Raw genomic sequence first — 417,933 nt, forward strand, 5'->3', positions numbered from 1 at the left:
GGCGACCCCGACATCGTCGAGGGCGTCTCCACGCACGTCTCGCCGCAGGAGCGTCAGGCCTTCTTCGCGTTCAGCGACGCGGGAGTAACCGACGTCGTGCGCCCGCTGATCCCCGAGGGCTTCACCTACTGGGACTACCAGCGACTGAAGTTCCCCCGCAACGAGGGCGTCCGCATCGACTTCATCCTCGGCTCGAAGACACTCGCGGATGCGGTCACCGGCGCATCGATCCACCGGGACGAGCGCAAGGGCGAGCAGCCCAGCGATCACGTTCCCGTGGTCGCCGAGTTCGATCTGGGCAGCGCCGACGAAGACGACGACGACCTGCCGATGATCTTCTCCTGAGCACCGACACCCGAAGGGGTCCCATGGCCGTCCGCCTGATCGCGACCGATCTCGACGGGACCCTTCTCGACTCCTCGTCGTCCGTCACGCGGCGGACCCGTGCGGCGCTCGACGCGGCGCGGGCCCGCGGCATCCACGCCGTCCCGGTGACGGCCCGTCAGCCGATCGGCCTGCGCGCGCTCGCGGGGGATGCGGGATTCGACGGGTGGGCGCTGTGCAGCAACGGCGCCTATGCGACGCACCTCGACGACGGGCGGATGCTGTTCGCCGAAGAGCTTCCGGCAGAGACGATCCGCGCCCTGGCCGATGCGCTGCGTGCCAGCATCCCCGGGCTGCTGTTCGCGAGCGTGCGCGAGGGCGGCGAGACGTTCGTCGCCCAGCACGGCTATGCCGAGATCGCCGACCTCGCCGACCACAAGCGCGATCCGCGCACGATGGGCGGCGTCGCCCTCGACCACGTGCTCGCCGCCCCCAGTCTCAAGCTGGTGATCCGGCACCCCGAGCTCGCCCCGACAGCGCTGTTCGACGCCCTGTGCGGGCTCGGGCTCACCGGCTTCGAGGCGACGCTCTCGGGTGCGCCGTTCGTCGAGGTCATGGCCGAAGGCGTGACCAAGGCCACCGGACTGGCGCGCCTCTGCGAGCACCTCGACATCGAACGCCGCGACGTCATCGCCTTCGGCGACGCCCTCAATGACGTCGAGATGCTGCGCTGGGCCGGCCACGGCGTCGCGATGGCCGGCGCGGCGGACGTCGTGCAGGATGCCGCCGACGAGACGACCACCTCGAACGACGACGAAGGGGTGGCGAGGGTTATCGAGCGGATGCTCGGCTGACCTGAGGACCGGGCAGCAGGTCAGTCGCGGGGCATGTCGCAGGGGCTGTCGCTGATCTCGCCCGAGTGATAGACGAACTTACCGTCCTCTAGGGTCTTCAGGTCGATGTTCTTGAAGGCCATCTCCGCTCGAACATCCGGCCCCGTCAACACCAGGAAAACGGTGATCGTGCCCGCCAAGGATGAGAGGGGGATGTCGTTGGCTTCCAAGACAGGAAGACCCGCGAAGGTGGTCTGCAGGTCCACCGGCATCTGCGGCGCGAACTCCACCGTGTCCTCGTCGTCGCCCTCCGCAGTGAGGACCGGCCATTCCCGTTCTTGTCCGGTCTCCTCCTGTATACGCGCAGACACATACGTCACTCGCATGCTCTCGTCGAGACATTGCACCCAGGAAATGCGATCGCCCACGGCCGTGACGCTGATCGGCTGGAGCGCGAGCGGACGAGACGGAAGGATGGGAATACACCCGACGAGCACTACGGACGCCACCAATGTCGTTGCAACTACGCCGAGGGCTTTGCACCGAAACGGAGTCAGCAAGACGAGTACCTCCCTTCTTGCAGACCCGCGTCGAACTCGAACCAGTTCGCGCAGCCATAGCTTCCCGTGAGCACAGTCGACTTGAGTACCTCCACCCCGTAGAGAACGGGATACAGAATGTTCCCGTGTGCGGCCCATTGCGCGGCGTGGCGCGTCTCATGAGAAAGCAGAGCCTCTGAATTAGCACTTCCGTTTAGCGCTTCAGCCTTGGAGACCTCGTTGGTCAAGAAAACATCGCCCACAGTCGTTCCTCCCTGCTGCGCCAGCGGACTGCCTTCGCAGACGAAGAGTCCATGCCCGGAGCTGTAACCGCACTTTCCACCTGCCAACAAGACCGAAGCAGCCGCGACGGACGTGGCGGGAAGGTTCGCCAGACTGCGGAAGAAGCGGTTACTCACCATGAAATCAGCCTTCGGCACCAAGCCCTTGATCTGCACGACTGGATTGACCCACGCATCCTTCTTCTCACATTTCCTCGAGTTGAAAGCGCGGCAGGGGTTGACCTCACCGGACGAGACCCCGTCGTTCGCTCTAGGGCTGGATGCGCCTCGACATCCGACGGAACCCCACTTGCACGACTGCTTCCCAGAGGTTGTTGCTACCCCAGGAGAACCGCTCTTGGGCTTCACAACGTTCTTGATCGCACTCGAGCACCGCACGCCGCAGTCGATCTCGAAACGCAGCCCGCTCGGGTCCATGTACGTGGTCGGGTTGTTGCCCGAGTACGTGTAGCCCGTGTTCTGCTGCGGCAGGTTCGTGTCGATCACCGGATCCACCGACAAGAACTTCCCCAACACAGGGTCATACGTACGGGCACCGACCGTCGTCAGCCCCGTCGACGCGGTGACCGGCTTGTTCATATACCCGGTACCACTCGACCACACACCGTTCGACCCACCAATCGGCGCACCATACGGATCACGCAACGTTCGGGTCGTCGTCCCCACGGCATTCGCGACCGTCTGCACGTCCACCGTCCCCTCCAAGTTCGAGAACAACCACGTCAACGTCGTCCCCGTGGTCCCGGTCTTCGCCGACTTCTCCGCAATCGGCTTACCCTCCGCACCAGAATACGTGCGCACACCCGACACCACCGAAGAACCCGGCGCCTGAGACAGCACCGTGTCACCGACGAACAACGACGAACCCTCCTTCGTGCTCTTGCGCAGAAGAAGACTGCCATCGACGTTGTAGACGTTGTCCTGCGTCACCGACCCGGTGACGACCTTCGACACCTTGCCGACGTCGTTGAACGTGATCGTCTGCCCCGGACGACCCGTCATATTGCCCGCCGCGTCATAGGTGTAGGAACCCGGCCCCGTGCCCGCAGGACCCGTCACCGTGTTCACCGAGTGCGGGCGGTCCCCGCCCGCAGCAGGATACGTGTACGCCGCCGTCGACACCGCGCCCATCGTCGACCGCTTCACCAGACTCGTGCGGTTGCCGGTCTTCGTGTCATACGTGTAGTCGTGCCAGTGCGGCTCGAGCCCGCCCATCGCACCCGCCGATGGCGCCGCCGTGCACGCCGTGGCTGCATTCGGCGTCCAGGCTCGCGTCAACTGCCGCAGACCGTCGTAGGTGTAACAGGTCTTCTGCGTGCCGTTCGTCGGCAGCACCGAGTTCATCGTGGCCGACGTCACGTTGCCCACAGCATCTCGTGTAAAGATGCGGTCGGCGACGTAGTGCCCGACGCCGCCGAACACGGCGTTGTCTTTGATCGACAGCACGGCGCCTGTCGCCGGATCGTAGCCATAGGTCGAGTACGCGCTGCTCGTCGATCCGTTGAGCCTGTTGAACTGCGAGAGCTGACCGATCGGCGAATACACCGTGTTCGCGAGGATGATCGACGTGCCCCGCACGCCACTCAGCTTGCCCCACGAGTCGTAGCTGTACCGGATCAATTCCGACGGGAGCCCGCCCATCGCAGGCGTCTGCTTGGCCTGCAACGACGAATCCGGGTTGTAGTACAGCGTCGTCTTGTAGCTCGTTCCCGCGAACGCCGGGGCGCCGGCCGGGATCGACAGCGTCGTGTCGAGCGGGTTGCCTGCCGCATCGTAAGCGCCCACTGTCGTCGCGTACGCGAGGCCGGGAGTTCCGGGTGCCGACCCGGTGTACGACGTGGACGTCGTGACCAGACCCTTCTTCACGGAGTCATACGTCCACGACGACAGCATCGACCCCGAAGCCGTGCCGGCGTAGGTCGCCTTCTTGCGATTGAGCTCGTCGTACGTGGTGGTCACCGTCTTGCCACGTGCATCGGTCGTCGACGTCATGTTGCCGACGAGGTCGTAAGTCGCCGTCGAGACGCCCGAGTCCGCATCGTCCTGGCCCACGCGGTTGCCGAGGAGATCGAACGTCCACGTCCAGGCGTTGCCCGCAGGGTCGGTCATCTTGGTCATCCGGTTGCCGCCGTCATACGCGAATGTCGTCGACTGCCCCGTGCCGCTGATGGCACCGGTGAGGTACTGCACGAGCTTCGTCTTCTGACCCAGGGTGTTCGTGAACGTGCTCGTCGCCGTGCCGCCAGTCGGCGGAGTGGTGTCGACCCGGTCCGCGCCGGCGTAGGCGTTCACGGTTTTCGAATGCACGGTGCCCGTGGTGTTGAGCGTCGAGGTCAGGGGCCGCCCGACCGCGTCGTAGGCCGTGATCACCTGCGACGGCACGTTGTTCTCAGTCACCGGGGTGAAGAACGCCGTTCCGGGCGAGATCGATGCCGTCCAGTAGTCGTTGTCGACGAAGTAGACGCGCCCCTGGTCGTCGTAGTTCGTCGTCTTCACGACCGTGCCGCCGCCGACCGCGAGAGTCTGCGTCTGCGTGGCACGCCCGAGCCCATCGAAGAGCTCGAACTTGTCAACGACCCCTCCACCCGTCACCGTGCTGGTCTTGATCGCATTCGGCGCGGTCTGCGACAGAGTGTAGGAGAACGCCATCGAGGGCGAACTCGGGTTCGTCGCCTGCGGACGCAACGGCAGCCAGACGTTCGTCGTGCGCCCCAGACCGTCGATGGTGATCGTCGTGGTCGAGCCGTTCGGATCCACGACCTTCGACGTGGCGCCGGTGGTCGGCTCGAACGACGTGACGGTCTGCCAGGAGAAGGGAGCGGGTTTCGTCTCGGTCGTCGACAGCAGCGGCTGAGCTGCGGCTGGCGTGTATGCCGTAGAGGTCTTCCGCCCCAGCGCATCCGTCTTCGTGAGCGGTCGCCCGAGCGCGTCGTACGTGCTGGAGCCGGCGTTCACCCAGTGCGGCTGACCGTTCTCGTACTTGTCGACAACCTGCGACGACGTCGCAAGGCCTTTGCTCGGCGCCGCACCCCACGCCAGACCGTCATACGTCGTCTTGACGTCGCTGACGAGATCGCGGGGGAACTGCGCCGCCGCGAGATCCGCGCAGGTCGTGTTGACCGCGCGCTCCTGGCTGGGCAGGCCGATGATCCAGGCCGAGGTGTTCGGTGCCGCATAGGTGGTCGTCACACACTTGCCCGCCGCGTCGGACGGGATCGTGGACACCGTGAGCGGATAGCCATAGGTCGAGTCGAAGGTCGTGCGGGTCTCGAGCGTGCGGTTGCCGCCGGTGGAGAGCGGCTCAGTCACGATCGTCTTCTGAACACCCGTCTTGCGCGCCTGCCGGGTGCCGTCGTTGGCACTGATGCCCGATGCCCACGGCGTGCTGATCTGGTCGGTGACCAGCGCGCCACCGACGCCGTTGAACGTCTGCTGACGATATGTCTGCCCGGCGAACCATCGGTCGTCGGGGATGCTGGTGCCGGTGACGTTCACGGCCTTCGTGCCGCCGGTCGCCGTAGCGCGGTCGCCGTTCATGCCTTGGTAATAGGTGTATTTCGACACCTTCTGCGCGGCAGGCGTGGCGGGGTTGCCTTCGCGGACCTCGACGGTGTCGACACCGGCTAAGACGTTCCACGTTCGCGCGTTCGCGACCGTGAGCGGCGAATCGTTGTAACGCCACTTCGGGGTGCCGTAGAAGTACTGCGTCTGCTGCACCTGACTGAGTGGACCGCCTGTCGCCCCGTTCACGAGGATCGACGACACCGGGTACTTGTGGAACAGGTCCTGTCGACCACCGAGCGGGATCGTCGACTGCGGCACCCACCATTCGGGGAAGCACCATCGGGTGTTGTTCGCGAGGTCAGCGAGGATGGCTGGCGCCTGCGCTGCGGTGCACTGCTGCGGACGGTAGTTGACGCTGATGGTGGCGCCGAGACTCGTCTTGATCGAGGTGAGTCGCCACTTGTCGAGAGGAGCGAGACCATCGACGACCCACACACGGTTCTGCATGGTGGCGCCACTGAAGAGGGTGGGGGGCTCCGCGATAGCTGTCTGACCCGCGGCCGTTCCGGTGCGCTGCACCTTCGTGAGCCAGAGAGCGGCAGAGGTGTTGTCACCTGGGTCGGGGAAGGAGTGCGACAGGGCCCACGAGTCGACTGTCGAATAGGCACCCGAGACCTTCGCCTGCGACGTGACCTTCGCCAGGCTCGCGTTCGTGAAGAAGGTCGGCACGATCTGGGATGCCGAACACGACGTACCCGTGCAGAGCTGATCCCAGGGTACGTCGGGGTACTTCGCCGGGTTGGCCGGCGCGACCGCGCCGTCTAGGGTGCCCGTGGTGCACGTGGCACCGGACGCGTCGTTGCATCGCCCCTTCGCGTCGTAGGTGAAGAGCACGCGGTAGCCTGCGGCATTCGCCGCGAAGATCTCGGTCGAGCGGAATCCGTACTCGATGCGACTGAGAGCACCGCCGCGGTGGTATGCCGTGGCGCCGGAACCGCCCTTGGCGTACTTGTTCGTCTCCGCCGTGTAGTACATCGTCTGGGCGTTGCCGTGCACGTCGACCACGTAGTCGAGGTTCCACCGCCACGCCTGGTTGCACGAGGACGTGGCGAAAGTGGCGGCATGACACGGTTCGCCCGCATCGTTGCCGAAGACCGGAACGGTCCAGGTCGAGTTCGTGGTCGGCTTGCCGCTCGACCACCCCGGCAACTGGTTGAGTCCGAAGAAGTACCGAGTTCCGTCGCTCGTCGTCATGCGCCAGCACTCGTTGTTCACGGTTCCGTTGGGCGCACAGCCCTGGGCGGTGCCGACGAGACGCTCGAACCGTGTGCCGTCGTCGTTCTGCAGACGCCACACGCCTGACGCGGCATCCTTGATCAGCGCTCCCGACCGACCTGCCATCGAGACCGTCGCATTGTCGGTGCGCCAGCAGAGGTCGCCGGACGTCGCGACAGCGCCGCTCGCTCCGTCGTCTTTCGCGCAGGGGATGTAGCTGCGCTCGATGAACCCCGCTCCGGTGAGCTCCCATCCTTCACCGACTGCGGACGGCTGATTGTTCGTGGACGCCGTCAGCCCGTCGACGGACTGGGAGTTGTACGAGAGCCCGACTGACGGCACCGGTCCTGCTCCGGCGGAGGGCACCCCCATCTCGTAGTTCCATGTGAACGCGCCCGTCTGCTCGGCGACATCCCACGTGGACGACGACTTCAACGGCGTGGCGGCGTAGGACCCGGTTCCACTGCTCGAGCTGGCTCCCGCGAGCGCCGCGAGCAGCATGGGCTCGGCCGAGACCGCAGGCGTGAGCACGAGGCCTTCGTCGGTCGACGCGGTCGCGACGCTCACGGACTCCTTGCGAAGATCCGAGGCCTTCGTGTCGGCCGGCACCTGCACCCATTCGAGCCTGCTGTCGAAGTCCGCCCCGTACGCTCCGACGAGGAGGGCGTCGGGAACGCGGACCGCGACCGGCGCGGCATCCGCCTTCGCATCCGCATCCGCATCGGTCAGGGACACGACGATGCCGTCGAGCCCCTTTGCCTTCGCAGCCTTGTCGCTGAGAATCTCCACCAGGACCCGTGGTTGCGTCGCATCCTCATCGCCCGGTGCCCCGTCATCTTCGGGCTTCTCGTCCTTGGGCTTCTCGTCTTTGGGCTTCTCGTCCTCCGGCTTCGGCGTCTCGTCCGGCTTCAACGTCTCGTCGGGCCTCGGCGTCGCGTCCGGCTTCGGTGTCTCCACCGGCTTCGGTGTCTCTACCGGCTTCGACGTCTCTACCGGCTTCGGCGTCTCCACCGGCTTCTTTGGTTCCGGGGTCGCTCCGGCATCGGTTGATGCGGGGGCCACGGCGATGCCTGAGTCAGCCACCGGCCGCCATTCACCCGCAACGGTGGCCGACACGGCACCCTCCGGCGCATCCGTGGTCACACCGCGCACGGAGGTCGGCTCGAGCACGATGTCCGTCTCAGGAATCGGAGACACGACGGCGGCATCCGGCGTGTCCGCGCTGACCGACGATTCCGATACCGGGCCCTCACCGGCCGCACCGAGCACGGAGCCCGGGACAGGATCGCCGAAGACCGGAGTCTCGACGGTCGGAGTCGGGGTCTCTGCGAATGCGGCACCGGGCGTGGCGACGAGCAGACCGCATGCCAGCGCGAGTGAGGTTGCGATTGTCAGCGCCTTGCGCGCCGTCGAGCGGGTCACGATCATCGTCAGCGTCCGGTCAGTTGGTGAAGGGGATCTCGAAGGCGCCAAGGCGCGCGAGCTGGGCGTGGTCGATGACCGCGGGGACGATCACGGGGTTGGCGATGAGGCCGATGAATCGGAGGCTGTCGGGTCCCGGGCCGAAGATGACGGGGCCGCTCGCCGTGCGGTCGCCGGATCCGTTGATGTGGCCGGTGACGGCGACCGGAGTGATCGAGTTGCCGACGTGGAGGCGGAGCTGCTGATTCGTCGCGTCCCAGATGCCCGTGACCATCTGCCAGGAGCCGGGGGTGACTGTGCCCCCGACGACGCAATTGTTGTCGCGGGCTGTATTGCTCAGGTTGACATTCGCCTCGCCGAGACAGAACGCGTACTTCCCGGTTGTTGTGATCTGCAGCTGCACGGTCCCTATTCCCGGTCCGCGCTGGATGGCAACGACCTGGGTCGCGGTGGACGATAGCTTCGCGGGCTTGACCCACACGCTCGATGTGAAGCTCTTGGACGCGTCGACGGGCGCCGCCGAAGAATGGACCTCGTCGGCAGCTGAGGCGACCGCAGTCGACAGCACGGGCGTGGCGACCGGCGGGTCGGGGAGGTCAGTGCTCGTCGTCGACGCGTTGGGCGGGATGATCAGGTTGATGCCGGCGGCTCCGATCCAGGGGTTCGAGTCAGGGATCGTGTTGGGAAGGGGCGAGCTCATCGCAGTGAGCTGCCAGGCGTGGCCAGCGTCGAGGTTCGCCGATGCGGCAGGGGTGCCGATGTTGCCGCCGGGATACAGAGGGAAACCGATGGCGGCTGATTGGTTGCCGGCCTTGTCGTAGGCCGAAACCCAGAGCGTCGAGAGGGAATCGATGGGGGCGACGGTGAGCGTCGTCGCTCCCGATGCCGCCTTGCAGGCCCACCGGACGCTGTTGGTGACTGTGCCGGAGCAATTGGGGAGCGCTGCGGCGACCGAGATCGTGCCGTCGGTGGGCACCGGCGGCGCGGGTGCCACGAGCTGAGTCGGAGTCGCCCAGTAGACATAACCCGCGACGTCCGCCGCGCCCGTCACCGACAGCTTCACGCCCTGCCCCACCGTGTACGTGGACCCGGCTGGCGCGGTCACCGCAGGCGCAGCGGGCTTCGTCGTGTCCACCGTGAAGTAGCACCACGCCGTGAACCCGACTCCGTCGACTATGTGGTCGCTTCCCCACGCGCGCCAGGCGTACACCTCACCGTTGGTCAAGCCTGTGAATGTGACCGACTTCAACCCCTGATCGCCGAGCCCCCCTGCTTTGTCCTGGATCTTCACGCCCAGGTTCGAGGCTTTCGCGAGGTGGAAGTTGGTGTCGACGTTCCCGGGGTCGGGGTCGGTCTGGTGCACCTGGACGACGACGTTCGCCTGGCCCAGGACCGCAGGGGACGCGGCCGTGCCGCACTGCCGGCTGGGCGAGGTGAACACAGGATTGGTCGGGACATTGGGTGCAGAGTTGTAGGTCACATAGAGCGTCGCTGCCCTGCTGAAGTGGCGGCGAGACAGCGCGTTCTCGTCCTGCGGCGCGAGCCCCAGCTGAATGGCGTGCGCTCCGAGACGAGAGCGGACACCAGCAGTCACATCCCATCCCACGGACTCAGGACCGCTGTTGCACGAGCCCGGATTCTTGGTGTCCAGAACGGGGCCCCACAGTGCGTGGTTCTGCTGGTTCCACGTGAAGCCTGCGGCCTGGAGACCGAAGGTGCGCACCTGCACAGGGCTGTTCGGGCACGCAGCCCACGTGAGCTGCGTCGCACCGAGCCGTGCGGCGATGATCTGCTTGCCGTTCAGAGCGCTGAGGGGAAACTCGAAGAAGGCGTTTCCGCGGTTCGTGCTCCACCGCCCCATGCGCAGGACGTCTGAGGCGCTGGCGTTGAGGTACGACTGATTCGGGAACGCCGCATCCGTGTACCAGGACTGGACGCTTCCGGCCGCCCAGTCCGGATCGACGAAGATCGGATAGGTGACGTCGTCTCCGTCGCGTCGCTCCTCGGCTGCCACCGATGCGCCGACGTCGAGGGCCACATGGTCATCGCCCACGTCGTGCGCAACCGGCAGAATGGGCTCGATTCCGCCTGGCTCCCGGTATGTGCCGCCGTCGGACGAGTCCCACCACAATGGCTGGCCGGCCACGACCTGCGATCCGTCTGCCAGCTCTGCCTCGACGGTGCCGTTCGGAGTCGTGGTGAGGTCGGCGTCCTCGATGATCACGTGGAGGTCGTCGAGCTTCGCAGACCGCGCGGCCTTCTCTGTCTTGACGACGTAGATGGATGCCTGGCCGGTCTTCGTGGCGACCATCTTGAGGTCGACATCGGGCAGCACATCGGGGTATGTGGCGGTGTCACCGTCGATGATGGGGGCGGGAAGCGTGCCGTACGGCCACCGTTCGGTGATCCACTCACCCGTCTCTGTCTGCACCTGGGCTAGTTCGTCGGTGCCGCCGGGCGAGAACCGCACGGGCGCAGCAGAAGCAACGGGCTCGACCCAGTCTCCGACGCGCACGAGAGTGGTGTCGACGGCGACCCACTCGCCGTTCTGCTCGACACGCACGGGCACGGTGGATGCTTCGTACTGCAATGTGCCGTCGGGCATGGCGAGAGTCTGCTCGGTCGGCGTGGTCAGCCCGTCGACGGCGACACCTTGCCCTGTGGCCGCGGCCGCGGATGCCGCCGCGCTGATGGCAGCGCGTTGGACATCACGGAAGGAGGTCGCAGGCGTCATCCTGCTGGGTCCCGCAGCAGCAGAGATCGGTGCGGCGGATGCCGAGATCGGCGCACCGCCGAACACGATCGCAGCCGCGCAGACAGCCGCGATGAGACGAACAGATCCAGAGGTGGTGTACCTAGTGCGAAAGCGAGTCACATCTGAAAGCTATGGTTGCGCTGAGAGTCGCAGCAATATTTAGCGCCCATTGAAGGTATTTGTAAGGTATTCGCCGCAGCCGCCATACGTCCGCTGTCAGCAGCGTTCAGGCCGCACCGATCATCGGCTGCCGGCCGGGCAGCTCTGACCTCGAGCCGACGTCGCGTCCGAGCTCTCCGATGAGCTTGGCGCGAGCTCGGCTGAGGGTCGTGAATACCGAAGCCTGCGAGCAGCGATCGAGTTCTGCGATCTCGCCCGCGGCGAGCCGACCCCAGTAGAAGAAGATGACGAACCGTCTCTCTCGGGGCGTGAGAACCGAGTCGATCGCGTGGCGCACGGCGAGAGAATCGAGCAGGTCATGTGCTCGGGCCCCCTCGGCCATACGGCGGACGGCCTCCATGGCCCCTGCCCGAGCACGGAGCGTTCGATCGCGGTCCTTGAGCTTGTTGTCCGCGGTCCTGAGCAGCCAGATCAACCCCAGAGGCCTCAGTACGTCGAGCTTCACCCAAGCGAGCGAGAACACCTCGGAGATGAGGTCCGAGACCTCGTCGTCGTCATCCAGCACGCACTCCACATGGTGCCGGACTGCCCCCCAGTGCGCGACGAAGATCTCATTGAACACGCCCACGCGCTCGGCGTGAGCGACTTCCCCCCGGGTACGCACATGGAGGATCGTACTGCGACCGCGCCGGCTCGGACAGTAGCCAAAAGTCGCTATCTCCGATCATCCCGGGGAATGGTCTCGCCCGGATCGCGCGAGCCTCAGCCTTCGAACGTCCCGACCTCCGGCACCCGATCCGTTCGTCCGTACCGCAGCAGCATCACACCTGTGTCGTCGACGACCGGCGGCTCGAGCAGTCGCAGCAATGACGGCATCGCGCCGTCATCGAACACCTTCTTGCCCCTACCGAGCAGGATCGGATAGACCCACAGGTTGAGCTCGTCGAACAGCCCCTCGGCGAGCAGCGAGTGCACGAAGTCGATGCTGCCGATCACGTGCACCTCGTCGTGCTGCGCCCGCATTTCGGTGATCTCGGCGGCGAGATCTTCGCCGATACGGTGACTGTTCTGCCACGCGAGCGCGATGTGCGCGTTCCGCGACGCGACATACTTCGGCACCCGGTCGAAGAGCCTGCCGATCTCTCCGGACGGGCCATCGGTGTGATGCGGCCAGTACGACGCGAAGATGTCGTACGTGCGACGTCCGAGCAGCAGCGCGTCGAGCCTCTGCATCCCCTTCGAGACGGTCTCTCCCATGCCCGACGAGGTGTACCCCGCCTGCCAGCCGCTGAATTCGAACCCTCCGGACGGATCCTCGTCGGTGCCGCCCGGGCCCTGCGCGACGCCGTCGAGGGTCATGAAGAGGTCGATCACGATGCGTCCGGTCATCAGAGTGCTCCTTTGCGCGAGAAGGCGGCGATGCTCACTGGGCGATGTTCACAGTATGCGCTCGTGCGACGGCGACGCGGAGTCCGATCCTTCCCCGCCCCAGCGCCCGAGCGCGTCGACCGCCTCGCGCAGTGCGAGGCCGCGATCGGTGAGCGCGTAGGCACGCGTGTTGTGTCGCAGGGGCAGCCGGCTCAGCACCCCGGCTGCTTCGAGCTCGCGCAGGCGAGTCGCGAGCATGTTCGTGGGCACCCCGAGCTCGCGCTGCAGATCGCCGTATCTCTGCGGCCCATCGAGGAGTCGCTCGACAATGAGCAGCGCCCACCGCGCTCCGACCACGTCGAGGGCTGCGGCGAGGTCGCTCACGTGTTCTGATCGGAGTCCGACTTCATCCAGAACGGCGAATAGTGGTACCCGTCGGGGTCGTCGAATTGACGCTGGTACATGAACGGGTAATCGTCCGTGTCGCCGATCCTCCCGCCCGCGGCAGCAGCGCGCTCGACGAGCTCATCCACGGCCTCACGGCTGCCGAGGTCGAACGAGACCGTGACCTTCGATGGCGTATCGGGTCCGCCGATCAGCTCCTCGCTGCCGCCGACGCTCGCATACATCTCGCGGCTGCCGAACATGACGTACTGCTCGGGCGCGATCGCGAAGCACGACACGTTGTGATCGGACATCTCGGCGTTGAGGGTCCAGCCGAGAGCGGTGTAGAAGGCGGTGGCCCGGTCGACGCTCTCGACGGGGCAGGTGATGAAGATGCTCATGCGCCCACACTTGCAAAATGCAAGCGCGGCGTCAAGAGCCTCCGTCGACGACATCCGATCGCTCCGGGACGGCCGTCTCTGCGCGACGCCGCAGCCCCACGAGCGCAAGCACTCCGGCGCCGGCCGTGAGCGCGGCGACCACCCCGAGGCCCACGCCGGGAACGGATGCCGTCGCCACCGCTCCTGCGACGAGCGGCCCACCCGCATCACCCAGCTCTCGCCCGAGTTCTGCGCTGCCCATCGTGCGGCCCATGCGCTCGGGCGGCGTCGATGCGGCGAGGTGCGAGAACGCGATCGGTGTCGCGACACCGACTCCGACGCCCACCAGCAGGGCCGTCGCGATGAGCGCCACAGGAGACTGCGTGACCGCGGCGAGCGCGATTCCCGCCGCGATGAGCAGCAGGCCGCCGACCGCTCCGGTGCGCACCGAGATGCGTCCTCTGTCGTGCGCCGCGCCCACGAACGGCTGTGCGACGCTCGATGCGATCGCGAGCACCGTGACGATGGCCATGCTCCCCAGCGTGTCGAGCCCGACCTGACGCCCGAGCAGCGGAAGGAACCCGACAGCGACCGCAAGCGCACCCGTCGTCGCAGCCAGCACGAGGGTCGGGACCAGGAATCCGGGGGCGATCAGCTCTCGACCGAGATCGACGAGCGTGACCCTCTTGCGCGGCAGCACGGCGACCGGCGGCACCGCGACAGCGACCCAGGCCGCGGCGCCGAGACCGAGCACCGCGAGCGCCCAGAACAGAGCGGGCATTCCGCCCCAGACCACGAGCACCGCGCCGATGAGCGGTCCGAGCGCATAGCCGAGGCTCTTCCATGAGCCGTAGCGGCCGAAGTACTTGCCCCGGGTGGCGTCGTCGGTCAGCCGAGCGACCGCAGCCGACGACGACGGAGAGAACGCCGATGCTGCGGCACCCTGACCGAACCTGCCGATGGCGAGTCCGAGCATGCCGGGCACGACCGCTCCCACGACAGAGAATGCTGAGAACGCCAGCAGGCCGCCGATGATGACCGGGCGCACGCCGATTCGATCGCTCAGCGCGCCGAACAACGGCTTGAGCAGCACCTCGGCGAGGTCGTAGAGCGCGAGGGTGAGCCCGAAGGCGAGCAGCGTCCAGCCGATGTCCTCGGTCTCCGCACCGAGGGCCGCCGCGATGCCGTGCGCTCCGAACGCGGTGGTGAATCCTGCGAGGTACAGCGGGGCGAGGCGGGGCTTCGCAGCGGGCGGGGTCGAGGTCACGCTCGATTCTCGCAGGATCCCCAGGTCGACAGGATTGCCAGGTCGACAGGATCGCCAGGTGGGCAGCACGATCCCCCGTGCGGGGGATGCCGCCGCATCCGCCCCGGCTCTACGGTGGGGGGATGCCTGCAGTGCCGTTCACCCGCATCCCCAGCGTCCGCGAACAGCGTGGCGATCTCGTGCTCGCTGCGGTGATGTTCGTCGGCGCCGTGCTGAGCGCCGCACTCTCGACGGTGGCTGAGATCTACGGCGACACCAGGGCAGAGCCGTGGACGGCGCTGGTCTATGCGGTCGCCGTCACCGCGCCGCTCGCTGTGCGACGCCGCTGGCCGGCTCCGGTCGCGATCGCCATATCAGTGGCGTACTTCCTCGCGATCTCGTTCCAGGTGCCCGAGATCTACGTCGGCAACATCGCCATGTTCGTGTCGCTGTACACGGTGGGCGCCTGGATGAACAACCGCCGAGCCGCCGTGATCGTGCGCGTCGCGATCATCGTCGGCATGTTCGTCTGGCTGATCATCACGATGTACCGCGAAGCCATCGAAGAGGCCGCGAAGGCCGAGGTCGCCGCGGGGCTGCTCTCTCCTTATCTCGCCTTCATGCTCATCCAGCTGCTGCTGAACGTGCTGTATTTCGGGGGCGCCTACTACTTCGGCGAGCGCTCGTGGCACGCGGCTCAGGAGCGCGAGGTGCTCGAGCAGCGCACAGCCGAGCTCGAACGGGAGCGCGAGGTCACTGCAGCGCAGGCCGTCGCGCTCGATCGCGTGCGCATCGCCCGAGAGCTGCACGACGTCGTCGCGCACCATGTGTCGGTGATGGGCGTGCAGGCGGGCGCCGCCCGACTCGTGATCGATCAGGACCCTGAGAAGTCCAAGCGCATCCTGAGTGGCATCGAAGACTCGGCGCGCGACGCGATCCACGAGCTGCGGCAACTGCTCGAGACGCTCCGCGCCCCCGGCGGTGAGACGACGGATGCCGCGTCGACGGTGACGCTCGACGACATCCGCTCGCTCGTCGACGCGTCGTCCGAGGCGGGACTGCCCACCGACTACGCGGTGATCGGCACCCCGAAGCCCGTGCCCTCGATCGTTGCCGTGAATCTGTATCGCATCGCCCAGGAGTCGCTGACGAACGCCCGCCGTCACGCCGGCGTCGGCGCCACCGCCGATGTGCGCGTGCGCTACGACGACGACGGCGTCGAGGTCGAGATCGTCAACACCGGCCGCGCGGTGGCGGTGCTTCGCCCCGGGCTCGGCCAGCTCGGCATGCGCGAGCGCGCAGCAGCATCCGGGGGCACGCTCGATGTGGCTCCGCGCGCGGCGGGAGGGCTGCGCGTGCGGGCTCGGGTTCCGCTGTCCGGCACCGGCAGCGCGCAGACCGAGCCGACCGCGCCCATCGAGCCGGCCGAGCCGCTGATCGAGACGAGCACCACCCCATGAGCCAGACCGACGCGCCGATCCGGGTCCTGCTGGTCGACGATCACGCGATGCTGCGGGCCGGATTCCGGACGATCCTCGACACGCAACCCGACATCACGGTGGTCGGCGAGGCGGCGACCGGCACCGAAGCGGTGGCGCAGGCATCGACTCTTCGCCCCGACGTGATCACGATGGACGTGCAGATGCCCGACATGGACGGCATCGAGGCCACCAGACGGATCGTCGCCGACCCCGGGGTCGGCGCGGCCATCGCGATCGTGACGACGTTCGATCGCGACGACTACCTCTACCAGGCACTGGATGCCGGAGCGAGCGGGTTCCTGCTCAAGAACGCCGGTGCGGAGGATCTCATCGCCGCAGTCCGGGCTCTCGCCGCGGGCGACGGGATGCTGGCGCCCGAGGTCACGCGCCGGGTGCTGGCTCGATTCACGACGGCATCCGCGACGGCATCCGCGACAGCATCCGCCACAGCATCCGCACTGGAATCGACGCACACCGTCGCGCCCGCGCAGGTCGCCCCGACCGTGCTGCTCGACCCGCTCACCGACCGCGAGGCCGAGGTGCTGGCGCTGCTGGCGGACGCCCGCAGCAACGCCGAGATCGCGGCAGCGCTGTTCATCGGCGAGGCCACCGTGAAGACGCACGTCTCGCGGATTCTGCAGAAGCTCGGCGCGCGCGACCGCGTGCAGGCCGTCGTGCTCGCCCACCGGATGGGACTCGCGTAACGCCGATCCCGATACTCTCGGATCCATGACGACCGCCGCACCTCTGTCTCGACCGATCCTGGCGGGGGTGGTCACCGCACTGGTCGGATTCACGAGTTCGTTCGCCGTCGTGCTCACGGGTCTCGGCGCCGTCGGGGCCACGCCTGCGCAGGCGGCCAGCGGGCTGCTCGCCGTCAGCCTCACGATGGGGCTCGCCTGCATCGTGCTCGCCTGGCGGTATCGGATGCCGATCACCGTAGCCTGGTCGACCCCCGGCGCCGCGCTGCTCGCCGCGACCGGAGTGGTCGACGGCGGATGGTCGGCCGCGGTCGGGGCTTTCCTCGTGGTGGCCGCGCTGATCCTGCTCACGGCCCTCTGGCCCGCACTCGGTGCGCTGATCGCACGCATCCCGCCATCGATCGCGCAGGCGATGCTCGCCGGAGTGCTGCTGCCCCTGTGTCTCGCACCGATCACCGGACTCGTGGCGAATCCGTGGGGCGTGGTTCCCGTCGTGCTGACATGGCTGGTCTTCGCGCGCCTCGCGCCACGGTGGGCCGTGCCGCTCGCCTTCGTCGCCGCCGCGGTCGTGGTGGCCGTCTCGCTGATCCAGGAGCGCTCAGCAGTCGACGCGGGACTTCTCGTGCCCAGGATCGAGCTCACCGCCCCGACCTTCACCCTCGGCGCTCTCATCGGTCTGGCGCTGCCGCTGTTCATCGTCACGATGGCCTCGCAGAACGTGCCGGGCATCGCCATCATGCGCAGCTTCGGATACGAGGTCCCCTGGCGCCCGGCCATGCTCGTGACGGGTGTCGGAACGGCGCTCGGTGCGACCGCCGGCGGCCATGCCATCAACCTCGCGGCGATCAGCGCCGCCCTCGCCGCCTCGCCGGACGCCGACCCCGATCCGAAGCGCCGCTGGGTCGCCGGGGTCTCGACCGGAGTCTCGTACCTGGTGCTCGGCGGCTTCTCGGCAGCCTTCGCCACGCTGGTGCTGCTGGCCCCCGAGGCGGTGATCCCCGCGGTGGCAGGGCTCGCGCTGTTCGCCGCGTTCGGGTCTTCCGTGCAGCAGGCGATCGACGACCCCGGCGAGCGCATCCCCGCGGTCGTGACCTTCCTGGTCGCAGCATCCGGCATCGCGGTGCTGGGAGTCAGCGCCGCCTTCTGGGCTCTCGTCGCCGGCCTCGTCGTGCGCACCGTGCTGCACACCGGGCGTCGCTGACACAGGGCATGCACTGACACAGGCGGCCTGACGCCGCACCGGGGGCCCTCGGCTACCGTGGACGCGTGACAACTCCCATGCCTGCTCCTGCGCCGTCGGCCGGTGCGCCAGCCGGATACTTCGACGCGCGCGCACTGCTCGACCCGGTGAACCCCGTCGAGGTCGACGCCTTCGCCCGAGCGCAGCGCGCCGCCAACCCCACCACGGCGGGCCGGATCGTCACGTGGGTGGTCGCGGGGTTCGCTCTGCTCTGCGTGGTGCCCGTCCTCGCGATCATGATCCTGGGCGCGGGCTACGCGATCGGTCGCGGCACCGGCGTCGCGGTCGCCGCACTCATCGGACTGGTGCTGCTCGTCGGCCTCATCATCGGCATCGTGATGCTGGTGCGCCGCAGCATCCGCCTGCGCAACCTCACCCGGTTCCGCCTCGCGCGCTTCGCCGGTGCGAACGCGATGAGCTACATCGAGAGGATCGACGCCCCACCCCTGCCCGGCATGATCTTCTCGTCGGGATCGAGCCGCATGTCGACCGACGTGCTGCGTGGGGTCGAGCCGCGGTTCGTCGAGTTCGGCAACTACCAGTACACGACCAGCAACGGCAAGCAGTCGACGACCCACCGCTGGGGATACGTCGCCGTGAAGCTCGACGTGCCGCTGCCGAACATCGTGCTCGACGCGCTCGGCAACAACACCCTCGGGAGCACGCTCGCAGCCGCGTTCAGAAGCGACCAGCGGCTCTCGCTCGAGGGCGACTTCGACCGGTACTTCTCGCTGTACTGTCCGACCGGATACGAGGTCGATGCCCTGTATCTCTTCACCCCCGACGTCATGGCGCGGTTCATCGACCACGCGGCGCAGCTCGACGTCGAGATCGTCGACGACTGGCTGTTCCTCTATGCACGTCGCAACCTGTCGACGCTCGACCCCGCGACCTGGGCGTGGCTCTTCGGCGCGGTCGGGGCGCTGCTCACGAAGCTCGATCAATGGGCGCGCTGGCGCGACGACCGGCTGCGGCTCGCGGCACAGCATCCGCCCCTCCCGACCTACGGAGCCCCGTCCCCGGCACCGGCCGGAGCACCCGCATTGCCGTTCGCCGCTCCGACGGGGATGCTGACCCCGCCGCCCATCGGCGTCGCCCCGCCCGGTCAGCGGCTCAGGCGCCGCAGCCCCTGGCTGATCGTCGCAATCATCCTCGGGGTCACTTTCGTCGTGACCATGGCGCCGTTCGCGCTCGGGATCTTCTCGGTGCTGTTCTTGCGCTGAGAACCTCGCTGTCCCCGCTCTCCCCCGCACGGCTGATGACCGCCCACGCGGGGCAATCGCGGATCCCCTCACAGATCCGCCACAGGGGGGATGCCGAGGCCGAGCACCGCGCCATAGCGTGAGGGCATGACCACAGGAAAGCTCGTACTCACCGGCATCACCAAGAGCTACGGCTCTCGGCGCGTGCTCGACGACGTCTCGTTCGAGGTGTCCCCCGGGCGCCTCACCGGGTTCGTCGGCGGCAACGGCGCCGGCAAGACCACGACGATGCGCATCGTCCTCGGGCTGCTCGGCTCTGACGGCGGACGCGTCGAACTAGACGGCGTCGCCCTGACCAGCGCAGACCGCCGCCTCTTCGGGTACATGCCCGAGGAGCGCGGCCTGTACCCCAAGATGAAGGTGCTCGAGCAGATCGTGTACCTCGCCCGACTGCACGGGATGAGCAAGGCGGATGCCACGGCACGGGCGACCGCCCTGCTCACCGAACTCGGGCTCGAGGAGCGCCTCAACGACACGATCGAGTCGCTGTCGCTCGGCAACCAGCAGCGGGCGCAGATCGCGGCTGCTCTCGTGCACGACCCCGAGGTGCTGATCCTCGATGAGCCGTTCTCGGGCCTCGACCCGCTCGCCGTCGACGTCGTCGCGTCGGTGCTGCAGGCATCGGCCGCCAAGGGCGCGTCGATCCTGTTCTCGTCGCACCAGCTCGACGTCGTCGAGCGGCTCTGCGACGACCTCGTGATCCTCGCCGGCGGCACGATCCGTGCGTCCGGCTCCCGTGACGGGCTGCGCGCACAGCACGCCGGCAACCGATACGAGCTCGTCTCGGCAGGGGATGCCGGTTGGCTGCGCGCCGAACCCGGTGTCACCGTGGTCGACTTCGAGGGTGGCTACGCCCTGTTCGACGCCGAAGACGCCGACACCGCCCAGCGCGTGCTGCGCACCGCCGTCGAACGCGGCGATGTCGCGAGCTTCGCACCCAAGCATCCGTCCCTCGCCCAGATCTTCAAGGAGGTCATCCAGTGAGCACCTCGAACGCCACCGGCTCGTCGTCGCAGGCATCGCTGATCTGGCTCGTCGCCGAGCGCGAGATCGGATCGAAGCTGCGCAGCAAGGCCTTCCTGATCTCCACCGGCATCCTGCTGATCCTCGCCCTCGCCGGCATCGTGATCGGCGGCTTCGCGAGCAAGAACACCGACGCGATGCCCGTGGCTGTGACCTCTGAGACGGCATCCGTCGTGTCGGCCCTGCCCGCCGTCGAGATCACCGAGGTGGCAGACCAGGCCGCGGCCGAAGAGCTCGTGCGCTCGGAGAAGGTCGACGCCGCGGTTCTCCCCGGTGACGGCGCGACCGGGTTCACCGTCGTCGCTCTCAAGGACGCACCGTCCAGTCTCGTGTCGGCGCTCTCGCAGGCACCGGACATCGAGATCCTCGAACCCGCGACGACGAACCCGCTGCTGCGCTACTTCATCGCGATCGCCTTCGGTCTGGTGTTCATGATGGCGGCGGCGACTTTCGGCGGCACGATCGCCCAGAGCGTGGTCGAAGAGAAGCAGACCCGCGTGGTCGAGATCCTGCTGTCGACCATCTCGGCCCGCACCCTGCTGGCCGGCAAGGTCATCGGCAACACGATCCTCGCGATGGGGCAGATCCTCGCCCTCGCCGCGGTCGCCACGATCGGGCTCATAGCGACGGGTCAACGCGAGGTGCTGTCGACCCTCGGTGCCCCCATCATCTGGTTCGCGGTCTTCTTCCTGTTCGGGTTCATCCTGCTCGCGGCGCTGTTCGCCGCCGCCGCGTCGATGGTGTCGCGTCAGGAGGACATCGGCTCGACCACGACCCCGATCACGATGCTGGTGATGGCGCCGTACGTGCTCGTGATCGTCTTCAACGACAACCCCCTGGTGCTGACGATCATGTCGTACGTGCCGTTCTCGGCTCCGGTCGGAATGCCCATGCGACTGTTCGTGGGCGAGGCGCAGTGGTGGGAGCCGCTGCTCAGCCTCGTGATCCTGCTCGCCAGCTGCGTCGCCGCGATCATGATCGGCGCGAAGATCTATGAGAACTCGCTGCTGCGCATGGGCAGCCGGGTCAAGCTGGGCGAGGCGCTGCGCGGCTGATCGGCACGCTCCGCCCCGCTTCACGGGCACAACTTCGGATGCCGCGGCTGACACGCCGCGGCATCCGTCGTGTGCGGTGGCGTGTCCAGCCGCAGCTCCGAAGTTGTGTCCGCCTGGGAGGCCGGGACCGGTCCGGACCGGGTCAGACCGAGTCAGACCGGGGGCCGGGACCGGGTCAGATCAGTCCATCGGACAGGGCGGTGGGGTTGCCGAACCGGTGGTTGGTGATCGACACGGCCTGCTCGTGCAGGAACGGCAGCATCTCGACGCGACCGGCACCCGTGACCGCGTGCGACCAGACGGCGACATCGGGTGTTCCGCCGAGGGCCTCGAAGAGCGCAGACGCGCTGCCGCCGACGAGGCGCACGCGCTGCCAGCTGTGCTCGGCCTTCGCCGCAGCCTTCGCGTAGCGCTTGACCCAGGCGGCGTCGCTCTCGAGCTTCGGAGTCACGCCCTGGGCGCGCAGCGCCTTCTCGACCCGCGAGGGCAGAGCGGATGCCGACACCGTGAACGGGCTGCCACTGCGCAGGGCCGCGGCGATCACACGGATGCCGCCGGCGAGCGGTGCGTCCTCGGCGATGCGCACGTCGACGGCGACCGGGCGGTACCGGAACACGTTGCGCTCGACGCCGAGACCCGACTTGTCGCTCACGGTGCCGAACTCGTCGACCCAGGCGCGCTCGTCGGAGGCGGCGGCGCGGTGCAGCCACTCGATCTCGACGGCGCCGAGGTCGGAGCCGGCCGCGCTGAGCACCGCGTCGACAGCGGCGTTCACCGCGGCCCCTGGCGCCGCGGCGGGAAGTTCGGCCGGAGCCCACTCGCCGAGGCCGAACAGGTAGTTGGGCCCACCGGCCTTGGCGCCGGCGCCGACGGCGGAGCGCTTCCACCCGCCGAAGGGCTGGCGCTGCACGATCGCCCCGGTGATGCCGCGGTTGACGTAGAGGTTGCCGGCCTCGACACGGTCGAGCCAGGTGGCGACCTCGTCGGAATCGAGCGAGTGGATGCCGGCGGTGAGGCCGTAGTCAACGGCATTCTGCAGACGGATCGCCTCGTCGAGGTCCTTGGCGTGCATGATGCCGAGCACGGGTCCGAAGAACTCGGTCAGGTGCGTCGTCGACCCGGGGGCGACACCGATCTTGACGCCCGGCGTCCACTGCTTGCCCTCGTCGTCGAGCTTCTTCGGCTCGACGAGCCAGCGCTCGCCCTTCTCGAGGGTCGTCAGCGCGGTGAGCAGCTTGCCGTTCGCCGGCTCGATGATCGGACCCATCTGGGTGGCCGGGTCTTCGGGCAGTCCGACGCGCATCGAGGTGACCGCATCGACGAGCTGACGCTCGAACCGCTTCGAGTCGGCGACCGAGCCGACGAGGATCGCGAGCGATGCGGCCGAGCACTTCTGCCCCGCGTGGCCGAACGCACTACGGGCCACATCGGCCGCCGCCAGGTCGAGGTCGGCAGACGGCGTGACGATGATCGCGTTCTTGCCGCTGGTCTCGGCGAGCAGCGGCAGGTCGGAGCGGAACGAGCGGAACAGCTGAGCCGTCTCATACGCACCGGTGAGGATCACGCGGTCGACCTCGGGGCTGGCGACCAGGCGGGTGCCGAGGTCGCGGTTCGCGAGGTCGACCAGTGCGAGAAGGTCGCGCGGAACGCCCGCGGCCCACAGCGCCTCGACCATGACCGCGCCGCAGCGCTGCGTCAGCTTGGCCGGCTTGATGATCACGCCCGAGCCCGAGGCGAGGCCCGCGAGCACACCACCGGCGGGGATCGCGACCGGGAAGTTCCACGGCGGGGTGACGACGGTCACCTTCGACGGCACGAACTCGGCGCCGGAGATGTTCTCGAGGTCGAGGGCGCGCTCCGCGTAGTAGTGCGCGAAGTCGATCGCCTCCGAGACCTCGGGGTCGGCCTCGGCGATGGTCTTGCCCGCCTCGTGGGCCATGATCTCGATCAGCTGGCCACGACGTGTGGCGAGCTCGTCGCCGGCACGGTGCAGCACGGCGGCGCGCTCGGCGGCCGGAAGGGCTGCCCATCGAGCGGCGGCGGCGGATGCGGCGGCGAAGATGCCGTCGAGTTCGTCGGTCGTCTCGACCCTGGCGAGAGCGATCGAGTCGAGACCGAGGGTCGAATCGACCGAGCGCTGCAGGATCTCGCGACCCCAGGTGCGGTTCACGGCGATCGCCGGGTCGCTGTCGGCCTGGTTCTCGAACCCGGTGGTGACGGCCTCGCCCGCACCGGCGGCTGCCTCTGCGGCGCGGTCCTGCACGCGGTTCGACGAGGGCACCGAGCGGTCGGCGTCGAGGCCGGCGAGCGAGCGCTCGAAGCGCTCGCGCTCACGGCTGAGCAGCGCGGGGTCTGAGGCCAGCTCGAACACGGCCGACATGAAGTTCTCGGGGCTGGCGTTCTCTTCGAGACGGCGCACGAGGTAGGCGATGGCGACATCGAACTCCGCCGGGTTCACCACGGGTGTGTAGAGCAGCAGCCGGCCGACGTCCTTGCGGACGGCCTCGGCCTGGCCGGTCGCCATGCCCAGGAGCATCTCGTACTCGACGGCATGAGTCACACCGCGCGCCTGCGCGAGCAGCCACGTGTAGGCGATGTCGAAGAGGTTGTGACCGGCGACGCCGATGCGCACGGCATCCAGTCGCTCGGGGGTCATCGACCAGTCGAGCACGCGCTTGTAGTTCGTGTCGGAGTCCTGCTTGGTGCCATAGGTGGCCAGCGGCCAGCCGTGCACCTTCGAGTCGACCTCTTCCATCGCCAGGTTCGCGCCCTTGACGACGCGGACCTTGATGGGTGCACCGCCCTTGGCACGCCGGGCGGCGGCCCACTCCTGCAGCTGCTGCATCGCACCGAGCGCGTCGGGCAGATAGGCCTGCAGCACGATGCCGGCCTCGAGCTTCTCGAGACCCGGCTGGTCGAGGATGCTGGTGAACGCCGCGATCGTCAGGTCGAGGTCGCGGAACTCCTCCATGTCGAGGTTGATGAACTTCGTCTTGCCTACGGCCTCCGAGGCTGCCGCGAGCTCGTAGAGCGGGGTGAGCTTCTCGACGACGTCGGCCACGGCCTCGTCGAACGACCACATCGACAGCTGGCTGACGACGCTCGAGACCTTGATCGACACGTAGTCGACGTCCTTGCGGGCGAGGAAGTCGTAGGTGCCCTGCAGGCGACGGCCGGCCTCGCGCTCACCGAGCACGGCCTCGCCGAGGAGGTTGAGGTTGAGGCGGTTTCCGCTCTTGCGCAGCTTCGCGATCGCCGGGCCGAGCTTCGACGGGGTCGCGTCGAGCACGAGGTGTCCGACCATGGCGCGCAGCACGCGCCGCGAGATCGGCACGACGACGCCGGGGAGCTTCGGCGCCCAGAACCCGCCCGTCTTGATGGCGGCACGCAGGTATCCGGGCAGCAGCGAGGGGGTGATCTCCGAGAGGTCGGCGAGCGCACGGCCGGCGACGCTGAGGTCTTCGGGGCGCATCACGCCGTCGACGAAGCCGACGGTGAACGCGAGTCCGTTCGGGTCCTTGAGCACCTCCGACAGGCGCTGGGCGGCGGGCTCGACGGGGTGGGTCTCGCTCTCGGTGAGCCAGCGCTGCACGAGGGCGGCGACCTCTTCGGTGCGGGGCGTGGTGTCGGGGGTGGTGGTGTCGGCGGCGACAGTCATCGGGCAACCTTCCAGGGGGATCGCACACCCGGGTACGTGTGCGGCTCGATCATTGTCAGGCGCGCGAGTAGGCTACGTCTATCAACCGATTCGCGAGCATTCTGTTCATTCAGAGTGAACGATCGGGACCACTCTGAAAGGGAGCGGATGCTCGACGTCAACCGACTGCGGATGCTGGTTGAGCTGTCGCGTCGAGGAACCCTCTCAGCCGTCGCAGACGCCCTCTCATACAGCAAGGCCTCGGTGTCTCAACAGCTCAGTGCGCTCGAACGAGACGTGGGGGTTCCGCTGCTCCGCCGCGTCGGGCGAGGCGTGCAGTTCACCCCGCAGGGCAACGTGCTCGTGGCCGAGGCCATCGGCATCCTCGATCAGCTCGAGCACGCCGAGGTCGCTGTCGCCGAATCGCTGACCGAGGTGACCGGAACCGTGCACATCGCCGTCTTCCAGTCCACGGCGCACTCCCTGCTTCCGGGCGCGCTCAACGCGCTGCGCGAGCAGCATCCGGCCCTCCGCGTCGAGGTGACCGAGAGCGACCCCGAGACCGGACTCGTGGGCGTCTCGAGCCGCGACTTCGACCTGATTCTCGCCGAGCAGTACCCGGGCCGCACCCGCCCGATCCATGCCGACCTCGACCGCGTGGTGCTCGTGCACGATTCGATCGCGCTGGCCCGGCACCCGGGCACGCCGCAGACGGCGGATGCCACAGCCGCCGATGCCACAGCGGCGCTGTGGTCGACGAGAGACGAGCCCTGGGTGCTCGAGCCCGCGGGCACGGCGTCACGAGCCTGGGCGGAGCAGCTGTGCCGCACCGCCGGCTTCGAACCCGATGTGCGCTTCGAGGTCGCCGACCTCACCGCCCACGTGCGACTGATCCGCGCCGGACTCGCGGTCGGGCTGCTGCCCGAGCTCGTGTGGGCGGGCGAAGCGCCCACCGTGGCGCTCACGCCACTGCCCGACGAACCGCGTCGGGAGATCTTCTCCTCGGCCCGCCGGGTGTCGGCCGCAGCCCCGTCGATCCGCGCGGTGCGCCGCGCACTGGCATCCGCCGCATCCCGCAACCTGCTGGACTGAGGCGCCTGCCCCTCGCCGGCGTTCTGCGAGCGTCACGCGACGTCATCGGGAATATGCATTCACATACATCTGTTGAGATCCTCGTACCCGGACGAAGGAGTCCGATCGACTCCTTCTGAAAGGCACCTCTGTGAGCACTCCTGTGATCGACCGCACCGCCCCCACCGAGCACCCCGTCCTCGACGTCCTCGCCGGGCGCTGGAGCCCCCGCGCCTACGACGCGCAGAACGCGATCGACGAGGCCAAGCTGAACGCCGCCCTCGAGGCCGCGCGCTGGTCGCCGTCCGCATACAACCTGCAGCCGTGGCGGTTCATCGTCGCTCGGCGCGGCACCGCGCTGTTCGACCAGGTCGTCGACTCCCTCGTCGAGTTCAACCAGCTCTGGGCCTCGAAGGCTTCGGCGCTCATCGTCGCGATCGCCGAGACCGAGTCCGAAGAGGGCAAGGCCATCAGCCATGCCGTCTACGACCTCGGCCAGGCCGTGGCGCACTTCTCGGTGCAGGCTCACCACGAGGGTCTTCTCGTGCACCAGATGAGCGGCTTCGACCCCGAGGCCGTGCGCGAGTTCGCCGACCTGTCGCCGCGATTCTCCGCCATCACCGTGATCGCGGTGGGCGAGCTCGGCGACGCCGCAGGTCTTCCCGAGGGTCTCCAGCAGGGCGAGACGGCACCGCGCGTCCGTCGCCCGATCGGCGAGACGGTCATCCTCAGCGCCTGACGCAGCAGCCGCTCCCGAACCGACAGCGTCCCGCCACACCACGGGGTGGGACGCTGTCGTTCGAGTGGAGCAAGGACCGAGTCACGCGATTCCTTACGGCCCGAAAGCACCGAAAGCCACGACATTGATTCCGTCGGGACGTCGATAGGACGGACCGAAACCCGTGACGACCGTGAGTACGGGGGGATCTTCGGACGCGACATTCGCCGCGAAGGCACGCAAAGATGCGGCGGCTTCCTCGACGACGTGAGCACTGGCGCCGAGCTTCACCTCAAACCCCGCCCATCGGCCCGATGGGAATTGCACGATCACATCCACTTCACGTCCAACCGAGTCACGTGCATGGAAGACCTCACCCCCCAGAGGCTGAGCCAGGATGCGGAGGTCATGCACCACCTGCGACTCGAAAGCCTGACCGGCGAACGCGAGATCGCCGCGCAACGCAGTCGCGTCCGCTCCGAGCAGCGCGAGCGCGAGCGACGGGTCGGCCAGATGCCGCTTGGGTTCCTTCCTGAGCATCGCGGAAGAGCGAAGATGAGCCGACCATGCGGGTTGATCCTCGACGACGAAGATCCTGGTGAGGGCATCGATGTACTCGCGCACCGAATCCCTCGAGAGGGATGCCTCGTCTCGAGCGAGGGTCGAGATCGAGACTTCGGTTCCGACTGATCGCGCGAGCGCGCGGAGCAGCCGATCCACCCGCAGGGGGTCTCGCACCGATCGAGTGGAACCGATATCCACGGTGGAGATCGTCGCGGCGTAGTCACGGGTGCTGGCGAGAGCTTCGACATCCTTCAGCCCGATCTGCGCCGGCCACCCACCCCTCGCGATACGGGCGAGGAGTCCGTCGAAGGTGAGGCGAGACACTCCCGCCCGGGGCGGCTCGCCCTCAAGAAGCGCACTCAGTGACACGTTTCCATCCGAATCACCACTCTCTGCCAGCGAGAGAGTGCGCATTCTCAAGCGGGCGAAGCGGCCCGCACCGGAATGACGCACCGCATCCGCCCCCGGAACCGTCGACCCGGTGAGAATGAACTGTCCGCGCTCGGGCGCATCGTCCACGGCTCGTCGAACCGCGTTCCATAGTTCGGGGTGAACTTGCCACTCGTCGAGCAGTCGAGGCCTGGCGCCCTCCAGCACCATCGAAGGATCGACCAGAATCTGAGGGAGAACCGTCGGGTCTGTGTCGACCCGAACACTGCTCGCTGCGCGGCGACTCGCGGTGCTCGTCTTGCCGCTCGCCTTGGGACCCTCGATCAACACAGCTCCCGCGCGCGCGAGCGCCATCCCCAGCTCATCGTCAGCCACCCTGTTTACGTAGGCCATGTCACCTCGATCGTCGATCTGCATCCGACTACGTCGTCAATATGGAAGTACTGTACTCGTCAATTTGCAGGCTTGCTGTTCGTCAAATTGCAAGTTGTCCCCAGTGCCAGGCTCCGGCACCTGAAACGACGGATGAATCGGTACGGTCGCTCGAATGATCAAGAAGTCACAAGTACCGCCATCACAGACGCCCGGATCCATGGCCACCTGGACCCTATGGCCCGTTCTCACGGTGCTTTTCGGAAGCGTGCCGTTCGTCATGGTCCTCGTTTTCAGCACGGGATCAGACCCGCTCGTGGCGGACTACTGGGGGGGCGATCAGAGAGATCGGAGGATGGCTCGAGCCAGCCTTCAACAACGGCTTCAGCGCCTTGCAGACTGTCGGCATGTTGTTGGTAGCCGCGGCTGCGATCACGGGGCTCGCCGGAGACTGGACGACAGTTCCGCTTAGAGCCCGCAGGCTGATCCGCGTTCTCGCCGCGGTGTCGACCGTCACGATCGCCACAATGGGATCCCTCGCAGCACCGATGATCGTTCACGATCCAACAAAGGCATCGGCGACGGTTCTGCTTTGGCTGTGCGGTTGGGCGGTGATGCTGTTCGCACTTGGAATCTCGGAGATCAGCCCCCTCCGCCGTCAAATGATTCTCGCAAGAGCGCGGCGGGTGCGAGCTCTTGCACTGATCGGTGACAGCCGCGCGGCGACTCCTACCCAAGCGGGTTCATTTGCGGTCGCCTCGATCGTCGGGTTCCTCCTTCCTCCAGTTGCTTGGTACGCGACCTGTGTCGTCATCGCGATTGCGAGCGGCAAGACCTGGTTGCTACATCCAGCGCTCCTGCTGCTCTCATACGCGGGTATCGTCTCACATCTCGGGTGGCTGATTCGCGCCGATCGGACGCAGAGTTCGGGCCTGCGCAGTCTCGGAGTCGTCATCATCGTTCTCGGCGGATCCATCGGGATCATCTTCGGCGCCGCTCTGATGAACGTGCCGGAGGTGGGGATTGCATTCATCATGTTGAGCGTTGCGGGGACGACCGCGCTACTCACGCGAGGAATAGCGGTTCACATCTGGCCCTATCGAGTGATATCAGCACACGCGACCAACCGGGGATGGAAGGCTGTCGACGAACAGGCCGAACGCGCGCGGCGAGCCTGGCTCCGCGAACGTGGGCGCACCAAGAAGGCAAGGACGCGTCGAGGAGTTCGCGGCGCCATGGACCGCTGGCTCGCGGCCTAGGAGCTCCCGTCAGGGAGCACACAAGAGGGGCGGATGCCACGGCATCCGCCCCTCTTGTCGTCCCCGGATCAGTCGTCGAGCAGTTCGGCTTCGATCACCTCGTCGTCGTCACCGGACCCGAGGTCGGGCTCGGGCTCGGGCGAAGTCGACGTGAGCACGAGTCCCGCGCCGTCGACCGCGACATCGACCCTCACCAGGTCGCCGTCGTGCACGCCGCCGGAGAGCAGCGCGGTGGCGAGCTTGTTCTGCACCTCGGTCTGGATGAGACGCCGCAGCGGGCGGGCGCCGAACATCGGGTCGTAGCCGCGCTCGGCGAGCCACGACCGGGCATCGGGAGTGACCGCCAGGGTGAGCCGACGATCGCGCAGCCGATCGTGCAGCTGATCGATCGACAGTTCGACGATCTGGGCCAGGTCGTCTTGACTGAGCGCCGAGAACATCACGATGTCGTCGAGACGGTTGAGGAACTCCGGCCGGAACGCCTGATGCACGAGAGCCATCACCTGCTCGCGCTTCTCATCGGGCGACACCGTCGGGTCGATGAGGATCGGCGAACCGAGGTTCGAGGTCAGGATCAGGATCACGTTCGTGAAATCGACCGTTCGGCCCTGGCCGTCGGTCAGGCGACCGTCGTCGAGAACCTGCAGCAGCACGTCGAACACCTCGGGGTGCGCCTTCTCGACCTCGTCGAGCAGCACGACGCTGTACGGACGCCGCCGCACGGCCTCGGTCAGCTGCCCGCCCTGCTCATAACCGACGTATCCGGGAGGGGCGCCGACGAGCCGCGAGACCGAGTGCTTCTCGCCGTACTCTGACATGTCGATGCGCACCATGGCACGCTCGTCGTCGAAGAGGAAGTCGGCCAGCGCTTTCGCCAGCTCGGTCTTTCCGACACCGGTCGGCCCGAGGAACAGGAACGATCCGGTCGGGCGACCGGGGTCGCTGATGCCGGCCCGCGAACGGCGCACCGCATCGGACACCGCCTTGACGGCATCCTTCTGCCCGATGAGGCGCTTGCCGAGCTCGGATTCGAGGTGCAGCAACCGCTCGCTCTCGCCCTGCAGCAGTCGACCGACGGGGATGCCGGTCCACGCGGCGATCACGGCGGCGATGTCCTCGTCGGTGACCTGCTCGTTGACCATGCGCCCCTCGGTCGAGACTGCCGCCTCGGCCTGCTCGGCCTCGGCGATGTCGCGTTCGAGTCGCTTGATCGTCTCGTATTCGAGCTTCGAGGCACGGGTGTAGTCGGCCTCACGCATCGCGAGGTCGCGCTGTGTGATCGCGTCGTCGAGCTGCTTCTTGAGGTCGCCGACCCGATTCAGACCCTGGCGCTCGCGCGCCCAGCGGGCCTCGAGCTCGGCCAGCTGCGCTTCCATTCCCACGAGCTGCTCGCGAAGGGCCGCGAGTCGCTCTTTCGAGGCGGCATCCTTCTCGCGCTTGAGTGCGAGCTCTTCGAGCTTCATGCGGTCGACCTGGCGCTTGAGCTGGTCGATCTCGACGGGAGACGAATCGATCTCCATCTTGAGCCGCGACATCGACTCGTCGATCAGGTCGATCGCCTTGTCGGGGAGCTGCCGAGCGGGCAGGTAGCGGTTCGACAGCGCCGCGGCGGCGACCAGCGCGCTGTCGGCGATCGTCACCCCGTGGTGCGCCTCATACCGACCCTTGAGCCCGCGGAGGATCGCGATCGTGTCTTCGACCGTGGGCTCGCCGACGTAGACCTGCTGGAAGCGACGCTCGAGAGCAGCATCCTTCTCGATGAACTCGCGGTACTCGTTGAGAGTCGTCGCGCCGATCAGACGAAGCTCACCCCTGGCGAGCATGGGCTTGAGCATGTTCGATGCCGCCACCGAGCCTTCGCCACCACCGGCACCCATCAGCACGTGCAGCTCGTCGATGAAGGTGATGATCTGCCCGTCGGATTCGGTGATCTCCTTGAGCACGCTCTTCAGCCGCTCCTCGAACTGCCCGCGGTACATGGCACCCGCGACGAGGGCCGAGATGTCGAGCGACACCAGCTCCTTGTCTTTGAGCGACTCGGCGACATCGCCCGCGACGATGCGCTGGGCGAGTCCTTCGACGACCGCCGTCTTGCCGACGCCGGGCTCGCCGATCAGCACCGGGTTGTTCTTCGTGCGGCGCGTGAGCACCTGACTGACGCGGCGAATCTCGCTGTCGCGTCCGATCACGGGGTCGAGCTTGCCCTGGCGGGCGCGGTCGGTGAGGTTGATCCCGAACTGCTCGAGGGCGGACTGCTGGTCGTCGTTCTGCGTGCTCTGTGGGCTGGGCATGGGTTCCTCCTGGGGAGACTCCTTCTGATCACTGTCTTGTTGTCATGGTCCGCAAAGTTGAGTGGACTTGACTCAAGTTTAGCGCATACTGCGCACGGCATCCAGGATCGCTCGTGCGACCGCGTGCTTTGAGCCTGACGCGGATGACACGACGGCGCCACCCCCTCCTACGATCTCGACCGCGTTGTCACGCTTCTCGAAGCCGTGCTCGGCGTTCGCGAGGTTGACGGCGAGCAGGTCGACGCCCTTGCGCTCGCGCTTGCGGCGAGCGCGAGCGCGGCGTTCCGCAGGGTCCTCCGAGGTCTCGGCGGCGAAGGCGACGATCGTCTGCCCCTCCGGGGCTCGGCCCTCGGCGCGGGATGCGGCCAGGGCGGCGACCACGTCTTCGTTCTCGACCAGATCGACATGCGTCAGCACGCCCTGCTCCTTCGTGAGCTTGTGCTCCGACACCGTCGCGGGGCGATAGTCGGCGACCGCGGCGGCCATGATCACGATGTCGGCCGCCGGCGCTGCCTGCTTCATCGCGTGGGCGAGCTCAGCCGCGGTGCCGACCGGGACGACCCGGATGGACGGATGCCGTGCATCGGCGAGCACATCGGTCGAGATGTTCGCGGCGACCACCGTCACGTCCGCGCCGCGGGCTGCGGCATCCGCGGCGAGCGCGATGCCCTGCCGACCACTCGACCGGTTGCCGAGGAACCGCACGGGGTCGATGGGCTCACGCGTTCCACCCGCCGAGACGACCACCTGAAGCCCCTCGAGGTCGCGCGGCGCGAGCAGGGCGAGGGCGGCCTCGAAGATCTGCTCCGGTTCCGACATGCGCCCGGGTCCGCTGTCGCCGCCGGCGAGCTCGCCGTCGGCCGGGCCGACGAGGTGCACCCCGCGGGATCTAAGCGTCGCGATGTTCGCCTGCGTGGCGGCGTTGCGCCACATCTCGGCGTGCATCGCGGGCGCGAGCAGCACCGGCGCCTCGGTGGCGAGCAGCGTGGTGCCGAGCAGATCGTCGGCGATGCCCGCGGTGATCTTGGCGATCGAGTTGGCCGTCGCGGGGGCGACGACCACGAGGTCTGCACCCTGGCCCAGCGCGACGTGCCGCACGCGGGCGACGTCGTCGTGCACGCTGGTCGTGACCGGATGCCGGCTGAGCGCCTCCCAGGTGGGGGTGCCGACGAAACGCAGAGCATCGTCGGTGGGAACGACGGTCACATCGTGCCCCGCCTTGGTCAGCAGACGCACCAGGTGCACTGTCTTGTATGCGGCGATGCCACCTGTAACCCCGACGACGATGTTCACGGTTCGATTCTGCCCCAGCATCCATCGCCGCGGGCCCGAGACCGCTCGGCCGCTTCTAGACTGAAGCCCGTGTGCACCGTGGTGATCGATGTGGCCGGACCCGAGACCGCGCGGTTGCTCGCGGTGCGAGACGAAGACCCGCAGCGCGAGTGGGATGCCCTCGGCGAGTGGTGGCCGGAGGCGTATCCCGGAGTCTCGGGCATCCGCGACCGACGAGCGGGCGGCGCCTGGCTCGCGGTGAACCCCGCTGAACGACGACTCGCGGTTCTGCTGAACCGCGCTGACGTCGTCGACCTCGCAGCCGACGTCGCCGTGTCGCGCGGTTCGCTCGCCCTGGATTCGGTCATGGGCCGCTCCCCGGTCGCTCCGCTGCCCATGCACGGCTTCAACCTGCTCGAGGTGCGGCCGGAGGGGGCCCGTGTGCTGAGCTGGGACGGCGTGGAGCTGCGGGAGACATCGCTCGCAGACGGCATCCACATGATCGCGCACGATGACCTCGACGACCTCGGCACTCCGCGCATCGCCGCCTGGCTGCCTGAGTTCCGAGCCCTGGGCGCGACAGGCGACAGCGCCGACTGGGCAGGCGAGTGGACGTCGCTGCTCGCCTCTTCCGCTCGACTCGACCCCGAGGACGATCGCGCGATCATCCGCGACAACCGTCCGCATGGCTATCCGACGCAGTCACTGCTGTACTGCACCGCGGCGGTCGCCCCCGACGGGGTCGACGTCGACTATCGCGCACTGCCGAGCCCCGGGCACTGGGACCACTGAGCGCAGCGCGCCTCACAGCGCTCCTCGCCCGGCGACCGGGCGGTCAGGCCGAGCGGTCAGGCCGCCGACGACTCCGCATCGTCCGCGCACGAGAACCGGGCGCGATAAGCCGTCGGGGTGGTGCCGAGCACCCGCGAGAAATTCTGTCTCAGCACGGCCGCCGACCCGAAGCCGCACTCGTCGGCGATCTGCTCGAGTGACAGATCGCTGCGCTCGAGCATCCGCTGGGCGTGCAGCACGCGCTGTCGCGCGAGCCAGGCCGCAGGAGTCGCGCCGTACTCGGCCTTGAACCGGCGGGCGAAGGTGCGGGGAGACATGAGAGCGCGGGCCGCGAGCTGGTCGACGCCCAGGTCATCGCGCAGGTGCTCGACGGCCCAATCGGCGACGGCAGCGAGCGAGTCGTTCTGGGCGACCGGGATCGGGCGGTCGATGAACTGCGCCTGGCCGCCGTCGCGCTGCGGCGGCACGACCATGCGGCGGGCGATGCGATTGGTGAGCTCGGCACCGAGTTCGATGCGCAGCAGGTGCAGGCAGGCGTCGATGCCGGCCGCCGTGCCGGCGCTCGTGATGATCCGGTCGTCCTGCACGAAGAGCACATCGGGGTCGATGTCGATCTCCGGGTACATCTCGGCCATCACCTCGGAGTACATCCAGTGCGTGGTCGCACGACGCCCGTCGAGCACACCGGCGGCACCGAGGATGAACGAGGCGCTGCAGATGGTCAGCACCCAGGCACCGCGGGCCACCGCGTCTCGCGCGACATCGAGGAGCAGCGGATCGATCTTGCCCCAGTACTCACGGGGCACGGGACAGAAGATGACGAGGTCGGCCTCGTAGGCGAAAGAGAGGTCGTGCTCGACGTTGATCGAGAAGCCCAGTTTCGAGGTCACGACGCCAGGATGCGGCGCGATGACCCGGAAGTCGAAGTTCGGCACACCGTCGTTCGACCGGTCGAGGCCGAACGCCTCGCACGCGAGACCGAACTCGAACGGGGCGAACCCGTCTTGGACGATGCAGGCGACGGTCTTGATCATGGCTCTCTCCCGGTTTGGCAGTTTTCCTACGAGCAGAGTCTATTCTGCCACTCGTGGCAGATCAAGAGTGATCGTAGCGTTTCTGCCATGATCCTCATCATCGCACTCATCGCCCTCGCCATGTGGGCCATCGTCGCCACCGTCATCGAACTCCGCCGCGACGGACACCGACGCGTTCCCACCGACTGGACACGCGTCGCCGAAAGGGATGCCCTCGACCGCGCGGAGACCGGGCACGTCTATCGCTGACCCGGGGTGAGCAATCTCCCCCATCCGACGACGCACGCGGCTACGCTCGTGAGCATGAGCGAGCCTCAGCAGCCTCCCGCGCAGCCACATGGAACTCCCCCGCAGTTCGCGGGCTCGCACTATCCGGCACCGCCGTCGCAGCCGCACACCGGCCAGCCATACGGTGGGCAGGCATACGCGGGGCAGGCGTACGCGGGGCAGCCATACCCGTCGCAGCCTTACCCCGAGCAACAGCGTCCGGCCTCCTCGGGCGGCTCAGGACTGGGCCGTATCGCCTTCCTCCTCGCCGTGATCTCACTCGGGGTGGGACTTCTGGTCACACTGTCGTATCCGCTGATGTACCGGATGCTGGGCGACCCCACATCCATCGGCATATTCGGAGCGGTCGGCAACGGGCTCGTGCTGATCGTCGCCGTCGTGGGCCTCATCCTCGGACTGATGTCGATTCGTCGGCCAGGGCCGCAGGTCCTCGCGGGCATCGCGATCGGCGTCACCGCGTCGCAGCTCGTCGGGATCGTCATCTCGTGGGTGTCGAATCTCTTCTACGCGTTTTCCTTCTGATCGTCCGGAGAATCGATGAGCGAGCAGCAGCAGAATCCAGACCGCCCGCAGAACGACGGGCAGATCCCGTATCCACCGCAGCAACCAGGCCAGCCGTACGCCCAATCCGGCCAGCCGTACGCGCAGCCAGGCCAGCCGTACGCGCAGCCAGGCCAGCCGTACGCCCAACCCGGCCAGCCCTACGCACAGCCAGGCCAGCCGTATGGAGTCGCGGCGCCGCCCTATGCCCAGGGCCAGGCGACCGCACCGCGCTCAGGAGGCCTCGGTCGCACGGCTCTGGTCGTCGCCGTGAGCGCCGTGGCGATCGGTCTGCTCTGGCAGCTCATCACCCCGTTCCTGTACGCGAGCGTCGGGTTCGGCGCCGTCGAGCTGCTGTCGAACCTCGTGAACCTCGTCGTGATGGCCGGCGCAGGCGCTGCTCTGGTGCTCGGAATCATCGCCCTTCGACGCCCGGCACCTCATCTGCTCGCGGCGATCGCCATCGGCGTGGGCGGCAGCACGGTCCTCGGCACCCTCGTCGCGTGGGCGTCGAACGTCTTCTACTACTTGGGGTTCTGAGCCAGGGAGTCAGCCCTCGAGCACGCGCTCGTAGACCTCGATCATCGCTGCGGTGCGCGACGACTGCCGGAACGACTCCGAGACTTCGCGCATCGGCTGCGGCGCGAGACCGGCGGCGATGTCGGATGCCGCGCGGCGCAGCGTCTCGATAAGGCCCACCGTTCGCTGATCCTCAGTGCCGGCCGCTCCGGGGACCACCCAGAGACCGCCGCCGAGCTCGGCCGCGATGTCGGGGTCGCTGATCACCGACGGCGTGCCGAGGGTGGCCGCCTCGAACGGCGTCATGCCCTGCGTCTCGAAGCCGATCGACGTCTGCACGAGTGCGTCGGCGGCGGCGATACGGGCAAGGGTGTCGGGGTAGCTGAGCTTGCCGGCGAAGTGCACGTTCGGCACGCCCGAGACGATCTTCTCGGCGGCGGCGCGCTGGGCGCCACCCCCGATGATCTCGAGGTCGGCGTCGACTCCCGACTCGACGAAGGCCTCGAGGAACGGCAGCAGGCGCTTCTCGGGGCTCATGCGTCCGAGCCACACGAAGCGGGGGCGCCCTGGCGCGCGTTCCGTCGGTGCAGCGGCGAGCGTCGCCTCGCGCACGTCGTCGTCGATGCCGTTCCACACCACGTCGACGGGGTTGAAGACTCCGTACTCTTCGAGGCGGCGCGCGAAATGGGTCGAGGGGGCGGTCACGGCCGACGAGCCACTCGCGATGCCACGCAGAAAGGCCCAGCCGTCGTTCCCCCGCACCTGCTCCGCCGCACCTCGCAGCACGCGACGCCGCCAGAGGTTGAGCGCTCGGAGCACCGGGCCGTGCAGCGGCGTGACGGCGGCTATCCCGACATCGACGCGGTTGTGCAGGGTGTGGACCACGGGGATGCCGTGGCGAGCCGCGTACCTGTGACCGATGAAGGCGCCCCAGAAATCTGCCTGCACGTGCACCAGATCGACCGGCGGGCGGTGCGTCATCGCGCTGTCGAGCGCACGGTCGGTGGCGCGTCCGGGCCAGCTCATCGAGTACTCGCGGTCGGTGGTGATCGGCACGGACGGCAGATCGACGTTCGACGGGTCGGAGATGCGCGAGGCGCGCGACCCGTGCATCTTCGGTGCGACGACGGTCACCGTGTGGCCCGCGCGCTCGAGGAACTCCCGCTGCAGCCGCATCGAGACTTGGGCTCCGCCGAGGGAGTCCAGGTGCTGATCCCCGAAGAAGACGATGTGCATGACGCGCGTCGTCACTCGGGAAGCGGCTCGTCGCGGTACAGCGCCTCGAACGTGTCGAGCGTGCGGTTGATGTCGTGAATCGCGACGCCGTCGAGCGATGCCTGCTGCATCCGCGCGTACTCGCCTGGCGATGCAGTGAGCACGTCGGTCAGTCGCGCGGCGAGGGCATCCGCGTTACCCGGCTCGAACAGGTGGCCGTTCTCGCCGTCGTGCACGAGGTGCGGCAGGGCGACGGCATCCGCTGCGACGATCGGCAGCGCCGATGCCATGGCCTCCATGGTCGCGATCGACTGCAGCTCGGCGATCGAGGCGATGGTGAACACCGAGGCACGCGACAGCAGCGCACGCAGCTGCTCATCCGTCGTGCGGCCGTGGAAGGTCACGCGGTCGGCGAGGCCCAGCTGACCCGCGAGGTTCTCGAGCTGCTTGCGCTGGTCGCCGCCGCCGACGATGTCGAAGGTCGCATCGAGCGCCGGGTCGAGCTTCGTCATCGCCTCGAGGATCACCTCGACCTGCTTCTCTGCGGTCAAGCGTCCGACGAAGATGATGCGGTTCTTGTCGCGAGGAGCGATCACCGGGGTGTACTGCGTGCGGTCGATACCGCAGCTGACCGGAATGACGCCCGTGACCTCGACCGTGCGCTCGAGGAAGTCGGCGGCGCGACGCGTCGGTGTCGTGATCGCGCGCGTCAGGGCGAAGGTACGCTTCGCGTCGGCCCAGGCGAAGCGCAGCACCAGGTCGTCGATGAACTTCGGCATGGTGGTGTGGTCGAGGATGTTCTCGGCCATGACGTGGTTGGTGGCGATCACCGGGATGCCGCGCTCGTGCGCGATGCGAGAGAGGCCGCGGCCGATCACGATGTGCGACTGGATGTGCACGATGTCGGGCTGCACGGTGTCGAGGATCTTGCGGGCGTAGTGCTTCACGCGCCACGGCCAGACGAAGCGCAGCCAGTCGTGGGGCGCCCAGCGCACCGACGGCAGCCGGTGCAGGGTCATCGGCTCGCCCTCGATGACCTCGGTGCGCGGTGCGGCCTTGCGGTAGGCCTGGTTCGGTGCGACGACGTGCACGTCATGACCGCGCTGCACGAGCCCCGCGGCGAGACGCTCGGCGAAGCGGGCGGCGCCGTTGATGTCGGGCCAGAAGGTGTCGCATCCGATCAGGATGCGAAGCGGACGCTGCCCGGAGTCGGGGGCGACGTCGGGAGCACTCGTCGGATCGGAGGTAGAGGAGGACATTCTGCCTTACGGTACGGCGGTCAAAGAGCCCGATCGGGCGCTCGCCACTCTACCCGAGGGGCCTGATCCGGCCGCCGAGGCATACCGGCATCCCTCAGCCTCACCCCCTAGCGTGGAGGCATGCGACTGACTGCCGACGCCGACTCCAGGTTGTGGATCCCCGTCACCGATTCGCTCGGCTGGAAGGGGCGACGACACCGCAAGGCGGCCATCAGGATGCTGTTGGGGCAGGTCAACTCGGCGATCGGCGTCACCGAACGCCCGGGTTCGCGGATCGGCGCGTGGGCGATGAGCCAGGCGGCGCCGATGCTGATGCGTCGGGCGGACGGTCGCGTGCTCGTGTGGACCTGGAAGGCCGACCCGGAGCTGGTCGTCGCGATGGCGACCGTGCAGGCGTTGACTCCGCAGGTGCGGGTCGCTCGCGCATCGATGCCGATGGACTATGACGACACCCAGTCGTTCTCGAGCCGTTGGCTGGGCACGGGCGAGAAGCTCGTGGTGGCGATGCCGCCGTCGCCCGCGTCACCGCCTTTCGCCACCTACACCTGGGACACCGGCACGCATCTGGTGACGCTCACCGCGATGTGCAGCGACCGCGAACGTTTCGGCACACTCGACGGCGCTCTCGACGACCTGGCGCGCAGCATCCGCGTCGTCGACGAAGTCGCGGGCGGCGAGTCGCCTGAGGTCCTGAGGCTCGACCCGGCGTGATCCCGCCTGGGCGTGCGTCGGTCCCACTCGGGCGTGCTCAGAGGCGAAGCGGGGTGCGGGTGACCCGAGGGGGTGCAGGCAGGCTGAGTTTCGGGGTGCGCCATCGCTGTTCGGGGTCCCACCATGCCGGTCCGCGCACCTGCGGGAGCCCGTCGTTCATGCGGATCTCCCACCCGGAGGTGCCGAGGGAGCGGTGATGCCACCAGCACAACGGCACACCGTTATCCGTATGCGTCGGTCCGCCGCGTGAGTGTTCGGTCACGTGGTGGATCTCACACCAGGACGCGGGCACGTGGCATCCGGGGATCAGGCACTCTTTGTCGCGGGCGATGATCGCCCGGCGCTGGTGCACGTTGAAGATCCGGTCGGTGGTCGTGATGCCGATGATGCGGCCCTCATCCATGAGCACCCGCTGGATCGCTCCCGAGCAGGCGACCTGCGCCGCGACCGAGACGGGGACGTGGGCACCGGATCCGGGGATCGTCGCCCACCCACCATTGCCGCTCGCTCCACTCGCTCCGGCCCCAGCGGCTCCAAAGGCGGCACCGGTCGCACCGGTGGCGTGGGTGGCGAGGTCTTTCGCGTCGACGGTGACGACGACGACCGGTGATGCACCGCCGAGGGTGGGCATGTCCTTGTGCCGGGCAGCGATGCCGAGAGCTGCGGTCAGGGCGTCGTGGCGCTTCTGCGACGCGGTGCGGTCATCGAGCACACACCGCGGGTCGGAGTTGAACGGATCAGTCTCCTCCGGATCCGCCGCCATGTCAGCGTCAGCGTTTGCGTCAGCGTCAGCGTCCGCGTCAGCACCCGAAAAGTCGGCGTCGCGAGACTCCGTATCGGGAGAATCGGCCTCGGCATCGGCGCTCGGGGCGAAGAACACCCCGGGCATGGGCGGGCCGTCACCCTTCGGGTTGAGCATCGCATCCATGATCACCTGCAGCTGGGCGGCGGCTTCCGGGGTCAGGTAGCCGCGGATCGCGTGCATGCCATCTTTCAACCGGCCGATGGTGATCCCCCGACGACGCCGCGCGTCCTCGTCTTTCGGCTCCTCGCCGTCCGGGTCGAACATCGACGCGAGATCCTCCGCGAGGCTCTTCAAGTCCTGCACGGTCGGTGACGGACCGGCTCCCTCTTCGTCGACATCCGGGTCTTCATCGGGCCCCATGTCGAGTCCGTGACCGCGGGCGCACCCCGCCAATGCGACGTCCGCCGCCAACCGCTGATCGACCGTGAGCCGGTCCCACACCCGCTCGATCGGACCCGTCGCCGCCAGGAACCCCGCGATGCCGACCACCCCGTCGAGCAGCGCCAGCCGCATCTCCGCCCACCGCGCCGGCATCCTCTCCCCCGCCAGACTCAGCGGCCGCCGCACCAGATCGACGACCTTGTCGACCCGGGTCGCACCACGCACATCCACCAACAGCGTCCGCTGCAACAACTCATTCAGACCCCGGCACCCGGCCGAATGCGGAAAGTCGCCCATGTCCCCCGTTGCGACGGTCTCCACGATCACGGCCTCGACCCGTCGGAACGCCGCCCCCGCACCCTGCAGCACGGTGACCCGCTGCGCATCCGACAACCCCGCCAACGCATCATCGGACAGCACCGCATCGAGGTCGGCGATGACCCGATCCAGAAGCTCCGCGGTGCTGTTCATCCCCCTAGTCAACCGAGGGCCGCCGACATTCGAGACCCGAAACCACGCCTATTTACCCCAGCTCAACGCCATATTCCAATCTCCCGATACAGCGCAGAGAACGACGCGCGACCGGTGGCAGCGAACAGCAGGAAGCGAGAACGAGGAAGGCGAAAAGGAAAAAGAGAAGGAGACAGAGAACGAGACAGAGAAGGCGGAAAGAAGAGGGAGAAAGAAAGGAGACAGCGGGAGGGCAACTAGTGAACATAGGTAACAATGTAGTAGCATCACAATCATGGAACCGCTCTTCGTCGACCGCCTGCTGCTGATCGCAGACCTCTTTCAGAGGGACATGGCCCGCGCCTTCGACGGCACCGGCCTCACGACAGCCCGTGTGCACCTGCTCTGGGTGCTCCAGCACGCCGGGCCGTCGACGCAGCAGGCGCTGGCACAGCTCTGCGAGGTCACCCCCCGCAACATCACCGGTCTCGTCGATGCGCTCGAGAAGTCGGGGCATGTCCGCCGCACTCCGCACCCGACCGATCGACGCGCCGTTCTGGTCGAGCTCACCGACACGGCCACCGAGACGATGGCGCGGATGCAGGAGGAGCACGCGCAGCTCAACGAGACTCTGCTGTCGGCGATCGAACCCTCCGACCGCGCGGCCGTCGAGCGAGGCCTGTCGGCCGTCGCCGCACACCTCGAACACCTCGTGACCACCGCGGCAACCTCCGCCCCTGAAGACGCACGCGCGACCACCACCGCCGAGGACACACCATGACCGAGCAGCTGCAGACGACCGCTCCGAGCCCGACCCCGATCGCGCGCATCCTCAACTTCCTCCATCGTGCATGGATCGCCGAGCTTCGCGTCTATTCGAGCATCGCGCGTGCGGTCGCCCGCCGCCCCGCCGTCCCGAAGGGCGGCACGGGGATCGGCTACCACCGCCCCGTGCTCACGGTGCTGTTCATCTTCATCGGCCTCTCCGCTGTCGAGATCCCGATCCTCGACCTGATCGTGCACCAGTGGCCCGCCGTGCGGATCACGCTGCTGGTGCTCGGAATCTGGGGCGTCACCTGGATGGTCGGCCTGCTGTGCGCGATGCTCATGCGGCCGCACTCGGTGGGGCCTGACGGCGTGCGCGTGCGCAGCGGGCTCGAGCTCGACGTGCCGATCGGCTGGGCCGACATCGCATCGGTGGCGATCAACCGCCGGGTCGACGAACCCAAGCAGCCCCGGGTCATCGGCTCGGAGTACGCCGAGCGGATGCAGGACGAGACCAACATCGAGATCGAACTCGAACGCCCGGTCGCGATCCGGCTCCCGGGTCTCGCACCGAAGGGCGGAGTGCACCACGTCGACCGCATCCGACTGTGGGCCGATGAGCCTCGCGCCTTCCTCGATGCTGCCCGGCCGTTCCTGACAGCGGCCTGATCAGTCCAGGCCGCGCTCGGCGAGCCACTGCTTCGCGACGAGCACCGGAGCCCGCACGAGCCAGGCATCCGCGATGATCTCGGCCAGTCGGTCGCGGTCTACCGCGTCGAGCTGCACCAGCAGACCGGGGTACCCGTCGAAGTGCGGAACCGAGAAGAGTCCCTCGGGCTCTGCGGCGAGCAGCGCCGCCTTCTCTTCGAGGCTTGCGACTCGCACGCCCAGCACCGGGCCTTCGGGCCACACGAGTCCGAGATCTGCGAGCTGGCGCAGATCGACCTTGCTGGGTCCGCGCACCCAAGCGATCTGACCGCTCGGCAGTCGCCAGGAGGGCTCGCCGGTGTGACCGCCGACGCGCTCGGTCACACCGGGCAGCGCCAGAGCGATCTCTCGGACGTCATCGACGGTCGCCATCCGCCTATCGTCCTCCCGCGGGGCGACGGCCACAATGGTCGGCACTGCGGGCCCCGCAACCTCCCGAGGCGGTCACGGGGCCGGAACAGCCTTTACTCAGCGCACGATGCGCAGCGTGCGCACCTCGAACGGACGCAGACGCAGCTCTCCGCCCACGCGCCCGTCGTCGAGCGCATCCTCGATCAGAGTGACCTCGCGGATCTCGCGGTGCGTGAAGTCGGCGACCAGCGACCCGACCGCGCGGCGCCCGAGCGCCTCATAGAGTCGCACGATCACGTCGCCCGAACCGTCGTCGGCGAGCTTCACGCCTGAGACCACGATGCCCTCGCCCTCGACGGTCACGAGCGGTGCGACCTCACGAGCGCCGCGCACCAGCGTCGGCAGCGAGTTGAGTCGGATGCCCTCGGCGGTCGCGATCGCAGCATCGGCGCCGACCACGAAGCCGATCTCGATCTGGTGGTGGCCGTGATCGGTGTCGGGGTCGGGGAACCGGGGCGCCCGCAGCAGCGAGAGCCGCACGGTCGTCGAGACCGCGTCGTCCGACACCTCGCGCGACGTGTCGTACCCGTAGATCGAGTCGTTCACGAGCGCGACGCCGAAGTCCTGCTCGCGCACCAACACGAAGCGGTGCATCGAGGTCTCGAACTTCGCCGCCTCCCAGCTGGTGTTCGTGTGCGTCACCCGCGACTGATAGCCGAACTGCGTCTCGGCCTCGGTGTGCGTGGCCTGGATGTCGAGCGGGAACGCGAGCTTGAGCAGCTTCTCGGTCTCGTGCCAGTCGATGTCGTTGCGCAGCAGCACGGTGCGCTGACCGGGCGCGAGCGTGATGGTCTGCTCGATCTTCGACTCCGAGAACGACCGGGTGACGGCGACCGATGCGACCCCGTCGACGACGGATGCCGAGATCGAGTCGACCGCGGTGAGGTCGTCGACGCTGTTGCGGTAGTACTTGTCGATGTCCCACGCGTCCCACATGTTGGGGAAGTCCTGGTGCAGCTGGAACAGGTTCGCCGCGCGCCCCTCGGCCACCGCCTCGCGACCGGTCGTCTTGTCGACCGCCGAGACGATGAGCCCCTCGGAGGAGATCAGCACGGAGACGAGCTCGTTCTCGAGGCGCCACCCACCGTCTTCGCCGGAGAGCATGACGGATGCTGCGGCGGGCGCCTCGACGAAGCCCGCCCCGAGCGCGCGTCCACCGCCGACGACACCGCCGACGCCGGCGGAGGTCGGCACGAAGCGCAGCTCGCGATCGCCCTCGCCCGCGAGCGAGCGCCGAGCGGCAACCGAGATGTCCTCTGCGTCCGACAGCACGTTCGTGAGCACCTCGACGGCCTCGCGGTGCACCCAGGCGATCGACGTGCCGGGAAGGATGTCGTGGAACTCGTGCAGCAGCACGGTCTCCCACAGCCGGTCGAACTCGGCCTGAGGGTATGCGGCGCCGGTGCGCACGGCATCCGTCGCCGCCCACAGCTCTGCCTCGACCAGCGCGTGCTCGGCCCAGCGGTGCAGTGCCTTCGTGGCGTGCTGGCTGGTGAGGGTTCCGCGGTGCAGCTCGAGATAGAGCTCGCCGACCCACACGGCAGGGTTGGGCAGCTCGGCGCGGGCCGCATCGAAGAAGGCGTCCGGGTGCTCCCACACCACTCGCGCGCTGCCCTCGAGGTTCTCGAGGCGCTTCGCCTTGCCGGTCATCTCGCGGGTGGTGCCGCCACCGCCGTCGCCCCAGCCGACCGGGGCGATCGACCGCGAGGTCACGCGGTTCTCCTTGAACTGGCGGGAGGCCTTGGCGACCTCCATGCCGCTGAGCTGCGAGTTGTAGGTGTCCATCGAGGGGAAGTGCGTGAAGACCTGCGACCCGTCGATGCCCTCCCAGAGGAAGGAGTGGTGCGGGAAGACGTTCTGCTGGTTCCACGAGATCTTCTGCGTGAAGAACCACTCGAACCCGGCACGGCGCATGAGCTGCGGCAGGGCCGGCGAGTAGCCGAAGCTGTCGGGAAGCCAGACGCCCTTGGAGCGGATGCCGAACTCGCGCTCGAAGAACCGCTGGCCGAACGAGAACTGCCGCACGAGCGATTCACCCGACGGCATCACAGTGTCGGATTCGACCCACATTCCGCCGAGAGGCAGGAAGCGCCCGTCTGCGACCGCGGCCTTGACCCTGGCGTAGACCTCGGGCCGGTGCTCCTTGAGCCACGCGTACTGCTGCGCGCTCGACATGCCGTAGAGGAAGTCCGGCTGCTCGTCGATCAGCGTCGTCATCGACGAGGTGGTGCGGGCCACCTTGCGGATCGTCTCGCGCACCGGCCACAGCCAGGCGGAGTCGATGTGCGCGTGGCCGATCGCCGAGAGGCGGTGCGCACTGGCCTCGGCGGGCGCTGCGAGCACGTCTGCCAGCCGAGCGCGGGCGTCGGATGCCGTCTGCACGATGCGCTGCAGATCGAGCACGTCGAGGGCGTCGTCCATGGCCTGCAGGATCTGCATGCGGCGGGGCGAGGTCGCCGGCAGCTCGGCCTGCAGCTCGAACAGCACCTCGAGGTCGAGGGACAGCTCGAACACCTCCTGCTCGAAGACGGCGAGGTCGATGCGGCGGGTGCGATAGAGCGGCTCGCGTGACGACGTCTGGATGTCGCCCTCCTGCGTGGGCAGGAAGGGGTGGTAGTCGAGCAGCACGGGGTTTGCTGCCGCCTCGAGGTACAGCTCGACGGGTTCGTCACCGTGCGCGTCCTCGGTGATCGGCAGCCACTGGTTGCGCGGGTTGATGCTCTTCACCGGACTGCCGTCAGGCCGGTAGACGAGCGCCTCGCACTGGAAGCCGGGCATGTTGATGTCGAATCCGAGGTCGATGACGGCCTCGACCCGGCGGCCGGCCCATTCGGCGGGCACTCGTCCGGTGATCTTGAACCAGGTCGTCGACCAGGCAGGGCCCCACATGCTCGGCACGGATGCCGGTGCGAAGTCGAGAGCGAGCCCCTCGGCGGGGCTGATGGGCTCACCCACAAGCTCGTTCACCTCGATGGTGAGGGGCACGGACGCGGAGTGGACGGCCGGGCGGATGCGCTCGTCGAGCACCCGCTTGACGCGGCCGACGGTGAGCGAGGTGTCGTCATGCATGGTGTGATTCTCCGGGCTCGGCGGTGAGTGGGGGGCGTGACTCGCGCCCAGGAGCGGGGCGGTTGCGGACAATGCTATCGGATTTACTAAAGCGATCTAGTAAACGGTTCGAAAACCGTGTCCGGCGGCTTCCGAGCGGCTAAACCGATCAAGTAGTGTGAGGCGCATGACTTCGGCCAAACGCGTCACCATCGCGGACATCGCGCGCATGGCCGGCGTCTCGCCGGGAGCCGTCTCGTTCGCACTCAACGGGCGCCCCGGCGTGAGCGACGAGACGCGCCAGCGGATCCTCTCGATCGTCGAAGAGAACCACTGGCAGCCGAGCTCTGCGGCACGTGCCCTGGTCGGCGCCCGCGCCAACACGGTCGGCTTCGCGCTCGCGCGTCCCGCCCGCTCGCTCGGATCCGAGGCCTTCTTCACCGACCTCATCGCCGGCATCGAGTCGCGACTCTCCGAGAGCAAGGTCAGCCTGCAGCTGCGCCTGGTCACCGACATCGCCGAGGAGATGGAGGTGCACCGGCAGTGGCGGTCGTCGAACCAGGTCGACGGCATCATCCTCATCGACCCCCGCGACGACGATCCGCGCAGCGACCGCATCGCGGCGCTCGACGCTCGCGCGGTTCTGATCGGCTCGAAGCCCTCGCCCGAGGGCGCAGTGCCGAGCGTCTGGATCGCCGACGACGAGGTGGCCGAGACCCTCTTCTCCTACCTCGCAGCCCTGGGGCACACACGCATCGCCTATGTCGCGGGCCCCGCCGAGCTCGAGCACACCCGCCTGCGCGCCGAGGTGCTCGACCGCATGGCGGCCGACGGCATCTCGGGCGACGTGATCACGACGGACTTCTCCCCCGCCAGGGCTTCAGCCGTCACACGCTCCCTGCTCTCGGGCCGCCTGCGCCCCACGGCGATCGTCTACGACAACGACGTGATGGCTGTGGCAGGCCTCAGGGTTGCACAGGAGATGGGCCGCGCCGCTCCCCGTGACGTCTCGATCGCGTCGTTCGACGACTCGGTGATCGCCGGCCTGATCAATCCCTCGATCACGGCGATGACACGCGACACGTTCGAGCTCGGCGAGCAGGCCGCGACACTGCTGCTGCAGCAGATCGTCGCCGGGATCAACCTGCCCAGCGCTCAGGGTCCGACGCCGACCCTCACCGCCCGCGAGAGCACGGCTCCGCCGGCGGCAGCATCCTGACGACGGTTCTCCGGCGTCTCGCGACGTCGCCGTCAGCCGCTGACGACGGTGTTGACGGAGCCGTAGGGGTCGACACCGCTCGTCGACAGATCGGGACGGATGAGACGACGGATGCCGCGCGCGGCGAGCGCCGCGTCGTCGCTAGCCGTCTGCGAGGTCACGAACGCGGGGTCGACGCCGGCCTCGCAGGCATCCACCCAGGCCTGGAACACCGCACCCCCGGGGCTGAGAGCCGCCCGGCTCACCGGCACCTCGTGCTCGTCGACATCGATCACGATCGCCGTCTCGCGCGCGGGCGCCGCGGTGCGCTCGCGCAGTTCGGGGATCAGCTCGGCGAACCGCCGACCGATGGGCTTGGCCGCACCGCTCTGATCGATCAGACCGAGCGAGTACTCCAGTTCGGGGAAGTCGCCGAGGTCGCGGCTCACGTCGTGCGAGCACCACCAGGTCACGCCCCAGAGGTTCTCGGTGCGCACCGCCGACCGCAGGGTCGCCTCGAGGAACCCGGGCATCTCGCTCTCGTCGAGGCAGTTCGACGGCGCCCCCACCTCCTGCAGCCAGACCGGTCGCTGCTGATCGGTGGCGAAGGCGCGGGACAGCTCGATGAGGTACTCGGCGTGGCGGTCTGCGGCGACCGACCGACCGCCGTAGCGCTGAGCAGTGCCGTTGAAGATCCAGGAGTGGATCGTGGTCATCTCGCCCAGACGCGATGCGTGCGCGGGGGTGAAGCCATGCCCGTCCATGTACCAGACCGCGTCGTACTCGCTGTGGACGTGCGCGAGACCGGGTGCCGCTCCCTCGGCGGCGGCGAGCAGCGACTCGATCCAGTGCCCCGCTTCGCCTGTCGTGACCGGCCAGGGCGACGGATGCGTGTGCGCCGAGAACTGGTTCGTCTCGTTGCCGAGAGTCAGCCCGAGGAAGTTCGGGGCGTCGCGCAGCGCACCGGCGAGCGTCTGCACGAGGTCGACCTGCCCGCTGAGCGCGGTCGGGTCGGTGAACATGTTGCGGTCGTGCCAGGTGTAGAGCCAGGAGGGCACGAAGTCGAAGCTCGACAGGTGTCCTTGGATCACGTCGACGCTGGCATCGAGTCCGAACTCGGCCGCGATGTCGACCATGGCGCGGACATCGTCGATCGCCTGCGTGCGGATGAGCGTGCGGTTCGGCTGCAGCACCGTCCACAGCGGGAAGACCCTGACGTGGTCGAGCCCGAGCTCGGCGAGCGCCGCGAAGTCGCGCCGCACGTCATCGGGCGTGAAATCGAGCCAGGAGTGCATCCAGTCCTTCGACGGCGTGTAGTTCGCCCCGAATCTCAGGCGAGCATCGAGAGCGCGGCGCTGCGTCATGTGTCCGGACCTTTCCGACAGAGCCCTCCGGCGAGGACAGTTCGGAACACTATAACGCTTGAGCAGCAACGCGCTACCCGGAATACCGCTACCTGGCTGAGAGACGAGTCGCGAGACCTTGACAGACACCGCATCCGATGGTTTCATCTGCTAAAGCGTTGTAGTCCGTCGGACGGACACCGCCAATCGCCCGCCTCGAGGAAGAAGCACGATGAAAGTTCCCGCACGCATTGTCGCTCTGGCAACATTCACGATCGGCGCCATGGCGCTCGCCGGCTGCACCGGAGGCGGCGCCACATCGGGTGCCGCCGGTCCGATCGACACCTCCGGTGAGCTGAGCGGAACCATCCAGTTCCAGACCTGGTCGCTGAAGAACGAGAAGTTCACCCCCTACTTCGAAGACCTGATCGACGCGTTCGAGAAGGAGAACCCCGAGGTCACTGTGGAGTGGCTCGACCAGCCGGGTGACGGCTACCAGGAGAAGATCCTGAGCCAGGCGAACGCCGACACCCTCCCCGACGTGCTGAACCTGCCGCCGGACATCGCGTACCCCCTCGTCGCCGCCGGTAAGCTCGTCGACCTCGAGACGGCCGATCCCGATCTGAAGTCCGGGTACAACGCCGGCGCGTGGGACGCATACAGCCAGTACCCCGACGCCGAAGGCACCTACGGTCTGCCCTGGTACCTCTCGAGCGACGCCTCGTGGTGGAACCTCGCACAGCTCGCCCCCTACGGCGTGACGGAGGAGAACCTCCCCACGACGGTCGACGAGCTGCTCACCCTCGCGAAGGACGTGGCCACCGAGTCGGGCGGCAAGGTGCAGCTGCTGTCGTCGATCCCCGCGCTCGACACGTTCACCTCCGCAGGCATGGAGGTCATCAACGACGAGGGCGAGTTCGACTTCAACACCGACGAGGCCGCAGCGATCATCGAGAAGTATGCCGACGCATACGCGGCCGGAGCGATGCCCGCCGAGGCCCTGACCGGCGACTACGGCGGAAACGCCGAGGCGTACATCCAGGAGAAGGTCGCGTTCACCACAGGTGGCACCGGCTTCACGACCGACCTCGCCAAGGACGCACCCGCGCTGCTGGAGAACACCGTCGCCACGCAGCGACTGGGCATCCCGCCGCTCTACGTGCAGGGACTCAACATCTCGGCCGACTCCGACAACAAGGAGGCCGCGCTCGCGTTCGCCGAGTTCGCCACGAACGAGGAGAACCAGGTCGCCTTCTCATCGCTCGCTGTCGGCACGGCGCCCGGCACGTCATCCGGTGGTGACGCCGTCGTCGAGAACATCTCGTCGTCGATCACCGACGAGAAGCAGCTCACCGCCATCGACACCGTGTTCACCGCGATGGAGGGCGCCAAGGCCATTCCGTTCCAGTGGACCTCGGACATGGCGACCTACATGACCCAGCAGATCGCGCTCGCCGTCAACGGCGAAGCCGACGCGCAGGAGCAGCTCGACAAGATCGTCGAGTACGCCAACGCGAACCGCGTGGACCAGTAAGCCATGAGCGCGCACACCAGCATCCGGAGCCGGAAGACGACCATGCGGTCGCACAGATGGTTCACCCCGTGGCTGCTCCTCGGCCCCGCCGTCATCTGGGTGCTGGTGTTCGCGCTCTGGCCCTTCCTCAACACCGTCTTCCTGAGCTTCACCGACGCGCGCCCCCTGCGGACCCCCGAGTTCGTCGGCGCAGCGAACTACGAGCGGATGTTCGGCGACGAGATGTTCTGGAACGCCCTCACCACGTGCATCATCTACGTGGTGGTCTGCGTGCCGTTGCTCACGATCCTCCCGCTGTTGCTGGCACTGCTCGTGCAGAAGAAGCTGCCGGGTATCGCGTTCTTCCGCACCACCTTCTACTTCCCCGTCATCGCGTCGGTGGTCGTGGTCGCGCTCATCTGGACCTGGCTGTTCGACAGCCGCGGCATCATCAACCAGACGCTCGAGTTCCTCGGGCTCGTCGACAAGCCGATGGCCTTCCTCGTCGATCGCTGGCTGCTGCTCGGCTGCGCGATCCTGCTGACGGTGTGGAAGGGGCTCGGCTACTACATGGTCGTGTACCTCGCCGCCCTCGGCAACGTCGGCAAAGAGCTGCATGAGGCGGCGATGCTCGACGGCGCAGGCTCGTTCCGGCGCTTCCTCTCGGTGACGATCCCCTCGGTGCGCGGCGCCATGCTGCTCATCGCGGTGCTCATAGCCGTCTCGGCCATGAGGGTGTTCGCCGAGCTCGACGTGCTCTCGAAGAGCACGGGCGGGCCCGGCGGCTACGACATGTCGCTGGTGATGCTGATCCGTCAGGTCGGATCGGGTCTCAACGGCAACATCGGCTACGCGTCAGCGATCAGCGTCGCCCTGTTCCTCCTCACCCTCATCCCGCTCGCCGCGATCGCCATCATGAATCGCGAGAAGAAGGCGAAGGTCCCCGCATGAGCACCCTCAGCCCGCCCCGCGTCGACGACGACCGTCACCCCGACGACCAGCCCGCTGCGACCACGCGCGAACCCATCTTCCGCCGCCGCGGCTCGGGCGACTTCAGCAAGCCGACGCTCAGCGGGCTGATCGGCCGATACGCGCTGCTGCTGTTCGTGCTGGTGATCGTCATCGGCCCGTTCCTGTGGCAGCTCTCGACCTCGTTCAAGGGGCCGCAGGAGAACATCTACTCCTTCCCACCGAACCTCATCCCCCGCGAGCCGACGCTGCAGAACTACGTCACGGTCGCCGAGATCGTGCCGGTGTACCTCTACGCCTGGCACTCGCTGCTCGTCTCGGTCGGCACGGTGCTGAGCAACGTGATCCTCGCGACGTTCGCGGGCTACGCACTCGGCTGCATGCGGTTCCGCGGAAAGTGGATCGTGATGGCCGTCCTGCTCTCGACCCTGCTGTTCCCCGGCGAGGTCACCGTGACGAGCAACTTCCTCACGATCCGCGCGCTCGGCCTCGCCGACACCCTGTGGGGCGTGTTCCTGCCCGGCGCCATCAGCGCCATGAACGTGCTGCTCGTCGCCACCGCGTGCCGGATGATCCCCCAGGACGTGCTGGATGCCGCGACCGTCGACGGCGCCACGACCTGGCAGCGCATCCGTCACATCGTGTGGCCCAACATCCGCGGCATGGTCTCGGTGGTCGCCGTCTTCGCCTTCATCGGCGCGTGGGACGACTACCTCTGGCCGCTCATCGTGCTCTCCGACCCGGCGAAGTACACGTTGACCGTCGGAATGGCGTATCTGAACAGCAGCTTCTCGGTCGATCCGCGTCTGATCGCGGCGGGCACCATGATCGCTCTCGTGCCGATCGTGATCATGTTCTCTTTCACGCAGCGGTTCTTCTTCAAGGGCGTGCAGGAGGGCGCGGTCAAGGGGTGAGCACCGTGCACCTCGCGCCCGCCGACGGGCCGGCAGATCCTCCGTCGTCCCGTCCTCGGGCGGGAGTGCTCCCCGGGCAGGTCTTCGCCTTCTCCTTCGACCCCACGGCGGGCGAGCAGCGGGTGGACGTTCCTGGATTCGCAGACATCCCCGTCACTCCCGACACCGTGCTGCACTGGGCGTTCTACGCCGCCGGCGACGAGGCGACGCTGGCCCCGCACGCGGCACTCGCGGTGACGGTCGATGTGCGCGGCGCCGACGGCACGAGGCTCGGCGAGATCGCCGCCGTGCGCGACCGGTACGACTTCCCGCTCACCGCGGATGCGCAGTTCGCGGCACGCTGGAGCCTGCCGGAGCAGTGGAACGCCGACACCGTGTCGCTGGCCGCGATGCTGCCTGCTCGGATGCCGAACGCCACCGGCACCGGCACCGGCACCGGCACCGCCACCGGCACCGGCACCGTCGAGATCGTGTTCGGCACCGCATCCCTGACGGCCGAGGCGGATCTCCCCTCGCGCGTCAGCGGCTTCGTGCAGTGCGTCGTCGAGGAGATGCCGCAGGCGGCCGCGGCGGCGGCTGACGTTCCCCCGGTCGAGCGCGTCGACACCCGTCGAGGCACGCACTCGGGCCCGCGCTTCTCGCGCGGCAACACGATCCCCGCGGTGGCCGTGCCGCACGGCTTCACGTTCGTCACCCCGGCCACGGATGCGTCAGACACCCGCTGGCCCTACCGCCCCAGCATCCACGACGACCCACCGGGGCGGCGCCTCGAGGCGCTGCAGTTCTCTCATCAGCCGAGTCCGTGGATCGGCGACCGCTCGGTGCTCCAGCTCATGCCGTTCGACGGGCGCCCGACGTCTGACCGTGCGGAGCGTCGACGCTGGATCAGCCCCGGCAGCGAACGCGCGCGCCCGCACGAGTACGCCGTCGATCTCGGCGGACTGCGTGCAGAGATGACCGCGACCTCGCACGCCGCCGCCTTCCGGGTGCGGGGCGCCGAGGCCGACGCCATCGTCGGCTTCGTCATCGATCAGCCGACCGACGAGGGCCGCCTAAACTGGACGGATTCCGGCGGCTTCGAGGGATGGACGCCCGAGGGCCCCGAGGACTGGGGCAACGCTCCGCGGTGCTACTTCGTCGGAGTGGTGCTGCGCAGCGAGGGCGACGACGCCCCGGGTCCGCGTGGCGCGCTCGACGACGACGGGCGGGCGCGGGTCGCCGGCTACGTCGGCGGGCGCGGGTCGCTCGAGGTGCGGGTGGCGGTGTCGTTCGTGTCGGTGGAACAGGCCAGGCGCAGCCTCGAGCTCGAAGCACCGGCAGAGGTGACCTACGAAGAGCTGCGGGCGACATCCGCAGCATCCTGGAATCGGGTGCTGGGGCGCGTGGCCATCCCACCCCTCCCCGAGGCGGAGGCGCCGTATCGCCGACTCGCGTTCGAGGAGCATCTGAGTCGGATCGCCGCGGCCCTGCACCGGATGCATCTCTATCCGAACACCGCCGCCGAGAACGCGGGATCCGCCGATGCCCCGCACCACCGGTTCGCCGACGTCTTCGCGGCGCGAGAGGCGTTCGGAGAACGCGCCACCAGCACTCCGGTCGTCGATGGCGAGCTCGTGGTCAACAACGGATACTGGGACACCTACCGCACCGAATGGCCGGCACTCGCGCTGCTGGATCCTGCGCTGACCGGCAGGCTGCTCGACGGACAGCTCGAACAGCATCGCCGCGGAGGCTGGATGGCCCGGTGGAGCGCTCCGGGTTACGTCGACAGCATGGTGGGAACCTCGAGCGACCAGATCTTCGCCGACGCCGCCCGGTGGGGAGTGCAGTTCGACCGCGCGGAGGCATTCGAGAGCGGCTGGCGCAATGCCTGCGAACCGGGGCCCGATGCGCTGCGCGGACGCAAGGGCATCGCCCGCGGGCGTTTCACGGGATTCATCTCATCCGACGTGCCTGAGGGCATGAGCTGGACCATCGAGAACGCCGTGAGCGATGCCGCGCTGGGTCGGTTCGCCGCGCAGCTCGCGGCCGACGCGGAATCAGCGCAGGATGCCGCGCGCTACCGCTCTTTCGCCCGGTACTTCACGAATCGGGCGCTGTCGTACCGCACACTGTTCGATGCGGACTCCGGCTTCCTCCGCGGCAAGGACGCCACGGGCGCCTTCGCGCCGGACTTCGACCCGCGCGTCTGGGGCGGCGACAACGTCGAGACGAACGCCTGGGGCATGTCGGTCGGCGCCGTGCACGACGGAGCAGGGCTCGCGGCGCTGCATGGTGACCGCGGCGCCTTCGGTCAGCATCTCGACGACCTCTTCGCCGAGCCCGAGACCGCCGACGAGCGATTCGGCGGGGCGTACGGCACGGTCATCCACGAGCAGCGCGAGGCGCGGGCACTGCGCTCGGGCATGTGCGCGATCTCGAATCAGCCCGCCCACCACATCCCCTTCATGTACGCGTTCAGCGACCGACCGTGGCGCGCCGCGGCGATCGTGAATGAGCTCGCCGGCCGTCTCTTCGCGGGCGCGCACATCGGTCAGGGCTTCCCCGGCGACGAGGACAACGGCGAGATGAGCGCGTGGTGGCTGTGGGCTGCCCTCGGGCTCTACCCGCTCGAACTCGCGTCGGGAATGCTGCGGATCGGGTCTCCCCTCTTCGACGACATCCGCGTCGATCGCGCCGACGGCTCGTCGCTGCGCATCCGGTCTCACCGCAGCGGGCCGGCCGCCCATGTGCTGCAGAGCGCGCGCCTCGACGGGGTCGATCTCGCACGCGCCGAGCTGCCCGTCGAGGCGTTCGTCGGCGACGCCGAGCTGGAGCTGGTCTTCGGAACCGACCCCGCGGATGCCCTCGAGACGGGCGACCGCGCACCGGCAGATGTCGCAGCGTGGTGCCGCGATCTGACGGCCGACAGAGCAGATGTGATCGCGTCAGCATCCGTCGTCGATGCCGGGCGTCTCTTCGACGACGGTGATCCGAGCGGTTCGAGCGGAGTAGCCCTCGCCTCCGGCGAATGGGCGGGATGCCGCTTCGCCGAGCCCCGTGCCGTCAGCGACCTCACCGTGACGATGGTGGCCGCGGCCTCGTCGTCGTGCCTGCGGTGGGAGGTCATCGATGAGGACGGCGACTGGACCGCGGCACCGACCACGCACGACGCAGAGCTTGCGGCAGACCGCACCACCCCGTTCGAGCTGGTGTCACGGGTCGTGACCCCGGCGATCCGCGTGCGGGCGGAGGCCGGGGTCACGATCCGTCAGATCGAGGTCTTCGACCTCGGGTGATCAGCGCGGGTGGTCACTTCGAGAGGATGAACGACACCTCGGTGGTGTTCCCTGCGACGTCGACGACCTGCAGCGTGTTCGCACCCGCGACCGCGCCGAAGGCACCCGGCTTCACGAAGTTCAGGTCGCTCCACGCGTCGTCGGTGAGGTCTTTCAGCACGCCGTTGACGTAGAGCCTGTCGATCTTGCCCTCGTCGTACAGCTTGAAGCTGACGCGCTGATACGCCCCGTCCGTCTTGCTCTTCGTGAACTGGGCGCCTTCCTTGACCGTGACCGTCGGCGCCGTGGTGTCGCGAGGCTCGGCCCGGTACTCGGTCGCCTCGCCCTTCAGCGCCTCGGTGATGCTCGAGAGATACGCCGACTGGTCGGTCGCGGTGAGGTTGTAGGCCACGTAGACCCCGTAGCCGTCTGCCACGGTGCGGGTGGCGAAGTCTGCCGCCGTCGCCGCGCTCGTGTTCGCCAGGTCGATGGCCGCGGCACCGAGCAGACCGCGGTCCTCGAGCCCGGGAACGGTGGGCGCGTCGTAGGTCGGGTAGTAGGGGTTCCACGCATAGTCGAGCACGCTCGCGGCGTCGAAGAGCGTGAAGTCGGTCGTCGTATACGTCGGGCCGATCGCATAGAGGCTGATGATCTTGTCAGGGCCGAGGCGATCGCGCAGCGCCGTGGCCAGCCATCCGAACGATTCCGCGTTGGGCTGCGGGGTGCCGTTCGCGCCGTAGTTCGTCCACTCGTCGTCGAAGTCGATGCCGTCGAGCCCATAGGTGGTCACGGCGTCGGCGAGCTGGGCGGCGAAGGCATCAGCCTGCGCATACGAGGTGAAGTTCGCGAAGCCTGCGCCCTGGTGGTTGCCGAGCACCGAGAGCAGCACCTTGGTGCCCTTCGCCTGCACAGGGCGGATCTGCGTCTCGGCATTGTCGAGTGTCTCGGTGACGCGCTCGTTGAAGTGCAGGTATGCCTTCTCGCCGTCGTAGTTGATGTTGGCGGCAAAGATCATCGCCATGTCGATGGCGGCTTCGCCGGACTCCGCAAGCGTGTAGTCGGCGACATTGGCTAAATCGTTCGAGTTCACCTCGACGTAGACGGCGAGCTTCGGATCGACCGGCTCTGAGGTCTCGGCGGCGGCTCCCAGTGAACCGGTGAGAATGCCTGCAGCAGCGGTCGCGAGCACTCCCAGCCCGGCGATGCTCTTTCGCAATCGGTGGTTCCTGACGTTCTGACTCATGGCGGATCGTCTCCTTCGGCGTCGTTGTCGAATCCGGTCGCACCGTCGCGACCTGCCGCCGACTATAGCGCTTAAGCACGCCACACGGAAGAAGTCCGTCCCAACGATCGGAAGGGGCGGATGCCGCAGCATCCGCCCCCTTTCCCGGCTCTTCGGAGTCGACCCGGAGGCCACCGGTCAGATCGTCGCGTCTCCGACCACGTTGACCTTGATGCCCATGCCCGCGAACATCGCGGCTTTGGCGACCAGCGCCTTGTCGGCCGTCTCGGCATCCGGCGCATAGACGAGCTGCGCATGATTGGCCTTGTGACGCGCCATGAACTGGTCGCGCGAGATGCCGTGCAGCACCACGTGCGCGATCGGCCACTCGGGGTTCGTCGCGTCCTTGCGGCGCTGCGTCTCCGCTTCCGGCAGCTCGACGACGGATGCGCGGAAGATGTCGGCCTGCAGGATGCCGTCGGCGATGAACACGCGCGACAGCACGATCTCGCCGGGCTTCGATACGCCGTTGATCGTCGCGCCGCCCGCGGGGAAGAAGACGTGCCCCTGACGCCACCCTTCGGCGTTCTGCCAGCCGCCGAGGTGCGACGCGGGCACCGACCCCGAGATCTCGTAGACCCAGACGAACTGACCGTCGTGGTCTTCGCCCCAGCGCACGTCGTGCAGGGTGTTGTCGGGCACGAGGCCCATCGCACGCCACACCCGATCGGTGACCAGCGCGTCGACCGCGACGCCTTCGTCGGCCTCGTTGAAGTGCGGGAAGGCGCGGCCCTCGTGCAGCACGCGCGAGCCGTCACGCGAGGTGACGGGCGGGCGCTCAGTGGAGTTCAGGATGCCCTCGGCCAGGTCGGACGCCGGCACCAGATCCTTCAGGCCCTGCTGATACTGGATGCCGACGGCGTCGAGTCCGAAGTCGTCGGCGATGCGGAGCGCCGCGATGTACATCTTGAGCTGCCACTGCACCTGCTCGCGGGTCAGCTCGGTCTCGGCGTCCTCGCCGTACCGGAACGTCATGCCTGCGTCGATCAGCCAGTCGTAGGCGGCATCCGCCTCGTCGTCGCCGACCTCGAGCATCTCGGCGTACAGAGCCGACTGCGAGAGGCGCTCCTTGTAGATGCCGGTCTTGTTGAGCAGCTCGTCGTCGAAGATGGCGTTGTACATGCCCATGCAGCCCTCGTCGAAGACGCCGATGATGGCCTTCTCGGCGCGCAGCTCTGCGGCGAGGGCCTCGCCCAGCTGCTTCTCGGGGCTGTCCGGAAGCTCGGGCAGCGGACGCACGTGCGATGCGTCGTGCGTGATCGAGCCGGTCTTGGTCCACTCCTCGATGCCCCGCTTGAACCAGTCGTCGGTGAAGTCGACCGACCAGATCGTGGCGTAGGGCTTGTCCATCTTGGTGAGGCCCGCATTCAGGCCGAGGAGTCCGACGAGGCCGGGCCAGTCGCCCGCGAAGTTCGCGACGGTGAGGATCGGGCCCTCGTGCGTCCGCAGCCCTGCGAGCACGTGGTGCGAGTACTGCCACACCGCCTCGGCGACGATGAGCGGAGCATCGGTCGGGATGTTCTTGAAGACCTCGAGGCCCATGCGCTGGCTCGAGATGAACCCGTGACCGGTCGCGGGGTCGACGTCGTTGGCGCGGATGATCGTCCAGCCGAGCTCTTCGAACACGCCGGTGACGCCGGCCTCGAGCTCGACCTGCACGGGCCAGCCGCCGGTGTTGGCGGCCTCACGCAGGTCGCCGGACGCGATGAGGTACGCGGTCCGGGGCGCGGATGCCGGTCGGGATGCCGTCGTCGGCAGGGTATAGGTCATGACTCGCGTCCTCCTTGATCGCACGTGTTCTGCAACTGTACGCGAAATCGATTTCATGGCACAAGACGCGAAGTGTCGATCGCTCCTGCACCGGAGGGCGATGCGAGCGAGTGACGCACGAGGCGTGGGAACTCCGGCATACAGCGCGGGACCCCGAGGACATCCTGAGTCCCGCGACGAACAATGGAGGTATGGACTTGAGCGATCCGCAGGCCTGGACGATGATCGGCATCTTCACGACCGCGATGCTGGGCGGCATGACTCTGATGACCACGCAGTTCAATCGGGTGCTTCGCGCCGAGATCGGCGGGCTGCGAACGGAGATGGGCGCCGGCTTCGAGATCGTGAACGTGCGGCTCGACTCACTCGACTCGAGACTGACTCGGGTCGAGGGCAAGGTCGACGATCTCGACACCGAACTCACCAACCTCGCGACCCGCTTCTGGCGGTCGCAGTAGCGGCGCTGATCGTCGCGGGGCGACCCGTCAGACCCTGACCGCGCTGGCCGATCGGATCTCGTTGCGCAGCACCACTGTGCGCGACGGCTGATCGTCGCCACCGATGCGCTCCAGCAGCATGCGCGCCGCCGTCACTCCCATGTGTCGCGCGGGCAGCCGCACGACAGTCACGGCTGTGGGCGAGAGCGTGGTGAAGGGCAGCGAACCGATCACCGCGACACCGACCTGCGGCGGAGTCAGACCGTGTTCCGTCAGCACCTGGATCGCCCCGACGCCGATGAGGTTGTTGCCCGCCACCACCGCATCGGGCGGCTCGGGGAGTGCGAGCAGCTGCTCCATCGCCTCTCGTCCGCCGTCGACGCGGAACGTGGCGAACCGCTCGAGGTCGTCGAGGTCGAGATCCGGGTGCGCTGCGCTCAGCGCCTCCCGCCAGCCCGCCGCACGCTCGGCCGCAGTGTCGATGTGCTCGGGCCCGCCGATGTAGGCGATCCGCCGGTAACCGCCATCGATCAGGTCTTTCGCGGCCGAGGTGCCGGCCGCTCGATTCGCCATGACGACGCCGTCGATGTCGTAGGTCGTGCTGCGGTCGACCGCGACGACGGGCCGACCCGTCGCGAGGATGCTGTCGAGGTCGGAGTGCTCGTCGGCGGTCGCGATGATCACCCCCGACATGTGCTCGGCGATCGCGATCCGCAGGTACGTGGCCTCTTTCTCGACCTGAGCGTCCGAGTTGCAGAGCACCACCGAGTAGCCGGCCTCGGATGCGACGTCTTCGACCCCCCTCGCCATCTCGGTGAAGTACGGGTTCTCGATGTCGGGGATCACGAGGCCGATGACCTCGGAGCTCTGCCGTCGCAGGTTGCGGGCCGTGCGGTTGGGCGTGAAGTGCAGCTGCTCGGCTGCGCTGCGCACGGCGGCGACCTTCTCTTCCGAGACGCTGGTGCCGTTGAACACACGGGACACCGTGGCCGGCGAGACCTGCGCGAGTCGAGCGACATCGTAGATCGTGGCCATCGGCACACTGTAACCGATTTCAGTTGCGGCGGGGAGCTCGCGAGCAGGGGCACGAGGCCCCCGCGGTCAGTCGGCGAGCATCCGATCCCGCACCTGGCGGCGCAGCACCTTGCCGATGAGCGAACGAGGAAGCTCGTCGACCGCCGTGATGCGCTTGGGCACCTTGTAGGGGGTCAGCCGGGTCCGGCAGAAGTCGCGCAGCGCACCAGAGTCGAGCGTCGCGCCCTCGCGGAGCACGACCGCGGCGGCGACCTCTTCGCCTCCGCTCGATCTCGGAAGACCGACCACCGCGGCGGCGACCACGTCAGGGTGCGCCTCGAGCGCATCCTCGACCTCGCTGGGCGAGACGTTGAACCCGCCGGTGATGATGAGCTCTTTGAGGCGGTCGACGATCGTCACGAAGCCGTCGGCCGAGACCTCGGCGATGTCGCCCGTGCGCAGCCACCCGCCGGCGAGCAGGACATCGGCGGTGTCACCCGAGCGCCCCCAGTAGCCCTGGAACACCTGCGGACCGCGGATGAGCAGCTCGCCCCGTTCGCCCACCGGCATGTCGACATCGGTGTCGGCAGGATCGACGACACGGATCTCGGTGCTCGGGAAGGGCACGCCGACCGTGCCGGGGCGGCGACTGCGGCCCATCGGATTGCCGAGCGCGACGGGTGAGCTCTCGGTCATGCCGTAGCCCTCGACCAGCAGGCCTCCTGTCGCCTCCTCCCACCGCCGCACGGTCGCGACCGGCAGGCTCATCGCACCGGAGATCGCGAACCGGACCGTCGAGAGATCGATGGTTCCGCGTGACGCGGCCCGCGCGAGCTGGTCGTAGATCGGCGGCACGGCGGGGAGGAAGGTCGGCGGACTCGTGCGCGCCGCCTTCGTGACGAGGCCGAGGTCGAAGGTCGGGAACAGCACGAGCTTCGCGCCGATGCTCATCGCGAACGTCAGGCACAGCGTCATCCCGTAGGCATGGAACAGCGGCAGCACACCGTAGAACGTCTCTTTGCCGTCGACGAGCCCCGGCACCCACGCCCGACCCTGCATCGCGTTGGCGCGCAGGTTCGCGTGGGTGAGGATCGCGCCCTTCGGGTCGCCCGTCGTTCCGCTCGTGTACTGCAGCAGTGCGGTGTCGCCCAGCGTGGGGCCCTCGACGCGGCGCGCGAGAGGGCGATGGTCGATCAGCTTCTTCCAGGCCAGCGCGCGACGCGCCTTCGGGGTGGCCGTCAGCTTGGCGCGTGACGCCCGCGCCTTGGGCATGGGCAGCCGCAGCAGCAGCCGCTGCGAGGCAGGCATCGCCTCGGTGAGATCGACGCTCACGATGTGCTCGACCCGCAGGTCGGAGGGGAAGTCCGCGATCGTGTCGACCGTCTTGTCCCAGACGATCGCGACCTTCGCGCCGTGGTCCTCGAACTGGTGCCGCAGCTCCCTCGCCGTGTAGAGCGGGTTGTGCTCGACGACGATGGCGCCGAGGCGGAGTGCCGCATAGAAGGCCACGACGTGCTGCGGGCAGTTGGGCAGCACGAGCGCGACCCGGTCGCCCTTGCGCACACCCAGGCGGCGCAGCCCCTCTGCCGCACGCAGGATCTGCTCCCCCAGCTCTCGGTAGGTCGTCACCGCGCCGAAGAACTCGAGCGCCGGCCGACGGCCGAACGTCGCGACGCTCGCGGATATCATCTCGGGCAGCGTCTGGGTCGGAGCCTCGATCTCCGCAGGAACGTCGTCTGCGTAGGAGGCGAGCCATGGCCGGGATTCGTGCGGGTTGACGGACATGCCTCCATCCTGCCCCGATCGGCTATGAGAAGGGGCGACGTGGCCGAAGCCACGCCGCCCTTCTCTCCGCACTTTGACGGTCGCCCCTCCGAGGCGTCTAGCGGTGCGCCGCCACGACCCGGGCGACGGCCTCGCGCTCGGCATCAGTCGGCTCGGCGATGGCCATGCGGCAGTGCGTGTCGACGACGTCGAGCACGCGGTAGGCCTCTTTCATGCGCGCCATGTCTCCGCCGATCAGCGACACGACGTCGTCGACGGCGGCTTGCGCTGCGGCGATCGCGTCCGCGTCGCCCGAGCGCCCGGCATCCGCCAGCGCCCGGAACGGCTTGGGCGTGACCGACGAGACCCCCGAGACGACGCCCTGCGCGCCCGCCTGCACCGCGGCGATCAGGTCGCGGTCGGCCCCGGTGTAGAGGTCGAAGTCGGCGGGAACCGCTGCGCGGTAGGCGGCGATCTCGTCGAGGGACAGCTCACTGACCTTCGCACCGACGATGTTCGGCAGCGCGGCCAGTCGCGTCAGCAGCTCGACTGACACCGGATTGCCGCTGCGCGCCGGGTAGATGTAGACGTAGAGGCGACCGTCGCCGACCGCAGCCGACAGCGCTTCGAAGTACTCGAAGATCGACTGGTCGGTGGCCTTCAGGTAGTACGGGGTGAGGGCGGCGAACTCGGTCGCGCCGAGGCCCTTCGCGATCTCGACCAGCCGCAGCGCCTCGAACGTGCTGGGCTGGCCGACATGCACCACCACGCGCATCCGGTCTTTCAGCTCGGCCAGCGCCGCCTCGACGATCGAGGCGAACTCGGCGGCGTCGACCGCGGGGAACTCGCCCGTGGTTCCGAGGACGAAGGCCCCTTCGTTTCCTGATTCGGCGACGAACCGGAAGATCGCACGCGAACCCTCGAGATCGAGCGCGCCGTCGCTGTGGAAGGCGGTGGGCACGGCGGTGAGGATGTCGTAGCGGGTCACTTCTCGTTCTCCTTGGAGTTCTTGCGGGTCTTCCGCGTGCGCCGCGCAGGAGCGTCGACGTTGCGGACGGTCGACGTGAGCAGGTCGGGGTCTGCCGCGAGCTCGCCGTGCGCCTTCTCGATCTGCTCGCGGCTCTCGGCGGCGAGGATCGAATCCGAGAGCGAGGCGCGCTCGGCACGCGGGGTGCGGGCGGCGCGGATGGCCGGCATCACGATCGACAGCACGGCGAGCGCGAGCAGCACGATCGCGATCGGGCTCACCACCTCGAAGAACGGACGCGTCGGCAGGATCGCCAGGGTGCGAGCCAGATTCTCTTCGGCGAGAGGCCCGAGCAGCAGGCCGAGCACGATCGGGCCGGCGGGCACCTGCATCCGCTTGAGCAGCACTCCGATCACGCCGAAGACGAGCATGGTGACGACCGTCGAGAGGCTGTTCGAGGTCGCGTAGGTGCCGATGATGCAGAAGATCAGGATGCCGCTCCACAGGTACGGCTGCGGCACATCGAGCAGCTTCACCATGCCCTTCATGCGCACGAGGCTCAGCGCGAGTGACAGCAGCGTCGCGACGAGCATGATGCCGACGATCGAGACGACGAGGTCGGGTCGATTGGTGAACAGGGTGGGCCCCGGCGTGATGCCCCAGATGATCATCGAGCCGATCATCACGGCCATCACCGAGTCGCCGGGGATGCCGAGGGCCATCGTGGTGGTGAGCGAGCCGCCCAGCGTGGCGCTGGAGGCCGTGTCGGAGGCGGCGACGCCCTCGATCGAGCCCTTGCCGAACATCTCGGGATGCTTCGACGCCTTGCGGGCACGCTCCCATCCGATGAGTCCGGCGATGTCGCCACCGGCCGCCGGGATCAGGCCGACGCCGAGACCGACGGCTCCACCGACCGCGGTGGCGCGGCCGCTCTGCTTCAGCTCCGAGCGGTTCGGCCACCACCGGCCGAGGCTCGAGATGGGGCGCACGTTGCTCTTGCGGTACGTGAGCAGCTGGTCGAACAGCTCGGCGATGCCGAAGAGCCCGATGATCACCGCGATGAAGTTGACGCCTTCGACGAGTTCGAGCACGCCGAAGGTGAAGCGCTGGTCAGCCGTCGCCGCATACGTGCCGACGGTGCCGAGCATGAGCCCGAAGAGACCGGCGAGGATGCCCTTGAGCATCGACTTCGACGAGATGCCGATCATGATCGAGATGCCGAAGACGACCAGGGCGAACAGCTCGGGCGACTTGAAGTAGTCGCGGGCGAAGCTGGCGATCGGCACGGCGGCGACGGCGAAGAGCACGAGCGAGGCGAGGATGCCGATGGCCGACACGATCGCCGAGATCGTGAGGGCCAGACCCGCGCGACCCTGCTTCGCCATCGGATAGCCGTCGAGCGTCGTCGCGATCGAGGCGGGCGTGCCGGGGGTGTTGATGAGGATCGACGGCACCCGGTCGCCGAAGTTCGCGGCCACGTAGATGGTCAGCAGCACGGCGAGACCCTGGACGGGCTCGAGCGTGAGCGTGAATCCGGCGGCGAGCGCGACCGCCATGGTCGCGGTGATGCCGGGGAAGGCTCCGACCATGAAGCCGAGCAGGAGCCCGACGAGCATGTAGAGCAGGATCGAGATGTCGAGGAGCGAGTTCAGCCCCTCCATGAGCGCGTTCACAGGGGAATCCTCAGGAGCATGCCGAACACGACGTAGACGAACGCGGTGACGGAGGCGGAGTAGATGATCAGGCTCAGCCAGCGACGGTGGCCGTAGAGGAGCATGAGAGCGGCCATCAGCACGGCGGCGGCCACCGGGAAGACCTCGATGCGGTATCCGAACAGGATGACGGTGCCCAGCGACCACACCGCGATGAACGCTCCGGTGATCGCGAGGGTGGCGACGACCCTGACCATGCCGCCCGGCTGGATGCGGTCGAGATCCTCGCGCCCCGGCGCGGGGCGGGTGACTGCGAGTGCCAGGATCGCGAGTGAGATGACGACCGCGGTGACAGCGATGACCATGGGCCAGAAGCGTGCGTCGATCTGACCGGGCAGCGCCTCCCGCCGCAGCGGGATCTGCGTGGTCAGGAAGAGATAGCCGGCGCTGAAGGCGAGGGCGACGCCTCCGAAGATGATCTCGAGCGGTCGCGAGGGGGGTGCTCCCTGGTGAGCGTCCTGCTCGACCGTAGGGGTGGCATCGGCGTGGGACATGGTGATCCTTCCCTGATCTGACGTTCGGCGTCTGACTGCGGGGCCGGCTGTTCGGCCGACCCCGCAGTCCGGGCCGGTCAGCCCAGGAGGTCCTTGAACAGGTCGAACTGCTCGTCGACGAACGTCGTCCACTCGGCGGAGTCGCGGTAGACCACGAGGTTGCCGGCGTCCTTCTGGAACTGCTGGTAGGTGTCGGACTCGACGGCCTCCTTCACGGCTGCCTCGAGCTCGCTCTTCACGTCGTCGGGCAGGCCCTTCGGAGCGTAGATTCCGCCCCATCCGCCGAAGACCACGTCTTCACCGATCGCCTCGTCGGCCGTCGGCACGTCCTCCGCGTCGGGGTGACGCTCATCGTTCAGGACGGCGAGGATGCGCACGGCTTCGCCCTGCGCGAGAGCTTCGCCGAGGCCCGACACTGCAGCGACGGTCTCGCCGGAGGCAGCGGCCGCGACGGCCGTGGCGCCGCCGTCATAGGGCACCGGGGTGAAGGCGGCACCGGTCGCGTCACCGAGGCCGATCGTCGCGGCCTCCCAGATCGAGCCTGCTCCGGAGTTCGCGACGGTCACCGCGCCGGATTCCGCCTGGGCGACCAGGTCTTCCAGCGTCTCGATCCCGCTGTTGGCGCCGACGGTCACGACGCCGGGGGCGAGCATGATCTGACCCAGAAGGTCGAAGTCCTCTGGCAGCACGTTCGCGCTCTGCGTGGTGTTGAGCATCGCGATCTCGACCGGAGCGAAGCCGATGACGTAGCCGTCGGGGTCTTGCGCTCCGACGTACTCCATGGCGAGCGCACCTGCGGCACCAGGCATGTTCTCGGGGATGACGCTGACGCCGAGGATGCCCTCGAGCTCGGTCGCGAGGGCGCGAGACGACAGGTCGGATCCCCCACCGGGGTTGGCCTGGATGATCAGGCGGATGTCGTTCTCCGGAAAGGTCGACGTTGCTTCCTCCCCCTCTTCGACCTTGGTGCAGGCCGACAGGACGAGAGCGGTGGCGGCGACGGCCGCGAGAGCGGCGGCCGCCCGGGTGATGCGCTTGCGGGGCATCTTTGCTCCTCTACGTGGGTCGACCTTGTTGTCGACGCACTGACCGTATCAGTGTTGACTGTTAACAGTCAACACTCTCTCACACAGTCCCCCGCGCGGCTCGCTGTGCTCACCAGCCTCCAAGATGCCAGGATGAGAGCAGCTACGAGGGAGGCGGAGCATGTTCGACGAGCTCAGAAGACAGCAGGCGTTGGAAGAACTCGGGATCCTGGACACCCCACGGGATGAACGAGTCGATCGAGTGGCCCGACTGGCCCAGCAGATGTTCGGCGTGCCGATGGTGAGCGTCTCGCTCCTCGACGGCGATCGCCAGTGGCGCAAATCCGAGATCGGCCTCGGCGGTGACGAGGCACCCCGCCAGGATTCGTTCTGCGACTACACCGTCGGCCAGGACCGCACGGTCGTGATCGAGGATGCCAGCGCGACCGAGATCTTCGCCACGAACCCCTTCGTGGTCGGCGACCCGCATCTCCGGTTCTACGCCGGACACCCGCTCCATGCTCCCGGCGGAGAGCCGGTCGGCACCCTGTGCGTGCTCGACACCGAACCGCACTCGTTCTCGGAGGCGCAGCGCGGCCTGCTCCGCGACCTCGCCTTCTGGGTGCAGAGCGAACTCGCCTCCGACGCCGAGCTCGATCAGGCCACCCTGATCCAGAGCGCGCTGCGACCGCAGTCGACCCCCACGATCACCGGTTACACGATCGCGGGCGGCGGCGCCTCGCTCGGCCGCCTGGCAGGAGACTTCTACGACCTGCGAATGCATGACGGTGCCCTGCGCATCACCCTCGCCGACGCGATGGGCAAGGGCACGGGTCCTGCCATCGTCGCGGCCGGGGTGCGCGCATCGCTGCGCACGGCCCCCGACCGCACCATCGCCGAAGCGATCGCCGACGCCGACCGCCTTCTCGAGGAGGATCTCTCGGAGACGACGATGTTCGTCACGGCCGTCCACGCCGAGCTGCATCCCGAGACCGGTGACCTGGAGGTGATCGACGCCGGACACAGCCTGGCGTTCATCCTCCGCCGCGACGGCTCGTGGGAGCATCTCCGTTCGACCGGCCTTCCGCTCGGAATGGGGGCCGCACTGCCCGACCATGGTGCTCGGGAGTCGCGGCGCACTCGCCTCGAGCCCGGCGACGCGTTCGTCTGCTGCAGCGACGGACTGCTCGATGTGCTCGACGTCGATGACCCGTTCGCCCACGTCGCCAGGGTGCTCGACACACTCGGCCCGGAGGGAGCGATCGGCGAGGCGCTGCGCCTCATCTCCGACGACCGCGCGACCGACGACATCACCGTGGTCGTGGTGAGGCGCGACACATGACGGCTCGCTTCGCCGCCATCCGGGTGATCGCGGTTCTCTCCGTGCTGCTGGGAGTGAACTACGTCGCCTGGCGGTGGTTGGAATCTGTCAACTGGTCGGCATGGTGGATCGCCGTGCCCCTCGTGATCGCAGAGACCTACAGCCTGATCGACACCTTCCTCTTCTGCCTGACGATGTGGCGGGCCAAGGAGCGGCCGGCTCCCGTGTCGGCACCACAGGGCACCGTCGACGTGTTCATCACGACCTACGACGAGCCGATCGAGCTGGTGATGACGACGGCCCGCGCCGCCCGCGGGATCGCTTACCCGCACACCACCTGGATCCTCGACGACGGCGCCCGCCCCGAGCTCGAGCGGGCGGCTCGCGAGGCCGACATCGGCTACCTCACCCGCTCGGACGACTGGACGGGCAAGCCGCGCCATGCAAAGGCGGGCAACCTCAACAGCGCGCTGTTCGAGACCGACGGGGAGTTCCTCCTCATCCTCGACGCCGACCAGATCCCCGACCCGCTGATCCTGCACCGCACCCTGGGGTATTTCGCCGATGACCCCCAGGTGGCCGTGGTGCAGACGCCGCAGTGGTTCCACAATGTCGACGACGCCGACCCGCTCGGCAGTCAGGCACCGCTGTTCTACGGCCCGATCCAGCAGGGCAAGGACGGCTGGAACGCGGCGTTCTTCTGCGGATCCAACGCCGTGCTCCGGCGCGATGCCCTGATGCAACTGGGCATCATCGGCTACGTGCGCGAGGTGACCGACACCGCGGCCCGCGCGCTGCGCACCTCTGAAGCCCTCATCGAGAAGGAGATGCGCTCGGCATCCGACCCCGAGCTCCGTCGCGAGCTCTTCGCACTGCACGTGGCGATCGGCCGGAGCCGTCGCGATCTCGCAGGCGGCGCACCCGTCAGGGAGGTCGCGGATGCCGTGCTGGCCGCAGTGCACAACGCCTCGGTGATCCTCGTCGCCAAGGACCTCGCCGGGATCCGAGCCGATCTCGCCGAGCTCGGCTCGCTGCCGATCGCGCACGACGCCCAGCTCGATGCGATCGTCGTCGACGAGGCGGGTCTCATCGCACTCGCCGACTCCGATCTCTCGCCCATCACCGCCCTGGATGCCGTGAAGGCACTTCTCGACGCCCTCCGACTCGACCGGGGCGATGAGGCGCAGCCGATCCTCCCCCTCGCCACGATCTCGGTGACCGAAGACATGGCCACCGCCATGCAGCTGCACTCGCTCGGCTGGCGCAGCGTCTATCACCATGAAACCCTCGCGAAGGGGCTCGCCCCCGAGGATCTGCGCACGATGCTGACGCAACGACTGCGCTGGGCACAGGGCACCCTGCAGGTCATGCTGCGTGACAACCCGCTCGCCAAGCGCGGGCTGTCGATCGGCCAGCGACTGATGTACTTCGCCACGATGTGGAGTTACCTGTCGGGATTCGCCGCCATCGTCTACCTCACGGCGCCTGTGGTCTACCTCGTCTTCGGCGTGCTGCCGGTCACCGCCTGGTCGGTGGACTTCTTCGTGCGGTTCCTCCCCTACTTCCTCGTCAACCAGGTGCTGTTCCTCGTGGTCGCCAGAGGCCTGAAGACCTGGCGGGGGCAGCAGTATTCGCTCGCGCTGTTCCCGGTCTGGATCCGCGCCTGCTGGTCGGCGTTCGCCAACGTCGTGTTCCACCGCCCGCTCACGTTCGCCGTGACCCGCAAGGACGGCCGTGATCCGCGAGGGGTGCCCTGGCGCGAGATCTGGCCTCAGCTGACCGCGATGGTCGTGCTCAGCATCGCACTCATGATCGGTGTGGCCAGGGTCATCATGGGCACCGGCGACGGAACGGGCACCCTCGTCAACACGGTGTGGGTGCTGTACGACCTCATCGTGCTCAGCGTCATCATCCAAGCCGCCCGCTACCGCGGACCGGCCCGAACCCTCGAGGAGGAGAACCATGGATCTCAGAACTGACATCAGAGACGGCTTCGCCGTGATCGCCCTGTCCGGCCGCCTCACGGCAACGGGAGCACCGCTGCTCCGCAAGGCGGTGAACGACCTCGTGGCCGGTGGCGAATCCCGGATCGTCATCGACATGGCCGAACTGCAGTTCGTCGATTCGTCGGGGCTCGGCGCTCTCGTCGGCGGGCTGAAGAGCGCCAGAGTCGCGGGGGGCGATCTGCGAATCGCCACAGTGCCCGAGGCCGTGCGGACGGTGCTGCACCTGACGAACCTCGACCGCGTGCTCCTCGACCACCCCACGCCTGAGACGGCGTTCGATGGACGCTGACCAGCGCACCGCGCACGTCGCGGGCCTCGCCGGGCCCGCCTTCGTCGAGCACGTCCTCGATGCCCTCGACGCGCTGTGGGAGACCGCCCCGCATGTGGCACCCGAAGACCGAACGCTGTTCGCGCTGGCGGTCAGCGAGGTGTCGACGAACATCGCCGCACACGGTGAAGCGGAGGCCGAGCCGGATGCCGGCATCACCGTCGAGGTCGACATCGCGGTGAGCACGGATGAACTCGTCGCCACCTTCGTCGACACCGCCGATCCGGCCAGGATCGACTGGGATGCGGTGACGATGCCTGGCGTCGACAGCGAGAGCGGACGCGGTCTGGCCCTCACGACGGCTGTGCTCGACGATTTCGAACACAGCGGCGACGCGACCGGCAACACCTGGGTGCTGCGGCGCCGTCTCGCACCTCCCGCCTGAGCCCGGCGGGATCTGCGGCGATCACCGAGGTTCTCGGCGTACCAGCGCGGTGGAGACGAGGAAGAGAACAACGCCCACCACGACGGCGGCCATGGCGGTCATCATCACGGCTGCATCCTGCGGCAACATGGCGCAACCTGCCGAGGTGTCCTCGTAGTCGCAGGTGCGCCACGGCTGGAAGAAGTACACGGCCGAGACCACTGCGCCCGCGACGACCATCACGATGGCTGCGATCTTCAGCCCCAGTGCCGAACGATGTCCCATCGGCACAGAATACGGCAGCGGAGGGTCAGGCCGGCCGGTCGGCCAGTTCGCTGAGCATCCGATCGCGCGCGCCGTCGAGGTGCGCGGTGAGCACCGCGGCCGCCTCCTCGGGCGTGCCCGAGCGCATCACGTCCATGAGCTTCATGTGGTCGTCGGATGACTCGTGGAGGTCGTCGTCATGGTTGATGGTCACCTCGAGGAGTGACGCGAAGGTCGGCAGGTACTGACTCCACGCACCCTGCAGGCGCGGATGGTCGGCGAGCACGTAGATCTCCGAGTGGAACTCGAGGTCGGCGGCGACGAACGCCGCATGGTCGCCCGCGTCGGCGGCCCGACTCATGCGGTCGACGGCGGCCGCCATCGACGCCCACCGCGTGTCGTCGTCGACTCTCATGGCACGCGAGAGCGCGAGCTGCTCGAGAGCGCCGCGCAGACTGTAGAGCTGATCGACGTCGTCCTGAGAGAGCCCGGTGATGTAGACGCCGCGGGGGCGCTGCACCTCGACGAGCTTCTCGAAGCTGAGCTGGGTGAGTGCGTCGCGGATCGGGCCCCTGCTCACCGAGAACTCCTCGGCGAGCGCCTCTTCGGTGATGCGCGCCCCCGGCGAGAGCTCGCCTCGGACGATGCGCTGACGCAGGACCTGCGCCACCTGCGCGCCGAGGGACTCTCCGCGCTTGACGGTCTGTGTCACGGCGACCTCCTGTTAACTGTTGACAGGATACACACCGATGAGGGGGCGCCCCGCGGGACGCCCCCGTTACCTCAGCTGAGCCAGGCGGGAACCCGGCCGCGAAGCAAGGCGCCGTCGAGCGAGAAGCGCCCGGCGCCGGTGAGCGCGAGAGCCAGCGCGGCGGCACCGAGCACGGCGACGAACTCGTATCCGCCCTCACCGACCCAGAGCCCCGCGGCGAGGTGCACGAGGACCAGTGCCACGACCATGTCGATCGCGAGCAGGATTCCGGCCAGACGGGTGAAGAGACCGAGCACCAACAGGATGCCGCCGATCAGCTCGACGAAGGCGACGAAGGGCGCCGCGATCTCGGGCATGGGCACCCCCATGCCCGCGAAGCTGCCGATCGTGCCGGGGATCGTGTATTCGAAGATCTTCTGCGCTCCGTGAGCGGTGAAGACGGCGCCGACCACCACGCGCAGGACGAGGAGTCCCAGCGAGGCGGCGGCAGAGGGGGCGGTGGTGTTCGTCATGAGGAGGTGTTCCTTCGTGGCAGGACACCGCGCGCCAGGCGCGGAGCAGGGGCTATCCCTGCATCAACGCTATTCAGACGACTTTTCCGTCTCCTGTGCACAGGCCGTCGTCGCCACCCTCTCCGGCGCCTTCCGTAGACTCGCCGGATGGGAGATGCGCCGTCTGGACGACGATGCGCACAGCCGGGAAGGGGCACGAGGCGAGAGTGAGGGCACGATCGGCGTTCGGCGTGCTGCGCTTGGCCACGGCCGCAGTATGCACCGTCGCGCTCGTGCACCGGCTGTTCTGGGGCCTGAGCTCCCGATCGATCGCGGGCGAGAACTTCTTCGCGTATCTCACGGTCCAGTCCAACTGCGCGCTCGTGGTGGTGCTGCTGATCGGCGCGGTGCTCGCCTTCATCCGAGCGACGGATCCTCGCTGGTTCACGGTCGCGCTGGCGCTCGTGCTCACCTGGACCATCACGGCCGGACTCGCTTTCGCGCTGATCGTCTGGCAGGCGGGGCTCCGCGGCATCCGCGTCGACGTGCCATGGTCAGATCAGGTGCTGCACTTCTGGCTGCCGGCGTGCACCGCCCTCGCCTGGGTCCTCACACCGGGGCACCGCGGCGTGCCGTGGTGGGTGGTGCCCACGGCGCTGACCTTCCCGCTCGCGTGGGGCGGAGTCACGATGTGGCGCGGCCCGTCGGTGGGGTGGTATCCCTATTACTTCCTCGACCCCCGACAGGTGTCAGGGCCTCCCGAGTTCCTGCTCACCAGCGGGGTGGCGCTGGCGATCTTCGCGCTCGTCGCGACATTGATAGTGCTCGTCAGCCGGATGCGACGACGCGGCCAGGAGCGCCCGGAGATCTGAGCCCGGGTCAGGCCGGATGCAGGTCAGGCAGGCGCGGCGAGGAACGGCGCGAGCGAGGCGATCGCCGCCTCGAGCGCCTTCTGCTCATTCATCTCGGCGAACGTCTCGGCCGCTTCACCGCCGACGATGCCCACCACGACGTTCTCGCCGGTGGCCGGTGCGAGGTTGATCCAGGTGCGGATCAGCGCATCGCCGCCGACGACGTGCCAGAGCGTCGCCTCAGGCTCGGCGGCCGCGGCATCGTCTTCGGCCTCGTCTTCGGACTCTGGTGTCGCCACGATCAGGGGATCGTCGAAGCGCAGCCAGACGGTCTCGATGCGTCCCATCCCGAGCTCGGCGATGGCACCACGATGGCCGAAGGGCAGCGCCGGAGCGAACTCCAGGCTCTCGCCCTTCAGCACGCCGAGCGGCACCGTGATCAGCACGCGGTCGAACGACAGCGACTCGCCCGAGGCGATTCCCAGGCTGACGCCCGCCTCGTCGTAGGCCACGCGGCTGACGGGCGACGAAAGGCTCAGCTTCGCGCCCTCGAGAAGCTCGTCGATGGCCGGGGTCAGGTCGCCGAGAGGCGCGATCACCTCGTCGGCGGGAAGCCGCGGGGGGAACCATGTCGATTCGTCGGAGGCATCGGCCCCTGATGCGGCCGCGATCGAAGCGAGGAGCGCCGCGAGTCCCGGCTCTTCAGGATCAGCACCCGCCGCCGTCAGGGCATCTTCGAGAGACGAGTCGGTCGGCCCCTGCTGGGCGGTGGCGATGGCCGCCTGCACCGGTTCGATCGGCACCGGCTCGACGTCGCCTTCGGTCGATCGCCACAGCGAACCGGAGATCGTGGCCGTGCGGATGTCGAGTGTGTCGAGGGTGTCGAGCAGCACGTCGTCGGAGGAACCGAGCAGCCAGCCGCCCAGCTGCGCGGGGAAGGGCCAGGCCTTGTCGTCGACGACCGAGTGGATGCGTCCGCCGACCCGGTCGCGCGCCTCGAACACCGTGACCTGCAGACCCTCTGCGACGAGGCGCGCGGCGGCGGCGGCACCGGCGAGACCCGCGCCGACGATCGCCACGCGCTCACCGCTGTCGGCTGCTCGAAGAAGCTCGTCGGCGGCCCGTTCTCCGGATCGGAGCGCGGCGGCGATCGTGCCGGGCGCCTCGACGTCGGTCGCCTCGCCGGAGATGAAGAGGCGGTCGTCGATCGGTTCGGCCAGCGCCTCGCGGGCACTCGCCTGGGTGCCGACCGGTGTGAAGCTCACGGCGCCGAGCGCGAACGGGTCGGTCGTCCACGAGCTGCGGGCGAACGCGGCGGGGGTGATCGCACCGGCGGTCGGCTTCGGAGTGGGCGAGCGGTCGGGCGTGGGCGACGGCGCCGGCTCGGGCGTGCAGGAGGCCAGCAGGACTCCCAGGACACCGGCTCCGGCGCCCATCAGCAGTGTGCGACGCGTCATCCTCATCGTGTCGCAACGATACCGCGCGCGGATGGACGACGCGTGCGGGATGAGGTCAGCTGCGACCGCTACCCGGGTGCCAGAGCACGATTTCGGCCGAGCGGCGGATACGGCGGCCGCTCGGCACCGGGATGACGCCGGCGGATCCTGCGGCGAACACGCGCATGCCCGGACGATTGTCTCGCTCGGCGCGCAGTGCGGCGTCGAGCTCGGCGACGCGGTGGCGCAGCATCCGGTTCTCGTCTTCGAGGTCGAGCACGCGCGCGATCGCAGGAAGGCTGACGCCCTCGGACGACAGCTGGGCGACCTCGCGGAGCTGTTCGATGTTGCGGGTCGAGTAGCGACGAGAGCCGCCCGACGTGCGACCGGGCACCACGAGGCCGATCCGGTCGTACTGCCGCAGGGTCTGCGGGTGCAGACCCGACAGCTGGGCGGCGACGGCGATCGCGAACACCGGGGTGTCGGCATCCATGGGCTGGTCAGCCATGTTCCCTCACCTCTTCCTCGGTGTTCGCGTTCGTCATCGTCCTGTGTTGCGGAGTCGAGTCGTCTAGCGACGAGCCTTCGCCATGAGATCGGCTCGGGGGTTCTCTGCGGGTTCGAGCGACTGGAACTTCTCCAGCGCCTCACGAGCGGCCTCGTCGAGGTGCGACGGCACCGCGATCTGCAGCTCGGCGAGCAGGTCGCCCGTGCCCTTCGAGGTCGTCACGCCGCGACCCTTGACGCGCAGGACGCGTCCGGACGGCGTTCCCGGTGCGACACGGAGCTTGACCGTGTCGCCACTGAGCGTCGGGACCTCGATCGTCGCGCCGAGTGCCGCCTCGGTGAAGGTCACCGGCACGACCACGCGCAGGTTCAGCCCTTCGCGGGTGAACACCGGATGCGGTCGCACCGCGATCTGCACCACGACGTCGCCCTTCTCCCCGCCGTCGGGCGAGGGTCGGCCGCGTCCGCGGAGCCTGATCTTCTGCCCGTCGGCGACACCTGCCGGGATCTTGACCTTGAACGGCTTGCCGTCTTCACTCTGCAGGGTGATGGTCTCGCCCTGCACAGCCGTCACGAAGTCCAGCGTGGTGCGCGCCGTGACATCGGCGCCCTTCTGGGGGCCGCCGAAGCCGCGGTATCCGCCTGAGGTCTGCCCGAATCGACCGGAGCCGAACGTGCCTCCCTGACCCTGATTGAACATCGCGAAGATGTCCTCGAAGTCGGCGGACTGCTGCTGCCCGCGCCCCTGCTGCCCGAACCGGCTGAAGACGTCTTCGAAGCCGCCCGCGCTCGAGCCGCCCGCCGTGAAGCGTGCGCCCGAGCCCATGGCGCGGATCTCGTCGTACTCCTTGCGCTGTTCGGCATCCGAGAGCACCGAGTACGCCTCGCTGACCTCTTTGAACTTCGCCTCTGCCTTCTCATCACCCTGATTGGAGTCGGGGTGATACTTGCGAGCGAGCTTGCGGTACGTCTTCTTGAGATCGGCGTCGCTGACGTCCTTCGAGACCCCGAGGGTCTTGTAGAAGTCCTTGTCGAACCAGTCCTGGCTAGCCATCGATCACCTACTCCGCAGGTACGGCGACGACGACCTTCGCGGGGCGCAGCTCGATATCACCGAGGCGGTAACCCACCTCGACGACCTCGAGCACCGTGGTCTTGTCGACGCCCGGGGTGGGCTGCTGGAAGATCGCCTCGTGGCGCTGCGGGTCGAATTCCTCGCCCTTCTCGCCGTACGAGACGACACCGAGACGCTCGACGATCACGCGCACCTTGCCGGCGATCACGGCGAAGGGCGTGCCCTCGACCAGATCGCCGTGCTGAGCTGCACGGTCGAGATCGTCGAGCACGGGGATGAGGCCCTTGGCGGCCTCGCCCTTCGCGCGCTCGATCTCGACCTGACGCTGCTCTTCAGTGCGTCGGCGGTAGTTGGCGTATTCGGCCTGGAGCCGCTTGAGATCGTTCAGCAGCGTGTTCTCGGCGTCGGCGATCGCGGCATCCCCCGCAGCGGCCTCAGCCGTCTGGTCGGCATTCAGGATGTCGTCGATCGTGAAGTCCGCGTCAGAGCCCTCCGCAGCCCGGGCCTCGTCAGAGTCCGGGTTGTGCGGCGCGGGGCCGGATGCCTGAGCATCCGACCCCTCGCTGTGACCTTCGGCGGGCTCAGGAACCTGATTGTCGTCGAAGTTCTTGTCCGTCATGATTACTTCTTCTCGTCCTCGTCGTCGACGACCTCTGCATCGATGACGTCCTCTTCGGAGGAGGAGTCATCAGCAGGGGCCTCTCCCGCAGCGTCGGCGCTCGGGGCGCCTTCGGTCTGGGACTGCGCGTAGATCGCTTCGCCGATCTTGCCCTGCGACTGGTTCAGCTTGTCGAACGCGGTCTTCACGGCCTCGTCGTCTTCGCCGGCCAGCGCCGTCTTGAGCGCGTCGACGTCGGCCTTGACCTCGGTCTTCACGTCTTCGGGCAGCTTGTCGTCGTTCTCGGTGATCAGCTTCTCGATCGAGTATGCGAGCGTCTCGGCCTGGTTGCGGACCTCGGCGGCCTCACGGCGTGCCTTGTCTTCGGCCGCGTGCTCCTCGGCCTCGCGCACCATGCGCTCGATGTCTTCCTTCGACAGCGAAGAGCCGCCGGAGATGACGATCGACTTCTCGGTGCCCGTGCCCTTGTCCTTGGCGGACACGTGCACGATGCCGTTGGCGTCGATGTCGAAGGTGACCTCGATCTGCGGGATGCCACGGGGAGCCGGGGCGATTCCGGTGAGCTCGAACGTTCCCAGCGGCTTGTTGTCGCGGGTGAAGTCGCGCTCGCCCTGGAAGACCTGGATCGCGACGGACGGCTGGTTGTCGTCTGCCGTGGTGAAGGTCTCGCTGCGCTTGGTCGGGATGGCCGTGTTGCGCTCGATGAGCTTGGTCATCATGCCGCCCTTGGTCTCGATACCGAGGCTGAGGGGGGTGACGTCGATGAGCAGAACGTCCTTGCGCTCGCCCTTGAGGACACCGGCCTGAAGGGCGGCGCCCACGGCGACGACCTCATCGGGGTTGACGCCCTTGTTCGCTTCCTTGCCGGTCTCGCGCTTGACGAGCTCGGCGACGGCGGGCATGCGGGTCGATCCACCCACGAGCACGATGTGGTCGATGTCGGCGACCTTGATGCCGGCTTCGCGGATGACATCCTCGAACGGCTTCTTGGTGCGGTCGAGCAGGTCCTTCGTCAGGTCCTCGAACTTCGCGCGGGTGATGGTCTCGCTCAGCGACACCGGGCCCGACTCGGTCAGCGACAGGTACGGGAGGTTGATGCTGGTGCTGGTCGAGGAGGAGAGCTCCTTCTTGGCCTGCTCCGCTGCCTCCTTGAGACGCTGCAGGGCGATCTTGTCACCCGAGACGTCGACGCCGGTGGTCTCCTTGAACTGCTTGATCAGGTGGTCGACGAGGCGCTGGTCCCAGTCGTCACCGCCGAGGCGGTTGTCACCCGCGGTGGAGCGCACCTGGATGGTCGAGAAGTCGTCGTCCTTGCCCACCTCGAGCAGCGAGACGTCGAACGTTCCGCCACCGAGGTCGAAGACCAGGATGAGCTCATCTTCCTTGCCCTTGTCGAGTCCGTATGCCAGAGCTGCGGCGGTGGGTTCGTTGATGATGCGCAGGACGTTGAGTCCCGCGATCTCGCCGGCCTCCTTGGTGGCCTGACGCTCGGCGTCGTTGAAGTACGCGGGGACCGTGATGACGGCGTCCGTCACCGTGTCGCCCAGGTAGGACTCGGCGTCGCGCTTCAGCTTCTGGAGGATGCGCGCCGAGATCTCCTGCGGCGTCCACTTCTTGCCGTCGACGTCGAACGTCCAGTCGGTGCCCATGTGGCGCTTGACGGATGCGATGGTGCGGTCGACGTTCGTGACGGCCTGGCGCTTCGCGGTCTCGCCGACGAGCACCTCGCCGTCCTTCGTGAACGCGACGACCGAGGGGGTGGTGCGGAAGCCCTCGGCATTGGCGATGACCTTCGGCTCGCCACCCTCGAGGACGCTGACGACGGAGTTCGTCGTACCGAGGTCGATTCCAACAGCACGTGCCATGTGATTCTCCTTTGTTGCTGAGGTTGATGTGGGTCTGGAAATCCGGGGCGATCAGGCAAACCTGAGTCGCGATGACTCAACTGTACTCCGGCCTCCGGATGCTGTCAAATGAAGTTGATACGAGACGACTCAACTTTAGTCTTCGACCCACAGAGATGGCAGACTGGAGCCGTGCGAACAGCTGACACGGACACCTACGACGTGCTCGTGATCGGCGGTGGTCCTGCCGGGCTGTCCGCCGCGCTGAACCTGGGCCGTTCGCTCATGCGCGTGCTGGTGGTCGATGCCGACCGTCCGCGCAACGCCGCCACGCTGAACTCGCACGGGTTCCTCACCCGAGACGGTGTGGCTCCGCACGAACTGCGCCGCATGGCCCGCGACGAGCTCACCGCCTACCCGAACATCGAGGTGCGCACGCGCATCAGGGTGCTCGAACTGCGCAGGTCGGCTTCCGCGGCGGATGGGGAAACGGATGCCGGGTTCACGGCATCCGTCGGCCGCAAGGATCCGACCGACGTGGTGACTGCCCGCAGCGTGCTGCTCGCGACGGGTCTGCACGAGACACTTCCCGACGTCCCGAACCTGCGCGGCTTCTACGGCATCAGCCTCTTCAGTTGCGCGGCCTGCGACGCATGGGAACTGCGGAGTCGACGACTCGCCCTCATCGGAGAGACGCCCGACCTCGCCGACCGCGCCCGGCTCATCTCGCGCTGGACCGAGAGCCTCACCGTCTTCACCCTCGGAGCAGACACGGTCACGGCAGCAGAAGAGGCCGAGCTCGCCGCGTCGGGGGTCGCCGTGCTGCGGCATCCGATCGCCGAACTCGTCGGAGACCGCGGGCGCATCGAGGCGATCAGGCTGACCGACGGCACCGTCGTCGCGGTCGAGGGCGGATTCGTGCGGCCCGAGTGGCAGACCGATCTGTCGTTCCTGCACGGCTTCGCACCCGCGATCGACCGCGACGGGCACCTCGTGACCGATCGGTCGGGGCGCACCGACATCCCGGGACTCTATGCCGCCGGCGATGCGGCGATCCCCGGCCCCCAGCAGCTGATCGTCGCAGCCGGCGCAGGCGCGAGGGTCGCATCGGTCATGGTGCACGATGCGGTCGGCATCGCCACGGCGCACTGAATCAGCCGTCATGTCGGCGACTAGGCTGACCGGCATGACGCGCATCTCGCAGGCCCCGCAGCTCGTCCGCCTCGCCGCCCTCTCTGTGGTCGCGCTGGCTGCGCTGTCGCTCAGCGGCTGCCTGTATGCGCAGATCCCCGTGAACGTGCCGAACGGCGACGGGCCGGAGCCCTCCCCGACAGCGATCCCGTCTGAGGAGCCCTCCGGCGACCTGCCCTCGACCATGACCTTCGCAGACGGCGCCGACATCTCCCCTGACGCGTACATCCAGTGGGGCGACGGGTTCATCGTCGACGACGGCTGGAAGATCGTCAAGCCCGATGACGGCAACGGAGGCTGGACGTACGGCACGATCGACGACACCTGCACGGCCCAGTTCTGGCAGGGCCTGATTCCCGATGTGCCGACTGTGGCCGGTGACGACAGCGTCAGCTCGGATGCCATGCTCGCCGTCATCCTCGGCGAAGCCGACGCCGCCACGATCACCCCGCTCTCGACGACGGGTTCTTTCAGCTATCAGGTCGGCGGCAACGCCGACGTCGAGAACCGACAGGTCGTCGGTGAAGAGGCCGATCGTCAGTGGGCGATGGCCGCACGGGCCTTCACCGCGACGGGGGTCGGGCTCTACGTGATCGTCGACTGCACCGGCGGCGACATGCAGGCGACGATGGCCGAGGTCATCGACAAGAACGCTGTCGTCATCCAGTGACGCCGGCCGCCCGGCATCCGCTCTGCTGAGCGCGGGAGAAGGTCACTTGCCGCCCGGCGGGCCCACCAGCAGCAGGATCACGTACAGCGCGACGATGCCGACGGCCAGCAGGATCGCCAGCACCCACGGGCGGCGCAGGAACCAGCGCATGAGCCGGTCGTACCAGCGCGCATCGCGCGGGTCCTGCGTCTGCTCGAGTCGCCACTCGCCCGCCAGGCGGCCGGTGCGGTGCAGCCAGATCTCCATCGGGATCGTCGCGTAGGGGACGACGGCGCTCGCCACGGCCAGGATCGCGACGCCGAGGTGCCAGCGCTGGTTGAGCGCGACGAGCACTGCGGTCGCCGCGTATGCGAGGAACACGAATCCGTGGATGCCACCGCCGATCGTGACGACGATTCCCGGCGCACCTGCGGCACGGGCGATGATCGCCGAGATCAGGACGGTCCACGTGATCGCCTCCGCGATCGCGAGAACACGGAACAGGCGGTCGGGTGTGCGGAACACGGGACTCCTCGGGTGGGGGTCCGTCCAGCGTATCCGGAATAGCTATGCATCCCCGGGCGTTGCCGAAGGCATGGTGACAGTCGACTCCGCAGCCCTCGGGCACGTGCTCGACTCGGTCGACCTCCGCGTCGGCATCGCTCGACGCGTCGCACTCGCGACCGGCGGGCTCCTGCCGATCCCCTCGGGCTCGGCGACCCTCGTCTACATCGCCTCGGGCTCGGTGCACGGGCATCCGCCGCTGACCACCGGATGCCGCCTCGACGTCGACCGCGCAGCGCAGATCGTCGCGGTGGACGATCGCCCGCTGCGCGCGAATCTGGTCGCGGGAGACGCGTTCCTGACGCTCGGCCGCGCGGCAATCGCCCTCGAAGCCGATGGGGTGACCGACCTCGTCGTCGTCGACCTCGAGTTCTCCGACAGTGCTGCCATGATCGCCGCGCTTCTTCCCGATCCGATCACCGTCATGTCGTTCGCCGCGTTGGAACCCGCTGCAGCCGCACTCGCCGGAAGCATGGGGCCCACCGATCCCTCGACGTGCCCGTCACGCCAGGGCGACCCGGTGATCTGCCGGATGATGGCGCAGACCGTGCTGCTCTCGGTGATCCGTGCGTGGGCCGCGAACGGCTGCGCGCCGGCCGGCTGGCCCTCCGTGTCGAACGATCCGTTCCTCGACCGGGTGGTCGAGGCGATCCATGAGCAGCCAGGACGCGACTGGACGGTCGAGCGCCTCGCGGGTGTCGGTGCGATGTCACGGTCGGTGTTCGCCGAGCGATTCCGCAGCGCGATCGGCCGCTCGCCCGCCGACTACGTCACCGAGGTGCGCGTCGACGCGGCGAAGCGGATGCTGAGCGCAGGCCGCTCGGTCAGCGAGACGTCGCGCGAGCTGGGCTACGCCTCCGACGAGGGCTTCAGCCGCGCGTTCCGCCGCCGCACCGGGATGACTCCGTCAGCATGGCGGGTGTCCGAGTCGACCGCCGTCCCCGCCTAGAACCCCAGTCAGGCCCGCTTCGCCGCCGCGACGCTCATTCGGTTCGACGCCCCGAACAGCACCGCGCCCACCAGCAGCGCGATCGCCCCGAGCACGTAGACGAACTCGACGTCGAGGGTGTCGACGAGCAGTCCGCCGACCCCGGCGGCGATCGTGATCGCTCCCTGGAACCCCACGACCACGAGGCTTCCGCCCGCCTCGAGCCGGTCGGGCGTGCGGTGCCCCACCCAGGTGTTGATCACGAGCAGCCACGACGAGAAGAAGAAGCCCCATACGAGCACGACGATCCCGATGCCGAGAACCGAGCCCGAAAGGAAGATCATCGACAGCACCGACACGGCGATCACCAGCGGGGCGAACACCGCGAAGAAGCCGAAGGTGCGGTCGATGACGAACCCGAGCCCGAGGTTGCCCGCGAGGCCACCGAGTCCGAAGAGGGCGAGAAGCAGGATGATCGTCGACGGCTCGATCTCGGGGATGCGCTCGAGCGCGAGTCGCACGTACGTGTAGGCGAGGAAGTGACCGAGCACGACGAGCACGTGCCCGCCCATGCCCAACCCGATGCCCGGACGACGCAGCGTGTCGACGAGGAGCCGGATGCTGGCGCCCTGCTCGGCCGGCACCGACGGGAGCATGAACCGCAGCGCCACGGCCAGCAGCACCATGAGCACACCCGCGATCGCGAACACCGTCTGCCAGTCGACGATCTCGCTGAGCATCACACCGAGCGGCACACCGGCGACCGTCGCGAGCGAGACGCCGGCGGAGGTGAACATGACGCCGCGCCCGAGGTGCTCCGGGCCCGCCAGGCGCACGGCGACCGTGATCGACATCGCCCAGAAGGCGCTGATCGCCGCACCCAGCAGGAACCGCGCGAGCAGCACGATGATCAGGTTGGGCGCGATCGCGACGATGAGGTTCGACGCAGCTGCGGCGAGCGCCATCCAGACGAGCAGCGACCGGCGGTCGAGACGGGGGAAGATCAGCCCGACGGTCGGCGCGACGATCAGGCCGACGAGCGCGGTGACCGTGACGGTCTGCCCCGCCTGGCCGGGGGTCACTCCGAGCGCGTCGGCCATCTCGGTGAGCACGCCGTTCGGCAGGAACTCGGCCGTGACGAGCAGGAAGCCCATCAGCATCAGCACGATGAGCCCGCCGTAGCGGATGCGCTCGGTGCGGGCGGTCGTCACGGGTACGGGCGCGGTCGTCGTCATGGTTCAACACTCTCAGCCGCGGGGTTCCGTCGCCCGACGCGGCGTCCACGGCATCCGACCATTCGTCCGGACTGCGCGGTGAGACGGGGCACCCGGGTCTGGACAGCATCCGCCCTCGCCCCCTAGGCTCGACGACGCACCGGGGTTCTCCCGGAAGGCAAGAGCGAGAGGAGTGGATGACATGAACACCGTCTCTGTCGTGCCCCTCGCCGACATCCTTCCTCTCGAGGCCTCTCGCTCCTGATCCGCGCGTGGCCTCCCTCTCTCGGAGCCACATCGTGTCTGATCTCTTCGCTTCTTCCGAAGCATCCCCCTCTTCTTCCTCCTTCTTCGACGCATCCCCTTTCGAATCCGTCCCCACCTTCGCCGACGTCGAACCGGGCGAGCGCCAGCGCTGGTCGACGTGGCCGACGATCACCCCGTCGGAACGAGGGCCGCTCCCGTGGCCCGAGTGGGTCGTGACGAGCGCCGGCGCACTCGACACCGAGCTCGGCATCCTGAAGACCGGCAAGGAGGCCGACGTGTTCCTGCTCGAACGCGCCGTGCCCGATGACTCGACCCAGCGCACCCTGCTCGCGGCCAAGCGCTACCGCGACTCCGACCACAGCAGCTTCCACCGCTCGGGCGTCTACACCGAGGGCCGGAGCACGAGGAACACCCGCGACACCCGAGCCCTCGCGAAGAAGTCAGAGCACGGCCGGGCTGTCGCCGCCGCGCAGTGGTCGTTCGCCGAGTTCGACGCACTGTGCCGCATGTGGGAGCTCGGGGCACCCGTGCCCTACCCCGTGCAGGTCAACGGCACCGAGCTGCTGATGGAGTTCATCGGCGACGAGTCGGGGGTCGCGGCGCCCCGACTCGCGGCCGTGCGCAGCGATCGGGCCGAGCTCGCCGGGCTCTACGACCAGATCGTCGACATCATGCGGATCTTCGCCGCGGCAGGCTTCGCGCACGGCGACCTCTCGGCATACAACCTGCTGGTGCACGACGGGCGGGTGCGCGTGATCGACCTGCCGCAGATCGTCGACATCATCGCGAACCCGCAGGGCCTCGACCTGCTGCACCGCGACTGCGTCAACATCTGCGACTGGTTCACCCGCCGCCGCGTCGAACGCGACGCCGAGGAGCTCTTCGCAGAGCTGCTCGCGGCATCGTATGCGTGAGGGCTGCTCGCCGTCACCGCATCAGGCGCTGCCGAGTCAGTCGCGACCGATGCGGGCGGCGAGCAGCGACACGAGTTCGTACACGACGTGACTCGCCGCGATGCCGGTGATCTGCGCATGGTCATAGGCGGGCGACACCTCGACGACGTCGGCCCCGACGATGTCCTGATCGCCCAGGGCGCGCAGGATCCGCAGCAGCTCGCGGCTCGTGAGCCCACCCGCCTCGGGGGTTCCGGTGCCCGGGGCGTGCGCGGGGTCGAGCACGTCGATGTCGATCGACACGTACAGCGGCCGGTCGCCGATGCGCTGCAGGATGCGCTGGATGCCGGCCTCGACGCCGTGCTCCTCGATGTACTCGCTCGACACGATCGAGAAGCCGAGACGCTCGTCGTCTTCGAGGTCCTGCTTCGAATAGAGCGGCCCGCGCGTGCCGACGTGGCAGCTCGCGGTGAGGTCGATCAGCCCCTCCTCGCTCGCACGGCGGAACGGCGTGCCGTGGGTGATCGGTGCTCCGAAGTAGGTGTCCCAGGTGTCGAGATGGGCGTCGAAGTGCAGCACGGCGACCGGGCCGTGCTTCGCCGCCACCGCCCGCAGCAGCGGCAGCGCGACGGTGTGGTCGCCGCCGATCGTGACGATGCGCTGCACCTGCTCGCCGAGCGCGAGTGCGGCGCGTTCGACCTCGGCCACCGCCTCGGTGAGGTCGAACGGATTGACCGGGATGTCGCCCGCATCCACGACCTGCGCGACGGCGAACGGCGCGACGTCCTGCGCGGGGTTGTACGGACGCAGCAGCCGTGAGGACTCGCGCACGTGCGACGGGCCGAAGCGGGTGCCCGGGCGGTAGCTCACGCCCGAGTCGAAGGGGATGCCGACGACGGCGATGTCGGCGCGAGGCACGTCCTCGATCCGCGGCAGGCGGGCGAAGGTCGCGATCCCGGAGTACCGGGGGTTCACGGAGGCGTCGATGGGGCCCACATTCTCGGTCATGATCAGTCCTGTCTCTGCATGGGAATGTGCACGAGCTGCACTCCGCCGGCCGCGATGGCCTCGCGGATGCTCGGCACGATGTCGTCTCGGGCGTCGACCCGACGCCCGGTGGCGCCGAACGCGGTCGCGAGGGCCGCCCAATCGGGCTGCACCAGATCGACGCCGATGGGGGTCATTCCGCGGTCGACCTCGTTCTGACGGATCTCGGCATAGCCGCCGTTGTCGACGCACACGATGGTGATGTCGAGTCGCTGTTCGACAGCGGTCACGATCTCGTTCACGCAGAACATCAGGGCACCGTCGCCGATCACGGTGACGACAGGATGCTCGGTCTGCGCCACCCGCGCACCGATCGCGGCCGGCAGTCCGTACCCGAGCGTCGCGTAGGTGGGCGTGTAGAGCAGCGAGTGCGGATGCTGCGAGCGCAGCACGCTGCCGAGCGCCATGTAGACGATCTGTGACGAGTCGCCGGCGACGATCGCATCGTCGGGCAGGGCGTCGGCGATGACCTCGGCCAGCGCGACCGTCTCGGGCGCGGTGTCACGCATCTCGGCCTCGATCGTGGTGCGCTCGGCGGTCAGGTCTCGAGCTGCGCGTCCCTGGTCGGGCAGCAGCGCGAGCAGGGCACCGCCCACCGCGACAGCGTCACCTGCGATCCCCACGGTCGCATCGAGGTTCTTGTTCAGCTGCAGCGGAGAGATGTCGATGCGCACGACGGCGCCGCGCGCCTCCAACCGCGGAGCCCAGAGCTCGGCCTCGCCGAGCTTCGAGCCGATGACGAACACGACGTCGGCATCCTCGGCCACCGCACGGGCCGCCGCGAGACGCAGATTCGAGCCGAGTGACAGCGGATGCCGTTCGTCGACGACACCCTTGCCGTTGAGCGTGGTGAGCACCGGGGCACCGAGGCGTTCCGCGAGTGCTGTGACCTCGTGCGCGGCGTCGGCCGACCCGCCTCCCGCGACGATCACCGGCCGCTGCGCACCCTGCAACAGGCGCGCGGCATCGGCGAGAGCCGAGGGATCACCCGACACCCGCGGAGGCAGCGCCCGGGGACGGCGGGCCTCCGCGGGGACATCGGCCGGGGCCTCGAGCACGTCGAGGGGGATCTCGATGTGCACGGGGCGGGGGCGGCCGGTCTGGAAGAGCGTGAAGGCATCGTGCACCGCATCGACCGCCTCGGCGGCGCTGGACACTCGGCGGGACCATTCGGCGATCGCGCCGACCATCGCCGTGGCATCCTTCGTCTCGTGCAGCGTGCCGACGTCGGCGAATTCCGCACCGAGAGGCACCCCCGGGGACAGCACGATCATCGGCCGCGACTCGCAGAACGCGGTCCCGATCGCGCTCATCGCGTTCTGCAGACCGGGTCCCGATGTCGTGATGACGACACCGGGCAACCCGGTCTGCTGCGCCCAGCCGTCAGCCCCGTAGCCGGAGCCCTGCTCGTGCCTGTTCGTCACCGCACGGATGCCGAGGTCGGCGAGCGGGCGATACAGCTCGAGGTTGTGCGTGCCAGGGATGCCGAAGATCGCATCGACCCCGTAGGCGCGGATGGTCTCGAGCACCGCGCGGCCGGCGGTGTCGGCATAGGGGTCGTCGGTCATGCTCGCATCCTCGCTCATGCTGACGCCATCGCCGCGGCAGCCACGTGGCGGCGCGCACCGTCGACCCATGTCTCACGCACGGCGATCGACGAGATGTCATCGGCGCCGACTGCGAGCGGGTCGTCGGACAGTACGACGAAGTCGGCGTACTTGCCGACTTCGAGCGAGCCGAGGTCGTCTTCGCGGCCGATCGACACGGCGCCTTCGATCGTGTGAGCGCGCAGAGCCGAGAGAGCGGAGACCCGCAGGTCGACGGGTCCGAGGGTGTGGCCCCGACGCGTCACCCGGGTGACGGCCGTCTGGATCGCCTCGAGCGGGATGGGCTCTGCCACAGGCGCATCCGACGAGATCGTGAACGGCACGCCCGCTCGTTCGAACTCGCCGAGCGGGTTGAAGCGCTCGCCCGGGGTGCCGATCGCCTCTTCGACGCCCTCACCCCAGTTGAAGTAGTGCTGGGTCTGATTCACCGGACGGATGCCGGACGCGGCCATCCTCTCGATCTGCTCGGGCGTCGGCAGACCGCAGTGCTCGATGCGGTGACGCGCATCGGCGTCGGGGTGCTCGGCGAGAGCCGCCTCGATCGCCGACACGACCATCTCGATCGCGGTGGGCGACTGCGCGTGGGTGGCCGTCTGCAGACCGGCGGCGTGCGCTCGGCTGATCAGCGCCGCGTACTCGGCGGGCTCGTGGTACAGCTGGCCCGTGCGGCAGGGGTCGCCGACGTAACCGTCGGGGAAGTACGCCGTCCAGCCTCCGAGCGTGCCGTCGGCGTAGAGCTTGATGCCGGCGAAGCTGAGGTGCGCATTGCCGAACTGCCCGACGAGACCCATCTCGAGCGCCTCGTCGAGCAGGTGCGACAGCAGGTACATCGACACCCGCAGCTCGAGACGGCCGGCCTCGGCGAGACGCAGGTACATGTCGAACTCGCGTCGGGTGACCTGGCAGTCGCCGATAGAGGTGACTCCGCCAGCGAGGAACCGCTGCGTCGCGGCATCCAGCTGTCGCAGGTGCTCTTCGGGCTCGTCGGCGAGGTGGAAGTTCGGACCGTGGTGGCCGATCTTCACTCCGTGGACGCCGGTGAGGATGTTGCATGCCGCGTCCGAGAGCTCGCCCGTCAGCTCGCCGTCGGCGTCGCGGAAGAACTCGCCGCCGTCGGGGTTCGGGGTGTCGCGGTCGACGCCGTTCTTCGTGAGCGTGTACGAGTTGACGACGCCGCCGTGACCCGAGGCGTTCATCAGGTAGACCTCTCGGTCAGCCGCGACCTCGTCGAGTTCGAAGCGGGTGGGATGCCGCTTCTCGGCGAGGTTGCGCTGCTCGTAGCCATAGCCCCGCACCGGCCGCCCGGCCGGCGCGTCGACCGCCGCCGCCTTGAGCAGGGCGACGATCTCGGGGATGCTGTCGGCCTTCTCGGGTCCGCAGTCGACCCAGGTCATCAGCTGCCCGAACATCAGCGGGTGAGCGTGCGCGTCGACGAACCCCGGCACGATCACCGCGTCACCGAGGTCGACGTGCTCGGGTGCGAGGCCCGCATGGTCGGCGGCGGCCTCGCACTCGGCGGGTGTGCCGATCGCGACGATCCGGCCGCGGTCGGTGAGCATGGCGGTCGCGGTCGTGGCAGCCGCATCCACCGTCTGGATCACGCGAGCCGTGAACAGCTGCGGCATCGTCTGGGCGGAGCGATCGAAGGGAGTGAGCTTTCTCATGGCAGCCTGTTCGCGGTCGTGTCGGTGCGGGCGGTGAACGACGCCGTGACCGGCGCCTCATCCGAGTGCTGCGGGGCGAGCTTCGTGCAGATGCCGGCGATGACGGCCATGCCGATGAACATCGCGATGACCGACCAGATGCTGCCGGTCCAGGCGATGAGCTGCGTCGCGAACCAGGGCGAGAATCCGGCCCAGATCGCTGCGCCCACGCCGTAGGACAGGGCGATGGAGGTGTAGCGCGCCTGCGGACGGAACATCTGCGCCAGCAGAGCCGCGATCGGTGCGTACGTCGCGCTCATCGCGATGCGCACCAGCGAGGCGAACAGGAAGATGAGCGGTTCGACGCGGCCGGGCATGACCAGCAGGAACGGGATGAACGTGAGCACCGAGGTGATCAGACCGATGTACATGACGTTCTTGCGGCCCCACTTGTCGCCCAGCCAGGCGATCGGCAGCGTCACGACGAACTCCACGAACGAGGCGATGGTCATCGCGTCGAGGATGACCTGCTCGCTGACCGAGATCGGCTCGCCGGTGGCGTAGGCGGTGACGAACGTGGTGGCCAGGTAGTAGCCACCGGTCGAGATCGGCAGGATGCCGATGCCGAGCAGGATCGGGCGCCAGTTCGTGCGCAGGGCGAAGGCCAGCGGCATCGACTGCTTGCGGCCTTCGACCTTCGCCTCGAAGACCGGGGTCTCCTCGACGCGGTAGCGAACCCAGAACCCGACGCCGACCAGCACGATCGACAGCAGGAAGGGGATGCGCCAGCCGCCGTCCATGATGAAGTCGGGGCTGACGCGCGACATGATCGCGAAGATGCCTGAGGCGAGCAGTGCCCCGGCCGGGTTGCCGAGCTGGGTGAAGCCGCCGTAGAAGGTCTTCGACTTCTCGGGGGCGTGCTCGACGCTCATCAGCACCGCGCCGCCCCATTCGCCGCCGACAGCGAGTCCCTGGATCGCCCGCAGCAGGATCAGGAGGATCGGGGCGAGGATGCCGATGTTCTCGTATGTCGGCAGGCAGCCGACGAGAACGGTCGCTGCGCCCATGAGCAGCAGCGTGATGACGAGCGACGTGCGCCGGCCGAGCTTGTCGCCGATGTGGCCGAAGATGATGCCACCGAGGGGGCGGACGAGGAACGCGACGGCGAAGGTTGCGAAGGCCGCTGCGGTCTCGGCGAGTCGGTCGCCGCTCGGGAAGAACAGCGGACCGAAGACGAGGGCGGCGGCGGTCGCGTAGACGTAGAAGTCGTACCACTCGATGGTGGTGCCGACGAAGGCGGCGATGCCTGCGCGTCGCGCCTTGCTGTGGGTGGAAGTCATGTGTGGACCGCTCCTTTGCGGAAGATGTCGGATAGCGAAGGATGCTACGGACGTGCGGACCCGAGGACAAGGTCAGAACTCCAGCGTGACAGACGATTCACTGGACTTCTGAACCTTCAGTCGCGCACGATCGGTCTACCCGCCCGCCTGAAGGCCTTCTACACTGAAGTTATGTACCCGCGGCAGCGCGTTCGCGGGAAACTGAGGAATGTGGGCTGAACCATGGATTTCGACGCCGAACTCATCCGTGCGCTGCAGGAGGACGGTCGCGCCAGCATCCGCTCGCTGTCTCTGCGCCTGGGGCAGTCGAGGGCTGCTGTCGCCGCGCGGCTGCGGGCCATGCTCGACGATCGCACCGTGCGGGTGGTCGCGGCAGTCGATCCGGTCTTCCTCGGCCAGCACGTGCTCGCTCACGTGTCGATCCGCACCGACGGCGAGGTCGAGATCGTCGCGGAGCACCTGCGCGACATGAGCGAGACGGTGCTCGTCTCGGCGGTCGGCGGCGCCCATGATCTCGTCACCGAGGTCAGGCTCGGCACGATGGAGGACCTGCACGACCTGCTCGCCCAGATCCGTGCCATCGACGGCGTGCTCGACATCAACACCATCATCTACTCGACCGTGGTGAAGGGCTTCTTCGTCTCGGAGTACCACGGCGACGTCACCCTCGACGCGGTCGACGAGGATCTCATCGAACGACTGCAGTCCGATGGACGCATGAGCTTCCGCGCCCTCGGCGAGGCTGTGCGGCTCTCGCCCTCGGCCGTGGCGACCCGAGTGCAGCGACTGATCGACGGCGGGGTGATCAAGATCAGCGCGGTCGAGGCCAGAGGTCTCGCGCACCGGCAGCTGTCGATGGGCGTCGGACTCAATCTCAACCACGATGATGAGGCGGTGATCGAGGAGCTGCGCACCGGGCGCGGCATCGACTTCGCCGCGCGCACCCTCGGGCGCTTCGACGCCGTGGCCACGCTGGTCGAGCCGTCTGCCGGAGCGTTGTACGCAAGCCTGGAGCGGCTGCGCTCGCTCGCCGGCGTCACCCGCATCGAATCGTGGCTGCACCTGGCGGTGCTCAAAGAGGACTACGCGCGCACGTTGCGCGAGCCGATGCTCGGCCGCCGGCCGGACTGACCGAACCGCTCACGCCGTCCGCAGCGCCGCGTCGAGCAGGTCGAGGAGCGGCCGGGGCATGCGCGCGAGCGGCAGCACATCGATGATGTCGGCCGAGAATCGGGCCTTCCTGCCTGCGGCGGTGCCGGCGAACCGGTGCAACTGCTCGTCGATCGACCGCGCGCGCTGCGCGGGCTGCTCCTGGAACACCTGGAATCGTGCGAGCTCACCCCGAGCCGCGAGAGTGTCGAGCACGAGCTCCGGGCCTGCGGCGGCGATGACTTCATCCTCGAGGTCGCGTCCGCAGCCGAAGAAGCCGGCGTCGCTCGGCGCCGCACCGTCGGCGATGACGCCCACCTCGATCAGGACCTTCGTGACGTAGTCGCCCTCGGCGTCGTCATACAGGCCGAGGATGCGAGGTGAATCCGGGGCGCTGCGCAGCGCCGTCACGTGCTTGCGCAGGTTCGTGATGCCGTCGAGATCGACGAGGTCGAGGCTCTCGATGCCGATCCGACGGCGGCGCGCGAGAGCGATGAAGGCGAGGCTGTCGCTGCGGCCCTCGAACAGCACGACGGTGCGAGGCACCGCCCGCATCGTCGACATGCCTCGACCCTAGCCCGCGGCGCGCCGTCACCGTCCGTTCACCGCGCGCCGCCAGACTGCGATCATGAGCGAATCCCCGCAGAACGGCGCGGTGCCCGAGCCCGCCGCGACGGCGAACAGCGGCGCGGTCGGCGTGATCGGCCTCGACCTGCGTGGCGAGACCCCGGCACCGAAGAAGCAGGTCTACTCGTGGGCGCTGTGGGACTGGGCGACGCAGCCCTTCAACACCGTCATCCTCACCTTCATCTTCACGGCGCTGTACCTCACGACCGAGGCATTTCTTCCGGCGGAGATCGCCGGCCTCGATGCGAAGGACCCGATCCGCGAAGCGGCTGAGGCGGACCTCGCCTCGGGTCTCGGTCTCGGTTCGACGATCGCTGGCATCGCGATCCTCCTGATCGCGCCGGTTCTGGGCCAGCGGGCGGATGCTGCGGGGCGTCAGAAGCTCTGGCTCGGGATCGGCACCGGCGCGCTCGTCGCCTGCATGCTCGGCCTCTGGTTCGTCGAGCCGACGCCGACGCTGTTCTGGCTCGGTGTCGCGCTGATTTCGGCTGGATCCGTGTTCGGCGAGATCGCCGCGGTCAACTCGAACGCCATGCTGATCGGCATCGCGAACCCGAAGACCGTCGGGCGCATCTCGGGCCTCGGTTGGGGATTCGGATACATCGGCGGCATCCTCGCCCTGGTGCTCGTCGTCATCTTCTATATGTTCGACTGGTTCGGTCTGCCGGACGACGGGGGTCTGCCGTTCCGCATCATCGCGGTCGCCTGCGCGATCTGGGCGATCGTCTTCTCGATCCCGATCTTCCTCAACGTGCCGGAGCCGTCGCTCGGACGCCCCGAGCGCAAGGTCGGCTTCTTCGCCTCCTACGGCCTGCTCGTGAAGGACGTCGTCGGCCTGTACCGCAACCCCGACACCCGCCAGACCTTCTGGTTCCTGCTGTCGAGCGCGGTGTTCCGTGACGGGCTCGGCGGGGTCTTCGCCTTCGGCGCCGTCATCGCCAGCCAGGTGTTCGACTTCGGCTTCCTCGACCTGGTGATCTTCGGCATCGCCGCGAACCTGATTGCAGGCGTCTCGACCATCATCGCCGGCCGCTACGACGACCGCTTCGGTCCGAAGCGGATCATCCTCATCTCGCTCGCCGCCATGGTGATCGCCGGACTCGCAGTGTTCTTCCTGGTGGATGCCGGGACGGTCGTGTTCTGGATCGGCGGCCTGGTGCTGTGTGCGTTCGTCGGCCCCGCCCAGGCGGCGTCGCGGTCGTTCCTCGCCCGCATCACGCCGGCCGGTCGCGAGGGCGAGATCTTCGGTCTGTATGCGACGACCGGGCGGGCGGCGAGCTGGATGGCATCGGGCGCCTGGACGCTGCTGATCGTGCTCTCGGGCTCGACGTCGTACGGCATCCTCGGCATCGTGCTGGTGCTGATCGCCGGGTTCCTGCTGCTGCTGCCGGTGAAGGCGACTCAGCGCGCCTGAGCGGTCGGCTTCTGCGCTGCGGGAGTAGCCTGACCGCGTGACGGTCATCATCGCTTTTCTCGCCAACATCCTCGTCGCGATCGCCAAGACGATCGCGGCGGTGATCACGTCTTCGGCGTCGATGGTCGCCGAGGCGGCGCACTCGTGGGCGGATGCCGGCAACGAGGTGTTCCTGCTCATCGCCGACCGGCGGGGCGCGCGGGTGAAGGACACGCGGCATCCGCTCGGATACGGACGCGCGGCGTTCGTGTGGTCGTTGATCGCGGCGTTCGGCATCTTCACTGCCGGCTCGATCGTGTCGATCATGCACGGCGTGCAGGAGCTGTCGGAGACGGGTCCGGTCGAGAGCCCAGGGGTGGCATACGCCGTGCTCGGCATCGCATTCGTGCTCGAGGGAGCGTCGTTCACGCAGGCGATGGTGAAGTCGCGGCGGCTGGCTCGCGAGCGCGGATCGTCGACCTGGGACTATGTGCTCGAGACGAGCGACACGACGCTGCGGGCGGTGTTCTTCGAGGATATGGCCGCCCTGATCGGGCTGGTGATCGCGGCGGGTGCGATCGCGATGCATCAGATCACCGGCGTCGCCGCGTGGGATGCCGTGGGGTCGATCCTCGTCGGAGTGTTGCTGGGTGTGGTCGCGATCATCCTGATCGGCCGCAACATCGCGTTCCTCGTGGGCTCGAACGCGTCGCCCGCACTGCGCGATCGAGTCGGGCGCGCGCTGCTGTCGTCGCCGCAGATCCAACGACTCACCTATCTGCACATCGAGTACGTGGGCCCGAACAGGCTCTTCATCGTCGCCGAAGTCGATCTGACCGGCGACGCCCGCGAACATGATGTCGCCCGGAGCCTGCGTGCGATCGAACAGCAGATCGAAGCACACGATGTCGTCGAGACCGTGGTGCTGTCGCTCTCGGTCGATGACGAGGAGTCGCTGGAGTTCGCGGCAGCTGTCTGACGTCATCCCGCACCAGCACAGCACACGCCACCTGCGGAGGTCAGCTCTCCCAGTTGTCGGCGAGCTTGTCGAGCAGCCTCGCGAGCTGATCGCGCTCGTCATCGGTGAAGGCCGCGAGCGCCTTTCCCAGCGCCTCCCGCCGTTCACCCCGCATCCCGCGGGCGATCTTCCGCCCCTCGTCGGTCAACGCGATCCGGGTGCGTCGCGCATCGTCGGGGTCGGCTTCTCGACGCACGAATCCGTGCGCGACCCCCTGCTGCACGAGCCGCGACGCCCGGGGCTGGTCGACGCCGATCGCCGCGCCGAGATCGCTGACGCTGAGCGGAGCGGATGCCGCGGCAAGCGCCTCGAGCATCCGCATCCGCGCCGGTCCGCCGAAGCGCCCGGACGGGTCGTTCATCCAAGGCGGCATGCCGGGGTTCTCCGGCCGCCCGTGCCGGTGATCCCCATGGTCGGCATGGTCCGCGTGGTCGGAGTGCGGTCCCCCGTGCCAACCGTGCGGCCCGCCCATGCCTCGCGGGCCGCGCCCGCGCTCGCCAGGACGTCGCCCGCGCAGGCGCGACAGAGCGCGGGCGATGGCCTCGGTGGGGTCGTTCTCTGCGGCGCTCACGATTCGATTTTACATGCGACTTGACATGGATCATTACTACATGTCACAATACATACACATGCATAGTGACAAGCACATGCTCCATGACATCTAAGGACTTCCCTCATGAACACCTCTGAGACTCAGAACACAGACAGCACCTCCCGCCCCTTCGGCTACTGGCTGAAGGCCGTCGACCGCCTGATGGCGGCCGAGTTCGACTCCGCATTCGAAGGCGAGCACGCAAGCCGCCGTGACTGGCGGATCCTCAACATCATCGATGGCCCCACGCCTGCCCGTCGCCCCCTGAACGCGCACAAGCTGCACGCTCTCGTCGAGCGCGGCTGGGTCGTCGCCGACGGCGACGGCTGGACGCTGACCGACGACGGCCGTGCGGCCAAGGAGCGCCTCGGCGGCATCGTCGACGGCATCCGCGCCAAGGTCACCGACGCCGTGAGCCCCGAAGATCTCGAGACCACGCTGACCTCGCTCGAGCAGATCGCCCGCGCGTTCGGCTGGGACGAAGAGACTCCGCTCCCCCGTGGGCGCGGTCGTCGCCACGGCTTCGGACCCCGCGGCTTCGGTCGCGGATTCGCGCCCGAGCACGGGTTCGGCCCCGGCCTTCCCGGACGCGGCTTCGGTCGTCGCCACGGACACCCGTTCGGACGCGGTCGCGGATTCGCACCCGGGTACGACTCCGAACACGAGAACCGGCACGGGCGCGGAGCGGATGCCGAGCGCCGCGGACACGACTGCGGACACCGCGGCCACCCGGGGCACGACCGCTTCGCAGACGCGCACGATCGCGGGAACGGCGGTCACGCAGACCACGGCCGCGCAGACCACGGGCACGCCGACCACGGTCACGCAAGCCACGGCCACGAGCACGGCCGGCACGGAGGACCCCGCCACGGCGAGCACCGTGTCGCCCGTGCGGCGCAGCACGCCTACGAGCGCGGTTTCGACGCCGGCTTCACCCGAGGTCGCGACGCCTGACGGCATCCGACACCCGAAACGCCCCCTCCGACCACGGTCGGGCGGGGCGTTTCTGCGTCCCCGCGCGAGCCCCCTTGCGGGGTCGAAAACACACCCGAGAACGCCGCAGCGGATGCACTTTTGACCCCGCCCGCCCTCCGGGCGCGCTATCGACCGCGCAGAAGCACAGGACGGAGCAGTGCGGATGCGCCGAGGATCTCGACACCGAGCAGGTGGCCGTCCTCGTCGAAGTCGAGGAACAGCTCGCCCGAGATGCCGTCCGGCAGGTCGACCGGAACGGTTCGTGCGACCCCGCCGTCGGCGATCGGTGCGCCCAGGGTCACATAGGCGGCATCGACCGCGGGGTCGTATCTCAGATCACGCACGCCACAGCGCACCGGCGATCGCACCGGGCTCGCCGGCTCCCAGAGCGAACGGCACGCTCGTAGCGAGGTAGATCGCGCCGGCGATCGCCGCCCCGAGCAGCACGATGAGGAACACGAAGATCACCACTGAGAACACGCCGTATCCGCCGGATGTCGGCGCCTCGGGCGCGACCGACGGCTGCGCCCAGTCGTCTGCCACCGGCGCGGGCTGGTCGCCCGTGAGGATCGCCGGCTTCGGCCGCGATCGGCGCGTCGACGGGAGCATCGCCTCCGGCGGAGGCGGCGGGATCACTGCATCCGGAATCGCCGACTCAGCCGGGGGCGGCGGAATCACCGGAGCCGCCGGAATGAGGCCCTCCGGAATCGGAGTCTCGGGCGGGGGCGGCGGAATCAGACCATCCGGAATCGGCGTCTCGGCGGGAGGTGGAGGAATGACCCCATCCGGCACTCGCGCCTCAGCCCGGGGAGGCGGCGGATTGACGGCTTCCTCCGACGGGATCTGCGGATCTCTGCTGTCACCGCTCATGTCAGCCCCCGATAGCTCCGACATCGGTCGTGCCGACGTCGGTCTTGTGGAAATTCTGGAACGAGCGGGATGCCGTGGGCCCGCGCTGTCCCTGGTATCGGTTGCCGTACGGGCCGGAGCCATACGGGTTCTCAGCCGGAGAGGTCAGCCGGAAGAAGCACAGCTGCCCGATCTTCATGCCCGGCCACAGCTTGATCGGCAGCGTCGCGACATTCGCGAGCTCGAGCGTCACGTGCCCCGTGAAGCCGGGATCGATGAACCCGGCGGTCGAGTGCGTGATCAGCCCCAGGCGACCGAGCGACGACTTGCCCTCGAGGCGGGCCGCGATGTCGTCGGCCAGTGAGACCTGCTCGAAGGTCGCGCCGAGTGCGAACTCTCCGGGGTGCAGGATGAACGGCTCATCCGGGTCGACCTCGATCAGCCGAGTCAGCTCCGGCTGATCGACCGACGGGTCGATGAACGGATACTTGTGGTTGTCGAACAGGCGGAAGTAGCGGTCCAGGCGCACGTCGATGCTCGACGGCTGGATCATCTCCGGCTCGTGCGGGTCGAGACCGATGTGGCCGGAGGCGAGTTCTGCTCTGATGTCGCGGTCGCTGAGAAGCACGGCCCCAGCCTAGTCACCACACGCCGCCGACACTTTGGCCCTGACGGATCAGCCGGGTAGGCTTGCGTTCACCCGCTCCTCGGATGCGAGTACGGGGCTGTAGTTCAATGGCAGAACTTCTGCTTCCCAAGCAGATAGCGCGGGTTCGATTCCCGTCAGCCCCTCCATATATGTGACGTCCCGATCGCTGTTCCCGCGATGCACTCGGGCACCTCCTCACGGATCCATCACGGATTCGTCGGTGGGTGGTCGAGGGTGATGACGAGTTTCCGTGCCGATACGCCGCGGCGAAGGGTGTCGATGGCTTCTTGGATGGCCGAAAGCCCGTGTCCTGCTACGTGCGCCTCCGGGTAGGCGTGGTGGCTGCCCGAAGCGAGGGCGGCAGGGAGATACCCGCCCCAGACGGCCGGACCCACGGGAGAAGTGGCGATGGCGCTTCCCCAGATGAACGATGCCCTGATCCCGCGAGTGCGACTGCGCACCTGCAGGAGGGCGGTTCTCGTTCCGAGCTTCAGGAAGAGGCGGATGCGGGCGAGGGAGAGACCGCCACGGCGGGGTTGTTCGTAGAACGAGACGGAAGGGCTCGCCATCGCGATCCGTGTGGCGCCGGTGGCGCGCGCGATCCTCAGGCAGGGCTCAGCCGATCCCACCGCGACGGCGAGGATCCCCGCCACCGCGGAGCCGCCGACCGCTTCGATGATCCGATTCGCCGCTTCCGGGTCGCGATAGTCGAAGGCGGCTTCTGCTCCCAGTCGCCTCATCCGGTCGTGGTTCTTCGCAGAGGCTGTCGTGATGACGCGATAGCCGGCTGCTCGGGCGAGTTGGATCGCATTGCCTCCGACAGCTGTCGCGCCGCCCCAGATCACGACGACCTCATCGCGATGCGCCGAGTCCCCGAGACGGGAGTAGTCCAGTCCCAGCTGCTCCTTCTCGAACAGGCCGGCCGCCGCTGTGGACACCGCCAGCGGCAGAACGGCAGCGTCCTCGAAAGCGGTAGTGGCCGGCAGAGCCGCGGCAAGGCTCGCGTCGACTGCGACATAGGTCTGGAAGCCGCTCTCGGAGACGGCATCCCGCCCCTTCTCCAATCCCATCGCATACGCCACGACTCGGTCTCCGACGACGAAGTCGTCCACGCTCGCTCCGGTCTCGACGACCACGCCCGCGACGTCCTCCCCGAGGATCACCGGGTAGCGCAACCATCCGTACATCACAGTGCCGTTGGACTGGATGATCGCATCGAGCGGATTCACCGCCACCGCGTGCACCGCGAGCAACAGCTGCCCCGCCCCCGGCTTCGGCATCGGGGCATCTCGAATCGTCAGGTCCGCATAGGCGGAATCGATCCACGCCGCGGTGTTGTCGCTCATTCTTCTGTTCTCCGAATCTGATGACATCTCGTGTCATCACGCTCGAGCTTACGACAGTTCGTGTCATCATTGCTCTATGCCTCGTTGGTCACCGGATGCTGCGTTGCGGTTGGAAGCCGCAGCGATGAACCTGTTCACCGACCAGGGGTACTCGGGAACCACGGTTCCCCAGATCGCCGAGGCGGCGGGACTGACCACACGGACGTTCTTTCGCCACTTCTCCGACAAACGCGATGTGCTGTTCCTCCGAGATCGCGAGTTCCCCCGAGCGGTGAGCGACTTCATGGAGTCCATCCCGCACGAACGCGGCGGGACGGCCACGGTGCGCGCAGGCCTCGCATCCGCATGCCGAGGCCTCCAGGACTGGCGAGAGCAGATCGCACGTCGACGCAGCATCATCCGCAGCGAACCCGCGCTGCACGAACGCGATCTTCTACGCAGTCACTACCTCGCGCGCGCCATCGAACGGTCACTGAACCAGCGCAGCATCACCCCCGAGCACGCACACACCTTGGCCGCCCTCGCCGTTACCTGTTTCGACCTCGCGATGGACCGATGGCTGGAAGGCCCTTCCGATCTCTCACTCGAGGATGCCCTCGCTGCGGTGTGGACCGACATGCAGGGATGGATCAACGGGTGACATCGCCGGCTGGAGTGAGCGTTCTTCGGCGCGTCACGCATTGGTAGAGGTCAGAGGTCATCCCAGGGGAGGAACTCGACCGTCACGTCGTCTCCGTCGACCGTGTACGTGCCGATGAGATCAGTCGGGTAGTCGGTCGTGCCGGTCCCAGACGAGGTTCCCCCCTCAGGGCGGTACCAGAAGACGACGTCGACCATGAATCGGTGATCGGTCCGAAAGGTCACGTTGTGCGGCGCCTGGATGACCCCGGTCGTCGACGGATCCTGTTGCCTCAAGAGCAGAGGACAGACGGCATCCACCGAGGTCCCGGGTTCGACGCAGGCGTCGGCTTGCTCGTTCGCCGCGTCACCCGGATGCCGACGGGAGCGCGGGCGAACTCGCGAAGCACGTGCGCGTTCGTCGACCATGACGACCATGACGCCAGCCCCGTGACGTCTAGGCTGATACCCAGCATGACCCGGGGGGGAAAGATGATGGCGAATCGCGCACGACGATGGATCGCGGCCGGAGCAGCAGTGGTGGCATTGGCGACCGCGGCAGTGGTTCCGAGCGCGGCATCCGCGCAGGACTTCTCCGGCGGCGGGCCCAACTGGTACATGGACGCGATGAAGATCGCGCCGATCCACGACGCCGGCATCACCGGCGAGGGTGTGACGATCGCGGTGTTCGACGGTGGTCTTTACCTCGACGCGCCGACGCTGCAGGGCGCGGACATCGAGGTCCCCGACTTCGATGGATGCCACGACCCGCTGGATTATGCGCCGACTCAGTACGAGGAGTTGAAGCACGGCACCTCGGTGACGTCGCTCATCGTCGGCAACGGCACGTCCGAGAGTGGCGAAGGGCCGAAGGGCATCGCACCGGAGGCCCACATCTTGTACTACGGAGCGCTGCAAGGCGGGGACAGCCTGGGTCAGTCTCCATATACGTGCAAGGCCCCGTTCGAGGATGTCCTTGACGATGCCGTCGCCCGCGGGACGGACATCGTGACGATGTCTGGCGGCTCGGCGAAGCTCGCCGAGGAACTTTCCGAAGGCGCGTACGAGAGTGTGGCGATGGCCCTGAGGGCCGGGGTCGTCATCGTCGCAGGCCTGCCCAACGACGACACCGTTTGGACATTCGAGTTGGACGAAGGCAACGGGGTCATCAATGTCGCCTCGGTCGACGCCACCGCTGCTCCCGCGAAGAAGAGGTACTCAGAGGAGGACATGGCCGACCCGAACACCGACGTCACAGCCCCCGGAATCGGTGTCGCGGGCGTCGGGTTCAACGAAACGTGGGGCATGACCACCTGGCAGGGAAACTCCGCAGCGACACCCCTCGTCGCGGGGCTCATCGCTCTCGGCATGCAGAAGTGGCCCGATGCGACAGCCGCGCAGCTGACCCAGTCACTCATCCACAACACCGGATCGAACCCCCATGAGCTCGAGCGGTCCGACAGATACGGATACGGGATCGTCAACGCCACCCGGTTCATCGCCGAAGACCCGACGCAGTACCCGGACGAGCACCCACTCTTCGTGGAGGAGCGCTCTCCGTCCTTCGACGCGGTCTACAACCCGCCTTCTCCGACCCCCACCCCGGAGCCGGTCGCGGCCCCGCAATCGGAGCTGCCGATGGTGCTGGTCAGCCTGGCGCTCGTGGTCGTCCTCGCCCTCGCCGCCGTCGCTGGCGTCATCATCCTCATCGTGGTCGTCGTGAAGCGCAGCCGTCGGGCGCCTGACGCCAGCTGACACGAGGCACGCCTCACATCTGCATCCCATCCGATTCCTCCTCGGCTCCGAACAGGTGCAGATGGGCCCGTTCTCGCGCGCCCGAGAGGAGTTCCGATGATCGAGTCGTCGACCCCGCCGCTTGCCGACCTCGACGGGTATCGCAACGTCACCGACCTGCTGGTCGCGCGCGCAGCCATCGCCCCGGATCACGTCGCCTTCGAGGTCAAAGGAGCGGATGCCCGAGGCTCGTGGCGCCCGATCACGACTCGGGAATTCCTCAACCAGGTGCGCGCTCTGGCCAAGGGCTTCATCGCCCAGGGCGTGCGGGCCGGTGACCCCATCGCGATCATGGCGCCGACGCGATACGAATGGGCCGTCGCCGACCTCGCGTCCTGGTTCGCCGGCGCCGTCGTCGTGCCGATCTACGAGACGTCGTCGCCCTCGCAGGTGAATGCCATCGTCGCCGATGCCGGGGTGCGTCTGGCGATCGGCGGCACCACAGAGCACGCGGTGCTTCTGCAGGCGGCGCTCACGGAGACCGAGCGGATCACACTCGGAGCCTGGACGATGGATGCCGCGGCATCCGGCACTCTCGCAGACCTGGTCGCGCACGGCGTCGACGTCTCCGATGACGAGCTCGACGCCCGCAGAACCTCAGCCACGCAGGACGACCCTGCGACGATCGTCTACACCTCGGGCACCACGGGCGAGCCCAAGGGCGTCGTTCTCACGCACCGCAACTTCCTCGGTCAGGTGCTCAACATCGCCGCCGCGTATCGCGAGATCGTGAACGAGCAGGGCAACACCGTCATCTTCCTGCCGCTCGCCCACGTGCTGGCACGCGGGCTTCAGCTGATCTGCCTGGCCAGCGGAATGCGCATCGCGCACCTCTCCGATCCTTCGACCGTCGTCGCGACCCTCGACACGCTGCGCCCGACGTTCCTCGTGGTCGTGCCGCGCGTGCTGCAGAAGATCCAGGCGGCGGCTGCCACGAAGGCTGCCGACAAGGGCCTCGCGAAGGTGTGGGCGAGAGCCCATGCGACGGCCGTCGCATGGGGCCACCGCGCCGAGCGGATCGACGCCGGACGGCGAATCCCGAAGAACCGCGGGCTCAGCCTGCGGCACCGCTTCTTCGACGCCCTCTTCTTCCGCCGCCTCCGCACCGTGATGGGCGGCCGGGTCGGGTACATCCTCTCGGGCGGAGCAGCGCTCGATGCCGACCTCTCGCTCTTCTTCCGCGGCATCGGGGTGCCCGTCATCGAGGGCTACGGACTGACCGAGACGACGGCGCCACTCACCGGGAATCTGCCCGGTCGCATCGCCTCGGGCAGTGTCGGCTCGCCGCTCCCCGGTCTCACGGTGCGCATCAGTGACGACGGAGAGGTGCTCGCCCGCGGCATCGGCGTCTTCGCCGGGTATCGCGATCCGGCTCACGACGAGGGCGCCTTCGTCGACGGCTTCTTCCGCACCGGCGATCTCGGGCGGCTGGACGACCAAGGCCGGCTCATTCTCGAGGGTCGACTCAAAGACGTGATCGTGACCTCGAACGGCAAGACCGTCGTGCCGACCCGGTGGGAGAGCGCGGTCGAGGCGAATCCGCTCGTCTCGCACGCGGTGATGGTGGGCGAAGGCAAGCCGTATCTCTCGGCGCTTCTCGTTCTCGACCCCGAGCAGACCCTGGCATGGGCCGCCGCCGAAGGCGTCAGCATCCCCCTGGTCGCCGAGACAGACCTGCGCGCCGTGACCGACCCGACCCTGCGCGCTCACCTGCAGCGTGCCGTCGACGCCGCCAACGCCCTCGTGGCTCGCAGCGAGCAGGTGCGCCGGTTCAGCGTGGTCTTCGCCGACCTCGAGGACCGCGCGCTGGTCACGCCGACCATGAAACTCAAGCGGAGTGTCGTGCTGGATCGCGCAGCCGTCACCGTCGAAGACCTGTACCTCTGAGAAGCAGAAAGAACGCCATGTCCTCCCCCACCTCATCCACCCCCAAATCCTCGCGCTCCTCCGTCGTCGCGATCATCGTCGCGCTCGTGATCGGAGCCCTCGTCGCGCTCGCCGGCAGCCAGGGCGGTGCGATGATCGGCGGCATCCCGCTGTTCGCCCTCGCCGTCGCCGCGGCCTTCGCGATCCAGGTCATCGCGTTCATCCCCGCGATGATCCTGCGCACCGAGCGGTTCTTCGACCTCACCGGCAGCCTCACCTTCCTGGCGATCTCCGTCGCCCTCGTGCTGCTGACGCCGATGCCGGATGCGCGCAGCTGGATCCTCGCGGCGATGGTGATCCTGTGGGCCGCCCGCCTCGGGTCCTTCCTCGCCCTGCGCGTGCACAAGGCCGGATCCGACGGCCGCTTCGACGAGATCAAGGGCTCGCCCGTGCGCTTCCTGCAGGTGTGGGTGATCCAGGGTGCGTGGGTGTCACTGACCGCGGCGGCGGCATGGATCGCGATCAGCACGGATGCCGCGGCACGCGCCCCGATCGGATGGCTGACCATCGTCGGCATCGTCGTGTGGCTGCTCGGCATGACCATCGAGATCGTCGCCGACGCGCAGAAGTCGGCATTCCGCGCAGACCCGCGCAACAAGGACGAGTTCATCCGCACCGGCCTGTGGTCGAGGTCTCGCCACCCCAACTACTTCGGCGAGATCGTCATCTGGGTGGGCGTCTTCCTGACCGCCGCCCCCGTGCTCGCCGGGTGGCAGTGGGTCGCGCTGCTCTCGCCGCTGTTCGTGATCCTGCTGCTCACGCGGGTGAGCGGCATCCCGCTGCTCGAGGCACGCGCCGAGAAGAAGTGGGGCGACCGTCCCGACTACGTCGAGTACCGCGAGAACACGCCGTCGTTGATCCCGCGACTCACCCGACCGGCCGTGCGGGAGCGAGCTGCGTAGAAGAGGGCTCAGCGGCGCTCACGCGCGCGCAGCCGCCCGCAACGCTCGCAGATTGTCTTCGACCGTCTGCAGCACGGCATCCGCAGTCGTGTCGCCAGGGCGTCGACTCACCTTGAGTCCGAGGCGGTCGACCTGACCGGCGGCGGCGAGCGCGGCGGCGACATGGGCCGCGTCCAACAGCGACCCTGACGCAGGATCCGCGCCGGCGAGCGGCAGGTGCCCGTCCGTCCAGGCAGGACCGTACGGCCCGTCGACCGCGGCAGACCCCGAGAAGGTGAGCCCGGCGAGGCGACCGGTCGCCGCCGCGGCGGCGACCTGCGCGGTCACCGCGTCGGCGTCGCGGGTCTCGATCACCGAGCGTCCCCAGTTCAGCCAGAGCGCCACCGGAGACTCGACAGTGAGGATCGCATCGATCTCGTCGTCGAGCGACAGGAAGCCCTTCTCCCACGGATGTCTCGTCGTCGCCGCGTCGCAGTGCTCGACGACGAGCTGCGCACCCGCCCAGTCCCATCCGGCGATCTCGGCGAGCGATGCCGCCAGACGCATCCGGTCTCCCCCGCCCTGAGGTGCGGTGTGGAGCGCGACCACCGTCACTGACGCATCGGTGTCGCGGTCGATCCGCCGCAGGTCATGGGCGACGGCGCGCAGATCCGCGATGGCGGCACGGCGCCCGTCCTCCTCCGGGGAGGCGATGCCGTAGCTCGCATCGGCACCGCACCGCCTCATCACCCACGGCAACGGGGTCACCGCGAGCTGGGCCCCGGCGGGCACGTGGCTCAGGAACCAGGCCGGATCATGCGGATGGATGCCACCCATCCACGGCACCTCGAGCCCCACCACGCCGGGCAGTGCGCAGAGCGCAGGCAGAAGCTCGGCCTCGAGATCGGGATCCCAGGTCGCGTGCGCGGGAGAGACGGCGTAGGAGCTGATCAGCAGCGGCGCGAGCGGCTCGGTCATGACACCAGGTGGCGGTGCGCCTGAGTGTGCCGGTAGTACTCGGCGAGCGCGAGCCGGGATGCGGCCGCGTCATCGACGAGCACGGTGACGTGTCGGTGGTGTTGCAGGATCGTCGCGGGCCATCGGGCCGACACAGGGCCCTCGACGAGCTGCGCGACGGCCTCCGCCTTCGCCTCGCCGGTCGCGACGAGCACGATGCGCCGCGCGTCCATGATCGTGCCGAGCCCCTGCGTGAGGCAGTGATACGGAACCGCAGAGACGTCGCCGCCGAAGAATCGTGCGTTGTCATCGCGGGTCTGCGCGGTGAGCGTCTTCACCCGCGTCCTCGACGCCAGCGACGAACCCGGCTCGTTGAACGCGATATGCCCGTCCGTGCCGATGCCCAGGATCTGCAGGTCGACACCGCCCGCCTCGCGGATCGCATCCTCGTATTCGTCGCACGCCGCGTTCAGATCGGCGGCGTCGCCGTCCGGCCCGCGCACCGCGCCGGGGGCGAGGTCGACGCGCGAGACGAAGTCCTCGCGGATCACCGTGCTGTAGCGGCACGGATGTCCTGCCGGCAGCCCGACGTACTCGTCGAGCATGAATCCCCGAGCGCGGGCGAGGGAGAGCTGCCCGCGCGCGACCCGCTCTGCGACCGCGCGGTAGATGCGCTGGGGGCTCGAACCCGTCGCGAGGCCGAGCACGGCATCCGGTCGGGCGGCGATCAGTGCGGTGATGTCGTCGGCGACGATCTCGCCGATCTGTTCTTCGGGCGCGATGACGACGTCCATCAGCTCTCCTCGGTCAGTGCGGAGACGAACCATGACGTGATGGTCGCCGGGTGGGTGATCGCCGTGCCGACGCACACCGCGAATGCTCCGGCGGCAGCCGCGGCCGCTGCCTGAGCAGGCGAGTGGATGCGCCCCTCCGCCATGATCGGAGTGCTGCAGTGCGCGGCCAGGAGCGCGATCAGCTCGATGTCGGGGCCGTCGGTCTTCGGTCGCTCCGCCGTGTAGCCCGCGAGTGTCGTCCCGAGGATGTCTGCGCCGGCATGCTCGGCCGCGAGCGCGTCGTCGAGCGAGCCGCAGTCCGCCATGATCAGTGCGTCGGTGTGCTCACGGAGCGCGGTGATCGTCTCGGCAAGACTGCGCTCGTCGGGGCGAGTCCTGCGAGTCCCGTCGATCGCGATGATGTCGGCACCCGCGTCGGCGACCGCCTTCGCGTGCTCGAGCGTCGGGGTGATGAAGACGTCGGCGTCGCCGTCTTTCCACAGCCCGATCACGGGCACGGTCATGCCGGCGACCGCTCTGATGTCGTCGAGCCCCTGCACCCGGATGCCGGCGGCTCCGCCGACGACCGCGGCCTGTGCGACCTGCGCCATGGTGCGGGGGTCGCGCATCGCCTCGCCGGGGTAGGCCTGGCACGAGACGACGAGGCCCCCGCGCAGCTCGTCGAGCATGTCTGTGGATGTCATATCGCCCTCCAGGCGGATGCTGCCGCGCCTCGCAGAGGCGCGTCGTCGCCGAGCACGCCCGGCAGGATCGGAGTGGACTGCAGCGCGTCGATGGCGTCGTCTGCGAACGAGCGCAGCATCGGCTCCCACCAGGCGTCGCCGATCTTCGGCACCCCCCCGGTGATCACGATCCGCTCGGGGTCGAGAATCGTGGCGGCTCCGGCGAGCGCACGACCGACCGCGGCTGCGGACTCGCTGACGGCACGGATGGCGACCGGGTCGCCGTCGGCCGCGGCGGCCGCAATGCCTCGGGCATCGACGATGAGCGGGTCTCCGCCGAGCCAACGGAAATGCGCGTGCAGACCGATGCCCGAGCCGATGGCCTCGAGATGGCCCATACGACCGCAGGGGCAGCGCAGATGCTCGGCACCCGGTGTCGGCAGGTGGGCGATCTCACCTGCGACGTGATGGGCCCCGCGCACGGCGCTGCCGCCGATGATGAGCCCCGCACCGACACCGGTGCCCACGGCGACGACGAGCGCGCTCGCGGCACCGGCTGCCGCCCCGTGCCGGTGCTCGCCCTCGGCATGCGCGTCGACGTCGTTCTGCACGACGACCGGGGCGTCTGGCACGAGCAGGTCGCCCAGCGCCTCGCGCACGAGCATGGCCACGGGTGTGCCCGGCCAGTCGGCGAACGTGTCGGTCGCCGAGACGATCGTGCCGGTGACGGCGTTGACGACGCCGGCCGCTCCGATGCCGACGCCGACGAGCCGCGCCGATGATCCGTCGAGGAGCCTGCGCGCCAGGCCTGCGACGGTCGAGACGACCGCCGTCGGTCCTTCAGCCGCGCGCGTCGGCGCCGTCTCGGTGCACAGCAGCACATCGTCACGGTCGGCGAGGGCCGCCGATGTCTTGGTGCCGCCGATGTCGACCGCCAGGACGACCTCGCTCGACCCCGCTGGCACGAGACGATGCGCCATCAGGAGACGACGACCGGCAGCATCCCCTGCTCGGAGAGGATCTGACGGATGCGCGAGACGGTCTCGGCATCGAGCGGTTGCACGGTGTCGGCCATCGTCGCGTGGTCGATGATGCCGCGGGCGTGCATGGCCGCCTTGAATGCGCCGACACCGGTCGCGTCACCCGAGAGGCCCTGCGGTTCGAAGACGATGTCGAACGCGCGGTTGATGCGCTCCTGCTCGCTGCGCGCCTCGGCCCAGTCGCCGCGCTGCGCGGCGTCCCACAGCCTGACGTAGCCCGCAGCCTCGACGTTCGCGAAGCCCGGAACCACTCCATCGGCACCCGCAAGGGCCATAGCGTCGACGACGACCTCGTGGCCAGTGAGCAGCTGCAGCGGGCGCCCCGCGGCGTCGTTCGCGGCGATCAGACGGCGGAACGAGACGTCGTCACCGGAGGAGTCCTTGACCCCGCGGATGACTCCCTCGGCGCCGAGCCGCACGAGCAGATCGATGCCCAGCTTGGAGTGCACTCGCACGGGCACGTCGTACGCCCACAGCGGCACGTCGATCGCGGCGGCGATCGCGCGGAAGTGGTCGGCGACCTCTGCGGCGGAGTTCAGCGTGTAGAGCGGGGCCGTCGTGACGATCGCCTGTGCACCCGCCGCGACCAGGCGACGCGCGGTCTCGATGATACGGGGGGCGGTGAGCTCGATCGCGCCGGCGATGATCGGCACCCGCCCCGCGTTCGTCCTGACGATCGTGGTGAGCAGCTCGACGCGCTGGTCGTCGGTGAAATAGGCGGTCTCGCCCGTCGATCCGAGCGCGAAGAGGCCCGACACGCCCTCGTCGATCAGTCGCTCGACGAGCCGTTCGAGCGACACGTGGTCGATCGTGCCGTCGGGCAGCAGTGGGGTGGCGACGGGCGGGACGACACCGGTGAAGGTGACGGAGGGGGATGCAGAAGTCATGGTGTTCCGGTCGTTTCAGTTGGTCGGTTCGAGCAGCGAGGGCGCGGCGCCCAGCAGCGTTCTGGTGTAGTCGTCGGAGGGCGCCTCGAACACGCGAGCGGCATCGCCGAACTCGACGACCCTCCCGCGGTTCATCACGGCGATCTCGTCTGAGAGGTAGCGGACGGTCTGGATGTCATGAGAGATGAAGACCATGCCGAGGCCGAGCTGCTCCTTCAGGTCGGTGAGGAGGTTGAGGATCTGCGCCCTCACCGACACGTCGAGCGCCGAGGTCGGTTCGTCGGCGACGATCACCTGCGGATCGAGCACCAGCGCCCTGGCGATGGCGACGCGCTGACGCTGACCACCCGAGAGTTGACTGGGCAGAGCCTCGAGCGCCGAGGCGGGAAGCCCGACGAGTCCGATCAGGTCGCGCACCTTGCGACCACGGGTCGCAGGCGTGCCGAGCCGGTGCACCTGCATCGGGTCCAGCAGCGCGTCACGCACGGTCATCCGGGCGTTCAGAGCGGTAGCGGGGTCCTGGAAGACGACCGACAGGATGCGTCCGAGCCGTCGGCGCACCGCCGGAGTGAACGACGTCACCGTCTCGCCGCCGAACACGACCCGGCCGCTGGTCGGCTTCTCGAGGCCGACAAGCACCTTGGCCGAGGTGGACTTGCCCGATCCCGACTCACCCACGATCCCCAGGGTCTGCCCTCGTTTCACGGTGAGCGAGACACCGGCCAGCGCGTCGACGTACTTCGGCTTGAACAGCGATGACGCACGCGTCTTGTAGCGGACGTGGACGTCCTCGAGCTCGATGACGGTCTCACTCATCGTCCTGCTCCGATCGCTTCGATGGGCGCATCGTCCGGATGCGCCGAGTAGTAGTGCTCGGTTCCCTCGATCCGCCGGCGCACCGGTGTGACCCCCGCATAGCGGGCAGGGGCGGACGAACGAGGAGCGAAGCGGTCGCCGGCGGGGAAGTCGCGCGGCGACGGGACGACGCCGGAGACCTGGTGGAGCCTGTCGGAGCCCGCCTCGATCGACAGCACGGCACCGAGCAGCCCCTGCGTGTACTCGTGCACCGGCTGGGTCAGGATCTCGCGGGTCGTGCCCTGCTCGACGACCTGCCCCGCGTACATCACCGTGATGCGGTGAGTGAGCTCGGCGACGAGCGCCAGGTCGTGCGACACGAAGACGAGGGCGAAGCCGAGCTCGCGCTGCAGTCGCATCAGCAGCTCGACGACCTGCGCCTGCACCGTGACGTCGAGAGCGGTGGTCGGCTCGTCGGCGATCACCAGTCGCGGGTCGCGGGTGAGCGCCATCGCGATCAGCACGCGTTGCCGCTGACCTCCCGACAGCTCGTGCGGGTACGAGGCGAGTGTGCGAGCGGGGTCGAGACCCACCAGCTCGAGCAGGTCTTCCGCCGTGCGGGTGCCCCCTCGGGAGGTGAGCTGCTTCATCTGCGAGCGGATGAGCATCGCCGGGTTCAGCGAGCTCAGCGCATCCTGGTAGATCATCGCGATGTCGTGCCCTCGCAGCGCGTTGCGCCTCTTGGGGGTCATCTGCAGCAGATCCTGACCGTCGAACAGGATGCGCCCTCGGACGTCGGCCTTGGGGTCGAGCAGTCCCATGATCGCGAGCGAGGTGATCGACTTGCCGCAGCCCGACTCACCCACCAGCGCCATGGTCTCGCCGGGGCGCACCGTGAAGCTGACATGGTCGACCACATCGACGTCGCCGTGCCGCGGGAACGAGATGCAGAGGTCCTGCACGTCGAGCAGCGGGGTCTCGACGCCCGAATAGACGAGGCGGTCGGTGCGCGCGAGCTCGCGCTGGCGCAGGTCGGCGAGCCGCTCGGAGAGAGGCACAGCGGGCGCCACCGGCACCAGCACGTCAGGCACGCCGCTCGGCACCGAGAGGTTGACCGCCGTGTCGACCGTGACGATCACGTTCGTGTCGTCGGGGCCGGCGGCCGCCTCTTCGAGCTCGTGCGTCGACTCCTCGGTGTTCGCGGCATCCGCGGTGATCTTGCGTGCACGCGGCGACACCATCGCATCGGTCATCCCCTCGGAGAGGATGTTGAGGCAGAGCACGGTCAGCATGATGAGGATGCCGGGGAAGAACGTCGCCCACCATGCCCCGCTCATCAGCAGGTTGCGCCCGGCGGCGATCACGTTGCCCCACGACGGCTCAGGGTCGGGCACGCCGGCCTGCAGGAACGACAGCGACGCCTCGAAGACGATCGCGTCGGCGACGAGCACGGTCGCGAACACGAGCACCGGAGCCATCGCGTTGCGGGCGACGTGCTTCGCGATGATCCGCGGGGTGCCCGCGCCCATGACGCGCACCGCCGAGACGTAGTCCTCGCCATACTGGTCGAGGATGTTCGCACGGATGATGCGGGTGAGCTGCGGTACATAGAGGAAGGCGATCGTCAGGACGAGCACCGGGAGCGACTTGCCGAACACCGCCACGAACACCGCGGCGAGCGCGATGCCGGGGAAGGACATCACCACGTCCATCACCCGCATGAGGGTCTCGGAGATCCACCGGGGGGCGGTGGCGGCGATGGTGCCGAACACGCAGGCGGCGGCCAGTGCGACCAGAGTCGCGCCGAGCCCGATCACCAGGGAGTACCGCGCGCCGTAGACCAGGCGGGAGAAGATGTCGCGGCCCTGACGGTCGGTGCCGAACCAGTGCTCCGCGCTCGGTGGCTGCACCGGAGCGCCGGATGCCAGCGGATCGAACGGCGCGATCAGCGGTGCCGCGATCGCAGCCAGCGCGATCACTGCGAGCACCACGATGCAGATCAGGGAGCCGAGGGACAGGCCGCCGAGGCGGAGTCCCGGAAGCGAGAGTCGTTCAGTCAGTTTGCGTCGCATGTCACACCGCCCGGATTCGGGGATTGATGAGCACGTACAGGAGGTCGACGATGATGTTGATCACCACGAAGGCCAGTGACACTGCGAGAGTCACGCCCTGCACGAGATTGGGTTCGTTGTTGGTCACGCCGTTGAGGATCAGCGTGCCCATGCCGGGGATCGCGAAGATGATCTCGATCACGACCGCCCCGCCGATGAGGTAGCCGATGCGCAGACCGAGCACGGTCACGGGCGTGATCAGGGCGTTGCGCAGCACGTTGCGGCCGACGACGATGGTGCGCGGGATGCCGGCGCCGAGCGCCGTGCGCACGTAGTCACGATCGAGCTCCTCGACCATCGAGGTGCGCACGACACGGGACAGCTGGCCGATCACCGGAACGGCGAGAGCGATGGCCGGCAACGCCATGCGGGCGAGCCACCCGGAGGGATCCGCCCAGGGATCGGGCAATGGACCGGACGCGGGGAGCACGTTCAGCCCGAGGGTGAAGAGCTGGATGAGCAGGATCGCGAGCCAGAACGAGGGCGTCGACAGCGACGCCACACCGATGATGCGGATGAGCTGGTCGGGCCAGCGGTCGCGGTAGACGGCGGCGAGGACGCCGATCACGAAGGCGACGATGACGGCGATGACGAGACCGAGGAAGGTCAGCGCGAGCGTGACGGGGAAGGCGCGGACGACCTCGTCGATCACCGGAAGACTCCGTGCCGAGTAGGTGCCGAGGTTGCCCTGCAGCAGCCCGACCAAGAAGGCGAAGTAGCGCACGAGCAGCGGCTGCTCGAGGCCGTACTGTTCTCGGTATGCCTCGAGCGCCTCGGGGGATGCGGTCTCTCCGAGCGCGGTGCGGGCGGGGTCGACGGGCGAGAACGACATCACGAAGAAGACGAGGAACGTGATGCCGAGGATCATGAACGGCAGCTGCAGCAGCCGTCGTCCGATGAGGCGGAGCGTGTTGGACACGTGCCGCTCCTTCCAGGTTCGGGGAGGTGTGGCGGGGATGCGCTCGGGCGCGCATCCCCGCCGTGGAGACCGGGGCTACTTCGCCGCCACGCCGACGTCGAGGAACGACAGGCCGGTGGTGGGGACGGGAGCGAACCCGATCAGCTCCTGGCTGCTCCACGCGGTGGGCAGCTTGCGGTGGAACAGCGGGTAGAGCACGGCCTCATCGGAGATCAGGTCGTACGCCTTGTCCCACGTAGCCTGCTGCTCGTCGCCCTGCTGCTGCACGGCGTCGTCGAGGAGTGTGCGCAGCTCGGCGTACTCGGGTGAGTCGGCCCAGTTGGTGCGGGTCTGGGTCCAGACGTTCTCGCCGTACCACCAGTTCATGAGCAGGTCGGGGTCGACGCCGAAGACCGAGGGGTCTCCCGGAGCGATCGCGACCGTGTAGTCGCCGGAGTCGACCTTCTCGTACATCGCAGCGGACTGCCCGATGTCGAGCGTCGTGTCGATTCCGATGGCGTCCAGCGATTCCTTGATCAGGGGTGCGACCTCCTTCACCCAGCCGGTGTCGGTGGTGAGCAGCGTGATCGACAGGTCGTCGACGCCCGCCTCGGCCAGCAGCTCCTCGGCCTTCTCGGGGTCGTAGCTGTAGACCGTCGAGGCCTCGTTGTAGTTCGGGTAGGTCTCGGGCAGGAACGACGTGGCGGGAGTCGCGTTGCCGAGCATCCCCGTCTCGATGATCTTGTCCATGTCGAGCGCGTAGTGCATGGCCTGGCGCACCCGGACGTCGTCGAAAGGCGCAGCCTTCGTGTTGAACATCATGAAGAGAAGGCCGAACGACTGCACGCTCTCGACATCGGCGGCGGATGCCAGCGAGTCGACGTCGATGTAGGGCACGTCCTCCATCGCCTGGATCGTGCCCGTCGACATCGCTGTGACGCGAGCGGAAGCGTCGGACAGCAGGTTCCAGTTCATCCCCGCGGCGAGCGCCGGGTGAGGACCGTTGTAGTCGTCATAGCGCTCGAAGACGAGCTTGTCCTCGGGCACGGCCGAGACGAGCGAGTACGGACCGGAGCCGACCGGGTTCGCACCGAAGCCCTCCGGGTCTGCCTCGACGACCGCCTTGGGCACGATCTTGACGACGCCGAGGCGCTCGTTGATGAGCGAGAACGGATAGTCGGTGGTGATCTGCACCGTGTCCTCGTCGACCGCGGTCACGGTGTCGACGAAGTCGATGAAGGTCCGGAACAGCGAGTTGTTGTCGGGGTTCAGCACGCGCTCGTAGCTGAAGACGACGTCGTCTGCGGTGACCGGGTCGCCGTTCTGGAAGGTCGCGCCCTCGCGGAGGTCGATCTCGTAGGTGGTGTCGTCGACCTTGGTCGGGAGGTCGGCGGCGAGTGCCGGTGCGGCCTCCTGCGTGACGGGGTCGAGGTCGACGAGTCCCTCGAAGACGTGCCAGTTCGCAGAGACCGTGACGGCGCCGGAGGCGACCATCGGGTCGAAGCTGCCGTTGAGCGTGTACGAGATGCCCGCTTCGATGATCGCGTCGGGATCGACGGCGCCGGCGGACGCGCCGTCGTCGGGTGCGGGGGTCGCTCCGGCGGCGCAGCCGGCGAGGACGGCGGAGGCGGCGACGGTGCCGGCGACCAGTGTCGTGAATCGACCCGCACGGCGGCGGGTGACGTGTCGGTTCATGTGTGCTCCAGGGTGGGTGGGGGACATCTTGAGGACATCTGATGTCTGATGTACTCTAAACACACGTTCGGTCGAATCACAAGAGTGAGATGATCGGAGCGTTTCAGTCGGGACCAGAGGGAGACCAGATGAAGTCCACCACGAGTAGGGCATCGCGGATGCGGCGCTCGACGACGGCGGATCAGATCAAGCAGCTCATCATCGCCCGCGGGCTGACCCCCGGCGATCCACTCCCGACAGAGGCCGAGCTCTGCGAAGAACTCGATGTGTCACGCTCGTCGGTCAGGGAGGCCATCCGCACCCTGTCGACCCTCGACATCGTCGATGTGCGGCACGGCCACGGCACGTACGTCGGCCCGATGTCACTGGATCCGATGGTCGAAGCCCTCGTCTTCCGAGGCGTTCTCTCCCCCGAGGGATCTCTCCAGTCCCTGCGCGAAGTGGTCGAGGTGCGCCTCGCTCTCGACCTCTCGATGGCCGAGCGCGTCGTCGCGGCTGCTCAGGTCGACGTCGGCGGAGAACTCGATGAGCTCGTCGCCGAGATGGTCGACAAGGCGAGCAGAGGCGAGCACTTCCTCGAGGCCGACCGCCTGTTTCACACCAAGCTCTTCGACGCGATCGGCAACCGGCTCGTCGGGCAGCTCGTCGGCGCCTTCTGGGATGTGCATACAGCCGTGCTGCCACAGCTCGACATCGATCAGCCCGACGACATCCATCAGACCGCGGTTGCTCACGGCGACATGCTCGCCGCGGTGCGGGCCGGCGACGTCGACGCCTACCGCGCCGCAGTCATCGAGCACTACCGACCGCTTCAGCGCGTCCTCGCTCAGGCGGGCAGCGCGCCCGCCTGAGCCGAGCGCGCCTCGACGCGCTCGGCTCTCACGCCACATCGTGCTCGCGATTCACGCGAAGTCGAGCTCGCCCCGCACGATCGAATCTCCCGAGTGCGCCGGATCGCCGTCGACCGGCTCGAAGGAGATGTCGACCAGGCGGTACTCGTCGAGGTCGACGCCGTCCGGCACGCGGAATGTGCCGGACGCGTCGTCCAGCACGCCGAGGCTGATCAGCGCCTGCCCGTCTTCGCGGATCAGCCACACCTCGCGATACTCGCCGTCCGCGAGTTCGTCGCCTTCGAGCGTCACCGTGAGCGTGCGGCGGCCGTCGCCGTCATCGTCGATCTCGGCCTGTCCGACCGCCTCGGGGTGATCGGGGAACGCCGCGAGCTCGGCCGAGGCGATCACCGCTGACGATGGCGTGAGCGAGCGGGCGATCCACACACCGGCACCGATCGCGACGACGAGCGCCATCGACGCGGCGAGGATCCAGACGGATGCCGAGGAGCGACGACGCGACCGTACGCGAGTGCGCTGACGCGGATGCCCGGCGTCAGCAGCATCCTGTTCCGAAACCGACACGGGCACGGGCTCGGGCTCGGGCACGGGCACGGGAACCACGGATGCGGGATCGGCAGCGACCGCCGTCGTCAACCCGAGCTCACCGTGGATCCGCGACCACACGCCCGCCGGCGGCGCCTCGAGGTCGCCCTCGACGACGCTGGATCTCGCCACGAGCGCCACCCGGGACATCTCGGCGACCTCTGCGGCGCACGACTCGCAGTCCACGAGATGCTGCATGTCAGCGTCGGAGCCGGCAGGCTCCCCCATCGCGATCAGGGCGATCTTCTCGTCATCGAGATGTGACATGGTTCACCTCCAATCGGTCGCGCATTCGGGCAAGGCTTCGGCGTATATGGCTCTTCACGGTGCCGAGCGGCATCCCCATTCTGCGTGAGATCTCTTCGTGGGTCAGGTCATCGTAGAAGGCCAGTCGCATGACCGCCTGCGCATCAGGAGCGAGCTGCTGCAGCTCGCTCGACAGCAGCAGAGTCTCAGACAGATCGATCGACTCCGAGACGAGTGCGTCCGGCGGAGTGAGGCGCTCCATCTCGGCCTGCAGTTGCTGCACCTTGGCCCGCGCCTCGAACGTGTCGGCGATGCGGCGCCGCGCGATCGTGATCAGCCAGGTCGACAGGCGCGCCTTCGACGAGTCGTATCCGGCGCGAGAGTTCCACGCCGACACGAACGTGCGCTGCGTGACGTCCTCGGCATCCCCCCGATCGCCGAGCGAGCGAAGCGCAAGCGTGAAGACGACCGGCGACCAGCGCCGATACAGCTCCGCGAGGGCCTGCTCGTCGCCCGCGACGAAACGTCGATCGAGCGCCGCCTCAGCCTCGGTGGTCTCATCCACCCGGAGTCTCCTCTCCATGGTGATCACCCCGCGTCATCGCGGGACCGCCACGGCCACCACGTTATCGCGGTAGTGCCCGGTCTCGCTGTCGAAAGGGCCGCCGCACGTCACGAGAACCAGGGCGGAGGGACCGCCGCGCTCGAAGAGCTCGGCCGTCGGCAGCGCCGTCTTCTCGTAGTAGGTCAGCGACTGCACCACGAACTCCCGGCTCATGCCGTCTGCCGCGGTGATACGGACGGCCTCGCCTGCGGGCACGTCCCGCAGGCGAGCAAGCGGTCCGATCGGATAGTCGATCGCGTCGACGTGCGCTGCGATCAGAATCCGGCCGCTCGTGCTCGTGGCATCCGCCCCGTATCGGTACCACCCGGCGACGGCCGGGTCGATCGGAAGTTCCATCTGTCCGGTGTCGGCCACCCCGACGTCCGTCACCGGCATGTCGATGGCGAGCGACGGGATGGCCAGACTCACGGGAGCTACGGATGCGGTCGGGGTGGGGAGAGCACCCGGCCGCACCTCGACTTCTCTCGTGGGGGTGGGAGCGGAAGTGGGAGTGGGAGGGACAGGCGATGGAGTCCTGGGGGGCGACTCCGAGGAAGGAGGGAGTTCCGCGCCCGCCCCTCCCGGTGTGCATGCCACGAGGCACGCCGCGGTGACCAGGGCGCCCAGCGTCAGCATGACGCGGCGCAGACCGGACTCTCGCGACGTGCCTCGGAGCATCAGCGCACCGTCTGGCGACGACGGACGATCAGGCCCGCGCCCACGGCGGCCGAGATCGCGAGGGCGATGAGACCCGCCGACATCAGAGCGTTCACCGACGCGTCCTGCTGGGCGAGGTAGCCCGCGGTGCCCGAGGGCACTCCGTCGGGGTTCGAGTGGAGTCCCGAGATCGTCTGCGCGGCGATCGCGAGGTTGCCGTCTTCGGCACTGCCCCAGGCGTAGACGATCGTGTTGACGCCCTCTTCGATCGCGACGTCAGCCGGGCCGATGACCGGGTCGGTCGTGCCCGTCAGCGCCACGGCGGCCGACACAGTGCCCGCGGGCAGATCGAGCTTCGCCTCGTTCGGGTTCGTCAGGTTCTCGATCACGGGCGATCCGCCGGCGAGGATGTCGACCGCGGGCGCCGCGGCCGTGTGACGCACCGTCAGTCGGCCCTGACCGGGCGCTGTCTGCGAGATGTCGTTCGTGAAGAGGTTGAGGCCGGGTTCGCCCGCCTCGGTCAGATGCGCCACGGCGGTGTAGTTCGCGCCTGCCTCGAGAGCGATCGTCGCGGGTCCCAGGACGGGAGCGCTCGCGTCAGCTGCGTCGGGAGCCGTGAGGGCGACCTCGTACGAGCCGGCAGGCAGCTCGAGCGGACCGGCCAGGTCGCCGGGACTGAAGTCGTCGAGGGTCAGTTCGCCGTTCACGTACACGTCGACCGGGGTGTCGGGGATCGCGTGCAACACGGAGAGCTGAGCCGCCTGGGTGGTGGCGGCGCCGGCCGGCATAGCCAGGCCGAGAGCGGTGATCATTCCGACGGCGAGGCCGGCGGCGACTGTCTTGCGCATCTGTTCCTCCTGTACCCGGACCGCCCTGTGCGGCCCTTCATAGGAGTTGTTCCCCGGGAACCGGGGTTTTGGATGCACCCGGATGGAAATTTCCTCAGAGTACGTCTGCGATGACCTCGAAGGTGCGCTCCGGGTCTTCCAGCTGCATGTCGTGGTGGACACCGGGAAGTCGGCGGATCTCCCACCCCTCACGCTCGAGCGCGTCGGCCATCGCGTCCGGCAGCACAGCGGGTGACTCGTCGGAGAGCACGATCGTCGACGGCGCGGCGGGCGGTGCGATCGCGACGGGATGGAAGGCCACCTCGCGGAACACCCCGATCGCCATTTTCGAATCGAACAGCTGCTGACTCTTCTTCATCGATTCCCGGATGCTCAGGGGATACGCCGCACGCTGGGCGGCGCTGCGGCGCGACTGACGGAGCCCGACGACCCCGAGGGTGAGAGCGGGGATCGCCCAGAAGGCCCGGCCGGCGAAGCCGGTGGTGGGAAGAGCGAGTCCGAACCCCGGGTCGAGGTAGATCGCGCGCTGGGGGCGCAGACGCTCGACGGCGCGGACGAGCACCGACCCGCCCAATGAGTGCCCGACCACACTGTGCAGGCCCTGCGGAAGAGACTCCACGACGTCGGCGGCGATCTCGGAGAGCCCGTACGACGGCGCCCGGTCACTGCGCCCGTGCCCGCGGAGGTCGATCGTCGTGACCGTGTACCGCCCCGTGGCCACCATCCGATCGATCAGCGGCTGCCAGGCCGTGCCGTCAGCGCCGAGACCGTGGATGAGTCCGACGTGGCGCTCGCCCGTGCCCGCGGTCGTCGTGTGAAGGTGCATTCCGTCATTCTGCCCGAGCGGCGCGTTTGGCCTGCTGGAAGACGCGGATCGCCTCGTATCGCTCGGCCGAGCGTGCCTGTCGCTTCTCGCGCTGCTCGTCGCGATCCTTCGGAGGCGCGGTCGTCACGAGACCGTCGAGCAGCTGCCGCACAGAGCGCTCGATCTCGGCGACAGCTCGGTCGAACACTTCCTGGTTCGCCCGCGACGGCGCGTTCGCGCCCGAGATCTTGCGCACGAACTGCACGGCGGCCTCGTGGCACTCGTCATCGGTCGCCGGAGGTTCGAGGTTGTTCAGCGGAATGATGTTGCGGCACATGCCTGCCAGGCTAGATCGCTGAGCGCGGGAGTCAAGAGGCTGTGGCGGCACGACGACCTCCGCCCCATCCTTTCGACCAGCCCCGCCCCTACTCGTCCGGGTGGTCAGCCACGAGCGATGGCGGCCAGTTCGACGCGCGACACGACTCCGGACTTGCGCAGCAGGTTCGACACGTGGAACTTGACCGTGTTCTCGCTCACATTGAGCGTCTCGGCGATCTCGCGGTTGCGACGCCCCGCGGCCACCAGACGAAGAACGTCGCGCTCACGGGGACTCGCGTCGATCGCATCCGGCAGTTCGCCGGGTTCGGCGGGCGGATCGAGAGGCAGGCGGATGCCGACCTCCGACCCCCATCCGGGCGTCGATGCCACCGACAGGTCGCCTGACAGTGCCGAGACCTGCTCGGCGATCGGGCGCAGCGCATCGTCATGCGTCGTCAGGTCTCCCCGGCCGTCATCGCGGATCGCGATCAGCAGGTTCAGTCCGTCGCAATCCCATTGGATGCGCACGCGTCTCGTCTCTCCGCGGTCGACGATCGCCAGTACGGTGCTTCGGACGATCGACCGCGCCGAGTGTGCGATCACCCCGGGGAGCGCCCGTCCATTGGCCGGCGGCTCGACGAACTGCACGTCGAGCTCGCTGTAGCGCACGAGCGGGCGCAGGTCGCCGCGCAGACGCTCGAAGGCGCCCGTCACCGGCTCGAGTCCTGCTCCCTGCTCGTCGTTGAGCGTCCGGAGTCCGACCAGCGCGCCGGCCGCGACATCGACCGCGATCGTGCGAGCCGCCCGGTCGTCGAGCCTCTGCGAGCGCAGCGTCGCGAGCAGCGATTCGAGGGTGAGGGCGTAGCGGTCGCGCTGCTCGGCGAGAGCGAGCGCATGGTCTGCGGCCAGTCGACGTGAGGCCGCCTGCGCTGCATGCTCTTCAGTGCTCATGGACACCTATCCTAGCCGCCCCATCCTTTCGGATAGGTGGAACGGTCCCGAGGCAGGAGCGCCCCGCGGGCAGAAGCCCGCAAGTGTGGACTCATGCCCCTCACCGCCACCATGTCGCCCGGCGCCGCCATCTCGCTCATCGCGAACGAGCTGCTGCGCGTCGCAGAGCGCACCAGCGTCGCGAACGCTCATCAGCTCATCGATCTGGCAGATCTCGTCGACGATTCCCGCCGCGTCTTCGTGCTCGGAGCCGGACGCTCAGGCCTCGCGCTGCGAATGACAGCGATGCGCCTCATGCACCTCGGGCTCGACGTGCACGTCGTGGGCGACACCACCACCCCGGCGATCGCGGCCGGCGACCTGCTACTCACCGCGAGCGGTTCAGGGACGACCGAGTCGATCGTCCGCGCCGCGGAGCGCGCATCGGCGATCGGCGCGCGCATCGCCGCCATCACCACTGCCGAGGCCTCGCCGCTGTCCGAGCTCGCTGACGTCGTCGTGCGGGTGCCTGCCGCCCAGAAGCTCGACCGCTCGGCCGATGCCTCGCAGCAGTACGCCGGGAGCCTGTTCGAGCAGGCGGTCGTCGTCATCGGCGACGGGCTCTTCCACGCACTCTGGCAGCGCGAGGGCACCAGCGCCGACGATCTGTGGCCCCGTCACGCGAACCTCGAATGAGCGGCTGCCGCCCCACCATCCACCCCGCAGAACGAACGGAACACCCATGAAACTGCAGTTCGCCATCGACACTCTCAGCACCGAGAAGGCCCTGGAGCTGGCCGCCGCCGCGGCCGCGCACGTCGACATCCTCGAGCTCGGCACCCCGCTGATCAAGAGCGAGGGCCTCTCGGCGATCACCGCCCTCAAAGAAGCCCACCCCGACAAGGTGATCTTCGCCGATCTCAAGACCATGGATGCCGGGGAGCTCGAGGCCGACATCGCCTTCGGCGCCGGAGCGGATCTCGTGACGGTGCTGGGAGTGGCCGACGACAGCACGATCACGGGCGCAGTGAAGGCGGCGAAGAAGCACGGCAAGGGCATCGTCGTCGACCTGATCGGCGTGGCCGACAAGCCCGCCCGCGCGCAGCAGGTCATCGGCCTCGGCGCAGAGTTCGTCGAGATGCACGCCGGTCTCGACGAGCAGGCTCAGGACGGCTACTCGCTCGACAGCCTGCTCACCGACGGCACCGCGTCCGGCGTCGCGTTCTCGGTGGCCGGTGGCGTGAACGCGTCGAGCATCGCCGCAGTGCAGGCGTCCGGCGCTCAGGTCGCCGTCGCCGGCAGCGCGATCTACAGCGCCGACAACGTCGGTGACGCCGCGGCCGCGCTGCGCGCTGCGATCAGCTGACGAACGACAGACGGGACGGGCCGACCGGTGATGCCGGTCGGCCCGTCTGAACACCTCGCCGCTCACCCCATCGCGCCGCAGGAGCTGTCATTCGTGGGAGCGCGACCGTCAGATTTCGGCCTGATGGACAGAACCGATCACTTGATCGATCCCCGGGTGACTCCGGAGATGACCCACCGCTGCGAGAAGATGTAGACGATCAGGAGCGGCGCCATCGCCATCAGATACGAGGCGAAGGCGGTCGTGTAGTCGGTGTTGTACTGGCCCTGGAACACGTACTGCGCCAGCGGGATCGTACGCGCACCGGGGTCGGTGAGGACGACGAGCGGCATGATGAAGTCGTTCCACGCCCAGACGCAGGTGAGGATGCCGACGGTGGCGTTCATGGGCGTGAGCAGCGGGAACACGATCTGCCAGAACACCCGCCACGTGGATGCTCCATCGACGCGCGCCGCCTCTTCGAGCTCGATCGGGATGGAGCGGATGTAGGCGCTGTAGATGAAGACATTCAGCGAGATGCCGAAGATCGTGTAGAGCACGATCATGCCGACCTGGTTGTCCAGACCGAGGAGCGACGTCTGCTTGACCAGGGGCAGCATGATGATCGGGAACGGGATGAACAGCGCGGCGAGGAAGTAGAAGAACACCCCCTTGAAGAACGGTCGGTGGCTGTTGCGGGCGAGCGCGTACGCCACCACCGAGCTGGTCAGCAGGGTGAAGACGACCGCTCCGACGGTGATCAGCGCCGTGTTGAGCAGCGCCTGCGGGAACGCGGTCCGCGCCCACGCGTCGGCGAAGTTCTCCCAGCGGATCGGGTTCGGCCATTCGAACCCGTTGCCGGCGGCGAGCTGCTCTGGCGTCTTCAGTGCGACGGCGACCGCGAGGTAGAGCGGGATGAGCACGGTCAGCGAGCAGACCGCGATGAGCGCGGTCGCCCACCAGTTCGTCCTGCGGGTGTCGTCGTTCTCGGAGGCGCGCCTGGCGCGCCATCCGGGGCGAGGTGTCGTCGCCTCGGCTTCGGCGAGGATCGTGGTTGCGGTGGTCATCAGATATCGGCCTCTCTGCGCTGAAGGACCCGGAACTGCAGGAGCGAGACGATCGTGATCACGATGAAGAAGATCACGGCGTTCGCGGTCTGGTATGCGAACTCTCCGCCGGAGAATCCACCGCGGAAGACGAGCAGGGTGACCGATTCGGTCGACGTGCCCGGCCCTCCGTTCGTAAGAGCGACGATCGGGTCGAAGACCTGCAGGAAGCCCTTGAGGCTCAGCACGACGTTGATCGTGAAGAACGCGCTGATGAGCGGGAAGGTGATGGATCCGAACTGCCGCCATGAGGATGCACCGTCGAGAGATGCGGCTTCGTACAACTCGCTCGGGATCGTCTGCAGACCGGAGAGGTAGATGATGATCGAGAACGCGCAGGCCTGCCAGACCGCCAGTGCGACGATCGCCGTCCACGCCCAGTCGGGGTTGGTGAGGATGTTGTCGCGGAACAGCGGGATGCCGGACAGGATCTTCGGCAGCGAGTTCGAGAACAGGAACTGGAAGACGTAGCCGATCACGAGGATCGCGAGCACGTACGGTACGAAGTAGACGCCGCGCCAGAAGTTCCGTGCGCGGATCTTGGCATTGAGCCCCATGGCGATCGAGAGCGAGATCACGTTCGTGAGGATCGTGGCGACGATGGCGAACAGGAACGAGAACCCGTAGGCCTTCAGGACTCTGTCGTCCTTGAAGAGGTTGAGGTAGTTCGAGATGCCGACGAAGTTCCAGTCGCCGTAGCCGGCGTAGTTCGTGAAGCTGAAGAAGATGCCCACGATGACGGGGATGGTGTGGAACGCGGCGAAGGCGATGACGGCGGGCCAGACCATCCAGTAATAGGCGGGCAGCGCGCGGGAGCTCGCGGTGCGGACCCGGCGCGCTCGCTTCGTGCCCTCGGGCCCCGGTGTCGTGGCGCGCACAGCGCTGGTCAGGGTGCTCATTCTTCGTCTCCCGTCACGGGGATGGTGCGGGCGGCGACTTTGCGCCACTCGCTGTCGAGGGTCGACAGCGCCGCATCCGCGTCGCCGTCGAACAGGAACTGCTGCACGATCGCGACCAGCGGGATGCTCGGCGGCACCTGATGATCGATGAAGCCGGTGATCTTCCCCTCGTCGAAGAAGGGCTTGACCGACTGCAGCGCAGGGTCGTCGCTCAGCTCGGCGCCCTCCACCGACGGGATCATGTTCTGAGAAGCGGCGAACTCCTCGATCACTCCGACGTCGAACAGGTACTCGATGAAGCGGAGCGCCTCCTCGCGATGAGGCGTGTCCTTCGCCATGGTCACGACGACGTCGACACCGGAGACCAGCAGACGATCATCAGGATCGTCCGCCGCCGGGTAGGGGAAGATCGCCGCCTTGATGTCGGGGTTGATGGCCTTGACGGGGTTCAGCGCCCAGATGCCCTGCAGCAGCATTGCCGACTCGCCCCGCGCGAAGGCGGCATTGCCGTCGTCGTACGTGCGACCCCGGTATCCCTCCTGCATGTACGAGAAGAGCTCGGCCTGCTGAGCCATCACCTCGGGGAAGTCCTTCTCGAACGACACAGCAGAATCCGCGCCGACATCCTCGCCCTCAGCCCTCATGTCGTCGAAGAAGCCATCCTGCGAGGCGTAGGCCCCCAGAGCGTTCCATGACGGCATCCCGGTCCAGGAGTCGGCGAGGGTGCCGTAGAACGGTGTGATCCCCGCAGCCTCGAGCGCGTCGCACACCGCGATGAACTCGTCCCACGTCTCGGGAACCTCGAGCCCCTGCTCCTCGAAGATGTCCTGGTTGTAGATCACTCCGTTGGCGTTGTTGACGTATCCGAGCCCGTTCACCTCGCCCTTTTTGGTGCCGAGCTCTGCGAGGATCTCCTGCACCGCGGGGTTGATGGTCTCGAGAACCGGCTCATCGGAGAAGTCGTAGAACACCCCGGCTTGAGCGAGGTCCCCGAATCCGCCGTTGGCGTTCAGGGTGATGACGTCTGGCGCCTTGTCCTTGACGAGCAGCGTGCGGATGAGGGTCTCGGAGTCCGCGACCTGGTTCTGCACGACGCGGATATCGGGATTCTCGGCCTCGAAGTCCGCGATGATCGCGTTGAAGTCCTCTAGTGCCTCTCCCTTGAACTGGAAGAAGCTGAGGGTGGTGATGCCGTCGTCCGGCGACGACGCGCATCCCCCCAGCGCGACGACGGCGCCGAGTGCAGCCGCCATCGCGACCACCCTGGCCTGCTTTCGATGTCTGATTCTCATGTGTGCGCCTCCTTGCGCGTGAAAACTGCTGATCGGTCAGTGCTGTGAAACGAACTCGATGACGGTCGCCTGCTGGGGGAACTGCACCGGTGGGCGGACGCCGATGCTCCCGAGCTCGCGTCCGGTCATCGTGACGGGCTCCTCGGCCCACGCGAGCGGCGACTGGGCCGGGTCATGCGCGGGTCGCGACAGGATGCGGAGTTCGTACGAGCGGGCGGGGTCGAGCCCGGGGAACCGGACGCGCCCGGCCGGGTAGGCGGCGCTGGTCGCGACCTGGGTGATGGTGAACACCGCGTGCGCGGCATCCTCCGCGACGATCCCGCGGACGTCGATTCCCGGCTCGGTACCGTCGACATGCACGACGGTGCCGTCGGCGATCAGCGGACGCAGCCGTTTGGCAAGGGCGATCCAGGTGGCGACACGGCCCCGGGTCTGGTCGTCGGCGGACGTGAGGTCCCACTCGACCCCGAAGTGTCCGAGCAGGGCGACGGCGGCGCTCAGCTCGAGCGAGACCGTGCGTCCCGAGGAGTGCACCACCGGGCTCGTGAGGTGCATGCCCATCATCTCGGGCGGCACGACGAGGCCGGTGTAGCGCTGGTTCTCGAGCCGTTCGATCGGGTCGAGGCTGTCGCTGGTCCAGATGCGGTCGGTGCGGTCGAGGATGCCGAGGTCGACTCGAGCACCGCCCGAGGCGCAGCTCTCGATCTCGAGGTCGGGGTGGGCGGCCTTCAGCTCATCGAGCAGTCGGTAGAGCGCGAGGGTGTGTTCGCGCACCCGCGGGGATCCGCCGGGTCCGCTGCCCGCATCGACGAGATCCCGGTTGTGATCCCACTTGAGGTAGGCGATCGGGTACTCGCCCAGGAGGGCGAGAAGCCGATCAGCGATGTGTCGGTACGCGTCGGGATTAGCGAGATCCAGAACCTGCTGCTGCCGCGCGGAAGGCGGCAGAGATGCGCGACCGCGAAGGATCCAGTCGGGATGAGCGCGGGCGAGGTCACTGTCGGGGTTCACCATCTCGGGTTCCACCCAGAGTCCGAACTCCATGCCGAGATCGGTGACCTTGCGGACGAGGGGATGCAGACCGTCGGGCCAGACCTCGGCATCCACCTCCCAGTCGCCGAGTCCCCGGGTGTCGTCGCGTCGTCCGGTGAACCAGCCGTCGTCGAGCACGAAGCGCTCGATCCCGACCTCGGCCGCGGCGTCGGCAAGTGCCGCCAGCCGAGCGAAGTCGTGATCGAAGTAGACGGCTTCCCACGTGTTCAGGGTGACCGGGCGGGCACGGCGCGGATGCTGCGGGCGGTCGCGCCACTCGGTGTGGAAGCGCTGCGAGAGCTGGTTGAGACCGTCGCCCCACGAGCCGATGACCCAGGGCGACGACACGGAGGCTCCGGGAGCGATCATGACCTCACCAGGCGCGAACAGCTCGCCTCCCGCGAGGAAGGAATCGCCCGTCACGACCCGCTCGGCGAGCACCCGGTGGTTTCCGCTCCATGCGACGTGGATGCCGTGCACCCGACCGGACTCGAACCCGAAGCCGGGCCGCCCTGCCGCCAGCAGCACGGTCGCGTCTGCGCCCGGACGCCCGCGCCGGCTCTCCCGCAGGTGGGTGCCGAGCGTGAAGCTGCGACGCTGCGCGGTGCGCTCGCGAAGGTGATGACCGGTGGTGTCGAGCAGCTCCGTGGCATCCCCCGGTGTGGGGAAGGCGAGCTGCAGAGCATCGAGGGAGTAGCCGCCATCGCCGGTGTTGGTCACCGTCATGCGCTGGTGGAGAAGCCCTCCGATACCGACCTCGACGTCCCAGCGAAGGTGGATCCCCGCTTCCGCATCGTCCATCTCGACCGTGGCGGCGTGGTGTTCGACGCGCACTTCGACGACCTCGGCCTTGATGCTGAAGCCGACGCCTGCGCGGTGTCCCTCGATGGTGGGTGTGCCCAGCCAGCCCGAGGCCTCGGTGGCGACGGTGCTGAGACGTGCCGTGCGGTCGAGACCGCCGGACACTCGCTGCGGGCGCGCGGCGATAGCGAGGTTTCGCAGCGTCTCGCGAGTCGAGTCGATCAGTTCCTCGCCCCAGTGGACGATGACGGGCACCTGTTCGGACTCGAGGTCGATGACGACGCTCGTCCCACTCCGGTGCAGGTGGATCACGCGATCGTGGATGGCCGGGGACTCGAGATCATCCATCATGCTCTCCTGCAGAGCCTCGTTGCTGAAATGCATGGATTAGTTCTATCACGAAAGTAAATGCATGCCAAGAGCGGGTTCTGGGAACTGTGGATCTCGAATCGATCGCTTTTTTAGTGCCACAATGGAACCAACGAGGAGGTGACCGTGCTCACAGAAAGCGAGAACGCGCTCGCTGAAGCGGTGCTGATCCACGGTCCGATCTCTCGATCGGCACTCACGTCGAGACTCGGCCTTTCCGCCGCAAGCCTCACCCGCCTGGCGAAGCCCTTCCTCGACACCGGTCTTCTCGTCGAACTCGACGACGTTGTCGACGGGTCGGTAGGCCGACCGACCCGACCACTCGATATCGCCCCTGATCGGGGCTTCTTCGTCGGCATCAAGATCACAGGCGACACTCTGCACGCGGTGCTGACCGACGTCCGCGCGGCTCTTGTCGACTCCTTCACTCGCCCGCTCACCTCAGCCGATCCGTCGAGCGTCGTCGCCGATCTCCGGGCGGCGATCGGCGATTTCGACGGCGACATCCGCGGCATTGGCGTCAGCCTCGGCGGCTCGGTCGATGACGGCGTCGTCGAGTTCGCGCCGTTCCTCGACTGGCACGACGTACCGTTCGCCGCGATGCTCGCCGAGGCGACCGGACTGCGCGTCACCGTCGAGAACGACCTGGTCGCACTCGCCGAGGCCGAGAGGTGGTTCGGCATGGGCCGCGGCCTGCCCGGATTCTCGGTGATCACGATCGGCGAGGGCATCGGCTACGCGGTCGTCGCACACAACGAGGTCGTGCGCACCCGCGAGGTCGGCGCCGGCCTCGGCGGACACATCCCCCTCGCAGCCAACGGCCCTCTCTGCGACCGCGGACACCGCGGATGCGCGCAGGCGATGCTCACCTCGGGATCGATCACCGCCCAGGTCTCCGGCGCCCTACGACGCACGGTCGGCTACGACGAGTTCCTGACGCTCACCGCAGGCGGAGACCCGGCCGCGACAGCCGTCGCGGATGCCGCAGGCGAAGCACTCGGACGATTCATCGCTCTTGCCGCAAACCTCACCATGCAACCCGCCACTGTCCTCGCCGGCGACGGAATCGGGCTGTTCACCGTCGCAGAACCCGCCATCCGTCGAGCGATCGCCACCGACCGAGATCCTCTCGCGGATCCCATCGAGCTCTACATCGATGAGCCCGGTTTCACCGCGTGGGCCAGAGGCGCCGCCGCGGTGGCGATCCAATCAGCGATCGCCACCCTCTCCTTCGGCCGCTGACGATCACTTGCCCCGCGCCGTCACCAGCAGGTACTCCCACGGCATCGTGCCGCCGTCGAGGTGCTTCTCGCCGAGGGCGGCGAGCGCGTCGTCGAGCTCTGACCGCCGCTGTTCGTCGTCGCCCACAGCGCGGTAGGCGGCCGCCGTCGGACCGTAGAAGTCACGGAAGAAGTCGCGGAACTCCGCGCCCGACGCGAATCGGTCGACGGCCAACCTCCGGCGCTCCATCGTCAGATCGTTCACCCGATCGCCGAGAAGGTCGCGCACGTGCTGCTCGTCGCCCCAGAGCGGCGGCGGCTGCACTCCGGCGGGAGGCGCAGGGACGAACTGCTTCATGATGGCGAACAGCTGACCGACGAACCCCTCCGGCGTCCAGTTGATCAGTGCCAGCCGTCCGCCCGGGCGCACGACGCGAGTCAACTCGCCGGCCGCGACCTCGTGGTGCGGGGCGAACATCACGCCGACGCACGAGAGCACCGCGTCGAACGAGTCGTCGGCGTAGGGCAGCGCCTCGGCATCCGCCTCCTCGAATGCGAGCTCGACGCCCTGCCGCGCGGCATCCTTCCTGCCGATCTCGAGCAGCTCGGGGGTGAGATCGCTGGCGACGACGGATGCTCCGGCACGAGCGGCCTCGATCGACGCGTTGCCGGTTCCGGCTGCGACATCGAGCACCCGGTCACCGGGTCCGACGCCGCTCTCGGCGACGAGCACGCGACCGAGTTCGGGGATCACCTCGCGTGCGACGGCGGAATAGTCGCCGAGCGCCCAGACGACTCTGTGCTTCGCCTTCAGCGCGCGATCGGCTTCGGCCTGAAGATCGGTGGTGGTGGTGTTCATGATGGGCTCCTCTGCCTTGTGTTCCTCACGCTACGAAGCCCGCACAGACCGCTCTAGTATCGGATCTGTACCGGGTCTATCGTGAGGCTCGTGGGCGCCCCCTATTACCAGTTCTGCCCCGTCGCGAAGGCGATGGAGCTGCTGGATGAGCGCTGGACGATGCTCCTCCTGCGCGAGCTTCTGCTCGGCACCGAGCACTTCAACGACCTCCGTCGTGGCCTCCCCCGCATGTCGCCCACACTGCTCTCGCACCGGCTCGACCAGCTGCAGCGCGCCGGGCTGATCGAGCGGATCGCCCAGGGCGCCGACGTCCGCTACGTGCTCACCCAGGCGGGTGCCGAGCTGCGCCCGGTGGTCGAGCAGCTCTCGGCATGGGGCGTGCGATGGATCGGCGAGCTCGGCGATGCCGATCTCGACCCCAAGCTGCTGCTCTGGGACATGCACCGCAACATCGATCACCAGAGCGTCCCCGACGCGCGAACGGTGATCGCCCTGCACTTCACCGATGCGAGTCCTGCGCAGCGACGGTGGTGGCTGGTCATCCACGACGGTGATGCCGACCTGTGCGACGCCGACCCCGGCTATGACGTGTCGGTCGAGGTGCGGTGCTCGCTGCGGGCGCTGACCCGGTTCTGGCGCGGCGACATCGAATGGACGACGCTGCTGCTCGCCGAAGACGCCGTCACGACCGGTCCGAGCCACCTGCGGCGAGCGCTGCCCTCGTGGTTCACGCGGCCGGGGTATGCGGCGGTGCCGCGGGTGGATGCGGCAGCGCTCTCGAGCGCGAGGACCTAGGCATCGGACTCAATCCGAGCCGCTGTCGAGGAAGACCGCGACGCGGTCGCCGTCGAGGATTAACTGCAGCGCCCCTCCATCGGGGTAGCGCTCCGCGAGCTCGTCCGGAGCATCGCCGTCGATCGACATCGCGAAGGCCGCCGGGAACCCCCCGACACTGCAGCCCCCGTAGATCCGCCCGCTGACATACGACGATCCGTCGGGGTCCGCCTCCGGCGGCACGTCCTCCGTCGGGACGCCATTGAGGCAGCGATCCTCCGACGACCGATCCCCCGACTCCGAGACCCACCCGGGGGTCGCGAAGATCGTCAGACCATAGAACTCGGCCGCCGCGACATCCTCCTCCGCTCCGAACCAGCCGGGTGGCACGGCTCCGGTGCGCGTCAGCTCGAGCGTCGCGATCTGCGGCGCGCCCGCGGTCGACGACACCGACGGGACCGACGCGAACGCGTAGGTGATCGCCGCCGCCAGCGCGGCAGCCACCACGACGGACGCCACCCACAGCGGCGCACGCCACCGTGTCAGGCGCCCAGGCCGCTCGGGCTCATCGCTCGGAGCATCCGGTGCGGTCGGCTCCTCCCACGTGGATTCGTCTCCCAGCCGGTCGAGCAGGTCGCCACTCGCGCGCGAGGCGTCGGCCGAGGGATGCACGACGCGCAGCTCGGCGGCCTCGCCCCCGGCCGCGGAATCGGCGATCGCCGCGTGGTCACCGGGCTTGCTCGGGCCAGATGCTGCACTGCGTGAGGATTCGAGCTCCTGCAGCCGCCGGACCGCGGCGGGGTCAGTCTCGATGTCGGCATGCGGACCGTAGGCACGAGCGCGAAGCTCACGCAGCTCTTCGTCGGCGGCGGCATCCATCTCCGGCATCGTCTCATGCCCTCCTCCCCGCGCACAGCAACGGGCGGGTGGAGCGTGTTTCCGCTCCACCCGCCCGCGCCGGGGTCTTACTTCTTGAAAGCGTCCTTGACGTTCTCGCCGGCCTGCTTGACGTCGGCCTTAGCCTGGTCGGCCTTGCCTTCGGCGACGAGCTTGTCGTTGTCGGTCGCGTTGCCGATCGCTTCCTTCGCCTTGCCGGCGATCTCCTGAGCGGCGTTCTTGATCTTGTCGTCGAGTCCCATGAGGAGCTCCTTTCGTGTGGGTTGATCATGACGACGGGAGGTTCCCGTCGTCTTATCGTCGTTGCTCTGCGCGACCGACGATAAGTCTCTGCATCACGACAGCCGACGCTGGTCGTGGGCGAGCCGGGCCCGCAGGCCGGTGTGGATCGAGACGTACGTCTCGGTGTCGCGGCCTGTCAGGGTGGCGAGGTTGGCGAGCAGCCGATCGACGTGATCGACCAGCTCGCGGGGGTCGGTGTTCTGCCGAGGCGTGACCGACACGTGCAGCACCGGCGTGGTGCGGATGTCGTTCGCCGTCACCTGCGCCGAGAGGATCTCGTCACGGGTGGAGAGCGAGTTCTTGACGGCATCCGAGACGAACGACTCGGTGACGGTGACCCGGCCGAGCGGGTTCTGCGCTCCTGACGAGCGGAGAGCCGTCTTCGACCGACGTCCTGCGACACTGGTGAGCGCGACGATCAGCAGCACGATCACGACGATGATCGCGACGACTGCGCCGATGCCGATCCACGACAGGCTTCCGCCCGCGATCGCGGTGGCGGCGATCGCCTGGTCGAGCCACGAGCGGGCGTCCTCGCCGCCCGCCGTCCAGATGTCGGTCGCGGTCGGCCAGCTCATGATGGCGATGCCGAGGGCTCCGAGGCCGAGGAAGAGCAGGCCGATGACGAGCAGCAGGGTGCGGTTCAACGCACGGTTGGTGTTGTTCACAGCTCGTCTTCCTTCTCGCTCGGACGCTCGATACGCACACGGGTGCGCACGCTGCGCGTCAGCCGGTAGGTCTGCAGCTCGGCCTCGGCGGCCGACTGCACCGCGTTCTTGTCGAGCGGGATGCCGGCACCCGGACGCACGGTGACGTCGACGCTGTGGTGGCCGACTCCGACGGTGATGCTGTCGCGTGCCAGGCCCGTCTCCTCGGAGAGGTGCTGGGCAAGGGCACTGGCGATCACGCCGTTGTCGACGACGACGGCGCGGTCACCCGACTCGAGGGTGTGCTTCGACAGGCGCCCCGGCGTGATGGCCAGCACCACGAAGACGATGCCGATCAGAGCCAGCACGACGCTGCCCGCGATCACGAGCCCCGCGGGCTGCGCGGTGGGCAGGCCCACGAGCCATCCGCCCGCCGCGGCGGGTCCGAGCAGGAGCGCCGGCTGGGCCGCGAGGCTCAGCACGATCTCGAGCCCGATGTAGGCGAGAGCGAGGACGAGCAGGATGACCGCGACGAACATCGCGACGGTGCGCGGTGAATGCGTCTCGCGTCGGACGACGCGACGAAGAACAGGGGTGCTCATCGCACTCGCCTCCTCTCTGGGATGGTGGCACCGGTGATGGTGAGGTTGATTCGGGTGACGTCCCGGCCGAGGATCGCCGTCAAACGCTGCTGCAACTGCTCCTGCAGCTGACGGGCCCGGTCGAGCACGGGGACGCTCTGGGAGATCGCGACGGTGTCGTCGAGATCGGGGATCGGAAGCGGCGTCGCGATGCGCACCGTCAGTCCTCCGGGGTGTTCGGCGACATCGACCTTCACGTCACCGCGCGGCACACCGATCAGGGTTGCGGACGCCTGTTCGGTGACCGTGCGGTAGACGCGCTCTTTCACGTCGATGCGCCCAGGGACGGTGGTCTCTCCGGTGGCGACCCGCGAGGAGCCGCCACCGGTGGCGAGGTTCTGGTCGATGCGCATCAGGAGGTGCGCCGCCCCGTGAACGCGTCTGCGAGACCGCGGACGTCGAGCTTGCCGGAGGCGATCCGGCCGATGATCGCTCCGATGCCTGCGAACAGGGCCATGAGGAGGAATCCCCAGAACCCGAACAGCAGAGCCGCGAGGGCGAGGAGCGCACCGATCAGGGCGCCGGTGGTGGTGGCGGTCATGAGACTCGCGACTCCTCGTTGTCGTTGCTGTCGTCGCCGGGCACGTGCACGTCGTTGACCTCGACGTTGACCTCGACGACCTCGAGACCGACGAGGCGGCTGATCGCACCGGCGACGGCGGCGCGCACGTTGCTCGCGACCTCCTGGATGGGGGCGGGGTACTCGACGACGATCGTCAGGTCTGCGGCGGCCTGCGTCTCGCCGACCTCGACCTTGACGCCCTGCGAGAGGTCGGTCGCGTTGACCGCGTCACGGATCGCACCGAAGGCACGTGCTCCGCCTCCCCCGAGTGCGAACACGCCGGGAACCTCGCGGGCGGCGATGCCGGCGACCTTGGCCACGACACCGTCAGCGATCGTGGTCTTGCCCGCGGCATCGGAGTCGGCCGGGATACGCGACGTCGAGAACGTCGAAGAGCGGTCGACCCGCGAGCCCGACGCAGCCGGCTTCGGTGCGGCGGCCGTGTGCGACAGCTCCTTCTCGGCGGGGCTGGTGGGGGTGTTCTGGTCCTGAGTTGCCATGTCGATTCCTCTGTCTGAAGCGGATGCCGGCTGCGAGACCGTTCCGGCCTCACCGGGAGCGTGTTGGTCGCTCACAGATAGGACGTGCGGGGGTTCGCATTCGTCACAAATTCGTCGCGGAGAATCAGACAGACCAGATGCTGTCGGCGGGATTCGCGCGATTGTTGACCGCTCGCGGTCTGGCCGACACCGCCCCCGGCCGCGAGGATGGTCGGATGAACCGCGACTCGCCCGCCACCGCACTGCTCGTGATCGACGCCCAGGAATCCTTCCGCCGGCGGCCGGACGAGTGGGCGGCCACCGCCAACCCGGATGCCATCGACAACATCTCGCGGCTGGTCGACCACGCTCGCAAGGTCGGCGACCAGGTCGTCTGGGTCACGCATTCCGAGCCCGGCAGCGGCGGAGTATTCGACCCGGTCAACGGCTTCGTCCGAGTGATCTCAGACCTCGATCCGCGCGATGACGAGATCGCCGTGACCAAGACCACGGTCAACGCGTTCACCTCCACCGACCTCGAAGAGCAACTGCGGCGCCTCGGCGTCGGGCGGGTCGTGGTCTGCGGCATCCGCACCGAGCAGTGCTGCGAGACGACGGCTCGGATGGCATCCGACCTGGGCTTCGACGTGGAGTTCGTGATGGACGCCACGACCACCTCGGCGATCGAGGCGGATGGCGGACTCGCGGCGGTCTCGGGCGACGCGATCATGCGGCGCACCGAGAGCATCCTCGCTGCCCGTGGCTTCGCGACAGTGACCCGCACGGCCGATCGGGTCGGAGTCTCCGCCTAGGTTGGAGGGCATGCCCTCCTCGCTCGCGCTTCCCGATCTCGCCGGCCGCACGATCCTCGTCACCGGCGCGAACGCGGGCCTCGGATACTGGTGCGCCGAGATCCTCGCCGGGCACGGCGCCAGAGTGCTGCTCGGATGCCGGTCGACCGAGCGGGCGGAGGTCGCGGCATCGTCGATCCGTGCGCACGCGCCAGGCGCCGACGTCGGCATACTGCGGGTGGACCTCGGCTCGCTCGCGAGCATCGCCACTGCCGCAGCATCCGTCGGCGAGCGCATCGACGCCGTGATCTGCAACGCCGGAGTGAAGGCGGCGGATCGTGATGCCCGCACCGCTGACGGCCTCGACCTGATGGTGGGCACGAACGTCGTCGGGCACTTCGCGCTGCTCGCCCAGCTCGGTGACGTCCTCGCCGATGACGCCCGGGTCGTGGCGGTGGGTTCGCTCGCGCATCGCTTCGCCGAGATCGACCCGGCCACGCTCTCACAGCCGTGGACCGGCCCGTCGCTGCGCCAGTACGGTCGGTCGAAGGCCGCGTTGATGGCCTTCACGTTCGAGCTGAACCGGCGCTGGAGGGGCTCGGCCCGGTCAGCGCTGTGTGCGCATCCGGGGTATGCCGTCGACCCGCTGACTCCGCACCGCGACAGCCTCGCCGAGGTGTCGGCGGTGTCGCGCGCTCTCGCCTCGCTCAGCCGCCCGCTCGTGCAGGGCAAGGATGCGGGTGCCGCGCCGATCGTTCATGCGACGGTCGCCGCAGACGCCACAGGCGGTGACTACTGGGGACCCGGTGGGCTGCTGGAGTTCCGCGGGGCGCCGAAGCGCGTCACCGCTAGCGCGCAGGTGCGCTCGGTCGACGTGGGGGCTGACCTGTGGGCGGTCACCGAGCACATGGCCGGCGCGCGGTTCGCGACCTGAGGCCGAACGATCCGGCCCGGATCAGTCGAGCTCCTGCAGCGTCGCCGTCATGTCGCCGCCGGCGTCTCCGGTGTTGACCGTGCCCTTCGGCTCGAACAGGATCGCGTGCACCTCGGCATCCGCCTTCGGGCAGTGCTCGACTCCGCGCGGCACGACGAACACGTCATTCGGGTTCAAGACGACGTCGCGGTCGCGCAGCTGGATGGTCAGCCGGCCGCTCACCATCATGAACAGCTCGTCGGTGTCGGGGTGGGTGTGCCAGACGAACTCGCCCTGCAGCTTGACCACCTTGACGTCGTAGTCGTTGATGCTCGTGAGTCGGTGCGGCTGCCAGTGCTCGGTGATCAGCGAGAGGGCGTCGTGCACGTTGCGAACATCATCTGTCATGGTCGAAAGCCTATCCACGCAGTCCGTCGCATCGCACTCAGTCGTCTTCGAGCACGTAGGCGCCTGAAGCATCGGTGAACAGCCCGGTCTGACCGGGCCGCGCCTCGCGCACGAATGCGGCGACCCACGGGAAGCGCGCGACGAACGAGTCGACCGACCACACCTCGTGATTGGCGGAGTCGTTCATGTACGCCTCGGACTCGAGTCCGGTGACCGACTGCAGGTCGCGCCCGGTGAAGGTGATCCACCGCGGCGGATGCTCGGCGTGCAGCTTCGAGAGGAAGACCGGCGCGTTGCCCTTCAGCCCGGGCGCTGCGACCGCATCTTCTCGCGTGACGTCGAGCAGCGCGTCGACGGAGCCGGCGGTGGTCACCAGTGCCTCCCACCCCTGGGCCGATGCGAACGACGCCTCGGCATCCGTCAGCATCCGCAGAGTACGCACGTGGCCGACCAGCGTGCCTTCGGCAGACCGCACCTCGTCGAAGGACGCGCCCCACCGCGACGGACTCACCATGAGCGCCGAGATGCGGGTGCCGGTGAGGAAAGGCTCGCTGTTGCGCCACGGGGCGCCGACCGGAGGCACCCGCCGATTCGTCGCGATGTCGTCGCAGACGATCCCGAGGGCGATCCGCGCCGCGCCCTGCTGGCCGTCGAGCACCTCGACGGCCAGCTCGACGCGTTCGCCCGAATCGGTCGGCATCAGGGAGACCCCCGATGTCATCACCGTGATGGGGCCGCCCGCCGGCCGCTTCTCGACCACGCGGATCGCCCCGCCGATCTTGTCTTCGTACGCGATGGGATCGGCGTCGAGTGAGTCGAAGACATGCCGAGGGAACTCGAGGTCATCAGTCATCGCCCCAGTCTCACAGTCGGCCACCGGGCGGGGCAACAGTCGCGACAGCTGTCGCCCGCCGGTCGCGGGTTCGCCTATGCCGCAGCGATCTCGCGCGCGGGGATCTCGGCGATCGACCGATACACGGGCAGGCCGCGCTCGAGAGCGATCTCGACGTCCTTGTCGGCGCCGGCCGAGTCGCCGGGCAGACGCAGCACCGCGTCGCAGTGCTGCAGCAGTCGGTGCGCGGTCTCATACATCACGTCGCCGTCGCCGGCATCCGTCTCGTCCATGCCCCGGAGGATCGGCAGGGCGACCCATTCGCCGATCATCGGCACGTGCCCCAGACGGTGGATGGGCGCCGCCGCCTCTTCGAGTCGTTCGAGGTTGCGGGCGATGAGGTCGAGGTCGCCGCCGGTGCCAGAACGGTAGGGGCCGGCGATCAGAATCAGAAGTGGAGTTGTCATGGAGAAGACTGTAACGTTAACCGTGCAAGAACGTGCAACTTCGTGAATCAACAAGTTTCTGAGGAGTCGGATGCTGGGCGCACAGCGCAAGGACCACCTGCGAGAGATCCTGCGCAGAGACGGTCGTGTGGTGGCGAAAGACGTCGCCGCCGATCTCGGGGTGTCAGAGGACTCGATCCGCCGCGACCTTCGCGAGCTCGCGGATGCCGGTGAGATGGTGCGGGTCTATGGTGGCGCGCTGCCGATTCCGCCGGCCGACCGGCCCATCGACCAGCGGGCGCTGCTCGCCACCGAGAGCAAGGAGCGCGTCGCCCGTCGGGCCGTCGAGCTGATCACCCCGGCATCGACGATCGTGCTGGATGCCGGCACGACGACCCTCGCGATGACCCGGATGCTGCCGCCCGGCGCCGACCTGACCGTGATCACGCCGAGCCCGGCGATCGCCCTCGCGGTCGCCGAGCACTCCGACGCGCGCGTCGTGATCATCGGCGGCGAGCTCGCACGCTTCTCGATGGTCGCGAGCGGCCCGCTCGCCATGGAGGCGGTGCAGCACCTCCACGCCGACGCCTTCTTCCTCGGCGCGACCGGCATCGACCCGGTGCGCGGCCTGACCACCGGCAACCTCGACGACGCCGTCACCAAGCGCGCGATCGCCGCCCGATGTGCGCACACGTACGTGCTCGGCAGCGAGGAGAAGATCGGGGCGACGTCGCGCTATCCGGTGCTCGAGCTCGAGGCCGTCGCCGGTCTGGTCGTCGACCCCGTCGACCCGAACCCCGTGATCAGCGAGCTCGCAGAGCGCGTGGCCGTGCTGCGCTGAGTGGCATCAGGTGGGCAGCTCGTGGCCGTCCTCGCTGAGCTCGCCGAGCCTCGGAATCCGCCGGAGGTCTTTCGAGCTGACCATGACGACCACCGTCGCGATGGCAACCGTGGCTGAGAGCACCAGGGGCACGAAAGGTCCGAAGTGATCAAAGAGAAGCCCTCCACCCAATGCGCCCACCGGCATGAGCAGCATTCCTGGCACACCGGATGCCGCAGTGACCCTCCCCATCAACGGTGCCGGCGTGACGGTCACGGTGTACGCGCTGATCGCTGCGTTGAACGCCGGAAGCGGAAGAGCGGAAAGGAACAACACCACGGCCGTGAGGGGCAGCGACGGATACGTGAACACGACCGCTGCCTGCCCTAGCGCGAACGCAGCGAGCGCGGTGCCCCCGAGACGGCCAAGCCGGAACCGTGAAGAGAGCGTTCCTGCCATCAGTGCGCCAGCAACGACACCGGCCCCGAACGCTGTCGCGAGAATTCCGATCGCAACAGGCGCTTCTCCACTCTTCTGGTAATACGCGATCAGCGTGAGCGGCAGGACGATGATCGGAAGGTTCGCGAGCCCGGCGACGATCGCTACGCCACGAAGCCCCGGCTGCCTCCAGACGAAGACGAACCCTTCCCGCAGTTGCGCGATGTACCTGCTCGGTGGCGGTTCGTATTCGGCCACTCGCGACGGCCGCGGTGTGAAGATACCCGCGACCACATTGAGAGCGACTTGAGTCCCAAGTGCCCATGCTGCACCCAGCGAATACAGCAGGCCTCCTACAGGTCCGCCGACAAGGCCGGCACCGGCCTCCCGCCCCTGCGAAACGGCAGCCGCCTGGCCGAGTTGATCACGAGGGACGATCACCTTGACCAGAGCCTGTTCGCTGGGTCCGTCAAGTCCAGACGCGGCTCCCGCGAGCGCCGCCCCCAGAATCAGGACCGGCAGCATTCCCGGCTCAGGGAGGAAGATGGCAAGCAGCGCGAGCGTCCACCCGGATGCCTGTGCGAACGACGACAGACGCAGGACGAGTGACGGTGAATGCCGATCCACTAGCGCGCCGCCGAACGCCTGGGTGGCGATCAGAGCGGCATTCGACGCGAAGAGAACCAGACCAGCGAGAGTCGCGGATGCCGTCACCCCGAGGACGATGAGTGGCAACGCCACGTTTCCTACCGCCGACGACAGCTCGTTCGACACCTTCGCGACGACAAGCCGCTGAAACGCCCTGTTTCGGCGCAAGACGCTGCCCCGCTTAGGCTCGACCGCGTCACCCATGTGGGCACCCCTCAGGCACCTCGACCACGTACGAGTGACCGTAGTCGAACATGTTCTGGTGGAAGGCCCGACCGACCGTCTGGGGCGAGAGTCCAGTCAAGAAGCGAATACCCTCATAGGCAGCCAGAGACCCCGCCATGTGCACCACTGGTCCGAAGGCCGCGTTGAAATTAGGGGGCGATTCTGAGAATGAGCCGAGCCGTCCTTCGCTCCTGAGCCGCTCACGCGCCGACTCGCGGAGGCACCGATAGCAGCCTGTAACCCCCGGAACGTAGGTGCAGCAGTTGATCATCGGCCCTGCATAGCTGCAATCGATCCACGGTGTCCCCAGCCTCAGGGCCTCATCCGAAACCCAGTACGGCATCTGATCTGGACGGTCAGCCGCCCGAAAGAAAAGATCAGTCTCAGCCAATAGGCCACCCACTTGTCCAGGACCGGTAATTTCTTTGACTTCGGTCGTGACACCGCAATCGCCGTTCATTGTCTTCAGGCGATCCGCTGCCGCGTCGACCTTGTACCGTCCAAGATCACCGTCTTCGAACAGATACTGGCGATTCAGATTCGACAGCTCGACTCGATCCCCATCGACCAGGTGTAAATTGCCGATTCCTGCACCGACAAGGTGAGCAGCGATGGCGCCCCCTATTCCCCCAACGCCGACGACGGTTACGCTGGCGCCCCGCAACAGCTCTTGCGGTCGCCACCTGTTCATCTCGGCGCCTTTCGAGATCCACGCGAAGTAGTGAGCCCCCCGCGAGTAACGTTCCTGTTCGCCAGCGTCCAAGACAGTAACTGCTGCCGCGTCCTCGATGTGCCCCGTCTCGACCAGAGTCTCAACCAAGTTTTGCGCCCGATCACGCTCAAGACCGACGGCGGCGGAAATCTCATCAACTGCGGACTCGAAGGTGCTGCCGCCATCGAGAATCCGGTTCAGCGACAACAGTGCCCCGTCTGGATCCACGATTCGTTGGCCCAACCCGTAGGTCATCGATCCAATGACGGATTCCCCTCGCTCGAGATGCACGACGGCATGCCCGGAGCGGATGCGCGGCTTCATCGTCCCTGTCTCCTCCCAGTTGGACGGCTGCGGCGGTCCCCTGAGAGCCCGCCGCAGCCGTGGCGATAACTACTGCTGGCCGACGCGGGCGTCGAATACGTCGCTCATCTCGACGTCGATAATCTGAAGCTCCATGGTTCACCTCCTCGTGTCTCGTGGAATCACCACGGTAGACACGGCCACAGCAGCGGTACCGACACCGCTCGCAGAAGTGGCGGTTCTATATCGGAATGCGATCTGGCTCCCGAATCAGGCAGGCCGAACGCACCAGTCGCGGACGATGCATGCCAACACGAACGCTCGAAGGGTCTTCAATTCACTGCGCTGACGGCTCGTCAGGGCCGGGCACAGATTCGGATGGATGCTGTCGACACCCCGCCATAGCCGGTGCCGCCCCGGCGGGTCGTCCCCGATCTCCGAAACTGTGCCCGGCAGAGCGGGGGCGAGCGCCGGGGCCGAGCCCCTGAAGTCGCGCCTCAGGTGATGGTCGCCGCCACGATCGTCGGGGTCATGATGGCCACCATCGCGGCCGTGATCGCGTCGTAGACGGCCTTGGCGACGGCATCCCCCGCTTGCGACCCTGCCGTGAGCTCTTCGATTCGCTTCTTGAGGTCGCGCGCCGACATTCCGCCGCACTCGTCACGCAGGATCGCGTGCGCCGCGTTCAGGTTCTGCAGGATCGACAGCAGCGCCAGATCGGCCTGCGTCGGAGCGCCGGTTCCGGCGAGCACGGCGGCGAGGCGAGAGCGCAGCATCTGCTCGGGTGCCGAATCGGACTCGGGAGTGCGCGCCGACCCCCAGCCGAAGAATCCGCGCTCACCGCGCACGAGAACACCCTGCACGACGAGCGACTCGACCACGACCTCGAGCGGATCGAGCTTGGGCCGCACGACGAGAGACTGCAGTCGTTTGCCGCGCAGCGGCACGAGGCGCTGCAACGTCGTGTCGAGGATCGGATTGCCGGTCGGCTCGGCCGACACGATGTCGACGACCGGGTTCTTCTCGTCCGACACCGAAATGCGTCCGTGCAGGGCGAGGTCGACGATGACGGCAGCGACCTCGCCATAGAGACGGTTCACGCTCACCGCGCTCTCGACGCGGCCATCAGGCCGGAGAAGCAGCATGTGGAGTTCCTCGACGATCAGCATGCACCCACGCTATGACGGGACTTCGGGTCTCGGCATCCCCCGAACGGATGACTTCGGGATGCCGAGCGCGACACCGGGTCCTGTCAACCCCGTCGCCGTGTGGGCGCCGATTTCGTACGGTTTCGGGATGACTTCCGACACCCCCACGTCGCAGGAGGAGCCCACCCGGCTGCGACGCGCCATCACCGGCCCTCTTCTGTTCGCCTTCATCCTCGGCGACGTGCTCGGCGCCGGGATCTACGCGCTGATGGGAGTGCTGTCCGAGAAGGTCGGCGGGATGCTGTGGGCACCGCTGCTACTGGCCCTCCTGCTCGCCCTGCTGACGGCGGGTTCGTATGCCGAGCTCGTCACCAAGTACCCGCGCGCAGGCGGGGCGTCCGTCTTCGCAGAGCGCGCCTTCCACAGCCCGATCGTGTCGTTCCTGGTCGGATTCAGCATGCTCGCGGCCGGCGTGACGAGCGCCGCCGGTCTGGCGATCGCGTTCGCCGGCGACTATCTCGGCACGTTCTTCGACCTGCCGACGATTCCCGTCGCGATCGTCTTCCTCGCCATCGTCGGAGCCCTCAACGCCCGCGGCATCCGCGAGTCGCTCGGCGCGAACCTGGTGATGACGGCGATCGAGCTGAGCGGTCTCGTGATCGTCATCGTCGTGGTGGGAGTGTTCGTGGCCGGCGGCGGTGGAGACGCCTCGCGGCTCACGCAGACACCGGAGGGGACCCCCGCCGCAATGGCCGTGCTCGCCGGAGCGGTGATCGCCTATTACTCCTTCGTCGGGTTCGAGACCTCGGCGAACATGATCGAAGAGGTGAAGAACCCGCGGCGCACCTACCCGCGGGCGCTCTTCGGCGCGCTCTTCACCGCCGGCGCGGTGTACGTGCTCGTCGGCGTGGCCAGCTCGATCGCACTGCCGGCATCCGAGCTGCAGGAGTCGAGCGGACCGCTGCTCTCGGTCGTCGAGGCCGCCGGCGCCAGCATCCCCTCGTGGCTGTTCAGCCTGATCGCCCTGATCGCCGTCGCCAACGGCGCTCTGCTGACCATGATCATGGTCAGCCGTTTGACCTACGGGATGGCCGAGCAGAATCTGCTCCCCGCTGTGCTGGGCCGCGTGCTGCCGAACCGCAAGACCCCCTGGGTGGCGATCCTCACCACCACCCTCGTCGCGATGGGTCTGACGCTGGTCGGCGACCTGGCGACGCTCGCCGAGACCGTCGTGCTGCTGCTGCTGTTCGTCTTCCTCAGCGTCAACGTCTCCGTGCTCGTGCTGCGACGCGACCGGGTCGAGCACGACCACTTCCGCATCTGGACCGTCGTCCCGGTGCTGGGCATCGCGTCGTGCATCCTGCTGCTCACCCAGCAGCGCCCCGTCGTCTGGCTGTTCGGCGCGATCCTTCTGGCGGTCGGCGGCGTGCTCTTCCTGCTCACCCGCTGGGGCCGAAACCGCGCCCGGACGCACGGCAGCGACGAAGACCCCTCATCCACCACCACGAAGGAGAACCATGAGCACGCCTGATCTCACCCCAGACGCCGACGACGCCATGACCAGCGAAGAGAAGCGCCACGACCAGCTGACCTCGGCACCGGACGCGACCGAAGCCGACGCAGCGCCCCGCATCGAGGTCTCCGAGCACGACGGCAACACCCGCATCGACATCGCCCCCGATGCTGCGGTGCGCCCCGGCCCCGGGCCCGGAGTCGAGACCAACGACGAACCCGAGCGCTGACCGGCACGGGACGGCAGCCCGCGCGAGCGCCCTCGCGTGGGAATGCCGATATATCACAGATGCCCCCTCGAAGGCAACCTCTGAGCGTATGCTGACCTCGAGGTCGCCTCCTCGACCTCGAGGTCGGTGACAGACGTCGTCACCACGATCGAGGGGATGCCGTGAGCCTCACCACAGATCAGAGCACTGACACGAGGTCGGATGCCGAGCTGGCCGACGCGACTCGCAACGGCGACGCCCAGGCGTTCGCCGTGCTGTGGCAGCGACACTCCGAGGCGGGACTCCGCGCGGCCCGCGCGGTGACGCGCTCGATCGATCCCGACGACCTCGTCAGCGAGGCCTTCACGAAGACCTTCAGCGCGATGCAGAACGGCGCCGGACCGACCGACGGCTTCCGCGCCTATCTGTATGCCGCCATCCGCAACGCCGCGGCGACGTGGGGCGGCAAGCAGAAGGACATCCCCATCGAGTTCATCGAGGAGATCCCTGACGAGGCGCCCGATGCGATCGAGCAGCTGTCGGACAAGGCGATGCTCGCCGCCGCCTTCAAGAACCTGCCCGAGAATCACCGCACGCTGCTCTGGTATCTCGAGGTCGAGGGCATGAAGCCGCGAGAGATCGCGCCGTTGATGGGGCTCACCCCGAACGCCGTATCCGCCCTCGCCCTGCGCGCCCGAGACGGATTCCGTCACGCCTGGCTCGACGCCCTCATCGCCGATCCTTCCCGCCCCGAAGAGTGTCGCTGGGCGTGCGGGCGGCTCGTGCGCCGCACCCGTCGCCCGGTGAGCCGACAGGAACGTCCGCGGCTCGAGACCCATCTCGAGGGGTGCGCCGGGTGCACGATCATCGCGAGAGACATCGACACGGCCTCGTCGAAGCTGCGGGCGGTGCTTCTGCCCCTCGCGCTCGGCAGTGCAGGGGCCGCCGCCTACGCCTCGCTCGAGCCCGGAGCCGCGGCGAGCGCAGCCGTCATCGGGCCCTCGGCAGCCCTGCGATCCCGGCGCGTGCTCACCCTCGGGATCGCGGCGGGCAGTGCAGTCGCACTCGCCGCGACCGTCGCGGTGGCGATCGCCGCCCCCTGGACGCAACCCGCGCCGAACACCGACCGCAGCGAAGCATCCGGGCCGGTCGCCCACCCCGTCGGCCCGATTCCCGGCACGACACCCGTGACGCAGGTCGACACCTCGCCGACTCCCCCTCCCTCGCCCGTTCCCGCGCCGGTGGAGCCCCCGCCCGAGCTGGTCGTCGAGACGACGCCGTCGACCTCCCCTGACCCGGCCGCTCCCGAGTCGAAGCGTCTGCCAGCGGCGACTCCTCCTGCAGCGGCTCCCCCCGCAGCAAACCCGCCAGCCGAGAAGCCGCCGGTCGAGATCCCCCCGGTCGAGATCCCCTACGCGTTCACTCTCGAGCCTGCCGACTGGGACACGAGCAACCCTCTTGCGGTCTCGGCGCGCGGCACCGGCATCCCGGGCAGCACGGTCACCATGCTCGATGAGCTCGGCGCAGTCCTCGCCGAGGCGCCGGTCGATGATGAGGGCGTGTTCGAGATCTCGGTCGCGGGCGACGACCTCCGGCAGGGCATGACCCTCACCGCCCAGCACACCTCACCCACCGGCGACGTCGAGCTCAGTGACCCGATGGGCCCCCTCGCGTTCCCGGTGCCGGTCATCTCGGGCGGCCAGTCGCGCATCCAGCTCGACAGGGCGGATGCCGACGCAGACGGAGAGCGGGATGACGCGCTGGTCACCCTCGAAGGGATCCCGGGCGGATGGGTGCAGGTCGCGGTCGACGGCGTCGTGAACCCTCACCTCATCGCCATCGACGAGGTAACCTCCGACGACTACATCCCCGACATCCACCTCGGATTCCACCTGCTGACCCTGCGGTATGTCGATGTGGAGTCGGGCCTGACCGGGCCCGGCGCCGAGTATGCCGTCGTCGTCACCCCCGGCGGCAGATGACATCCGGCTGCCGCGTGGCTACAGCCACCCCTTGCGTTTGAACACCCAGTACAGGCCGAAGCCCATCGCGAGCATGAGGCCGAGCGCGAAGGGGTACCCCAGCGTCCAGTGCAGCTCGGGCATGTGATCGAAGTTCATGCCGTAGACCGTGCCGACGAGAGTCGGGGCGAACAGGATCGCCGCCCAGCCCGAGATCTTCTTCACCTCGTCGTTCTGACGGATGCTCAGCTCGGTCATGCGCCGCATCTCCTCGTTCTGCCGCCGAGCCACGATCGTGGACTCGACGGTCAGGGCGTTGTCGAGCACCGTGCGGAAGGTGTTCGCCCGCTCCGAGACGCGCAGGGTGTGGTCGAGGACATCGCGCAGATACCGCTGCAGCTCCTCGTCGACCTGGTACTTCGCCGACCCGCGCAGCAGCGAGTCGAGCATCCCGGCCAGAGGCTGCACCGCCCGCTGGAAGTCGATCACCTCGCGACCGAGCTCGTAGATGCGCTGCGTGGCGTCGACCTCGTCTTCGAAGAGCTGACTCTCGATCTCGTCGATGTCGTTCTCGAGGCCGGCGAGCACCGGTGCGTACTCGTCGACGACCTCGTCGAGGATCGCGTAGAGCACTGCTTCGGGGCCGAGCTTGAGCAGCCCTGGATCGTCTTCGAGGCGGCGTCGGACGCGCCCGAGGTCAGGCGACTCCGCGTGACGGATGGTCACCACGAAGTCCGGCCCCACGACCACGTGGATCTCGCCGAACTCGACCTCCTCCGCAGCGTCCAGATACCGAGCGGAGCGCAGCACCATGAACAGCACCTCGCCGTAGCGCTCGAGCTTCGAGCGCTGGTGGCCGGCGAGCGCATCCTCGACGACGAGGGCATGGATGCCGAACTCGTCGGCGACCTCGCGGATCTCGGCCTCGCTCGGACGATACAGGCCGATCCAGCTCATTCCGCCGCGCTCGCGCAGCACCTCGAACGTCTCACTGAGGCTCCGCGGATTCTCGGTGCGGATGCCGTCGACGTAGATCGCGTTGTCGATGATCGCCATCGGCGTTCCTCCATCGGTCGGGCCGCGGACCGGTCGTCCGCCTCCGAGGTCAGCCGGCGGGCGGTGCGACGCAGGGGATCGCCGAGGCGGTGATCTCCTGGTGGTACTGCTCGGCCGTGAACGGCAGACCGAACTCCGGAGCCGTCTCGCCCGCGGCTGCGGGAGTCTTCGATGCGATCGCAGCGAGCTCCCACGCCAGGTACATCGCGGTCGTCCCACCGGTCGTCGAGTCGTTCAGCGACACCGCGACCGTGAATCCGGACTCAGGGTCGGAGAACGCCGCCGTCTGGTATCCGGGAGTCCATCCCGACTGTCCGACCATCGAGCCGACCAGAAGGGCTCCTCCTGTGACCTGCAGCCACGAGGGCGCCTGGGGGCTCTGCGGCAACGGAGCTGCGAAGCGATTCGGCTCATCCTTCGTCCGCAGCTTCTGCGCGGCCTCTGCCTGGGTGTACCGGCCGAGGTCCTCGATCGTCGACACGACGCCGGAGTCGGTGTACCCGGTGCTCGATGACAGCGTGGTGATGTCGGTCGGAGCCGCGCAGTCGTATCCGCCTTCGACGGGCGTCAGGTAGTGCCCGTTCATGACGGGACCGGTCGAAGGCTCAGCCGCGGCCGGCGAGGGCAGCGACGTGTCGGCGAGACCGAGCGGCTGGGTCACGTACTCGGCGATCAGTTCGGATGCCGTGAGGCCCGATGCCCGCTCGAGGGCGAGTCCGAGCAGCAGGTACCCGGCGTCAGAGTTGGTGTACGTCGTCTTCGGCGTGGCGCGCGGGGCGCCGAGGCCGTAGGACGCGAGCTCGAGAGGCGCCCACACGCGCTCCGGCGTGGTGAACCACGCGTTCTGCGCGATCGACTCGGACGAGCCGACCCCACTCGTGCTGTTGCACAGGTCGAGTAGCGTGGTGTCCTTCATGTCGGCGACGCCCGAGACGTACTCGGGCACGAGGTCGTCGAGTTCGACCACGCCCTCATCGGCCAGGCCGTAGAGCACGTCGCAGGTCATGAGCCGCGTCATGTCGGCGACGCGGAAGGCCATGTCCGTGGTGATCTCCTCGTCGGAGCCGGGCCCCTGCGAGCCGACGCCGGCGACCCAGCTGCCGCTCCAAGGAGCCCAGACGCCCACGACAGCACCCGACGCCCCAGACGCGGCGAGCGCGTTCTCGACGGCCGCCTCCATGGCGGCGACGGTGTCGTCGGGCAGTGCGCCCTCGACCTGAGACGGCGGTTCGTAGCTGAACTCCGGCTCGGCGGTGCAGCCGGTGAGGAAGAGTCCGAGCGCGGCGACGCCGGCCGCTGCTGCGCGGAACGTGCGCGACGAGAGAAGCTGCATGAAAGGGGACCCCCGGAAGACGTGTCTCCCGAGTCTAGAACGCCGTTCCTGAAAGAAGGCATCGCGGGTGCCCGTTTAGGGTGATCAGCATGCCCCACATCTTCGAGGCCGACGTCGTCTCCGCCATTCTGCGCCACATGAACGGCGACCACACCGACGACAATCTGCTCATCACTCGCGCCTTCTCGACTGCGGAGGCCGCCGAGGACGGCGAGATCACCGATGCCGCGATGACAGACCTCGACGGCGACGGCGGCGTCTGGAAGGTCACCCGCTCGGGCGTCCAATCCGAGCTGCGCATCGCGTGGCCCTCCGGCCCGATCACCGAGCGCCCCGCTGTGCGCCGCGAGGTCGTCGCGCTCTACGATCTCGCGTGCGAGAAGCTCGGGGTCGAGCCGCGTCCGCACGCATGACGCTCTGAGATGTCGGGCTTCCGCTCGAGGTTAGGCAACCCTTACACTGGGCACATGTCCGAGATCCTCTCCTTCTCCGCAGCCCTCCGTGAGCGCTCCTCCGGTTCGCATTCGCGCAGCGAGGGTGCCGGCTTCATGTCCGACCTGCTCAAGGGCGAGGGTTCGCGCGAGGACTACATCGCACTCGTCGCACAGCACTACTTCATCTACGAGGCCCTCGAGAGTGCGGGCGAGCGCATGCGCCGCGACCCCGTGGCATCCGTCTTCCTCAGCGACAAGCTGACCCGTCTTCCTGCGCTGGAGGCCGACCTCGAGTTCCTGCTCGGGTCCGGCTGGCGCGACGAGATCGTCGCTCTGCCCACCACGCAGCGCTATGTCGAGCGCATCCGTCAGGTCGGCGCGACCTGGGCCGGGGGCTTCGTCGCGCACCACTACACGCGCTACCTCGGCGACCTGTCGGGTGGCATCTTCATCGGACGGGTGATGGCACGCCGCTTCGGCTTCGAGACCAACGGCATCGGCTTCTACCTGTTCGACGACATCGCCGATCCCTCGGCCTTCAAGGACGTCTACCGCGAGCAGCTCGACGCAGCCCCGTGGGACGACGCCGAGCGCGAGCGCGTGATCGACGAGGTGCTCCTCGCCTACCGCTTCAACACCGAGCTGTTCGAGGACCTCGACCGCGCACGCGTCGCCGCCTGAGGCGCGTCAGGCCTTCCCGACCTCAGGGGTGGATGCCGCGAGCCACGCGTCGCGCATGAAGCGGCGCACGTCCTCGTCGACGCGGATGTCGCTCGGGCGCAGCGCCCTCGACAGGTAGAGCCCGTCGAGCGACGTGAGCCGTGACAATGCGACGTAGGTCTGCCCGGGCGCAAACGCGCCGGATCCGAGGTCGATGATGGCGCGGTCGTAGGTCTTGCCCTGCGACTTGTGGATCGTGACCGCCCACGCCAGGCGCAGCGGGAACTGCGTGAACTCCGCGACGACGTCACGGGTCAGCTTCTTGGTGCTCGCCTCGTACGAGTAGCGGAATCGCTCCCACACGGCGGGGTCGACGTCGACCTCGTCTCCGTCGATCTCGACGCGCACGGTCTCACCGAGGATGCGCACGACCGTGCCGATCGTGCCGTTCACCCACCGCGGCGGCTCACCCGACATCGAGGTGTCGTTGCGGAGGAACATCACCTGCGCGCCGATCTTCAGTTTGAGCTCCGACTCGGCGGGCAGCGACGCCTCTCCCCTGCCGAACTCCCCGCTGACCTCGGCCTTCGCAGTCTGCTCCTTGCCGGGGAGGGCTGCGAGGTGCCGGCTGTTGATGGTGTTGACGATGTCGTTGCGCGTGGCGAGCGTGATCATCGGCACCTCCCCGGGCTCGGGCTCGGGGGGCGTGCGAGCGCCCTGCGTGTTCAGCACCCCCGCGATCTCGGCGGTGACCCGGCCGTACCGCACCGCGTTGAGCATGGCCTTGAAGCCGTCATCCGACTGACGGTGGATCTGCACGAGCTCGCGCACGTGCAGCTCGGCGCGGGTGTCGACGGCGAACAGCCCCTCGTCCTCTTCTGGCGCCTCCCCACCGGCGGCGCCTGCCCAGACCTTGGCGTCGAAGAACCAGAAAGAGCGGTAGTGATCCTTCACGTAGCGCAGCTCATCGCCCCGCGGCGGCACGGGGGCCAGCTGGTACGGGTCGCCGAACATCACGATCTGCACTCCGCCGAACGGGATGCCGCGCTTGCCCCGCGCCTGGCGGAGCGAGCGGTCGATCGCATCCATCAGGTCGGCGTTGACCATGGAGATCTCGTCGATCACGAGCGTCTCGATCGCGTTGAGGATGCGCCGCGTGTTGTCGTTCTGGTCGATGTCCGAATCGCCGATCAGACCGATCGGCAGCCGGAACAGCGAGTGGATCGTCTGGCCCTCGACGTTGAGTGCCGCGACGCCGGTGGGTGCGCAGATCGCGATCTGCTTCTTCGTGTTCCACGAGAAGTACTGCAGCAGTGTCGACTTGCCGGTGCCCGCACGTCCGGTGATGAAGACGTGCTCGCTGGTGTCCTCGATCAGCCGGAACAGCTCTTGCTGTTCTTCTGACAGGGCGGGAAGCGACACGGTTCTCTCACACGGCTGGAGGCGGGAGTGCACGTTGAGATCGTGCCTTCCCATGCTACGTGGCGCCGCCGCCCGGCATCCGACGGACACAGCGACAGCCCCTGACGCACATCGCCTCACGCACGGCATCGTCCCAGGCCGCGCTTCTAGACTGACGCCATGCAGCAGGTCGAGACGAAGGCGCCCCGGCGCGCGCGTCTCGCTGCCGATCTCGCGCTGCTCGCTGTGGTCGGCCTCGTGCTCGTCGCCGCTCTCGGCGCGGGCGGGGCCACCCTCTATCAGCAGTTCTACGGACCGTCGGCCTTCGTCGTGCGGTATCTCGATCTGCTCTCCGAAGGCCGAGCGGCCGATGCCCTTCGCGTGCCGGGCGTCGCGATCGATCGCGAGACGCTCGAGGTCGCCGGCATCGGAGCCACGGCGTCAGAGGCCCTGCTGCGCCACTCGGCCCTCGCTCCGCTCACCGATGTCGAGGTGCTGTCGGAGAAGCCCGACGACGCCGGCAAGACCGAGGTCACCGTCTCGTTCAAGGCGAGCGGGCACGCCGGCACCACCACATTCACCATCGAGCAGGACGGCTGGGCCGGGGTCACCCCGAACTGGCGCTTCACGACGAGCCCCCTCGCCGTGGTCGAGCTCACGCTGCGCGGCGCCGATCAGTTCGCCGTCAACGGCTTCGAGATGGACCGCCGCCAGGTGTCGGCTGCCGGTGCACAGGCCGCCCCCCTCGACCCCCTGCCGCTGCTCGTCTTCACGCCGGGGCTGTACTCGGTCACCGTAGACACGGCGATCGCCGACTCCGAAGGTGTCGGCGTCCTCGCAGACACCCCGCTCGCCACCACCCCCGTCGACGTGCAGACCGAGCCCACCCCCGAGTTCATCGGCGTGGTGCAGCAGCGTGTCGAGGAGTTCCTCATCTCCTGCACAACCCAGGAGGTGCTGCAGCCGACCGCGTGCCCCTTCGGCTTCGAGGTCCGCAACCGCCTCGCCTCGCTGCCGCAGTGGTCGATCACCGCTCAGCCCGAGGTGAGTGTCGTTCCTGACGGCGGGCACTGGAAGATCCCGCCGACGGATGCGGTCGCACACGTCGAGGTCGAGATCCGGTCGCTCTTCGACGGCTCGGTTCAGGAAGTGTCGGAGGACGTGCCGTTCCAGGTCAACGGCTCGATCACGATCCTGCCGGACGGAAAGGTGTCGATCCGCGTCGGGTCGCCCGACGAGGAGTCGACGGGCTGATCGCCCGTCGGGACGGTCAGCGCGCTTCGCGCTCGGCCTGACGGAGATCGCGCGCTGCGAGGGCCGCGAGCTTCTCGTTGTACTCCTCGAGCTCGGCCTCGCCCGTGCGGTCGGCGTGCCGGTCGCGGCGCTTCTGCAGCTTGGTGTCGCTGCGGCTCCACTGGATCGCCACGGTGATCGCGAGGATCAGGGTCGGGATCTCACCGATCGACCACGCGATGCCACCGCCGATGTACTGGTCTTCGAGCGGCGACGGGCCCCAGGTGCGCCCCATCGACCCGAACCAGTCGGCGACCATCAGCCCCTCCTGCATCATGATCGCGACGCCGAAGAAGGCGTGCATGGCCATGATCGCGATCAGGGTGATGAGGCGTCCGGGATACGGAAGGCGGTACGGCACGGGGTCGGCGCCGACCAGGCTCAGCACGAACAGGTATCCCGAGATGAGGAAGTGCGCGACCATCCACTCGTGGCCGAGGTGCTCGAACATCGACCAGCGCACGAGGTCGGTGAAGTAGAAGGCCCACAGCGACAGGATGAAGATGCCCGCTGCGACGAACGGGTGGGTGACGACCTTCGAGAACGGCGAGTGCACCGCCCACATGATCCATTCGCGGCCGCCACGGGTGCCGTCGTCGCGCTTGTGGATCGCACGAAGGGCCAGCGTGACCGGCGCCCCTGAGACCAGCAGCAGCGGGATCGCCATCGACAGCATCATGTGCCCCAGCATGTGCACGCTGAAGAGATACTCCTGATAGGCGTTGATCGGGCCACCGGTGACCCACAGCAGCATCAGCATGCCCAGCACCCAGAAGACGGTGCGGTGGATCGGCCAGCGGTCGCCTCGCAGTCGCAGACGGCGCACCCCTGCGAGATAGAAGAAGAGGCCGAAGCCTGCGGCCACCAGCCAGAGCACGTCGATGTCCCACGCCGTGAACCAGCGATCGATCGTGAACTCGGGAGGCAGGGGTGAGCGGGTGAGGTTCTCGGCCGGCGTCTGCACGAACGCGGCTTCCTCGCCGGTGGGCGGAGGCGTGCGCGCGAGCGCGGCGGCTGCTCCTGAGGCGAGACCCATCAGCGCGACCTCGCACAGCACCAGCATCCAGAACCAGCGTGCTGCCCCCGGCCCTTCGAGACGAGGGATCAGGCGGATGCGGTACCAGGCGCCGAGCAGGCCCATGCCCACCAGGAGCACGACCTTCGCGAGCAGGATCGTGCCATAGGGCGTCCAGAGCTGCGAGATGTCGCCGAAGGACACGATGGAACGCGCCAGGCCCGAGATCGCGACGACCGCGAAGGCGGCGATCGCGAGACTCGAGTAGCGGCTGACCAGCCGCGCGGTGCCCACGCCGGAGCGATCACGCAGGATCACGACGAGCAGCAGACCTCCGAGCCACACCGCCGCGCCGATCGTGTGCAGCAGGATCGAGTTCACGGCGATGTTGTGGCCCGCGAGCTCACCCGAGTGCCCCTGGGTCGCCAACGGGAGGAAGGATGCCGCGGCGAGGATCGCCGTGATCAGGGTGGGCGTCCACGTGCGCCACGCGAACGCGAGCACGGTGGTCACCGAGCCCATGATCGTCGTGATCAGCCACGACTGACCCAGCGGCAGCTGCAGCAGGAAACGCCCGAGCTGCTCGCCGAACTCGCGTTCGGCACTCAGCTGCGGGTTGAAGGCGGCCATGAACGTGAAGAATCCGCTGATGCCCGCGGTGACCGTGAAGACGGCCGCGCCCGCCGAGGCCGTGTTGAGGGCCGTGTCGAATGACTTCTCCTCGCTGCGCAACGCGAACAGCGCCAGCACGAGAGAGCCCAGCATCGCCGCAGCCGCGATGTTCATCACGAGCTTGACGATGGGGGTGGCCCAGCGCACGAACGGACCCGGATCCTGCAGCAGCAGCGGCGCCGCGCCTCCGCCGATCATGAGGGCGATCAGCACGCCGATCAATCCGGTCGCGAGCAGGATGCCGATTCCGCCCGCGCGATACGCGGAGCGGTTCGGGGTCTGCACGGCGCGGGCACTCACCCCTCAAGCCTAAGCCGCGGATTCGGGGTGGGAGCACGAAGGCCGCCCCCGACGGATCGGGAGCGGCCTTCGAAGAGGTGCAGTCTTACTTGACGGCAGCCTTGAGCTTGGAACCAGCGGTCACCTTGACGCGGTGGCCGGCCGGGATCTTGATCTCGGCACCGGTCTGCGGGTTGCGGCCCGTGCGAGCTGCGGTTGCGACCTGCTCGAACGAGATCCAGCCCGGGATCGAGACCTTGCTGCCCTTGGCAACAGCGTCGGAGACCGAGGAGAACAGCGCGTCGAGGACACCCGAGACGGTGGCCTGGCTCTGGCCGGTGGCAGAAGCGATGCTCGCGACGAGCTCGGTCTTGGTGATGGACTTGTCAGCCATGTCATCCTCCAGCGACGAGGTTCCCGTCGCATCGTTGGTGTTCGAAGGGCGACTGCCCTCCGTTGGTCGAGTGACCGCCTTGAATGTACCAACCACCACCCACATTTCCGCGTCATTTCGCGGGTTTTGGGGTTTTAGGCGGCGTGTCGTGGTGCAGAAGTGACGAATGTGACTCGTGAGGCGTTCTGCGGAGGGGTCGAACGCCGCCGCCGTTCCGCGACTTGTAGCGGGTCTGCGACTGGTCGACCTCTCCCCGCATCGTGCTGCGCTCCGGGAGGAGAACTGCGCCTCGGGAGGAGAGATCTGCCGAACCTCTCCTCCCGAGGCGCAGTCTTCCTCCCGAGGCGCAGTCTTCCTCCCGAGGCGCAGTCTTCCTCCCGAGGCGCCGTCCCGAGGGAGGCGCAGTCCCGAGGGAGGCGCAGTCCCGAGTTGCGCGTGTCAGCGCGGGCGGTGGGACTCGACGACCGAGCGCGCGGTGCGCGAGAACGCCGGTGCGACCCGCTCCACGGACTCTGGATGACGCCGAAGAGCTGGAACACCTGGGCCGAGCGCTTCCGCGCCCAGGGACACGAAGTGATCATCCCGGGGTGGCCCGGCATCGACGACCGCTCCGTCGAAGACATCCGCCGCGATCCATCCGCCCTCAAGGGCATCGGCCTGAAGCAGATCGCCGACAACTACGAGCGCATCATCCGCGCGCTTCCGGTGAAGCCGATCATCATGGGCCACTCGTTCGGCGGCGTTCTCACGCAGATGCTCGCCGACCGCGGGCTCGGCTCCGCCTATGTAGGGGTCGCCCCCGGACAGACCGCCGGCGTCACCGCACTCCCCCTCTCGACCCTCTGGACCGGCACGCCGATCCTCTCGAACCCCTTCGGACGCAGCGGCGCCAAGCCGCTGTCGAAGCGCCACTTCCACTTCACGTTCGGCAATGACCTCTCGCGTCCAGCATCCGACGCACTCTGGGAGGAGTACGCCGTGAACTCCTACAACAGGGTCTTCTTCGAAGGCGTGACTTCGGTGCTCAACGAGAAGGGCGGCGTGACCCACGTCGACTACGCACGCGCCGACCGCGCCCCGCTGCTCGTGATCACGGGCGAGATCGATCACGTGGTGCCGCCCGCCATCGGCCGCGCGATCGTCAAGAAGTACCGGTCGAGCGGCAGCCCCGCGGTCGTCGAGTACAAGCAGTACGCCGGCCGCACCCACCGCCTCGTCAGCCAGGACGGCTGGGAAGAGATCGCCGACTACGCACTGACCTGGGCGGTGGCGCACGCGACAGCATCCGTCGCCTGATGCCGGGGGTGTGGCCCTCGCGCCTCGGGCCGTCTGCGGCGCTCTCGCCCCACGTCGTGCTGCGCCTCGGGAGGAGAACTGCGCTTCGGGAGGAGAGATCTGCGGATTCTCTCCTCCCGAAGCGCAGTATTCCTCCCGAGGGATGCGGGTCCGGGCACGGCGGAGGGTGCGCAGGGGCCGAAGGGGGATGCCGGTGGTGAGAGAGATGCGGATGACTCAGGCCGCGACGTGCAGTCGCTGCCCGATCGCGGTCAGGATCAACTGCTGCACCTGCGCCCACTGGCTCATCAGCTGGCCGTAGCCGATGCGGATCACGTGATAGCCGTGCAGCTTCAGAAGAGCGTCGTGGGCGATGTCGCTCGTCCGCTGTTCACCGACATGATGACCGCCGTCGATCTGCACCACGAGCCGTTCGCCGATGACGAAGTCGACTCGGTGGCCGAGTATCCAGACCTGCGGCACCACGGGGATCCCCAGCCATCTCAGCCGCACCTGGAAGATGCTCTCGGTTCCGGAATCGGCGAACTGCCGCGCATCCGCAAGCAGACGTCGAGCGGCGGGCGGAAGCGGTGCCCGCTCGAGGACGCCGGGTGCGATGAGGTTCTGTCGCATGGCCGACTCCCAGGTCGCGAGGGCGCTCTCATACGGCTGGCACCCCGCGACCAGGATCAGCGCGTTCTCGAGCGAGTCCTCACGCGAGTCCGGATCACGCGGGAACACCGGTTCGTTCCAATGCACCGTGCCGCGGGACAAGTTCACGTGGCCTGATCGCGCCGGAGCAGCGACGTGCGGTTGCGAGGCGCCGAGCACCCACAGCCCTTTCCGCGACGCGAGCGTGACACAACTCAGGAACACCCCGCGACGGGCAGCCGCGAGAAGCATCGGGTCGGCATCCGGCAGCGCGACCCAGCCTCGGCGAACAGCGATGACGTCACCCCTCTGAACAGACGATCGAAGCGCGTGCCTGCTGACCCCGAGCCGTTTCAGGGTCTCGGTGCGGGCCACGCCGTCGCGCTGCACCAGCGCCTGTCTGGGGTTCACCCGTCGAGGATCGCTGATGCCCGCATCCGCGATCGACACGGCATCCACGATTCGTGCCCCGCTGCCTCAGATCCCCATCCGTGCAGAAGAGGTCACGCCGCCCTCGACCCTCCCCCATGTTCGTCACGCCCGACCGCACCACGGCACCTCTCAGTGCGTCAGCCACCGGGCCGCCCGGGCCCGTCCACCCGCGCCCACCCACGCCCACACATCCACACAGCCCACACACGTGAGCATCCGCCGGGAGGAGGACTGCGCTTCGGGAGGACGAATTCTCGAGATCGCTCCTCCCCAAGCGCAGTTCTCCTCCCGAGGCGCAGAGGAGACACAAGGGAGTGGGCAATGCGGGGCTCGGATGCCGGGGCGGAAGAGCGGATGCCGGAGCGGAGGAGCGGATGCCGGGGCGAAGCCCCCCGGGCACGCGAAAGGGGCGAGGATCCGTAGATCCTCGCCCCTTTCGGCTTGTCTGCTGAGACTTACCAGCTCGACTTGGTGACACCGGGCAGCTCGCCACGGTGTGCCATGTCACGGAAGCGGACGCGCGAGACGCCGAACTTCGTGAGGACACCGCGGGGGCGGCCGTCGATGACGTCGCGCGAACGCACGCGAGCCGGCGACGCGTTGCGCGGCAGCTTCTGCAGGCCGATGCGTGCGGCCTCGCGAGCCTCGTCGGTGGCGTTCGGGTCGACGAGGGTCTTCTTCAGCTCGGCGCGACGCTCTGCGTAACGCTCGACGATGACCTTGCGCTGCTCGTTGCGAGCGATCTTGCTCTTCTTAGCCATTGATCAACGCTCCTCTCGGAATTCGACGTGCTGACGGATGACCGGGTCGTACTTCTTGAGCACGAGGCGGTCGGGGGTGTTGCGGCGGTTCTTCTTCGTCACGTACGTGTAACCCGTACCTGCCGTCGAACGCAGCTTGATGATCGGACGTACGTCCTGAGCCTTCTTGGCCATTAGAGCTTCACACCCTTCGCCTGGAGGTCCTTGACCACGTTCTCGATGCCGCGGACATCGATCACCTTGATGCCCTTGGCGGACACGTTGAGCGTGATCTTACGACCGAGCGAAGCGACGAAATAGGTCTTCTTCTGCACGTTCGGGTCGAAGCGGCGCTTCGTCCGGCGGTGCGAGTGCGAGACGTTGTGACCGAAGCCGGGAACAGCTCCGGTCACCTGGCACACTGCTGCCATGATGGTGACTCCTTCTATACCGTGAGGCCGGACGGCCTCACCCAAGATCCCTTGTCTGCGCGCCACCCTGCAGCGCCGATCTCTCGGCCGAAGAAGGGGAAGCACGCGAACTACGCACAGGAGTGTGCGCAGACAAAGAGTCAGTTTAGCACGGTCCGGAATCAGACCCGAACGGCCTCGAGCAGCAGGGCCGCCCCGGGCGCCAGCAGCGGCAGCGGTACGCCGACCGATTCGAGGAACGAACCCGACGCCTCGATGCCGGTGTCCACCCATGCGGGGTCCGACACCTGGTGCCGCGAGACCGACCCGAGGTCTTCGCGGACGCGCAAGCTGTACCGCTCCCCCGCAACCAGTCCGGGAATGCGGGTGCGTGGCGTGAACCCGTCGACCGAGGCCCCCAGCCGCACCCACGCGAACACACCCCGCGAGCCGTCACCCGCCACGACACCGTGCAGCAGCGTCTCTTCGTCGACCTCGTCGCTGCGCACAGTGAAGCCCGAATGCAGCAGCGGCCGCAGCTCGCGATAGAGGGCGGTCCACCGCGACAGCATCTCGCGCTCCTCCGACGTGCATCGGGTGATGTCCCACTCGATGCCGGCGTGCCCGAACAGCGCGGTCGTCATGCGGAACGGCAGGGATGCCGCGCGGTGCGTCGTCTCGGCGATCGGCGGGCCGACGTGCGAGCCGACGAGCTCGGGCGGCACGAGAGTGCCGGTCCAGCGTTGGATGCGCTGTCGCTCGATGGGATCGTTCGAGTCCGACGCCCACACGCGCTGGGTGCGCTGCAGCACGCCGAGGTCGACGCGGGCGCCGCCACTCGCGCACGATTCGATCTCCACCGACGGATGCCGCTCGCGCAGCGCATCGAGCAGGGCGTAGAACGCGGCGGTCTGCGCGTGCACCGAGGCACGACCCGTGCGCGGCGACACCGCGGCATGCAGGTCGCGGTTGTGATCCCACTTGATGAAGTCGACGCCGATCTCGGACACCAGGGCGTCGATGCGCTCGAAGACGTAGGCCGCGGCATCCGGGTTCGAGAGGTCGAGCACCTTCTGGTGACGCCAGGTGGGCGACTCGGGTGACGCCTGGAGCACCCAGTCCGGATGCCGTTCGGCGAGGTCCGACACCGGATTCACCATCTCGGGCTCGAACCAGAGGCCGAACTGCATCCCGAGTCCGTGCACGTGGTCGGCGAGGGGGCGCAGGCCGTCTGGCCACTTCGCGTCGTCGATGAACCAGTCGCCGAGCCCCGAGCGGTCGTCGGGGCGTCCGCGGAACCAGCCGTCGTCGAGCACGAACCGCTCCACTCCGACGGATGCCGCGGCCTCGGCGAGCTCGACGATCTTCGCCGGGTCGTGGTCGAAGTACACGGCCTCCCACGTGTTCAGCACGAGGGGGCGCAGTGCGGTCGGGTGCGCGGCGAACGCACGCACTGCCGAGTGCAGTCGGGCAGACACCGAGTCGAGTCCGCAGTCGCCGTAGGCGAGGAACACCTGAGGCGACACATAGGCCTCGCCCGCGCCGAGCCGGATCTCGCCCGGAAGCAGCAGTTCCCCTCCGCCGAGCACCGCACCGTGCACTCCGGCGCCCTCGGGGAGTCGTTCGACGCCGACCTCGAGGTCACCGCTCCACGCGACATGGGCGGTCCACAGTTCGCCCCGGCGGAAGCCGAACCCGTCGGTGCCGACCGCGGTCAGGTAGGGAGCGTCGTGCCCGCCACGACCGCGGCGCACCTGACGCAGATGCGCTCCGTGCCGCAGGGCACCTCGTTGCGGGTGACGCTCGCCGGTCCAGCGTCCGGTGTGATCGAGCACCTCGGTCGCGTAGGCAGGAACAGGCAGCAGGATGCGGGCGGCCAGCAGATCCAGCGGCTCGGCACGGTCAGCGGTGCTCGTCACCGCCACCTGTGCGGTCAGCACTCCCCCGGCATCCAGCGCGAGGTCGAGCACGACCGTGACCCCGGCCGCGGCATCCGCGAACTCCGCCCGCAGCGAGGTCGCCGTCGAGTCCCACCCGACAGACCGAAGCAGCGGTGCGCTGTGCAGCCCGCCCCGGTGCCAGGCCAGCGCCGGTGCGCCCGACCAGCCGTCTGCTTCGACGGCGAGCAGCGGGAATGCGCGCGGGTCGTCGAACGAGCTGAACGTCACCGACCCGGTCGACGACGCCGCGAGCGCGTCGAGATCGGCAGGCTCCAGCGCCGCCCCCCAGTGCAGCAGGCGCGCGGTGGTCGTGTCGATGACGACACTGACGCCGGCGGAGGTCAGGTGGACGAGTGCGCTCATTGCCGCTCCAGACGAAAAGGGAGGCCCGCCCGTGAGCATACGGGCGGGCCTCCGAGAGGTGTTACTCCTTGACGGGGATCGACGCGGCCTTGAGCGCGTCGACGGTCGCCGTCTGACCCTTCTCGATCGCGTCGAGCAGCGTTCCGCTGCCGCTGACCGCGGCCTTGAACCCGTCGGACACGTCCGAGTAGGTCTGGGTCATGGTCGGGCCCCACGCGAAGTCGGGCGAGACCTGGGTGGCGGCATCGGCGAAGACGTCGTAGATCTTCTGTCCGCCGTAGAACTCGACACCCTCGGCGTAGACCGGAAGGTCGAGCCCCGCAGTGGTGGCCGGGTAGAGGTTGGCCGCCTCGGCGAGGGCGGTCAGCGCCTCATCCGACGTGTTGAGCCACAGCGCGAACTTCGTCGCCTCGTAGAGGTGCTCGCTGCCCTTGAGCACGGCGGTCGAGGAACCACCCCAGTTGCCGGCGGCGGACCCGCCCTCCTCCCACTGCGGGAGCGGTGCGACGGCCCAGTTGCCCGCGGTGTCGGGTGCGCCGCTCGAGATCGAGTTGGCGCCCCAGACGGCGGAGTTCCAGGTCCAGACCTGACCGGAGTTGTAGGCGTTGTTCCACTCGTCGGTCCACGCGGGGACCGTCGCGACCAGGTCGTCGTCGAGCATGCTCTGCCAGTAGTCCGCGACCGTGGTGGTGGCGTCGTCGGCGAGCGAGACGGTCCAGCCCTCGTCGTCGCTCGAGAACCACTGCGCGCCGTCCTGCCAGGCGAAGCCCGCGAACTGGTTGATGTCGGACTGCGAGAAGTTGGTGATGTACCCGCCGAGTTCGCGGATCTTGACCGCGGCCTCGCGATACTCGTCCCACGTGGTGGGGATCTCGATGCCGTTCTGCTCGAACAGGTCGGCGCGGTAGAACAGCCCCATGGGGCCGGTGTCCTGCGGCACGCCGTAGACGCCCTCGGTGCCGAGCGTCACCTGACCCCAGGCCCAGTCGACGAACTTGTCTTCGGAGGCGACCACGTCTTCGCAGGCGCTGAGGTCTTCGAGGCCGTCCTGCACGAGGAAGTTCGGCAGTGCGTCGTACTCGACCTGGCCGAGGTCGGGCGCATCGCCCGCCTTGATCTGGTTGAAGAAGTTCTGGTACGTGCCGCCGTTGCCGTTGGGGCCGGTCTGCACGTCGACCTGGATCTCGGGGTTGGCCTCGTTCCAGATCTCGACGACGTCTTCGATGCCGGGGATCCAGGAGGTGAACTCGAGCGTGACGTCGCCGTCCGCCGGGGCGCACGAGGCGGCGTCGCCGCCCGTGCCGGAGCTGTCTGCGCCGGATGCCGAGCAACCGGCGAGCGCGAACGCCGAGATGGCGATGACAGCGGCTGCCTTCATCTTCGAATGCTGCATTTCGATCCTTTCGTGGATGCGATGGGGGTGGTGCGGGTGAGGGTGGTGCGGGTGGTGCGCCGCCCGGTGGATCCGGGCGGCTGCCTGCTCACTTCAGGGCGCCGGCGCCCAGTCCGTTGCGCCAGAAGCGCTGCAGCAGGAGGAATGTGACGATCAGCGGGATGACCGACAGCAGAGCGCCGATCAGCACGAGACCGCGGAGTTCTGGCAGCTGGTTGAGCTGGTTGTTCCAGTTGTAGAGACCGAAGACCACCGGGAAGAGGTCTTCGGATCGGAGCATGATCATCGGCAGGAAGAAGTTGTTCCAGATGGCCACGAACTGGAAGAGGAACATCGTCACCAGTGCCGGGGTCATCAGACGGATGCTGACGGTGAAGAACGTGCGGATCTCGCCCGCGCCGTCGAGTCGGCTCGCCTCGAGCAGCTCGTCGGGCACCGAGGAGGCCGCGAAGATCCGTGCCAGATACACGCCGAACGGACTCACGATCGAGGGCAGGAAGACCGACCAGAACGTGTTGGTCAGCTGCGCCTGGCTGAAGATCAGGAACAGGGGCAGCGCGAGCGCGGTGGCTGGCACGAGCACCCCGCCGAGCACGATGTCGAACATCAGGTCGCGGCCGGGGAAGCGGTACTTCGCCAGCGCGTAGCCCGCCATGGCGGCGAGCAGGGTGGCGATGGCGCCGCCGAGGGCCGCGTAGAGCACCGAGTTCATCAGCCAGCGCAGGTAGACGCCGTCGCGGTAGGCGAACAGCTCGGCGATGTTGTCGAGCAGGTGGAAGTCGGCGAACCACAGCGGGGCGGTGGTGAGGATGTCGCCGGTCTCTTTGCTCGACGCGACGAGCAGCCACCACAGCGGCAGCAGGAAGTAGACCGTGAACACGGCCATGATCAGCATGGCGCCCGTGCGGGAGATGCCCGACTCGCGAGCGGCCTTTCCGCGCGGGGCCTTGCCGCGGGAGCCCCGCCCAGGGGCGACGATCGTCATGGTGCTCATGCGTTCTGCTCCTTGCGCTGCATGTACTTCATGAACCCGAACGACAGCAGGAAGGTCGTCACGGCGAGCACGACCGAGAAGGCCGCCGCCAGGTTGGTGTTCGGGATGGATGCCGTGGCATAGACGGTCATGTTCGGGGTGAACGTGCTGGTCACCGCCGAGCTGAACGAGCGGAAGACCTGGGGCTCGGCGAGCAGCTGCAGCGTGCCGATGATCGAGAAGATCGCGGTCATCACGATCGCCGGGCGAACGAGAGGGATCTTGATCGACCAGGCGATGCGCCACTGACCCGCGCCGTCGAGGATCGCCGCCTCATAGAGCTCCTGCGGGATCGACAGCAGCGCCGAGTAGATGATCAGCATGTTGTAGCCGACGTAGACCCAGGTCACCACGTTCGCGATCGACCACAGCACCAGGTCGGCACCGAGGAAGTCGATGTTCTTGGTGATCGCGGTGAACGGCGAGAGGTTGGGCGAGAACAGCGAGCCCCACATGATCGCGGCGATGACACCGGGCACCGCGTAGGGCACGAAGAACGCGAGACGGAAGAAGCGCTTGCCGCGCACGAGCGGCGAATCCAGCAGCAGCGCGAACAGCAGGGCGAGGCCGAGCATGACCGGCACCTGCACGACGCCGAAGGTCAGCATGCGCCCCATCGAGCTCCAGAACGCCTCGTTCTGGAAGACGAGCACGTATTGCGTGAGGCCGCCGAACACCTGCTCGGCCTTGCCGAAGGTGCCGTCGCGCTCGACGACGAGCAGCGACTGCCAGAACGCGTAGGCGATCGGCACGACGTAGAACAGCGCGAACAGCACGCCGAAGGGCACGATGAGGAACGCGATGGCGCCCTTGTGCGGAATCCGTCGGCGGCGGCCCGGCGCCCGGGGCGCTGAGGCGACCGCCGGAGCGGTGAGCGTGGTGGTCATACATCCTCCTTGATGATGCGGACTGCGCCCGCCGGCACGAGCCCGGTGGCGGCGGCGTCGGTGACGAGGTCGTGACCCGAGGTCGCGATCTCGACATCCGTCGATCCGTGGTTGATGACGAACAGGAACGAGCCGGCGTCGCCGGAGCGGCGCACGATCTCGACGTCGGGGCCGGCGCCGGGCATCGGCGCGATGCCTGCGGATGCCGCGAGCCGCTCGACCAGACCGCGGTAGTCCTCGCGCGCGGGCTGGGTGCCGAGGAACCAGGCCTCACCCTCCCCTGCCGTGCGGCGCGTGATCGCGGGGCGGCCTGCGGCCGGACCGTCGACGAACGAGGCGACGACCTCGGCATCCGTCGTCTTGAGGCGCTCGCTCCAGACCGTGGCGGTGGTGCCGTCGGTGAGGGTGACGGTCTCGTCGGTGCGCAGGGGTGCGAACTCCTCCGAGCGGATGCCGAGCAGGTCGCGGAACGCTCCGGGGTAGCCGCCGGTGCGCACTCGGTCTTCGTCGTCGACGATGCCGCTGTAGAAGGTGATCAGGGCGGTCGCGCCGTTCTCCACCGCACGCGCGATCGCTGCGGCATCCGCGTCGCTGATGAGGTGCAGGGCGGGAACGATCAGCAGCCTGTACCCGTCCAGGTCTGCGCCCGGACGCACGACGTCGGTGGTGACGCCGGCATCCGACAGCGCCGCGTGGGCCGCGTGCACCTGACCGAGGTACGTGAGCGCCTCGCTCGGGCGACCCTCGTTCTCGGTGGCCCACCAGCTCTCCCAGGAGAAGAACAGTGCCGCGTCGGCGGCGACACGAGTGCCGGCGACCTCGCCGAGGCGGTCGAGCAGACCGCCGAGCTCGACGACCTCGCGCCACTGGTCGGAGTCCTCGCCCGCGTGGGGCACGAGGGCCGTGTGGTACTTCTCGGCGCCCTGCGTCGAGGCACGCCACTGGAAGAAGCAGATGCCGTCGGCGCCTCGGGCGACGTGCGCGGCGATGTTGCGCTGCATCTCGCCAGGAGCCTTGGCCAGGTTGTACGGCTGCCAGTTCACGGCACCGGTCGAGGTCTCCATCAGCAGCCAGGGCGCACCCTGCGCGAGGCCGCGGGTCAGGTCGGCGGCGAACGAGAGCTCGCCGCGGGCATCGTCGAGGCGACGGTCGAGGTAGTGGTCGTTGGCGATCAGGTCCATCTCGCCCGCCCACGTCCAGTAGTCGAGGTTGCGGATGTGCGCGGTGACCATGAAGTTGGTCGTGACCGGCAGGTCGCTGCGCTCGCGCAGGATCACAGCCTCGGCGCGGTAGAGCGCGAGCTGCTCGTCGGAGCTGAACCGCTGGAAGTCGAGGATCTGGCCGGGGTTGCGCAGCGAGAGGGCCTGGCCGGGCACACGCACGTCGTCGAAGTCGCTGTACCGCTGGCTCCAGAAGGTCGTGCCCCACGCGCGGTTGAGCGCGTCGATGTCGTCGTAGCGGTCGCGCAGCCAGCCGCGGAACGCCTCGGCGCTCGTGTCGCAGTAGCAGAGCGCGTTGTGGCAGCCCAGCTCGTTCGACACGTGCCAGAGCGACACGGCGGGGTGATCTCCGTAGCGCTCGACCACTCGGGTGACGACCTCGGCGGCGTAGGCGCGGAAGAGCGGCGAGCTCGGGCAGTAGCCCTGGCGACCGCCCTGCATGAAGACGGTGCCGTCTTCACCGACCGGGAGGATCTCGGGGTGGCGGGCGGTGAGCCACGGAGCGGGCGAGGCCGTGCCGGTGCCGAGGTTGATGCGGATGCCGGCCGCGTGCAGCAGCGCGATGATCTCGTCGAGCGCGGTGAAGTCCCACACGCCCTGCGCCGGGTTGATCGACGACCAGCCGAAGATGTTGATCGCCACGAGTCCGACGCCAGCCTGCTGCATGAGTCGCACGTCGTCGGGCCAGACACTGCGATCCCACTGCTCGGGGTTGTAGTCGCATCCGAAGACGAGGCCGCGCCCTGCGGAGAGGGTTGCGATGCGGTCGAACACTGCGGCGGCCATGCGGTGACGCTCCTTTGCGATTCATGTGTGCACGTGCACAGCTCGCGGCATGCGAACAGCGATCGGGATTTCTGTGAACGTGCACACATAGTCGCATGTCGCGGTGAATCCCGTCAAGTCCGGGTCGCTAGGCTGTCGACCATGAGCACTTCCGCACGCCGCCGCAGCACTGTGCACGACGTGGCACGTGTGGCCGGTGTCTCGCGAGGAACCGTCAGCCGCGTGATCAACGGCGGCTATGTGTCCGACTCCGCGCGCACGGCGATCGAGGACGCGATCCGCGAGGTCGGATACGTGCCCAACACCGCGGCGCAGAACCTGGTGCGCCAGCGCACGCAGGCGATCGCGTTCATCGTGCACGAGCCGCACGCGCTGTTCCTCGAAGACCCCAACATCGGCGCGATCATGCTCGGCACCAACGAGACCCTCTCCGAGGCCGACTACCAGATGGTGTGCCTCGTCGTCGATTCGGTGCGCGACACCGAACGGGTCGCGCGGTATCTCAACGGCGGGTTCGTCGACGGAGCGGTCATCGTCTCGGCGCGAGCACAGGACCCCATCACCAAAGCCGTCATGCGACTCGACCTGCCCGTCGCCTACGTCGGCCACCCGCCCGACGTCGATGCGGCCTGGGTCGGCGTCGACAACCGCGGCGCCGCACAGGCTGTGACCTCACGCCTCCTGGCGACGGGGCGGACGCGGGTCGGCATGATCGCCGCCGCCCTCGACCGAGACTCGGGCACCGACCGCCTCGCAGGCTTCACCGACGCTCTCGGCGACGACTTCGACCCCGACCTCGTCGAAGAGGTGCCGCTGTACTCCTACGCCGACGGGGCCGCGGCGATGACGCGACTGCTCGAGCGGGCGCCCGACATCGACGGCGTCTTCGCCGCGTCGGACGCCGTCGCCGCCGGTGCGATGTGGGCCCTCCGAGAAGCCGGACGCCGTGTGCCAGACGACGTGGGCGTCGTGGGCTTCGACAACAGCAGCTGGGCGACGCGCACCACCCCGCTGCTCTCGACCGTCGACCAGCCGGCCGAAGGGCTCGGGGCCGCTGCCGCGGCATCCGTCCTCGCGCAGCTGCGCGACGATCAGCGCCCGCGCGAGGGCATCATGCTTCCGACACCCGTCGTGTGGAGAGACTCGGCCTGAGCCCGGGTCTCAGACGCGGCCGAGGGACTCGGCCTGAGCGCCTCTCCCCCAGCGGAACGGCGAGACCGTGGGGTCGCCGGCGATCCAGAACCGCCAGGGGAACGCCGCGGTTCCGGCGATTCCCGCCACACCGACTCTCGGCCCGGTCGCCACGTCGGCGACCGGTTCGTCGCGCAGCCACAGCTCGGCGCGGGCGCCTTCGAACTCCTCGCCGGTGACCGCATCGATCCCGTCGTGGATCGGATGCCGCAACCCCACCGCCTGGCCGAACCGGCCGGGCCCCCTGGCGAGGTCACGCAGTGCGGTCGCCGTCAGCGGGGTCGTCGCGCGGCGGCGCACAGCCGCGGCATCCGCCCCGTGCACGACCTCACCCGCGCGCAGCAGGATTCCGCCGGCCTGGCCCTCCGACCCCGAGACGACGTTCACGCACGAGTGGATGCCGTGGCTCAGGTAGACGTACAGATGCCCCGGTTCGCCCCACATCGTCGCATTGCGTGCGGTGCGGCCCATGCGTGCGTGAGAACCGGGATCGGCCTCAGGGCCCGTGCCCTGCCCGTGGTAGGCCTCGACCTCGGTGAGCCGGAGGCGCACCTCGGAACCCGCGATCGCGGTGCGCAGCTCTGCGCCGAGCAGCAGCGGTGCGACCTCGACCGGCAACCCGCTCAGCTCGGAGCGGGTCGCTCGGTGCAGGGCATCCGTCGACATGCGGTCAGAACTGCGGCGCCGTCTGGCACCACGAGGCGTCGAAACCGGTGAGCGCCACGATCTCGTCACCCGTGCGCAGGTCGAGCAGGTGCGTCTCGAGGTTCTCGGGCAGCGGCAGCCGCATCTGGTCGTAGGGGTTGTCGGCGAGATCGGGCGCGATCACCACCGCGGCATACTGGCCGCTGGGCGAGGCGCAGGCCTGCAGGATCGAGTCGGTCGAGTCGACCTCGACGAGCGGCGTCGCGGCTCCCTCTTCGTCGACCCGCACGATCGCCTGACCGATGGGCAGCCCGCTCTCGTCGCGCGAGACGACGTGGCGCAGCGTGCCGCCGGGGAACGGTGTGATCGTGATCGCGGAGCCGTAGTCGGGAGTGGATGCCTCGAGCGGCACCTCCGAGCCGTCGGCGAGGTTCAGCTCGACCACCGAGCCGTCGAGTCGTTCCACGATCGCCGTGTAGGTGCCGCGGGAGATGCCCTGAATGGTCGTCGCGAGCCCGAGGGACTGCACCCCTGCGTCGGTCGAGCGATCGACCAACGAGAGCGCGCCGTCGAAGTCGATGAAGAGCACGGCGGCACTGTCGGGCACGAACTGCCAGACGAAGATGTTCGCCTCCTTGTCGCCGACCTCGGTCACCACCGGTTCGTCGTCGCCGCTCAGCGACTGCGTGACGAGCACGCTGGCCCGACCCTCGGTGTCGCTGAGCTTCTTGTCGGAGTAGCTGTAGCCGACCAGACCCCCGCGGTCGGACACCTGGATGGCGCCGACGTATCCGACGCCGGGCAGCGTCAGCTCGCGCGGATTCTTGCCGTCGCGGTCCATCACGAGCAGCTTCGAGCCTTCGTCCTCTTCTACCGAGACGACGAGCTGCGAAGACGTCGCGCGGAAGTCGTTGATCTTGTCGGCCGCGAAGACGGGCTGCGCCTTCTCGCCCGTCAGGTCTGTGCGGAAGATCTGGTCGTTGCCGTCGGCGTCTCTGCGCAGCAGGAAGATCGTCGACGGCGGAGTCGAGAAGCTCGTCGAGAGCGTGGCGCTGGGGCCGCCCCCGGCACCCACAGCATCGGCGACGTTCACGGTGTACTCGGTGTCGTCATCGAGCGGCACGGTGAAGCGGATGCCGATGCCACGGCCTGCGGCATCGAGAGTGAACGGCACCGCGGGTTCGACCGTCACCTGCGACTCGTCGATCGCGGCCAAAGACTGGTTGGCGGTGAGGATGACACGGCTGCCGGATGTCTCGATCGCCTCAGCCGGGTCGACCTGCACCTCGGTGATGCGCGGGCCCTGAGTCAGGCTGACGACGCCGAGCCCTGCACCCACCAGCACGAGGATGCCGAGCACGGCGCCGAGGGCCAGCAGGAACCGACGGTCGCTCGAGGTGGCGGGCTTCTCGGCCTTCGGCACCTTCTCGGGCCTCGGCGCTCTCTCAGGCTTCGGCGCCTTCTCGGGCCTCGGCTTCTTCTCGGCCTTCGCCTTCGCGGGGGCCGCGGGCGCGTCGTCGCTCGTGGCGCGAGCGGGGGGCACGTAATCGGCCGACGAGTGCGCCGCGAACTTGGTCGTCGAGTCGGCATCCGGCGGGACGAAGGTCGAACGAGTCGGCCGCACATCGCCCGTCGGACGAGCGGCGGGTGAGACGGCACGCGGTTCCGTCGCGGGAGGCGTTTCGTCTCGGTCGACTCCGCCGTCCTCGCTCAACGAATCGGACGCAGCTGCGGCCTCGGCCTCGCGGGCGGCACGCAGCTCGGCCCGGGTGCGCGGAACCACCGGTTCGTCCGGGCGCTGGTCGTCAGTACTCATACGGGTCCTGAGGCTCGTCGATGGCGGTGACCGTCGTCGGTTCGACGTGCAGCGAGCCGTCGGCATCCGCCTTGACCGTGCCCTCGACCTCGACCCACTGGCCGGTGTCGAACTCTCCGGCATCGATCGTGACGGGCAGGGTCGCCGGCTGCGCGTCGATCACGCAGTGCGTGATGACCAGGCGGGTGAGGTTCACTCCATCGGCATCCGTCGGGGTGACGAAGCCGGTCAGCGTGACCGTCTTGCCGTCGTAGGCCGCCGTGTTGGTCGCCGTCGCGAACACGCTCGCCCAGTCGCCGACGCCGAAGGTGGCGGTGTCGGCCACGCCGAGGGTCACGTCGTCGGCCCCGGCGAACAGGGCGGTCTGCTCGCCGACCCGCGACATCGCGAGTTCGACCGACAGCGATGCGGGAGGCAGCACGAGAGCGGCGATCACGACGCCGCTGGCCGCGACACCGGCGGTCACCGTGCCCGCCAGGGCCGAGGACCGGCGGGGGGATGCCGCGGCATCCGCCTCGTGGCTGTCGCCATGGTCGTGACCGTGGTCGCCCTCTTCGCCGAGCGGCAGCGTGCACGACCAGATCGCGCCGGCGAGGGTCACGACGGCTGCGGCGCATGCGAACCACACCGATTCGGGGCTGATGTAGAGGTTCAGTCGGCCGGTCAGGCCGAGTCCGAGAGTGACGACCGAGATGACCGTGGCGAGGCCGATGCCCAGCCAGCGCGTGGCAAGCGCCCGGGCGCGCGAAGGCGCGTCAGAGGTGTGGGGGTGATCAGACAAAGACGTTCACCCCGATCCCGATCGCGAAGGCGGCGAACACGACCACGCCGACGATGCCGGCAAGCGTGCGGGTGGTGAAGGTCGTGCGCATCAGCGCGAGCATCTTGACGTCGACGAGCGGGCCGACGAGCAGGAACGCGACGAGGGCGCCAGACGAGAAGGTCGAGGCGAACGAGAGTGCGAAGAACGCGTCGACATTCGAGCAGATCGCGACGGTCATCGCGAGCGCCATCATCGCGAGGATCGACAGCACCGGGTTCGAGCCGATGGCCAGCAGCACCTCGCGCGGGATCAGCACCTGCACGGCTCCGGCGAGCGCCGAGCCGATCACGAGGGCAGGCATGACAGCCCGCAGCTCGATGAGGAACTGCGTGAGGCTGCGGCGCACCGGGGTGCCGTGCTCGTGCGTGACGCGGTCGCAGGTGTCGATGAAGCGCTGCGTGAGCAGCGAGTCGGGCGAGGGGTGACGGCTGTAGATCCAGCCGATCAGGTTGGCGATCAGGTAGCCGCCGATGAGGCGCGCCACGAGGATGCCGTCGTCGAAGCCGAAGGCCGCGTGGGTGGTGAGGATCACGATCGGGTTCACGATCGGGGCGGCGATCAGGAAGGTCAGCGCCTCCGCCGGCGCGAGGCCCCGCATCATCAGGCCGCGCGCGAACGGCACGTTGCCGCACTCGCACACGGGGATCAGCATGCCCAGCAGCGACAGCACGGCACGGCGGGCCCACGCGCGCTTCGGCAGCCACCGGTGGATCACGTCGGCCGGCAGCCACACCTGCACGACGATCGAGAGCAGCACACCGAGGATCACGAACGGCAGCGCCTCGATGAGCACGCTCAGCGCCAGGGTCAGCCCGTCCTGGGCTCGGCTCGGCAGGCTGGCGGTGAAGAGCGTCGGCAGGAATCGGTCGACCAGGAAGAGCGCGGCCACGATCGCGGCGCCGAGGGCCACTCCGATCCACGGCGAGCGCGGTGATCGGGAGGGTCGGTGCGCGTGCACCGTCCGTGGAGCGGCCTGGGTGGTCACGCGTTCGCTGCCTCTTCGGCATCGCGCTTGTTGGTGCAGGAGGCGCACAGTCCGAAGATGTCGACGACGTGCGCGGCATCCGTGAACCCGTGCAGGGCGGCGGTGCGGTGCGCCCACTGCTCGACGTCTGTGGCCTCGATCTCGACGGTGAGTCCGCAGTTGCGGCAGATCAGGTGGTGGTGGTGACCCTGGGTCGTGCACGCGCGATAGAGCGCCTCACCCTCGGGGCTCTGCAGAGAGTCGGCGTCGCCTGCGGCAGCGAGTCCGGCCAGCGCGCGGTACACCGTGGCGAGGCCGATGCCGGTGTTGTCGTCGCGCAGCGAGGCGTGCAGGTTCTGCGCGCTGACGAACCCTCGCGCGTCGGCGAGGGCTTCGCGCACGCGATCGCGCTGCCAGGTGTTCCGCTGAGCCATACCCACGATTCTAGGCGCGCCGCCCTTGCCGGGCCCTGGGAGGATCAGGCCCGCACTCGTCGCACACCGTCGCGGGCGCGCTGGATGATCCAGCACACGACGTAGATCGTGAACGACAGGGTCGTGATGTACGGGCTGACCGGCAGAGTGCCCGCGAGGGCGAGCAGGATGCCGCCGACGGCCGACACGAAACCGAACAGCGCCGCGAGCAGCGGAACCGCGACCGGCCCGGCCGAGACGCGCATGGCGGCGGCCGCGGGGGTGACGAGCAGCGCCATCACGAGCAGCGCGCCGATGATGTGCACGCTGACGGCGACGATGAGGCCGAGCAGCACCATGAACAGCAGGCTCACGGCGCGGGTGGGCACTCCGCGGGCGGCGGCCGACTCGGGGTCGAGCGAGTCGAAGCGCAGCGGGTTCCACATGAGCAGCAGTCCGAACAGCACGACGATGCTGATGGCCAGCAGCCACCCGAGGTCTGGGCTCGACACCGACACGATCTGACCGGTCAGCAGACTGAACCGGTTGGCGCTGCGCCCGTCGTAGAGCGACAGGAACAGGATGCCGAGGCCGAGGCCGAACGGCATCAGCACCCCGACGATCGAGTTGCGGTCGCGGGCCTTGGCTCCGAGGATGCCGATCAGGATCGCCGCGACGAGCGCTCCGCCCAGCGATCCGACCACCACGCTGCCGCCGAACAGCAGCGCCGCGGCGGCGCCGGCGAACGACAGCTCGCTCACCCCGTGCACCGCGAATGCGAGGTCGCGCTGCATCACGAAGACGCCGATCAGTCCGCCGACGATGCCGAGCACCGCTCCCGCGATGATCGAGTTCGCGAGCAGGGCGACGAGCTCGCCGTAGTCCTGGAACGAGAAGACGTCGCTCCAGTCGACCGCGGGGACGATGCCGGCGATGAGGTTCATGCGGCACCTCCGTGGTCGTGATCGTGCGCGTGCTCGTGGTGGGGCTCGGCATCCGGCACTCCGACGACGACCAGCCGGTCACCAGCGCGCAGCACGAAGACCGGGGTGCCGTAGAGCTCGGTGAGCACCCGCGTCTGCAGCACCTCTTCGGGGGTGCCGAGCACGAAGCGGCCACCCGCGATGTAGAGGATGCGGTCGACGCGGCCGAGGATCGGGTTGATGTCGTGGGTGACGAACAGCACGGCGGCGCGGCGATCACGACGCTGGCGATCGATGATGTCGGTGATGGCGACCTGGTTGGCGAGGTCGAGGTTCGACAGCGGCTCGTCGCACAGCAGCAGGGTCGGCTCGTCGGCGAGCGCCTGGCCCACCCGCAGTCGCTGCTGCTCTCCGCCCGAGAGCAGTCCGACGCGGCGGTCTGCGTAGTGCGCGGCTCCGACCGAAGCGAGCAGCTGATCGACCTTGGCGCGGTCGCCCCGGTGCGGGATCGGGAATCCGAAGCGGCTGCCCTGCACCCCGAGCGCGACGAGATCGCGGGCCCGCATGCTGGTGTCTGGAGCGAGCGAGCGCTGCTGCGGGATGTATCCGATGCGCGGATTTCCCTTGCGCACCGGTTCGCCCGCGACCGTGATCTCGCCGGCCGACAGCGGCTGCAGGCCCAGGATGCTGCGCAGCAGCGTGGTCTTGCCCGAACCCGACGGTCCGAGCACGGCGATGAACTCGCCGGGCTCGACCCTGAGGTCCAGCCCCGACCACAGCTCGCGGTCACCGCGTTGCAGCGCGGCTCCCCGCACTTCGAGCACCGGGTTCGACGTATCGGCTCCTGCCCGCGCGTCGGCGGCGGCGCTCACGACTGCAGCGCGTCGGCGAGGCTCTGGATCGCGTCACTCATCCACTCAGAGTACGACGATCCTTCGGGCAGCAGCTCCGTGAAGGCGACGAGCGGGATGCCGGCTGTGGTCGCGGCATCCTCGACGCGCTGCGTCTCGGCTCCGCCGGTCTGCGCGTTCGTGAGCACGGCTGCGACATCGCCGCCGTCGACCACGTTGAGGGTGGCGAGCAGGGTCGCGGGGGCGACGTCGCTGCCCTCCTCGACCGCCTCGGCGAAGCCCTCGGGGGTGACGTCGGTGAGTCCGGCGGCGGTGGCGATGTAGCCGGGCAGCGGCTCGGTGATGATCACGTTCGCGCCGGCGGCATCCGTCTTCAGCGTCTCGAGGTCGGCCTCGAAGCCGTCGAGGTCGGCGACGATCTCTTCGGCGTTGGCGGTGAACTCCGCCTCGCCGTCGGGATCGATGGTGGCGAGCTCGTCGGCGATGGCCTCGACGACGTGGATCATCGTGTGCGGGTCGAACCAGACGTGCTCGTTGAACCCTTCGATGTGGTTGTGACCCTCGTGGCCCTCTTCGCCTTCGGCGTGGTCGTGGTCGTGGTCCTCCTCGGTCGCGCCCTCCTCGTCGGAGTGGCCCTCGTTGCCCGGGAAGTCGTGCGAGAACTCGACGGCGCTGACCACGTGAGCGTCCTGCGCATCCTGCAGCAGGGTGTCGATGAACCCGTCGTAGCCGCCGCCGTTCTCGATCACGAGGTCGGCCTTCTGCACCGTGAGCCGGTCGCGAGCCGAGGCCTCGTAGGAGTGCGGGTCCTGCGTCGCCGAGGTGATGATCGAGGTCACGTCGACGCGGTCGCCGCCGATCTGGGCTGCGAGCGAGCCGTAGACGTTGGTGCTCGCCGCGACCGTGACGGTGTCGCCGGCACCCTCTCCCGCTGCGGGAGTGGTGGAGCATCCGGCCAGCGAGAGTGCGGCGACGGATGCGATGGCGAGGGCGACGAACGGCTTCTTCATGCTCTCACTCTAAACGCTAATGAGAACCATTATCAAATTGGCGGTTCGTCGCCCTGCCTCTGCGTCAGCCGATGTGGCCGGGTGCGATCCAGACGGTCGAGTCCGCCGGCACGGCGCCGGCGACCACGGTTCCGAGCACGACGTCGGCAGCATCCGCCCCGAGGTCGAAAGGCTCCGAGCCGAAGTTCGTCACGATCTGCCAGCCGTTCGGACGGGCGAAGCGCAGCACATCGGGCCGACCGGTCTCGATCCACTCGAGGCTCTCGTCGGTCTGCAGCTCGTGGCGCAGCCGCAGCGCCTCGCGATACAGCGACAGCGTCGAGGAGGGGTCCGCCGCCTCGACATCCACCGCGTGCTCGGCGAACCAGGCGGGCTGCGGCAGGTGTGCGGCGTCGGCACCGAAGCCGAAGGACGAACCGGATGCCGTCCACGGCAGCGGCACACGGCATCCGTCACGTCCGAGGCCGTCGAAGACCGCGCCACGGAAGAACGCCGGGTCCTGGCGCTGCTCGGGCGCGACGTCGGCGACCTCGTGCAGCCCCAGCTCCTCGCCCTGGTAGAGGTAGGTGCTGCCGGGCAGGCCGAGCAGCAGCATCGTCGCGGCATGTGCCCGGCGAAGTCCGGCTTCGCGGTCGAGCTGGTCTTCCGGCCCGCCGGCGGCCACCCATTCGACACCCTGCTTCACCCCGGTGCGTCCGTCGAGGGGAGCCAGACCGTATCGCGTCGCGTGACGCGTCACGTCGTGGTTCGACAGCACCCACGTCGTCGAAGAGCCCGTCGCCTGCGACTGCGCGAGGTTGTCGGTGATGATGGTGCGGAACTGCGTCGCGTCGAAGTCGGCGACGAGCAGATCGAAGTTGAACGCCTGACCCAGCCCCTCGGCCGAGGCGTACTTCGCCCGACGCTCGGGGGTGCTCACCCAGGCCTCGGCGACGGCCGTGCGCGGCGGGTCGTACTCGTTGAAGACCCGACGCCACTCGGCATACACCTCGTGCACGTCGTCGCGGTCGTGCAACGGGTGGTTGCCGTCGTGCGGCAGCAGCTCGAGCTCGGCGGTGCTCGGCAGCGGCTCGCTGAGGTCCTTGGTCAGCATGTGGGCGACGTCGATGCGGAAGCCGTCGACTCCGCGATCCGACCAGAAGCGCAGGGTCTTCAAGAAGTCCTCGCGCACCTCGGGGTGGTCCCAGTTGAGGTCGGGCTGCTCGGGCGCGAAACTGTGCAGGAACCACTGCCCGTCTTCGACCCGTTCCCAGGCCGAGCCGCCGAACGCGGCGGTCCAGTCGGTCGGGGGCTGCGAGCCATCCGGCCCACTCCCCTCACGGAAGATGTACCGCTCCCGCGCCGCCGAACCGCGGCCTGCGGCGAGCGCCTCCTGGAACCACTCATGCAGGTCGGACGAGTGATTCGGAACGATGTCGACCACGACGCGGATGCCGCGCTCGTGCAGAGCGGCGACCATGTCGTCGAAGTCCTCGAGCGTGCCCAGGCGCGGGTCGACGTTGCGGTAGTCGGCGACGTCGTACCCGCCGTCGGCGAGCGCCGACGGGTAGAACGGGCTCAGCCACACCGCGTCGATGCCGAGGTCGCGCAGGTAGTCGGCCCGCGAGACGATGCCCGGGATGTCACCGAGCCCGTCTCCGTTCGCGTCGGCGAAGCTGCGGGGGTAGATCTGGTAGACGGCGGCCTGACGCCACCAGGCTGCCGTCGTGTCGTCGCGGGTCTCGGTGAGAAGCGCATCGGTCATGAGGGGTGTTGCTCCTTCTTGTTGCGGTCTGGGGTGCGCGCGGACCGGCGCTCGCCGGTCCGCACGATGGCGATCAGCCCTTGACGGCGCCCTGCGTCACGCCTTCCATGACGAAGCGCTGGGTGAACAGGTACGCCAGGATAGCCGGGGCCATCGCCATCAGGTACGAGGCGAAAGACACGTTGTAGTTGTTGCTGAACTGGGTCTGGAAGAGGTTCTGCCGCACCGGCAGGGTCTGCATGGCCGGGTCCGAGATGATCAGCGACGGCATCATGAAGTCGTTCCACGCGTAGAGGAAGGCGAAGATGCCGACCGTCGCGCTCATGGGTGCGAGCAGCGGGAAGATCAGCTGCCAGAACGTCTGCCACGTGGTGGCGCCGTCGATGCGCGCACTCTCTTCGAGTTCGATCGGGATCGAGCGGAGGAACGCCGTGAACAGCAGCACGCTGAAGCTCAGCTGGAACATCGTCGCCAGGATGATCACGCCGAACGGGTTGTCGAGCCCGACCCAGCCGGTGAGCTGGATCTGCGGCAGCGCCACGACCGGGAACGGGATGAACATCGCGGCGAGCAGGTAGAAGAACGAGTAGCGGAACAGGCGGTGGTCCCAGTTGCGCACGATCGCATACGACGCGAAGGCGGCGAGCACGATGGTCGCGATGACCGTGCCGGCCGTGACCAGCAGCGAGATGCCGGCGCCGACCGGGAACTTCGTCAGGTTCCATGCCTCGACGAAGCCGTCGATGCTGAACGGTGCCGGCAGCGAGAAGGCGTTGCCGTCGACCGCTTGGCCCGTGGTCTTGAAGGCCATCGAGATCGTCACGTACAGCGGCAGCAGGACCGTGACCGCGCACAGGATCAGGATGATCGTGCCCGACCAGTTGACGCGCTCCATGCGGACGCGCGGCTTCTTGCCCGAGGTGGGGATGGTGGTGAGTGTCTGCGTCGACATCAGAGTGCGTTCCTTCCGCGGGTCAGCGAGAGCTGAAGCAGGGAGATGAGCACGGCGACGATGAAGAAGATCGTCGCATTGGCCATCTGGTAGGCGTAGTCGCCGCCGTTGAAGCCCGCGATGATCGTCATCGCGACGCTGCGGGTGGCGGTGCCTGGCCCGCCGTTGGTGAGGCCGACGATGATGTCGTAGGCGTTGAGGAACCCCTTGAAGCCCAGGATCACGTTGATCACCACGTATCCGGCCACGAGCGGCAGCGTGATGCGGAACAGCTGCTGCCTCTTGTTCGCGCCGTCGATGCTCGCCGCCTCATAGACCTCGCCCGGCACCGAGAGCAGGCCGGCGATGTAGATCAGCAGCGTGCCCGGCACCGCCTGCCACGCGGTCACGATCACGATCGCCACCCAGGCGAGATCGGGGTTCGCGAGAAGGCTGGTCGACAGCCACGGGATGCCGGTGGCAGCGCCCGCAGCGGGGATGGAGTTCGAGAAGAGGAAGTTGAAGACGTAGGCGATGATGATGCCCGAGATGACCATCGGGATCACGAAGATCGTGCGCAGCCCCGTCTTGAATCGGATGCGGGAGGTCAGCCCCACCGCGAGCATGAAGGCGACCACGTTGACGACGATCACCGTGGCGATCGAGAAGCCGAACGTGAACAGGTAGCTCTGCAGGATGGCCGGGTCGCTGAACATCGCGATGTAGTTGGTCAGCCCGTTGAAGCTCCACTCGCCGATGCCGATCGAGTCGGTGAAGCTGAAGAAGATGCCCATGATTCCCGGCACCGTGATCGCGAGCGTGAAGATCACGAGCGTCGGCAGCAGGAACAGGTAGTAGATCGGCTCGACGCGTCCCTTGCGACGGGCGAGCTTGCGGGTGCCGCCGGTGACGATCGCCGTGGTGTCGGTCGTCGGACTGTTGGGCTTCGTGATGTTCGATGCCGCGGGGTTCGGAGCTGCCGGGTTGGGCAGAGCGGTGTTCGTCATGGCGTGGACTCCTCTGTCTCGCCGGATGCTGAATCCTCACCGGATGCGTTGTCCTGGGTCGACGGGATCGGAGCGCGGAACGCGATCCTGGCCCAGTCGGCATCCATGGTGCGCAACGTGGAGGTCGTGGACGCGCCGAGCACCATCGCCTGCGCGTAGTTGAAGACCGGAAGGGTCCTGGGCACGAGCACCGAGGGTCCCTGATAGATCTGGCCGTTGTCGTAGTACTCGACCATCCCCTCGACTCGGGGATCGTCGGGTGCCGGAGCATCGTTCGTCGGGGTGAAGCCGAGCTGCGAGGCGTTGTACTCCTCGATGTTCTCGGGCAGGAACAGGTACTCGAGGAAGTCGCGTGCGGCCTCCTGGTGCTGCGACCCTTCGGGGATCATCGCCGCGAGGTCCATGTTGACGCGCACGCCGAGGTCGGCGGGGTCGTCGGTCATGGGCAGCGGGAAGGTGCCGAGCGCGAGGTCGGGTGCGGTCTTCTCGATCTCACTGAACGCCCACGGTCCCTGCAGGTACATCGCGGCCTCGCCCTTGCCGAAGGCGAGGTTGCCATCGCCGTAGCCGCGACTCGCGGCATCCGCGTTGGTGTACTCGGTCGCGAGCTGGAGCATGCGTTCCATCGGCTCGGCGAAGTCGTTCTGGAACGAGACCTCCGAGTCGGGTCCGACCTCCGTGCCCTCCTCGGCGAGAGTGTCGAAGAAGTCGATCACGTCGACCGAGCCGCCGGCGGTGTAGTCGTACCAGCCCTGCGCGACGGTCCAGTCGTCCTTGAAGGTGCCGTAGAACGGGTCGATGCCCGCCTCTTTGAGCTGATCGCACACCGCGAGGAGCTCGTCCCAGGTCTGCGGGACCTCGAGCCCCTGCTGCTCGAAGATCTCCTTGTTGTAGATGACCGAGGCGCCCATCACGGAGTACGGCAACGCGCTCGTGCGCCCCTCGCACGACCCGTACTGCTCCATGAGCGGCTGCAGGTCGTCGCGGATCGTCGAGGCGGCTTCGGTGCCGGAGAGATCGGTGAGCGCGCAGCGCTGCACGAACCGAGCGATCTCGTAGTTGTAGTTGGCGAGCATGATGTCGGGCGGGTTGCCCCGAACGAAGCTGGCCGAGACGACGTCGACACCCGAGGTGTCGATCTCGACGCGCACCTTGTCTTGCGAGGCGTTGTACTGCGCGACGAGCTCGGTCATGAACTCGATCGCCTCGCGCTTGCTGAAGGTGAAGCGGATGGTCTCGGTTCCGCCGGCTGTCGAGCAGCCGGTCAGCGCGGCGCCGACCAGGGCGAGCGCGGCGACTCCGGCGACGAGCCGGGCCGGGCGTGGTGGTTTCACAGACACCGTTGTCCTTTCGTCCGGTAGATCCGCAGACTAAATCTAGTGAGCGAATTTACTTCGATGAACGGTACTCTCTCATCTGAACGAGAGTGAGGTCAAGACCCGTGACAGAAGTCTCTGCAGGTCTCGGCACCGGACGAGCCAGTGTCGGCGCGATCCTCGACTTCGCCTGGACCGCCGGTGAGTTCACCGCGACCGAGGCGATGGCGACCACCTCGCTGACCCGCTCGACCGCGATCGACGGGATCGACACGCTCGTCGACGCCGGCGTGCTGCGCGAGCTTCCCAACGCCCGCGTCGCCGGAAGCTACCGCGCCGGGCGGCCCGCGAGGCGCTTCGTGCTGGCATCCGATCTGGGCGTGGTGATCGGCGTGGATGCCGGAGACACCCATCTCGCGGTCACGATCGCCGACCCGCTCGAGCGCACTCTCGTGCACCACCGCACCGACCTCGATCCGACGCAGTCCGCGGCTGCGCGGCGCGCGACGATCCTCGGGCAGATGCAGCTCGCGATCGACGAAGCAGAGGTCTCGCGCGAGGCGGTGCTCGCGATCTGCGTGGGAGTGGCCGCTCCCGTCAACCGCGCCGGCATCTCGCCCCCGCATCCAGAGGGTTTCTGGGAGCGCACCAACCCGGGTCTCGCCGAGGCGCTGGCCGACTGGGCGCCCGTGGTCGAGATCAAGAACGACGCGCAGCTCGCCGCGATCGCCGAGGGCTCGGCCGGAGCAGCAGTCGGATGCCGTGACTTCGTCGCCCTGCTCGCGAGCGAGCGATTCGGAGGCGGTGTCGTCGTCGACGGCCACGTGCTGCACGGTGCGCACGGCGGCGTCGGCGAAGGCGTCGTGTTCGACCACATCGTCGGCGTCGGCTCGGCCTTCGGCCTGCGCTACGCCCTGCAGGACGAGGTCCGCGACGCGGTCGAGAGCGGCGAGATCGAGTCGGACTCGGCGATCGGTCGGCTCGCCGGCGCAGACCGCATCGACCCGCGCACCGTGCTGACCGCCGCATCTGCGGGCGATGCCGACGCGCTGCTCGCGACTTCTCGCGTCGGCGCGACCCTCGCCCGCGTGGTGGGCGTGCTGGGCAGCATGTACGACCCCGCCCGCGTGATCGTGTGCGGCGCAGTGGCCGAGAGCATCGCCCCCGTGCTCACGGCGGCACGCGAAGTGCTGCCGACTCAGCTGCACCTGCCCGCACCCGAGATCCTCGCCTCGACGCTCGGCGCCGAGGTGGTCTCGATCGGCGCCGTCACGACTGCTCGGATGGCCGCCCGCGAGGTGGCCGTGCCGCTGTTGGCTGAGCGGCGGCTCAGCGCGGTGAGCTGACACCGTGCGAGAACCAGAGCTGCAGCAATCCCCCAAGGCGATCGAGCTACTCCTCGACCCGGCGGCCGAGACCGCTATCAGGGCCGAATGGGAGGCTCTCGCCGCACACGGGCTCTCGAGCCTCGCGGCGCACACATCGGCGAGCAACCGACCTCACATCACGCTGGTCGCGCGCCTCGGCCTGCCGAAGGTGGATCCCCGCGTCCTGGCAGACATCCCTTCGTTCCCGATCACGCTGGGCGCTCCCCTGCTCTTCGGCACCGGCGAGCGACGCGTCATGGCCCGCAGCATCGTGCCCACCGCGGAGCTGCTCGCCCTCCGCACAGCGGTTCGCTCCGCGGTCGGCACGGGTGACGATGCCCCGCACACCGCACCGGGCGAGTGGATGCCGCACGTCGCCCTCGCCCGCAGATTGCGGGTCACTGACCTTGCGGAGGCGCTGGATCTCATCGGCGGCGACATCCGTGCTCACGCCCATGCCGTGCGGCACTGGGACCCCACCACCTCACTGATCACGACCCTCGCGGAGCTGCGGCCGAGGCGCGCCTCAGCGCGGTGAGCTGCACGTGACTGCGAGCGCCCGGCTCACTCGCGACCGCCAAGACAGCACGCTCGCCGTCGTCCTGGTGCAGCTCGTCGTCTGCGCCGCGACGGCATCACTGGTCGCAGGAGCGGAGCTGCCCGCGGCAGCGTTATGAAACAGATGTGTAACGAAGTCGCGGGAGATGCAAGGAAGTCGCTCTGGGATTCATTCCATCGCGCGGATACTGAGATCGGAGAGACTTCCCACACCTCTCTGGCGGGGCGCATGACACAGCCCCCGGTCTTCTCACGTCCTGAGCCCCGGGGAGAATCATGAAACGCACCATCGCCGCTTTCGCTGCACTCGTCCTGGCGTTGGTTCTCACTCCGGCCGTGGCTAACGCTGACACCGAACTCCACCCCGACGTCGAGTACGCGTTGGAGACCGTACCCGGCGGCATCGCCCTCAGTGACTCCGCGGTTGTGTGGCCGGCTCTCGGAATGACCCTCGAGGCTCAGTCCGCAATGCAGCGCGCCGTCGGAAGCTGCGCCACGGGAACCTACTGTGCGTACGCGCAGTCCGGTCTTCGCGGCACGAAGCTGACCTTTACCATCTGCACCAACGTCAGCACCGCCGCCCTGCAGACCGTGGGATCCATCGCCAACGGCCGCTCATCCGGCAACGTGCATGCCCGCAACGGGGGCACGACACTCGCGACCGCGGCAGCGAACGGCTCGGCGAATGTCGGCGGCGGGACCACGAACCTTCTCTGCACCCTGTGACCCCGATACCCTGATGAGGCAAGCAAGGTGAGCGAGGCGTCTTCGATGGGGCGGGTGGGTCTGTTCGATAACTTCCGTATCGCCTTCGCGGACGATGACAGCTTCCCCCTGATGACCTCATCACGGACCGGGACTTCCGCTCACTCGGAGGAAGCCAACAAAGCCGTTGTCTTCCGCGGACTCTTCGACGAGTACTGGCCGCTCGTCCGTCATCATCTCTCCTGTTTCCTCGAGAATCAGGAGGAGGTCGATGAGATTGCCGCGGAAGTGTTCGTCGTTGCATGGCGGAAACTGCGACCGGACAAGCCCATGGGTCTGCGCTGGTTCGTCCGCACCGCCGACAACAAGCTTCGCGACCTCGACCGCAGTGCCCGCTCGCGGGGACGAGCGCTGGACGCACTGAGCCGCGGCCTGCAGAACGCCACCGAGACGATTCACCCGCTAGAGGCACTCGCGCTCCGTCAGGCGATGAAGATCCTGAACGCGCGCGAGCGTCAGGTTGTGGTTCTCACCTACTGGGATGATCTCAACGCCGGCGAGGTTGCGGAGGTCCTACATTGTAGTCCGGCGGCGGTGTGGACCACACTGACCCGAGCGCGAACGAAATTGCGCACGCAGCTGGAACCGAAGGAGAACGGACTATGAGCGTCTCCGACGACGAGCTAGACCGGCTCATCCGCGCAGCGAACCCCGCGACCAGCGACCGCTTCGCTCCGCTGACGGCCCGCGAGATCGCCGTGCGCGAGGGCATCATCAGAGGAACGTTGGAGCCATCGAGCCAGCGTCGGCATCACACTGGCTGGGCCTGGGGCGGCGTGACTGCCGCTGTTGCGTCCATAGCCGTTGTCGCGGTGTTCGCGGTGAACGTTCTCGGCCCTGCTCAGACTGCGGTTGCGCTGACCCCTGCGCCGCTCCAGTACGCCAACGCTCAACCGCTCACGGCGGTCATTGCGGACGCGCGGCAGAAGCTCGATATGCCGGATGACGTCGTCCAGGAGCCACTGGTGAAGACCTTGGGCTGGGGCTGGAACATCGATATCGCCCAGGAGCAGGTCGAGGTCGTCCCAGAGGAGGCGACATTCGAATGGTCACCGGAGACCGGCTCCACCAGCACGGTCGTCGCCGCCGAGTCCTATTGGGCTGATGGAGAGCGGCCAGAGGGCCTAGCGGAGAGCCCCTACAAGCCGGGGGATGTCATCAGCGAAGTCACGACGAGCCCCGAGGATCTCGACATTCCGGCAGGCGTCGTCAACCTGAACGGCTCAAGCCGCGAGGACCTGTCCGCGGCGCTTGCGGAACTCGGCGCGACGCCCGAGTCGTCGTCCGGAGAGCTCCTGCTCGCCATCGGTCAGTTACTGAGCTACTGGACTCTGACAGATGAGCAGCACGCCACTTTGATCAGCATGCTCGTCGATGCCGGCGGGGTCACCGTGCTCGGCGAGTCGAAGGATCGACTTGACCGAGACGTCATCGGTCTGCGCGTCACCGAAGACGAGAACGACTACCAGAACACCCTCCTCATCTCTCAGGACACCGGCCGGATCATAGGCATGGAGAACGAGTTGACGAAGCCGATGGAGTTCATCCCCGCCGGCGTCATCGGCTACACGTTGTGGGACGTCGAGTAGCCCGCCCCCTCCCGCACTTGCGCAATGCAGGGGAGCGACCGCCGACGCGTGGGATGGCTTCTCCCAGGCGACCAGGCGACCAGCCATGGGTCGAGGCCGGAAACTACAGCTTCTGCGGCTCTGCGCGGGCGGCCTGAATCACTTCGCGCCTGGGTGATCTCACGTTGACTTCTCCCGATTGACCTAGGGCGTGTCTGACAAAGGTTGACGGCTCAGGCTGAGAGTCTCGACGCGTGTCTAGGTTTCGGTTGCTCTCGGATGCTCAGTGGTCGTTGATCGAGGACATGTTGCCGCGTCCGACCGGGCGGCCGGGGCGGAAGTTCTCTGACGCGAGGCTGATGGTCGAGGCGATCATCTACCGGTACCGGTGCGGGATCGCGTGGCGGGACTTACCCGAGGTGTTCGGGCCGTGGCAGACGGTGTGGACGTGGCATCACCGGATGGCCGCCGCCGGTACCTGGGACAAGGTGCAGGCGAAGCTGACCGCCGCGGCCGACGCGGCGGGGTTGATCGATTGGTCGCTGTCGGTGGACTCGACCGTCGCCCGCGCGCATCAGCACGCGACGAACACGACTCGCACCACAGGGGGCTGGGTCGAACTACACGAATCTGCTGATCGAGCCGCCTGATCATGGCATCGGCCGCTCCCGCGGCGGGCTGTCGACGAAGATCCATCAACTCGTCGACGGCAACGGGCTGCCACTGGTCACGCTGATCACGCCGGGGCAGGCCGGCGACTCCCCGATGTTCCTGCCGCTCATGGCGCAGCTGCGCGTTGACCGGGACGTTGGCCGGCCGCGAACTCGTCCGGACGCGGTCCGCGGTGACAAGGCGTACTCATCACGCGCGATCCGCGGGCACCTCCGCTCTCGCGGGATCAAGGCGGTGATCCCCGAACCCGACGATCAGAAGGGGCATCGCAAGCGTCGCGGGTCACGCGGCGGCAGGCCGGTCGGGCTTGACGCCGCCGACTACAAGAACCGCAATGTGATCGAGCGCCGCTATTGCCACACCAAGCAATGGCGCGGCCTCGCCACCCGCTTCGACAAACACGCCGTCATCTACCGCGCTGCCGTGGTCCTCAACGCCGTCATCGCCTGGACAAAGGCAATGTCAGACACGCCCTAGTCGGTGTCGATGCAGGCGCGGGGTTCGTGGGCGTGCGGGCGGCACCGTTGGAAGACGCCGTACTCCCGGCTGGCGAGCTGTGGGAGGCGACCGTCGCTACCCCGATTGACTAGCGTTGCTGGCCGTCTTGTGCTGACGGCTGGGTGGAGTTGAGGTTCTCGTGAGATCGGACACCGCTCATCAGGGATCGGCGCCAGCTCGTGCGGTCCGAAGTCAGAGTGCGGCGGCTCCGGCCTCAGCCACAGTCTGGTCTTCCTCGATGCTACCGGTGGACACTCCGATGGCTCCGACGATGACGCCGTCGCGGACCAGCGGAATGCCCCCGGGGAACACGACGATACGGCCACCGTGAGCGTCGTTGAGTCCGTACAGGTCGCCCGTCGGGCGCGTTGCCTCGGTGAGGTCCTTGGTCTGGGTCTGGAAAGCGATGGACGTGTACGCCTTGTTGATGGCGATGTGGATGCTGCCGATGTTCGCAGTATCCATCCGCACGTGTGCCTTGAGGTTGCCTCCGGCGTCCACGACGGCGATGTCCTGGGGCTGTCCGATCTCCTCAGCGCGCGCGATGGCGGCATCGATGACGCGGCGAGCGTCCTCAAGGGTGATGGTGTCCTGGATCTTGGGGTTCGACATGGTGTCTCCTCTTCATTGAAGGTCAGGTGTTGCGGGTGTTAGGCGTCGCGTGAGCGACGACTGGGGTGGAGCCTCGGTCGGCCCCGATGAAGGCCTGACAGACATGGGCCGGCCGAGGGGTTGAAAGTTCCCGTCAGGCGACGGGAAGCAGTGCGATGGAGAGCGCGGCGGCGAGCGCGCCTCCGATGAGCGGGCCGGCCACGGGCACCCAGGAGTACGCCCAGTCGGAGGTGCCCTTGCCCTTGATGGGGAGGATGGCGTGAATGATGCGAGGCCCGAGGTCGCGCGCGGGGTTGATGGCGTAACCGGTGGGGCCGCCGAGGCTGATACCGATAGCGATGACCAGGAAGGCGACGGGCAGGGCGCCGAGTTCCGCGGGGGTGCCTCCATTGGTGAAGGCGAGGATGCCGAACACGAGGACGAACGTTCCGATGACCTCCGTGACGAGGTTGGAGCCGTAGGCACGGATGGCAGGACCGGTCGAGAAGACGCCGAGCTTCGTGGCGGGGTCGGGCTCTTCGTCGAAGTGGCGCCGGTATGTGATCCAGACCAGGAGCGCTCCGAGCATGGCACCGACGAGCTGAGCGGCAATGTAGACGAGGAACTGCACGAATGTGATGTTTCCGAGGATCAGCAGGGCGATGCTGACGGCCGGGTTGAGGTGCGAGCCCGAGGAGTACGATGCCGTGACTCCAGCGAAGACGGCGAGACCCCAACCGATGCTGACCGCGAGGAATCCTGATCCGAGACCCTTGCTCTTGATGAGGGAGACGTTGGCGACGACTCCGCAACCCAGCAGAAGTAGCAGGGCCGTTCCGACCGTTTCGGAGAGGAAGATCAATCCGAGGTCCATGGTGTTTCCTTTCCGCGGACGTCTGCGTCCGCGCAGGTCAAACCACGCGCTCGGGTGCGCGTGGTCACAGATGGTGGTGCGAGGGGGCGGCGCCCGGGTAGAAGGTGGAAGGTCAATCGCGGTCTACCCGGGCGCGCTCGGTACGGGACTGTGCGGCGCAGCGTGACCTACGCCGAACAGCGGGGGGCTCCTCAGAAGGTGCGGATCGGGATCTCCGCGGGAGCCTCGAGAAGTTCGCGAATCTCGTCGTCAAGCTTGACAAGCGTGATGGACGCGCCCGCCATGTCCAGCGAGGTGCAGTAGTCGCCGACATAGCTACGGGTTGGGGTGATTCCCTGGGCCGCGAGCTTCTCGTGTGCGATGCCGTACAGAAGGTACAGCTCACTGATGGGGGTGCCACCGAGACCGTTCACCATCAGCGCGACGTCATCGCCGCTGCTGTAGGGGATGTCGCTCACGATGGGCTCCAGAAGCAGGTCGACGATCTCGTTCGCCGGGACCCACTTCTGACGTGCACGGCCGGGCTCACCGTGGATACCGATGCCGACTTCGATCTCGTCGTCGCCGATCTCGAACAGCGGCTCGCCCTTGGCGGGCGGGGTGCAGGCGGTGAGCGCCACGCCCATGGTGCGGGTGACGGCGTTGACCTTCTCGCCGATCCGGACGATCTCGTCGAGGTCCTTGCCGGCCTCAGCGGCAGCGCCGACGGCCTTGATGACGAAGAAGTTGCCGGCGACGCCGCGGCGACCGATGGTGTACAGCGAGTCCTTCACCGCGACGTCGTCGTCGATGAAGAGGGTGCGCACCTTGATGCCCTCTGCGGCAGCGAGCTCTTCTGCCATTTCGAATGCCATCTTGTCGCCGGTGTAGTTGTTCACCAGCAGCAGCACACCCTTGTCGCTCTTGACGCGGCGTGCGGCCTCGACGACGAAATCGGTGGGCGGGGCGGCGAACACGTCACCGGGGCAGGCGGCGTCCAGCATGCCCTTGCCGACAATCATCACGTGTGCGGGCTCGTGGCCGGAGCCGGAGCCCTGGATGATAGAGACCTTGTCGTTGTTGGGCGCATCGGCGCGGACGATGAGGTTGTACTTCGGGTCGTACGTGAGCGTGTCGGGGTTCGCCAGGGCCAGGCCCTTCAGCATCTCCGGGACGAACGCCTTCGGGTCGTTGATGAACTTCTTCATTGTGTTCTCACTTCTTTGTGTCGGATGGGTAATGGAGGGAGGGTAAGTCGTTACCAGGCCTCGGCGACGCGCTCGCTGAGCACCGCTATCGCGATGGCGCCGGGGTCAGGGGAGCCAATGCTGCGCTCACCTGCGTAGGACGCTCGGCCGCGGTGTGCCTCGAGCTTCGCGGTCTCTTCGGCGGCGGCGCGCGCGGCCTCAGCGGCGTGCTGAGCCACGGCCTTGCCGTCCAGACCCTTACCGAGGTCCGCCTCGATGGCGTCGGTGAGCGGGACCAGAGCGTCGAGCAGCGTCTTGTCTCCCAGGGATGCGCCACCTCGCTTCATGATGCCCTCGATGGCTGAGCGGAGCATCGCGACCACATCGGCCTGGGTGATGTCGTTCTTGTCCTTCACGGAGATCGCAGCGCGCAGGAACGCGGTGCCCCAGATCGGGCCGGACGTACCGCCGATGCGGCCGGACATCGTTGTCGCGACCTTCTGAATGAAGGTGCTGAGAACCGACCGGTCGTACTCATCCCACTCGGCGATGACGTTCTCGAACCCGCGAGCGAGCGAGTATCCGAAGTCACCGTCGCCGGCGACGGCGTCCAGGTCGCTGAAGTACTTCTCGTTGTCGACGCACGTCTGTGCGATGAGCTTGATGACGCTCTCGACGCGGGCGACGCCCGCCTGGCTGAAGGTGCTGCTCATGATGTTCCTCGGCTTCGGTTATCGGATGGTGAGGGCAGTGAGGGTGTCGAGAGTGACCTGGCCGGTCTCCTCGACGCCGCGCGGGTTGGAAAGGAAGTGTGCTGGCGTCTGCGGCTGGTCGCCCAGGCTGTCAACGACCAGTGCCGCCTCGGTGAAGTCCTCATCGGCGGTATAACTGGACACCGTCACGACGGTGGCGATCCCTGCCGCAGCCGCGGCGCGTAGCCCGTTCTGACTGTCCTCGACGACGACGGCGTCCGTTGCGTCGATTCTCAAGTCCCGCAGAGCGAGCAGGTAGATGTCCGGTGCCGGCTTCTTCGCTGGGACGACATCTCCTGCGTAGACACGGAACCAGGAGGCCGCGTCCTCGCCGACCGCATGTTCCAGCACAGCGCGCACCGATTCTTCGGCGGACGTGGATGCGACGGCGAGCAGCCATCCTGCGTCATGGGCGGCATTAACGATTCGGGCGATTCCGGGCCGCCCCGGCATCTCGCCGGCTCGAACCTTCGCCGTGTAGCGGTCAGTCTTGAACCGATGCCACTGCTTGACGAGGTCGATCTGCGCAGCCTCATCGGTGGGCAGGTTCGCCGATGCAACGAAGTCGCTGGTGAGAAGCGAGGCGAGACGCTCCTTACCGCCGCCAATTCGCACCTTCTCGGCATAGTCCTCTTCGGACCAACGCACGGGAAGATCGAAATGCGCGAAGGTGTCGTTGAACGCAGGCAGATGACCGTCGCGCTCGGTGTCTGCGAGCACTCCGTCGCAGTCGAAGATCAAGGCGCGAGTCACGGCTTGGCGGCCTTCGCCTTGGCTGCCGTGCCATCGGAGCCGAACCATTCGATGTGGTCACCGATGACGCTGGTGACAGCATCACCGATGGCAGTCACCAACTTCGGCGGATCCCAATGGTTGTTGGCGCGCGCCCAATCGAGATGCTCCGCCGATGCCTGCATGTACGCGTGCTTGACGGCTGTGGAGATGTTGATCTTGGAGACGCCATTGTCGATGAAGGCGCGGAAGTCGGCCGGCTCAAGGCCGGTTCCCCCGTGAAGAACAATTCCCTTGTCCGTGAGGTGCGCGAGTTCGCGGGCGCGCTCAGGGAGAAGGGTCGGCTTGGACGTGAACAGGCCGTGGCTCGTGCCCAACTGCGGGGCGAGCAGGTCAGCACCGGTGCGCTCCGCGATGGCTGCGAGCTGGTCGACGGTATACGCGTGGTGGGCTTCGTCGCTGCCGACTCCGTCTTCGACCCCGAGGATGTTCTCGATCTCGGATTCGACGTCGACGCCCGCTGCGTGAGCCTCCTTGACGACTTCCGTCGTCTCACGCTCTGCGTCAGCAAGATCACGGTCAGAAGCATCGAAGAGAACCGATGACCACCCGGCGGCAATGACGTCAGAGAGGACAGAACGGTCCGGGCAGTGATCCAAGTGGAGCGCGACCGGCACGGATGTGTGCCGCGTGAGCGCCTGGAAAAGGCTCGTGATGAAAGCGGTCCCCGAGGTGCGAACAGTCTTTGTCGAGATCTGGACAATCAGAGGCGAGTCCTTCTCCTCGGCTGCGGCGATGACCGCGCGCATGCTGATCTCGTCGAAGACGTTCACAGCGGGAACCGCGTATCCGTGCTTCCGCGCTCCCGTCGTGAGACGACGAGTTGATACGGCCATAGTCCGATCTCACTTCCTTGTGTCAGGCTCTGCCTCAGCGAGCTCCGGCCAGAACATCTTTCGTTCCGGTCCTTTTGGTCCAGAGTACATGGCTATACAACTCTATACAAGACGGACTAGGTAAGATCATGTGGAAAGTTTTGGAGGCATAAAGATGACGGCCGTGATTGAGCGCGACTCAGCGACACCGATCTATCAGCAGCTCGAGGACATCTTTCACGCGAAGATCGCCAGTGGTGAGTGGGCACCCGAGCAGCGCATCCCGTCGGAGAACGAGCTGAACCGGGAGTACAGCCTGAGCCGCATGACGATTCGTGGTGTGCTCAACAAACTGGCGGGTGATGGTCTGCTCATCCGCGTTGCCGGCAAGGGCACGTTCGTCGCCCCGCAAAAGATCAACGCGGTCTCTCCTGCATACAAAGGAATCCGTGAGCAGCTCGAAGTGCTCGGGTACGACATCGCGACGACGTTGATTTCTACGGAGCGCGTTCCCGCGCCGACGAGAGTGCGTGAGCACCTGAATCTGCCGGCGGGCGCCGAGGTCATCGCCATCATACGACTGCGGACGGTAGACGGGAAGCCTCTGAGCGTCCACCGCTCCTTCGTGCCAGCGAGCCTCGCGCCGGGACTGGATCAGCTGGATGTCGTCAACGAGCAGCTGTGCGTGGTTCTCGAAGACAAATTCAATCTGTCGATGAAGAGCGTCTCCGAAGATCTGGAAGTCATCGCCGTCGAAGGAACCGACGCCAAGCTGCTGGAGCTGCGCAAGGGCGACCCGGCACTGCTGTTGACGGATGTCATCACGAACCCGGCAGGGACGGCCTTTGAGTACTCGACCATCGTCTTCCGCGGCGATACGGTGCGGCTGAAGTTCGATTACAAGCGTGAGTGAACCCGCCGTGGTGGATGACTCGGGGTCCACCACAGCGGGTCCGCCTAGCTGTACTGCCCAGGGAGGTTGTTTGATCTGGCTTCCCTGATGTGACGAGAACCTCCCGGCAGAGTGGAGCTGCTACCGCATCCGCTCTGAACCAGGAGGTTCTCGTGTCTCACGCTAACGCGGCGCTCACCCCGCGCCAAAGGCTCCGTCTTGCACAGAAGATCGTCGACGAGGAGTGGACGGTCGCCGCGGCGGCGGACTACTTCCGTGTCTCCTGGCCCACCGCCGCGAAATGGGCGCGACGCTACGTAGAGCTCGGTGAAGCGGGGATGGCCGACCGGTCCTCGCGCCCGCATGCGCATCCGAACAAGACCCCGACGCACCGTGTGAAGAAGATCGTGCACCTGCGGATCCGCAAGCGCCTGGGGCCGGTCCAGATCGCCGACCGCGTCGGGATGCCGGCCTCGACCGTCCACGCGGTGCTGAAACGGTGTCGACTGAACCGGCTCTCGCATGTCGATGTGAAGACCGGGGAACCCGCCCGCCGGTACGAGCACGACAAGCCCGGCGCGCTGATCCATGTCGACGTGAAGAAGCTCGGCAACATCCCCGACGGCGGCGGCTGGCGCTACGTCGGACGGTCCCAAGGCGACCGCAACCGAGCAGTCACGGCCAAGCGCACCGGAAAGCGAGGCATCGCCGGCGACATGGTCACCGGCACCGCCTACGTCCACACCGTCATCGACGACCACTCCCGCGTCGCTTACGCCGAGATCCACGACGACGAACGCGCCGAGACCGCGATCGGCGTCCTGCAACGGGCCGTGTCCTGGTTCGCCGACCGCGGCGTCCGCGTCGAACGGGTCCTCTCGGACAACGGCCCCGCCTACCGCTCCCACGCCTGGCGACGCGTCTGCGCCGAGCTCGCCATCACACCCAAGCGCACACGTCCTTACCGTCCGCAGACGAACGGGAAGATCGAGCGATTCCATCGCACTATGGCCGACGGTTGGGCCTACGTGAAGCACTACAACAGCGAATCAGCCCGCCGCGCAGCCCTGCCCGCCTGGCTGCACTTCTACAATCACCACGGGCCCCACACTGCGATCGGGAAGCTCCCGCCCATCAGCCGGATCTCAAACAACCTGCCTGGGCAGTACACCTAGCGGACGAGCAGCCGAATGCGCTCGTCCAGTCCCGCGGCGTCAAGCGCGTATCGAGCAAGCAGTCCTGAGTACGTACCGGTGACGATGTGCTCATGCGGCAACCCGATGGCGTGCACGGGAATTCCCGAGGATGCCAGAGCCTCGCCAACGGCCGCGGAGAGACCGCCGCGGGTGTAGTGCTCCTCGACAGTGATGACTCGTCCGGTGCGATGAGCGGACGCGCGGATAAGCGCCGCGTCAACAGGTTCGACAGTTGGCATCCCGATGAGGTCCACATCGATGCCGTCGTCCGCGAGCCGTTGCACCGCGACCACGACCTCCGGGGTGATGGTCCCCGTCGTGACGACCGTTGCGCGAGACCCTTCCCGAATCATCCGCCCTTCCCCGATGGTGAACGGTGCCTGTGGGAACAGATCGGGGATCGATGGGCCCCCGATGCGCATGTACACGGGCCCGTCGTGCTCAATCATCGCCTTCGCTGCCTCCCGGATCTCTCCGGGGTCCTGGGGTGAGAGGACGACGACACCGGGAAGCATGCGGATGATTGCATAGTCTTCGAGGGAGTAGTGTGTGGGCCCGAGGTCGGAGTAAGTGATCCCTCCGTTGCGACCGACGATCTTGACGTTCTGACCCATGTACGCGATGTCATTGCGGAATGCTTCGTAGTTCCGGTTGGTGACAAACGCTGCGATGGCCGCGAAGACGGGGATCTTGCCGGTCGACGCGAGACCTGCGGCGACGCCCGTCGTTCCGTGCTCCTGAATGCCGAACTCATAGTAGCGGTCGGGGAAGCGCTCGCGGAATGAGCCGAACCCCGACGACAGCCCGCTGTCGGCGGAGAGGACGACGACACGGTCATCGTCCGCAGCGAGGTCGGTCACTGCTTGCCCGAAGGTCTTTCGCGGATCGATAAGAGTAAGCGTCTCAGCAGCCATGGTCGTTCCATTCGCGCAGGTTGTCGATGCGGGCGTGCACTTCACGTTCGGCTCGGTCGAGCTCCTCGACCGTCGGCTTCCAGTAGTGCGAGGCAAGGGTTCCCTCCAGGAAGCTGATGCCCTTCGCCTTCGTCGTGCGAGCAACGACAACGGTCGGCCGGCCCTTTTCGCCATCCGCAACGCTGACAGCGTCGAGGACGGCATCGATATCGTTCCCGTCGATGGTGACGGTATTCCACCCGAACGCCGCGAACTTGTCGGCAATCGGCTCCATGTTCATGACTTCAGCGGTCGGCCCGGAAATCTGCAGATCGTTGACATCGACGAAAGCGACGAGGTTGTCGAGTCGGTGGTGCGCAGCAATCGACGCCCCTTCCCAGTTCGCCCCCTCGGGGAGCTCACCGTCCCCAAGGATGGTGAAAACCCGTCCTCCGTTGCTCGCGGCACGGAGGCCCAGTGCCATCCCTGCAGCAATCGACAGCCCGTGACCCAGGGCACCCGTATTCGCTTCGATGCCCGGAAGCTTGTGAAGGTCGGGGTGACCGCCGAGTTTGCTGCCGACAGAGCCGTACGTGTCGAACAGCGCCTCCTCGAAGTAACCGCGACGCCCGAGAACTGCGTACTGCGCCATTGCTTTGTGGCCCGCGGACAGCAGGAACCGGTCGCGATTCGGGTCCTTCGCGGCTTGCGGGTTGACGCGCATGGTCGCGAAATACAAGGCGGTCACGATGTCGATGCACGAGAGCGCCCCGCCGAGGTGGCCAGAACCGCCTGCCCGCACCATCCGCAGGACGTTGAGGCGTGCGAGCTCCGCCTCGATCTGCAGCGGGATGGCATTCATACGCGAGTGTTCTCGGTTTCGTAGTCGTACAGAGCGACGAGCTTCGGCGCACTCCGCTCGTTCTCCACGTACGACACCGACAGGTACTCGCGAACGAGTCGCTTGACCGACTCGACGCCGGTGACCTGAGCTCCGAAAGCGACCATGTTGGCGTCGTTGCTTAGCTGTGCACGCTCGGCCTGGTACGCATCCGTGAGCAGGGCGCAGTATGCGCCGGGAACCTTATTCGCCGAGATGGAGACCCCGATGCCGGTGCCACACATCACGACACCACGCTCGACCTCCTTCGCCGCGACGCTTTCCGCCACCGCAATGGCCGTCTTCGGATATAGGGGGTCGTCGGAGCCGAAATCGCGAACCTCGTGGCCGAGCTCGCGAAGGTAATCAGCGACGGCATCCTTGAGGGTTGTTGCGTTCGGGTCGCAGCCAATTCCAATCAACATGCATGTCTCCTATCTATACCTGTATAGGCTTGTATATCTGAGGATAGACCGAATCGACGTAAGATGGAAGATCGGACTGGATGGTCCGCCCATCGAACTGGGAGACAGCATGGCCAGAGATGCCCACCCCACACCGCTCGATAGTGCGGACGTTATTCTCTCCGACCTCGACGGAGTCGTGTACCGCGGCGCAGCACCCATACCGCATGCCATCACCGCTCTGAACTCGGCGCGAGAAAGTAAGACGGTGGGGTTCCTGACGAACAACGCCTCCCGGCTGCCGGCGGACGTAGCCGAACAGCTGACGACAATGGGACTGCACGCCGACGCGGATGATGTCGTCACCTCGCCTCAGGCGACGCTGCTGCTCCTATCGAATGTGGTTGAGCCGGGGGCGCCGCTGTTGGCCGTCGGCGGTCCGGGGTTGACGATGGTGCTCGAAGGGGCGGGGTACCGACTTGTTCGCACGGCGGACGAGCACCCCGACGCGGTCGTCCAAGGTTTCTCACAACACGTGAGCTGGACTGACCTGGCCGAAGCTACTTACGCTCTCGCCTCCGGGATCCCGTGGGTCGCCACAAACCTCGACACCGCCCTCCCGCTCGAGCGCGGACTGGCGCCTGGCAACGGAGCACTCGTCGCTGCCATCCGCGCTGTCGTCAACCGCGAACCTCTCGCTGCCGGAAAGCCCGAGACGGCGCTCTTCGACGCCGCCCGCGAGCGATTCCCCGGCTCCCGATGGCTGTTCATCGGCGACAGGATCGACACAGACATCAGAGGCGCAAGACGATCCGAGATGAGTAGCGCTCTCGTCCTCACCGGCATCAGCCGGCCACGCGATGTCTTCGCTGCACCCCCCGATGCACGCCCCGACTTCATCTTGCGCGACCTGCGCGATCTCACCCTGCCGTACCCCTCCACCCGGCTCACGCGCAACGACCAGTTCCTGACATCGACCGTCTCCAACGCGGTGGTCGCGGCTGAAGGACAACGTGTTCGCCTCGTCACGCCAGGAAACGAGCCGATGAATGTCATCCGAGCCACAGCCGCTCTCATCTGGGAATATGCCGCAGCATTCGACAGCCTCAAGCTCGACACCGAGCTCCACGACGTCATCACCGCGGCCCTCGACTGACGGCCGGTACGTCCCTCATCAGCACCTGCCGACCTCCTGCTCTGCGAAGATCCGCAACAGCACAACATCCCCCTCGCCGGAGGGCTGACGTCGGTTACAGCGCGGGAGAGTGCTCCGTCGCCCGTCGGATGGGCGGCGTTTGCTGGATGAGTAGACGGAAGGGGAACTCATGGCTAGGACGGCAGTTGCCCCGAGTTCGTGGATTTCGACCCGATGGTCTACGACATCACATGATGGCAGTGGCTTTCGCACCGGAGCGCTCCATCACCACGTGCCCCACACCGCTGACACGTACGTGTCAATCAGCGATCCGGCTCAAAATGCGGACATCGACTCGGGCTAGGGCGTGTCTGACAAAGGTTTGGTCCATGCGATGACGGTGTTGAGGACGACGGCGGCGCGGTAGATAACGGCGAGTTTGTCGTAGCGGGTGGCGAGGCCTCGCCATTGCTTGATGCGGCAGTAGCCGCGCTCGATGACGTTCCGGTTCCGGTAGTCGGCGGCGTCGAGACCGACGGGTCTGCCGCCGCGTGAGCCGCGACGTTTGCGGTGTCCTTTCTGATCGTCGGGCTCGGGAATCACGGCTTTGATGCCTCGGCCTCGAAGGTGAGAACGGATCGCGCGGGATGAGTACGCTTTTTCGCCCCGCACCGCGTCCGGACGGGTGCGGGGCCGGCCCGTTTCGCGCCCGACCCGCAGATGTCCCATCAGCGGCAGGAACATCGGAGAGTCCCCGGCCTGCCCTGGCGTGACCAGAGTGACCAGAGGCAGCCCATTGCCATCGACGAGCTGATGGATCTTCGTCGACAGGCCACCCCTGGAGCGGCCGATGCCGTGATCAGGCGGCTCGACCTGCAGATTCTTGTAACTCGATCCAGCCCCCTGTGAGGCGGGTGATGCTCGTTGCGTGCTGATGCGCACGAGCAATCGTGGAGTCCACCGACAGCGACCAATCAATCAGGCCCGCCGCGTCTGCTGCTGCCGTGATCATCGCCGCTACCCGATCCCACGTCCCGTCGAACGCCATCCGCCGATGCCACGTCCACACCGTCTGCCACGGCCCGAACACCGGCGGCAGATCCCGCCATGCGAGGCCAGTCCGGTACCGGTAGACGATGCCCTCGACCATCGTCCGCGCATCCGAGAACTTCCGACCCGGACGCCCCGTCGGACGTGGCAGCATCGGCTCGATCAGCGACCACTGAGCATCCGAAAGCATCCGAAAACGAGACATGCTTTCAGGCTCGCAGCCAGCCACCCGAACCTTTGTCAGACACGCCCTAGTACCAACGCAGCGGTCTTGAGTTCTTAGGTTCCCTGCCGCGTTGTCGGGTCATGGTCAGCGTTCAATACTGCTTACCCAACTAGCGGGGTCCCAAGAAAGCGACACCGGCGACGATGGCGGTCACCGCTCCGACGAGAGCGAGCCAACCAATCACCTGGCTCCGTCTCGAGGGCTGTGGCGGAAAGCGAGGCGCCTCACCGAGGCGCATCCGAAGATCGTCCGCTTCTCTCTCGAGGTCCTTCCCGTGACCCACGAGGTCTGGGTTCCCGATGGAGCTCCCTCCCATCGTCTTGTCCAGCAGGTCGGCGTGCTCAGCCTCGACTTCGCGGAGACGTCTCCTCAGCTCCGAGTCATCGCCGCCCTCTGGAGCCGGGGTCATTCGCTCCGCCTCTTGCTCAGCTGAACCCCGAAGTAGATAGTCCCAAGCACTCCGGGGAGAAGCACACCAATCCCCAAGGGTAGCGACTCGCCTCCACTTAACGACAGCAAGACGACGACGACCCCGCCCACGGCAAGTATCAGCGAGAGCACAAGACCCCACACGTCCCTTGAACGCATCTCGATCCCCTAACAGCTTTCAACGGCGGACGTCACGCCTCGGGTTGTTTCGTACGGGCCCATCTCACGCCCCCTGTGAGAGGATTGCGAGGGATCCCAGTGTTCTCATGGATCAAGTCCTTGATTTGGTGCACATGGTTCGGTGCGGATCATCTTCAACAGTGATTTGACCCATTTAGAGCGAGATCTCACATCACTCCACGAGCAGTGCAGGCTCCTCGAGAACGGATGCCACGTCGGCGATGAAGCGGCTCATGCCGTCGCCGTCGATCACGCGGTGGTCGAACGAGCCGGCGACCGTGGTGACCCAGCGCGGACGCACCTCGCCGTCGACGACCCAGGGCTTCTGGCTGATCGTGCCCATCGCCACGATCCCGGCCTCGCCGGGGTTGATGATGGGAGTTCCGGCATCCATCCCGAAGACACCGATGTTGGTGATCGTGATGGTGCCGCCCTGCTGGTCGGCCGGGCTCGTCTTGCCCTCGCGGGCGGTGAGCGTGAGGCGGTTCAGCGCGCGGGCGAGGTCCTTCATGCTGAGGTCCTGCGCGTCCTTGATGTTCGGCACGAGCAGACCTCGAGGCGTCGCCGCCGCGATGCCGAGGTTCACGTAATGGCGCACGGCGATCTCGGCGCCGCCCTCGGTCTCGATCCAGGCCGCGTTCACCATCGGCGTGCGGCGCGCGGCCCAGATCACGGCACGAGCCATGATCAGCAGCGGCGAGACGCGGATGTCGGCGTAGTCGGGCGATGCCTTGAGCCGCTTGACGAGCTCCATCGTGCGGCTCGCGTCGATCTCCTTCCACACGGTGACGTGCGGGGCGGAGTAGGCGCTCTGCACCATCGCCGACGATGTCGCCTTGCGCACACCCTTGACCGGGATGGACTCGGTGCGGTCGTCGCTCTGATTCGAAGCGGATGCCGGGGCCGGCGACAGTCCGCGCGCGAGCCCCGCCGAGGCGCTCTGCGGCGCGGGCACGGTCTCTTCGCGCACGGCGCCCCACTCGGGCGTCTCGATGTTGCGGAAGACACTCGCCTGTGAGGCGTGGGTCATCACGTCGTCGCGCGTGACCTCACCGTCGGCTCCGGTGGGCGTGACCGTCGTGAGATCGACACCCAGGTCGCGGGCGAGTTTGCGGATCGGCGGCTTCGCGATCACGCCCACCGACGAGCGAACGGGGCGCTCGGCCGGACGCTTGCGCCGTGAGGTCGCACCGCCGCCCGTGCCGTAGCCGACGAGCACCGAGCCCCCGCCCTCTTCCGGGGCCGGCGCGACGGCGACCGCCGGTGCGGCACCCGCTGCAGGCTCGGTCAGGAAGGTGATGATCGGAGAGCCGACCTCGACCGTCGCGCCCTCGGCGGCGAGCAGCTCACCGACGACTCCCGCGTGCGGCGAGGGCAGCTCGACGAGCGACTTGGCCGTCTCGATCTCGCAGATGACGTCGTTGATGGCGACGGTGTCACCGGGCGCGACCTTCCACGCCACGATCTCGGCCTCGGTCAGGCCCTCGCCCACATCGGGGAGGTTGAAGTTCTGCGTGCTCATGTGCGGTCCTTTCGGAACGGTGAGATCAGGAGGTTCAGTAGGCCAGCGAGCGGTCGACGGCTTCGAGGATGCGGTCCGCATCGGGGAGGTAGATGCCCTCGAGCTTCGCGGGCGGGAACGGGGTGTCATAGCCCGAGACCCGCAGCACCGGGGCCTCGAGTGCATAGAAGGCGCGCTCCATGACGGTGGCCGCGATCTCGCTGCCGATGCTCACGAAGCCCTGCGCCTCCTGCGCGTAGACCATGCGTCCGGTCTTGCGCACCGAATTCAGGATCGGCTCGTAGTCGACCGGAGACAGCGAACGCACGTCGACGACCTCGCAGCTGGTGCCCTCGGCCTCGGCGAGCGCCGCGGCCTGCAGCAGCGTCGTGACCATGGCGCCGTGTCCGACGAGGGTCACGTCCGAGCCGGTGCGCACGACGCGGGACGAGTGCAGCGGGGCGGCCGAGGAGTCGAGCTCGACCTCGCCCTTCTGCCAGTAGCGGCTCTTGGGCTCCATGAAGATCACCGGGTCGTTCGACGCGATGGCCTCCTGGATCATCCAGTACGCGTCGTTCGGCGTCGAGGGTGAGACCACCCGCAGCCCCGGAGTGTGCGCGAAGTAGGCCTCCGGGCTCTCCTGGTGGTGCTCGACGGCTCCGATGTGCCCGCCGTAGGGGATGCGGATCACGATCGGCAGGCTGAGCTTGCCCTCGTGCCGGTTGGTGAGCTTGGCGAGCTGCGTCGTGATCTGGTCGAACGCGGGGAACACGAAGCCGTCGAACTGGATCTCGATCACCGGGCGGAACCCGGTCATCGCGAGCCCGATAGCGGTGCCGACGATCCCCGACTCGGCGAGGGGCGTGTCGAGCACTCGACGGTCGCCGAAGTCGCGCTGCAGATGCTCGGTGACGCGGAAGACACCGCCGAGCTTGCCGATGTCCTCGCCCATGAGCAGGACCTTCGAGTCGTCTTCCATGGCCCGACGCAGTCCCGAGTTGAGGGCCTTGCTGAGGGGCATCGTCTCCAGGGTCACTTGCTGTCTCCTTCGAACGATGCCTCGTACCGACCGTGCCAGGCCTTCTGCTCCGCGATGAGCGGGTGCGGGTCGCTGTACACATGGTCGAAGATCAGGTCTGCGGTGGGCGATCCGAGTTCGACGCTGCGCGAACGCAGGTCTTCGGCGGCGTCGGCCGCCTCGGCCTCCACATCGGCGAAGAGCTGCCCGGCAGCTCCCCTGTTCTCGAGGAACGCGCGCATGCGATCGATCGGGTCACGCTGGGCCCACGACTGCTCTTCGTCCGAGCCGCGATACTTCGTGGGGTCGTCGCTGGTGGTGTGCGCACCGAGACGGTACGTGACCGCCTCGATAGCACGGGGGCCCTGGCCGCTGCGGGCCTCGTCGAGGGCCGTGCGCGAGACGGCGTAGCTGGCGAGGACGTCGTTGCCGTCGACGCGCACGCTGGGGATGCCGTAGCCGGCGCTGCGCTCGACGAGCGGCACCCGCGACTGCGTCGCGACCGGCACCGAGATCGCCCAGTGGTTGTTCTGCAGGAAGAACACGGTGGGCGCCTGGTAGCTCGCGGCGAAGACCATCGCCTCGTGCACGTCGCCCTGGCTCGATGCCCCGTCGCCGTAGTAGACGATGACGGCTTCGTCCTTGTCGACGTCGCCGGTGCCGGACCGGCCGTCGAAGTTCAGCCCCATGGCGTATCCGGCCGCGTGCAGAACCTGCGAGCCGAGCACCAGAGTGTAGAGACGGGTGTTGCCGTTCTTCGGGTCTGTCGGGTCCCAACCGCCGTGCGAGACGCCGCGCATCAGCTTGATGATGTCGACGGGGTCCACCCCGCGGATGCGCGTCACGGCGTGCTCGCGGTACGACGGGAACAGCGTGTCCTGTGCGCGGGCGGCGCGGGCGGATCCGACCTGGGCGGCCTCCTGGCCGCGGCTCGGCGGCCACAGCGCGAGCTGCCCCTGACGCTGCAGGTTGGTCGCCTGGGTGTCGATCGCGCGGATGATCACCATGTCGCGGTAGAACTGCTCGAGCTCGGCGTCGCTGATCGCCTCGATCAACGACAGATACTGCTCAGCAGCCGGACTCGGCGTGAAGCGGCCGTCCTGATCCAGGACGCGTACGAGTTCAGTCTCTGACGAGGTCACGATGCCACGCTACCGCCGTGCGCATGCTCGGTCACGCATACCTAGGACGTCCTCGTATCTGCCGGGAAACCGGAGAACAGGGCGCCCCGAGCCCCTCAGAGCTGGGTCGCGGCGACCTCGAGAACGCGATCGACGGATGCCTCTTCGCCGACCGAGATGCGGATGCCGTCGCCCGGGAAGGGACGCACGATGAGGTCGGCAGACGCGAAGGCCGCAGCGACCTCGACCGTGCGCTCGCCGGTGGGCAGCCAGATGAAGTTGGCCTGACTGTCTGGCACGCGCCAGCCCTGCCTGCGCAGGCCCTCGACCAGGCGGGTGCGGCGCTCGACGATCACGGCGACCCGCTCGAGCAGCTCGGACTCGGCATCGAGGCTGGCGATGGCGGCGTTCTCGGCCGCCGACGTGACGGAGAGCGGAATGCCGGTGGTGCGCGCCGCATCGAGCACCTTCTCATTGCCGATCGCGTAGCCGATGCGCAGACCCGCGAGCCCGTAGGCCTTCGAGAAGGTGCGCAGCACGACGACGTTCGGATGCCGTTCGAAGACGCGCTCTGCGAGGCCGTCAACCGCACCGGGCGCGGTGACGAACTCGGCGTAGGCCTCATCGAGGATGATCAGCACGTCGGTGGGGACCCGCTCGACGAACGTCGCGAAGTCGTCGCTCGTGATGATCGGCCCGGTCGGGTTGTTCGGGGTGCACAGGATGACCGCGCGGGTGCGCTCGGTGACGGCATCGGCCATCGCGTCGAGGTCGTGGCGGGAGTCGGCGGTGAGAGGCACCTGCACTCCGGTCGCGCCGGCGACGAGCGGCAGGCTCGGGTAGGCCTCGAACGACCGCCACGCGTAGACGACCTCGTCGCCGACCGATGCGGTGGCGAGGATCAGCTGGTGGAGGATCGAGACGCTGCCCGCGGCGACGTGCACCTGCTCGGGCGCGACCGCGTAGCGAACCCCCAGCCGCTCGCGAAGCCGACCGGCGGTGGCATCCGGGTAGCGGTTGATCGGCGTCGTGTGCTGCAGCGCCGCCGCGACGGAGGGAAGCGGCTCGAACGGGTTCTCGTTGCTCGAGAGCTTGAAGGCGTCGGGGCCCGCCTGCTTGCCCTGTCGGTACGGCGCCAGGGCGGCGATGGCGGGGCGGATGCGCGGCAGGATCGGGTCGGTCACAAGCATGAGTCTAGATTCTGCCGCCCTCCGGCGGAGCGCATGGAAGACTGGGATGACTATGCGCTTCATCATCCGAGTCGTCGTCAACGCGTTCGCCCTATGGGTCGTGACGCTGATCCCCGCTCTGCAGGTGCAGATCACGGCATTCGCGCCGGGCGAGACCCTGCAGCTCGTGCTGACTCTGCTCGCGGTCGCCGCGATCTTCGCGCTCGTGAACACCTTCATCGGCACGGTGGTGAAGATCGTCGCGTTCCCGCTGTACATCCTCACGCTCGGCCTCATCGGTTTCGTGATCAACGGGTTCCTGCTGTGGCTCACCGCCTGGATCACGAGCAGCTTCGACTGGGGCCTCACCGTCGGCAGCTTCTGGTGGGGCGTGCTGGCCGCGCTCATCATCTCGCTGATCAACGGCGTCTTCGGCTTCATCCTGCGCCCGCAGAACAAGAAGCAGCGCCGCGACTGACGCGCAGACCCGCGCGCATCCCGCGCATCGCTCATTCGACGCGCTCGGCCTGATACTCAGTGCGCTCGATGACCTCGGCCGAGTCGAGTTCGCTCCAGAACTCGTCCACCGCGTCCATCCGAGGGTCACTCAGGGCATCGGCGACCCTCGCGGTGTCTCTGTACGTCTCCAGGTGATGCGCGTCGACCGCGAGGTCGTCGAGCGTGTCTTTCGGGTTCGCTTCGGTCGAGATGGTGACGCTGTCGTCCGACCCTGTGCCCTCGGGTGACCCTCCGCCGGCCAGCGCCGAGACCGGGTCGTTCGTGTGACGCAGCTGGATGATGGTCTGGTCGTCATCGAGTGTCGGCTCGACCGGGCTCCCCGCGGTGATCTGCATCTGCACATCGAACTCGCTCTCCATCGCGAGGTGCGCCGCGACCATCCCCGACTGCGAGTGCGCGACGACGTCGACCTCGTCTCCCGGCTCGGCGCCCGCAGCCTCGAGCGCGTCGAGGGTCGACTGGTACGACGCCGATCTCTGCCCGCCGGCGTAGAGCTGGAAGTTGGACTTCGAGTCCCACGGCTCCTTCGCTCCCCACCCGACGCTCTGGGTTCCCTGGAGATAGGCGACGAACTTCGTTGTGCCGTCGGCGAAGGAGTACTTCTCGACGGCGACCTGCGCTCCCGCGGTGGCCGGCATGCGCCCGAGGGCGCCGGCGATGCTCGACGGCGCGGCGGCTGGAGACGACGTCTTCACCGGCGAGACCGATACGCGGTCGGCCTTGCCCCTCAGCGTCTCACCGGGGAGCACCTTGCCGAGCCCCGAGACCACCCCCACCATCGCCACGGTCCCGAAGACGCTGTCATACAGCGCGGGGGTCACGAGGTTGCCGGTCAGTCCTTCGAAGCGCTCGGCGCGCCACTGGGCGATCAACTCATCGGCCATCGCGTGGATGCGGTCATCGGACGCCGCAAGCCGATCGGCACGTCGCATCAACCGCTGTGCCGTGCTCGGATCGGTCTGCGCGAGCATCTCGGCCTCGGCCCGCAGGTCGACGTACTCGTAGGCATCGGCCATGAGCAGGGTGGAGCGTGCCGTCTCCTGGCACTCCGAGTGCAGGCGAGCCACGTGCTGACCCGACGCCCACAGCCCGACCGTGTCGACGTGTGCGCTGAAGCCCGGAGTGTCGACGATGATCCGATGCGCGCGCATGATCGCGGAGCGCGCATCCTCGTAGCGGGAAGCGACGGCATCCACACGTCGAGCGACGTCACGCAGCGCGTCGGGGTCGACCGAGATCGCTCCGCCGTGATCGATGGTCAACCCGCTCACGAGAGACCGATCCGCTCAGCCTCGGATTCACGGCTGCGCATCTCGGATGCCTCGACGCGTGCGCCCCGTCGGAGCTCGTCGAGCGAATGCTGCATCGCACGCACACCGTCGGAGTGCCAGTCGGTGTCGGAGGTGAGGACGGCGAGCGATGCGCGTGCTTCGTCGAGCGCATCGACGGCGCTGTGGAGAGCTGCCACGGCCTGCGCTTTCGCCCAGGCGGTCTCAGCCGCGCCGGTCTGCGCGAGTGCAAAGGAGTACATGCGCCCAGCATCCGCGATCACCCGCCGAGCCCGGGGCGCGCGTGGCCCCGATCGGCAGAGACCGTGAAGGGATCGCTCGACCCCTTCGGCCGTGCAGAACGGGTGCACCACGCCCGGCTGGGATCCCCGGCATCGCGCGATCGGCCTTCGACCGGCAGAATAGGACGGTGACATCCCCGGATCCCTTCCGCGTGATCTTCGTGTGCACGGGGAACATCTGCCGTTCTCCGATGGCGGAGGTCGTCTTCCGCGATCTCGCGGAGCGACAGGGCCTGGGGTCGCGCATCGTGTCGCGCAGCGCCGGCACGGGCGACTGGCATCTCGGCGAACGCGCCGACCATCGCACGATCGATTCGCTCGCCCGCCGCGGCTACGACGGCTCGCAGCATCGCGCGAAGCAGTTCACCTTCGCATCGTTCTCGGAGAACGATCTGGTCGTCGCCCTCGACCGCACGCACGAGCGGATCCTGCGCGAATGGGCGCACGATGAAGACGAAGAGGGCAAGGTCACCCTGCTGCTCGCCTTCGACCCCGACGCACACAGCCAGGACGTGCCCGACCCCTACTACGCCGGCGCCGAGATGTTCGATTCGGTGCTCGGTATGATTGAGACCGCGACTCGCGGGCTGTTCCGCCAGCTCGAGCCGGCTCTTCGCCAGCCCCGCACGCCCCGCACTCCCGGGGCCCGATCAGGAGGACTCCCCTGATGACTTTCCAGCCCTCGCTCCCGCCCCAGCCGCTGAGCCCCCTCGACGGTCGCTACCGCGGCGCCGTCACCGGGCTCGCCGACTTCCTCTCGGAGGCGGGGCTGAACCGCGCCAGGGTCGAGGTCGAGGTGGAGTGGCTGATCGCGCTCACCGACCGCTCGCTCTTCGAGACCAGCCCGCTCTCGGATGCCGACAAGGAGCGCCTGCGCGCCCTGTATCGCGACTTCGGTCAGGCCGAGATCGACTGGCTCGCCGAGAAGGAAGCCGTCACCCAGCACGACGTCAAAGCCATCGAGTACCTGGTGCGCGACCGCCTGTCGACGCTCGGCCTCGACAGCATCGCCGAGCTGACGCACTTCGCCTGCACGAGTGAGGACATCAACTCGGCCTCGTACGCGCTCACCGTGAAGCGCGCGGTCGAAGAGGTCTGGCTCCCCGCGCTCGACGTCGTGATCGCCAAGCTCCGCGAGCTGGCTGCCGAGCACGCGGATGCCGCGATGCTCTCCCGCACCCACGGACAGCCGGCCACCCCGTCGACCATGGGCAAGGAGATCGCGGTCTTCGCGTGGCGTCTCGAGCGCGTGCGCGCCCAGATCGCGGCATCCGACTACCTCGCCAAGTTCTCGGGCGCGACCGGCACCTGGTCTGCGCACATCTCGGCCGACCCCGACGCCGACTGGCCCACGATCTCGCGCGAGTACATCGAGGGCCTGGGCCTGGGCTTCAACCTGCTGACCACGCAGATCGAGTCGCACGACTGGCAGGTCGAGCTCTACGACCGGGTGCGTCACGCCGGCGGGATCCTGCACAACCTCGCGACCGACATCTGGACCTACATCTCGCTCGGCTACTTCGCGCAGATCCCCGTCGCGGGTGCGACCGGATCGTCGACGATGCCGCACAAGATCAACCCGATCCGCTTCGAGAACGCCGAGGCGAACCTCGAGATCTCGGGCGCCCTGCTCGCATCGCTCGGTCAGACGCTCGTCACGAGCCGCCTGCAGCGAGACCTCACCGACTCGACCACGCAGCGCAACATCGGCGTCGCCTTCGGGCACTCGCTGCTTGCGATCGACAACCTGCGCCGCGGCCTCAACGCCATCTCGCTCTCGCGCGATGTGCTGCTCGCCGACCTCGACGTGAACTGGGAGGTTCTCGCAGAGGCCATCCAGACCGTCATCCGGGCAGAGGTCGTCGCCGGCCGCTCGTCGATCACCGACCCTTACGCGCTGCTCAAGGAGCTGACCCGTGGGCACCGCGTGGGCGCTGCGGATCTGGCGGAGTTCGTCGAAGGACTCGAGATCGGGGATGCCGCCAAGCAGCGTCTGCTCGCGCTGACCCCCGCGTCGTACACCGGCATCGCCGAGCAGCTCGCGAAGTAACCTCGCCGCACGCAGCGGTGCGGGTGGATGATCGTCCGCCCGCTCCAAACGGGGCCAGAAACGCACCGCGCGCGCGATGCGGGGTCAAAAGCGCACCGCAATCGGGCGAATCGGATGCGAAACTGACCCCGCAGCGAAGCGGCGCAACACCGAAGACCCCGCAGCGAAGCGGCGCAACACCGCGAGCACAACGGCCCGACCGCTACGGGCGCGGCTCTCCGGAGTGCGCGCCAGCGGGGTCGCGCGGCATGAACGCCGCCGCTATCAGCGTCAGCACCGCCACGACTGCAGCGGCGATGAACACCCAGACGGATGCCGAGATGATGGTCGCCGGGTCATCCGGCCCGCCGCCCTGCGCGATCACCGAGTTCGAGATCGCGCCGAACACCGCAACGCCGAGCGCGCTGCCGGCCGACCGGGCGAAGGCGTTCATGCCGGTGACGGCACCACGCTCCCCCCACCCGACCGAAGCCTGAGCCGCGATGAGTGTCGGGGCGGCGCTCCACCCCAGGCCGAAGCCGAGCACGAACGCGACCGCGGCGATCGAGAACGGATTGGGCCAGGGAGAGACCAGCGCGAGGGCGACAGCCGCGACGGCCGTGATCGACATGCCGGTCAGCGCCGTGCGCCGGAACCCGATCCGCATGTACAGCCGACCCGCGTTCGCGGCGGCGAGCGGCCAGCCGAGCGTGAGCGCCGCGACGGCCAGCCCCGACAGCAGCGGTGCGATGCCGATGGAGCCCTCTAGATAGGCGGGTGCGAAGCTCGTGACCCCGGTCATCAGTGCCCCGACGCCCAGCGAGACGATCGTCGTCGTGAGGATGAGCGGCCTCGCCGCCAGGCGCAGGTCGACGATCGGCTCGGCGGCGCGACGCTCGACGAGCCCGAAGGCGACGAGCGCGGCAGCACCCAGCCCGAAGCAGATGGCGCTGGGGATCGAGATCCAGGCCCAGGCGTTGCCGCCCTCGAGCATGCCCAGGATCAGGCCGGTGAGTCCGACGGTCAGGAGCACGGCTCCTGCATAGTCGATGCGATGACGCTGCGTCTGCTTCTCTTCGTGATACCGCCGCATCAGCATCCATCCCGCGATCAGACACAGCGGGATGTTGACCCAGAAGATCCATCGCCACGCGTCGAGCTGGGCGAAGATGCCGCCGAGAGCGGGGCCCACGACCGACGAGATGGCCCAGACCGATGCGATGTATCCCTGCACCTTGGCGCGCTCGGCGACTGTGTAGATGTCGCCGACGATGGTCATCGACATGGGTGCGACGGCACCTGCGCCGAGGCCTTGGACGATGCGGAAGACGATCAGCGCCGTCATGCTCCACGCGAAGCCCGAGAGCACGGAGCCGAGCAGGAACAGCGCGATTCCGAGCAGGATGATCGGCTTGCGACCGACGGTGTCGGCAAAGCGCGAATAGATCGGCACGCTGACCGCCTGCGCGAGCAGGTAGACGGAGAAGAGCCAGGGGAACTGCTGATAGCTGCCCAGGTCGCGGACGATGCTCGGCACCGCGGTCGCGAGGATCGTCGCGTCGATCGCGATCAGGCTGGTGGCCAGCATGAGCGCCCCGAGCACGGGGCCTCGTTCCGACCGGAGTCCGATGGAGGCGCGGTCGATCGAGGCAGTCACTACAGGGACAAGCCGTCGAGGCCCTGGGCTATTCCGGTCGGAACGGAGAAACCCTCGATCACGTCAGGAGGAGGACGTGCGACCCGGCTGTTCGGAGTCGGGTTCGTCTGACGTCTCGGGGTCGAAGAGCACCGGGCGATCGACCGTCTTGGTGACCTCGGCGGGGTCGACCACGAGGATCAGCATCGCCAGGAACAGCAGGGTGACGATGAACGCTCCGCCGCCCACCACGAGACCGAGCGCGATCGGAGTGAGACCGTCGTAGGTGCCGCTGGCGATCGCGTTGTTGACACGGGCGGTGAACGCCCCCGTCGACACGAGCGTCACCACGGCGGCGAAGATGCCGCAGCCGAGGGCGATGCCCAGCAGGTGCAGAGGGCGCAGGATGTCGCGCCGGGTGGGGTTCTCGTCGCTCATCGCTCTCCTCCGTGCCCGGCAGGGGCGGGGTCGTTCTCGGTCACGCGGCCCTCGGCGACGGCATCCGCTCGCTTCGGGGTGAGACCGGCGATGCCGAGGAAGACGGCGACGACGGCCGCATATCCGCCGAACATCCCGACGCCGAGGATGATGCCGGTGAGCTCGAACGCGCCTGCTCCGTCGATCGCGTAGGGCTGCACGAAGCCGGCCGGGATCGTGATCAGCAGCAGGGCCAGCAGCAGCCCGAACGCGCCGAGGGTGATCGAGTCGCGGGCGTTCGCCTCGCCGGCTCTGCGCGCACGCAGCCCGACGACGAGTTCGAGGATGCCGGTCGTCACCGACCAGGCGATGACGACGACGAAGAAGACGTCTTCGGTGCGCCATGCGGGCACGCCGGTGGTCATGCCGGCGGCGAAGCTGAGCAGCGCGTAGACGACGGACGGCCAGCGCTGGCCTGCCGGGTAGACGAGCCAGGCGGAGACGATCATCACGAGGCCGGTCGTGAGCACGAAGCCGCTGAAGACGGAGAGACCGACGGCTGCCGAGTGATCGGGCGAGAAGGTGATCATCACGGCTGCGGCGGCGGCGAAGAGGGCGCGCAGCAGCTGAACGTGACGCACGGTGAACGCGCGGGCAGGGGCAGACATGAAGATCGAGAATCCTCCGGGGGTGTTCCCCCCAGTCTACGCGGGGGCGCTGAGTGGGCGCCGACACCGGAGAGGTGTTCGCGGGGCCCGATGGATCTCCCCAGATAGATCACCAGGCCCCGCGACAGAACGCAGCGACGGGGGCGACACTGCGTTGTGGACCGAGACGCCGTGAGGTCGGGCACCCTGCTCACGATTGCTCAGCCCAGTAGACCCCAGAAATAGCACCTCGTCCCCTACGCGATGCTGGTGTGGTCGTAAGCTCACTCTAGAACGCGATTCTTCACATACCGGAGGGGGTGCTGTGATGAGCATGGAAAGTGGCATTCGCCGATATGCCGATGTATTCGCGGCGTCCTTCCGAGACGCGATCAATGCGCGTGGATTGACTCTGGCCCGATTGCACGAGCAGCTGCGCGCTCGCGGCAACAGCGTGTCGATGGCGACGCTCAGCTACTGGCGCTCCGGCGCGCGCCGCCCCGAAGGCGCCCAGTCGATGGCCGCTCTCGGCGAGATCGAGCAGCTTCTGCACCTCGAACCCGGCTCTCTAACCGATCTGCTCGGAACGACGAACCGCACCGGACCCCTCGGACCCAATCTGTTCCCCATCGACGAGCGAGAACTCGAGGAGGCCGTCAAAGAGGCGTTCGCCGCCCTCGGCGCCGAATACCCCGACACGTCACGTGAGCTCACGACGCACTCCGTGACGGATGTGGATGCCGCCGGCAACGTGTCGTATTCGATCACGCGCAGCATCGTGCAGTCGACCGTCGGGACGGTCGCGTCGATCCCGTTCCTGGAGATGACGCCGGGCATCAGCACCCCCGCGCCCATCATCGAGGCGGTGGCCGGAGGCCATATCTCCGCGCGCTACTCGCATCCGAACGGCGAGGTGCACGGCGTGCTGTTCGAGCTCGACGTGCCACTGACTGCGCCGAGCACCGCGATGGTCGAGTGGTCGGTCGCCTACCCGCCCGACTATCCGCCGCAACGGGAGACGGGTCACGCCGTCGCACGGCAGTGCCGGGAGCTGCTGGTATGGACGCGGTTCCACCGCGACGCACTGCCCGATCGCATCGAGGAGCGCGTCGAGACCCCGGACGGCTCGAAGCTCACCGAGCTTTCGCTCGAGGGCCGCACGTCGGTTCACCAGGTGCGACGCGCGTTCGGCCCGGGGCTTCTCGGCGTCGCCTGGAGCTACGCGGACGGCGCTGACCCCCGGAATCCGCCCCCCGGCGACTGACCGCTCAGCCCGGCTGATCGCCGACCGCTACCGGGCGTCCGGGAGTGTTTGACCACTGGCTCCACGAGCCGGGGAAGACCTTCGCGTCGATGCCGATCTCGTCGAGGACCAGAGCCGTGTGCGCCGCCGTGATGCCCGAGCCGCAGTAGGCCGCGACAGGTGTGCCCTCGGTCACGCCGACGGCTGCGAAGGTCGCCTGAAGCGTGTGCATGTCGAGGATCCGGCCCTCGGCATCGAGATGAGCGGCCATCGGAACGTTGAGCGCTCCGGGGATGTGCCCGGCGACGGGGTCGAGGGGCTCGTGCTCTCCGCGGTAGCGATCGGCCGCACGCACGTCGAGCAGCACACCCGCGTCGGCGAAAGAGGCGGCCTCGTCGATCGAGATCGCGTCGTCGCCGATCTCGTCGAGAACGACATCGCCCGGCTCGGCCTGCACGTCATCGTCTGCGACCGGGAGGCCCGCGGCCGTCCAGGCGCGGATGCCGCCGTCGAGCACGCGCACGTCGACTCCACCCTGGCGCAGCAGCCACCAGGCCCGTGATGCGCTGACCCCCTTCGCGTCGTCGTACGCGACGACGACATCGCCTTGATCGACGCCCCATCGGCGCGCGGCATCCTGAAGCGTCTGGGTGGAGGGCAGAGGATGACGGCCCTCAGACGGCTCTCCGTGGGTCGCGAGCTCGGTCGCGAGCGGCACGAAGACCGCCCCCGGGATGTGCCCTGCGAGATAGTCGGCGCGGCCGTCCGGCCGGTCGAGTCGCCACCGCACGTCGATCACACGAACGGGCGTCTCGGACTTCAGCAGGTCGTCCAGCTCGGCGGCGCTCACGAAATTGCTCATGAGGCGAGGTTATCGAGACGCCGCGCGAATCACGCACCTGGCCGTATTGCATCGACATATCGGGCAGCTCGCGCGATTCGAAACGGGGCCGCGCACGGCGCTAGGCTCGAGCCGGCCGCGTCGAGAAAGGACAGCATGTCCACTCGATTCCGCTTCCTGAGCCTGCGTCGGCAGGAGATCGCCCTCATCGCCGTCACCGCGGTGTGGGGCAGCACGTTCCTGCTCGTGCACTGGGCGATGCAGCACTCGGGGCCGTGGTTCTTCGTCGGCATCCGATTCCTGATCGCCGGCCTGATCAGCGTGGTCATCTTCCGCCGAGCGCTGCGAGGCATGCGCTGGCGCGACATCGGCGCCGGCGTCGCGATCGGGGTGATGATCTATCTCGGGTACGGTCTGCAGACCGTCGGGCTGCAGACCATCGACTCGAGCACGTCGGCGTTCATCACGGCGATGTACATCCCGCTCGTGCCGCTCGCGCAGTGGGCCGTATTCCGCAAGCGCCCGCCGGCCATGGCGTTTCTCGGCGCCGCTCTCGCGTTCGTGGGACTGCTGTTCATCGCCGGTCCCGACGCCTTCACGCTGACCCTCGGATCCGGCGAGATCCTGACGCTCATCAGCACACTGCCGATCGCGGCCGAGATCATCCTGATCAGCGTCTTCGCCCGAAGGATCGACCTCGGCCGCATCACCGTCGTGCAGCTGCTCACGGCGGGGGTCCTCGGCATTCTGACCATGCCGGTCGTCGGCGAGGGCCTGCCCGAGTTCTCCTGGATCTGGGTCGGCTGCGCGGTCGGACTCGGGGCGGCGAGCTGCATCATCCAGCTCACGATGAACTGGGCTCAGAAGTCCGTCTCACCGACCCGCGCCACGATCATCTACGCGGGCGAGCCTGTCTGGGCCGCCGTCATCGGGCGCATCGCGGGCGAGCGACTGCCCTTCGCCGCGCTGATCGGCGGAGCGCTCGTCGTGCTCGGCATTCTCGCCAGTGAGCTCAAGCTCGTCCGCCGGCGCCCGCCTGAGTAGCGCGCGACGGGAATATCGGTGACGTCGGCGCGTTGCACCCGACATGATTGAAACTTCAACCGTCGTTCCGGTCGCCACCGAGCGCACGCGGGTGCGCGTGCCGATGCGCTTCGCCGACGGATTCTCCACCACGGCGGATGTCGTCACGTTCGACGGTCTGATCGACGGCCGCGAGCACCTGCTGCTCGGGCTCGGAGACTGGATGGCGGCGATGGAGCGGGCGGCCGACGGCGGCGACGCACCTCTCGTGCGCCCGCACAGCGAATGCCTGACCGGAGACGTGTTCGGCTCGGAACGCTGCGACTGCGGCCCGCAGCTGCGGGAGGCCGTGGAGCGCATCGCCGAAGACGGCGGGTTCCTTCTCTACCTGCGCCAGGAGGGCCGGGGCATCGGCCTGTACGCCAAGCTCGACGCGTACGCGCTGCAGGATGCAGGGCTCGACACGTACGAGGCGAACGTGGCGCTCGGTCGCGGCGAGGACGAACGCGACTACACGATCGCCGCGCAGATGCTGCAGGCGGTCGGTGTCGACAGCATCCGCCTGCTGAGCAACAACCCCGACAAGGCTGCTCAGCTCGAGGCCCTCGGCATCCGCGTCACCGAGCAGGTGCGCACGGGCGTTCACCTCTCAGACGCGAACCACCGCTACCTCGAGGCCAAGCGCAACCACACCTCGCACACGCTCGACCTGTCTGCCGCGTGATGAACGGTGGCGTGATGACCGAGCGAGTGAGCGACCGACGGCTCGACGACACCGAGATGCAGACGTGGCTGCCGACCATCCGGTTCGTCCAGCTGCTGCCGCAGGTGCTCGACCGCGCGCTGAAAGCCGAGACCGGACTCAAGCACGCGCACTACGCGATCCTCGTGACCCTCGCGGGCCAGGGTGACCGCTCGATCCCGATGACCGAGCTCGCGCAGATCGCGGGACTCAGCCGCTCACGCCTCAGCCATGCGATCGACTCACTCGAAGAACGCGGCTGGGTGACGCGCACCTCGTGCAGCAGCGACAAGCGCACGCTGACGGCAGCGCTGACGGATGCCGGGCGCGAGCTCCTACGAGGAGCGGCCCCGGTGCACGTGGCGCAGATCCGCGAGCTGATCTTCGATCCCCTGACCGACGCCGAGCGGGAGCAGCTCGGCGCGATCGCGGCCAAGCTGCTCCCGGGCGTCGCCGCGGCCCTCTAACTAGCTCATGCTTCCGGGATCTCCCGACCGAAGGTCTCCAGCGTCACATCTTCGGGCTCGGGGCCGCGGCGCACACCGGTGTCGAGGGCGTCGATCGCGTCGAGCTGATCAGCGGTGAGCTCGAAGTCGAACACGTCGAAGTTCTCGGCGATACGGGCGGGGCGAACCGACTTCGGCAGCGCGGATCGGCCCTGCTGCAGGTGCCAGCGCAGCATCACCTGAGCGGGCGACTTTCCATGCTCGGCGGCGATGGCCGTGAGGGTCTCGTCGTCGAAGACGGATGCGCCGTTGGGGCGGTATGCCGTGATGCCTCCGATGGGCGACCACGCCTGGGTCACGATGCCGGCCGCGGCATCCGCCTGCTGCACCTCACGCTGCTGGAAGTAGGGGTGCACCTCGATCTGGTTGATCGCCGGGACGATGCTCGTCTCGGCGGCCAGCTTCTCGAGGTGCTCCACCATGAAGTTGCTGACGCCGATGGCGCGCACCCGACCGTCGGCGAGCAGGGCCTCGAGAGCCTTGTAGGCGCCGAGCGTGAGGTCGAAGCGGGTGGGCAGAGCCTGATGCAGGATCAACAGGTCGAGCTGGTCGACGCCGAGCTTGCCGGTCGACTTCTCGAACGCGTGCAGTGTCTCGTCGTAGCCGAAGTCGCTGATCCAGACCTTTGTCTCGATGAAGACCTCGTCGCGCGCGATGCCGGTGCGACGGATCGCCTCGCCCACCTCTCGCTCGTTGCCGTACGCGGCGGCGGTGTCGATCAGGCGATAGCCGGTCTCGAGAGCGGTGCTGACGGCATCGACGGTCTCGTCCGGAGCGGCCTGGAACACTCCGAAGCCGAGGGCGGGCATCTCGATGCCGTTGTTGAGAGTCAGTTGCGTTGTCATTTCCTCAGTCTGCGCGCGGTCTCGCAGACGAGGGAGAGTCTGCCAGTACCTCCCTTCATCGCGCGAGGGGGCGTACCGTCGAGGACATGGACACCCGCAACGAGGTGCGCGAGTTCCTCTCGTCGAGGCGCGACCGCATCACCCCCGATCAGGCCGGCCTGCCCGCATACGGCGGCAACCGCCGGGTGCCGGGGCTGCGCCGTGAAGAGGTGTCGCTGCTCGCCGGCGTCAGCGTCGACTACTACACCCGCCTCGAGCGGGGTGATCTGTCGGGTGTCTCCGACAGCGTGCTCGACGCGCTCGCCCGCGCGCTGCAGCTCGACGAGGCCGAGACCGCGCATCTGTTCGACCTCGCCCGCACGGCGAACGCATCACCGGTCGCCCGCAAGCCGCGCAAGAAGGTCGAGACGCTGCGCCCCAGCATCCTGCGCCTGCTCGATGCGATGACCGAGGCGCCCGCGATCGTGCGCAACAACTACTTCGACTACCTCGCGGCGAACGCGCTGGGCCGCGAGCTCTATGCGCCGCTGTTCTCGACCCCCGTGCCTAACAGCGCCCGCTTCGCCTTTCTCGACCCGGCCGCGCAGGAGTTCTACCCCGAATGGGAGCGCAACACCCAGGAGCTCGTGGCCGCGATGCGCGGCGAAGCCGGACGCAACCCGTATGACCGCAAGCTCACCGATCTCGTAGGAGAGCTCTCGACACGCAGCGAGCGGTTCCGCACCCTGTGGGCCGCGCACAACGTGCGCTTCCACCGCAGCGGCGTCAAGCGCATCAACCACCCGGTCGTGGGCGAGATGGAGCTCACCTACGAGGCGTTCGAGCTGCCGGCCGACCCCGGCCTGCAGATGTCGACGTACACGGCGGAGCCGGGATCCGCATCGGAGGAGAAGCTGCGGATGCTGGCCAGCTGGGCAGCGACGGACGCTGCGGCATCCGCGCCCTCAGACACCGACTCCGCGGTGCCGGATCGCGCCCAGGCCTGATTCCGCATCAGTCGGTCATCGCACCAGCTGTCCGACGAGCAGCACCGCACCGATCCCGATCATCGCGATGCCCGACACGATGCTCACGATGCGCGCCGCGGCCGGACGCGCCCGCAGAACGGACCCCGCCCCGAAGCCGACGGCGAAGTACACCGCGGCGCAGCCGACCAGGTGCACGGCGCCGAGGATCACGATCTGCACCGCGAGCGGCCAGGTCGAATCGGCCGCCGTGAACTGCGGAAGAATCGCGAGGAACAGCAGGGTCACCTTCGGGTTCAGTCCGCTGATGCCGAAGCCCTTCAGCATCCACCTGCCAGGCGAGGCCTCGACGAGTTCGGCGCCTTCGCGGATCACCGCGGGTGCACGCAGGGTGCCGATGCCGAGCCACACCAGGTAGAGCGCCCCGGCGACCGTGAGCACGGTGAGGGCGAGCGGGTATCGAGCGACGAGCGCTCCGACTCCGGCGGCGACGATGACCACGGCGAGCACGTGGCCGGACAGCATCCCCAGAACAGCGGGTGCCGCTCGGCGGCGCAGACCGGCCGAGATCGCGAACGCCCAGTCGGCGCCGGGTGTGATGACGAAGAGCATCGAGACACCCCAGAAGGCGGTGATCGCGGTGAGCGCCATGGCTGTTCTCTTTCGTCGTCCGTATGCTGCGGAGGCAACTCTAGGAAGGAAACGACGGAAGGTGTTTGCGTTGTTTGCACGCCCTGCCTCATTCTGCGCAATAATCTTGAGCATGGACGCGATCGACCGGAAGATCCTTGCTGAACTGCAGCGTGATGGACGCCTGAGCATCACCGAGCTCGCCGAACGGGTGCAGCTGAGCGTGTCTCCCTGCCACCGCCGACTGCGCGAGCTGGAGCGCTCGGGAGTCATCACCGGCTACCACGCGACGCTGTCGCCCCAGGCTCTCGGATTGGGCTTCGAGACGCTCGTGTTCGTCACCATGAAAGAGGCGAACCGCGACTCGATCATCCCGTTCGAGGAGGCCGTGACCCGCATCCCGAACATCACGTTGGCGCACCGCCTGTTCGGCGACCCCGACTACCTGCTGCGCGTCGTCGCCGCAGACCTCGAGCACTTCCAGCGCCTGTACGACGAGCAGCTCACTGCCCTCCCCGGAGTGCAGAGGGTCAGCTCGACGCTCGTGATGCGCAAAGTCGTCGACGACGGTGCCCTGCCGCTCGGCTGACGGGCTCGACTGACGGCCGCGTTCTGCTCTGAGCAGAACGGCTCGATTCCCTCGCTGACGGCGGATTATCGTGAGGCATGGCCGACCTCGTTCCGTTCTCTCGCGCACCTCGTCCTTCCCGCCCTCGCCCCAGTGAGCCCGAACCCCTGTGGCGCCAGATGGTCGGCGACCAGCTGCGGCGGCGGCGACATGACCGCGACGAGACGCTGACCGAGACGGCGGAGAACGCCGGAGTCTCGCCGCAGTACCTCTCGGAGGTCGAACGGGGACTCAAAGAACCGTCGAGCGAGATGATCGCGGCGATCGCCGGCGCCCTCGACACCTCACTGATCGAGCTGACGAGCGCCGTGGCCGACGAGCTGCGTCAGGCGACGGCGGCTCCGGCATCCGCTGCGGTCTCGGTCTCGCGCGGGGCCTTCGCCCTCGCCGCCTGAGCCGTAGGCACCCTCGACGCTCGTACTCCGCCGCGACGCGGTGCGGGGTCAATAGTGCACCGGATCCGGCCGTTGGGGATGCGTTATTGACCACCCACCGCGGGCGGGGTGCGTTTCTGACCACGCAGTGCCCGTCAGACCGCCCGCTCCCCCAAGACGGTGTCGATCAGCCCGTAGTCGAGGGCAGCGGATGCCGTGAAGACGCGGTCCCGGTCGGTGTCGGCGCGCAGCTCGCTCAGCGAGCGTCCGCTGTGCCTGGCGAGGATCGCCTCCATGTCTGCCCGCACCCGCACGACCTCGTCGGCCGCGAGGATGAGGTCGGGAATCGCCCCTCTCGACTGACCCGCGGGCTGATGCAGCACGATGCGCGCATGGGCGAGCGCCGCCCGCTGACCCGGCGCTCCTGCGGCGACGAGCAGCGCGGCCGGCCCGATCGCCTGCCCGACGCAGGTCGTCGCGACCGAGGGGCGGATGTGCTGGATCGTGTCGTAGATCGCCAGCGCCGCCCCCGGGTCGCCGCCTTCGCTGTTGATGTAGAACTGCACGCCCGCATCCTGACTGTCGGCGTCGAGGTGCAGCAGCTGCGCGATGAGTGCGTTGGCCACCCCCGCATCGATGCCGGTGCCGAGATAGATGACCCGCTCGGCGAGCAGGTGCGAGTAGACGTCCATCACGCGTTCACCCCGCGGATGCTGCGCGATGACATTCGGGATCGTGTAGCTGCTCATGCGCCCGCCCCCAGTCCGACGCGGGCCCGTCGACGCGGCATGAGACCCGCGAGCGAGTCGACGATCTCGTCGATGAAGCCGTAGTCCTTCGCCTGCCCTGCGGTGTACCAGCGGTCATGCAGCGAGTCTTCGAAGATGCGATCCACGGGCTGCCCGGTATCTGCGGCGATCAGCCCGAGCACCGTGTCGCGCATGTGCCGCAGGTCGTCGGCCTGCGTCTCGATCTCGCCCGCCGATCCGCCGATGCCGGCCGAACCCTGATGCATGAGGATGCGGGCATGCGGCAGCGCCCTGCGCTTGCCCTTCGTGCCCGCCGAGAGCAGGAACTGTCCCGCGCTGCAGGCCAGGCCCAGCGCGAGGGTCGAGACGTCGTTCGGCACCAGCGCCATCAGGTCGCGGATCGCGAGCATCGACGGCACCGAGCCGCCGGGCGAATGGATCCACAGGGCGATGTCGGTCGTCGGATCCTCAGCCGACAGGGTGAGCAGCTGCGTCATCAGCAGCGTGCCGTTGTCATCGTCGAGGGCGCCGTCGAGCACGAGGACGCGCTCGTGGAACAGCGCCCGTCTTGCCTCGGGTCCGAACTGCGGGATGGGGTTGTCTTCGCTCATGGCCCCAGCATCCGTCGCCGAGAACGTGTGCGGGCTCGAATCCGCCCCGAGCAGATCCGCCTGAGGCAGATCGACCGACGACATGCACAGATGTGCACGCGTAACACCCCCGACTCACGACGCTCCTACCCTCGAAGCATGGCGAAACAGCAGACACCCGAGTGGCAGTGGTCCGAAGACGGCATCAACTTCCGCACCCGCAAATGGGTGAAGCCGGAGGACCTGAACGCGAACGGATCGCTGTTCGGCGGCAGCCTGCTCAAATGGATCGACGAGGAGGCTGCGATCTACGCGATCGTGCAGCTGGGCAACTACCGCGCGGTGACCAAGCACATCTCCGAGATCAACTTCGAGGCCTCAGCCGTGCAGGGCGACCTGATCGAGATCGGCCTGCAGGCGACCCACTTCGGCACCACCTCGCTGACCATGCGGGCCGTCGCCCGCAACATGATCACCCGCAAGCGCATCCTCACGATCGAGAAGATCGTGTTCGTGAGCCTCGACGAAGACGGCACACCGACCCCGCACGGGTACGACGAGATCACCTACAACCGCGATCGGATGCCGACCGAGCGCATCGCCACCGGCACGATCCGCCTGCCGTAGAGCCAGGTCGGGCCCTCGCATCCGGCGGCGAGGACCCGACGGGCTCAGACGGTCGCTCGGCTGTGGCTGACGCGGTGGCCGATCCAGAAGCCGACCGCGATGAGTCCTGCCAGCGTGACGACGAGCATCCAGGGCAGCATCGACGGTGCGGCGCCCGCTGTCGCGGTCGCGAGCGTTCCGGAGCCGTCGGCGATCAAGCCGTTGCCGTCTGCGAGTTCCGACGCACCTGCTTCGAGCTTGTCACCGCCTTCGGCCAGCTCGCCGGTGCCTTCAGCCACCGTGACCGCACCCTCGGAGAGTTCGCCGACGCCTGTGCTCAGGTCCGACGCACCGACCTTCAACGTCTCGGTGCCCTCAGCCAGCGCGGTCGCGCCCTCGTCGAGGCTCGCCGCACCGGCGCTGAGTCGCGCCGAACCGTCCTGCAGCGACACCGCGCCATCGGAGAGCGTGTCGAGTCCAGCGGCGAGCCGATCGGCGCCCGCCCACAGTTCTGCGGTGCCTGCCTTCAGCGGCTGCAGGCCCGTGGCCAGCGCGAGCGCGCCTCCCGAGAGCTGTGAGGCCCCGTCGCTCAGGGGCTGCACGCCGTCGGCGAGCTTGAGAGCACCGGCGGATACCGCTGAGGCGCCTGCCTTGAGCGTGCCCACACCGGACTCGAGGGTCGAGGCGCCGGCGGCGAGACCGGAGGTGCCGGCCTTCAGCTGCTGCACCCCGGTGACGAATGCCGGGGCGCCGGCCGTCGGGTCTGCCAGCGCGACCGTTCCCGGCCACCCCTGTGCGGCATCGCCGTTGACCAGCGCATTCGCTCCTCCGGCGACGAGCTGCGCGCCGGCGGCGGCCTGGATCGTCCCCTGGGCGAGGACCGGTGCCGCGGCGGCCGCTCCGGCGATTCCGTCGACCTGAGCATCCACCCCCGCGGCGAGAGCAGCGAGCTGCTGCAGCTGCGTGTTCGCCGGCTCTGCGGCGGCCAGCTGAGCCAGCCCGTCGGCCAGCTGCTGCGCGTTCGCGGGTGCGCCCTTCGCCGCCTCGGTGATCGCCGAGGCGTTCTCGGGGCTGGCGAGCGCCTGAAGCTGCGGCGTCACGGCGCCGGTGATCGTCGAGCTGAGCTGGTTCGCCCCGCCGAGCACCTGCCCCGCGACGTGGTGTGCGCCGGCGACTCCGGCCGCGAGGTTCGTCGCTCCGTCGAGCACCGACTGGGCACCCGCATCCACCTGCTGCGCACCCTTCGTGAGGTCCTGAGCGCCGTCGACGAGCGACTGGGCTCCGCCGTCGACCTGCTGCGTTCCTGCCGCCACCTGCTGAGCGCCGTCGAGCGCGGCCTGGGCTCCGGAATCGATCTGCTGCGCACCGGCCGAGACCTGCTGCGCACCGTCGAGCGCAGACTGCACACCGGCATCTGCCTTCGTGAGTCCCGATTCGAGGCGCTCGGCACCTGTGAGCGCCGACACTGCTCCGGCGCTCAGCCGAGCAGCCCCGGACGCGGCGTTCGAGGCGCCGATCGCGAGAGTGTCGGCACCTACGGCGAGCGCGGCGGCGCCGGTGGAGGCGCTCTGCGCACCCGTGGCGACCTTCTCGGAGCCGACGTGGGCGCTCGTCGCTCCCGCCGCGAGCTGCTCCGTGCCGGCGGCGAGCTCGTCGGCGCCCGCAGAGAGATCACCGGCACCTGCGGCGAGGTCGGCCGAGCCGTCCCGTGCGGTGGTGGTGCCGTCGGCGAGTTCCGCGGCACCGGCGGCGATCTTGCCTGTGGTCAGGAAGAACAGGATCACCATCGCGGCCAGCAGCAGGCTGAGCACGATCACGGCTATGCGCATGCCGATTCCGTGCGCGTGGGGCTTTGCACTCGTCATTGAGGACTCCCGGGGTCAGTGGCGTCGTTGCCACCGGCGAGTGTATGGGCGGGTTCTCAGGATTCGCACAGGTTTGCGCCCGGAACTAGATCTCATCCGGCGTGAGACTCAGTTCCTTGTAGCTGTTCGACAAACGTCACTGCTCTCACGCCCACGGACGGCCAGATGCCACCGCATCCTCCGCCCGCGACAGCGCAGCGAACGCCTGGGCGAGGTCGGCGATCAGGTCGTCGACGTTCTCGAGACCGATCGAGAGCCGCAGCACGTCGGCGTCGGGACGGGCCTCTGCCGGCACGGGCCGGTGCGTGAGCGCCGCCGGATGCTGGATCAGCGAATCGACGCCACCCAGCGACACGGCGTGGGTGAACAGCGACGTCGACGAGGTGACTGCGGATGCCGCGGCATACCCGCCCTGCATCCGCATCGCGATCATGGCCCCGGTGCCCCGCATCTGGCGCGCGATGATGCCCTCCGGGTCATCATCGAGTCCGGGGTAGAACACCTCTGCGATCTCGGGGCGGTCGATCAGCCACTGCACGATGCGGCGAGCGCTCTCCTGCTGCGCCCGCATGCGCACGGGAAGGGTCGTGAGTCCGCGGTGCAGCAGGTAGGCGCCGAGCGGGTGCAGCAGCCCTCCGGTCACGGCACGCACCCGGCGCAGCGCCTCTGCGGTCTGCTCGTCGCAGGCCACCACGCCGGCGATCACGTCGCCATGCCCGCCGAGGTACTTCGTGGCGCTGTGCAGCGACATGGCCGCGCCGTGGTCGATGGGGTTCTGCAGCACGGGCGTCGCGAAGGTGTTGTCGACGACCACCGGCACGCCTCCCGCCTGCGCCACCACCGCTGCGATGTCGGCGATATCGAGGGTCGGGTTGGCGGGGGTCTCGACAACCACGAGGCCCGTGTCCGGGCGGATGGACGCGGCGACTTCTGCGGGGTGGCAGTAGGTGGTCTCCACACCCAGCAGCCCGGAGCCGAGCAGGTGATCGGTGCCGCCGTACAGGGGGCGCACTGCCACGACGTGGTTCTTGCCGGCCGCGGGGCCGTGCGCGAGGATCACCGCGGTCATCGCCGCCATACCCGACGCGAACGCGACAGCGGCCTCGGCGTGCTCGAGTTCGGCGAGGGCGTCTTCGAACCGCGCCACGGTGGGGTTCCAGAGCCGCGCGTAGACCATGCTGCCGTCGGCGGGCGGACGCCCACCCGTCGCCATCGCCTCGTACGAGTCGCCACCGCGCTCGATGTCGGGCAGCGGATTGGTCGTCGACAGGTCGATCGGCAGCGCGTGGACGCCGAGTCCTTCGAGATCGGAACGGCCGCTGTGCACGGCGACGGTGTCTGGATGCAACGGTGCAGTCATACCTGTCACGTTGCCCGAATCACGATGGATGCGCAGAAATTCGACAGCATCCGTCGTGTTACGAGTCGTTCTCGATATTCTGAGCGAACATGCAACCACAGGGAGGTGCGGGCATTGGCGAAAGCACAACTCGACGAGGTCGACCTCGAGATCCTCGCCGTGGTCACCCGCGATGCCGAGGTCACGAACAAGGCTCTCGCGCACGGGCTGGGTCTCGCCGAGTCGACGTGCGCCCATCGCGTGCGCGCCCTGCGTGAGCGCGGGATCATCCGCGACACCCGCATCCGGGTCGACGGGGCGGCCCTCGGCCTCCCCCTGCAGGCGATCATCAAGGTGCGCCTCGCGAACCACACGGGCCCCAAGGTCACCGCGCTCTTCGACGCGCTCGCGGCGATCCCGCGGGTGCTGCAGGTGTTCCACGTCGCGGGCGTCGACGACTTCCTCGTGCACGTCGCGGTGCAGGATGCCACGGCCCTGCGCGACATCGTGCTCGAGCACATCACGATCCACCCCGTCGTCCGCGGCACCGAGACGCAGCTGGTGTTCGAGCTCCGCGACGGCGCCGGCCTGCTCGCGCGCTGAGCGGATCGTGGGTGAGGATGGACACGTCTGCCGAGCAAGGGAGCCCAGAATGAGCCGCAGCGCCACCGCAGCCACGACCGCGATCAGAGAGATGCGCGACTTCCTGTTCGCGAATGCGACCGACTACGCGGCGGCGCGAGACGGGTTCGTCTGGCCGACGCCCACCGAGTTCAACTTCGCGCTCGAGTGGTTCGACGTCATCGCGGAGGAGACGCCCGACCGCCCTGCCGTGCAGATCGTGTCGGCCGATCTCAGCCTCGAATCATGGACGTACGGCGAGCTGTCGGCCCGCTCAGACCAGGTCGCGGCCTGGCTGACCGGCCTCGGCATCCGACGAGGCGACCACGTCATCGTGATGCTCGGCAACACCATCGAGCTGTGGGAGGCGATGCTCGCCATCACCAAGGTCGGCGCGGTGTCGATCCCGACCTCGACCCTGCTGTCGGCATCCGATCTGGCCTACCGCGTCGCGCACGGCCGGACCCGCGCGATCGTGACGCTCGGCAGCCTCGCCGAGCGCATCGCCGACATCGACGCCGACGTGCTGCGCATCGGAGTGGGAGACGGCATGCCTCCCGAGTGGACCCGCTTCGGCGACTCGACCGACGCCCCGACGACCTTCGAGCCCGACGCCGCCACACCGGCCGACGACACGGCTCTGCTCTACTTCACGAGCGGCACCACCAACCGCCCGAAGCTCGTGCAGCACACGCACGTCTCGTACCCCATCGGACATCTGTCGACCATGTGGTGGCTGGGCGTGCGACCCGATGACGTGCACCTCAACATCTCGTCACCCGGGTGGGCGAAGCATGCGTGGTCGAGCTTCTACTCGCCGTTCCTCGCCGAGGCGACGGTGTTCGTCTACAACTACGACCGGTTCGACGCGAACACCCTGATGCAGGTCATGGACACGCACCACGTCTCGACCTTCTGCGCCCCGCCGACGGTATGGCGGATGCTGATCCAGGCCGATCTCGCGCGACTCACCCACCCTCCGCGTGAGCTCGTGGGGGCCGGAGAGCCGCTGAACCCCGAGGTCATCGACCGGGTGCGCGAGGCCTGGGGCGGCACGATCCGCGACGGCTTCGGTCAGACCGAGATGACGGCCTGTGTGGGCAACTCCCCCGGTCAGGTCGTCAAGGTCGGGTCCATGGGGCGCCCGCTGCCCGGGTACCCGGTCGTGCTGCTCGATCCCGCCACCGGCGACATCGCCGAGCACGAGGGCGAGATCGCGCTCGACCTGGCCCACCCTCCTGTCGGGCTCATGGCCGGGTACTACGACGATCCTGAGAAGACGGCCGAGTCGCGCGTCGGCGGCTTTCACCACACCGGCGACATCGCCCAGCGGGATGCCGACGGGTACCTGACCTACATCGGCCGGGCAGACGACGTGTTCAAGGCCTCCGACTACAAGATCTCGCCGTTCGAGCTCGAGTCGGTGCTGCTGGAGCACGACCTCGTGATCGAGGCGGCGGTGATCCCGAGCCCCGACCCGACGCGACTCGCGGTTCCTAAGGCCTACGTGTGCCTGCGGCCCGACGCGGTCGGCGCCGAAGCTGAAGCCGCCCGCTCGATCTTCGCCTACGCCCACGACCGGCTGTCGTCGCACCTGTGGGTGCGGATCATCGAGTTCGTCCCCGAGCTGCCCAAGACGATCTCGGGCAAGATCCGCCGCGTCGAGCTGCGCGCCAGAGAGGCCGAGCGTGTGGCCTCAGGAGACGAGGGCGCACAGCACCGCGATCGCGACTACCGCTGACGAGCTGTCAGCCTGCCAGCGCGGGCATGCTGCCCGTGCTGGGCGTCACCTTCGCACCTCGCGGCACGGCGACCGGTTCCGGCGCGTCGACGACTGCCTGGACGCGCGCGGCACGGGCGGATTCGCGTGCCGGCTCACCGGCGTTCACGATGCTTCGCGCCACGCCCCCGATCACCAGCATCGCGACGAGCGTCGCTACTGCGATCAGCAGCGGCGTCCACTGGTTGGCGAACGATGCCGTGGAGCTGAGCATCGCGCTCGGAATCCACAGACCTACCGCACCGCCGGCAAGGCCCGCCGCTCCGCGCATGATCGCGACTCCTGCGATGAGCGCGCACAGTGCTGCGAGCACAGCCCCCGCCACTCCGATCGGCACCAGAATCGATGCCAGTTCGCTTGCCACCCTTGACGATGTCATCACGACCCCCCGGTCTGCGGAATCTCCGCATCACCAACACTACGAAGTGTCGGCATGCCGGGCATCCATCTCAAGGATGATGTTCTGCAACTGTGACGAGCTGTTCAGCGGCGCGTCAACCGCGCGAAACGCGAGGTCTTGACCACCCGCACCGGCTGGGTGACGAGCGCATCGACGACCATCGAGCCGTCGGTGGGTCCGATGATCGCCATCGTCGAGGTCTCGGTGGCCTCGATCGGGTCGACGCGCATGCGGCCGAGCGACCGGTGCGCCCGCACATAGGCCGGCACCAGCAGCACGATCGCGCCGAGCCAGGCGAGAGGGTTGCTGAGCGCGACGCCCTCGAAGCCGATCATCGCGCCGAGCACGATGGCGGCGCCCACGCGCATCACCAGCTCGATGACACCCGTGACGGTGGGCACGAGGGTGTGGCCGAGGCCCTGCAGCGCACCACGCAGCACGAACAACACGCCGAGCGCCCAGTTCCGCATCCGTTGATGATCAGCATGAGGTGCGCGAGTTCGACGACCTCATCCGCTGCGGCGCCCTCGCCGACGAACAGCCGCACCAGGGGCGCGCCGAACGCGATGATCACGGCTCCGAGCGCGATGCCGGCGGCGATCGCCATCCAGGTGCCCTCGACGACACCGCGGCGGATGCGGTCGGGGCGACGCCCGCCCAGGTTCTGCGCCGTGTACATCGACGAGGCGAGACCCAGTGACGAGAGGAAGGCCACGGCGAGACCGTCGACACGAGACGCCGTCGTGTACGCGGCGACGGCCTCGGAGCCGAGCGTGTTGAGCGCCACCTGCACGACGAGCGTGCCGATCGCGATGATCGACGCCTGGAAGCCCATCGGCAGGCCGAGGCGCAGGTGCTCTCGGATGTCGTCGCGCGTGACGCGCCAGTCGGCACGGCGCAGGTGCAGCATCGGCAGCCTGCGGCGCACGAACTCGAGGCACAGCGCGACCGACACGGCCTGGGCCACGACGGTCGCGAGGGCCGCGCCGCCCACGCCCCAGTCGAGCGGACCGACCATGAGGATCACGAGGCCGACGTTGAGCGCACACGACACCGTGAGGAAGATCAACGGCGTGCGCGAGTCGCCGATCGCGCGGATGATCGCTGAGAGGAAGTTGAAGAACATCGTCGCGCTGGCGCCGATGAAGCTGATCTGCGTGAAGATCGTCGCCTCGGCCATGAGCTCGGGCGGCGTCTGCAGCAGGGCGAGCGTGGGCGCCGCGATCAACGGCGCGACGATCGTGAGCACCACGCTCGTGATGCCGGTCAGGATCACACCGGTCGCGACCGAGCGGCGCACCGCCGCTCCGTCACCCGCGCCGAATGCCTGCGCGATGGGGATCGCGAAGCCGCTGGTCAGACCCCAGGCGAAGCCGATGAGCAGGAACAGCAGGCTGCCGGTCGCGCCGACGGCGGCGAGAGACTCGACGCCGAGGTGCCGGCCGACGACGACGGCATCGGCGAACTGGTACATCTGCTGCACGACGTTGCCGAGCAGCAGGGGGATCGAGAACGACAGGATGACGCGCCACGGGCGGCCCGTGGTGAGAGAGGTGGCCATGAGAGAAGCGGCTCGCAGAACTGGGGGATGATCGGGGGTCGAACCAGGATATCGAATCGATTCGGTTTACTGCCATCCCCGATCGGCCATTACGGTCGGAAGGATGCCGCAGCGGGACGCGGCACCCGACACCGGAGGTTCGAGCGATGACGACAGAGAGAACACGGGGATCCGTCGAGGAAGACGGGACCGCCGGCGGCGACGACCAGCACCTGAAGAGGGCCCTGAGCAACCGACACATCCAGCTGCTCGCGATCGGCGGTGCGATCGGCACCGGCCTGTTCATGGGCAGCGGCAAGACGATCTCGGTCGCCGGCCCCTCGGTGATCTTCGTCTACATGATCATCGGCTTCATGCTCTTCTTCGTCATGCGGGCGATGGGCGAGCTGCTGCTCTCGAACCTCAAGTACAAGTCGTTCAGCGATTTCGCGAGCGACCTGCTCGGCCCGTGGGCCGGCTTCTTCACCGGATGGACGTACTGGTTCTGCTGGGTCGTCACCGGAGTCGCCGACGTCATCGCGATCGCCGGATACTCGGATGCGCTGATCCCCGGCATCCCGTTGTGGATCCCCGGCGTGCTCGTGATCGTCATCCTGCTCGCACTGAACCTGCCCACCGTCGCCGCGTTCGGCGAGATGGAGTTCTGGTTCGCGCTGATCAAGATCATCGCGATCGTCGCGCTCATCGTCACGGGTCTCGTGATGATCTTCACCGGCTTCCAGCACGACGCGGGAACCGCGAGCTTCAGCAACCTGTGGGACCACGGCGGCATGTTCCCGCACGGCTTCATGGGCTTCGTCGCCGGATTCCAGATCGCGGTGTTCGCGTTCGTCGGCGTCGAGCTCGTCGGCACCGCCGCGGCCGAGACCAAAGACCCCGAGAAGAACCTGCCCAAGGCGATCAACGCGATCCCTATCCGCATCCTGCTCTTCTACGTCGGTGCGCTCATCATCCTGATGGCGGTCACCCCGTGGACCGAGTACGTCGCCGGCGAGAGCCCGTTCATCGCGATGTTCGCCCTCGCGGGACTCGGCATCGCCGCCACGGTGGTGAACCTCGTCGTGCTGACCTCGGCCATGTCGAGCGCCAACTCGGGCATCTACTCGACCTCGCGCATGGTGTTCGGCCTCGCGCAGGACGGCGACGCCCCGCGCATCTTCGGCCGGCTGTCGAAGCGACGTGTGCCGCAGAACGCTCTGTTCCTGTCATGCATCCTGCTGCTCTCGGGCGTCGTGCTGCTCTACGCGGGCAAGGACATCGGCACCGCATTCGACATGGTGACCACGGTCTCTGCGGTCTGCTTCATGTTCGTCTGGACGATCTTCCTGTGCAGCTACCTCGTGTACCGCCGTCGGCGGCCGGAGAAGGTCGCAGCGTCGAAGTTCCGCATGCCGGGCGGCGTGGTCATGGTCTACGTGGTTCTCGCCTTCTTCGTGTTCATCCTCTGGGCGCTGACGACCCAGCCCGACACCCTGACCGCGCTGCTGGTGACGCCGATCTGGTTCGTGCTGCTGTTGGGCGCCTGGATGTTCGTGCGCAAGTCGCAGAACCATCTGACCCGCCACGCGGCGCACATCGCCTACCTGCGAGACGACTCCCCGGAGTAGTCGCACGCGGAGCGGCCGATGACTGTGGGAGGTTCTGGCAGGGCCTCCCACCGCGCTGCGAGCGGGCGTAACGTCGGCCCTGACGAAAGGACTCGACATGCACACTCGCACACTCGGACAGGGCCTCGAGGTCTCCGCTGTCGGCCTCGGCTGCATGGGGATGTCGCAGAGCTACGGCCCGAACCCGGGCACCCGCGACGAGATGATCGGCGTGCTGCGCTCGGCACTCGACCACGGGGTCACGTTCTTCGACACCGCAGAGGTCTACGGCCCCTATGTGAATGAGCAGCTGGTGGGCGAAGCGCTCGAGCCGATCCGCGACCAGGTCGTCATCGCGACGAAGTTCGGCTGGCGCATCGAAGACGGCAAGAGCGTCGGGCTCGACAGCCGGCCGGAGCAGATCCGCCGCGTCGCCGAGCAGTCGCTGCGTCGCCTGCGCACCGACGTGATCGACCTCTTCTACCAGCACCGCGTCGACCCCGACGTGCCGATCGAAGACGTCGCCGGCACGGCGGCCGAGCTGATCGCCGAGGGCAAGGTGCTGCACTTCGGGCTGTCCGAGGCATCGGCCCCGACGATCCGCCGGGCCCATGCGGTGCAGCCGGTCACGGCACTCCAGAGCGAGTACTCGCTGTGGACGCGCGACCCTGAGGCCGAGATCCTGCCCACACTCGGCGAGCTCGGCATCGGCTTCGTGCCGTTCAGCCCGCTCGGCAAGGGGTTCCTCACCGGCACCGTCGATCGCAGCACGTCATTCGCTGAGGGCGACATCCGCGGCACGATCCCGCGCTTCAGCGAGGAGAATCGAACGGCGAACGAGGCGCTGGTGAGCCACGTCGCCACGCTCGCGGAAGCCAAGGACGCCTCGCCCGGTCAGATCGCCCTCGCCTGGCTGCTGGCTCGCGAACCGTGGATCGTGCCGATTCCGGGGACCCGACGCAGCTCTCGCATCGCCGAGAACGCCGGAGCGACCACGGTGGCGCTGTCGGCCGACGAGATGGCGGACCTCGACCAGCTCGCCGACCGGGTCGGAGTGCAGGGCGACCGGTACAACCCGCAACAGATGTCGTTCGTCGATCGCTGAGTGCGCGCGAGCGCTGGGTAGTCTGAGGCGGATGACTGAAGCCCGCAGCTACCCGGCGACGATCGCCGCGCCTGTGGAGCACGAGCTCGTCATCAAGAAGTCTCGCTTCATCGCGACCGTCGAGCCGGTCGCCTCCGTCGAGGAGGCGGACGCCGTGATCGCCCGCCTCCGCAAGCAGTGGTGGGATGCGCGGCACAACTGCACCGCGATGGTCACCGGCCTGCTCGGCGATCAGGCCCGCTCGTCTGATGACGGCGAGCCTTCTGGCACCGCAGGAGTGCCGATGCTCGAGGTGCTGCGCCGGCGGGGGCTGACCGACGTCGTCGCCGTCGTGACGCGATACTTCGGCGGCGTGAAGCTCGGCGCCGGTGGGCTCGTGCGCGCGTACTCGTCGGCCGTCTCGGAGACCCTCGATGTCGCATCGCTCGTGCACCGGCAGCCCCTGACACAGGTGACGATCGACGTCGCGCAGGCGGATGCCGGACGCTTCGACAACCTTCTGCGCGACTGGGTGCCGCGTCACGGCGCGACGCTCGGCGAACCCCGGTACTCAGCGCTGGCGACGTTCGAGGTGTGGGTGCCCGCGCAGGAGCTCGACCGGCTCGCCGACGATATCGCGGCGGCATCCGCCGGCTCCGTGGTGCCGGTGATCGGCGTGGAGCGCGTCGTCGACGTGCCCGGCTGATCCACAACGTCATCCGGATATTCTGGATGCCGCGATCTCGGAAGGAGAGCGATGTTCGACAGCCCGCTCTCGGCTTCCGCCTATGAGATCCTCGGCGTGGACCCGACGGTCGACGACGGCGAGCTGAGGCGCGCGTATCGCCTGCGCCTGCGGCAGACCCACCCGGACACGGGCGGAGACGCGGCCGTGTTCATTCAGGTGCAGCGAGCGTGGGAGCTGATCGGCACCCCCGAAGGCCGCGCCGCCTACGACCGTCGCTCCGGTGCGCACCCCGGCATCCCTGCCGAACCGGAATGGAACGGCTGGCGTCCGCAGTCGGCCACCCGCACCGACACCCGCCCCCGGGCACGGTCGTACGGTCACCCCGGCGGCTGGCGCCGAGAGCGCTATCTGTCGCTGATCCGCGAATGGGCCGGCCGTGGCGTTGAGGTGCCCGACCCCTATGACCCGGCGCTCGTGCGCTCGGCCCCTCGCGACCTGCGTCGCCTGCTCGCCGATGCGCTGGCTGAGGAGGAGACCGCCCGCACCGTGAGCGCCCTCGGCATGGGCTTCACGGTGTGGCACGACGTGGCCACAGGAGCGGATGCCGACGACAAGCTCGACCATGTCGTGCTCAGCCCGTCCGGCCTCTACGGCGTCATGTCGGAGGACTTCGGCGGAATCGTCGGGTTCCGTCGGGGCGAGATCACCGGCCCGAGCCTCGGCACACGCGCCCCGGTCACCTCGGCGCTCTCCCGCATGCGCACCGTGGCCAAGGCCGCCCGCGTGAAGTTCGGCGGACTGATCATGGTGCTTCCCGACGACGATCTGGCCCAGGCCGTCACCCCGCTCGGCAGCAGCCGCGGCGTTCCCGTCGTCGTCGTGCGACGCAGCGCGCTCGCGATGGTGCTGCGCCAGGGAGTCCCCGGTGCCCGTGCGATCGGCGGCAACGAGCTGTTCGACGTGCGCACCCGGCTGCAGCAGACCGTCACCTTCGTCTGAGGCGAGGCGAGGCGAGGCGACCCGATCAGAGCGCAGGCTCTTGACCCGCATCGTCAAACCGGTTTACACTCGCATCACCCGCATTCGTCAAACCGGTTAAACGACTATGACCGGATGCCGACGATCAGCCCGATGTTCCACGAGGAGGTGGCATGAGCCGCACGACGATCGCCGACGTCGCCCGCGAAGCCGGCGTCACCAAGGCCACCGTCTCGCACGCGATGAGCGGCAAGCGGCCCATCTCCGACGACACCAGAGCCAAGGTGCTCGCCGCCGCCGAGAAGCTGAACTGGGTGCCGAGCCAGAGCGCGCGTGCGCTGGCCACGCAGAAGGCCAATGCGATCGCCGTGGTGCTGGCGCGTGACCCTGAGGTCATCGCCAACGACTCGTTCTTCCCCGCCTTCATCGCGGGCGTCGAGTCGGTGCTGGCCGAGACAGAGACGGCCCTGATCCTGCAGGTCGTACCCGATCGGGCGGCCGAAGAGCGTGCCTACCGGTCACTCAGTCACGGTCGCGCTGACGGTGCCCTGCTGCTCGACCTGCGAAACGATGACTGGCGCGTGCCGCTGCTCGAAGAGCTCGACCTGCCGTCGGTGCTGGTCGGCGCCTATGAGCAGCCGACGCGGTTCTCGTGCGTGCGCACCGATGATGACGCCCCCGTGCGCGAGATCATCGCTCACCTGCGCGCCGAGGGGCACGAACGCATCGCACATGTGTCGGGTCCGCTCGACTACGTGCACTCGCGCGTGCGGGCCGATGCCTACACGGATGCCGTGGGCGGCGATGCCCTGCTGCGCGAGGGCGACTTCACCGCCTCGAGTGGCCGCGAGCGCACCGCCGAGCTGCTCGCACTGCCCGATCGCCCCACCGCCATCCTGTACTCGAACGACACCATGGCGATCGCCGGGCTGTCGTTCGCACGGTCGAGCGGCCTCAGCATCCCCCGCGATCTCGCGATCGCCGGCTTCGACGACGACCATCTCTCGGCACACCTCTCCCCCGCGCTCACGAGCGTCTCATCGGGTCCTGCCGCGCGAGGACGCGCTGCCGCCCGCCTGCTGCAGGCCGACATCCTCGGCGCCGAGCCGCGCACAGAGGTCGTCGACTGCAACGTCGTGCACTTCCGGGAGAGCACAACCCGCTAGACGATCACCCGAACCATCGCGTCAAGGAGGACAACATGAAGAAGAAGATCCGCGCAGCAGCGCTCCTGGGAGCGGTCGCGCTCGTCGCCACCGGGTGCTCATCCGGCGGCGGAGGCGGCGATGCCTCGGCCGAAGGCACCGGCTCCATCGACATCTGGCTGTCGAACAACGAGCAGGAGGTCGCCTGGGGCACCGCCGTGGTCGAGGCCTGGAACGCCGAGCACCCCGACGAGAAGGTCAACGCCCAGGAGATCCCCGCCGGTTCGTCGTCTGAAGAGGCGATCACCGCGGCCATCACCGCCGGCACCGCACCGTGCCTCGTCTACAACGTGGCTCCGGCTGCAGTCTCAGGCTGGGTCAAGCAGGGCGGACTCGTCGACCTCAGCACCATGCAGGGCGGCAGCGACTACATCACCGAGCGCGGTGGCGAGGTCGACTCGTATGCCACCGACGACAGCTTCTACCAGCTGCCGTGGAAGTCGAACCCGGTCATGGTGATGTACAACAAGGCCCTCTTCGAAGCGGCGGGAATCGACCCCGAAGACCCGCAGATGGCCTCGTACGACGACTTCCTCGCCGGGTCACGCGCGATTGTCGAATCCGGCGTGCAGAGCGCGATCTGGCCGGCACCGACCAGCGAGTTCTACCAGCCCTGGTTCGACTTCTACCCGCTCTACCTCGCCGAGACCGACGGCACCATGCTCGTCGAAGACGGCACAGCGACGGTCGACTCGGATGCCGGGCGCGAGGTCGCGGAGTTCTGGAAGACCTTCTACGACGAGAAGCTCTCGCCCAACGAGGCATCGACCGATGACGCGATGTCTGCGGGCACGACCGCCATGCAGCTCGCCGGCCCGTGGGCCATCCCTTCGTACGCCGAGACGGTGGACGTCGGGTTCATGCCCGTGCCGACCAGCGACGGTCGCGAGAACCCGACGACGTTCGCAGACTCGAAGAGCGTCTCGATGTTCACCGCGTGCGAGAACCAGGGCACCGCGTGGGAGTTCCTGAAGTTCTCGACGAGCGTCGACAGCGACGGCCAGCTGCTCGAGGCGACGGGCCAGATGCCGATGCGCACCGACCTCACCGAGACCTACGCCGACTACTTCGAAGCGAACCCGAACTACGTGGCGTTCGCCGAGCAGGCCGAGGCCACGGCAGACGTGCCCAGCATCCCGAACTCCGTGGAGGCCTGGCAGGCGTTCCGCGACGAGTACTCCGCCGCAGTGATCTTCGGCAAGGAGTCGATCGATGACTTCCTGAAGAACGCCGCGACGAAGATCGACGACCTCGTCGCCGAGTGATGAGCCGGTCATGACGCTCCGAGACGACGCCGTAGCGGACGTGGCCGGGGGCACCACCGCCCCGGCCCCGTCCGCGGGCCGGTCACCGAGGGCGCGGTTGCGCAACCGACTCTTGGGTGCGCAGCCGATCGGCGGGCTCTTCGCCCTGCCGTACCTGGTCTTCGTGCTGGCGATCTTCGCGTTCCCGCTGGGATTCGCGGTCTACATCGCCTTCCACGACTACTTCTTCACCGCCCCCAACGTCGAGGTCGAGCGACCGTTCGTGGGCTTCGACAACTTCGTCACGGTGCTCACCGACCCGAGGGTGCTCGGTTCGTTCCGCAACACCCTGATCTTCCTCGTCATCAACGTGCCGCTCACCGCCGTGCTCTCGCTCGTGCTCGCGGCGGCGTTGAACACCGGCATCCGCTGGGTCGCCGCCTACCGCGTGGCGTTCTACGTGCCGTATCTGACGGCCAGCGTCTCGCTCGTCGGAGTCTGGATGCTGCTGTTCTCCGGCAACGGCCTGATCAACACCATCCTCGGCCCGCTCGCCCCCGATCCCTCGTGGCTGGTGAACAGCGGTCTCGCGATGCCGATGATCGCCCTCTACGTGACCTGGAAGCAGCTGGGCTTCTACATCCTGCTGTATCTCGCTGCGCTGCAGAACGTGCCGAAGGAGCTCTACGAGTCGGCCGAGACCGACGGCGCCGGGGCGTTCTCGCGCTTCTGGAACGTGACCGTTCCCGGCGTGCGCAACGCGACGACGCTCGTACTGATCCTGTCGATCATCACGGGAGCGAACCTCTTCACCGAGCCGTACCTGCTCACGAACGGCGGCGGCCCCGACGGCGCCTCGTCGACACCCGTGCTGCTCATCTATCAGCTGGGCATCCAGCAGCAGAACCCCGACACGGCCGCCGCGATCGGCATGATCCTGGTGATCCTCGTCGGGATGCTGTCGCTCGCCGCCAACCGCGCAACCAGGGAGCGATGACCATGAGACGCAAGCGTTCACTGCCCCGCATCCTGAGCCTGATCCTGCTCACGGTCGCGGCCATCGGATTCGCGTTCCCGTTCTACTTCATGCTGGTGGGCGCGTTCCAGGAGAACCCGACGAACTCGCCCAATGAGCTCTTTCCGACGAGCGGGTGGACGGTCGACAACTTCGTCGCGATCGACTCCCGCATAGACCTTGCGGGATCTCTGCTCAACTCGCTGATCTTCACGGCCGGCGTGCTGCTGGGCACCGTCGTGTTCGGCCTTCTCGCGGGGTACGCGATCGCACGGCTCGACTTCCGCGGCCGCGGCGTCATCTGGGTGCTCATGCTGCTCGTGCAGATGGTGCCGTTCCAGCTGCTGATGATCCCGCTCTACGTGCAGATCACCCGCAACTACGGGCTCGGCGACTCGTACATGGGCATGATCCTGCCGTTCCTGATCAACACCACGGCGGTGTTCATCTTCGTGCAGTTCTTCAAGGCCCTGCCCGTCGAGATCTTCGAAGCCGCCCGCATCGACGGCGCCGGCGAGATCCGTCTGCTGACGTCGGTCGCGATCCCGCTCATCAAGCCGGTGCTCGTGACGGTCGTGCTCGTCACCTTCATCGGCCCGTGGAACGAGTTCCTCTGGCCGTTCCTCATCACGAAGGACGCATCGCTGCAGCCGCTCGCCGTGTCTCTCGCGAACTACATCTCGAACGTCGCGCAGTCGACGGCGAACCCGAACGGCGCGATCCTCGCCGGTGCGACAGCACTGGCATTCCCCGTCGTGATCCTGTTCATCGTCTTCCAGCGCTTCTTCCGGGCCACCGACCTCGGCGCGGCCGTCAAGGGCTAGACCGCCCCTTCCCCACAATCCCGAAAGGACCCCATGTTCACCGGAGCATCCTTCCCCCTCGGCCCGTTCACCCCCTATGAGGGCAACCCGATCCTGCGCCCGAAAGGCGACAGCTGGGAGTCTGCCAACCTCTACAACCCCGCGGCCCTCGTCGACGGCGACGAGGTCGTGCTGCTGTATCGCGCTCACGCCGACGACATCGTGTCGCACATCGGAATCGCGCGATCGAGCGACGGCCTGAACTTCACCAGGGAGGACGCCCCGATCCTCTCCCCCTCCGAGGACTATGAGCGCTACGGATGCGAGGATCCGCGCATCGCGCTGATCGACGGCACCTACTACCTCACCTACACGGGGTGGGACCGGCGCAGCGCGCAGCTGTGCCTCGCGACGTCGACCGACCTGCGCACCTGGACCAAGCACGGCCCGCTGTTCGACGACTTCGACACGTTCAAGACGATGGACCCCCGCGGCTTCAACTGGTCAAAGGCGGGGGTCATCGTGCCGCAGAAGATGCACGGCAAGTGGTGGATGTACTTCGGAGAGGGTGCGATCTATTGGGCGACCAGCGACGACCTCATCCACTGGACGCCCGGGTCGGCCGACACCGAGCCCATGTACTCGCCGACTCCCGGCACGTGGGACGAGGCTCTCGTCGAGATCGGAACCTCGCCGGTGGTCGCCGACAACGGACTGCTCGTGTTCCTCACGAACGGTGCGACGCGCACGGTGCACGAAGACGGCTCCGTCGACGTCGACTACCGCTGCGGCCAGATCGCGATCGACCCCGACGAGCCCACCCGTGTGATCGCCCGCCTGCAGGAGCCGTGGCTGCGTCCGCAGACGTTCGAGGACATGCACGGCCTGGTGTCGAACGTCACGTTCGTCGAGGGACTCGTGAAGTTCCAGGGCAGGTGGTTCGCGTACTACGGGCAGTCGGACACGACGCTCGCCGTCGCCATCCATGACCCCGCTCAGCCGTGGGGCCGCGCACTGCGAGACGGCGCCGACTCGAACACGAGCGAGGAATGAGACCATGGCCATCTCCCGACGGACCTTCCTGAGCGTGGCGGCCGCCACCTCGGCGCTGGCACTCCTGCCCCTGGATGCGGCCGGAGCGCAAGCATCGGCATCCGCTGCCGGTTCGCCTCTCGGCTCTCTGCCCGCGGGAGCGGGTGGCGGTGCGCGCCTCACGAACCTCGCGCACCTGCGCTTTCTGCTCGCGGAGGTGCCCGTCGTGGCGAGTGCCACGCACACCACGTTCGGCATCGACGCCTCGCCGCGCGTTCTCGCGCCGTGGACGTATGCCGACACCGACGGCGCCGGCGGGTTCCGCCCGGTGGGTGGCGGCACTCGCGACGCCGTGACCGGATACTGGACGCAAGGTGCCTACAACGCGGATGACATCGCCCGAGCCGCGATCGTGTTCCTGCGGGCGTGGAAGGCGACCGGCGACGCGCAGAGCCGCGACGAGGCGCGCGATGTGCTGCGGTCGCTGGCGTTCCTGCAGACGACGAGCAGCCGGAATGCCGGCCGCGTGGTGCTGTGGCAGCAGGAGGACGGCACGCTGAACCCCAGCGCGATCCCCGTCGAGCTGCCGGATCCGTCGGACTCCGCCGAGTCGTACTGGCTGGCGCGCACGGTGTGGGCGTTCGGTGAGGGCTACGCGACCTTCCGGCGGGAGGATGCCGAGTTCGCGGCGTTCCTGCTCTCGCGGCTGCACCTGGCCCTCGATGCACTCGGACGCGAGTCGCTGTCGCGCGCCGGGCAGTGGGTGCGCAGCGACGGACGCGACCTGCCCGCCTGGTTGATCGCCGGCGGAGCGGATGCCACGGCCGAGGCCATGCTCGGACTCGCCGCGGCGACCGAAGCCGGAGACGCACGGAGTCGCGCGGCCCTGCAGACATATGGCGAAGGGGTGGCGGCGATGGCCACCGACCCTGCGAAGGGCTGGCCGTTCGGCGCCGTGCTGCCGTGGACCGGGTCACTCGGATTCTGGCACGCATGGGGTGCGGCGGCGCCCGAGGCTCTCGCTCGCGCCGGTGCGCTGCTGCGACGTCGCGAGTGGACTGCGGCGGCCGTGGCGGATGCCGGGACCTTCACCCCGCAGGTGCTCGCCTCAGGCGGTCCGCACAACGCCTGGGCTCCGCTGCCCGCGGAGGCGCAGATCGCGTACGGCGCGCATGGACGCGTCGCGGCGGCGGTGCAGGCGGCATCCGTCGGCGGTGAGGGGCTGCGGGTGCTCGCGGGGCTCGCCGCCGGGTGGTTCTTCGGCGCGAACACCGCAGGCATCCCGGTCTACGACCCGGCCACCGGTGTGACCTTCGACGGTGTCGAGACCGATGGACGGGTGAACCGGAACTCCGGGGCCGAATCCACCATCCACGGACTGCTCACGATGCTGCTGCTGGATGCGAACCGTGACATCGCGCGGATCGCGACGTCGATCACCGGGCTGTCGTCGTTCTCGGGGCTGCGGGTGATCGATGCCGAGGGCGCCCGACTCTCGCCGGGCTGCGTGGTCGTGCGACCCGAGGGCGGCGCCTGGACCGGAGAGGGCAACCTCTCGGGTGGCGCGTACGTGCGCGTTCCCGCGGGCGAGTCGGTCGAGTTCGATGTGACCGAGCCCGACGGCATCCTGCATGGTCTCGTGTGGAGACAAGCGGCGGATGCCGGCGAAGCGGTGTGGGAGGTCTTCCGAGGTCGCCGGCGCCTCTGGAGCACTCGCACGCCCGCGGGAGGGGCCGGCGATCGCGGGCTGACGGAGGCTGACGGGATGCTGGTGCCGCAGCTGCTCGGTGGCGACCTGCCCGCCGAGGCGGTGACCGTGCGATGCACGAGCACCGGTGACGTGCGGCTCGACGCCCTGGTGATCCAGCCGGCGGTGTCCACTGCCGTGTATGCCACGGCATCCGGTTCTGCCGTGCTCTACGCCAACGGCACAGGACGCGATCAGCGGATCGCTGCGCTCGCACGCGGCGCCGGACGGGCCTACGAGGCGGACGGATCGCAGCGCGGCCAGGCCGTGGGCGGCGGAAAAGTGCGCGTGCGCGGCGGCGGGTTCACGATCACGCAGTGACCGGGCCCCGGCGTCGGGCTACGGTTGCGGTGTGCCTGCGATCCCTGTCTACGACCAGCTGCCCGACCGTCCCGCGCCCGACAATCCCACGGGAAAGCTCGTGCTTCTGCGCCATGGCGAGACCGAGTGGTCGAAGGCCGGCCTGCATACGGGGCTCACCGACATCCCGCTCACGGCGCGGGGCGAAGACCTCGCCCGCGGTGCCGGACAGCTGGTCGCCGACTACGACTTCTCGCTCGTGCTGTCCTCACCGCTAGAGCGCGCCCGGCGCACGGCCGAGCTCGCCGGCCTGCACGCCGAGATCGATCCGCTTCTCGTCGAGTGGGACTACGGCGGATACGAGGGCCGCACGACGAAGGACATCCGCGAGGAGCTCGGCTACGACTGGAGCGCATTCACCCACGGAGTGATCCGCGGTGCGACGCCGGGCGAGACCGTCGAGGAGGTCGCGGCCCGCGCATCCCGCGTGCTCACCCGGGTTCTGCCGAAACTGACCGAGGGCGATGTGGCGCTGGTCGCGCACGGGCACTTCCTGCGCATCCTCACCGCGGTCTATCTGCGGCTCGCTCCGCGCTTCGGTGCCCAGATCACGCTGGACGCCGGATCGGTGTCGGTGCTGAGCTTCTATCGCGAGCAGCCGGCGATCCTGACGTGGAACTACGGCCTCGAGCTGCCGCTCGCTCCGTCGGAGTCCTGACGGCCTCAGTGGATCCAGACGACCGCGCGCTCAGGACACCTTGACGAGCGACAGCGCGTGGACCGTCGGTGCTCCCTCGAGAGCGAGTTCGAACCGAACTCCGGTGCGCGCGGTCGTGACGTCGAAGGCGATCGTCTCGTTCGCACACACGATCGGCTCCGATGGGTCTCCCTCGTCCAGTTCGCTGATCATGAGTGTGATGGTGCCGTCACCCCTGCAGGCGAACTGAGCCTGGTACGAACCCGGCGCGAGTGACGTGTAGGTCGTCACGTCGTTGGCCGAGCTGTTCTCGCTCATCCACCCGGAGAACCCGAAGACGTATCCGTCGGCATCTCCGCCGGGAACGGCAGTCTTCGCCCAGTCCGGGATCTCCTCGACCGGCACGGGGAGCAGCGCTTCATCCGCCTCGGCGCCCGGAGTGGCGGTCGGCGCTGGGCTCGACGACGAGGCGGAGGGCGACGGGGTTCCTTCGCCCTCCCCTGAGGGTTCGCCACTGCATCCGGCGAGCGCGACGCCCGCCATCAGGATCAGTCCCACCGTCACCGCTCTTCTCGTAGACATCCCTTCACGCTACGTGCGGGTGTGCAGGATGCAACTCGCGCGGCCGACACGCCATTCTTTTGAGTTACTCAAAATAAACGCTAGAGTCGAGGCATGGAGACAGAACTCGACTCGGCACTTCGCGGTGCCGGGCTGCGTGCGACCGCGGGCCGCGTCGCCGTTCTCGAGGCTCTGGAATCCATGGCCCACACGGATGCGGAGCGGGTCTTCCGAGCCGTCTCCGACGTGCTTCCGACGACGTCGATCCAGTCGGTGCACAACATCCTCGCGGACCTGACGACGGCGGGTCTGATCCGCCGGATCGAACCGGCAGGCTCCGCGGCGCTCTATGAACGGCGCATCGACGACAACCATCACCACATCGTGTGCACCCAGTGCGGTGCCATCGGCGATGTGGACTGCGTCGTCGGCGAAGCACCGTGCCTCACCCCGTCTTCGGCGGGGGGATTCGCCGTCCAGACAGCCGAAGTGACCTTCTGGGGCCTGTGCCCCAGTTGCCAGAACGCCGCGCAATAGCATCCGCCGTCCGATCCCGGGCACCCGGGTGATCGTCGTCGCTGCGCGCAGAAGGAGAAGAACATGACCGACCCATCGACCACCACCCAGACGGGTACTCCCGTCGCGAGCGACGCCCACTCGCTCACCGTCGGAGCAGACGGTCCCACCGTCCTGCACGACCGCTACCTCGTCGAGAAGCTCGCGTCGTTCAACCGTGAGCGCGTGCCGGAGCGCAACCCGCACGCCAAGGGCGGCGGAGCCTTCGGAACATTCACCGTGACCGAAGACGTGTCGGCCTACACCCGTGCCGCGGCCTTCCAGCCTGGCGCCGTGAGCGAGACGCTGCTGCGCTTCTCGTCGGTCGCCGGCGAGCAGGGTTCGCCCGACACCTGGCGCGACGTGCGCGGCTTCGCGCTGCGCTTCTACACGCCCGAGGGCAACCTCGACATCGTCGGAAACAACACCCCGACCTTCTTCCTGCGCGACGCCATGAAGTTCCCCGACTTCATCCACTCGCAGAAGCGCCTCGGCGACTCGGGTCTGCGCAACGCCGACATGCAGTGGGACTTCTGGACCCTCTCCCCCGAGTCGGCCCACCAGGTCACGTACCTGATGGGAGACCGTGGCCTGCCGCGCAGCTGGCGCCACATGAACGGCTACGGCTCGCACACCTATCAGTGGGTCAACGCCGCAGGCGAGCGCTTCTGGGTGCAGTACCACTTCCTGTCGAAGCAGGGTGTCGAGGCCATGAGCGCCGAAGAGGCCGAGAAGCTCGCGGGTTCGGATGCCGACTACTACCGTCGCGACCTGTTCGACGCGATCGCCAGCGGCGACGCCCCCTCGTGGGATGTCTACGTGCAGGTCATGCCCTATGACGAGGGCAAGACCTACCGCTTCAACCCGTTCGACCTCACGAAGACCTGGTCGAAGAAGGACTACCCGCGCATCAAAGTCGGCACGTTCACGCTCGACCGCAACCCGCAGAACTTCTTCGCCGAGATCGAGCAGGCCGCCTTCTCGCCCGGCAACCAGGTTCCCGGCACCGGCATCTCGCCCGACAAGATGCTCATGGCCCGCGTGTTCGCCTACTCCGACGCGCAGCGCTACCGCATCGGCGCGAACTACAACCAGCTTCCGGTCAACCAGCCGCATGCGGCCGAGGTGCGCAACTACATGCACGAAGGCCAGATGCAGTACAAGTTCAACCCGGCCGAGCACCGCGTCTACACGCCGAACTCCTACGGCCCGGCCGGCGGCCCGACCGCTGACCCTGCTGCCGGTGTCGAGGCGAGCTGGGAGTCGGATGGCGAGCTGATTCGCGCCGCGGCGACCCTGCACCTCGATGACGACGACTTCGGTCAGGCGGGCACGCTGTACCGCACGGTCTTCGATGACGAGCAGCGCGCGCGCTTCCTCGACACCCTGACCGGTCAGGGACAGGCCATCACGATCGACGCGATCCGCGAACGCTTCTTCCAGTACTGGACGAACGTCGACGCATCGCTCGGCGACGCCCTGCGCGCTCGCTTCTGAGTCGCAGCCGCTGATCACGAGACCCACCGACCCCCGCGGTCGGTGGGTCTCGTGCTGTCTGACGAGGAGGACAATGGATGCCGTGGCTGTTCCTCTCTCCGACCTGACCAACATGCCCGAACCCCAGCAGGTGTACTCCGCTGACGGCACTCGCCTCGCGACGTACACGTGGGGCGAGATCGATGCTCCGGTGGTGGTCTTCGTGCACGGCTTCGCGTCGAGCGCCCGCGATACCTGGGTGCTCACGGGCTGGGTGCGCGAGCTCACCAGGGCCGGATACCGGGTGCTCGCGCTCGACCAGCGGGGCCATGGGCTCAGCCAGAAGCCGCATCAGGCCGATGCCTACGGCATCCGCACTCTTGCGACCGATGTCGAGACGGTCATGGATGCGTACCTCGTCGACGAAGCCGTCTATGTCGGATACTCGCTCGGGGCGCGGGTCGGCTGGGAGGTCGTGCGTGATCTTCCGCATCGCATCGGCCGTGCCGTGCTCGGCGGGGTGCCCGACGGCATCCCTCTCGCCCGGCTGGATCTCGATCAGGTGCGCGCGTATCTGGCCGACGGCACGCCCGTGTCGGACCCGACGACGCAGAACTACATCACGCTGACCGAGCGCGTGCCAGGCAATGACCTCGGAGCCCTGGTGGCACTGGCCGAGGGGATGCGGTCGTCACGGACGATCGACCCCGATCCGTCGAACGCCCCCGCGAGCCCGATCCTGTTCGCGACGGGGTCCAAAGACGCGATCATCGAGGGTTCGCGCGCGCTCGCATCCGCTGCCCCTCAGGGCCGGTTCTTCGAGATCCCCGATCGCAACCACTTCAACGCGCCCGGTTCGCGTGCGTTCAAAGAGGCCGCGCTGGCGTTCCTCTCGGAGAGCTGATCGCAGGCCACCGCACAGAGCGAGGAAACGAGAAGAGCCCTCCGTCTCGAGGAGACGAAGGGCTCTCGGCGCGACGGTCAGACCGTCGCGCTCTGCTCGCGCTTCGGCAGCACCCATCCCGCACGCGGGAAGTGGCAGGTGTAGCCGTTCGGGTACTTGATCAGGTAGTCCTGGTGCTCTTCCTCGGCCTGCCAGAACGGGCCCGCGGGCTCGATCGTGGTGACGGCCTTGCCCGGCCACAGGCCTGAGGCGTCGACGTCGGCGATGGTGTCGCGCGCGACGGCCTCCTGCTCGGGACTGAGCGGGAAGATCGCCGAGCGGTAGCTCGAGCCGATGTCATTGCCCTGACGGTCCTTCGTCGACGGGTCGTGGATCTGGAAGAAGAACGCGAGGATGTCGCGGTAGGTCGTCTTGGTGGGGTCGAACACGATCTCCACAGCCTCGGCGTGACCGGGGTGGTTGCGGTAGGTGGCGTGGTCGTTGCTGCCGCCGGTGTAGCCGACGCGGGTGTCGAGCACGCCGGGCTGGCGGCGGATGAGGTCTTCCATGCCCCAGAAGCAGCCGCCGGCGAGCACGGCGGTCTCGGCTCCGGGGGTGCGGGTGATGGTTCCGGTGTCGGTCATGACTGCTCCTCAGAGGTGGGGGTGGTGGGGAAGAGGTGACGGTAGCGACCGTACCCCTCATCTTCCAGGCTGTCAGCCGGGATTAAGCGCAGGGCGGCGGAGTTCATGCAGTATCTCAGCCCTCCTGCATCGCGGGGCCCGTCGTCGAAGACGTGCCCGAGGTGGCTGTCGGCGCCGCTGGACCGCGCCTCGGTGCGCGACATCCAGAGCTTGCGGTCGGTGCGCGTGATCACGGCATCGGCCTCGATGGGCTTGGTAAAGCTCGGCCATCCGGTGCCGCTGTCGAACTTGTCGGTCGACGCGAAGAGCGGCTGGCCCGAGACGACGTCGACGTAGATGCCGTCGTCGTGGGTGTTCCAGTACGCGTTGCGGAAGGGCGGCTCGGTGGCATCCTCCTGCGTCACCTCGTACTGCAGGTGCGTGAGGTCGCTGACCGCCGCGGGGTTCTTGCTGTACTCGTTCGACATGATCTGACTCCTTGTCCGACGCGGCTGGCTGCAGCGTCTTAGAGGAGAACCAGGCGGGTGCCTGTTTTGGTCCCGCAGGACTGTGAGCGGGCTGTGAGTTTGAAAGGAGTCGATAGAGTTGCTCAGCCACACACACCACAGGGAGACGCACATGTCGGTTGGACTGCTCGCCGTCGTCGATGACATCCTCAGCGCGGCGATGAAGGCCTCGGCGAAAGCCGCGGGCGTCGTGATCGACGATGCCGCCGTGACCCCGCAGTACGTGCAGGGCATCACTCCCGCGCGTGAGCTGCCGGTGGTCGCGAAGATCGCGCTCGGATCGCTGGTCAACAAGTTCATCATCATCATCCCGATCGCGCTGCTGCTCACCGCCTTCGCGCCGTGGGTGCTGCCGTACCTGCTCATCATCGGTGGCGCGTACCTGTGCTTCGAAGGCGCCGAGAAGGTGCTCGAGTGGTTCGGTGTGCAGCACGGTCACGCCGATGAAAGCGCCCGCGACGAGAAGAAGCTGGTGCTCGGGGCCGTGCGCACCGACCTGATCCTGTCGACCGAGATCATGCTGATCTCGCTGGCGAACCTCGAGGCCGGTCTCGACATCTGGACCACCCTCGCGATCCTCGCGGTGATCGCCCTGCTCATGACGGGCGTCGTCTACGGCGCCGTGGCCCTGCTCGTGAAGATCGATGACATCGGCCTGAAGATGGCCAAGAACCCCTCGAAGCGTGTGCGCCACACCGGAATGCGGATCGTGCGGTCGATGCCGGCAGTCTTCCGCTTCATCAGCATCCTCGGCACCGTCGCGATGCTGTGGGTCGGTGGCCATCTGCTGCTCGTGAACCTCGGCGAGGTGGGCGTGCACTTCGGCGAAGACATCCTGCACGCCATCGAGCACGCGCTCGAGCCCCTCGGCGCTGTCATCGTGTGGATCGGCGACACCCTCTTCTCGGCCATCGCCGGCCTGATCGCCGGTCTGATCATCGTCGGGATCATCCTGGGCATCGGCCGCCTGATCGGCAAGAAGCCGAACTTCCACGAGGGCGAGGAGTCCCCCGCCGACGTGCACGTCTGATCCCGGCGCCGCAGAACCGACCTCAGGCCGCGATGTCATAGCGCGCCCGCCCGCCGAGGCGCGGAGTTCTCTCGAGATCGATGCTTCGCGGTGGGATGAGCCACACCCGTGCCGCGACTCCGATCCCCTCGATGCGGATGTCCCACCCGTTGTCGTGGATGCGATGGTGACACGACTCGCACAGCAGGACGCCGTTGTCGAGGTCGGTGGGTCCGGTATCTCGCTGCCACCACCTGATGTGATGTGCCTTGGTCATCTGGGGTGGGAGACCGCACATGGCGCATCCGCCGTCTCGCTCGACGAGCGCCAAACGCTGCGCTCGGGTGAACAGACGCTTCTCTCGGCCCCAGTCGAGGATCTCCCCCGCTGATCCGAGAACCACAGGGATGATGCCGCCACCCGCGGCCATCCGACGGCAGGTGCTGACGCTCACGAGCTGGTCGCTGCCGTCGATCGTCGCGCTGCCCTCGCCCGAGACGAGCTGATCGAGGTTCACGCGCACCACCACGGTCGCCCCCGATGCGGGCATCCCGCCGTTGTCGCAGGCGATCGCGTGCTCGCAGATGGCGGCCAGCGCATCGGCCTGGATCATCGCGACCGAACGGCGATCGGCATCCGGCGCGTCAGGGTCGGTCGCGGTGACCCGCGACCGGAAAGTAGCCGCCACGTAGGCCTGGATCGCGGCCTTGATCGGCGCTCCAGAGGCGATGTCGGTCTGCAACACGAGGTGAAGCGAGCCGTCGCGCTCGAACATCGTCAGGGAACGGCGGTCGCGGGCCTCTCGCTCTTTGGGCGCGATGCCGTCTGGGTCGAGCCAGGCTTCGGCCCGGGCCACCAGCTTGCCGACGTCGGCGAGGGACATCCCCGCTGCCCTGCCGACGAGAAGACGCTCGGCCTCTTCGACCCGAGCCGACCCCACTTTGATCCGAATGCGCTCGAGAAGGCTGACAATGAGCGCGGCTGCCGCAACGGAGATCTCTCCTGCGGCGAGCGCCGACGCCAGCGCCGGATATCTGGCCGGCAGGACCTCACCCAGCAGATTCGTCCGCAGCGCCGCTGCCTGGCCCACCGTGATGAGTCGCTTGGCCTCGCCCGTCGATCCGCCCGTGGTCGCTGCGATCATCACCGCAGCACTTCGGTATCCGTGCTGCTTCGCGAACCCCTCGGGGCCGAGTTCCGATCGCGACTCGTGCGCGATCGTCGCCGCGAGCTCGGCATGGAGCCCGTCGAGGCATCGCTGCGCCTGGCTCACCGCGCGATGCACCTCGAGCAGCTCTATGCGAGACAGCTCCGTCCCCGCTTCGGCGTCACCCCAGGCGTCACCGAGGCGCTCGACGGCCTCGAGAAGCGGTGTCAGACGGGGTGCGGGCATGTCTCCATTTTAGAACAAACGTTCGAAAGTCGGGCGAGATGCCGGAATCCGATGAGTCAGAAACCCGAGCTACCAACGCGCGTGGTCACCACCACGCAGCCACTCATCGAACGTGACCACACCCTGCAACGCATCCGCTCCGCCGCGCAGCGATCCCGACGCCAGCCCTCGCCCATAGGCACCGGGCAGCCGCACCCCCAGCACCCGCCGACGCTCGCCGTCGAACGCCAGCTGCCGCCTGGCGAGATCGACCAGCACCTCGTTTCGCGGCCCGACCAGATCCCGCGCACGCCCGGCAGCCGCACCCTCCGCGACGCGCACCAGATGCTCCCCGACCTCCCGCGCGGCCACCGGTCGCATCAGCAGCTTCGGCATCACCGCCACCGGACCCGACATGCCCGACAGCAGCTGCCCGGCGAACTCGTGGAACTGACCGGCCCTCGCGATCGTGAACGGCACCGACCCCTCAGCCACAGCGCGTTCCTGCGCCAGCTTGCCTGCGTAATACGAGGCGTCGATGTCATCGATCCCCACGATCGACAGAGCGACGTGATGCACGACACCCGCGCGAGACTCCGCGGCGAGCAGGTTGCGGGTCGCCCTCTCGAAGAACTCCGTCGCCTTCGCCGTCGACAGCGTCGACGTGTTCGTGACGTCGATGACGGCATCCGCTCCCTGCAGCCGCTCGGCAAGTCCTGCACCGGTCAGCACGTCGGCTCCGGATGACCGCGACAGCACCACCACCTCGTGACCGGCCGCCCGCGCCGCCTCCACGGCGTGCCGACCGACGACCCCTGTACCTCCTGCGACCGCGATCCTCATCCGATTCCCTCTCCGCTCCGGGGCGCACGTCCACGCCTCCTGCACCAGATGACGAACCAGCACCCGAGAACGTGAGGCCTCACACTCCACCCTGCTCCGTCGTCATATCCTGCGAAAGCACATTCGCACCTGCATCCGAAAGGCACCCCATGGATGACGACCTCGACGATGTCTTCCGCGAACGGCGCCGCCTTCTCGCCCTCGGCTATCGGATGACGGGCACTCTGGCGGATGCCGAGGATGTCGTGCAGGAGACCTACCTGCGCTGGTACCGGCTCACCGAGGCTGAGCGCGAGGCCATCGCGAACCCCGCTGGGTGGCTCACCACCGTCGCAGGACGCGTCGCGCTCGACCTTCTGGGTTCCGCCCGGCACAGGCGCGAACAGTACGTCGGGCCGTGGCTGCCCGAACCGGTGCCCGCAGATCTCTTCGCTGGAGCGATCCGATCGCGCACGGCATCGACGCCCGAAGATCCTCTCGATCGCATCACCCTCGACGACGACGTCTCGACAGCGCTGCTCGTCGTGCTCGAGGCGATGACCCCCGCCGAGCGCGTCGCCTTCGTGCTGCACGACGTCTTCGCCGTGCCGTTCGACGAGATCGCCGGGGCCGTGGGCCGTTCCCCCGCCGCGGTGCGGCAGCTCGCGTCATCCGCTCGTCGTCACGTGCGAGAGAACCGGGCCACCGCTGTGCCGCGCGCCGAGCACGACCGCGTGGTGCGGGCCTTCCAGCAGGCGACGCGCACTGGCGAGGTCGCCCCGCTGCTGAAGTTCTTGGCACCCGACGTCGAGCTCCGCAGCGACGGCGGCGGCATCGTCAGCGCAGCGCGCAATGTCGTGAGCGGTGCCGACAAGGTCGCGCGCTTCCTGCTCGGAATCGGGGCCAAGAACCCGCACTTGACCGCCGAGGAGTGGCAGTTCGGCGACGGGCTGGGCCTGGTGTTCCGCGACGGAGACAGGGTGCACTCGGTCATGAATCTGCACGTCGAGGCGGGTGCGATCACGCAGCTGTGGATCGTGCTCTCCCCCGCCAAGCTCACCTACTGGAATCCCACGCCGCAGAGAAGTGCAGAGTGAGCGCCGAGGATCAGCCGTCAGCGACCCGACACAGCGTCGCCCGACACAGCGTCGCCTGACGCAGCGTCGCCCGACACAGCATCGCCTGACACAGCATCGGCGACGGTGTCCGCCGCGATCTCGACGAGCCGCTGATCACTGTTCTCCTCGTGCGCCGTGATCGTGACGACCGCATCCGCAGCGTTGTCGATGAAGACGTACTGTCCATACCGCCCGTCGAGACGCCAGCCGTCACGCGGTCCACGCCAGGCGGCCAGTCCGTAGGAGGAGTAGAGGCCGCCCGCCCCCGACGAGACCCACTCGGAATGCATCCGATCGATCCAGCGCTCCGACACGATGGACTGCTCCCCGAACCGGCCCCCATCACGAAGCAGGCGCCCGATCCGAGCCAGCTCCTCGGTGCGCAGTTCGAGTCCGCTTCCGCCCACGATCCAGCCGAGCGGACACCTCAACCACTGCGGGTTGTGGATGCCGAGCGGCTGGAACAGTCGGGGCATCAACCACTCCCGCACATCACCGACGGCAGCCCCGAGCATTCTCATGGCGACGTACGTGCTGGCGTCCGAATACTGAAAGTGCTCCCCCGCGCCTCTGCTCGGTCGAGCGAGCATCTCGAGGGCGAGGTCCGGCCAGGGCACCTCCTGATCCCCGAACCATTCGAAGTCGATTCCGCTCGTCATCGTGAGGAGATGCCGGAGCGTCACCCGTTCGACACCAGCGCCGCGCTCGGGCACCGCCAGAACATCGATGGCTCGGGTGTCGAGCGACAGGATGCCTTCGTCGACGGCGATCCCCGCCGCGAGCGCACTCACGCCCTTGGAGACCGAATAGAGGTTCACCCGATCATCGCTGCGCCATCGGTGCTGGGCTGATTCGTGACCCACGAGCACATGGAGCCCGTAAGCCCCCAGCTGCTCGTCGTCGATCGCACGGACGATGCGGTCGCGAACCGTTTCAGCGAGAGACATGACGCCAGTCTTCCGCATCCCGGCCCACCGGCATCCTGCTACCGTCGTCCAGTGCGCACCCGAGCGCAGATGCAGGAGACCCCGATGAGCGACCACCAGATCCGGGATGCCGAGACCGCCGACCTCGAAGCGATCACGGCGATCCACAACGACGCGGTGCTGAACACCACCGCGATCTGGAACGAAGAGGCGGTCACGGTCGACGACCGCGCTGCCTGGCTCGCGGAGCGCACCGGCCGCGGCTACCCGGTGATCGTCGCGGTCGACGACACCGGCGTGCTCGGATACGCCACCTTCGGCGACTGGCGCCCGCACAGCGGCTACCGCCACACGGTCGAGCACTCGGTCTACGTGCGCGACGGCCAGCGGGGTCGCGGCATCGGCAAAGCGCTCATGATCGAGCTCATCCACCGCGCCCGCAGCCTCGGCAAGCACGTCATGGTCGCGGCGATCGAGAGCAGCAACACCGGGTCGATCATCATGCACAAGCGGCTCGACTTCATGCAGGTCGGACGCATGCCGCAGGTCGGCACCAAGTTCGACCGCTGGCTCGACCTCACCTTCCTGCAGCTCGTGCTCGACGAGCGCCCGTTCCCCGACGACATCCGATGAACGCACTCCTCTGGCTCGCAGACGCCTTCAACTCGCAGTGGGTGCTGCCTGGCGGTCAGGTGCTGCTGATCCGCGAAGTGGTGGGCAACGCGTTCGGCCTCGCCAGCGCCCTCGGCGGCATGCAGCGCAAGATCTGGGCGTGGCCCGTCGGCATCGTCGGCAACCTGCTGCTGCTCACCGTCTTCCTCGGATCCATCCTCAATCCCGATCACGAGCTGCCGCATCTGCTCGGCCAGGCCGGACGTCAGGTGATGTTCATCATCGTCGCGATCTACGGCTGGGTGCGGTGGCGTCAGGCGGCCTCGAACGGCGGGCGGGTGACCCCGCGATGGGCGCCGAACAGCGCCCGCATCGGCCTGGTGCTGGTGATGGTGATCGGCACGATCGCGCTGACACCGGTGTTCCGGGCCCTCGGCTCGTGGGAGCCGGTGTGGGCCGACGCGTGGACCTTCGTCGGATCCCTGCTCGCCACCTACGGCATGGCGAAGGGGTGGACCGAGTTCTGGCTCATCTGGATCGCCGTCGACGTCGTGGGGGTGCCGCTGCTCTTCAGCTCGGGCTTCTACGCCACCGGACTCATGTACGTGTTCTACGGCGTCTTCACCGCGGTCGGGTTCGTGGTCTGGTGCCGAGCGCAGGCGAACGAGAAACCCCAGGTCGACACGATCATGCCCGATCCCCGGCCCATCACCTCCACGATGAAGACCGTGGACGGCGAGCGGGACTGACCCGGCCGGATTCGACACACGAATGTGTCGCCCCGTGTCGCGAGGGCTGACACGGGTCGCCTCGGCGGGTTTGCTAGTCCCCATGACTCGCCAGATCCGCTTCAACGCCTTCGACATGAACTGCGTCGCCCACCAGTCATCCGGTCTGTGGCGGCATCCCGACGACCGCTCGCGCCAGTACAACACCATCTCGTACTGGACCGATCTGGCGAAGCTGCTCGAGAGCGCGACCTTCGACGGCATCTTCATCGCCGACGTGCTCGGCACCTACGACGTCTACGGCGGCACCAACGAAGCGGCGATCCGCAACGGCGCGCAGGTTCCCGTGAACGACCCGATCCTGCTCGTGAGCGCGATGGCCGCCGTCACCGAGCACCTCGGCTTCGGCATCACCGCCGGCACCGCCTTCGAGCACCCCTATCCGTTCGCTCGGCGTCTCAGCACCCTCGACCACCTGACCAACGGACGCATCGGCTGGAACGTCGTCACCGGCTACCTGCCCAGCGCCGCGCGCAACATGGGCCAGCACGACCAGCTCGCGCACGACGACCGCTACGACCACGCCGACGAGTACGTCGAGGTGCTCTACAAGCTGTGGGAGGGCTCGTGGGAAGACGACGCGGTCGTCGAGGACCGCGAGCGCGGCATCTTCACCGACCCGTCGAAGGTGCACCCGATCGGCCACGAGGGCAAGCACTTCAGCGTTCCCGGCATCCACATCTCCGAGCCGTCACCGCAGCGCACGCCTGTCATCTATCAGGCCGGAGCCAGCCCTCGCGGTGTGCGCTTCGCGTCAGAGAACGCCGAGGCGATCTTCGTCGCCGCGCCCTCGAAGGAGGTGCTCGCCGGCACCGTGAAGCGCATTCGCGATGGGCTCGAAGAAGCGGGTCGCGACCGCTACGACGCCAAGATCTACACGCTGCTCACGGTCATCACGGGGGCGACCAGCGCGGATGCCGCGGCGAAGCACGCCGAATACCTGTCGTACGCGAGCCCCGAGGGTGCGCTGACCTTCATGTCGGGGTGGATGGGCGTCGACCTCTCGCAGTATGCCGAGGACGAGCCCGTCGGCAACGTCGAGTCGAACGCGATCCAGTCGGTGCTGCAGCACCTGAAGGAGGAGGCCGACCTGGGGCGCGAGTGGACCGTCGGCGACTTCGGCCGCCACAACGCGATCGGCGGCCTCGGACCGACGATCGTGGGCTCTGGCGTCGAGATAGCCGACGAACTGCAGTCGTGGGTCGAGGAGACCGACATCGACGGATTCAACCTCGCCTATGCCGTCACGCCCGGAACCTGGCAGGACGTCATCGAGCACGTCATCCCGGTGCTGCGCGAGCGCGGTGTCTACCCGAACGAGTACACGCCGGGCACGCTGCGCAACAAGCTGCAGGGCAAGGGCGATCGCGTGCAGGACACGCATCGCGCCGCGCGCTATCGGATCGGAGCGAACGCGCCGGTCGCCTGATCAGCCGCGGGTGGTGAGCAGGCGCACCGGGTCAGTCGGCCTTCGAGCTGAACATCCCGCGCAGCACCAGGAACACCACGACCGCGACGACGGCGACGATCGCGAGCTTCGCGATGAACCACAGGATCGAGAAGAGCGCGCTGACGATCCACCAGGCGATCACCACGGCGAGGACGACGCCGACGATGGTCCAGAGCGAGTTCTTGTTCATGCGTCCAGCCTAGGCGGCGCGACCGACGTCACAGATCCGGATGCTGCGTCGTCAGTACTCATGGAGCGCATTCGGCGCCCATGAGTGAAGGAGACCACGTGTCGCACGTGAACATCGGCAAGATCTACGCAGCCCCGTACCAGGCGATGCTGGAGTTCAGCGGCAAGGCCACAGAGGCGGGGGCGGATGCCGGGCTCTCGCCGCTGCTCATCGAGCTGGTCAAGGTGCGGGCGTCGCAGCTCAACGGCTGCGCGTTCTGCCTCAAGATGCACTGCGCCGATGCCGTCAAGGCCGGCGAGACGGCCGACCGTCTGGCCGTGCTCGCCGGATGGTGGGAGTCGCAGTACTTCACGGCCGAGGAGCAGGCGGCCCTGCAGATCGCAGAGAACGTGACCCTGATCGGCGACCACGGCCGCCTCGCGGATCGCGGAGTCGACGTCGAGGGCGTGCTGACCGAGAAGCAGATCGCTGCCGTGACCTGGCTCGCCGTGGTCATCAACAGCTGGAACCGCATCGCGATCAGCAGCCACTATCCCGTGCACGCCTGAGGTTCGCAGCCCTCGAGAGGGACGGCGGAGGGCGGATGCGAGCGGCATCCGCCCTCCGCATCCGTGCGTCCCTTCCGCATCAGATGCGCGCCGTCAAGACCCTTCTCGAGAGACGGATCTGGGGCGAGACTTCGAGCATGTCTGCACCGGCCCTCACTCCGTCCGCCCTTCACGGCATCGCCGCCCGCGGCCCGCTCAGCGACGGCATCATCCGTCGACTGACCGGAGACGACATCGACGACCTCGGCGCCCGGGCCGAGGCCGCCCTCGTCACCAGCGACGACGTCGTGCGCGACGACGACATCCAACTCGCGCTCTTCGTGCTCTACGCCTCGTCGTACGGCTCTCTGCCCGAGCTCGATCCGGCCCTCGAGTGGGACCCGGCGCTGGTCGCCACGCGGGGGATCCTCGAGCACGCGTTCGAGCGGGCCCTGCGGGCGAGCGTGCCGACCCCCGAGCTGCCGGAGCCGACGGTGGATGCCGTCGGACGAGCCCTCTTCGCCCTCGCCGATGCCGACACCGGGCCGAGCCTGTCGCGCTATGTCGCGAAGAAGGCCACCGAAGAGCAGATGCACGAGTTCTTCATGCAACGCTCGATCTATACGCTGCGCGAGGCAGACCCGCATTCGTGGGCGATCCCCCGCCTGACCGGTCGACCCAAGGCCGCGCTCGTCGAGATCCAGTCGGACGAGTACGGCGGAGGACGCCCCGACCGCGTGCACGCGACGATCTTCGCTCGTGCGATGCGCGGCGCCGGCCTCGACGACACCTACGGCGCCTACGTCGACGACGTGCCCGCGATCACGCTCGCCTCTCTCAATTCGATGTCGATGTTCGGTCTCAACCGTCGACTCGTCGGAGCGATCGTGGGGCATCTGGCGGCCTTCGAGATGACCTCGTCGATCCCCAACCGGCTCTACGCCGACGGCCTGCGGCGCCTGGGCTTCACCGAGGACGTCACCGAATACTTCGACGAGCACGTCGAGGCGGATGCCGTGCACGAGCAGATCGCCGCGCGTGACCTCGCGGGTGGGCTGGCCGAGGATCGCCCCGACCTGCTGGCCGACATCATGTTCGGCGCAGCCGCCTGCCTCACCGTCGACGGCTGGGCGGCGGGACACATGCTCGATTCGTGGACGCGCGGAGAGTCCTCGCTGCGAGAGCGGAACGCGCGATGAGCGGCGCGCAGGATCCCGTCACGATCACGGCGTACCCCGACGGTCCGCTGCTGGTGCGCGGAGCGGCGGTGCTCGAGACCTCAGACGGCGAGCCGATCGAGGTGACGCGCCGCACAGTGGCGCTGTGCCGCTGCGGTCTCTCGACGATCAAGCCGTTCTGCGACGGCACGCACAAGGCCACCGGCTTCCGCACGGATTCCTGATCTCGGCGGCGCCGGTCGGTCGGTCAGTGCCCGATCGCCGGCAGACACCCGCCGTCCATGATGATGCCGCCGATCTCGACCGAGAGCACATCGGCCGAGACCTCGCCGAAGATGCATCCACCCTCCGGAGCTGCGGCACCGAAGGCGACGGCCCGCTCGTCGCCGAGCGTCTGGACGTGGGCGACGCCAGCAGCGGCGAACACCTCCTCCACCGCGTCGACAGACAGGTCTCCTGAGGTGCGGAGCGTCTCGAGCCCGGTGCGGACTGCTTCTGCCGGCTGCTCGGCCGCTGCGCGGCTCTCTTCCGAGAGGTCGACTCGGTCGCGGTATCGGTCGTTCTGCGCCATCGCGTTGTCGGGGTCGTAGGGCGCACACTCCGGCGGCAGATCGACGCCTTCGATCTGCGGGCACGCCACAGTCGGAGTCGGAGTCGGAGTCGGAGTCGGAGTCGGGGTCGGAGTCGCAGTCGGCGAGGCGCCGGGCGGGCCGGTCGTCGCCGTCGCGCAGCCTGCGAGCATCATGGTCGTCGCAACGACGAGAAGCAGACGTGCACCTCTCGACCTGTCCCCCCGGATTCCGGTCATGCCCTCATGCAACCACACGGCACGGACAGTGCCAACCGGGTGTGCGCCGCGTGACGGATCAACCGTCCTCACCAGCGCCTGCGGTTTCAGCACTGAGCATTTCGAGGAGTTCGTGCAGATGGCCCGCCGCGGCGAGCAGCGCCACGCTGCGCCGGGTCAGCGCCGCCAGACGTTCCGTCAGAATCCGCTGCGCATCGGCCGTCACAGACTGTTCGCGAACCTGCTCGAGCACACGAGCGATGGAGGGGATGCCGTAACCACCTGAACGCAATGCCGCCACGATACGAGCCTCGGTGATGGCGCGGGCTCCGAACGACCGGGCGGCCGACCGCGATGCCCGCGCAGGATGCACGAGCCCTTCCCGCTCCCAGTGCCGCAGTGCCGACGCTCGGACCCCCAGCGCGTGGGCGAGTTCAGCGATCGTCATCGCGTCTTCTTCTGCGAAGAGGTCGGTGGATTCGCCCACCGCGACCTCCAGCCCTCGAAGGGCGTCTCTCACCTGCGTCCGCTCCTTCGCGAGCGCACCGTGCAGCTCGTCGATGCGCTCGGCAGCCGCCTCGACCGTCCCTCCGACGAGCTCCGGCATCAGGGCGCGCGCAGGCACCGGACCGATCGCGTCGGCCATCGCTCGATAGGCGCGCAGCGCCACGGCATGGTGCGGGAGATAGCGACGGTAACCGTTCGGACCACGGTCGGCCCGAGGAAGCACGCCCAGTCGTTCGAGGTCTCTCACCTGCTGCGTGGAGTAGCCGACGGCGCGCGCCAACCGCGCTGTGGTGACGCCACTCACTTGAGGGTTGAGCACAGCTTTCTCACCTCCCCAAGTCAAAACTCCACATAAGCACGTCAACTCCACCATTGAATGATGGAAATGCACAACATCATCAACCACGTCCGCGCCCTCGATGGCGCACTCGTCGTCGCCCCTACCCGAGGTGACGATGCTCCTGAACTCGCCTGGGGAGACGCGTTCTTCTACTTCGCGCCCGACGGCCGGATGCCGGAGCGCACCCAGCCGTACGGGACGATCATCACGAAGGACTATCCCGACGACTCGTCGTCCGGGCTCGATGCGCCCGGCCGCTTCCGCGTCAACATCCACGTCGGCGGTGAGCGGGTCGCGCAGCTCGTCGACGAGACAGCGCGGCCGTCGGATGCGGATGCCTTCGTGCGGCATCCGCTCTACGGCGACGCAGGCTGGGTGAGCGTGGTCAACCCCGCCGAGCGAACCGGGGCCACCGTTCTCGCCCTCCTCGGCGACGCGCACCACGCCGCTCAGGCGCGAGCCGCACGACGGATGCGGTGAGGTCATCATGCCCAAGACTCCCTCTCTCCAATCCCTGAGCGAACCCGATCGGCGAACGGTCGCCGCGTGGGCTGCCGACTGCGCTGCGCGCACACTGCCCCTCTTCGAGCAGGAGGCGCCCGACGACCTGAGAGCGCGCGAGGCGATCGCGCGGGCCAGGGCGTTCAGCAGCGGCGAGCTGAGCGCCGCCGAAGAGATCAGACGCCGATTCGTCGCCGGACGCGCCGCGGCGAGCGCGAGCACTCCCGCCGGTGTCGCCGCAGCGCGTTCGGCCGCACAGGCCGCGGGCGTCGCCCACATGGGAGCGCACGCCCTGGGCGCGGTGGCGTATGCGGTCGCAGCGGTGAGCGCGAGTCGTCCCCAGGATGCCGACGCCGCCTATCACGAGATCGATGCACAGTTCGAGTTGCTCTCCCCGGAGGCGGCGAGCGCCCTCCGCCGTCTTCCCCTGCTCGGATCGGACTCGGCCGGCCCACTCGGCCCCGGGCTGCTGGCATCCGGCATCCTCGGATCGACGATCCGCGAGATCCAGGCTCGCCTGCTCGCCTGACCCGCTTCAGCGCGGATTCAGCGTGCGCCCGCCACACTGGAGGAATGCGGATCCTGGTGGTTGACGACGAGGTGCGCCTGGCCGACGCCGTCCGCCGGGGGCTCGAGGCTGAGGGCTTCGCGGTCGACGTCGCGAACAACGGCGTCGACGGGCTCTGGCGTGCGCGCGAGACGCGGTATGACGCGATCGTGCTCGACCTGATGATGCCCGGCATGAGCGGGTGGAAGGTGTGCGAGGCGCTGCGCGCCGAGGAGAACTGGACGCCCGTGCTCATGCTCACCGCGAAGGACGGCGAGTGGGATCAGGTCGAGGCGCTCGAGACCGGCGCCGACGACTACGTCACCAAGCCTTTCTCGTTCGCGATCCTCGTCGCCCGCATCCGCGCTCTCGTGCGTCGGGGTGCCGTCGCTCGCCCGGCCGTGCTCGAAGCGGGAGACTTGCGGCTCGACCCCTCGTCTCACCACGTGTGGCGCGGCGAGACCCAGGTGACGCTGACCGCCCGCGAGTTCGCCGTGCTCGAGCACCTCATGCGCCACCGCGGTCAGGTGCTGTCGAAGCGCGCCCTGATCGAGGGAGTCTGGGACGACGACTTCGACGGCGATCCGAACATCGTCGAGGTCTACGTCGGCCACCTGCGCCGCAAGCTCGACAAGCCCTTCGGGCGCGGGGCGATCGAGACGATCCGCGGCGCCGGATACCGGTTGGCGGCCGACGGTGGCTAGTCGCGCGTTCAGATCGGTGCGCGCCAGGACGACCCTCGGCGCGACCCTCGTCGTCGCCGTCGCGCTGCTCATCGGGGCGTTCTCGTTCTACGGCATCCTGAGCTCCAGCATCCATGCGAGCGCTGAGCGCGCCGCCGAACAGCGACTCGACGAGCTCGCCGAACGATTCGACGGCCCCGGCGGCGGCCCGGGTGGCGAGCGTGGCGTCGACTCGCTCGACGATGAGATCGTGCAGATCATCGACGAAGACGGCGCGGTCAGGGCTGCCAGCGAAGACGCCCGTGACGAGCTCGGATCCACCGCGCTCCCACTCGCCGACCGGGCCCGCACCACGACGATCGGCGGCGAGCCGATGCTCGTCGTCTCCGACGACCTCGAGAACGACGAGACGCTGGTGCTCGCGGTCTCGATCGAAGACGGTGTCGAGACGCTGTCGACCATCGCCGTGCTGCTCGCGGTCGCCGTGCCTCTGCTGCTGCTGCTCGTCGCCGTCACCACCTGGCTCGTCGTCGGCCGCGCACTGCGGCCCGTCGCACGCATCCGCGAGGAGGTCGACGGCATCACGGCCGAACACCTGCACCGACGCGTCGAGGTGCCGCCGTCATCCGATGAGATCGCGGCGCTCGCGACCACCATGAACCGGATGCTCGACCGCCTCGACTCGTCGGCGACGGCCCAGCGCCGCTTCGTCTCGGATGCATCGCACGAGCTGCGCTCACCGCTCGCGACGATCCGTCAGCACGCCGAGCTCGCACAGGCGCACCCGGCCACCACCAGCATCGGCGAACTGGCCGAGGTCGTCTCAGACGAGGGGCTTCGGCTGCAGGGCATCGTCGAATCGCTGCTGCTGCTCGCCCGCCTCGACGAGGGCGGGGGCACGCACGACGAGGCGATCGACCTCGACGACCTCGCCCTCGGAGAGGTGCGCCGGCTGAGGTCGCGAGGGGTCGAGGTCGACGGGTCCGGCATCGGCGCGGCCCGCGTCACCGGCGACCCTCGGCTTCTCGGCCAGCTGCTGCGCAACCTCGCCGACAACGCCGCCAGGCACAGCGCCAGCCGCGTGGCGATCAGCGTGATCCCGCAGGACGCCTGGGTGTTCATGACCGTCGAGGACGACGGCGCAGGAGTGCCGGCCGACGAGCGCGAGCGCATCTTCGAACGCTTCGTACGGCTCGATGAGGCTCGCAGTCGGGATGCCGGCGGCAGCGGCCTCGGCCTCGCGATCGTGCAGGGCATCGCCGCGGCGAGCGGAGGAACCGTCTCGGTCGACGTCTCGCGCTGGGGCGGCGCTCGCTTCGTGGTGGCCCTCCCCCTGTCGGACTGAGGCCTCTCCGCATCCAGTCCCGTCTGCAGGACCGAAGCACGGATGCGGGACCAGACAGCTGTTCTCGTCCTGCAGACGTACCTGGATCCTGCAAACGGTTCGAGGGAACCCCTGGCCCGGTTCACGGTTCCGGCTTCCTGAAGAGTCCTTCAGGAGGCTTCAGGGTGGCTTCAGCACCGCCGCGAGAGCATCGAGACATGAACGACAAGAACCCGACCCCCGACCAGACGCCCGAGAACCTCTCCGCGAACTCGACTCCTCCGGCACCGCCCGCGCCGCCCGCACCGACGCCGGCCCATGACGCCGAGACCGTGCCCGTCGCACCGCTCGCCGCTGACACCGGCGCTCCGGCATCCGCTCCCGCAACCCCCGCGAAGCGCGGACGCAAGCGTGCCCTGCTCATCGGCGGCGGAATCGCGGCTGCGGTGGTCCTCGCCGGCGGCGGCGTCGCCATCGGAGCAGCGATCGGCGACGAGTTCGGCGACGACGACGACCGCCCCTCGGTCTCCGACGGCCCCCGCGGCGACGCCGGCGACAACGGCGGACAGCCGGGTGGCGACCGAGACGACAGCGACGACGACGGCCAGCAGGGCGCGCCCCAGGGCGGAGGCCCGGTGACCGACATCGGCACCGACTCGGCCGACGAGCTCGTGGAGATCGCGGATGCCGCTCGCGGCGCAGCCGACGGTGACGTCACCTCGATCGACGCGAAGCGCGACGGCACCTGGGAGGTGCAGCTGACCGCGGCGGACGGCAGCGAGACCGAGGTGCGGGTGGATGCCGACCTCACGGCCACCGTCATCTCCAGCGAGCAGGACGACGATGACTCAGCCCCCACGAACACCCTCGACGAGGCTGCCATCCGCGCACTGGTCGATGCCGCGCTGGCCGAGGCCGACGGCATGATCACCGACCTCGACGCCGACAACGACGAGGTCAGCCCCTACGACGCGTCGGTGCTCACGAGCGACCGCCGCTCGATCGACATCGACTTCAGCGCCGACTTCGCCGTCGTCGGCACCGACATCGACGACTGAACGACCCGCGTCGTTCCTCGAGCCGCCGGCCCTACGGGGTCGGCGGCTCGACGCATCTCCGACGAGTTCGGCGCTTTCGCATCATGAATCGTTCACCGGGCGGTCTCTCTAGGTGGGTACGGTCTCGATCGCAGACCGAAGATGCTGTCGTCAGGGGAATCCATGCCGGTCACGGTGCACACGTACTTCTACACACCCGCGCAGGCGGACTCCGTCGTGCGAGTGCTGCAGCAGCTCACGACGGAGCTGAAGCACGTCGAGTGGCGAGTCTCCGACGATCGTTCCGTGGCGTTCAGCACACGACGGACGCTGTTCGAGGGGCCAGCCGACGTGCGGGTCGTCGCGACTCCGATGACCGAGGGCGGATCCGACGTGAGGATCGCGCTGCAGTCGCCCACCCGTCGCCGGATGACCTCGAAGGCGGCCGACCGGCTCAGCGAACGGATCCAGCGGGCGCTCGGCTGACCGCGCCCGGCTGACGTCATCCGGCGGCTACCATTTCAGTCATGACGAATTCCGGCCGCATCGACGATGTCTCCATCGGCGGCGAGATGATCCGCCTCGGGCAGTTCCTGAAGTACTCGGGGCTGCTCGACTCGGGTGGCAACGCCAAGGAGGTCGTGATCGACGGGTTCGTGAAGGTCAACGACGAGGTCGATCGTCGCCGCGGCCGTCAGCTGCACGACGGCGATCTGGTCACCTTCGAGGGCCGCACCGTTCGCGTGCGCCCCTGACACCGGGCTTCCCGGTCACCGCCGCGTCGCGTAGCGGAGGAACATCACCCCGCTGCTGAAGCGTCGATCGTCGAGCAGCTCGAGATCGACGTGCACACCGCCGGGGAAGAACGGCTTGCCGCCCCCGACGATCCCCGGCCCGATGAACAGGCCGAACTCGTCGACCAGGCCCGCGCGGATCGCCTCGGCCGCGAGAGTCGGCCCGTCGACCGAGAGGTCTTTGTCGGACTCGGCCTTCCACCGCTCGATCGTCTCGGGGTCGAACGTGCGCTCGAGCCGGGTGCGCTCGCTCGATACCTCGACGAGTGTCTTCGAGAAGACGACCTTGTCGGCCGCCTGCCACACTCGTGCGTAGTCGATGCCGACCTGCGGTTGATCGGGCTCGAGGTGGGCGGTCTCCCAATAGACCATCGTCTCGTACATGCGTCGCCCGTACAGATACGTGCCGACGTCGGCGAACTGCCTGTTGATGAAGTCGTGCAGCTCTTCGTCGAGCGCCCAGTCGAATCCTCCGTGGGGCCCGCTGACGTATCCGTCGAGCGAGGTGATCATGGAGTAGATGAGTCGGGCCATGCGGCGAGGCTACTCCGGGCGTCGGGGGTTGGTCGACCCCTCGCCTCGGCCGTTCGGGAGGAGATCTGCCCCTCGGGCTGAGGAATCCGGCGAATCTCTCCTCCCGAAGAGCAGTTCTCCTCCCCACGCGACGTCAGGACGTCCCCCGGCTTCGCCTTAGCGACCTGAGTCCTGGGACGCAAGGCGCTGGCCGACATCCCGGCCTCGGCGCACGCTGGAGTCATACCCCCAGACCAGCGACCGAGAGGACACACCATGTCTCGCGACCAGTACACCTTCGTCAACCCGGCCGAGCTCTATTCCGACATCGAGCCCGAGAAGCAGCACATGCCCGAACCCGGGCTCGACGCCGACCTCACCCCGAAGGCCGACCTCGGCGAGGAGAGCTACCGGGGCTCCGGCCGTCTCACCGGTCGCAAGGCTCTCATCACCGGCGGCGACTCGGGCATCGGAGCGGCGACCGCGATCGCCTTCGCCCGTGAGGGAGCCGACGTCGCGCTCTCGTACCTTCCGGAAGAGGAGGAGGATGCTGCGCGCATCGCCGGCATCCTTCGAGATGCGGGCGCCACCGTGGCGCAGATCCCCGGCGATCTGCGCGACCCCGAGTACTGCCGCACCCTCGTCGCAGAGGCGGTCGGCGCGCTCGGCGGCCTCGACATCCTCGTCAACAACGGCGGCAAGCAGGTCTATCAGGAGTCGCTCACCGACATCACCGACGAGCAGTTCGACGACACCTTCAAGACCAACGTCTACGCGATGTTCTGGATCACGAAGGCCGCGCTGCCGCACCTCCCCGCCGGTGCGACAATCATCAACACCACGTCGATCCAGGCGTACTCGCCGTCGGGAATCCTCGTCGACTACGCGTCGACCAAGGCCACGATCAACGCGTTCACCAAGGGCCTCGCCGACCAGCTCGCACCCAAGGGCATCCGCGTGAACGCCGTGGCTCCCGGACCGATCTGGACGCCGCTGCAGCCCAGCGACGGTCAGCCGCAGGAGAAGCTCCCGGAGTTCGGTGAGGACACGCCTCTCGGCCGCATGGGACAGCCGGCCGAGCTGGCACCCGCCTATGTCTTCCTCGCGTCGGCCGAGTCGAGCTACGTCGCCGGCGAGACGCTCAACGTGAACGGCGGCATGCCCACCCCGTGACCCGCTGATGGCGGACGCCCCCTCCCGAGACGATCGGGTGGGGGCGTTCCCATGTTCGGCACCCCTGGGCGATGTCGGAGGGGGCGGGCATCATGGGGGCATGGCAGACGGATACGACCTCGACTTCCTTCCGACGCGGGTCGCCCTGCCCCGGCCGGCGCAGGATGCGACGCATCTGACCTACCCGCGCTTCACGGTGCTGCTCGATGGCGACCGTCGGCTGGCCGCCGTGACGGGCGTGAACATCGACGGAGCACTGCTGCGCGAACTGCCGCGCACCGGCGAGTGGCGTCTCGACCCTCGCATCGACGACGAGCTGCAGACGGGTCCCGATGTCTACGCGCGCAACGACCTCGACCGCGGCCATCTCGTGCGGCGGCGTGACCCGGGGTGGGGCGATGTCGATGAGGCGAGGGATGCCACCGAGGCCACGTTCTTCTATCCGAACGCCGCCCCGCAGGCGGCAGGATTCAACCAGTCGAAGGAGCTCTGGCTCGGTCTCGAAGACCATGTGATCGAGTATGCCGAGGCGACCGATCAGCGCGTCTCGGTGTTCACGGCTCCCGTGCTGGGCGACGACGACCCGCCGTATCGCGGCATCCGCATCCCGCTCCGGTTCTGGAAGATCGCAGCCTGGGAGGGGCCGGACGGCCTGTCAGCCGCCGGTTTCGTGCTCGACCAGTCCGAGCTCGTCGCCACCCCCGACGGCCTGCTCGCCGCGCCGCCGCTGGGCGCCTTCCGCACGTTCCAGGTTCCGGTCGCGGAGATCGCTCGAGTCACGGGGCTCGACGTGGGGCCGTTGCTCGACGCCGACGTGCTCGCCCAGCGCAGCGCCCGATCGACGGAGTGGCGGCCGCTCGCCTCCGCATCCGACATCACGCTCTAGCCGTCGAGCCGTCGAGCCGTCGAGCCGTCGAGCTGTGAGCGAACGGATGAACGCCGCCACTATCCGGGGAGGGAGAAGTCGCGATCGGGGAGGAATGCGACTCTGTGGCGGCGTTCGCGCGGATGATCCGCGGTGATCCGACTGGGTGATCGAACTGTTCAACCATCTCGCGCACCGCACGCCCGCATGCGGAGAAGGGGGCGGATTCCGAGCCGGGAACGACGGTCTTCGGTGCCGACGCCCGATCTCTCAGTAGTGCGCAGCGCCCGCCGCAGTAGTGCCGCGCAGGGCGCAGTCCGGGCACACGCGTTGTCGGCCGAGGCCGTGTGCTGTCAGGTCCACCCAGGATTCGTCCCGACCGATGGTCTTCGAGCAGTCGTCGCACCGCCGCCGACGACCGGCGACGAGGAGAAGCCCCATGAGCAGCAGCAGCGCCGCGGCGATCCCGAAGAGGAAGAGCGGCCCTGCACCCGTCGTCGCCAGCCGATCCGGCTGCTCGTCGACATCGCCCGACATCGTCGCGACGACGTCGAACGCGAGCTCGGTCGACGCATGTTCCTCGTTGCGCTGCAGTGTGGTCGCGGCGGGAAGCTCGAACCCGATCTGCACGGCCACCGTCTCACCCTCGGCGACCTGAACCTCTGCGATCTCCACCACGCCGGCCGACCGTTCCATGAGCGCCGAGAAGGGCTGCCGCCCCTCGACACCGTCGACGTTCCAGAACAGCTCGATCTCGTCGGCGAGGCCGAGGTTGCGAGCGCCGTCGGGGATCCCCTCATCCAGAAGCAGCGACACGGCGAGACCGGCGTGCGCAGGGCCGCCGTTCGTCAGCATCAGGGTGCGCAGAGAGCGATCCCCCGGCGCGGCGATGCGCTGACCGACGAACGACGACTCCGCCGTCGAATAGCCGCGGCCAGACCAGTCCAGGTGGGTCGCCGGGCCGTCCCAGGCGGCCTCGGAGACTGCATCCCACGACGGCGAATCGGCGTCGGATGCCGGTGCAATCGCCCTGTCGGCGGGTTCACCGGTCGACGCGATGTCTCTCGTCGGATCGGCCGACATCGAAGGCAGGACACCCGCAGCTGAGAGAGCCCCCGCCAGCGTGAGCAGGAGCACGAGGGCGAGGATCCAGGCGATGAGCGTCGCCCGCCGGGTGCGTCGTCGAATGTCCGCCAGGACGCCGTCCACCTGATTCATCACCGGCTTCTCTCGGGATTCGACGCGTTCGACAGGATCTCGCGGAACGAGTCCTCGTCGAACGGGAGGAGTCTGAGCCGCGCGAGGTGGAGCACCTCTTCGCGGACCGCGAGTTCGCGCTCTCTGAGATCGAGCTCACGGATCCGGAGGGCATCGGCAAGGGATGCATCGGCGACGGATGCCGGTGCGGCAGACGCCGGTGCCGAAGCCGAAGCCGGACCGACGGAGCCGGATCCGGATCCGGACGTCATGATCACGCGGGTGCGAGGCCGCCGGAAGGTGCTCCAGGCGCCGTAGCCGAGAAGACCGACGACCAGTGCGACGCCGAGCACCACGATGTTGTCGGTGGCCCACTGGCGCACCCATCCGAGCGCGGGGAGGCTGTAGAGCATCGCTCCGCGAACCTGCTCGGGCGACACGGGCGCGTCTGCGGCCGAGTTCGCGTCTCCCTGGGTGATGAGCCTGCAGTGCGTGCCGTCGTCGAACGTGCCGACGGTCTTGCCCACGACGCGGTGGGTGATGAGAGCCGGGTCGCCCGGCTCCGGCAGATAGGTCACGATGTCGCCGACCCCGATCTCGGCGCACACCTGATCGGGCGCGACCCCTCGCACTGCCGCCACGTCACCGGGTGCGAGCGTCGGTTCCATCGAACCGGTGAGCACCGTGAGCGAGGTGCCGCCGGCTATGCGCGGGACCACGAGAAGCGCGGCGACGAGCGCGAGCACGGTCACGACGAGCGCGATCGATACGGCCCGTCCGGCGATGCGCCAGGGTGACTCGTACCAGCTCTGCGAAATCCTGCCGGTGGTGCGCATGCGTGCGTCTCTCTTCGTGGTTCGTGTGGGACGACCGAGGCGCCCCTGTCGCGGGGCGCCTCCCGACCGTGGGCCTTAAAACTGCTCGCCGGTGTCGCGAACCTGCTCGAGCGTGAGGTTCAGCCCTGACAGGGTGTCGGTCAGCGTGACGTCGGTGCGGTCGGTGACCGCCGACGAGAAGGCGCCGTAGACGACGACAGTCACGTCCTCCGTGGTCTCGGCCATCGCGAGCACGGTGGTGCCGTTCGCGTCCTCGAGGCCAGCGCTCTGACCCGACTGCGGCGCCGAGAGGTACAGCAGCGTGGCATCCGCCGTGACGGGCAACGCGGTCTCGGGCTGCACGAGCGTTCCGTCCTGGTAGACCTCGTACGTGTAGGTCATGCCGCTGATGTCGTACTGGTTCGCCGTGAGGCCGTCGAGCGAGAGGCGACCGACGAGGTTGTCTCCCTCCAGCGTCACGTCAGCCGAGAACGAGGCAGCGACCTTGTCGCCGGGCACGATGCGCCAGGTCGACGCATCCGCGGGAGCCAGCGCGTGGCCCGGCTGCGAGCCGTCCGTACCGATGACGGCGGCGGCGGCGTCGTCGCGGTCTGCCGAGACGTCCCAGAAGGTCGTGTCGGCGGTCTGCACGACGTCGAGGTCACCGGCGGTGATCTGTCCTCCGCCGAATCCGTCGGTCGCGCTCCACAGGGCGAAGGTCGAACCGCCCGCAAGCAGGGCGGCGGCTCCGCCGGCGACGAGCAGCAGCGCGCCGCGGCGCTTCTTCTTCTCTTCGGTCACGACGATGATCTGAGGGTTTTCGGTGGTCATGTTCTTCTTCCTTCTCATGGTTGGTGTGTTCTGGTTCGGGGCTAGCGCGTGACGTGATCGCCAGGTGCGGCAGCGGGGTTCGCGTTCGTGACACGGGGGTCGATGCGGATCACGAGGTCGGGTTCGCCCGCCGGGTCCGGGTGCACCGTCCCGCTCCACGACGCCTCGTCGCGCGACAGGGTGCCGTCGTCGCCGGTTCCCTCCGCCCACGCCACGTGGTCGTAGACGCCGATGGCGTCCAGCGAGGCGGGGAAGGCGACCGCGGCATCCCAGGCGTCGAAGTCCCGGTTCTCGCTGCCGTCGACGGCGATCCCCTGGGCACTCGCCTCCGAGACGTACAGGCCGTCGGCTCGGTGGTTCCAGAGCATCGCGACGCACCAGGTCTGGCTGACCGTGGCGCCCGTGGAGTTGGCGGCAGGCTCTTGCAGCGTCCGATCGGACGCATCGAGCAGATGCACGTTGACGGCGGCTTCTTCGTCGACGCCGGCAGGTGGGTCAGGAATCACCGAACAGTCGTCGCCGAGGCCGGCCGGGTAGATCCGAACCGTCGAGTCCGCCAGCAGTGTGCCGTCCTGGGCGACGCCCTCGGCGAGCTCGGCCGAGCGACCGTCGCGCCAGACCTGATTCCCGAGGCTGATGTCGTAGTCGAGTCCGGCGATGCCGAGAGCGGCCCCGGTCACCTGGAAGCGCCAGATCACCGGCTCTGTTCTCAGGCCGCCCTGATCGAGCACGCTGGCGATCTCGGTGCCGGGCAGAGTGATCTCGACCGGCTCGCCTGAGGCCGACAGCACGCGCTGCGATTCGGCGGCTGCTCCGAAGGTCAGCGCCCCCGTGCGAAGCTCGGGCACCACGACCGCGTCGTTCGCGGTCCACAGTGCGTTCGCTGCCGAGACCACGCCGAAGGTCATGACGCCGGCGACCGCGGCGGTGAGCGACATCACAGTGCGCCGTCTCACGCTCGGACTACGCTTCCGCGTGCCTGGTCGAGCCGGACGATCAGGTCGCCCGCGGCCCAGATGCCGGTGGCGGAGCGAACGTCGCCGCCGGTCCAGGTGTACTCGCCGCGCACCTCGACGGTCACGATCACCGACCACTGATCGCTCTCTCCCTGCGACGACCCCACGAGACCGGGCACGGCCAGCGGCACTCCGTCGGCGGAGCCGGTCGCGACGGTGTTGCCGTCGGCATCCTCCACGCGCATCGTCACCGAGATGTCACCCGCCTCCTCCTGCGCCCGCACGGCACCCGGGGAGGCGAACTCCACGCTCAGCGCTGCGGTCAGGTTCTCGCCACGCAGGTAGGTGTCCAGCGACTGGGTGATCTCGATCACGTCGCCGGGCATCGTGAAGAAGTCCTCGGGCGTGGCGGCCAGATCGCCCGAGCGCGGTTCGGTCACCCCCGGGGTGACCTGCCGCCACGATGCATCCTCGGTGGTCATCGAGAGGTCTCCGGCCCGCCACAGCGAGCCTGCGAACGTGTCTTCCGACGACCACAGCGCGTAGGTGCCTGCACCGATCGCCGCGACAGTCAGTGCGGCGACGGCGATCATGCTCACGACCACGGGCAGCCTGCGGCCGCGGGGCCGGGGCTCGACGGCGGTCATCGACCCCACCCGTCGGCGGTGCCGTTCGAGACGATCGCTCTGCACCCGGCGGCCTTCGCGCTCTCGCCGACGGCGAGCTGCGAGATCGAGCCGATCACTCCCTGTGCGCCGAGGCGCAGGTCCGAGTCCGTGACGAGGACGTCGTGCAGGCTCGTGGTCCAGTCGTCCGCCGAACGGTTCGTGACCGTGTATACGAAGCACACGGCCTGCCCGTCGACGAGGCGCGCGCCGGTGAGCGCGGGCGTGCCGGTCTGCTCGATCGTCTCGGGAGTCGAGGTGTCAGCCACGTCGGCGTAGGCCCGCTTCTCGATCTCGATGGTCGGGTCGGTGGCGAAGAGGAACGCACTCACCGACGGCACGACCAGCCCGTCGTAGTTGGAGTCCTCCGAGGCGACGGTCGCTGCGATGGTCGCCTCGGTGTTCGCCGCGACATCTCCGTCGGCCGCCTGCAGCACGATCGACTCCGTCGAGCGCGCGCCGGGGGCGATGACCGGAGCGGAGGTCGAGAGACCGACTCCATGTTCGACGCCCGCGGCGTCGATCTTCGAGGAGAAGGTCAACGGCGATGTCGGCACGGGAGCGCCGGCTCGCAGCATCATCGCGTAGGACTTGCCCTTCTCGTCTCCCGTGACGAGGGTGAACCGTGAAGAGGTCACCTGCAGCGGATTGACGAACGTGATGCCGGCATCGACGGAACTGGCGGGAGCCGTGTTCGTCAGCCCGGAGGTCGAGGTCACGCGGCCCACTGCGACGTCTGCCGACACGGTCGCCGAGTCATCGACTCGCGCGACCACGTCGAACTCGAGTCCGTTCTTTCCTGCGATCGGCGTCACGGACACGACTCGCGGGTTGATCCGCGCCGCATCGAGGGTGTCTCCGGTCGCCACAGCGGTCAGCTGCACATCGTCGCCGGTGACGGTCGACGGGTCCAGGGGCAGCGACGACTTCAGCGTGTAGTGCAGGTCGCGACTCATCGTGGGGTCGTTCTGACCGCCGGCCTGATCCAGCGTGAGGGTCGGGCGACAGTTGCCGGCCACCGCCACCGTGCGACTGAACTGCGAAGACGTGAGCTGCGGTGCGGTCTCGACGTGCGTCTGCACGCGCACGAACCCCGAGACGTCGCCAGTCGTGGCGTTCACGGCCTGCGCAGACGTCGGCACGGTCGCGCCGGCGAGCGTCTGGGGTCCGACCGGCAACGAGAAGGCGACGGATGCCGTCGCGTCGGCGACTCCGGTCACACGCCCGAGATAGATCTCGGCGGTGCGGTCGGCTGTCCAGTAGAGATCGAGTGACACGGGTCCGCTGGGGATGCTCTGCCCGGTCACCGGCTTCTGCACGGTGACCTCCGCAGCGCACGATCCACCGGCATACGCGGCACGAGGCGTTGCGACCAGCGCGGTGCTCGACGGAGCAGCCACGACCGAGGCGTTCGACGTCGGGTGCCAGGTCGACACCGCCAGATTCGAGGCCGCACCGCTGTTGTCGACGAGGAGAGCGACTCCGTCAGCGGTCTCCTCGGCGGTGGCCGGTCTGATCTGCGAACCCGAACGGATGCCGAAGGTGTTGCCCGAGACCGTTGTCAGGCCGCTGCGCGAAAGACGGATGCTCGAGACATAGCCGTCGAAGTAGTTGTCGGTGATGCTGAGCCCGCTCGGCTCCGTGCCGCTGCGGGTCAGACCGTCCCAGCGGATCGCGATGGTCTGCCCCGACGTCGCGCGCACGAAGTCGTTGCGTGAGATCCGGTTCTCCCCACTGAGGTTGCCCGGCGGCAGGGTGATGAACGCGTACTCGTCGCCCGTGCCGTCTCCGACGGAGTTGAGGAACTGGTTGCCCGAGATGTCCAGGTTCGACAGCTTCACACCCGTCGTGCTGTTGCTCGAGAACTTGAAGGCCGTCGCCCCGTTGAGGTTCTTCACGGTCGAATCGGTGAACGAGAATCCGTCGAGCACGACGTTCGGGTCGCGTGGCGAGAAGGTGGTCAGATTGGTGCGGCAGCCCGAGCCGTCGGCGGCATTGCAGACGCCGCCGGAGGTGTAGTCGACCTTGACGCGCGAGATCGAGATGTTCTTGATCGGTGTCGCGGTCGTGGCGTTGAACACGAACAGCCCCGAGGTCTGCGGGCCCTCGTGGTAGAACCCCTGAAGTTCATAGTCGCTCACCGAGATGTCGCTGGCACCCTGGCGGTAGACGATGAAGCGCTCAGGGAAGTAGTTCTCCTTGGTCACGGTCGAGCCACCCGTGAGGCTGACACGCTTGGCCTGCTCGCCCATCACGATGGAGGTGCCGCTGGAGAGGATGTTGCTGAAGTTCTTCAGCACGACATCCTGGCCGGCTACTTCGAAGGCCGCCGCCTCGATGGGTTCCGAACTGGGGATGATCGCGACCCGGTTGTCTAGGTCGATCGTCACCGGCGCTGTGATGCGGTAGAGCGCGCCTTGGTCCCACGTCGACACGGAACTCGTCTGCATCCAGTTGGCGGCAGAACGCGTCAGGATCGGTCGGATGATTCCGCTGAGGCCCGCCTGCACAGTGATGACGACATCACCGGGGGCGCCGTTCAGCGCGTTCGATTCCTCGAGCGCCGCGCGAAGCGTGCATGTTCCCTCCGCGGTCTTGCACACACCGTCGCCGGGCGTCTGATCGATCCCGGAGAACGCGATGCTGGTGATCTCGAACTCGTGGCTCGGTGCCGACATCGCCGGAGCCGCCACCACGAGGGCGCCCGTGATCAGGGCGAGGGTTGCCGTCACCGCAGTGACAAGACGCACGCGGCGCGCTGCGCGACGCCGCCGCCGCAGCGTTCGACGGCCTGGTAATCGAGGGCTCTCGCTCACTGTTGTCGTCTCCATGTCATCCGCGCGGCGCACGTCGCTATCAGTCGGTGGGAGACCGCGGTGCGCGGGTACAGCACTGGCGGTCATAGCTAGAGTGCAGTGCGCCGTGAGAAGTCGAATGTGATTCCTCAGGGCTTCAGCAGTGGTCGGGGCGGATCTCAGTGGCCACCCGTCACCGTTGCGTAGAAGGATCGCGCGACCCTGCGGAACCCGAGGTCACGGCACTCAGTAGTCCCTTTCGCGGTACTGCCCGATGCCCCCCATGACGCCGCAGATCCTCCATCGCTACGCAACCTCGGCGCTCAGCCCTCGTACCGCACGCCACTCAGGCGAAGATCCGCACGCTCGTGCGGAAGGCTCGCGTGGAAGGGCGGCCGCGTCGGCTGGCCGCATCGCGTCTATCCCTGCCGGGTCCTGGAGTGTACTTTTGCGTAGGAACAGCGCGTGAGGAAGCGGGATCTCATGGTCGTAGGTCGCGAAGAGAGTCTCGCCGCAGCGGTGGACCTCATTCAGGCGGGCGTCAGCATCGATGTCGTCGGCAGCCGCGGCTCGGGTCGCAGCGCGTTCCTCCAGGCGTTGCGCACTCGCGTCGAGCAGGACGAGTGGACGGTCGTCTCTGTGCGCGGGATCGCGTCGCTGCGCCAGCATCCCCTCGCCGCGCTGCATCTCGCCGGCATCGGCGCGACCAATGGTCAACGGCCGGGGCCGAATCTTCATGAGACCGCCGACTCGCTGCGTCAGGCGCTCCGTGCCTCTCGCTCGGTGCTGTTCCTCGATGACTGGGATGACCTCGACGAGTCGTCGTGGGGCGTCGCGGAGTCGGTGCGACGCGAGTACGGGGTGCCGATCGTGCTCTCTCGTCTGCAGGGTCTTCGAGCCAGACACACTCCGAGCGGCCTGCCCGCGTCGACTCTCGAGCCGTCGTATGTGATCGACATGACCCCGTTGCGCTTCGAAGAGCTCGAGACGGCTCTCGAGAAGTACCTGTCGCACCCGATCGAGGCGAGCACGATGAGCCGGGTGTTCGCGAAGTCGGGGGGAAACATCGGCCTCGCCCTGAGCCTTGTCGACGCGACCGTGCGTGAAAAGCGTCTCGTGCTGCGCGGCGGCGAGTGGACCGCGACCCGCGATCTGTGGAGCAGCGGTCTGCGAGCGGTGCTGGAGGCGCACCTCGAGAGCCTCGACGACGTGACGCGTGACGCGCTCGAGATCATCGCGATCGTGGGGGTGGCCGATATCGACACGGCGAGCCAGCTCGTCGACTGGGGCACCCTTGAGCTGCTGGAGGAGCGCCGGATGATCACGTTCATCCCCAGCGGCGACCGCCAACTCGTGGCCGTCATGCCGCCGCTGCTGGTCGAGTTCTTCCGGCACGAGCCACTCACAGCGCGCCGCACGCGACTGACGAGCCAGATCGTGCGACAGCTGAGCACACCGGAGTCGGTGTGGTCCGTGCTCACCGACCAGCAGTCGTCCCCGACAGCGTCGGGTGGTCAGGATGCCCTTTTCGTCCGGCTGCTGCAGGAGCGTGCCCGCGCACGCCGTATCGTCACGGCCGCCGAGTGGGAGGCGAACCCGACCGCCGCCAGTGCCGTGCGTTACATCCGCGCCCTCATGCACACGCACACGGCGAAGGTGCGAGACGTGATCGCCGACGTCCTCTCGTCTCCTGCCGCCCGCACAGGGGACGACGCCAGCCGTGCCGAGTTCGCCGTGCTCAAGGCCGAGTGGACCGCCTACGTCGACGACGACCTGCAGCGGGCGGTCGCACAGCTGCAGGATGAATCCCAGACAGTGGGGGTGCATGCCGGGATGCTGAGAGCCGCCGAGGTGCAGCTTCTCGCGAATCTCGACACGGTGCCCGCAGACTTCGGCAACCGCCTCGAGGTGTCCGACGAGCTGCCTGTGACGGTCAAGCTGATGATGCTCGAGACCCAGATGAGCGTGCTCGTCAGCCTCGGTCGTTTCACCGATGCGCTGCGGGTCTTCGGCCTCATCGAGGCTCTCGAGACCGAGGAGCAGCGGCACAACCCCCGCGTGCTGCTCGGCATGGCGCTCTTCGGACAGGGCGACCCGAGCGCCGCGCTCGACGTGCTGCAGCGCGGATTCGACGAAGCGCACGGCTATCTCGACATCGACGCTGTGCGAGCGTTCGGCACCGCCGCAGCGCTGTGTCATCTGGCAGCGGGCGATCACGCCGCCGTCGATGATCTGCTCGAAGTCATCTTCTCGGCGGGCGAGCCCTCACCCCTGCCACCAGGAGTGCAGCTCTCGCTGCTCGCGGTCGCCGCAGTGGTCGCGATCCGGCGAGGACAGGTGACGACCGGCGAGCGGCTCGCCGCCGACCTGGAACAGCTCGGAGCCGAAGACGGCCCGCTTCCGGGTCAGAGCAAGGCATGGCCGCAGGTGCAGTTGCTCGCCTTCGACGGGAACACGGAGAAGGCCGCCGAGCTGCTCGCCCGCTCCGGCGAAGCACTCTGGAACCGCGGAGCCCGTATGGCCGGGCTCACCGCACTCCTCTCCGCAGTCGAGCTCGACCCGACGCCGACCCGGCTGGCCGTCGCCATGGCACATGCGAAGGACCTACCCGAGGCGGCGGGGTTGGCGGCTCAGGCCTCGTTCGTGAGCGCACTGGTGCAGGGGGATCCTCTGGCGATGCTCACCGTCGCGGACGAGCTGGACGTGCGGGGGCTCACCGGCACCGCACTCTCGGCCTGCCGCTTCGCGCGGGCCTGGTTCGCCGAGAACGGAGACGAGTCGGGGCAGCAGCGCGCGGTCGAGCGGGAAGAGCAGATCCGCGCGCGTCATGCCGGGAGGCACTACGACCTCGCGCGGTTCGGTGCGACAGCGGTCACCCTCACCGACCGCGAGAAGGAGGTGGGGCGCCTCGCCGCGAGCGGACTCTCGAACGCAGAGATCGCCTCCCGACTCGTGCTCAGCGTGCGCACGGTCGAGAGCCACATGCACCGGATCATGCGCAAGCTCGACGTCTCGAACCGCAGGGGGCTCCGTCGTCACGCCGAAGCGCTGACCTGATCGGGGTACTGCGCGGACCGGGGCCCTGCGGCATACCGGTCGACAATAGGGCTTGTGCGGCGAGGCAGCTGGTGTCACGCTTGCCACACAGTTCTGTCGCGCTGTAACGCGACAGCTGGGGTGCCGCCCATTGACGGCATCGGATGGGGCGCCCTTTCTGCCGCCTCCCCCGTGGTGGGGGCGTCCCGTCCTCCCCCGGATCAGCCGACGATCCCTGCCGACCGGCGCGCGCGTGTCAGACGAGACGCTGCGACAGCGAACGCGCCTCTCGCTCCCAGGCCTGGGTCGCAACCTGCACGGCATCCCACGGCGAGCCGAGCGGGGGCGTGTACGACAGGTCGAGGTCGCTCATCTCGGCCACGGTCATGGCGTGGTGCAGCGCCGTGGCATACGTGTCGACGCGCTTCGAGATCTCGGCGCCGCGCGTTCCGACGAGCTGAGCACCCAGGAGGCGCCCGTCGAGGGTGTCGCCCGTGACACGGATGCTGATGGGAGTGGCTCCGGGGTAATAGCGCTTGTGGTCGTCCGCGATCGCGGTGTGGCTGTGCGGCGCGAACCCCGCGGCGATCGCCTCGTGGTCTCGCAGGCCCGTGCGAGCCGCTACGACATCGAACACCTTGACGACCTGCGTGCCGAGGCTTCCGGCGAAGTGCACATCGCCGCCGATCGCGTTCTCTCCGGCGACGCGTCCCTGCTTGTGGGCGGTCGTGCCGAGCGGCAGATACGTGAGGCCGAGCAGACGGTGGTGGGTGACCACGCCGTCGCCTGCGGCCCAGACGTGCGGCAGGCCCGTGCGCATCCGGGCGTCGACGACGACGGCACCACCCTCGCCCGTCGCGGCACCTGCCGAGGTGAGAAGTCCGGTGTTGGGGCGCACGCCGACGACGACGAGCACCAGGTCTGCACCGCGCGAGAACGGTTCGCCATCGCGCGATCCCGACACCGTGAGCCGCCCGGCCTCGCGCGAGACCTCCGCGACGCGGGTGTTCGTGAGCACGTCGACGCCGTGTCGGGTGAGCTCGTCGTGCACCAGCGCGCCGAGCTCGGGGTCGAGAGTCGAGAGCACCTCGGGCCCGCGCTGCAGCTGGGTGACCCGCAGGCCCCGAACCGTGAGCGCTTCGGCCATCTCGAGTCCGACATACCCGGCACCGACGATGATCGCCGTCTCGGGCTGATGCTCGTCGAGGTAGCGCTCGAGCGCGAAGGTGTCTCCCATGGAGTGCAGCAGGTGCACGCCGTCGTCGGGGCCGAGCCTGTCGAGACCCGCGATGCCTGCCGTCGACGGAGACGCCCCCGTGCCGACCATGAGCTCGTCGTAGGCGATGCTCGACTCGGTGCCGTCCTGGTCACGGACGGTGAGCCGCTGCCCTTGCACGTCGATGGCCGTGGCGAGGGTGTTCAGGCTCAGCGTCATGCCGGTGGCTTCGAGATCGGCGTGCGTGCGGTGTGCGAGGGACTGCCACGGCTGCACCTCGCGTGAGAAGTAGTACGGGATGCCGCAGATCGAGAAGTTCGGGTAGGCATCGGCCACGACCACGGTGACGTCGACCGAGGGGTCGAGTTCGCGGGCCCGCAGTGCGGTGGAGATTCCGGCGTCGCTTCCGCCGATCGCTACGAGGTGCATGGATGGGTGCCTTTCAGGGCTGGGTCTCGAGTTGCTGAGGGACCACGACGCCGCTCGCGGTGCGGGCGGCTGTCGGGTAGAAGACGAGAAGCAGCGCGAGGCCGAGAGCGGCCCCGACGACCTGCGCGGCGATGAACGGAACCACCGAGCCGGGCGCGATGCCGGCGAACGTGTCGGTGAACATGCGCGCGACGGTCACCGCCGGATTCGCGAAAGACGTCGAGCTGGTGAACCAGTACGCCGCGCCGATGTAGGCGCCGACCGCGACAGCCGTGGCCGACGCCTTGCCTGTGCGGGCGAGTGCGAAGATCAGCAGCACCAACCCGGCGGTGGCGACGACCTCGCCGACAAGGTGGCCGCCGGTCGCGCGCTCATGGGACGAGAACGCGGGTGCTGTGTCGAACATCACCCCGGCCAGGAGGGTTCCTGCGATGCCGCCGAAGATCTGCGCGAACACGTAGGTCGGCAGGTCGCGCAGCGGCAGCCCTGTGCCCTCACGGCGCCCGATCAGCCAGTCGGCGATCGAGACCACCGGGTTGAAGTGCGCGCCCGAGATGGGGCCGAGCATCAGGATCAGCACCGACAGGCCGAGCGCCGTGGTCAGGCTGTTCTCGAGCAGCTGCAGCCCGACGTCTTCGGGAGACAGTCGCTGGGCGGCGATTCCCGAGCCCACGACGATGGTGACGAGCAGACCCGAGCCGACGAACTCGGCGGCGGCGCGACGAGGCAGAGACGGTCGCAGGGTCTCGATGCGAGACGGAGGGGAGATGTTCATGTCGATCCATCTTGACCCGAGCGGGGTAGTTCAGTCAAGATTGAGACAATGAACATTGAACGAATCACCGATGTCGAATCCCGTGCAGCGAAGCACGCGGCGCTGGGCGATGCGTCCCGCCTGCGGATCGTCGACCTGCTGACGCTGGGCGACCTGTCTCCGACCGAGATTCGGGTGGCGCTCGGGCTTCCGGCGAACCTCATCACGCATCACCTGAACGCGCTCGAAGCCGTCGGGATCGTGGCGCGTTCGCGGTCGGAGGCCGACAAGCGGCGCAGCTATGTCCACCTGACCGACACCGCACTGCACGGACTCACACCGGGGCGGGTCGAGCAGGCAAGCCGCGTCGTGTTCGTCTGCACCGCGAACTCGGCCCGATCCCAGTTGGCTGCCGCGTTGTGGTCGACCCACAGCAGCATCCCCGCATCCTCTGGGGGAACGCACCCCGCCGAGCGGATCGATCCTGGCGCAGTGGCGGCGGCAGATCGGCACTCCCTCGATCTGCCCGATGAGTCGCCCCGCGCTCTGGATGCCGTGCTGACCGACTCCGACTTCGTGGTGACCGTGTGCGACAACGCCCACGAAGAGCTCGGCGTCTCGGGTCACCTGCACTGGTCGATCCCCGACCCGGTTCGCGTCGGCTCCGTCGACGCCTTCGACACCGCTTACGACGAGCTGGAGCGCCGGATCATCCAGCTCGCGCCCCGTCTTGCCGCGAGCTGAACCCCACCAGAAAGAGAACCTGTGACCGACACCGCCCCGACCGTTCTGTTCATCTGCCAGCACAACGCCGGCCGCTCTCAGCTCGGCGCCGCTCTGCTGCAGCACCTGGCCGGTGATCGCTTCGTCGCGACCTCCGCAGGTCTCTCGCCCGCCGACGAGGTGAACCCGGCAGTGGCCGCCACAGTCGCTGAACTCGGCATGGACATCACCGACCGGGTGCCCCGAGCGGTCACGAGCGACGACCTCGATACGGCCGATGTCGTGGTGCTGATGAAGCCAGGGCTCACCCTGCCCTCCACCCCCAGCGGCGAGGTGCTGGAGTGGTCGTTCCCGAACCCCGAGTCGTGGGATGCCGAAGCGGTGCGCCCGCTGCGCGAGGCCGTCGCCGACAAGATCCGGGTGACCCTGCTCACGCGCTGAGCTCGAAGCGGGGTGCGACCGGCGCACCGCAGGCGCCGGTCAGAGCTCGGTGGGGAACCCCGGCAGTCCGTCGATACTCACCGCGTTGCGAGAAGCGCGATACTCGGCCATGCCGTCCTCCCCCTTCTTCTCGGCCTGAAGGCGCAGCAGGTCGCGCTCGCCCTTCACCTCCATGACCGGCACTCCCCACCCGCATGAATCGCTGACGCGCGTGACGTTCACGGTGATGACGGCCCGGGTGCTCGGGTGCGCCGGATGCCGCGACGCGACCTCGTCGAAGCCAGGCTGTCCGGGAAGGAAGACTTCGCCCCGACCATGCAGCCGAACGATGCGGGGGCGACTGTCGAACGAGTTGAACATGAGACACACGCGTCCGTTCTCTCGGATGTGCGCGATCGTCTCGATGCCGCTGCCGGTGTAATCGACCCAGCCGACCCGATGCGCGTCGAGAACTGAGAACGAGTCGTGGCCGCGGGGCGACATGTTCACGTGCCCCTCCGCCCCCAGGGGCGCTGTCGCCACGAACCACAGGGGCTGCTTCTCGATCCACTGCGTCAGGTTCTCGTCGATGGAATCGAAGACTTTGGCCACGATCGAAGGCTACTCCTGCTGCATCCCGGGTTCGCGAAACGCGACGATCACTGCCGGGGGCGATGGCTCACGAGTCTGTCCGCTACGAGGTGTCTCGTCGGATTACTTCGCGAGGCGGCTACGGACAGCGCGCTCGGTGAGCACGGTCAGATAGTCGGTGACTCTGCTGTTCGAGATCTTCCCGAGTTCCTCGACGGCGAGCGACGAGATGTGCTCCTGCTGGACTTCGGGATAGCGCTCAGCCAGTCGGTTGGTGACTTGCTTCACGATCTCTTGAGGGTCAATGTTGGTCGCCACAGCAGCATCGTACGACGAACAGGTGGGCTCAGACCAGCGCGGGATTCAGGGCCCGACTCAGTTGAAGTCGCCGCCCGGCGCCATGTCCATGAAGCGCGAGTAGTGACCCTGGAAGGCCACGGTGATCGTCGCCGTGGGGCCGTTACGGTGCTTGGCCACGATGAGGTCGGCCTCGCCCGGACGAACGTCCTTGTCGTAGACCGAGTCGCGGTGCAGCAGGATCACCATGTCGGCGTCCTGCTCGATCGAGCCCGACTCACGCAGGTCGCTGATCGCGGGCTTCTTGTCGGTGCGCTGCTCGGGACCACGGTTCAGTTGCGACAGCGCGATGACCGGAACCTGCAGCTCCTTGGCGATGAGCTTGAGGCTTCGCGAGAACTCCGAGACCTCCTGCTGACGCGACTCGACGCGCTTGCCCGACGTCATCAGCTGCAGGTAGTCGATGATGACCATCCGCAGCCCCTCGCGCTGCTTGAGTCGACGGCACTTCGCGCGGATCTCCACCAGCGTCATGTTCGGGCTGTCATCGATGTAGAGCGGGGCGTCGTTGATGCGCCCGCGAGTCGCGGCGACCGTCGTCCAGTCGCGAGGGTCGAGGTTTCCCTTACGCATGTTCTGCAGCGGGATCTGCCCCTCGGCGCTGAGCAGACGCATCGCGATCTCGCTCTTGCCCATCTCGAGCGAGAAGAAGACGGAGGGGATGTTGTGACCGATGGATGCCGAGCGCGCGAAGTCGAGCGCGAGCGTGGACTTACCCATCGCAGGACGCGCGGCGACGACGATCATCTGCCCGCCGTGCAGGCCGTTGGTCAGCTCGTCGAGCTCTTTGAAGCCCGTCGGAACGCCCGTCATCGACCCGTCGCGGCCGCTGGCTGCCTCGATCTCCTCGAGCGCGGCATCGACCGCGATCTGCAGCGGCACGTAGTCTTCGGCGGTCTCCGAGCCGGTGATCGAGTAGATCTCGGCCTGAGCGTTGTTGACGATGTCGGTCGCGTCGCCCTGGCCGTCGTAGCCGAGCTGCACGATGCGGGTGCCCGCATCGACGAGACGACGCAGGATCGCCCGCTCCGACACGATGCCCGCGTAGTAGCCGGCGTTCGCCGCGGTGGGGACGATCGAGGTGAGGGTGTGCAGGTAGTCGGCACCGCCGGCGCGACTCAGCTCGCCCGTCTTGATGAGCTCGTCGGTGACGGCGACGACGTCCGTCGGCTCGCCGTGCGAGTAGAGCGACAGGATCGCCTCGAAGATGAGCTCATGCTTGGGGATGTAGAAATCGGCGCCCTTGAGCGTCTCGATCACATCGGCGACAGCATCCTTCGAGAGGAGCATTCCGCCCAGCGCGCTCTGTTCGGCGAGCGTGTCATGCGGGGGTGTGCGCTCTTGCGGACGCTTGCCTCCGAGGCGCTCCTCTGAGATGTCGGCGATCGACACACTGCTCCCTTCGATGCGACGTTTCTTCCGGTGTGCTCGGGGCCGACTGCGTCGGTCACTCGATGCGATTCAGCTCGAGAAGGACCGTTCGCACAGCAAACCAGGCACTTCCGACATCGGGTCGCTGCACCACGCTACGAGCGGGGGTTTTCGGTCGCAACACGACCTGTGGATAACTATGTGGAAAGCGTGCGAACAAGTCCGGAGAGTCTGTGCAGAACGCATGTGGATAACTCGGTGGAGTACCTCAAAACGTCGTTCTATTTTTTGCCTTGGCCTGGGGTTTAGAGTTTCCCCAACCTGTGGATGAGAACGTGGTTCAACCGGGCATTGAAGGTTGATCCAATCCGGTGGGGGATGTGCAGAACCTGGGGAAAGTCAAGCCGAGATTCAACCGGGCGCGTCACACTGCGCAACCCTCCGAAATGTGCGACAGATGCCGTCGTTTTCGAGCGGAACCCTCTAGACATCGCGATATACCGGGAGTATCGTCACCGGCAATCGACGCAGTGTGCGTCGACGACGAACGATCACTCTCGGGGGAGGGAAGTCGACGTGAACGCTCAAGAAGCCCGGCGCGGCCTTCCGACTGTCGCCCTCTGGGGTGGCCTGGGCGCGGTCGCGTGGGCGGCGATCACGATCTTCACGGGCGGGTCGTCTGCGAGCGCGGACGACAACTCGAACGACTCGTTGCTCGACGGCGTCTCCTCTGTCGTGAGCGAGACGGTCTCAACCGTCGAAGACACCGTGACGGTAGCGACCTCGCCGATCGTGGAGCCGGTTGCGCCCGTCGTCACCCAGGTCGTGACGCCGGCCGTCACCCAGGTCGTCGAGCCGGTCGTCACGCACGTCGTGGAGCAGGTCGTCGAGCCGGTGCAGCAGGTCGCTCCGCCGATCGTCGAACACGTCACGGAGGCGATCGCACAGGTTCCGGTCGTCGGCCCGGCGACTTCGCCGATCGTCGACGTGGTCACCGACACCGCGCAGTCAGCCGTCACTCCCGTGACCGACGTGCTCGACGGATCCCCGGTCGCGCAGATCGTGACCCCCGTGACCGACGTGCTCGCGGAGCTGCCGATCGTCGGAGACGTGATCGACCATGTCGGAGTGCCCACGGTCGTGGACGGGGTCGTCGGAGTCGTCGACGGGGTCGCACCGATCGTAGGCGGAGTCGTAGAGAACACGGTGCCACCGGTCGTCCCGGGGGTCACCCCCCTCTGGCCTGCCACACCGGCAACTGAACCCGGCTCCGCTGCTCCCAGCCCCGCCTCACCCGACTCCAACGCTGCAGGAGTCGCTGCAGCAGCCGATGCTTCGTCGGGCGTGAGCGCCGCGGCTGTCACGCGCCTTCAGCCCGCCGGCCACCCGGCATCATCCGACGTTCAGCCGGCGGCGTCCACTGCTGCACGGGGCATGTCTGCGCCGGCATCCGACGACAGGAACTCGCCGTCCGCACCGCCCGCCGGTGCTCCCGCAGCGCCCTCGTCATCCGCCGGATCGAGCGGATCCTCCTCACTCTCCCCCGCGCGCCTCAGCGACGCGGGTCTTGCTGCGTTCCGTGCTGTGGAGCGCACCCCCGGTGCACCCGACGACGTCTTGCCGACGTCTCTGGTCGCCGACACCGACGTCTCTCCTGACTGACGGGTTGTCCGGTCGTTCCTCGTGAACGACAGATGCCGTGCTGCGCGCGCACATGCTCTTCGCGTGCACCCATCCAGACACACCCAGTTCCAGTCAGGAGAAGGACATCATGCGTACATACATCAAGCGGGCCCTGTGGGGCACGCTTCTCGCCGGCGGGATCACCCTGCTCGGCGCAACCGCCGCCAACGCGGCAGACACCTCAGGAGAAGACGGCCTGCTCTCGGGCACCCAAGCGGATGCATCGATCTCGGTTCCCGTCACGATCGTCGACAACGCGGTCTCCGTGCTCGGAGATTCTTCCGCGCAGCAGGCCACGGCGCCCGCTCCGGAACCGGCTTCCGCACCCGCTCCGGCGCCCGCACCGGCTCCGGCACCGGCACCCACCACGAGCGGCGACTCCGGCACCGCATCCGGCACTCAAGCCGTCGTGGACGTCGTCGTGCCCATCACGGTGACCGGCAACGCGATCACCGTGCTCGGTGACTCCTCGAGCGAGTCGGCGGCGCCGGCTGCGGCTTCCCCGGCCCCGACTCCCCCGGCGCCCGCGCCGGCGATCACGACGAACGGCGACGACGGTCTGCTGTCGGGCACCCAGGCCCCGCTGCACGTCGACGCTCCGGTCACCGTGTCGGGCAACGCGATCACCGTGCTCGGCGACAGCGAAACCCTCGAGCAGGATGCCGCAGCACCGGCCTCCTCGAGCGGTGGCGCAACCGGGTCGACCGAAGCGTCGACATCAGGCGAAGACGGAGTCGCGAGCGGCACCCAGGTGACCGCACCCGTGACGGCACCGGTCACGATCGGCGGCAATGCGATCTCCGTCATCGGAGACAGCGAGAGCGCCGGAGCCACCGGCAGCACCGCACCCTCGTCCGGAGGCAGCAGCACCGGTCCGGAGACGTCGGGCGAAGACGGAGTCGTCAGCGGCACCCAGGTCACTGCACCCGTCACGGCACCGGTCACGATCGGCGGCAACGCGATCTCCATCGTCGGAGACAGCGAGACGACGGGCGGAACCGGCACCACCGCACCCACCACAGGAACCCCGACCACCGGCAGCACCACCACCGGTGACGACGGAATCCTCGGCGGCACTCAGGTCACCGCACCCGTGACCGCACCGATCACGATCGGCGGCAACGCCATCTCCGTGATCGGCGAGAGCACGGTGGCGGCGCCCCCGGCCGATCCCGGAACAGACCCCGGAACCGACCCGGGAACGGACCCAGGGACGGACCCCGGCACAGACCCCGGAACTGACCCCGGAACCGACCCGGGAACCGACCCCGGCACGGACCCAGGGACGGACCCCGGCACAGACCCCGGGACAGATCCCGGAGCCAATCCCGGCACGACTCCCGGCACGACTACGGGAACCGGCACCGACGCCGGGACGTCCGCGACCGCTGTCGCGGGCGGCGCAGCCGTGACGACATCCGCTCCGGCAGAGGGGCTGGCCGCCACCGGCGGCTCGTCCACGTTCGGCTTCGCAGCCGTCGCCGCACTCCTGCTCCTCCTCGGGGCCAGAATGCTGCGTCGTCGCCCCATGACGGCGTAGCCGCAGACCCCGGCGGTGTCGACGTCCTCGGGGGAGGAGATGCGACACCGTCGGTGTGCGGGTCCGTGATGCCCTGAGCAGGTTCCCCAGACCTGCCCGCGTCTGCGATGCCGCACAGTTCACGGATGCCCCGCGTCCCCAGCGCGGGGCATCCGTCGTGCCCGGAACCCGCAGGAGACGCTTCGGATGAGGCCGAGGACGACGCGCCTAGACTCTCTGACGGGAGGTCGTCATGCAGGTCGACTACGGTCAGCCGGAGCGTGCATCGCAGGTGTCGCGGTGGCCGCTGTGACAGAAGATCCGCGCCGCCTGCGGTGGGCGGTCAACGGCGCACGGACGTTTCGCCTCCCGGCTGATGCCGCCGATATCGCCCTGGGCGAGGTCGATCGGGCGATGCAGGCTGCCCACTTCCGCGCAGAGGCGCCCGGTGCCGAGGCGGGAGTCCAGCGAATCTACAGACGCGGTTCGGTCGTCGGCGATGTCCTCATCGGCGGAAGCGGGCTCTCCAGCCTCACGACCAGGCTCGGTCCGCTGTCTGTCCGAGGCGTCGCCGTCACCTGGATTGGGCCGGTCGACGCGCAGTCCATCCGCGTCATCGTCTCGCTCGTCGCCGGATCCCACGTCGGAGGAGATTTCGTGGACGGGATCGACGAAGCCGTGCGCACTCTCGTGTCTCGCGGCATCCCCCTCAGGGACGAGGGGTGGTCACGGTCCGTCGACGTCGATCAGACGCTGCCGGCGAATCCCCGTCGCGCCGCCGAACTCGGTCTCACCCGCTAGCCGACATCACCGAACCCTCAGAAAACACCGACCGGCCACGAACGCAGAACGCCCCCTGTCCCGAAGGACAGAGGGCGTTCGAGAGCGTCGCGCCTTACTTGGCGGCGACGACCTGCAGCGTGATGACTGCGGTCACGTCGTCGTGCAGACGAACCGTGGCCTCGTGCTCACCGACCGACTTGATCGCCGACGGGATGTGCACCTTGCGCTTGTCGATCGAGCCGAGACCCGCGGCTGCGACAGCATCCGCGATGTGATCGGTCTTGACCGAACCGAAGAGACGACCCTCGTTGCCGGCCTTGACGGCCAGGCGCACCTTGGTGGTCTCGAGGGAGTTCTTCAGTGCCACGGCCTCGTCGCGGTCGTGGATCGCGCGAGCCTGACGAGCAGCCTGGATCGAAGCGACCTGCTTTTCGCCACCGCGGGTCCACGCCGTAGCGAAGCCCTTGGGGATGAGGTAGTTGCGGGCGAACCCGTTCTTGACCTCGACCACGTCACCGGCGCTACCAAGCCCGGCGACCTCGTTCGTGAGAATCAGCTTTGCCATCTCGTTACCCCTTACCGGCCTGCGCCAGCGTAGGGCAGGAGTGCCATTTCGCGTGCGTTCTTGATCGCGGTGGCGATCAGACGCTGCTCCTGCACCGAAACACCGGTGATACGACGGGCGCGGATCTTGCCACGCTCCGAGACGAACTTGCGGAGGGTGGAGACATCCTTGTAATCGATGACTCCGACCCGGATCGACTTCGCGGGAGCGGTGGGCTTGCCACCCTTCCGCGGCTTGCGGCGGTCGCCGCTAGACTTTCCAGCCATTGTTTTTCCTTAATGATGAGACGGATGCCGAAGCATCCCGAGATCCTGTTTCAGAAGGGGGTGTCGTCGCCGAAGCTGCCCGGAGTGCTCCAGGCATCTGCGCTCGTCGACGAGCCGGGCGTTGACCACGGCTCTTCCGACACCTGCTGCTGCTGTGCGGGGCGCGACTGTCCGCCGCCACCACCGCCACCGCTGCCACCGGTCGACGCCGCACGGGTGACCTGCGCGGTCGCGTACCGAAGCGAGGGGCCGATCTCGTCGACCTCCAGCTCGATAGCGGTGCGCTGGTTGCCCTCGCGGTCCTGGTAGGAGCGCTGACGCAGACGGCCCTGCGCCATGACGCGCATGCCCTTGGTCAGCGAACCCGCCACGTGCTCGGCGAACTCGCGCCAGACCGACGCGCGGAGGAACAGCGCTTCGCCGTCCTTCCACTCGTTGGCGGCGCGGTCGAAGTTCCGAGGCGTCGAAGCGATGGTGAAGTTCGCCACCGGCAGTCCGTTCTGCGTGTAGCGCAGCTCGGGGTCGGCCGTGAGGTTGCCCACCACGGTGATGACTGTTTCGCCGGCCATCGGACTCAGGCCTTCGCAGCCTTGGCGGCCTTGCGAGCAGCCTTCTCTTCGGTGCGCTTCGCTTCGAACGCGACCATCGCCTGAGCTTCCTCAGAACGGAGGACCTTGGTGCGCATGATCTGCTCGTTCAGCTTCAGCTGACGGTCGAGCTCCTGCGTGGCCTCGCTGGTAGCGGTGAAGTTGACGACGGCGTAGATGCCCTCGTTCTTCTTCTGGATCTCGTAAGCCAGACGGCGCTTGCCCCAAATGTCGACCTTGTCAATCGAGCCACCATCGTTGGTGATGACCTTCAGGAACTTGTCGAGCGTCGGGGCGACCGTGCGCTCGTCGATCTCGGGGGTCAGAATGACCATGAGTTCGTACTGGTGCGTCACTTACCCACCTCCTTCGGACTAGAACGGCTTCCGGGACGTTCCCGGAAGCAGGAGGGTGTGTGATCGTCATCCGCCGAGCCGCCCGAGTGGGCGCCTGATGACAGACAACCTTGACAGTGTAGCGGAGAAACCTTCGGCCTGCCCCCACGCGTATCGCCGAGCAGTTGGCATGCTGGAGTGCGTGCGCGCTGACAATCGGTGCGCACACGACCGAAGGGGGAACGCCATGCGCGTAAACAAGTGGGGGGTCGGCATCGTCCTGACCGCCACCGTATTGCTCACCGGGTGCACCGCGGGTGCCGAGAAGCCCGCCGAAGAAGAGCCCACAGCAGCCGCGGAGGAGACCACCGCGCCCGAATCCGACTGCCCCGAGTTGACCGAAGGCGCGACCGTCGACGGCGCCGCGCTCGGCGCCTGCATCACCGAGGCGATGACCGACACGGCCGGCTACCAGGCCAAGACGTCGATCCTGGGCATGGACACGACCGCCCGGTACAACCCCAAGACGGATGCCGTCGAGACGATCACGCCCATGGGATCGCTGATCCTGATCGGCGACGACGCATGGGTCAAGACGTCGACGAGCGAGTGGCAGGTCGCCGACCCGAACTCGAGCGACCCGATCATCGCCGCGCTCAGCAGCGGTGCCGCGACGGCAGCCGGCACCGACCCGGCCACGGCCGCGGGCGCGCTCACCGGTGAGTTCACCGTCACCGGAACCGGCAGCCGCCTGGGCCAGGACGTCTACCTCGTGAGTGGCACGTCCGAGGCGCAGGGCGTCGCCGTCGACGTGGTGTTCGAGGTCACCGACGACTACGTGGTGCTGGCGACTACCGGCAGCACCGAGGCCGCCGGCCAGATGATCGAGACGTCGCTCGAGATCACCGAGTGGGACGTCGAGCAGAACATCGTCGCACCTCTCTGATCCACGAGCGGATGCTGCGGGCCGGGGCGATCGCCTCGGCCCGCAGTGCGTTCCGGGAGTCTTCGTTCTGGCTCAGCATCCGTTGGGGTCATCCCTTTCGGGCCCCCGGGCCATCCCTCGGCCCACCCCCTCGGGCACCTCGGCCAGCCCCTCGGGAAGTCCCTCGGGAGGAGAACTGCCCTTCGGGAGGAGGTTCAAGCCCGAAACGTCCTCCCGAGGGGCAGATCTCCTCCCGAGCGAGCGCCCGAGCGAGGGAACAGACGACGCGCGTCAGTCGATGACGGGGGCGATCTCCGACCAGACGGTGCGCTCGTTCGTCGACGGTGCGACCGGGATGCGGCCCGCTCCGTCAGGCTCGGGGATCGCCGCGAGCAGCGCCTGAGTGTACGGATGCTGCGGTGCAGACCACACGCGGTCGGTCGCGCCCGCTTCGAGCACTCGCCCGGCGAACATGACGAACGTGCGGTCGGCGATGCGTCGCACGACGGCCAGATCGTGCGAGATGAACAGCATCCCGGCGCCGGACTCGGCGACGAGGTCTCGCATGAGACCGGCGACGCTCGTCTGGGTCGATGCATCCAGAGCCGAGATCGGCTCATCGGCGACGAGCAGCGACGGCCGTGCGGCGAGCGCCCGTGCGATCGCGAGCCGCTGCTTCTGGCCGCCCGAGAACTGGTGCGGGAATCGCGTCGCGACCTCGGTGGGCAGCCCGACGCGCTCGAGCCACTCCTGCACGGTCGATCCTTCGGCTCCGCGTGCCCGGGCAGTGGCGATGCCGTCGGCGATCTGGTCTCCGACGCGGCGCCGTGGGTTGAGCGACGTCGACGGATCTTGGAACACCATCTGGATGCCGGTGAGCGCGAGGTCGCGTCGACGGATGCCGAGCGGCTTCACGGGCGCACCGCGGAAGTTCACCTCTCCCCCGGCGAGCTTCTCGATGCCGACGACCGCGCGGGCCAGGCTCGACTTGCCGCTGCCGGACTCGCCGACCAGCGCGACGGTCTCTCCGGGCGCGACGGTCAGCGAGACGCCGTCGACGGCGACCACCGGCGGGCTTCCGGGATAGCGCACGACCACGCCCTGCGCGTCGAGGACGGCGACTTCACTCATCTGCGGCCTCCTCTTCGGCATCCTTCACGGCAGCATCCGACGGCACGGGCTGCACCGGATCGAGCAGAGCGGGATCCGCATCCGCCATCTCGAGCTTCGATCCAGGCAGCGCCGCGAGCAGCGTACGGGTGTATTCGTGCTGCGGGTCGCGGAACAGCGTCTCGCGGTCTGCGCGCTCGACGATCTGCCCGTTCTTCATCACGGCCACCTCGTCGGCGATCGCGCTCATGACTCCCAGGTCGTGCGTGACGAGCAGCACGGCGAGGTTGCGGTCGGTCGCGAGGTCGCGCAGCAGACGGAGGATGCCGGCCTGCACCGTGACGTCGAGGGCCGTGGTCGGCTCATCGGCCAGCAGCACCTCGGGGTCGCATGCGAGAGCGCAGGCGATCGCGATGCGCTGACGCTGCCCGCCCGAGAACTGGTGGGGGTAGCGCTTGAGCGCGGCATCCGGGTTGGGCACCTGCACGGTCTCGAGCAGTTCGATGGCCCTGGCCGTGGCCGCTGCGCCGCGAAGACCGAGGTGCACGCGCATGTGATCGGTGAGCTGCCGGCCGATCGGCAGCTGCGGGTGCAGCGACGCCGACGGGTCTTGGAAGATCATCGCGATGCGCTTGCCCCGGATGCGGTTGAGAGCGCGGCGGCGCATGCCGACCAGCTCCTCCCCCGCGAGCGTGATGGATCCGCCGGTGCGCGCCTGCCGAGGCAGCAGCCCGAGCACGGCGAGCGCGGTGAGCGTCTTGCCCGATCCGGATTCACCGGCGAGGCCGTGGATGCGACCGGCCTCGAGGTCGAGCGAGATGCCGTGCACGAGAGGGCGACCGATGTCGATCGTCAGGTCGCGGATGCTCAGAGCACTCATGGGGGCCGAGGCGCTCATGCTGCCACCCCCTTCGCCGATGCCACGTGCTCTGCCTGCTTCTCGTGCGTGACCTCGGCCGTCGGGTCGAGGATGTCGCGCATCGCGTCACCGAGGAAGTTGAAGGCGAGCACCACGGTGAGGATCGCGAGACCGGGGAAGACTCCCAGCCACCAGGCGTCGAAGTTCTGCATGGCGGCGGAGATCATCGAGCCCCACTCTGCGGTCGGCGGCTGGGCCCCGAGGCCGAGGAACGACAGGCCGGAGAGCAGCAGGATCGCCGCGCCGATGTCGAGCGTCGCGAGCACCAGCACGGGGCCGGCGATGTTCGGCAGGATGTCGACGAACAGCGTCCGCAGCGGCGAGTGACCGAGCAGACGACCGGCGATGACGTAGTTCTGACCGCGGAGGCCGAGCACGATGCTGCGCGTGACTCGCGAGTACTGCGGCCACGACACCACGATCGCCGCGATCACCGCGTTGAAGAGCGACGGGCCGAGCGACGCTGCCACGACCATCGCGAGGATGACGGTCGGGAACGCCATGAACAGGTCGGTGATGCGCATCAGCGTCTCGTCGACCCAGCCGCCGAAGTAGCCGGCGACCGCGCCGATCACGGTGCCGATGATCATCGCGGCGATCACGAGCATGAGCGCGAGCGGAAGGCTCACGGTCGCACCGGTCATCAGCCGCGAGAAGATGTCTCGCCCGTTGCCGTCGGTGCCGAGCAGCGTGTCGATGCCGGGCGCCTGCAGGCGAGGCAGCACCTGGGCGTTCGGGCCGTACGGCACCCACCACTGCGCGGTGAAGGCGACGATGATCCAGGCTCCCGCGATCACGGTGCCGATCACCCCGAGAGGCGTGCGCCAGGCGCGCGGCCAGCGGAAGCGGAACCGCCAGGGGCCGGATGCCGAGTCGATGCGGCTCATGCGATCCTCACTCTCGGGTCGAGGACGCCGTAGAGCAGATCGACGACGAAGTTGATGAGGAGGTAGATGAAGCCGACGACGAGACCGACGCCCATGATGCCGGGGAGGTCGAGGTTCGCCGCCGAGTTGTAGGCGTAGGTGCCCAGGCCCGGCCACGCGAACACCGACTCGACGAGCACCGTGCCCGAGAGCAGCGAGCCGAACGCGACGCCGACGATGGTGAGGATCGGCAGGGATGCTCCGCGGAGCACGTAGTCGAGGATGACGCGCATGGCCGGAAGGCCCTTCGCGCGGGCGGCTCGCACGTAGTCGCTGCCCAGCACCTCGAGCACCGAGGTGCGGATGAAGCGGGTGAGCAGACCGATCGTCACGAGCGACAGCACCATCACCGGCAGGGCCAGGTGTGCGAGGGCGTCGGCGAATCCGACGCCGTCGCCGTTGAGCAGATAGTCGACCGTGTAGAGCCCGGTGATGCGGGGAGGCGGCGTGATCGACGGAGAGATGCGACCGGAGCCCGGAGCGATGCGCAGCTCGAGGAAGAACACGTAGAAGCTGACCAGTGCGAGCCAGAACGTCGGCACGCTGAGGCCGATCAGCGTCACGATGCGGATGACCTGGTCGGTGACGAGGCCGCGACGGTAGGCGGCAAGCGTTCCGAGCACGATGCTCACCGCGAGGCTGAGGATGATGGCGCTGATCGCGATCTCGATCGTCGCCGGCACCGCCGTGGCCAGGTCGCTGGTGACCGGTCGCCCGGTCACCAGCGATGTTCCGAGGTCTCCTCGAAGCAGGTTGCCCATATAGATGAAGTACTGCACGAAGAGAGGCTGATCGAGGCCCTGGGCCTTGATGAACGCCTCACGCGTCTCGGGGTTCTGCGATGCTCCCTCACCCAGCGCCGCCGACACGGGGTCGCCGGGAACGAGGTTCGTCAGCGCGAAGGTCACGATCGTGACCCCCACGAGCAGGAGCAGCGATGTTCCGATCCGGCGCAGCAGGTATCCGACGAGCGGAGACCTGCGACGCTGCGCCTGCCGTCGCACGGCCACCGTCGTCATGAGTCAGGCCCCGATCAGTCGGCAGGCGTGATCTCGGCGATGTCCATCTCCCACACCGAGTTGTACACGGCGCCGGTGACGGCATCCGCCGTGGCGATGTTGCGGCCGGGGACGATCAGCGGCACGAAGGGACCCTCGGCCTGCATCGCCTCGGCGAACGAGGTGAAGGCCTCGCTGCGCTGAGCCTCGTCGGTCGCGGCCGCGGCACCGGCTGCGATGCCCGCGATCTCGGGGTTGGCCTCAGCGGCCCAGCCGGAGCGCAGTCCGACCTTCAGACCGGGAGCGAACGGGAGGAAGTTCGCCGAGTCGGCGTAGTCAGGGCCCCAGAACCACAGGCCGAAGCCCTCGGTGCCGTTGACGTACGCGTCGAGCTCGGTGGCGAACGGTGCCGGTGCGAGCTCGACCGCGATGCCGGCATCCTCGAGCTGTGCCTGGATGCGCTCGGCGAGCGGGGTGAACTCGACACCGCCGACCGGGTAGTCGTTCGGGAACTGCAGCTTCAGGGTCTGGCCGGTGTAGCCGGCTTCGGCGAGAGCTGCCTCGGCCTTGTCGAGGTCCTGCTCGACTCCGGTCTCGAGGGCTCCCTCGAATCCGGGCGGGATCACGCCGGTCGCCTGCACGGCGCCCGCACCTGCGAGCTCGAGCAGTGCGTCGTAGTCGAGTGCGTAGCGGATCGCCTCGGCGATCTTGACGTTCGCGAGCTCACCCGCGACGGCCTCCGACTGGTTGAGCAGGAGGAAGATCGTCTGGCCGGACGGCACCGACTCGACGTTCAGTCCGTCGCCGAGGCCCGAGACCTGGTCGCCGTTGAGGTCCATCGCGACCATCGAGTCGCCGCCCTTGAGGTTGGCGAGCTGGGTCGCGCTCTCCGAGACGTTGCGGACGACGACGCGGCCGTATGCCGCCTCTTCGTCGCCGTTGTACTCGTCGCTCTTGGTCAGCACGACCTGCGACGAGAGGTCGAGCGTGTCGAGCACGAACGGGCCGGACCCGGCGGAGGTGCCGTCGAGGAACTCCTGCGCGCTGTCGGTGCCGTCGATCGTTCCGCCGTTCTCGATCACTACGTCGGAGTTGACGATGCCGAGCGCCGGGTTGGCGAGGATCGCGGGGAGCTGCAGCAGCGGCGTCTCGGAGGTGATCGAGATCGTCTTCTCGTCGACTTCGGTGATCGTCAGGCCGCCCAGGAGGAAGTTCGGCTTGGCGTCGGTCATGCCCTGGATGCGCTGCAGGGTGAAGACGACGTCCTTCGCCTCGATCGGCGTGCCGTCGGAGAACACGCGGTCGCCCTCGAGCGTGAAGGTGAACTCGGTCGCCTCGTCGTTCTGCTCCCACGATGCGAGGCCGGGCACAGGGGTCGAGACATCCGAGCCCTCGAAGTCGACGAGGGTCTCGTACAGAGCCTTCGCGATCATGTTGCCGGTCGGGTCGTAGGTGTGGCCGGGGTCGGCGGTCTCGATCGAGAACGCGGTGTCGATGACCAGCGAGTCGGAACCGGAGGACTCTCCCCCGTTGTTCGCCGAGTTGCCACCGGAGCAACCAGCGAGAGCGAAGAGCGCGACGGCTCCGATCGCGATGACGGACGTGCTGCGACGTGACGACATATGGGCCTCCAGGGGCGAGGAGTTTCATCGGGTTCGGTCGACGCCGGGTGGACGACCGGTGATCAGATTCGCATTGTATGGGACTATGTGTCCAGCAAGAATGCAGACGTCATCACAGTCTGTCCAAGACCCCGCCCATGAGGAGCATTGTGTCCACCAAGAGCGACGAAGCCGTGAAGCAATCTGGACGAAGTGCCGCCCCATTGGACGACATCGGATACAGAATCCTCGAGACACTGCGTGATAACGGTCGCATCTCGATCGCCGCGCTGGCCGAGACCGTCGGGATCTCCCGCGCGAACGCCTACACGCGCGTCGAGACGCTCATGCAGGACGGCGTGATCACCGGGTTCAGCGCCCGGGTCGACCAGTCCAAGGCTGGACTGTCGATCGGTGCGCTCGTCTTCGTCACCGTGCACCCGCAGGCCTGGGCGTCGTTCCGCGAGAGCGTGCTCGAGATGCCCGACGTCGAGTGGTGCGCCATCACCACGGGCGAGCATGACGCCATGCTGCTGATCCGCGCCGTCGACGTGAGCGGCGTGCACGAGTTCACGACCGGCGTCATCGCTCAGCTGCCAGAGGTGCGCACCGTCGTCAGCGTGGTTGTGCTCGACGAGGTGATCCGCCGGTCGTTCCTGCTGCCGAGCGACCTGCCGGAGCGCGATCTGGCGACACCGCTGGGCATGACGCGATGGACGCCGGCGACGCCGGGTCGCGACATGCTTCCGCCGCGCTGACCCACACCCGCTCGTCGAGCGAGGACGGCGAAGCCGACCGAGACGAAACGCCAGCGATCAGGCCGCTGCGGCCTCTTCGCAGACGCTCAGCTGCGGCAGTCCGTGCATCTCGTAGTGCTCGACGAGTCGGATGCGACCGTCGTCCGTGAGTTCGAGCTGGCTCTCGCCGTCTCCGGTCACGACGGCGCCGTCTGAGACGAGCACGTGCACGAACGACACCCAGATGGTGTCGCCGGAACGGGTGCCGACGAAGCGTCCGAAGGTGACGGTGTCCCCGGAGTAGTCGCCCCAGATGGCACCGTCCTTCTCCCAGTAGACGAACTCGCTGGGCGACTCGGGGTCTACCGCCGAGGTGGTGGAGGAGACCATCCGAAACCGGCGGCCGTCGAGCGAGGGGATGGTTGCAGTCGAGCTCACCCTTCGATTATGGAGGGCGCTCTCGACTGCGCTGAAGCCGCTTCGGCAAGCGTCTTCCCGGCCCGCTCGGTGGGCAGACCGGGCGAGACGAAACGGGTGCGGGCCTCGAACCCCGCGGCGTTTCGTCTGTCGCTGCTCGAGCTCGTCGGCCCGCGCACTCCTCCGCATATTCTGTCCCCTCCGCCGCGCGAGCAGGTGAACCGATATCTCGCAGGTACCGTGGGTCGCATGCACTGGATGTCTGACACCTCGGCCGGCGACTGGCTGCGCGAGCGGCTCGACGACCCCTGGAACGCGACGATGCACGACGTCGTGCCGCACGGATTCCCGGCCTACGCCCGCATCCTGCACCCCGCGACGGTCCGCTCGCTGCCCGATCGGCGGGTGCCGACCTACGACGAGTACGACGCCATGCCGGAGGCCGAGCGACTGGCGCTGATCGATCAGTTCATCGATGAACCCGCGACCTGGGCCGAGACGGCATCCGCCTTCGGCACGACCCTGCACCCGCTGGCGCAGTGGCAGCGCATCGTGCGTACTCCTGCAGACGGAGACTGGAACATGCGACTGTCCCCCGACGGTCGGGAGTTCACAGGACCGATGGAGGGCGAGATCTCTCCGGAGATGCTCTCAGTGATCGCCGGGCACCTCATCGCCCACACCGCGACTCCGGATGCCGGCTTCGCGGCACTCTGGGAAGGCCGGGGCGGTCTGGTCGGCCATATGGGGCACGGCCCGTCCCGCGGCTTCTACACGTTCAGTGATGACCCGAATCATCAGGCGATGCTCGATCGCAGCATTCCCGACCCCCTCAACAACGCGTTCCGCAAGCAGACCTGGCAGGAGGGCATCCTGTCGCGCGAGATCTCGGAGGGCCCGCGCTTCGGTCTCCTCAACCGGGATCACGTGCTCTTCGGCGGAGCGATCAGCGCCTTCGTCAGCCCCGGCTGGATTCTCGAGGTGCCGTGGCGCGACACCCCGGCCGAGGAGCACGGCTCCTCTCCGTCTGCGCAGAGCCCGAGCATCCTGTGGCCCGACGACCATGCCTGGGTGATGGTGAGCGAGATCGACTACGACTCGACGATCGTGGCGGGGTCCGCCGAGCTGGTCGCCGCGATCTGTGCCGACGAACGACTCGAGGCGTTCCAGATCCCCGAGAACGCCGACCTCACCTGGGAAGCCGACGAGGTGAACCGATGACGACTCCGCAGCCGCGATCGGGCACGGCCTTCGACGCCGCACCGCTCACCGATCCCGTAGACCCGAAGGCGGTCACCGCGTTCGCCGCCGAGCTGCGTGCCCGAGGATCCAGCGGCACGAACGCCTCGAGCATCATCGCGATCGTCGTCGTCGCGCTCATGGCCCTCATCGTGATCCCGGTGGTCTTCACGACCATCGTCAGCATGGCCTCCACACCCGGCGGATCCGGGTTCGCCATCGTCCCGCTGGTGATCTTCGGCGTGGTCGCTCTCGTGATCGCCATCGGGTCGTTCGCCGGATGGCGGCGCGCCCGCGTCACGCGTTACCGCCTGCACCGCTTCGCGCAGGCGAACGGCATGTCGTACGAGGGACGAGTCACTGCCCCCGCGCTGCCCGGGATGATCTTCAGCCTCGGCGGCTCGCGCATGTCGACCGATCTCGTGCGCGGCACGACGCCGCGGTTCGTCGAGTTCGGCAACTACCAGTACACGGTGAAGTCGGGCAAGAGCTCGACCACCTACCGCTGGGGCTATGTCGCGGTGAAGCTCGACGTGCCTCTGCCGAACATCGTGCTCGACGCCAAGGGCAACAACGGATTCGGATCGAACCTGCCGGCGTCGTTCCAGAAGGAGCAGCGGCTGTCGCTCGAAGGTGACTTCGACGAGTACTTCACGCTCTACTGCCCCGAGGGATACGAGCGTGACGCGCTGTATCTGTTCACGCCCGACATCATGGCCCGGTTCATCGACAACGCCGCCGAGCTCGACGTCGAGATCGTCGACGATTGGATGTTCCTCTACACGCAGCGCAGGGTGTCGACGCTCGACCCTGAGACCTGGGCGTGGCTGTTCGGTGCCGTCGGCGCGTTGATCACGAAGCTCGATCAGTGGGAGCGCTGGAGAGACGAGCGTCTGCTCCTCGAGAATCCGGCGGCTGCGGCATCCGCTTCTCCGGCCATCTCACCGCGGCCCGTGAGTGAGCGGCTTCCGTTCGCGCCGCCGGCCGGTCTGCTTTCTCCGCCGCCGGGCGTCGCCCACGAAGGACGCAGACTGAAGCGCAGCTTCCCGTGGGTGCCGGTCGTGTTCATGATCGGCTTCGCTGTGTTCTGGTTCTGGTCCAGATCGTTCTGAACGGAAACTCCGAGGGCGGGTTGTGGGGGTGGGTGCTGACTGGGGATCAGCGTTCCCACCCCATCCCCCCTCGGGATCAGAAGGAGATCTGACACTCCCTCCGCAGGACGGTCGAACCGTCCATACGCGCGGGTCAGCTGGGGACTGACGACTCTGCGCGTATATGAGTAATGGTATACCGGCATACGTTGCATTCCGTTGCGTCGGAGAGAGTCGACCGAACGCGTTGCATCGCGTCCGAAAACGTGCGGAATGAGGGCCTGCAGCCCCTTTCCGACACGACATTCGTGCATGCTCGCGAAAGCCCTGCTGGCGCGTGGTCGCGCATTACCCAGAGTGACGGTCCCGACCCCACCCTCTTCTGCATGCAAGAGAATGGAAGGCGATGTCTGAACGCGAAGATCACACCCAGTGGCAGGCCGAGCGCCGTGCCTCCGTCACCTCGGCGACCGGAAACCTCGCCCTGATCGAGACCCGCTGGACGGGCGATGCGCCCGATCTGGACGCCGAACAGCAGGCGGCATCCGACACGGTGACCGTGACGCCGATCCAGCGCACGAACATCGAGACCGGTGAGGCAGAGCACGGACTGCGCCTGTGGGATGCCGATGCGCCCGCGATCCGCGCCTTCGACCGCATCGACACCTACGAGTACGACCCCGCGTGGGTGCTCGAGGGGCACTTCACGCCGGTCTCCGGCGATCGCCGAGTGTCGTTCGAGCACATCCGCGACAACGGTGGCACCCGGGAGCTCGTCGTCCCCGGCGACATCCACTTCGAGCTCGATGGCCGCGAGTACAACCTGGCGGCCTTCGACGACGGCGGCACGCTGCTGCTCGTGTTCGGCGACGAGACCAACGGCTCAGAGACCTACGGGTCTGGCCGCTTCCTGTTCGTCGAGCTGCGCGACGACGCGGGATCCGTGACCCTCGACTTCAACCGCGCCTTCGTGCCGCCCTGCGGATTCAGCGCCCAGTACAACTGCCCGCTGCCGCCGGCATCCAACCGCTTCCCCCTGCCTATCCGAGCAGGCGAGAAGAACGTCGTCTTCCGCGACGGCTTCGACATCTATGCGGCGTGACGCCGCACACCCTCACCCTGGAGCACTCATGAGAAGAACCCGAACTCTCGGCGCGCTCGGCGCCCTGGCCACGCTCGCCCTCGTGGCCGGCTGCGCCTCGGGAGCCACCGACGACACCTCGAGCGAAGACGCCACGATCTTCATCGGGTCGCTGTACGAGCCGACGAACCTCAGCAACACGCAGGGTGGCGGCCAGGGTGTGACCGAGGCCCTCACCGGCAACGTCTACGAAGGCCTCTACCGGCTGACCGACGACGGCGAGGTCGAGCCGCTTCTCGCCGAGGACGCTCAGGTCTCTGACGACGGACTCACCTACACGATCACGCTGCGCGACGACGTGACCTTCCACTCGGGCGACCCGCTGACCTCCGCCGACGTGAAGTCGAGCGTCGAGGCTGTCACCGCCGAGGACTCGGTCTCAGCTCGCAAGTCGAGCTTCAAGACGATCGCCGACATCGCGACCCCCGACGACCAGACGGTCGTGTTCACCCTGTCGCAGCGCTCGATCTCGTTCCTCTACAACCTCAGCTACGTCTGGGTCGTGAACGACGGGGCCAGCGACATCACCGGGTCGGAAGACGGCACGGGCCCCTACACGCTCGACGAGTGGAAGAAGGGCTCGACCCTGACCCTCGAGCGCTGGGACGACTACTGGGGCGAGCCGGCCAAGAACGCCGAGGTCGTCTACACGTACTTCACCGACGCGACCGCCGAGAACAACGCTCTGGCCACGGGCGAGATCGACGTGATCACCAGCGTGCAGAGCCCTGATTCGCTCGCGCAGTTCGACAACGACGACTACGTGATCAGCGAGGGCACCTCGACCACGAAGGAGCTGCTCGCGTTCAACGACCGGGTCGCCCCCTTCGACAACGCGCTCGTGCGCAAGGCGATCTACTCGGCCGTCGACACCCAGAAGCTCCTCGAGTCGATCTGGGGCGACTACGGCACGCTGATCGGATCGATGGTGCCGCCGACCGACCCCTGGTACGAAGACCTCACCTCGGTGAACCCGTATGACGTCGAGCTCTCGAAGGACCTGCTCGCTCAGGCCGGCTACGCCGACGGCTTCACGTTCACGCTCGACACCCCGAGCTACGACCCGCACCCCGCCGTCGCGGAGTTCCTGCAGTCGCAGCTCGCCGAGGTCGGCATCACGGTCGAGATCAACACGATCAGCGCCGACGAGTGGTACACGAAGGTGTTCAAGGAGCAGGACTTCGAGGCCACGCTCCAGGAGCACGTGAACGACCGCGACGTGGTCTGGTACGGCAACCCCGACTTCTACTGGGGCTACAACGACGCTGAGGTGCAGCAGTGGGTCGCCGAGGCCGAGCAGGCCGCGACGACCGACGAGCAGACGGCTCTGCTGAAGCAGGTCAACGAGAAGATCGCCGAGGATGCCGCGAGCGTATGGTTGTACCTCTACCCGCAGATCGTGGTCGCCTCGAGCGACCTCAGCGGATACCCGGTCAACGGCCTGAACTCCCAGTTCTTCGCCTACGACATCGTCAAGTCCTGACGCGCGAGGGGGATGCCGCGCGTCGGCATCCCCCTCCTCATCCTGAACAGTCATGCTCGCTTATCTGATCCGTCGCCTCGCCTTCCTCGTGGTCTCGCTCGTTGTCGCGATGATCGCGATCTTCGTGCTGCTGCGACTGCTGCCGGGCGACCCGGCGAACGCCCTGCTCTCGGTCAACGCCACCCCCGAGCAGATCGCCGCCGCCCGCGCGCAGGTCGGCTCCGATCAGCCCCTGCTGCAGCAGTTCACGACCTGGGCGGGGCAGCTGCTGCGCTTCGATCTCGGCGAGTCCTTCCTGAGCTCGCGTCCCGTCGGCCCCGACATCGCCGACCGCCTCGCCGTGACCCTTCCGCTCACGCTCATCGCGTTCACCGCCGCCCTGCTCGTCTCGCTCGTGATCGGCATCACCGCGGCCGTGAAGGCCGACCGCTGGTATGGCATCGCGCTCTCCGGCTTCGCTCAGCTGGGCGTGGCGGTGCCCGTCTTCTGGGTGGGCGTCGTGCTCGTCTGGGTCTTCGCTCTCGGACTCGGGCTGCTGCCGTCCGGCGGCTTTCCGCGCGACGGCTGGGAAGATCCGGCCGACGCCCTGCGCTCGCTCGCGCTTCCCGTGATCACGATCGTGATCGTGATGAGCGCGTCTCTCAGCCGGTATGTGCGCTCCGCGACCCTCGACGTGATCGGCAGCGACTACCTGCGCACCGCCCGGGCGGGCGGCTCGGGCATGGGTGAGGCCCTGCTGCGACACGGCGTGCGCAACGGCTCGGTGCCCGTCGTCGCGATCCTCGGCATCGAGTTGTCGACGACCCTTCTCGGTGCGGTCGTCGTCGAGAGCGTCTTCACCCTGCCCGGTCTCGGCAGCCTGCTGCTGTCGGCGATCGAGCAGCACGACTTCCAGGTCATCCAGGGTGTCCTCGTCGTCAGCACCCTCTTCGTTCTGCTGGTCGGCTTCGCGGCCGACATCGTGCAGCGTCTGATCGATCCGCGTCTGCGCACGAGCGTCTCGGGCAACCGATGAGCCGCGTCGCCGAGCAGCTGATCACCGGCTCCGTCCCCGTGCGGAGGCGGCCGAAGGCGACCCTGCTGATCGGTCTCGTGCTCACCGGAGTCATCGTGCTGATCGCCCTGATCTCGCTGTTCTGGCTGCCCTATCCGCTCGCCGACACCAGCGGCAGCCGACTCGAGGGCCCGAGCGCCCTGCACCTGCTCGGCACCGACCGTCTCGGCCGCGACCTGCTCTCACAGCTCATGTGGGGCGCGCGGATCGCACTCATCGTCGGCACCTGCTCGGTCGCGATCGCCGCCGTGCTCGGCACGATCATCGGCCTCATCGCCGCGTTCTCCCGCCCTTGGGTCGACGACACGCTCTCTGCCGGACTCGACGTGGTGATCGCGTTCCCCGTGCTGCTGCTCGCGATGCTCGTCGTCGCCGTGCAGGGCGCGTCGCTGTGGTCGGCGGTGCTCGCGATCGGTCTCGCGATGTCGGCGGTCGTCGCCCGTCTCACCCGCATCCTGTCGCGCCGGGTGCTGCAAGAGCAGTTCGTCACCGCCGCGCGCACCAGCGGCACGAGCGTGCTGGGCATCGTGTTGCAGCATGTGCTTCCCAACATCGCGCCGACCCTCGCCGTCAGCCTCGCGCTGCAGTTCGGGGCCGCCGTGCTCGCCGAGGCGAGCCTGTCGTATCTCGGACTCGGCGCTCCGCCGCCCAATGCCTCGTGGGGCCGCATGCTGCAGGAGGCGCAGGGCACAGTGCTCACCGCCCCCGTCGGCGCCATCGCGCCCGGTATCGCGATCATCGCCCTCGTGCTGGGCGTGAACTTCCTCGCCGACGGCCTGCGCGACCTCGCCGACCCCACCCGCAGGAGGAGCCGATGAGCATCCTCGACGTCTCGGGCCTCACGGTCCGTTCGGCATCCGGCGCGGTCGTTCGCGATGTCTCGTTCTCGCTGGCGGCCGGCGAGCGTCTTGGCCTGATAGGTGAATCGGGGTCGGGCAAGTCGCTCACCTCGCTTGCGGTCACCGGACTGCTTCCGGATGCGCTCCTGGCATCGGGATCGGTGCTGCTCGACGGACACCAGGTGGTCGGAAGTCGGGATGCCGAGCTGCGACCGCTGCGGGGACCCGTCGCGCAGATCGTGTTCCAGGAGCCGCTCACCGCACTCGATCCGCTGATGAGGGTCGGCCGACAGATCGCCGAGCCGCTGCGCCGACACCTCGGGCTGCGTGGTGCGGAGCTGCGATCTGCCGTCGCAGCCGCCCTCGACGAGGTCGCACTCTCCGATGAGCGCATCGCCCGTGCCTACCCGCACGAGCTCTCGGGCGGTCAGCGCCAGCGTGTGGCGATCGCGATCGCCCTCGCAGCGCGCCCGAAGCTGCTGATCGCCGACGAACCGACGACCGCGCTCGACGTGACGGTGCAGGATGCCGTGCTCGCCCTGCTCGAACGACTCGTCGCCGACCGAGGAATGGCGTTGCTGTTCATCAGCCACGATCTCGCCGTCGTATCGCGCATGGTCGACCGCATCGTCGTACTGCGTGCTGGGCTCGTCGTGGAGGAGGGCGCGGTCACGCAGGTGCTGCGGGATCCGGCGGAACCGTACACGCGGATGCTGGTCGACAGCGCGCGTGCACTCGATGCGTTCCTCGATGCCGGGGAGGGCACGCGATGACCATCCTCGAACTGCGCGGCGCAGGCTTCGCCTATGGATCCCGTCAGGTGCTCGACGACGTGTCGCTGAGCCTCGACGAGGGTGACACCCTCGGCCTCGTGGGCGAGTCGGGTGCCGGCAAGTCGACGATCCTGCGTCTGCTGCTCGGCCTCGCCGCACCCCGAGAGGGGCAGGTGCTGTTCGACGGCGCACCCCTGTCGCTGCATGACCGCGCGCAGATGCGTCGCTTCCGGGCGAGCGTGCAGCCGGTCTTCCAAGACCCGTACTCGTCGCTCGACCCCCGTCAGCGCATCGACCGCATCATCGGTGAGCCGCTCCGTTCGCTGCGCCTGGCATCCGGTGCCGATGCACAGCGACGCATCGCCGAAGCGCTCGAGTCCGTCGGCCTGACTGCCGACACCGCGCGCCGATATCCGCACGAGTTCTCGGGAGGGCAGCGTCAACGCATCGCCATCGCACGCGCCGTGGTCTCGCGCCCGCGGGTGCTGCTCGCCGACGAGCCGGTCAGCGCGCTCGACGTCACCACGCGTGTGCAGGTGCTCGAGCTGCTCGACCGGCTGCGTCGCGAGAACGGCCTGTCGCTCATCATGGTGTCGCACGACCTGACCGCCATCGCCTCGGCGTGCGACCGCACCGTGGTGCTGCAGGACGGTCGCGTCGTCGAGCAGGGGGCGACGGCATCCGTGCTTCATGCCCCGCAAGACCCGTATACGCAGGCACTGGTCGCCGCGGTTCCACGGCTGCCGCGCTGACCGCGATCGTTCTGCCTCTGCCGTGACTTGGCACCTATGGTCGCTTCAGTTTCTGAATTGCGACGACAGGTGCCACATCAGCAGCTGGCCTCAGTTGGCACCTCTCGTCGCTTCACCCCTTGAACAGCGACTTTGGGTGCCACATCAATCGGCGGCCGCTCACCCCCCTGACGGGGCCAGACCGAAGTACTCCAGCTCTGCGTCGTTCAGCATCCGGGAGCGGATGAGGAACCGCATGCCCGTCGGCCCCTCGACCGAGAAGCCCGCGCCCCGACCCGGCACGATGTCGATCGTGAGGTGCGTGTACTTCCAGTACTCGAACTGCGACTCCGACATGAAGACCTCGACGGGGGCCTCGAGCCCGACATCCAGCGCCCCCAGCAGCACGTCGCCCGGTCCCGTGATGAACATGCCCACCGGATAGCACATGGGCGACGAGCCGTCGCAGCATCCGCCGGACTGGTGGAACATGAGCGGTCCGTGCTGCACCGTGAGATCGCGGATGAGGGATGCCGCGGCATCCGTCACGTCGACCCGTTGGTAGGTGCCGATACTCACCATGATCCGCGCCTTCCTGAGGGTAGTCCGAGGGCAGTTGGTTCCGGGCGGACGCTGCGGGCGCAGCGTCCGGCCGGAGTCGAACTCAGAAGAAGCCCATCGGGCCTTCTGCATACGAGACCAGGAGGTTCTTGGTCTGCTGGTAGTGGTCGAGCATCATCTTGTGGTTCTCGCGACCGACGCCCGACTGCTTGTATCCGCCGAACGCGGCGTGCGCCGGGTACTGGTGATAGGTGTTGGTCCAGACGCGCCCTGCCTCGATCGCACGCCCAGCCCGGTATGCGGTGTCCCCGCTCCGGCTCCACACCCCGGCGCCGAGCCCATAGAGAGTGTCGTTCGCGATCGAGATCGCGTCGTCGAAGCCGTCGAACGAGGTGACCGACAGCACCGGCCCGAAGATCTCCTCCTGGAAGATGCGCATGTCGTTCGTGCCCTCGAACACGGTCGGGGCGACGTAGTATCCCTCGCTGAGGTCGCCGCCGAGGTCGACGCGGTCGCCACCGGTGAGCAGTCGCGCGCCGCCCTGCTTTCCGATGTCGATGTAGCTGAGGATCTTCTCCAGCTGATCGTTCGACGCCTGGGCGCCGATCATCGTGGCGGGGTCGAGCGGGTTGCCCTGGATCACCTTGCCGACGCGCTCGAGTCCGTCGGCGAGGAATCCGTCGTAGATCGACCGCTGGATCAACGCACGCGACGGGCAGGTGCAGACCTCGCCCTGGTTCAGCGCGAACATCGTGAACCCCTCGAGCGCCTTGTCGTAGAACGGGTCTGCGGTGTCGCGGGCGACATCCTCGAAGAAGACGTTCGGGCTCTTGCCTCCGAGTTCGAGCGTGACCGGGATCAGGTTCTGCGAGGCGTACTGCATGATCAGGCGCCCCGTCGTGGTCTCTCCCGTGAAGGCGACCTTGCGGATGCGCTTGTGCTGCGCGAGCGGTGCCCCTGCCTCGATGCCGAAGCCGTTGACGATGTTCACGACGCCGGCCGGCAGCAGGTCGCCGATGATGTCGAAGAGGAAGAGGAGGGATGCCGGCGTCTGCTCCGCCGGCTTGATGACCACGCAGTTGCCTGCGGCGAGCGCCGGCGCGAGCTTCCACACGGCCATCAGGATCGGGAAGTTCCACGGGATGATCTGGCCGACCACTCCGAGCGGCTCATGGAAGTGATACGCGACGGTGTTCTCGTCGAGCTGGCTGATGCCGCCCTCCTGCGCACGCAGCACGCCGGCGAAATAGCGGAAGTGATCGATCGCGAGGGGGATGTCGGCGGCGAGCGTCTCGCGCACCGGCTTGCCGTTCTCCCAGGTCTCGGCGACGGCGATCTCCTCGAGGTGCTGCTCGATGCGGTCGGCGATCCTGTTGAGGATCACCGAGCGCTCTGCGGGGCTGGTCTTGCCCCAGCTCGCGAAGGCCTTCCACGCGACGTCGACGGCCCGGTCGATGTCTTCGACGGTTCCGCGGCCCACCTCGGTGAAGGGCTTGCCGTTGACGGGGCTGACGTTGTCGAAGAACTGCCCCTTGACCGGATCCACGAATTCGCCGCCGATGTAATGGCCGTACCGCGGACGGTAGGTCGCGATGGCGCCCGGCTGACCGGGGGCGGCGTACGCGGAGGATGCGGGGGCGGTGGACACGTCTTCTTCGACGATCGTCATCGGAACTCCTTCGACGGGCCACGGCGTCGGTGCTGCGGCTGTCCTCCGACGGTAGGTCGGCGGAGGTTGCGCGCCGATGCGCAACGTTGCGATCGGTTGCAGGGCGGTCACAGGCTGGATCCGCTCGAACGGCTGATGATTCCCCGGATGGTGGGCACCCCGTCGGTGTGTACACGTCCGGGCGGGGATCCGTCAGCCCGATGACCCCGGGTCAGCGATCTTCGATGCGTTCGATGCGCGCGACGAGTCCTGCGCGCTTCGGAGACCGGGCAGGCAGCATCTCGAGAGCGAGACGGAGCGCCGCAGCGTCCCCCTGCCCCTCCGGGATCTCGGCGTATTCCAGAAGGACGTCGAGGCTCGCCTCCGAGAGCATCGCCTCGCGCAGCGCCGCCCTCACCGACTCACGGAACTCCTCCACCCCTGGCGAGGTCGACTCGGGAAGAACGGGACCGCGATAGGCGGTGAGGGCTACGCGGTGCGCGCCGCGGTCGAGCAGCGAGAGCACGTCGTGCGCGTCCGTCTCGAGGGGCACCGTCAGTCGGTAGGGCCGGGACTCGGGAACGAGGCTGGGAGCGTGCTTCTCGAGAACCTTGCGCAGACGCACCATCTCAGGGCGCAGAGTGTCGGCCGACGCTTCGGGGCCGTAGACGAGTTCGCTCAGGCGCTCGGCAGACAGGCCCTGCCTGTTCACCGCGAGCATCAGCAGGATGGCGGCGTGGCGAGCGCTCAGCTCGATCATCGACTCCTCGAGCTCGGTCTCGGACTCGAGACGCGCTCTGTCTCGCCCGAGCACGTGCAGTGTCGCGCGGGTCGTGGGCTTGGCGCGGGAAGAGAACGTCGTGGGGCGGGGCGCGTCGCTGCGCGCCCGAAGCCGCGCCACCATCAGCTCGGACTCGACGGCGCGCGCGGTGGCATCGACCAGCAGTCGCGCCTGAGTCGAGACGACCTCGTCTCCGCCCGTGACATCGATCACTCCGAGAACCCGCCGCGTCTCGGGGTCGCGTACCGGCGCCGCGCTGCACGACCACGGATGCACCAGCCGGTTGTAGTGCTCGGCTCCGCGGATCTGCACCGACTGACCGAGCTCGAGCGCCGTGCCCGGGGCGGTCGTGCCGACGGCATCCTCTGCCCAGTTCGCGCCGGCGACGAATCCCATGCCCTCGGTGAGCGACTGCAGCTGGCGGTCGCCTTCGATCCACAGCAGTCGGCCGGCCTGATCGCCGACGGCAACGACGACCCCCGACTCCTCGGGTGTGCCGGGCAGGAGCAGCGCACGGATCATGTCCATGGCGGATGCGAGCGGATGCGCGAGGCGGTAGGCCTCGAGCTCTTCGGTCACGAGCTCGATCCGCGGCGCCTCCTCGGGCCCGACCCGGCCTCTCCACGAGCGCACCCACGACTCGCGGACGAGGGTGCGCACCTGCTGCAGACGGTGATCGTCGAGGTTACCGGCGATGAGTTCTTCGTGTGCACGCTCGATCAGCAGACGAGAGGCCTCAGGAGGACCATCACGTGACACCTGCCACGACGCGACCACAGCATCTCCATTCGTCGTCGGTGGAGCGTTACCCCAGTGTAGGAGCCTGATGCCGCGGGCGTAACCCGCGATATTCCGGTCGAGTGCTCGGGTGCCCGAACCGGTGTACCGGTACTTCGCCCCCGAGTCCGTAACATGCACGATGACACCTGCTGGTACGACCTTGACGGCCTCTCGCGAACGACGCGACGAACCCGGGCTCGGTGGCACCCCGAGGCGAACTCTCGCGGCGCACACTTCGTTCCCTCAGTCCGATGCAGAGAGCCAGGTGTATCGTCGCGAGCGGAGAGATCATGCGGACAGGCCCCGTCGCAGCACGCGCGGATGCCACCTTGCCCACGAGATCATCGCGGAGGGGCGTCCTCGTCGCGCAGACGCTCGCATTCACCATCCTGCTCACGACCGCACTGGTCGGCGCCCTGCTCTTCACCGGAGCGGAGAACGATCGTGGAGCCGTCGGCATGCTCGAGGGTGGGGTCGCCGACGAGCTGGCCGAGCGAGTGCTGAGCCACGACACACGGCCGTTCGGGCGCCCGTTCTCGCTCTACGCGGTCGTCGATGCCGACGGCCACGTCATCGCGACCGGTGGAACGGAGGGAGAGAGGGCCGAGGGCTGGCATCTCACGGGCCTCAGTGACGAACCGGGCGCCCCCGTCGCAGGGGGTTACTCGCTTCCGCTCGAGCGAGGTGGCTGGTTGTTCGTCGAGATCGATTCGCGCTGGCGAGACGGGCGCGTCCTGGGCATCGTCCTTCCGATCGGTCTGCTGATCATCGCCGTGGGAGCGGCGTCGTTCTATGTGCTGCGGGTGCTGTCCGTGCGGTTCACCCGCGCCGCATACCGGATGGAGCCCGAGCAGGTCGACCAGATAGTCCGCGAGCGAGCGGCACTGCTCGAGAGCATCGCAGACGCGGCGATCGGCATCGACCGAGACGGCCGCCTGCTGTGGTTCAACTCCACCGCCGGCGATCTGCTGGCTGTGACTGACGACGACATAGGCAGGGATGCCGAGGAGCTGCTCGCCGCAGCGAGCGGAGGAAGCGGCGGCCGTGCGCTGGACGCGCACCTGATCCAGATCGGTGATCGCGTGCTGATGCTGTCTGCCGACCTCGACGTCTCGCAGGTGGCCGGCGAGAGTCGGCTCGTCATGCTCAGGGACTATTCACGGGATGCCGCACTGCTGCGGGCCTTGGACGGTGCCCAGAACCACATCGACGCGCTGCGCTCGCGTGGGCACGAGTTCGCCAACACCCTTCACATCATCGAGGGTCTGCTCGAGATGGCCGAGCCGGAACGCGCTCTCGACTTCGTGCGCGCCGGCGGGGTGTCGGGAGAATTCGGCATGCCGGCAGACGGTGTCGAAGACCCGAGCGTGCGAGCGCTCGTCTATGCGCATCGAGCCCGCGCTCGTGAGCGCGGCATCAGTCTGATCGTGTCCCCCGGAGCCGCGCTGCCCGATCTGGCCGGCGCCGACCAGAGCTTCACAGAGGCGAGTCTGCTGATCATCGGCAACTTCCTGTCGAATGCGGTCGAGAGCTGCTCGACGGGCGATGCCGTGCAGCTGATGGTCCTCGCGTCCGAGGCGCCCGACTGCTCCAGTCTCGTCGTGAACTTCGCGGTGGACGACAGCGGCCCCGGAATCCCGGAGCATCTGCGGGATCGAGTCTTTTCCCTGGGGATGAGCACCAAGACGGGCCGCGATGCCCGTGGCTACGGTCTGGCCATCGTGCGCGGAGCCGTCACCCGGTTGGGCGGCAGCTGCGAGTGCCGCACATCGGATCTGGGCGGCATGAGGTTCGAGGCGAGCATCCCGGTTCCTGACTCCGAGCGCTCGAGGTTCGCCGATGACTGAGCTCCGCGTGCTGATCGTCGACGACGAGCCGATGGCCGCTCAGCTGCATCGGATGTTCGTCGAGCGGACTCCCGGATTCGTCGTGACGGGCATCGCTTCCTCCGGCGAGGCCGCGGTCGAGATGATGCAGAGCGACCCTCCTGACGTCGTCCTGCTCGATCTTCAGCTCCCCGGCATCTCGGGATTCGACGTGCTGCGCCTGCTGCGCACGCATCACGGCAACGACGTCGATGTCATCGCCGTCACCGCAGACCGCAGGGCGAGCAGTGTCGCGCAGATGCGGATGCTGGGCGTCGCGCACTATCTCGCCAAACCTTTCTCGGTGCGAGAGCTGCGCTCCCGGCTGCGTTCGGTGGCACGGGTGCGCAGCGCCCTCTCATCCCGGCAGAGCTTCGACGGCCAATCCGAGATCGACGAGGTCATGCACAGCGAGTTCGTCGTCGTCGACATCTCGCCGGGTCGACCCGACGACGCCACGGATCAGGACATCCGTGCCGGGCATCCGCTCGATCTTCTGCGAGAACGCGCCGATCTCGCGATCTCCGAGCAGGCCCACTCGATCGACTTCACGCTGCACACCCTCGCTGACTCCCTGCATGTCTCGGCCCGCCAGCTGCAGAGAGCGTACGCACGCGACGGACGCTCGGTGCAGGATGCGATCCGCGATCATCGCGTCGGGGTGGCCGCGATGCTGATGCTCGGAGTGGAGCGCCTCACAGCGGCCGAGATCACGCGCCGAAGCGGCTTCAGCAGTCCGCGCAGCATGCGGCGCGCGTTTCAGGACGTGCACGGGGTTCCTCCCGCACGCTGGCGAGCCGCGCACGCGACCGCCGAGATCGACGAGTCGGAATAGCGACGGGAAAGGGACAGAACGCGTCGGACTGATGCGCAAAGCCCCGTCAGCGACAGGGGCGATGCCGTGAGCCGCGAAGATACTCGAGAGGTTGCTGTGGCTCGACAGGCGACGTGGTCGCCGCTCGTGCGACGCGACCTCGGTCGCGCGTGGGGCGCGACAAGGCACACGTCCTCGGACGTCTGCGTCAGAGGAGCCGATGAGGTCTCCTCACCGTGAGGGGGCGTTCAACTGGGGGGACCCCCCTCATGGGCGCGCCGGTGGTCAGGTGGTCGGGCGCCGGTCGTCAGGCGGTCGATCCGCTCGACGAGCTCAGACCCGCGCAGCCCACCAGTCGCGGAGGCGCTGCTCAGCGGCATCCGTCCCGATCACACCCTCGTCGAGGCGCAGCTCGAGCAGGAACTTATACGCCTCGCCGACCTCACGCCCGGGCGCGATGCCGAGGATGTTCTGGATCTGGTTGCCGTCGAGCTCCGGGCGGATGGAGTCGAGCTCCTCCTGCTCGCGCAGCGCGGCGATGCGCGACTCGATGTCGTCGTACGCCGAGGCGAGCCGCCCCGCCTTGCGCTTGTTGCGCGTGGTGACGTCGGCGCGGGTGAGGATGTGCAGGCGCTCGAGCAGGTCGCCCGCGTCGCGCACGTAGCGGCGCACCGCGGCATCCGTCCAGGTGCCCTCGGCATATCCGAAGAACCGCAGATGCAGCTCGATCAGCTTCGAGACCGACTCGGTCGTGTCGGTGTCGAAGCGCAGCGACTGCAGACGCTTGCGCGCCATGCGCGCCCCGACCACGTCGTGGTGGTGGAAAGTCACGACGCCGCCGTCTTCGAGCTTGCGGGTGCGAGGCTTGCCGATGTCGTGCAGCAGGGCCGCGATGCGCAGGGCGACGTCGGGCTCAGCACCGGGGTGACGCGACTGCTCGAGCGAGATCGCCTGAGTGAGCACCGTGAGCGAGTGCTCGTAGACGTCCTTGTGATGGTGGTGCTCGTCGACCTCGAGTCGCAGAGCGCTGACCTCGGGCAGGAACTCCTCGATCAGCCTGGTGTCGACCAGCACGCGGATGCCGCGCACGGGGTCGTCCGTCTGCATCAGCCGCACGAGCTCCGACTGGATGCGCTCGGGGCTCACGATCTCGAGGGTCGCTCGCAACTGGGTGATCGCGTCGAACGTGTCGTCGTCGATGCCGAAACCCAGCTGGGCACTGAAGCGCGCAGCGCGCAGCATCCGCAGCGGGTCGTCACCGAACGACACATGGGGGTCTGCGGGAGTGCGCAGGACACCGGCGATGAGGTCTTCGACTCCCCCGGTCGGATCCACGAGCTTCACGGCCGGAACCAGCAGAGCCATCGCGTTGACGGTGAAGTCGCGTCGGTGCAGGTCGGCCTCGATCGTGTCGCCGAACTCGACGGTCGGCTTGCGGGTCACGCCGTCATAGCTGTCGGCACGATACGTCGTGACCTCGACCTGCTCGCCCTGCACACGCGCGCCGATGGTGCCGAACGCGCGACCGATGTCCCACTGGGCGGTCGAGATCGGCTTGACGATGCGCAGGATGTCGTCGGGCATCGCGTTCGTCGTGAAGTCGAGATCGTGGGTCGGCCTGCCGATCAGCGCGTCGCGGACGGGTCCGCCGACCACGGCGAGGTCGAAGCCCGCTGCCTCGAAGGCCTCGGCGAGGGTGCGGACGACCGGGTTCTCGGCGAGCGCACCGAGACGAACGAGGCCGTCAGCCATATTGAGCATGGGTTCCAGCGTACCGGGGCGCGGGTGTCGTCCGTCGGCGTCGCGTGTGTCGGGGCAGGGCGTCAGAACAGAGGGTTCTCGCCCTTCGCCTGCGCGACCGCGCGAACTCTCGCCTGCATCAGCCGCATGAGGAGCATGCTCATCAGGAACCCGCCGATCACCGCGACAGCGACGATGAACCAGATCCCGATCTCGGGGTCGATGAGTTCGAAGCCGTAGATCGCGGCAGCGAGGAGAAGCAGAACGGGCCCCTCGATCAGCGCGAACGTAACGAACAGCCGCGTCTGGCGACGGCCGAAATCGGCGTTGACCGCCCGAACGCGCGCGTCGATCGAGGACTCACCGGCATAGCTCATGCCCCCCACCGTAGCGGCGCCGCGTTCAGCATCCCGGACGTCCACACCGTCCGCGTCCTAGGATCGGCACGTGACCGGAGAACAGAGCGATTCCCCCACAGCGCCTGAGCCCTCCCGGCGAGGATTCCTCAGGATGGGCGGCGCCGCGCTGGCCGGCGCCGTGATCGGCGGCGCCGCAGGCGCGGCGATCGGTGCGAACGTCGCGAATCACCGAAACGGTTTCGCCTCGGAACCCGATCCGTTCGCCGCGCTCACTCCGCGCAGCGAACCCGGCTTCGACCACCTCGTGGTGGTGATGGGCGAGAACCGCTCGTTCGACAACCTGCTCGGCTACCTGTATTCGAAGGAGACGCTTCCGAAGGGCGAGAAGTTCGAGGGTCTCGCGTTCGGCACGCACAGCAACACCGCGGCGAACGGCACGGTCGTCGAGGCGCACGTCTACACGGGCGACACCGACCGCATCATGAGCCTGCCCGACCCCGACCCGGGCGAGGAGTATCCGCACGTCAACACGCAGATCTTCAGCACCGTCGACCCGAAGGACAACGCCGACCTGTTCGTCGATCAGATGTCGGCCCCGTTCAACGCACCGACGCACGGCGAGAAGGCCACGATGTCGGGATTCCTCGAGGACTACATCATCAACTTCCGCCGTCTGCGCAAGGGCGTCGAGCCTCAGGCGGAGGAGGCCGCGCACATCATGGGCTCGTTCTCTCCCGAGATGCTGCCCGTGCTGTCGACGCTCGCCTCCGAGTTCGCGGTGTTCGACCACTGGTATGCGGGGGTGCCGTCGCAGACGTTCTGCAACCGGTCGTTCTTTCACGCGTCGACCTCTCATGGCTTCGTCACCAACCAGGCCGGCGGCGGGTATCGCAAGTGGCTCGATGCGCCTGCGGCGCCCACGGTGTTCAACCGGCTCGAAGACGAGAAGGTCAGCTGGAAGATCTACATCGACAAGCTCCAGCTGGTGTCGTTCACCGGGATGCTGCACGCCGCAGTGCTCGAGAAGTACTGGCGCACCGAGCACTTCGGCACGATGGAGGACTTCTACGCGGAGGCTGCGAACGGCACCCTGCCGGCATACGCGTTCATCGAGCCGCGCATGGTCTACGACCACAACGACTTCCACCCGCCGTTCGGATCACCTCGCGAGAGCGAGGTCGACGGCGAAGCCGTGTATGACAGTGCCATCTCCGATGTCCGGGCCGGAGACCGTCTCATCCACGACATCTACGAGGCGGTGCGCACCAGCGCGTCACCCAAGGGCTCCAACGCCGTCAACACCTTGCTGCTCATCACCTTCGACGAGCACGGTGGATGCTACGACCACGTGCCGCCGCCGTCGGCGACGAAACCCACGAAAGACACCGGGGCGGGCGAGATGGGTTTCACGTTCGATCGACTCGGATGCCGTGTGCCGGCGATCGCGGTGTCGGCGTACACGCGGCGCGGCACCATCGTCCACGACGAGATGCACCACGGTTCGGTCACGGCCACTCTCTCGCGCCTGCACGGCCTGAAACCGCTCAACGACCGCGACCAGTCGGCGAACACTCTTTTCAATGCCGTGAACCTCGACGAGCCCCGGCATCCCGCCGACTGGCCTGTCACGACGCCCGCCTACACGCCCCCGAATCCCGAGCGCGCTGAGCCCAAGCCCGGTGACCCCACCGAGATGAAGCCGCTCACCCCGCCCGCCCGCGGCCTGCTCGGTCTGCTCATCGCCAAGTACGGCAAGCCCGGCGAGCCAGAGCCCGAGACGTTCGCCGACGCATACCGACTGCTGCACGAGCACGGTGAGGAGCTGTTCGGACCCGCGAACGCGAAGTAGCAGCCGCAATAGGCTTGCCGCATGACCGACAGTGCCGCGCTCACCGCCTTCTGGAACCATGTCCGCGCAGAGAATCCTGCGCTTCCGGAGCAGACGCCCGGTGCCTGGGCCTTCGGTGCGACGCCTGACCATGCCGACTCTCTGCTCGCGCTCGTCCTCGCCGGCGTGAAGACAGGGACCGCCTCCTCGCAGTGGGATTACGACGAGACCGGTGATCCCGAGCCCCACGTCGGAGAGCTCAGCATCATCCTCGACGGATCCGGTGCGCCGCGCGCCGTGCTCGAGACGACGGCCGTCTCCACGGTGCCATTCGACGAGGTCACCGCCGAGCACGCGCACTCGGAGGGAGAGGGAGACCGCACTCTCACCTACTGGCGCGAGTCACACGAACGGTACTGGCGGGCCCACTCCGAGAACCCCCGAGGCTTCGCGACGGACATGCCGATCATCTGCGAGCGCTTCCGCGTCGTCCATCCCGCCTGACCGACCCTGCGGCCTCCGCCGCGCGCGGTCGCGGTCTCAGTCGCCGCGTGAACGGCGACGCGAGATCACCAACAGCACTACTCCGAGCACGAGCACGGCGCCGCCCGCTGCCGCCCAGATGAAGGTCTCGGGTGCGAGGCCCGTTCCCGGCAGCTGACCACCTCCGGTGTCCGGCGGCGAGGCCGGGTCGGCCGGATTCTGCGTGGGTGGGTCGGTCGGCGTGATGACGGCGGCCGAGACCGTGAAGCTCGGGCCTGCGAGCGACTCTCCGGCAGGTGTGATGACGAAGGTGGCCGTCGCCGGGCCGATGATAGTGCGCCCTTCCGGCGCGGTGATCGTCAGGTCGTACGAATCCGGCGGCAGGTCGGTGATCGCGTACGTGCCCTCGGCGTCGGTGGTCACCTCCTGCGAGACCTCATCCGATTCCACCGTGATGATCACTCCGGCCACGGGTGCGCCGTCGTCGGTGCGCACCTCTCCCGAGATCGAGCCCAGGCGGGCGAGTTCGAAATCGACGTTCGCGAGGTCGGTCGTGGTGAGAGTCTCGGTGCGAGTCGCCGGGCCCGACGCGACATAGCCGTCCGGCGTCGTCATCGTGATCTCGTACTCCCCCGCCGGCAGGCGCGGGAACGTGTAGACGCCGTCCTCGTCGGTGACCGTCGTGACCGTGTCGACGCCGTCATCGACGGTGATGGTGACGTCAGGCACGCCCGTTCCGGCGGCGCTGACGGTGCCGCTCAGGTCGGCGTTCTCGACCACGACGAGGTCTTCGAGAACGATCGGCTCCTCACTGTTCTCCGGCACCACGATCTCTGTGGGCTCGATGGCGCTGAACCCGGGCGGCGGTGTGACCTCGACGGTGTGCGGGCCGACAGGCACCCCCTCGATCAGGAACTCGCCACCGGCGTCAGTCGTCGCCGGGTCGACGCCGTCGATCGTGACGATCGCGCCGGGGACGCCGGTGCCCTCGTCGTCGACGATGCGACCCGAGACCGCGACCGGCTCGATGTCGCGCACCTCGAAGGCCGCGCTGCCGTCTTCGGTCGTGAGGTCGACGGGCTGCGCGGTCGGCCCGACGGCGATCTTGCCGTCGGGAACCGTGACGGTCACCGTGTATCCGTCGGTCGCGATGAAACCGGGGAAGGAGTAGGCGCCGTCGGCATCCGTCGTCGTCGTTCCCACCACCGCGCCGTTCGCGTCGGTGTGTGTGAGCGTGGCTCCCGGCAGCGGGCCTTCGGCCTGGTCGGTGACGGTTCCGGTGATGTCTCGCGCGATCGAGGCGAACCAGGTCTGATAGATCGGGAACCCGGAGCGCTGGGTGAAGAAGAACGTCAGCGAGGTGATCGGCACCGAAGGCTCGAACCAGGCCGCCGAGCCGCTCGTGTCAGACGCCGCCGCGTTTCCTGTCAGGGTCTGGGTCGCGGGATCCCACGAGGGCACGTCTGTGGCGACCCCTGAGCATGACGGCTTGCCGGTGACGCCCGGTGCGCAGTAGTTGAAGCCGCCGTTGAATCCGAGATCCTCGGTGCTGACGGCCTGGCCGTCGACGCCGATAGCCTCGATGCGCACGGAATCGGCGTCGATGTCACCCAGCACGAAGGTCCAACCGGATGCCGGCGTGGGCGTCGCGAACGAGTAGGTGGTGGTCGACGGGCTCGTGGGACTGTCGGCCTTCGGTCGCAGATTCAAGTACTGCTGGTTGATGCTGCTGCCGTACTTCTCACCGACAGGGGTGCCCTGCGACAGCCAGGTCGATGCACCCGAGATGACACCGACCTGACCCGCGCGAATCGCTGGTCATCGTGGCGGTCAGTGCGGGCTGCGCCGCCACCTGCACGGTGGTCGTGTACGCCCCGCCTGTGCCGGTCAGCGGCTGCCAGGTCGCCCAGGCGGTGGTGGTGGCCGCGGCGGCCGGCAGAGCTCCGACGAGCGCCGCGACGAGGATGATGGCTCCGGCCAGGATTCCGCTCTTGGGCGCTCGCATGCGGCCAGAGTATCGATATATCACCCAAGGAGTCGAGGGAATAGGAAAGGGCGGATGCAGTTCGCATCCGCCCTTCACTCATCCAGCGTGCAGCGTGATCAGACCGGATCGCCCTGCACGGGGCCCTCGGTGTTCGGCTTCCAGCCGAGCGCAGGAGCGACGTGCGTCGCGAACGACTCGAGCACGTGGAGGTTGTAGGCGGGTCCCAGCTGGTTCGGGATCGTCAGCAGCAGTGTGTCTGCCGACATCACCGCCTCGTCGGCCAGAAGCTGCTGGATCAGCACGTCGGGCTCGGCCGCATACGTCTTGCCGAACGTCGAGCGGAAGCCGTCGATGATGCCGATCTGGTCGGCGTTCTCCTCGCTGCGCAGCCCGAAGTATGCGCGGTCCATGTCGGAGACCAGTGGGAACACGCTGCGGCTCACCGAGACGCGGGGTGTGCCCGTGTGCCCAGCCTCTTTGTAGGCGGCGCGGAAGAGGTCGATCTGCTCGCGCTGCAGCTGGTGGAACGGCACGCCCGTCGCCTCGGTGAGAAGCGTGGAGCTCATCATGTTCAGACCCTTGCGGCCGGTCTCCTCAGCCGTGGCCCGTGAACCCGAACCCCACCAGATGTGGTCGCGCAGAGTCGGCGACTGCGGCTCGATCGCGAGGTAGCGCCCGGCGCCGACCATGCGGGGGTCGCCGGGGGCGAGACCCTCGCCGTCGATCGCACGGAGGAAGAGATCGAACTTCTCACGCGCGATCACGCTGCCCCGCTCGGGGTCTTCCTCGTCGTGGAAGCCGAACGTCTCATAGCCGCGCAGGGCCGTCTCGGGTGACCCACGGCTCACGCCGAGGGCGATGCGCCCGTCGGCGATCAGGTCGAGGGCGGCCGCCTCCTCAGCGAACTGGAACGGGTTCTCGTACCTCATGTCGATCACGCCCGTGCCGACCTCGATGCGCTGGGTGCGCGCGGCCATGGCCGACAGCAGCGGCATCGGGGAGGCGGCCTGACGCGCCCAGTGATGCACGCGCACCGAGGCACCGTTCACGCCGATCTCGTCTGCACCCTCCGCGATCTCGATGGTCTGCTTCAGCATGTCTCCCGCTGTGCGGGTCGCCGAACCGGGCACGTCTGCATAGTGCCCGAAGGAGAGGAATCCGAAAGCCTTCATGGTGTATTCGAACGCATAGATGCGGTGAGGTATTCCTGCATCACTCCCCCGCCACCAGCAAGCCGTCGAACACGAGCTGTCGGATGCGGGGTTCGAGGTCGGCCCACAGCTCGACGAGCGGCACCTCGAACAGGTCGGCCAAGGCCGCGACGATCTGCATGACGGTGAGGTCGCCGTCGCACGCTCCCACGAATCCGGCGAGCGCGGGGTCGACCGTGATCGTCCGAGCGAATCCACCGCCCTGTCGGAGCTCGATGATGCTCGGGTCATCGTTGCCGGGGAGCAGATGGCGGGCCTCGGTGACATCGGGCGCGACGAGAAGCGTCGAAGGCAGGCCGTCCGAGAGCACGTCGTGGGCGGCGAGGCCCGAGCGCAGAGCACCGCCCACATTCGAGACGGCCTGCGTCACCCGCTCGAGACGGCGCAGCGGGATGCCGTCGGCGACCGGACGGCGCACCAGGATGTATCCGAATCCGACCGCGGTGACGCCTCGGGCGGTGAAGTCGTCGAGCCATGCCGTGAGCAGCGGGGTGAACGCGGCGTCTCGCGGTGTCGTGCCCCCGTCTCGGATCCACAGTTCCGCGTACCCGAGCGGCGAGAGCTCTTCACGCTGGATCACCCACAGGTCGAGGTCGCCGGGAACCCACGAAGAGAGTCGGTCGAGGCCGGAACGCCCGGTCAGCGACGCCTGACCTCCGCGTGACTCCCAGTTGCCGAGCAGCTGCGCCACACCTCCCGGGGTCAGGAACGACGGAACCGCGCGCAGGAACTGCTCGACCAGGGCATCGCCGACGAGGCCCCCGTCGCGGTACTCGTACTCGGGCACACCTTCTGCGCGCGGGGTGATCACGAACGGCGGGTTCGAGACGATCAGGTCGAAGGCCTCTCCCTCCACGGGCTCGAACATGCTCCCCAGGCGGAACTCGATGTTCGAGACGCCGTTCAGCTGGGCGTTCAGCTCGGCATAGGCGAGCGCACGCGCTGAGATGTCGGTGGCCACGACCGAACCCGCGTGGCGAGCGACCAGAAGCGCCTGGATGCCGCATCCCGTGCCGAGATCGAGAGCGCGGTCGACCTCGATCGGCATGATGATCTCGGCGAGCGTGCGTGAGGCCCCGCCGACGCCGAGCACGTGATCCGCCGGAAGCGCACCGTCGAGCGCCACCTCATCGAGGTCGCTGGCTATCCACCATTCGCCGATCCCATCGGAGTCGACGAACGACTGCGGCCGCAGAAGAGCAGTGGGAACCACCGTGCTCCCCTCGATCTGCGCGAGGCCGAGAGCGGCGAGACCGTCGGCCCCGAGTCTCGGCAGAGCCTTCGTCACGGCAGCGAGCGGCTGCGGCATCCCGAGCACCAGCAGCCTGCCGAGAGTCGCGAGCACACCGTCGTCACCGGCGATCGCGCGCAGGATCGGCTCACGCATGCCTCTGGCCAAGGCGTCGTCCTCTTCTTCGCCCCACAGGCGACGAAGAGGCTCCGAACGCAGATCCGCGTCGTCGAGATCTGCGGCGAGCGCGGCGCTGCGGAGCGGATCGGGCGTGGGGGCGAGGGTGTCGGACACGGCCGTCACTCTACGCGTCTTCAGGGTTCTCATTCAGCCAGCCGCCTAGAATCACAAGGTCAGCACTCACGAGCAGCCTGGGATCCCCGGCGTTCGAGGAAGACCTTCATGACCGCGACCACCTCCGAGAACGGCCTCCGCACGCGCCTGCACCGCATGGCACGCGGATCCGTCATCTCGGCGATCGTTCTCGGCCTGGCAGGCGCGGGCGCCGGCAGCGCCTTCGCCGCCACCGATGCCGAGTCCGAGGGCTCGTCGATCGATCTGCTCGTCTCGGCAGGAGTGCGTGGCACGGTCGCTCCCGGAACCGCGACGACGGCCTCGATCACCGTGCAGAACGACTCCAGGTCCGAGCTCTCGTCCGGTCGCGTCACGGTGGAGCTCAACCGCACTCCGCTCACCGACGGGGCCGCGGTCACGACCTGGCTCGACGAGGCGGACGCCACGGGCGGCTTCGAACAGCTCGGCTCTGACACGACCGCGCCCGTCGACGCCGAAGGATCCGTGACCTCGAGCCTCTTCCTGCCGCCCGAGGTGCTCGGCGACCTCGCCCCCGGTGTCTACCCGTTGCGAGCGACTCTCAGCGGAGCGCAGACCGACGCACAGGACGATGCCCGATCGGTGACATCGACGACGGTGCTCGTCGTGACCGCTGCTGCGAGCCCTCCCGTCGCCGTGATGGTGCCGATCACGGCGACACCCGTCGACGGCGCTCTCCTCACCGCGGACGAGCTCAGTGCGCTCACCGCCCCCGACGGCGGACTCACCGCCGTGGTCGAGGGAGTTCGCGGGACCTCGGCGATCCTGGCGATCGACCCGGCGATTCCTGCGGCAATCAGGGTGCTCGGGTCTTCGGCGCCGCAGAGCGCCCGCGAATGGCTGCGCGTTCTCGACGCACTGCCCAACGAGCGCTTCGCCCTGCAGTTCGGCGATGCGGACGCCACCACACAGGCGCAGGCGGGCCTTCCCGGACTTCTGCAGCCGACGACGCTCGCGCCGTTCCTCAACCCGAGCGGCTTCACCGAGCCCGCAGACGAGACCCCTACCCCCACAGCCACCCCCGCGCCGACTCCGGCCTCAGTGCCGTCGGAGAGCACTGCGCCGTCGGAGAGCACTGCGCCGTCAGAGAGCACTGCGCCGTCAGACGGCACTGCCCCGACGCCGGCGCCGAGTGACGAACCGACGCCTCAGCCGACCGATGGCGCGGCGCTGCCCGATGACGCCGAGCTCACCGCCATCGAAGGCGCGACCCCCGGAATCCTGTGGCCGCGCAGTGATGTGTCCGCCGCCGACCTCGACGTCTTCTCCACGTATGTGAGCGACGGTGCGGTCACGGTCCTGTCGTCTTCGGCGGTCGAGGGCGCCGTCGGTGCGCACGCCGGCGTCGACGGGCGCAGCGTGCTGGTCACATCGGCTGCGGCATCCGATGCCCTGTCCCGGGCCGCGGGTGAAGACGACACCCCTGCGCGTCAGCAGTGGCTCGCTGAGGCGAGCGCTCATATCTCCCTGTCTGGTCAGTCGGACCCGGCCACCCCGCTCCTGATCGGACTCGACCGTGACGAGACGCGCACGGCCGAGGCACTCAGAGAGGCCGTCGCGTCGGTCGACTCTCTCGGATTCGGTCTCTCCGAGGTGCTCGCAGTCCCGGCGACGCCGGCGACGCTCTCGACCGATCCCGACCAGGCACGCGCGACGGCCCTGCAGCGGATGCTCGACAGCGAGGTCGTGCTCGGCGACTTCTCCACGATCCTCGACGACAGTCAGCTGCTGCTGAGCCCCAAGCGCATCCAGATCATGCGGGCGACCGCCGTCGGGCTCACCGAGAAGGGCTTCGACGATGCCGTCTCCGACGTGAACGTCGCGACGACGGAGACGCTGAACGCCGTCGACATCCCTCCGGCGAGCACCATCCAGCTTCTCTCCGCCAACGCCGACCTGCCGTTCTCGGTGCGCAACGATCTGCCGTGGCCGGTGAACATCCAGCTCAGCGTCAAGCCGAGCGACCCGCGCCTCGACGTGCAGTCGGTGACGCCGTGGACGATCCAGCCCGGCACCACGACGAGGGTCAAGGTCCCTGTGTCCGCCCGAGTCGGCAGCGGCGAAGTCACCCTGACGCTGTCGCTGTCGAGCCCCACCGGCGTGCCCATCAGTCAACCTGAGAGCGTCCGCGTCTCGGTGCGGGCCGAATGGGAGGCCATCGGTCTCGGGGTCTTCGGCGGCCTCATCGTGCTGCTCATCGGTCTCGGCATCATCCGCACCGTCCGACGCCGGCGCCGCGAGGCCGAGAACGAGAACGAGCAGGAGACGACATCCGACTCGGATGCCGTCGAGGAGATGAATGAGTAGTCTCGGCCGCGCCAGCGCACTTATCGGGGCGGGCACGCTCATCTCGCGCGTCACCGGTCTCCTGCGCACCATCGTCCTCGTGGGCGTGATCGGCTCCGTGAGCGCGGGCGCGGCAGACGCGTTCGCCATCGCGAATCAGCTGCCCAACAACGTCTTCTCGTTGATCTCGGTGGGTGTGCTGACCGCGGTGATCATCCCCCAGATCGTCAAGGCGACAGCGGATGCCGACGGCGGCAACGCGTTCATCTCCAAGCTGTTCACGCTCGGCACAGTTGTGCTGGTCGTGATCACGGGTGCTGCGACAGTCGCATCTCCCTGGCTGGTGGGGCTCTACGCCGGCAAGGACGCGTCGTCGGAGTTCCTCGCGCTCGCGACGGCGTTCGCCTACTGGTGCATGCCGCAGATCCTGTTCTACGGTCTCTACGCGCTTCTCGGCGAGGCGCTCAACGCCCGCCGGATCTTCGGCCCCTTCACCTGGGCGCCGGTCGTCAACAACATCGTGTCGATCGTGGGCTTCCTGATCATCGGCGCCCTGTTCGGCGGTCCGCTCACCCGCCTCTCCGACTGGACTCCCGAGATGATCGCCGCGCTCGGCGGAACGGCGACGCTCGGCATCCTGATCCAGGCAGCGATCCTGCTGATCTTCTGGCGCCGCACGGGTCTCGCGCTACGACCCGATTTCCGCTGGCGCGGTGTCGGGCTGGGCACAGTCGGCAAGCTCGCCGGGTGGACATTCCTGATGGCCCTCGCCAGCCTGATCGCTGGTCTCATTCAGACTCAGATCCTCATCGAGGCGGCCGGCAAGGGCGCTTCCGTCGCCACGTTCCAGTACGCGTGGCTCATCTTCATGCTGCCGTATTCGATCATCGTGCTGTCCATTGGGACGCCCTACTTCACGCAGATCAGCGAGCATGCCGCGGCAGGCAGAGACGCTGAGGTCCGCAAGGACATCGCTCAGAGCATCCGCACCCTGCTGTTCTTCATCGCGGTCGCGGTCGCGGCCGTCGTCGCCGCGGCTGTGCCTGCGTCGCGCGTGTTCACGAACGAGGCGCCGGATGCCGAAGCAGCAGCTCTCGTGCTCGTCTGCTTCCTGGTGTGTCTGGTGCCCTTGACGATCCTGTTCATCGTCCAGCGAACCTTCTACGCCTACGGTGACACCCGCACGCCCTTCTGGTTCACGCTCTTCCAGTGCGCGCTGGTCGTCGTCAGCGCGCTCGTCGCCCAGTCGCTGCTCGCCGCCGGCGTCTTCGAGGTCACCTCACTCGCCGCCGCGATCGCGCTGGGGCAGTCGATCGCGAGCACGATCCAGACGGTGGTCGCCGTCTGGCTGCTGCATCGCAAGATCGGCGGACTCGAGATCCGCACCTGGATGAGCGCCATCCTCCGTTTCGCGATCGCCGCCGTTCCTGCCGGAGTCGCGGGATGGGGGGTCTTCCTCCTCCTCGGCGGCCCGACCGGCTGGACCACCGCCGACAAGATCCAGGGCGCCCTCGGCACCTGCATCATCGGCATCGCCGTCGTGGCCGTCTACATCGGCATCCTGGCCCTGCTGCGTGCGCCTGAGCTCAAAGTCGCGGGCTCCATGCTGCGGCGCTTCCTGCCAGGTCGCTGAGCCCCCGCGCGCGGGAATGTCGCGCGGTTACCATTGGTTGAAGCAGTCGAACGTCTTTCGGCGTCTCAGCATCTACGACGGAGAGCACATGCGTCAGGTCATCATCATCGGTTCGGGTCCCGCCGGATTCACCGCCGCCATCTACGCGGCGCGCGCGAACCTCAAGCCGCTGCTCATCGCGAGCACAGTCGAGGTCGGCGGAGAGCTGATGAACACCACCGAGGTCGAGAACTACCCCGGCTTCCCCGAAGGCATCCAGGGCCCCGAGCTCATGGCCAAGTTCCAGGAGCAGGCTGAGAAGTTCGGCACCGAGGTCGTCTACGACGACGTCACCGAGCTCGACCTCGCCGGCCCCGTCAAGAAGGTCACGCTGGGCAGCGGCACGGTGCACGAGACCCGGTCGCTGATCTACGCGACCGGCTCGGCCTACCGCAAGCTCGGCATCGAGGGCGAAGAGCGCCTCTCGGGCTACGGCGTCTCGTGGTGCGCCACGTGCGACGGCTTCTTCTTCCGTGAGAAGACGATCGCGGTCGTCGGCGGCGGAGACTCGGCGATGGAAGAGGCCACGTTCCTCACCCGCTTCGCCGAGAAGGTCTACGTCATCCACCGCAAGGACTCCCTGCGTGCGTCGAAGATCATGCAGGAGCGCGCGTTCGCGAACGAGAAGATCGAGTTCGTGTGGAACAGCGAGGTCGCCGAGATCCTCGGTGGCGACTCCGTCTCGGGCGTGCAGCTGCGCAACACGGTCGACGGCACACTGAGCGATCTGCCGCTCGACGGCCTGTTCATCGCGATCGGCAACGACCCGCGCACTCACCTGGTGCACGACAAGCTCGAGCTGACCGCCGAGGGCACGATCTGGGTCGACGGCCGCTCATCGGTCACCTCGGTGCCCGGTGTCTTCGCCGCCGGCGACGTCATCGACCCGACCTACCGTCAGGCGATCACCGCTGCCGGCTCGGGCACGGTCGCGGCACTCGACGCCGAGCACTTCCTCGCGGATTTTGACGACGCTTCCGTCGAGTTCCCGGCTGCGGAAGCCGCCGAGATCATCACCGCCTGAGCGGCAGGGAACAGTTTCACCTCGCCTGCTGTTGTAGCAGGCGAACCTCGAACAAGGAGAACTCTGATGAGTGCAAAGGCTACGAGCCAGGCGACCTGGGAGCAGGACGTTCTGCAGGCCGAAGGTCCCGTCCTCGTGGACTTCTGGGCCGAGTGGTGCGGACCCTGTCGCATGGTCGCGCCGGTGCTGGACCAGATCCAGGCCGACAACCCCGACAAGATCACCATCCTCAAGCTGAACGTGGACGAGAACCCGCAGCTGGCGATGAAGTACCAGATCACTTCGATCCCCGCGATGAAGGTGTTCCAGGGCGGTGAGGTCAAGACGACCATCATCGGCGCCAAGCCGAAGCCGGCCCTCGAGCAGGATCTCGCCGCGTTCATCGGCTGATCACGCTCCGAAAAGGGCCGTCACTCCTTCGGGAGTGGCGGCCCTTTCTTCATGCCCGTGGCCCGTTCTTGATGCGCCTCGTCCCTACATCCGGTCTTCAGGTCCTGTGCCGGCGGCCCCGTTCTGCACAGGCCGCCCCGTTCTGCGCGCGCTTCCCGTCAGAACATGTGCAGATCGGGGCGACGTCCGCTGTTCGGGACGCACGCGAGCCTATTTGTCGTAGACCGGCACCGAGGGCAGTCCCTGTGCCGCCCGAGCGCGGTCGACGATCTCCTGGATCACGGGAGTCTTCGCGGCGTTGTACGTCGACGTCCCGCGCGCGGCAGCAGCGACGGCATCGCACTTGGCATGCGAGTAGCGGTCGGCATCGTCAGGATGCGACCGCAGCCAGTCCCTGAGCAGCCGCTGATGCACGGCATCCCACTCCCCCTCGACGAAGAAGTGCGCGATAGCGCTGCGGACGCCGTCGGCTTCGAGGATCATCACCGGATGCGTGCGCACGGCGCTGCCCCGCCGCCACCCAGAGGCCTGCAACGCCGGGATGTGGGACTCGAACTCGTCGAGGTCTCTGATCCTGACGGCCAGATCGATGATGGGCTTCGCACGCATGCCCGGGATCGCCGTCGAACCGATGTGCTCGATCGTCCAGTCGGCATCCCCGAGTGTGCGGATCTCCTGCGCGATCCTCTCGAACTGCTCCGGCCAGGTGGGGTCGTAGCCTACGAGCATTCGAGGCATGTTCTGCGGCCTCAGGACGCGTCGGCGACCGAGGGATCCCAGCGTCCGTGGCGCTGCTTCTCGTCGAGAAGGCCCCAGACCGCCGGGGTGAGCTCCGGGTACTCCAGCGCGATCTGGCGAAGCACACGATAGTGCCGAGCGGCGTTCGGGCGCACGCCGTCGTTCGCCGTGATGTTGTCGGCGCGCAGCAGGTACACGACCAGCTCGTCGACGCTCGGCAGCTCCTCCATGAACTCCCAGGGGTCTTCTCCGCTGAGAAGCCTCTCCTGAATGAGCACGGCGAGTTCGTCCGATGCTTCAGCTCGCAGCACTTCGAGGCTGGCGCGGCGCGGAACGGACTCGGTCATGCTTCCAGCCTACGACGCCTTCCGCGTGCCCCGGCGCTCCACCTTCAGCTCGTCCGTCATCTCCTCGAGCTCCTTGCCCTTGGTCTCCGGCACCTTGAAGTAGACGAAGAAGAACGACAGCAGAGCGAAGAACGCGTAGAAGCCATAGGCGAAGGTGAGCCCGACGTCGGCGAAGATCGGGAAGGTCGTCGAGATGAAGAAGTTGGCCGCCCATTGCGCGGCCGCAGCGACCGCGAGGGCGCCCGCACGGATCGAGTTCGGGAAGATCTCGCCCAGAAGAACCCACACGAGCGGACCCCAGGTGGCTCCGAAGAACACCACGAAGCCGTTGGCGCAGATCAGGGCCACCGTCGCCCATGGATCGGGAAGCGTCGCTGCGCCTTCCGCGTCGAGAGTGCCGAACGAGAACGCCAAGGCCATCAGCCCGAGGGTCACTGTCATGCCCACCGAACCGACCAGGAGCATGATGCGGCGTCCCACCTTATCGACGAGCAGGATCGCGATGATCGTCACCACGATGTTCGTCACCGACGTGATGACCGAGGTGAGCAGTGCGCTCGACTCGTCGAATCCGACCGACTGCCACAGCGTCGTCGAGTAGTAGAAGATGACGTTGATGCCCACGAACTGCTGGAACACCGACAGCAGGATGCCGACCCAGACGATCGGCTTGAGCCCGAGACGGCTGCCGCGGAGGTCGCGCAGCGACTCCTTGCGCTCCGTGTCGATCGTGCTGGTGATCTCCTTGATCTTCGCGTCGACGTCGACGGCGCCTGTGACGGTCTCCAGCACTTCTGCGGCACGTGTCATTTCGCCCTTGCGCACGAGATACCTCGGCGACTCAGGAAGTCTGAGCGAGACGAGTCCGTAGACGAGAGCGGGGATCGCCGCCACCATGAACATCCACCGCCATGCCGTGAGGCCCCACAGGGGCTGATCTGCGGCCCCTGCGATGTTCGCGAGCAGGGCGTCTGAGAGGAGCGCCGCAAAGATACCTGTGACGATCGCGAGCTGCTGGAGCGAGCCGAGTCGCCCTCTGATCGCCGCGGGTGACACCTCAGCGATGTAGGCGGGGGCGATGACGGATGCTGCACCGACGCCGAGGCCTCCGATGACCCGCCAGATGATCAGGTCGACGACGCTGAAGGCGAGTCCGGATCCGATCGCCGAGATGAAGAACATCGCTGCGGCGACGACCATCACGGGGATGCGCCCCCGTTTGTTTGCGATGGGGCCTGCGAACCACGCTCCCACCGCGCAGCCGATCAGAGCCGACGAGACGGCGAAGCCCTTGAGCCCGACCCCGAGGTCGAAGCCCGAGACATCCCCCGCAAGGGCATCGACGGCGCCGTTGATCACCGCGGTGTCGAAACCGAAGAGGAACCCTCCGAGAGCTGCGGCGATACTCACCGCGATGACGCGTCGCCTGACGCCTTCCGGATTCAGCGCTTTGGACATGCCATCCCTCTCGTCATCGCGATGTCGAGAGTCTACGACCGGTCAGTGGCTGCGGCGCGGCATCACGCCGGGCCGTACCCCGATTCGCCCAACTCGCCCAGGATCCTGTTCAGGTCCTGAATCGAAGCGAAATCGATGATGACCTGCCCTTTTCGCGCACCCAGCGAGACCTTCACCCGGGTGTTGAGGCGATCCCCGAGCTTGCCGGCGACCTCGTCGAGGTATGCGCGGCGGGCGCCGGGAGTCGGCTTCGCGGTGCGACCCGCGCCGGCCGGCTCGGTCTTCGCGGCGACCTCGGTCGCTCGCACGGACAGGTCTTCGTTCACGACCTTGTCCGCAAGACGCTGCATCGCCTCCGGCGTCTCCAGGCTGAGGATCGCACGAGCGTGTCCGGCGGTCAGCACACCGGCGGCCACGCGCTGCTGCACGGGCATGGGCAGCTTGAGCAGGCGGATGGTGTTGCTGATCTGCGGGCGCGATCGACCGATCCGCGTAGCCAGCTCCTCCTGTGTGATCCCGAAGTCCTCGAGCAGCTGCTGGTAGGCCGATGCCTCCTCGAGCGGGTTCAGCTCAGAGCGGTGCAGGTTCTCGAGCAGCGCGTCGCGCAGGAGGTCTTCGTCGGCGGTCTCGCGAACGACTGCCGGGATCTTGTCGAGGCCGGCTTCGCGGGCAGCGCGGGTGCGCCGCTCCCCCATGATCAGCTCGTACTCGCCGTCGCTGTTCTTGCGCACGACCACCGGCTGCAGCACGCCGAACTCACGCACGCTGTGCACGAGCTCCGCGAGATCCTCCGCGTTGAAGTGCGTACGCGGCTGGCGCGGGTTCGGCACGATCTTCTGCGGGTCGATCTGGATCAGGTGGATGCCGGGAACGACCTCGAGGTCGGCCTCTGCAGCGGGCTGGTCGCTGGTCTGATCCGTCGCCGGACGCAGGTTGGCTCCGGGGAAGAACACGTCCACGGGACGCTCGGACTGATCAGCTGTGGGGATGAGGGCACCGATGCCCCGACCCAGTCCAGTGCGCTTCGCCATCATTTCTCCTTGCTCTGCGTCGCCGTCCGCGACGCGATCTCGACAGCAGCCTCGCGATAAGCGACGGCGCCGGCGGATTGCCCATCGTAGGCGATCACGGTCTGACCGAAACTCGGTGCCTCCGACACCCGCACCGAGCGCGGGATGACGGTGTCGAGCACCTGATCGGGAAAGTGTGTGCGGACCTCGTCAGCGACCTGCTGCGCCAGCCGGGTGCGGCCGTCGAACATCGTCAGGAGGATCGTGGAAAGGTGAAGCCCGGGATTCAGGTGCTTCTGGATCATCTGGATGCTGCCGAGAAGCTGGCTCAGCCCCTCGAGTGCGTAGTACTCGCACTGGATCGGGATGAAGACCTCACTCGCGGCGGTGAACGCGTTGATCGTGAGCAGCCCGAGGGAAGGAGGGCAGTCGATGATGACGAAGTCCATCGGGTTGTCGACGAGATAGTCGTCGAGCGCCCGTCGCAGGCGGTGCTCGCGTGCGACCTGAGCCACGAGCTCGATCTCGGCGCCGGCGAGGTGAATGGTGCTCGGGGCGCAGAAGAGGTTCTTGTCTTCCGGGCTCTGCTGCACGATGTCGGCGAGTGGGGTGTCTTCGATCAGGACGTCATACACACTCGGGGTGTCTGCATTGTGCGGCACACCGAGTGCGGTCGACGCGTTGCCCTGAGGGTCGAGGTCTATCACCAGGACCTTCGCGCCCAGACCCGCCAGAGCAGAGGCGACATTGACGGCGCTCGTGGTCTTGCCGACGCCGCCCTTCTGGTTCGACACCGTGAGGATGCGGGTATCTCCGGTGAAGTCGATGTTCACCGTCTCGAGCACACGGCGTCGAGCGGAGAGGTCGGCGAGTTCCCGCGCGAGCGGCGTATCCATCCCGAAAGAGTCCTTCGGTGATGCCTTTTCGGGCTGTTTCACGTGAAACATCCACTCCTTTCGGGGCCGTCCTCCACTCTAATCGCTGCGGCAGACGTTGCCGCGTCGAAGGTGGTCCCCCGCGGCGCGGATCCGAGGAGGTTTGGGGCTCTTTGGTACTCCACTTCTCCAGGATCTGCGGAATCTCGCGCCGCGTTCGCCGCGATGCGCGCCTCGAGCAGACGCGGATCGTGAGTCGATTTCGGAAGCGCTGCACCTCTCCGCGGGAACTGCAGCTGCGCGAAGCTCAGTCCTTCTCCTTGCAGAGACACGCACGAGCGCAGTCCAGCCCATTCGGGGTGAGAACGCAACGCCAATCGCAGTCGCCAACGCACTCGCGCTGACGCTCGGCCTCGCGCGTTGGCTCCGGTTCTGGATCTGGCCCTGCGAGCGGCGGTGACACCACGGCTGGACAATGTCCTGTAGTGCCGCTGCACTTGGGGGCCCGGGCTCACGCCTCTGCGATGGGCTGCACCTATGCTGTCTCGGAATCACGACTCAATGGCCCGGTGCGGTACCGAAGAATGCCGGTTGGCCCTCGTCATCTCCGCTGTCGAGTGCATGCCCGCGGTAGGGGAACCTGCCGGAACATCCCCTGCCGTACGGCGGAACGTGGGTCGACTCTTGTCCACTCCGAGATCGAGTGCATACGAGCGGTGCTGGAACCCCACCGCATAACCCCCGCCGTTTCGCCCGATGTGGATCGGCCCTTGCCCGCTTCCCGGTCGAGTGCATGCCCACACTGGCGATCCGGGCCGGATCCTGCCCTGCCGTAGAGCAGAACGCGGGTCGGCGGATGTCCACTCCCCGGTCGAACTCATGCCCCCACTGGTGATCCGGGCCGGATCATGCCCTGCCGTAGAGCAGAACGCGGGTCAGCCCTTGCCCGCTCCCCTTCGAGTGGAGGCCATAGTTGTGGAACCCCGCCGGGTAACCTCCCGGCACCGGCGGATCACAGTCCGCCCTAGGGGTGTGTGCGGGATCGCGAGACGGCGCACGTTCTTCCCGTGCACTATCTCTTCGCGGACGGTATCGCGCGCTCAATCTCGGAAGCACGGGTCTGAGATACCCCGCCATGGTCAGCGCAGCGCCTGGTCGGTCTTCGTCGTCGCTGCAGTCGGGCGCTTACGCACGAGCGAAGCCGAGTGATCATGTTTCACGTGGAACACTCAGGGCTGAACGAGGAGCTCTTCGATACGATCGACGACGTAATCGAGCGGCTGCGTAGCGTCTATCTCGACCGTCGCGGTCGCACGGAGCAGTGGTTCAACCAGTGCGTGATTCGACTTGATCTCCTGTTGCTCGGCTGGGGTTGCACCGTACGGATTCGTGCTGCGTCGACGGACCCGATCGAGGAGTACTGAGATCGGCGCCGATAACAGAACGACGTGGTCGAAGCGATCGTAGAACTCGCCTTGGTTCTCGACCGTCCCAGACACCACCACCTCATTGCTCTCACCCAGCAGGGCGCCCATCAGGACGTCATCCCACAGTCCCGCTTCAGTGGTCCAGTCTCCATAGTCCGTATCGATGACCGAATGGCCCCGCTCCCCCAACTCACGAAGAACGCTCGACTTTCCGACCCCCGACATCCCAGTGATCAGCACGCGAACCATGAGCTCAGGGTATCGATGTTTCACGTGGAACACTCCACGAATGCTGGTGCAGCGACCCGACGCAGGGGTACATCAGTTGCATGTGCACGCGGAAGAGCGCCCGGTCGATTGGCGCGGCGACGACCACCGATGCCGAGGTGGCAGTGGCGGGGAGGCGCCTTCACTCCCCTGCCCGTCGCATCTGAGACTGCGGCGCCCCAGCGCTCCTGAGCCCGCCCATCCATCTGCCTGCGGGGCTGTCTCGTGAGATCTTCGCGACGGACGTGGCAACCCTCCTACGCTCTACGAGCCCCGGGCACCCACTCAAGCCGTTAGGACTCGAGGTGGTGCGTCCATACTTCGGTGTAGTGGTGTCACCGCGGCCTCGGTTGAGGCCGGCCTGTAACTGTGTGGAGAGGAAGTCGTCCCATCGGTTACCAGCCCTGACCGCTAGAACTCCACAGCCTTTGAGGCAAGAACCAGCGTGAGATATCTATGCGCCGACCGAGGCGCAGCCCCAAGAATTGAGCCCGCAGCACCATCCACGCCTCGTTGGCGATCTAGGCACCCTCGACAACGGCGACCAGCGGGTTCCTAGGCCTACGTCCCGTGGTCAGTCAGTGTCGCCGTTTCACGTGAAACTCTCAAGCGGCTGCCCGTTAGTGTCCGCCGCCCGCCAGAATTCTCTTTGTCAGCGGGTCAGTGGTGAACCCGATCCCCCTCGACTGGGCCACGCAGTCGCTCTGTGCAGAGGTAAGCGAGCCACGTCGAGTGGATCGCCTTGACGACGCCTACTCCCCATACCCTTGTCGGGTCAGTCCGAAACCATGCGTGCAAGTCATCGCGTGTTCGCAGTCTTGCTGGCTGGCGGCTTTGATTGCTCACCCCTGGCGTCGGCAGCACAGGCCCGCCTGTTTCACGTGAAACAGGCGACGACACCACCCCCGGCACGAACGGATCTCGACACCCATCGTTTAGTCCTCTCCTACTGCCGGCTGGTCTGAGATCGCACACGTACGCCGGGGTCTGCTTCGGCAATCTCGGCCGTGACGTCGCACGAGTGGTCTACGGAGTCACTCGTCTCGTCTGGAACGAGTCCCCGCTTCCTATCCACGGCCCTGCCCGCGCGCCGGCACAGACTGCGCGTCCCGCTCCCGATGCTGCTCCCCATGGTGATGCTGATGCTGATCACGCAGCAGCTGTACCGCAGCGATGTCCCCCCATCGACCCCGCCACCACCTCGACAGGATGTCAGCGCCGGGCGCCCCTGCTGATTTGCACGACAGGCAGAGCCCGCGCGCTGGCATTACAGCCCGTCTAGCGAATCACGACACGCCCAGCCTGGCTTTTCCTGTACAGCACTAGCCAGCATTAGCGGCGCGATCGATAGCGATAGGTTCCCGCCGCCCGCCGCCCCACGTACCACGTACCACGTACCACGTACCACGCAAGTCTGATTGGCTTGCACCGCATCCAACACCCGCCTGGGACTGGCAGCCCATTACGTCAATCAGATCTGCACCGCACGCCACAGCACGACTGCCGTGTTTCACGTGAAACACTGGCGGGCACTAACGTCGCCCCACAGTCCCACGACCTCAACGAACTGGGGTCTCGCACACTCCCCGACTCACCCTGAATTGTTCCGAGAGCCTGTTGCCATCTCAAGAGAGTGTTCGGCGCCTGCCTGAACGGCAGCCCGAAAGAAGGATGTGTTTCACGTGAAACACCTGCCAGCATCCTGCCTGCTTGCGATCCAACGCGACGACGGGTGAATACACCCCACCCCGTCGCCAATGAGATCACGCGGTCCCGACCGTCGGCATCGGCAAGACGTTCAATGGGCCAGCTGCTCAAGGGCGAAGGTAGTTCTTCCAACGGCGTGTTTCACGTGAAACACTCGAGACGGCCAGCCCCAATCCCACACCGAGGTCAACCACTCCCACCGCCGTCTTGAACGGAACACCCAACTCAGGCTGCATCATGCTGCCTTCCTGCGCCGGACTGGTCCTGGTTCAGAGCAGTGTGTTTCACGTGAAACAGGCGCACGCGCGCACCGGTACAAGTACCCCACCCACTCCCCGCGACTGCCACGGCACGGCAGGTGGCCGACCATTCACGAGGCCACACAAGTACTCAGGCATTCGCCTCTCCGCGCGATTCGACTCCATGCTCCCTCACTTGAGCGACGATCCTGCCAGAATATGTGTCGCAGTCGGCCTGCCGACAACGCGAGATGGAGCCGTGGCGCAAGCCAGCCATCGAAGGGCACACAACACACCCGCGGTCGATAGGTCGTCTCCGCGAAGTGCGCCACGCCCAGCGATACCAACTACCCGCGGGCAAACTCCCCACCGTACACCCCCGCGATTGGTGGTCTACCGGGACGGCTGGTCGTTGGACAAGGCGCCTGGCATCGACACGTATCCCCGCGCGACAATGGCGTCGAGCACTCCTACCCTGGTGCTGAGTTGCCGCGTTCCTTCGCGCGCCGCGCTCTCCACGCGTTCAGACAACATGTTTCACGTGAAACGCCAATGATGCTCACATGAACGCAGTAATGAACCCATACCAGCCACCGAAAGCGCTGATTCATGATCATTGCTGACGCACAGCAATGAGATTCACGCTACCTGGGCGTCCCGCGCGTGGGATGCAGAAATCAGCCAGCGTTCCCACCGATGGGCGAGCTCACTGCACGCCCCCGCAGCATCATCCCCGCCAGAGCAGAACGAAGAAGCTCCTCGAGCCGTCGACAGCACTTATCGAATGACAGCCCGCACTACTCGCGTCGTCTCAGGAATCACGTTCTCTCCGAGAGTCTCGACGCGCACATCGGACAGGTGGAACTTCTTGATCTGCTTCTGCGCTGCGTCGATCTCGTTGCCAGCATTCATGCCCTTGAGCAGGATCAGTTCACCACCGTCACGCACGAGAGGAGCGGTGAGCGGGATCAGCGTCTTCAGAGCGCTGACCGCCCGCGCGGTGACGACATCGAATCCCACTGGTCGACGCACATCTTCGGCACGAGCTCGGAGAACCTCGACGTTGTCGAGGCTCAATTCCGCTACCTGCTCGTTCAGCCAGGTGACACGGCGCTCCATCGGTTCGATGAGCGTCCATTGCACGTCAGGGCGGGCGATCGCGAGCACGATTCCAGGCAGTCCCGCACCGGAGCCGATGTCCGCAACGGATCCGTGGAACAAGGGAGCAGCGATGACACTGTTCAGGATGTGCCTGGTCCACAGACGCGGAAGCTCGAGGGGCCCGATCAGACCCCTCTCCTCGCCATGCTCAGTCAGGGCGGCGCCGAACTGGCGTGCCAGTTCGACCCGATCCCCGAACAGCTCGGCCGCTACGGAAGGCTCAGCCTCGACGTCACTCACGACAGCTTCTCGATCAGGTACTTCACTCGACGTCAACGACGGCGCAGAACCGTGTGACGGTCAGCGCCTTCGCCGTATGATTCCGAGACAAGACCCTGATCAGCGGCGATATCGTGAACCAGCTTGCGCTCATAGCTCGACATCGCGGGCAGGGAGGCCTGCGTGGCGCCATCATCGAGCTTCGCAGCCGCGGCGTTCACAAGTGTCTCGAGCTGGCGACGACGCGCGTCGCGAGACCCGCCGACATCAAGGATCAGTCGCGAGAAAGAACCGGTCTTGTTCTGAACCGCCAGACGCGTCAGCTCCTGAAGAGCCTGCACCGTGTCGGGCGCCGAAAGCAGTGCCAGTCCATCTCCCTCAGCCTCGACCGACACATATGCGCGGCCCTGGCGGACGTCGAGGTTCAGATCGCCGTCGATGTCAGCGATGTCGAGCAGCTCCTCGAGGTAGTCAGCTGCGACGTCGCCCTCGTTCTCGAGCTCGGCGACCGTGGGCTCCACGGTCTCGGTCACGTTGTCGGTCACGAACCGCTCCCCTTCTTCTTCGAACGCTTCTTGCCCACAGGCTGCTGACGCTTGGGGGCCTGAGCCTTCGCTCGTTCGGCTTCCTCGAGCAGACGCTGCTGCTCTGCTTCATACGCAGCCATGGGAACGACCTTGCCGGATCCGTCGATCGCCTTGCCCTTGCGAGCGAGTCGCTCTTCGCGTGCCTTGGCTGCTTCAGACCCGGGAGTAGGCATCTCGCGGATGACGAGGAACTGCTGACCCATGGTCCAGAGGTTCGAGATGAACCAGTAGACGACGACGCCGAGCGGGAAGAAGATGCCCGAGAAGATGAAGCCGAGAGGCAGCACGTAGAGCATGATCTTCTGCATCTGGTACGCCTGGCCGGTCTTGGCCTCGGGCGACAGGTTCTTCGAGATGATCTGCAGCTGCGTGAAGAACTGCGATGCGATCATGAGCACGACGAGCGTGACCAGGATGATGATCGCCGTGGTGTTGCCCGCATCCACCGCGTTGCCGAGAGTCTCGTGCAGGGAGGCGACGCCGAAGAGCTTCGCGTCGTAGAACTGCTCGGTGAGCTCTGCATTCAGCAGGCCAACACCACCGGTGCCGGCGTTGTGATGCTTGGTGACGTCGCTGAGCACACTGAACAGCGAGAAGAAGATCGGCATCTGCACCAGAAGCGGCAGACAGCTCGACATCGGCGTCGTGCCGTGCTTCTTATACAGCCCCATGGTCTCGCGGCTCATCGCCTCGCGAGACAGCTGATCCTTCTTGCCGCGATACTTCTCCTGAACTTTTCGCAGTTCAGGAGCGATTTCCATCATCTTCCGCTGGCTCTTGATCTGCTTGACGAACAGCGGGATCAGCGCAGCACGCACCACGATCACGAGGCCGACGATCGAGAGCACCCATGTCAGACCGGATGCCGCCGGAAGACCGACCGCGGTCAGCAGCCAGTGCCAGGCGACGAGCACGAGCTCGACGACCCACTTGAGGGGCCAGAGGATGGTTCCGATCAGATCGAAGCCGCCGGAGGCAGGCTCCGGCGAAGGTGTTGCGCTGGCGAGCAGAAGGTCAAGACCCACCGATCAATCCTTTCGGGCAGGGACGACGAAACCGCGAGCGGTCAGGTCATAACGGAAGTGTTGGTGCGGACGGACGTCGTCGACGCCGCCGTGGCTCCAGGGATTGCAACGGAGGATGCGCCATGCCGAGAGCATCGCTCCCCGCACCGCGCCATGCTGTTGCACCGCACCTACAGCGTAAGCGGAACAGGATGGGTAATAGGCGCAGACATCTCCATACATCGGAGAGATCACCCGGCGATACCCGGTCAGGAACCCCAGAACGAGGTTTCTCGGGATCAACGGGATGCTGCGCAGCACATCACCCGTCTGAAGGTGCGCGTCGCCGATCGACGATGCCGGAAGCGCCGTCACGGTCGAGCCTGCGCGAGACGGTCGAGGCAGCGATTCACATCGGCGCTGAGCTCGGCATAGCTGGCGGTTGCGGATGCAGGAAGGGCACGGATGACGACATCCGTGCCCTCGGGGACCCGCGCCAGCGCATCCGCACACACGGCTTTGAGTCGCCGACGCACGGTGTTGCGCACCACAGCGGTGCCCACCTGCTTGCTGATGATGAATCCGAACCTCGCGGCTCTGTTCTCGCCCGTCGTCAGCATCGAGGTGACGACTTTGGCTCCGCCACAACGGGATCCGCGTCGAACGACCAGGCGATAGTCGCTCCCGCGGGTCACACGAAACGGGCGGGCGAGCACAGGGATCTACGCGGAGAGCTCGGTGCGGCCCTTCGCGCGGCGAGCCGAAAGGATCGAACGGCCGGCGCGGGTGCGCATGCGAAGACGGAAGCCGTGCTTCTTGGCGCGACGACGGTTGTTGGGCTGGAAGGTGCGCTTGCTCATGAAAATCACTCCGGGAATGCTGCCACCGGGATCATTTTGACCGGAGACATAGGGATCTGCCATTCAGGCATAAGTCAACCGATTAAGGGTACGTCCTGGCGGCGCGCAGAGCAAATCTGCGCGCTTCGTACCGGACACTGCCAGGATCCGCACAGCTATTATCCACAACCTGTGGCGTGCACGTATGCGCAACACGCGCGCGGATTTCCGTGGGCAGGTTGCCGTTCACAGCCGTGGTGACTACCGTGGCATCCGAAGTTATCCACAGGCGAGCCGCGTCATCCCGACGGCCCGTCGTCCCCTCAGCACGGAGCGTCATGTCATCACCTGCCCAGCCCGACGTTCCGATCTGGACCACGGTGCAGGAGCTCCTCGAAGCGGATGACAGAGTCACCCCTCAGCTCCAGGGATTCCTCAGTCTCGCGGTTCCGGCCGGCGTGATGGCGGCGACGCTCTATCTCGAGGTCCCCAACGATCTCACCGCCGCGCAGATCAACAAGAGGCTGCGGCTGCCGATCATGGAGGCTCTCTCTCACATCGGCGACGAGGTCACCTCGTACCGAGTCGTGGTGAATCACGAGCTCGCCGAGCAGCCGACCGCGCCGATCGCCGTCGCGGACTACGGCCGCCAGGAGCAGATGCGCGTCGAATCTCCGATGGAGCAGCCGACGCAGCAGCGTCATGAGTCACGCCTCAACCCCAAGTACACCTTCGACAACTTCGTCATCGGGCAGTCCAACAGGTTCGCTCATGCTGCAGCCGTCGCTGTCGCCGAAGCGCCGGCCAAGGCCTACAACCCGCTCTTCATCTACGGTGACTCGGGCCTCGGCAAGACCCACCTGCTGCACGCGATCGGTGACTACGCCCAGTCGCTCTATGCAGGCGTCAAAGTCCGGTACGTGTCGAGTGAGGAGTTCACGAACGACTTCATCAACTCGATCGCGAACAACCGAGGTGCAGCTTTCCAAGCCCGGTACCGCGATGTCGACATCCTCCTGATCGACGACATCCAGTTCCTTCAGGGTCGCGCCGAGACCCAGGAAGCCTTCTTCCACACCTTCAACACGCTCCACGACCACAACAAGCAGGTCGTGATCACCAGCGACGTCGCCCCCAAACACCTGACGGGCTTCGAAGACCGCATGCGCAGCCGGTTCGAGTGGGGCCTGATCACGGATGTCCAGGCCCCCGACCTCGAGACGAGAATCGCGATCCTGCGCAAGAAGGCGCAGAGCGAAGCCCTTCATATTCCCGATGAGGTACTCGAGTACATCGCCACCGTGGTGTCGTCGAACATCCGCGAACTCGAGGGCGCGCTGATCAGGGTCTCGGCCTTCGCCAGCCTGAACCGCTCGGCGCTCGACATCTCCCTCGCTCAGACCGTTCTACGGGACATCATCGACACGGCCGAGGACAACATCATCTCGCCGACCGACATCATCACCGCGACCGCGCAGTACTTCAAGCTGACCGTCGACGACCTCTACGGCTCGAGCAGGTCGCAGCAGATAGCCACGTCGCGTCAGATCGCCATGTACCTGTGCCGGGAGCGCACCAGCCTCTCGCTCCCGAAGATCGGGCAGCTGTTCGGCAACCGGGATCACACCACGGTCATGTACGCCTATAAGAAGATCAGCGAGCTCATGAAGGAGCGTCGTTCGATCTACAACCAGGTGACCGAGATCACCACACAGCTCGGTCGACGCTGAGCCCTCGACACCTCGAAAAAGGGGGTCGTAGCTTCCGATGGGACGCTACGACCCCCTTTCGGTGCGTCTGAGAGGCACATGACGTGCTGGATCGATGCCAGTTTGCACATGTGGATAACTTGTGGATGACTCGGCTCAACATCGGGACGGATGTGTGTGAAACCGTCGAACCTGTGGATAACTATGGGAGACCGCATGACCGAGGGGAAGCTGTCCACCCGCGGATTCCTCAGGGTTTCCACAACTGACAACCGTGTAGTTCCTTACTCGCGTCTGCTTTCCACCGAGTTATCCACAGTATCCACAGGTGTTAACACCGTTAAGGAGTTAATTCAATTCAAGGGCGATCCGATCACCAGACGGTGGGGAAAGTCCGACGGGCCGGAGGTTTGCACCGGTCGTAGGGATACGCCCGACTGTGGGGCTAGCATGGGAAGCCCTGCACAGGCAGGACCGATGACGACACGTCTCAGAATGACGACAAGGGAGCACCAGTGAGGTTTCAGGTCAACCGCGATGTCTTCAGCGAGGCTGTGTCCTTCGTCGTCAAGCTGCTTCCGCAGCGCAACCCCCAGCCGATCCTCGCCGGAGTCCTGATCGAGGCAGACGGATCCGGACTCACGCTCTCGGCCTTCGACTACGAAGCATCCGCTCGGACCACCATCGAAGCCACGGTCGACACACCCGGCACGATCCTCGTCCACGGACGACTGCTCTCCGATATCGCCAGCCGCCTCCCCAACGCGCCGATCGAGATCGCCGTCGAGGACGACGGCAGCATCACGGTCACCTGCGGCTCGGCACGATTCACTCTCGCAGCCATGCCGGTGGAGGAATATCCGTCCATTCCCGAGGTCTCCGGCTCGTCCGGTGTCGTTCCCGCCGATGACTTCGGAACCGCGATCGCCCAGGTCGGCTTCGCCGCGTCTCGTGACGACGTCACTCCCGTGCTCACCGGTGTCCAGCTCGAGGTCTCCGGGCACACACTCAGCCTGGTCGCCACCGACCGTTACCGTGTCTCGCTCCGCGACGTCCCGTGGGATGGCGAGGCAGTCGAGGCGAGCGCACTGGTTCCCGCACGCACGCTTCTCGAGGTCGGAAAGACCTTCGGTCACGCCGGAACGATCCAGATCGCGTTCTCCGGAGCCGGCGACCGCGAGATCATCGCCTTCACGGCGGGCAACAAGACCGTCACATCGCTGCTGATCAAGGGCAACTTCCCGCCTGTCCGTCGTCTCTTCCCCGAGCAGACCGAGCACTATGCGGTCGTCAACACCGCCGACCTGGTCGAAGCGGTGCGCCGTGTCTCGCTCGTGCTGGATCGCGCAGCTCCGCTGCGGTTCACGTTCACGTCCGACAGCGTCACGATGGATGCATCGGGCAGCGAGCACGCACGCGCGTCGGAATCCGTCGACGCGATCCTGAACGGTGGCGACGACGTCACTCTCGGCCTCAACCCGCAGTACCTCATCGAGGCACTCGGAGCGGTCAAGAGCGAGTTCGTCCGGGTCACGTTCACCTCGAGCGACAATGCGAATAAGCTCAGCCCGGTGCTGATCACGAGCCAGACCTCGGTCGATCAGGCTGGTCTCGACTCGTTCAAGTACCTGCTGCAGCCCAACCTGCTGCTCCGCTGATCCTGCGACGGGCGCGCTTCCGCGCGGCGACAGCGGTGTCAGACCCCGAAGGTAGGCTGACAGCGTGATTGTGGAACACCTGAGCCTGGTCGACTTCCGCAATTACGCGACCGCAGATCTCGCCCTGCACAAGGGCCCGAACGTCTTGGTCGGCCGCAACGGTCAGGGCAAGACCAACCTCGCAGAGGCCGTCGTCTTCCTCGCCACTCTCGGCTCTCACCGAGTCTCCTCGGATGCGCCGATGGTGCGCGAAGGTCAGGATTTCGCCATCATCCGCGCACGCCTCTCGCACGGCGAACGCAAGGTGCTGATCGAGGTGCAGCTCAACAAGCAGGGCTCGAACAAGGCACGCATCAACGGCTCGCCCTCGAAGACCAATGAGCTTCCCCGCTATGCGCATGTGGTGCTGTTCGCCCCGGAAGATCTGCAGATCGTGCGCGGTGATCCGTCTTCCCGCCGTCGTTTCGTCGACCAGCTGCTGATCCAGCGCACGCCTCGCATGTCGTCGGTGCTCGCCGATTACGATCGTGTGCTCAAGCAGCGCAACGCCCTCCTGAAGTCGGCGCGCGCGCGGGGCATCAAGGGCGAGGGCCTGAGCACCCTCGATGTGTGGGACGACAAGCTCGTCTCCCTCGGAGCAGAGATCATCACTGCGCGTCAGCGTCTGGCCGCCGACCTCCAGGTTCCGGTCGCAGAGGCATACGCGGCGATCGCCGGCGAAGACCACCGTCCCCAGCTCGACTGGGCGCTCTCGGTGCGGGGTGCAGACCCTGAAGAAGGAGTCGATGCGCCGGCTGAGACCTCGGGAGACATCGCCGAGATGTTCCACGCCGCCCTGCTCGCCAAGCGATCGAACGAGCTCGACCGCGGGCTCACCCTCACCGGCCCGCATCGCGATGATCTCGTTCTCAAAGTTCGGGGTCTGCCAGTGAAGGGCTATGCGTCCCACGGAGAATCCTGGTCCGTGGCCCTCGCTCTGCGCCTCGCGTCGGCCGAGCTGCTGCGCAGCGAGTCCCCCGCCGGCGACCCCGTGCTGATTCTCGACGACGTGTTCGCCGAACTCGATGCCGACCGCCGTCAGCGCCTCGCCGCGCTCACCGCGGGGTATGAGCAGGTGGTCGTGACCGCAGCGGTGGAGGAGGATATCCCCGAGGTGCTCCATGCCCATGTGGTGAGGATCTCGGCCGGAACCATCAGCGACGAGAGGGAGGTGCCAGATGAGTGACACCCCACCCGTTCCGGCATCCGAGACACCCGAGACGGTCGCGACCTATCTGCGCCTGCGTGGTCTCGCCCCGAGTTCGAAGACGTGGAAGCGCAAGCGTCGCATCGTCACAGACGACGACAACGCCCCCTTCACGCCCGGTCGTGACCCTGGTGCTCTCGGGGCGGTGCTCGACAAGCTCAGCCGCGACTCTGGGTGGCAGAAGACTCTCGCCCGTGAAGACCTGGTCAGGCAGTGGGCCGATCTCGCGGGCACCGACACGGCGAAGCACTCCGAACCGGTCTCGCTCGAACGCGGGGTGCTCACCGTGAAGTGCGATTCGACGGCCTGGGCGAAGAACCTGCAGTACATGCGCGGGACCATCCTCACCGAGATCGGTCGACGGTATCCGGATGCGGGGGTCGAGAACCTCCGCTTCATCGGACCGGACGTACCCTCGTGGAAATGGGGTCCCAGAGTCGTTCCAGGACGGGGCCCGCGCGATACCTACGGGTAGGGCACCGTCCAGGGGGTTCAAGAGGCTCAGAGGGCCACACACGGCCGTTCAGCGGGATTTCGACTCGAAAGACCGCTAGAATGGGAGTTCGTGATATCGATGTGGAGAATGCCCTCTGATGACGCCTGAATTCCCTGCTGACGAGACGGAATCGACCACCGGGGAAACCCCTGACCCCTCACAGGGCGCAGAGACCCAGACTCCCGCCGACGCGGAGAACAGGTCCACATCGATCTCCCCCAAGATCAAGCAGCCCGGCGAGTACGGTGCCGATTCTATCCAGATCCTCGAGGGACTCGAGGCGGTGCGCAAGCGCCCCGGCATGTACATCGGATCAACGGGTCCGCGCGGTCTGCACCACCTGGTCTACGAGATCGTCGACAACTCCGTCGATGAGGCTCTCGCCGGCTACGCCGACACGATCTTCGTGACGCTGCTCGAGGACGGCGGCGTGCGAGTCATCGACAACGGCCGCGGAATCCCGGTCGACCCGCACTCCTCCGACCCGTCGAAATCTACGGTCGAGGTCGTGTTGACGATCCTGCACGCCGGTGGCAAGTTCGGCGGCGGTGCGTACGCCGTCTCCGGTGGTCTGCACGGCGTCGGCTCCTCCGTCGTGAACGCCCTCTCGACCCGCTTCGATGTCGAGGTCAAGCAGAAGGGCTTCGTCTGGCGGCACAGCTTCGCCGACGGTGGAGTGCCGCAGCAGAAGCTCATCAAGGGTGAGGCGACCGACGACACCGGCACGAGCATCACGTTCTGGCCGGATGCCTCGATCTTCACCGAGACGACCGACTTCGACTACGACACCCTGCGCACGCGCTTCCAGCAGATGGCGTTCCTCAACAAGGGACTCCGCATCGAGCTGCTCGACGAGCGCGCGTCCTCGGCCTACGAGGTCGAAGAAGCCGGTGTGACCACGATCAAGCAGCCCGGCGATGTCTTCTTCTACGAGCGCGGGCTCGTCGACTACGTCGAGTACCTGAACAAGGTGCGTCACGCCGAGGTCGTCAACGACGAGATCATCGCGTTCGAGTCCGAGGACACGGCGCGCAAGATCTCACTCGAGGTCGCGATGCAGTGGACCACCTCGTACACCGAGAACGTCTTCACCTACGCGAACACGATCAACACGCACGAGGGTGGCACCCACGAAGAGGGGTTCCGCGCCGCGCTCACCACACTGGTCAACAAGTACGCGCGTGCGAACAACATCCTCAAGGAGAAGGACGACAACCTCTCGGGTGACGATGTGCGCGAGGGATTGACGGCTGTCATCTCGATCAAGCTGGGCGAGCCCCAGTTCGAGGGCCAGACCAAGACCAAGCTCGGCAACACCGAGGCCAAGGCGTTCGTGCAGAAGGTCGTGGGCGATCAGCTCGGCGACTGGTTCGACCGCAACCCGGCGCAGGCGAAGAACATCATCCGCAAGGCGCTCGACGCAGCGACCGCACGTCTGGCTGCTCGCAAGGCGCGCGAGACCGCACGTCGCAAGAGCGTGTTCGAGTCGGCGGCGATGCCGGACAAGCTCAAGGACTGCACGAGCAAGGACCCCTCGATCAGCGAGATCTTCCTCGTCGAGGGTGACTCGGCCGGCGGCTCGGCAGTGCAGGGACGCGACCCGCACACGCAGGCGATCCTCGCGCTCCGCGGCAAGATCCTCAACGTCGAGCGAGCTCGTCTCGACAAGGCGCTCGGCAACCGCGAGGTCCAGGCGATGATCCAGGCCTTCGGCACCGGCATCGGCGAGGACTTCGACATCGAGAAGGCGCGCTATCACAAGATCGTGCTGATGGCGGATGCCGACGTCGACGGCCAGCACATCACGACGCTGCTGCTCACGCTGCTGTTCCGCTACATGCGCGGCCTCATCGAGGCAGGTTTCGTGTACCTCGCGATGCCGCCGCTGTACCGCCTCAAGTGGTCGAACCAGCCGCACGAGTACGTGTTCAGCGACGCAGAGCGCGATGCCCTGCTCAAGTTCGGCCTCGACAACGGCAAGCGCATCCCGAAGGATGCCGGCATCCAGCGCTACAAGGGTCTCGGCGAGATGAACGCCAAGGAGCTGTGGGAGACCACGATGGACCACACCACGCGGACGCTCCGCCAGGTGACCATCGAGGATGCCGCGGCGGCCGACGAGATCTTCAGCGTGCTGATGGGTGAGGACGTCGAATCACGACGCAACTTCATCCAGCGCAACGCCAAGGACGTCCGCTTCCTCGACATCTGAGGCGCTCCGCGCCCTGCATTCGCTCGACTAACGACCGGAATCGACAACACACATGACTGACGACGTACGCCCCGAGCCCCCGGCACACGACCACGGAAACATCGACCAGGTCGACCTGAAGTTCGAGATGGAGCGCAGCTATCTCGACTACGCGATGGCCGTGATCGTCGGACGTGCCCTCCCTGACGTGCGCGACGGTCTCAAGCCTGTGCACCGCCGCGTGATCTACGGCATGTACGACGGTGGATTCCGCCCCGACAAGTCGTTCTCGAAGTGCGCCCGCGTCGTCGGCGAGGTCATGGGTCAGTACCACCCCCACGGTGACACGGCGATCTACGACGCCCTCGTGCGTCTCGTCCAGCCGTGGGCGCTGCGGTACCCGCTCGCGCTGGGCCAGGGCAACTTCGGCTCTCCCGGCAACATGGGCGCCGCGGCTCCCCGATACACCGAGACCAAGATGGCTCCGCTCGCGCTCGAGATGGTGCGCGACATCGAAGAAGACACCGTCGACTTCCAGGACAACTACGACGGCCAGACCCAGGAGCCGACGGTCCTGCCCGCACGGTTCCCGAACCTGCTCGTCAACGGCTCGGTCGGAATCGCCGTCGGCATGGCGACGAACATCCCCCCGCACAACCTGCGTGAGATCTCGGATGCCGCGCTCTGGGCTCTCGACAACCCCGGCCTTCCGCGTGACGAGCTTCTCGACGGGCTGATCCAGCGCGTTCCCGGCCCCGACTTCCCGACCGGCGCCCAGATCCTGGGCACCAAGGGAATCCACGAGGCCTATCGCACCGGCCGCGGATCCATCACGATGCGCGCGGTCGTCAACGTCGAGGAGATCCAGGGCCGCACCTGCCTCGTGATCACCGAGCTGCCGTACCAGGTCAACCCCGACAACGTCGCCGTGAAGATCGGCGACCTCGTCCGTGACGGCAAGATCAGCGGCATCGCCGACATCCGCGACGAGTCCTCTGACCGCACGGGTCAGCGCCTCGTCGTCGTGCTCAAGCGCGACGCGGTCGCGAAGGTCGTGCTCAACAACCTCTACAAGCACACCCAGCTTCAGGAGAACTTCGGCGCGAACATGCTGGCGATCGTCGACGGCGTGCCGCGCACGCTGGCGCTCGACGGATTCGTCACCTACTGGATCACGCACCAGCTCGAAGTCATCGTGCGCCGCACGCGATTCCGTCTGGCGAAGGCCGAGCGTCGCATGCACATCCTGCGCGGATATCTCAAGGCGCTCGACGCGCTCGACGAGGTCATCGCGCTGATCCGTCGCTCGGCCACGGTCGAGGACGCCCGCGAGGGACTGAAGAAGCTCCTCGACATCGACGACGACCAGGCCCAGGCCATCCTCGACATGCAGCTCCGTCGCCTCGCGGCACTCGAGCGGCAGAAGATCCTCGACGAGGCGGCAGAGCTCGAGCGGCTCATCGCCGAATACCAGGCGATCCTGGCCGACGAGGCGCTGCAGCGCGACATCATCCGCGAGGAGCTCACGGGCATCGTCGACCGCTTCGGCGACGAGCGCCGCACGCACATCCTGCACGGCTTCGACGGCGACGTCTCGATGGAAGACCTCATCGCCGAAGAGGAGATGGTCGTCACCATCACCCGCGCCGGGTACATCAAGCGCACGCGGAGCGACAACTACCGTTCGCAGCACCGCGGCGGCAAGGGCATCAAGGGCGCACAGCTGCGAGCGGATGACATCGTCGAGCACTTCTTCGTGACGACGACGCACCACTGGCTGCTGTTCTTCACCGACAAGGGGCGCGTCTACCGCGCGAAGACCTATGAGGTCCCCGAGGCCGGTCGCGACGCGAAGGGAACGCACGTCGCGAACCTGCTCGCACTGCAGCCCGACGAGAACATCGCGCAGGTGCTCGACATCCGCGACTACGAGGTCGCCGACTATCTGGTGCTCGCGACGCGCGACGGTCTCGTCAAGAAGACGCGCCTCGACACGTACGACACCAACCGCCAGGGCGGCGTCATCGCGATCCGTCTGAACGACGAGGACGAGCTGGTCTCGGCGCTCATGGTGAACGCCGAGGACGACATCCTTCTCATCAGCCGTCGTGGCATGTCGGTCAGGTTCAGCGCGACCGACGATGCGCTGCGGCCGATGGGACGTGCGACCGCCGGTGTGAAGGGCATGAAGTTCCGTGAGGGCGACAGCCTGCTGTCGGCATCCGTCGCAGCTCCTGGGCAGTTCGTGTTCGTTGTGACCGACGGCGGCTATGCGAAGCGCACGGCCGTCGAGGAATATCGCGTCCAGGGACGTGGTGGTTTCGGCATCAAGGTGGCGAAGCTGCATGACGATCGGGGCACTCTCGCCGGTGGTCTGATGGTCTCGTCCGACGACGAGGTCCTTGTGGTTCTGTCCAGCGGCAAGGTGGTACGCTCTGCCGTGGCCGAGGTGCCCGCCAAGGGCCGAGACACCATGGGAGTGGTGTTCGCACGGACGACGGAAGCCGACCGGATCCTCGCCATCGCCCGCAACGGCGAGCGGGGCCTCACCGAAGAAGACGAATCGGATGAGGCTGAGGTGGACGCCCAGTCCACCGCCCCCGAGACGAACGAGAACCCTGAGGAAGCAGACGCATGAGCACAGTAGCCGACAAGCTGGCGAAGAAGTCCACGCGCAAGACCAGTGGCAAGCAGGTGCGCCTGCGTCTCGTCTATGTCGACTTCTGGTCGGCCGTGAAGCTCTCGTTCCTCGGAGCGGTCGCACTCGCGATCGTCACCATGGTGTCGTTCTTCCTGATCTTCCTGGTTCTCCAGGCGACGGGACTCCTCACCCAGGCCGACGAGATCGTCGGTGCGATCACCGACAACTCGGTGCGCATCTCCGAGGTGGCCGGTCTGCCGCAGGTGATGGCGTTCGCCGCCGTCGTCTCGATCCTGAACCTCATCGTGTTCACGGTGTTGGGCGCGGTCGTCGCCGGCATCTACAACGTCGCTGTGAAGGTGACGGGCGGTCTGCTCGTCGGCTTCATGTCGAACTGATCCTCCGGATTCGAAGAGGGGCGGATGCTTCAGCATCCGCCCCTCTTTCTGTTCTCCGTCGGAGTAGGGAAAACCCGAAGCCGGGTGTCTGGTTGGCTCGGTGTCGGCCCGATCGGTGCCGCCGTACCTTTGAACCATGACGACACACACTGCCACGCCACCACCGGCGACGGCCACGAAGCCGCCGCTGCGCATCGTGCTCACGATCCTGCACCTCGCAGGAATCGGAGTCATCGGCGGCTTCATCTTCGCGACTCTTTCCGGACTCCTCGGCACCGGCCTCGGCCTGCTCTTCGTGGCGGGCGTCGGCATCGTGCTGCTCGTCGGACTGGTCTACGCCCTCTTCGGTGTGGGCTGGTTCGAGGTGGCGCGGGTCAGCGCCCTCTACCGCTCGCCGATCACTCCGCTCCGGTGGCGCCAGAGGGACCGCCCCGGATTCTCGGGTTGGCTGCGCTCGCTCGGACGACAGGCCATCGACGGCCGCATGTGGCGAGCCCTCGCGAACTTCGCGATCACCGCCGTGCTCGGCTGGATCGTGCTGCGCCTCGCCTTCGGCCTGGTCTGGTCGATCACGATCTCGTTCGCACCTCTCACCGGAGCGGACGCCGTGATGGGCCCGTTCGGCGGAGGCGGCATCGATCCGGCGTGGGCCCCGCTCATCGGCATCCTCGGCATCGCAGCCTGCCTCGCCGGAATGATCGGCCTGGCACTCCTGAACCGGGTGCTCTCGCTCGCCATCGTCGTTCGCAGCCGTGAGGCAGAGCTCACCGAGCGAGTGCGCACCAGCACCGCTCAGCGTGAGGGCGCGGTGCGCGCCGCAGATGTCGAGCGCACCCGCATCGAGCGGGATCTGCACGACGGCGTCCAGCCGCGCCTCGTCTCGGTCGGCATGACCCTGGGGCTCGCGCAGCAGAAGATCGACAACGATCCGGATGCCGCCAAAGAGCTGATCGCCGAGGCGCACACCTCGACCAAGGCTGCGATCACCGAGCTGCGACAGCTCGCCCGTGGCATCCACGCCTCCGTCCTCGATGATCGAGGCCTCGACGCAGCCCTGTCTGCCCTTGCCGGCCGGTCGCACATCCCCGTGCAGCTCGACGTGAGGATGGACGGACGCTGCAGCCGCGAGGCCGAGGCCGCCGTGTACTTCTCGATCGCCGAGTCGCTCACGAACGCCGCCAAGCATTCGCGAGCCAGCGAGGCGCGGGTCACCGTTCGTCTCCGCGACGGTGGGGTGCTCTGGGCTCGTGTCGAAGACAACGGCATGGGCGGTGCACAGGTGCAGCCGGGCGGTGGCCTCGACGGCATCGCGAACCGCGTCCTGGCGGCCGGCGGGACCTTCCGCCTCGAGAGCCCCGTCGGCGGTCCGACCAGCCTGGAGGTGAACGTGCCATGCGCATCCTGATCTGCGAGGACTCCGTCCTGCTGCGCGAGGGACTCGTGCGACTGCTCGAGGACGCCGGCCACAGTGTGGTCGCGGCTCTGCCCGACACCAGCGGTCTCAGTGAAGCCGTGATCGAGACAGCTCCCGAGCTCTGCATCCTCGATGTGCGGCTGCCCCCGACGTTCACCGACGAGGGCATCCGTGCCGCGCTCGGACTGCGCGTCACGAACCCGGCGCTTCCGCTTCTCGTGCTCTCGCAGTACGTCGAGGAGCGCTATGCGTCCGACCTCATCGCCGCGCAGGGTGGGCCGCTGGGGTACCTGCTCAAGGATCGGGTCGCCGACGTCTCGGAGTTCCTCGCCTCGGTGCAGAGGATCTCGGAGGGCGCGACGGTGCTCGACCCCGAGGTGGTGGCTCAGCTGCTGACCCGCCGCAACCGCGACGACCGCATGCAGCGACTCACCGAGCGCGAGCGCACAGTGCTCTCGCTCATCGCTGAAGGCAAGTCGAATCAGGCGATCGCCGGCCTGCTCTTCCTCTCGGAGGCGAGCGTCGAGAAGCACATCACCGCGATCTTCCAGAAGCTGGGCTTCGAGCAGGGCGAGTCGGGCAACCGACGCGTGCTGGCGGCCCTCGCACACATCGAGAACACGGGCGGCACCACGCCGACCGGACAGACAGGACTGGGACGATGACCACGAACGACGACTTCCAGGGCGGGCACACCCCCCTCACTCCGCCGCCGGCATCTGCGCCTCAGGGCGACCAGCCGGCACCGGCGCCCGCCGCTGCTCCCGCTCAGGCGGCAACCGCCGATGCCGGACGCTCATCGGGCACGACGGCCATCATGATCGTGACGGCGATCGTCGGCGGAATCGCGCTCCTCGGCGCGGGAGGGTCAGCGGCCTTCGCAGCGACCGGCAGCATGATGGGCTCCACGCAGGGCAGCGACTCGGTCCTGACCGAGGATGTCTCCGGAATCGAGGGCATCGACCTCGACGTGGATGCGGGAAACATGCGCGTCGAGTTCGGAGACGTCGACGAGGCCCGTCTCGCAGTCACCGACGCTCGGGGCCCCGCATGGACTCTCGAGCGCGACGGCGACGACCTGGTCGTGCGCAGCCCGGAGTTCCGGTTCGGATGGTGGTTCGGCAGCTGGTTCGGCGACGACCAGTCGGCCGTGCTGACTCTCCCCGAAGACCTTCTCGATGCGCGGCTCGACGCCGACCTCACACTCGATGCGGGCAGCCTCGATGTGGTCGGAGAGTTCGGCGCCCTCGACGTCACCGTCAACGCGGGTGCCCTCGATGTCGAAGGCGCCGCGGGCAGCCTCAGCATCGACATGAGCGCGGGCCGTGCGGACGCATTGCTCGACGGCGTCGACGAGGCCGACCTCAGCGTCTCAGCGGGCGATCTCAACGTCGAGCTGACCGGACGTGCCCCGTCGCAGACGACGATCGACGTGAGCGCCGGGTCGGTGGATCTCACTGTTCCGGACGAGTCCTACTCGATCACCCAGGATGTCAGCGCCGGCTCGCTCGACGCGAAGGTCGATCAGTCATCCGACACCCGGAACGTGATCGACGTCACGCTTTCGGCCGGCAGCGTGACCGTCCGCCCGGGGCGCTGACCACGATCGAGGGCAGGGGCGCGCCGGTGCCCTGCCCTCGATTGGGTATTTCGAGGAATCTCCGGTAAAGTTTCGGAGGTTGACGGGCCCATAGCTCAGGCGGTTAGAGCGCTTCACTGATAATGAAGAGGTCCCAGGTTCAAGTCCTGGTGGGCCCACTCCTCAACTCAATAAATTCCCTCACGGGGCCTTAGCTCAGTTGGTAGAGCGCCTGCTTTGCAAGCAGGATGTCAGGAGTTCGAATCTCCTAGGCTCCACACTGTGTTGAGACAGTTCGAGAAGGCCCCGCCTAGTGCGGGGCCTTCTCGTTTCTCCCTTCGCGTGTGCTCGGCGGGTACGATGCGGGGATGAGTGCAACGGCGACCGATCACGCTCAGGTCGCGGTCCGCGCACCGCGCTGGTTCGCCCGACGCCGCTTCGTCCTCATCATGAGCCTCTTCGTCATCCCGATCGCACTCTCCGCATCCTTGAACAGCTACGGACCGCTCACGGTCGACTCCGCGCTGCGGATGGCCTTCGCCTCGGTCGCAGGGCAGACGATCGCGATCATCGGGGCGCTGGTGGCGCTCGTCATCACACTCACCTCCCGGCGAAGCCTCCCCGGTGTCATCTTCTTCGCACTCGTGGCCCTCCTGGTCACCGTGAATGCCGTCTCGGCGATGAGTGGAACAGGACAGCTGCTTCTCGATCGACTCGACCTGATCGCCGAGACAGCCGCCCTAGATTAGGCGATCTGCGCTCCTCCACAGGTGTTAACAACCCTGTTAACAACTCCGTGAGTCTGCATCAGACGGCGCTCTTCGAGTCCACAGCTGTGGAGGGACCTGTTAACAACTCACTTATCAACCCCCCTTCACACTTCCAGGTCAGAGGCGTAGCGTGCACGCATGACTGACGGGGAGACGATGATCCAGACCGAGATCGTGTTCGACGGATCGAGCTTCCAGCTCTCCCAAGATCAGGATGTCGACGATCTGCGAGAACGTATCGAGTCGGCCACGAGGACCTCCGGCACGTTCGTCGACCTGGTCGTGGTCGGGAACAGGGCCGTGAGCGTGCTGATCACCCCGAACACCCAGGTGACGATCAGCGTCGCGTCGGTGGCGTACGACCCGCGCGACACCGGTGACGTCGACTTCCCCTACAGTGGGTACCACGACGAGCTCTGAACCCGGGATGCCGCCGCAGAACCGCCCGTGATCAGATCTTCGGTCCGCGCACCATCCGCACGGGACCTCGAGCCTCGCGGATGCTCACCGTCTCGCCCTTCTGGGTCACGACGATCTCTTCGCGGTCTGCGAGCTCGGCGGCGACCCGCCGCACATCAGGCATCACGGATCGCCACGACGCCCCGCCCACTGTTCGGGCCACGTCACTCGGACAGATCGAGGACTCGTTCCGCTTGCGCGTGAGCGCGCGGAGCGCTGCGGCGATCCTCTCGTCGAAGCCGTCGCCCGTGCGGTCGTCCCACCAGGATGCCCCGCGTTCACCCAGCGCGGTCTTCGCATCTTGCACCCGGCGTCTCGCATCGGGATCCTGAGCCTTCACGGCACGACGAGCGGCCATCAGCTCGTCGACAAGCTCCTGGCGGAACGAGTCGGGGATCGTCGGGTCCGTCGCCCGCCATCGCCGGCCATCGATGATGACATGGTGCCCGTCTGCGGTGTGCTCAGGGCCCCGCGCATCGTCGCTGTCAGGGCTGTCGTCGGATGCCATGGTGACAGTCTCGCCACTCTGATCACCCCGACCAAGGGGCTTGATCTTTCGTGAGCCGATGACCTGTCGGTGCAGTTCAGACCGCGGTGAGCCCGTGGGGTGCGACGTTCAGGCGCTCGCATCCGTCAGCGGTCACGACGACGATGTCCTCGATGCGTGCCCCCCACTCGCCCGCGAAGTAGATCCCGGGTTCGATGCTGAAGGCCATGCCCTCGCGCAGCACGAGATCGTTGCCGGGCGCGATGTACGGCTCCTCGTGCACCGAGACGCCGATGCCGTGGCCGGTGCGATGCAGAAAGGCCTCTCCGAGCCCTGCGTCGGCCAGCACCGACCGCGCTGCGGCATCGACCTCCTCGGCCGTCACCCCTGGCCGTACAGCATCGACCGCGGCCTGCTGGGCGCGCACGAGCACGGCGATGCGATCGGCGGCCCCGCGGTCGGGGGTGCCGACCACGTAGGTGCGGGTGCTGTCGGAGTTGTATCCGCTCGGCACTGCTCCCCCGATGTCGACGACCACGACCTCTCCGTCGCCGATCACGCGGTCCGACACTTCGTGGTGCGGGTCGGCGCCGTTGGGACCCGAGCCGACGATGACGAACTCGACGGTGCGGTGCCCCTCGGCGACGATGGCCTCGGCGATGTCGGCCGCCACCTCGCGCTCTGTGCGCCCTGCACGCAGCCACTCGGGCACGCGCCGGTGCACGGCGTCGATCGCCGCGCCGGCCAGCCGCAGCTCGGCGATCTCTTCGGCATCCTTGATCATGCGCCCCTCACGCAGCACCGGCGTCGCGAGCTCGACGCGCACGTCGATGCGATCGGCCAGCGGAATGACATGAAGCGCCGGCAGCGCGTCGGAGACGCCCACCCTCGAGACGGCACCCAGGGCGGCGGCCACGAGGTCGTAGGGGTTCTCGCCGTCGACCCAGTCGGAGACGGCGAGTCCTAGCTCCCCCACCGCGGTGGTTCTGACCTTCGCCAGCTCCATCCTCGGCACGATGATCGTGGGAGCGACCCCTGGACCGAGCACGAGTGCCGTCAGGCGTTCGATCGTGTCACCTTCGACGCCGACCAGGTACTGCAGGTCGGGGCCCGGGCCCACGACTATCCCGTCGAGACCGGCTTCGGCGGCGAGAGACGCGGCGCGGTCGAGTCGGGCGGCGTATACGGAGGCGGGGAACGGCAGTGTGCTCACGGCATCCACGCTACTGCTCGGTCCCCGGTCAGGGAACGGCGACTCAGCTGATGGCGAGGCGAATGCGCTCGGCGAGCACCTTGCGGTTCGCGGCGGTGAGTTCGAGCAGCGCATAGGCGGTCGGCCACATCGTGCCGTCGTCGAGGTTCGAGATGGGCTCGAAGCCGAAGGTGCCGTAGCGCACCTTGAACTTGCTCGCGGGCTGGAAGAAGCAGAGCACCTTTCCGTCCTTGCCCCACGCCGGCATGCCGTAGTAGGTGCGCGGCATCAGTTCGGGGGCGACCTCGGTGACGAGGCCGTGCAGCGCCAGCGAGAGCTCGCGATCCTTGTCGTCCGGCAGTTTCGCCACCGCCGCCTCGAGATCGGCGACCCCCTCGGCACGCACCTCTTCAGGGCTCTTCTTCGCCCGGGACCTCGACTTGCGCTTGTCGGCCGCGGCCTCTTTCATGGCCTCGCGTTCCTCGGCGCTGAAGTTCTTCTCGTTGTCAGCCATGACGGTTCCTTTCTCGGCGTGATCTGCGATGAACCTCACACTACGGATGCCACGGCAGGCTGTGCTTCTCGATTCCTGATCGATCTCGCCATCAGTGAGCCGAGTCCGGGCCCCGAGACGGTGGAGACGGCGAACCATGGTGCAGGCGCACGCGTCATCTGAGACGGATCAGACGCGACCATGGCCTCCGCCGCCACTAGTGTGAGGGCATGGACATGCGGGTCGCGGCATACGCGGTCGTCACCGATGACGACGGACGCATACTTCTGGCGCGCTGGATCGACGGACGCCGGGTCGCCTGGACGATGCCCGGTGGCGGTCTCGAGGCGGGTGAGGCACCCGAAGACGCTGTGCGTCGGGAGCTTCGCGAAGAGACCGGCTACACGGTCAAGGTCGGAGAGCTGCTCGGCATCCACTCCCGGGTGATTCCCGCCAGTCAGCGGGTGAATGAGTCAGACCAGCCGCTGCACACGCTGCGCATCGTGTACCGGGCATCGGTCACGGGCGGCAGGCTGACGTTCGAGGCCGACGGCTCGACCGACATGGCGGAGTGGTTCCCACTCAAGGCCGTGAAGGAACTGCAGAGGGTGAAGCTGGTCGACATCGCGCTGCGGATGGCCGGTATCCTCTGACTCAGTCGCGGGCCTCTTCGGGAACCGAGATGTCGGCCACCGTGGCGCCGTAAGCGGCGATGAGGTCGTCGGCATCGACGAACAGGCTGTACCCGTGGGCACCGGCGCCCATGGCGATCCGCTGTCCGACGATCGACGCGTCAGCGAAGACGGGCCAATCGGTGGTGCTGCCGATGGGCACGATGGTTCCGCGCTCGTAGCCGGTCGCCGCAAGGGCCAGATCCGGTTCAGGCAGCCGCAGCTTGTTCACACCGACCACTGCACGCAGCTTGGGCCACGAGATCGACCTGCCGCCGGGAACCAGCGCGAACAGGTAGGTATCGTCCGAGCGCTTGACGACGAGGGTCTTGACGATGCCCGAGGGCAGGATGCCGAGCAGCTCCGCCGCCTCGAAGAGGCTCTCGGCGGCTGGCCGCTCGCGGATCTCGATGTCGAGTCCGCGCGCGGCTGCGGCATCCCTCACCCGAGCATGGAGATCCCCCGGCGCAGCGGCCGGGGGTTCCGATGTCGAGGTCACGCGTCAGGTGCAGAGAGCGGGTCGTCCGCGACCCAGAGCTCGTCGTCCGCGCGCAGTGCCTGCCACGCGGCGTAGAGAACACCGGCTGCTGCTGCGACGCCGAGGATCAGGGCGATGATCGAGCCGACGCCCGGGCCCTTGGGCTCGGGCTGGGTGGCCTTCCGGACCTTCCGCACGACACCCTCACGCTTGGCGTTCGCCACGTCCCACGCGGTGAGCGCGGTTCCGACGACTCCGCCGACGATCGGGACGAACTTGTCGTCCACGACGTGGTGTCCGAACCGGACGCCACGGTCGACGACCGGGGCGACGCGACGGTTGTAGGTGTCCTGCACGACAGGACCGACCTGCTCGCGGCCGAAGTGGCCGAGCTGGCGTCCGGCCTCACGGGCGACGTCGGCGGCGTGGCCGACCAGGACCTGCTGGTTCTCCCAGAGCTGGTTGGCGTCGTTCTGAAGACGACGCAGCTCCTTCTTCCGCTTGCGGCTGATGCTCACGATGCTCTCCTGTCGATTGGAGTACGGATTCCCCATCTTGCCACGCGACCCTGGTTGGGGCGAGGGAATCGCCGAACCCTTGCGTCGAACGATGATCAGCGCTAGACGCGGGCCAACTCATGGGAAGCTCTGCGAGAATGGACGCATGGCTCACGCTTCTCATGTCGCAACCCTGCACACCAACCACGGTGACATCGTCATCAACCTCTTCGGCGACCACGCCCCGAAGACGGTCAAGAACTTCGTCGGCCTGGCCGACGGCACCCAGGAGTGGACGCACCCCGCCACCGGCAAGCCGGGCGAGGGTCCTCTCTACTCCGACGTGGTCTTCCACCGCATCATCCCGAACTTCATGATCCAGGGCGGCGACCCGCTCGGACAGGGCGTCGGCGGCCCCGGCTACAACTTCGACGACGAGATCAACATGGAGCTCAACTTCAACGAGCCCTACATCCTCGCCATGGCCAACGCCGGCCTGCGTCGCAACGCCATCACCGGCAAGGCCGAGGGCACCAACGGCTCGCAGTTCTTCATCACGACCGACCCCACTCCCTGGCTCCAGGGCAAGCACACGATCTTCGGCGAGGTCGCCGACGACGCCTCCAAGGCTGTCGTCGACGCTATCGCCGCAGTGCCGACGGCCGCGGGCGACCGCCCCATCGAGCCCGTCGTGCTGCAGTCGATCGACATCGTCGCGGCCTGACGCCGACGCTGGCCGATCCGGATGACCACGCCTGAGTTCGCGGACAACCGCGACAACTTCTGCTACCGGCATCCGGATCGGCAGAGCTTCGTGCTCTGCCAGCGCTGCCTGCGCACCATCTGCCCCGAGTGCCAGACGCAGGCACCCGTCGGAGTGATCTGTCCCGAGTGCATGGCGGATCAGCGCAAGAACCGCACTCCCGCCCAGAAGCGCGCAGAGCGCCGCTGGGGCGGCCGTGGCACTGCGCTCGCCTCAAGAGGCAGTGGCAAGCCGGTCGTCACCTACGCGCTGCTCGCGGTGACGTCGTTCATAGGCCTCCTTCAACTGATCCCGGGGATGGGCCAGGCGATCACCGGTCAACTGCTTTTCGCAGCCGGGTATCTGTATCCGGACCTGTCGCTCATGTCGTTCGAGCCCTGGAGACTTCTCACCGCCGTCTTCGTGCACGGGGGGTTCCTGCATCTCGCTCTCAACATGCTTGCTCTGTGGATGCTGGGCCAGAGTCTCGAGCCCATCCTGGGTCGGATCCGCTTCCTCGCGCTGTATCTGATCAGCGGTCTCGGCGGCTCTGTCGCAGTCGCGCTGCTCGCGCCCGGGACCGCGACGGTCGGGGCGTCCGGCGCGATCTTCGGCCTGATGGCCGCGCTGCTGATCATCGGCAGGCACATCGGTGCGAACGTGACGGGGATCCTCGTGATCCTCGGCATCAACTTCGTCGTCGGATTCGTGTTCTCTCAGAACATCGCCTGGCAGGCGCACCTGGGCGGGGCGATCGTGGGAGCGCTGATCGCGTTCATCCTCACGAGAACCCGAAGGCGTGAGCAGCGCACCCTGCAGATCGGGCTGCTCGCCGCGGTCGTCGTCGCCCTGATCCTGATCGTCGCCCTGTTGGTGCCGTTCTTGATCACGACGGTTTACTCCTGATCAAGAGTTGTTAACAGGGTTGTTAACCGTTGTGAATAACATGGGTGTAATTCTCCCCAGGGTGGGGATAACCTGTGGATAACTAGGCTTCCCAGGTTCTACGAAGAACGAAAGAAGGCCCCTCTCGCCGGAGCGAGAGGGGCCTTCTTCGAAGAGGCGGGGCCGGCGTCAGCGCCAGCGTGTGGTCATCAGGAAGCCGATCAGGGCGATGCCCAGACCGATCGCGAGATTCCAGTTGTCGAGCCCCGGGATCGGGAACTGCATGCCCGAGATGTAGAACACGAGAATCCACACCAGACCGAGGAGCATGAAGCCGACCATCACCGGCTTGAACCACACGGCATTGGGTGCGGCTTCGCCTTCGCTGCGGGGAGCTTCGGGTTCTTCAGTCTTGCGGTCGCGTGCCATTCCCACAGTGTACCCAAGAGTGTCATATCGCGCGGAAAAGCAAGGCCAGAGGGCTGGTGTCCAGGTCTGGCAGATAAGATCTGGCCATGACTGCATCCGTCGTCTCGGGGGAGCGACGTGCACGCCGACGTCGCCCCCGATCGCGCGCGACCTTCACGAGTGTCCTGGGTGAGCTGCTGCTCACGGGCGGCGTGCTCGTGCTTCTCTTCGTCGCCTGGCAGATGTGGATCGGCGACATCATCATCAGCGCCCAGAAGAACGAAGAGGGCGCTGCGGTGTCGCAGGAGTGGGCCAATGCGCCGACACCCGAGCTGCCGCCCGTCGTCGAGTCGGACGACGGAACCACCACGTTCGAGCCCGTGATCCCGGCCGTGCCCGCAGACACTGAACGCCTGGGCAATATGCAGGTCCCCCGCTTCGGTGCTGACTACAACGTCGGCATCTACGGCGGCACGAGCCGTGCGCGCACCCTCGACGACCTCGGAATCGGTGTGTACAGCGACTCGAAGATGCCCGGCGAAGTCGGCAACTTCGCGATGGCCGGCCACCGCACCACCTGGGGCAAGCCTTTCAACCAGCTCGACAAGCTGCAGCTCGGCGATGCGATCGTCGTCGAGACCCCCGACGGATGGTTCACCTACCGCTTCCGGACGCTGCAGTACGTCAAGCCGACCCAGACCGACGTGCTGCTCGATGTGCCGCAGATGCCGGGGGCCGAGACCGGCGAGAAGTACATCACGCTGACCGCCTGCTCCCCGCTCTACTCACTGGCCGAGCGCATCATCGCGTACGGGGTGTTCGAGAGCTTCCAACCGCGCGCCGAAGGCCCGCCCACCGCGCTCACCGACCCACCGCCTCCGCCGGCTGCGCCGTCGATCTAGCCGAACGGAACGAGACGAAATCATGTATGCCGCCCTCTGGCGCCTGCTGCCCGGTCCGTGGTGGCTCAAGCTCTTCTTCCTTCTCGTGCTCATCGCAGCAGTGCTCTACGGGCTGTTCTGGTTCGTGTTCCCCTGGGTGAGCCCCCTGATCACCCCGGGTGAGGTCGATCTCGAATGACCCGAGTGCTGGTCGTGGACAACCACGACAGCTTCGTGCACACCCTCGTCGGGTACCTGCGTGAGCTCGGCGCCGATGTCACCCTGATCGAAGCGGATGCCACCGACGCCGCGCAGCTCGAGGGGATGCTGCCGGCCTTCGATGCCCTGCTGCTGTCGCCCGGCCCGGGCACACCGGCGGATGCCGGGGTCTCGATCGACGCCGTGCGCCTCGCCGCGCGGATCCGGATGCCGCTCCTCGGCGTCTGTCTCGGGCATCAGGTGATCGGCGCGGCGTTCGGCACCGTGGTGTCGGAGGCGCCCGAGCTGATGCATGGGATGGTGTCTCGCGTCACGCATGACGGGTCTGCCCTCTTCGCCGGCATCCCCTCACCGTTCGATGCAGGCAGATATCACTCACTCGCTCTCGCGGAGTCGGCGCTGCCCGCCGACGTCGTCGTCACCGCCCGCACCGACGGCGGCACCGTGATGGCTCTCGCGCACACCGGGCTGCCGATGCTCGGGGTGCAGTTCCACCCCGAGAGCGTGCTCACCGAAGGCGGCTACCGTCTGCTGGCCAACTGGCTCGAACTCTGCGGCGACGCAGACGCCGTCGCGCTGTCAACGAACCTGCATCCGCTGTCGGGGGTGTGAATCGTCGCTGACGTGTCGTCAGCCGGCGGCGACGCAGTAGCGCAGTTCGACGGTCGAGCCGATCGCGACGTCGCCCGGCGCGGCCGACATCGACGACACAGTCGGGGGCTCAGTCGGCGTGCAGTCGATGAGCTCGACCGGGCTCGGCGTGAGACCGATGCGTTCGAGCTCAGCCTGCGCGGCATCCATCGTCCACCCGGTGACGTCGGTGAGAGTGACCCGGCCGCTGGCGACGACGAGATTCACGACGGTCTCCGGCGCGACTTCGCTCTCGGCGGCCTCGCTCGCCTCCATCACCGTCTCGGCTGCCAGACCCTTGTCGTTGCGTTGGATCACCGTGCCGAGCTCGAGTCCCGCTGCCGCGAGAGCATCCTTCGCGGCGGTCAACGACAGACCCTCGAGGATCGGCACCACCACGGTCTCCTTGCCGGATGACACGTAGACGGTGACGGAATCACCCTCGCTGACGGCTGTGCCGCTCTCGGGATCGGTGCGGATCACATTGCCCTCGACGATGTCGTTGCTCGACTCGAGCACGAGCTTCGCCGTCAGATCGAGCTTGCCGAGGTCGTCCTGGGCGCGCTCTGACGAGACGTTGACGAGATCCGGCACGACGCGAGCGCTCGACGGCACGTCATCCGGGCGCATGCTGAGCGTCCACACCCAGAACAGCACGGATGCCAGGAGCACCGCGAGCAGTGCGACACCTGCCCAGATCCACGCGACGGGCGGCCCCGACTGCGTGCGAGCCATGGTCGTGTCTGTGCTCAGCTGGCGCAGCGAACGGGCGGTCTCCTGCGCGGCGCGGGGACTCGGGCCGTACAGCTCGCTGGTGAGCGCGCCGAGTTCCTTGCGGCTCGGCGCATGGCCGGCGACCGCCGAGTCGAGGGCTGCGCGGAAGTGCGCGGCATCCGGGTATCGCTGGTACGGGTCTTTCGCGAGTGCGCGCAGCACGATCGGGTCGAGCGCACCGGGGGAGTCCTCGTTCACCTCGGTGGGAGGCACCGGGGTCTCGCTCACATGCTGGTAGGCGACGGCGACCGGCGACTCGCCGCGGAACGGCTGGCGACCGGTGAGCAGCTCATAGAGCACCACGCCGGTGGAGTAGAGGTCGGCCCTGGCGTCGACCGGCTCGCCCTTGGCCTGCTCGGGGGAGAAGTATGCGGCGGTGCCGATGATCTGCGTGGTCTCGGCGACCGTCGACGACGAGTCGGACACGGCTCGGGCGATGCCGAAATCCATGACCTTGACCTGGCCCTTGTCAGTCACCATGACGTTGCCCGGCTTGATGTCGCGGTGCACGACGCCCGCGCGGTGCGAGTAGTCGAGCGCCTCGAGGATGCCGTCGACGTAGCGCACGGCGTCTTCGACAGGCACGGGACCCTTGGCGATGATGTCCTTCAACAGGGTTCCGCTGATCAGCTCCATGATGATGTACGGAGGCTCATCGGTGCTGCTGTCGGTGGTCGAGGGGTCGCCGGCGTCATAGACGCGGACGATCGACGGGTGCGACATGCGCGACGCCGACTGCGCCTCGAGCCGGAAGCGCGTGCGGAACGCATTGTCCCGCGCGAGCTCGGGATCGAGGATCTTGATCGCCACCGCACGACCGAGCGTGAGGTCGTACCCGCGGTACACCTTCGCCATGCCGCCGTGCCCGATGAGCTCGTCTACGCGGTAGCGACCCGCGAGAACTCGTGGCTCTGTCGACACGTACTGACCCCCTGATACGACCTTGTGGATGCTCTAGCCTACGGCGCGAGCGGTTTACTCGCCTGAGTCGCCGCCGTCTGTGTCGCCCTCACCGGGATCCGGTGCGGCGGGCAGGATGGCGACGCCCGGCATGGCGTCCGACTGCTCGGACGGCATGTCGCTTCCGCAGAAGACGCGGAACGTGGCGGTGATCGTCTGTCCGGCGCTGCCGGGGATGATCTGCGTCGAGAGGACGCTCGGTCCGAAGCTGCGGATCGACTCGCCGGAGTTGCCGCCCGAGAAGGTCGCGTTGGTGAGCGTCACCTCGAAGGCAGATCGCGCCGGAGTGCCGGAGGGGCACTCGAAGCTCGGCCAGTTGAGCGTCACGGGAACGCCTTCGGTGGCGGTGCCGGCGATGGTCGGCGTGCCCGAGGGCTTGCCCACCTTCACCTGCTCCTTGAAGGTCGTCAGCGTGATGGCCGTGCCTTCGGGGACGTTTCCACCCGGCTGGACCGATTCGACCGTTCCGACCTGATTCGCGCTCGGAGCGATCGTGTTTCCCACGACGCACTCGGCCTGCAGCCCGGCGTTGACAGCCGCGGCCTGCGCGGCCTCGCACTGCATTCCGACGAGGCCGAGACCATCGACGTCGATGAGCTCCGGCTCGGGCGTCTCGGTCTCGCTCGGCGTCGGCTTGGGCGTCTGGACCGGCGTCTGTGACTGGGTCGGCTCGGGCTCGGGGTCACCCTGGTTCATCAGAGCGAACACGGTGCCGCCGAGCACGATGACCAGCAGGGCGATCAGAGCGATGAGCGGCCACGTCCAGGGGCTGCGCTTCTTCTTCTTCTCGCCGTCTTCCTCGGCCTGCTCGCCGGTGGGCAGCTGAGCCGTGGTGGGGAGGATGCGAGTCGTGCCGTCGTCGCCCGACGCCGTCAGCAGCCGGGTGGCGTCGTCGGACGCCACTCCACCGGTCGCGATGGCCGGCACGGCGATCGCCGCGGAGTTCAGGTCTCCTCGGCGCAGCGCCTGGGCAGCGCGAGCCACCGTCGCGGACGACGAAGGCCGATCGGAGGGCTTCTTGGCGATCATCGCCATGACGAGGTTCTGCACGGGGATCGGCACGGTCGGCGGCAGCGGCGGAGGCTGCTCGTTGATCTGCGCCATCGCGATCGCGACCTGCGACTCACCCGTGAAGGGGCGCTTGCCTGCGAGGCACTCGTACGCGACGATGCCGAGCGAGTAGGTGTCGGTCGCCGGCGATGCCGGGTGCCCGGAAGCCTGCTCCGGCGAGAGGTACTGCACGGTGCCCATGACCTGACCGGTGGCCGTCAGCGGCACCTGGTCGGCGATGCGGGCGATGCCGAAGTCGGTGATCTTGACGCGGCCGTCGGGCGTGATCAGCAGGTTTCCCGGCTTGATGTCGCGGTGCACGAGACCGGCCGCGTGGGCGGCCTGCAGAGCGGATGCCGTCTGCGCGACGATGTCGAGCGTCTTGTCGGCGCTCAGCGCGCCCTCGCGCTCGAGCACGGTCGAGAGCGCCTCGCCGGGCACGAGCTCCATGACGAGGTAGGCGCTGCCGTTCTCCTCGCCGTAGTCGAAGACGCTCGCGATGCCCTCGTGGTTGACGAGTGCGGCATGGCGCGCCTCAGCGCGGAACCGCTCGAGGAACCCGGGGTCCCCCATGTACTCGTCCTTGAGGATCTTGATGGCCACGGTGCGGCCGATGACGTGATCCGTCGCCTCCCACACCTCGCCCATGCCGCCGATCGCAATACGCGACTGCAGCTCGTAGCGACCACCGAACGACACACCCTGCGTCGGTCTCATCTGCCCAGCACCGCCTCTATGACCTTCTTTGCAATCGGAGCGGCGATGGTGTCGCCGGATCCTGACTGCCCTTGTCCGCCGCCGTCTTCGACGAGGACCGCTACTGCCACTTCCGGGTCGTCCGCCGGCGCGAAACCGGAGAACCACAACGTGTAGGGCTTGTTACCGTTCTCGGTCGTGCCTGTCTTTCCAGCCACATCGACCCCGTCTATTCTTGCACCCTGCGCAGCGCCGTTTGAGACGCTGGCGACCATCGACGCCGTGATCTGATCGGCGATGGTCGCATCGGTGGCCTGGCCGAACTGCGTGTCGTCGTAAGAACGGATGATCGAGAGGTCGTTGCCGATCACCGTGTCGACCAGGCGCGGGTTCATGACGACTCCGTCGTTCGCGATTCCCGCCGCCACCATCGCGATCTGCAGCGGTGTGGAGGTGACCTGTCCCTGTCCGAATCCGGTGAGGGCGGTCTGCGCGTCGTCGAGTGCGCGCGGGTAGCTCGAAGGCGTGGATTCGAGCGGTGTCGAGAAGCTCTGGTTGAAGCCGAACTTCTCGGCCATCTCGCGGATCGCGTCGTCTCCGAGCTCGACCGCGAGCTCGGCCATCGGGATGTTGCAGCTGAGCCGGATGGCTTCGGCGATGGTGACGGTGTCGCCGCTGCCGCACGTGCCGCCCCAGGCGTTGGCGACCGTGTTGTTCGAACCAGGCAGCGAGTATCGAGCGGGGTTCGGGAGTGTCGAGTCGGGCGTCCAGTTGCCCGACGCGTAGGCCGCCGCAGCCACGACGAGCTTGAACGTCGAGCCAGGGGGGTTGAGGTCGCCGGCGATCGCCCGATTCGACAGCGGCTTCGCCGGGTCGCCGTCGAGCTGGTCGTAGGTCGCGTTAGCGGCATCCGCGTCGTGGGTCGCGAGGAGGTTGGTGTCGAAGCCAGGTGTCGAAACCATGGCGAGGATGCGCCCGGTCTTCGGCTCGATCGCGACGACAGCGCCGTTGAGTCCCTGCAGGCCCTCGTAGGCCGCTCGCTGCGCCGCGGTGTCGAGGGTCAGCTCCACGCTGAATCCGCTCTGCGGCTGGCCGGAGAGGATCCGCTCGATCTCGGCGAAGAATGCGCTCGAGCCGGTGCCGGAGAGGTCGGCATTCATCGCCCGCTCGATACCGGTCGCCGACTGCAGAGCAGGGTTGAAGTACCCGGTGACGGGCGCCCACATCGCGGCATCCGTGTAGACGCGCTGGAACTGGTAGCGATCGTCCGAGGCCGTCGAAGAGGCGATCGCGACGTCGTCGACGATGATCGATCCTCGCTGGATCTCGTAGCTGTCGAGCAGCGTGCGCCGGTTGTTCGGGTTCTGCGCCAGGGAATCTGCCTCGACGACCTGGATCCAGCTGGTCGCCGCGAACAGCGACAGGAACATGAAAAGCATGACGATGCTGAGACGTCGGAGTTCTTTGGTCATATCAGCCGATCACCGCCCGGGGTTGGCTGCGGACGCCGTCGGAGATGCGCAGCAGGATCGCGACGATGAGCCAGTTGGCCACGAGTGACGAGCCACCGGCGGCGAGGAACGGGGTGGTCAGACCGGTGAGCGGGATGAGCCGGGTCACACCGCCGACCATGATGAACACCTGCAGTGCGATGGTGAACGACAGGCCGATGGCGAGCAGCTTGCCGAAGTCGTCCTGACCGGCGAGCCCGATGCGCACGCCGCGGCTGACGAACACCATGTAGAGGCAGAGGATGGCGAACAGCCCGATCAGGCCGATCTCCTCACCGAGGCTGGTGATGATGTAGTCGCTGTGCGCGAGCGGGGTGACCTCGGGGCGACCCTGACCCCATCCCGTGCCGAGCAGACCGCCGTGGGCGAGGCCGAACAGACCCTGCATGGGCTGGAATCCGGCGACGTCGGGGTCGACCTTCTCCGAGTCGAAGAGGAACAGCCAGTTCGTGAAACGGCCCTGCACGTAGCTGAGGATCTGCGTGGCGACCGCGACGCCCGCGGCGACCAGGCCGAGGCCGATCAGCACCCAGCTGGTCTTGCCGGTGGCGACGTAGAGCATCGCGACGAACATGCCGAAGATGAGGGTTCCGGTGCCGAGGTCGCGCTGGATCACGATGATGCCGAGCGAGATCGCCCACACGACCAGCACGGGGCCGAGCTCGCGCATGCGCGGCCAGGTGATGCCGAGGAACTTCGTGCCCACCGACGTGAGGCTCTCACGGGTGCGCACCAGGTAGCCCGCGAAGAAGATGGCGAGGCAGATCTTGGCGAGCTCGCCCGGCTGGAAGGCGAACATGCCGCCGAGCGACACCCACACCTGGGCGTTCGCGTCGGGGATGCGCAGGCCGGGCACGAACGGCAGCAGCAGGAGCAGGATGCCGGAGAGGCCGAAGATGTAGGTGTAGCGGAACAGAACCCGGTAGTTGCGCAGCATGATCACGACGGCGATCGCGCCCGCGAGCGAGATCGCGGTCCACGCGAGCTGCTTCGTCGAGTACGCATTCCACCCTGTCAGAGACTCGGCGATGTCGATCCGGTAGATCATCGCGATGCCGAGCCCGGTCAGCAGCGTGGCGATCGGGAGCACGAACGGGTCGGCGTCGGATGCCACGGCCCGCAGCACGAAGTGCACCGCGAACGCCAGCACGGCGAGGCCGCCGCCGATCGCGAGGATCATCGGGTCGATCAGGCCGAGGGCGCCGAGCTGCACCAAGGTGAGGGAGGCGCCGCTGATCGCGACGGCGAACAACAGGAGCCAGAACTCGCGGTTGCGCTGCGTCTGCGGCATCCGCATCTTCTTGAGGGCCTTGATGACGCTCGTGTCGGCCGTGACGTCGGTGCTCATCCCGCATCCTCCGTCGGCGTCGCGGTGGGCATGGGAGTGGGCAGGGGAGTCTCGCCGATCACGCGGTCGGCACCGGCCTGGAGCCTGGTGACGATCGCCTCGGCGTCGGAGAAGGATCGGGCTGTGATCGTGCGTTCCACGGAATCGCGCTGGTACGGCGGAAGATTCGCCAGCAGGATGTCGGTGTCGCGCAGCGGCGTCGACAGCGTGATCGGACCGATGTTCTGCTGCACGCCCTGGTAGATCACGACGCTGTCTTCGTCGGCGCCGACGAAGTAGCGGGTCTGGGTCCAGCTGTACGCCGCGAAGGCGGCGAACACGAGCATCGCGACGACCACCAGCATCCCGGCGATCCACCCGACGCGGCGGCGCTTGGCGCGGCGACGGTCTTCTTCGATGAGCTCCTCGAGGTACTCGGGGGCCGGCTCGAAGTGGCTGGGATCGTTCGCTGCCTGCCGGACAGGGTGCAGCCAGTTGCCGCGCGGTGCGCGCACGGGCGGCACGGTGATGTTGGCGGGGTTCGACGCCGATCCGACGATCGTCGCGGTGCCGGAGTGCATGGCGTGCTGGCCGCCGACCTCGACGAGGACGATCGTCACATTGTCTGGCGCGCCGCCGTCGAGCGCCTGCTTCAGCAGATTGTCGGCCGTGCGCCCGGGCGCCATGCCCATGCGCATCGCCTTGAGAATGTGCGCCTCGTCGACGACACCCGAGAGCCCGTCGGAGCAGAGCAGCCAGCGGTCGCCCGGCTGGGTGTGCATGACGAACATGTCGAGCTCGGGATCGGCATCCATGTCGCTGAGCACGCGCATGAGCACCGAGCGACGCGGGTGGTACCGCGCCTCTTCGGGGGTGATGCGACCCGAGTCGACGAGTCGCTGAACGAAGGTGTGGTCGGCGGTGATCTGGGTGACCGCATCGTCGCGGTAGAGGTAGATGCGCGAGTCGCCGATGTGACCGATGACCGCGTAGTCGTCGACCATGATGACGGCGCTGAGCGTGGTGCCGAGGCCGGCGAGCTCGGGGCGGTCCTTGGCGGCGCGGATCAGGTCGCCCGCTGCCGTGGTCGCGGCGGCCTGCAGCGAGGCCTGTGCGTCTTCGACCGACGTGTAGGGCTGGTCGAGCGGCTCGAGCCGGTGGATCGCGATGCTCGAGGCGACATCGCCGCCCGCGTGGCCGCCCATGCCGTCGGCGACGACGAACAGGTTCGCCCCGGAGTATCCGGAGTCCTGGTTGTTGGAGCGGACCTTCCCGGTGTGGGAGATCGCGGCGCTCGAGCCTTCGAAGACCATGCCGGGGTCAGGCTCGCAGCTCGAAGGTCGTGGCGCCCACCTTGATCGGGGTGCCGAGAGCGAGGCCCACCGGACCGCCGGTCACCCGCTGGCCGGCGACGTACGTGCCGTTGGTCGAGTCGAGGTCTTGGATGGCCCAGCTGTCGCCTCGGAGCAGCAGACGCGCGTGGTGACTGGAGGTGTAGTCGTCGCGGATCACGAGAGCCGACTCGCTCGAGCGGCCGATCGTCAGTGTCTCGGTGCCGAGGGGGAGTTCGAGCCCCGCCTTGGGACCGGAAGTGATCACGAGACGCTTGGCTGTCGCGACCGTCGCGGGGCCCGTGCTGGGCTTCGACGACGCGGTGCGGGATGCCGGGGCAGACGCGGGTGCCTTCGTCGGCGCAGGCATCGCTGCTGCGGCCTCGGCCGGGAGCTTGCGCACCTTCATGCCGAACAGGTCGGCGCGCAACGAGTAGACGACCCCGAACACGAAGAACCACAGCATCAGCAGGAAGCCGACGCGCAGCAGGAGCAGGACGAGCTCGCTGGGAGTGCTCACGAGATGGCTCCGAACGCACGGGTCGCATCGTCGTCACGCGGCCGCGGCGGGCGTGACGGAGTGGCGACGGGAACGATGCGGAACACCAGATCGGTGCGTCCGATGGTCAGGGTGGTCTCGGAGGGCATCGCTGCTTCGCGCACCTTCTGGCCGTCGACCTTGGTGCCGTTGGTCGAGCCGAGGTCGCGCATCATGGCGCGCTCGCCGTCCCACAGGACCTCGACGTGCTTGCGGCTGGATCCGGCGTCGGCGATCGTGATGTCGGCATCCGTTCCGCGGCCAATGACCGTGCGTGCGCGGGTGAGCGAATGGCGACGGCCTTCGACGTCGATCACGGCCTGCCAGTTGACACGGCCTTCGACCGTGCCCGAGCTGACGTTGATCGTGCCGGTGGCGATCTTGTCGTCGCCCTCGAGTGAGATCGAGAGCGGGCCGGAGAAGCTGTAGCCCTGTGCCTTCGCGTGCTTCGTGAGCAGTGCGTGCAGCTCATCGGTGAGGGCGCCGCCGAGCCCCTGCATCCGCTCGGCGTCGTCTGTGCTGAGGCGCACGACGAAGTTATTGGGCGCGATGATGCGGTCCCTGCTCACCACAGCCGCTTTGGTGTCCGCTTCGCGCCGAAGGGCCGAAGCGATCTCCACGGGCTGGATGCCGCTGCGGAAGGTCTTCGCGAAGGCGCTGTTCACAGCGCGCTCGAGACCCTTCTCAAAGCTGTCAAGTAGTCCCACTGGGCTCCTCTGGCATACCGACCGGTACGCACATCGTAGCCAGGTGTGCTGGGTGAACGCCCTCGCGAGGCGGCAAAGCGCCGAGAATCCGGGGGAGTGGGGCGGGGTGTGCGGTCTTGAGGGTGGTGTCTCGCGGTGGTCGTGGGTGCGCCGTTCGGGAGGAGATCTGCGTCTGGGGAGGAGGAATTCGCGGAGATCCTCCTCCTGAGGGGCAGAAGTCCTCCTGAGGCGTTGAGCCCGCCGCGGCCCCGGTTTCTTGGACAGGCGAAACGCGTGATATCTTTGGGGAGTTGAGTTCTTCGGAGCCCGACATACTCGCGCGAGTGGCGGAATGGTAGACGCGCTGGCTTCAGGTGCCAGTGTCCTTATGGACGTGGGGGTTCAAGTCCCCCCTCGCGCACAGCGGGTGTGTTTAGGAAACTCACCGAATCTATTCATGATATTGGCCCGGGTTTCTTTCAGAAAACCGGGCCAATTTCCTGTCCCACCGGGAATTTTCCATTCAAATACGGCGTCCTGCGCCGGTGGCTGCGCCCGCCGCCTGAAGGTTCAACTCGCCCTTCGTGGAAGCCCCGCGTATCGTGCCCGAAGTTCGATGCCCACACGGCGCACGCCTATCGTCGGAGCATGTCCCTCAGTAAAGCCAGGCATCAAACCACCGTCGGAGAGGGCCGGCCCTGGGCGCGTTGATGCTCGGCATCGAGCAGGTTCAGGGGCAGAACAGGCGCTTGAGCTCGACCTCCGGCGGGCGTGACGGGATTGGCAGTACCGGGATATGTTCCCGGCGGTGAAGACCGGCCCGCAGTTTGACGATGTGATCCTATGCTGATGGACTCAGCCAGCCGCCACAGTATCCGAGCGCCCTACTGGGAAGGCTCGTGGCCGCTCATTCGGGTCGTCGGGTTCGATTGGATCACGGAAGAGATCGCCGAGCACCTGGCCGAAGGGGTCCCAGCGGCCTCCTGGCTCGCTCTCGCGACGGCCTGGTTGCGACCTGCTCAACGTCGTTGACCCGGTGGACTAGCGCAGGCGGGCGCTGCACGCTCTGTACTCGGTCGAGGAGTTGGTCCTTCCGACCCCAGCGTGAGACAACGTCGGAGGTGAGGGAGGCAACAGTCGGCATGTCGGCTCAGATGCGGATAGTGCACCCCTCACCTTGCGGCGATGTCACTCCTCTGCTGAGGGTCGGATCTGACGCTGGATCGAATCAATTTCTCACGTCGTCGATGAGCTTCAGGAGGTAGATGGCCTGGGGGTCGTCCCAGCCGCCCTCATGGCTCATCGTCGCCAGGTCTTCCACGTTGTCGTCGTCGAGGACCACAATGATTCCGCGCTGCGCTCGGGCGATGTCACGACAACGTTCCAACAGCAGTGCCTTGTTCTCTACTTTTCGACACAGCAGGAAGCCAAACTCGCTCCGATAGGGAGCGAAACGGCCGGCGAGCTGGTCCACCTCAGGGTTTGCGACATCGTCACTGTAGTTCTTGCACTCGCCGAGGATGATTGGGGCACGGAAGCTCCGATGTATCCAGCTGAAAAGGCTTCCTTCCCCGGTGTTCACCCACTTGACGTCGATGCGCTTACGTTTGTTGTTCACCGGGTATTCGAGCTCCCCGGTGAGCAGGGAGTGAGCGAACACCTGATCCAAGATCGCAGTCACCTGCTTCTGATACTTGGTTGCGGTGTTGCCTCCGGGTTCGACCGCTCTGAGGGCGGCGATAGCGGGCGAGAGGTCCACCTGCACGTCGAGCTTCGCGGTTCCGTGCAGTTGCGACATCTGCGTGGTCGCGACGATGCACGGGAGCACCGCCATCGCCACCTGCTGTGTCCCTTTGAGGTCGAGCAGCGCTTGCGCGTCGCAGGTCATCACGCGCTCGAGGAGTCCTGCAATCTGGAGAGCACGCCGGGCACGGGAGAAATGAATGTTGCCGTACCGGTCGTCGAGGTCGTGTGGGGAGGAGAGGAGGATCAGATCCGTCACGAACCCGGCCGCGAACTCTCGCGAGAAGCTGCGGAAATACTCGTCGTTGATGAAGCCGTGTACCTTCGCCGTGATCTCGGCGGCCAGCAGCCCGTCGGCGATGTGCTGCGCGGCATACTCCGGTGTGAAAGCCCTCCCGCCGAGTACTTCGGGGACGGTTCTCCATTTCTCAAGAAACCCGCCGGGAACGAGGCTGATGCTGGTCCCGAATTGCTCTTCCAGGAACCCAGGAGCTTCTGAACGGTCAAGCCATGCCGCTGTGATGTCATGAGTGGACGAGCGGCGTCGGAGCATGAACGGCGGAAAGAGGGCTTCTGAGGCTGCGGCCGCCTGGTACGCGAGGTGCTGCCGGCCGCCCTCGTCGTAGGTGCTCAGCTTGGAACGGATGAAGTCCTGGACGCTCGGGTCGCCGCCGACGAGGCGGATCGTTCCGGTGGGGAACAACGAGGACAACTCATCAAGGATCTTCGCGCACAGCGGCGACTCGAAGTAGGACGCGGCCGGAACAATGACCTCGTCCGCGACGAGTATCGCTAGACGTGTAGCGAGTCTGAGTTCCCCGACGATCTGAGCGGGATCTCTATTCCGAGACGCTGCTTCAAGGAAATGCAGGTCGAAGTAGTGGAGAAACAGCCGCGGGAGAGGGCCCACCGCCTAGGACGCGTGCGCGTACGACGGTGTCGTATCGCGCATCTCATGGGCGAGTGTGTGTAGCTCACCGTGCAGTTCACGGGCGCCCCAGGCTTGCAGCTCGTCAGAGTAGGCGGACGGGATGCTGTTGAGTAGATAGACCCGACGTCCGGATGCGACCGCGACAGCAATCTCCGCGAACGCGTTAGGGCCGATGTAGTTCGCCTGGCCCTCCTTGTCGACGTTGACGACGAGTACCGCGGTCGTGTGGGTGTCTTGGATGCATTCGAAGTGCTTCATTGACGCCGCGCGCTTGGCCTCGTGGAGCTCATCGACAGAAGCGTGGGCAGCGATGGCGTCTGTGTCTGGGATGAGGCTGTCGATGCCCCAGCGGTCGAGTGTCTCTTGGACTTCACGCATGTTGTCCCACGCGCGCATCGAGCCGCAGATGACCAGCCGCGCCACGTCAGCACTCGTCGTATTCGCCATCCAACAACCTCCGTTCAAGGCCCGCCAACTCCGGGTCGTGGAGTGGGAGCAGGGGAGCTACTGTCCCCTCCAGTATGTACGCGGCAAGGACATCAGGGGGGAGGACGTGCGTGTCGGGGACGGCAATCGGCAGGTCGGTGGGGGCCTCGCTGAAATACGTCGGAGTGCGAGACTGGAGACAACGTCCGATTTCATAGCACGTCGTGCGGCCAACGTATCCTTCGGGCGCCACGACATATACGGCGGTTGCGCGAAGGATTCGGTGGAGAGCGATGGTCTGAACCCGTGGGTCATCCCATTCGCCCGGGTCACTCTCGAATCGCACGAAATCTACCTGCCCGTCAATGACGGCCCCACCGAGCGGACTGGTGACTGACACCCCCGCGTTCTCGAAGATGGCGCGTGCGTCAAGCACTTCGTCGTAATGCTTCCTGAAGCTGCCAATCACCGCGACAGTGGGCTCGCCCATACTCGTCCTCGTCGTCGTTGACTGCGTCTCTGGATACCGTTCACGACACTGTACTGCGGGCAGAAGGGGTTTCGTGAACGGGACGGTCCAGAATCACCACTTGCTGAGGCAACGACCGCGCACTCGTGGCGTTAATCGCCGACGGCATCGCAGGCGAACTGTTCAGGCGGTGCGTTGGCGCGCGACCTGCTCGAACTGATACACGGTGACCAGCGTCCGGAGCATCAGCACCCCGCTGTGGTCGGTGAGGTCTAACAGGTAGTTCCCGATGCGCACGTTGACCAGGCGGCGCGCAACCCAGTCGATGAAACGCTCGACGTCCCCGTGGAGCGTCCCGATGTCCCGCACGGAGTGGAGGACGACGGTGTCGCCGGGTTCGAGGATGTCGACGGCGCGATACAACCCGGTGCCCTTGTGCCGGTGGGTGTCGGTGAAGATGGCGTCCTCGGGGACGCCCTGCTGCGATAGGGCCTGGCGGCGGTGGACGCGCCGATATCGCGGGTGTACTCGGGGCGGTGGTATACGACAAGCATGTCAGGCCGGCTCCCACTCCAGTCCGCTCCTGCCGACTTCGACCAGGACCGACTTCTTCGCCAGCTGCGCCAGGACAGAGCTGTCGACCGAGTCATCTCGAGGCAGTTGTCGTACTTGCGTGGCAAGCCTGGCGCGAAGCCACTAGACGTCAGACTGGAAGCTGCGGGATGCCCCCGTTTCGCCGAGTGCGTTCGTCAGCACGTGAAGAAGCTCGCTCAGTCAGAGTCAACGCACGGAATCGCTGATTCGCTCTTGCTTGCCGAGGCATCCGCCTAGGCGGTTTCGTTCATCGATAGGCTCAGCTCAAGTCGCGCATCCACGATGAGGGGGGGCAACGCGTGTTTGAGACCATGGGCGAAGCATTCATCGCGGCAGTCGCGAGCGCGATGCAGTCGGGTGATCTCATCGAGGTTCGTGGATCCGTAACCAGGGAGCTTCGCAATCAGGCGCTCGTGATGAAGCGACCAACAGAACGCACCCCCGTCATCGCAGGGCGACGGAACAACATCTTCGCCTCTATCGCCGAGACGATGTGGCTTCTGGGGGGACGCGACGACATTGCGTTCTTGACCCCGTACATCCCGCGCGCGGTGGATTTCTCAGACGACGGCGAGGTGTGGCGAGCAGCATACGGCCCGCGGCTCAGGTCCTGGGGCGGCGTTGACCAGGTCGACAATGTCGTACGCCTACTCAACGACGACCCTCACACACGTCGTGCCATCATCGCGCTCTTCGATCCCGCTGCGGACTACACCCCTTCAAAGGATGTGCCCTGCACGAACTGGCTGCAATTCACTACACGCGACGGCGCCCTCCACCTCACCGTTGTTATGAGGAGCAACGACCTCTTCTGGGGATTCTCAGGCATCAACGTCTTCGAGTGGAGTGTTCTGCAAGAGATGGTGGCGCGGTGGACGGGTCACACCGTCGGAACGCTCACTTTCTTCGTCGGCTCGTTGCATATCTATGAGCGGCACTTTGAACGGGCACGGGCCATCCTCGGTCATCCGCGGGTGTCTCTCCCGCCCTCTGCCGCACCGCGGTCGGCTTTTAACACCGGCTTTGATGAGCTGAACCAGCAGCTCGCCCTCTGGTTCCGGAGCGAACAAGCGTCGAGGCTGGGCCAACCTTCGACTGCCCACGAGATCGCCGACCCCCTCTTGCGGGACTACGCGGCCATGGTCTCCGCGTTCTGGGCATTCAATCGGTCGGGGCGAGGGGCCGGTGAAGCAGCCCTGCAGGACGTCGCGGACGCCGGCCTCGTGGCTGCGGGCCTGGATTACTTGGCGTGGAAGTCAGGGGATGAATCCGACGTCGAGTTCGGTCTGAACCGTGACGAACTCCGCGACGCCGTGATTGCCCTTCACCGGGTGAAAGACCTCCACTACGGCCCCAGCTGGAAGAAGCGCGGCGAGAGGACATCGATACTTCCGAACATCGCCCGAAAGCTCGACCGCCTCGCGTTCTTCGACAGCGCCAGCGACGCCATCGACGAGCCCTGGTTGGACACGTCCGTGGATCTTCTTGTGTACGCCGTGAAGTACGTGGCGTTTCTTCGCGACCAAGCAGGTGTGCCGGGGCCGCCCGACATGGGGACCTGGAGCGACGGGCCGACCGGATTCGAACAGCTCCTTCCGGACCTTCTCGCCCAGAACATGCCGGGCAACGACGTGCACGAAGAATCCGTCCACGATCTCGTCCGTGAGTGCGAAGACATCTTCGTGTCCATCGAAGCAGCGGCCGAGGCGCGGTCGGAACTCCGGGTGCGGCAGGACCTTGCGGCATCCCTGGCGTCTGCCGCTGTGCGGGTGGTCCTCGCCGTCGCCGCGGTCTTCCCGGGCACTACCGCAGTGGAGCTGAGTCGCTGGAAGCAGATCGGGCAACAAGAGGCAGAATTGTTCGCGTGAAGCTCTCCGCGCCTGTACCTCGACAGGAAGCCTTCGATATCTACTGGCGCTTCACCCACGAGCGCCAGCGAATTTTCGAGCGCCGGCTCGAAGGCTGCCCCGGTCCATGGACAGACGACCCGATCCTGTCGACATACAAGTTCTGCAATGTCTTCCGCGCCGCCGACCGTGTGTCCCAGTACCTCATCCGAGACGTCTGCTACTCGAATGACGATGTCAACGAAGACGACCTCGCATTCCAGATCACGGCGTTCCGCACGTTCAGCAATATCGCCACGTGGGAGGGCCTTGTCGAGCGCATCGGGCGTGCGCCGACCCTCGAGGACCTCGCCGACGGCTCATTTGAGCGCGCCCTCACGGACATCCGCACCGAGACCGGGCGACTGTACACGGGGGCGTTCATCCTGTGTGCCACGGATGCGTATGGTCGGCAGCAGAAGCACTTGAATCACGTCGAACTCTTCAAACACATGTTCCTTCACAACGATGCGGGCGCCCGGATCACCAACGCGACATCGTTGCGCGAGGTGTACGACATCATCCACGGCTTCCCGCTGATGGGCGACTTCATGTCGTACCAAACCGCCATTGACCTCAACTACTCGACACTTACCGACTTCAACGAGAACGACTTCACGCAACCGGGGCCCGGGGCTCTGCGCGGCATCAAGAAGGTGTTCGTCGACTCCGGCGGATGGAAGCCGGCCGACATTATCCAGTGGATGGTCGACAACCAGGAGCGCGAGATGGACCGCCTCGGGCTGCAGTTCGACGGCCTGTTCGGCCGTCCGATTCACGCAATCGATGCGCAGAACCTCTTCTGCGAGACGGATAAGTACTGCCGCGAGGCTCTGCCTGAGCTTGCCAGCGCGCGGAGTCGAATCAAGGCGAAGCACGCCGCTAATGATGCGCCCATCGACTACTTCTTCCCGCCGAAGTGGAACCTCGAGGTCACTCCAGCTCTCGTCTCGGCAGCATGACGTCTTGACTCTAGTGTCGGATTATCCGACACTAGAGTCATGGATAACGACATTGAGGGTGACGGTCCTTTCGATGACCGCGGGGTTCCTCGCACGCTGGCAGCGGCGAAGTCGCTGACGCGTGACGAGTTGATGGCGGTGGTGCGTTCGGTGATCCTCGACGTCGAAGGTCTCGAGGATGACGAACTCGACGGCTGGGAGCCCGGAGAGGACGGAACACCCGCCGTGGAAAGCCAGCTCGGTGTGGACGTCTTCAACGACATCACCAGCCACCTCTCGGACACGCAGATAACCATCACCGGTATCACCGACGACAAGTGGAGCAGCATCGGCGGCATCGCTGACGCCATTCGCACCGCCCTGGGGAAGCTCAGCTGACCATGGCACTATTCATCCCGCCGCAAACCACCCTCGCGGAGGCGTGGGTGGAGACACTGCGCGCGGTGCATGGTGCCGGCGGCGCGGCAACGAACGTGCTCACCACGGTGAGCAACCCCGCCCTCGAGCAACATGCCGCGTTTCGGGCGGCCTACGACCGTCACATCTACCGGCATCGTCGCAAGAAGAACGAGATCTATACGGCGGAAACAGTCGCCAGCACTATCTTTCCCGAGGCTCTGTACCGCCGCCCGGAAGGTCGATGGGCTTTGGGTGACAGCAATCGGTTCGAGGCGGCCGAGGATGCGCTCTACGCCCGCTACCTCAAGAATTACCCGACGCTGAAGCGTACGGCGCGCGCCAACCAGCGCGGCACTTACTTCGGCAGACTGGTCTGCTGGGATAGCGGCAAGGGCGAGCCGATCAATCAGTTGAAGGTACGCATCGCTGCGCTGCGGGAGGCGCAACATCGACCGAGCCCCATCCGCACCTGGAACGCGTTCGACTTCTCCCTCGGGGATGAAGGTCTCGTCACTGCGGAAGAGTCGCCGCCCGGGATGCAGATGTACCAGCCGGGGGATCACGGGACCCTCTCGCAACGTGGGTTCCCGTGCATGGTGCACGTGGACCTCTCCCTAGTTCGTGGCCGCATCAACCTCACCGGCATCTACCGCCACCAGTACGTCATCACCAAGGGGTACGGCAACCTGCTCGGACTCGCCCGTCTCCAATCTTTCGTTGCGCAGCAGTCCGGATTCGAGGTCGGAGAACTCTCTGTTCTCGGAACGTACTCGGACGACGAACGGAAAGGCGCCTGGAACCAGAGCCTGGCTGCGCAGATCCTTTCCGACACGTCTGCGGCACTCGCATGATCCGCATAGGAGTGGATATCTCATCGCCCTCCGCTCTCGAGCGACGGGCGACGAGATCTCGCGCGGACTTCATCGGGCGGTTTTGGACGGCCGATGAGATCGCAGACGCGCGTGGACGGTATCACCTGCTGGCATCGCAATGGTCGGTGAAGGAGGCGACGATGAAGGCACTGGGCGTGGGAATCGGACGGATTGATCCGTTGGACATCGAAACACTCCATGTCGGCACCAGGCCCGACCTGCGTCTGCACCGCAGCGCCCACAAGGTCGCATCGACGCTCGCGTTGACACAGTGGAATATCTCAGTTGCTCGCGAAGATAATTGGGTAGTGGCGTTCGTGCTCGGTACAGGAGGTGGTTCAGATGGGGATGTCTCCAGGTCCAACGCATGATGACGACCAGAAGCTCATTGGTCGCCGACTGAGGGAGGCGCGCGAGGTTCTTGGGCTCACACAGGAACAGGCGGCCGCAGCGCTCGGAGTCCAGCGCACCAGCGTGACATCGATGGAACAGGGCAAGCGGAACGTCTCCGCGTCCGAACTCGCGAGGCTCTCGAGCATCTACCGACGAAGTGTCGAGTGGCTTCTCGGACGCGAAGAGTCCCCGACGGTTGAAGGTTCTGCGCTCCTGAGGGCGACCAAGGGGTTGTCGGACTCCGACAAGGAGCAGGTCCTCCGATTCGCGCAGTTCCTCGCAAACGCGGGTCCGGCGCCCGAGCCTCGGAACTAGCCGTGCGCTCTCGGGGGACAGCGCTCATCGCTGCGCGTCAACAGGCGCAGCGGCTTCGGGTGAGCATGGGGGTCGCTGACGACGAAGTCGTCGACGTGTACGACGTCATCCGGCGAATGGGCGTCTGGCTCGTGTTCAACGAGTTCACGGATCTTCTCGGTGCAATGTCGAGGGAAGGTGCTGGCGGGATCATCATCAACCCCGCACGCCCGCTCGGGATGCAACGGTACACCGCGGCCCATGAGCTGGGGCATTACGTCCTTCACTCCGACCTCGACGCGAGCTGGGACACGACGACAGAGGTCATGGGTTCCCCCTCGATCCACGAGCAGGAGGCGCAGGCATTTGCCTCGGCATTCCTGATGCCCCGCAAGCTCATCAACCTCACCCTCGGACGCCTCCACGCGCCGAGCGCGCCGCTCGACGCCACCACCGTCTACGCCGCGTCCCGCGACATCGAAGTCAGCTACGAGGCGATGCTCGTTCAGTTGGCCCAGATGAAGAAGATCACAGCCGAAGAGCTCCTCACACTGCGGAAGGTGAAGCCCGCGACAGTGAAGAAGCGCCTGGGGGGAACCGACAGTCGTGCAACAGTCAAGCAGGTGTGGACCGCCGACGCGCAACGTGGCATCACTGCGCTCACGGTCAACGACGGCGACGAGATTGCAGTGACGTTGCCGGAGAATCCCACCACCGGGTACCGATGGCACAGCCATCCCTCGGGCCTCGACCTCGTCGACGACCAGTTCTTCCTCCGGGACGATGCCGCGGTGGGCGAGGGTGGCACGCGGCGCCTCGTGTACCGAGCCCACGACGCCGGCACGGTGGACCAGCTCGTCGAAGAGCGTCGCCCGTTCGCCCCGGATGACTCGATCGCCAACATGCACCTGCGGGCCACTGTCCGCATGGATCCTGTTCAGGAGAATGCTCTGATTCTCGCGCCGCCATTGAGTGCGTCGTGACCGCTGTCACTCCCCATCTGAGTCGACTAGACGAGGCATTCGAACACGTCGGAGACCAGGGTCAGAGGAACACCTGCCTGCCCATCAGTGTGACGGTCGCGCATCAGATCGTCCGAGGGGAAGGACGCGAGTTCTCCGCCGAAGCGCTCTGGCAGCACGCCTATGCGGCAGGTCGCACCGCCCCAGGCGGGACGAACATGGGCGCGATGGCGGCTGCCCTCCGTGACCAGGGCCAACCGTTCGACGCCGACTGGCCGTACGACGGCGAGGCCTCCGACCCGCAAGCCCCTCCGGTAGCACTCTCCACGCCGCCGTGGATGACAGCGGAGATCAAAGGTCGTCCCACCGAGCAGTGGGGCGTCATCAGTGCGCTGTTGGCAGATCAGCCGGTGGTCGTGGTAATGAATCTGTCCCAGGAGTTCATGACTCCGCACGGAGATACGGTGCTCGACCCGCCGAAAGATGCTCCGAGCCTCGGGTTCCACGCGGTCGTGGTGGTTCAAGCCGGTCACGATGGCTCGCGATACTGGGTGCTGTTGCGGAACAGTTGGGGGCCACGATGGGGGCATGAGGGCAGCGCGTGGGTGAGCGTGGATCACCTCGCCGCGCGGATGTGCTCGGCCGACGTCGTCGTCGTCGCCGCGGCGCCAGCGCCATCAGCGACGTAGTTTCTCAGCGCGCGAACGATGACACTGGTGACGCTGCGACCCTCTCTTTTCGTCTTGACCCGCACGGCATTCCACAGATCATCGTCGATCCGCATCGAGCGCAAAGGCGTCTTAGGCTGATTCGGCATTGCGGCGCTCTGCTCGGATCCGCCGCGTCACAGCCGTGAGTTCTTGGAAAGTGATGGGCACGGCTCCGTACGCGAGTGCCCGAAGGCGCATGCCATCCGTGACGTCAAAGTGCTCCCGGTACGTTCCCGACTTCTGAATCCACTCCGGCGACAGACCCAGAACCTTCGCGAAGTCGAGCAGCTCTTCGGTGGTGTCCGCGATGAGGTGCGACCACCGCGCCGAGCATCGGCCCACGGTCGCCTGTCGCCTCATGTCATCCACGTAAGTCGCCATCATCACCCTTTCGCAGAGGTGTATATACACCCATCATAGCGACACTATGCGCCGGTCACGCGCACCGGCTGCACGAAGACACGGCTGCCGGGTGCGCGGGCGGGCGATTCCCGCCATCTCGGCGTGACAGAGGTGCTGTGGAACTCAGAGTGGGATGCCCGCCGTGAATGGCGCAGCTTGGCTACTAGACTCCGGACGAGACGAACGGCACGGGGGCGACAATGGCGACACTGCTTCATCTTTCTGATCTGCACCTGACCGGTGCCGGCAGCCCGGCTCCCACCGCCGACCACAAGGTGAGCGTCATCCCCGTAACGAACGCGGGGCACCGCGCAGACCTTCTCCGGTCCACCCTCGGGGGGCTGCGATTGGCGCTTGAGAACGCGGGTGAGAGCCTTGACGCGATTATCATCACGGGCGATATCACCAACGGTGGCCAGATGGCTGGTTTCGCGGAGCTGAGCGACGTGCTGGTCGCGCTCGGTGATCGTCTGCCGCCGTGCGAACGCATCCTGGTGGTTCCAGGCAACCATGACGTTGACCGGGACGCGGAGGGTGATGAGCGATTTGCCGGTATCCGAGGTCTACGTGATGAGGGGTACCTAGTCGGCTGGTTGTCGGATGAAGAAGTCTCGGTACACCCCGCACCTGTTTTGACGGCGTCCGATGAGAGCTTCGTTCTCGTCGGGCTGAACTCATCCATGTTCTCCGGGTCGAAGGTGGCGGTGGAAAAGGACCTTCACGGCCATCTAGAGACCTTGAGGAAGCGCGCCACGAAGGACACTGCTGTGAGGGTGCTTCTCGAAGCGTGGGATGAACGAGGCCGGGCGGACATCGCACGGATGAGTAGCGTCGAGCTGGGCGCTGTGAGCCCCCTGCTAGGAGCCGCGGGCGAGGGAACCCCATTGCGGATCGTCGGATTCCACCATCAGCTGTCACCCGTGGGGACAGCCGAGGAGATCAAAACATTTGAGAGCATCTTGAACCTGGGGTATCTGCGTCGTTGGTTGGCATCCAACGAAGTTGACTTGGTCCTGCACGGGCACAAGCATGACCCGGCAGTCGTGCGAGACCACATCGACACCGACGGTGTGCATCCGGCGCATGAGCTTACGGTCCTCAGTGCACCGTCGGTCGCCGTCGGTCGCGGGGCAGACGCCCCGGTCGGTCAACTCATCCGGATTCCCGCAGTGCTGCCTCGGCGCAGCGAGTACGAGATTCTCACTCTTCCCGCTGCGGAGGCTGGCACGTCAGTGGCTCTGACGAGGATGACGCGACGCGTTCGTCCCCTCGACGCGATCACAGCCAGCGGGACAATCTCCGGTCCGGACGTGGACTCGACATACGCCCGCATCACCGCCGTGCTCGACCGCCTACAGGATCTCCCTACTCCATTGGTATGTCGAGTTGAGAACGGTGCCTCCGGAACATCTCTCCCGCTGGCAATGCCTGATATCCCGGCACCGGGCGCGGAGCGGGACGTTTGGTTGCAGACGACAATCGATTGGTGGCAGCGACCGGCTCCAGGGAGCGCGGCAAAGTTCAACCACGGCCAGTTCCTCCGGGCCGCGACGCGTGGACGCGCAAGTGCCGTGAGCCGCATCGTGGCCGAGTTGAAGGCGAAACTGGGATCCAGTCGCGCGCTGGCAGTCCTTGTGAATCAGGACACGCTGCATGATGACGAGGCGTTCCCGTCGTTCATCACCCTGCAGTTCGTGCTGAAGAGTAAGCAGCTCGACGCAGTAGCGTACTTTCGGAAACAAGAGATGAGTCACTGGTGGCCTATCAACGTCGTCGAGGTCGCGGGCATCCAGCGCGACGTCGTCGCACAGCTCTCGGGGAACGTATCCGTCGTTTGCGGATCCATCACTACGGTCACGGGGATGCCTGTGCGCGGCCATGGAATGCCCATGGTTTCCGTTCCGACGCTCGATCTTCTCGTTGATAAGCCAGGCGGATTGCTCGAGTATGTGCTTCCGCTGTTTCAGCGCGGCTCTCCATCTGTGGACATCGAGGGGCTGTGGTCGAGAGCTCTCGAGGATTGGGTCCCCGGAGGCGAGCTGACTGAGGGAGACCCACGTCCCGTCCTCGGGCTGAAGGCACTTGCGGACACTCTCAAGGTGAGCGCTCGACTCCACGGCGCGTCGAACGCGGTCGAAGATCTAGTACGCAGGTTGGAAACACTGCACGATCTGAATGACGGTTACGTCGAAAAGCGCCGCGAACAATGGGCAGAGCAAGCCCGAAAGGGCAGTGAGGATGTGATGAAGGAGCTGCGTCGAGTCCTCGCGGCGAACGAGTAACGCATCAATAGTCCTGCCGCGAATCCAAACCGGATCGAGTCGCAAGTTCGGCGCCCGCTTGACCGCCGCCCGGAGAAGACCGGGTACTCCTCGAAGGAAAGATCAGCGCGTCCGCAGCGTCACGATCTTGGTCGCTGCGGAGAGAAAAGTCGATGAAGGCGGGGGGAAACCCGTTCCAAGGTCGGCTTCGCGAGCCGCGGGGTTAGGCAGCTATCGGAGGTAAGCGAAACGCACAACAGCGAGGTGTAGTTGCGAATCGCTCACTACACGGTGTGTGAAAAGGCCTGAGTTCTAAGGAACGCGGGCCCTTTCTATGCTCCCGAGCAGAATGCCCTTCCATCACGCGCGGTTCCAGGGTGGTGGCGGGAACTCGCTGGGTGGCTCCGGCCACCCCACCGCCAGGATGCAGAGAGCCAACACTCCGACGACACTCACGGCGGTCAGGACCGTCGAGGTCACCCGCACCGCGAACGTCGGCGGGTACTGCCCGCCTCGCATGGCGGCGAACGAGCCACCGAGTATGCCCAGCCAGGCCACGAGCAGGAAAACAGCGAACGCGACGCCGATGCCGCTCTCGGACTCGTCCCAGTAGATCCGCTTGATGAAGCCACCGTCCCACCCGACGCCGGCGAGACTCAACCATCCCGCGCCAAGAACGCCGCAGACGGTCGCGACGCTCCACAAGACGATCCCACCCACCAGTCGCAGGGACCGAGAGTAGCGAACCAGCCGCTCGGCTCATCCGTGCCCGTTATTTTGAATGACTCAAAATAAGGTACGGTGGAAGGGCAACGTGGTGCCGGGGTTGCAGCCCCGGCACCACTGTCCGTGAGACACCACCATCCCTGACTGAGGAGGCTCGCATGAGTCACGAACACGCCCCAGAGTACAGATCTCTGCCCGTCGCGCTGCTGGCGTTCACCGATCAGCCGGCCGTGCAGCGCATCACCACCGCCGACCTGCTCGCCACCCCGCCTCGCGTGACCGAGTCCGGTCGCTTCGTCGGGCGGGTGGACTCGGGCGGCCTGGGCAGCCCGCGCTACTTCGTCGGCGAGTACCTCGACGGACGGATGCCGACCGCGCTCGTGCTCGAATACGGTGCGTCGTCCGCCGACCAGACGAGATCGGCGCGGGTGTGGAGCCTCGCCGACCACCGTGGAGCGAGCCCCGACTACCGCCTCATCCACGACGACTCCTCCCGCGGATACGTCACGGCGTGAGCCCGAGCTCACAGCACCCTCGCAGGACTCGCCGCCCCCACGTGTTGGTCGTCGGGGTCGAGTCGTGATGGTGTGAACAGGTGAGACCGCCAGCATCCTCCCGCAGCGACGACCAGAGCGACGTGTCGCCCGAGTCCGGACCCGTGACCCGACCTCGCCGACGGCGTGGTCGGGTGATCGGCTGGATCAGTGCCGCCGTCGTCGTGGCGCTGGTCGCCGTCGGCGCGATCGCCTACGCGCAGCTGCAGGGAAACGTCACCACCGCGCCGATCCGCTCCGACACCGGAGAGACCGAGCCCGAACTCGCGACAGGGGATCTGAACATCCTGCTGCTCGGATCCGACTCGAGAGCACTCGAATCGGACGGCTTCGGCGAAGACGACGGCAGTGAGCGCAGCGACGCGATGGTCATCGCGCACATCTCGAGTGACAACACCCGGATCGACGCCGTGCAGCTCCCGCGCGACACAGTCGGTGACCTGCCCGCCTGCGACGACAACGGACGCGGGTCGTACGGCGGCGGCTTCGGGATGCTGAACTCGGCCCTGCAGTACGGGCCGGCCTGCTCTGTCGCCGCGGTCGAGCAGCTCACGGGCGTGACGATCGACCACTTCGTGCAGATGGACTTCGAGGGCTTCATCGGCATGGTCGACGCGATGGGCGGCATCGACGTGTGCCTGCCGGAACCCCTGCAGGACGGCCACGCGAGGCTCGATCTGCCGGCCGGCGCTCAGTCGATCAACGGCGACCAGGCGCTCGCCCTCGCCCGCACCCGGCACGCGCTCGCCGAAGAGAGCGACATCGCTCGCCTCGGACACCAGCAGATGGTGCTCTCGGCGATCGTGCAGAAGGCCACGAAGTCCGACGTGCTGGTGCGCCCCGACCGTCTCTACGCGTTTCTCGATGCCGTCACCTCGTCGATGACCGTCGACCCGGGGCTCGGCGCTCTGACCGACCTGGCCGGCCTCGCCGCGCGGGTCGCGAATGTTCCGCTGAGCAGCGTCACGTTCGTCACCATGCCGACCACCGAGGCTCCGGATGATCCCAACCGCGTCGTGCCCACCGCGGATGCCGATGTCATCTTCCGTGCGCTGATCGACGACGTGCCGATCGTGCTGACCACCGACGAGGTGCAGCCCGCAGCGACGGTGCGCACCGCCTCCGTGCAGATCCTCAACGGCGCAGGTATCAGCGGCCTGGCATCTCGCGTCTCGGAGGATGCGACCGGCTACGGATACATCGTCGCCGGTATCGCCAATGCCGACCCGGTCGAGCTGACGACGATCACCGCCGCGGACACCCCCGACGCCCAGCAGACGGCGCAGGCGCTGGCCGCCGAACTCGGCCTCGCGGTGACCGTCCAGGTCGGCGAGGTCGAAGGAGTGCAGCTTCTGCTCGGCGCCGACTATGACGCGCTCAAGGCGCAGCCCAACGCGACCCCGGTGCCACCGCGGCCTGTCGACGCGGTGAACCGCAGCGCCGACACCGACCTCTGCGCCGGCTGAGCGGCCGCCGTCACGTCTCTGACGTGGTCGCCGACTGCGGCGCCTCGGCGATCGACGCCAGGCGCCGCAGCTCCTCGACGTGCGCGCGGAACGCCCGGCGTCCTGCGGGCGTGAGCGAAAGAAGCGTGCGCTGACGAGCGTTCCGGGTGATCTTCGCGATGTGGAGATAGCCGGCTTGTTCCAGTGCCTTCGCGTGCTTGGAGAGCACTGAGTCCGACACCTGCAGCCGATCGCGCAGGAACGAGAACTCCGCGTCATCTACGGGCGCGAGCAGACCGCACAGTTCGAGCCGTGCGACGGCGTGGATCGCGGGATCGAGTCCGCTCATGCCGCGCCCTGGTTTCGCATCTGCCGGCGCCAGACCCACATCCAGAGGAAGCCGAGAGCACTGACGGCGATGCACGCGATCGCCCCGGCCACCAGGTTCATCCACAGCTCGGAGGCGAGATACGACCAGATCCCCGTCGCCGCGAGCGCCACCACCGTCAGCGCGGTGACCCACAACGTCGCACCACCGTTGTAGCCCGACACCCACCAGCCGTGGGTCCGGCGCCACCATGCGATGAAGAGCGGAATGACGAGGATGAAACCGACGGTGACCACCGTCGCCCACGGCTGTGGAAAGCCCTGAGATGCGATGAACACTCCGGCTCCGGCGCCCAGTGCGACGTGGTACCACCCCTCGCCGGAGGGCGCGTCTGCGTACGTCATGGCGACGGCGTCGAGACGAGCCAAGGTATCGGCATGGGTTTCACCGGAGTCATTTTCCATAGTGGAAACTTAGCCTTCGTTTTCCGTATTGGCAATTGGGATCTCGTGCAAGGTCCGACCGGCAGACTGGAGGGGACTTCCTTCCTCACCGTCAGGAGACGCAATGCCGGACCAGCCCCGTCGAACCCCCAGCCAAGCCGTGCTCAGCGTGCAGCAGGTGGAGCAGATCAGTCCTGACCTCGTGCGCATCACGGCCGGGGGCGACGGATACGAGGCGTTCACCGACAACGTCTTCGCCGACAAGTACGTGAAGATCCTGTTCGCAGACCCTCGCCACGGGCTCACTCCTCCCTACGATCTTGCGCAGCTGCGTGAGGAGAGCCCCGAGAAGCTGCCCACCCGGCGCACATACACGGTGCGCGCCGCGGATGCCGAGCAGCAGCGCCTCGTGATCGACTTCGTCGTGCACGGCGACGAGGGCGTCGCGGGCCCGTGGGCTCGGTCGGCGCAGGTCGGAGACACGCTCGTCGTCAGCGGTGCCGGCGGCGGGTACCTCCCGGCATCCGGAACGCCGTGGCATCTGCTCATCGGCGACCACACCGCCCTCCCCGCGATCTCGTCGGCCGTCGAAGCGATGGACGTGGATGCCGTCGGGCACGTCATCCTCACCGTCGCCGACCCCGCCGACCGCCTCCTGCCCGAGGTTCCGGCCGGTGTGACCGTTCGATGGACTGCCACGGATGACGAACTGCTGGCCGTTCTCGCCGACCTGCCATGGGGTGCGGGTCACCCCGGAGTCTTCGCGCACGGCGAGCGCGGAACCATCAAGGCCGTTCGGACTCTGCTGAAGCAGCGCGAGGTGCCGAGAGAGTCGCTGTCCATCTCGGCCTACTGGGCCCGGGGTCGCGCCGAGGACCAGTTCCAGGCCGAGAAGCGCGAGCCCATCGGCCAGATCGAATAGTCGCCGGCCGCGGTCAGAAGCCCTCCGGCTCGCGAGGCGTGTACGCACTGGCAAGCGCGTCGAGCTCGGCGGGTTCGAGATGGATGCCGACGGCAGCGACGGCATCCTTGATGTGACCCGCCTTGGTGGCGCCGACGATCGGCGCCGTGACCGCATCAGCGGACGGCTGGCCTCTTCATCGAGCGAGGACCCGTGCGCTCCGCGATCCGGGGCGCCGAAGCTCATGCATCCGAGCACGACCTTCGAGATCCGGAGTCCTGAGCGGCCGAGCCTCACGCTGTCTGCGGTGTCGAGTATCCACTTTCCTTGCGCATCGGTGTGCGGATAGCGATGCTCTCACGCTGTTGCTCAGCGCGCGATCGGTGTCTCCGAGGCAACCACGTCACTCGTCATCGGCAGGGCACCGAGGATGTGCGCGTGGCCGTCGACCCACTCGACGGCGATGCCCTCGGCGGCCAGGCCCTCGGTGCGGATCGCGATGTCGAGAAGCGGCAGGGTGAGGTCGCTGAAGCGGGCGGCGACCACGGCGTCGAGTCGGTCGGCGGTCGTGGCGTGGATGAACCCGGCGTCATCGAGATGGACTCCGCGGGTCGAGACGACGTACTCGCCGAACGCGCGGCTCATCTCCCAGTCGTCCTGGATGGCGATGTGATGGATCAGGTCGGTCACGGAGAACTCCTCTAATGAAACGGACTCGTAGCATTATTGCTAGAATCATCCTATGACGGGAAAACGAGGGCGGCCTTCCGCCGGTGAGGCGAACGCTCGAGACGAGCGAGTCGTCGATGTCGCGGTCGCTCTCCTCCGCGATGAGGGCTTCGAGGCGCTGACCTTCGATCGCGTCGCCGCCGACGCGCATGTCGCGAAGCGCACACTGTATGGAGTCTTCGGCGACCGTGCCGGTCTCGTGCGGGCGGCGATCCTCAGACAGCACGCCTATCTCGGCGAGGCCGGGGACGCGGGGGACGACCTTCGATCGGCATCCCGCGCGATCCTGGCGCATCTGCTCGGAGACGAGGCGATCGGCATCCACCGTGCGATCATCGCCGCCGCCGCCCGGCATCCGTCTCTCGCCCTGGAGTTCTATGACGAGGGGCCCGGGCGCGCTCAGGACTTCCTCGCGTCGCACCTGCCGGCGGATGCCATGGTGACCGCGGAGATCGTCTTCACGGCGCTCCTCGGTGAACTCCACCGACGTCGGCTGCTCGGCCTCGCCGGACCCCCGACTCCAGCCGAGATCGACGCGCAGGTCGATGGGGTGCTGCGCTCGTTCGGTCTGCCTATCTGACCTCGAGACGGGGCGGGATCTTCCTCGCCCCGAGGTGAGCTGTCAACCGCCCTGCGCTCGCCGCGGATCAGACCGATCATGGTGGTCCGGACGAATCACAGGAGGGCACCATGTCGAACATCGACGCATTCGCCAACAGCTTCCCGCCGAACATGCCGGGGGTTCCCCCGGTCGACCACTTTGTCGATGAAACGTTCCCCACCGACACCTCGCAGCCTGAGACACAGGGCGACGAACCGCTTGACGCGGAGCTCGGCGAGGACGGACAGGGCGATCTCGCCCCCGAGGACGAAGGCCTGTCGCACAGTGGCGACGCTCCGACCGATCTGCGGGATGGCACGGAGTGAGCCGCAGCCAGGAGCCCGGCAGGGATGTGAGCGGAGCAGAACCCTCCGAAGAGGGGATCGCGGCGCTCATCGAAGATCGGGATGCCGACGACCCTGACCAGGTCGGCGAGATTCCCGCGGGCAATGCCGGTGCGGACTCCGGCGGGTCGGGTCCGGTGCGGGTAGATCCGTCATCGGAGTCAACCGTGCAGGACGAGTCGGTCCACAACGACGAGCCGGGTGTCGGCACGCGTCGCTCCGGCGACTGAGGCGGGCGCACCCTCGGGAGGAGAACTGCGCTTCCGGAGGAGAGAATCCGAGGATCTGTCCTCCCCAGGCGCAGATCTCCTCCCGAAGCGCAGCGCCCTTCCGTGGCACCCTGAGCAGACGTAGGCTGTGCCGGTGAGCGACGCACTGGATGATGGGCCCTTCTTCCATGGCACCAAGGCAGATCTGCGCCCCGGGGACCTTCTGACAGCAGGGTTCGCGTCGAACTACCGCCCTGAGATCGTCATGAACCACATCTACTTCACGGCCGTGGCCGATGGTGCGGGTCTCGCCGCAGAGCTCGCGCCTGGTGATCGTGAGCCGCGGGTGTATGAGGTCGAGCCGACCGGCGACTTCGAGAACGACCCGAACGTGACCGACAAGAAGTTCCCCGGCAATCCGACCCGGTCCTATCGCAGCACTTCACCGCTGAAGGTCGTCCGCGAGGTGCTCGACTGGACCCGCCTCTCACCCGAGGCACTCGCCACCTGGAGGGAGCGTCTCGCCGCGCTCCATGCCGACGACCGCGCTGAGATCATCAACTGACTCGGCGGCGCAGGCGCCGACTCAGCGCTGCGAGACCCGCCGGGCGAGTGAGCCGAGCGCGCGGTCGACGATGACGAACACGAAGCCGACGGCGACGAGGGCGATCGTCAGAGCGATGATCCACTGGGCGACGCCGGCGAGACCGAGCGCGTCGACGTCCATGAAGGGGTACGGATAGGTCTGGCCGGGCGTGAACTCCCCGCCGAGCGCTCCGTAGGCGAATGCCCACGTCAGATACGCGTAGGGGATGAGCGTCCACAGCAGTGGGTCGATCCACCGGAACGAACCCTTCGGCACGAAGACCAGCCAGTCGACGATCACCAGCACAGGTGTGATGATGTGGATCAGGTTGTCGGTGAGCGAGAAGATCTCGGCGTCGCCGTCGGCGAACCTCGTGGGCACGAGCACGATCAGGTAGATCAGCATCGTGACGGTGATCGCGAACATCACCGCTCCGCTGCCCCGGGCGCTGGGCGTCGAGGTGCCGAACGGCCCGCTCTGACGCAGGTCTCTGACGGTGCGGACGATGAGGAAAAGCACCCAGGCGAGACAGAGAAGATTGCTGACCATCGTGTAGAACAGCACAGTCGTCCACGACGGCGTGCCGGTCAGGAGGTTGGCGTGCCGGATGACACCGGTGACGATGACCGCCAGCGCTATGACCCGGTAGACGAGCGCGACCGGTCGGGAGTTCACCGCAGCGTGCGAGAACAGCGATCCGCGCGCGGGCTCTGAGTCGGGTAGGCCGGAAGCCGTGGACGGAGAAATGACGGCTTTGGACATCTTTCGAGGCTACGCGTTCTCGGGCGGCGTCAACGCCGGTTCAGCGCCGCACCGGGTCGGAATCGCCGTCGAGGAACTGCTCGAGGTCGCGCAGCGTCGGTGCGGCCTCCCAGTCTCCGGGAACCAGGCACGCCATCGCGCCGCAGGCGTTCGCGCGCCGCAGGACGGCGTCTACGTCCTGCCCGTCGAGCAGGGCGCTGAGATAGCCGGCGACGAAGGCGTCACCCGCGCCCACGGTGTCGACCGGGTGGATCGTGAATCCGGGTGCGCCGACCACGGAGCCGGCCGCGAAGACCGTCGCGCCGTCGGGTCCCTGCTTCAGCACGGTCGTCGCACATCCGGCATCCTGCAGTCGCGCCGCAGCATCCGCTGCCGTCACCCCGGGATACAGGATGGCGAACTCCTCGGCACCGCCGAAGACGACATCGGCACGCTCGGCGAGATCGCGCAGCACCGGCCCCGCGACCTCGGGTGAGGCGAGGGCCGAGCGATAGTTGATGTCGAAGCTCACCGTGGTTCCGGCGGCCCGCGCCCTGTCGACAGCACTGTGCACGGCGGCCTTGGCCGTCTCGGACAGGAGGGGAGTGATGCCGGTGACGTGCAGCAGGGAGGCGTCTTCGACCCATCCGTCCGGCAGATCCTCGGGCCGCAGCCGGGAGCCGGCCGACCCCGCGCGGTAGTAGTGCACGGCGGTGGATGCCGCGGAGGGGCGCTCCTTCACCATCAGACCGGTCGCCGCATCGGGGTCGACGATCGCGCGCACATCGACGCCGTCTCCGCGGATCTCTCTCGTGACGCGCTCGCCGAGCGAGTCGTCGCCCACCCGACCCAGCCACGAGGTCGCGACGCCGAGGCGGGCGAGCCCGATCGCGACGTTGCTCTCGGCGCCGCCGATGCCGAACGCCAGCGAGTTCGCGTGCCGCAGCGAGCCGATCTCGGTCGTGCGTACGAGCGCCATGGTCTCGCCCAGCGTGACGACCGACGGCGAGGTCACGCGGAGTCCCGCGCGCACACCTCGACGAACGCCGCGGCCCGATCATGCAGGGCCGACAGATCGCCGCCGCTGAACGCATCTCCGAGCAGCGGACCGCCCACGCTCACCGCGACCGCACCGGCACGCAGCCAGGCCTCGGCACCCGCGAGGTCGACGCCTCCGGAGGGCACCGCGACGAGGTCGGGGAAAGGCCCGCGCAGGTCCTTGAGATACGAGGGTCCGACCTGACCTGCGGGGAACACCTTGACCGCAGACGCACCCGCAGACCACGAGGCGAACAGCTCGGTGGGCGTGAGTCCGCCCGGAACGATCGGCACACCGGCATCCGTCGCCTGGGTGACGAAGTCGGTCGACGTGATCGGCGTCACGATGTACGCCGCGCCCACCTCGATCGCACGCGCCAGGTCGTCGGTGTTCGTGACGGTGCCGACGCCGAGGTCGATCGCGTCGCCGAACCGTGCGAGCAGGTGGGGGAAGTGCTCGAACGTGCCCGGAGTCGTGAGGGTGAGCTCGACACTGCGGATGCCGGCGTCGACGAGCACGTCGAGCACGGCGTCGTAGTCCTCGGCCCTCTTCGCGCGCGCGACGACGATCAGACGCGAGTCGACCGTGCGCTGCGGCAGGGCGACGCGGCGTGCCTCACCAGTCATGGACGGTCCCGTCGAGCAGACGGTTCACCGGCAGGTACGCCTTGGTGTACTCGTGGCCGGCCGCGGCATCCTCGTCGAGATCGACGCCGAGGCCGGGCTTGTCTCCGGGGTGCAGGAAGCCCTTGTCGAACGTGAAGGAGGTCTGGAACACCTCGAGCGTCTGCTCGTTGTGCGGCATGTACTCCTGGATGCCGAAGTTGTGGATGGCGAGGTCGAGGTGCAGCGCCGCCGCCATGCCGACCGGCGAGATGTCGGTCGGACCGTGGATGCCCGACTTGATGCCGTAGATCGCGGCGAAGTCGAGCAGCTTCTTCATGGCCGTGATGCCACCGGTGTGGGTGACGGCCGAGCGCACGTAGTCGATCAGGCGCTCGGTGATGAGGGTCTGATAGTCGAACACCGAGTTGAAGACCTCGCCGATCGCGAGCGGTGTCGTGGAGTGCTGGCGCACCAGGCGCAGCGCGGTCTGGTCTTCACCCGGGGTGCAGTCCTCGAGCCAGAACAGGTCGTAGGGCTCGATGTCCTTCGCGAAGCGCGCGGCCTCGATCGGCGACATCCGGTGGTGTCCGTCGTGCAGGATGCGCAGGTCGGTGCCGAAGTCCTCGCGGATCTGCGAGAAGATCCCGGGCATGTGGTTGAGGTAGTTGCGGGTGTCCCACCTCTCTTCGCTGGGGCGGTCGCCCGAGCGCTTGGCGGGCTCGTAGTCGTAGCGCACGCCGGGGCCGGTCGACGAGACGCCGTAGATCTGGCCGAGGCCGGGCACACCGGTCTGCACGCGCACAGCCGTGTAGCCGAGCTCTTCATAGCCGGTGATCGCGTTCTTCAGAGCCGCGTAGTCGGTGCCGGAGGCGTGTGCGTAGACGCGGACGCCTTCGCGGCTCGCACCGCCGAGCAGCTGGTACAGCGGCATCCCAGCCTTCTTGGCCTTGATGTCCCACAGCGCCATGTCCACCGCGGCGATCGCCGCCATGGTGACCGGGCCGCGACGCCAGTACGGGCCGCGGTAGAGGTACTGCCAGGTGTCTTCGATCCTGTCTTCGTCGCGGCCGATGAGCATCGAGGCGACGTGGTCGGAGAGGTACGAGGCGACGGCGAGCTCGCGTCCGTTGAGCGTGGCGTCACCCAGCCCGACGATGCCGTCGGAGGTCGTGATCTTGAGCGTGACGAAGTTGCGTCCGGGGCTGGTGATGTTGACGTCGACGATCTCGATGGTCATGTCGTTCTCCTGAAGATGCGGGGTGAGTATGGGGGTGCGGACGTTCGGGCATCCGCACCCCTGGTCGTGATGAGCGGTGCGATCAGATCGCGTCGCGCGGATCCGTCAGGTCGCGGCCCGCGACCTCGGGCATCCAGATCGAGGCGACGAGCGCGCTCAGCGTGAAGATGAAGAGCATGATGATGATCGGGATGAACGAGCCGGTGACGGCCGAGACCCACGCGGCGGCGATGACGGGGCCTGCACCGGTCGCGACGATGGCGGCGATCTCGCGTGCCATGGCCGTGAAGGTGTAGCGGTTGCGCGAGCCGAAGAGCTCAGGCAGCGTGAGGTTCTCGAGCGACGCGAAGCTCATCACCGCGAGGTTGTGCAGCACGACATAGCCGACGAAGACCTGCACGGTGTCCTTGCTGCTGATCATCAGCATCGTCGGGACGATGACGATGAGTGCGACGATCGACCAGACCATGTACATCCGCTTGCGGCCGAAGCGGTCGCCGAGCCAGCCCGACAGCGGGACCGTGATGAAGGCCACGAGCGACGAGACGATGACGGCGTTGACGCCGATCGAGCGGTCGAGCAGCAGCACGACGGTGATGTAGCTGATCAGGTAGGTCTGGATCATGCCGGAGTTGCCGGCCTGACCGAAGCGCAGCAGGAGCGCGATCGAGAACGCCTTCCACGGCTTGCGCTGCATCGCCTCGAGCGTGCGGACGTCGCCGGTCTCGGTGGCGAGCTGGATGGCGTCCTCCCTCGAGAGGGCCTTGCCGTCGACGACATCGTCGCGCTCCTCGAAGACCGGGGTCTCCTTGAGGTTGAAGCGCACCCAGATCGCGAAGAGCATGATGACCGCGCTGGCGATGAAGGGGATGCGCCATGCCCAGGCGATGACCTCGTCTTCGCTGTAGGCGACGAGCAGGATGGCCCAGATGCCCGAGGCGAGCAGCGTGCCGCAGTTGGTGCCGAGCGCCACGAGCGAGGCGATGATGCCGCGTCGCTTGGCCGGTGCGTACTCGGCGAGCATGACGCCGGCACCCGAGATCTCGGCACCCGCTCCGAAGCCCTGGGCGATGCGGAGCAGCACGAGCAGGATCGGTGCGAGCACGCCCACCTGGTCGTACGTGGGCAGGAAGCCGATGAGGGTCGTCGCGAGGCCCATCAGGAGGATCGTGTAGAACAGCACCTTCGTGCGACCGGTCTTGTCACCCAGGCGAGCGAAGAAGAACGCACCGACCGGGCGGGCGACGTAGCCGACGCCGTACGTGGCCATCGCGGCGACCACGGCGACTGCCGGGTTCTCGGAGGAGAAGAACAGGTCGGCGAAGACGAGCGCGGCTGCCAGCGAGTAGAGCTGGTAGTCCATGAACTCGAGCGCCGTGCCGAGCCATCCGGAGATGGCGGCGCGCACGAGATCGCGAACCGACCTCTTCTCGGCTGGGTCGGCGGCCGTGGCCGTCGTCTGCGGTTCTGACATGGGAGGTACTCCTTCGGACCAGGAACAGGGTGGGGGTGTCGGGTGCGGCGTTGTTAGAGGGAGAGCAGGACCTTCGCCGAAGCGGACGAGTCGCGAGCGAGCTCGAACGCCTGGACGGCGTCGGATGCCGGGAGGACGTGAGAGATGACGGAGTCGAGGGCGTCGGACTCGGCCAGCAGGGCGACGGCGTCGTCGATCTCGGTGGAGAAACGGAAGGCGCCGCGGATCGTGAGCTCTTTCGCGAGCATCGGGGCGAGGTTCACTCCGATGTCGGCGTTCGGGAGCATGCCGACCTGCACGATCGTGCCAGCGCGGCGAGCGGCGCGGACAGCTGAGGAGAGCGCGACTCCGACGCCCGAGCATTCGAAGACGACGTCGTACGACTCGTTCTCGATCGTGTCGCGGCCGACGAGCGAGACCTCGGTCGCACCGAGTGCCTGGGCACGGTCGAGCGGCTCGGTGCGCACGTCGCTGGCACCCACGGCGGCGGCGCCGGCGTTGACCGCAGCGGCCACGACGAGGAGGCCGATGGGTCCGGCGCCGATCACGAGCACGCGCTTGCCCGCGATGTCGCCGGCGAGGTTCACGGCGTGGATCGCGACGGCGAGGGGCTCGGCGAGGGCTGCGCGCTCGAGGGGCAGCGAGGCCGGGAGCACGCGGATCATCTGCTCTTCGACGATCAGGAGCTCGGATGCGCCGCCCTGACGGTGCGGGTTCGCCGCGGCGCTGCCGAAGTAGTCGCCGCCGGGGCGCAGGTGCGGGCGGTCTTCGAGACCGGGAACCTCGGGGCCGTAGCGCGCGGGGTGCACGGTGACGGGGGTTCCCGGCGCGAGGCGACCAGACGGGTCGAGGTCGACGACACCCGACAGCTCATGACCGGGGGTCAGCGGCTCCTGGATCGTGTACTCGCCGTTGGCGCCGTGGAAGTAGTAGTGCAGGTCGGATCCGCAGATGCCGACGTAGTTCACGCGAAGGCGCATCTCGCCGTCGCCGGGTGTCGGAACCTCGCGGTCCTCCCAGCGGATGTCTTCTTTGCCGTGGATGGCGAGAGCCTTCATGGCTGCATCTCCTTCGTGCTTGTCTGGGATGCCGAGACGGCATCCGCGATCGCGGCGTCGACGCCGCGTCGCTGGAGGGTGTCGACCAGTTCGCCGACGCGGGCGATGAACGCATCCTGAGATCCGAGTTCATCACCGAAGAGGTGCAGCTCGCCGATCACGCGCTGTGCCAGCTCTCCTCCGTTGCGGGCGCTCGCCGCGTATCCGGCCAGTCGTTCGCGGGCGCCGTCGGTCATCGCGGCGGCGTGGAGGCCGGGATCGAAGCCCGGCAGGGGCGCGACGCACGACAGGTATCCGGCGACGGTCAGCGCGATCAGGTGCGGCATCTCGCCGTTGCGGAGCGCGAGCAGCGCCGGCTCGGGGATGCGCTGGCGCAGCTTGACCGATCCGTCGGTGCCGACCTGGCTCGTGCGATGCCCGAGGGCGCTGTTGGCCCAGCGCTCGAACAGCTCGGCCTCGTAGGCGCGGATGTCGACACCGGAGGGCACCTCGATCGAGGGCTCGTACTCGTCGCGCAACACGGCGCGTGCGGCGCTCTCGATGCCGTCGAGTCCGATGGCCTCGGGGATCGTGCCGACTCCGCTGAGCGCACCGAGGTAGGCGATGAGTGAGTGCGTGCCGTTGAGCAGCCGCACCTTCATCTGCTCGTAGCGTGCGACCTCGTCGGTGAAGACGGCGCCGCCGGCTTCCCAGGCGGGGCGGCCGCCGGCGAAGCGGTCTTCGATCGCCCACATCGTGAAGGGCTCTGCCGGCACGGGGATGTCGTCGGTGGCGCCGAGCAGGGCGCTCACGCGGGTGCGCAGCTCGGCGGTGGTCGACGGCACGATGCGGTCGACCATGCTCGAGGGGAACGACACGGCGCGGTCGAGGAAGGCCAGCGCGTCGCTGCCTTCGGACCCGGGCAGCTCGTGCAGGAACTCGCGCACCAGCTTCTCGGTGTGCTTGCCGTTGGCCGACAGGTTGTCGCAGCTGAGGATCGAGATCGGTGCTCCACCGGCAGCAGCGCGGGCCTGCAGCCCGCGGGCGAGTTGGCCGATAGTGGAGCGGGCGGCGCCGCCACGCAGGTCGGCGCGCACCGTGTCGTCGTCGAGATCGAGGCGCTGGGTCGCGGGGGAGTAGCTGTAGCCGTTCTCGGTGACGGTGAGGGTCACGATGCGGATGCCGGGGTCGGCGATCTGCGCGATCACGCGCTCGGGCTGCTCGGCGCCGACGAACGCGTCGGTGTGCACGCCGGGGATGGTGAGCGACGTGCTGCCGGGCGAGATGGTCGCGACCGAGTACAGCATGTCCTGCGCGTGCATCGCGTCGACGATCGAGCGCGAGCGGGATGCGACACCGACGATGCCCCAGTCGCCGCCGGCGGACTGGAGTGCCGCCGCGGTGTAGACGGCCTGGTGCGCGCGGTGGAAGCTGCCGAGTCCGAGGTGCAGGATGCCGGCATCGGTGGGGGCGACCAGTGGGGAGGCTGTCGCCGAGGTCGTGCGGCGCAGGGCCGGTGCTGGGATGCTCACGCGGTGGCTCCTTCGCTCGGGGCCGCGCACCGCTGAGGGTGATCGGCGTTGATCGTCATGAAAATCAGTGTGCAGTGTTTGTACAAACTTGTCAACCTGTTTTACATCGAGGTCGAGGATCGTAGGATTGCAGCGAGGGTGGGAGGTGAAGATGGCAGCGACGCTGACGGACGTGGCACGACGTGCAGGCGTGTCCATCGCGACCGCCTCCCGCGCCTTCGGAGAGCCGGATCGTCTCGCGCCGAACACCCTCGGTCGCGTGCTCGAAGCCGCGGGCGAACTCGGCTACGCGACCTCGCAGTCCGCCACAGCGACCCGCACGTTCGGCGTCGTCGTGCCCGACGTCTCGAACCCGGTCTATGCGACGCTGCTCAAGGCGATCCAGGGCCAGGCCTGGCACGGCCGCCATCGCATCGTGCTCTTCGACGCCGATGAAGACCTGCGCCGCGAGCGCGAGCAGATCGAGCAGGCCCGCAAGCTCGACGGAATGCTGCTGTGCTCGCCGCGTCTGCCCGACGCCGACGTGCTCGAACTGGTCGGCGACACCCCCTTCGTCGTGGTCAACCGCCAGATCGACGGCGCCCCCTGCGTGCTGATGGACACAGAGCACGGCCCGGCTCAGGCGATCGAGCACCTCGCGGCGCTCGGCCACACGCACATCGCCTACGCCGCGGGTCCGCGCGGATCGTGGGCCGACGTCCGTCGCGCCGACACCGTCGCCCGCGCGTGCGACCGCCACGGCATCCGTCTCACCGGACTCAGCCACCACGCCGCATCGATCCAGGGCGGTCGCGCCGCCGCCGCCCCGGCCGCGGCGAGCGGTGCCACGGCCGTCATCGCCTACAACGACCTCGTCGCCCTCGGGCTCGAGGCGGGGCTGCTCGAGCTCGGCAAGCGCTGCCCCGCAGACATCAGCATCGTCGGCATCGACGACATCGACCTGGCGGGTGCTGTCACGCCGGCGCTCACCACGGTGCGGATGCCGATCGAACGCAGCGGTGCGCTCGCCGTGGATCTGCTTCTGCAGGCGATGAACGGCACGGCGATCGACGACGTCGTGACTCTCGGGTCGCAGTTGATCGTGCGTGCGTCGACGGCGGCTCCGGCTGCTGTCATCCCTGGTCGCTGAGGCATGTCGTCGCATCCGGTGATCGTGATCGGCGCGGGGATCATCGGCGCATCGATCGGCTATCACCTTGCCACTCGCGGTGCAGATGTCACCCTCGTCGATGCAGGCCTACCGGGCTCCGGTGTAACAAGACACTCGTTCGGCTGGATGGGCCGTGCGCCGGGTGATCTGAGTGCTGCAGGGGAGCTGCGCGCGCTCGGTCGCGATCATTGGGCCCGTCTCGCAAGGCAGGTGCCTGGTCTCGCAGTCCATTGGTCAGGCGCCCTCGTCTGGGGTGAGGATTTCGCCAGCATCCCCACTCGAAGTGGGCAGGCAGCGACTCGTGAACCCCAGCTGACCAGCCCGCCGGTCTGCTCGGAGTTTCGTCCCGACGACGGATGGCTGAACCCAGCCCTCGCCACCGAGAGATTGATCAGCGCCGCCCGAGAAGCGGGTGCGTCCGTGAGACTCGGCAGTCCCGTCACGCGCTTGATCAGGTCCGCTGACGGGTCGATCGCGGGTGTCGAGCTGGGCTCGGAGTCGCTGCCCGCGTCAACGGCGGTCGTGGCCGCGGGCATCGGGTCGACAGCCCTGTGCGCGACAGTCGGCGTGAGTCTGCCGATGGCATCGAGCCCCGCCGTAATGGTGCGGCTCCGCGCACCCTCGGGCCTCGTCCAGGGCATCGTCGCGAACGATCTGTTCGAAGCGCGCCAGGATGCCGATGGAACCGTGCTCATGCCGCTCGACTACGACAAGGAGTCTTCGACGGCAGAGCTGATGCGGGCCGGCGAAATGGCGCGCCGCCTGTTCATGGAGTCGTTCAACGGCGCAGAGGAAACGACTCTGCTGAGCGCCGAGATCGGGTGGCGGCCCATGACAGCTGATGGCGAGCCGGCAGTCGGCTACTCCGATGTACCAGGCCTGTACATCGCAGTCGCGCATCCCGGAATCACACTCGCCGCCGTCATCGGAGATGCCGCGACTGAGGAGATCCTCAACAGAATGCTTGGCTGATCGCGCCGCCGGTCTGGAACAGGGTGATCCTCACGATGACCTTCTGGATCGGACACACCGCGCTGAGGTAGTCAGACCCGGTCGTGCGCGGTTGCCGCCGCCTCGATGGTGACGTGCGGTTCCCACGCGGGGTGCCGCAGTGCCGGGCAATGTTCCGGGGTGGGGTGGTGGGCGATGTCGATAATGAGGTCCAGCGCATCGCGGGCGGCGGCGAGCCCCTCGATGGCGTCGGTGATGCGATCGCGTTCCGCTGCCAGGAGGGCGAAGGCCTCGGGGGAGCCGTGTCCGGTGTCGACGCATGGCAGCAGTTGCGCGATGGTGCGGCTCGGCACCCCCGCGGTGAAGAACTGCTGAACGAGGCGGACGCGTTCCACGGCCGCCGCGGGATACTCCCGCTGGCCGCTGGGTGTGCGCTCCGAGGTGAGCAGCCCCTGCTCTTCGTAGTAGCGGAGCGCCCTCGTGCTGACACCTGCCTGGCGTGCGACCTCGCCGATCCGCATCCGTTGCCTCCGTGTTTGCATTAATGACTTGACCTTGACGTCAACGTCAAGTTCTAGCGTAATGGTGTCGGCTCGATCGAGCCGGAGAACGCACTTCCCAGCGAAGCAAGGAACTCATGAACCTCACTGACCAGATCGCCCTCGTGACCGGAGCGAACCGCGGAATCGGCCGCCAATTCGTGCTCGAACTGCTCGAGCGCGGCGCCGACACCGTGTACGCGACCGCCCGCCGCACCGACACGCTCGACTTCGATGACCGGCGTGTGGTGCCGTTGCGGCTCGATCTGCTCGATCACGAATCGATCGTCGCGGCGGCCGGTGTGGCCCAGGACGTGACTCTCGTCGTGAACAACGCGGGGATCTCCACGGGTGCCGGCCTGGTGGCCGGCGACCTGTCAGAACTGCGCCGCGAGATGGACACCCACTTCTGGGGCACCCTCGACGTGATCCGCGAGTTCGCCCCCATCCTCTCGGCGAACGGCGGCGGCGCGGTCGTGAACGTGCTGTCGGCGCTGTCGTGGTTCGCGTCTCCGGGTGCCGGAGGGTATGCCGCCGCGAAGGCTGCGGCATGGAACATGACCAACGGGGTTCGGCTCGAGCTCGCAGGTCAGGGAACCCTCGTGCAGGGCGTGCATCTCGGTGCCGCCGACACGGATCTCATGGCGAACTACGACGGGCCCAAGATCGATCCTCGCGACGTGGCCCGTCGGTCACTCGACGGCCTCGCGGACGGTTCGATCGAGGTGATCGTCGACGACTGGAGCGCGATGGTGAAGGCATCGCTCGCGGGGGACCCCGCCGTGTTCTACGCCAAGATGACGGAACTGCTCGGCGCCGCCTGAGGCTGCGCCCTCAATGGCTTCATCCTCAGCGGAATGCTCGGCTGATCGCGCCGCCGGTCTGGAACAGTGTGATCCACACGATGAACTTCTGGATCGGACGCAGCGGCAGTCCCGCCACCCTTCGCCAACCGGTTCGGCGAGACCATGACGTGGTGATCGAGACCTGAGTGCCGCCGCTGGTGTGCGCCAGGCTGAACTCGTAAAGAGCCGCATTGCTCCGAGGAGCATCGGGGTAGGCGAAGCTCCAGGCGATCCGCTCAGGTCCGTGCGCCGCGACGAGTTCGATTCTGCGGCGAAGGAACCTCGGCTTGACCTTCACCGGCTTCCCGTCCGGACGTCGTTCGCGTGCGAAGCCCGTCCACACCCCACCGACGGCGGCATCCTGTCGTGCATTCTCGATCGAGCCGACGCTCATCTCCCAGTCGGGGATGTTCGTCGGCTCGGCGAGGTAGTCCCACACTCGCTCGATCGGCGCAGGAACGAACGTCTCCGTCGACCCGGAGATCCGCCCCCTCATCGCTGCTGCGGCAGGCGTGGTCGCGGGCGTTGACGAGTCGGGAGCGTCGAGCTGCGCGAGCAGCGCAGCGGGGGTGGTGCCCAGGCGTTCGAGTATGTCGGCGATCATGCCGCTCGGCTCGGCCACAAGTTCTCGGAGCACCGCGGCGGCGTCGCCCGCCTTGTCTTTGTCGGCCGAGCGAGCGATGAGGTCAGAAGCGCGCTTGCTCCACTCGTACCCGTCGGTCTCGTGGAACACGATGCGCCCGGCCTCGGGAAACGACGCCTCGATGCCGAGGGATGCCAGTTGAGCCGCGTGCTGCTCTTCGACAGCGCGACGGGCGGCGTCGAGGTCGATGCCGATGTCGCGCAGTGCCCGGCCTGCGGCTTGATCGTTGATCACGAGGGCGAGGAACAGGTGCTCGATGTCGGCGGTGCGAAGCCCGAGTCGGGATGCTTCTTCCATGGCGGCAAGAGACAGAGACTGGCTCGTCTGAGCGACGCGAACGAACTTGCTCATGAGTTCCTCCTTGAGATCGGAATCGTGGGGTCCACTCGCTTCGAGTGCTTCTTGTGAACGGCCTGTCGGGTCACCCCGAGTGCGTCGGCGATCTCCTGCCACTTCATGCCTGAGCGCAGAGCAGCCTCGACCTGCCGAAGCTCCAGGGTGTCTGCGAGCACGCGCAACGATGCGACTGCCCGCAAGCCGGTTCTCGGGTCGCTGGTGTCCGCTGCCACCGCGGCGATCTGGGAAGACTCCATGCCGTCAACCTAAGTTGCCACAGCATGGCTTGTCAACCTTGGTTGCTCGAAGCGGGTCGGCGGTCTCATCGGCCATCCCGCTTCGTGTGAGTCTGTGTACTTAAGGCGACTACTGCCATTTATGTACATAACGAGTATTATGAACACATGAACACGATCAGCCGCAGTGTGCCTTCGAAGGATCTGCGTGACAGCCTTGCCGATGTCCTCGGCGGTGTCGCCTACGGCTCGGAGCGCGTGGGCGTCACGCGTCATGGCAAGCTGACGGCCGTGGTGATCAGCGTCGATGATCTCGAGCTGCTCGAAGAGCTCGAAGCGGCGCGCGACGCCGCCGAGTTCGCTGCCGCGCGGGCGGCGGATGACGGTGACCGCGTGTCGCTGGACGAGCTGCGTGCGGAAGTCGCGTGACGCGCTATCGGATCGAGTTCACCACTGCCGCTGCTAGAGAGATCCGCAAGCTCGACCCGCAGATCCGTCGACGGATACTCGCCGGAGTCGCCGATCTCGAGCGAGACCCGCGTCCGCATGGGTGTCGCAAGCTGGCTGGCTATGACAACGCCTGGCGAGTGCGCATCGGCGACTACAGAGTGCTCTACGAGGTCGTCGACGAGCACCTGCTCGTGACCGTCGTCCGCGTCGCGCACCGTCGCGCCGTGTACGACCTCTGAGTGGTCTGGTCGGTTCGGCGCGTGAGCAGGCAAGGAGCGCGCGGGCTCAGCGGAGAATGCCCTTCTGGCGGGCCGCCGAGACCGCGGCGGTGCGTGAGCTGACGTCGAGCTTCGAGAAGATGTGCGCGAGATGTGACTTCACGGTCGTTTCGCTGACGAAGAGCTCGTCTGCGACTTCGCTGTTCGATCGACCTGCGGCGACGAGCTCGAGGACCTCTATCTCGCGGCTGCTGAGGCTCACGCGTGGCGCGCGCATGCGGTCGAGCAGGCGGGAGGCGATCACGGGCGCAAGAGCGCTCTCTCCGGCGGCCGCCGCGCGCACGGCCGCGGTCAGCTCGTGCGGTGGGGCGTCTTTCAGCAGATAGCCGCTCGCGCCGGCCTCGACGGCGCCGAGGATGTCGGCATCCGTGTCGTAGTTCGTGAGCACGAGAACGTAGGGCGGAGCCTCGAGTGCGCGGATGCGGCGAGTCGCCTCCACGCCTGTGGTGTCGGCGTGGGAACCGAACTGCAGATCCATCAGCACCACGTCGGGATTCTCGCGCTCGGCGCAGGCGACGGCCTCGTCGGGTGTGCCTGCTTCTGCCACCACCTCGAGATCCGGTTCGAGACCGAACAGGGCGATGAGGCCTGCGCGGACGATGGGGTGGTCGTCGGCGATGACGAGGCGGATCATGCGAACTCCGTCAGAGGGAGGTCTACGGTGAGTGTCGTTCCCCGGCCGGATGCCGCATCGATCTCGAGCCTCCCGCCCAACTGCTGCACCCGCTCAGCGGTGGCGCGCAGACCGAAGGAATCCGACCTCTCGGCGGCGGCCGCCGGCTCAGTGATCTCCGCATCGAATCCGGTCCCGTCGTCTTCGACGGTGAAGTGGAGCTGGTCGTTCTCGACGCTGATGGTGACAGTCGCCGTCTTCGCGCGGGCGTGCTGGATGACGTTGGCGATGGCACCCTGCGTGATTCGCAGCAGCGCCGTCTGCAGATGCATGGGCAGGACGATCGTGTCGGACACCCGCACCTGCACGTCGAGCCCCTGCGTCGCCCACTGCGTGCGGGCCAGTCGCCGCAGCGCCCCACCGAGGGTCTGATCGTCGAGCTGGGGAGGTGTCAGCTCGCGGATGAACCGTCGTGCCTCGACGAGGTTCGCGGCGGCCGTCTCGCGTGCGAGCCGGATGTGCTCGATGCCCGGGCGCGTGTCGTCGGCGCGTTCCGCGGCATGCAGCAGCATCTGGATGCTGGAGAGTCCCTGCGCGAGCGTGTCGTGGATCTCGCGGGCGAGACGTGCGCGTTCTGCGAGGACACCCGATTCGTGCTCGCGCGCGGCAAGTTGGCCGCGGGTCGCGAGCAGCTCACTGACCAGCGCTTCGCGCTGCTGCGCCTCTCTCGCCAGAGCCTGGTAGCCGAGGCCGATCAGGAGCGCGACGCCGGCGCCGACGAACGGGCCGACGACACCGCCGACGCTCCACCCGCCGCGGATGCCGAGGGCGTACACCGCGACGATCGTCGACGCGAGTATCGCGGCCGATCCCGCCCAGCGCCCCAGCAGGTGGAGGAACAGGAAGAAGAGAGGGAAGACGAGGTACGCCGCATCGGCGCTCACCCACAGCAGGCCCAGCCACTCCAGGGTCAGCAGCGCCACCCACACCAGCGACAGGAGGCGTCGTCCGTGGGAGAGACGGGCGAGCAGCACACCCGACGCGTACGTCCCAGCGACGATCAGAGCCAGCAGGATCGCAGTGACGCTCGAATCCGAGGGGTCGAACACCGCGCGAGCGATCACGAGCCCCGTCAGGGCGAAGAAGAGAACGTGAAGGCCCGTCCGCAGACCCACGAACACCGGGGTCAGAGCGGTATGCGCCATGGTTCGAACTCTACGCCGCCGCACCGAGCGCGGCATCGTCCGAAAGGACGATCGAGGCGTACTCATCCTGGGCGCGAAAGCCCGTTCAGGTGGCCGATGACCACGACGACGCCGACGACGAAAGTGGAATGGTCGCCGCATCGGTGACAGGAAAGGCAACCGTCATGTTCGTCGCGTTACGCGATCTTCGCTTCGCCAAGGGGCGATTCATCCTCATCGGCTCCGTCGTCGCCCTGATCACCCTTCTCGTGGGGTTCCTCAGCGGACTGACTGGGGGTCTCGCCATCCAGAACGTCTCGGCAGTGCTCGCTCTTCCCGCAGACCGGATCGTGTTCTCCGCCCCCTCGGGCGGAGAGAGTGCGGCCAGCTTCGCTGACTCCGCGATCACCGAGCAGCAGGCGACGGAATGGGCGGCGACGGCCGACGTGACCGACGCACGCCCCATCGGCATCAGCCAGACCCGCGCCGAGACCGACGACACCCGCGCCGCGATCGCGGTGTTCGGTGTCGAGCCCGGCTTCGACGCGGATGCGCCCTCCGGGGACGGTCGGCTGCGTCTGTCGGTGCCCGCTGCGGATGCGCTCGGCGTGAAGGTCGGAGAGCAGATCGAGATCGCCGGCGTCTCCTACGACGTCGAGGCGGTCGAGGGAGATGCGTGGTACAGCCATACGCCCGTCGTTCAGATGACTCTGCACGACTGGCAGTCGTACTCGGCATCCACGGGAAACCCCGATGCCTACGCCACGGTCCTCGCTGTCACGGGTGCCCCTGACTGGGATGCCGCGGATGCCGCGAACGACACGATCTCGGAGACGACCCTCGGGTCGCTGACGGCGCTGAGCGCCTTCCGTTCCGAGATCGGATCACTCCTTCTGATGGTGGCCATGCTGTTCGGCATCTCGGGACTCGTCATCGGGGCCTTCTTCACCGTGTGGACCATGCAGCGCAAGGGCGATGTCGCCGTCCTCAAGGCGCTCGGCGCGAGCACGCGTTCCCTGATCCGCGATGCGTTGGGTCAGGCGCTGATCGTGCTGCTGGTGGGCATCGGCATCGGTCTGGGGCTGGTCACCGTGCTCGGCCTGCTCGCAGGCACCGCCCTTCCGTTCCTGCTGAGCCCCGTCACGACCATCCTTCCGGGCGGCATCATGATCGCCCTCGGCCTCGCAGGCGCCGCCTTCGCCCTGCGCTCCGTCACCTCCGCCGACCCCCTCACCGCACTCGGGAGCAACCGATGATCCGTCTGAACGACATCACCCTGACCTTCCCCGACGGCGATTCCCGGGTGACAGCCGTCGACGGTGTCTCCCTCACCGCCCACCCCGGAACCGTCACCGGCATCACGGGGCCCAGCGGCTCCGGCAAGTCGAGTCTGCTGGCCGTCGCCGGCACCCTTCTGCGTCCGGATTCCGGCGAGATCCTCATCGATGGGAGCGACGTCACAGCGCTCAGCCCGGCCGAAGCGACGCATCTGCGGCGGGACCGGATCGGGATCGTCTTCCAGCAGCCCAACCTCATCCCCTCGCTGACTGCCCGTGAGCAGCTGAGCGTCATGAACGAGCTCGGTGCCCCGCGCAGCCGACACAACCGCGCCACGGCGGCAGCTCGTGCGGATGACCTGCTCTCGGCGGTCGGCCTCGCACAGCACGGTCACAAGAGGCCTCACCAGCTCTCCGGCGGACAGCGTCAGCGGGTCAACATCGCGCGAGCCCTGATGAACGATCCGAGCGTGCTCCTGGTAGACGAGCCCACCAGCGCTCTCGATCAGGAACGCGGGGCCAAGATCATCGATCTCATCCTGCAGCTCACCGACGAACTGAACACATCGACGCTGCTCGTCACCCATGACCTCGTGCACCTCCCGCGCATGCACGGGGTGCTGCATCTCGTAGACGGTCGTGTGGTCGACGCCGCCGTTCCGAGGCGCTGAGCGGTGACTACTCGCCGGAGCCCTGCTTGAACTGACGCTCCCAGTCGCGCAGCTCGCTGCGACCGATGAGCGAGTCGAGCGACACCTGGAACAGCAGCCCCTTGCGGGCGTTGACCTGCTTGATGTTGTCGACGATCTGCGTGGTCACGGCCGACAGCGCTTCGCGCACCTCGGCGATGCGCTCGTCGGGGGCGTCCCACAGGTCCGGCCTGGTCAGCAGGTCGAGCAGGTAGTCGCGGTCGAGGGCGGCGACCAGACGAGCGAGCTTGTCGGAGTACTCGGCCTCGGCGAGCACGCTCTGATCCTCACCCGCCTTGGCGTCGAGACGGATGAACAGCTGCTCTACGTGCGAGGCGAGCGCGTCGATCCCGGCGGCAGTCTCGGCCGCTACAGGACTGCCCGGCACAGCGGAGTAGTCGGCGCGGAGTTCGCGCAGGCGATTCACCCGAAGACGGATGCCGGCGGGCACCGGGTCGGTCGAGACGACTGGCTTGCGGCGCCGGCGACGTGCGATCAGCCCGGCCGCGGTCACGGCGGCCGCGACGAGAACGACGCCGCCGATCACCAGCGGGATCACCGGACCGGCGACACCGGAATCGTCCCCCGACGAGATCGGAGTCTCGGCCGAGATCTCCTGCACCGTCTCGACGAGCTTGTCCTGGAGGTTCGCCCCAGACGACTGGTTCTCGTTGGCGATGCGCAGGGCGTCATCGCTCGGGATCGCCGCCGAGGCCGCCTGCAGATCGTCCCCGATCGCGACGATCACGGTCTTCTGATTCGAGCCAGCGGTGAGCTGGTCGAGGATGTACGTGTTGTAAGGGGTGTCTCGCGCAGCATCCGCCGGCAGCACGACCACCGCGATCGATCCGTCGCCGGGAACGACCCCGGCGAGGGCGTCGGTCAGCGCCTGACCGCCGGACACATCGGGATCGACGTAGATGTTCTGACCGGATATGCCTGCGACGGCATCCTCGATCCATGGGTTGTTCGACGAGGAGAGATACGGCATCGCGAAACCTCAGAAGTTGTTGATCACGGAGGCGAAGACGAGGTCGATGCGCTCGGCATCCGAAGCGTCGAAGAGCTGACCGCCCGTCACGTCAGCGATCCGCTGCAGTGCCGAGGTGTCGGCACCCTCTCCATACGCGATCGGGAATATACGCACGGGGGCGTCGCTTCCACCCTCTTCGGTGCTCTTGCCGATCTTCGTGATCAGCGAGTCGAGCGAGATGCCGGAGTCGGTGTCCTCGCCGTCGGAGAGCACCACGATCGCGTTGATGCGGCCGGGTTCGGCCCGCTCGCTCATCGCCTCGTATGCCAGCAGGATCGAATCGTAGAGCGGGGTGCCGTTGCGCTGCGCATAGCGCAGGTCGGCGAGCGACGAGTCGAGCTTCTCTCCGTCGGATCCGAGCGCCGACACATCGCGCACCACCTGGATGATCTCGCCCTCGTCCGAGGAGATCTCGGTGGTGAACGCCCAGACGCCGACCTCGTCGGTCGGGCGGAAGTGGTTCAGAGTCGACTGCGCGCCCTCGATCGCACCGTCCAGACGCGAGCGTCCGTCGCCGATCGGGTCGTCCATCGAGCCCGAGATGTCGATGAGCTCGAGCACCGACGACGGCTTGCGCACCTGCGTCCACTGGTCGATAGCCGTCGAGATCACGTCGACCTCCGGCTTCGGCAACGTCACGGCGGGCTGTGCGGGGTCGACTCCGTACTTCGCGGTGAACAGGTCGCCCAGCGGCACCGATTCGTCGAGCGGGCGGAAGCCGTAGTCGGGCAGGATCTTCTGCGCCGCGGTGGTCTGCACGAACTCGGCGAACGCCTCACCGGCGGTGCGCTGCTCGGCGGTCACCCAGTCGGCGCCGAGCACGGTGATCGGGTTGTCCGACCACATCGATCCGCCCTCGGGATAGACGGCGACGAGCTTGGTCTTCGGCGGCGTCAGGGTCTCGCCCGGCTGCACGGTGTGCGAGTCGGGGTTGCCCTGGTTGTAGTTGAGCAGCGAGGTCTCCTCCAGCGCGACGGCCGAGACGTAGGCCGACCCGTTCGACCCGTTCTGCGTCTCGTCGTAGAGGGTCGAGAGCACGTTGCCGGTCGTGTCTCCGTAGTGGATGACGCACTCCTCGAAAACCCGCGAGAAGTCGGCCGAGGCCTCGACGTCAGCCGACGTGAGTCCCTCGAGCTTGCCGGTCGCCTCATACGACTGCATCAGGATGGTCGAGAGCCCGGTGGTCGACGTGTTCGGGTTGGTCTTCGAGATCTTGAAGGCGCCCCAGATGTCCTTGCCGACACTGCCCCATCCGGCCGGGTCCTGGCAGAGGGCCTCGAGGTCGGTGATGCTGATGGGCGTGTTCGGCCAGCCGAGGGCAGTGGCCATCGGCTCGGGCATGCCGAACACCACCGGCGTGCGGGTGAACGACTTCGGCTCGCCCACGAGGCTGGGTGACGCGGCGGCGGCGACGCGATCGGTCCAGACGGTGGATGCCGGAGACCACAGTGTTGGCCAGAGCGACGTGTCATCGCTCGGCCAGTCCTCGCCCGAGGTGAGGAAGCGCGTCGCGTTGCCGGACGAGACATTGGTCGGGCGCACGGTGGCGCACGTCTCGAGCCCTTCGTGCTCCGGTGAGTCCTTGAAGGCCTTGGCCAGCTCATCGAGCATGTTGACCTTCTCAGACGAGGTGGCGACGGCGATGTGGGTGCAGCCGTCGTCGGGGAATCCCTGGCCGCCATCGCTTGTCGTGCCCTGCTCGCCGCCACCGCCGGTGCAGGCGGTCAATGCCAGGGCGACGATCGCCGCCATGGCGAGGGCTGCGGGTGTCCGTCGTGCGTTGCGAGGCGCGCTCATGGGCTTAGGGTACCCACGTATCGGCCTCCCGATGACGGATCGATCCGATCCCGTGACCGCGGAGTACGCTCGCTGGTGTGGGGCGGATCACGACGCGGAGACCGATTCTGAAGCTCACCCTCGGCGAGGGTGCGAGGCGTCGCGCCGACACGCTGGCCGTCGAGGAGCCGTTGGAGATCCGCGTCGCGGGCTCGCCGCTCGCTGTCACGATGCGCACTCCGGGGCACGACGTCGAGTTGGCGGCAGGGTTCCTCGTGTCAGAGGGGATGATCGCCGAAGCTGCCGAGTTCCATTCGGCGATCCACTGCGGCGGCCCGGGAACGGGTGGCCAGGAGAACACGTACAACGTGCTCGACATCAGCCTCGCTCACGGCGTCGCGCTTCCCGACCCCGATGCTGCGCGGCGCTTCTACACGACCAGTTCGTGCGGCGTCTGCGGCAAGGCCAGCATCGACGCGGTGCGCACGGTGTCGCGGCATCCGCTCTCCGATGACGACATCCAGGTGGATGCCGAGCAGATCGCGGCGTTCCCCGATCGTCTGCGCGCAGAGCAGGCGGCGTTCGACAAGACGGGCGGTCTGCATGCTGCGGCGCTGTTCGACGCCGATTCCGGCGAGCTGCTCGTGCTGCGCGAAGACGTCGGGCGTCACAACGCCGTCGACAAGGTGGTGGGCTGGGCGCTGCTGAACGACCGGCTGCCGCTGCGTCGGCAGATCCTGCAGGTCTCGGGCAGAGCGAGCTTCGAGCTGGTGCAGAAGGCCGCGATGGCCGGCATCCCGCTGCTCAGCGCCGTCTCGGCACCCTCGTCTCTCGCCGCGGAGCTCGCCGAGGAATCGGGTGTGACGCTCGTCGGCTTCGTCCGCGGACGATCGATGAACATCTACACGCACGCGCATCGGGTGCGCATCGACGGACTCGCGCCGTCTGCACACTCCGAAGAAGGGGCACACCATGCTCGATAGCGAGGGAACCACCGGCACGGCCGGTACCGCCGGAACCGCCTTCGGACTGATGCCCGCCGAGCCGCGTCAGGGCGGATACGGCCCCCGCACGGATCGGCCCTGGTCACGCAAGCCGTACGGCCACCCCGCAGCCGGCTGGGGTGCGGCGGTGTCGGTGGGGCGCGTGGTGCTGGATCAGCGCCAGCCGATCGCCGGCCCGCTCGCGATGCTGCAGATGAATCACCCCGTATCGGGCTACGACTGTCCCGGATGCGCCTGGCCCGACGACCCGGGCAATCTGAAACTCGACATCTGCGAGAACGGCATCAAGCACGTCACCTGGGAGATGACGCGCAAGCGGGTCGACCGTCGCTTCTTCGCCGAGCACACCGTGACGGAGCTCGCGACCTGGCCCGACTTCGACCTCGAAGACCAGGGACGCCTGACCGAGCCGATGGTCTACGACGCGGTCAGCGATCACTACGTTCCGATCACGTGGGACGACGCGTTCGTGCTGGTCGGCGACGAGCTGCAGGCGCTCGACAGCCCTGACGAGGCCGCCTTCTACACGTCAGGGCGCCTGAGCAACGAGGCGACGTTCCTCTATCAGCTGATGGTGCGCGAGTACGGCACGAACAACCTGCCCGACTGCTCGAACATGTGCCACGAGGCCTCGGGCCGCGCGCTCAAAGCCTCGATCGCTACCGGCAAGGGAACGGTCGACCTGCACGACTGGGACGAGTGCGACGCGCTCTTCGTGCTCGGCGTGAACGCGGCGTCCAACGCCCCGCGCATGCTCACGGCGCTGGCGGATGCCGTGAAGCGCGGCGCCCAGGTCGTGCACGTCAACCCGCTCGTCGAGGCCGCCGCCACCCGCACGATCGTGCCGCACGACTTCGTCGACATGGCGCGGTTCAAGGCGACAGGCACGAGCACCATGAACCTGCAGGTGCGCCCGGCGGTGACCTCGCTCTCATCAGAGGCATGTCGAAGGTCGTCTTCGAGGCCGCCGACACCGACCCTTCGGTGCTCGACTCGGAGTTCCTCGGCACTCTCACGAATGGCGTCGACGTGTACCGCGAGCTGGTCGCGGCCACGCCATGGGTCGACCTCGTAGCCCAGTCGGGGCTCACCGAGGAGCAGATCCGCGCGGCCGCGGCGGTGTACCTGGGGTCGGAGCGCACGGTCATCAGCTGGTGCCTCGGCGTGAGCCAGCACGAGCACGGCGTCGATACCGTTCGCGAGATCGTCAACCTGCTGCTGCTGCGGGGCAACATCGGGCGTCGGGGCGCGGGGCCTTCTCCGATCCGCGGGCACAGCAACGTGCAGGGCAATCGCACCTGCGGCATCGACCATCACCCCACGGATGCCTGGCTCGACCGTCTCGCTGAGGCATGCAGGATCGATCCGCCGCGGCATCCCGGACTCGACACGGTGCGCACGATCGAGGCGATGCACGACGGACGCGTCAAGGTGTTCGTCGGCATGGGAGGCAACTTCGTGCTCGCGGCCCCCGACACCCCGTTCACGGCACAGGGACTCGAGAAGTGCCGCCTGACGGTGCAGGTGAGCACCAAGCTCAACCGCAGCCACCTCGTGCATGGCGAGAAGGCGCTGATCCTGCCCTGCCTCGGTCGCACCGAGCGTGACCAGCAGGCGCAGGGTCCGCAGGGCACCACGGTCGAGGACGCGATGAGCATGGTGCACCTCTCGATGGGGCGCAAGCAGCCGGCATCCGCGTATCTGAGGTCGGAGCCGGCGATCATCGCCGGCATGGCGAAGGCGACGCTGCCCCACACCGCCACGCCTTGGGACTGGTACGTCGGCGACTACGACAACATCCGCGATGTGATGGCCAAGGTGCTGCCGGGGTTCGAGGGGTTCAACGACCTGATCCGCGACAGGCACGGGTTCCGCATCCCGCAGCCGGCTCGGGAGCGGGTGTTCGAGACGCCGTCAGGTCGTGCCGAGTTCTCGCACGCGCCGCTGCCGAACGTCATCCCCGAGTCGGCCGAGACGCTGGTGCTGCAGACCATGCGCTCGCATGACCAGTGGAACACCACGATCTATTCGAACGACGACCGCTATCGGGGCGTGAAGAACCTGCGAGAGCTCGTGTTTTTGCACGAGGACGACATGCGAGATCGCGGGCTCGTCGAAGGCGATCTGGTCGACATCGTGTCGACCTCGAAAGACGGGTCGACGCGGATGCTGACAGCATTCCGCGCCGTGCCCTACGACCTGCCGCGCGGCAGCGCCGCCGGCTACATGCCCGAGATGAACGTGCTGATCGGACGCAAGGACTTCAGCGCGCAGAGCGACCAGCCGCTGATGAAGAGCATCCAGGTGACGATCTCGCGCACGGGGGCGTGAGCGGCGCCGCGCTCGCCGCGGCTCAGGCGTCGACGGTCACAGCCTGCAAGGCGTGCACGACGGGTGCGAGCTCTGGCTGCGTGACAGCCTCTCCGAGAGCTCGTTCGAGCGTCTCGTCGTGGATCGGGTGGGCCTGCTCGTAGAGCGCCTGGCCGGCCGCGGTGAGCTCGGTGTAGATGCCGCGGCGGTCGTCGGCGCAGAGGATGCGGGTGAGCAGCCCGCGGTCTTCGAGGCGCGTGACGAGTCTGGTCGTCGCGCTCGGGCTCAGAGCCGTCGCACGGGCGAGCTGCTGCATCCGCATGTGCCAGCCGTCTTGCCGGCTGAGGGCGTCGAGCACCGTGTACTCGACGACCGAGAGGCCGACCGAGGCGCCGAGCGCCTTCTCGAGATCGGCCTCGATGATGCCATGCAGTGCCGCGAGCGTTCGCCAGCCGCGCGCGCGGATCTCGACAGCGTCGTCTGAGATGCCCACTGTGACCTCCGAAGTAGTTGCTTGCGCCGAATAGTTGCGTGTGCAATGATTATCCGTCGGACGCAATATCCCGCGTCTGCAACTACTCTACCAGAGGACCACGGAGCACACCCATGCCACTCGGACTCATCGCACTCGCCATCGGCGCCTTCGGGATCGGTCTCACCGAATTCGTGATCATGGGCCTGCTGCCCGAGGTCGCCTCCGATTTCGGCGTCACCGAGGCCACGGCCGGCTGGCTCATCTCGGGCTACGCGCTGAGCGTCGTCGTCGGTGCCCTCGGCCTCACCGCCGCCACCACGCGGCTGCCGCGCAAGCCCGTGCTGCTCGGCCTCGTCGTGCTGTTCATCGTGGGCAATGCGATCACGGCCCTCGCCCCCGACTACACGGTGGCCATGATCGGCCGCATCGTCGCCGCCCTGTGCCACGGGGCGTTCTTCGGCATCGGATCGGTCGTCGCGGCCGAGCTGGTCGCCCCCGAGAAGAAGGCGCGGGCGATCGCGATCATGTTCACCGGCCTCACAGCGGCCAACGTGTTCGGCGTTCCCTTCGGCACCTTCCTCGGACAGCAGTTCGGCTGGCGCTCGACGTTCTGGGTGATCTCGGTCATCGGCGTCGTCGCCTTCGCCGGCATCGCGCTGCTCGTCACCGCCCCGAAGTCGGCGGGTGCGCAGGTGAGTCTGCGCAGCGAGCTCCGCGCCTTCCGATCGGGTCAGGTGTGGCTCTCGCTCATCGTCACAGCCCTCGCGTTCGGCGGCATGTTCGGTGCCTTCACCTACATCGCCTACACACTCACCGACGTCACAGGATTCGCCGACACCGCGGTGCCGTGGTTGCTCGTGCTGTTCGGTGCGGGGCTCGTCGCGGGCAACTGGGTCGGCGGACGCCTGGCCGACCGCTCGATCGACCGCACCCTGCTCATCTTCATCTCGGCGCTGGTGGTCGTTCTCGTGCTGTTCGGGTTCTTCGCCTGGTCGCAGCCCGTGACGATCGCGATCCTCGTCGCGATGGGCGCCTTCGGATTCGGCACGGTGCCCGGGCTGCAGAGCCGCATCATGCACTACGCCGGCGGTGCGCCGACCCTCGCCTCCGGCGCCAACATCGGCGCGTTCAACGTCGGCAACGCACTCGGCGCCTGGGCCGGCGGCCTCGGCATCTCGGCAGGACTCGGCTACACCTCGCCCATCTGGATCGGCGCCGCGATCACCGCATCCGCTCTGGTCGTCATGGTGGTCGCCGTGATCATGGCTCGACGCCCGTCACCCGTCACCACCGGCATCCTGCAGACCATCGCCGCGTGACCACTCAGAACCGCAGACAGAACAAGAAGGAATCAGCAGTGAGCATCCCCACCATCCCCACAGTCACCCTGAACAACGGCATCGAGATGCCGCAGCTCGGCTACGGCGTCTTCCAGGTGCCGGATGCCGAGACGACGGCGGCCGTCGCCGCAGCGCTCGACGCCGGATACCGCAGCATCGACACCGCAGCGGTCTACGGAAATGAAGCGGGCGTCGGCCGCGCGATCGCCGAGTCGGGGATCGCGCGCGACGAGCTGTTCGTGACGTCGAAGGTGTGGATCTCCGACCACGGATTCGATGCCACGTTGCGCGCCTACGACGCATCGCTCGAGCGTCTCGGGCTCGACCACCTCGACCTGTATCTGATCCACTGGCCGACGCCGGCTCTGGCGACGTATCCCGAGACCTGGCGTGCGCTCGAGCGTCTCTATGCGGACGGACGGGTCCGGGCGATCGGAGTCTCGAACTTCGAGCCCGAGCATCTCGAACGGCTCACCTCCGAGGGTGGCGTCGTGCCCGCGGTCAACCAGGTCGAGCTGCACCCGGCGCTGCAGAACCGCGCCGTGGCCGAGGCGAACGCCCAGCGAGGGATCGTCACCGAGGCGTGGAGCCCGCTCGCACAGGGCGCCGTACTCGGCGATGCCTCTCTCGTCGAGATCGCCGACCGCCATGGCAAGACCCCTGCGCAGATCGTGCTGCGGTGGCATCTGCAGCAGGGGCGTGTCGTGATTCCCAAGTCGGTGACGCCCGCCCGCATCGCCGAGAACCTCGACGTGTTCGGTTTCGAACTCACCGCCGACGAGCTCGCCGTGGTCGATCTCCTCGAGCGCGACGGCCGCACCGGCCCGCACCCTGCTGAGTTCAACGGCTGAGGCGTGCCCGTGTCATGCGGGCGCGGTGGTCACTGCGCCCGCATGAACTCCTCGGCCGCCTGCACCTGAGCTGTCGAGGGGCGGATGCCGGTGTAGAGCACGAACTGCTCGAGCGCCTGCAGTGTCGCCACCTCGGCGCCGGTGATGACGGTCTTTCCCGCTGCGCGCCCCCCCGCGATCAGCGGAGTCTCGGCAGGCAGGGCGACGACGTCGAACACGACGGATGCCGCCGCGATCTGCTCCTCCGTGAATGACAGCGCATGCTCGTCCGCGCCACCCGCCATGCCGATCGGGGTGATGTTCACGATGATGTCGGCCGTCGCGGCATCCGCATCCGCCGTCCAGCCGAACCCGTAGAGGTCTGCCAGCCCCCGACCGCGCGCTTCGTTGCGAGCGGCGACCGTCACGCGAGCGAAGCCCGCGTCGCGGAATGCGGCGGCCGTGGCCTTGGCCATTCCGCCCGAGCCGCGCAGCAGCACCGATGCCGCAGGATTGAGCGAGTTGCGCTCGATCAGCTGTGCGATCGCGCTGTAGTCGGTGTTGTAGGCCGTGAGCACCCCGTCGTCGTTCACGATGGTGTTCACCGAGTCGATGGCAGTCGCTGAGGAATCCATGCGGTCGACGAGCGCGATCACGTCCTCCTTGAAGGGCATCGAGATCGCGCAGCCGCGGATGCCGAGACCTCGTACGCCGGCGATCGCCTGGCCGAGGTCGGTCGGTGCGAACGCCTTGTAGATCCAGTTGAGGCCGAGCTCCTCATAGAGGAAGTTGTGGAATCGCGTGCCGTTGTTGCTCGGGCGTGCAGACAGCGAGATGCACAGGGTCATGTCCTTGTTCAGCATGGTCACCGCACCAGGCTACTCGCGAGGCGGTGCGGCGCGGATCTTCGCTGATGTCACACGGCGTCAAACGCCCATGGCGAGATCAGACGACCTCCCATAGGGTGAAAGTGCATGCACAGGGGATTGATCGCCTCCGTCTTCCCCAGAGACGACTGCCGTCCCCAGAGGCAAAGGCGATTCGTGCATGCGATTGGGCCCTCTCGAGTAGTTCTGTCCCCAACGGGCTGCTCGAGAGGGCCGCTATCGTTTGTCCCCTTCTCACAATTTTTCGAACTTGTCCCCCAAATGGGGGACAAACGCGTGCCCGAGGGGTAGGCTGGAATCTGACGCACCCTCCGGTCGTCTTCGGCCCTCATCGCTCCCCCCGCGGTGAGGGCCACACCATTTTCTGGGGAAGTTCGTCTGCGCCCGTGGTGTGACCGCGGATGACAGCTCATGCAACATTTGGGTTACGGGCTGACCTCGGGACTTCCGCTCAGCGCGTGCTCCACTAGCGTGGAGCACGTCGGGGCATCCTGCGTCGGCTTCTTTCCAGCAGAACAGGCAGTACATGAGCACCCAGGGCACGGTTAAGTGGTTCAACTCGGAGAAGGGCTTCGGCTTCATCTCCCCCGACGACGGCGGCGCTGACGTTTTCGCGCACTACTCCGCCATCGAGTCATCCGGCTACCGCTCTCTTGAAGAGAACCAGCGAGTCGAGTTCGACGTGGCGCAGGGCCCCAAGGGCCTGCAGGCTGAGAACATCCGTCCGCTCTGAGAGCGGACGTCATAGAACTCCCCGACCGGAGGCCCGCACACGTTGCGACCTTCCGGCGGGGAGTTCTGTGCTTTGTGGGCGTGGATGCCGTGCCCGGGCCCCGGGCTGAGCTCGGTGTCAGTGCAGTAGAAGAGCGCGCAGCTCGTCGGGGGATGCTGCACGGAAGGCCGCCTCGTCGCCTTCGTGCGTGTCGCTGAAGCCCCACTCGACGAAGACCACCGGGACGCCGTTCGCGTTGCCGCCCTCGACATCATGGTGACGGTCGCCGATGAGCACCGGTCGCGAGACGTCGGCGCCGCGGTCGGCCAGGCGGCGCAGCGCCTCGGCCACGATGTCGGTCTTGGACGCGAGGGTCGACTCGTCCGGCGTCGCGCCGACGGTCGAGAGGAAGTACGGGCGGAGTTCGAAGAAGTCGATGATCGCGTCGACCTGGATCTCGGGCTTCGAGCTCGCGGTCGCCTGCGGGATGCCTGCGGAGTGCAGGTCGCGGATGATCTCGGGCACACCGGGGTAGGTTCGGACGTCGGTCGTGTAGCCATCGGCCTTGCCGAGCGTGCGGTAGAAGGTCACGGCCTCGGTCGCCTGCTCGGGCGTCATCCCCGCCTGAGCCTGGAAGGACTGGAACATCGGCGGCCCGATCCAGTGCACCAGCTGCTCGCGCGTGGGAGCGGGGTGACCGAAGTGCGTGAGGGCGACGTTGAGGCGGCGGAGGATGCCGACCGACGCGTCGGCGATGGTGCCGTCGACGTCCCAGAGCACGCACGAGTAGGGGGAAGAAGCCATGCCTTCCAGCCTATGGGCAGTGCGCGCCGCGACCGAACGCGATGAACATCTGTGCAGCTCGCCTCAGAAGAGGCGGGGGATGCCGGACTCGATGCCCTTCATGTCGTCGTAGTCGAGCACGAGGCAGCGGATGCCGCGGTCCTCGGCCAGCACGCGCGCCTGCGGCTTGATCTCCTGTGCAGCGAAGACTCCCTGCACGGGGGCGAGGTGCGGATCGCGGCCCAGCAGCTCGAGGTAGCGGGTGAGCTGCTCGACGCCGTCGATGTCGCCGCGGCGCTTGATCTCGACCGCGATGGCCGCGCCGTCGGCATCCCGCACGAGGAGATCGACGGGGCCGATCGCCGTCGGGTATTCGCGGCGCACCAGGGTCGCGCCGTCCGAGATGCGGTCGACCTGCTCGGCGAGCAGACGCTGCAGGTCGGCTTCGACGCCGTCCTTCTGCAGTCCGGGGTCGACGCCCAGGTCGTGGTTGGTGTCGTGCAGGATCTCGTAGATCTGCACGCGAAGGGCGTCGCCGGTCTTCTTGTGAGTGACGCGCCAGACCTCGGTGACGCCGGCGATCGATTCCTCCTCACCAGGCTCCTCGGATGCGAGAGAGCAGGGCGGGCTCATCCAGTTCAGCGGCTTGTAGCTGCCGCCGTCGGAGTGCACGAGCAGACTCCCGTCTCCCTTGTGCACGAGCAGACGCGTGGCAAGCGGGAGGTGGGCATTGAGCCGGCCCGTGTAATCCACGGAGCAGCGGGCGATGACGAGACGCACCCGTCGAGCCTACTTCGTCGGGCGCACTCCTTCTGCGGTGACGGATGCCGTTGCCGGTGTTTCCACACCGACCGGGGTCAGGTGAAGACGGAGATCGGCGAGGTGAAGATCGCCATCGCGCGACTCGAGGGCCCGGCGCCACTCCTTCTCGTCGCCCGCTGATCTACGAGGCTGACGTCGAGCCGGCGAACTCCGTCGACATCTCGTCCTTGCGCAGCGGGCGGGCCGCACCGGAGAACAGGCCGGAGAGCACGACCAGTCCCACGAGGATGTAGAGCGTGTTGAGCAGGCCGATGTGCTCGCTGATGAAGCCGAGCACGGGCGGGCCGCCGAGGAACGAGATGTAGCCGATCGTCGCCGCTGCGCTCACGCGCGCGGCCGCCTTGGCTGGATCGTCTGCCGCGGCCGACATTCCGAGGGGGAAGCCGAGCGATGCGCCGACGCCCCACAGTGCAGCACCCACGAAGACCAGCGGAAGGCTCGGCGCCAGGATGAACAGCAGGATGCCGGAGGCCGCCGCCACCGAGAGGATGCGCAGCACGGCGACGCGTCCGAACCGGTCTACCAACGGGCCGCCGAATACGCGCACCACGGTCATCGCGACCGAGAACGTGGCGAGGGCGGCAGCGCCGAGCGCGGTTCCGCCGCCGTGGTCCTCCGCGACGCCGAGGGCCAGCCAGTCGTTGGCGCCGCCCTCCGCGAACGACATGCCGAGCATCACCACGCCGATCGCGTAGGTGCGCGGTTCGCGCCAGGCCGACATGGCGACGTGCATGCGCTCTCGCCAGTGCGCCTTCTCGCCGTCATCCGTCGTCGGGTCGAGCGCTTCGGCACGACGGGGGACGCTGGCGATGCTGATGACGCCGATGGTGGCGATCGCCACCGCGACGACGAGGGTGTGCGTGAAGACGTTGATCTGCAGCTGGGCGGCCAGGGCGCCGAGGCCGGCGCCGATCACGGTGCCGAAGCTGAAGAAGGCGTGGAAGAGCGGAAGGATCGTCTTGCCCGAGTGCTGCTCGATCGCGGTGGCCTCGACGTTCATCATGACGTCGACGCAGCCGTTGCCGAGGCCGAACAGCACGAGACCGATCAGCACCACCGAGTACGAACCCAGCACGTTGGCGCCGATGCCGATCAGGGCGACGCCGGAGGCGAACGTGAAGATCGAAACCATCATGCCGAGGCGTGCGCCGGTGCGCGCCATGATCGCCGGGCTGGTCGAGATGCCGATGATCGAGGCGATGCCCGCACCGAGCAGCAGCATGCCGACCTGCGCCTTGTCGACCTCGAGCGCGAGCTTGATGTCGGGGACTCGCGACGCCCAGGTCGCGATCGACAGACCGCTGGCGAGGAAGATCGCGAAGATCGCGGTGCGCCAGCGCACATACTGCGATCGGGAGAGAGCCGTGTCCATGTCGCACAGCATATCGAATCGATTCGATGATCCGGAACCCGGGGAGCTATCCTCGGAGTATGACGAGCCACGACAGCCCGCGCCGAGCGACGATCGCCGATGTCGCACGCCAGGCGGGAGTAGCGACGTCGACGGCATCCGTCGTCTTCAGCGGCAAGACCAACGTCGCGCCTGCCACACGCGAGCGGGTGCTCGCCGCGGCGGCAGAACTCGGGTACGCCGGGCCCGACCCTCGTGCGGCCTCGCTGCGCCGAGGACGCAGCGGAATCGTGGCCGTGGTGCTCGAGGGGCATCTGCGCGCGGCCTTCCTCGACCCCGTGACCACCGCCATGATGGACGGCCTCACCGATGGCATGGCCGACCTCAGCGCCGGCATCCTGCTGATGCGCGACGAGCCGGGCGATGACGGATCGTCGCTGTCGAGCGCACCGGTCGACGCGGTCGTGCTGATCGGATGCTCGGGGCGCGCCAAGGCATCGCTCGACATCGTCCGCAGTCGTGGACTGCCCGTGGTCGTGATCGAGGGCGACGCCGGGGAGGGCATCCCGAGGATCACCCTCGACAACGCCGCCGCTGCCGCGGACGTCGCCAGGCACCTGCGCGATCTCGGTCACCGCGACGTGGCGCTCGTCACTCTGCCGCTCGACACGGGCCGCGAGCGGGGCCCGGTCACGCAGGAGCGCATCGACGCGGCGACGGTCGATGTGACGATCGATCGCCTTGCGGGCATGCGCGAGATCTTCCCCGACGCACCGGCGATCTCGGCGGGAGGCAGCTTCATCGACGAGGGCCTCCTCGCGGGGCGACGGCTGCTGGCGGATGCCGAGACGAGGCCGACGGCGATTCTCGCGCAGAGCGACCTGATCGCGGTGGGCGTCATCCGCGCGGCGGAGGAGCTGGGTCTGCGCGTGCCCGAAGACCTGTCGGTCGCAGGATTCGACGGCATCGCCGCCGATGGGCTCGGCGACCTCGTGCTCACGACCAGTGTGCAGCCGGCGGTCGAGAAGGGGCGTGCCGCAGGAGAGCAGGTCGCACGGATGCTGCAGGGGGAGCCGGGCCTCACTCTGCACCTCACCTGCCGGTTCCGCGAGGGCACGACCACGGCAGCGCCCGCACGCTGAGCCCGACTCGGGTGTCAGGAGCGCTGCGGGCCTAACGGCAGCGTCTCGGTGCCGAGATCGAGGATCGAGTATCGACCGCAGTCGACGACCCTCTCGGGGAGAACCGCCTCCGGCAGGTCCCACGGCACGGTCTGCGAATCCTCGACGAGGAACGACACCTCCCCGACCGCGAAGTCCGTGCGGTTCACCAGCCAGGCATACGCGTTGAGCTGATGATCGACCTGCACGAGTCGTGAGGGGTCGGCCAGATGCAGTTTGGGCAGGCGCACTGTCCAGAACTGCCCGGCACCGGTGCGACCGGAGGCGTCGACCCAGTCGGTGACGCAGGTGAGATCGGCGTCTGGTCGGGTGGCGGCATCCGCGAGTCGAGGGATGCTGAGCCCCCCGATGGTGAGCAACAGGACCCCGGCCATCACTGCCGCGGTTCGACGTGCACGTTCGCCGACTCGCAGCGCGTGCGGAGTGGCGACGAGTGCGAGCACCGGAGCGAACGTGAACGGCTGCAGATAGCGTGCCGCGTGGGTTCCCAGCGCGATGGCCCCGACGACGACCATGACCGGCGCGACCCAGGCCATCGCGGCGACCAGCTGCGAGCCGGGGTGGCGCGGGCGCACGGTTCGCACGGCGGCAAGCACGAGGAGCGCTGCAGTGATCAGCAGCCCTATCACCCCGACGGGGCTCTGCATCCGCTCGCCGAAGAGCCGTGCGTAATAGTCGATCGACTCGTGCCACTGCGCGGGCTGCACGTACCCGACGCCTGTCTTGGTGATCCATGCCGAAAGTGGAATACGGGACAGGAATCCGAGCGTGGTGCCTGCCAGGAGTACCACGATGATGACCGGCGTACGTGAACGCAGCCGTAGTGATATCGACGCGAAGGCCAGGAGAATCACGAGCGGAAGCGTCGCCCACACCGCGTAGAGCGGGTTCGAAAGGATCGACACGAGGGAGACGACGCCGAGTGCGATCAAAGGCCAGGCTCTGAGCTTGCTGGTGTCGACCATGCGCCGCACGATGCCGATCGTCACGACGGCGCCGACGACGGTGGCGGAGTAGTAGGTGGTGGTCAGTTGCAGCGACGCGAGGTCGAGTGCCTCGCGCGACGCGGACACGTCGGTCATCGCGAGCACGCTGAACACCGCGAGTGCGATCACAGACCAGGCCACGGGGGCCATGCCTGCACGGGCGCGGCCGGCAGTCAGACGGATGGCTCCATAGAGCGCGAGCAGATTGACGACCGCGCTGATCGTGAAGAGGCCGTTCGCATCGACGGGCACTGCCGCGTCGAGGGCGGCGAAGGCCGCGGATTCGGGCAGGAACAGCACGCTCGACATCGCCCAGTCGAGCGGTTCTCCGGAGAGCAGCGAGCGGGCGAGCATCGCGACGACCACCGAGTCGCCGTCGCTGAAGAGCAGGTCGGCTCGGGCTGACGACGCGACCACGCCGACGGTGACGAGCGACACGGCGACAGCGCTCAGCCAGCCAGCCAGCTCCCGCACCCACGCCCGCGTCACGGGGCTACTCTGCCACGACCCCAGAGAAGACAACGGACTTCGCCGGTCAGGCGATCTGCGACCTCAGATCCCAGACCTGTTCGAGAGGCGCGGTGCCCTCGGCGCCGTCCGCATCGCGGAAGACCTCGACGAATCGGCCGATGTCTGCCTGCCATGCGTGGTCGGCAGGGTCGTCCTTCAGGGCGGCGACCGCAGCATCCCAGTCGTCGCAGTCGACGAGGTGGAAGAGGCGGTGACCGGAGCGCCAGATGGTCCAGTCATGGATGCCGATGCTTGAGAAGGTCGCGGCGAGGGCATCGGGGATGCGGGCGTGGTTCGTGCGATAGTCGTCGATCGCGCCGTCGCGGATCTCGGAGTGCAGGGCGATGCGCATGAGTGGGCCTTTCAATCCAGGAGGCGGAACGAGATCGCGACGGGGGTCGCGGCATCCGCCACATCGACCAGGATGGCACCGTCGACGCGCTCTGCCGAAACCTCGGTGTCACCGACACGGGTCGTCTGCACGTCGAGGATGCCCTCGGGATCGGGCAGGCGAACGCGCCCGTTCTGATCGATGACCGCATGCACCGCGTCGTCGGTGCGCGTCCAGCGCAGCCACGGTTCGTCGGACGCCTGCAGTCGCTCCTCCGGTCGCGCGCCGAACACCGCGTGACCGTAGTGGCTGTTCCACTCGCCGAGGCCCTCGAGGGTCTGCCTCTGGAGCTCGGGGATGCGCCCCGACGCCTCGAGTCCGATGTTCAGCAGCAGGTTGCCGCCTCTCGAGACGACGTCGACGAGCAGGCGCACGGCTTCATCGGCCGACAGCAGGTGCTCGCTCGTCTCGTTGCGGTTGTGTCCGAAAGAGAGGCCGATGCCCCGGGTGTTCTCCCACGCCTCGCCCACCTCGACCGCCGTGCCGTGCACGTACTCGCTGGTGCGGAAGTCCCAGTGCGATTCACCCCAGCGGTCGTTCACGACCCCATCCGGCACTCGCGCGTAGAAGGTCTCGAATACGTGCGCGAGACTCTTGGGTCCCGGCTCGATGCCGGCATCCGGCCAGCGGATGTCCCCCCACAGGATGTCGGGGCGGTACCGGTCGATCAGGTCGATGACGTGGTCGTGCGCGTACTCGGCGTAGGCGAAGTCATCGGGGGCGGGGTCGCCGTCGTGCTCGATGGGCGGAAGGTCGGAGAAGTGCCAGTCGAGCCCGCCTGAGTAATAGACGCCGAAGCGGAGTCCCGCGGCGCGGGTGGCCTCGGCGAAAGCTCCGATCAGGTCCTGCTGCGGCCCGCGTGCGACGGTGTTGCGGCCTTCCGTGCCCGGTGCGTCCCACAGAGTGACGCCGTCGTGGTGCTTGGCCGTCGGGATGAAGTAGCCGGCTCCCGTCGCCGCGACGACCGCGAGCACCTCGTCGGCGTCGAACGCCTCGGCCCTCCACTGATCGAGGAAGTCGTCGTAGGGGACTCCGCCGTGCACCTCCTGCTGATGCGCGTGCGCGGGGGAGCCTTCGATGCGGATCGTGTTGGCGTACCACTCGGCATACGGATTATGGGCGTACCACTGCTCTCGCGGCACTGCCCCGAGTGCGCCCGTCGGCTCGGCCCACGCGGGCACGGAGTACGGGCCCCAGTGCACGAAGATCCCGAGCGCCGCACCACGGAACCACTCCGGCAGAGGTCGCTCGAACTCTCGGTAGGCCTCGGGGCGAACGGGGTCGGTCTCGAACATCGCCATCGGAAAGCACCTTTCATCACACCCTTGTGAACCGTTTCGTCTATCACGTATCCTATAGGAAATCTTGAACTCAAGGGAGAGCTTCGATGACTGACGCAGGATTCCGCCGCCCCACCGACCGCATCCCCGGCGGTGAGTGGTTCAGCGGCGCGGGCTTCGGCATCTTCGTGCACTGGGACCAGGCATCGCAGCAGGGGATCGAGATCTCCTGGCCGCTCGTCGGCCGCTCGATCATTCCCGGGGAGGATGCGGTGGAAGATGCCGTGACGGTCGCCGAGTACCAGGCGACGGCCCCGACGTTCGATCCCACCGAGTGGGATGCCGCAGACCTCGCACGCCGTGTGCGCGAGGCGGGCGCCACCTACGTCGTCTTCACCGCGCGGCACCACGCCGGCTACAACATGTTCTTCACCGAGCAGTCCGACTTCGGCGTCGAGCACGGACCCTTCGGCCGCGACATCACGCGCGAGTTCGTCGACGCCGTGCGGGCCGAGGGGCTGAAGGTCGGCATGTACTACAGCCTTCCCGACTGGAACCACCCCGACTACCCGGCGTTCCGCGATGAGGACCTGCCCTACAAGCTGGAGCACTGGCCCGCCGCCGGGCTGGCCGAGTTCGCCGACACCCCCGATGCCACCGATCGCCACCGTCGCTCGTCGCCCGAGGAGTGGTCGCGCTATCTCGAATACGTGCGCGCGCAGCTCACCGAACTGCTCACGAACTACGGACAGATCGACCTGCTGTGGTTCGACGGCGACTGGGAGCGCTCGGCGGTGGAGTGGACCTCTCCCGGCCTGCGTCGTCTGATCAAGGAACTGCAGCCGAACGTCGTCATCAACGACCGTCTTCCGGGTCAGGGCGACTACCGGACGCCCGAGCAGGGGTTCCCGCTCACCCCGCCGACCGGTCCGTGGGAGCTGTGCCTGACGATCGGCGATCACTGGGCATGGCGCAGGGGACCAGACAACGAGAAGTCCGCGCGGTCGCTGCTCGTCACCCTGATCGACGTCGTCGCCCGCGGAGGCAACCTGCTGCTGAACGTCGGCCCCGGCCCCGACGGCACGCTGCCCGCGATCGAGCAGGAGCGTCTGGGGGAGTTCGCCGAGTGGATGCAGTCGCACGCCGAAGCCGTGATCGGCGTCGAGCCCACCGTGGGCATCGACTTCCACGGCCCGACCACCGCACGTGCAGGCCGTCTCTACCTGCACCTGACCGCGCTGCCGGTTGAGGAGATCATCGTGCGCGGCCTGCCGGTGCGCTCGATCACACGCGTGCATCGCCTCGCCGATGACCTCGAGCTGCAGCATGACGCCAGCTTCGAGGTGCACGAGGCATCCCTCGCGGGCGACGACCTGGGTGAGCTGCGAATCGTGGCACCCGCACCCAGCGGCGCGCTGATCGACGTCATCGCCATCGACTTCTCCGAGTAACCGCACCACCCGAACGACCCGAGCGACACCCCCCTCACCCATCGCATCGAATCAGCATCCAATGAAGGAGGCAGACAGAATGAATGCACTCTCATCCCGACGCGTGAAGCGTCTCGTCCTGACCGGGGCCGCGGGCCTCACCGTGGTCGCCCTCGCGGGTTGTGCCAGCGGCGCGGGCGGAGGCGGCGGCGAAGCCGGTGGTCCGCTCGTGCTCTACACCTGGGCCGCGAGCGAGGGCGACCAAGCGCAGTGGGCCGACTTCATCGAAGGCGCTCAGGTCGAGGATCCCGACCTCGACATCACCGTCGAGGGCCCGAGCTTCTCGGACTACTGGACCAAGGTGAAGACCCGCCTCAGCGGCTCGAACCCGCCCTGCCTGCTCACGACGCAGGCCGCTCGGGCACAGGAGCTCGGCGACCTGCTCATGCCCCTCGACGACCTGATCGAGAAGAGCGGCTTCGACATCGACAGCATCGACGCCTCGATGCTCAGCGGAATGACGGTCGACGGCACGATCCGCGCGATCCCCTATGACGCCGAGCCGATCGTGCTCTTCTACAACGTCGAGGCGTTCGAGGCCGCAGGGCTCGACCTGCCGGGCACCGAGTACACGCGCGACCAGTTCGTCTCGGATGCCAAGGCGCTCACCGACGGAGAGAAGAAGGGCCTCGCGCTCGCGCCCGGCATCTTCATCCCCAACGCCTGGTCGCTCGCCGACGGAGTGCCCGCGGTCACGGAAGACGGAGAGCTCGACCTGACCAACTCCGACTTCGTCGACCAGATCCAGAGCTTCTTCGACCTCGTCTCGGTCGAGCAGGTCGCGAAGGCTCCCGAAGCCGCCGACGGCTCGGAAGTGTCGCAGCAGGCGTTCACCTCGGGCGAGGTGCCGATGCTCATCGAGGGCCCCTGGATGTACGGCAGCTTCGCCGACGCCGCCGACTTCACGCTCGGCGTCACGATCGTCCCGTCGACGAGCGGCACGGCAGCCGCAATGACCGCAGGCTCGGGATTCGGCATCGCCGCGAACTGCGACCGCCCCGATGAGGCCTTCGCCGCGATCGAGGCCCTGACCTCGGTGTCGGTGCAGGAGAAGCAGGCCGAGGCCCGTGGCATCGTCCCCTCTCGCATCGAGGCGCTCCCGGCCTGGGCCGAGGGCAAGACCGAGGGTGCAGCTGACGTCGTCGAGGCGCTGCTGGCCGATGCGACGCCGCAGCGCACCACCTCGACCTGGAACCAGGTGGAGACCCTGATGACCCAGTACGGAGTGCAGGGCTACCGGGGTGAGCTGACGGCCGCGGAGATCATGGAGACGATCCAGAACTCGGTCGCGGGCTGAGCGGATGGCGATCATGAGCGACCGGAGCGAGGCGAAGGCCTCCTCTGTGCTGCCCGGCGTGGCGGGGGGGGG

At 67.6% G+C, this 417,933-nt stretch carries 416 protein-coding genes, 4 tRNA genes and 2 pseudogenes (1 of these 422 cut by a window edge); 190 read left to right on the forward strand and 232 right to left on the reverse strand.

The window, feature by feature from the left end:
- Both RQG82_RS04590 and RQG82_RS04595 read left to right on the forward strand, forming a co-directional pair.
- Window positions 1-345: the end of an exodeoxyribonuclease III gene (locus tag RQG82_RS04590; RefSeq protein ID WP_311257954.1), read on the forward strand. 504 nt of this gene lie to the left of the window's left edge; the window shows 345 of its 849 coding nt (coding positions 505-849); the start codon falls outside the window, past its left edge; it ends in the stop codon at window positions 343-345.
- Between the two features lie 23 nt (window positions 346-368).
- Window positions 369-1,178 carry an HAD family hydrolase gene (locus tag RQG82_RS04595; RefSeq protein ID WP_311257955.1) on the forward strand — a complete coding sequence of 270 codons (810 nt, stop codon included), beginning with the start codon at window positions 369-371 and terminating at the stop codon, window positions 1,176-1,178.
- 20 nt (window positions 1,179-1,198) lie between these two features.
- Here RQG82_RS04595 and RQG82_RS04600 read toward each other — a convergent pair whose 3' ends face one another.
- The 8 genes from RQG82_RS04600 to RQG82_RS04635 all read right to left on the reverse strand — a co-directional run bounded on the left by RQG82_RS04600 (window position 1,199) and on the right by RQG82_RS04635 (window position 14,473).
- Window positions 1,199-1,585 carry a hypothetical protein gene (locus RQG82_RS04600; RefSeq protein WP_311257956.1) on the reverse strand — a complete coding sequence of 129 codons (387 nt, stop codon included), beginning with the start codon at window positions 1,583-1,585 and terminating at the stop codon, window positions 1,199-1,201.
- A 125-nt stretch (window positions 1,586-1,710) separates the two neighbouring features.
- On the reverse strand, window positions 1,711-8,199 hold the full coding sequence (locus tag RQG82_RS04605; protein WP_311257957.1) for an RHS repeat-associated core domain-containing protein: 6,489 nt from the start codon (window positions 8,197-8,199) through the stop codon (window positions 1,711-1,713).
- 19 nt (window positions 8,200-8,218) lie between these two features.
- Window positions 8,219-11,074, reverse strand: coding sequence for a LamG-like jellyroll fold domain-containing protein (locus RQG82_RS04610; RefSeq protein ID WP_311257958.1), 2,856 nt, complete (start codon window positions 11,072-11,074; stop codon window positions 8,219-8,221).
- A gap of 106 nt (window positions 11,075-11,180) precedes the next feature.
- On the reverse strand, window positions 11,181-11,738 hold the full coding sequence (locus RQG82_RS04615; protein WP_311257959.1) for a sigma-70 family RNA polymerase sigma factor: 558 nt from the start codon (window positions 11,736-11,738) through the stop codon (window positions 11,181-11,183).
- A gap of 98 nt (window positions 11,739-11,836) precedes the next feature.
- Window positions 11,837-12,463, reverse strand: coding sequence for a dihydrofolate reductase family protein (locus RQG82_RS04620; protein ID WP_311257960.1), 627 nt, complete (start codon window positions 12,461-12,463; stop codon window positions 11,837-11,839).
- 48 nt (window positions 12,464-12,511) lie between these two features.
- On the reverse strand, window positions 12,512-12,826 hold the full coding sequence (locus RQG82_RS04625) for a helix-turn-helix domain-containing protein (protein ID WP_311257961.1): 315 nt from the start codon (window positions 12,824-12,826) through the stop codon (window positions 12,512-12,514).
- Window positions 12,823-13,227 carry a VOC family protein gene (locus tag RQG82_RS04630; RefSeq protein WP_311257962.1) on the reverse strand — a complete coding sequence of 135 codons (405 nt, stop codon included), beginning with the start codon at window positions 13,225-13,227 and terminating at the stop codon, window positions 12,823-12,825. Before RQG82_RS04630 ends, RQG82_RS04625 begins: the two co-directional genes overlap by 4 nt.
- Before the next feature lie 31 nt (window positions 13,228-13,258).
- Window positions 13,259-14,473 (reverse strand): MFS transporter, encoded by a 1,215-nt coding sequence (locus RQG82_RS04635; RefSeq protein ID WP_311257963.1) that lies wholly within the window; start codon window positions 14,471-14,473, stop codon window positions 13,259-13,261.
- Between the two features lie 122 nt (window positions 14,474-14,595).
- On the opposite strand from RQG82_RS04635, the gene RQG82_RS04640 reads away from it, so the two are divergent.
- The 6 genes from RQG82_RS04640 to RQG82_RS04665 all read left to right on the forward strand — a co-directional run bounded on the left by RQG82_RS04640 (window position 14,596) and on the right by RQG82_RS04665 (window position 21,214).
- Entirely contained in the window at window positions 14,596-15,912 is a 1,317-nt protein-coding gene (locus RQG82_RS04640) for a sensor histidine kinase (RefSeq protein ID WP_311257964.1), read from the forward strand.
- A complete protein-coding gene (locus tag RQG82_RS04645; protein WP_311257965.1) occupies window positions 15,909-16,637 on the forward strand; it encodes a response regulator transcription factor in 729 nt (242 codons plus the stop codon). The genes RQG82_RS04640 and RQG82_RS04645 overlap by 4 nt, the downstream gene beginning before the upstream one ends.
- A gap of 25 nt (window positions 16,638-16,662) precedes the next feature.
- Entirely contained in the window at window positions 16,663-17,835 is a 1,173-nt protein-coding gene (locus RQG82_RS04650; protein WP_311257966.1) for a benzoate/H(+) symporter BenE family transporter, read from the forward strand.
- Window positions 17,836-17,900: 65 nt separating this feature from the next.
- Entirely contained in the window at window positions 17,901-19,097 is a 1,197-nt protein-coding gene (locus RQG82_RS04655; protein WP_311257967.1) for a hypothetical protein, read from the forward strand.
- Window positions 19,098-19,223: 126 nt separating this feature from the next.
- A complete protein-coding gene (locus RQG82_RS04660; protein ID WP_056374593.1) occupies window positions 19,224-20,120 on the forward strand; it encodes an ABC transporter ATP-binding protein in 897 nt (298 codons plus the stop codon).
- Window positions 20,117-21,214 (forward strand): ABC transporter permease, encoded by a 1,098-nt coding sequence (locus RQG82_RS04665; protein WP_311257968.1) that lies wholly within the window; start codon window positions 20,117-20,119, stop codon window positions 21,212-21,214. The genes RQG82_RS04660 and RQG82_RS04665 overlap by 4 nt, the downstream gene beginning before the upstream one ends.
- A gap of 175 nt (window positions 21,215-21,389) precedes the next feature.
- Here the strand turns inward: RQG82_RS04665 and RQG82_RS04670 are convergent, their stop codons facing one another.
- A complete protein-coding gene (locus RQG82_RS04670) occupies window positions 21,390-24,872 on the reverse strand; it encodes a bifunctional proline dehydrogenase/L-glutamate gamma-semialdehyde dehydrogenase (RefSeq protein ID WP_311257969.1) in 3,483 nt (1,160 codons plus the stop codon).
- A 147-nt stretch (window positions 24,873-25,019) separates the two neighbouring features.
- Here RQG82_RS04670 and RQG82_RS04675 point away from each other — a divergent pair, with 147 nt between their 5' ends.
- A complete protein-coding gene (locus RQG82_RS04675; RefSeq protein ID WP_311257970.1) occupies window positions 25,020-25,943 on the forward strand; it encodes a LysR substrate-binding domain-containing protein in 924 nt (307 codons plus the stop codon).
- 130 nt (window positions 25,944-26,073) lie between these two features.
- Window positions 26,074-26,661, forward strand: coding sequence for a nitroreductase family protein (locus RQG82_RS04680; RefSeq protein ID WP_311257971.1), 588 nt, complete (start codon window positions 26,074-26,076; stop codon window positions 26,659-26,661).
- Window positions 26,662-26,754: 93 nt separating this feature from the next.
- On the opposite strand, the gene RQG82_RS04685 is transcribed toward RQG82_RS04680, so the two are convergent.
- Window positions 26,755-28,011: a DUF4143 domain-containing protein gene (locus RQG82_RS04685; RefSeq protein WP_311257972.1), complete on the reverse strand. Its 1,257-nt coding sequence runs from the start codon at window positions 28,009-28,011 to the stop codon at window positions 26,755-26,757.
- A 362-nt stretch (window positions 28,012-28,373) separates the two neighbouring features.
- On the opposite strand from RQG82_RS04685, the gene RQG82_RS04690 reads away from it, so the two are divergent.
- Window positions 28,374-29,225: a hypothetical protein gene (locus tag RQG82_RS04690; protein WP_311257973.1), complete on the forward strand. Its 852-nt coding sequence runs from the start codon at window positions 28,374-28,376 to the stop codon at window positions 29,223-29,225.
- Between the two features lie 68 nt (window positions 29,226-29,293).
- On the opposite strand, the gene RQG82_RS04695 is transcribed toward RQG82_RS04690, so the two are convergent.
- A complete protein-coding gene (locus RQG82_RS04695; protein ID WP_311257974.1) occupies window positions 29,294-31,516 on the reverse strand; it encodes an AAA family ATPase in 2,223 nt (740 codons plus the stop codon).
- Between the two features lie 78 nt (window positions 31,517-31,594).
- Window positions 31,595-32,809 (reverse strand): bifunctional phosphopantothenoylcysteine decarboxylase/phosphopantothenate--cysteine ligase CoaBC, encoded by a 1,215-nt coding sequence (gene coaBC, locus RQG82_RS04700; protein WP_311257975.1) that lies wholly within the window; start codon window positions 32,807-32,809, stop codon window positions 31,595-31,597.
- Between the two features lie 69 nt (window positions 32,810-32,878).
- Here coaBC and RQG82_RS04705 point away from each other — a divergent pair, with 69 nt between their 5' ends.
- Window positions 32,879-33,580 carry an NRDE family protein gene (locus tag RQG82_RS04705; RefSeq protein WP_311257976.1) on the forward strand — a complete coding sequence of 234 codons (702 nt, stop codon included), beginning with the start codon at window positions 32,879-32,881 and terminating at the stop codon, window positions 33,578-33,580.
- A gap of 56 nt (window positions 33,581-33,636) precedes the next feature.
- On the opposite strand, the gene RQG82_RS04710 is transcribed toward RQG82_RS04705, so the two are convergent.
- On the reverse strand, window positions 33,637-34,614 hold the full coding sequence (locus RQG82_RS04710; RefSeq protein WP_311257977.1) for a helix-turn-helix domain-containing protein: 978 nt from the start codon (window positions 34,612-34,614) through the stop codon (window positions 33,637-33,639).
- Window positions 34,615-34,701: 87 nt separating this feature from the next.
- Here RQG82_RS04710 and RQG82_RS04715 point away from each other — a divergent pair, with 87 nt between their 5' ends.
- Genes RQG82_RS04715 through RQG82_RS04725 form a run of 3 tightly spaced genes read left to right on the forward strand, consistent with a single transcriptional unit; the run spans window position 34,702 to window position 35,982 of the window.
- Window positions 34,702-34,863, forward strand: coding sequence for a hypothetical protein (locus RQG82_RS04715; protein WP_311257978.1), 162 nt, complete (start codon window positions 34,702-34,704; stop codon window positions 34,861-34,863).
- Window positions 34,864-34,917: 54 nt separating this feature from the next.
- Entirely contained in the window at window positions 34,918-35,424 is a 507-nt protein-coding gene (locus RQG82_RS04720; RefSeq protein WP_311257979.1) for a hypothetical protein, read from the forward strand.
- A gap of 15 nt (window positions 35,425-35,439) precedes the next feature.
- Window positions 35,440-35,982, forward strand: coding sequence for a hypothetical protein (locus RQG82_RS04725; RefSeq protein ID WP_311257980.1), 543 nt, complete (start codon window positions 35,440-35,442; stop codon window positions 35,980-35,982).
- Between the two features lie 9 nt (window positions 35,983-35,991).
- Here RQG82_RS04725 and RQG82_RS04730 read toward each other — a convergent pair whose 3' ends face one another.
- Both RQG82_RS04730 and RQG82_RS04735 read right to left on the reverse strand, forming a co-directional pair.
- Window positions 35,992-37,212 (reverse strand): glycosyltransferase, encoded by a 1,221-nt coding sequence (locus RQG82_RS04730; RefSeq protein WP_311257981.1) that lies wholly within the window; start codon window positions 37,210-37,212, stop codon window positions 35,992-35,994.
- Window positions 37,209-38,435, reverse strand: a complete 1,227-nt coding sequence (locus RQG82_RS04735) for a glycosyltransferase (RefSeq protein ID WP_311257982.1) — start codon at window positions 38,433-38,435, stop codon at window positions 37,209-37,211. The genes RQG82_RS04730 and RQG82_RS04735 overlap by 4 nt, the downstream gene beginning before the upstream one ends.
- A 120-nt stretch (window positions 38,436-38,555) precedes the next feature.
- Between RQG82_RS04735 and RQG82_RS04740 the strand changes: the two genes are divergently transcribed.
- The gene (locus RQG82_RS04740; RefSeq protein ID WP_311257983.1) at window positions 38,556-39,146 is read left to right on the forward strand and encodes a hypothetical protein; all 591 of its coding nucleotides are present in this window, start codon (window positions 38,556-38,558) and stop codon (window positions 39,144-39,146) included.
- Window positions 39,147-39,183: 37 nt separating this feature from the next.
- On the opposite strand, the gene RQG82_RS04745 is transcribed toward RQG82_RS04740, so the two are convergent.
- Window positions 39,184-40,803 carry a DUF222 domain-containing protein gene (locus RQG82_RS04745; protein WP_311257984.1) on the reverse strand — a complete coding sequence of 540 codons (1,620 nt, stop codon included), beginning with the start codon at window positions 40,801-40,803 and terminating at the stop codon, window positions 39,184-39,186.
- Between RQG82_RS04745 and RQG82_RS04750 the strand changes: the two genes are divergently transcribed.
- The 3 genes from RQG82_RS04750 to RQG82_RS04760 are packed head-to-tail and all read left to right on the forward strand — an operon-like array spanning window position 40,793 to window position 42,216.
- Window positions 40,793-41,056, forward strand: a complete 264-nt coding sequence (locus RQG82_RS04750) for a hypothetical protein (RefSeq protein ID WP_311257985.1) — start codon at window positions 40,793-40,795, stop codon at window positions 41,054-41,056. The two genes, RQG82_RS04745 and RQG82_RS04750, sit on opposite strands and share 11 nt — an antisense overlap.
- Before the next feature lie 21 nt (window positions 41,057-41,077).
- Window positions 41,078-41,563, forward strand: coding sequence for a MarR family transcriptional regulator (locus tag RQG82_RS04755; RefSeq protein WP_311257986.1), 486 nt, complete (start codon window positions 41,078-41,080; stop codon window positions 41,561-41,563).
- Entirely contained in the window at window positions 41,560-42,216 is a 657-nt protein-coding gene (locus RQG82_RS04760) for a hypothetical protein (RefSeq protein WP_311257987.1), read from the forward strand. The genes RQG82_RS04755 and RQG82_RS04760 overlap by 4 nt, the downstream gene beginning before the upstream one ends.
- Here RQG82_RS04760 and RQG82_RS04765 read toward each other — a convergent pair whose 3' ends face one another.
- Together RQG82_RS04765 and RQG82_RS04770 are read right to left on the reverse strand one after the other, a co-directional pair.
- Window positions 42,217-42,627 carry a hypothetical protein gene (locus RQG82_RS04765; protein ID WP_311257988.1) on the reverse strand — a complete coding sequence of 137 codons (411 nt, stop codon included), beginning with the start codon at window positions 42,625-42,627 and terminating at the stop codon, window positions 42,217-42,219.
- Window positions 42,628-42,723: 96 nt separating this feature from the next.
- Window positions 42,724-45,735: a glycoside hydrolase family 38 C-terminal domain-containing protein gene (locus tag RQG82_RS04770; RefSeq protein ID WP_311257989.1), complete on the reverse strand. Its 3,012-nt coding sequence runs from the start codon at window positions 45,733-45,735 to the stop codon at window positions 42,724-42,726.
- Window positions 45,736-45,901: 166 nt separating this feature from the next.
- Here RQG82_RS04770 and RQG82_RS04775 point away from each other — a divergent pair, with 166 nt between their 5' ends.
- A complete protein-coding gene (locus RQG82_RS04775) occupies window positions 45,902-46,933 on the forward strand; it encodes a LacI family DNA-binding transcriptional regulator (protein WP_311257990.1) in 1,032 nt (343 codons plus the stop codon).
- Between the two features lie 32 nt (window positions 46,934-46,965).
- On the opposite strand, the gene RQG82_RS04780 is transcribed toward RQG82_RS04775, so the two are convergent.
- A complete protein-coding gene (locus tag RQG82_RS04780) occupies window positions 46,966-48,276 on the reverse strand; it encodes a glycosyl hydrolase (protein WP_311257991.1) in 1,311 nt (436 codons plus the stop codon).
- Window positions 48,277-48,487: 211 nt separating this feature from the next.
- On the opposite strand from RQG82_RS04780, the gene RQG82_RS04785 reads away from it, so the two are divergent.
- From RQG82_RS04785 to RQG82_RS04800, 4 genes are read left to right on the forward strand one after another with little or no spacing between them, the layout of a single operon-like run.
- Window positions 48,488-49,789, forward strand: a complete 1,302-nt coding sequence (locus RQG82_RS04785) for an extracellular solute-binding protein (protein WP_311257992.1) — start codon at window positions 48,488-48,490, stop codon at window positions 49,787-49,789.
- 42 nt (window positions 49,790-49,831) lie between these two features.
- Window positions 49,832-50,719, forward strand: a complete 888-nt coding sequence (locus tag RQG82_RS04790; protein WP_311257993.1) for a sugar ABC transporter permease — start codon at window positions 49,832-49,834, stop codon at window positions 50,717-50,719.
- On the forward strand, window positions 50,716-51,651 hold the full coding sequence (locus RQG82_RS04795; protein WP_311257994.1) for a carbohydrate ABC transporter permease: 936 nt from the start codon (window positions 50,716-50,718) through the stop codon (window positions 51,649-51,651). Before RQG82_RS04790 ends, RQG82_RS04795 begins: the two co-directional genes overlap by 4 nt.
- Entirely contained in the window at window positions 51,648-54,929 is a 3,282-nt protein-coding gene (locus RQG82_RS04800) for a GH92 family glycosyl hydrolase (protein ID WP_311257995.1), read from the forward strand. Before RQG82_RS04795 ends, RQG82_RS04800 begins: the two co-directional genes overlap by 4 nt.
- A gap of 13 nt (window positions 54,930-54,942) precedes the next feature.
- Here the strand turns inward: RQG82_RS04800 and RQG82_RS04805 are convergent, their stop codons facing one another.
- Window positions 54,943-56,151, reverse strand: a complete 1,209-nt coding sequence (locus RQG82_RS04805) for an endo-beta-N-acetylglucosaminidase H (RefSeq protein ID WP_311257996.1) — start codon at window positions 56,149-56,151, stop codon at window positions 54,943-54,945.
- Window positions 56,152-56,328: 177 nt separating this feature from the next.
- A complete protein-coding gene (locus RQG82_RS04810) occupies window positions 56,329-57,960 on the reverse strand; it encodes a fucose isomerase (protein ID WP_311257997.1) in 1,632 nt (543 codons plus the stop codon).
- 191 nt (window positions 57,961-58,151) lie between these two features.
- Between RQG82_RS04810 and RQG82_RS04815 the strand changes: the two genes are divergently transcribed.
- Entirely contained in the window at window positions 58,152-58,418 is a 267-nt protein-coding gene (locus RQG82_RS04815; RefSeq protein ID WP_311257998.1) for a hypothetical protein, read from the forward strand.
- 27 nt (window positions 58,419-58,445) lie between these two features.
- On the opposite strand, the gene RQG82_RS04820 is transcribed toward RQG82_RS04815, so the two are convergent.
- The 6 genes from RQG82_RS04820 to RQG82_RS04845 all read right to left on the reverse strand — a co-directional run bounded on the left by RQG82_RS04820 (window position 58,446) and on the right by RQG82_RS04845 (window position 65,394).
- Window positions 58,446-59,432 (reverse strand): LacI family DNA-binding transcriptional regulator, encoded by a 987-nt coding sequence (locus RQG82_RS04820; protein ID WP_311257999.1) that lies wholly within the window; start codon window positions 59,430-59,432, stop codon window positions 58,446-58,448.
- A 66-nt stretch (window positions 59,433-59,498) separates the two neighbouring features.
- Window positions 59,499-61,196, reverse strand: coding sequence for a long-chain-fatty-acid--CoA ligase (locus RQG82_RS04825; protein WP_311258000.1), 1,698 nt, complete (start codon window positions 61,194-61,196; stop codon window positions 59,499-59,501).
- Between the two features lie 97 nt (window positions 61,197-61,293).
- Entirely contained in the window at window positions 61,294-62,163 is an 870-nt protein-coding gene (locus tag RQG82_RS04830; RefSeq protein WP_311258001.1) for a dihydrodipicolinate synthase family protein, read from the reverse strand.
- Window positions 62,160-63,815 carry a tripartite tricarboxylate transporter permease gene (locus tag RQG82_RS04835; RefSeq protein ID WP_311258002.1) on the reverse strand — a complete coding sequence of 552 codons (1,656 nt, stop codon included), beginning with the start codon at window positions 63,813-63,815 and terminating at the stop codon, window positions 62,160-62,162. Before RQG82_RS04835 ends, RQG82_RS04830 begins: the two co-directional genes overlap by 4 nt.
- On the reverse strand, window positions 63,812-64,348 hold the full coding sequence (locus RQG82_RS04840) for a tripartite tricarboxylate transporter TctB family protein (protein WP_311258003.1): 537 nt from the start codon (window positions 64,346-64,348) through the stop codon (window positions 63,812-63,814). Before RQG82_RS04840 ends, RQG82_RS04835 begins: the two co-directional genes overlap by 4 nt.
- Window positions 64,349-64,425: 77 nt before the next feature.
- On the reverse strand, window positions 64,426-65,394 hold the full coding sequence (locus RQG82_RS04845; RefSeq protein WP_311258004.1) for a tripartite tricarboxylate transporter substrate binding protein: 969 nt from the start codon (window positions 65,392-65,394) through the stop codon (window positions 64,426-64,428).
- A 160-nt stretch (window positions 65,395-65,554) separates the two neighbouring features.
- Here RQG82_RS04845 and RQG82_RS04850 point away from each other — a divergent pair, with 160 nt between their 5' ends.
- The 4 genes from RQG82_RS04850 to RQG82_RS04865 are packed head-to-tail and all read left to right on the forward strand — an operon-like array spanning window position 65,555 to window position 69,413.
- Window positions 65,555-66,715, forward strand: coding sequence for a SpoIIE family protein phosphatase (locus RQG82_RS04850; RefSeq protein WP_311258005.1), 1,161 nt, complete (start codon window positions 65,555-65,557; stop codon window positions 66,713-66,715).
- Window positions 66,712-68,673, forward strand: a complete 1,962-nt coding sequence (locus tag RQG82_RS04855; RefSeq protein WP_311258006.1) for a glycosyltransferase family 2 protein — start codon at window positions 66,712-66,714, stop codon at window positions 68,671-68,673. Before RQG82_RS04850 ends, RQG82_RS04855 begins: the two co-directional genes overlap by 4 nt.
- Entirely contained in the window at window positions 68,657-68,989 is a 333-nt protein-coding gene (locus tag RQG82_RS04860; RefSeq protein ID WP_311258007.1) for an STAS domain-containing protein, read from the forward strand. The genes RQG82_RS04855 and RQG82_RS04860 overlap by 17 nt, the downstream gene beginning before the upstream one ends.
- Window positions 68,979-69,413 carry an ATP-binding protein gene (locus RQG82_RS04865; RefSeq protein WP_311258008.1) on the forward strand — a complete coding sequence of 145 codons (435 nt, stop codon included), beginning with the start codon at window positions 68,979-68,981 and terminating at the stop codon, window positions 69,411-69,413. Before RQG82_RS04860 ends, RQG82_RS04865 begins: the two co-directional genes overlap by 11 nt.
- A 21-nt stretch (window positions 69,414-69,434) precedes the next feature.
- Here RQG82_RS04865 and RQG82_RS04870 read toward each other — a convergent pair whose 3' ends face one another.
- The 3 genes from RQG82_RS04870 to RQG82_RS04880 all read right to left on the reverse strand — a co-directional run bounded on the left by RQG82_RS04870 (window position 69,435) and on the right by RQG82_RS04880 (window position 70,880).
- Window positions 69,435-69,677 (reverse strand): hypothetical protein, encoded by a 243-nt coding sequence (locus RQG82_RS04870; RefSeq protein ID WP_311258009.1) that lies wholly within the window; start codon window positions 69,675-69,677, stop codon window positions 69,435-69,437.
- A gap of 25 nt (window positions 69,678-69,702) precedes the next feature.
- Window positions 69,703-70,368 carry a GntR family transcriptional regulator gene (locus tag RQG82_RS04875; RefSeq protein ID WP_311258010.1) on the reverse strand — a complete coding sequence of 222 codons (666 nt, stop codon included), beginning with the start codon at window positions 70,366-70,368 and terminating at the stop codon, window positions 69,703-69,705.
- Window positions 70,369-70,439: 71 nt separating this feature from the next.
- Window positions 70,440-70,880 carry a DoxX family protein gene (locus RQG82_RS04880; RefSeq protein WP_311258011.1) on the reverse strand — a complete coding sequence of 147 codons (441 nt, stop codon included), beginning with the start codon at window positions 70,878-70,880 and terminating at the stop codon, window positions 70,440-70,442.
- A 206-nt stretch (window positions 70,881-71,086) separates the two neighbouring features.
- Between RQG82_RS04880 and RQG82_RS04885 the strand changes: the two genes are divergently transcribed.
- Window positions 71,087-71,731, forward strand: a complete 645-nt coding sequence (locus tag RQG82_RS04885; RefSeq protein WP_311258012.1) for a Pr6Pr family membrane protein — start codon at window positions 71,087-71,089, stop codon at window positions 71,729-71,731.
- A 23-nt stretch (window positions 71,732-71,754) separates the two neighbouring features.
- Here RQG82_RS04885 and RQG82_RS04890 read toward each other — a convergent pair whose 3' ends face one another.
- From RQG82_RS04890 to dnaK, 5 genes are all read right to left on the reverse strand, one after another.
- Window positions 71,755-73,167 carry an FAD-dependent oxidoreductase gene (locus RQG82_RS04890; protein ID WP_311258013.1) on the reverse strand — a complete coding sequence of 471 codons (1,413 nt, stop codon included), beginning with the start codon at window positions 73,165-73,167 and terminating at the stop codon, window positions 71,755-71,757.
- A 55-nt stretch (window positions 73,168-73,222) separates the two neighbouring features.
- Window positions 73,223-73,654, reverse strand: a complete 432-nt coding sequence (locus RQG82_RS04895; RefSeq protein WP_311258014.1) for a heat shock protein transcriptional repressor HspR — start codon at window positions 73,652-73,654, stop codon at window positions 73,223-73,225.
- A 63-nt stretch (window positions 73,655-73,717) separates the two neighbouring features.
- The gene (locus RQG82_RS04900; RefSeq protein ID WP_311258015.1) at window positions 73,718-74,707 is read right to left on the reverse strand and encodes a DnaJ C-terminal domain-containing protein; all 990 of its coding nucleotides are present in this window, start codon (window positions 74,705-74,707) and stop codon (window positions 73,718-73,720) included.
- 7 nt (window positions 74,708-74,714) lie between these two features.
- The gene (locus RQG82_RS04905) at window positions 74,715-75,347 is read right to left on the reverse strand and encodes a nucleotide exchange factor GrpE (RefSeq protein ID WP_311258016.1); all 633 of its coding nucleotides are present in this window, start codon (window positions 75,345-75,347) and stop codon (window positions 74,715-74,717) included.
- Window positions 75,348-75,349: 2 nt separating this feature from the next.
- Window positions 75,350-77,212 (reverse strand): molecular chaperone DnaK, encoded by a 1,863-nt coding sequence (gene dnaK, locus RQG82_RS04910; RefSeq protein ID WP_311258017.1) that lies wholly within the window; start codon window positions 77,210-77,212, stop codon window positions 75,350-75,352.
- A gap of 171 nt (window positions 77,213-77,383) precedes the next feature.
- Between dnaK and RQG82_RS04915 the strand changes: the two genes are divergently transcribed.
- The gene (locus RQG82_RS04915) at window positions 77,384-78,343 is read left to right on the forward strand and encodes an NAD(P)/FAD-dependent oxidoreductase (RefSeq protein WP_311258018.1); all 960 of its coding nucleotides are present in this window, start codon (window positions 77,384-77,386) and stop codon (window positions 78,341-78,343) included.
- A gap of 34 nt (window positions 78,344-78,377) precedes the next feature.
- Window positions 78,378-79,052, forward strand: a complete 675-nt coding sequence (locus RQG82_RS04920; RefSeq protein WP_311258019.1) for a hypothetical protein — start codon at window positions 78,378-78,380, stop codon at window positions 79,050-79,052.
- A 42-nt stretch (window positions 79,053-79,094) separates the two neighbouring features.
- Here RQG82_RS04920 and RQG82_RS04925 read toward each other — a convergent pair whose 3' ends face one another.
- A complete protein-coding gene (locus RQG82_RS04925) occupies window positions 79,095-79,556 on the reverse strand; it encodes a DUF3817 domain-containing protein (RefSeq protein ID WP_311258020.1) in 462 nt (153 codons plus the stop codon).
- A 70-nt stretch (window positions 79,557-79,626) separates the two neighbouring features.
- On the opposite strand from RQG82_RS04925, the gene RQG82_RS04930 reads away from it, so the two are divergent.
- On the forward strand, window positions 79,627-80,544 hold the full coding sequence (locus tag RQG82_RS04930) for an AraC family transcriptional regulator (protein ID WP_311258021.1): 918 nt from the start codon (window positions 79,627-79,629) through the stop codon (window positions 80,542-80,544).
- An 8-nt stretch (window positions 80,545-80,552) separates the two neighbouring features.
- Here RQG82_RS04930 and RQG82_RS04935 read toward each other — a convergent pair whose 3' ends face one another.
- Window positions 80,553-81,758 (reverse strand): MFS transporter, encoded by a 1,206-nt coding sequence (locus tag RQG82_RS04935; protein WP_311258022.1) that lies wholly within the window; start codon window positions 81,756-81,758, stop codon window positions 80,553-80,555.
- A gap of 278 nt (window positions 81,759-82,036) precedes the next feature.
- Between RQG82_RS04935 and RQG82_RS04940 the strand changes: the two genes are divergently transcribed.
- Window positions 82,037-82,918 carry an RIO1 family regulatory kinase/ATPase gene (locus RQG82_RS04940; protein ID WP_311258023.1) on the forward strand — a complete coding sequence of 294 codons (882 nt, stop codon included), beginning with the start codon at window positions 82,037-82,039 and terminating at the stop codon, window positions 82,916-82,918.
- Window positions 82,919-82,954: 36 nt separating this feature from the next.
- Here the strand turns inward: RQG82_RS04940 and speB are convergent, their stop codons facing one another.
- The 4 genes from speB to RQG82_RS04960 are packed head-to-tail and all read right to left on the reverse strand — an operon-like array spanning window position 82,955 to window position 88,534.
- A complete protein-coding gene (gene speB, locus RQG82_RS04945) occupies window positions 82,955-83,905 on the reverse strand; it encodes an agmatinase (RefSeq protein WP_311258024.1) in 951 nt (316 codons plus the stop codon).
- A 2-nt stretch (window positions 83,906-83,907) separates the two neighbouring features.
- The gene (locus tag RQG82_RS04950; RefSeq protein WP_311258025.1) at window positions 83,908-85,512 is read right to left on the reverse strand and encodes a thiamine pyrophosphate-dependent enzyme; all 1,605 of its coding nucleotides are present in this window, start codon (window positions 85,510-85,512) and stop codon (window positions 83,908-83,910) included.
- Between the two features lie 14 nt (window positions 85,513-85,526).
- Complete coding sequence (locus RQG82_RS04955) at window positions 85,527-87,215, reverse strand: amidohydrolase (RefSeq protein ID WP_311258026.1); 1,689 nt, start codon at window positions 87,213-87,215, stop codon at window positions 85,527-85,529.
- The gene (locus RQG82_RS04960; RefSeq protein ID WP_311258027.1) at window positions 87,212-88,534 is read right to left on the reverse strand and encodes an MFS transporter; all 1,323 of its coding nucleotides are present in this window, start codon (window positions 88,532-88,534) and stop codon (window positions 87,212-87,214) included. Before RQG82_RS04960 ends, RQG82_RS04955 begins: the two co-directional genes overlap by 4 nt.
- A gap of 222 nt (window positions 88,535-88,756) precedes the next feature.
- Between RQG82_RS04960 and RQG82_RS04965 the strand changes: the two genes are divergently transcribed.
- Window positions 88,757-89,665, forward strand: a complete 909-nt coding sequence (locus RQG82_RS04965; RefSeq protein ID WP_311258028.1) for an Lrp/AsnC family transcriptional regulator — start codon at window positions 88,757-88,759, stop codon at window positions 89,663-89,665.
- A gap of 9 nt (window positions 89,666-89,674) precedes the next feature.
- Here RQG82_RS04965 and RQG82_RS04970 read toward each other — a convergent pair whose 3' ends face one another.
- Entirely contained in the window at window positions 89,675-90,247 is a 573-nt protein-coding gene (locus tag RQG82_RS04970) for a hypothetical protein (RefSeq protein WP_311258029.1), read from the reverse strand.
- 64 nt (window positions 90,248-90,311) lie between these two features.
- Here RQG82_RS04970 and RQG82_RS04975 point away from each other — a divergent pair, with 64 nt between their 5' ends.
- The gene (locus RQG82_RS04975) at window positions 90,312-91,724 is read left to right on the forward strand and encodes an MFS transporter (RefSeq protein WP_311258030.1); all 1,413 of its coding nucleotides are present in this window, start codon (window positions 90,312-90,314) and stop codon (window positions 91,722-91,724) included.
- Window positions 91,725-91,761: 37 nt separating this feature from the next.
- A complete protein-coding gene (locus RQG82_RS04980) occupies window positions 91,762-92,682 on the forward strand; it encodes a cation diffusion facilitator family transporter (protein ID WP_311258031.1) in 921 nt (306 codons plus the stop codon).
- A 40-nt stretch (window positions 92,683-92,722) separates the two neighbouring features.
- On the opposite strand, the gene RQG82_RS04985 is transcribed toward RQG82_RS04980, so the two are convergent.
- Window positions 92,723-93,292, reverse strand: coding sequence for a MarR family winged helix-turn-helix transcriptional regulator (locus tag RQG82_RS04985; RefSeq protein ID WP_311258032.1), 570 nt, complete (start codon window positions 93,290-93,292; stop codon window positions 92,723-92,725).
- 105 nt (window positions 93,293-93,397) lie between these two features.
- Here RQG82_RS04985 and RQG82_RS04990 point away from each other — a divergent pair, with 105 nt between their 5' ends.
- On the forward strand, window positions 93,398-94,267 hold the full coding sequence (locus RQG82_RS04990; RefSeq protein ID WP_311258033.1) for a hypothetical protein: 870 nt from the start codon (window positions 93,398-93,400) through the stop codon (window positions 94,265-94,267).
- Between the two features lie 146 nt (window positions 94,268-94,413).
- Here RQG82_RS04990 and RQG82_RS04995 read toward each other — a convergent pair whose 3' ends face one another.
- From RQG82_RS04995 to dcd, 3 genes are read right to left on the reverse strand one after another with little or no spacing between them, the layout of a single operon-like run.
- Window positions 94,414-94,632 carry a DUF2283 domain-containing protein gene (locus tag RQG82_RS04995; protein ID WP_311258034.1) on the reverse strand — a complete coding sequence of 73 codons (219 nt, stop codon included), beginning with the start codon at window positions 94,630-94,632 and terminating at the stop codon, window positions 94,414-94,416.
- On the reverse strand, window positions 94,625-95,158 hold the full coding sequence (locus RQG82_RS05000; RefSeq protein WP_311258035.1) for a hypothetical protein: 534 nt from the start codon (window positions 95,156-95,158) through the stop codon (window positions 94,625-94,627). Before RQG82_RS05000 ends, RQG82_RS04995 begins: the two co-directional genes overlap by 8 nt.
- A 1-nt stretch (window position 95,159) precedes the next feature.
- Window positions 95,160-95,765, reverse strand: coding sequence for a dCTP deaminase (gene dcd / locus RQG82_RS05005; protein ID WP_311258036.1), 606 nt, complete (start codon window positions 95,763-95,765; stop codon window positions 95,160-95,162).
- A 93-nt stretch (window positions 95,766-95,858) separates the two neighbouring features.
- On the opposite strand from dcd, the gene RQG82_RS05010 reads away from it, so the two are divergent.
- Window positions 95,859-95,932 (forward strand) — tRNA-Gly (locus RQG82_RS05010).
- Window positions 95,933-95,992: 60 nt separating this feature from the next.
- Here the strand turns inward: RQG82_RS05010 and RQG82_RS05015 are convergent.
- On the reverse strand, window positions 95,993-97,132 hold the full coding sequence (locus RQG82_RS05015) for a zinc-binding alcohol dehydrogenase family protein (RefSeq protein ID WP_311258037.1): 1,140 nt from the start codon (window positions 97,130-97,132) through the stop codon (window positions 95,993-95,995).
- A 76-nt stretch (window positions 97,133-97,208) separates the two neighbouring features.
- On the opposite strand from RQG82_RS05015, the gene RQG82_RS05020 reads away from it, so the two are divergent.
- Window positions 97,209-97,772, forward strand: coding sequence for a helix-turn-helix domain-containing protein (locus RQG82_RS05020; RefSeq protein ID WP_311258038.1), 564 nt, complete (start codon window positions 97,209-97,211; stop codon window positions 97,770-97,772).
- Between the two features lie 50 nt (window positions 97,773-97,822).
- Here RQG82_RS05020 and RQG82_RS05025 read toward each other — a convergent pair whose 3' ends face one another.
- On the reverse strand, window positions 97,823-97,996 hold the full coding sequence (locus RQG82_RS05025) for a hypothetical protein (RefSeq protein WP_311258039.1): 174 nt from the start codon (window positions 97,994-97,996) through the stop codon (window positions 97,823-97,825).
- Window positions 97,997-98,224: 228 nt separating this feature from the next.
- Here RQG82_RS05025 and RQG82_RS05030 point away from each other — a divergent pair, with 228 nt between their 5' ends.
- The 3 genes from RQG82_RS05030 to RQG82_RS05040 all read left to right on the forward strand — a co-directional run bounded on the left by RQG82_RS05030 (window position 98,225) and on the right by RQG82_RS05040 (window position 102,372).
- Complete coding sequence (locus RQG82_RS05030) at window positions 98,225-99,505, forward strand: S8 family serine peptidase (RefSeq protein ID WP_311258040.1); 1,281 nt, start codon at window positions 98,225-98,227, stop codon at window positions 99,503-99,505.
- 96 nt (window positions 99,506-99,601) lie between these two features.
- Entirely contained in the window at window positions 99,602-101,431 is a 1,830-nt protein-coding gene (locus tag RQG82_RS05035; RefSeq protein ID WP_311258041.1) for an AMP-dependent synthetase/ligase, read from the forward strand.
- Between the two features lie 17 nt (window positions 101,432-101,448).
- A complete protein-coding gene (locus RQG82_RS05040) occupies window positions 101,449-102,372 on the forward strand; it encodes a DUF1295 domain-containing protein (protein WP_311258042.1) in 924 nt (307 codons plus the stop codon).
- An 18-nt stretch (window positions 102,373-102,390) separates the two neighbouring features.
- Here RQG82_RS05040 and RQG82_RS05045 read toward each other — a convergent pair whose 3' ends face one another.
- The 9 genes from RQG82_RS05045 to RQG82_RS05085 all read right to left on the reverse strand — a co-directional run bounded on the left by RQG82_RS05045 (window position 102,391) and on the right by RQG82_RS05085 (window position 112,190).
- The gene (locus tag RQG82_RS05045) at window positions 102,391-103,329 is read right to left on the reverse strand and encodes a DUF4862 family protein (protein ID WP_311258043.1); all 939 of its coding nucleotides are present in this window, start codon (window positions 103,327-103,329) and stop codon (window positions 102,391-102,393) included.
- On the reverse strand, window positions 103,326-104,102 hold the full coding sequence (nagB, locus tag RQG82_RS05050; protein ID WP_311258044.1) for a glucosamine-6-phosphate deaminase: 777 nt from the start codon (window positions 104,100-104,102) through the stop codon (window positions 103,326-103,328). Before nagB ends, RQG82_RS05045 begins: the two co-directional genes overlap by 4 nt.
- A complete protein-coding gene (locus RQG82_RS05055) occupies window positions 104,102-104,785 on the reverse strand; it encodes an N-acetylmannosamine-6-phosphate 2-epimerase (RefSeq protein ID WP_311258045.1) in 684 nt (227 codons plus the stop codon). The genes nagB and RQG82_RS05055 overlap by 1 nt, the downstream gene beginning before the upstream one ends.
- Window positions 104,782-105,744, reverse strand: coding sequence for an ROK family protein (locus RQG82_RS05060; RefSeq protein WP_311258046.1), 963 nt, complete (start codon window positions 105,742-105,744; stop codon window positions 104,782-104,784). The genes RQG82_RS05055 and RQG82_RS05060 overlap by 4 nt, the downstream gene beginning before the upstream one ends.
- Complete coding sequence (locus tag RQG82_RS05065; RefSeq protein ID WP_311258047.1) at window positions 105,744-106,691, reverse strand: dihydrodipicolinate synthase family protein; 948 nt, start codon at window positions 106,689-106,691, stop codon at window positions 105,744-105,746. Before RQG82_RS05065 ends, RQG82_RS05060 begins: the two co-directional genes overlap by 1 nt.
- Before the next feature lie 15 nt (window positions 106,692-106,706).
- Window positions 106,707-107,507, reverse strand: coding sequence for an ABC transporter ATP-binding protein (locus RQG82_RS05070; protein WP_311258048.1), 801 nt, complete (start codon window positions 107,505-107,507; stop codon window positions 106,707-106,709).
- Entirely contained in the window at window positions 107,504-109,558 is a 2,055-nt protein-coding gene (locus RQG82_RS05075) for a dipeptide/oligopeptide/nickel ABC transporter permease/ATP-binding protein (RefSeq protein WP_311258049.1), read from the reverse strand. The genes RQG82_RS05070 and RQG82_RS05075 overlap by 4 nt, the downstream gene beginning before the upstream one ends.
- 1 nt (window position 109,559) lies before the next feature.
- The gene (locus RQG82_RS05080; RefSeq protein ID WP_311258050.1) at window positions 109,560-110,516 is read right to left on the reverse strand and encodes an ABC transporter permease; all 957 of its coding nucleotides are present in this window, start codon (window positions 110,514-110,516) and stop codon (window positions 109,560-109,562) included.
- A 75-nt stretch (window positions 110,517-110,591) separates the two neighbouring features.
- On the reverse strand, window positions 110,592-112,190 hold the full coding sequence (locus RQG82_RS05085; protein ID WP_311258051.1) for an ABC transporter substrate-binding protein: 1,599 nt from the start codon (window positions 112,188-112,190) through the stop codon (window positions 110,592-110,594).
- 128 nt (window positions 112,191-112,318) lie between these two features.
- Between RQG82_RS05085 and RQG82_RS05090 the strand changes: the two genes are divergently transcribed.
- The gene (locus RQG82_RS05090; protein ID WP_311258052.1) at window positions 112,319-113,041 is read left to right on the forward strand and encodes a FadR/GntR family transcriptional regulator; all 723 of its coding nucleotides are present in this window, start codon (window positions 112,319-112,321) and stop codon (window positions 113,039-113,041) included.
- Window positions 113,042-113,092: 51 nt separating this feature from the next.
- Here RQG82_RS05090 and RQG82_RS05095 read toward each other — a convergent pair whose 3' ends face one another.
- The 7 genes from RQG82_RS05095 to RQG82_RS05125 form a co-directional block, all read right to left on the reverse strand.
- Complete coding sequence (locus RQG82_RS05095) at window positions 113,093-113,893, reverse strand: anti-sigma factor (RefSeq protein WP_311258053.1); 801 nt, start codon at window positions 113,891-113,893, stop codon at window positions 113,093-113,095.
- On the reverse strand, window positions 113,877-114,437 hold the full coding sequence (locus RQG82_RS05100) for an RNA polymerase sigma factor (RefSeq protein ID WP_140038378.1): 561 nt from the start codon (window positions 114,435-114,437) through the stop codon (window positions 113,877-113,879). The genes RQG82_RS05095 and RQG82_RS05100 overlap by 17 nt, the downstream gene beginning before the upstream one ends.
- A 33-nt stretch (window positions 114,438-114,470) precedes the next feature.
- Window positions 114,471-114,905, reverse strand: a complete 435-nt coding sequence (locus RQG82_RS05105; protein ID WP_311258054.1) for a class F sortase — start codon at window positions 114,903-114,905, stop codon at window positions 114,471-114,473.
- Between the two features lie 248 nt (window positions 114,906-115,153).
- Complete coding sequence (locus RQG82_RS05110) at window positions 115,154-115,981, reverse strand: DUF4397 domain-containing protein (RefSeq protein WP_311258055.1); 828 nt, start codon at window positions 115,979-115,981, stop codon at window positions 115,154-115,156.
- Between the two features lie 94 nt (window positions 115,982-116,075).
- The gene (locus tag RQG82_RS05115) at window positions 116,076-116,807 is read right to left on the reverse strand and encodes an alpha/beta hydrolase (RefSeq protein WP_311258056.1); all 732 of its coding nucleotides are present in this window, start codon (window positions 116,805-116,807) and stop codon (window positions 116,076-116,078) included.
- A 4-nt stretch (window positions 116,808-116,811) separates the two neighbouring features.
- A complete protein-coding gene (locus RQG82_RS05120; protein ID WP_311258057.1) occupies window positions 116,812-117,123 on the reverse strand; it encodes a DUF2277 domain-containing protein in 312 nt (103 codons plus the stop codon).
- A gap of 104 nt (window positions 117,124-117,227) precedes the next feature.
- On the reverse strand, window positions 117,228-118,055 hold the full coding sequence (locus tag RQG82_RS05125; protein ID WP_290162910.1) for a LuxR C-terminal-related transcriptional regulator: 828 nt from the start codon (window positions 118,053-118,055) through the stop codon (window positions 117,228-117,230).
- Between the two features lie 93 nt (window positions 118,056-118,148).
- On the opposite strand from RQG82_RS05125, the gene hxlB reads away from it, so the two are divergent.
- Together hxlB and hxlA are read left to right on the forward strand one after the other, a co-directional pair.
- Complete coding sequence (gene hxlB / locus RQG82_RS05130; RefSeq protein WP_311258058.1) at window positions 118,149-118,730, forward strand: 6-phospho-3-hexuloisomerase; 582 nt, start codon at window positions 118,149-118,151, stop codon at window positions 118,728-118,730.
- Between the two features lie 46 nt (window positions 118,731-118,776).
- Window positions 118,777-119,400: a 3-hexulose-6-phosphate synthase gene (gene hxlA, locus RQG82_RS05135; RefSeq protein ID WP_311258059.1), complete on the forward strand. Its 624-nt coding sequence runs from the start codon at window positions 118,777-118,779 to the stop codon at window positions 119,398-119,400.
- A 137-nt stretch (window positions 119,401-119,537) separates the two neighbouring features.
- Here hxlA and RQG82_RS05140 read toward each other — a convergent pair whose 3' ends face one another.
- The 4 genes from RQG82_RS05140 to RQG82_RS05155 are packed head-to-tail and all read right to left on the reverse strand — an operon-like array spanning window position 119,538 to window position 124,893.
- Window positions 119,538-120,446 carry a carbohydrate ABC transporter permease gene (locus tag RQG82_RS05140; protein WP_079113515.1) on the reverse strand — a complete coding sequence of 303 codons (909 nt, stop codon included), beginning with the start codon at window positions 120,444-120,446 and terminating at the stop codon, window positions 119,538-119,540.
- Window positions 120,446-121,384 (reverse strand): carbohydrate ABC transporter permease, encoded by a 939-nt coding sequence (locus RQG82_RS05145; protein WP_079113516.1) that lies wholly within the window; start codon window positions 121,382-121,384, stop codon window positions 120,446-120,448. The genes RQG82_RS05140 and RQG82_RS05145 overlap by 1 nt, the downstream gene beginning before the upstream one ends.
- A complete protein-coding gene (locus tag RQG82_RS05150) occupies window positions 121,381-122,676 on the reverse strand; it encodes an extracellular solute-binding protein (protein ID WP_311258060.1) in 1,296 nt (431 codons plus the stop codon). The genes RQG82_RS05145 and RQG82_RS05150 overlap by 4 nt, the downstream gene beginning before the upstream one ends.
- Before the next feature lie 36 nt (window positions 122,677-122,712).
- A complete protein-coding gene (locus tag RQG82_RS05155; protein ID WP_311258061.1) occupies window positions 122,713-124,893 on the reverse strand; it encodes an alpha-galactosidase in 2,181 nt (726 codons plus the stop codon).
- 111 nt (window positions 124,894-125,004) lie between these two features.
- On the opposite strand from RQG82_RS05155, the gene RQG82_RS05160 reads away from it, so the two are divergent.
- Entirely contained in the window at window positions 125,005-126,120 is a 1,116-nt protein-coding gene (locus tag RQG82_RS05160; protein WP_311258062.1) for an ROK family transcriptional regulator, read from the forward strand.
- A gap of 3 nt (window positions 126,121-126,123) precedes the next feature.
- On the opposite strand, the gene RQG82_RS05165 is transcribed toward RQG82_RS05160, so the two are convergent.
- Complete coding sequence (locus tag RQG82_RS05165; RefSeq protein WP_311258063.1) at window positions 126,124-126,957, reverse strand: methyltransferase domain-containing protein; 834 nt, start codon at window positions 126,955-126,957, stop codon at window positions 126,124-126,126.
- 90 nt (window positions 126,958-127,047) lie between these two features.
- Between RQG82_RS05165 and RQG82_RS05170 the strand changes: the two genes are divergently transcribed.
- Window positions 127,048-127,752, forward strand: coding sequence for a helix-turn-helix domain-containing protein (locus RQG82_RS05170; RefSeq protein ID WP_311258064.1), 705 nt, complete (start codon window positions 127,048-127,050; stop codon window positions 127,750-127,752).
- Between the two features lie 9 nt (window positions 127,753-127,761).
- Here the strand turns inward: RQG82_RS05170 and RQG82_RS05175 are convergent, their stop codons facing one another.
- The 7 genes from RQG82_RS05175 to RQG82_RS05205 all read right to left on the reverse strand — a co-directional run bounded on the left by RQG82_RS05175 (window position 127,762) and on the right by RQG82_RS05205 (window position 131,260).
- Window positions 127,762-128,610, reverse strand: coding sequence for a hypothetical protein (locus tag RQG82_RS05175; RefSeq protein WP_311258065.1), 849 nt, complete (start codon window positions 128,608-128,610; stop codon window positions 127,762-127,764).
- Between the two features lie 86 nt (window positions 128,611-128,696).
- Entirely contained in the window at window positions 128,697-128,870 is a 174-nt protein-coding gene (locus RQG82_RS05180; RefSeq protein ID WP_311258066.1) for a CsbD family protein, read from the reverse strand.
- A 93-nt stretch (window positions 128,871-128,963) separates the two neighbouring features.
- Complete coding sequence (locus RQG82_RS05185) at window positions 128,964-129,578, reverse strand: hypothetical protein (RefSeq protein ID WP_311258067.1); 615 nt, start codon at window positions 129,576-129,578, stop codon at window positions 128,964-128,966.
- Complete coding sequence (locus RQG82_RS05190) at window positions 129,575-130,159, reverse strand: DUF6286 domain-containing protein (protein WP_311258068.1); 585 nt, start codon at window positions 130,157-130,159, stop codon at window positions 129,575-129,577. Before RQG82_RS05190 ends, RQG82_RS05185 begins: the two co-directional genes overlap by 4 nt.
- Complete coding sequence (locus tag RQG82_RS05195; protein ID WP_311258069.1) at window positions 130,156-130,551, reverse strand: hypothetical protein; 396 nt, start codon at window positions 130,549-130,551, stop codon at window positions 130,156-130,158. The genes RQG82_RS05190 and RQG82_RS05195 overlap by 4 nt, the downstream gene beginning before the upstream one ends.
- Window positions 130,551-130,739 (reverse strand): DUF2273 domain-containing protein, encoded by a 189-nt coding sequence (locus RQG82_RS05200; RefSeq protein ID WP_311258070.1) that lies wholly within the window; start codon window positions 130,737-130,739, stop codon window positions 130,551-130,553. Before RQG82_RS05200 ends, RQG82_RS05195 begins: the two co-directional genes overlap by 1 nt.
- Window positions 130,736-131,260: an Asp23/Gls24 family envelope stress response protein gene (locus RQG82_RS05205; protein WP_311258071.1), complete on the reverse strand. Its 525-nt coding sequence runs from the start codon at window positions 131,258-131,260 to the stop codon at window positions 130,736-130,738. The genes RQG82_RS05200 and RQG82_RS05205 overlap by 4 nt, the downstream gene beginning before the upstream one ends.
- Before the next feature lie 215 nt (window positions 131,261-131,475).
- Between RQG82_RS05205 and RQG82_RS05210 the strand changes: the two genes are divergently transcribed.
- Window positions 131,476-132,051, forward strand: a complete 576-nt coding sequence (locus RQG82_RS05210; protein ID WP_311258072.1) for a cysteine hydrolase family protein — start codon at window positions 131,476-131,478, stop codon at window positions 132,049-132,051.
- 10 nt (window positions 132,052-132,061) lie between these two features.
- The gene (locus RQG82_RS05215) at window positions 132,062-132,964 is read left to right on the forward strand and encodes an SDR family NAD(P)-dependent oxidoreductase (RefSeq protein WP_311258073.1); all 903 of its coding nucleotides are present in this window, start codon (window positions 132,062-132,064) and stop codon (window positions 132,962-132,964) included.
- A 21-nt stretch (window positions 132,965-132,985) separates the two neighbouring features.
- Here RQG82_RS05215 and RQG82_RS05220 read toward each other — a convergent pair whose 3' ends face one another.
- From RQG82_RS05220 to RQG82_RS05230, 3 genes are all read right to left on the reverse strand, one after another.
- On the reverse strand, window positions 132,986-133,351 hold the full coding sequence (locus RQG82_RS05220) for a cupin domain-containing protein (protein WP_311258074.1): 366 nt from the start codon (window positions 133,349-133,351) through the stop codon (window positions 132,986-132,988).
- Window positions 133,352-133,388: 37 nt separating this feature from the next.
- Window positions 133,389-134,204: a suppressor of fused domain protein gene (locus RQG82_RS05225; protein ID WP_311258075.1), complete on the reverse strand. Its 816-nt coding sequence runs from the start codon at window positions 134,202-134,204 to the stop codon at window positions 133,389-133,391.
- Between the two features lie 74 nt (window positions 134,205-134,278).
- Entirely contained in the window at window positions 134,279-134,650 is a 372-nt protein-coding gene (locus tag RQG82_RS05230) for a DUF4406 domain-containing protein (protein ID WP_311258076.1), read from the reverse strand.
- Window positions 134,651-134,720: 70 nt separating this feature from the next.
- Here RQG82_RS05230 and RQG82_RS05235 point away from each other — a divergent pair, with 70 nt between their 5' ends.
- Complete coding sequence (locus tag RQG82_RS05235) at window positions 134,721-135,470, forward strand: DeoR/GlpR family DNA-binding transcription regulator (protein ID WP_311258077.1); 750 nt, start codon at window positions 134,721-134,723, stop codon at window positions 135,468-135,470.
- Window positions 135,471-135,476: 6 nt separating this feature from the next.
- Here the strand turns inward: RQG82_RS05235 and RQG82_RS05240 are convergent, their stop codons facing one another.
- The 3 genes from RQG82_RS05240 to RQG82_RS05250 all read right to left on the reverse strand — a co-directional run bounded on the left by RQG82_RS05240 (window position 135,477) and on the right by RQG82_RS05250 (window position 138,944).
- Entirely contained in the window at window positions 135,477-136,739 is a 1,263-nt protein-coding gene (locus RQG82_RS05240; RefSeq protein WP_311258078.1) for an MFS transporter, read from the reverse strand.
- Complete coding sequence (locus RQG82_RS05245) at window positions 136,732-137,796, reverse strand: ThiF family adenylyltransferase (protein ID WP_311258079.1); 1,065 nt, start codon at window positions 137,794-137,796, stop codon at window positions 136,732-136,734. The genes RQG82_RS05240 and RQG82_RS05245 overlap by 8 nt, the downstream gene beginning before the upstream one ends.
- A 476-nt stretch (window positions 137,797-138,272) precedes the next feature.
- Window positions 138,273-138,944 carry a GPP34 family phosphoprotein gene (locus tag RQG82_RS05250; protein ID WP_311258080.1) on the reverse strand — a complete coding sequence of 224 codons (672 nt, stop codon included), beginning with the start codon at window positions 138,942-138,944 and terminating at the stop codon, window positions 138,273-138,275.
- A 127-nt stretch (window positions 138,945-139,071) separates the two neighbouring features.
- Between RQG82_RS05250 and RQG82_RS05255 the strand changes: the two genes are divergently transcribed.
- The 3 genes from RQG82_RS05255 (at window position 139,072) to RQG82_RS05265 (ending at window position 142,626) form a co-directional block, all read left to right on the forward strand.
- The gene (locus RQG82_RS05255) at window positions 139,072-140,454 is read left to right on the forward strand and encodes an APC family permease (RefSeq protein ID WP_311258081.1); all 1,383 of its coding nucleotides are present in this window, start codon (window positions 139,072-139,074) and stop codon (window positions 140,452-140,454) included.
- Complete coding sequence (locus tag RQG82_RS05260) at window positions 140,441-140,665, forward strand: multidrug transporter (protein WP_311258082.1); 225 nt, start codon at window positions 140,441-140,443, stop codon at window positions 140,663-140,665. Before RQG82_RS05255 ends, RQG82_RS05260 begins: the two co-directional genes overlap by 14 nt.
- 161 nt (window positions 140,666-140,826) lie before the next feature.
- Window positions 140,827-142,626 carry a sigma-70 family RNA polymerase sigma factor gene (locus RQG82_RS05265; RefSeq protein ID WP_311258083.1) on the forward strand — a complete coding sequence of 600 codons (1,800 nt, stop codon included), beginning with the start codon at window positions 140,827-140,829 and terminating at the stop codon, window positions 142,624-142,626.
- An 18-nt stretch (window positions 142,627-142,644) separates the two neighbouring features.
- On the opposite strand, the gene corA is transcribed toward RQG82_RS05265, so the two are convergent.
- Both corA and RQG82_RS05275 read right to left on the reverse strand, forming a co-directional pair.
- Window positions 142,645-143,661: a magnesium/cobalt transporter CorA gene (gene corA, locus RQG82_RS05270; protein ID WP_311258084.1), complete on the reverse strand. Its 1,017-nt coding sequence runs from the start codon at window positions 143,659-143,661 to the stop codon at window positions 142,645-142,647.
- 49 nt (window positions 143,662-143,710) lie between these two features.
- Window positions 143,711-144,994, reverse strand: coding sequence for a serine hydrolase domain-containing protein (locus tag RQG82_RS05275; RefSeq protein WP_311258085.1), 1,284 nt, complete (start codon window positions 144,992-144,994; stop codon window positions 143,711-143,713).
- A gap of 89 nt (window positions 144,995-145,083) precedes the next feature.
- Here RQG82_RS05275 and RQG82_RS05280 point away from each other — a divergent pair, with 89 nt between their 5' ends.
- Together RQG82_RS05280 and RQG82_RS05285 are read left to right on the forward strand one after the other, a co-directional pair.
- Window positions 145,084-145,407, forward strand: coding sequence for a DUF2470 domain-containing protein (locus tag RQG82_RS05280; RefSeq protein WP_311258086.1), 324 nt, complete (start codon window positions 145,084-145,086; stop codon window positions 145,405-145,407).
- 54 nt (window positions 145,408-145,461) lie between these two features.
- Entirely contained in the window at window positions 145,462-146,109 is a 648-nt protein-coding gene (locus RQG82_RS05285) for a biliverdin-producing heme oxygenase (RefSeq protein ID WP_311258087.1), read from the forward strand.
- Window positions 146,110-146,115: 6 nt separating this feature from the next.
- On the opposite strand, the gene RQG82_RS05290 is transcribed toward RQG82_RS05285, so the two are convergent.
- Window positions 146,116-147,510 carry an AAA family ATPase gene (locus tag RQG82_RS05290; protein WP_311258088.1) on the reverse strand — a complete coding sequence of 465 codons (1,395 nt, stop codon included), beginning with the start codon at window positions 147,508-147,510 and terminating at the stop codon, window positions 146,116-146,118.
- A gap of 159 nt (window positions 147,511-147,669) precedes the next feature.
- On the opposite strand from RQG82_RS05290, the gene RQG82_RS05295 reads away from it, so the two are divergent.
- The gene (locus RQG82_RS05295) at window positions 147,670-148,743 is read left to right on the forward strand and encodes a hypothetical protein (RefSeq protein ID WP_311258089.1); all 1,074 of its coding nucleotides are present in this window, start codon (window positions 147,670-147,672) and stop codon (window positions 148,741-148,743) included.
- Window positions 148,744-148,759: 16 nt separating this feature from the next.
- Here RQG82_RS05295 and RQG82_RS05300 read toward each other — a convergent pair whose 3' ends face one another.
- Both RQG82_RS05300 and RQG82_RS05305 read right to left on the reverse strand, forming a co-directional pair.
- A complete protein-coding gene (locus RQG82_RS05300) occupies window positions 148,760-150,667 on the reverse strand; it encodes a cytochrome c oxidase assembly protein (protein ID WP_311258321.1) in 1,908 nt (635 codons plus the stop codon).
- Between the two features lie 187 nt (window positions 150,668-150,854).
- Window positions 150,855-151,142 (reverse strand): HU family DNA-binding protein, encoded by a 288-nt coding sequence (locus tag RQG82_RS05305; RefSeq protein WP_042541574.1) that lies wholly within the window; start codon window positions 151,140-151,142, stop codon window positions 150,855-150,857.
- A gap of 450 nt (window positions 151,143-151,592) precedes the next feature.
- On the opposite strand from RQG82_RS05305, the gene RQG82_RS05310 reads away from it, so the two are divergent.
- Window positions 151,593-152,438 (forward strand): alpha/beta fold hydrolase, encoded by an 846-nt coding sequence (locus RQG82_RS05310; RefSeq protein WP_311258322.1) that lies wholly within the window; start codon window positions 151,593-151,595, stop codon window positions 152,436-152,438.
- A gap of 216 nt (window positions 152,439-152,654) precedes the next feature.
- On the opposite strand, the gene RQG82_RS05315 is transcribed toward RQG82_RS05310, so the two are convergent.
- The 9 genes from RQG82_RS05315 to RQG82_RS05355 all read right to left on the reverse strand — a co-directional run bounded on the left by RQG82_RS05315 (window position 152,655) and on the right by RQG82_RS05355 (window position 162,272).
- Complete coding sequence (locus tag RQG82_RS05315) at window positions 152,655-153,527, reverse strand: DUF559 domain-containing protein (protein WP_311258090.1); 873 nt, start codon at window positions 153,525-153,527, stop codon at window positions 152,655-152,657.
- Window positions 153,528-153,955: 428 nt separating this feature from the next.
- Window positions 153,956-154,261, reverse strand: a complete 306-nt coding sequence (gene rpsN, locus RQG82_RS05320) for a 30S ribosomal protein S14 (RefSeq protein WP_311258091.1) — start codon at window positions 154,259-154,261, stop codon at window positions 153,956-153,958.
- Between the two features lie 3 nt (window positions 154,262-154,264).
- Window positions 154,265-154,435: a 50S ribosomal protein L33 gene (gene rpmG, locus RQG82_RS05325; protein ID WP_017203558.1), complete on the reverse strand. Its 171-nt coding sequence runs from the start codon at window positions 154,433-154,435 to the stop codon at window positions 154,265-154,267.
- Window positions 154,435-154,671 (reverse strand): 50S ribosomal protein L28, encoded by a 237-nt coding sequence (gene rpmB / locus RQG82_RS05330; protein ID WP_042540533.1) that lies wholly within the window; start codon window positions 154,669-154,671, stop codon window positions 154,435-154,437. The genes rpmG and rpmB overlap by 1 nt, the downstream gene beginning before the upstream one ends.
- 161 nt (window positions 154,672-154,832) lie before the next feature.
- Window positions 154,833-156,953, reverse strand: coding sequence for an alpha-galactosidase (locus tag RQG82_RS05335; protein ID WP_311258092.1), 2,121 nt, complete (start codon window positions 156,951-156,953; stop codon window positions 154,833-154,835).
- Window positions 156,954-157,014: 61 nt separating this feature from the next.
- Window positions 157,015-158,346, reverse strand: coding sequence for an extracellular solute-binding protein (locus RQG82_RS05340; protein ID WP_311258093.1), 1,332 nt, complete (start codon window positions 158,344-158,346; stop codon window positions 157,015-157,017).
- 88 nt (window positions 158,347-158,434) lie between these two features.
- Window positions 158,435-159,340: a carbohydrate ABC transporter permease gene (locus RQG82_RS05345; protein ID WP_396653556.1), complete on the reverse strand. Its 906-nt coding sequence runs from the start codon at window positions 159,338-159,340 to the stop codon at window positions 158,435-158,437.
- Window positions 159,337-160,266: a sugar ABC transporter permease gene (locus RQG82_RS05350; protein ID WP_311258094.1), complete on the reverse strand. Its 930-nt coding sequence runs from the start codon at window positions 160,264-160,266 to the stop codon at window positions 159,337-159,339. Before RQG82_RS05350 ends, RQG82_RS05345 begins: the two co-directional genes overlap by 4 nt.
- Entirely contained in the window at window positions 160,263-162,272 is a 2,010-nt protein-coding gene (locus tag RQG82_RS05355; protein ID WP_311258095.1) for a beta-galactosidase, read from the reverse strand. The genes RQG82_RS05350 and RQG82_RS05355 overlap by 4 nt, the downstream gene beginning before the upstream one ends.
- Window positions 162,273-162,413: 141 nt before the next feature.
- Between RQG82_RS05355 and RQG82_RS05360 the strand changes: the two genes are divergently transcribed.
- On the forward strand, window positions 162,414-163,424 hold the full coding sequence (locus RQG82_RS05360) for a LacI family DNA-binding transcriptional regulator (protein ID WP_311258096.1): 1,011 nt from the start codon (window positions 162,414-162,416) through the stop codon (window positions 163,422-163,424).
- 9 nt (window positions 163,425-163,433) lie between these two features.
- On the opposite strand, the gene RQG82_RS05365 is transcribed toward RQG82_RS05360, so the two are convergent.
- From RQG82_RS05365 to RQG82_RS05420, 12 genes are all read right to left on the reverse strand, one after another.
- Window positions 163,434-164,129, reverse strand: coding sequence for a DNA-3-methyladenine glycosylase (locus tag RQG82_RS05365; protein ID WP_311258097.1), 696 nt, complete (start codon window positions 164,127-164,129; stop codon window positions 163,434-163,436).
- Window positions 164,130-164,133: 4 nt separating this feature from the next.
- On the reverse strand, window positions 164,134-165,924 hold the full coding sequence (locus RQG82_RS05370; protein WP_311258098.1) for an Ig-like domain-containing protein: 1,791 nt from the start codon (window positions 165,922-165,924) through the stop codon (window positions 164,134-164,136).
- On the reverse strand, window positions 165,914-166,705 hold the full coding sequence (locus RQG82_RS05375; protein WP_311258099.1) for a TIGR03943 family putative permease subunit: 792 nt from the start codon (window positions 166,703-166,705) through the stop codon (window positions 165,914-165,916). The genes RQG82_RS05370 and RQG82_RS05375 overlap by 11 nt, the downstream gene beginning before the upstream one ends.
- On the reverse strand, window positions 166,698-167,732 hold the full coding sequence (locus RQG82_RS05380; protein ID WP_311258100.1) for a permease: 1,035 nt from the start codon (window positions 167,730-167,732) through the stop codon (window positions 166,698-166,700). The genes RQG82_RS05375 and RQG82_RS05380 overlap by 8 nt, the downstream gene beginning before the upstream one ends.
- Window positions 167,729-168,145, reverse strand: coding sequence for a Fur family transcriptional regulator (locus tag RQG82_RS05385; RefSeq protein ID WP_042540517.1), 417 nt, complete (start codon window positions 168,143-168,145; stop codon window positions 167,729-167,731). Before RQG82_RS05385 ends, RQG82_RS05380 begins: the two co-directional genes overlap by 4 nt.
- A gap of 44 nt (window positions 168,146-168,189) precedes the next feature.
- On the reverse strand, window positions 168,190-169,068 hold the full coding sequence (locus RQG82_RS05390) for a metal ABC transporter permease (RefSeq protein WP_311258101.1): 879 nt from the start codon (window positions 169,066-169,068) through the stop codon (window positions 168,190-168,192).
- Window positions 169,065-169,919 carry a metal ABC transporter ATP-binding protein gene (locus RQG82_RS05395; protein WP_311258102.1) on the reverse strand — a complete coding sequence of 285 codons (855 nt, stop codon included), beginning with the start codon at window positions 169,917-169,919 and terminating at the stop codon, window positions 169,065-169,067. Before RQG82_RS05395 ends, RQG82_RS05390 begins: the two co-directional genes overlap by 4 nt.
- Entirely contained in the window at window positions 169,916-170,908 is a 993-nt protein-coding gene (locus RQG82_RS05400; RefSeq protein WP_311258103.1) for a metal ABC transporter solute-binding protein, Zn/Mn family, read from the reverse strand. Before RQG82_RS05400 ends, RQG82_RS05395 begins: the two co-directional genes overlap by 4 nt.
- Window positions 170,909-170,972: 64 nt before the next feature.
- Window positions 170,973-172,652: a glycoside hydrolase family 13 protein gene (locus RQG82_RS05405; protein ID WP_311258104.1), complete on the reverse strand. Its 1,680-nt coding sequence runs from the start codon at window positions 172,650-172,652 to the stop codon at window positions 170,973-170,975.
- Between the two features lie 73 nt (window positions 172,653-172,725).
- Window positions 172,726-173,604, reverse strand: coding sequence for a carbohydrate ABC transporter permease (locus RQG82_RS05410; RefSeq protein ID WP_290163198.1), 879 nt, complete (start codon window positions 173,602-173,604; stop codon window positions 172,726-172,728).
- Window positions 173,604-174,590, reverse strand: coding sequence for a sugar ABC transporter permease (locus RQG82_RS05415; protein WP_311258105.1), 987 nt, complete (start codon window positions 174,588-174,590; stop codon window positions 173,604-173,606). Before RQG82_RS05415 ends, RQG82_RS05410 begins: the two co-directional genes overlap by 1 nt.
- Window positions 174,587-175,930 (reverse strand): extracellular solute-binding protein, encoded by a 1,344-nt coding sequence (locus RQG82_RS05420; protein WP_311258106.1) that lies wholly within the window; start codon window positions 175,928-175,930, stop codon window positions 174,587-174,589. Before RQG82_RS05420 ends, RQG82_RS05415 begins: the two co-directional genes overlap by 4 nt.
- Window positions 175,931-176,031: 101 nt before the next feature.
- Here RQG82_RS05420 and RQG82_RS05425 point away from each other — a divergent pair, with 101 nt between their 5' ends.
- From RQG82_RS05425 to RQG82_RS05455, 7 genes are all read left to right on the forward strand, one after another.
- Entirely contained in the window at window positions 176,032-177,252 is a 1,221-nt protein-coding gene (locus tag RQG82_RS05425; protein ID WP_311258107.1) for an ROK family protein, read from the forward strand.
- 4 nt (window positions 177,253-177,256) lie between these two features.
- Complete coding sequence (locus RQG82_RS05430; protein ID WP_311258108.1) at window positions 177,257-177,811, forward strand: 2'-5' RNA ligase family protein; 555 nt, start codon at window positions 177,257-177,259, stop codon at window positions 177,809-177,811.
- Window positions 177,812-177,818: 7 nt separating this feature from the next.
- Entirely contained in the window at window positions 177,819-177,950 is a 132-nt protein-coding gene (locus RQG82_RS05435; protein ID WP_311258109.1) for a hypothetical protein, read from the forward strand.
- Between the two features lie 157 nt (window positions 177,951-178,107).
- Entirely contained in the window at window positions 178,108-178,557 is a 450-nt protein-coding gene (locus RQG82_RS05440; RefSeq protein WP_311258110.1) for a hypothetical protein, read from the forward strand.
- A 27-nt stretch (window positions 178,558-178,584) separates the two neighbouring features.
- Complete coding sequence (locus RQG82_RS05445) at window positions 178,585-179,202, forward strand: sigma-70 family RNA polymerase sigma factor (protein ID WP_311258111.1); 618 nt, start codon at window positions 178,585-178,587, stop codon at window positions 179,200-179,202.
- Window positions 179,199-180,185, forward strand: coding sequence for a hypothetical protein (locus RQG82_RS05450; protein ID WP_311258112.1), 987 nt, complete (start codon window positions 179,199-179,201; stop codon window positions 180,183-180,185). Before RQG82_RS05445 ends, RQG82_RS05450 begins: the two co-directional genes overlap by 4 nt.
- 233 nt (window positions 180,186-180,418) lie before the next feature.
- A protein-coding gene (locus tag RQG82_RS05455) for an IS5 family transposase (RefSeq protein ID WP_156145919.1) occupies window positions 180,419-181,313 on the forward strand; the annotation gives its coding sequence in 2 pieces (ribosomal slippage) (window positions 180,419-180,769 and window positions 180,771-181,313; 894 coding nt in all).
- Between the two features lie 213 nt (window positions 181,314-181,526).
- On the opposite strand, the gene RQG82_RS05460 is transcribed toward RQG82_RS05455, so the two are convergent.
- The 6 genes from RQG82_RS05460 to RQG82_RS05485 form a co-directional block, all read right to left on the reverse strand.
- Window positions 181,527-181,946 (reverse strand): heme-binding protein, encoded by a 420-nt coding sequence (locus RQG82_RS05460; RefSeq protein ID WP_042540859.1) that lies wholly within the window; start codon window positions 181,944-181,946, stop codon window positions 181,527-181,529.
- A 133-nt stretch (window positions 181,947-182,079) separates the two neighbouring features.
- Window positions 182,080-182,799 (reverse strand): MIP/aquaporin family protein, encoded by a 720-nt coding sequence (locus RQG82_RS05465; RefSeq protein WP_042540857.1) that lies wholly within the window; start codon window positions 182,797-182,799, stop codon window positions 182,080-182,082.
- 191 nt (window positions 182,800-182,990) lie between these two features.
- Complete coding sequence (gene dhaK / locus RQG82_RS05470) at window positions 182,991-183,986, reverse strand: dihydroxyacetone kinase subunit DhaK (RefSeq protein WP_042540855.1); 996 nt, start codon at window positions 183,984-183,986, stop codon at window positions 182,991-182,993.
- 50 nt (window positions 183,987-184,036) lie between these two features.
- Window positions 184,037-184,678 (reverse strand): dihydroxyacetone kinase subunit DhaL, encoded by a 642-nt coding sequence (gene dhaL / locus RQG82_RS05475; protein ID WP_042540853.1) that lies wholly within the window; start codon window positions 184,676-184,678, stop codon window positions 184,037-184,039.
- Window positions 184,679-184,696: 18 nt separating this feature from the next.
- Window positions 184,697-185,470, reverse strand: coding sequence for an HAD-IA family hydrolase (locus tag RQG82_RS05480; protein ID WP_292679902.1), 774 nt, complete (start codon window positions 185,468-185,470; stop codon window positions 184,697-184,699).
- Window positions 185,467-186,345: a class II fructose-bisphosphate aldolase gene (locus RQG82_RS05485; RefSeq protein WP_042540849.1), complete on the reverse strand. Its 879-nt coding sequence runs from the start codon at window positions 186,343-186,345 to the stop codon at window positions 185,467-185,469. Before RQG82_RS05485 ends, RQG82_RS05480 begins: the two co-directional genes overlap by 4 nt.
- A 154-nt stretch (window positions 186,346-186,499) precedes the next feature.
- Between RQG82_RS05485 and RQG82_RS05490 the strand changes: the two genes are divergently transcribed.
- Window positions 186,500-187,237, forward strand: a complete 738-nt coding sequence (locus RQG82_RS05490) for a GntR family transcriptional regulator (RefSeq protein WP_042540847.1) — start codon at window positions 186,500-186,502, stop codon at window positions 187,235-187,237.
- A gap of 152 nt (window positions 187,238-187,389) precedes the next feature.
- Window positions 187,390-188,391 carry an IS481 family transposase gene (locus tag RQG82_RS05495; protein ID WP_042540845.1) on the forward strand — a complete coding sequence of 334 codons (1,002 nt, stop codon included), beginning with the start codon at window positions 187,390-187,392 and terminating at the stop codon, window positions 188,389-188,391.
- Here the strand turns inward: RQG82_RS05495 and RQG82_RS05500 are convergent.
- The 3 genes from RQG82_RS05500 to RQG82_RS05510 are packed head-to-tail and all read right to left on the reverse strand — an operon-like array spanning window position 188,388 to window position 190,610.
- Window positions 188,388-189,326: a transketolase family protein gene (locus tag RQG82_RS05500; RefSeq protein WP_042540843.1), complete on the reverse strand. Its 939-nt coding sequence runs from the start codon at window positions 189,324-189,326 to the stop codon at window positions 188,388-188,390. The genes RQG82_RS05495 and RQG82_RS05500 overlap by 4 nt on opposite strands.
- Window positions 189,316-190,167, reverse strand: coding sequence for a transketolase (locus RQG82_RS05505; protein WP_042540841.1), 852 nt, complete (start codon window positions 190,165-190,167; stop codon window positions 189,316-189,318). Before RQG82_RS05505 ends, RQG82_RS05500 begins: the two co-directional genes overlap by 11 nt.
- Window positions 190,164-190,610 (reverse strand): RpiB/LacA/LacB family sugar-phosphate isomerase, encoded by a 447-nt coding sequence (locus tag RQG82_RS05510; RefSeq protein ID WP_042540839.1) that lies wholly within the window; start codon window positions 190,608-190,610, stop codon window positions 190,164-190,166. Before RQG82_RS05510 ends, RQG82_RS05505 begins: the two co-directional genes overlap by 4 nt.
- Between RQG82_RS05510 and RQG82_RS05515 the strand changes: the two genes are divergently transcribed.
- A complete protein-coding gene (locus RQG82_RS05515) occupies window positions 190,567-191,745 on the forward strand; it encodes an HAD-IIA family hydrolase (protein ID WP_311258113.1) in 1,179 nt (392 codons plus the stop codon). The genes RQG82_RS05510 and RQG82_RS05515 overlap by 44 nt on opposite strands.
- 339 nt (window positions 191,746-192,084) lie before the next feature.
- Here RQG82_RS05515 and RQG82_RS05520 read toward each other — a convergent pair.
- The 5 genes from RQG82_RS05520 to RQG82_RS05540 all read right to left on the reverse strand — a co-directional run bounded on the left by RQG82_RS05520 (window position 192,085) and on the right by RQG82_RS05540 (window position 198,433).
- A protein-coding gene (locus RQG82_RS05520; protein WP_156145918.1) for an IS5 family transposase occupies window positions 192,085-192,979 on the reverse strand; the annotation gives its coding sequence in 2 pieces (ribosomal slippage) (window positions 192,085-192,627 and window positions 192,629-192,979; 894 coding nt in all).
- A gap of 802 nt (window positions 192,980-193,781) precedes the next feature.
- Window positions 193,782-195,131 carry a dihydrolipoamide acetyltransferase family protein gene (locus RQG82_RS05525; RefSeq protein ID WP_311258114.1) on the reverse strand — a complete coding sequence of 450 codons (1,350 nt, stop codon included), beginning with the start codon at window positions 195,129-195,131 and terminating at the stop codon, window positions 193,782-193,784.
- Between the two features lie 34 nt (window positions 195,132-195,165).
- Complete coding sequence (locus tag RQG82_RS05530) at window positions 195,166-196,131, reverse strand: alpha-ketoacid dehydrogenase subunit beta (protein WP_311258324.1); 966 nt, start codon at window positions 196,129-196,131, stop codon at window positions 195,166-195,168.
- Between the two features lie 11 nt (window positions 196,132-196,142).
- Window positions 196,143-197,273 (reverse strand): pyruvate dehydrogenase (acetyl-transferring) E1 component subunit alpha, encoded by a 1,131-nt coding sequence (gene pdhA, locus RQG82_RS05535; RefSeq protein WP_396653567.1) that lies wholly within the window; start codon window positions 197,271-197,273, stop codon window positions 196,143-196,145.
- 92 nt (window positions 197,274-197,365) lie between these two features.
- Window positions 197,366-198,433 carry a histidinol-phosphate transaminase gene (locus RQG82_RS05540; protein WP_311258116.1) on the reverse strand — a complete coding sequence of 356 codons (1,068 nt, stop codon included), beginning with the start codon at window positions 198,431-198,433 and terminating at the stop codon, window positions 197,366-197,368.
- A gap of 58 nt (window positions 198,434-198,491) precedes the next feature.
- On the opposite strand from RQG82_RS05540, the gene RQG82_RS05545 reads away from it, so the two are divergent.
- Window positions 198,492-198,896 carry a phage holin family protein gene (locus RQG82_RS05545; protein ID WP_311258325.1) on the forward strand — a complete coding sequence of 135 codons (405 nt, stop codon included), beginning with the start codon at window positions 198,492-198,494 and terminating at the stop codon, window positions 198,894-198,896.
- A 31-nt stretch (window positions 198,897-198,927) separates the two neighbouring features.
- On the opposite strand, the gene RQG82_RS05550 is transcribed toward RQG82_RS05545, so the two are convergent.
- Both RQG82_RS05550 and RQG82_RS05555 read right to left on the reverse strand, forming a co-directional pair.
- Entirely contained in the window at window positions 198,928-200,208 is a 1,281-nt protein-coding gene (locus RQG82_RS05550; protein WP_311258117.1) for a hypothetical protein, read from the reverse strand.
- Window positions 200,205-200,468, reverse strand: a complete 264-nt coding sequence (locus RQG82_RS05555) for a hypothetical protein (protein WP_311258118.1) — start codon at window positions 200,466-200,468, stop codon at window positions 200,205-200,207. Before RQG82_RS05555 ends, RQG82_RS05550 begins: the two co-directional genes overlap by 4 nt.
- 167 nt (window positions 200,469-200,635) lie before the next feature.
- Between RQG82_RS05555 and RQG82_RS05560 the strand changes: the two genes are divergently transcribed.
- Together RQG82_RS05560 and purB are read left to right on the forward strand one after the other, a co-directional pair.
- A complete protein-coding gene (locus tag RQG82_RS05560; RefSeq protein ID WP_311258119.1) occupies window positions 200,636-201,175 on the forward strand; it encodes a low molecular weight protein-tyrosine-phosphatase in 540 nt (179 codons plus the stop codon).
- Window positions 201,175-202,557: an adenylosuccinate lyase gene (gene purB, locus RQG82_RS05565; RefSeq protein WP_311258120.1), complete on the forward strand. Its 1,383-nt coding sequence runs from the start codon at window positions 201,175-201,177 to the stop codon at window positions 202,555-202,557. Before RQG82_RS05560 ends, purB begins: the two co-directional genes overlap by 1 nt.
- A 202-nt stretch (window positions 202,558-202,759) precedes the next feature.
- Here the strand turns inward: purB and RQG82_RS05570 are convergent, their stop codons facing one another.
- From RQG82_RS05570 to RQG82_RS05580, 3 genes are all read right to left on the reverse strand, one after another.
- On the reverse strand, window positions 202,760-204,193 hold the full coding sequence (locus RQG82_RS05570; RefSeq protein WP_311258121.1) for an MFS transporter: 1,434 nt from the start codon (window positions 204,191-204,193) through the stop codon (window positions 202,760-202,762).
- Between the two features lie 63 nt (window positions 204,194-204,256).
- Window positions 204,257-204,610, reverse strand: coding sequence for a hypothetical protein (locus RQG82_RS05575; RefSeq protein WP_311258122.1), 354 nt, complete (start codon window positions 204,608-204,610; stop codon window positions 204,257-204,259).
- A complete protein-coding gene (locus RQG82_RS05580) occupies window positions 204,607-205,257 on the reverse strand; it encodes an acyl-CoA synthetase (protein ID WP_311258123.1) in 651 nt (216 codons plus the stop codon). Before RQG82_RS05580 ends, RQG82_RS05575 begins: the two co-directional genes overlap by 4 nt.
- A gap of 307 nt (window positions 205,258-205,564) precedes the next feature.
- Here RQG82_RS05580 and RQG82_RS05585 point away from each other — a divergent pair, with 307 nt between their 5' ends.
- Window positions 205,565-206,500, forward strand: a complete 936-nt coding sequence (locus RQG82_RS05585) for a hypothetical protein (protein ID WP_311258124.1) — start codon at window positions 205,565-205,567, stop codon at window positions 206,498-206,500.
- 4 nt (window positions 206,501-206,504) lie between these two features.
- On the opposite strand, the gene RQG82_RS05590 is transcribed toward RQG82_RS05585, so the two are convergent.
- Window positions 206,505-207,341, reverse strand: coding sequence for a sulfurtransferase (locus RQG82_RS05590; protein ID WP_311258125.1), 837 nt, complete (start codon window positions 207,339-207,341; stop codon window positions 206,505-206,507).
- A 135-nt stretch (window positions 207,342-207,476) separates the two neighbouring features.
- Here RQG82_RS05590 and RQG82_RS05595 point away from each other — a divergent pair, with 135 nt between their 5' ends.
- The 3 genes from RQG82_RS05595 to RQG82_RS05605 are packed head-to-tail and all read left to right on the forward strand — an operon-like array spanning window position 207,477 to window position 209,552.
- Entirely contained in the window at window positions 207,477-208,364 is an 888-nt protein-coding gene (locus RQG82_RS05595) for a DMT family transporter (RefSeq protein WP_311258126.1), read from the forward strand.
- A gap of 43 nt (window positions 208,365-208,407) precedes the next feature.
- Window positions 208,408-209,067, forward strand: a complete 660-nt coding sequence (gene ribA / locus RQG82_RS05600; protein ID WP_311258127.1) for a GTP cyclohydrolase II — start codon at window positions 208,408-208,410, stop codon at window positions 209,065-209,067.
- Window positions 209,068-209,081: 14 nt separating this feature from the next.
- The gene (locus RQG82_RS05605) at window positions 209,082-209,552 is read left to right on the forward strand and encodes a MarR family transcriptional regulator (protein WP_311258128.1); all 471 of its coding nucleotides are present in this window, start codon (window positions 209,082-209,084) and stop codon (window positions 209,550-209,552) included.
- A gap of 5 nt (window positions 209,553-209,557) precedes the next feature.
- On the opposite strand, the gene RQG82_RS05610 is transcribed toward RQG82_RS05605, so the two are convergent.
- Window positions 209,558-210,436 carry an aldo/keto reductase gene (locus RQG82_RS05610; RefSeq protein ID WP_311258129.1) on the reverse strand — a complete coding sequence of 293 codons (879 nt, stop codon included), beginning with the start codon at window positions 210,434-210,436 and terminating at the stop codon, window positions 209,558-209,560.
- Window positions 210,437-210,522: 86 nt separating this feature from the next.
- On the opposite strand from RQG82_RS05610, the gene RQG82_RS05615 reads away from it, so the two are divergent.
- A complete protein-coding gene (locus tag RQG82_RS05615; RefSeq protein WP_311258130.1) occupies window positions 210,523-211,422 on the forward strand; it encodes a helix-turn-helix transcriptional regulator in 900 nt (299 codons plus the stop codon).
- 15 nt (window positions 211,423-211,437) lie between these two features.
- Here the strand turns inward: RQG82_RS05615 and RQG82_RS05620 are convergent, their stop codons facing one another.
- Entirely contained in the window at window positions 211,438-212,052 is a 615-nt protein-coding gene (locus RQG82_RS05620) for a LysE family translocator (RefSeq protein WP_311258131.1), read from the reverse strand.
- A gap of 112 nt (window positions 212,053-212,164) precedes the next feature.
- On the opposite strand from RQG82_RS05620, the gene RQG82_RS05625 reads away from it, so the two are divergent.
- Together RQG82_RS05625 and RQG82_RS05630 are read left to right on the forward strand one after the other, a co-directional pair.
- Window positions 212,165-212,620, forward strand: coding sequence for an Lrp/AsnC family transcriptional regulator (locus RQG82_RS05625; RefSeq protein ID WP_056311153.1), 456 nt, complete (start codon window positions 212,165-212,167; stop codon window positions 212,618-212,620).
- A gap of 77 nt (window positions 212,621-212,697) precedes the next feature.
- Entirely contained in the window at window positions 212,698-213,054 is a 357-nt protein-coding gene (locus RQG82_RS05630) for a helix-turn-helix transcriptional regulator (protein ID WP_311258132.1), read from the forward strand.
- Between the two features lie 134 nt (window positions 213,055-213,188).
- Here RQG82_RS05630 and RQG82_RS05635 read toward each other — a convergent pair whose 3' ends face one another.
- Complete coding sequence (locus RQG82_RS05635) at window positions 213,189-213,782, reverse strand: ATP-dependent Clp protease proteolytic subunit (RefSeq protein ID WP_311258133.1); 594 nt, start codon at window positions 213,780-213,782, stop codon at window positions 213,189-213,191.
- Entirely contained in the window at window positions 213,779-214,393 is a 615-nt protein-coding gene (locus RQG82_RS05640; RefSeq protein WP_311258326.1) for an ATP-dependent Clp protease proteolytic subunit, read from the reverse strand. The genes RQG82_RS05635 and RQG82_RS05640 overlap by 4 nt, the downstream gene beginning before the upstream one ends.
- Window positions 214,394-214,531: 138 nt before the next feature.
- Between RQG82_RS05640 and RQG82_RS05645 the strand changes: the two genes are divergently transcribed.
- Window positions 214,532-214,999, forward strand: a complete 468-nt coding sequence (locus RQG82_RS05645; protein ID WP_082041096.1) for an acyl-CoA thioesterase — start codon at window positions 214,532-214,534, stop codon at window positions 214,997-214,999.
- Between the two features lie 44 nt (window positions 215,000-215,043).
- Here RQG82_RS05645 and RQG82_RS05650 read toward each other — a convergent pair whose 3' ends face one another.
- Entirely contained in the window at window positions 215,044-216,843 is a 1,800-nt protein-coding gene (locus RQG82_RS05650) for a hypothetical protein (RefSeq protein WP_311258134.1), read from the reverse strand.
- A gap of 145 nt (window positions 216,844-216,988) precedes the next feature.
- Entirely contained in the window at window positions 216,989-218,203 is a 1,215-nt protein-coding gene (locus RQG82_RS05655; RefSeq protein WP_311258135.1) for a PLP-dependent aspartate aminotransferase family protein, read from the reverse strand.
- A 105-nt stretch (window positions 218,204-218,308) separates the two neighbouring features.
- Here RQG82_RS05655 and RQG82_RS05660 point away from each other — a divergent pair, with 105 nt between their 5' ends.
- Window positions 218,309-218,785, forward strand: coding sequence for an Lrp/AsnC family transcriptional regulator (locus tag RQG82_RS05660; RefSeq protein ID WP_311258136.1), 477 nt, complete (start codon window positions 218,309-218,311; stop codon window positions 218,783-218,785).
- Window positions 218,786-218,834: 49 nt separating this feature from the next.
- Window positions 218,835-220,544 (forward strand): AMP-binding protein, encoded by a 1,710-nt coding sequence (locus RQG82_RS05665; RefSeq protein WP_311258137.1) that lies wholly within the window; start codon window positions 218,835-218,837, stop codon window positions 220,542-220,544.
- Window positions 220,545-220,551: 7 nt separating this feature from the next.
- On the opposite strand, the gene RQG82_RS05670 is transcribed toward RQG82_RS05665, so the two are convergent.
- Window positions 220,552-220,947: a hypothetical protein gene (locus tag RQG82_RS05670; RefSeq protein ID WP_311258138.1), complete on the reverse strand. Its 396-nt coding sequence runs from the start codon at window positions 220,945-220,947 to the stop codon at window positions 220,552-220,554.
- A 119-nt stretch (window positions 220,948-221,066) separates the two neighbouring features.
- Window positions 221,067-222,544, reverse strand: a pseudogene (locus RQG82_RS05675) (MATE family efflux transporter).
- Window positions 222,545-222,690: 146 nt separating this feature from the next.
- On the opposite strand from RQG82_RS05675, the gene cycA reads away from it, so the two are divergent.
- The 11 genes from cycA (at window position 222,691) to RQG82_RS05730 (ending at window position 234,944) form a co-directional block, all read left to right on the forward strand.
- Window positions 222,691-224,151 carry a D-serine/D-alanine/glycine transporter gene (gene cycA / locus RQG82_RS05680; RefSeq protein ID WP_311258139.1) on the forward strand — a complete coding sequence of 487 codons (1,461 nt, stop codon included), beginning with the start codon at window positions 222,691-222,693 and terminating at the stop codon, window positions 224,149-224,151.
- A 97-nt stretch (window positions 224,152-224,248) separates the two neighbouring features.
- On the forward strand, window positions 224,249-225,235 hold the full coding sequence (locus tag RQG82_RS05685; RefSeq protein WP_311258140.1) for an aldo/keto reductase: 987 nt from the start codon (window positions 224,249-224,251) through the stop codon (window positions 225,233-225,235).
- A 31-nt stretch (window positions 225,236-225,266) separates the two neighbouring features.
- On the forward strand, window positions 225,267-225,920 hold the full coding sequence (locus RQG82_RS05690; protein WP_311258141.1) for a YigZ family protein: 654 nt from the start codon (window positions 225,267-225,269) through the stop codon (window positions 225,918-225,920).
- 51 nt (window positions 225,921-225,971) lie between these two features.
- Entirely contained in the window at window positions 225,972-226,901 is a 930-nt protein-coding gene (locus RQG82_RS05695) for a DnaJ domain-containing protein (RefSeq protein ID WP_311258142.1), read from the forward strand.
- Window positions 226,902-227,053: 152 nt separating this feature from the next.
- Window positions 227,054-228,046, forward strand: a complete 993-nt coding sequence (locus RQG82_RS05700) for a LacI family DNA-binding transcriptional regulator (protein WP_311258143.1) — start codon at window positions 227,054-227,056, stop codon at window positions 228,044-228,046.
- A 35-nt stretch (window positions 228,047-228,081) separates the two neighbouring features.
- Window positions 228,082-229,350 carry an extracellular solute-binding protein gene (locus tag RQG82_RS05705; protein WP_311258144.1) on the forward strand — a complete coding sequence of 423 codons (1,269 nt, stop codon included), beginning with the start codon at window positions 228,082-228,084 and terminating at the stop codon, window positions 229,348-229,350.
- 10 nt (window positions 229,351-229,360) lie between these two features.
- Entirely contained in the window at window positions 229,361-230,326 is a 966-nt protein-coding gene (locus tag RQG82_RS05710; RefSeq protein WP_311258145.1) for a sugar ABC transporter permease, read from the forward strand.
- A 2-nt stretch (window positions 230,327-230,328) separates the two neighbouring features.
- Window positions 230,329-231,168, forward strand: coding sequence for a carbohydrate ABC transporter permease (locus tag RQG82_RS05715; RefSeq protein WP_311258146.1), 840 nt, complete (start codon window positions 230,329-230,331; stop codon window positions 231,166-231,168).
- Window positions 231,169-231,201: 33 nt separating this feature from the next.
- Complete coding sequence (locus RQG82_RS05720; protein WP_311258147.1) at window positions 231,202-232,200, forward strand: glycoside hydrolase family 130 protein; 999 nt, start codon at window positions 231,202-231,204, stop codon at window positions 232,198-232,200.
- A 4-nt stretch (window positions 232,201-232,204) separates the two neighbouring features.
- Window positions 232,205-234,247 carry a hypothetical protein gene (locus tag RQG82_RS05725; RefSeq protein WP_311258148.1) on the forward strand — a complete coding sequence of 681 codons (2,043 nt, stop codon included), beginning with the start codon at window positions 232,205-232,207 and terminating at the stop codon, window positions 234,245-234,247.
- A 40-nt stretch (window positions 234,248-234,287) separates the two neighbouring features.
- Window positions 234,288-234,944 (forward strand): histidine phosphatase family protein, encoded by a 657-nt coding sequence (locus RQG82_RS05730; protein WP_228385721.1) that lies wholly within the window; start codon window positions 234,288-234,290, stop codon window positions 234,942-234,944.
- Window positions 234,945-234,974: 30 nt separating this feature from the next.
- Here RQG82_RS05730 and RQG82_RS05735 read toward each other — a convergent pair whose 3' ends face one another.
- Window positions 234,975-235,505 carry a hypothetical protein gene (locus tag RQG82_RS05735; RefSeq protein ID WP_311258149.1) on the reverse strand — a complete coding sequence of 177 codons (531 nt, stop codon included), beginning with the start codon at window positions 235,503-235,505 and terminating at the stop codon, window positions 234,975-234,977.
- Between the two features lie 93 nt (window positions 235,506-235,598).
- Here RQG82_RS05735 and RQG82_RS05740 point away from each other — a divergent pair, with 93 nt between their 5' ends.
- The 3 genes from RQG82_RS05740 to RQG82_RS05750 all read left to right on the forward strand — a co-directional run bounded on the left by RQG82_RS05740 (window position 235,599) and on the right by RQG82_RS05750 (window position 238,419).
- The gene (locus RQG82_RS05740) at window positions 235,599-236,021 is read left to right on the forward strand and encodes a Fur family transcriptional regulator (protein WP_311258150.1); all 423 of its coding nucleotides are present in this window, start codon (window positions 235,599-235,601) and stop codon (window positions 236,019-236,021) included.
- 63 nt (window positions 236,022-236,084) lie between these two features.
- Complete coding sequence (locus tag RQG82_RS05745; protein WP_311258151.1) at window positions 236,085-237,536, forward strand: catalase; 1,452 nt, start codon at window positions 236,085-236,087, stop codon at window positions 237,534-237,536.
- 73 nt (window positions 237,537-237,609) lie between these two features.
- Window positions 237,610-238,419, forward strand: a complete 810-nt coding sequence (locus tag RQG82_RS05750) for an alpha/beta fold hydrolase (RefSeq protein WP_396653559.1) — start codon at window positions 237,610-237,612, stop codon at window positions 238,417-238,419.
- A gap of 77 nt (window positions 238,420-238,496) precedes the next feature.
- On the opposite strand, the gene msrA is transcribed toward RQG82_RS05750, so the two are convergent.
- Window positions 238,497-239,042 (reverse strand): peptide-methionine (S)-S-oxide reductase MsrA, encoded by a 546-nt coding sequence (msrA, locus tag RQG82_RS05755; protein WP_311258153.1) that lies wholly within the window; start codon window positions 239,040-239,042, stop codon window positions 238,497-238,499.
- Window positions 239,039-239,509: a peptide-methionine (R)-S-oxide reductase MsrB gene (gene msrB, locus RQG82_RS05760; RefSeq protein ID WP_311258154.1), complete on the reverse strand. Its 471-nt coding sequence runs from the start codon at window positions 239,507-239,509 to the stop codon at window positions 239,039-239,041. The genes msrA and msrB overlap by 4 nt, the downstream gene beginning before the upstream one ends.
- Window positions 239,510-239,660: 151 nt before the next feature.
- On the opposite strand from msrB, the gene RQG82_RS05765 reads away from it, so the two are divergent.
- Complete coding sequence (locus RQG82_RS05765; RefSeq protein ID WP_311258155.1) at window positions 239,661-240,578, forward strand: DUF808 family protein; 918 nt, start codon at window positions 239,661-239,663, stop codon at window positions 240,576-240,578.
- 22 nt (window positions 240,579-240,600) lie between these two features.
- Here RQG82_RS05765 and RQG82_RS05770 read toward each other — a convergent pair whose 3' ends face one another.
- Window positions 240,601-241,950 (reverse strand): DUF222 domain-containing protein, encoded by a 1,350-nt coding sequence (locus tag RQG82_RS05770; protein ID WP_311258156.1) that lies wholly within the window; start codon window positions 241,948-241,950, stop codon window positions 240,601-240,603.
- Window positions 241,951-242,019: 69 nt separating this feature from the next.
- Window positions 242,020-242,772 (reverse strand): NAD(P)H-binding protein, encoded by a 753-nt coding sequence (locus RQG82_RS05775; protein WP_311258157.1) that lies wholly within the window; start codon window positions 242,770-242,772, stop codon window positions 242,020-242,022.
- A 149-nt stretch (window positions 242,773-242,921) separates the two neighbouring features.
- Here RQG82_RS05775 and sigJ point away from each other — a divergent pair, with 149 nt between their 5' ends.
- Complete coding sequence (gene sigJ / locus RQG82_RS05780; RefSeq protein WP_311258158.1) at window positions 242,922-243,848, forward strand: RNA polymerase sigma factor SigJ; 927 nt, start codon at window positions 242,922-242,924, stop codon at window positions 243,846-243,848.
- Window positions 243,849-243,865: 17 nt separating this feature from the next.
- Here sigJ and RQG82_RS05785 read toward each other — a convergent pair whose 3' ends face one another.
- The gene (locus RQG82_RS05785) at window positions 243,866-244,816 is read right to left on the reverse strand and encodes a serine hydrolase (protein ID WP_311258159.1); all 951 of its coding nucleotides are present in this window, start codon (window positions 244,814-244,816) and stop codon (window positions 243,866-243,868) included.
- Between the two features lie 84 nt (window positions 244,817-244,900).
- Between RQG82_RS05785 and RQG82_RS05790 the strand changes: the two genes are divergently transcribed.
- From RQG82_RS05790 to RQG82_RS05800, 3 genes are all read left to right on the forward strand, one after another.
- Window positions 244,901-245,428 (forward strand): N-acetyltransferase family protein, encoded by a 528-nt coding sequence (locus RQG82_RS05790; RefSeq protein ID WP_311258160.1) that lies wholly within the window; start codon window positions 244,901-244,903, stop codon window positions 245,426-245,428.
- Window positions 245,425-246,156 (forward strand): nicotinamide riboside transporter PnuC, encoded by a 732-nt coding sequence (gene pnuC / locus RQG82_RS05795; protein ID WP_311258161.1) that lies wholly within the window; start codon window positions 245,425-245,427, stop codon window positions 246,154-246,156. Before RQG82_RS05790 ends, pnuC begins: the two co-directional genes overlap by 4 nt.
- 82 nt (window positions 246,157-246,238) lie before the next feature.
- The gene (locus RQG82_RS05800) at window positions 246,239-247,624 is read left to right on the forward strand and encodes an LLM class flavin-dependent oxidoreductase (protein WP_311258162.1); all 1,386 of its coding nucleotides are present in this window, start codon (window positions 246,239-246,241) and stop codon (window positions 247,622-247,624) included.
- 31 nt (window positions 247,625-247,655) lie between these two features.
- Here the strand turns inward: RQG82_RS05800 and RQG82_RS05805 are convergent, their stop codons facing one another.
- On the reverse strand, window positions 247,656-247,835 hold the full coding sequence (locus RQG82_RS05805) for a hypothetical protein (protein WP_311258163.1): 180 nt from the start codon (window positions 247,833-247,835) through the stop codon (window positions 247,656-247,658).
- A gap of 98 nt (window positions 247,836-247,933) precedes the next feature.
- On the opposite strand from RQG82_RS05805, the gene RQG82_RS05810 reads away from it, so the two are divergent.
- The 3 genes from RQG82_RS05810 (at window position 247,934) to RQG82_RS05820 (ending at window position 249,764) form a co-directional block, all read left to right on the forward strand.
- Entirely contained in the window at window positions 247,934-248,383 is a 450-nt protein-coding gene (locus RQG82_RS05810) for a carboxymuconolactone decarboxylase family protein (protein WP_311258164.1), read from the forward strand.
- A 137-nt stretch (window positions 248,384-248,520) separates the two neighbouring features.
- A complete protein-coding gene (locus RQG82_RS05815) occupies window positions 248,521-249,561 on the forward strand; it encodes an iron-containing redox enzyme family protein (RefSeq protein WP_311258165.1) in 1,041 nt (346 codons plus the stop codon).
- Window positions 249,558-249,764 (forward strand): CDGSH iron-sulfur domain-containing protein, encoded by a 207-nt coding sequence (locus RQG82_RS05820; protein ID WP_311258166.1) that lies wholly within the window; start codon window positions 249,558-249,560, stop codon window positions 249,762-249,764. Before RQG82_RS05815 ends, RQG82_RS05820 begins: the two co-directional genes overlap by 4 nt.
- A gap of 23 nt (window positions 249,765-249,787) precedes the next feature.
- On the opposite strand, the gene RQG82_RS05825 is transcribed toward RQG82_RS05820, so the two are convergent.
- Both RQG82_RS05825 and RQG82_RS05830 read right to left on the reverse strand, forming a co-directional pair.
- Window positions 249,788-250,348, reverse strand: a complete 561-nt coding sequence (locus RQG82_RS05825; RefSeq protein ID WP_311258167.1) for a hypothetical protein — start codon at window positions 250,346-250,348, stop codon at window positions 249,788-249,790.
- Window positions 250,349-250,406: 58 nt separating this feature from the next.
- Window positions 250,407-251,153 (reverse strand): MerR family transcriptional regulator, encoded by a 747-nt coding sequence (locus RQG82_RS05830; protein ID WP_311258168.1) that lies wholly within the window; start codon window positions 251,151-251,153, stop codon window positions 250,407-250,409.
- A 60-nt stretch (window positions 251,154-251,213) separates the two neighbouring features.
- Here RQG82_RS05830 and RQG82_RS05835 point away from each other — a divergent pair, with 60 nt between their 5' ends.
- The 7 genes from RQG82_RS05835 to RQG82_RS05865 all read left to right on the forward strand — a co-directional run bounded on the left by RQG82_RS05835 (window position 251,214) and on the right by RQG82_RS05865 (window position 256,021).
- Complete coding sequence (locus RQG82_RS05835; RefSeq protein WP_311258169.1) at window positions 251,214-251,654, forward strand: DUF6194 family protein; 441 nt, start codon at window positions 251,214-251,216, stop codon at window positions 251,652-251,654.
- Window positions 251,655-251,661: 7 nt separating this feature from the next.
- On the forward strand, window positions 251,662-252,204 hold the full coding sequence (locus tag RQG82_RS05840) for a putative immunity protein (protein ID WP_311258170.1): 543 nt from the start codon (window positions 251,662-251,664) through the stop codon (window positions 252,202-252,204).
- Between the two features lie 44 nt (window positions 252,205-252,248).
- Complete coding sequence (locus RQG82_RS05845; protein WP_311258171.1) at window positions 252,249-252,926, forward strand: response regulator transcription factor; 678 nt, start codon at window positions 252,249-252,251, stop codon at window positions 252,924-252,926.
- The gene (locus RQG82_RS05850) at window positions 252,919-254,250 is read left to right on the forward strand and encodes a HAMP domain-containing sensor histidine kinase (RefSeq protein WP_311258172.1); all 1,332 of its coding nucleotides are present in this window, start codon (window positions 252,919-252,921) and stop codon (window positions 254,248-254,250) included. The genes RQG82_RS05845 and RQG82_RS05850 overlap by 8 nt, the downstream gene beginning before the upstream one ends.
- 197 nt (window positions 254,251-254,447) lie before the next feature.
- Window positions 254,448-255,287: a hypothetical protein gene (locus RQG82_RS05855; protein ID WP_311258173.1), complete on the forward strand. Its 840-nt coding sequence runs from the start codon at window positions 254,448-254,450 to the stop codon at window positions 255,285-255,287.
- A gap of 162 nt (window positions 255,288-255,449) precedes the next feature.
- Entirely contained in the window at window positions 255,450-255,752 is a 303-nt protein-coding gene (locus RQG82_RS05860) for a hypothetical protein (protein ID WP_311258174.1), read from the forward strand.
- Window positions 255,753-255,793: 41 nt separating this feature from the next.
- Complete coding sequence (locus RQG82_RS05865; protein ID WP_201470604.1) at window positions 255,794-256,021, forward strand: RNA-binding S4 domain-containing protein; 228 nt, start codon at window positions 255,794-255,796, stop codon at window positions 256,019-256,021.
- A gap of 15 nt (window positions 256,022-256,036) precedes the next feature.
- Here the strand turns inward: RQG82_RS05865 and RQG82_RS05870 are convergent, their stop codons facing one another.
- Window positions 256,037-256,594, reverse strand: a complete 558-nt coding sequence (locus RQG82_RS05870) for a dihydrofolate reductase family protein (protein ID WP_311258175.1) — start codon at window positions 256,592-256,594, stop codon at window positions 256,037-256,039.
- A 255-nt stretch (window positions 256,595-256,849) separates the two neighbouring features.
- Between RQG82_RS05870 and RQG82_RS05875 the strand changes: the two genes are divergently transcribed.
- Window positions 256,850-257,746, forward strand: a complete 897-nt coding sequence (locus RQG82_RS05875) for an SDR family oxidoreductase (protein WP_311258176.1) — start codon at window positions 256,850-256,852, stop codon at window positions 257,744-257,746.
- Window positions 257,747-257,846: 100 nt separating this feature from the next.
- Window positions 257,847-258,632, forward strand: coding sequence for a DNA/RNA non-specific endonuclease (locus RQG82_RS05880; RefSeq protein WP_311258177.1), 786 nt, complete (start codon window positions 257,847-257,849; stop codon window positions 258,630-258,632).
- Window positions 258,633-258,881: 249 nt separating this feature from the next.
- On the opposite strand, the gene RQG82_RS05885 is transcribed toward RQG82_RS05880, so the two are convergent.
- The 6 genes from RQG82_RS05885 to RQG82_RS05910 form a co-directional block, all read right to left on the reverse strand.
- A complete protein-coding gene (locus RQG82_RS05885; protein ID WP_311258178.1) occupies window positions 258,882-259,829 on the reverse strand; it encodes a hypothetical protein in 948 nt (315 codons plus the stop codon).
- Window positions 259,829-260,644 carry a signal peptidase I gene (locus RQG82_RS05890; protein ID WP_311258179.1) on the reverse strand — a complete coding sequence of 272 codons (816 nt, stop codon included), beginning with the start codon at window positions 260,642-260,644 and terminating at the stop codon, window positions 259,829-259,831. The genes RQG82_RS05885 and RQG82_RS05890 overlap by 1 nt, the downstream gene beginning before the upstream one ends.
- A gap of 75 nt (window positions 260,645-260,719) precedes the next feature.
- Window positions 260,720-261,454 (reverse strand): SipW-dependent-type signal peptide-containing protein, encoded by a 735-nt coding sequence (locus tag RQG82_RS05895; protein WP_311258180.1) that lies wholly within the window; start codon window positions 261,452-261,454, stop codon window positions 260,720-260,722.
- Window positions 261,455-261,495: 41 nt separating this feature from the next.
- On the reverse strand, window positions 261,496-262,392 hold the full coding sequence (locus RQG82_RS05900; protein WP_311258181.1) for a hypothetical protein: 897 nt from the start codon (window positions 262,390-262,392) through the stop codon (window positions 261,496-261,498).
- 14 nt (window positions 262,393-262,406) lie between these two features.
- On the reverse strand, window positions 262,407-263,057 hold the full coding sequence (locus RQG82_RS05905) for a SipW-dependent-type signal peptide-containing protein (RefSeq protein ID WP_311258182.1): 651 nt from the start codon (window positions 263,055-263,057) through the stop codon (window positions 262,407-262,409).
- The gene (locus RQG82_RS05910; protein WP_311258183.1) at window positions 263,054-265,807 is read right to left on the reverse strand and encodes a hypothetical protein; all 2,754 of its coding nucleotides are present in this window, start codon (window positions 265,805-265,807) and stop codon (window positions 263,054-263,056) included. Before RQG82_RS05910 ends, RQG82_RS05905 begins: the two co-directional genes overlap by 4 nt.
- Window positions 265,808-266,335: 528 nt before the next feature.
- Here RQG82_RS05910 and RQG82_RS05915 point away from each other — a divergent pair.
- A complete protein-coding gene (locus RQG82_RS05915; protein WP_311258184.1) occupies window positions 266,336-268,927 on the forward strand; it encodes a LuxR C-terminal-related transcriptional regulator in 2,592 nt (863 codons plus the stop codon).
- Between the two features lie 235 nt (window positions 268,928-269,162).
- Here the strand turns inward: RQG82_RS05915 and RQG82_RS05920 are convergent, their stop codons facing one another.
- Window positions 269,163-270,551 carry an FAD-dependent oxidoreductase gene (locus RQG82_RS05920; RefSeq protein ID WP_311258185.1) on the reverse strand — a complete coding sequence of 463 codons (1,389 nt, stop codon included), beginning with the start codon at window positions 270,549-270,551 and terminating at the stop codon, window positions 269,163-269,165.
- A gap of 13 nt (window positions 270,552-270,564) precedes the next feature.
- Window positions 270,565-271,326: an MIP/aquaporin family protein gene (locus RQG82_RS05925; RefSeq protein WP_311258186.1), complete on the reverse strand. Its 762-nt coding sequence runs from the start codon at window positions 271,324-271,326 to the stop codon at window positions 270,565-270,567.
- A 48-nt stretch (window positions 271,327-271,374) separates the two neighbouring features.
- Between RQG82_RS05925 and RQG82_RS05930 the strand changes: the two genes are divergently transcribed.
- Together RQG82_RS05930 and RQG82_RS05935 are read left to right on the forward strand one after the other, a co-directional pair.
- Entirely contained in the window at window positions 271,375-272,049 is a 675-nt protein-coding gene (locus RQG82_RS05930) for an ArsR family transcriptional regulator (protein ID WP_311258187.1), read from the forward strand.
- A 21-nt stretch (window positions 272,050-272,070) separates the two neighbouring features.
- Complete coding sequence (locus RQG82_RS05935; RefSeq protein ID WP_311258188.1) at window positions 272,071-272,469, forward strand: low molecular weight phosphatase family protein; 399 nt, start codon at window positions 272,071-272,073, stop codon at window positions 272,467-272,469.
- A gap of 39 nt (window positions 272,470-272,508) precedes the next feature.
- On the opposite strand, the gene RQG82_RS05940 is transcribed toward RQG82_RS05935, so the two are convergent.
- From RQG82_RS05940 to dnaB, 3 genes are all read right to left on the reverse strand, one after another.
- Window positions 272,509-273,060 carry a pyridoxamine 5'-phosphate oxidase family protein gene (locus RQG82_RS05940; protein ID WP_311258189.1) on the reverse strand — a complete coding sequence of 184 codons (552 nt, stop codon included), beginning with the start codon at window positions 273,058-273,060 and terminating at the stop codon, window positions 272,509-272,511.
- A gap of 102 nt (window positions 273,061-273,162) precedes the next feature.
- Window positions 273,163-273,357, reverse strand: coding sequence for a three-helix bundle dimerization domain-containing protein (locus RQG82_RS05945; protein WP_311258190.1), 195 nt, complete (start codon window positions 273,355-273,357; stop codon window positions 273,163-273,165).
- 57 nt (window positions 273,358-273,414) lie between these two features.
- Window positions 273,415-274,788 carry a replicative DNA helicase gene (gene dnaB / locus RQG82_RS05950; RefSeq protein ID WP_311258191.1) on the reverse strand — a complete coding sequence of 458 codons (1,374 nt, stop codon included), beginning with the start codon at window positions 274,786-274,788 and terminating at the stop codon, window positions 273,415-273,417.
- Between the two features lie 555 nt (window positions 274,789-275,343).
- Here dnaB and RQG82_RS05955 point away from each other — a divergent pair.
- The 3 genes from RQG82_RS05955 (at window position 275,344) to RQG82_RS05965 (ending at window position 278,770) form a co-directional block, all read left to right on the forward strand.
- Complete coding sequence (locus tag RQG82_RS05955) at window positions 275,344-276,429, forward strand: hypothetical protein (protein WP_311258192.1); 1,086 nt, start codon at window positions 275,344-275,346, stop codon at window positions 276,427-276,429.
- Window positions 276,430-276,538: 109 nt separating this feature from the next.
- Entirely contained in the window at window positions 276,539-277,990 is a 1,452-nt protein-coding gene (locus RQG82_RS05960; RefSeq protein ID WP_311258193.1) for a chaplin family protein, read from the forward strand.
- Between the two features lie 279 nt (window positions 277,991-278,269).
- Window positions 278,270-278,770 carry a hypothetical protein gene (locus RQG82_RS05965; protein WP_311258194.1) on the forward strand — a complete coding sequence of 167 codons (501 nt, stop codon included), beginning with the start codon at window positions 278,270-278,272 and terminating at the stop codon, window positions 278,768-278,770.
- 94 nt (window positions 278,771-278,864) lie between these two features.
- Here RQG82_RS05965 and rplI read toward each other — a convergent pair whose 3' ends face one another.
- Genes rplI through rpsF form a run of 4 tightly spaced genes read right to left on the reverse strand, consistent with a single transcriptional unit; the run spans window position 278,865 to window position 280,526 of the window.
- Window positions 278,865-279,317: a 50S ribosomal protein L9 gene (gene rplI / locus RQG82_RS05970; protein WP_311258195.1), complete on the reverse strand. Its 453-nt coding sequence runs from the start codon at window positions 279,315-279,317 to the stop codon at window positions 278,865-278,867.
- A gap of 11 nt (window positions 279,318-279,328) precedes the next feature.
- Window positions 279,329-279,583, reverse strand: coding sequence for a 30S ribosomal protein S18 (gene rpsR, locus RQG82_RS05975; protein WP_042541518.1), 255 nt, complete (start codon window positions 279,581-279,583; stop codon window positions 279,329-279,331).
- A gap of 50 nt (window positions 279,584-279,633) precedes the next feature.
- On the reverse strand, window positions 279,634-280,152 hold the full coding sequence (locus RQG82_RS05980; protein WP_311258196.1) for a single-stranded DNA-binding protein: 519 nt from the start codon (window positions 280,150-280,152) through the stop codon (window positions 279,634-279,636).
- A gap of 5 nt (window positions 280,153-280,157) precedes the next feature.
- Entirely contained in the window at window positions 280,158-280,526 is a 369-nt protein-coding gene (rpsF, locus tag RQG82_RS05985) for a 30S ribosomal protein S6 (RefSeq protein ID WP_311258197.1), read from the reverse strand.
- A 226-nt stretch (window positions 280,527-280,752) separates the two neighbouring features.
- Between rpsF and RQG82_RS05990 the strand changes: the two genes are divergently transcribed.
- Window positions 280,753-281,451, forward strand: coding sequence for a hypothetical protein (locus RQG82_RS05990; RefSeq protein ID WP_311258198.1), 699 nt, complete (start codon window positions 280,753-280,755; stop codon window positions 281,449-281,451).
- A 270-nt stretch (window positions 281,452-281,721) separates the two neighbouring features.
- Here RQG82_RS05990 and RQG82_RS05995 read toward each other — a convergent pair whose 3' ends face one another.
- From RQG82_RS05995 to RQG82_RS06015, 5 genes are read right to left on the reverse strand one after another with little or no spacing between them, the layout of a single operon-like run.
- A complete protein-coding gene (locus RQG82_RS05995) occupies window positions 281,722-282,561 on the reverse strand; it encodes an ATP-binding cassette domain-containing protein (RefSeq protein WP_311258199.1) in 840 nt (279 codons plus the stop codon).
- Window positions 282,554-283,438: an ABC transporter ATP-binding protein gene (locus tag RQG82_RS06000; protein ID WP_311258200.1), complete on the reverse strand. Its 885-nt coding sequence runs from the start codon at window positions 283,436-283,438 to the stop codon at window positions 282,554-282,556. Before RQG82_RS06000 ends, RQG82_RS05995 begins: the two co-directional genes overlap by 8 nt.
- Complete coding sequence (locus tag RQG82_RS06005) at window positions 283,435-284,346, reverse strand: ABC transporter permease (RefSeq protein ID WP_311258201.1); 912 nt, start codon at window positions 284,344-284,346, stop codon at window positions 283,435-283,437. Before RQG82_RS06005 ends, RQG82_RS06000 begins: the two co-directional genes overlap by 4 nt.
- A complete protein-coding gene (locus RQG82_RS06010) occupies window positions 284,343-285,404 on the reverse strand; it encodes an ABC transporter permease (RefSeq protein ID WP_311258202.1) in 1,062 nt (353 codons plus the stop codon). Before RQG82_RS06010 ends, RQG82_RS06005 begins: the two co-directional genes overlap by 4 nt.
- Before the next feature lie 14 nt (window positions 285,405-285,418).
- On the reverse strand, window positions 285,419-287,005 hold the full coding sequence (locus RQG82_RS06015) for an ABC transporter substrate-binding protein (protein WP_311258203.1): 1,587 nt from the start codon (window positions 287,003-287,005) through the stop codon (window positions 285,419-285,421).
- Between the two features lie 149 nt (window positions 287,006-287,154).
- Between RQG82_RS06015 and RQG82_RS06020 the strand changes: the two genes are divergently transcribed.
- Entirely contained in the window at window positions 287,155-287,742 is a 588-nt protein-coding gene (locus RQG82_RS06020; RefSeq protein ID WP_258184332.1) for an Lrp/AsnC family transcriptional regulator, read from the forward strand.
- 57 nt (window positions 287,743-287,799) lie between these two features.
- On the opposite strand, the gene RQG82_RS06025 is transcribed toward RQG82_RS06020, so the two are convergent.
- Window positions 287,800-288,159, reverse strand: a complete 360-nt coding sequence (locus RQG82_RS06025; RefSeq protein ID WP_311258204.1) for a hypothetical protein — start codon at window positions 288,157-288,159, stop codon at window positions 287,800-287,802.
- A gap of 237 nt (window positions 288,160-288,396) precedes the next feature.
- Between RQG82_RS06025 and RQG82_RS06030 the strand changes: the two genes are divergently transcribed.
- The 8 genes from RQG82_RS06030 (at window position 288,397) to RQG82_RS06065 (ending at window position 296,510) form a co-directional block, all read left to right on the forward strand.
- Window positions 288,397-289,359 carry a hypothetical protein gene (locus RQG82_RS06030; protein ID WP_311258205.1) on the forward strand — a complete coding sequence of 321 codons (963 nt, stop codon included), beginning with the start codon at window positions 288,397-288,399 and terminating at the stop codon, window positions 289,357-289,359.
- Window positions 289,356-290,489, forward strand: a complete 1,134-nt coding sequence (locus RQG82_RS06035) for a hypothetical protein (protein WP_311258206.1) — start codon at window positions 289,356-289,358, stop codon at window positions 290,487-290,489. Before RQG82_RS06030 ends, RQG82_RS06035 begins: the two co-directional genes overlap by 4 nt.
- Before the next feature lie 385 nt (window positions 290,490-290,874).
- Window positions 290,875-291,570 (forward strand): DUF1684 domain-containing protein, encoded by a 696-nt coding sequence (locus RQG82_RS06040; RefSeq protein WP_311258207.1) that lies wholly within the window; start codon window positions 290,875-290,877, stop codon window positions 291,568-291,570.
- A gap of 28 nt (window positions 291,571-291,598) precedes the next feature.
- A complete protein-coding gene (locus RQG82_RS06045) occupies window positions 291,599-293,092 on the forward strand; it encodes an ABC transporter substrate-binding protein (protein WP_311258208.1) in 1,494 nt (497 codons plus the stop codon).
- A gap of 52 nt (window positions 293,093-293,144) precedes the next feature.
- The gene (locus RQG82_RS06050) at window positions 293,145-294,107 is read left to right on the forward strand and encodes an ABC transporter permease (protein ID WP_311258209.1); all 963 of its coding nucleotides are present in this window, start codon (window positions 293,145-293,147) and stop codon (window positions 294,105-294,107) included.
- The gene (locus RQG82_RS06055; protein WP_311258210.1) at window positions 294,104-294,964 is read left to right on the forward strand and encodes an ABC transporter permease; all 861 of its coding nucleotides are present in this window, start codon (window positions 294,104-294,106) and stop codon (window positions 294,962-294,964) included. Before RQG82_RS06050 ends, RQG82_RS06055 begins: the two co-directional genes overlap by 4 nt.
- Window positions 294,961-295,758, forward strand: coding sequence for an ABC transporter ATP-binding protein (locus tag RQG82_RS06060; protein ID WP_311258211.1), 798 nt, complete (start codon window positions 294,961-294,963; stop codon window positions 295,756-295,758). The genes RQG82_RS06055 and RQG82_RS06060 overlap by 4 nt, the downstream gene beginning before the upstream one ends.
- Window positions 295,755-296,510 (forward strand): ATP-binding cassette domain-containing protein, encoded by a 756-nt coding sequence (locus RQG82_RS06065; protein ID WP_311258212.1) that lies wholly within the window; start codon window positions 295,755-295,757, stop codon window positions 296,508-296,510. The genes RQG82_RS06060 and RQG82_RS06065 overlap by 4 nt, the downstream gene beginning before the upstream one ends.
- A 159-nt stretch (window positions 296,511-296,669) precedes the next feature.
- Here the strand turns inward: RQG82_RS06065 and RQG82_RS06070 are convergent, their stop codons facing one another.
- The 3 genes from RQG82_RS06070 to RQG82_RS06080 all read right to left on the reverse strand — a co-directional run bounded on the left by RQG82_RS06070 (window position 296,670) and on the right by RQG82_RS06080 (window position 300,256).
- Window positions 296,670-297,071 carry a DUF779 domain-containing protein gene (locus tag RQG82_RS06070; RefSeq protein WP_311258213.1) on the reverse strand — a complete coding sequence of 134 codons (402 nt, stop codon included), beginning with the start codon at window positions 297,069-297,071 and terminating at the stop codon, window positions 296,670-296,672.
- A gap of 82 nt (window positions 297,072-297,153) precedes the next feature.
- A complete protein-coding gene (locus tag RQG82_RS06075; protein ID WP_311258214.1) occupies window positions 297,154-298,719 on the reverse strand; it encodes an aldehyde dehydrogenase family protein in 1,566 nt (521 codons plus the stop codon).
- Between the two features lie 211 nt (window positions 298,720-298,930).
- Window positions 298,931-300,256 carry a GAF domain-containing protein gene (locus RQG82_RS06080; RefSeq protein ID WP_311258215.1) on the reverse strand — a complete coding sequence of 442 codons (1,326 nt, stop codon included), beginning with the start codon at window positions 300,254-300,256 and terminating at the stop codon, window positions 298,931-298,933.
- A 332-nt stretch (window positions 300,257-300,588) separates the two neighbouring features.
- Here RQG82_RS06080 and RQG82_RS06085 point away from each other — a divergent pair, with 332 nt between their 5' ends.
- Together RQG82_RS06085 and RQG82_RS06090 are read left to right on the forward strand one after the other, a co-directional pair.
- Window positions 300,589-302,106: an ATP-binding protein gene (locus tag RQG82_RS06085; RefSeq protein WP_311258216.1), complete on the forward strand. Its 1,518-nt coding sequence runs from the start codon at window positions 300,589-300,591 to the stop codon at window positions 302,104-302,106.
- The gene (locus RQG82_RS06090; RefSeq protein ID WP_311258217.1) at window positions 302,099-302,959 is read left to right on the forward strand and encodes a response regulator; all 861 of its coding nucleotides are present in this window, start codon (window positions 302,099-302,101) and stop codon (window positions 302,957-302,959) included. Before RQG82_RS06085 ends, RQG82_RS06090 begins: the two co-directional genes overlap by 8 nt.
- Window positions 302,960-303,271: 312 nt before the next feature.
- Here RQG82_RS06090 and RQG82_RS06095 read toward each other — a convergent pair whose 3' ends face one another.
- Together RQG82_RS06095 and RQG82_RS06100 are read right to left on the reverse strand one after the other, a co-directional pair.
- Window positions 303,272-304,699, reverse strand: coding sequence for a CCA tRNA nucleotidyltransferase (locus RQG82_RS06095; protein WP_311258218.1), 1,428 nt, complete (start codon window positions 304,697-304,699; stop codon window positions 303,272-303,274).
- A 62-nt stretch (window positions 304,700-304,761) separates the two neighbouring features.
- Complete coding sequence (locus RQG82_RS06100; RefSeq protein ID WP_311258219.1) at window positions 304,762-305,055, reverse strand: hypothetical protein; 294 nt, start codon at window positions 305,053-305,055, stop codon at window positions 304,762-304,764.
- A 70-nt stretch (window positions 305,056-305,125) separates the two neighbouring features.
- Between RQG82_RS06100 and RQG82_RS06105 the strand changes: the two genes are divergently transcribed.
- Window positions 305,126-306,886 carry an alkaline phosphatase family protein gene (locus tag RQG82_RS06105; protein ID WP_311258220.1) on the forward strand — a complete coding sequence of 587 codons (1,761 nt, stop codon included), beginning with the start codon at window positions 305,126-305,128 and terminating at the stop codon, window positions 306,884-306,886.
- A gap of 21 nt (window positions 306,887-306,907) precedes the next feature.
- Entirely contained in the window at window positions 306,908-307,369 is a 462-nt protein-coding gene (locus tag RQG82_RS06110) for an ASCH domain-containing protein (protein WP_311258221.1), read from the forward strand.
- A gap of 36 nt (window positions 307,370-307,405) precedes the next feature.
- Here RQG82_RS06110 and RQG82_RS06115 read toward each other — a convergent pair whose 3' ends face one another.
- The 4 genes from RQG82_RS06115 to RQG82_RS06130 form a co-directional block, all read right to left on the reverse strand.
- The gene (locus RQG82_RS06115; RefSeq protein ID WP_311258222.1) at window positions 307,406-309,058 is read right to left on the reverse strand and encodes a carboxypeptidase regulatory-like domain-containing protein; all 1,653 of its coding nucleotides are present in this window, start codon (window positions 309,056-309,058) and stop codon (window positions 307,406-307,408) included.
- Window positions 309,059-309,089: 31 nt separating this feature from the next.
- Window positions 309,090-309,353: a hypothetical protein gene (locus RQG82_RS06120; RefSeq protein ID WP_311258223.1), complete on the reverse strand. Its 264-nt coding sequence runs from the start codon at window positions 309,351-309,353 to the stop codon at window positions 309,090-309,092.
- Between the two features lie 98 nt (window positions 309,354-309,451).
- Window positions 309,452-310,507, reverse strand: coding sequence for an LLM class flavin-dependent oxidoreductase (locus RQG82_RS06125; protein WP_311258224.1), 1,056 nt, complete (start codon window positions 310,505-310,507; stop codon window positions 309,452-309,454).
- 40 nt (window positions 310,508-310,547) lie between these two features.
- Entirely contained in the window at window positions 310,548-312,104 is a 1,557-nt protein-coding gene (locus RQG82_RS06130; protein ID WP_396653562.1) for a class I SAM-dependent methyltransferase, read from the reverse strand.
- A gap of 75 nt (window positions 312,105-312,179) precedes the next feature.
- On the opposite strand from RQG82_RS06130, the gene RQG82_RS06135 reads away from it, so the two are divergent.
- From RQG82_RS06135 to trxA, 4 genes are all read left to right on the forward strand, one after another.
- Window positions 312,180-314,417 carry a DUF6049 family protein gene (locus tag RQG82_RS06135; RefSeq protein WP_311258226.1) on the forward strand — a complete coding sequence of 746 codons (2,238 nt, stop codon included), beginning with the start codon at window positions 312,180-312,182 and terminating at the stop codon, window positions 314,415-314,417.
- The gene (murJ, locus tag RQG82_RS06140) at window positions 314,410-316,029 is read left to right on the forward strand and encodes a murein biosynthesis integral membrane protein MurJ (RefSeq protein ID WP_311258227.1); all 1,620 of its coding nucleotides are present in this window, start codon (window positions 314,410-314,412) and stop codon (window positions 316,027-316,029) included. Before RQG82_RS06135 ends, murJ begins: the two co-directional genes overlap by 8 nt.
- Window positions 316,030-316,117: 88 nt before the next feature.
- Window positions 316,118-317,092, forward strand: a complete 975-nt coding sequence (trxB, locus tag RQG82_RS06145) for a thioredoxin-disulfide reductase (RefSeq protein ID WP_311258228.1) — start codon at window positions 316,118-316,120, stop codon at window positions 317,090-317,092.
- A gap of 66 nt (window positions 317,093-317,158) precedes the next feature.
- Window positions 317,159-317,482 carry a thioredoxin gene (trxA, locus tag RQG82_RS06150; protein WP_042541543.1) on the forward strand — a complete coding sequence of 108 codons (324 nt, stop codon included), beginning with the start codon at window positions 317,159-317,161 and terminating at the stop codon, window positions 317,480-317,482.
- A 210-nt stretch (window positions 317,483-317,692) separates the two neighbouring features.
- Here the strand turns inward: trxA and RQG82_RS06155 are convergent, their stop codons facing one another.
- The 12 genes from RQG82_RS06155 to rpmH all read right to left on the reverse strand — a co-directional run bounded on the left by RQG82_RS06155 (window position 317,693) and on the right by rpmH (window position 329,381).
- The gene (locus RQG82_RS06155; protein ID WP_311258229.1) at window positions 317,693-318,211 is read right to left on the reverse strand and encodes a GrpB family protein; all 519 of its coding nucleotides are present in this window, start codon (window positions 318,209-318,211) and stop codon (window positions 317,693-317,695) included.
- 20 nt (window positions 318,212-318,231) lie between these two features.
- Complete coding sequence (locus RQG82_RS06160) at window positions 318,232-318,567, reverse strand: tryptophan synthase subunit alpha (protein ID WP_311258230.1); 336 nt, start codon at window positions 318,565-318,567, stop codon at window positions 318,232-318,234.
- A 9-nt stretch (window positions 318,568-318,576) separates the two neighbouring features.
- Window positions 318,577-320,025 (reverse strand): sugar porter family MFS transporter, encoded by a 1,449-nt coding sequence (locus RQG82_RS06165; RefSeq protein ID WP_311258231.1) that lies wholly within the window; start codon window positions 320,023-320,025, stop codon window positions 318,577-318,579.
- 62 nt (window positions 320,026-320,087) lie between these two features.
- On the reverse strand, window positions 320,088-321,056 hold the full coding sequence (locus RQG82_RS06170; RefSeq protein WP_311258232.1) for a ParB/RepB/Spo0J family partition protein: 969 nt from the start codon (window positions 321,054-321,056) through the stop codon (window positions 320,088-320,090).
- Window positions 321,056-321,931 carry a ParA family protein gene (locus RQG82_RS06175; protein ID WP_311258233.1) on the reverse strand — a complete coding sequence of 292 codons (876 nt, stop codon included), beginning with the start codon at window positions 321,929-321,931 and terminating at the stop codon, window positions 321,056-321,058. The genes RQG82_RS06170 and RQG82_RS06175 overlap by 1 nt, the downstream gene beginning before the upstream one ends.
- 1,208 nt (window positions 321,932-323,139) lie before the next feature.
- On the reverse strand, window positions 323,140-323,586 hold the full coding sequence (locus RQG82_RS06180) for an AAA family ATPase (RefSeq protein WP_311258234.1): 447 nt from the start codon (window positions 323,584-323,586) through the stop codon (window positions 323,140-323,142).
- A 2,741-nt stretch (window positions 323,587-326,327) separates the two neighbouring features.
- Window positions 326,328-326,951, reverse strand: a complete 624-nt coding sequence (gene rsmG / locus RQG82_RS06185) for a 16S rRNA (guanine(527)-N(7))-methyltransferase RsmG (protein WP_311258235.1) — start codon at window positions 326,949-326,951, stop codon at window positions 326,328-326,330.
- Between the two features lie 32 nt (window positions 326,952-326,983).
- Complete coding sequence (locus RQG82_RS06190; protein WP_311258236.1) at window positions 326,984-327,475, reverse strand: R3H domain-containing nucleic acid-binding protein; 492 nt, start codon at window positions 327,473-327,475, stop codon at window positions 326,984-326,986.
- Window positions 327,472-328,542, reverse strand: coding sequence for a membrane protein insertase YidC (gene yidC / locus RQG82_RS06195; protein ID WP_311258237.1), 1,071 nt, complete (start codon window positions 328,540-328,542; stop codon window positions 327,472-327,474). The genes RQG82_RS06190 and yidC overlap by 4 nt, the downstream gene beginning before the upstream one ends.
- Window positions 328,543-328,545: 3 nt before the next feature.
- Window positions 328,546-328,896 carry a membrane protein insertion efficiency factor YidD gene (gene yidD, locus RQG82_RS06200; protein ID WP_311258238.1) on the reverse strand — a complete coding sequence of 117 codons (351 nt, stop codon included), beginning with the start codon at window positions 328,894-328,896 and terminating at the stop codon, window positions 328,546-328,548.
- Window positions 328,893-329,237 carry a ribonuclease P protein component gene (rnpA, locus tag RQG82_RS06205; protein WP_311258239.1) on the reverse strand — a complete coding sequence of 115 codons (345 nt, stop codon included), beginning with the start codon at window positions 329,235-329,237 and terminating at the stop codon, window positions 328,893-328,895. The genes yidD and rnpA overlap by 4 nt, the downstream gene beginning before the upstream one ends.
- Before the next feature lie 6 nt (window positions 329,238-329,243).
- Window positions 329,244-329,381 (reverse strand): 50S ribosomal protein L34, encoded by a 138-nt coding sequence (rpmH, locus tag RQG82_RS06210; protein WP_042541555.1) that lies wholly within the window; start codon window positions 329,379-329,381, stop codon window positions 329,244-329,246.
- Window positions 329,382-329,698: 317 nt separating this feature from the next.
- Between rpmH and dnaA the strand changes: the two genes are divergently transcribed.
- The 14 genes from dnaA to RQG82_RS06280 all read left to right on the forward strand — a co-directional run bounded on the left by dnaA (window position 329,699) and on the right by RQG82_RS06280 (window position 343,882).
- Window positions 329,699-331,090 (forward strand): chromosomal replication initiator protein DnaA, encoded by a 1,392-nt coding sequence (gene dnaA, locus RQG82_RS06215; RefSeq protein WP_311258240.1) that lies wholly within the window; start codon window positions 329,699-329,701, stop codon window positions 331,088-331,090.
- 494 nt (window positions 331,091-331,584) lie between these two features.
- Window positions 331,585-332,727 (forward strand): DNA polymerase III subunit beta, encoded by a 1,143-nt coding sequence (dnaN, locus tag RQG82_RS06220; RefSeq protein WP_042541557.1) that lies wholly within the window; start codon window positions 331,585-331,587, stop codon window positions 332,725-332,727.
- A 64-nt stretch (window positions 332,728-332,791) separates the two neighbouring features.
- Window positions 332,792-333,952, forward strand: coding sequence for a DNA replication/repair protein RecF (gene recF / locus RQG82_RS06225; RefSeq protein WP_311258241.1), 1,161 nt, complete (start codon window positions 332,792-332,794; stop codon window positions 333,950-333,952).
- Window positions 333,945-334,448 carry a DciA family protein gene (locus RQG82_RS06230; protein WP_311258242.1) on the forward strand — a complete coding sequence of 168 codons (504 nt, stop codon included), beginning with the start codon at window positions 333,945-333,947 and terminating at the stop codon, window positions 334,446-334,448. The genes recF and RQG82_RS06230 overlap by 8 nt, the downstream gene beginning before the upstream one ends.
- Before the next feature lie 118 nt (window positions 334,449-334,566).
- Complete coding sequence (gene gyrB, locus RQG82_RS06235; protein ID WP_311258243.1) at window positions 334,567-336,681, forward strand: DNA topoisomerase (ATP-hydrolyzing) subunit B; 2,115 nt, start codon at window positions 334,567-334,569, stop codon at window positions 336,679-336,681.
- A 52-nt stretch (window positions 336,682-336,733) separates the two neighbouring features.
- Window positions 336,734-339,298, forward strand: a complete 2,565-nt coding sequence (gene gyrA / locus RQG82_RS06240) for a DNA gyrase subunit A (protein ID WP_311258244.1) — start codon at window positions 336,734-336,736, stop codon at window positions 339,296-339,298.
- Window positions 339,295-339,699 carry a DUF3566 domain-containing protein gene (locus tag RQG82_RS06245; protein WP_042541050.1) on the forward strand — a complete coding sequence of 135 codons (405 nt, stop codon included), beginning with the start codon at window positions 339,295-339,297 and terminating at the stop codon, window positions 339,697-339,699. The genes gyrA and RQG82_RS06245 overlap by 4 nt, the downstream gene beginning before the upstream one ends.
- Before the next feature lie 136 nt (window positions 339,700-339,835).
- Complete coding sequence (locus tag RQG82_RS06250) at window positions 339,836-341,104, forward strand: histidine kinase (protein ID WP_311258245.1); 1,269 nt, start codon at window positions 339,836-339,838, stop codon at window positions 341,102-341,104.
- Window positions 341,092-341,778 carry a response regulator transcription factor gene (locus tag RQG82_RS06255; RefSeq protein WP_311258246.1) on the forward strand — a complete coding sequence of 229 codons (687 nt, stop codon included), beginning with the start codon at window positions 341,092-341,094 and terminating at the stop codon, window positions 341,776-341,778. The genes RQG82_RS06250 and RQG82_RS06255 overlap by 13 nt, the downstream gene beginning before the upstream one ends.
- Entirely contained in the window at window positions 341,775-342,713 is a 939-nt protein-coding gene (locus RQG82_RS06260; protein WP_311258247.1) for a DUF4097 family beta strand repeat-containing protein, read from the forward strand. Before RQG82_RS06255 ends, RQG82_RS06260 begins: the two co-directional genes overlap by 4 nt.
- A gap of 84 nt (window positions 342,714-342,797) precedes the next feature.
- Window positions 342,798-342,871: transfer RNA gene (locus RQG82_RS06265), tRNA-Ile, on the forward strand.
- A gap of 26 nt (window positions 342,872-342,897) precedes the next feature.
- Window positions 342,898-342,970, forward strand: a tRNA-Ala gene (locus RQG82_RS06270).
- 90 nt (window positions 342,971-343,060) lie between these two features.
- Window positions 343,061-343,441 (forward strand): hypothetical protein, encoded by a 381-nt coding sequence (locus RQG82_RS06275; protein ID WP_311258248.1) that lies wholly within the window; start codon window positions 343,061-343,063, stop codon window positions 343,439-343,441.
- A gap of 159 nt (window positions 343,442-343,600) precedes the next feature.
- Window positions 343,601-343,882: a hypothetical protein gene (locus tag RQG82_RS06280; RefSeq protein WP_311258249.1), complete on the forward strand. Its 282-nt coding sequence runs from the start codon at window positions 343,601-343,603 to the stop codon at window positions 343,880-343,882.
- Window positions 343,883-343,913: 31 nt separating this feature from the next.
- On the opposite strand, the gene RQG82_RS06285 is transcribed toward RQG82_RS06280, so the two are convergent.
- From RQG82_RS06285 to RQG82_RS06295, 3 genes are all read right to left on the reverse strand, one after another.
- Entirely contained in the window at window positions 343,914-344,429 is a 516-nt protein-coding gene (locus tag RQG82_RS06285) for a DUF3253 domain-containing protein (protein ID WP_311258250.1), read from the reverse strand.
- 76 nt (window positions 344,430-344,505) lie between these two features.
- A complete protein-coding gene (locus RQG82_RS06290; protein WP_311258251.1) occupies window positions 344,506-345,621 on the reverse strand; it encodes a Xaa-Pro peptidase family protein in 1,116 nt (371 codons plus the stop codon).
- A gap of 43 nt (window positions 345,622-345,664) precedes the next feature.
- Complete coding sequence (locus RQG82_RS06295; protein ID WP_311258252.1) at window positions 345,665-346,114, reverse strand: hypothetical protein; 450 nt, start codon at window positions 346,112-346,114, stop codon at window positions 345,665-345,667.
- Window positions 346,115-346,323: 209 nt separating this feature from the next.
- On the opposite strand from RQG82_RS06295, the gene RQG82_RS06300 reads away from it, so the two are divergent.
- The gene (locus RQG82_RS06300; RefSeq protein ID WP_311258253.1) at window positions 346,324-346,746 is read left to right on the forward strand and encodes an NUDIX hydrolase; all 423 of its coding nucleotides are present in this window, start codon (window positions 346,324-346,326) and stop codon (window positions 346,744-346,746) included.
- A 1-nt stretch (window position 346,747) separates the two neighbouring features.
- Here RQG82_RS06300 and RQG82_RS06305 read toward each other — a convergent pair whose 3' ends face one another.
- Together RQG82_RS06305 and RQG82_RS06310 are read right to left on the reverse strand one after the other, a co-directional pair.
- Complete coding sequence (locus RQG82_RS06305) at window positions 346,748-347,209, reverse strand: YbaK/EbsC family protein (RefSeq protein ID WP_311258327.1); 462 nt, start codon at window positions 347,207-347,209, stop codon at window positions 346,748-346,750.
- Window positions 347,210-347,259: 50 nt separating this feature from the next.
- On the reverse strand, window positions 347,260-347,760 hold the full coding sequence (locus RQG82_RS06310; RefSeq protein ID WP_311258254.1) for a DNA helicase: 501 nt from the start codon (window positions 347,758-347,760) through the stop codon (window positions 347,260-347,262).
- A gap of 145 nt (window positions 347,761-347,905) precedes the next feature.
- Here RQG82_RS06310 and RQG82_RS06315 point away from each other — a divergent pair, with 145 nt between their 5' ends.
- Both RQG82_RS06315 and RQG82_RS06320 read left to right on the forward strand, forming a co-directional pair.
- Entirely contained in the window at window positions 347,906-348,463 is a 558-nt protein-coding gene (locus RQG82_RS06315; RefSeq protein ID WP_311258255.1) for a peptidylprolyl isomerase, read from the forward strand.
- A gap of 21 nt (window positions 348,464-348,484) precedes the next feature.
- Window positions 348,485-349,387: a rhomboid family intramembrane serine protease gene (locus tag RQG82_RS06320; protein WP_311258256.1), complete on the forward strand. Its 903-nt coding sequence runs from the start codon at window positions 348,485-348,487 to the stop codon at window positions 349,385-349,387.
- 168 nt (window positions 349,388-349,555) lie between these two features.
- Here RQG82_RS06320 and RQG82_RS06325 read toward each other — a convergent pair whose 3' ends face one another.
- Window positions 349,556-349,795, reverse strand: a complete 240-nt coding sequence (locus RQG82_RS06325; protein WP_042541028.1) for a cell division protein CrgA — start codon at window positions 349,793-349,795, stop codon at window positions 349,556-349,558.
- Between the two features lie 86 nt (window positions 349,796-349,881).
- On the opposite strand from RQG82_RS06325, the gene RQG82_RS06330 reads away from it, so the two are divergent.
- The 3 genes from RQG82_RS06330 to RQG82_RS06340 are packed head-to-tail and all read left to right on the forward strand — an operon-like array spanning window position 349,882 to window position 351,486.
- Window positions 349,882-350,676, forward strand: a complete 795-nt coding sequence (locus RQG82_RS06330; RefSeq protein WP_311258257.1) for a class E sortase — start codon at window positions 349,882-349,884, stop codon at window positions 350,674-350,676.
- 22 nt (window positions 350,677-350,698) lie between these two features.
- Entirely contained in the window at window positions 350,699-350,854 is a 156-nt protein-coding gene (locus tag RQG82_RS06335) for a hypothetical protein (protein ID WP_042541024.1), read from the forward strand.
- Window positions 350,851-351,486, forward strand: a complete 636-nt coding sequence (locus RQG82_RS06340; protein WP_311258258.1) for a glutamine amidotransferase-related protein — start codon at window positions 350,851-350,853, stop codon at window positions 351,484-351,486. Before RQG82_RS06335 ends, RQG82_RS06340 begins: the two co-directional genes overlap by 4 nt.
- Window positions 351,487-351,504: 18 nt before the next feature.
- Here RQG82_RS06340 and pknB read toward each other — a convergent pair whose 3' ends face one another.
- Genes pknB through RQG82_RS06375 form a run of 7 tightly spaced genes read right to left on the reverse strand, consistent with a single transcriptional unit; the run spans window position 351,505 to window position 360,398 of the window.
- Window positions 351,505-353,199 carry a Stk1 family PASTA domain-containing Ser/Thr kinase gene (pknB, locus tag RQG82_RS06345; protein WP_311258259.1) on the reverse strand — a complete coding sequence of 565 codons (1,695 nt, stop codon included), beginning with the start codon at window positions 353,197-353,199 and terminating at the stop codon, window positions 351,505-351,507.
- A gap of 54 nt (window positions 353,200-353,253) precedes the next feature.
- Window positions 353,254-355,005 (reverse strand): protein kinase domain-containing protein, encoded by a 1,752-nt coding sequence (locus tag RQG82_RS06350; RefSeq protein ID WP_311258260.1) that lies wholly within the window; start codon window positions 355,003-355,005, stop codon window positions 353,254-353,256.
- Complete coding sequence (locus RQG82_RS06355; RefSeq protein WP_311258261.1) at window positions 355,002-356,456, reverse strand: penicillin-binding transpeptidase domain-containing protein; 1,455 nt, start codon at window positions 356,454-356,456, stop codon at window positions 355,002-355,004. Before RQG82_RS06355 ends, RQG82_RS06350 begins: the two co-directional genes overlap by 4 nt.
- A 1-nt stretch (window position 356,457) precedes the next feature.
- Complete coding sequence (locus tag RQG82_RS06360) at window positions 356,458-357,843, reverse strand: FtsW/RodA/SpoVE family cell cycle protein (RefSeq protein ID WP_311258262.1); 1,386 nt, start codon at window positions 357,841-357,843, stop codon at window positions 356,458-356,460.
- The gene (locus tag RQG82_RS06365; protein ID WP_311258263.1) at window positions 357,840-359,135 is read right to left on the reverse strand and encodes a protein phosphatase 2C domain-containing protein; all 1,296 of its coding nucleotides are present in this window, start codon (window positions 359,133-359,135) and stop codon (window positions 357,840-357,842) included. The genes RQG82_RS06360 and RQG82_RS06365 overlap by 4 nt, the downstream gene beginning before the upstream one ends.
- Window positions 359,136-359,142: 7 nt before the next feature.
- Window positions 359,143-359,619 (reverse strand): FHA domain-containing protein, encoded by a 477-nt coding sequence (locus tag RQG82_RS06370; RefSeq protein ID WP_311258328.1) that lies wholly within the window; start codon window positions 359,617-359,619, stop codon window positions 359,143-359,145.
- A 50-nt stretch (window positions 359,620-359,669) separates the two neighbouring features.
- Window positions 359,670-360,398 carry a DUF3662 and FHA domain-containing protein gene (locus tag RQG82_RS06375; RefSeq protein ID WP_311258264.1) on the reverse strand — a complete coding sequence of 243 codons (729 nt, stop codon included), beginning with the start codon at window positions 360,396-360,398 and terminating at the stop codon, window positions 359,670-359,672.
- 317 nt (window positions 360,399-360,715) lie between these two features.
- Between RQG82_RS06375 and RQG82_RS06380 the strand changes: the two genes are divergently transcribed.
- Window positions 360,716-360,798: transfer RNA gene (locus tag RQG82_RS06380), tRNA-Leu, on the forward strand.
- A gap of 807 nt (window positions 360,799-361,605) precedes the next feature.
- Here RQG82_RS06380 and RQG82_RS06385 read toward each other — a convergent pair.
- The 4 genes from RQG82_RS06385 to RQG82_RS06400 form a co-directional block, all read right to left on the reverse strand.
- On the reverse strand, window positions 361,606-363,030 hold the full coding sequence (locus RQG82_RS06385; RefSeq protein ID WP_311258265.1) for a hypothetical protein: 1,425 nt from the start codon (window positions 363,028-363,030) through the stop codon (window positions 361,606-361,608).
- 3 nt (window positions 363,031-363,033) lie between these two features.
- Window positions 363,034-363,498, reverse strand: coding sequence for a hypothetical protein (locus tag RQG82_RS06390; protein WP_311258266.1), 465 nt, complete (start codon window positions 363,496-363,498; stop codon window positions 363,034-363,036).
- Complete coding sequence (locus RQG82_RS06395) at window positions 363,476-363,967, reverse strand: hypothetical protein (protein WP_311258267.1); 492 nt, start codon at window positions 363,965-363,967, stop codon at window positions 363,476-363,478. Before RQG82_RS06395 ends, RQG82_RS06390 begins: the two co-directional genes overlap by 23 nt.
- 162 nt (window positions 363,968-364,129) lie before the next feature.
- On the reverse strand, window positions 364,130-364,369 hold the full coding sequence (locus RQG82_RS06400; RefSeq protein WP_311258268.1) for a hypothetical protein: 240 nt from the start codon (window positions 364,367-364,369) through the stop codon (window positions 364,130-364,132).
- Window positions 364,370-364,839: 470 nt separating this feature from the next.
- Here RQG82_RS06400 and RQG82_RS06405 point away from each other — a divergent pair, with 470 nt between their 5' ends.
- The 8 genes from RQG82_RS06405 to RQG82_RS06435 all read left to right on the forward strand — a co-directional run bounded on the left by RQG82_RS06405 (window position 364,840) and on the right by RQG82_RS06435 (window position 370,997).
- Window positions 364,840-366,408, forward strand: coding sequence for a thymidylate synthase (locus RQG82_RS06405; protein ID WP_311258269.1), 1,569 nt, complete (start codon window positions 364,840-364,842; stop codon window positions 366,406-366,408).
- Window positions 366,405-367,388: a nucleotide kinase domain-containing protein gene (locus tag RQG82_RS06410; RefSeq protein WP_311258270.1), complete on the forward strand. Its 984-nt coding sequence runs from the start codon at window positions 366,405-366,407 to the stop codon at window positions 367,386-367,388. The genes RQG82_RS06405 and RQG82_RS06410 overlap by 4 nt, the downstream gene beginning before the upstream one ends.
- Before the next feature lie 39 nt (window positions 367,389-367,427).
- The gene (locus RQG82_RS06415; protein WP_311258271.1) at window positions 367,428-367,766 is read left to right on the forward strand and encodes a hypothetical protein; all 339 of its coding nucleotides are present in this window, start codon (window positions 367,428-367,430) and stop codon (window positions 367,764-367,766) included.
- 2 nt (window positions 367,767-367,768) lie between these two features.
- Window positions 367,769-368,638: a hypothetical protein gene (locus tag RQG82_RS06420; protein ID WP_311258272.1), complete on the forward strand. Its 870-nt coding sequence runs from the start codon at window positions 367,769-367,771 to the stop codon at window positions 368,636-368,638.
- On the forward strand, window positions 368,635-369,030 hold the full coding sequence (locus RQG82_RS06425) for a 4'-phosphopantetheinyl transferase superfamily protein (RefSeq protein ID WP_311258273.1): 396 nt from the start codon (window positions 368,635-368,637) through the stop codon (window positions 369,028-369,030). Before RQG82_RS06420 ends, RQG82_RS06425 begins: the two co-directional genes overlap by 4 nt.
- Complete coding sequence (locus tag RQG82_RS20150; protein ID WP_396653563.1) at window positions 369,008-369,367, forward strand: helix-turn-helix domain-containing protein; 360 nt, start codon at window positions 369,008-369,010, stop codon at window positions 369,365-369,367. Before RQG82_RS06425 ends, RQG82_RS20150 begins: the two co-directional genes overlap by 23 nt.
- A 65-nt stretch (window positions 369,368-369,432) precedes the next feature.
- Window positions 369,433-370,329, forward strand: a complete 897-nt coding sequence (locus tag RQG82_RS06430; RefSeq protein ID WP_311258274.1) for a protease inhibitor I42 family protein — start codon at window positions 369,433-369,435, stop codon at window positions 370,327-370,329.
- Window positions 370,326-370,997, forward strand: a complete 672-nt coding sequence (locus RQG82_RS06435) for a C1 family peptidase (protein WP_311258275.1) — start codon at window positions 370,326-370,328, stop codon at window positions 370,995-370,997. Before RQG82_RS06430 ends, RQG82_RS06435 begins: the two co-directional genes overlap by 4 nt.
- Window positions 370,998-371,108: 111 nt before the next feature.
- Here RQG82_RS06435 and RQG82_RS06440 read toward each other — a convergent pair whose 3' ends face one another.
- Window positions 371,109-371,399: a DUF4031 domain-containing protein gene (locus RQG82_RS06440; protein WP_311258276.1), complete on the reverse strand. Its 291-nt coding sequence runs from the start codon at window positions 371,397-371,399 to the stop codon at window positions 371,109-371,111.
- 221 nt (window positions 371,400-371,620) lie between these two features.
- Here RQG82_RS06440 and RQG82_RS06445 point away from each other — a divergent pair, with 221 nt between their 5' ends.
- Entirely contained in the window at window positions 371,621-373,702 is a 2,082-nt protein-coding gene (locus RQG82_RS06445) for a metallophosphoesterase (protein WP_311258277.1), read from the forward strand.
- 339 nt (window positions 373,703-374,041) lie between these two features.
- On the opposite strand, the gene RQG82_RS06450 is transcribed toward RQG82_RS06445, so the two are convergent.
- Complete coding sequence (locus tag RQG82_RS06450) at window positions 374,042-374,401, reverse strand: hypothetical protein (protein ID WP_311258278.1); 360 nt, start codon at window positions 374,399-374,401, stop codon at window positions 374,042-374,044.
- 164 nt (window positions 374,402-374,565) lie between these two features.
- Between RQG82_RS06450 and RQG82_RS06455 the strand changes: the two genes are divergently transcribed.
- Both RQG82_RS06455 and RQG82_RS06460 read left to right on the forward strand, forming a co-directional pair.
- Entirely contained in the window at window positions 374,566-374,922 is a 357-nt protein-coding gene (locus RQG82_RS06455; RefSeq protein ID WP_311258279.1) for a hypothetical protein, read from the forward strand.
- A gap of 143 nt (window positions 374,923-375,065) precedes the next feature.
- Entirely contained in the window at window positions 375,066-376,427 is a 1,362-nt protein-coding gene (locus RQG82_RS06460; protein ID WP_311258280.1) for an LCP family protein, read from the forward strand.
- 10 nt (window positions 376,428-376,437) lie between these two features.
- Here RQG82_RS06460 and RQG82_RS06465 read toward each other — a convergent pair whose 3' ends face one another.
- Both RQG82_RS06465 and RQG82_RS06470 read right to left on the reverse strand, forming a co-directional pair.
- On the reverse strand, window positions 376,438-376,755 hold the full coding sequence (locus tag RQG82_RS06465) for a transcriptional regulator (RefSeq protein WP_311258281.1): 318 nt from the start codon (window positions 376,753-376,755) through the stop codon (window positions 376,438-376,440).
- Entirely contained in the window at window positions 376,752-377,138 is a 387-nt protein-coding gene (locus RQG82_RS06470) for a hypothetical protein (RefSeq protein WP_311258282.1), read from the reverse strand. The genes RQG82_RS06465 and RQG82_RS06470 overlap by 4 nt, the downstream gene beginning before the upstream one ends.
- 163 nt (window positions 377,139-377,301) lie before the next feature.
- On the opposite strand from RQG82_RS06470, the gene RQG82_RS06475 reads away from it, so the two are divergent.
- A complete protein-coding gene (locus tag RQG82_RS06475) occupies window positions 377,302-378,099 on the forward strand; it encodes a siderophore-interacting protein (protein ID WP_311258283.1) in 798 nt (265 codons plus the stop codon).
- 348 nt (window positions 378,100-378,447) lie between these two features.
- Here the strand turns inward: RQG82_RS06475 and RQG82_RS06480 are convergent, their stop codons facing one another.
- Window positions 378,448-378,768: a DUF952 domain-containing protein gene (locus RQG82_RS06480; protein WP_311258284.1), complete on the reverse strand. Its 321-nt coding sequence runs from the start codon at window positions 378,766-378,768 to the stop codon at window positions 378,448-378,450.
- A 52-nt stretch (window positions 378,769-378,820) separates the two neighbouring features.
- Here RQG82_RS06480 and RQG82_RS06485 point away from each other — a divergent pair, with 52 nt between their 5' ends.
- The 4 genes from RQG82_RS06485 (at window position 378,821) to arr (ending at window position 380,526) form a co-directional block, all read left to right on the forward strand.
- Complete coding sequence (locus RQG82_RS06485; protein WP_311258285.1) at window positions 378,821-379,387, forward strand: TetR/AcrR family transcriptional regulator; 567 nt, start codon at window positions 378,821-378,823, stop codon at window positions 379,385-379,387.
- A gap of 110 nt (window positions 379,388-379,497) precedes the next feature.
- On the forward strand, window positions 379,498-379,734 hold the full coding sequence (locus RQG82_RS06490) for a hypothetical protein (protein WP_311258286.1): 237 nt from the start codon (window positions 379,498-379,500) through the stop codon (window positions 379,732-379,734).
- Window positions 379,731-379,982, forward strand: a complete 252-nt coding sequence (locus RQG82_RS06495) for a hypothetical protein (protein ID WP_311258287.1) — start codon at window positions 379,731-379,733, stop codon at window positions 379,980-379,982. The genes RQG82_RS06490 and RQG82_RS06495 overlap by 4 nt, the downstream gene beginning before the upstream one ends.
- A 133-nt stretch (window positions 379,983-380,115) precedes the next feature.
- The gene (arr, locus tag RQG82_RS06500) at window positions 380,116-380,526 is read left to right on the forward strand and encodes an NAD(+)--rifampin ADP-ribosyltransferase (protein ID WP_311258288.1); all 411 of its coding nucleotides are present in this window, start codon (window positions 380,116-380,118) and stop codon (window positions 380,524-380,526) included.
- 21 nt (window positions 380,527-380,547) lie between these two features.
- On the opposite strand, the gene RQG82_RS06505 is transcribed toward arr, so the two are convergent.
- The 7 genes from RQG82_RS06505 to RQG82_RS06535 form a co-directional block, all read right to left on the reverse strand.
- Window positions 380,548-381,309: a Pr6Pr family membrane protein gene (locus RQG82_RS06505; protein WP_311258289.1), complete on the reverse strand. Its 762-nt coding sequence runs from the start codon at window positions 381,307-381,309 to the stop codon at window positions 380,548-380,550.
- A gap of 40 nt (window positions 381,310-381,349) precedes the next feature.
- Window positions 381,350-382,303 (reverse strand): sugar kinase, encoded by a 954-nt coding sequence (locus RQG82_RS06510; RefSeq protein ID WP_311258290.1) that lies wholly within the window; start codon window positions 382,301-382,303, stop codon window positions 381,350-381,352.
- The gene (locus tag RQG82_RS06515; protein WP_311258291.1) at window positions 382,300-382,953 is read right to left on the reverse strand and encodes a bifunctional 4-hydroxy-2-oxoglutarate aldolase/2-dehydro-3-deoxy-phosphogluconate aldolase; all 654 of its coding nucleotides are present in this window, start codon (window positions 382,951-382,953) and stop codon (window positions 382,300-382,302) included. Before RQG82_RS06515 ends, RQG82_RS06510 begins: the two co-directional genes overlap by 4 nt.
- Window positions 382,943-384,169 (reverse strand): D-mannonate dehydratase ManD, encoded by a 1,227-nt coding sequence (gene manD / locus RQG82_RS06520; RefSeq protein ID WP_311258292.1) that lies wholly within the window; start codon window positions 384,167-384,169, stop codon window positions 382,943-382,945. The genes RQG82_RS06515 and manD overlap by 11 nt, the downstream gene beginning before the upstream one ends.
- An 82-nt stretch (window positions 384,170-384,251) precedes the next feature.
- A complete protein-coding gene (locus tag RQG82_RS06525) occupies window positions 384,252-385,643 on the reverse strand; it encodes an MFS transporter (protein ID WP_311258293.1) in 1,392 nt (463 codons plus the stop codon).
- 53 nt (window positions 385,644-385,696) lie between these two features.
- Window positions 385,697-386,701 carry an L-idonate 5-dehydrogenase gene (locus RQG82_RS06530; protein ID WP_311258294.1) on the reverse strand — a complete coding sequence of 335 codons (1,005 nt, stop codon included), beginning with the start codon at window positions 386,699-386,701 and terminating at the stop codon, window positions 385,697-385,699.
- Window positions 386,698-388,212: a mannitol dehydrogenase family protein gene (locus RQG82_RS06535; protein WP_311258295.1), complete on the reverse strand. Its 1,515-nt coding sequence runs from the start codon at window positions 388,210-388,212 to the stop codon at window positions 386,698-386,700. Before RQG82_RS06535 ends, RQG82_RS06530 begins: the two co-directional genes overlap by 4 nt.
- Before the next feature lie 151 nt (window positions 388,213-388,363).
- Between RQG82_RS06535 and RQG82_RS06540 the strand changes: the two genes are divergently transcribed.
- Window positions 388,364-389,341, forward strand: coding sequence for a LacI family DNA-binding transcriptional regulator (locus RQG82_RS06540; RefSeq protein ID WP_311258296.1), 978 nt, complete (start codon window positions 388,364-388,366; stop codon window positions 389,339-389,341).
- A 3-nt stretch (window positions 389,342-389,344) separates the two neighbouring features.
- Window positions 389,345-390,334, forward strand: a complete 990-nt coding sequence (locus RQG82_RS06545) for an FAD-dependent oxidoreductase (RefSeq protein WP_311258297.1) — start codon at window positions 389,345-389,347, stop codon at window positions 390,332-390,334.
- 71 nt (window positions 390,335-390,405) lie between these two features.
- Here RQG82_RS06545 and RQG82_RS06550 read toward each other — a convergent pair whose 3' ends face one another.
- A complete protein-coding gene (locus RQG82_RS06550) occupies window positions 390,406-390,834 on the reverse strand; it encodes a MerR family transcriptional regulator (RefSeq protein ID WP_311258298.1) in 429 nt (142 codons plus the stop codon).
- Window positions 390,835-390,950: 116 nt separating this feature from the next.
- Here RQG82_RS06550 and RQG82_RS06555 point away from each other — a divergent pair, with 116 nt between their 5' ends.
- Window positions 390,951-391,676 (forward strand): SDR family oxidoreductase, encoded by a 726-nt coding sequence (locus RQG82_RS06555; protein ID WP_311258299.1) that lies wholly within the window; start codon window positions 390,951-390,953, stop codon window positions 391,674-391,676.
- A 25-nt stretch (window positions 391,677-391,701) separates the two neighbouring features.
- On the opposite strand, the gene RQG82_RS06560 is transcribed toward RQG82_RS06555, so the two are convergent.
- Both RQG82_RS06560 and RQG82_RS06565 read right to left on the reverse strand, forming a co-directional pair.
- Window positions 391,702-392,691, reverse strand: coding sequence for a Clp protease N-terminal domain-containing protein (locus RQG82_RS06560; RefSeq protein WP_311258300.1), 990 nt, complete (start codon window positions 392,689-392,691; stop codon window positions 391,702-391,704).
- On the reverse strand, window positions 392,688-392,933 hold the full coding sequence (locus RQG82_RS06565; protein WP_056275758.1) for a hypothetical protein: 246 nt from the start codon (window positions 392,931-392,933) through the stop codon (window positions 392,688-392,690). Before RQG82_RS06565 ends, RQG82_RS06560 begins: the two co-directional genes overlap by 4 nt.
- A gap of 147 nt (window positions 392,934-393,080) precedes the next feature.
- Between RQG82_RS06565 and RQG82_RS06570 the strand changes: the two genes are divergently transcribed.
- Together RQG82_RS06570 and RQG82_RS06575 are read left to right on the forward strand one after the other, a co-directional pair.
- Window positions 393,081-393,341: a type II toxin-antitoxin system prevent-host-death family antitoxin gene (locus RQG82_RS06570; protein WP_311258301.1), complete on the forward strand. Its 261-nt coding sequence runs from the start codon at window positions 393,081-393,083 to the stop codon at window positions 393,339-393,341.
- On the forward strand, window positions 393,338-393,601 hold the full coding sequence (locus RQG82_RS06575) for a type II toxin-antitoxin system RelE/ParE family toxin (protein WP_311258302.1): 264 nt from the start codon (window positions 393,338-393,340) through the stop codon (window positions 393,599-393,601). The genes RQG82_RS06570 and RQG82_RS06575 overlap by 4 nt, the downstream gene beginning before the upstream one ends.
- Before the next feature lie 46 nt (window positions 393,602-393,647).
- On the opposite strand, the gene RQG82_RS06580 is transcribed toward RQG82_RS06575, so the two are convergent.
- Window positions 393,648-394,274: a response regulator transcription factor gene (locus RQG82_RS06580; RefSeq protein ID WP_311258303.1), complete on the reverse strand. Its 627-nt coding sequence runs from the start codon at window positions 394,272-394,274 to the stop codon at window positions 393,648-393,650.
- Complete coding sequence (locus tag RQG82_RS06585) at window positions 394,271-395,458, reverse strand: sensor histidine kinase (protein ID WP_311258304.1); 1,188 nt, start codon at window positions 395,456-395,458, stop codon at window positions 394,271-394,273. The genes RQG82_RS06580 and RQG82_RS06585 overlap by 4 nt, the downstream gene beginning before the upstream one ends.
- A gap of 164 nt (window positions 395,459-395,622) precedes the next feature.
- Between RQG82_RS06585 and RQG82_RS06590 the strand changes: the two genes are divergently transcribed.
- Together RQG82_RS06590 and RQG82_RS06595 are read left to right on the forward strand one after the other, a co-directional pair.
- On the forward strand, window positions 395,623-396,693 hold the full coding sequence (locus RQG82_RS06590) for an ABC transporter permease (RefSeq protein WP_311258329.1): 1,071 nt from the start codon (window positions 395,623-395,625) through the stop codon (window positions 396,691-396,693).
- Window positions 396,690-397,385, forward strand: coding sequence for an ABC transporter ATP-binding protein (locus RQG82_RS06595; protein ID WP_311258305.1), 696 nt, complete (start codon window positions 396,690-396,692; stop codon window positions 397,383-397,385). The genes RQG82_RS06590 and RQG82_RS06595 overlap by 4 nt, the downstream gene beginning before the upstream one ends.
- Window positions 397,386-397,392: 7 nt before the next feature.
- Here RQG82_RS06595 and RQG82_RS06600 read toward each other — a convergent pair whose 3' ends face one another.
- Both RQG82_RS06600 and RQG82_RS06605 read right to left on the reverse strand, forming a co-directional pair.
- Entirely contained in the window at window positions 397,393-398,394 is a 1,002-nt protein-coding gene (locus RQG82_RS06600; protein ID WP_311258306.1) for a hypothetical protein, read from the reverse strand.
- Window positions 398,395-398,403: 9 nt separating this feature from the next.
- Window positions 398,404-400,233: a substrate-binding and VWA domain-containing protein gene (locus RQG82_RS06605; protein WP_311258307.1), complete on the reverse strand. Its 1,830-nt coding sequence runs from the start codon at window positions 400,231-400,233 to the stop codon at window positions 398,404-398,406.
- Between the two features lie 77 nt (window positions 400,234-400,310).
- On the opposite strand from RQG82_RS06605, the gene fdhD reads away from it, so the two are divergent.
- The 3 genes and pseudogenes from fdhD (at window position 400,311) to RQG82_RS06620 (ending at window position 403,547) form a co-directional block, all read left to right on the forward strand.
- The gene (gene fdhD / locus RQG82_RS06610) at window positions 400,311-401,195 is read left to right on the forward strand and encodes a formate dehydrogenase accessory sulfurtransferase FdhD (protein WP_311258308.1); all 885 of its coding nucleotides are present in this window, start codon (window positions 400,311-400,313) and stop codon (window positions 401,193-401,195) included.
- A 433-nt stretch (window positions 401,196-401,628) separates the two neighbouring features.
- A pseudogene (locus RQG82_RS06615) lies at window positions 401,629-401,976 on the forward strand (molybdopterin-dependent oxidoreductase); the annotation flags it as partial.
- Window positions 401,977-402,158: 182 nt separating this feature from the next.
- Entirely contained in the window at window positions 402,159-403,547 is a 1,389-nt protein-coding gene (locus RQG82_RS06620; RefSeq protein WP_311258309.1) for a molybdopterin dinucleotide binding domain-containing protein, read from the forward strand.
- A gap of 22 nt (window positions 403,548-403,569) precedes the next feature.
- On the opposite strand, the gene RQG82_RS06625 is transcribed toward RQG82_RS06620, so the two are convergent.
- Window positions 403,570-404,019, reverse strand: coding sequence for a MarR family winged helix-turn-helix transcriptional regulator (locus tag RQG82_RS06625; protein ID WP_140035690.1), 450 nt, complete (start codon window positions 404,017-404,019; stop codon window positions 403,570-403,572).
- A 113-nt stretch (window positions 404,020-404,132) separates the two neighbouring features.
- On the opposite strand from RQG82_RS06625, the gene RQG82_RS06630 reads away from it, so the two are divergent.
- Window positions 404,133-405,320, forward strand: a complete 1,188-nt coding sequence (locus tag RQG82_RS06630; protein WP_311258310.1) for an MFS transporter — start codon at window positions 404,133-404,135, stop codon at window positions 405,318-405,320.
- A gap of 86 nt (window positions 405,321-405,406) precedes the next feature.
- On the forward strand, window positions 405,407-406,192 hold the full coding sequence (locus RQG82_RS06635) for an aldo/keto reductase (protein WP_311258330.1): 786 nt from the start codon (window positions 405,407-405,409) through the stop codon (window positions 406,190-406,192).
- Between the two features lie 29 nt (window positions 406,193-406,221).
- Here RQG82_RS06635 and RQG82_RS06640 read toward each other — a convergent pair whose 3' ends face one another.
- On the reverse strand, window positions 406,222-407,040 hold the full coding sequence (locus tag RQG82_RS06640) for a shikimate 5-dehydrogenase (RefSeq protein WP_311258311.1): 819 nt from the start codon (window positions 407,038-407,040) through the stop codon (window positions 406,222-406,224).
- A gap of 544 nt (window positions 407,041-407,584) precedes the next feature.
- On the opposite strand from RQG82_RS06640, the gene RQG82_RS06645 reads away from it, so the two are divergent.
- The gene (locus RQG82_RS06645) at window positions 407,585-407,791 is read left to right on the forward strand and encodes a cold-shock protein (RefSeq protein WP_042540947.1); all 207 of its coding nucleotides are present in this window, start codon (window positions 407,585-407,587) and stop codon (window positions 407,789-407,791) included.
- Window positions 407,792-407,908: 117 nt separating this feature from the next.
- Here RQG82_RS06645 and RQG82_RS06650 read toward each other — a convergent pair whose 3' ends face one another.
- The 3 genes from RQG82_RS06650 to RQG82_RS06660 all read right to left on the reverse strand — a co-directional run bounded on the left by RQG82_RS06650 (window position 407,909) and on the right by RQG82_RS06660 (window position 410,747).
- A complete protein-coding gene (locus RQG82_RS06650) occupies window positions 407,909-408,574 on the reverse strand; it encodes an HAD hydrolase-like protein (RefSeq protein WP_311258312.1) in 666 nt (221 codons plus the stop codon).
- 63 nt (window positions 408,575-408,637) lie between these two features.
- The gene (nucS, locus tag RQG82_RS06655; protein WP_042540943.1) at window positions 408,638-409,333 is read right to left on the reverse strand and encodes an endonuclease NucS; all 696 of its coding nucleotides are present in this window, start codon (window positions 409,331-409,333) and stop codon (window positions 408,638-408,640) included.
- Between the two features lie 163 nt (window positions 409,334-409,496).
- Complete coding sequence (locus tag RQG82_RS06660) at window positions 409,497-410,747, reverse strand: MFS transporter (protein ID WP_311258313.1); 1,251 nt, start codon at window positions 410,745-410,747, stop codon at window positions 409,497-409,499.
- Window positions 410,748-410,806: 59 nt separating this feature from the next.
- Here RQG82_RS06660 and RQG82_RS06665 point away from each other — a divergent pair, with 59 nt between their 5' ends.
- Window positions 410,807-411,868 carry a LacI family DNA-binding transcriptional regulator gene (locus RQG82_RS06665; RefSeq protein ID WP_311258314.1) on the forward strand — a complete coding sequence of 354 codons (1,062 nt, stop codon included), beginning with the start codon at window positions 410,807-410,809 and terminating at the stop codon, window positions 411,866-411,868.
- Window positions 411,869-411,882: 14 nt separating this feature from the next.
- Here the strand turns inward: RQG82_RS06665 and RQG82_RS06670 are convergent, their stop codons facing one another.
- The 3 genes from RQG82_RS06670 to RQG82_RS06680 are packed head-to-tail and all read right to left on the reverse strand — an operon-like array spanning window position 411,883 to window position 415,095.
- Entirely contained in the window at window positions 411,883-413,382 is a 1,500-nt protein-coding gene (locus RQG82_RS06670) for a hypothetical protein (RefSeq protein WP_311258315.1), read from the reverse strand.
- A gap of 46 nt (window positions 413,383-413,428) precedes the next feature.
- Window positions 413,429-413,755, reverse strand: a complete 327-nt coding sequence (locus tag RQG82_RS06675; protein WP_311258316.1) for an L-rhamnose mutarotase — start codon at window positions 413,753-413,755, stop codon at window positions 413,429-413,431.
- 11 nt (window positions 413,756-413,766) lie between these two features.
- A complete protein-coding gene (locus RQG82_RS06680) occupies window positions 413,767-415,095 on the reverse strand; it encodes an alpha-L-fucosidase (RefSeq protein WP_311258317.1) in 1,329 nt (442 codons plus the stop codon).
- A gap of 86 nt (window positions 415,096-415,181) precedes the next feature.
- Here RQG82_RS06680 and RQG82_RS06685 point away from each other — a divergent pair, with 86 nt between their 5' ends.
- Window positions 415,182-416,525, forward strand: coding sequence for an alpha-L-fucosidase (locus RQG82_RS06685; protein WP_311258318.1), 1,344 nt, complete (start codon window positions 415,182-415,184; stop codon window positions 416,523-416,525).
- A 79-nt stretch (window positions 416,526-416,604) separates the two neighbouring features.
- Entirely contained in the window at window positions 416,605-417,861 is a 1,257-nt protein-coding gene (locus tag RQG82_RS06690) for an extracellular solute-binding protein (protein WP_311258319.1), read from the forward strand.
- Window positions 417,862-417,933: the final 72 nt, after the last annotated feature.

The sequence above is a fragment of the Microbacterium sp. WCS2018Hpa-9 genome (assembly GCF_031843745.1).
Taxonomy (GTDB): domain Bacteria; phylum Actinomycetota; class Actinomycetes; order Actinomycetales; family Microbacteriaceae; genus Microbacterium.

Coding starts and splice junctions, on each gene's coding strand:
- rpmH (WP_042541555.1), bottom strand. CDS start 329,381: ATGAGCAAGCGCACCTTCCAGCCCAACAACCGTCGTCGCGCCAAGAAG.
- RQG82_RS05640 (WP_311258326.1), bottom strand. CDS start 214,393: ATGAGCGAAGACAACCCCATCCCGCAGTTCGGACCCGAGGCAAGACGG.
- RQG82_RS05740 (WP_311258150.1), top strand. CDS start 235,599: ATGGAGACAGAACTCGACTCGGCACTTCGCGGTGCCGGGCTGCGTGCG.
- gyrA (WP_311258244.1), top strand. CDS start 336,734: ATGACTGACGACGTACGCCCCGAGCCCCCGGCACACGACCACGGAAAC.
- RQG82_RS05635 (WP_311258133.1), bottom strand. CDS start 213,782: ATGAGCAGCTACACGATCCCGAATGTCATCGCGCAGCATCCGCGGGGT.
- RQG82_RS04675 (WP_311257970.1), top strand. CDS start 25,020: ATGCTCGACGTCAACCGACTGCGGATGCTGGTTGAGCTGTCGCGTCGA.
- RQG82_RS06530 (WP_311258294.1), bottom strand. CDS start 386,701: ATGAAGGCTCTCGCCATCCACGGCAAAGAAGACATCCGCTGGGAGGAC.
- RQG82_RS05465 (WP_042540857.1), bottom strand. CDS start 182,799: ATGGACCTCGGATTGATCTTCCTCTCCGAAACGGTCGGAACGGCCCTG.
- RQG82_RS05630 (WP_311258132.1), top strand. CDS start 212,698: ATGGCCGACCTCGTTCCGTTCTCTCGCGCACCTCGTCCTTCCCGCCCT.
- RQG82_RS04620 (WP_311257960.1), bottom strand. CDS start 12,463: ATGACCGGACGCATCGTGATCGACCTCTTCATGACCCTCGACGGCGTC.
- RQG82_RS06075 (WP_311258214.1), bottom strand. CDS start 298,719: ATGACGATCGTCGAAGAAGACGTGTCCACCGCCCCCGCATCCTCCGCG.
- RQG82_RS04790 (WP_311257993.1), top strand. CDS start 49,832: ATGCGGTCGCACAGATGGTTCACCCCGTGGCTGCTCCTCGGCCCCGCC.
- RQG82_RS04825 (WP_311258000.1), bottom strand. CDS start 61,196: ATGTCCGTCAACCCGCACGAATCCCGGCCATGGCTCGCCTCCTACGCA.
- RQG82_RS06330 (WP_311258257.1), top strand. CDS start 349,882: ATGACTGCATCCGTCGTCTCGGGGGAGCGACGTGCACGCCGACGTCGC.
- RQG82_RS05190 (WP_311258068.1), bottom strand. CDS start 130,159: ATGAGCACCCCTGTTCTTCGTCGCGTCGTCCGACGCGAGACGCATTCA.
- RQG82_RS06445 (WP_311258277.1), top strand. CDS start 371,621: ATGGCGACACTGCTTCATCTTTCTGATCTGCACCTGACCGGTGCCGGC.
- RQG82_RS04855 (WP_311258006.1), top strand. CDS start 66,712: ATGACGGCTCGCTTCGCCGCCATCCGGGTGATCGCGGTTCTCTCCGTG.
- RQG82_RS06340 (WP_311258258.1), top strand. CDS start 350,851: ATGACCCGAGTGCTGGTCGTGGACAACCACGACAGCTTCGTGCACACC.
- RQG82_RS04685 (WP_311257972.1), bottom strand. CDS start 28,011: ATGCAGATCGACGATCGAGGTGACATGGCCTACGTAAACAGGGTGGCT.
- RQG82_RS05340 (WP_311258093.1), bottom strand. CDS start 158,346: ATGCAGCATTCGAAGATGAAGGCAGCCGCTGTCATCGCCATCTCGGCG.
- RQG82_RS05370 (WP_311258098.1), bottom strand. CDS start 165,924: ATGAGTACTGACGACCAGCGCCCGGACGAACCGGTGGTTCCGCGCACC.
- RQG82_RS05090 (WP_311258052.1), top strand. CDS start 112,319: ATGAAGTCCACCACGAGTAGGGCATCGCGGATGCGGCGCTCGACGACG.
- RQG82_RS05075 (WP_311258049.1), bottom strand. CDS start 109,558: ATGCGACGCAAACTGACTGAACGACTCTCGCTTCCGGGACTCCGCCTC.
- RQG82_RS06325 (WP_042541028.1), bottom strand. CDS start 349,795: ATGGCACGCGACCGCAAGACTGAAGAACCCGAAGCTCCCCGCAGCGAA.
- RQG82_RS05355 (WP_311258095.1), bottom strand. CDS start 162,272: ATGGCCGCCGCAGTGTTCGACCGCATCGCAACCCTCTCCGCAGGGCGC.
- RQG82_RS05890 (WP_311258179.1), bottom strand. CDS start 260,644: ATGCGCACCACCGGCAGGATTTCGCAGAGCTGGTACGAGTCACCCTGG.
- RQG82_RS04845 (WP_311258004.1), bottom strand. CDS start 65,394: ATGCCCCGCAAGCGCATCACCCGGGCGGCCGCCGCTCTCGCGGCCGTC.
- RQG82_RS06350 (WP_311258260.1), bottom strand. CDS start 355,005: ATGAGACCGACGCAGGGTGTGTCGTTCGGTGGTCGCTACGAGCTGCAG.
- RQG82_RS06295 (WP_311258252.1), bottom strand. CDS start 346,114: ATGGCTGACAACGAGAAGAACTTCAGCGCCGAGGAACGCGAGGCCATG.
- RQG82_RS06425 (WP_311258273.1), top strand. CDS start 368,635: ATGATCCGCATAGGAGTGGATATCTCATCGCCCTCCGCTCTCGAGCGA.
- RQG82_RS04965 (WP_311258028.1), top strand. CDS start 88,757: ATGGATTTCGACGCCGAACTCATCCGTGCGCTGCAGGAGGACGGTCGC.
- msrA (WP_311258153.1), bottom strand. CDS start 239,042: ATGACCGACACCGGAACCATCACCCGCACCCCCGGAGCCGAGACCGCC.
- RQG82_RS06570 (WP_311258301.1), top strand. CDS start 393,081: ATGAACACGATCAGCCGCAGTGTGCCTTCGAAGGATCTGCGTGACAGC.
- RQG82_RS04720 (WP_311257979.1), top strand. CDS start 34,918: ATGAGCGAGCCTCAGCAGCCTCCCGCGCAGCCACATGGAACTCCCCCG.
- rpmG (WP_017203558.1), bottom strand. CDS start 154,435: ATGGCCAAGAAGGCTCAGGACGTACGTCCGATCATCAAGCTGCGTTCG.
- RQG82_RS04975 (WP_311258030.1), top strand. CDS start 90,312: ATGAGCGAATCCCCGCAGAACGGCGCGGTGCCCGAGCCCGCCGCGACG.
- RQG82_RS05650 (WP_311258134.1), bottom strand. CDS start 216,843: ATGACGAGTGCAAAGCCCCACGCGCACGGAATCGGCATGCGCATAGCC.
- RQG82_RS05295 (WP_311258089.1), top strand. CDS start 147,670: ATGCAGCAGGTCGAGACGAAGGCGCCCCGGCGCGCGCGTCTCGCTGCC.
- RQG82_RS04805 (WP_311257996.1), bottom strand. CDS start 56,151: ATGAGTCAGAACGTCAGGAACCACCGATTGCGAAAGAGCATCGCCGGG.
- RQG82_RS05195 (WP_311258069.1), bottom strand. CDS start 130,551: ATGCGCATCGACCAGAACCTCGCCACCGGTGGCGGCTCCTCGCGGGTC.
- RQG82_RS04795 (WP_311257994.1), top strand. CDS start 50,716: ATGAGCACCCTCAGCCCGCCCCGCGTCGACGACGACCGTCACCCCGAC.
- RQG82_RS05645 (WP_082041096.1), top strand. CDS start 214,532: ATGGCGAAACAGCAGACACCCGAGTGGCAGTGGTCCGAAGACGGCATC.
- RQG82_RS06280 (WP_311258249.1), top strand. CDS start 343,601: ATGACTGACGGGGAGACGATGATCCAGACCGAGATCGTGTTCGACGGA.
- RQG82_RS05145 (WP_079113516.1), bottom strand. CDS start 121,384: ATGAGCACCCTGACCAGCGCTGTGCGCGCCACGACACCGGGGCCCGAG.
- RQG82_RS04840 (WP_311258003.1), bottom strand. CDS start 64,348: ATGTCCCACGCCGATGCCACCCCTACGGTCGAGCAGGACGCTCACCAG.
- RQG82_RS05015 (WP_311258037.1), bottom strand. CDS start 97,132: ATGAGCGACAACACCGCGGCGTGGATCGATTCCGCCTATGCGGACCTG.
- RQG82_RS20150 (WP_396653563.1), top strand. CDS start 369,008: ATGTCTCCAGGTCCAACGCATGATGACGACCAGAAGCTCATTGGTCGC.
- RQG82_RS05505 (WP_042540841.1), bottom strand. CDS start 190,167: ATGAATGCCATCCCGCTGCAGATCGAGGCGGAGCTCGCACGCCTCAAC.
- RQG82_RS05020 (WP_311258038.1), top strand. CDS start 97,209: ATGCCTCGTTGGTCACCGGATGCTGCGTTGCGGTTGGAAGCCGCAGCG.
- RQG82_RS04640 (WP_311257964.1), top strand. CDS start 14,596: ATGCCTGCAGTGCCGTTCACCCGCATCCCCAGCGTCCGCGAACAGCGT.
- RQG82_RS06590 (WP_311258329.1), top strand. CDS start 395,623: ATGTTCGTCGCGTTACGCGATCTTCGCTTCGCCAAGGGGCGATTCATC.
- RQG82_RS05205 (WP_311258071.1), bottom strand. CDS start 131,260: ATGGCAACTCAGGACCAGAACACCCCCACCAGCCCCGCCGAGAAGGAG.
- RQG82_RS05785 (WP_311258159.1), bottom strand. CDS start 244,816: ATGTCTCTCGCTGAAACGGTTCGCGACCGCATCGTCCGTGCGATCGAC.
- RQG82_RS04630 (WP_311257962.1), bottom strand. CDS start 13,227: ATGAGCATCTTCATCACCTGCCCCGTCGAGAGCGTCGACCGGGCCACC.
- RQG82_RS05365 (WP_311258097.1), bottom strand. CDS start 164,129: ATGTCGACGGATGCCCTGCACCGAGCGACCCGCTCCGAGCTGAGCGGG.
- RQG82_RS06645 (WP_042540947.1), top strand. CDS start 407,585: ATGAGCACCCAGGGCACGGTTAAGTGGTTCAACTCGGAGAAGGGCTTC.
- RQG82_RS05790 (WP_311258160.1), top strand. CDS start 244,901: ATGAGCGACCACCAGATCCGGGATGCCGAGACCGCCGACCTCGAAGCG.
- RQG82_RS05155 (WP_311258061.1), bottom strand. CDS start 124,893: ATGCATTTCAGCAACGAGGCTCTGCAGGAGAGCATGATGGATGATCTC.
- RQG82_RS06090 (WP_311258217.1), top strand. CDS start 302,099: ATGACTGAGCTCCGCGTGCTGATCGTCGACGACGAGCCGATGGCCGCT.
- RQG82_RS06250 (WP_311258245.1), top strand. CDS start 339,836: ATGACGACACACACTGCCACGCCACCACCGGCGACGGCCACGAAGCCG.
- RQG82_RS05690 (WP_311258141.1), top strand. CDS start 225,267: ATGACTGAAGCCCGCAGCTACCCGGCGACGATCGCCGCGCCTGTGGAG.
- RQG82_RS05925 (WP_311258186.1), bottom strand. CDS start 271,326: ATGAACATCTCCCCTCCGTCTCGCATCGAGACCCTGCGACCGTCTCTG.
- RQG82_RS06660 (WP_311258313.1), bottom strand. CDS start 410,747: ATGGACACGGCTCTCTCCCGATCGCAGTATGTGCGCTGGCGCACCGCG.
- RQG82_RS05820 (WP_311258166.1), top strand. CDS start 249,558: ATGAGCGGCGCGCAGGATCCCGTCACGATCACGGCGTACCCCGACGGT.
- RQG82_RS04920 (WP_311258019.1), top strand. CDS start 78,378: ATGACGCGCATCTCGCAGGCCCCGCAGCTCGTCCGCCTCGCCGCCCTC.
- RQG82_RS06100 (WP_311258219.1), bottom strand. CDS start 305,055: ATGAGCTATGCCGGTGAGTCCTCGATCGACGCGCGCGTTCGGGCGGTC.
- RQG82_RS05610 (WP_311258129.1), bottom strand. CDS start 210,436: ATGACAACGCAACTGACTCTCAACAACGGCATCGAGATGCCCGCCCTC.
- RQG82_RS05930 (WP_311258187.1), top strand. CDS start 271,375: ATGAACATTGAACGAATCACCGATGTCGAATCCCGTGCAGCGAAGCAC.
- RQG82_RS05260 (WP_311258082.1), top strand. CDS start 140,441: ATGAGCACGCCTGATCTCACCCCAGACGCCGACGACGCCATGACCAGC.
- RQG82_RS04770 (WP_311257989.1), bottom strand. CDS start 45,735: ATGCATGACGACACCTCGCTCACCGTCGGCCGCGTCAAGCGGGTGCTC.
- RQG82_RS05350 (WP_311258094.1), bottom strand. CDS start 160,266: ATGACCACCACGCTCACCGCTCCGGCGGTCGCCTCAGCGCCCCGGGCG.
- RQG82_RS05710 (WP_311258145.1), top strand. CDS start 229,361: ATGACGCTCCGAGACGACGCCGTAGCGGACGTGGCCGGGGGCACCACC.
- RQG82_RS06525 (WP_311258293.1), bottom strand. CDS start 385,643: ATGTCAGAACCGCAGACGACGGCCACGGCCGCCGACCCAGCCGAGAAG.
- rplI (WP_311258195.1), bottom strand. CDS start 279,317: ATGGCAAAGCTGATTCTCACGAACGAGGTCGCCGGGCTTGGTAGCGCC.
- RQG82_RS05545 (WP_311258325.1), top strand. CDS start 198,492: ATGCGCTTCATCATCCGAGTCGTCGTCAACGCGTTCGCCCTATGGGTC.
- RQG82_RS05750 (WP_396653559.1), top strand. CDS start 237,610: ATGGATGCCGTGGCTGTTCCTCTCTCCGACCTGACCAACATGCCCGAA.
- RQG82_RS05840 (WP_311258170.1), top strand. CDS start 251,662: ATGCCCAAGACTCCCTCTCTCCAATCCCTGAGCGAACCCGATCGGCGA.
- RQG82_RS06680 (WP_311258317.1), bottom strand. CDS start 415,095: ATGGCGATGTTCGAGACCGACCCCGTTCGCCCCGAGGCCTACCGAGAG.
- RQG82_RS06370 (WP_311258328.1), bottom strand. CDS start 359,619: ATGCTGTGGTTCTTCGTGTTCGGGGTCGTCTACTCGTTGCGCGCCGAC.
- RQG82_RS05180 (WP_311258066.1), bottom strand. CDS start 128,870: ATGGGACTCGACGACAAGATCAAGAACGCCGCTCAGGAGATCGCCGGC.
- RQG82_RS06230 (WP_311258242.1), top strand. CDS start 333,945: ATGAGTGACACCCCACCCGTTCCGGCATCCGAGACACCCGAGACGGTC.
- RQG82_RS06155 (WP_311258229.1), bottom strand. CDS start 318,211: ATGCTCGTAGGCTACGACCCCACCTGGCCGGAGCAGTTCGAGAGGATC.
- RQG82_RS05045 (WP_311258043.1), bottom strand. CDS start 103,329: ATGACCGAGCCGCTCGCGCCGCTGCTGATCAGCTCCTACGCCGTCTCT.
- RQG82_RS04725 (WP_311257980.1), top strand. CDS start 35,440: ATGAGCGAGCAGCAGCAGAATCCAGACCGCCCGCAGAACGACGGGCAG.
- RQG82_RS05845 (WP_311258171.1), top strand. CDS start 252,249: ATGCGGATCCTGGTGGTTGACGACGAGGTGCGCCTGGCCGACGCCGTC.
- RQG82_RS05990 (WP_311258198.1), top strand. CDS start 280,753: ATGCGCGTAAACAAGTGGGGGGTCGGCATCGTCCTGACCGCCACCGTA.
- trxA (WP_042541543.1), top strand. CDS start 317,159: ATGAGTGCAAAGGCTACGAGCCAGGCGACCTGGGAGCAGGACGTTCTG.
- RQG82_RS06470 (WP_311258282.1), bottom strand. CDS start 377,138: ATGACGTACGCAGACGCGCCCTCCGGCGAGGGGTGGTACCACGTCGCA.
- RQG82_RS06000 (WP_311258200.1), bottom strand. CDS start 283,438: ATGAGCGCCTCGGCCCCCATGAGTGCTCTGAGCATCCGCGACCTGACG.
- RQG82_RS04765 (WP_311257988.1), bottom strand. CDS start 42,627: ATGGCGACCGTCGATGACGTCCGAGAGATCGCTCTGGCGCTGCCCGGT.
- RQG82_RS05280 (WP_311258086.1), top strand. CDS start 145,084: ATGCCCCACATCTTCGAGGCCGACGTCGTCTCCGCCATTCTGCGCCAC.
- RQG82_RS05720 (WP_311258147.1), top strand. CDS start 231,202: ATGTTCACCGGAGCATCCTTCCCCCTCGGCCCGTTCACCCCCTATGAG.
- RQG82_RS04735 (WP_311257982.1), bottom strand. CDS start 38,435: ATGTCCTCCTCTACCTCCGATCCGACGAGTGCTCCCGACGTCGCCCCC.
- RQG82_RS05685 (WP_311258140.1), top strand. CDS start 224,249: ATGCACACTCGCACACTCGGACAGGGCCTCGAGGTCTCCGCTGTCGGC.
- RQG82_RS06395 (WP_311258267.1), bottom strand. CDS start 363,967: ATGGGCGAGCCCACTGTCGCGGTGATTGGCAGCTTCAGGAAGCATTAC.
- RQG82_RS06455 (WP_311258279.1), top strand. CDS start 374,566: ATGAGTCACGAACACGCCCCAGAGTACAGATCTCTGCCCGTCGCGCTG.
- RQG82_RS05855 (WP_311258173.1), top strand. CDS start 254,448: ATGAACGACAAGAACCCGACCCCCGACCAGACGCCCGAGAACCTCTCC.
- dhaL (WP_042540853.1), bottom strand. CDS start 184,678: ATGAGCAGCACCTTCAGCCAGGCGGGCGTCGCCCGCGTCGAGAGCGTC.
- RQG82_RS05775 (WP_311258157.1), bottom strand. CDS start 242,772: ATGAGGATCGCGGTCGCAGGAGGTACAGGGGTCGTCGGTCGGCACGCC.
- RQG82_RS05250 (WP_311258080.1), bottom strand. CDS start 138,944: ATGCTGATCGTCGAGGAACTCCACATGCTGCTTCTCCGGCCTGATGGC.
- RQG82_RS04930 (WP_311258021.1), top strand. CDS start 79,627: ATGGTGACAGTCGACTCCGCAGCCCTCGGGCACGTGCTCGACTCGGTC.
- RQG82_RS05065 (WP_311258047.1), bottom strand. CDS start 106,691: ATGACTTCTGCATCCCCCTCCGTCACCTTCACCGGTGTCGTCCCGCCC.
- dnaA (WP_311258240.1), top strand. CDS start 329,699: ATGTCATCACCTGCCCAGCCCGACGTTCCGATCTGGACCACGGTGCAG.
- RQG82_RS06255 (WP_311258246.1), top strand. CDS start 341,092: ATGCGCATCCTGATCTGCGAGGACTCCGTCCTGCTGCGCGAGGGACTC.
- RQG82_RS05575 (WP_311258122.1), bottom strand. CDS start 204,610: ATGAGCGACGAGAACCCCACCCGGCGCGACATCCTGCGCCCTCTGCAC.
- RQG82_RS04970 (WP_311258029.1), bottom strand. CDS start 90,247: ATGTCGACGATGCGGGCGGTGCCTCGCACCGTCGTGCTGTTCGAGGGC.
- RQG82_RS06335 (WP_042541024.1), top strand. CDS start 350,699: ATGTATGCCGCCCTCTGGCGCCTGCTGCCCGGTCCGTGGTGGCTCAAG.
- RQG82_RS05880 (WP_311258177.1), top strand. CDS start 257,847: ATGGCAGACGGATACGACCTCGACTTCCTTCCGACGCGGGTCGCCCTG.
- RQG82_RS06360 (WP_311258262.1), bottom strand. CDS start 357,843: ATGAGCACCGACGTCACGGCCGACACGAGCGTCATCAAGGCCCTCAAG.
- RQG82_RS05815 (WP_311258165.1), top strand. CDS start 248,521: ATGTCTGCACCGGCCCTCACTCCGTCCGCCCTTCACGGCATCGCCGCC.
- RQG82_RS05150 (WP_311258060.1), bottom strand. CDS start 122,676: ATGAGAATCAGACATCGAAAGCAGGCCAGGGTGGTCGCGATGGCGGCT.
- RQG82_RS05390 (WP_311258101.1), bottom strand. CDS start 169,068: ATGAACCTCATCGCCGGCATCGTCCCCGCGGTCGACTGGAGCGACGTC.
- RQG82_RS05905 (WP_311258182.1), bottom strand. CDS start 263,057: ATGACCGCCGTCGAGCCCCGGCCCCGCGGCCGCAGGCTGCCCGTGGTC.
- RQG82_RS05460 (WP_042540859.1), bottom strand. CDS start 181,946: ATGTCGAACCCCAAGATCCAGGACACCATCACCCTTGAGGACGCTCGC.
- RQG82_RS05665 (WP_311258137.1), top strand. CDS start 218,835: ATGAGCCGCAGCGCCACCGCAGCCACGACCGCGATCAGAGAGATGCGC.
- RQG82_RS04905 (WP_311258016.1), bottom strand. CDS start 75,347: ATGACGGACAAGAACTTCGACGACAATCAGGTTCCTGAGCCCGCCGAA.
- rpsN (WP_311258091.1), bottom strand. CDS start 154,261: ATGGCTAAGAAGAGCAAGATCGCTCGCAACGAGCAGCGCAAGGTCATC.
- RQG82_RS05240 (WP_311258078.1), bottom strand. CDS start 136,739: ATGGGTGACGCGGTCGAGCCTAAGCGGGGCAGCGTCTTGCGCCGAAAC.
- RQG82_RS04850 (WP_311258005.1), top strand. CDS start 65,555: ATGTTCGACGAGCTCAGAAGACAGCAGGCGTTGGAAGAACTCGGGATC.
- RQG82_RS06685 (WP_311258318.1), top strand. CDS start 415,182: ATGACTGACGCAGGATTCCGCCGCCCCACCGACCGCATCCCCGGCGGT.
- trxB (WP_311258228.1), top strand. CDS start 316,118: ATGCGTCAGGTCATCATCATCGGTTCGGGTCCCGCCGGATTCACCGCC.
- RQG82_RS05800 (WP_311258162.1), top strand. CDS start 246,239: ATGACTCGCCAGATCCGCTTCAACGCCTTCGACATGAACTGCGTCGCC.
- RQG82_RS04955 (WP_311258026.1), bottom strand. CDS start 87,215: ATGAGAAAGCTCACTCCCTTCGATCGCTCCGCCCAGACGATGCCGCAG.
- RQG82_RS05555 (WP_311258118.1), bottom strand. CDS start 200,468: ATGTACTCCTTTGCACTCGCGCAGACCGGCGCGGCTGAGACCGCCTGG.
- RQG82_RS05175 (WP_311258065.1), bottom strand. CDS start 128,610: ATGGATGCCGCCGCCGACGAAGAGCTGCGTGAGCTTCGCGCTCGTGCC.
- RQG82_RS05110 (WP_311258055.1), bottom strand. CDS start 115,981: ATGCGCAAGACAGTCGCCGCCGGCCTCGCCGTCGGAATGATCACCGCT.
- RQG82_RS04890 (WP_311258013.1), bottom strand. CDS start 73,167: ATGACGCGTCGCACACTGCTGATGGGCGCCGGAGCCGGTGTCCTGGGA.
- RQG82_RS05345 (WP_396653556.1), bottom strand. CDS start 159,340: ATGAGCACCATGACGATCGTCGCCCCTGGGCGGGGCTCCCGCGGCAAG.
- RQG82_RS06580 (WP_311258303.1), bottom strand. CDS start 394,274: ATGATCCGCCTCGTCATCGCCGACGACCACCCCATCGTCCGCGCAGGC.
- RQG82_RS06055 (WP_311258210.1), top strand. CDS start 294,104: ATGAGCCGCGTCGCCGAGCAGCTGATCACCGGCTCCGTCCCCGTGCGG.
- RQG82_RS05835 (WP_311258169.1), top strand. CDS start 251,214: ATGGAAATGCACAACATCATCAACCACGTCCGCGCCCTCGATGGCGCA.
- RQG82_RS05615 (WP_311258130.1), top strand. CDS start 210,523: ATGGACACCCGCAACGAGGTGCGCGAGTTCCTCTCGTCGAGGCGCGAC.
- speB (WP_311258024.1), bottom strand. CDS start 83,905: ATGACCGAGAATGTGGGCCCCATCGACGCCTCCGTGAACCCCCGGTAC.
- RQG82_RS04870 (WP_311258009.1), bottom strand. CDS start 69,677: ATGGGACATCGTTCGGCACTGGGGCTGAAGATCGCAGCCATCGTGATG.
- RQG82_RS06110 (WP_311258221.1), top strand. CDS start 306,908: ATGACCGACAGTGCCGCGCTCACCGCCTTCTGGAACCATGTCCGCGCA.
- RQG82_RS06065 (WP_311258212.1), top strand. CDS start 295,755: ATGACCATCCTCGAACTGCGCGGCGCAGGCTTCGCCTATGGATCCCGT.
- RQG82_RS04865 (WP_311258008.1), top strand. CDS start 68,979: ATGGACGCTGACCAGCGCACCGCGCACGTCGCGGGCCTCGCCGGGCCC.
- RQG82_RS05285 (WP_311258087.1), top strand. CDS start 145,462: ATGTCCGAGATCCTCTCCTTCTCCGCAGCCCTCCGTGAGCGCTCCTCC.
- RQG82_RS05000 (WP_311258035.1), bottom strand. CDS start 95,158: ATGAGCGGTGACAGCAGAGATCCGCAGATCCCGTCGGAGGAAGCCGTC.
- RQG82_RS05125 (WP_290162910.1), bottom strand. CDS start 118,055: ATGAGCACTGAAGAGCATGCAGCGCAGGCGGCCTCACGTCGACTGGCC.
- RQG82_RS06600 (WP_311258306.1), bottom strand. CDS start 398,394: ATGCCGTATCTCTCCTCGTCGAACAACCCATGGATCGAGGATGCCGTC.
- RQG82_RS05605 (WP_311258128.1), top strand. CDS start 209,082: ATGACCGAGCGAGTGAGCGACCGACGGCTCGACGACACCGAGATGCAG.
- RQG82_RS04785 (WP_311257992.1), top strand. CDS start 48,488: ATGAAAGTTCCCGCACGCATTGTCGCTCTGGCAACATTCACGATCGGC.
- RQG82_RS06180 (WP_311258234.1), bottom strand. CDS start 323,586: ATGGTTCGCGTGCTGATCACTGGGATGTCGGGGGTCGGAAAGTCGAGC.
- RQG82_RS04780 (WP_311257991.1), bottom strand. CDS start 48,276: ATGACGCAGCGCCGCGCTCTCGATGCTCGCCTGAGATTCGGGGCGAAC.
- RQG82_RS05895 (WP_311258180.1), bottom strand. CDS start 261,454: ATGACCACCGAAAACCCTCAGATCATCGTCGTGACCGAAGAGAAGAAG.
- RQG82_RS06390 (WP_311258266.1), bottom strand. CDS start 363,498: ATGGCGAATACGACGAGTGCTGACGTGGCGCGGCTGGTCATCTGCGGC.
- RQG82_RS06030 (WP_311258205.1), top strand. CDS start 288,397: ATGTCTGACACCTCGGCCGGCGACTGGCTGCGCGAGCGGCTCGACGAC.
- RQG82_RS05870 (WP_311258175.1), bottom strand. CDS start 256,594: ATGGCCCGACTCATCTACTCCATGATCACCTCGCTCGACGGATACGTC.
- RQG82_RS06585 (WP_311258304.1), bottom strand. CDS start 395,458: ATGGCGCATACCGCTCTGACCCCGGTGTTCGTGGGTCTGCGGACGGGC.
- RQG82_RS04900 (WP_311258015.1), bottom strand. CDS start 74,707: ATGGCTAGCCAGGACTGGTTCGACAAGGACTTCTACAAGACCCTCGGG.
- RQG82_RS05400 (WP_311258103.1), bottom strand. CDS start 170,908: ATGAAGAAGCCGTTCGTCGCCCTCGCCATCGCATCCGTCGCCGCACTC.
- RQG82_RS05865 (WP_201470604.1), top strand. CDS start 255,794: ATGACGAATTCCGGCCGCATCGACGATGTCTCCATCGGCGGCGAGATG.
- RQG82_RS04880 (WP_311258011.1), bottom strand. CDS start 70,880: ATGACGAACACCACCGCCCCCTCTGCCGCCGCCTCGCTGGGACTCCTC.
- RQG82_RS05770 (WP_311258156.1), bottom strand. CDS start 241,950: ATGCCCGCACCCCGTCTGACACCGCTTCTCGAGGCCGTCGAGCGCCTC.
- RQG82_RS05705 (WP_311258144.1), top strand. CDS start 228,082: ATGAAGAAGAAGATCCGCGCAGCAGCGCTCCTGGGAGCGGTCGCGCTC.
- RQG82_RS05070 (WP_311258048.1), bottom strand. CDS start 107,507: ATGAGTGAGACCGTCATCGAGCTCGAGGACGTCCACGTCCGCTACAAG.
- RQG82_RS06005 (WP_311258201.1), bottom strand. CDS start 284,346: ATGAGCCGCATCGACTCGGCATCCGGCCCCTGGCGGTTCCGCTTCCGC.
- RQG82_RS05595 (WP_311258126.1), top strand. CDS start 207,477: ATGTCCACTCGATTCCGCTTCCTGAGCCTGCGTCGGCAGGAGATCGCC.
- RQG82_RS04660 (WP_056374593.1), top strand. CDS start 19,224: ATGACCACAGGAAAGCTCGTACTCACCGGCATCACCAAGAGCTACGGC.
- RQG82_RS05220 (WP_311258074.1), bottom strand. CDS start 133,351: ATGACAGATGATGTTCGCAACGTGCACGACGCCCTCTCGCTGATCACC.
- RQG82_RS06130 (WP_396653562.1), bottom strand. CDS start 312,104: ATGAGAACCCTGAAGACGCGTAGAGTGACGGCCGTGTCCGACACCCTC.
- RQG82_RS06430 (WP_311258274.1), top strand. CDS start 369,433: ATGGGGGTCGCTGACGACGAAGTCGTCGACGTGTACGACGTCATCCGG.
- RQG82_RS05995 (WP_311258199.1), bottom strand. CDS start 282,561: ATGAGTGAAGTCGCCGTCCTCGACGCGCAGGGCGTGGTCGTGCGCTAT.
- RQG82_RS05095 (WP_311258053.1), bottom strand. CDS start 113,893: ATGTCACATCTCGATGACGAGAAGATCGCCCTGATCGCGATGGGGGAG.
- RQG82_RS05860 (WP_311258174.1), top strand. CDS start 255,450: ATGCCGGTCACGGTGCACACGTACTTCTACACACCCGCGCAGGCGGAC.
- purB (WP_311258120.1), top strand. CDS start 201,175: ATGACTTTCCAGCCCTCGCTCCCGCCCCAGCCGCTGAGCCCCCTCGAC.
- RQG82_RS05215 (WP_311258073.1), top strand. CDS start 132,062: ATGCCCTCCTCGCTCGCGCTTCCCGATCTCGCCGGCCGCACGATCCTC.
- nagB (WP_311258044.1), bottom strand. CDS start 104,102: ATGGACGTCGTCATCGCGCCCGAAGAACAGATCGGCGAGATCGTCGCC.
- RQG82_RS04690 (WP_311257973.1), top strand. CDS start 28,374: ATGTTGTTGGTAGCCGCGGCTGCGATCACGGGGCTCGCCGGAGACTGG.
- RQG82_RS06540 (WP_311258296.1), top strand. CDS start 388,364: ATGGCAGCGACGCTGACGGACGTGGCACGACGTGCAGGCGTGTCCATC.
- RQG82_RS04670 (WP_311257969.1), bottom strand. CDS start 24,872: ATGACTGTCGCCGCCGACACCACCACCCCCGACACCACGCCCCGCACC.
- RQG82_RS04650 (WP_311257966.1), top strand. CDS start 16,663: ATGACGACCGCCGCACCTCTGTCTCGACCGATCCTGGCGGGGGTGGTC.
- RQG82_RS05055 (WP_311258045.1), bottom strand. CDS start 104,785: ATGACATCCACAGACATGCTCGACGAGCTGCGCGGGGGCCTCGTCGTC.
- RQG82_RS06035 (WP_311258206.1), top strand. CDS start 289,356: ATGACGACTCCGCAGCCGCGATCGGGCACGGCCTTCGACGCCGCACCG.
- cycA (WP_311258139.1), top strand. CDS start 222,691: ATGACGACAGAGAGAACACGGGGATCCGTCGAGGAAGACGGGACCGCC.
- RQG82_RS05275 (WP_311258085.1), bottom strand. CDS start 144,994: ATGCAGCTTCTCTCGTCGCGCACGTTCCGCGCAGCAGCGGCCGGCGTC.
- RQG82_RS04815 (WP_311257998.1), top strand. CDS start 58,152: ATGGACTTGAGCGATCCGCAGGCCTGGACGATGATCGGCATCTTCACG.
- RQG82_RS06465 (WP_311258281.1), bottom strand. CDS start 376,755: ATGAGCGGACTCGATCCCGCGATCCACGCCGTCGCACGGCTCGAACTG.
- RQG82_RS06320 (WP_311258256.1), top strand. CDS start 348,485: ATGACCACGCCTGAGTTCGCGGACAACCGCGACAACTTCTGCTACCGG.
- RQG82_RS04755 (WP_311257986.1), top strand. CDS start 41,078: ATGGAACCGCTCTTCGTCGACCGCCTGCTGCTGATCGCAGACCTCTTT.
- RQG82_RS06315 (WP_311258255.1), top strand. CDS start 347,906: ATGGCTCACGCTTCTCATGTCGCAACCCTGCACACCAACCACGGTGAC.
- RQG82_RS06665 (WP_311258314.1), top strand. CDS start 410,807: ATGACGAGCCACGACAGCCCGCGCCGAGCGACGATCGCCGATGTCGCA.
- RQG82_RS06275 (WP_311258248.1), top strand. CDS start 343,061: ATGAGTGCAACGGCGACCGATCACGCTCAGGTCGCGGTCCGCGCACCG.
- RQG82_RS06690 (WP_311258319.1), top strand. CDS start 416,605: ATGAATGCACTCTCATCCCGACGCGTGAAGCGTCTCGTCCTGACCGGG.
- gyrB (WP_311258243.1), top strand. CDS start 334,567: ATGACGCCTGAATTCCCTGCTGACGAGACGGAATCGACCACCGGGGAA.
- RQG82_RS06675 (WP_311258316.1), bottom strand. CDS start 413,755: ATGCGCATCGCCCTGCACTCCGAGATCCGCGACGGCGCGATCGACGAC.
- RQG82_RS06415 (WP_311258271.1), top strand. CDS start 367,428: ATGGATAACGACATTGAGGGTGACGGTCCTTTCGATGACCGCGGGGTT.
- RQG82_RS05980 (WP_311258196.1), bottom strand. CDS start 280,152: ATGGCCGGCGAAACAGTCATCACCGTGGTGGGCAACCTCACGGCCGAC.
- RQG82_RS06010 (WP_311258202.1), bottom strand. CDS start 285,404: ATGACGACGGTGGCCGTGCGACGGCAGGCGCAGCGTCGCAGGTCTCCG.
- RQG82_RS06440 (WP_311258276.1), bottom strand. CDS start 371,399: ATGGCGACTTACGTGGATGACATGAGGCGACAGGCGACCGTGGGCCGA.
- RQG82_RS06135 (WP_311258226.1), top strand. CDS start 312,180: ATGACCGCGACCACCTCCGAGAACGGCCTCCGCACGCGCCTGCACCGC.
- RQG82_RS06635 (WP_311258330.1), top strand. CDS start 405,407: ATGCCGCAGCTCGGCTACGGCGTCTTCCAGGTGCCGGATGCCGAGACG.
- RQG82_RS06565 (WP_056275758.1), bottom strand. CDS start 392,933: ATGGAGTCTTCCCAGATCGCCGCGGTGGCAGCGGACACCAGCGACCCG.
- RQG82_RS04695 (WP_311257974.1), bottom strand. CDS start 31,516: ATGCCCAGCCCACAGAGCACGCAGAACGACGACCAGCAGTCCGCCCTC.
- RQG82_RS04820 (WP_311257999.1), bottom strand. CDS start 59,432: ATGGCCACGATCTACGATGTCGCTCGACTCGCGCAGGTCTCGCCGGCC.
- RQG82_RS05805 (WP_311258163.1), bottom strand. CDS start 247,835: ATGAACAAGAACTCGCTCTGGACCATCGTCGGCGTCGTCCTCGCCGTG.
- RQG82_RS05335 (WP_311258092.1), bottom strand. CDS start 156,953: ATGAGCGCACTCGTCCACCTGACCTCCGCCGGCGTCAGTGTCGTCATC.
- RQG82_RS04740 (WP_311257983.1), top strand. CDS start 38,556: ATGCGACTGACTGCCGACGCCGACTCCAGGTTGTGGATCCCCGTCACC.
- RQG82_RS05490 (WP_042540847.1), top strand. CDS start 186,500: ATGACGGCCGTGATTGAGCGCGACTCAGCGACACCGATCTATCAGCAG.
- RQG82_RS04950 (WP_311258025.1), bottom strand. CDS start 85,512: ATGACCGACGACCCCTATGCCGACACCGCCGGCCGCGCGGTGCTCGAG.
- RQG82_RS06170 (WP_311258232.1), bottom strand. CDS start 321,056: ATGGCGAAGCGCACTGGACTGGGTCGGGGCATCGGTGCCCTCATCCCC.
- RQG82_RS06545 (WP_311258297.1), top strand. CDS start 389,345: ATGTCGTCGCATCCGGTGATCGTGATCGGCGCGGGGATCATCGGCGCA.
- RQG82_RS05360 (WP_311258096.1), top strand. CDS start 162,414: ATGAGCACTTCCGCACGCCGCCGCAGCACTGTGCACGACGTGGCACGT.
- RQG82_RS06175 (WP_311258233.1), bottom strand. CDS start 321,931: ATGGATACGCCGCTCGCGCGGGAACTCGCCGACCTCTCCGCTCGACGC.
- RQG82_RS06300 (WP_311258253.1), top strand. CDS start 346,324: ATGGACATGCGGGTCGCGGCATACGCGGTCGTCACCGATGACGACGGA.
- RQG82_RS06475 (WP_311258283.1), top strand. CDS start 377,302: ATGCCGGACCAGCCCCGTCGAACCCCCAGCCAAGCCGTGCTCAGCGTG.
- RQG82_RS06245 (WP_042541050.1), top strand. CDS start 339,295: ATGAGCACAGTAGCCGACAAGCTGGCGAAGAAGTCCACGCGCAAGACC.
- RQG82_RS06125 (WP_311258224.1), bottom strand. CDS start 310,507: ATGAAGGCTTTCGGATTCCTCTCCTTCGGGCACTATGCAGACGTGCCC.
- RQG82_RS06285 (WP_311258250.1), bottom strand. CDS start 344,429: ATGGCATCCGACGACAGCCCTGACAGCGACGATGCGCGGGGCCCTGAG.
- RQG82_RS05900 (WP_311258181.1), bottom strand. CDS start 262,392: ATGTCGCTCACCGCCGCGGTCGCCGGCGTCATGACCTTCGGCGTGGTC.
- RQG82_RS04960 (WP_311258027.1), bottom strand. CDS start 88,534: ATGACTTCCACCCACAGCAAGGCGCGACGCGCAGGCATCGCCGCCTTC.
- RQG82_RS05405 (WP_311258104.1), bottom strand. CDS start 172,652: ATGACCGATGCGCTTCTCACCGAGACCCGCGACGACACGACGGCAGCC.
- RQG82_RS05735 (WP_311258149.1), bottom strand. CDS start 235,505: ATGTCTACGAGAAGAGCGGTGACGGTGGGACTGATCCTGATGGCGGGC.
- RQG82_RS04715 (WP_311257978.1), top strand. CDS start 34,702: ATGATCCTCATCATCGCACTCATCGCCCTCGCCATGTGGGCCATCGTC.
- RQG82_RS05410 (WP_290163198.1), bottom strand. CDS start 173,604: ATGTCGACGCAGACACTCACCACCATCCCCACCTCGGGCAAGAAGCCG.
- RQG82_RS04710 (WP_311257977.1), bottom strand. CDS start 34,614: ATGATCAAGACCGTCGCCTGCATCGTCCAAGACGGGTTCGCCCCGTTC.
- RQG82_RS05765 (WP_311258155.1), top strand. CDS start 239,661: ATGTCGGTTGGACTGCTCGCCGTCGTCGATGACATCCTCAGCGCGGCG.
- RQG82_RS04990 (WP_311258033.1), top strand. CDS start 93,398: ATGAACACCTCTGAGACTCAGAACACAGACAGCACCTCCCGCCCCTTC.
- RQG82_RS06490 (WP_311258286.1), top strand. CDS start 379,498: ATGTCGAACATCGACGCATTCGCCAACAGCTTCCCGCCGAACATGCCG.
- RQG82_RS05165 (WP_311258063.1), bottom strand. CDS start 126,957: ATGAACACCACCACCACCGATCTTCAGGCCGAAGCCGATCGCGCGCTG.
- RQG82_RS06650 (WP_311258312.1), bottom strand. CDS start 408,574: ATGGCTTCTTCCCCCTACTCGTGCGTGCTCTGGGACGTCGACGGCACC.
- RQG82_RS06555 (WP_311258299.1), top strand. CDS start 390,951: ATGAACCTCACTGACCAGATCGCCCTCGTGACCGGAGCGAACCGCGGA.
- murJ (WP_311258227.1), top strand. CDS start 314,410: ATGAGTAGTCTCGGCCGCGCCAGCGCACTTATCGGGGCGGGCACGCTC.
- RQG82_RS06485 (WP_311258285.1), top strand. CDS start 378,821: ATGACGGGAAAACGAGGGCGGCCTTCCGCCGGTGAGGCGAACGCTCGA.
- RQG82_RS05825 (WP_311258167.1), bottom strand. CDS start 250,348: ATGACCGGAATCCGGGGGGACAGGTCGAGAGGTGCACGTCTGCTTCTC.
- RQG82_RS06630 (WP_311258310.1), top strand. CDS start 404,133: ATGCCACTCGGACTCATCGCACTCGCCATCGGCGCCTTCGGGATCGGT.
- ribA (WP_311258127.1), top strand. CDS start 208,408: ATGATTGAAACTTCAACCGTCGTTCCGGTCGCCACCGAGCGCACGCGG.
- RQG82_RS06550 (WP_311258298.1), bottom strand. CDS start 390,834: ATGCGGATCGGCGAGGTCGCACGCCAGGCAGGTGTCAGCACGAGGGCG.
- msrB (WP_311258154.1), bottom strand. CDS start 239,509: ATGTCGAACGAGTACAGCAAGAACCCCGCGGCGGTCAGCGACCTCACG.
- RQG82_RS05230 (WP_311258076.1), bottom strand. CDS start 134,650: ATGACAACTCCACTTCTGATTCTGATCGCCGGCCCCTACCGTTCTGGC.
- dnaK (WP_311258017.1), bottom strand. CDS start 77,212: ATGGCACGTGCTGTTGGAATCGACCTCGGTACGACGAACTCCGTCGTC.
- RQG82_RS05225 (WP_311258075.1), bottom strand. CDS start 134,204: ATGACTGATGACCTCGAGTTCCCTCGGCATGTCTTCGACTCACTCGAC.
- RQG82_RS04645 (WP_311257965.1), top strand. CDS start 15,909: ATGAGCCAGACCGACGCGCCGATCCGGGTCCTGCTGGTCGACGATCAC.
- RQG82_RS05745 (WP_311258151.1), top strand. CDS start 236,085: ATGACCGACCCATCGACCACCACCCAGACGGGTACTCCCGTCGCGAGC.
- RQG82_RS06365 (WP_311258263.1), bottom strand. CDS start 359,135: ATGGTCTTCGAAGGCTCGAGCGCCGCGATCTCCCACACCGGGAAGGTC.
- hxlB (WP_311258058.1), top strand. CDS start 118,149: ATGCCCCTCACCGCCACCATGTCGCCCGGCGCCGCCATCTCGCTCATC.
- pnuC (WP_311258161.1), top strand. CDS start 245,425: ATGAACGCACTCCTCTGGCTCGCAGACGCCTTCAACTCGCAGTGGGTG.
- hxlA (WP_311258059.1), top strand. CDS start 118,777: ATGAAACTGCAGTTCGCCATCGACACTCTCAGCACCGAGAAGGCCCTG.
- RQG82_RS05140 (WP_079113515.1), bottom strand. CDS start 120,446: ATGACCACCGCAACCACGATCCTCGCCGAAGCCGAGGCGACGACACCT.
- RQG82_RS05920 (WP_311258185.1), bottom strand. CDS start 270,551: ATGCACCTCGTAGCGATCGGCGGAAGCGACGCCGGAATCTCCACCGCA.
- RQG82_RS06050 (WP_311258209.1), top strand. CDS start 293,145: ATGCTCGCTTATCTGATCCGTCGCCTCGCCTTCCTCGTGGTCTCGCTC.
- RQG82_RS05385 (WP_042540517.1), bottom strand. CDS start 168,145: ATGGCTCAGCGGAACACCTGGCAGCGCGATCGCGTGCGCGAAGCCCTC.
- RQG82_RS05655 (WP_311258135.1), bottom strand. CDS start 218,203: ATGACTGCACCGTTGCATCCAGACACCGTCGCCGTGCACAGCGGCCGT.
- RQG82_RS04760 (WP_311257987.1), top strand. CDS start 41,560: ATGACCGAGCAGCTGCAGACGACCGCTCCGAGCCCGACCCCGATCGCG.
- RQG82_RS05440 (WP_311258110.1), top strand. CDS start 178,108: ATGAAACGCACCATCGCCGCTTTCGCTGCACTCGTCCTGGCGTTGGTT.
- RQG82_RS05060 (WP_311258046.1), bottom strand. CDS start 105,744: ATGGCGCATCGTCTCGTGCCAGCGGGGTCGAGCGAGGTCGTCCTGGCG.
- RQG82_RS06260 (WP_311258247.1), top strand. CDS start 341,775: ATGACCACGAACGACGACTTCCAGGGCGGGCACACCCCCCTCACTCCG.
- RQG82_RS04810 (WP_311257997.1), bottom strand. CDS start 57,960: ATGACCTATACCCTGCCGACGACGGCATCCCGACCGGCATCCGCGCCC.
- RQG82_RS05625 (WP_056311153.1), top strand. CDS start 212,165: ATGGACGCGATCGACCGGAAGATCCTTGCTGAACTGCAGCGTGATGGA.
- RQG82_RS05530 (WP_311258324.1), bottom strand. CDS start 196,131: ATGCCCCTCAGCAAGGCCCTCAACTCGGGACTGCGTCGGGCCATGGAA.
- RQG82_RS06160 (WP_311258230.1), bottom strand. CDS start 318,567: ATGACCGAGTCCGTTCCGCGCCGCGCCAGCCTCGAAGTGCTGCGAGCT.
- RQG82_RS05485 (WP_042540849.1), bottom strand. CDS start 186,345: ATGGCCGTATCAACTCGTCGTCTCACGACGGGAGCGCGGAAGCACGGA.
- RQG82_RS05200 (WP_311258070.1), bottom strand. CDS start 130,739: ATGACCGCCACCACCACCGGCGCCCTGATCGGTGCGCTCCTCGCCCTC.
- RQG82_RS05960 (WP_311258193.1), top strand. CDS start 276,539: ATGCGTACATACATCAAGCGGGCCCTGTGGGGCACGCTTCTCGCCGGC.
- RQG82_RS06560 (WP_311258300.1), bottom strand. CDS start 392,691: ATGAGCAAGTTCGTTCGCGTCGCTCAGACGAGCCAGTCTCTGTCTCTT.
- RQG82_RS04595 (WP_311257955.1), top strand. CDS start 369: ATGGCCGTCCGCCTGATCGCGACCGATCTCGACGGGACCCTTCTCGAC.
- RQG82_RS06620 (WP_311258309.1), top strand. CDS start 402,159: ATGTCGAAGGTCGTCTTCGAGGCCGCCGACACCGACCCTTCGGTGCTC.
- RQG82_RS05700 (WP_311258143.1), top strand. CDS start 227,054: ATGAGCCGCACGACGATCGCCGACGTCGCCCGCGAAGCCGGCGTCACC.
- RQG82_RS05500 (WP_042540843.1), bottom strand. CDS start 189,326: ATGGCTGCTGAGACGCTTACTCTTATCGATCCGCGAAAGACCTTCGGG.
- RQG82_RS04935 (WP_311258022.1), bottom strand. CDS start 81,758: ATGACGACGACCGCGCCCGTACCCGTGACGACCGCCCGCACCGAGCGC.
- RQG82_RS06015 (WP_311258203.1), bottom strand. CDS start 287,005: ATGTCGTCACGTCGCAGCACGTCCGTCATCGCGATCGGAGCCGTCGCG.
- manD (WP_311258292.1), bottom strand. CDS start 384,169: ATGACCATCGAGATCGTCGACGTCAACATCACCAGCCCCGGACGCAAC.
- RQG82_RS06420 (WP_311258272.1), top strand. CDS start 367,769: ATGGCACTATTCATCCCGCCGCAAACCACCCTCGCGGAGGCGTGGGTG.
- corA (WP_311258084.1), bottom strand. CDS start 143,661: ATGGCGATCATCGACAACGCGATCTACGTCGACGGCATCCGCACCGAG.
- RQG82_RS05115 (WP_311258056.1), bottom strand. CDS start 116,807: ATGCACCTTCACACGACGACCGCGGGCACGGGCGAGCGCCACGTCGGA.
- RQG82_RS05590 (WP_311258125.1), bottom strand. CDS start 207,341: ATGAGCAATTTCGTGAGCGCCGCCGAGCTGGACGACCTGCTGAAGTCC.
- RQG82_RS05085 (WP_311258051.1), bottom strand. CDS start 112,190: ATGAACCGACACGTCACCCGCCGCCGTGCGGGTCGATTCACGACACTG.
- RQG82_RS05885 (WP_311258178.1), bottom strand. CDS start 259,829: ATGAATCAGGTGGACGGCGTCCTGGCGGACATTCGACGACGCACCCGG.
- RQG82_RS04895 (WP_311258014.1), bottom strand. CDS start 73,654: ATGGCTGACCAGCCCATGGATGCCGACACCCCGGTGTTCGCGATCGCC.
- RQG82_RS06120 (WP_311258223.1), bottom strand. CDS start 309,353: ATGCGAGCGCCCAAGAGCGGAATCCTGGCCGGAGCCATCATCCTCGTC.
- RQG82_RS06045 (WP_311258208.1), top strand. CDS start 291,599: ATGAGAAGAACCCGAACTCTCGGCGCGCTCGGCGCCCTGGCCACGCTC.
- RQG82_RS05035 (WP_311258041.1), top strand. CDS start 99,602: ATGATCGAGTCGTCGACCCCGCCGCTTGCCGACCTCGACGGGTATCGC.
- RQG82_RS04775 (WP_311257990.1), top strand. CDS start 45,902: ATGACTTCGGCCAAACGCGTCACCATCGCGGACATCGCGCGCATGGCC.
- RQG82_RS06515 (WP_311258291.1), bottom strand. CDS start 382,953: ATGACTGGTGAGGCACGCCGCGTCGCCCTGCCGCAGCGCACGGTCGAC.
- RQG82_RS05715 (WP_311258146.1), top strand. CDS start 230,329: ATGAGACGCAAGCGTTCACTGCCCCGCATCCTGAGCCTGATCCTGCTC.
- RQG82_RS05450 (WP_311258112.1), top strand. CDS start 179,199: ATGAGCGTCTCCGACGACGAGCTAGACCGGCTCATCCGCGCAGCGAAC.
- RQG82_RS05525 (WP_311258114.1), bottom strand. CDS start 195,131: ATGAGCACGCAGAACTTCAACCTCCCCGATGTGGGCGAGGGCCTGACC.
- RQG82_RS05245 (WP_311258079.1), bottom strand. CDS start 137,796: ATGAAGCCGCGCATCCGCTCCGGGCATGCCGTCGTGCATCTCGAGCGA.
- RQG82_RS06355 (WP_311258261.1), bottom strand. CDS start 356,456: ATGACCAAAGAACTCCGACGTCTCAGCATCGTCATGCTTTTCATGTTC.
- rpsR (WP_042541518.1), bottom strand. CDS start 279,583: ATGGCTGGAAAGTCTAGCGGCGACCGCCGCAAGCCGCGGAAGGGTGGC.
- sigJ (WP_311258158.1), top strand. CDS start 242,922: ATGGATGACGACCTCGACGATGTCTTCCGCGAACGGCGCCGCCTTCTC.
- RQG82_RS05695 (WP_311258142.1), top strand. CDS start 225,972: ATGTTCGACAGCCCGCTCTCGGCTTCCGCCTATGAGATCCTCGGCGTG.
- RQG82_RS05255 (WP_311258081.1), top strand. CDS start 139,072: ATGACTTCCGACACCCCCACGTCGCAGGAGGAGCCCACCCGGCTGCGA.
- RQG82_RS06095 (WP_311258218.1), bottom strand. CDS start 304,699: ATGCTCAATATGGCTGACGGCCTCGTTCGTCTCGGTGCGCTCGCCGAG.
- RQG82_RS05585 (WP_311258124.1), top strand. CDS start 205,565: ATGAGCATGGAAAGTGGCATTCGCCGATATGCCGATGTATTCGCGGCG.
- RQG82_RS06595 (WP_311258305.1), top strand. CDS start 396,690: ATGATCCGTCTGAACGACATCACCCTGACCTTCCCCGACGGCGATTCC.
- RQG82_RS05580 (WP_311258123.1), bottom strand. CDS start 205,257: ATGTCTGCCCCTGCCCGCGCGTTCACCGTGCGTCACGTTCAGCTGCTG.
- RQG82_RS05305 (WP_042541574.1), bottom strand. CDS start 151,142: ATGGCTGACAAGTCCATCACCAAGACCGAGCTCGTCGCGAGCATCGCT.
- RQG82_RS06165 (WP_311258231.1), bottom strand. CDS start 320,025: ATGTCCAAAGCGCTGAATCCGGAAGGCGTCAGGCGACGCGTCATCGCG.
- RQG82_RS05040 (WP_311258042.1), top strand. CDS start 101,449: ATGTCCTCCCCCACCTCATCCACCCCCAAATCCTCGCGCTCCTCCGTC.
- RQG82_RS05030 (WP_311258040.1), top strand. CDS start 98,225: ATGACCCGGGGGGGAAAGATGATGGCGAATCGCGCACGACGATGGATC.
- RQG82_RS05235 (WP_311258077.1), top strand. CDS start 134,721: ATGCTGGGCGCACAGCGCAAGGACCACCTGCGAGAGATCCTGCGCAGA.
- rpmB (WP_042540533.1), bottom strand. CDS start 154,671: ATGGCAGCAGTGTGCCAGGTGACCGGAGCTGTTCCCGGCTTCGGTCAC.
- RQG82_RS06605 (WP_311258307.1), bottom strand. CDS start 400,233: ATGAGCGCGCCTCGCAACGCACGACGGACACCCGCAGCCCTCGCCATG.
- RQG82_RS05725 (WP_311258148.1), top strand. CDS start 232,205: ATGGCCATCTCCCGACGGACCTTCCTGAGCGTGGCGGCCGCCACCTCG.
- dhaK (WP_042540855.1), bottom strand. CDS start 183,986: ATGAAGAAGTTCATCAACGACCCGAAGGCGTTCGTCCCGGAGATGCTG.
- RQG82_RS06040 (WP_311258207.1), top strand. CDS start 290,875: ATGTCTGAACGCGAAGATCACACCCAGTGGCAGGCCGAGCGCCGTGCC.
- RQG82_RS05875 (WP_311258176.1), top strand. CDS start 256,850: ATGTCTCGCGACCAGTACACCTTCGTCAACCCGGCCGAGCTCTATTCC.
- RQG82_RS05300 (WP_311258321.1), bottom strand. CDS start 150,667: ATGATCGGCGGAGGCGCGGCGCCGCTGCTGCTGCAGGATCCGGGTCCG.
- RQG82_RS05415 (WP_311258105.1), bottom strand. CDS start 174,590: ATGACGAACACCGCTCTGCCCAACCCGGCAGCTCCGAACCCCGCGGCA.
- RQG82_RS05620 (WP_311258131.1), bottom strand. CDS start 212,052: ATGGCGCTCACCGCGATCACCGCCTTCTGGGGTGTCTCGATGCTCTTC.
- RQG82_RS06505 (WP_311258289.1), bottom strand. CDS start 381,309: ATGTCCAAAGCCGTCATTTCTCCGTCCACGGCTTCCGGCCTACCCGAC.
- RQG82_RS05510 (WP_042540839.1), bottom strand. CDS start 190,610: ATGTTGATTGGAATTGGCTGCGACCCGAACGCAACAACCCTCAAGGAT.
- RQG82_RS06060 (WP_311258211.1), top strand. CDS start 294,961: ATGAGCATCCTCGACGTCTCGGGCCTCACGGTCCGTTCGGCATCCGGC.
- RQG82_RS04860 (WP_311258007.1), top strand. CDS start 68,657: ATGGATCTCAGAACTGACATCAGAGACGGCTTCGCCGTGATCGCCCTG.
- RQG82_RS05120 (WP_311258057.1), bottom strand. CDS start 117,123: ATGTGCCGCAACATCATTCCGCTGAACAACCTCGAACCTCCGGCGACC.
- RQG82_RS04745 (WP_311257984.1), bottom strand. CDS start 40,803: ATGAACAGCACCGCGGAGCTTCTGGATCGGGTCATCGCCGACCTCGAT.
- RQG82_RS05210 (WP_311258072.1), top strand. CDS start 131,476: ATGAACCGCGACTCGCCCGCCACCGCACTGCTCGTGATCGACGCCCAG.
- RQG82_RS06070 (WP_311258213.1), bottom strand. CDS start 297,071: ATGGTGAGTATCGGCACCTACCAACGGGTCGACGTGACGGATGCCGCG.